Here is a 392,129-nt window from a genome sequence, read left to right as displayed (position 1 = left end):
TCGGTGACCCGCTTCGACGGCGACACCGACAAGGCCGCCAAGGTCTACGACGGCCTCGTCCCGCTCACCGCGGACGACGTGGCCGAGGTGATCGCGTTCGCGGTGACCAGGGCCCCGCACGTGAACCTCGACCAGATCGTCATGAAGCCGCGCGCGCAGGCCTCGGCCACCCGCGCGCACCGCGTCGGCTAGCCCCGGCTGATCAGCTCAGGGAGCAGTTGACCAGCACCGGTTCGAGGTGCAGGTCGACGCCGAAGGCCGCGCGCACGCCGTCGCGGACCTCCAGGGCCAGGGCCAGGAGGTCCGCGGTGGTCGCGTCGCCCCGGTTGGTCAGCGCCAGGGTGTGCTTCGAGGACAGCGCGACCCGCCCGCCCGCGCCCGCGTGCCCCTTGGCGAACCCGGCGCGCTCGATGAGCCAGGCCGCCGACAGCTTCGACGCGCCCAGCCCGGCCGGGTAGCGCGGGATCGTGACGTCCGGCCCGACCGCGGCCACGATCCGGGCGAGCACCGCGTCGAGGCCGTCGTCGGGGACGATGGGGTTGGTGAAGAACGAGCCGGCGCTCCAGGTGTCGTGATCGACGGCGTCGAGCACCATGCCCTTGCCCCGGCGCAGGTCGAGCACCGCCTCCCGGGCCGCGGCGACCGGCACCCGGGCGTCTTGGCGGACGCCCAGGGCGCGGGCGAGTTCGGTGTAGCGGATGGGGGCGGACAGGCCGTCGTCCACGAGTTCGAAGCGGGCGCGCAGGACGACGGCGCGGTCGGTGCCCTTGAGGACGCTGGTCCGGTAGCCCAGGCCGAGTTCGGCGGCGGTGAGCGTGCGGATCTCGCCGGTGGGCCGGTCGTACAGGTCGACCGAGACGAGCACCTGGGCGACCTCGACACCGTAGGCGCCGACGTTCTGCACCGGGGTCGCGCCGACCAGGCCGGGGATGCCGGAGAGGCATTCGAGGCCGCCGAGCCCGGCTTCGACGGTGCCCGCGACCACGGTGTCCCAGTCCTCCCCCGCCTCGACAGTGAGCTGGACCCGGCCGGGGGCCGTGCAGTCGATCTTGCTGCCCCGGTTGGCGACCAGCACGACGGTCCCGTCGAACCCCAGGTCGCCGACGACGAGGTTGGACCCGCCGCCGAGCACCAGCAGCGGGTCACCGTCCTGGTCGGTGGCCCGAACCGCGTCGACCACCTCGGCGGCCGTCCCCGCCGCGACGAATCTGGCGGCTGGTCCACCGAGCCGCAGGGTCGTGTATCCGCTGAGGGGGACTCCGGTGCGGACGTCGGCGCCGAGGGGGAGGCTGGTCACGGGCACAAACGGTAACCTCCAGCCCATGCCCAGCCGCATCGAGCACCGCGCCGAGTTCACCGCACCCGCGTCCAGGGTGCACGCGGCGCTGGTGGACCGGGCCTTTCTCGACGAGCGCCTCAGGGTGCTCGGCGGCAAGGGCGCCGAGCTCACCGCGTACGAAACCACTGGTGACGGCGTCTCCTACAGCCTGCGCCAGGGCCTGGAGGCGTCCCGCCTCCCCTCGGTGGTCCGCACCGTCGCCAAGGGCGACCTGGTAGTCGAGCGGACCGAGACCTGGAGCCCGGACGGCTCCCGCTTCGAGGGCACCACCACAGCCGCGGTCGCGGGTATGCCCGGCGAGATCAAGGGCCGCTTCCGCCTCACCGACACCCCCACCGGCAGCGAGTGGCGCACGGACGCGGAAGTGAAGGTCAAAATCCCCTTGATCGGCGGAAAAATCGAGTCGGTGATCGCGGAACAGGTGCGCAAACTCCTGGCCAGCGAGGCCGAGTTCGCCGCCACCTGGCTGGCCGACCACCCCGAATGACGCCCCCCGCGTGATCACACCCTTCCCGACCGCGGACCGCCGAACCACCCGCCACATGGCCGCCCGCCGCCACACCCACAGCCCCCGCCCCCCGGCTCCCCGCCCTAGGCGCACCGAGTGGTGGGCTACCAGCCCTGCGTGCCCCGGCCCCCGGGAAACCACCCCTGCGTGCGCTGGCCCCTCGGCAACCAGCCCCGCGTGCGCCGGCCCACCAACTACCAGCCCTGCGTGCGCCAGCCCCCGGGCAACTAGCCCGGCATCCGCAGGCCCGCCGGCTACCACCCCCGCGTGCGCCAGCCCACCGACAACCAACCCCCCAATCCCACCTGCCCACACCCCGGCCGTTGCCCGCCCGTCCATCCGCCGCACAGCCGCCCAAGCCCCAGCCACCCACGGGCACCTCGCAGCCCGGCTGGCCACCAGCGGCGCGGCCACCCGACGCGCGAACCTCGCCTGCCGTGCGCTGGTCGCTGCTTGTCCGACCCGCGGTCGCCGGGTTGTCTGGTCGCTGATCGCCCGCCTTCCGGTCGTCTGGCTGGGTGCCCGCTTCCTGGTCGGTGGTGGCTCGGGCACTGGGCGCCGGGTCGGTGGTCGGTCGGTTGCTCTGTGCCGGGTGGGCTGCCGCTGATGGCTCGCGTTCCTCGGTTGGCCGCTGGTCGGGCCAGGGCGCTTGGCGCTCCGACCCGGGGCACGACCAATCCGAACCGGCTGCGTCGGGTGGATCGGTGGATGGTCGGCTCGGCTGTGGTGCGTGAGGTGCTGTCGGGGCCTGAACCGCTGGTGGTCGATCTTGGCTACGGGGCGACGCCGGTCACGACGGTCGAGATGGCCGCGCGGTTGCGCGCGGTGTGCGCGGGCGTGCGGGTCCTGGGGCTGGAGATCGACCCGGAGCGGGTCGAGGCGGCCAAGCCGTCGGCCGATCCGCCGCGGCTGGAGTTCCGCCGGGGCGGTTTCGAGTTGGCGGGCGCCCGGCCGGTGTTGGTGCGCGCGTTCAATGTGCTGCGCCAGTACACCGAGGCCGAGTCGGCGTCGTCGTGGGCGACGATGCTCGACCGGCTGGCTCCGGGCGGTCTGCTGGTCGAGGGCACCTGCGACGAGATCGGCAGGCGCTGCGCCTGGGTGACGCTGGACGCGACCGGCCCCAGAACGTTCACCGTGGCCTGTCTGCCTTCCGGTGTCGAGCGTCCGTCCGATGTGGCCGAACGCCTCCCCAAGGCGCTCATCCACCGCAACGTCCCGGGCGAACGAGTCCACGACTTCCTGTCCGCCCTCGACGCGTGCTGGGCGACCGCGGCGCCGTTCGCGGCCTTCGGCCCCCGCGCCCGGTGGGTGGAGGCGGCGCGACTGCTCGCCGAGGACGGTTGGCCGGTGCTCGACACCCGCAAACGCTGGCGCCTCGGTGAACTCACCCTGGATTGGTCAGCTGTGGCCCCCAGATAACTCGCCTTGACTTTGCCGTTGCGTCAACTTCTACCGTTGTCTTCGGGCCGGAAAGACCGGCCCGGAGGAGACGGAGACCGATGGCCTGGTCGATCGCACAGGTGGCCCGCATGTCGAAGGTGACATCGCGGACACTGCGCCACTACGACGACATAGGCCTGCTGCCACCGGCCAGAGTGGGCGACAACGGCTACCGGTATTACGAGCAGGAGCAACTGCTGCGCCTGCAGCAGATCCTGGTGCTGCGCGAACTGGGTCTGGGTCTGGACGCGATCGCCGAGATCGTCAACCAGGGCCGCGACCGGATCGAGGCCCTGCGGATGCACCACCGCTGGCTGCTGGCCGAACGCGACCGCCTGGACCGCTTGGCGCGCACGGTCTCCCGAACCATCTCCGAAGTGCAAGGGGGAGAGAAAGTGACCAGCAAATCGGCGGCACACTGGTTCGAGGGCTTCGACTCGGCCAAACAGGAGCAACTGCAACAGGAGGCCCGCGACCGCTGGGGCGCGGAACACGTCGACGCAGCGAACAAGAAGTTCGCGGGCACCCCCCAGGACTGGTGGCAGACCGAAGGCCAGACCTGGCTCAAGTCCCTGAACACCCTGATCGCGCACATCGACGCGGGCCGCCTCCCGACGGACCCGGCGGTCCAGGAGACGATCGACGGCCACTACCAGTGGATTCAGGGCACCTGGGTGCCCAATCGCGAGTCCTACACGGGCCTGGCCAATCTCTACGCCGACGACCCGCGCTTCCGCGCGAACTTCGACAAGACCGACCCACGCCTGGCCGAATACCTCCGCGCGGCCATGACCGAATACGCCCGCACCCGCCTGTCCTAGGGCACCCTGCCGGGGGGTCGATGGGCCCGAAGGCCACCTCCGGGCGAGGTCCCGGTGGCCTTCGGGCCCACTGGCGCGAGGTTCCGCAACGCGGTGGGCGCGAAGAGTGGCCTGGCCCCGGGCGAACCGGTCCCGCCCACGCGGGGAAGCAAGCGCCGCCCGCCCGCAACGTCCCAGTGCGTTGGACAGGCACCTGCCCACCAGCGGACACGTGGTGGTTCTCCCAGCGGTGTGACGGTCCCACCCAGGAGGCAAGGCGACGGCGTGACCCAGCCGAGCGCGCCGTCGTGCCCCGGTCCTGGCCTGGCAGTGGTGCGAGTCGGCCCAGGTTCGGAGGGCAAGGCTGACCGCGCGGCCAAGAGACAACGCCCCTGGCAGTCCAGCGGGCGACGCGGCAACGACAGCACGACCCCGACATCTCGCCCGCCCCCGCGGCGAGGCTCGCGGTCTGGCAGTGCGGCCACCCGACCGTGCCAGCGGCCAGACCGCGCGGCGCGGCCGCGCACCTGGTACGGGGCGGCGTGCTGCCACGGCCAGACATGGGTGCCGCGCGCTGGTGCGGCGGCGGATGCGGGAGGTGCGGCGGGCGCGACAGTGCCACAGCGGACGCAGCAGTCCGGTGGGAATGCGGTGGCGCTGAGGTCCGGCGGCGAGCGACGGCGGCCGCGGCAACCCGACCACAGACACAGCAGTGCCGTGAGGATGCGGTGACGCCGGGGTCCGGCGGCGAGCGACGGCGAGCGCGGCAACCCGACCGCGGGCACAGCAGTGCGATGAGGGTGCGGTGGCGTTGGGGTTGCGGCGGCAAGGCGAGGGGTGCGGCGCTGCGGCAGGTGGGGTGTGGCGGGGCGTGCGGTGGGACGACGGTGGGCCGGCACGGCGGCATTCGCGTGTGTCGGGAGTGCGGTCGAGGGCTCGGTGAGATCAGCGGCGGCGTCTGCGATGGAGCGGGGTCTGGAGTGGAGGGTCGGGCGGAGAGGCGGATTGGGAAGGAAGGCAGCGGGGCGGGGCGCTGGCCGGAGTGGAGCGGAGCGGAAAAGTCGAGCGAGCGGCCAGGACATGGCCGCGACCAACACGACAAGGAACCAGACCGGAGTGGAGGGAGCCGGTGCGGCGGAAGAAGCCGGTGCGGCGGAAGGAGTCGGTGCGGCGGAAGGAGTGGCTGGGGTGGAGGTCGGGTGGACAGGGGCTGGGACAATTGGCGGGTGTCGTCGAATGAGCGTCGTTATGTGATCAGGTTGGGGTGTCCGGACCGGGCGGGGGTGGTGGCGAGGATTTCGGGGTTTCTGGCTGAGGCTGGGGGGTGGATTGTCGAGGCCGCGTATCACACCGATCCTGATACGAACTGGTTCTTCACGCGGCAGGAGGTGCGGGCTGAATCGTTGCCGTTTGGGGTTGACGAGTTGCGGAGACGGTTCGGGGAGGTGGCTCGGGAACTCAGTGCCAAGTCGGATTGGACGGTGACCGACACCGGGCGGCGGCGTCGGGTGGCGATCTTGGTTTCCAAGGAGGGGCACTGCCTTTACGACCTGCTCGGGCGGGTGCACAGCGGTGAGTTGGACGTGGACATCACCGCTGTCGTCGGCAACCACGCCGATTTGGCGGGGATCACGCGGGCACATGGCATCCCGTTCCACCATGTGCCGTTTCCCGCGGCCGACCCCGAGGGGAAGGCCGCCTCGTTCGCGCAGTTGCGGCAGCTGGTGGACGCCGGGTCGCCGGACGCGATCGTGTTGGCGCGGTTCATGCAGGTGGTGCCCGCCGAGTTGTGCGCGGAGTGGGCCGGGCGGGCGCTGAACATCCACCACAGCTTCCTGCCCTCCTTCGTGGGCGCGCGGCCCTACCACCAGGCCCACCAGCGCGGGGTGAAGCTGATCGGGGCGACGTGCCACTACGTGACGGCCGAACTCGACCAGGGGCCGATCGTGGAACAGGACGTGATTCGGGTGGACCACGGCGACTCGGTGGCGGACATGGTGCGCAAGGGGCGCGACATCGAGAAGGTCGTTCTCGCGCGGGGACTGCGGGCGCATCTGGAGAGCCGGATCCTGCTGCACGGCAATAAGACTGTGGTGTTCTAGGTTTTTCGGGCGCGGGGCCGACTGCTGTGCGGCGGTTCCCGGGCTGGGGGAGAAAGGGTTGTGGGATGGCGGTTTCATGTCGAGCCTCCGGGGGTGGTTGTGGTTTCACCGTATGCCGGGGCGGGGTGGGTGTCATTGACACGATGGCATGGGGATAGGCGTTTGACGGGATTGGAAGAACGGAGTATGGGGCGGGTTAATCGGTTGCCGTGAAAGGCGCTCTGGGCGACCATTCGCGGTGTGAAGACTGGGGATCCGAACAACCTTCCGACCGTTCCGCCGCGACCGCTGTCCACTGCCGACCTGCCCGCCTGCCTCGCGTTGGCGGGCGACCGGGAGTGGCCCTACGAGGACCACAAGTGGGATTTCCTGCTGCGCCTTGGCCAGGGATTCGGCATTCCCGATCCGTCGGGTGGCCTGGCCGCGTGCGCGGTTCTGACCCGGTCGGGCGACCTGGCGACCATCTCCATGGTGTTGGTGGCGGCCAGGTTCGCCCGCCGCGGGCTGGGCACGCGCGTCATGCGGCACGCGATCGGCGCGGCGGGCGACGCGACGGTCACCCTGTACGCGACGCCGTTCGGAAAACCGCTGTACGAGAAGCTGGGTTTCCACGCGTCTACCGAGGTTCAGGCAAACGTCGGGGTTCTTCGCGCTGAACGGTCGGGTCTTACGCGTGTGGCGAGTGCGGCAGACCTCAGCGCGATCCTCGAATTGGACCGCGCCGTGTTCGGCGTGGACCGGAGCAATGTCCTCTCGGGACTGTTCGACTTCGCCGACCATGTCCGGGTGATCGAGAGGGACAACCGGATCGTCGGTTACGCGAGCGCTTGGCGCCCGGGCACGGGATTGGACAACCGGATCATCGGACCTCTTATCGCCGAAGGCGACCACGACGCGAAGGCTCTTATCGCCGATCTCGCAAGAGACGTCGACGGACCTGTCCGCGTCGATGTGGACGACAGCCGCGGGGAACTGGCCGTCTGGGTGGCCGAGCGCGGCCTGGCGCCGATGTTCCGCGCCGCCGCGATGACCCTCGGCGGTCGCCCGCTGCCGGGCGACCGCCGTCGGCTTGTCCTGCCGTTCATGCAGGCCCTGGGTTAGCCGAGAGTCACGAGCATCTTGCCGGTGTTTCCGCCGTCGAGCATGGTCATGAACGCCTCCGGGGCGTTGCGGAGACCCTTGACCACGGTCTCGGTGTACTGCAGCTTGCCTTCGCGAATCCAGCCGCCGACCTCTCGCACGAAGTCGTCGCGCAGGTTCGCGTGGTCGCGCACGAGCATGCCGCGCAGCGTGATCCGCTTGCCGACGAGCTGCATGAGGTTGCGCGGCGCGGGCACCGGCTCGGTGGCGTTGTACAGGGAGATCATCCCGCAGACGGCGACGCGGCCGTGGGTGTTCATGACCTCGATGGCGGCCTCCAGGTGGTCGCCGCCGACGTTGTCGAAGTACACGTCGATGCCTTCGGGCGCGGCGGCGGCGAGTTGTTCGACCACCGGGGCGTCCTTGTAGTTGAACGCGGCGTCGAAGCCGAGCTGGTCGATGAGGTATCGCACCTTCTCATCGCTACCCGCGCTACCGATGACCCTCTTAGCGCCGCGAAGCCGCGCTATCTGCCCCACGACAGCGCCAACAGCGCCCGCGGCCGCCGAGACGAACACGGTGTCGCCCTCGCGGAACTCGGCGATGTCCAAGAGGCCCGCGTAAGCGGTAAGACCGGTCATGCCCAGCACGCCGAGGTAAGCGCCGAGCGGCGCGAGATCCGGGTCGACCTTGACCGTTTCATCGGCGCTGAGCACCGCGTACTCGCGCCAGCCCAGGTTGTGCAGCACGAAGTCGCCCGGCCTGAGGGTGTCCACAGTGGACTGGACGACCTCGCCGACCGCGCCGCCCTCCAGCGGGGCGCCGAGGGCGAACGGGGCGATGTAGGACTTCGCGTCGCCCATCCGGCCGCGCATGTACGGGTCGACGCTCATCACATGGTTGCGCACCAGGATCTGGCCTGGCTCCGGCACCGGCACCTCGACGAAGGCGAAGTTCTCCGGTTGCGGCCTGCCGATCGGCCGGGCGGCGAGGTGGATCTCCAGGGCGGTCGACGGACTTGTCATGCTGATGGCACTCCCTGATTGGTGGATGCGACGCAGTAGGTGCAACACAGGTAGTGATAACGGTGTTCCCATTCGGGTGTGATCTCACTAGGTCACCCACCTGTCACGGTGAGTTGTGGCATGGTAAGTCTGCTGAACGCCAGGGTGGAACGCCGCCGGAAGGACTCCCGATGACCAGCAGCCCCGGACTCCTCGCGACGCCGGACTCCGACGAACTCGTCCACCGGGCCGCCTCCCTCGTGCCCCTCCTGCGAAGCAACGCCCAGCGCTGCGCCGAGGCGCGGCGCGTGCCCGCGGAGAACCTGGAAGCGCTGCGCGAGGCGGGCCTGTTCCGCCTGATGCTCCCCCGCCACTTCGGCGGCTACGAGTCGACCATGCGCACCAAGATGGCGGTCCTCGCCGAGATCGCCCGCGGCTGCGCCTCCACGGCCTGGGTGGCCACGCTCTACTACGACGCGACGTTCCTGCTCTCCCTGTTCCCGGACAGCGTGCAGGACGAAGTCTTCGCCGACCCGGTCACGCTGCACTCCGCGACGCTCGTGCCCACGGGTCGCGCGGTCCGGGTCAACGGCGGCTACCTCGTCTCGGGACGCTGGCCGTTCAACAGCGGCTGCCTCGACGCCACCTACGCCGTCCAGCCCGGCATGATCGAGAACAGCGACGGGCCCGCGGAGATGGCCCACTTCGTCATCCCGTACACCGAACTCACCGTCGCGGACGACTGGCACGTCAGCGGGATGGCGGGCACCGGCAGCAACACGGTGACCGGCGAGAACATCTTCGTGCCGAACGAGCGCGCCGCGTTGGCGTCGCGGGTGATGTTCGGCGCGCACCTGAGCGAGCGCAACGCCCACTCCGCGCTTTACCGGGTGCCGTTGGTCCCGTACGTCCTGACCAGCTGTCCGCCCGCGTTCCTCGGCATGGCCGCCGCGGCGTACGAGCTGTTCATGGCGCGGCTGCCGGAGCGGGGCCCGATCGCCTACACCGGCTACACGCACTTCCGGGACGCTCCGATCACCCATCACCAGGTGGCCGGGGCGAAGCTCACTATCGAAGCGGCGGATCACTTCGCTTACCAGGCGGCCGATCTGGTCGACCAACGGGCGCGTACCGGCACGCCGTACGGGCCGCAGGACAAGCCCCGGGTGTGGGGCCTGGTGTCTCACGCGACCAAGTTGTACATGGAGGCGATCGAGACCCTGCGGCTGGCGAGCGGGGCGACCGCCATCAACGAGGCGATGCCGATCCAGCTGGTCGCCCGCAACGCGCAGGCGCTGGCCACGCACGCGCTGATGCTGCCGACCACGGGGGTCGAGCACTACGGGCGGGCGCTGTGCGGGCTTGAGCCCAGCACGCCGCTGCTGGCCTGATCAGGCGCCGAGTTCCCTGGCCAGGTTGGCCAGCAGCTCGTCGTGGATGCGGCGGAGGCCCGCGGGGGCGAAGGTGCGCTCGAAGAAGCCGCCGATGCCGTTCGCGCCTTCCCAGGTGGTGGCCATCCGGACCGTCGAGGTGTCGCCCGAGCCGTCGACGGTCCAGGTGGTGACCAGGGTGGAGTTGCGGTCGGCCTCGACCAGGGTGCCGGGCTGCGGCTCGGTGACGTCGACGAGGCAGTCGCGGACCCGCTTGCTGGTGGCCTGGAGCTTCCAGTGCACGACGGTGCCAGCGCCCACGCCGCCCGACTGGACCTCGTACTCGCTGTAGTGCGCGGTGAGGATCTTCGACCGGACGCCCGCGTAGTCGGCGACGGCGGCGCGCACGCGCTCGACCGGGGCGGTGAAGGTGCGCTCGGCGAGGGCCTGTACCTGGTTCATCATTCTCCGTACGTCGGCTGTCGGGCGTCCGTAGGCTACCGGCGTGCGGATCGAGATCACCGACCTGGACACCCTGCGCCTGCACCGGGCGGACGGCCTCGACCTGCGCGGGGTGACGCTGGCCCGGCTCGATCTGACCGATCCGGACGTCGACGCCCTGCTCCGCACGCCGATGGACGGGGCCCTGCTGCTGGGCTGCGCGCTGCGGCCCGAGACGCAGCGACGGGCGCAGGCGGCGGGGGCGCTGCTGTTCCCGATCGTGCCGGGCCTGCCCTACGAGGTCTACCGGTCGCACCTGTACACGTGCGCGGAGTTGTTCGACGGCTTCGACCCGGACCACCCGGAGACTTACGCGGACACGCTGGACGCGCGCGTTTACCGGCACACCCGAGAGCAGGGCTATCCACCGGACCCGCTGCACGCGTTGGCCGAGCGGCTGCACGACCACGGCATCTCTGAGGCGTTGCACGACGTGCTTACCGGCAAGCCGGTAGCCGTGATGGGCGGACATGCTCTTACCCGCGATTCGGCAGGCTACCGAGACGCCGTTGAACTCGGTGTCGCGTTGGGGCGCGGCGGGTTCACCGTCCTCACCGGCGGCGGGCCAGGGGCGATGGAGGCCGTGCCGCTGGGTGTGCGCCTGTCCGATCGCTCCATTGTGGACGAAGCGCTGGCCGCGCTCGCCGTCGCGCCGAGGTTCGCCAGCGGGGCGAAGGTGGACGCGGTGGAGATCGGGCGGTGGCTGGCGGCCGGGCTCACGCTGGACCTGCCGACCGGGGACCGGGCGCGCACGATCGGAATCCCTACCTGGTTCTACGGGCATGAGCCGCCCAACCCGTTCTGCGAGTTGCACGCCAAGTACTTCGCGAACTCGGTACGCGAAGAGGGTCTGCTCACCGTGGCTACCGGCGGCATCATCTACACGCCCGGCAGTGCGGGGACAGTGCAAGAGATCTTTCAGGACTACACCCAGAACCACTACGGCTCGGTCGGGCCTGCGGCGCCCATGGTCTTCCTCGGCAAACGGTTCTGGACCGAGGAGGTGCCCGCTGCGCCGCTCGTGCGCAAGATGGCGCGCGGGCGGGCTGCCGAGCCGTGGATCCTGGTCACCGACGACGCCGACGAGGCGGTGGCGCTGCTGAGCGCCTACGCGACGACTTGAGAATGATCTTCCGGGCCGCATCGGCGCAGGACTCCGGATAGCTTGAACCGGTGGCGAATCACGAGCAGTACGTCCGCTATCGAGAAGACTCGCACGTGCTGGCGGCGATCGGAACGCACATAGACGCCCAACTCGGACGGCTCACCGTGCGGCTGCCCAGAGCGGTGGCCGAGGCCGCCGTGGCCGCATGGGAGCGGGACGAGCCCGCCGGGCACGACACGGAGACCGGCGAGCAGCGTGCCCTGCGGGACCAGGCGGCGGAACTGGCGCTGATCGGCCTCGCGATCGCCCAGCGCGGCCGTTGGGAGGACGCCGAAGTCGTCGTCGACCTCGACGTCGGTTCCGCGGGCGCGGCCTCACGGGCGACGCGGTAGTCAGTCGAGCAGGCCCGCGCGCTGGGCCAGGACGGCGGCGGTGACCCGGTTCGAGCAGCCGGTCGCGGCCAGGATCTCCGAGACGTAGCCGCGCACCGTCGAGTCGGACAGCCGCAGCTCCGCGGCGATCTCGTTGTTGCTGCGGCCCATGCCCACCAGCCGCAGCACGTCGCGCAGCCGCGCGGACAGGCGGGCGACCTCGGCCGCGGCGCCGATCCGGTCGAGGTGGTGGGTGGCGAGGTGGCCCATCAGGTCGCTGGTGAGCGACGGGTCGAGCACGGCGCCGCCGCGGGCGGCGACCCGCACCGCCCGGACCAGCTCGGCGGGCTCGACGTGCTTGAGCAGGAACCCCTTCGCGCCGAGCTGGAGCGCGGTGGCCACGGCCTGGTCGGCGTGGAAGGTCGTCAGCACCACGACAGCGGGCATCGACGGGTGTCGGCGCAGCTCACGCAGGGTGTCGATACCGTCCATGCGCGGCATACGCAGGTCGAGCAGGAGCACGTCGATGTCCAGGGTGCGGACCAGTTCCAGCGCCTCGCCGCCGTGCGCTCCCTCGCCGACGACCAGCACGTCGCCTGCCGAGGCGAGGATCTTCGCGACGAAGGAGCGGGCCATCGGCTCGTCGTCCACGACGCCGACGCGGATCGTGGTCGGTTCCGCGGCCGTTCCCGCGACCTCGAGGTCCGTGTTCACGCCCGTATGCAAGCACAGGGCGACTAACCGGGACAGGGGAAAAGTGCTCAACCCGACGATCGTAGGGTTCGCTTCCCCTCTTTCGGCCTACTCCGAAACCGCGCGGGCCAGGTCGTCGACCACCTCGGCCGAGGGCAGCCCGGCCAGCAGACCTCCGGGGACCAGCAGCTTGCTGCCGCGGATGCCGCTGCCGATCACCAGTTCGGGCGCCCGCGCGACAGCGGCGTCGACGAGCAGCGGCCAGTCCGCGGGGAGGCCGATGGGGGTGATGCCGCCGTACGCCATGCCGGTCTGCTCTACCGCGCGGTCCATCGGCGCGAACGACGCCTTGCGCACGTCGAGCCGCCTGCGGACGACTCCGTTGACGTCGGCCCGGGTAGTGGCCAATACCAGGCAGGCGGCAAACCGTTCGGTGCCGCCGCGCTTGCCCAAGACGACCACGCAGTTGGCGGATGCGGTGAGCGGTGAGCCGTAGTGCGCGCAGAACGCGGCGGTGTCGGCGAGATCCGGATCGATCTCGGCAACCCCGACCCGATCGGAGTCAAGCCCGGCGAGCGCCTTGGCGACCGGGTCGGCGAGCAGCTCGGGATGGTCCAGGGCGGGGAGGACGGTGAGACTTCCGGCAATGGTCCAGGTCACACAACCGAGGGTAGCGAGAAGGTGGGACAGTCCCCGGTCGGGTCTGGATAAGACGAATCACCAACGCTGACCGCGCTGCACCTCGATCAGCTTCGGTCGCACGTCGACTATGTAGACCAGAGCGGCGACAAGGCCCGCCATCCAGAAAATCCAGCCGGTGCCCGCGAAGCTGAACAGCAACAGCACCGCCGCCGCGCCCGCGGTGATACCCAGCCAGGCGGGTTTGGTCAGCCGGTCGGCCGCCGAGTAGGCGTCCGGCCGCTGCAGCAGCGCGTGGATGAACGCGAAGACGCCGACGGGCACGGCCGCCCAGTCAATGGCCTTCAAAATCCAGAACGCGGTCTCCGGCACGCCTCCTAGCCTACGTGCGAACCGGGCGCATTCACCACAAGGCCCCACACGCTCGCGTCGAGTGTGCGGGGTCTTGTGGGTCGGGTTACTTCGTGGTCGGCTTGGTGGCGGGCTTGCGCGCCGCGGGCTTGCGGGCCGGGGCCGTCTTGTTCGCGACCTTGCGCGCGGCACTGCGGGTCTCGTGGGCGATGTCCTCGCCCGCCTCTTCGACGGCCTCGGACACGTCGGCGGCGACGCTCTCCACGGTGTGGGCGGTCTTCTCGCCAACCGAGCGGGTCTGGCGGGTCACACGGGCCAAGAGGTCCTCGGCAAGCAGCCGGGCGTCGCCCGCGACTCCGCCGACGCGCGCCTGGGCGGCCTCGATGGCCTCTTCCAACTGCTCGACGGCCTTCTTGACCTGCGGCTGCGACCGCAGCTTGCCCAGCGTGTCCTCCCCCTGGTCGGCCAGCTTCTGGTACAGCCGCACCGCGGCGGCGGAGTACTCGTTGGCGAGCTTGCGCAACTCGGCCGGGTCGAGCTTCTCGCGCAGGCCGCCGACCTCGTGCGGCAGGTCCGCCACGGCGGTCTTAGTGGTCTCGGCGCCCGACTTGGCCCGGTTTACCGCGTCCAAGAGAGCCTTGGCGGCCAGATCGCCCGCGCCGAGCGCGGCGAGCAGGGGGGTGCGCGCCTGCTCCAGGGCGGTGCTCACCACCTGCGCGGCCTGCTCGCCCGCCTTGCGGACGTCATCGCTCTTGGGCAGTGTCATCGTGCTCACTCCTCGAAGTCTTTATATCCGAAGTCTCTATATCCACAGTGGACTTTCCTACCGTGGACTCTGCTATGGACTCTGCCGCCGCGGACTGCCTGTTCTCGCGCCGGAACGACTCGTAGACGTCCAGCAGCACCTGCTTCTGCCGCTCGGTCAGCCCCTCGTCGGCCCGCACGGCGTCGATCACCGGCCCCCCGACCGGATGGTCGAGAATGCCCGCCTGCACGTAGAGGGCCTCCGCGGAGATCCGCAGCCCCTTGGCGATCTGCTGCAAGATCTCGGCGCTGGGTTTGCGCAGTCCGCGTTCGATCTGGCTCAGGTACGGGTTGGACACGCCCGCGAGCCGGGACAGCTGGCGCAGCGAGATCTTCGCGGTGTTGCGCTGCGCCTTGATGTACTCGCCGATGTCACGGCCGAGGTCGGCGACCTTGTCGATCGCCCGGACATCGCCGCCGTCAGCCTGGTCCATCCCGCAACCGCCTCCTCGTGCCACCAGCGACGGTACGCCGCCGTGCTAGCAGTTGCAAGCGGTGTGTTTGCACAGGTGCGCCGATTCCGTCACAGCCGGGCGAGAATCCAGTCCACAACGGCGGCCGTGGTCTCGTCGACGGTCGCGGAGGTGGTGTCCACCAGGTCCATCGGGGGGTCGGTGAGCGCCGCGTTCGCCTTGACCCAGCCGTTGAACTCGAGCATGTCGGCGATCCGGTCCTCGTCGTCCCACTCGCGCCAGGCGGGGCGGGCGCGGAGACGGGCGGCCAGGACGTCGTCGTCGGCCACGAGAGCGAGGTAGTGGATCTCGGAGAACAGCGCGCGCTCGGGGCGGCGCTCGAACTGCGGGGGCGCGACGGTGCCGCACAGCACCGTGGGGCGGCCGTTCTGGTTCAGCATGGCGGCAAGGCGCAGCCAGGTCTGCCGGAAGGCGCCGAAGTCGTCGTACGGGTCGCGCAGAGCGCCGATCCACAGCACGTCTTGCTCCAAGACGACCGCACGGCCGCCGAGCAGTGGGCTCAACCGGCGGCACACGGTGGACTTGCCGGTGCCGCTGGGGCCGGTCAGCGCGAACATCGGGAGCCGGTGGAACGGCTCCCGATGCCCGCACCGCGCGCAGACCAGGACAGCACCGTCGACCCGAGGCGCGTCGGCCCACTCACCGCAGGCCACGCAGATCATCGGGTTCAACGGTCAGTCGAAGAGGTCTTCGAGGAAGCTCTTACGGCGCTTCTTGTAGTGACCGCCACCGTGCCCGTACCCGTGCGGCGAGTCCCGGTAACCGCCCACGTGGCCGTAGCCGGGGGGCGAGTCGCGGTACCCAGGCGGGGAGTCGCGGTGCGCCCCGTGCCCGTAACCCGCGGGCGGGTAAGGCGCGACGGCGGGCGGGTACGGCGCGGGCGGCGGATAGCCTGCAGCGGGCGGCGGCGCGCCCTGATACGGCGGCGGCGGAGCCGCGGCCGCGTAGTGGCGCTGCTCGGCCGACGCGATCTGCTCGAGCTCACCACGGTCGAGGAAGATTCCCCGACACCCTTCGCACTGGTCGATGTGCACACCGAGCCGGTCGACCGTGCGCATGACGTTTTGACACTTCGGACAAATCACTCCACAAGACTACGCAGAGATCGATGCGCATGTCCGCATAGCCGCGCCGGACGCCTCCATCGACGGGCGCTGGCACACTTCCGCGCGAACCACCCGGACGAGCATGGTCGCAGCCCATACAACCTTCCCGTCGGCTGTAGGGGCTGGACACATGGCTACCGCGTTCCGACATACCTACCGTCGTCACCTATACCGAGTGGCCCGCATCACAATCTGGACCTGGCAGGTCGGACAGCCCTGCGCCGTTTCCGCTGATCCGCCGGGTCCTGCCGCACATGCGCGCGCGGCTGGGGCCGGATCGTCAACGTCTCCAGCGTCCACGGGGTGCGCGAGCGCCCACAAGGCGGCGTACGTCGCGGCCAAGCACGGGCTGGAGGGGCTGTCGAAGGTGACCGCGGTCGAGGGCGCGCCCTAGGACGTGACCAGCAACTGCGTGAGCCCCGGGTACGCGCGGACCCCGCTGGTGGAGAGCCAGATCGACTACCCGGCCCGCGCGCACGGCATTCCCGAGGACGAGGTGGTCGAGCGGGTGCTGCTCGACCGGGCGGTGCTGAGCCCGCTGCTGGTGGGCGGGTCTCTTACTACGTGATTACCGCGTTCATCTTGGTCTATGTGGCCAAGGGGCTCTTAATGGACAGGGGGTCGGGCTCAACGCGGTACTCGTCGGCTCGGTAGTGCACTTCGTGAGCATCCCGCTGTGGAAAGCGCTGTTCGACCGGATCGGCCGCAGGCCGGTGTACCTGTTCGGCGCGGTCGGCATGGCGGTGTGGAGCTTCGCGTTCTTCCTGCTGCTCGACGCGGTCGCCCGGGTGATCATCCTGGCCGCGATGGTCGGCCTGGTCCTGCACGGCGCGATGTACGGGCCGCAGGCGGTGTTCTTCTCCGAGCAGTACGAGACGCGCGTCCGCTACACCGGGTTGTCGGTCGGAAGCCAGCTGTCCTCGATCGCGGCAGGTGCGGTCGCACCTCTTATCGCGGTAGCGCTGTTCCAGGCGACCAAGAGCACGCTGCCGGTGTCGCTGTACGTGGTCGTGATGTGCCAAGCCGGTCCGCTGGGTTGGGCGGTCTGGTCGCGCAGACGGCGCAGCCGTACGCGACCCGTGACTACTTCGCCGACAAGCGCTTCCGGCACACCGACCCGATCGACTCCTCCGTGCACGACGAGGGGCTGGCCGCGATCCTGGGGGTGCCGCTGGCGTTGGGCAGCAAGGTGATCGGGGTGCTGTTCGCCGCCGACCGCGCCCGCCGCGACTTCTCCCCGGACGAGGTGGCGCTGCTGTCGTCACTGGCCGACCACGCCGCGATCGCCATCGACAACGCGCACCTGCTCGACGAGACCCGGCAGACCCGCGCGGAACTCGACCGCGCCAACGCCACCATCAGCGCGCACAACGCGGCCATGCGCCGCGCCGAGGACGCCCACGACAAGCTGATGGACCTGGTGCCGCGCGGCGGGATCGCGGTGCACGACGCGGGCGGGACGGAACTGGCCCGGGTGGGCACGAGCGTGGCCCGCCCGCCGAAGGAAGCCGTTGCGGCGTGCGCTCCTCAGGTAGGGCTGTGTCCACACCGGACACGTGGATGTGCGCGGTACAGGCAGGACAAGAGCTGTTGGGCACTCTTCTGCTGACCGGCCGTGAGTCGCTGGACGACGCGGACCGCGGGCTGTTCGAACGGGCAGCGGTGGTGACGGCGCCGCTGCTCATGCCGCGGCGTTCGGTCGCGCAGGCCGAGGACGAGGTGCGCGGCGAACTCCTGGCCGATCCGCTGACCGCGCCCGACCGCGACCCGGCGGCGCTGATCGCCCGCGGCCACCGGCTCGGCGTCGACCTGACCGAGCCGCACGCGGTGCTGGTGGCGACCGCGGGCCAGGCGCCCCGGCGGCGGCAGGCGATGGCGGCCGGTCGGCACGCGGCGCTGGTGGGGGTGCACGCGGAACAGGTTGTGCTGTTGGCTCGCGCGGACAACCCGAGCGCTTTGACTGCACGGATAGCCGTCGGCCTTTCGTCTACAGTGGATTGTCCGGTGACGGTCGGCGCGGCGGGCCCGGTGTCCGGCGTGGACGCTGTGGTCGCGGCCCACGCGGAAGCGGCGCGCTGCGCCCGGTCACTGGTCGCCCTGGGGCGGTCCGGGCAGGGCGGCGCGCTGGCGGACCTCGGATTCGTGGGGCTGCTGCTGGGCGACCCGACCGACCTCGACGGGTACGTGCGCGCCACCCTCGGCCCGGTCCTGGACTACGACGACCGGCGCGGCACGGAACTGCTGCGCACCGTGGAGGCGTACTTCACCTGCGGGACGAACCTGACCCGGGCCAAGGACATGCTGCATGTTCACGTGAACACGGTCGTGCAGCGGATCGAGCGAATCGGGGCGCTGCTGGGCGCCGACTGGCAGACGCCGGAGCGGCACTGGAGATCCAGCTCGCGCTGCGGCTGCACCGGCTCTCCCGGTAGGGCTTGCGCGGGAAGGATTCCAGCCCACTGTCCGATATGGTCAGTCCCGGCGGACGGCCGGGTGTGCCGGAGGACACCGCGACGCGGGTGGTCGTGGCTGCGCCATTCGGGCGAGCCGCCGCTTACCAGCAGTGCTCCGAGTGGCTCATCGGGCGATTCTGGGGCATCAACAGGTGAATATGGTGGCGTCACGGCCATCGCTGGGTTACACCTGGATAGTGCACGAGGTTCTCGACGAGCTGGGCGTCCGCTCGGATCTGCTCGCCCCCCAACAGCTGAGCGATCTCGACGAACTCGGCTACTGCCGCTTCGACGGCTTCCTGACCGGCGACCAACTCGACGCGGCGCTGGGGGAGATCGAGGCGCTGCTGCGGGTGAGCGGCAGGCAGGGCGGCACGCTGCACCTCAAGGGGCTGCTGGAGGCGGGCAAGATGTTCGACCCGCTGTGGCTGCGCCCGACCCTGCTGGCCGCGGTCCGGCACCTGCTCGGGCCGGAGTTCCGCATCAGCGAGATGCACTACCGCGCGGGCAAACCGGACCACGGCGGCCAGGCCCTGCACATGGACACCCCGGAACGGGCCGAACCGGGGCGCTGGCAGGTGTGCAACGCGATCGTCGCCCTCACAGCCTTCACCCCGGATAACGGCGCCACCCGCGTCGTGCCCGGCTCACACCTGGACTACGGGTTCGTCCCGCCCCGGGGGCACGAGGACCACCCCGACCAGGTGCTGCTGCTCGGCCCCGCGGGCACGGCGTGGCTGTTCAACTCCCACCTGTGGCACTCCGGCACGGTGAACCGCTCCCGCGCCACCCGCCACGCTGTCCTGACCGGCTTCCACCGCCGCGACGGCGGCACAGCCCTGCTCGACCGCCAACCATCGAACGCGACCATCGAACGACTGGGCAGCGCGGCGTACCTGCTGATGTGAACAGCGCCTGTGGATAACTCCGCACGCCATGCCGAGAACCGTGCCATGGTGTGCGTGTCACCGCACGGGCTGCTTACCGCTCATCCGTTAGTTCCGTAATAGCGCAATCGACAGGAGAAGAGTACGGGAAAGAGCGAACCTGAATCGCTGAATCGTTGAATCGCCGTTGAAGCGGTTCAAGGACATTGCCGAAGTGGTCGCACCAGGGGAGACCGTGACCCATTCTTGCCCCAGACAGGCATGGCGGTCGAGACTGGCTCGCCCACGAGAAATGGCGCTGGCCCACGAGATACGACAACCGCAGAGGACGTGCGCGGTCGGTGCCGGGTCGGTGGGTTTGCGAGGCGGTGATGGCAGGAGCCTGGGGCCGACCCCCAGTCGGCCCCAGGCTCCTGGTCGGTTACTCGGTGCGGAGTGCGTCGAGTCGGGTGGCGCTGCGCAGGAATGGGAGGGTCAGCAGGGAAACGAGCAGGCCGAGTGCCGCCGCCGCGGCCGTCATGATCGCCACGCCGGGCCAGTCGACCCGGAGGAGGTCGGCGGACAGGTTGGTGATCAGGGTGGCCAGGCCGATGCCCGCGGGGACAGCCACCGCGACGCCGAGGGCGATCGGGATGGCGATCTGCCAGAGCAGCGACCTCGCCAGCGCGCCGGTGGGCACGCCGCTCGCGGCGAGGATGGCCAGGGGGCGCCTGCGTTCGCGGATGTGCTCCAGGGCCAGGACCAGCAGGCTGATGCCCCCGAGCAGCAGGGTGAACACCGAACCGACCAGCAGGCCGCGACGGATCGTCAGGTACTCCCGCTGGGATTGGCTGAGCACCGGGGCGTTGTCCAGCGATGACCAGGCCCGCCACCGCAGGGACTGGAGGGCGTTGCGCACATGCTCGGCGGCCTGAGGAACGGCCGGGTCGAGTTGGACGCGGATGGTCGGGTAACCGCCGGGCAGGTCGGGGAGGGCGCCAGGGGTGGCGAGCAGGCCGCCGACGTCGAAGCGGTCGATGGTGGCGGGCGGGAGTCGCCGGGTGCTGGCCGGGTATGTCCACTCGGCGAGCACCTTCGGTTCGGAGCCGCCGTCGTAGTCGACCACGCGCACGGTGCGGCCGGGGAGGAAGCCGTCCGCCTCCGGGGTCATGTAGTGCGGGCTGAACACCTGCCCGTCAACGCAATCGTCGACCGCGTAGACGGACCGCACCGTGTCGCAGTCGGCGACGATGAGGGACTGGCTGCTTTCCCCTGCGGAGAACTGGACGCTGAAGCTCTGAACGGAGCTCACCGCCAGTGTGCCCTCGGCGTTCTTGACGATGCGCTCGGCTTCTTCCGCCACTTCCGGCCCGGCGAAGACCGTCATCGTCACATCGGACGGCACCCGGTGGTCGTCCGGCACGGAGAAAGCCCCAGCCTGCGTCAGCAGCACGGCTTGGAGGGCGACCGCGCCCGCGAGAACCGTCGCCACACCGCCGACGACCCGCGCCGAAGTGCCGCTGTCGAGCTGGAGCCTGCGGATCGCGAGCTGCCAGGACGACGGGCCGCCGCGCAGGCGGCTGACCGTGTGCTCCACCAGGTACGGCAGCAGAATGGGCACGCCCAACAGGATCAGCGTCGCGCCGGTGGCGATGCTGTAGGACCACAGCTGGCTGTTGGCGTCCACGCCGCCGTGCCAGACCAGCAGCACGACGCCCAGCGCGACGACCGCGACCCGCCAGACGAGGCGGCGGCGGACCGGTTTGCTGTGCCGGACGACGCCGAGCGGCTCGATGATCGTGCGGCGCAGCGCGAACTGCGCGGTCAACACCGCCAGCACCGGGACAGCCAGCAGCACGAGCACCGCGAGCCACCACGTCGGCACGATGTCGGCGGGGTACACGCTGACGTTCATCAACTCAACGTCGTCGGCCATCTCCCGCCCGAGCAGGAACAAGGCGCCGCCGAGCAGCAGTCCCGCGAGCGCGCCCACCAGGGTCTCCGCCGCGGCGATCCGACGCACTTGGCCGCTGTCCGAGCCCACCAGCCGCAGCGCGGACAGCCGCCGGTCGCGTTCGGCGCCCGCGATCCGGGTGCTGGACGCGAGGAAGATGAAGACCGGCACCAACAACGCGACCGTGCCCAACAACAGGAGCAGCAGCAGCCCCGGGTCCATGGGCTCCGGTTCCAGGTGCGGGATGCCGAAGGCGTACGCCGTCAGTGGCGCTTCCCGGCCCTGGGGCCCGGCTCCGGTGTAGAGCAGCAGGGCGGTCGGCTTCTCGACGACCGTGTCGCTCAGGGTGCCCACGATCCGCTGCGGGAACCGCTCGCGCAGCAGCGTGTTGGCCGGATCGCCGAGCAGCGCGGCCAGGGCGGGCGAGACGTACATCTCGTCCTCGCCGGGCAGAGTCGCGATCCCGGGCGGTTTCGGCGACGTCGGGCCCTCACCGAGGAGGTAGATGACGTTGACGCGCTTCTCGCCGAACTCGGAGGTCTCGCGCGCGTAGTGGGTGGGGGCGACGCCCGCTGCGGGCGTCGCGTCGGGGAGGTTCGCGTAGGTCCGCTGGTCGCGGGCGTCGAGCACCGGGCCGACCGACGAGGCGAGCAGCAGCACGGCCACCGCGATGCCCACGCCGACCGTGCTGAGCACGAACCGCGCCAGCGAGGTCCGACCGCCCCCGACAGCCAGTCGGACCCCGATGGCGAGGTCGTTGAGCCAGGCCCTCACGGAACCAACTCCACCTGGCGGGTCTTCCCGTCCCGCACGACGACCTCGCGGTCGGAGTACGCGGCCACCCGGGGTTCGTGGGTGACCAGGACGATGGACGCGCCGGTCTCCTTCGCGGTGCTTACCAGCAGCCGCATCACCTGCTCGCCGTTGAGCGAATCGAGTGCGCCCGTCGGCTCGTCGGCGAAGATGACCTTAGGGCCGGTGACCAGAGCGCGAGCGACCGCCACCCGCTGCCCTTGACCGCCGGAGACCTCGCCGGGTCGTTTGTCGGCGATGCCGTCGACTTCCAGCCTGCCCATCCATTCGCGGGCCGTGCTTTCCGCCGTCTTGCGCCGGACCCCGCTCAACCGCAACGGCAGCGCCACGTTCTCCACCAGGGACAACTCAGGCACAAGTTGTCCGAACTGAAAGACGAAGCCGAACTCGCCGCGCCGCAGGGCGCTGCGCTCGCGGTCGGACATCGCCGAGAGTTCCCGTCCCTGGAACACCACCGCGCCCGATTCCGGTGCGACGATGCCCGCCAGGCAGTGCAGCAGCGTCGACTTGCCCGAGCCTGACGGCCCCATGACCGCGACGATCTCGCCGCGGCGGACGGTCATACTCGCGCCGTCGAGAGCGGGGGTCGCGCCGAAGCTCTTACGCAAGTCAGTACCGCTCAGCAGGACGTCGGTCATGACGCCACCTGCTTACCGAGATCGGACAGGCGTGCCGTGGTCAGTTCCAGCCAGCGCAGGTCGGCTTCCAGGTGGAACAGCGCGTGGTCGCAGATGAGCTGGTCGGCCAGGTCGCCGTCGCGTTTGCGCGCGGTCAGCTCGCGCATCGCCTTGAGGTGCGCGACGCGCTGGGCGTCGAGCACGTCTTCGGCGCTGCGGCCGGACATGAGCGCGAGCACGACCTTGGTGTAGAGCGCGCTCTGCAGGTAGATCTGCGGGCTCTCGGGCGTCACGAGCCACTCCGTGACGTCGGTGACCCCGGCGTCGGTGATCGCGTAGCGCTTGCGTTCCGGGCCGCCGCCGGGTTCGACACCGCTTTCCTCCACCAGTCCGTTGCGCAAGAGCCGCGAGAGCGTCGAGTAGACCTGCCCGTAGGCAAGCGGCCGGTCGTGCCCGAAGTGCTCGTCGTAGACGCGCTTGAGGTCGTAGCCATGCCTCGGGCCGGTCTCCAGCAGCCCGAGCAGAGCGTGTCCGATTGACATGCGACGAACTCTACAGCATGTGTATACACACTGCGAATAGGATGCTGAGCTGGACGGATATCTCAGCAGGCGCAGAGGCAGAACGGGTGCCCTGCCGGATCGGCGTAGACCCGGAACGTCTCCGGCTTGTCGTCGAGCAGGCGCGCGCCGAGACCGATGGCGCGCTCGTGGGCGGCCTCCAGGTCGGTCACCGCGAGGTCGAGGTGCAGCATCTGCGGCCGGTCGGCGGCGGGCCACGTGGGCGGCAGGTAGCCCTCGGCCCGCTGGAAGTCGATGCGGCCGCTGTCGCCCTTGATCGAGGCCCAGGAGTTGTCCTCGGCGGGTTCTGGGTCCTCCGGCCAGGCCAGCAGGCTCGCGTAGAAGCGGGACAGGGCGAGCGGGTCGGGGCAGTCGAGCACGATCGCGCCCAAGGTCGGCACAGCGGTGGTCATGTCGCTCCTTCGATCGAGTAACCAGTGTCTTGAGTATGCGAGTTACGACCCGCCACGACAACCGGTATTCGACCTACAGTGGTGTCGTGAGCACTGTCGAAGTGAGCACGGCGCACGACGTGGAGCTGGTTCTCGACTTCCTCAACACGATCGACTTCGAGAAGCGCGCCGACGTGCTCGACGACCCCCTGCTGTGGCGCGCCTGGCAAGCGGAACGCCGCCTCGTCCCCGCCGACGACCTCGCCAGGGTCCGCGCCGTCCGCGCGGGACTGCGCGCCGCGGTAGGCGGGCCGCCCGCGCCGCCGCCGCCCCCGGTCCCGGTCACGGTCGAGCTGGCCAATGGCGCGCCGAGACTGGTGTCCGCCGACGTCACCGGGGCCGTCCTGGCCGCCGCGGCCAGGCTCGCCGTGCTGGACGAGTGGGGGCGGATGAAGATCTGCCCGGCCGACGAGTGCCAGTGGGCGTTCTTCGACCGCTCCCGCAACCGGTCGCGCACGTGGTGCTCGATGCGGGTGTGCGGCAACCGGGAGAAGGCGCGGGCCTGGCGGGAGCGCGCGAAGCTCAGCTCATGAGCTGCGCCGCGGTGTAGATCAGCAGCCCGGCGAGCGCGCCGACGACGGTGCCGTTGATCCGGATGAACTGCAGGTCCCGGCCGACCTGCAACTCGATCTTGCGCGCGGTCTCGTCGGCGTCCCAGCGCTGGACGGTGTCGGTGATCAGCGTGGTGATCTCGGCGCGGTAGTTCAGCACGACGTAGGCCGCGGCGCCCTCGACCCAGCCGTCGGCCTTCGCGCGCAGGGACTCGTCCGAGCGCAGCCGCTCGCCGAGGGTCATCAGGCCCGCGCGCACCCGCGTGCGCAGCTCGCTTGACGGGTCTTCCGCGGAGTCGAGCAGCATCTTCTTCGCCGTCGCCCACGCCGAGCCGATCAGGTTCTGCACCTCAGGGTGCTCCAGCACCTGGTGCTTGACCTGCTCGGCGCGCGCCATGACCTTGGGGTCGTCGCGCAGGTCGTCGGCGAACTCGCCGAGGAACTTGTCCAGCGCGAGCCGCATCGGGTGGTTTACGTCGGTCTTGACGTTCCACGCGAACGACAGCACCTCGCCGTAGACCTTGTCGGCGACAAGAGCGTCCAGGAACTTCGGCGACCACGACGGCGACCGGCCGGACACGACCCCCATGACCTGGGTGTAGTTGTCCTTGACCCACTCGTAGGCCCGGTCGCACATGAGGTCGACCAGCTTGTGGTGCGAGCCGTCCTCGAACACCCGCCCGAGCAGCTTGCCCAGCGGCGGGCCCCACGGCACGTCCACGATCCGCGACACCACGGCCTGCTCCATGACGGCCTGCACGTCCTCGTCGCGCAGGACGGTGACCGCGCCGCGCATGACCGTGGCCAGCTCGGAGGTGACCCGCTCGGCGTTCTCCCGCTCGGCCAGCCACCCGCCCAGCCGGGCCGCGACGCCCACCCGGCGAAGACGGTCGCGGATAACGCTCTCGGACAGGAAGTTCGCGCCGACGAAGTCGCCGAGGCTGTTGCCGAGCACGTCCTTCTTGTTCGGGATGATCGCGGTGTGCGGGATGGGCAGGCCCAGCGGGCGGCGGAACAGCGCGGTCACCGCGAACCAGTCGGCCAGCGCGCCGACCATGCCCGCCTCGGCGGCTGCCTTGACGTAGCCGACCCATCCCGGCGCGCCGTACGACTGCCAGACCGTCGTCAGCACGAAGATGGCCGTCGCGCCGCCCAGGAACCCTAGCGCGACCAGCTTCATCTTGCGCAGGGCGCGCCGCTTCGCCGCCTCGCCGGGAACCGGTGTCAGTTGCTCCACGGTGCCATTCTCCGTGAGGATGCTGTCCCGTGCCCCGAACCTCTCTGGTGCCGCGCCTGCGGCCGTTCACCTCGACGATCTTCGCGGAGATGACCGCGCTGGCCGCGCGCACCGGTGCGGTGAATCTTGGTCAGGGCTTCCCGGACACCGACGGTCCGGCCGGAATGCTTGCCGCGGCGCAGGAAGCGATCGCGTCGGGGATCAACCAGTACCCGCCGGGCCCCGGCCGCCCCGAGTTGCGCGCGGCCATCGCGGCGAGCCGCGCCCGGTACGGGACCGCGTTCGATCCGGACACCGAGATCCTGGTCACCGTGGGCGCCACCGAGGCCATCGCGGCGTCGTTGCTGGCGTTGGTGGAGGCCGGTGACGAGGTAATCCTGTTCGAGCCGTACTACGACTCTTACGCCGCGTCGGTAGCCATGGCCGGGGCCACCCGCAAGGTCGTCTCGCTTGCCGAGGAACCGTCAGGCCGATTCGGTCTAGATGTCGACGCGCTGCGCGCCGCGGTCACGCCGCGCACCCGGGTCGTCCTGGTCAACACCCCGCACAACCCCACCGGCACCGTCCTGACCCGCGCCGAGCTGGAGGCCATCGCGGCGGTCTGCGTCGAGCACGACCTGGTCGCCATCACCGACGAGGTCTACGAGGACCTGCTGTTCGACGGCCGCGCCCACGTCCCGCTGGGGTCGCTGCCGGGCATGGCCGAGCGGACGCTGACCATCTCCAGCGCGGGCAAGAGCTTCAACTGCACCGGCTGGAAGATCGGCTGGGTCTGCGGCCCGGCCGACCTGGTCGCTGCGGTGCGCGCGGCCAAGCAGTTCCTGACGTTCGTGGGCGGCGCGCCGTTCCAGCCCGCGGTGGCCCACGCGCTGCGCGCGGAGTCGGCGTGGGTGGCCGGGCTGCGCGACTCGCTGCAGGACAAGCGGACCCGGCTGTCCGCGGGCTTGGCTGAGGCGGGTTTCGGGGTGCGGGCGGCCGAGGGCACCTACTTCGTCTGCGCCGACGTCCGCCCACTCGGCTTCACCGACGGCCTCCAGTTCTGCCGTGACCTCCCGGAGCGGGTCGGGGTGGCCGCCGTGCCGGTCCAGGTCTTCACCGACGACCCCGACCGCTGGCGCCACCTCGTCCGCTTCGCCTTCTGCAAACGCGACGACGTCCTCGACGAGGCCATCGCCCGCCTGCGCCGACTCGCCTGAGGTCACTCCTTCGAGCGGCACGCGGAGCCCGATCCCGAACGTCCCCGTCTGACCGGCCGGAGGGGGACGAGCGAGGGAGGGCACATGTCGATCGAGTCCGCTGCGGAGCTGATCCGCCGGGCGGCCGACGGCGACCAGGACGCCTGGCGAGCGCTGGTCGACCGCTATTCGGTGATGGTGTGGCGGGTCGCGCGAGCGCACCGGCTCGACCACGCTGACGCCGCCGACGTCAGCCAGAGCACGTGGGTGGCGCTGGCCGAGCACATCGGCGAGCTGCGCGCCCCGGAGCGGCTGGCAGCCTGGCTGTCGACCACGGCTCGCCGGGAGAGCCTGCGCGTGCTCGCGCACCGCGGCCGGGAGGTGCGGGCCGCTGCGTGGCCGGACCGCGCGGACGCCGCGCAGGAGGACCGCTGGCCCGAGGCGACGGCGCTGCGCGGGGCGCGCGACGACGCGCTGTGGCGGGCGTTCGCGTCGCTGCCCGGGCGCTGCCGGGAGCTGCTTGGCCTGCTGGCGTTCGCCCCCGAGCTGACCTACGCGCAGCTCGGGCGGGCGCTGGGGCTGGCGACGGGCAGCGTCGGCACCACCCGAGGCCGGTGCCTGGACGTGCTGCGCCGCAAGCTCACCGCCCTGGGCCTGCCGAGGGAGGCGGCGGGATGACCGACGCCGAACTGCTCGCCGAGCTGGCAGGCCTGCTGGACCGCCTCGACCCGCCGCCGCCCCGGGTGCACGCGGCCGCGGTGCTCGCCGGGGCTTTCCTCGGCGTGGACTGGGACCTGCTCGACCTCGTGCCCCAGCCGTGCGCCGCGGTCCGCGGCGACGGCGCGGTGTGGCGGCGCGGCGAGGACGTGCTGATCGAACTCGGCGCCCGGGTCACCGGCCTGGTCGCGCCGCGGCTGGGCGTGGCACACGCCGAGATCCACTCCCGGGAGGGCGCGCGGGTGCTGCCGGTGGACGAGGTGGGCTGCTTCTCCGGCGACCTGCCGTCCGGCCGGGTCCGGGTCGTGCTGCGCCGTCCCGGCTCGGCTCCGCTGGTGTCGCCGTGGCTGCGGTGACCTGGGCGGCGCGGCACGCCGAGGCCGTCGACCTGCAAGACCGCGGTGAGCCGCTGCGGGCCCGGGTGGCGGCTTCGGCGGCGGTGGGCATGGCCGGTTCGGCCACGCAGCGGGCCGAGTCGCGGCTGGTCCTGGCGTGGGTGTCGCACCAACTCGGCGACCGGGACACCAGCGCCGGGCTGATCGCGCTTGCCCGTCCCGCGCTTACCGAAGGGTCGAGAGCCCGCGCCGACTGCCTTACCGGGCTCATCTTGTGCCAAGACGGCGAACACGCGGCGGCTCTACCGATTCTCGATTCGGCTGTCGACGGTCTTGCCGAGGACCCGCACTGGCAGGCGAACGCTCTGGTGGGCTTGGGCGTCGCCGCCGCTTACCTGCGCCGGTTTACCGTCGCCGACGCGGCTCTATCCCGGGCGCACGCCCTCTACACGGGACTCGGAGAGCACGAGCGGGCATCCACCTGCAAGCACAACCAGGGGTTCGTCGCCGCCCAGTCCGGCGACCTGACCGCCGCCCTGGCCCACTACGCCGCCGCAGGCGTCGACGAACGGCGCAGGCCGGAGACGTTGGTGGACCGCGCGAGCGCGCTGCTGCAAGCCGGGCTCGTCCGGGCGGCGGGGGCTGACCTGGCCAGGGCGGGCGCGCTGCTCGGCGCGGCCGGTCGCGGGCCCGCGTTCGCCGAGGCGACGCTCGCCCACGGCCTGCGCGCCCTGCGGATGGGCGATCTCCGGTCGGCGCTCGGCTCGGCGCGCAGGGCGGCGGACCTGTTCGCCGGGCGGCCGTCCTGGCTGGCGGCGGCCCGCGCGCTCGACCTGCGGACCCGGCTGGCCCTGGGCGAGCGCCCGGCGGGCGTGGCCGAGGCCGCCGACGCCTGCGAACGCGCGGGGCGGCAGGTGGAGGCCGCCGAGTTGCGCCTGGCGGCCGGTCTGCCGGAGTTGGTGCAGGACCGGCGGCACGCGGACGTTCCCGCCCTGCGGGCCCTGGGCTGGCTGGCGCGGGCCAGGGTCGCGAAGACCCGCCGTGGTGTCTTGGCGGCGTGCCGGGCGGGTCTGCGGGGGCCGGTTCCCGAGCCGGAACGCACGGACCTGGCCGCGACCGGCCTGGGCGCGGCGGTCGAGAGCGGGCGGGCGCGGACGGTGTTCGGCTGGATCGAGAGACAACGCACCACCTTTTGCCTGCCAGCGGATAGAAGAGAGCGCCTGTCCGCCGCACTCGGCACGACGACGGCGCTCTGCTTCTTCACTCACGGCGGACAGGTAGGGGCGGTGTCGGTGTCGGCTGGGCGATGGCGGCTGCATTACCTAGGCTCGGAAAGCCCGGTCCACGAGGCCGCCGAATCCCTGCGCCGGGCAGCCGCGCTGACCGCGACCGTCGACCGCTGCGGGGACACGGCGGCGCGCGCCGCCCGCCGACTCGACGCGGCGCTGTTCGGCCCGCTCTCGGCGGTGGCGGGCGACCGGTCGCTGGTGATCGTTCCGACGCCCGGTATGGAAAGCGTGCCGTGGGCCGCGCTGCCCACCTGCGCCGGACGGCCGGTGGCGGTGACGCCGTCGATGGCCTGCTGGCTCGACGCCCGAGCCGTCGAGTCGACTGGCACTCCGCCGGTGTGGATTGCCGGGCCGGGATTGGACCACGCCGAAGCGGAAGTGACCGCGCTGCACCGCAAGCACGGCGGCGTCCTGCTTACCGGCTCCTCGGCAACCAAAGAAGCGGTGCTACGCGCGATAGACAACGCGGGCATCGCGCACATCGCCGCGCACGGCAGGCACCACCCGGACGCGCCGCTGTTCTCCACCCTCGACCTGGCCGACGGCTCTCTCCACAGCCACGACCTGGGCCGCCTGGCACGGCCGCCCCGGCTGACGGTCCTGTCGTCCTGCGAATCCGGCCGCGCCCTCGCCCTGCCGGCCGCGCTGCTCCAGCGCGGCGCCCGGGCGGTCGTCGCCAGCACCGTCCCGGTGCCCGACGCGGGCGCGGCGGCCCTGGTCGGCGCCCTGCACGACCACCTCGCGGCCGGGGCGGACACCGCGGCGGCCCTCGCCCGGGCCCAGTCGACCCACGGCCACCTCGGCTTCATCGCGATCGGCGCGTGAGCACACGCCCGCTCATCAGGCCACCTCACAAGATTCGGTGGCCTCGCGCACGCACGCCGTGTTGATCGTTCGGTGTCGATTGTTCGCTCACGCGCCCGCCACCAACTCGGCTTCAGCGCGGGCCATGGCCACCGCGGCGGCCACCCGCGGCGCGGCGAAGGAGGTGCCGCTCCAGCGGGCCCCACCGTACTCGCGGCCGTCCCCGGTCAGCCGGACATGGCTGCTGACGATGTCCACACCGGGAGCCCAGCGGTCCACCCACGGACCGTGGTTGGAGAACGGGGCGCGCGAACCGTCCGGCGACAGCGCGCCTACCGCGGTCACGGTAGGCAGGGCGGCGGGCCAGAACGGGCGCGTCGTTCCGGTGTTGCCCGCCGCGGCGACCACGGTGGGCCAGTGGGCGAGTTCGCGGGCAAGGACCGGCGGACAGCGGTCGTCAGCGGTGTGGCACCCCGCCGTCAGCAGGAGGACGTCGACCGGATCGGGGCGGACCGCCGAGAGGTGGCGCGCGCGGCGCAGGGTCGCGGCGACAGTGCGGTCGTCGGTCAGGCCCTGCGACGACAAGACCGGGAACTGGCGCAAGGTGGCGCCGGGCGCGTGCGACAGGACCACGCCCGCGACGAAGGTGCCGTGGCCCGCCTGCCGGTCGGGCACGCGGTCGTGGTCGGCGTCGAGGACCTCCAGGTCCCACCGGCCGAACCACGGGCGGCCGACGAACCAGGGATGCGGGTCGATGCCGGTGTCGAGCATCAGCACCGTGACCGGCGGGTCCCACCTCACCCGCGGCGGCTCGGGCGGCAGCGGCGCGGGAACCGGCGCCGCGCCGGTCCCGTGCAGGATCGGGGCGCCGACAAGGACGGTGTGGACGTGGTTGGCGGAGACCGGCACCAGGTCCGCCACCTCCGCGGCGATCCGCACGCAGTCGGCCGCCGCCCCGGGACGCAGGCGCAGGGTGGCGTGCTCGGCCGGGTCCACCGCCTCGATCCAGCGGTCGAGCGCGCGGACGGCCCGGTCCAGGCCGGCGCGGGGAACGAGCAGCTGGCCGCGGCGGACCAGGCACTCCGCCGGGCCGCCGGGGTCGTGCAGGACCAGGTCCGGGCTGCGGTCGGCGAGATCTGCCAGAGAATCCTGGCCGCGTTCGGTGTGCACTGGAACACGGTGTCCCCGAAACGGTGTACTCGCCTGCCAAGAACGGGCAATATCACCCGGTCCAGCGGTTTCCACTGTCGGTGATCATCTCGGCGATCGGCCCACTCACGCGGTGCCGTCACCGTCTTTCCGGGTGGAACGCGCGCGGTTAGGGTGCAGAAGCACGACCGGGTACTGGATAGTGGCCTGGTCACACCGGCTGGTGGGAGTTCGACAACGTGACCGGATGGTGGGTGAGGACGTGACTCGGTCTGCGGACGCGTCGCGCGCCCTGCTCCGGCTCGCCGTCGTGGCGGGGACGCTGCTGGCCGCCTGGGTCGTGGGAGTCCTGCTCGCGGGCTCGGCCAGCGCCCAGGCCGCCCAGCCCGCCGCGCCCCAGCCCGACGCCGAGAACGGCGGCCTGCTCAGCCTCTTCGATGACGCGCTGCCCGGGCTCACCAGCCCGGTGATGCCGCTGACCAGCGGAATCATGGACACCGTCACCGACGTGACCGAGGACGTCTTCGACACCGTCGGCCCGGTGCTGCACCTTCCGGCACCCGAGCCGATCCACATCCCGCCGATCTCGCTGCCGAAGCCGCCCGTGCCGACGCTCCCGACGCCGGACTGGTCGTTGCCCGACTGGCCCCGGCCGGACTGGCCCGCCGCGGACTGGCCGCAGCCGGGCTCGTCGGCCCCAGCCGTGCCGCTCCCGCAGGTGGTCGACCTGCCCGAGACCGTCCCCGCGGCGAAGATCGCGCCCGAACCGGTCGCAGAGCAGGCGCCGGTCGCGGCCGCGCCGCCTGCCGTGGTGGAAGCGGCGGTCGAGGAGCCTGCCGTGATCACGCACCGGTCCGCGCCGCGCGTCCAGCCACAGCGGGACGTCGCGCAGGCGGTCGCCGACGGCCCGAAAGCCGAGTCGGGCGACGCGCCCGCCGCCCCGCGCGCACCGTCCGCGCCGGTGGCGCCCGTCGCGCCAGGACCGACCGCGTCGACGGCCAACGACGGCGGCGGGCTCGCCCGCGTCCTGCACGGTGTGCTCACCGCCCGCGCCCACCTCACCCCGCCCGCCCGGTCGGGGGTCGCCGTGGCCGCGGAGTTCGACCCGCCCTGCGATGTCGCAGGCGTCCACGCGTCGACCCCTGACTGACTCCGCGGCCCGCTGAGACGGGATCGGTCTGCCCATCTCCACCCGCGTGTGTTGGCGCGTGAGTCGTTCCTGGGGACCCCCATTGACCATCTCCATACCCGATCTGCCGACCGCGCCCGGTCAGATCGGGACCTGGCCCCGGCGCCGCGATGCCCCCGCGGCGCCGGGGCTCCCCCTTGGCCGTTCATCCGGTCGGCGCAACGAGGGGCTGCGCCGACCGGCCTGAGTGGCCAGGGTTGAGTGCGCTGGATGGCGAAGTCGGTCCGAAAGGTCCAAACAACTACGCCATCCAGCGCACTGTTTTCTACAGGGTTCAGTAGTGGTAAAGCTAGCTACACCACCGGTATGAGACCGTCGGAACCGACCGACCCAGGCGCACCGGTGATGCCCGCGGCGACCCGCGACAGCCGGAGCACCGCGTCTACCAGCACCGGAGCCGGTAAGGCGTACGGCAGCCGCAGCCACCGCTCCAAACCGCCGTGCACACCGAATCGTGACCCGGGCGCGACCCGCACCCCCGCGTTCTGCGCGGCGACCGCGACCCGCGTCCCGATCGGCGCTGGCAGCCGACACCACAGGCTCAGCCCGCCCTCAGGCAGCTCGAAGGCCCAATCCGGGCAGTGCGTCCGGACAGCCGCGACCAGCGCGTCCCTCGCCTGCCTGGTCACCGCCCGCCGCTCCCGCAGCATCGGCTCCGGATCGGCGTACAACTGGGCCACGACCAGCTGCTCCAACACCGGCGACCCCAGGTCGAACGCGTGCCGGGCCGCGGCGAGCCGCCCGATGACCTCCTCGGGCGCGCGCACCCACCCCAACCGCAGCCCACCCCAGTGCGACTTGCTCACCGATCCCACGGTGACCACCAGATTCGGCGCGAAGGCCGCCATCGGCGGCGGCCCGTCCACCGGGTCGCCCACCAGATCAAGCTCGACCAGCGTCTCGTCGACCACCGCGGGCGTCCGCCCCCGCCGCAGCGCCGCCGCCAACCGCTCCCGCCCGGCGGCGTCCAGCCTGCGCCCCGTCGGATTCTGAAAATCGACCACGAAGTACGCCAACCGCGGCGCCGCCTGCCGCAGCGCCGCCTCCACCCCGTCGAGATCCCACCCCGCGCCCAGCCCAGAACCGCCCAGCCCCAAACCGGCCCCCGCGCAGCCCCCACCCGCCCTGGGGGGTCGGCCCTGCTCCAGGCTACCGGCGGGGGCCGACGATTCCGGGGCGAGCGGGGCCGCCTGTGGATAACTCTCCGGCAGGGGAACGGGCACCGGCACGACATGCGCGGCCCGCATCGTCTCGATCGCGTTCGGGTAAGTGGGCTGCTCTACGAGCACGCGATCCCCGGGCCCGGTAAGCGCGCGCAAGACGAGCGCGAGAGCGTGGTGAGCGCCATTGGTGATCAGCACTTCCTCCGGCCCGGTAGGCAACCCCCGCGCGGTGAACCGGTCAGCGATCCGCTCACGCAGGATGTCCAGGCCGAACTCGTGATAACCGTGCCCCGACAACTCGGCCGCGAACGAGCCGCGCACCGCATCGATCGCGGCGCCGAGCCCGGGGAGCGCGGCGGGAGCGGCACGCGCCAAGTCGATCAGGTGCTCACCGGCCGGTTCGGGCTCCCGGTCACGCGCGGCGGGCAAGGCGGTACGCGTGCCAGATCCGCGCCTGCTCACGATCAGACCGTCAGCCCGCAGCAGGTCCCACGCGGTCGCCACCAGCGTCCGGCTGACGCCGAGCGCCGCGGCCAGCTCGCGCTCGGCGGGCAACAGCGTGCCCGGCGGCAACTGCCCGTCGAACACCAGCAACCGGATGCCCGCGGCCAACCCGGCCGAGCCCTGCCTGCCGCCGTGCTCGCGCCACTCGCCGAGCATACGGACCAATCGCTGGGTGGACACTCGACTGGCTGCGAAGTTCGGCGCGGACATAGGGCCAATTGTCTCAGATTGGCCATCACAGAAATAGCCAATGATGACCCACGATGGCCACATGGCCCTCGACCTGACACCCGTCCCCCTCCGCATCAGCCCCACCCGACGCCTGCCGCACCTGTTCGCGGGCTTGGCGCTCTACGGGGCGAGCATGGGCCTGCAGATAGAGGCGGCCCTCGGGCTCTCACCGTGGGACGTGCTGCACGAGGCGCTGCACCTGCGAACCGGCCTGAGCTTCGGCGCGAACACCGCGATCACCGCCGCCGCGGTGCTGCTGAGCTGGCTCCCGCTGCGGCAGCGCCCCGGTGTCGGCACGCTCGCCAACGTCGCGGTCATCGCCGTCACCGTCGACCTCACGCTGGCCGTCCTGCCGACTCCCGGCGCGCTGGTCCCCCGCATCGCCCTGCTCATCGCCGGGATCGTGCTCAACGGCGCGGCCACCGCCGCCTACATCGGCGCCCGCCTCGGCCCCGGCCCGCGCGACGGCCTGATGACCGGCATCGCGGCCCGCACCGGTTTCCCGATCCGGTGGGTGCGGACCGCGATCGAGGTGACCGTCCTGGCCACCGGCTGGCTCCTCGGCGGCACGGCCGGAATCGGCACGGCCCTCTACGCGCTGGCCATCGGCCCGCTCACCCAGGCGTTCCTGCCCTGGCTGTCCTGGCGCCCCCGATCCGTGCCTGCTTGAACAACCGATGTCAAGGCCCCCGCGCGAGCTGTGGACAACTTTCGGGTCTGTGGATAACTTCCGGCCGCACTCCGCCACCCGCACTAATGTCGACGACTGTGAACGCCACAACCACCACCCAGCCCCTGCCCCGCTGGAGCCTCGCCGTCCCGCCCGCCGCGGTGGCGGTGCTGGCCCTGACGTGGGGGCGCGGCCTCGGGCCCGTGCTGCTGACGCTGGTCTGCCTCGGGCTCGGCGGGGCGGTCGTCGCGGCCGTGCACCATGCCGAGGTGGTCGCCCACCGCGTCGGGGAGCCCTTCGGAACATTGATCCTGGCTATCGCGGTCACGGTGATCGAAGTGGCCCTGATCGTGACGTTGATGGCATCCGGCGGGGAGAGATCCTCCTCGCTCGCGCGGGACACGGTGTTCGCCGCGATCATGATCACCTGCAATGGGATCGTCGGCCTGGCGCTGCTGGTCGGGTCGTTACGGCATCGCGTGCAGGAGTTCCGCGCGCACGCGTCGGGCGGGGCGCTGGCGGTGATCACGGCGCTGGTCACGTTGAGTCTCGTGCTGCCCACCTTCACCACAAGCACGCCGGGACCGACGTTCTCCGGCGCGCAACTGGCCTTCGCCGGGGTGGTGTCGTTGGTGCTGTACGGGGTGTTCGTGTTCGTGCAGACCGTGCGGCACCGCGACTACTTCCTGCCCAAGTCCGCGGCCGACGACCTGGACGAGGACGGCCACGCCGACGCCCCGACGACGCGGACAGCGCTGGCGAGCCTCGGGCTGCTGCTGGTCTGCCTGATCGCGGTGGTCGGACTCGCCAAGACGGTGTCGCCGACCATGGAGTCGGCGGTCGCCTCGATCGGCGCGCCGGTGTCGTTCGTGGGCGTGCTGATCGCGCTGCTGGTGCTGATGCCGGAGACCGTCGCCGCCGTGCGGGCCGCGTTGCGCAACCGCTTGCAGGTAAGCCTGAACCTGGCCCTCGGGTCCGCGCTGGCCAGCATCGGCCTGACCATCCCGACAATCGCCGTGGCCTCGGTCTGGCTGTCTGGGCCGCTGTTACTCGGGCTGGGTCCGACCGAACTCGTGCTGCTCGTGCTGACCGTGGTGGTGAGCACGCTGACGCTGGTCTCGGGGCGGGCGACGCTCTTGCAGGGCACCGTGCACCTGACCCTGTTCAGCGCGTTCCTGTTCCTGGCCGTCACACCATGAGACTCGCCAACACACGATCACCGTTTTCCCTTGGATGCCACGGATATCCGGAGAGGAGGCGAGGCACCGCCCCAGGTAGCAGGACTCGCCTCCGATGAGCAGCGGGACGGGAATCCCGGGACGTCCGTCGAGAATCGGCACGGCAGGCGACATCGAGCGCGGACGCGGCAGGCTCCTGGCCGAGATCGGGTACAGCGCCAGGCCGATACAGCGCCAGGCCGAGAACGGGCGCGGCACGCGGCTGGCCGGGACGGGCGCGACAGGGACCGCGATCGTCTCTTTTCTGGAGCCTGCGCGCCGACTCGACGCGTGGCGGCGTCATGTGCCTGCGGCTCGCCGTCCTGATCAGTCGGCCGGTTGGGGTGTCCGGATTCCGCCGCCCACCACGGGTGGTGGTGAGCGGGGTGCCGCGCGGCGACCTGCCGTGGCGGTGGACGGCGGAGAGGTCCAGCGGTGCTGATTCACGTGTGGCAGGTCCATGCGGGGGATTCCTCGGCCATGCTGTCTGGACGGCCGTGCCTGCTTGAACGTCCAGGTGGACCGCAATCGGAGTGAGGAGCAACGCATGTTGGATCACACCAAGGCATTCAGCGGGTTCTCGGTGAATGACATCGGCAAGGCCAAGGAGTTCTACGGCGAGACGCTCGGCATCCCCCTGACCGAGGAGTTCGGGATGCTGCGCCTGCGCTTGGGGGCGGAGACGCTCGTCTATCCCAAGCCGGACCACGTGCCCGCGACGTTCACGATCCTCAACTTCCCGGTTGCCGATATCGAGGCGGCGGTGGACTGGCTCGGTGAGCGCGGTGTCGTCTTCGAGCGCTACGACGGGGTTGACGAGAAGGGGATCATGCGCGGACGCGGGCCGCTGATCGCGTGGTTCAAGGACCCGGCGGGCAATGTGCTGTCGGTGCTCCAAGCCGACTGAAGGTCAGCTCGCGCGGGCCAGGTGAGCGCGCACGCCCTGGTAGGTGACGCCGAGAGAAGCGAGGGCGTCGGCGGCCGGGCCGCCGACGCGGAGGACGGCGAGCAGGACGTGCTCGTCTCCGATGCTCTTGTCGCCCAGGTCCAGTGCCTCGCGCAGGCTGTGTTCCAGGACCCGTTTGGCCTCGGCGCTGAACCGGACCCGCCACCGCGGGCCGAAGGTGCGCGGGCGCTTTCCGCCGCCTGCCAACGCGCCTTCGCCGTGGGTTTGCTCGACGGCCGCGACGACGGCGTCGACGTCGATGCCGAACTCGCCGAGAGCGGCGGCTTCCGCCTCGGTCAGGCCGCCGCGCCTGCGGGTCGCGGCGAGGGCCGCGCGGGTCGCCTCGGTGGTGACGGCGTGCTGGGCGAGGGCCGCGGCGCCCGGGGTGCCGTCCTGCCTGAGCAGGCCGAGCAGCAGGTGCTCGGGGCCGATCGCCGCCGTTCCCTCCGTCTCGGCGATGTGCACGCCGTCGCGGACGACGACGCGGGCCGCTTTGGTGAACCGCTCGAACATCTACTGCCTCCCGTGTTTCTTGTGCACGGCCTGCTTGCTCACCCCGAGTTCGGCCGCGATCTCCTGCCAGGACCATCCGTCGGCTCGCGCGCTGCGCACCTGCACCGCCTCCAACTGCTCCAGCAGCTTGCGGAGAGCGGCCACCGCGCGCAGGCCGACGCGGGGGTCGCGATCACCCGCCGCGCTCGCCAACTGGGTTGCTTCAGCCATGATGTCAACATAGGTTGACGACACCGGGGTTGTCAACTCAAGTTGACGAGGGCAGGATCGGGGCCATGCCGCAGATCACGATGGCCGAACAGCCCGGGGTCGGACTCGACGGCCTGCCGCGACCGAGCGAGGACGTGGTGGTCGTGCTGCCGGACGCGGTGATCCTGCTCGACGGCGCCACGTCCCTGCGCCCGGAGTTACCCAGCGGCGGCGCCTACGCGACCGACCTGGCCACCCAGTTCGCCGGGCGCCTGGCCACCGCGCCCGAGCTGGACCTGGCCGATCTGCTGGCGGGCGCGATCCGCGCGGTGGCGCGGGGCAACGGGTTCACCCCGGGCGCGAGCCCGGCGAGCACCGTCGCGGTGGTGCGCTGGGACGACGCGACCGTCGAGGCGCTGGTGCTGGCCGACAGCCCGGTGGTGGCGTTCCTGACGACCGGCATGGCGGTCGTTGAGGACACCCGGCTCCGCGAGGGCCCGGCAGGCTCTTACCGCGACCGCCTACGCGGCGGCGCCGGATACACCGACGAGCACGTGGCCGCCCTGCGCGAGTCGGCGCGGCAGACCTCGGCCCGGCGCAACCAGGAGGGCGGGTACTGGGTCGCCGAGGCCGTGCCCGCCGCCGCCCACCACGCGATCCGGGCGTCCTGGCCGCGCGCGGAGGTCACCTCGATCCTCATCGCCAGCGACGGCGTGTCCTGCGGAGTGGACGACTACGGCCTGTTCGACTGGCCCGCCGTCCGCGCCCTGGCCGCGGACCGCGGCCCGCACGCCGTCCTGGACGCCGTCCGCGCCGCCGAGACCTCCGACCCGGCGGGCATCCGCTGGCCCCGTGCCAAACCACACGACGACCAAGCCCTCGTGCACATCGACTTCACCGCATAGGCACCGGTCAGACTGTTCGACCGCGCCGAACCGCACGGCGACCAGGCCGTGGTGCTCATCGGCTGCGCCGCATGAGCGGCCGTCAGGGTTTGCCGATGCCGATCCACTCGAAGCCGACGCGGCGGGCCACCGCGGGGTCGAGCAGGTTTCGGGTGTCGACCACGATGGGCTTGCGGACCGACTCGGCGAGGCGGGCCCAGTCGAGGCCGCGGAACTCGGGCCACTCGGTGAGGACGATCAGGGCCTCGGCGTCCTTGGCCGCCAGGTAGGGGTCGTCCACGATGGTGATGCCCGCGAGGTCGGGGTGGCGGGCGTCGGGGCGCAGCGCGGGGTCGTAGCCGACCAGGTCGGCGCCCGCTTGGCGGAGCAGGGCCGCGACGGCCAGGGCCGGGGAGTCGCGCAGGTCGTCGGTGCCCGCCTTGAAGGTGAGGCCGAACAGGGCGAGGCGCGTGTGCGACAGCGACCCGCCCCGGCGCCCGGTCACCGCGAGGCGGACCTTCTCGACCATGCGCTGGCGCTGGCGGGTGTTGGTGTCGATGGTGGCGCGGATGAGGCGGAACTCGAAGTCCGCGGCGTCGGCGAGTTGCAGCATCGCCGAGGTATCCTTGGGCAGGCAGGAGCCGCCCCAGCCGGGGCCGGGCTGCAGGAACGCCTGGCCGATGCGCTTGTCGTAGCCCATGCCCTCGGTGACGTCGGTGATGTTCGCGCCGAGGCGGTCGCACAGTTCGGCGACAGCGTTGACATAGGACAGTTTCATCGCCAGGAAGCAGTTCGCCGCGTACTTGACCAGTTCGGCGCTCGGCGCGTCGGTAAGCACTGTCGGGGCGCCGAGTCGGGAGTAGAGGGCGGCGACGCGTTCCGCGGCGTCTTGCTTGCTGCCGCCGACGACTATCCGGTCCGGGTTGAGGAAGTCGTAGACAGCGCTGCCTTCGCGCAGGAATTCCGGGTTGGAGACCACGGCGACGTCGTCGCGGACCAGCAGTTCCTCGGTGCGCGCGGCGGTGCCCACCGGCACGGTGGATTTGTTGACCACGACACAGCCCGTGGGCAGCAGGTCGCGGACCTCTTCGACCACCGACTCCACGATGCTCAGGTCGGCGACGCCGCCGACGCCCATCGGGGTCGGGACGCACAGGAACATGACCTCGGGGCCGTTCTCGGCGTGCCGGACCGCGGCGGCCGCGCCCAGGACGAAGGTGAGCCGTCCCGCCGCGATGCCCTCGGCGACCAGTTCGGCCAGGCCCGGTTCGAGGATGTCGACCTCGCCGCGGGTGAGCCGCGCGACCTTGTCGGCGTCCACGTCCGCGCACACGACGTCGTGGCCCAGCGAGGCCAGGCACGCCCCCGTGGTCAACCCGACGTACCCGGTGCCGATCACGGCGATCCGTCGTACGAACATCGGTTTTCTCCCCTTGCGTCCGGAAGTCAGCTTGCCTGCGGGGCCGGGCCGTCGCGCGACTCGGACTGCGTCTCGGGCGCCATGATGCGAGTCGCGGCGAAGGCGCGCAACGCCGTGTCGTCGCGAAGATCGACAAGTTGGTTGCCCCAGCGGTCGGTCCCTGGCGCGAATCTGGCCTCTGCCTCGGGGTCGTCGTTCGGGAACGGGCCCGAGGAGGCGAAATCGAGGAGTTCGTCATAGACGCCCACGTACGCCTCGGCCTGCGGGCGCCAGTCGAGGACCTGCTCGGCGCGGCGCCTGCCCGCTGCGCCCAGTTCAGCGCGGCGGTCCGGGTCGTCGGCGAGGGCTACCACCGCGTCGGCAAGTCCGTCGCTGTCACCGGGTTCGACGTAGACGGCGCAGTCACCGCCGGAAACCACTGTTTCCGTGAGCCGGTAAGCGACAACAGGTAGCGCGTACGCCATGTACTCCATCGTCTTGTTCATTGTGGACACATCGTTGAGCGGGCTGCGCGGGTCGGGCGAGAGACCGATCGACGCGGCCGAGAGGTAGGTCGCGATCTGCTCGGGGCCGACGCGGCCGGTGAACTCCACGTACTCATCCAGCCCCAGGTCCGTGGACTGCCGCTTAAGGTCTTCCAAACAGTCGCCGAACCCGAGCAGGACGAACCGGAAATCTTTGCGGCCGTGGAAGTGCACGATCCGGCCGGCGGCCTCCAGCACACCGTCCACACCGTCCTGTGGGCCCATGATTCCCAGATAGGCCACCAGGTGTTCACCGCCGCGCAGTGGCGCGTCGCCCGCGTAGACCGGGCGCATGACCGAGGTGTCCGGGCCGGAGCGCACGACGGTCGTGTGCTCACGCTTGACGCCGCCTCGGTTGACGGCGATGTCTTGATAAGAGGTGTTGGTAGAGATCACTCTGTCCGCGGTGCGGAAAGTGCGGTGCTCCAGCCACTTCAGGATGGCCAACTGGATCTTGCCGGGCAGCTTCGTCGGCTCCCCGAAGCGCGACCGGAACACCTCGGGGTTGAGGTCGTGGTGGTCGAAGACGAACTTGACCCCGGTGAGCTTCCACGGCAGCGCGAGCGCCCAGTAGGTGTCCGGCGGGTTGCACGCCTGCATGACGTCGAACCGGGCGCGGCGGCGCACCTTGAGGGTGAGCCGGGCGGTGCGCAGCCAGCAGTAGACGAACTCCCGGGCATAGCCGAGCAGCCCGTCCGCCTGCTTGGGCGGGGCGTACTTGTGCAGGTGCACGCCGTCGAGCACCGCGTACGCGGGGTCGCCGGGCCCCTTGGGGCAGATCACCGACACCTCGTAGCCCGCGGCGGTGAGCGCCTGGCACTCCAGCCAGACCCGACGGTCGAGCGGGACCGGGAGGTTCTGCACGATGATCAGCACGTGCGGCCGCTGACGGCTCACAGGGACCTCTTCCTGGCGGGGGACCGACGGGTCTGTATTCGCTCGATTGGGCAGTTCGGTTACGGGCGGTATGAGTCGGCCCGAAAAACCGGCCGAGTTGCCCATCACAGATTCGGCCGACCGCCGGTTCTTGTTACACACCGTGGTCGTTCGCCGATACGGAGGTCGAAGCACCGCGGTCCGCGGGCTCGCTGCGGAGGTGTTCGGGTGTACGTCGCATCCACCAGGAGGACCAGCGCCCCACCCGGGGACGCGCGGCCCAGCCGGGTGCCGACCACGGTGCTGCTGCTGGGCACAGTGAGCCTGCTCACAGACATCTCCGCCGAGATGGTGACCGCGTACCTGCCGTTCTACGTCGTGTTCAGCCTGCAGATGAGCTACCTGCAACTCGGTCTGCTCGACGGGATCTACATCGGCGCGACCGCCGTCCTGCGCCTTGTCGGCGGGCACGTGGCCGACCGGGTGGGCAGGCACAAGGCGGTCGCGGTCGTCGGGTACGGGCTGTCCGCGGCCACCAAGCTCGCCTTCACCCCGATCGGCGCGTCGGCCGCCGGTCTCGGCGGGCTGATCGCGGTCGACCGCGCGGGCAAAGGCTTGCGGACCGCGCCGCGCGACGCGCTGATCTCCCTGGTCACCCCGGCCGACCGGCTCGGCGCGGCGTTCGGCGCGCACCGGGCGATGGACACCGTGGGCGCGATGATCGGGCCGCTGTCCACGTTCGCGGTCCTGACCTGGCTGACCACCCGGCCCGGCCCGATCTTCGTGATCAGCTTCTGCTTCGGCCTGCTCGGGCTCATCGTCCTGGTGTTCTTCGTGCGCCAGCCGCGACGGGAGCGGGTGCCGGGGCGCACGGTCACGCCGCGCGACACTCTGCGCCTGCTGCGGAATCGGCGGATGCGGCGCACGACCGTGGCGGCGGGCCTGCTCGGGCTCGCGACGATCTCCGACGCGTTCGTCTTCGTGATCCTGCAGAAGGTGTCCGGGGTGTCGACGGAGTGGCTGGTGCTGATGCCCGTCGGCACCGCAGTGACGTTCCTGCTCGCCGCCGCTCCGCTCGGGCGGCTGGCTGACCGAGTCGGGCGGTGGGCGATGTTCTTCGCCGGGCACGTGGTGCTGTTTGTCGTCTACCTGTTGCTTCTTGGGCCGTTTACCGGTGTGCCGTTAGCGCTGATTACCGTGGCTCTGCACGGGCTTTACTACGCTGCGACAGACGGCGTGCTGATGGCCCACGGTTCGACGTTGGTCCCGGAACACCTCCGGGCGGGCGGGCTGTCGATCGTGCAGACCGGTCAGGCGCTGGCGCGGTTCGGCTCATCTGTCTGCTTTGGACTGCTCTTGCAGCAGTTGGCGTTTACCGCGTCCGTGCTCATCGCCATCGGCGCACTCGGCGCCGCGCTCGTGGGCGTGTTCCTGCTTATCCGCCCGGAGGTCTCACGGTGAACTGGTTCGCGCGACACCGGATCGCGGCGGGCGTCGCCGCCATCGTGCTGGTCGTCGCGGCGGCGGTCTGGTACGTCGTGGCCACCGTGCGCGACCAGCGGGCGGTCGCGCACCAGCCGGGGGCGGCGGTGGCGGGCGGGCTGACGTTCGTGGACAACGCGGGCGGGCAGAACCTGGTCTCCGAACTCGCGCCCGACGGCACACGGACAACCGGGACGCTCAAGTGCCTGCGGGTCTACACGGCGGGCGGCACCACGGTTTGCCTGCGCATGGCCCTGCCCGGCGGCTACGAGGCCGCGGTTTTCGACGCGGCGGGCAAGGAACTGCGGACCGTGGCGCTGCCCGGCACGCCGAGCCGGGCGAGAGTGTCGGCGTCGGGGAAGATCGTGTCGTGGACGGTGTTCGTGACCGGCGACTCTTACCTAGCGCCGGGCGGATTCTCCACCCGGACCGGTGTGCTGGACCTGCGCTCGGGTGAGCTGGTCGAGTCGCTGGAAACCTTCGCGACGACCATCGACGGCGTGCCGGACGAGCGGGCCGACGAGAACTACTGGGGCGTCACCGTCGCCGCCGACGACCGCACGTTTTACGCCACCCTCGGCTCCGGCTCCACCACGTGGCTGGTCAAGGGCGACTTGGCGGCCAAGACCATGGCGACGGTCCGACAGTCGGCCGAGTGCCCCTCCCTGTCGCCAGACGAAACCCGGGTCGCCTACAAGAAACGCGGCGGGCGGCTCGGCGGCTGGCAGCTGTTCGTCCTCGACCTCGCTACCGGCCGCGAGACAGTGCTACCCGGCTCCGACGGGGTGGACGACCAGGCCGCCTGGCTGACTCCGGCCACCCTCGCCTATGCCAAAACTCCCCGAGACGGGGCACCCGCCATCTACGAGTCCCCCGCCGACGGCGCAGCCGAGCCGCGTGTCCTGGTCACCGGCGCCTCATCACCTTCCCCCTGACAATCCCCGCCTAGCCGGGTGGGGATAACTGGTTGCCGGTGGCGCTGAGGTTGTCGACCCAGCGGGCTATGCCGCCCGCGTCCAAGAGGACTTCGCCCCAGCCGCCGGTGGTGAGGCCGAAGCGGTTGTCGGTGATGACGGCGCCGGACATCGGGGCGCCCAGGCGGAGGATGTATCCGCCGCCCGACAGGTAGTTGCCGACTATCTGGAGGTTGGTGGAGGCGTAGCCGTCGCTGGGCATGATGAAGACGGCGGCGTTCTGGTGGGTGCCGTCGTAGGCCTTGCCGTCGGCGCTGATGTCGATGCGGTTGTGCTTGATCGACAGGTTCGGACCGCCGTAGTTCTGGATGCCGTCGTTGTGGGTGTTGTTGGGGTAGTCGCCCGCGCGGAGCATGTCGTGGATGTGGTTCTGCTCGATGGTGCTGTTTCCCGGGCCGTTCTGGATGCCGTCGGGGGTGCCGGAGATGTCGCAGCGGATGACCGTGACGGTGGCGTCGCCGTGGATGGCTCCGTTGCCCCATTGCGGGCCGGGCCACTGGGGGTCGGTGTAGGTGATGGTGGTGTCGCGGACGTCGATGTGGCCGCTGTTGCCGAGCAGGGGCGACCAGCTGAGGTGGTTGCCCTCGATGACCGAGTTCCGGATGGTCAGGGTGCCGGTGCCGCTGTACTCGATGCCGCCCTTGACGTGGACGTTCTCCAGGGTGACGTCGCCGCCGCCGAAGCGGAGGGCGCCGGAGTTCCACTGGGTGCCCGGTGGCGCGGTGGCTGGGCCGTCGACGACCTTGAGTTTCGCCCGGTCGCCGCGGTAGCCGACCTGGCCGGGTTGGGGGACGACGCCGGGGGCGAGGGCGTCGGAGACCAGCCGCGGAGTGGCGACGGCGGGGGGTTTGACGCTGGACGACGCGGCCGGTTCGGCGCTCGACACCGTGGTCGACGGCGGTGCGCTCGTGGTGGCCGTGGTCATGGTCGTCGTCGGCGCGGATGTGGGCGCCGGGGCGATGGTGGTGGTCATCGTGGGGAGGGTGGGCAGCGGGGGGATCGGCTTGCCCGCCAGGGGTTTGCAGCCCGCCACGAGGACCGCGATCGCGCCTGCCGCGAGGGCGACGCGAGCGGCCGCGCGGCGTCTGGGTAAGTGGTCGGACATAGGTTCCTTCCGGTCGCACTGTGCCGCCCCCTGCGGGACAGGAGTTCCCGCTGACACACCGGGCAAGCGCCCAACGGCACTCTATGCACATCGTTCGTTAGATCACAGCATGGTCACGGCACTACGTCGTAGCGGTCACGGTGCGTGTGACCCTCCCCTCTCGTCCCAGGGGTAGACGCTGAGTAACGATTCCTCCGGCGGCGCGATCCCAAGCCAGAGCACTTCCTTACCAAGCCGGGAGCCTGGGATGCGCACAAGCACCCGACCGACGCCAGCCAGCGGACGGCGCCAAGCCGTGCCGAGTCCGTGGCCGCGACCACCGGTCTGGCTCTCGGCGACCCTGCTGGCCTGCGCAATCGCCGCCATCCGGCTCGCTATGGTCGTCTTCGCGCCGTACGAGCGCGCGGTCGGCCTGTTCGACGACGACGCGTTCTACTACTTCGGCGTCGCCCGGCACATCGCGGGCGGCGACGGGTCGACGTTCAACGGCCTGGACCCCACGAACGGTTATCACCCGCTGTGGTTACTGGTCCTGGTTCCGGTGTTCTCGGTGGCGCAGGGTCACGCCGCCCTGGTGGTGGTGACCCTGGTCTCAGCCGGGTTGGCGGTCGCGTCCGCGCGGCAACTGGACCGGATCGGGAAGCTGACCGGGCGGCCGGTGCTGACGCTGGTCTTCGCCGCGCCGCTGCTGGTGGTCGGGGCCGCGGGGCCGTCGTTCTGGTACTCCGGGATGGAGACCGGCCTGCTGCTGTTCGCGCTGCTCTGGCTCGCGGCGACGTACCTGCGCACCGACGGCTTCACCGCGGAGCGGTTCGGGCCGGGGCACGCGCGGATGGCGGGGGCGCTCATGGCGCTGGCCGTGCTCGCGCGGTTGGACACGGTGTTCCCCATGGCCGTGCTCGGCGTGCTGTCGGCGGGCATGTGGGCGCGGGCGGGCCGACCGTGGCTGCGGCTGTCGTTGTGGCTGGCCGCGTATCCGGCGATCGCGCTTGCCGTCTACATGTCAGTCAACGTGGCGCTGTTCGACACCGCACTACCGGTCTCCGGACAGGCGAAAGCGCTGGGCGGTACGGCGTTCAACGTCGATGTCATACGGCAGTTCTTGTCGTCGCCGGTGCTCTTCGGCCAGTCCACCTGGCTCGGCGCGATCGGCTTGGTGGTGGTCGGCGCCGCGTTGGCCAGTCGGGTGAGCGGTCGGCTGGGTCACTCGGCCCGGTACGGCGCGGTCATATTGGCGGGCGGAATGCTCACTGTCGGTTACTACGCGGTGACCTCGTCCTGGCAGCTGTGGCCCTGGTACTTCTCGGCGGCGCCACTGGCCATCGCGCTCGCCGGTCCGGCCATGGCCGCCCGGTGGAAGACGCCCGCGCGGCGGCTTCTCGCCGCGGCGCTGGTCCTGCTGGTGGTCGCGACGGTCGGCGCCAACGCGGTGCGCGCGACCGGTGGCGGCGTCGCCCGCTCGGCGTTCATCGAGGCGGGGCCACGGGTGGCGGCGCAGATCGACGCGCTGCTGCCGCTGGGCGAGCCGATCGCCATCGGCGACCGGGCGGGCAGCCTCGGCTACCACCTCAACCGGCCGGTGGTGCACCTGGAAGGCCTGGTCAACTCGGCCGCGCACCTCGACGCGATGCGCACCGGACGGGTGGCGGAGTTCCTGGCCATGCGCGGTGTCGTGCTCTACGCGCGCGGCGACGCCGAGCCGGGCGACCCCGATCCGACGCACCCCGGTTGCGTTCGGTTCACCGAGCCGCAGCAGGGCGGCGGCACCAAGGCGCGGATAGTGGTCTGTGAGCGGGACCTCCTGCTCACAACCCCGCTGGGCGACGGCACGTCCTACCGCGTGTGGCGTTACCGTGCGAACCTTGCCGGATAGAGCTGGACCTTCGTCCGGTTGGTCGAACGGGCCAGCACAGGGGATCACATGGAGTAACGACTTTTCTTGTGATCACGATTGACCAAGAAGTAGGCAGCCGGACCTGTTGCTCGGCGATACGTCGTGTGTTGGGGCGCAGATGGACTTCTGGAAGACACTGCTTGTACTGCTCAAGCGGTGGTATGTGGCGCTCCCCGTGTTCGTGGTGACCGTCGGCGCGGCAGGCGCGGTCTACGCTGCCGCGCCGCTGCACTACGAGTCGACTGGCGTGATTGTGCTGACCTCGCCGTCCAGCGGGCCCACCAGCAGCGCGGACAAGGTCAGCGGCCAGACCAACCCGCTGCTGGCGTTCGAGAGCAGCCTGGCCATCTCGGCCTCGATCATGGTCCAGAGCATCAACACCCCCGAGGTCGTCAAGCAGCTTGGGGCGGACAAACCGGACCACACGTTCGTGCTCATCGGCGGGTTCGAGGGCAGCCCGTTCATCAGCGTGAAGACCGAGAGCGTGTCCGAGCAGGGCGCGCGCGACCTGGTGGTCCAGGTCCTCGACCGGGCCAAGAAGGAACTGACGAAACGGCAGGAGGCGCTCAACGCGCCGCCGAGCACGTTCATCGGCGTCGACGACGTGGTGCCGCCGACCGAGCCGGAGCCGCTGCGCGGGAGCAAGCTGCGCGCGGCGGCCGTCGCGCTGGCGCTGGCCCTGGTGGCCAGCCTCAGCACGGTTTTCGCCGTGGAGAGCTACCAGAACCGGCGCCGCAAGCGCAGCGGCGGCGAGGGCGGCGACCAGCCCGGCGATCACCTCGGCGACCTGCCAGGAGACGAGCCGACGCCCGCCGGGGACCGCCGGGCAGCCCGGACGCCCGCGCACGCGCGGGACGAGCGGCTGCCCGCTTCGGTGGCCGAGCGCACTCAGCGGGTGCGGCCCGCCGAGGTCGGCGGCCGGTCCACGCCCGCGATTCCCGGAGCCCCGGCAACGGCCGCGAACCGTGGCCCGGTTAACGGCAAGCCGGTAAGCGGCGGTGCGGCGACCGGTAGCGCTACCGGTGGCAGGAGGCCGGGCCCGTGGCCGACGGAGGAGTACCGCGAGCCGCCCACGGTGCGCGTGCAGCCGCCCGATCCACGAAGCTGACCATGGTCCCCGATCATCTCGGCGGCAAGCAGCAGGCCGACGGCGCGACGCTGGCCTGTGTGTACGCGTTGGCCATGACGATGATCCCGGCCGCGCTGGTGCTCAAGGGAATGCCGATGGCGATCACCCCGGGCATGGCCATCGGCCTGGTGATGGGCGTGCTGTGGTTCTGCGCCCAGCTGGTCACCACTCTCGGCGTCGCCAAGGGCCGCAACGCGGCGCGGACCGCCTTGTTCCTCTTCGCCTGTTCGCAGCTGGCGACCTACGGTTACGCCACTTACGGCTACCTGCCGCCGGATGAGCTGGCCGCCGCCGACCGCACGCTGATCACCTTGCTGGCGGTCATCTCGGTCGGCATCGCGGCCTGCGACGGGGTGCGCGGCCTGGCCAGGATCGACCGGCTGCTCAAGACCATGGTCGCCGGCGCGACGTTCATGGCCGTCGTCGGCATCCTGCAGTTCATGGCGGGCCTGGACCTGACCCAGTACCTGATGCCGCCGGGCCTGCGGCCCAACGGCGAGATGTCCTACGTGCTGGAGCGGTCGAACTTCCGCAGGCCCGCGGGCACGGCGGGGCATCCGATCGAGTTCGGCGTGGTGTGCGCGATGGCCGTGCCGCTGGCGCTGCACTACGCGCTGCGCGGGATGGACCACGGCGGGCCACACCGGCGGTGGTGGCTGTGCCTGGCGATTCTCGCGGTGGCTTCGATGCAGTCGCTGTCGCGCTCCGCGGTGCTGGCGCTGGCGATCGCGGCGATCTTCATCATTCCGGCGATGACCCCCAAACGCCGGGTGCGGGCACTGCTCGGCATCCTGCTGTTCGTCGGCGCCATGCGGGTCGTGGTGCCCGGCCTGGTGGGCACGCTCTACAGCCTGTTCACCAGCATCAGCGTCGACCCGAGCGCGGAAAGCCGCAGACGGGCCGTCGAGCGGGCGGGCTCGGAGATCGCCGAGCACCTGGTGCTCGGCCGGGGCATGGGCACCTACCTGCCGGAGAAGTACGGCTGGCTGGACAACCAGTACCTGGGCACGCTGGTGCAGAACGGCGTCGTCGGCCTGGTGCTGCTGATCTTCCTCTACCTCGCGGGCATGTACTGCGCGTTCCGCGCGCGGCTGGCGAGCAAGGACCCGAGGGTGCGTGACCTGGGCGTGACCATCGCCGCGTGCATCGCGGTTCCGGGCATCTCATCGGCGACCTTCGACCTGATCGGGTTCGCCGTCGCCACCGGTTACACGTTCCTGCTCGTGGGTGTCGCCGGGGCGTTGTGGCGGACAGTGCAAGAGCAACCGGGTGGTGTGCCGCCGTTGCTTGGCGAGCCACTGCAACGGGGAAGGCGTCCGCAGCGACACCCCCACCGACGATCCGCGCCGCACAGAACCGAGGTATCCGCGTGACCACAGACGCCCCCGAGGCGCCGCAGGGTGTCGCGGTCGGCGGGAAGGTGGGCCGGGGCGCGCTCTGGAGCCTGCTGAACACCGTCGTGCTGCGGCTGGGCACGCTGGTCGCGGGCATCGCGCTCGCCCGCATCCTTAGCCCGGCCGACTACGGCGTGTTCGCCGTGGCGCTGGTCGCGGTGACGCTGCTGCAGGCGTTCAACGAGCTCGGCGTCAGCCTGGCGCTGGTCCGCTGGGAGCGCGACGTGCGCGAGTTCGCGCCGACGGCGATGTCGATCGCGGTCGGCGCCTCCAGCGCGCTGTACGCGCTGGTGTGGTTCGGCGCGCCCGCGTTCTGCGAGCTGATGGGCAGCCCGGACGCGGTGACCGTGGTGCGGGTGCTGTGCCTGGCCGTGGTGTTCGACGGGATCGCGGTCGTCCCCGCGGCGATCCTGAACCGGGAGTTCTTGCAGCGCACCAGGTTCCTGTGCGACGCCGCGGCGTTCGTCGTGGTGACCAGCGTGACGATCTCGCTGGCGCTGGCGGGCGCCGGGCCGCTGAGCTTCGCGGTCGGGCAGATCGCGGGCAACGTGGTGTCGGTCGGCTGCTATCTGGCGCTGTGCCCGGTGCGGGTGCGGCCGGGCTGGGACCCGGTGGTGGCGCGCGAGCTGGTCCGGTTCGGGCTGCCGCTGGCCGCGGCGAGCCTGTTGGTGCTCTCGGTGACCAATGTGGACAAGATCGTCGTGGGGTCGCTCGCCGACGAGGTCGCGCTCGGGCTCTATGTCATGGCGTTCAACCAGTCGAGTCTGCCGCTCCAGGTGTTCTCCGAGGCCGCGCGGCGGGTGTCGCTGGCCGGGTTCTCCCGGTTGGCGCACGACAAGAGGCAGCTGGAACAGGCTCTTGCGCGCGGGGTGGGGCTGCTGATGGCCGCATCGATCCCGGTGTGCGTGCTGCTCGCCTGCTACGCCGCGCCGATGCTGCACGTGGTCTACGGCGCGAAGTGGACGCCTGCCGCGGTGGCGTTGCAGGTGCTGGCGGTGCTGGGCCTGCTGCGGATTCTGCTGTTCATCGGCTACGACCTGCTGGTCGCGCTGGACGGCAACCGGGTGCTGATCGGGTTGCAGGCGCTGTGGCTGGGCACGATGCTGCCCGCGCTGGTCGTCGGCACGCGCATGGACGGCATCCGGGGCGCGTCGATCGCGCAGGCGGCGGTGGCGGCGCTGGTCGTGCTGCCCTCGTTCGCGTGGGTGGTGCGCAGGCGCGGGCTGCGGCTGCTGCCGTCGGTGCTCGCCTGCCGCAGGCCGGTGGTGGGCGGGCTGCTGGTGGCCGCCTCCGCTGTCTTGGTGCACTACCTGTTCGACGACATGTTCGCGAAACTCCTGATCGGCGGCCTGGTGGCCGTCGCCGTCTACCTTCCGGTGGTGTACCCGATGCGTGCCCTGCTGCCTGGCCGTTCCGGTGCGGAGGCGGCCGCGTGACCGCGCCGACGAAAGACCGCAACGGCGTGTCCGCGACCGTCCGCCGCGCCCTGCGCGACGCGTTCGGGCTCTGGCCGATGCACGAGGCGAAGACCCGGCTGGCCCTCGGTCGGCGGGTGCCCGCGCTGCGGGCGTTCGAGGACGCCGAGGTGGCCCGGCTGCGCGCGGTGGTCGGCGCGCGGCCCGCGTCTCTCGTGACGACGGTAATGCCGACTTACCGGCGCCCGGAACTGCTACCGGCGGCGGTCGAGTCGGCGTTGGCGCAGACGGTGACAGACCAGACCGTGATCGTGGTAGACGACGGCGGCGGGCTGCCCGCGCTGCCCCAAGACCCGCGCTTGGTCGCGGTGAGCCTGTCGCGCAACTCCGGCGTGCTGGGTTTGGTGCGCAACGTGGGAATCCGGCTAACGGATTCGCGGTACCTGGCTTTCCTGGACGACGACAACACCTGGCGCGAAGACCACCTAGAGCACACTCTGCGCGCTCTTAGCCGTGGCGCGGACCTGGTGTACTCGGCCGTCGAACGCCGCCGCGGGGACGGCACGGTCCTCGACGTGCTGTCCGAGCCGTTCGATCGCAAGACCCTGGTGGACGACTCACCGTACGTGGACTCCAACTCGATCGTGCTGCGCCGCTCGCCCGATGTGCTGTTCAGCCGCATTCCCCGGGTGAAGGCGACGCTGCCGAAGGAAGACTGGGAGTTCGTCCACCGCATGTCGAAGCGGCGCGTGGTCGAGCACGTGCCCGAGCCGACCGTGCGCTACCTGGTGAACGAGGCCAGCTACTACACCCAGTGGCGGGCCTGCTGAATCTCGTGCAACCCCCGGGGCGGCGGCGCGCGTGACTATCCCGTAGCTACGCACCCAGGGGGTTTGATGGACGACCGGGACCAACGCTTCGCCGAGTACTTCGCGGCGCGGTCGGAAGCCATGCGCGGCACGGCGTACCTGCTGTGCGGCGACTGGCACCGCGCGGAGGACTTGGTGCAGACCGCGTTCATCAAGCTCTACCGCGTGTGGAACCGGATCTCCGGGCACGACCGGCTCGACGCCTACACCCGGCAGATCCTCGTCCGCGCCTTCATCGACGAGACCCGCACGGGGTTCTTCCGCCGAGAAGAGGTGACCGACGAGCCCACCGACCTGGCTGCCGGGCAACCGGGCAGCCCGGAAGACCGGCTGGTTCTCCTGCGGGCACTGGCCAGAGTGCCCGCACGGCAGCGCGCCGCACTGGTCCTGCGGTACTGGGAAGACCTCTCGCTCGAACAGACCGCGCAGGCGCTCGGCTGCTCCACGGGCACGGTGAAGAGCCAGACGTCCCGTGGCCTGGCCCACCTGCGTGAACTGCTTCCCGTTCCCACTGTCTGAGAGGACCCATGGACGAGCAGAACTTCCGCCACGCCTTGCGCGGGGCGATGAACGACACCCCGACCCCACCTCCGATGCACGCCGACGACGTGCTCGACGCCGCGAAGCGCGCCGAGCGCAAGCGCAAGGCGCTGTGGGCGGGCGGAGGCAGCGCCGCCGCCGTCACGCTGATCGCGGCCGCCGCCGTGGTGCTGACCGCCAACGGCGTGGGCAGCGACACCGTGAACCCGGCGGCAGGCCCGTCGATCCAGCCGACCTCGACCGCCCAGGTGACCTCGTCGGCCCCGGCTCCCACGTCGGTCCAGGTCACCCAGGAACCGCCCAAGGACACCGAGCCGGTCTTCCCTGACGGCCAAACCGACCGCACGGCGACCTCCGGCCCGCAGGCCGACAAGAGCGCCGCGCTGCTGGACGTGCTGGCCGCGGCCATCCCGGCGGGCATGACCGCGCCGGTGGACCTCAAGCCGGTCACCGACGAACTGCACGGCCCGCTGCGCAACCACCAGTCGCAGGTCTCCGACAACGAGGGCAAGGTCTGGGAGTACCAGGCGATGCTCCCGGTGGGCGTCAACGGGAAGTGGGGGAAGCTGCTGATCGAGGTGCACCCCGGCGGAAGTCCCCTGGAAGACTGCGAACTGACCAAGAGCTTTTGGGGCATGGGCGGCAAATGCGGCCCGGTCGTGGTCAACGGCACCACGGTAGGCGTCGTCACCCAACCCGCCCGCGAGAGCGGATTGGACCAGTGGACGGCCTACAAGCACCCGGACGGCACCGTGGTGTTCCTCGCCCAGGCGGCCTCGTACGCCTACACCGGCCTGCCCGGCCTGGACGCCTTACCGCTCACCGTCGACCAGCTCGCGGCCTTGGCCACCGACCCGAAGTTCCTGGTCAAGTGACCCATGCCGAGCGGCGGTCCCCCAACCGCCGCTCGGCTCCCCCCTCCAGGGCTCCCGTCGTCTCCTGTGGACACTCCGGGCGACTCACAGGGACAAGGTTATGCGTGCCACGCGGGAAAAGCGTCGGTCCTGGGTTGCGACATCGGCTACCCCGGGTGGGATACGTCCGCCGTGGGGATAAACCTGCGCGGTATACGAGGTCCACTGCCAGTACGACGCGGTGCTGTGGCGGGCGACTTACCATGCGGGGGGTGTTCAGCGAAAGCGCCGTTCTGCGCGGCTTGGGGCGGCGTGGGCCGTGGCTGTTCGACGCGGTGATCGCGGTGGCGACGACGGGGCTGGCCTGGGTGGTGGGCAGCCAGTACTTTCCCGACCCGTGGGGGCCCGACCTGCTGGCGTACGCGTTGACGGCCGCGGTGTTCCTGCCGCTGGCCGCGCGGCGGGCGGCTCCGGTGGCGGTGATGGCGGCTTCCACGGGGGCGCTCGCGGCCTACCTCGCCGCCGGTTACGACCAGCTGGCGCTCAACTTCTGGGGGCCGCTTCTCGCGCTGTACACCGTCGCCTCGATGCGGCCGCCGCGGGTGACGGGGGCGTGCCTGGTCGCGGTGGCGCCGGTCTTGTTCTGGAGCGGGACGGTTTCCGGGCTGTCCCTGCCCATCGCCCTCGCCGAGACCCTGCTGCTGCCCGCGACGGCCTGGGCGTTCGGCGAGACCGGCCGCAAACTGGCCGACCGCAACGAGCGGCTGGCCGCGGTCACCGAGCAGCTGCGCGCCGAGCAACGCAAGCGCACCGAACAGGCGATCGTCACCGAGCGCCTGCGCATCGCCCGGGAACTGCACGACGTGGTGGCGCATCACATGTCGGTGATCGCCATGCAGACCGGCCTGGCCAGCTACGTCCTCGACGCCGACCCGGACACCGCCCGCACCGCCTTGAACGTCGTCAGCGGCACGAGCCGCGAGGCGCTGGACGAGATGCGGCACATGCTGGACCTGCTGCGCGCCTCCGACGACCCCGGAGCCGACGTTGACGGCGACTCCCAGCAGCCCGCACCCGGGCTCGACGGTCTCGACGACCTGATCAGCCGGGTGCGCGCCGCGGGCGTCGAGGTCGAGTCGACCGTCGTCGGGACACCGCGACCGCTGCCGTCCGGCCTGCAGCTGACGGTGTACCGGGTGATCCAGGAGGCGCTGACGAACGTGCTCAAGCACGGCGGCCAGTGCCGGGCCTGGGTTTCGGTAACGTGGCATCCTCGGCAGGTGGTGGTGCGGATCGACGACGACGGCACGCAGGCGGGCGACCCGGCCCCCGGCGGGCACGGCGTGATCGGTATGCGCGAGCGCGCCCGGCTCTACGGCGGCACGCTCACCGCGGGCTCCGCGCCCGAGGGCGGCTTCGCCGTGCGGCTCACCCTGCCCACGCCGGAGCCGCTGAGCACCTAGGCGCCCGGCCGGGACAGCAGGGGGAAGGGGACAACCGTGCCGATCACGGTGCTCGTCGTCGACGACCAGGCACTCATCCGGGCAGGCCTGACCGCGCTGCTCCGCGCCGCCCCCGACATCGAGGTGGTCGGCGAGGCCAAAGACGGCGAAGAGGCCATGGCCCAGGCCGCGGCACTGCGCCCAGACGTCATCCTCATGGACATCCGTATGCCCGGCGTCGGCGGCATCACCGCCACCAAGCGAATCCTCGCCACCGGCTCCCCCGCCCGAATCCTGGTCCTCACCACCTTCGACCTGGACGACTACGTCTACGAAGCCCTCAGCGCGGGCGCGGCGGGCTTCGTCCTCAAGGAAATCGAGCCCGCCCGCCTGCTCGCGGCGATCCACACCGTCGCCACCGGCGACACCCTGTTCGCCCCCACCGTCACCCGCCGCCTCATCGAGGCCTACCTCCACCAGCAAAGCCCGCCCGGCCCCACTCCCGCCCACGACCTCGGCTGCCTCACCGCCCGAGAACGAGAAGTCCTCCAACTGGTGGGAACCGGCATCGGCAACGCCGAGATCGCCCAACGCCTGGTCGTCAGCGAGGGCACCGTGAAGACGCACCTGAACCGGGTGATGACGAAACTGGACCTGTCCAGCCGAGCCCAAGCCGTGGTCACCGCCTACGAAACCGGCCTGGTCGTGGCCCGGTCGACCGGCAACGGCATCCCCCGAAGACCCCCACCGCAACACTGAGGGGCGCCAGGCGCGAGCCCCGGCACGCCAAGCGCGACCGAATCAGATCCCGCTGCGCTGCCAGCGGAGTTCGCGGACATGCTGCCGGACCCGACGGGCCGGAGCGGTCAGGACCAGCGGCGACAGAACCCGGGCGCGCCGAGCCCCCAAGCGCTTGCGGAGGCGCAAGGTGTGCCATTCGGGCAGAGAATCGATTTCGCCGTAGGACTCGCGGGCGAAGTCCACCAACTCCTCCACCGGGTCGATCTCCACCCGGCCCTTGTCGAACGCGCGGCCTGCCCGACGGAGAGCATCCCTGGCGAGGACTCGGCGCACCTGCCGGTCCAGTTCGGACTTGTCCGCGAGCGGATTGTCGGGCCGATCGGTGATCGCCGTGTAGGCGGCAAGGCGCTGGCGCAGGTCGGCGACCACAGAAGCGTAGTAGGCAGCGGACATATTCTGCCCGTGAACGCGGTAATAAGCCTGATCCACCCCGCGCAGATAACCGACGTCGGCGTGCAAAGCGAACCGCATCCACATCTCGATATCGCCGGTGTGCCGCAACTCCGGGTCGTAACCGCCGAGCTTCCGCTGTAGAGAAGTCCGGACGACCACCTCCGGAGAGGTGATACACCCATCGCCGAGAGCGAACCTGCGACGCAGCCACGAATGTCCCTTGTAGACAGTCCAGCCCCGGTCTTCCGTCCGGGCCAGGGGCAGCGGTTCCGAGCCGTCCCAGTGCAGCGGGCGCCCGTACACGAAGCCGACGTCCGGGTGGGCGTCCATCAGCCGAGCGGCCCGGCCGAGGGCGCCGGGAGTGAGGGCGTCGTCCGCGGACAGCAGCGCGCAGTAGTCCGCCGACGCCCACTCCAGCAGGCCCTCGTTGTAGGTGGCGATGTGTCCCTTGTTCTGGACGTGCTCGACCACCCGCACCCGACTGTCCACATCAGACAACGCGCGGGCGATGTCGGCGCTGCCGTCGCCGGACGCGTCGTCGATCACGAGCACCCGGACGTCGACGTCCGGCTGGTCGAGCACGCTGCGCACGGCGGTCGGCAGCACCGACCCGTACTTGTAGCACGGGATGACCACATCGACGCTGGCCACTGTCTAGCCCCCTCGGATCAGCTACGGAAGAGTCGTTGCGAACACAGCGTCGACCCAGTAGTTGGATCCGTTACCGTTTCCGACCGGGAAGGCTCCGCCGCCACCGTATTGGTACACGCCGTTGAACCCGTTGTCCGCCGTGGCGGGCGCGGTCAGGGGGCCGTTGGTCCGATCGGTGGCGAAGTACTGCGACGTGTAGCCGTATCGCCCGGCGGAGCCCCAGTAGGACACCACGTAGGTCGTGCCCGCGGTGACCGGCACCGGGGTGGCGAACGTGAGGGTCTGCCATCCGCTGCTGGTCTCACCGGTGAACGTGCCGGTGGCCAACTGCTGCCCGGTGTTGCTCCACAGGGTTCCGGTGTGCGAGCCGGGGTCGCCTGCGGCCTTGTAGAAGCGCACGCCGGTGATCCAGCCGTCCGCCGACGGGATCATCCGCATACCCAGTTCCACTGTGGAGTCTGCCGCGAAGGTCTCGGGCTCGTCCGTGGGGCGGAACAGGGTGCACGGGCACGCGCCGGGCGGGCCGGTGGTGAACGACCAGGTGTGCGCCGCGGGCATGAAGTTGCCCATCGGGTCGCTTGCCCGCACGCTCACCGTGAACTGCGCGTTCCCGGCGAGGACCGCGGTCGAGGCGAAGGTGACGCTGCGGCCGTCCGGCGCGATCTTGGTGGCGCCGACCTCGCCGACACCGTTCTGGGTCACGGTGAATCGCAGTGACGCCGGGTTGATCGGCTCGGAGAAGTGCGCGGTGACACCGGTTCCGGTGGACACGTTGGTCGCGTTCGCGGACGGATTGGTGGAGGTCACCGTGGGCGCGGTTGTGTCGGCGCCGTCGGTGTCGACCACGACGTCGACCCAGTAGTTGTTGGCGTTGAACGTGCTTGTCGGGAAACCGCCGCCGTAGACGAACACGCCTTGGCCGCCCGAGGCGGGGGAGCTGGGCGCGGTGAGCACGCCCCGCCCGGCGCCCTGGTTGGCGAAGTAGCCGGTGTCGACCGAGTAGTGGCCGGTCGGCGTCCGGTACGAGGCGATGTAGGTCTGGCCTGCCTGAATCTGCACCGGGGCCGGGAAAGTCAGGGTCTGCCACCCGGTTTCGGTCTCGTTGGTGAAGGTGCCGTGCGCGATGCGCTGGCCGTTCGCGGTCCAGACCGAGCCGGTGTGCGTTCCGGTGTTGGCGAAGGACTTGTAGAACCGCACGCCGGTCACCGTCGCGTTGGCGGCCACGGTGAACTTCACGCCCAGTTCGACGTCGCTGGCGTCACCGGCGTCCACTGTGGCCGGTGTGCGGGTCTTGAACAGGTTGCACGGGCACGGTGAGAGGTTGGTGCCGGTGGTGAAACTCCACGTCTTCTGCGCGGCGAGCGGGTTGCCGAAGCCGTCGGTGGCGTTGAGCGACACCGTGTGCTGGGTGTTCATCGGCAGCAGGTCGGTGGGGCTGAACGTGACCACCTTGTCGTCCACGCTGACCGTCCCCGGGATCGGGTTTCCTCCGGCCTGGACGGTGAACTGCACGCTGGCCGGGTCGACGCCCTCGTCGAACGCGGCCGTGATGCTGCTGTCCACGTACACATTGGTCCCGTTCGCGGCGGGCGAGGTGGACTGCACGACCGGCGCGGTGTTGTCCGCGGTGTCGGTCGTGACGATCACGTCGACCCAGTAGTTGCCGCCGTTGAACGAGCTGTCCGGGAAGCCGGAGCCGTAGCGGAACACGCCGTTGCCGCCGGGCACGGACCCGGTCGCGGGCGCGGTGAGCGGGACGATGCCCGCGCCCTTGCCGTTGAAGTACCCGGGATCGACCGAGTACCGGCCGACCGGCGCGGTGTAGGAGACGACATAGGGCTGCCCGGCGCGGATCTGCACGGGCTGGGCGAAGGACAGGGTCTGCCACCCGGTCGCGGATTCACTGGTGAACGTTCCGGTGGCCAGGCGCTGGCCCGCCGAGGACCACAGCGAGCCGGTGTGCGTGCCGGTGTTGCCCGCGGACTTGTAGAAGCGCACGCCGGTCACGGTGGAGTTCACCGAGGTGGTGAACTTGGTGCCGACCTCGATCGGCGCGGTGTCCCCACCATCCACTATGGAGGGTGTCTGGTTGCCGAAGATGGTGCACGGGCACTGCTGCGAGCCCACGGTGAGGTTGATCGTCACCGTGTTGCCGAGGGTGGCGCCGTCGTCGGAGGCGCGGACCTTGATGGTCACCGGGCCGAGCACGGACGGCGTCCAGTTGTAGGTCCAGTTGTCCAGTCCGGTGGCGCGGTGGTAGGTGGCGCCGCCGTCTACGGACACCTCGACCGAGCCGACCTTGCCGCCGCCGACATCGGCGGCGGTGCCGCTGATGACGCGCGGGGTGCCCGCGGGCACGGTGGAACCGTTGGCGGGCGCGGACACCGTGACGGTCGGGCCGGTGGTGTCGGTGCTCTTGGTCGCGGCGACCAGCCCGGCCATCAGCGTGCGCGGCTGGACGCTCATGTCGGCCAGCATGTTGACCGTCGCCTGCTGCATCGCCGGGCTCGTCGGCGCGGTCGGCGGGGCGCCCGCGGGGAAGGTGTGGTCGGAGTCCAGCCCCCAGGACCACTGCACGGTGGCGGAGTTGAACACCAGCGCCTTGCTGACCTGGTCGCGGTAGAGGATGAGCTTGTGGTTGGCCGGGCCGCCGCCGTAGATGTGGCCGTGGTCAAGCAGAAGCTGGCCGTCGTCCACGGTGACCGTGGTGTCCGACAACGGAACCGAGCCTGCGGGCCGGTAGCCGTTGTCCGGGTCGCTGTCCCACTCGTAGCCGAGCGTGCCCACGGGCAGCGTCGTCGTGGTGGTGGCGGTCGCGATGGAGGTGTTGCGCCACAGGCGGTTGCGGCCGAACGACGCGGGGACCTGGATGGCGTCGGCGCGGTAGCCGTTGACGAAGAACAGCGCGCCGGTCAGCGCGTTCTCCGGGCGGCCGCCGTCCGAGGGCGGGGACTGCCTCGGGTCGCGCCAGGTGCCGGTCCAGGCCGGGTTCGGGTCGATCTTCGCGCCGCCGGGGGCCTTGGTCTCCTTGTAGCAGACCATGGTGCGCAGGGCGGTGTTCGTGCCGTCGATCGAGTTCTCGAACCGGGTCTTCCAGAACATGGAGTTGCCGGTGAGGAACATCAGGTTGACGCCAGCGGCCTTCGCCGCCTCGATGCCCGTGCGCTGGGTGGCGTTGACGTACTCGTCGTGACCGGACGAGACATAGACCTTGTGGTTCTTCAACAGGTTCGGGTTGCGGGTGACGTCCACACCGGACAGGTAGCTGACGTCGTAGCCGTTGCGTTCGAGGAAGCGGATCAGCGGGTACTCGGCGTTGAGGAAGTTCGACGTTCCCGCGTTGCGGTACGGCCGGTTGTAGCTGACCTTGAACGCGCGACCGTCGGGCGAGCCGCTGAAGCCGCCCTCGTAGAGGTTGAACTCGTTGATGCCCGGGCGGTCGCCGTACTTGTTGTACGCCTGCCAGGTCTGGTCCGAGGTCTGCACCACGATGTCGGAGGTCGATGAGTCGTTGCGCACGACGAACGGGTACTGGCTCGCGCCCGCGCCGTCGTTGCGGATGAAGTTGGCGACGTAGAAGCCGGGGACCGCGGTGCTGGGGACGAACCAGCTCGCCGAGACCGACCAGTTGCCGCAGTCGACCAGGCCGGTGTTCGTGTCGTACTTGCACACCGGCTGGTTCTGCGGCAGCGGCACCGAAGGGGTCAGCGTCTGCTGGAGCCTGCCGCCGTTGCCCTGGTAGTAGCCCAGCCGCACGATGTCGATCTGGTAGCTGTTGCTCGGTGTCTTGACCTTGAAGTCGAGCCGCTCGCCGGGCTGCACGCTGGTGGCGGTGGCGAAGCCCTCGATATCGCCGTAGTGGCTCTCGACAAACCAGTCGTCACGCGGCGTGCCGGGCTTGGAGTTCTCGCACACCACCGGATTCGTCGGCGCGTCACAGGGACCCGCCGACGCGGGTGATGCGACCAGGACCGGAAGCCCGACCGCGACGAGAAGTGCCGCGAGGCCCGCGCGGAGACCGCGGGCCCTCCGACCGCGTGCGGTGTGCGTCGCCGGGTCCATCCGAGCCTCCACGGTGTGTGACCGCAGGTGATGACGATCTGCGGAAAGGGTGTCGCGAATGGGGACGCGTGACACTGTCAGCGGTTCCCATCACCCAGTCATCGTCAAACCGCCCAACCCTGTTACCCCACTTGGCGGCTGGAAAAGTGGGCTCGGACTCAGAGCGTCATGGTCTGTCCCTTGCGGACTCCGCACCGCCAGAACAAGAGTGACGGATTGTAGTTGCCCTGATACCAGAGCTTGATCATCTGTTGTGTGGGATCATGCGTCGAGTCGATCTCGGGGGGCGGATTGTGCGTGAGCGCGCGCTGATTCTGGTTGCGTCGTTGCTGATGGCGGGGTGCGCCGCACCGGTTCATGGCCTGGCGGTGACCAATGACGGGCAGGTCGCGAGCCCGTGGGCGGAAGCCGAGATCACAGAGTCCTCCGACAAGAATCTCCGGAAGGTGCCGCGCACTTCCGGTGAGTATTTCACCTATTCGTCCGCGGAAACCGCGGCGCAGACGATCTGCCACACGATGACCCCGCAACGGTGGTCTGAGCTGCTGCACGGCCCGGTGCGCCGCGAGATCTACGGCAGCTCCACGAACCTGGCCTGCCTGGTGACGTCGAACCGGATGCGGATCGAGCTGGCGACCCAGGATCTTGATCCCAGCGGGTGGCGGTCATACATCGGCACTCCGTCAAGGGACATTCAGCACGCGGGCAGGCCGGGTCGCGTCAGCACCTCGATGGAGGCGCCGTTCCGGGCCGATGGTTACGTGACACTGGTCGATGACAGCAGCGCGGCCAACCGCAACGCCCTGACCTTCCGGGTCACCGCCGGGTCATTGGCGACCATGGACCGGCCCTCGGCCTTCACCGACCTGGTGGACGACGTCCTGACGGGCGTGATCGAGCCGCTGGCGAAGCCGAGTTCTCCCATGCCCGCGGTCACGGGAGAACTCGGCTTGATGGGCTATGTCCCGACTCCGCCCGCGCCCCGTGGCGGGGTGGTCGACGTGCCGTATCCGCTGTCCGCACAGCAGCTGTGCACTGCGGCAGTTGCCGCGCTGGGTGTCGATCCCGCAACCCTGACCATCGCGCCCCACCACGACGGCCAGTGCCGCATCACCAACGGCGCCGACGTGGCCGTCTCACTCTGGTTGCGGCCCAACGTCAACCGCGCCGAGTTCACCGAGACGATCGCCGGACGCCCAGTCAAGCCCGCACGGGACAAACTGCGGGAAGTGTGGCTGCGCGACGATGTTCCGGCCTCGCTGTGGGTGAACTGGTTCAGCGGTGGTGACAGCACCCCGTTCATCGAGAAGCTTGTGCCGCTGCTACTGGCGGGCTAAGCCGGGGTGAGGCCGTTGCCGTCGTCGGCCAGGATGTGGTCGCGGCGGCATTCCGGGCAGTGCAGGACCTCGTCCAGGCGTTCGCCGCATTCGCAGACCCAGCCCTTCTGGCGGGCGGGGTTGCCCGCCACGAAGGCGTGTGGGGGCACGCTCTTGGTGACCACCGAGCCCGCCGCGGCGAACGCGTACCGTCCTATCTCGACTCCGCAGACGACGACCGTGCCCGCGCCGAGGGTGGCGCCGTGCCGAACACGGGTTTCCACCAACTGGTCGGGGCCTTTGCGAATTGCCGCCCGGGGCCGGAAGTCGTTGGTGAACAACACGTTGGGGCCGAGGAAGACCTCGTCCTCGCAGGTGACCCCGGCGAAGACGAGGGTCCCGTTCTTGACCGTCACCCGGTCGCCGAGGGTGGCGCCGGTTTCCACGAACGCGCCGTCGCAGATGTTGCAGTCGCGGCCGACGCGGGCGCCGGGCAGGACGTGCGCGAAGGCCCACACCCGGGTGCCGTCGCCGACCTCGTCGCTTTCGCAGATGCCCTGGTCGTGGACGAACACGCCGCTCATGGGGCCACCTCACTTGTTCGGTGGCCCCGCGCGCCTACGCACTGTGTCAATGATTCGCTCGCAAGCTCGCTCATGCGAACACCGCGTCCGCCAGCGCGGAGACCACGCGTTCCTGTTGCGCCTCGGTGATTTCCGGGAACAGCGGCAGCGACAGGATCTCGCCCGCGACGCGCTCGCTGACCGGGAACGCGCCCTCGCCGTGTCCGAGGCCTGCGAACGCGCCGGTGCGGTGGACCGGGGTCGGGTAGTGGATGCCCGCGCCGATTCCGGCCGCGTGCAAGGCCTTGAGCACGGTGTCGCGCTCGGCGACCCGGATCACGTACAGGTGCCACACCGGCACGTTGCCCTCGGCGACGACCGGGGTGCGCACCCCGGCGACGTCGGCGAGCAGCGCGTCGTAGCGGGCGGCGGCGGCGCGGCGGGCGGCGTTCCAGCCGTCGAGCCTGCGCAGCTTCGCCGACAGGACAACGGCTTGCAGTGTGTCGAGCCTGCTGTTGAACCCGAGCACCGGGTGCTCGTACTTGCGCGGCGAGCCGTGCGCGCCGAGCAGCCGGACCCGCTCGGCGAGGTCGGCGCGGGCGGTGGTGACCGCGCCGCCGTCGCCGTACGCGCCGAGGTTCTTGCCGGGGTAGAAGCTGGTGGCGGCGATGTCGCCAAACGAACCGGCGGTCTGGCCGTGGCGGGTCGCGCCCTGGGACTGCGCGCCGTCCTCGACGATGGCGACCTCGGCGGGCAGCGCGGCGCGCAGCTTCTCGATCGGCGCGACCTGGCCGTAGAGGTCCACCGGCAGCACCGCCCGGGTGCGCGCGGTGACGGCGTCGGCGGCCGCGGCGACGTCGATCAGCGCGGTGTCCTCGTCGCAGTCCACCAGGACCGGGGTGGCTCCGGCGCGGGCGACGGCCTCGGCGGTGGCGATGAAGGTGTTGGCGGGCACGACGCACTCGTCGCCGGGGCCGACGCCCAGCGCGCGCAGGGCGAACTCCAGGGCGTCGGTGCCGTTGCCGACGCCGACGCAGTGCTCCACTCCGGCGTAGCGGGCGTATTCGGCCTCGAACGCGGCGACCTGCGGGCCGCCGACGAACGCGGTCGTGGCCAGCACCTGCGCCCAGCCCGCGGCGACCTCATCGGCCACGGCCGCGTGTTGGGCGGCCAGGTCGACCAGGGGGATGCTCATGTCTTCTCCTCGCGGGACTCGCAGAGTTCTCGGGCGGGCACGCCTGCCCAGGTTTCGCCGTCCGGCACGTCGCGCAGCACCACCGCGCCCATGCCGACGACCGCTTTCGCTCCAATGTGGACACCCTGGCGGATGACGCACCCCGCGCCGAGATACGCCGACTGGGCGACGGTCACATCGCCGGAGAGCGTGGCGCGACCGGCGCAGGTGACGAAGTCGCCGATGACGTCGCCGTGGGTGAACAGCGCGTGCGGCATGACGACCACGTGCGCGCCGACGCGCTGCGGCGCGGTGACGACGACCCCGGCGAGCAGCACGGCGCCCTCGCCGAAGGTGACGCCGGGCGCGACCGAGGCCATCGGGTGGACCAGGGTGGCGTAGCGCTCGGGCGGCAGGCCCAGCCTGCGCACCAGGTTCGCCCGGCCGTCGGGGCGGGCAGGTGACGCCACGCACACCAGCACGGCGGCGTCAGTGTGCTCGTGCACCAGGTCCGTCGGACCGAGCACCGGCACACCGTCCACTTCGGACCCGTGGCGGGCCTGGTCGTCGTCGAGCAGCCCGACGGGCTCGAAGGACTCCGGGAGCGCGCGGGCGGCGGCGAGGACTTCCCTGGCCAGCCCGCCCGCGCCCACCAGGAGCAGGGGGCGGCTCATGCGCGGGCCACTTCGCGGTGCCAGACCTCCAGCGACAGCAGCGTCCACAGCCGGGGCTGCTCGTCGCGGGTGCCCGCGGCGTGCTCGGCGAGCAGGGTGCGGACCGCGCCGGGGTCGAGAACGTCGGCGACGAACGACGACGGCCCGGTGAGCAGGTCGTTGGCCATGTCGCGCAGGCCGTCGCGGAACCAGGCGTCGAGCGGGACCTTGAAGCCGGACTTGGCGCGGTCGACGACGTCGTTCGGCAGGTGCTTGCGGGCGACCTCCTTGACGACCCACTTGGTCGTCCCGCCGCGCACCTTCACCGAGCTGGGCAGGGAAAACGCCAACTCCACGACCCGGTGGTCGAGAAACGGCGGCCGCAGTTCCAGGGACGCGGCCATGGACATCCGGTCGCCGCGCTCCAGCAGGTTGTCGGCGAGCCAGGCGTGCGAGTCGGCGTAGAGCATCCGGCGCAGCGCGTCGCCGCGCCCGTCCCGGTAGGGCTCGATCGCGCTGCGCGCAGCGGGTCCGCCCAGCAGCCCGGCGCGTTCCCGTTCGGTGAACGGCGCGAACCAGCCGCGCATCCGTTCCGCCGCACTGGCTTCCGCCATCGCCCGGACCGCGACGCCCAGGCGGGCGCGGGACGCGGGCAGCGCGCGTTCCAGCCGGGGCAGCAGGGCGCCGCGCACGGGCGCGGGCACCAGTCCGGCCCAGCGGGTCGCGTTCGCGAAGCGGTATTTGGGGTAGCCGCCGAACAGCTCGTCGCTGCCCTCGCCGGACAGCACGACCTTGACCTGCTTGCGGGCCAGTTCGGCGAGCCGGAACACGGCCACGTCGGCCGGCTCGGACAGCGGCGCGTCCCGGTGCCAGCTCAGTTTCGCCCACGAGTCCTTGAAGTCGTCGGCGGTGACGATGACCTCGTGGTGCTCGCTGCCGACGATGCCCGCGACCTTGCGCGCCCAGTCCAGCTCGTCCACCCGGGGGTCGCCGAAGCCCGCCGAGAACGTGTGCAGCCCTTCGCCATGGCGGGCCTTGGCGGTCAGCGCGCAGATCAGGCTCGAATCGATGCCGCCGGACAGGTACGCGCCCACCGGCACGTCCGCGACCAGAGCGTCCTCAATGGACGCTTCGAGCGCGTCGGAGACCAGCCGCACCGCGTCGCCCGGGGTGACGTCGCGGCGGCCGCCGCGCGTCGGGATGCGCCAGTACTCGCGCAGCCGCACCTGGCCGTCGCGGCCCAGGGTCAGCCGGTGCCCCCGCGGAACCTTGCGCACGCCCTGGATCAGGGTGTTCGGCGCGGGGACCGAGCGGTGCGCGAGGTAGTCGTGCAGGCTGGCGCGATCCACCTGGCGGTTGCCGATGACCGGGAACAGCGCCTTGATCTCCGAGGCGAAAGCGAACACCTCGTCATCGACGTAGTAGTACAGCGGCAGGATGCCGAGCCGGTCGCGCACCAGGTGCAGCTCGCCGGTGTCGGCGTCGGCCACCGCGTAGGCGAACTGGCCGCGCAACCGGTCCACGCCGTCGACGCCGTGCTTCTCGTACAGCGCGACCAGGGTCTCGGTGTCGCCGTCGGTGCGGAACGGGTAGTCCAGTCTGGACCGGAGCTGCCGGTAGTTCAGGATCTCGCCGTTGAACACCACGTGCCTGCGGCGGTTGTGGCTGGCCATCGGCTGGGCGGACCCGCCGAGGTCGATGATCGACAGCCGGGTGTGGGCGAACCCGGTCGGGCCGTCGATCCAGGTGCCCGCGGCGTCGGGGCCGCGGTGGTGCAGCAGCTTGGTCATCTCGGCGAGGACACCGAGGTCGACCGGGGCGCCGTCCAGGCGCCGCAAGCCCGCGATTCCGCACATGGCTACCGCTGCCCCTCAGCCAGGTCCATGAGCTGCCGCGCCCGGGAGTCCCAGGACGCGGGCAGCACCGACGCGCGCCGATCGTCCATAGTGGACGCACCGCCGTCGTCGATGGTCTGGCGGACCGCGTCGACGAACGCGTCGTGCCCCTGGGCGACCCGGACCCGGTCGGCGTAGTGGCGGATCTCCGGGAAGTCCGAGCTCACCACGGCCAGCCCGAGCGCAAGGTACTCCTTGAGCTTGATCGGGTTGGCGTGCTTGATCCAGTCGTTGTCCAGCCACGGCATGATCGCCACGTCGAACCCGCTGCCGTACGCGGGGATCTCCGCGTAGGGCCGGAAGCCCAGCCAGTGCACGTTCGGGTGCTTGTCGAACCGCTCCATGCTCAGCGTCGCGTCGCCGATGAGCACCAGGGACGCCTCGGGGAACTCGACGGCGAGCCGTTCCAGCAGGTCGAAGTCGACCAGGTAGTCGTCCAGGCTGCCGAAGAAACCGATGCGCGGCCCGGGGATCGCCGCGAGGTCGGCGGGCAGCGTGTCGCGGCGGCGGAAGTGCCGCAGATCCACGCCGTGGTCCAGGAAGTACGCCCGGTCGCCGGTCGAGGCGGCCTCTTCCGCTTGCAGCTCACGGCTCACGTAGAGCACGTGGTCCGACCCGGTGAGCAGCTTGTCCTCCAGCGCCGCGATCGTGCCCTGGTCGGCCTCGGGGAACGCGGAGTGCCGGTCGGAGCGGTTGAACAGCAGGCCCCGGCGCGGCATCGGCTCGACCACGTCCCACGCGGTGGGGATGGTCGCGACGATGACCGGGGCGCGCATCCGCAGCACCGCGCACACCGCGCGGACCTGCGCGCGGACCAGGGTGGCGTTGAGCCTGCGCGCCCAGGCGCTGCCGTAGAACGGGATCGGCAGCGGAGTCATCACGTGGTAGCCGGGCACGTCCGGCAGCGGGCGGCGCACCAGCTTGGCGACGCTGCCCGCCTTGCGGGCGATGCGGCGCAGGAACTGGGTGCTCTTGCCCGGGGTGGGCATCCGCAGGCCGATGCTGTTGACCAGCAGGACCTTGCGGTGCTCGGCGACCCGGCGCATGAGCTGGAAGTCGGAGTGCGCCTGGTTGTGGTACCACCAGTCCTGCGCGGAGAAGCACACGTACGGCGGCGCGTCTCGATCCACTGTGGACAGTGGGGCAGGCCAGCGGCGCTGTCGCAGCAGGCCCCGCAGGGCGGCCCGGTGCCGGGCGGTCGCCGACCCGCGCAGGGCGCGCGGGAGGTTGTTGAGCACCGCGGCCAGCCACATCAGCGCGGCGGCGCCCCGGCCGTGCCGCTCGCGGTGCAGGCGGACCTTGTTGGTCACCAGCAGCGACCACAGCCGCGGCGAGGTCAGCACCTCGCCGCCGAGGTGCACCGCGTGCGCGGCGGGCTCGTAGCGGGTGCGGAAGCCCGCGGCCCCGGCGCGCAGCATGAAGTCGGTTTCCTCGGAATAGAGCAGGTAGCGCTCCTCCAGCGGGCCCACGGCTTCGAGGCATTCGCGGGTGACCAGCCACGCGGCGCCGGTCGCCCAGTCGACGGTGCGGGCGCGCTCGTAGGCGGCCGGGTTCGTCACGGTCTCGCCGAGGGCGGCGATCCGGCCCGCGCGGGCGCCGCCGAGCACGGCCTCGCCCAGGGAGCGGGCCACGGTCGGCGCGCGGCGCAGCGAGTGCTGCACGCGGCCGTCCACATCGGTCAGTCGCGGCGCCACGACGCCCACGCCGGGGCCGACGGCCGCGCGCAGAGTGGCGACCGAGCCCGGCGACAACCGGATGTCGGCGTTGAGCACCAGCACATCGCAGCCCAGCGCGTGCGCGACACCGGTGTTGACCCCGGCGGCGAACCCGTCGTTGCCCGCCCGGACCACGATCTTGGCATCGGGATCGGCCGCGGCCACCACCTCGGCGGTGCCGTCGGTGGAGGCGTTGTCGACCACGACGACCCGCGCGTCGGCCACGCCGTCGAGTGCGGCGGGCAGCGCGCGCAGGCAGTCGCCGACGACCTCGGCGCTGTTGTAGGTCACGATGACGACCGCGACCGGGCGGGCGATCACGATGCCACCAGCTCGATCGCCTGCGCCAGCGCGCCGACGACGCGCCGCTGGTCGGCTGAGGTCAACTCGTGGTGCAGCGGCAGGATCAGCGACCGGCGGGCCAGGTCCTCCGTCGCGGGCAGCGGCCCGTGCGGGTGCCCGGCGTAGGCGGGTTCCAGGTGCGCGGCCATGATCCCGCGCCGCGCGGACACCCCGGACCCGGCGAGCCGCGACAGCACGTCGGCCAGCGGCGGCGCGCCCTCGGGCAGCGCCACCCAGAACGACTGGTAGTTCGTAGTCCCGTGCGCCGGGTCGGTCACCGCGCGCAGGCCCATCGGGGCCAGCATCTCGTGGTAGCGCGCGGCCAGCTCGCGGCGCTGTTCCACGATGCCGTCGAGCTTGCGCAGCTGCACCAGTCCCATGGCCGCTTGGATGTCAGTCATGCGGTAGTTGAACGCGATCTCCACATAGGACTCGACCACCGCGCCGCCAGCCGCGTGCCGGTCGGCGGCCGACATGCTCATGCCGTGCTCGCGCAGCCTGCGCAGCCGCGCGGCCCAGTCGGCGTCGTCGGTGGTGACCATGCCGCCCTCACCGGTGGTGAGCAGCTTGCGCGGGTGGAACGACCAGGCCGCCAGCAGCGCGCCTGCGCCGACCGGCCGGCCGTACACAGTGGACCCGGCAGCGCACGCCGCGTCCTCGACCACCGGAACGCCGCCCGCCGCGATGCGGATCGCGTGCACGTCCGCGGGCACCCCGCCCTGGTGCACGACCAGCACCGCCTTGGTGCGCGGCGTGACCACCTCGGCCACGGTGCTGCCGGTCAGGTTGCCGGTGACCGGGTCGACGTCGGCGAACACCGGTGTGGCCCCGCAGTAGCGGATCGCGTTGGCGGTCGCGATGAACGACAGCGACGGCGCCACCACCTCGTCGCCGGGACCCACGCCGAGCAGGTGCAGGCACAGGTGCAGCGCGGTCGTGCAGCTGGACACCGCGACCCCGTGCTCCGCGCCGACCCGCGCGGCGAACGCCTCCTCGAACGCCGCCACCCGGGGACCCTGCGCGACCCAGCCGGAGCGCACGGCCTCGGCCACGGCGAGGGCTTCTTCCTCGCCGAGGAACGGCTTCATGACCGGGATGCTCACGCCTGCTTCTCCCCGCGCCACCACTGGACGAGCCCGCGCAGGCCGTCATCGAGCTTGATTTCCGGCCGCCAGCCCAGTTCCCGCTCGGCCGCGCCGATGTCGGCCAGCCGCCGGGTGACGCCGTTGACCTTGCGCTCGGGGCCGTGCTCGACGCCGAGGTCGGAGTCCATCGCGCCGAGCAGCGCCTGCGCCAGTTCCAGCAGGCTGGTTTCCTGCGCGCTGGCGATGTTGTAGACGGTGTCGGTGACGTCCGCGCGGGCGGCGAGGATGTTGGCGCGGGCGATGTCGTGCACGTGCACGAAGTCCATCGTCTGCGCGCCGTCGCCGAAGATCAGCGGGGCCTTGCCGTCGACGACGCGCTCCATCCAGCGGATCAGGACCTCTGTGTACAGGCCGTGCACGTCCATGCGCGGCCCGTAGACGTTGAAGTACCGCAGCGCCACGTAGTCCAGGTCGCGCATCGCCTTGAAGCTGCGCAACATGCCCTCGTTGAACGCTTTCGCCGCGCCGTAGAAGGTGTCGTTGTTGTACGGGTGGTGCCGCTCGTCGGTCGGGAAGGTCTCCGCGAGCCCGTAGACCGACGCCGACGACGAGGCGATGACCTTCTTCACCCCGGCGTCCGCCGCCGCCTCGATGACCGTGAACGTGCCGTCCACCAGGCATTCCAGCGCCAGCCGGGGCTCTTCCGCGCACTGGGTGATGCGGATCGCGGCGAGATGGAACACCAGGTCGGTGCCCTTGCTCAGCTCGACGACCAGCGCCCGGTCGTTGATGTCGCCCTCGACCACCCGCAGTCTGCCGCTGGCGTCGGCATCGGCCAGGTTCTGGCGACGGCCGCGCACGAAGTTGTCGAGCACGACCACCTCGGCGGCGCCCGCCGCGACAAGCTGGTCCACCACCGACGAGCCGATGGTGCCCGCCCCACCGGTCACCAGGGCCCGCTGGCCCTCAATCGGCTGGCTGCTCATGCGGCCACCTCACAAGTTCGGTGGCTCCACTCGCCGCACTGTGTCGATGATTCGCTCGCAAGCTCGCTCATGCCTTGACCCCTTCACGGAAATCGGCGCCGAGAACAGGCAGGAACGCCCCGCCCTGGGCGAGGCTCGCCGACGCGGCCTCCAGAATGGACAGAACCTGCAAGCCGGAGCGACCGTCGGTGAGCGGCGCGCGCCCCTCGGTGATCGAGGCGTGGAACTCGGCCATGACCGCGCGCAGCGCCTCCTTCTCCGGCAGCGCCGGGGCGACCATGTCCCCGGTGCGGTACGACACGATGGTCTGCGCGCGCTTCTCCGCGCCGAGGTCCCCGGGCACGGAGCGGTCGACGCCGCGGTCGTAGACCGACAGCCGCTGCGTCGGGTTGAGGTCGTCCCAGACGACCGTGCGCGCCGAGCCGCCGATGACCATGGTGCGGATCTTGGTGGGGGACAGCCAGTTCACGTGCACGTGCGCCATCGCGCCGCCGGTGAGCTGGATCGTCAGGTGCGCCACGCAGGCGTGGCCCGCGCCGATCGGGTCCGACCCGTGCGCGGCGACCGCGAGCGGCGCCACGTCGTCGGGCAGGATCGACAGGAAGATCGACAGGTCGTGCGGCGCGAGGTCCCACAGCACGTCCACGTCCGGCTGGACCAGGCCCAGGTTGATCCGCACCGAGTCCAGGTACTGCACCGCGCCGATTCCCCCGCCGCGCACCAGGTCGCGCAGGTGCGCCACGGCCGGGGTGTAGCAGTAGGTGTGGTCGAGCATCAGCGTCAGGCCGCGCGCGTCGGCGGCGTCCACCAGCTGCCTGCCCTCGGCATAGGTTGCCGCCAACGGCTTTTCCACCAGGACGTGCTTGCCCGCTGCCAGCGCGGCCATGGCCACCGACAGGTGGGTCTTGGCCGGGGTGGCGATCGCGACGGCCTGCACCGCCGGGTCGGCGAGCACCTCGTCCAGCGAGTCCGACACGCGCACCGTCGAGTAGTCGCCCAGGACGCGGCGGGCGCGGTCGGCGTCGAGGTCGCACAGGTACTCCAAACGCAGGCCCGGGGTCGCCTGCGCGTTGCGCACGAGATTAGGCCCCCAGTATCCCGCGCCGATGACGGCAAGCCCGATGGTTCCCACGCTGCTATCCCTCTCGTGAAGCATTTGAAAAGATAAAAAGACTCAGTACGCGCCCTGGCCGCTGAACACGGCCCGGAATGTCTTCCAGAGGATCACCGCGTCCAGCGCGAGCGACCAGTCCTCGACGTAGCGCAGGTCGAGCCGCACCGCTTCCTCCCACGGCAGGTCGCTGCGCCCGCTGACCTGCCACAGCCCGGTCAGCCCCGGCTTGACCAGCAGCCGCCGCCGCACGTCCGGGGCGTAGCGGGCGCTCTCCTCCGGCAGCGGCGGCCGGGGCCCGACCAGCGACATGGGCCCGGTGAGCACGTTGAACAGCTGCGGAAGCTCGTCGATGGAGTAGCGGCGCAGGATCGCGCCGACCCGGGTCACCCTCGGGTCCTTGCGCATCTTGAACAGCACGCCCGCGCCCTCGTTCCGCTCGGCGAGGTCGGCGACCATCTTGTGCGCGCCGGTGACCATGGTGCGGAACTTGATGATGGTGAACTCGCGGCCGTCCTTGCCGACCCTGCGCTGCCTGTAGAACACCGGGCCGCGGCTGTCGACCGCGATGGCCAGCGCCACCACCAGCATCAGCGGCGCCAGCAGCGTGATCAGCAGGCCGGAGCCCACCTTGTCCACGACGTCCTTGACCACGCGCCGCACCCCGGTGAACGAGGGGGCCGAGACCCGCAGCAGCGGCATCCCGAGCACGCCGTCGACGTGCAGCCGGGGACCGGCGACCTCCATCAGCACCGGCGCGACGACCATCTCCGCGCCGCTGCCTTCCAGCCGCCAGGCCAGTTGCTGCAGCCGCTTGGGCGTCCAGTACTGGTCGGGGGTGACCGCGACGATGCGGTAGCCGCCGCGGCGGGCGTGCGTGGCGAGGTCGGACAGGGTGCCGACGACCGACACGCCCTCCAGCTCGGTGACGCCCTCGCCGAGCCCGTCGGCGGTGCAGACCGCGTCGACGCGCCAGCCGAGGTGCGACGCGCCGCGGGTCCGGGTGATCAGGTCGCGCACGGTGTCGACGCTGCCCGCGGCCAGCACCGGCAGCAGGCAGCGGCCGTCGCGGCGGGCCCGGTGCAGGCCCTGCCGCAGCGCGTAGCGCAGCGGGAACGCGACCAGGGCCGTCGCGGGGACCACGACGAACACCCATGGCCGCATACTCGCGATGTCGAAGAGCAGCCCGCCGAGCGCGAGCACGACGCCCGCGGCGACGAACCCGCGCCCGAGCCTGCGGAACTCCTCCGCGCCCTGGCCGAGGACCGCGACGTTCCACGCCCGGTTGACCATCAGCGCGCCGACCAGCACCAGGAAGGCCACCACGGTCACGCCGCGGACCAGCGGCCCGCCGGGATCGACCCGGCCGCCGACGAACCCGCCGACGGCCAGCACTCCGAACAGGATGGCGAACAGGTCGGCGAAGATGACGCTCAGGCGGTACTGCGGCTCCCAGTCCGCCACCGGCGGGCAAGACGGCTCCCCGACGGGCAGCGCCCGTCGTGGCGCCCGACCGCGGCGGGCGCTCGTCGGCGCGGGCCACATGGTCGTTCTTCGGCGCGGTAACCCAATTTGGTCACGCATCGTGTATCCCCTGGTTCAGGCCGGATCGGGCATGCACGTCGCGGGGCATCCCCGAGAGCCCTCGCCTTGGTCATTTGTCTTGGTGAGCCAGCCCGTCCGGACTGCCTGTCCGGGGCATGGCTGCGATAGCTGATTCGTTCACCTCCCCGGGCTTGTTACACGGAGGGTTAGTTTTCGTGTCACCCGACCGGGTAGATAGCCGGCCAGCGGGTAACCTGTTACACGTTCAGTAGCCATCCCGGCACCGCAGGCGTGTCCGACCGGACCCAAGACCGCAGGTGAACGGCACCTCACCGATCACATGCGACAGTCCGAACACGACAGTCAAAACTGTCACCCCGTGTACAAACACAGGGCTGAACGGCCGAACACGTTTAACGCTTCCGGATAATTCGCGGCCGTCAAGCTTCGCAACTCCGGGCATGGGCCGCCGCGGCCATCCAGCGGTACCGGCATTGGTCCATTCGCAGTCGGAGTTTCCCTCTGCCGCGCTTTCCAGCCCGTCTACCTGCGCCTGGCCCGATTCGGAACATCGAAGTGGCCCCGGACAGCTTCCTGTCACGCGGTCGCCGCCACCCCGGCAGGCGAATGTGCCCTTGATCACAAAACAGGCCGGGCCGGGCCACCAGCGGTGGCCCGGCCCGGCCAGGTCGGGCGAGGTCGATCGGCGGGTCAGAACCGCCCGCAGTTGCCCGTCGCGGGCGCGGACCCGGTGAGCCTGCCCGCGATCCAGTTGGCGGCGCTGCCGGACGCGCCGAACGCGGCCGTGGCGTGGGCGAAGATCGGGAGCGCGGTCAGCTCGGTGAACTGGACGGTCGCGCCCTTGGCGCACCAGTCCTTGGCCATCTGCTTGCCCTGGCCGAACGGCACGATGTCGTCGCTGCCCGCGTGCTCGACCAGCACTGGCGCTGCGGGCTTGCGGTTGCCGATCCGCAGGTCCTCCACCACCGACTTGAACGGCTCCTGCTGCATGTACGCCGAGACGGGCTTGCCGTCCTTGGTCAGCGTGCTCGTCTGCTTGAACGCGAGCTGGAAGATCGCGTCCGTCGTGCACATCTTGCTGGCCTGGACGAACAGCTGGGCTCCGGTCGGGTTGGCCAGGTCCATCATCTTCGCCTCGGGGTACGCGGTGTTGATCCCGATCAGCGCGAAGCCGAGGAATCCCGCCGCGTAGGCCCCGTCCAGGCTCTTGCCCAGCACCGCCTTGTCCGCGGGCGGCGCACCGGCGTAGGCGCCCTTGATGTTCAGCTCCGGCGCGTACTCCGGCGCCAGTTCGACCGCGGCCGCGGCCGCCCCGCCGCCTTGGGAGTAGCCCACGATGCCCACCGGCGCGTCCGTGGACAACCCAAGCTCCGGCAGCCGCTGCGCCGCCCGCACCACGTCGAGGGTCGTGTGCGCCTCGGACCGCCGCATCACGTAGGTGTGCTCCATCCCCGGCACCCCCAGGCCCTCATAGTCGGTCTGCGCGACCGCGAACCCCTTCTGCAGCAGGGGGTTGATGAACTGGGTCTGCACGCTGCCCACCACGTCGGAAGACGTGTCCCCGGCCAGCACCTTGGAGACCGCGCACTGGTCCCCCATCCCCGCCGTGAACGGCGCGTACGCCACGATCGGCCGCGGCCCCGGCCCGGCCCACGGCGTGTTGGGCACGATCACCGTGCCGGTCACCGGAATGGCCTTGTCCTTGGTGTCGCGCGACAAATACATCACGCGCGTCGCCTTGCCCCCACTGAACCCGGACGGCCCAGTCTTGATCACATCCCCATTCCGCCCACCAGGCAGCGAAACCGGCGGAGTATAGAAATCCTCCGCCGCCACCGCGGGCGCGTCCACCCCCACCGTCACCCCGACAAAGACCCCAGCCCCAACCAATCCGGCCAAAGCCAAAGCCCCGACCCGCCGCCGCGCAAGCCCTTTATTCACTTAACCACTCCCCATTGAGCCGACAATAAGGCCCAATGTGATCCCCCGAAGAACACCTGTCAACACCCAATAATCCCCACCCGCAAAACCTGTCACCATCCCAACACCACCCCCACCCCCATTAGCACCTCCAGCGCACGACAAACATTTCTTAGCACTCCCCCCAGAAAAACCACCCCAGACAAAACAAAAACGGCCCTCCACCAGGAGGACCGTCTCGTCTGGAACATGCTGTTGTGGCCAGGGGCGGGGTCGAACCGCCGACCTACCGCTTTTCAGGCGGTCGCTCGTACCAACTGAGCTACCTGGCCTTACCCCACCAACAGGTGAACCACCAGCTGGTGTCACTCACACCGAACCACGCTGGGTCCGGTGGAGCTCGCACCGTGGGGGGTTCGGGGGGGTCGCCCCCCCGGTACTATCAGCGAGCGCCCTGTCCACGCTTTCCGTGGACAGGGGGAGCCAAAAGCTCGCTCGCGACCCTGACGGGACTCGAACCCGCGACCTTCGCCGTGACAGGGCGACGCGCTAACCAACTGCGCCACAGGGCCTTGCTACTGCTGTCTTCCGTGCTCCCAACGGGATTCGAACCCGCGCTGCCGCCTTGAAAGGGCGGAGTCCTAGGCCGCTAGACGATGGGAGCCCGACCAATTCCGGGCGAACCGATCGACCGCGCTTCCAGGTCCACCGCTGACCGCCCGGTTTCGCTGGGAGCATGTGTAGCTTAGGGCACGGCCCGTGATCCGCCAAAACGGGGGCCCCATAACCGCTGTGAGCTGGGCAAACGCTCGTGGTTCGAGCAGCGGGAGGGACGGTTGCGTGATGCGACCCCCGCTCGGGGCACCGAGCGGGGGTCGCGGTCTGGGTGGTGGGCGGGTGGAGGCAGGCGGCATCGGCCCCGCGCGGTCGCTCAGCCGACGAAGATGGACCCGTCGGCGACGACCGATGGGGACGACGGTGTCCCCCGCGGCGGCGGTGTGCTCGCGGTCAGCGGCAGACGGCGGGGATGCCGTCCTCGCCGTCGACCAGGCCGAGCATGTCGAGCAGCTCGCGGCAGTCCTCCGCGCTGCGCGCGCCGCGGGCCACCGCGAGGCGGGCGCGGCGCACCTGCTCCTCGGAGACGCGGCTGGTGTCGCCCGAGCGTGGAGTGGGGACGCCCGAGGAGAACTGCCCCGCCGTTCCGAGGCTGTCTTGCTGCAGAAGAAAACTCCGCACTTCGAGTGACCCGCTCATTGTGCCTCCCCGGCTTTGTTTGGCGTGAGGCTATGAGAGATCTCGCCGCGGTCACAGCCCCCCGCAGGGTGAACCGCATTCCACTGTAGGTAGCGGTACGTGATCGGTTTTCCCGATGCGATCCAGGAGTCGCCAGGAGTTCACCGGCTGTCCGCTCACCCGAACGGCCGTATGGAGTAAGGCTCGCCACACTCCGTTTGCACAACCCCTACCCCCTAAGGGTATGGTCGACGGCATGGAGCACGAGCACCCGGGTACCCCCAGCGCCAAGAAGGAGTCCCACCAGCGGCGGTTACGCCGGGTCGAGGGACAGGTGCGGGGCTTGCAGCGGATGGTCGACGAGGACGCCTACTGCATCGACGTGCTCACCCAGGTCTCGGCCGCGACCAAGGCCCTCCAGGCGTTCGCGCTGGAACTGCTCGAGGAGCACATGGCCGGCTGCGTGGTGGACGCCGCCCGACAGAGCGACGAGGCGGCCGCGGCGAAGGTCCGCGAAGCCGCGGACGCGATCGCCCGGCTCGTGAAGTCCTGACGCCGCGCCCGGTCCCACCGCCCCCGAAAACCGACAAGCACCACCGAAGGGAACACCTGTGTCTCTGCAGACCGTCTACACCGTCAGCGGCATGACCTGCGGCCACTGCGTCAACTCGGTCACCGAGGAACTGTCCGGCATCGCGGGCGTCTCCGGGATCGACGTCGACCTCAAGACCGGCGCGGTCACCGTGACCAGCACAACCGAGCTGAACCGGGACGAGGTCGCCGCAGCGGTGACCGAGGCCGGATACCAGCTCGCCAACTAGAGGACCGCGATGACGACCATCGAACGCGCCCAGGAGACGGTGGAGCTCGCCATCGGCGGGATGACCTGCGCCGCCTGCGCGGGCCGGGTGGAGCGCAAGCTCAACAAGCTCGACGGGGTGCGCGCGACGGTCAACTACGCGACCGAGCGCGCCACCGTCGAGGTGCCGCCAGGGTTCCCGACCGACACGCTGGTCACCGCCGTCGTGGGCGCCGGGTACGCGGCCAGCCCGGTCCGCGCCGAGCCGGAGCCCGCCGAGGACGACGACCGCAGAGCCGACGCGCACGCCGACGAGCTGCGGCTGCGGTTCCTGATCTCCGCCGTGCTCAGCGCCCCGGTGATCGCGGTCTCGATGGTCCCCGCCTGGCAGTTCCCCACCTGGCAGTGGACGGCGCTCGCGCTGTCCTACGTCGTGGTCGGAGTGTGCGCGTGGCCGTTCCACCGGGCCGCCGTGGTCAACCTGCGGCACGGCTCGGCCAGCATGGACACCCTGGTGTCGATGGGCGTCACCGTGGCGTTCCTGTGGTCGGTCTACGCGCTGCTGTTCGGCGGCGCGGGGGCGGTCGGGCTGCGCCACGAGTTCAGCCTGCTGCCCGCAGAGGGGCACGCGACCGCCGACATCTACTTCGAGGTCGCCGTCGGCGTGACCACCTTCCTGCTGCTCGGCCGCTGGCTGGAGGCCAGGTCCAAGCGGCGGGCGGGCGACGCGCTGCGGGCGCTGCTCGCGCTGGGCGCCAAGGATGTCGCCGTTCTGCGCGACGGTGTGGAGCGCCGGGTCCCGGTCGCCGAGCTGCGGGTCGGCGACCTGTTCCTCGCCCGGCCGGGCGAGAAGATCGCCACCGACGGGGTGGTCGAAGAAGGCGCGTCGGCGGTCGACCGGTCGCTGGTCACCGGCGAGTCGGCGCCCGTCGAGGTGGCCCCAGGGGACTCGGTTGTCGGCGGCACGGTCAACGCGAGCGGTCGGCTGGTGATCCGGGCAACCCGGGTCGGCGCGGACACCCAGCTCGCGCAGATGGCCCGGCTGGTCGAGCAGGCGCAGACCGGCAAGGCCGAGGTCCAGCGGCTCGCCGACCGGATCTCGGCGGTGTTCGTGCCGGTCGTCCTGGTACTGGCCGCGCTGACCCTGGCGGGCTGGCTGGTCACCGGCGCGGGCGCGGACGCCGCCGTCACGGCCGCGGTCGCGGTGCTGGTGATCGCCTGCCCGTGCGCGCTCGGGCTGGCCACGCCGACGGCGCTGCTGGTCGGCACCGGCCGGGGCGCGCAGCTGGGCATCCTGGTCAAGGGCCCCGAGGTGCTGGAGTCGACCCGGCGGGTCACCACGGTCGTGCTGGACAAGACCGGCACGGTCACCACCGGCCGGATGGCGGTCGTGGACGTGATCCCCGCCGACGGCGTCACCCCGGAGCGGCTGCTGCGGCTGGTCGGGGCCGTCGAGTCGGCTTCCGAGCACCCGATCGCGGTGGCCATCGCGGCGCACGCGGCCCAAGAGGCACCCGACCTGCCCGCGGTCGAGGGCTTCCGCAACGCCGAGGGCCTGGGCGTCACCGGCACCGTGGACGGCGAGGCGGTGGTGGTCGGCAGGCCGCGGCTGCTCGCCGAGCACCGCGTCGAACTGCCCGACGCGCTGGTCGAGGCGCAGGCCGCGGCCGAGGCGGGGGGCCGCACCGTGATCGCCGCCGCGGCTGGCGGGAAGGCCCTGGGGCTGGTCGCCGTCGCCGACGCGGTGAAGCCGACCAGCGCCGAAGCGGTCATCAGGCTGCGCGCGCTCGGCCTGCGGCCGGTGCTGCTGACCGGCGACAACGAGGCGGTGGCGCGGGCGGTGGCTGCCGAGGTCGGCATCACCGACGTGATCGCCGAGGTGCTGCCTGCGGAGAAGGTCGCCGCGGTGCGGCGGCTCCAGGCCTGCGGCGAGGTCGTGGCGATGGTCGGCGACGGCGTCAACGACGCCCCGGCGCTGGCCGCGGCCGACCTCGGCCTGTCGATGGGCACCGGCTCGGACGCCGCGATCGAGGCGGGCGACCTGACCCTGGTGCGCGGCGACCTGCGGCTGGCCGCGGACGCGATCCGGCTGTCGCGGCGCACGCTGGCCACGATCAAGAGCAATTTGTTCTGGGCGTTCGCCTACAACGTGGTCGGCATTCCGCTGGCGGCGTTCGGACTGCTCAACCCGATGATCGCCGGGGCGGCGATGGCGCTGTCCAGCGTGTTCGTGGTGTCGAACAGCCTTCGGCTCCGCGGTTTTCGCGCCACGGCGGCGGGGTAGCCATATAGCGGTGAGAAGGTCACGGCGCAAGAAGAACATCAGGTGAACATTTCCGACGATTTTTCCGCCGCAGCCCCTCCCGCGAGCCCCGTGCACGTGCAACAATCAAGTTGCTGACACACCCCCGGTCAGCGCCTGTGGAGATCCCCTCCGGCCCCCGCGTTCCTCCCCCTGGCGCGGGGGCCTCTCCATGCCCGTCGCTGCCCGCCGCTGCCCGCCGCTGCCCGCCGGAAGGTCTCCGCGGGTCATCCGGACGTAACGAGACCGTGCGCCGTGTCCCGAGTCACACGCGCTGCCGGATCGCGACCTGTTCGTTATCGTGTCCAGGTGCCTTTTCCCTCTTTCGGACGCAGCCGCACCGACCTCAAGGCGGTCGGCGCCAACCCGGGACGCCACCGCAACCCGCAGCGAGAGCAGGCCGAGGACGCCCTGCCCGACGACGAACTCGAGTCGTACCTGGCCGCGCTCGCCCCCGAGGGCGACGCCGAGACCACCGGTTCCGGCCGCCGCTTCGGCGGCGCCGAGGTCTACCAGCTTCGGCTCTCCCTGGTGGCCAACGAGCAACTCCGCGAACTGGCCGCCTACCGGCAGACCTCGCCCATGGCGCTGGCCCAGGAATGGGTCATGCAGCGCCTGGAGTGGGAAGCCCAGCAGCTTCAGCGTTCCTGACCACAGCGGCCCGCCCACCACAACCGAACACGAGAGCCCCGGCCGAGCGCGGCCGGGGCTCTCGTGTGTTCCGGCTTACAGCGGAATGACGTTCGTGGCCTGCGGGCCCTTGGTGCCCTGACCGACCTCGAACTCAACCCGCTGGTTTTCCTCAAGGGTGCGGAAACCCTTGGCCTGAATCTCCGAGTAGTGCACGAAGACATCGGCGCCGCCGTTGTCCTGCGCGATGAAGCCGAAGCCCTTCTCGGAGTTGAACCACTTGACAGTGCCCTGTGCCATAAACCTGCCTCCATCGCAGGAGCTTGGGGTTACACCGTGCAACCCCGGGCCGCCTTCGGGCGATGCCTCCGCCCACTGCAGCGGAAAAGCAGCGCGCCCGCGTTGTCGTTCCGCGAGCGTGAATAGCACGAACACAGAAACTACGGCCTGCGAGGGAAAGACTATCGGCTCTCTCGGACGCGCACTACTGCCTGATGGGCGCTCGGCTAGCCCAAGCGGGTGATGTCATTCGGCACGCTCCGAAGCCACTGGATCGCTCTCCGAACTCGCCGCCGCTTTCCACTAATTGTGATGCGCCTCACCGGCCTTCCCGGCCAACGTCACAGGCCGCCGCGGCGTCGATAGGGGGGTCACTCGGTTGTGGGGGAAAGGAAGCAGGATGGACAAGCGCAGACACACGGGACGTCGCCAACTCCTGGTCGCGTTCCTCGGAGCGGGCCTCGTCGCCACGCTCGCGCTCACCGGCTGCACCACCGGCGGAGCCGCCGCCGCGAGCGCTCCCGTGGCACAGGTCGCCGCACCCGCCACGGTCACCGCGACCCCGGCGGCCGACGCCAAGGACGTCAGCCCCGGCGCCCCGGCCTCAGTCACCGTGACCGACGGCGCCCTGCGATCGGTCACCCTCACCAACCCCGACGGCAAGGAGGTCAAGGGCGCCTTCACCGAGGACAAGAAGACGTGGGCCGTCGCGGAAGACCTCGGCTACGGCAAGACCTACACCTGGTCGGGCGCCGCCATCGGCGCCGACGGCAGCACCACGCCCATCAGCGGCTCCTTCACCACGGTCAAGCCCAGGAGCCAGATCAAAGCCAGGCTCAACACCGGCGACGACCGGACCTATGGCATCGCGATGCCCATCGCGGTCACCTTCGACGCCCCCGTCAAGGACCGGCTGTCCGCCCAGAAGGCCCTCAAGGTCGAGACGGCTCCGGCGACCGAGGGCGCGTGGGCGTGGCTGGACGACCGCAGAGCCCACTGGCGGCCCAAGGAGTACTGGAAGCCCGGCACCACGGTGAAGGTGACCGCCGACATCTACGGCATCCCCCTGGGCGGCGGCGCCTACGGCCGCGACGACGTCACCTCGGCCTTCACCATCGGCCGCCACCAGATCGTCAAGGCGGACACCCAGACCCACCGCATGGTCGTCATCACCGACGGCGTCCAGACCCACGACTTCCCCGCCAGCTTCGGCCTGGAAACCGACCCGGGGCGGGTCACCAAGAGCGGCACCCACGTGGTCATGAGCAAACACGCGAGCTACGGCATGACCAACCCGAAGTACAACTACGAGAATGTCGTCGTCCCGTGGGCGGTGCGGATCTCGAACAACGGTGAGTTCGTGCACGGTTACGCGCCGTCGATCCCGCACCAGGGCAAGCGCAACGTTTCCCACGGCTGCGTCAACCTGTCGCCCGCGAACGCGAAGATCTACTACGACACGGTGCTGCCGGGCGACCCGGTGGAGATCACCGGAAGCACCCAGCGACTCGGCGCGGCCGACGGCGACTACTACGACTGGGCCGTGCCGTGGGACCAGTGGCAGGCGATGTCGGCCGAGGCGAACTAGGGATGGTGGTTGGCGGTCCCCGGCGGCCAACACTCGGTTCGCCAACCAGCGACAGGACTATCCACTTGTAGGATTGTTGAACAGTTGAACTGCTGAATCCTCCCCATGTCGCGATGTCGACGTGGGGAGCACAGTGGACGGGAATGCGCGCGGGGAATCGGCTGTAGCGGTAGTGCCCGGGGCGGCACTACCCTCGCCTGAATGGATGAGTCGGGGACCCAGCCAGACCAGAAAGCTGTCCGCAAGGCCGTCGCGGCTTCTGCGATGGGCAATTGCATCGAGTGGTACGACTTCGGGGTGTTCGGCTTTATGCCCGCCGTCCTCGGGGCCGTGTTCTTCAGCGCCGCCACACCGACCGAGAACGTGCTCGGCACCTTCGCGGTGCTGGCGGTGGCGTTCGTCGCGCGGCCGTTCGGCGGCTTCGTGTTCGGGCCGCTCGGGGATCGGGTCGGCAGGCAAAAAGTGTTGGCCACCACCATTATTCTGATGTCCGGGTCGACATTCGCGATCGGACTGTTTCCCTCCTATCAGACCGCGGGAGTCCTGGCTCCCATCCTGGTCATCGCGGCACGGCTCGTGCAGGGCTTTTCCGCTGGCGGCGAGTATGGCGGCGCTGCGACGTTCATCGCGGAGTACGCCCCGGACAAAAGGCGTGGCTTCCTGGGCAGCTGGCTGGAGTTCGGCACCCTGGGCGGCTTCTTCCTCGGCGCGGGCATGGTGACGGCCAGCACGGTCGTCCTCGGCGACGATGTGATGCACTCGTGGGGCTGGCGAATCCCGTTCCTGCTGGCCGGGCCGCTGGGGCTGGTCGGGCTGTACCTGCGGCTCAAACTGGAGGACACGCCGCTGTTCCGGGAGGTCGCGGCGCGGCACGAGGTGAAGAAGTCGCCGCTGCGGGCGGTGCTGCGCACCCAGTGGCGGGCGATCCTGCACCTGATCGGCTACATCGTGCTGCTCAACATCGCCGACTACGTGATGTTGACCTACATGGAGTCCTACCTGACCAACGCGCTCGGGCTGACCGGCCACGGGCCGCTGCTGGTCATCATGGGCGTCATCCTCGCCATGATGCTCATCATCACCCCGGTCGGCGCGCTGTCGGACCGGATCGGCCGCAAGCCGCTGCTCTACGCGTCGTGCGCGGGTTTCATCGTGCTGCCGATCCCGGCGTTCAGCCTGATGTCCGACGGCAACCCGGTCCTGCTCACCCTGGGGCTGGCCGTGATCGGGGTGCTGCTGACGTTCCTCCTCGCCACCATCCCGTCGGTGCTGCCCGCGATGTTCCCCACCGAGGTCCGCTACGGCGCTTTCGCCATCGGCTACAACCTCTCGACCGCCCTGTTCGCCGGGACGGCGCCGTTCATCGTGACCAAGCTGGTCGACGCGACCGGCGACCACCTCGTCCCGGCGTACTACCTGATGGGCGCGGCCCTGATCGCCGTCGTGCCGATCATCCTCCTGCCCGAGACCGCGGGCCGGTCGCTGCGAGACATCACCGGGAGCACTCGCGGCAGGCTGGTGACCGTGCCATAAGGGCGGTGTTCGCGAACACAGAGGACCGCCTGCATAGGCTCAGGTAATGAGCCGAACTCAGCAGCCATGGCCGCCCGTGGACACCGAGCCGCCGAAGGCGCACCCGGACGCGCCCGCGCCCGGCACCGACCTGCCGCAGCACTACGCGCGCTGCTTCGGCTGCGGCGACCAGCAAGAAGACGGCCTGCACCTGCGCGCCCAGGTCGGCGACGGCCACACCATCCGGTCCCGGTTCACCGTCACCGAGGCCCACCAGGGCGCCCCCGGCCTCGCCCACGGCGGCCTGCTCGCCTGCGCGTTCGACGAGGCGCTGGGCACCACGGTCGGCAACCTGCTGCGCAAGCCCGCCGTGACCGGGAAACTGGAAACCGACTTCCTGCGCCCGGTCCCGGTCGGCACCACCCTCGTCATCGACGCCCACCTCGACGGAATCGCGGGCCGCAAGGTCTACGTCAGCGCGGAAGGCAGAATGGACACCGACGACGGCCCGGTCGCGGTCCGCGCGCGGGCCCTGTTCGTCCTGGTCGACCTGAGCCACTTCGTCAACCACGGCAGGCCGGAAGACCTCCAGGCCGTCGCCCAGGACCCGAAACTGCTGGGACGGCTGCCGGTCGAGGTGAATCCGTAGTCTGGTGGCATGTTCTTGGCGGTCGTCGGCGTTGTCGTGGCGCTCCTGCACGTGTACCTGTGGAAGCGCCTGGTGAAGGACACCACCCGCACACCGACGGGCCGCCGGATCGGCGGTGTCGCACTGGTCGTGCTCGCGGTGCTGGTCGCCGCGACCCTGGTGCTGCCCCGCTTCGTCGGGGTCGAGGTGGCGGCGTGGTTCGCCTGGCCCGGCTACATCTGGCTGGCGCTGTTCTTCTACCTGCTGGTCATCCTGGCCGTCCTGGAACTGCCCCGCCTGGCGCTGCGCCGCTGGTCCCGCCCCCTGGGAGCGACCGCGACGACCACTGTGGAATCCGAACCGGCGGTGGACGAGAGCAGACGCCTGTTCCTCGCCCGCGGCGCCGCCGTCGTCGCCGGGGTGGCGTCGACGAGCATCGTCGGCGCGGGCATGGTCTCGGCGCTGAGTCCGCCACTGGTCAAACGGGTCCCGGTGCCGATCGGGGGCCTGAACCCGGTGTTCGGCGGCTTCCGGATCGCGGTGGTCAGCGACATCCACCTGGGACCACTCCTGGGGCGCGCGCACACCGAACGCCTCGTCCGCATGATCAACGAAACCCAGCCCGACCTGGTCGCGATGGTCGGCGACCTGGCCGACGGAACGGTCGCCGAACTAGGCCGGGCAGCGGAACCGCTACAGGACCTGGTTTCCTCGTTCGGCACCTTCTTCGTGACCGGAAACCACGAGTACTACTCGGGCTACGCACAGTGGGTCCGCGAACTGGAACGCCTCGGCCTGAACTACCTCCACAACGAACACACCCAGATCAACCGCGCGGGCGAGAAAATCACCCTCGCGGGCGTCACCGACCTGACCGGCAAGAGCCTCGGCGACGCCCCCGACATGAGCCGCGCCCTTTCCGGCCGCGACACCACCATCCCCACCGTGATGCTGGCCCACCAACCGGTGCAGGTCTCGGACTCCGCCCGGCTCGGCGTCGACCTCCAACTTTCCGGCCACACCCACGGCGGCCAGATGTACCCCTTCCACCACATGGTGTCCCTGGCCCAGCCCGCCGTGTCCGGCCTGTCCAAAGTGGATGACACCTGGCTGTACGTCACCAACGGCGCGGGCGTCTGGGGCCCACCCGTCCGCGTCGGCGCACCCCCGGACATCACAGTCATCGAACTCACCCCACCCGGCCCCCGCTGACGACCGCTGACGACCGAGTTATCCACAGGCAAGATCGTTCCTGCCTCGATTGTCGGCCTAGCCCGATAGACTGGAGCGGGGTCAGCCCCCAGGGTGGGTGGGGCTTTGTTGTGGGGGCTGCGGGGGCGCGAAAAGCCGGAACAGGCCGTTGTGGACACGGTCGGGGGCGGTCGGTCAAGTGCCCTTGTGCACCCTCCTGCCCGAGCCCACGAGCCAAGCAGACAGAACCGAGCAACCGATCAAGTCAGCGTACGAGGACGAATAGCGTTGGCCTTGTCGACCAGCTCATGGCGCTGTTCAGGCGTGCCCGCGAGCCGAGCCAAGGCGCGGTAGCAGCGCTCCAGCCCAAAGCGCAGTTCGCGTTCGGACAACGCGCAGCCGAGGACCGCCCGGTTGGCGTTGGCGGGGTTGGCGCCCGGCTTGCCCGCCTTCACCCAGCCATAAGCGGATTCCAGCACCTCCACCGAGAGCTGCGTGCGGCGCTCAGCGTCCAAAGCCAAGCGCTCCAAGCGTTTCGCGGCGTCGTGCAGCTCGTGCTCGACCAGTTTCTCGGCTTCGTGCGCCCGGGTTTTGATCTTGATGGCGGCGACTTGGGCGGCCACGTGGTGGCTGGAGGTGTCCGGCACGGACTCCAGCACCTCGATCGCACCGGAACGGGCGCCCTGGGCGAGGTAGACCCTGGCCAGTCCGAACGCCGCGCTCACGAACGAATGGTCCGTGCGCCACACCAGTTCGTAGTAGCGGGCGGCGGCGAAGTGGTCGCCAGCCTGCTCGGCGCTGACCGCGAGGGCCAGCTTCGGGGCGATCTCGCCGGGAACCGCGTCGTAGACCCGGTCGAAGGAGTCGCGGGCGATCTGCGGGGCTCGGTTGGCCAGGGCCAGCAAGCCGTGGAGCCAGTCCGGGCGCCAGTCCGCCGGGTCGGTGACGAGCCTGCGGGCCGCCTCCAGTTCGGACCCGGCCGCACGCAGGTCGCCCTGCTCCATGCGGGCCTTCACCAGCCGCAGGCGGACCTCGATGGAATCCTGTGGCGCGTTCATCAGCGCGGCGACCAGTTCGGCTGGCTCGGTGGCGGTGATGCTCGCCAGGATCGCGGCCGCGTGGTCGTCAGTGTCCACAAGGGGCAGTGGCAGCACGGTCGCCACCTCGACCGGATCGGGCGCGGGCAGGATTTCCCCGCGCTCGGCCACGACCAGGCCCGCGCCGAACGTCCTGGTCTCCACACTGAACACAGTGGACAGTCCGGGGCGCGGGCGGCCGGTGCCCAGCGCCATGACCTCGCGCAGCACGCCGGTGAGCTGGTCGGCCATCTCCTCAGCCGAGGCGAACCGCTGCGCCGGGTCGGCGTGCGTCGCGCGCTTGAGGACGCGGTAGTAGCTGCCGAAAAGCGCGAACAGCGGCTCGGAGTCCGGGCCGGGCAGGGTGTGCTTGTAGCGGGTGGTGTAGCCGGCGAACTCGATGGACAGCACAGCCAGAGTGCGGCCGACGGTGTAGATGTCGGACGCGACCGTTGCGCCCTCGGTGGCCAGCTCCGGGGCGGCGTACCCGGCGGTGAAGAACAGCGGGCTCTCGTAGTCGTCGGTCTTGCGGACCGCGCCGAGGTCGATGAGCTTGAGCTGCTCGCCGGTCTGGATCACATTGTCCGGCTTGAGGTCGCAGTAGAGCATGTCGATGCTGTGCAGGTACCCGATCGCGGGCAGGATCTCCAGCCCGTACGCGATCACCTGCCCGATCGGCAGCGGCTCCGCGCGGCCCGCCTCGCGGTGGTGCTCGAGCGCGAGTTCACGCAGCGACTGGCCGCCGACGTACTCCATGACGATGTACCCGACCAGCGTGCCGGTGCCCGGGTCCGGGTGCTCGACGAAGTTGTAGATCTTGACGACGTTCGGGTGCTCGACCTCGGCCAGGAACCGGCGCTCGGCCAGCACCGAGGCCATCGACGTCTCGTCGCCGGTGTCGATCATGCCCTTGAGCACGACCCACCGGTCGCTGACGTTGTGGTCCTTGGCCAGGTAAATCCAGCCGAGACCGCCGTAGGCCATGCTGCCGAGCACTTCGTACTGCCCGCCGACCAGATCCCCGCGGAACAGCCGGGGCCGGAAGTTGAACGCCTGCCCACACGTCGGGCAGTTGCCCTCCGGGTCGCCCGGCTTCCCGTCCTTGCCGCGGCCGACCTCGGCGCCGCAGTTGTTGCAGAACCGCTTGTTCTCCGACACGACCGGGTCTTCCAGGACCGCGCTCGCCGGGTCCTTCACCGGGACGATCGGCACCTCGACCAGGCCCGCGCCCAACCGCCCCCGCCCGGACGCCCGCGACCCCGTGCGGCGACTGGTGCCGGGGAACGAACTGGACCCGGTGACCGGCGCGCTGTCGGACCGGGTCTTGGCCTGCTGCGGCTCGGGCCGCGGGTCCGGCTTCCGCTCGGGCTGCTCAGCGGACTCTTCCGGCTTGGGCGGGACGATGCTCTGGGTGAGCGTGGTCATGCCCAGCACGCTGGTGGGCTGCGGCTCGTCGGCGCCAAGCGCGGTCTCGGGCAGGACCCCGGGCTGCCGCGGGGCCACGTTGGGCACGGGCACGTCCGCTGGCCACTCCGGCGGCACCGGCGGCTGACTCGGGCCCTGCCCAGGCGGCGGCTGCGGCGGCCGGGGTTGGTTCTGCTGCTGGGGATACGGCTGGCCGACGGACTGGCCCGGGGCGCGGTGCTGGCCCGCCGGTTGCCCGGACTGCCGCTGACCGGGCGGGTACTGCCCCGGGAACTGCCTGCCCTGGGTCTGCGGGTGGCCGGGCGAGGGCTGGCGGCCCTGCGGGGGCTGCTGCCCTGGCCTGCCCTGCCCCGGGGGTTGCCCCTGCGGATACGGCTGCCCCTGCGTGAACGAACGCCCACGCGACTCAGCCTGCCCCTGCGGATACGGCTGCCCCGGAGACTGTGCCTGTCCCGGAGACTGTGCCTGTCCCTGAGACTGTGCCTGCCCCTGAGACTGCGGCTGCCCCTGGGCGGAGGCATGGCCCTGCGGGTATGGCTGCCCCTGGGTGCCCGAACGCCCACGGGACTCGGACTGGCCCGGGGACTGCGCCTGCCCCTGCGGATGCGACTGACCGTGCGTGGACGAATGCCCACGCGACTCGGGCTGCCCTTGCGGAAGTGAGTGGCCTGGCGCGGGCGGCTGCCCGTGGGACTGCGATTGTCCCTGGGACTGTGGCTGTCCCTGGGACTGCGGCTGTCCCTGGGACTGCTGTCCCTGAGGCTGGGATTGCCCCTGGGCAGGGGCTTGGCTCGGTGGGTGCGGCTGGCCGGGCTGCCCCTGCGGGTACGGCCTGCCTGACGAAGGCGGGCCGCCGTGGACGGCCGACTGGCTCCGGGGCTCGGGCTGTCCCGGGGAAGCGGCCTGGCCCTGCGGGTGCGCCTGGCCCTGGGCGGGTTGGCCCTGCGGACCGTGCGTGGGCGACTGGCCGCGAGAGCCGGGCTGTCCCTGAACCTGCGGGAAGTGCTGGCCCTGCGGCGGCTGAGCGTGCCCGTGGGGCTGGCCGGGTGACTGCGGTGAGCCCTGCTGGCTTTGCGGGTGCTGGCCGTGGCCCTGCGCGCCTGGGGCGGGTGGCTGGCCCTGGAAAGCGGGCTGGCCCGCGAAGGGGCCGCCGGTCTGGGCGGGTGGGCCCGCCTGGGTGCCGCCCGCGCGCGGGTCCTGCTGTCCCTGTTGGCTGCCATGGCCCCGCTGGGGAGCGGGTTGCCGCGGGTGCGGCTGGCCGCCGGTCTGCCCCGGCGCGCGCTGCTGCGGGTTCTGCTGCGGGTTCTGCTGCTGGGGCTGCGGGGGCTGCTGGGGCCAGGGCCTGCCCTGGGTGCCGGGGCGGTTGGGGTCCTGCGGTTGGCGGTCCGCGGCCGGGGTTTCCGCGGGCCCGGTGGGGCGGTTTTCGCCTGCCGGGTCGGGGCGGGGGGTGTCGTCGGCTGGTGGGGTCCAGTTGGTCATGGGTGCGCCTCAGTCCCGGTAACGAAGGGTGGGCGGGGCGGCCTGTTCGCCGGAGCGGGCGAGCCAGTGGTTGTAGCTGCCTGCCCAGGAGCCGTCCGCGACGGACTTTTCCAGCACGCCGTTGACGAAGCGCACCATGTCCTCGTTCTGTTTGGGGATGCCGATGCCGTACGGCTCCTCGGTGAACTTCGGGCCGACCATCTTCACGTTGGGGTCCTGGGCGACCATCCCGGCGAGGATCGTGTCGTCTGTGGACACCGCGACCACCTGGCCCTGTTGCAGCATCAGCAAGCAGTCCGACCAGTTGTCGACCGCGACGACCTCCGGCGGCGCCGGGGACTCGCGCAGGCGGTTCAGCGAGGTGGAGCCCTTCGCGGCGCAGACCTGTTTGCCGCCCAACTGGTCTATGCCGGTGATCGGGGAGGAGCGGTCGACCAGGAGGCGTTGGCCCGCGGTGTAGTAGATGGCCGAGAAGTTGATGTCGACCCAGCGGGCGCAGGTGGCGGTCATGGTGCGCACGACGATGTCGACCTCGCCGTTCTTCAACGCGTCGATGCGCTCGGCGGAGGTGATCACCTTGTACTGGACCTTGTTGGGGTCGCCGAAGATGGCCGCGGCGACTTCCCGGACGCGGTCGATGTCGAAGCCTTCGAGGGCGTTGCTGGTGGGGTTGCGGAAGCCGAACAGGAACGTGTTCTGGTCGACGCCCGCGATGAGCCTGCCGCGCTCCTGGATGGCCCGCATCGTCGAGCCGACCGGCATGGCGCCGGGGGCGGGCAGCGGGCCGGGGCGCAGGCTGGCCCCCGGGTCGCACGGCGGGACCTGGGCAGCCGCGCCGGTGGTCGTGGGCGGGTTCGTCTCGACGCCGACCGGTTTGGGGCGCTCGACGGACTCGACGGTGGCCAGGTCGACCGGCGCGCCGGTCGCCGAGCAGGCGGTGGCCAGGCAGGCCATGGCGACGGCCAGCGCCGCGGTCAGACGCCTCATCGGTACTCCCGCAGTCGGTCCCGGATGCCCATGGTGATGCCGATGGCCGCCACGAGCGCGAGCACGACCACGCCCGGCACCAGGCCGGTGAGCGCCTGGCCCGCGCGCGTGGTCTGGGTGAAGAACTCCTGGCGGCCCGCGTTGAGGGCGGTGATCAGGTTCTTGTCGAGCTTGCCGAAGGCGGCCGCCGCGCTGTCGGGGGCGTCGCCGATGGCGAAGCGCACGGCTTCCTCGTACTGGCCGCTGTCGTCGAGTTCGCGGACCTTGCGGTGCGCGGCGAGCCAGGCGTCGGCGTTGTCCACCGCCTGCTGGACCTCGCCCGCGATGGCGTCGTCCGAGGCGAGGGCCTTGGCCTGGCGGAGCAGGTTGGCGTCGCCTTCGCCGGTGATGGTGGCCGAAAGCTGCTGCCACTCCCGCTCGTAGCCGGGGCCGTCGCCGCGGGCGACCAGGGTCAGGGTCTCGTCGGCGCGGCACTTGAGGGAGTTGATCCTGGCCTGGACCAGCACGTCGACCTGCTGGGAGCCGTTGCGCTCGGCGTCGGCCACGTGCGCCGCCTCGACCAGCAGCGCCACCGTGGCCCAGAGCAGCCCGACGACCACGGCCACGGTCGCGGTGACCAGGCCGACGTTGAGGAGCCGGTTGGTCTTACGGGTCAGGTAGCGCTGTGTGGCGACAAGAGCGCCGAGCAGCCCCAGCACGAGCACCGCCGCGGCCCACGGGAACGACCGCGCGTCTTTCTGCTCGGCGGTAAGCCGCTCGTAGTCGATGTCGTAGAGCCGCTCGGCCGCGGGCAGGATCTTCGAGCGCATCAGCCCGGACGCCTCGCGCAGGTACGCCGCGCCAGCGGGGAAGCCCTGCCGGTTGTTGGAGCGCGCGGTCTCGATCAGGCCCGTGTAGACGGGAAGCTGCTGGGACAGGATCGCGACCTGGTCGCTGGCGTTCGAGTCGCCGCCGACGTCCGAGGACGCCTTGCCCAGCGCCATGCCCGCCTGGGCGATGTCGCGCTCGTAGCGGGCGCGCAGGTCGGCGGGCTCGACGCCGCCGGAGAGAAACGCGCTGGCCGCGGTCGCGTCGGCGTCCGACAGCGACCGGAAGATCTGCTGCGCGGCGGCGGCCAGCGGCTCGCGGCGGTCGACCAGGTCGTCGAGGGTGGCCTGTTTGCCCTGCAGGGTGAGCGCGCCGATGAGGCCGGTCACGACGGTGAGCAGCAGCAACCCGACCGCGATCACCGACAGCCGCCCGGGCGTGGTCGTGGCCGACCGGGTCGCTTTCCGCAGCACAGAAGGCCGCTCGGCCTCGGGCGGAGCCGCGGTCACCATGGATGCGTCCACAGGGACACACTCAACAACACCTGCACGCCCACCATGCCCGCTTTCCCCCGGGGGTTACCTGGCTGTGACGCCAGCTTGGCCCAGTCCCGGGTCGAACCCCAGTCCCGGGTTGAACTTAGTGCAGCGATTTCGGCCGAGCCACCATCGGGACCGCCACGGGCGGTCACCGGCACCGGCCATTCGCGCCCGCGGTAATCGCCTGGTTGCACTCTGGTTACGCAAAGGTTTGTCTGCGATTGTTGACCCATGCCAAAGATCGTCCGTGCCGACTTCGGCCAGCATGTCCCGACGAGCCCCGGCCTGCTCGGCGAGCAGGCTCCGGCCCGGTAGCCGGGACAGCCGTGTGGCCGCCCCGGAGTGGTTAGGGTGGGTGCTCACCTTGGCGTTCCTCGGGATCGCCGGGTACAGCGTCGCCCGGCTCGTCGCCGCCGGGCGGTTCCCGTCCGGCTACCACGGCTGCCACCGAGCGGTGGACGTCGCGCACACGGCGATGGCCGCGGGCATGGCGGTGATGTGCTCCCCGGTCGGCGGGCCGCTGCCGATGGCAGGCTGGCAGACGGTGTTCGTCCTGGTCACTGGCTGGTTCCTGGCGTCATGGCTGCTGGCCGGTGACCGACCGCCCCCGGTCGGCTGGCACGGCTCCGACCTGCACCACGCGGTCGCCGGCCTGGCGATGCTCTACATGCTGACGGCGGTGCCGCACAGCGCGCACGCGATGTCGTCGGCGTGGACTCCCGGACCGCACACAGGGCAGGCGGCATTGCCGCTGCTCGGCTGGGCGTTCGTGGCCTTCTTCGCGGTCCAGGCGGTGCGGTTAGGCCAGGTCGCGCTGCGGCGGTCCGGTTCCGGACTCCTGGCCGACGCGCGGGTGGCCGCCGGGTGCCAGCTGGTCATGGCCGTCGGCTCCGGCTACCTCATAGCCGCCATGCTCTAGCCACCGGGCGAGCGCCGCCATGCCCAGGGCGAGCGCGGCGAACAGGACGAACACGACCGAGGGCACGTCGAGCAGCTGCCCGACGCAGAAGGACACCGCGATCCCGCCCGCGTTGCCGCTCAGCCAGAGGATCGACGTGATCGCCCCGGCCGACGGCGAGCCCGCGCCCTCGACCAGCGACAGTGCCACCGGCAGCACGGCAAGGAGCAGGAATCCGACCGGCAGCGCCGCGGCGATCCCGACGGCCGGGGTGGGCGAGACGGCGAGCAGGACACACGACGTGGCCGTCACGATCCCGGTCAGCCCCAGCGTGCGCGCCCGCGTGCCCGCGCGGGCGGACGGCGGAACGACGACGCAGCCCACGACCCCGGTGACCAGGATCGCCAGCAGGAGCGCGCCGCTGGTCTCCGCTGGGACGCCCGCGGGGACGAGCAGCGGTTCCAGCCAGGTGGCGAGCGAGATGAAGATGCCCACCCCAGAAACACCACCCCGGCCGGCACCAGCACCCCCGGCGAGCGCCACGCCCCGACCAGCGCGCCCGCCCCAACGCCAGACAGCCCCGGCGACGACCCACCCGACCCGCCCGCAGGCAACTCAGGCGACGACGCACCGGGCCCGCCCGCGGACAGCCCCGGCAACAGCCCACCCGCCCCTGCGGCGGGCAACCCGGCCGGCGGCCTGCCAGGCCCAGCGGCAGGCAACACGGGCAACGACGTGCCAGGTCCGGCCGGTTCGCGGGACGACGCGGCCGGACGCGCGCCGAGGTACGGCGGCGGCACCCACAGCGCCACCCCCGCGGCGACGGCGGCGGACACCGAGATCACCGCGCCCACGCCCACGGCGGTCGAGGGCAGCCCCCGCCGGGATGGCGAGAACGATGAACAGCAGCGGGAAGATGTTCGCCAGCCATCCCACGGCCTGCTCCGACACCCCGAAGTGCGCCGCGGCCTCGGTCGTCATGGGCGCGTAGGCGAGCCAGCAGACCTGCGTCGCGACGCCGAGAGCGGCGAAGGCGACCACGACCGGCCAACGACTCTCGGGGAGGGACATGGCTCATGTATCGAAGCGCTTCTCTTCCCCCGTCAATGGCGTCCCAGGCCGTCACCGTGACGGCTCTTCGCCGGAGCCCACGCGAGTCCACTGTGGACGGCTTCGGGTCGGCGCCGACCCGAAGCCGCCAAGGACTCCCCGCCCGCTGATCACGTCCGTGACGGTTCCGCGATGCCAGGCTTGACAAGCGTTGCCCACGCTCAGGTCTCACCACGCCAATCGGATACTCCCTTCAGTCAGTCAGTCAGTCAGTCAGTCTCACGACGAGCACTCGGTGTGCGGGCAGGCGGTCGGCCGAGCCCTGCTCCAGGTTATCGACGCAGGTCACGGTCCGGGAGGGAGAACGCCGCGCCTGTGGATAACTCGCGATCATGAACACGGTCGGCGCGGGCACTACACCGTCGCGGGGCCGAGGACCTGGTGCAGTGCGTCGATCAGAGCGGGGTCGCCGTCGAGGGTGAGCGCGGTGGCGTCGGAGCGGCGCCAGAGCCAGCGGAAGACGGCGTCGGGTTCGCCGCGGACAGTCGCGTCAGGCTCACCCGCGAAGGAGACGGCGATAGGGGCGGCGAGGGTCACGAACCAGGACGATGCGCCCGCCTCGACGCGGACGGTGCGGCCGTCGAGGAGGTGTTCGACGGTGGCGAAGCGGGGCGGGGAGGCGGCCGAGGCGAAGGCGAGGAACCGGGTCACGACCTCGTCGACGCCGTCGGTGGCCAGGTCCGCGGGGACGGGGGCGGACGGCACGCCCGCGGCGAGTTCGGCGTCGATGCGGTGCACCACGGTTTCCTGAGTCAGCCGCCGAATCCAGAACCCGACCGTCTGGTCCGGCGGATACCAGGTGAAGGTCTCCGCTGTCGGCGGCCGGGACGTCAACTGGTCCATCAGTTCCGTGTGGCCCGCGTCGAGCACCCGCAGCGGGTCGGTGTCCGACAGGTCCGGGGGCCACGGCTCCGGCCAGGCGTTCAACCGCATCGTCGCGGCCTTGTGCAGGTAGACGACGGCGACATGCCGGACCAGGTCCGCGACTGTCCACTCAGGACACGTGGGGACCGGCGCCGACAACGCGGGCGCGGCTACCGCGCGCAGCCGGGCGTAGTCCCTGGCGAGGTGGGCGAAGTAGTCCATACCCCGAGCCAATCACGGAATCGGCCCGCACGCTCAGGGGTTCAGCATCGTCCGCAGCCACTCGTGGGTCCAGCCCAGCTCCCCCGAGCGCAGGTCGGCGACGACCCCGCGCAGCCACTCGACCTCGGCGCGGCCGATCACGAACCGGTATTCGTCCTCCAGCAGGAACACCCGCGGCACCGACGCCAAGTCCGCCTCGATGTCGGCCAGTTCGCGCTCGAGCGCGTCCGCCCTGGCCGCGAGGCAGGCGGCCACGTCCTCGGGCGTCAGGATGACCATCGAGGCGAGGGCGGCGGGGAACTCGGGGAACTCGTTGACCGGGGCGGAAAGCATGGCGGTCAGCCACTCGACCATCGTGCGGGAGCCCTCGGGCGTCAGCTCGTAGACCGTGCGGTCGGGGCGGCCTTCGCCGCGTTTGACGCCCTGCACGCGGATCAGTCCGACCCGCTCAAGGCGCTCGACCGTCTGGTAGACGCTGTTGCGCTGGGCGACGTTGGCGACCTTGTCCTTGCCGCGCTCCCGAATCAGGTCGCGCATCCGATACGGGTGCATCGGTTCCTCCGCCAGCAGCACAAGCAGCACGAGCGCGAGCGGAGAGCGGCGGTGGGACCTGCTCGTCATGGCGGCAACCCTAGCCGCTTGCCGGTCGTGGTCATATTATGTATAGTCATACTATGACTTTGCGAAGAGTTCTCATCATCGGCGGCGGCATCGCGGGACCGGCGACCGCCATGGCACTGCGCCAGGCGGGGATCGACGCCACCGTGTTCGAGGCGTACGAGCGCACCGCGGACGGCGTGGGCGCCTTCCTCACCCTCGCCCCCAACGGCATGGACGCGCTGCGCGCCCTGGACCTGCACGAGGTCGTGCGCGCCGCGGGCATCGAGACCACCCGCATCCGGCTGACCATCGGACCGGACCGACCGCTGGGCGAGGCGTCCCTGGTCGGCGAGCGCGCCGACGGCATGACCTCGCTGACGCTGAGCCGCGCCGACCTCTACATGGCCCTGCGCGACGAGGCCGTCCGCCGCGGCATCCCCGTCGAGTACGGCAAACGGCTGGTCGACTTCGCCGACGGCGTCGCCCGCTTCGCCGACGGCGCCACCGCCGAGGGCGACCTGCTGGTCGGCGCCGACGGACTCCAGTCGGTCGTGCGCACGATCATCGACCCGGACGCGCCCGCCGCGCGCTACGTGCCGCTGCTCAACACCGGCGGCTTCGCGGTCGGCGTCGACGCGGGCCTCGAACCCGGCGTGAGCAAGATGATGTTCGGCAAACGCGCCTTCTTCGGCGTCCTGCCCAGCCCGGACGGCGAAGCGTGGTGGTTCGCCAATGTCGCCCAGCGCACGGAATCGCCCCCCGCCGCCCTCGCCGAGATCACCTCGGACGCCTGGCGCGCCCGCCTGATCGACCTGTTCGCCGACGACGGCGACCTGCCCCGCAGGCTCATCGAGGCCACCCCGGTGATCATGCCGCCGTGGAACACCTACGACTTCCCCCGCGTCCCCACCTGGCACCGCGACCGCATGGTCATCATCGGCGACGCGGCGCACGCCACCTCCCCCGCCGCAGGGCAGGGCGCGTCGATGGCACTGGAGGACGCCGTGGTCTTGGCCCGCTGCCTGCGCGACCTCCCGACAGACCGGGCACTGCGGGCGTACGAGTCCCTGCGCCGCGAGCGCGTCGAACGGGTCGTGCGGCACGGCAAGCGCAGCGGCAGCGCCAAGGCCCTCGGCCCGATCGGCCGGGTCGTCCTGCCCGCGCTGTTCAAGCTGATGCCCACCAGCGACCTGCGGTGGATGTACGACCACCACACCGACTGGAACGCCCGTGTGCTGGAACCCGTCTAGCTGCGCCGGTGGTCAAGTGGGAGCACCCGCCCCCCTCCGACTCGAACACGCGAAAGGCCGCGCGCACCGGACACGTGAATCTCAGCGCGGACACGGCCCCGCTCGTGGCGGACACATCAGCGACGGCCCCACCCTGACCGCTCTGATTTCCTACCTGGCGATCCACTGGTCCAGCAAGCCCGCATGACCACCGCGGCCGCGCGATCACCCAGCCGGGTGACGTCAGGGGCGGCCCCGTCCGCGCGTGCCCTGGCCTCGGGCCGTTGGCCGGGGTGTCCTCGGGCCGCTTAAGGTCTCAATCGGAGTCTTGCGCAGCGCTCACCCAAGCCCGTTCTGATTCCCCACGGCGCGCGGCGCGGACCGAAAGGTGTGAGATCGATGAGCGAGTCGCTGGCCGACTACCAGCCCGCCGAGGTCCTGCGCAGGGTCGACGGGCCCGGCGCGCTCACCGGTGTGCAGGCGCTCGGCAGACTCCTCGTCGACCAGCACCGGGCGGACCAGGCTCGGGGGTGGCGCACGGCGGGGCTCGTGTCGGGGTACCGGGGGTCGCCGCTGGCGGGGTTGGACCAGGTGCTGGACCGGCACGCCGGGTTGCTCGCCGAGCATGGCATCGAGTTCATTCCCGGGGTCAACGAGGAACTGGCCGCGACGGTCGTCTACGGCTCCCAGCTCGCGCCGCAGCTTCCCCGGGCGCGGTTCGAGGGCGTGTTCGGGCTTTGGTACGGCAAGGCGCCCGGGGTGGACCGGTCGGCGGACGCCATCAAGCACGGCACCTGGATGGGGACGACACCGCGGGGCGGGGTGCTGGTGGTCGCCGGGGACGACCCGGCCAGCAAGTCGTCGTCGCTGCCGTCGAACTCGACCATGGCGCTGGCCGAGTGCCACCTGCCGGTGTTGGCGCCCGTGGACGTGGCCGACGTGCTGCGGCTGGGGCGGTTCGGGTTCGAGATGTCGCGGTTCAGCGGGGCGTGGGCCGGGTTCACCATCGTGACGAACATCGGGGACGCCTACGAGGCCGTCGACCTCGGCGCGGTCCCGGAGATCGTGACCCCGCGGTTCGAGTGGGACGGTCGCCCGTGGACGCCGACGCACCGGCCCGGGGTGGGCATCCCCGAGGGGCTGGCGCTGGAACGCGAGGTGCTGGAAGGCAGGCTCGCGGCGGCGGTCGCGTTCGGCGCGGCCAACGGGCTCAACCGGATCGAGGGCGCGGTGTCCGACGCGCGCCTGGGGATCGTGGCGTCCGGGCACACCTACGCCTGCCTGCGGGACGCGCTCGACCGGCTCGGGCTGACCGAGGACGCGCTGGTCCGCCGCGGTGTGCGGGTGCTGCGGCTGGGCATGGTCCACCCGCTCGACCGCGACCTGCTGGCCCGGTTCGCCGACGGCCTGGACGACCTGGTTGTCGTCGAGGACAAGCGGCCGTTCATCGAGGCGCAGGTGAAGGAAGCGCTGTTCGACCAGGCCGTGCGGCCGCGGGTCCACGGCAAACGCGGGCCAGACGGCAAGACGCTCGTCCCGGTCGACGGCGCGCTGGACGCCGACCGGCTCGTCGTCGCGCTCGGCCGGTTCCTCGCCGACCGGATCGGCCGCGAGCACGTCGACCTGCGCCATCCCGCGCTGCGGCCGCGGCTGCCCGCGTTGACGCTGACACCGGTCAACCGCACCCCGTTCTTCTGCTCCGGCTGCCCGCACAACCGGTCCACCGAGGTCCCCGACGGCTCCATCGCGGGCGCGGGCATCGGCTGCCACACCATGACCACGTTCATGGACCGCAGCGCGGGCTTCTCGCAGATGGGCGGGGAGGGCATGAGCTGGGTCGGCGCGGAGCGGTTCAGCGACACCGAGCACCTGTTCCAGAACCTCGGCGACGGCACGTTCTTCCACTCCGGCAGCCTCGCGATCCGCCAGGCGGTCGCGGCGGGCACCACGATCACGTTCAAGCTGCTCTACAACGCGGCGGTCGCGATGACCGGCGGGCAGCACGCGGACGGCTCGATCGACCCGGCCGCGGTCACCGACCTGCTGCGCGCCGAGGGCGTCGCGAAAACCGTCGTGGTCACCGACGATCCGCGAAAGTACCGGCGCGGCACGAAATGGGCGCGGGGAACGCGGGTGCGCCACCGCGACGACCTCGACGCCGTGCAGCGGGAACTGCGCGCGACGCCCGGGGTCACGGTGATCCTCTACGACCAGGAGTGCGCGGCCGAGAAACGCCGCAAGCGCAAACGCGGACTCGCCCCGGAACCGGCGAAACTGGTGCATATCAACGAATCCGTGTGCGAGGGCTGCGGGGACTGCGGCCGCAAGTCGAACTGCCTGAGCGTCGAGCCGGTCGACACCGAGTTCGGCCGCAAGACCCGCATCGACCAGACCTCTTGCAACAAGGACTACTCCTGCCTGCTCGGCGACTGCCCGTCGTTCCTGACGGTGATCCCTGGCAAGGGAGGCAAGAGGAAACTCGCCAGCGACCCGCTTCCCGCCGACCTGCCCGAGCCCGATTCCCTGCCCGCGTCGGCGAATCTGGTGATGGTCGGCATCGGCGGCACCGGGGTGGTCACCACGAACCAGGTGCTCGCCACGGCCGCGCTGCTCAGCGGCCTCGACGCGCGGGCGCTCGACCAGACCGGGCTGAGCCAGAAGGCGGGGGCGGTGGTGTCGCATCTGCGCGTCACACCTTCGCCCAGGGCGGTTCCCGGGCTGGTGCCCGCCGGGATGGCCGACGGGTACCTCGCGTTCGACGCGCTGGCCGCGGCGAACGAGACCACTCTGTCCCGGTGCGACAGCGCGCGGACAGTGGCGGTCGTGTCGACGTCCGAGGTGCCGACCGGGCAGATGGTTGTCGACCCTGGCGTGTCCTACCCGGACGGCTTGGTCAGCCGGATCTCCGCGCGGACGGCCCGGGTGCGGGCGTTCGACGCGCTCGATCTGGCGGAACGGCTGCTCGGTGGCACTGCTGCGGCGAACTTCCTGGTCGTCGGGGCGGCTTACCAGCTGGGCGTGCTGCCGATGCCCGCGGCGGCCATCGAGCGTGCGATCGAACTCAACGGCGTTGGTGTGAGCGCGACGATCCAGGCGTTCCGGGCCGGGCGGAAGGCTGTTCTTGAGCCGGGGTGGTTGGCTGACGCGCCCTCACCCGCCCCTGCGCCGTCGCCGATGGTGACCGGGTTCAGCGGGGAACTGCGGCGGCTGCTGGATATTCGGGTGCCGCAGCTGGTGGCCTATCAGAACGCGGCTTACGCGCAGCGGTATGTGGATGTCGTGTCCACTGTGGCCGAAGCCGAGCGGGCCGCCGGGCTGCCGGGGCGGGTCGCGGAGGCTGTGGCGCGGAATCTGTTCAAGCTGATGGCCTACAAGGACGAGTACGAGGTCGCCCGGTTGCACCTGGACCCCGCGCTGCGGGCTGAGATCGAGTCGCGGCATGGGGTTGGCGCTGTTCTGGGGTATCAGCTGCATCCGCCGGTGCTGCGGGCGCTGGGGTGGCGTCGGAAAATCACTCTGAAGCGGTCCGCTCGGGTGGTTTTCGGGGTGCTGCGGGGGTTGCGCCTGCTGCGGGGGACGCCGTTCGATCCGTTCGGGCGGGCTCGGGTGCGCAAGGTTGAGCGTGCCCTGGTGGCGGAGTATGTGGAACTGGTGGCGCGGCTGGTGCGGTCGTTGGATCGGTATGAGCTGGCGGTGGAGATCGCTGAGTTGCCGGATCTTGTGCGGGGGTATGAAGAGGTGAAGTTGGCTTCGGTTGAGGTTTATCGGGGGCGGCTTGCCGAGGCTTTGGCCCGGTTGGAGCATCGGGAGTCTGCTGCTGCTTGATCGCTTGGCTCTGTGGGGGTTCTGGTGGGTTGCTCGATAGGGTGCAACCAGCGAGCACTGGGCGGCGCTGGTTCTGCCTGGCAGATGCTCGGGTTGGCCGCACCGCTCCCGTCGAGCATCGGGCGGGCGCTGGGTTGGTGAGGGGCGGGTGCCCTCCTGCGCCCATCGGGCGCTGGGCGGGCGTTGGTGCTGACTGGCAGTGCTCGGGTATGTCCTGGCGGGGGCTCTCAGGGGCCTGAGGGTGACCAAGGGGACGTTTCGGAGCGGGGCGCGGGGTTACCCGGGGCAGTGTGACCACTCCTCCAGAGCCCGCCGGGGCGCGGGTCGATGTCGGGCGTGTGCTGCGGAGCCTTGCCGCGTGGTCGTTGCGGCTGTTGCTCATCGCCGGGGCGGTGTGGTTGGTGGTGACCGTCGTGGGGCGGTTGTCGGTGGTCACGGTTCCGTTCGGGGTTGCGGTGCTGCTGGCCGCCCTGTTCGGGCCGCCCGCGCGGTGGCTGGTCGGGCGTGGGGTGCCGAGGGGGTTGGCCACGGCGGGGGTGGTGGTCGGCGGGCTGGCCGTGGTGGGTGGGCTGCTGTGGTTCGTGGTGCGGTCGGTCGTGGCGGGGATGCCCGCGCTGGGGAACAGCCTGGGAGAGAGCTACGGGCGGTTGCGGGACTGGGCCGCGGGGACGCTGGGGCTGGACGCCGACGAGTTGAACCGGCTCGCAGGCCAGGCCAAGGGGTGGGTGACGGGGCAGAAGGACTCGCTGGTCAGCGGGGTGTGGGGGGCGTTCTCCACGGTCGGGTCCGTGTTGACCGGGGTGGTTCTGACGCTGTTCATCCTGGTGATGCTCGTGCATGACGGGCCCCGGTTGTGGGCCGGTCTGATCCGGCCGTTCGCCCCTCAGCGGCATCGGCTGGCTGAGGCGGGGCGGCGGGTGTTCGGCGAGCTCAGCGCCTACGCCCGGGCGACGGTGGCGATCGCGGTGATCGACGCGGTTGGCATCGGGGTGGGGCTGTGGGCCACGGGGGTGCCGCTGGTCGTGCCGCTGGCGGCGGTGGTGTTCCTCGGCGCGTTCGTCCCGCTGGTGGGGGCGTTCGTGTCCGGACTGCTGGCGGTGGCGGTGGCCCTGGTCAGCCAGGGTCCGGTGGTCGCGGTGATCGTGGCGCTGATCGTGATCGGGGTGCAGCAACTGGAGGGCAACGTCCTGGAACCGCTGCTGATGGGCAACGCGGTGCGCCTGCACGCGCTGGTCGTCGTGCTGGCCGTCGCGATCGGCGTGCACCTGGCCGGGGTGGCGGGGGCGCTGCTGGCCGTGCCCCTGGTCGCGGCGGTTCGGACGGCCACGGTGACGCTGCTCGAAGCCCCGGCGTCTAGCGAGGACAGCGAGGACAGCGAGGATGAGGTGGCCACTTAGGACGACATGGCCAGGTCGAGGCGGGCCAGGTTGGTGCGCAGCACCTGCGGCGTCAGCTCCGGCCTGCCACCCGGCCGCCCGACGGTGGCGCCGGACGCGGCCACCGCGAGCCGCGCCGCCGCGCGGGGGTCGGCGCCGCGCAGCAGCGCCCAGGTCATCGCGGCGACGAACGAGTCGCCGCCACCGGTGGTGTCCACGGCGTCGCCGACCAGGGGCAGCGCCAAGTGCCCGCCCGACCAGACGAACACGTTGCCCACCCCGTCCACGGCCAGCGCGACCAGGGACGGCCCCTCGGCCAACAGCGCCCGGCCCGCGCGCCGGGCCGCGTCGACGCTGTCGAGGCGCACGCCGGTCAGCGCCTCGCCTTCGCGGTGGTCGGCCCGCAGGACGTCGGCCGCGGCCAGCAGACCCTTCCGGCACGCGTCCTCCGGCGGCGCCCCGTCGAGCACGACCCGGCGGCCCGCCGCCTTGGCCAGCCGCACCGCGGCGTGCACCGCGGCGGCAGGCTGCTGCAACTGCACCACCACGGTGGACGCGGCCGTCAGCATCGGCTCGGCGTCGACCACGTCCGCCTCGGTCAGCAGCACGTGCTCGGGCAGGTCCTCCAGGTAGCGCCAACCGCCGTCCTCGGTGAGCACCTCGGTGATCAGCCCGGTCTCGACGCCGGGCCGCCGCGCCACCGCCGCCGTGTCCACCCCGTCGGCTGCCGCCTTCGCGATCAGCTGCCCACCCACCTCGTCGTCACCGACGACCCCGACCAGCCCGACGGACGCGCCAAGCTGCGCGAGCGCCACGGCGATGTTGGCGCCCTTGCCGCCCAGCATCTCCCGCCGCCGCCGAACCGGCGTCGTGCCGCCTACCGAGGGGACCTCGGGCACGACGAGCACGAGGTCCCGCGCGATCTGCCCCAGCACAACGACGTCCACCACCATGGCCTACCCCGCTCCTACCGGCCGAAACGACCGCGGGCGGGGGAGCACTCCAGTGGATGAGGTGGTTAGCCCGGCCGAATGGGCCACCCCGACACGGCCAGTAGCGGCAACCCGAATTCGTCCGCGATACCACTCTTGCGTTTCGTGAAGATGTGCTCCGACGCACTGCCCGTCACTTATTGGAGTGCGCTAACCGAGAGTCTCCCGATGGTACGGAATACAGGTGAACAAATTCCCATTCAACACTGGGATCAGCCGACTTGCCGTACGCTCAGCTGCGAGAACACCGTCGAGGGGGCTCGGTGGAACCACCAGACAGGGACAACCACCACACGGACAATGCGATCTCGGGCACCTCAACCGGTTCAGTGGTGCAGGCTGCCAACATCCACGGCGACGTATACTTCGCCAACGCGACGCCACCCGGTGGGCGTATCGTCCCCCGGCAGTTGCACTCACCACCAGAACATTTCACTAATCGCAACCGCGAACTGGGTGAATTGTCCCTCGCGGTCCGAAATTCGTCGCGATCCGGACCCTGTGTGGTGGTGCTGCGCGGAGCGGGCGGGGTCGGCAAGACCGCGTTGGCGCTGCGGTGGCTCGCGCAAATCGGCGACCGGTTTCCGGCCGGGCAGCTGTACGCCGAACTGACGCAGGCAGGCGGGCAGCCGGTGCCCGTGGAGGACGTGCTGGGCGGCTTCCTGCGGGCGCTGGGCGTGCAGCCCGAGCACGTCCCGGTGACGCTGGCCGAGCGGGCCACGCTGTTCCGGTCCCTGACCGCGACCAAGCCGCTCGCGGTGCTGCTGGACGACGTGTGCTCGTCCGCGCAGGTGCGCGCGCTGCTTCCCGGGTCGCCGGAGAGCGTCGTGGTCGCCACGAGCAGGCGGCCGCTGGTCGCGTTGATGGCGAGCGGGGCGGTCGCGGTGCCGGTGAACCCGCTGGAGGTGGCGAGCTCGGTGGACCTGCTCGCGAGCTACCTGGGCGCCGAGCGGGTGCGCGACGAGCAGGAGCACGCGGAGGCCCTGGCGGACCTGTGCGGCGGCCTGCCGATCGCGCTGTGCGTGTCGGCGGCGCTGATCCTGTCGAGGCCGCGCCGGTCCCTGGGGTGGATGGTGGAGCGCCTGCGCGACGAACACCGCAGATTGGACGTGCTGTCAGTGGAAGACGACTACTCCGTGCGGGCCGCGTTCGACCTGGCGTACCGGGACCTGCCCGAGCCCGCGGCCGCCGCCTACCGCGCGCTGGGGCTGCACCCGGGCGCGCTGGTCAGCCCGGAACTCGTCGCCGCGGCGACCGGCCTCGACCTCGACCGGGCGGCGGAGGCCATCGACGACCTGCTCGACGCCAGCCTGCTGGACGAGCCGGACGACGGCTGGCACCGCCTGCACAACCTGGTCCGGGTGCACGCCAGGGTGCTGGGCGCCGCGCGGGACGACGCCACCGACGTCCTGCGCCGCATCGTGGACTGGCACGTCGCCGCGACCCGCGCGGCGAGCCGCACGGTCATGCCCGCCCGCCCCCGGCTGCCGTGGGACCGCGACACCGAGGCCCTGCACCCGCCGCAGGTGCGCGAGCACCGGTCGGCGCTGGACTGGCTGGAGCAGGTGCGCGGCGACCTCGTGCTGGTCATGCGGGCGGCGTTCGAGCGGCGCTGGTTCGACACCGTCACCGGTCTCGGTTACGCGATGCTGCCGCTGTTCATCCTGCACAAACACCACGTCGAGGCCGTCGAGGTGCTTGAACTCGCCCTCGACGCGGCCATCGAGTCCGGTGACGCGGCCGTGGAGAACAAGATGCGCAAGCGGCTGGCGCGCACGCTCACCGAACTCGGCGAGTACGACCAGGCCGAGCACCACATCGGGGAGACGCTGCGGGCCGCCCGTGATCGCGGCGACCGGGCGGCGGAGTCCAGCGCGCGCAAGAGCCTGGCGATGCTGCACCGGGCGCGCGGCAGGCATGTGGACGTGATCGCCGAGTTCGAGGCGGCCCTGGCGACCATGCGCCAAGGGACCGCGCCGCGCGCGGTCGGGCTGCTGTTGACCGAGTTGGGCAAGGCCTGCGTCGCCGCAGGCCAAGTGGAGCGGGCGGTCGAGCACCTCGCGGAGGCGCGGGCGGTCCTGTCCGGGCTGCCCGACGCCGACCCGTACAACCACGCGCGCGTCACGCTCGAACTCGGGCGGGCCCGGCTCCGGCTCGGCGAGCACACGGCCGCGGGCGACCTGCTGCGGTCCGCGTTGGTCACGTTGGCCGCGCAGGATGCCGAATACGAGACCGCGCAAGCCCACCGGGCCTTGGCCCAATGGTCCCGAGTGGTGGCGGACCCCGACGGAGAGCGGCGGCACATCGAGGAAGCCGAGGCCATTCTGGACCGGTTGGGCCTGGGTCCGGCCGCCCCGTCCTGACAACGGGGCGGCCGGACCTGGTCACCGCACGCGCCGGACCAGCGGCAGCCCGTGCGCGGCGCGCACCTCGGCCAGTCCCGCGGCGCTCGGCTGCCGCGGCTGGTCCGGCCCGCCGCCGATGGCCCACCCCGCGGTCAGCACCGCGTGCCGCAGCGCCGACACCGGGTCGCCGCTCTCGGCGTAGTGGTGCGCCAGCGACCCGACGAGCGTGTCGCCCGCGCCGCTGACGTACCGGACGCCGCGCGGTGTGCCGGCGGCGACGTGCCACACCTGGCTGCCGGTCCGCACGCCCAGCAGCGCGCCGTCCGCGCCGCGGCCGACGACCACGAGGTCTGCGCCGTAGCGGGACCACATGGCCTCGATCCAGGCCACCGGGCCGTGCGGCAGCGCCTCGTGCGAGCAGACCAGCACGTGCGCCGCGGCCATCCACTCCCGGTTGTGCGCGCTGTCCTCGGCGTCGACCACATGCAGGTCCGTCACGAACGGGATGCCGCGCTCGGCGGCGACCCGGATCAGCGGCCTGGTGAATCCGATGTTGGTCAGCACGGCCAAATCGCACCCGTCCCCGACCAGCGCCGCGAACACCTCGGCCGGGTAGCGCAGCGCGGGGGTGTCCCGCAGGTCGCTGGTGCCGGACCGGGTGCCCGCCTTGTCGTAGAGCACCATCGCCCGGGGCTGGGTGGCGCACACCTGGACCCCTGGGCCGTAGAAACCCTCCTCTCGCAGGCATTGCGCGGCCGCCAGGCCCAGCGGGTCCGCGCCGACGTAGGTCGCCAGGGCGACCTGGGAGCCGAGCGCCGCCGCGGTCCTCGCGACGATCATGCCGGTGCCGGACAGTCGCATGTCGAGTCCGTTGGGGAGCCGCCTGCTGGAGATCAGCGGCACCGGGAACTCCTCGACGGCACAGGACATCCGGATGTTGACCACACCCGCCACCGCGATCACGGGCATGTGGACACCTCCGTCAGGACCGTCTGGCAGAAGAACCGCACAGCGTTCTCCGTGGCGTCCTCGCTCAGCCCACCGCTCAGGATCATCCACTCTGGACGTCCTTTGTGGATCATTACGGCGACGAGACACCAGTGTCCGCCGACATGCCGGGCGGCCGCGGCGAAGCAGCCCGGGTACTCCGCGAAGACCCGGAGAATCCAGGCCAGCGCGGCGACCGGATCGGTGTGCTCGCCCAGCAGCACATCCGCGCTCTGCCGGGCCGCGCGGTCGGCGCCGCGCCAGCGCACCAGGACCGGGTCGGCGGCCTCACGCATGACGTCGCCCCCCGATTCCCAAGTCCGGCGCCGGAATCGGGTCCGGACGCCGGTGCTTGCCCGGAATGGGCAGCCGCAGGAGCTGGTACAGCTTCTCCCGCAGCACCCGGTGCGACTGGCCCGGCCGCGAGGTGAGCCGGGCGGCGACCGCGGCGCGCAGCGAGCCGTCGAGCCGCTTGGCCGCCCGGCGCAGCTGCGGCTCCGCGCGCTGGCCTGGTTTCCACCTCGGCGCCTTGTCCGCCAGCAACGCTTGCGGCGAACCGGGATCGAGGTCGCGCTCGGGGCTGTCGGCCGCCAGCACCGAGCGCCCGATCGCCGCGGCGTAGACGCTGGTCGACCCGTGGTCGCCGATGACGTGGTCGGCAGCGATCACCGCGGGCCGCCAGTCGACCTCGGGCTCGACCAGGATCAGCCCCCGCGCCATCGGCCGCTCCAGCCAGGCGCGCAGCTGCCGCTTGCCGTGGCCGCCCCAGACCGCGGGGTGGATCGTCGCGGCCACCTGGAACCGCTTGGGGTCCAGCTCCCGCTGCAACCTGGCGAACAGCGGCAGATCCCGGCCCACCAGCGAAGTCCGCCCCCACGTCGAGGCGACCAGCACCAACTCGCGGCCACGCCGCACGCCCAGCGCGCGCCGGTAGCGCTCGCGCGACTTCGCGCTGAGCACCATGCGGTCGTAGCAGGGGTCGCCCGCCACGAGCGCCGCGTCGATGGCGGGCGGGCACTGCTCGGCGAGCACGTCGCGCTGCTCGTCGTGGGACAGCACCAGCACCGACGGCAGCACCCGCCCGTCGCGGAGCAGCCGCTGCGCGTCAAGCCCGTACACCGGGCCGTTCTCCCCGCCGATTCCGTTGGCCCGCTTGCCATATCCCGCCCCGTGCGGCAGCAGCACCAGCGGCCCGTGCAGCTGGTCGACACCGCCGTAGGCCGCCGCGATGGCGAGGTCGAACCGCTCCCGAACCGCCTGCGCCCAAGGGATCTCCAACGCCCCGATCGACCGCAGGAACCCACTCACCCCCGCCCCGAACACATCCGGCGCCCGGGTGTAGACCACCTGCACGCGCGGGTCCGACTCCACCAAATCCACCACGTCGAGCAACCGCTGGCCCGCGACCAGGGTGTGCACCGCGACAACCACCTTGCGGCACTCGGCCCTGGTCACCCACCGGTCCGCGTCCATGCCGATCGGCACGGCCGCCCACTCAGGTTCATACATCTTCCGCCCCTCCCCGACGTAACCCTCCGGCGAAGACGCTGGCCCATCGACCGGACAGTCGGCTTGCAGTCCGGTTGCAGTCGACAGAACACCAGGAGTAACGATTCAGTAACGGGCGCGGAAGGTCTTGTTCGGCTGATCACAGGCGGGTCACACTCGATATCCCGAGTGATTCCTGCCAAGGGGGGAAGTATCGGTGGAATTTCGCATCCTTGGGCCGATCAGGCTATTCGTGGACGGTCAGTCGCGGAATTTAGGGCACCGCAAGCCCCGGGCACTGCTGGCCCTGTTGTTGTTGAACCCCAACAAAAGAGTCAGCACCGACCTGCTGATCGAGAACCTCTGGGATGACGACCGGCCACCCGACGCCCGCAAGACCCTGCGGACATATGCCGCCCGCGCGCGGAACGCGCTCATCCGTTCACGTTCACCCGCCGACCTGAAGACCGTCGACGGCGGGTATCTAATCGAGGTGTACGCGCAGCTTATCGACTACCACCGGTTCACTTCGCTGGTGAACCGGGGCCACACCGCCGTCCGCAAGGGCGACCACATCGCGGCCGCTACGCACTTCGACCAGGCTGTCTCCCTGTGGCGCGGCAAACCCTTGGCGGACCTGGACACCGCCCGCGGCCGCGAAACGGCCGACTCGCTGATCGACAACGACTTGCTCCCGGCCCACCACGGGTTGTTCGACGCGAAGCTGCACTTGGGCGAGCACGAGTTCGTCCTGCACCGCCTGCGGTCCCTGCGCACCGAGCACCGCCACGACGAGACCTTCGCCATCCAGTGGATGCGCGCGCTGCACGGGTCAGGCCGCGCGGGCCAGGTCACCACCTTCTACCGGGGCTTCGTGAAACGGATCGAGCAGGAGCTTGGCGTGCCGCCGAGCGCGACTCTGGAAGGCTGGTACCGCAAGCTTTCCAGCCCAGAACCCGCGGCCAGGGCGCGAGCGCTCACCGTGGCCCCGCCGCGGCAGCCACCGCACTTCACCGGCCGCGAAGAGCTGTTGCGCCTGCTGGACAAGGCGATCGCGGGCGGCGAGGAAGTCGTCATCGTCGACGGACCGGCCGGGGTCGGCAAGACCGCGCTGCTGCAGCACTGGGCGCGCGCCCGCCAAGGCCGGTTCCCCGACGGCGTGCTGTACGCGGACCTGCAAGGCTATTCGCGGTCGACGCCGGTCGAACCGGACATCGTGCTGGCCACCTTCCTGCGCGAACTCGGTGTCCCGCAAGACCGACTGCCGCACGGCGTCGCCGACCGCGGCGCGCTGCTGCGCCACGTCATCGGGAGGAAACGGCTGATCTTCCTCCTGGACAACGTCCGCGACAGCGACCACGCGGCTCCCCTGCTCGGCGCGATTAGCGGGGTCCCGGTGGTGATCTCCAGCAGGCAAGTCCTGACCAAGCTGCTCCAGGACGGCGCGCACCGAATCATCCTGCCGCCGCTGACCGCCGTCGAGGCGCGCCTGCTGTTGCGCAAGCTGCTCGGCTCCCGGGTCGACGCCGAACCCGCCGCAGCGGCGGAATTCGCCGATCTCACCGGCGGTCTCCCGCTCGCGCTGTGCATCGTCGGCCTGCACGCCGGAACCCGGCCGTCGGTGTCGCTGCGCGACCTCGCCGAGGAACTGCGCCACGAGCACCGCATCCTGGACGCGGGCGGCTACGGCGATGACGCCACCACGACGCTGCGGGCGGCGTTCACCTGGTCGTTCGACGCCCTCAGCGAGGACGCGCGGCGGCTGTTCAGCCTGTTGGGCCTGCACCCGCGTCCCCAGTTCAGCGAGTTCATCGCCCGGGTGATCGGCGGCCTCGACCAGGCCGCCACCGCGGGCGCGCTGGACCGGCTCATCGGTGCCCACCTCGTCCAGCAGGAGCAGGCGGGCCGGTACTCGATCCACGACCTGCTGCACGTCTTCGCGGGCCAACGCGCCCCGGATTGGGGCGCGGAGACCCAAAAAGCGCGACGCCGAATGCTCGACGGGTACCTGCGGAACGCGCGGGTCGCCCGCAGCACGGCCACCCCGGACAACCACGACGTCTCACCGCTGCCCACCGCCGAACCGATCGACCCGATGACGTTCGCGACCGACACCGACGCGCTGCGCTGGTTCATCGAGGAACGCGCCAACCTCATCGCGATGACCAGGCTGGCGTCGGTCACCGGCCATCCCGAGCACGCGTGGCGCCTGGCGGCCTGCGTCCACGACATCCTCATCCGGCTGATGGATCTCACGGATGCCGTGCAGGTCAACGGGATCGGTCTGACCACGGCCATCGCGGTCGGCGACCGCACCGGTCAGGCGGGGCTGCTGAACAACCTCGCGCACATCTACCTCAAGCTGCGTTTCCCCGAGCAGGCGGCCGACTGCGCCACCCGGGCCCATCGGCTGTTCGAAGCCAGCGGGGACACCTACGGCGAAGGGGTGGCGCTGCACAACCTCGCCACCTCCCATTTAGACCGCCTGGATGCGATGACCGCCATCGACTACTACCGGCGCAGCCTGGACCTGTTCACCAATTTGGACAAAGAGTGGGCCGAGGCCAATGTGCACAACAAACTGGGGAACGCGCACCGGCTCATAAACGAGTACGGAGAGGCCATGTCTCAGTACCATTTGGCCCTGGCTATCCGACAAAAAATCGGTGACCATCGCGGCATCGGTGAGGTGATCACCTCGCTCGCGCGGTTGCACCTGGAAAACCACGAGCCCGCCACCGCGGTGGCCTACGCCACGAAGGCGCTGGACCTGCACCGGCGCACCATGAACAGGTCCGGGACCGCGGAGACGCTGTGCGTGCTGGCCGAAGCGTATTTGCGCGACCGGGACAGCAGGGCGGCGAACGCCGCGAGCGCGGCTGTCGAGGCGTACTCCGAGCTGGGCGAACGCCGTGGCCGGGCCTGGGCGCTGGAACTGCTCGGCCGGGCGCACGACGAGGCGGGCGAATGGGACCTCGCCGCGTCCGCGTGGCAGCTAGCCGCCGAACTGTTGGCGGCACTGGGGAACGCGAAGTCCACAATGGTCGCCCGCTGGGCCAGGGACGCGGCGAACCGCGCCGGGAAACCGATTCCCGGGCCGCGTTCAGGACGCGAGCACCTGCCCGAGAGTCACTTCGACGAGTCCGCGGACCGGACGGCGCCGCTGCGCCTGCGGCCGAGGGACCAGGGGTGACTCAGCCCATGCCGTACCAGGCGATGACGCCCATGCCGTACCAGTCGGACACGTACCAGGCCGCCACCAACGCGACACCGTAGATCGCTGCCCCGCCCTTGAAGGACGAGACAGTCTGTGACAGGGCGCGGATCACGCGCCGGGTGTTGATCATGGATGGGAATCCTAGGCGTGGCTCCTACCAAGGAGTCACGGGGGGTGCCGGATTCCGGAAGATCGGCATCTCGGGAACAATCAGGGAGACTTGGGATCCAGCAGAACAGTCTATTTCAAACACTTGTGTCCGGCTCAGCGGGACTGCGGCAGCTTGGCCGTGCCGCGCTTGGGTGAGCGGGCTGATGGCGGGGGCACGACCGGGCCGATGTCGCCGTCCGGGGCCTCGTCCAGGTCGACTATCACCGGGGCGTGGTCGCTGGGGCCGGTGCCCTTGCGGGCGTGGCGGTCGACCCACGCGGCGCGTACCCGGGCCGCGACCGGGGTGGCGGCCAGCACCAGGTCGATGCGCATCCCCAGGTCCTTGTGGAACATTCCGGCCCGATAGTCCCAGTAGGTGAAGACCCGCTCGTCCGGCCAGCGGTCGCGCACGATGTCGCGCAGGCCTAGGGCCTGGAGGGCGGCGAGGGCGGCGCGCTCGGGTGGGGTGACGTGCGTGTGGCCCACGTAGGCGGCCGGGTCGAAGACGTCGGCGTCGGCGGGGGCGATGTTGACGTCGCCGCACACCAGCGCCTCGGTGGGTCCGTCGCGCACCTGGTCGCGGAGGGCGGCCAGCCAGGCGAGTTTGTACTGGTAGTGCTCGGAATCCGGGGTGCGGCCGTTGGGCACGTACACCGAGTGCACCCGGACCCCGCCGCACGTCGCCGACACCGCCCGCGCCTCCGGCCGAGGGAAACCCGGCGCGCCGGGGACGCCCCGGACGACGTCGTCCAGCCCCGCCCGGGACAGGATCGCCACGCCGTTCCACTGCACCTCGCCGTGGCTGGCGAACCGGTAGCCGCGGGCGTCGAGTTCCGCGCCGAGCAGGTCGGCGAACGCGTCGTCGGCGAGTTTGGTCTCCTGTAGGCAGACGACGTCCGGCTGCCGCTGGTCCAGCCACGGCAGCAGCCGCGGCACCCGCTGCTTGACCGAGTTCACGTTCCACGTCGCCACCCGCACCCGACCCACGGTAGCCGCGCGGCGGCAAGACCGCCGGGCGCCTCAGCGCAGCGGGATGTCGGGCTCGTCGCCGGTGCGGGGGCCGAAGATGCGGCGGTCGGCCTCGGTGATGCGGACGTCGTTGATGCTGGCCTCGCGGCGGCTCATGTAGCCCTCCGGGGTGAACTCCCAGTTCTCGTTGCCGTGGCTGCGCCACCACTGGCCAGCCTCGTCGTGCCATTCGTACTGGAAGCGGACGGCGATGCGGTTGCCGGTGAACGCCCACAGGGACTTGCGCAGGGCGTAGTCCAGTTCGCGCTCCCACTTGCGGGTGAGGAAGGCGACGATCTCGTCGTGGCCGGTGATGAACTCCGACCGGTTGCGCCACACCGAATCCGCGGTGTAGGCGGCGGCGACGCGCTGGGGGTCGCGGGTGTTCCAGGCGTCTTCCGCGGCCTGCACCTTCGTGCGGGCACTGGCCTCGTCGAACGGGGGGACGGGTGGGCGGGTCATGGCGCTCCTGGCGGTCGCGGTGCGGACGCGCCCATTCAACGCCTTCGCTGGGCGCGCTTGACTGTCGGCATGATCACGGATGACTTTCGGCAGACGCCATACGGGGTGCGGTTCGACTGGGGGCTGACGGGGGCGGCGGCGCTCGCGGAGACGAGCGCGTGCCTGGTGATCGTGGACGTGCTGTCGTTCACCACGGCTGTGTCCGTCGCCGTCCATCGGGGGACGCGGGTCTTCCCCTACCGGTGGCGGGACGAGACGGCGGCGGGGTTCGCCGAGGACAAGGACGCGGCGCTGGCGGTGGGCCGGCGGGCCGCGACAGCGGCGGCGCCGTGGTCGCTGTCGCCCGCGGCGCTGCGGGCCGCGCCGCGGGTCGGGCGGCTGGTTCTGCCCTCGCCCAACGGGTCGGCGATCGCGGCGGCCGCGCGGGGCGTGCCGGTCGTGGCCGCGTGCCTGCGCAACGCGGGGGCCGTGGCGGGCTGGTTGGCCGGGCGGGGGTGGGGGACAGCGGCGGCGCCGGTGGCGGTGATCGCGGCAGGGGAACGCTGGCCGGACGGCACGCCGCGGCCCGCGGTGGAGGACCTGCTCGGCGCGGGCGCGGTCATCGCGGCGCTGGGGGACGGCGGGCCGCTGTCACCGGAAGCGGCGGCGGCGCGGGCGGCGGCGGCGGTGGTGGTGGATGTGGCGGCGGCGGTTCGCGACTGCGCGTCCGGGCGCGAGTTGCGCGCCGCGGGCTTCGCCGACGACGTCGTGATCGCCACCGAGGTCGACGCCTGCGCCCACGTGCCCGTCCTGGTGGACGGGGCGTTCACCGCCGCCCCTGGCGCGGGCGGCGGTTGCGCGGACGCCCGGTGACGCCGGAAGACCGGTGGTCAGGCGGGCTGGGGAAGGTCGTCCTCGTCGGTCCAGTCGAAGGAGCGTTCCACGGCTTTGCGCCACTTGCGGTGGCCGCGGGCGCGGGTGGCCGGGTCGATGGCGGGGGCCCATTCGGCCGCTTTGTGCCAGTTGGCGCGCAGGGCGTCGAGGTCGGGCCAGTAGCCGACGGCCAGGCCCGCGGCGTAGGCGGCGCCCAGGCAGGTGGTCTCGGCGACGGTGGGGCGGGTGACCGGGACGTCGAGGGTGTCGGCGAGGAGTTGCATCAGCAGGTTGTTGGCGGTCATGCCGCCGTCGACGCGGAGGGCGCCGACGTCGAGGGCGGTGTCGGCGCGCATGGCGTCCATGACCTCGCGGGTCTGCCACGCGGTCGCCTCAAGGGCTGCGCGGGCGAGGTGGCCCTTGTCGACATAGCCGGTGAGGCCGGTGATGACGCCGCGGGCCTCGCTGCGCCAGTACGGGGCGAACAGGCCGGAGAAGGCGGGGACGATGTAGCAGCCGCCGTTGTCGGCGACGGTGCGCGCCAGGGTCTCGATCTCGGCGGCGCTGTTGATCAGGCCCAGTTTGTCGCGGAACCACTGCACGAGGGAGCCGGTGACCGCGATCGAGCCCTCCAGCGCGTAGACGGCCCGCTGGCCCGCGATCTGGTAGCCGACCGTGGTGAGCAGCCCGTGCCCTGATTGGACGATGCTCTCCCCGGTGTTGAGGAGCAGGAAGCTGCCGGTGCCGTAGGTGCTCTTGATGTCGCCCGGCGAGAACGCGGTCTGGCCGAACAGGGCCGCGTGCTGGTCGCCGAGCGCGGCGGCGACCGGGACGCCGTCGAGGACGCCGGTCGCCGTGCCGTAGACCGCCGAGGACGGGCGGATCTCCGGCAGGGCGGCACGGGGCACGCCGAACTCGGCGAGGATCGCGTCGTCCCAGTCGAGGGTGGCCAGGTTCATCAGCATGGTGCGGCTGGCGTTGGTGACGTCGGTGATGTGCAGGCCGCCGGTGAGCTTCCAGATCAGCCAGCTGTCCATGGTGCCGAACAGGACCTCGCCGCGGTCGGCGCGCTCGGCGAGGCCGGGGACGGTCCGCAGCAGCCAGCGCAGCTTGGGGCCGGAGAAGTACGTTGCCAGCGGCAGCCCGCACCGCTCGCGGAACCGGTCCTGGCCGACGGCGCCGCCGAGTTCGCGGACCAGCTCGTCGGTGCGGGTGTCCTGCCAGGTGATGGCGTTGTGCACCGGCCGACCGGTGGCCCGGTCCCACACCAGGGTGGTCTCGCGCTGGTTGGTGATGCCGACCGCGGCCAGTCGCGTGCGCGGCAGGTCGGCCAGGTCCAGGGCTTCCTCGACGACCTGGACGACGTTCGCCCAGATCTCTTCCGCGTCGTGCTCCACCCAGCCGGGCCGGGGGAAGATCTGCCGGTGCTCCCGCTGCGCGACGGAGACGATGCCGCCTCGGCGGTCGAAGACGATGCAGCGGCTGGATGTGGTGCCCTGGTCGATGGCGGCGACGAAGGCTGGCTCAGTGGTCACGGGTCCTCACAGGGGTCGGCGGTGAGCGCCTGCGGCCCGACTCGGCGTTCGACATGTTCAACTGTGTTCAATCGACAGTGTTCGACTGTGTTGTTCGCAGTGTTCGACTGTGTTGTTCGACAATGCCGAATCGGGTACGGCGATACTTCCGACCCGGACCCGCGAAGTCAAGCGGCTACCACTTGCGGGCGCCCAGGTTCCGGGAGATCGACCGGGCGGCGTCGCGGACCGTGGAGACCAGGTCGAGGCGCGGCTTGCCGTTCTCGTCGCAGACCCGCTCGATCGCGCCGGACACGCCGATCGCGCCGACGGCGATGCCGCGGTCGTCGTGGATGGGCGCGGCGACGGCCGCCTCGCCGTCGATCATCTCCTCGACCTCGGCGCCCCAGCCCAGCTTGCGCACCCGCTCCAGGTCGTCGGTCAGCGCGCGCCGGGTGGTGAGCGTGCGGGCGGTGAACCGCTTGAGGGCCAACTCGTCCAGCAGGGACTCGCCTTGCAGGTCGAACGCGAGCAGCACCTTGCCCAGGGCGCTGGCGTGCGCGGGCAGCAGGGCGCCGACCTCCAGGACCTGGAGGCTGTCGTCGGGCCGGAAGACGTGGTGGACGACCAGCACCTGCCCCTCGTGCAGGGAGCCGATGCGCACGCTTTCGCGGGAGCGGGAGGCCAGGGAGTCGGCCCAGTTGAGCGCGCGGGTGCGCAGTTCGTTGACGTCGAGGTAGCTGTTGCCCAGGTGCAGCAGCGCCGCGCCGAGCCGGTACTTGCCGCCGGAGCGGCTCTGTTCGACGAAACCGACGTGCTGCAGCGTCTGCAGGATGCCGTGCACGGTGCCCTTGGGCAGTTGCAGCGCGTTCGCCAGCTCGACCACGCCGAGCTGGCGGGCGCCCGAGGCCAGCAGGCGCAAGATGGCCGCCGCTCGTTCGACCGACTGGATTCTCCCTGGCACGGCGCTCACTCTAGCGTGTACGTTGTTCGACATTGTCGTACTTGATTCAGTCATATTCCGATCCTCTGAGGAGTCGACATGCGACCGGCCGCTCTCTCATCGGAAGACCGCGCGCGGGCCCTGCGCCTGCTCGGTTCCGGCGATGAACTCGACGTCCTGGTCATCGGCGGCGGCGTGGTCGGCGCGGGCGCCGCGCTCGACGCGGCCACCCGGGGGCTGCGCGTGGGCCTGGTCGAGGCACGGGACTGGGCGTCTGGCACGTCGAGCCGGGCCAGCAAGCTCATCCACGGCGGCCTGCGCTACCTGGAGATGCTGGACTTCGGCCTGGTCCGTGAAGCGCTGCGGGAACGCGGCCTGCTGATGCGGCGGCTCGCCCCGCACCTCGTGCGGCCCGTCCCGTTCCTCTACCCGCTGACCCACCGGGTGTGGGAACGCCCGTACGTCGGCGCCGGAATCCTGCTCTACGACACCATGGGCGCGTCCCGGGAGACGCCGCGGCACCGGCACCTGACCAAGCGGCACGCGCTGCGGGTGGCCCCCGGGCTGTCCCCGGACGTGCTCGTCGGCGCGGTGCAGTACTGGGACGCGCAAGTGGACGACGCGCGGCACACCATGTCTCTTGTCCGTACGGCGGCCTCTTATGGCGCGCTGGTCGCCAACCAGGCCAAAGTCGTGGACTACCTGCGCGACGGTAAGCGGGTCGTGGGCGCGGTTGTCGCGGACCAGGAAACCGGCGAGCGGATCAGCGTGCGGGCCAAGCGCGTCATCAGCGCCACCGGCGTGTGGACAGACGAGACCCAGGCTCTCGCCGACGCGGCGAGCGTGCGGGTGCGCGCGTCCAAGGGCGTCCACCTGCTCGTGCCGCGCGACCGCATCGACGCGCAGACCGGCCTGATCCTGCGCACGGAGAAGAGCGTCCTGTTCGTCATCCCCTGGGAGCGGCACTGGATCGTCGGCACCACCGACACCGACTGGGACCTGGACAAGGAGCACCCCGCCGCGAGCGCGGCCGACGTCGATTACCTGCTCACCCACGTCAACCGCGTCCTGGTCACCCCGCTGACCAAGGACGACATCGACGGCGTCTACGCCGGGCTGCGACCGCTGCTGTCCGGAAAGGACGAGGACACCACCAAGCTCTCCCGTGAGCACATCGTCGGCTCCCCCGTGCCCGGGCTCGTGGTGGTCGCGGGCGGCAAGTACACGACATACCGGGTGATGGCCAAGGACGCGGTGGACGAGGCCGTGCGCGGTCTCGGCTCCGACGAGTGGGACGTCCCGGCGTCGGTGACCGAGGACATCCCACTCGTCGGCGCGGAGGGCTACCACGCGCTGTGGAACGGCCGGGCCGCGCTCGCCCGCGACCACGGCCTGCCCGTCGAGCGGGTCGAGCGGCTGCTGCGCCGCTACGGCTCGCTCGTCGGCGAAGTCCTCGACCTGATCGCCGCCGATCCCGCGCTCGCCCGGCCGCTGCCCAGCGGCGACGCCTACCTGCGCGCCGAGGTCCGCTACGCCGCGACCCACGAGGGCGCCCGCACCGTCACCGACGTGCTGGCCCGCCGGGTCCGGCTGGCCATCGAGTCCGCCGACCGCGGCGCGGAGTCCGCCGAGGCGACCGCCGAGATCCTGGGGGTCGCGCTGGGCTGGGACGACCAGCGCGTCGGCCGGGAGGCGGCCGCGTACCTGCGGCACGTCCAGGCCGAGCGCGACGGCGAGGGCCAGCCGGACGACCTGGGCGCGGTGGCGGCGCTGCGCGCCCAGGGGGCCGGCTGACCGGTTACCGGCCCGTCACCCGGGTGAGCCAGGCGGTGAGGTCGGCGGTCACCTCGTCCCGGTTGGTCTCGTTCAGCAGCTCGTGGCGCGCGCCCGGGTAAGTGCGGTAGGTGACGTCGGTCAGGCCCGCGGCCTGGTAGCGGCGCACCAGCAGGTCGGACAGGGCCAAGCCCCCGTTGAGCGGGTCGCGGTCGCCGACCATGACGTAGACGGGCAGGGTCGGCGCGGCGGCGGGCGGCTCGGCCATCCGGGGCGCGGCCGCGTTGAGTTCGGCCATGCCCGCCTCGTCGAGGGCGAAGCCGCACAGCGGGTCGGCGATGTAGGCGTCCACTTCGGACTCGTCGCGGCTGAGCCAGTCGAAGTCGGTGCGGTTCGGGGCGAAGGCGGCGTTGAAGGCGGCGAAGAGCCCGCCGGAGTCCGGGTCGACGGGGGCGCTCACCAACTGGTCAAGCGCGGTGGCGCCGGACAGGACGACGGCGTCGGCCAGGCCGGGGTACTCGACCAGGCCGTGTTGCAGGGCGAACGAGCCCATGCTGTGCCCGAAGAGGACCAGCGGCAGGCCGGGATGCCGGTCGCGCAGCCGCCGGGCCAGCGCGGCCAGGTCGGCCACGAGCCGGGTCCAGCCGTGCGCGCCGAGGTGGCCGGGGGCGCCCGCCATGCTGCGGCCGTGGCCGCGGTGGTCGTTGGCGTAAACGGCGTAGCCCAGGCCCGCGAGGTGCTCGGCGACGCGGCCGTAGCGGGCGGAGTGCTCGCCCATGCCGTGGGCGATCTGCACGACGCCGCGCGGCTCGCCGCGGCTGGGCCACTCGGCGAGGTGGAGCGGCAGGCCGTCTGCGCTGGTGAACGGGGACATGGGGCGGCTCCCGGGAGACGTGGGGGACGGGAGCCAGTCACCGTAGCGGATTCGGCATAGCCGAACAAGGTTCGACCAGACGGGGCAAGGGCCATCAAAGAATCGCCGGTAACAGCGACTCCGGGTACGCCAAATGGCGGTATCTCACCCTCGTGATTCGACAATCTCGAACGACGTTCTTGTGAACACGGGATTTCGTACTTACAGTGCCCTCCATCACTCCCCTCCCCCGAAGGACTCCCCATGCGATCCAGATCAGCAGCGGCGCTGACCGCGGCGGCGGTGTTCGCGGCGTCGGCCGCCTGCGGCGCCCAGAGCGGCGCGAACGACGGCGACACCGTCAAGGTCGGGGCGATCCTGTCCCTGTCGGGCATCTACTCCACGCTCGGCCCGGCGCAGAAGAACGCCCTGACCATGGGCGTGGAGGCGCTGAACAAGACCGGGTTCACCGTCGGCGGCCGCAAGCGCACCCTGGAGATCAGCTACGCCGACGACCGCTCGGACGCGGCGACCACCGGCGTGACCGCCCTGCGCGAGATGGTCCAGGCCCAGAAGATCCCGGTCATCGCCTACGGGCTCGGCTCGGACACCTACGTCCCCCAGCTCAAGCGCCAGCCGATCCCGATGGTCAACATCCTCGACTCCAGCTACCCCGGCATCCTCGACCTGAGCCAGAACCTGTTCCTCACCCGCGGCGCGTCGCCCACCTACGTGCCCGGCTGCCTGCACTACGCCAAGCGCAACCTGGGCACCAAGAGCATCTCGGTGATCACCGCCAAGGGCGAGCCGTACGCCGAGGGCCTGACGCAGCTGGTGGCGAAGTCGGCGCAGACCGAGGGCGTGGCCATCGCCGCGACCGCCGAGTTCCCGCTCAGCTCCACCGACTACAGCAACGCGATCGGCGCCGCGCTGGCCGCGAAGCCCGACGCGGTCTACCTGTCCAGCGTGACCGCGGTGATCCTGCCGGTGCTCAAGCAGCTTCGGCAGTCCGGCTACACCGGCCCGGTCATCCACAGCAGCGGCGTCAACCCCGACCAGGCCGAGGCGATCCTGGGCGCCCAGTTCGACTCGATCATGAAGGACAACTACGACTGCGCCGGGACGCTGCCGACCACGTCGGCCAACCCCGCGGCCAAGTCCTTCGCCGAGGCGTACCAGGCCCGGTTCAACGAGTACCCGCAGGACCTGACGATGTGGGCGCACGACTTCCCGTTCATCGTGGCTGCGGCCATGACCAAGGCCGACAGCGTCACCGACCCGGAGAAGATCCAGAAGGCGCTGAGCGAGATCACGGTTCCCGAGGGCACGGTCAGCGGCTGGCTGCCCGGCGACGGCGGGCTGCTGTTCACCGGCCGCAACGCGCGCACCGCCTCCGAGGTCACCGCGTGGTGCGCGGGCAAGCGGACGCTGCGCAGCGCGATGGTGTTCGACACCCGTGACGGGGCGGTCGTCGACCCCGTCTTCCCCGAGGACACCTGCGCGTGATCCAGGTACTGGTCAACGGAGTCTTCCTCGGCTGCCTGTTCGCCGTGGTCGCGGTGGGGCTCACCCTGGTGTACGGGGTGATGGAGGTCCCCAACTTCGCGCACGCGGGCGTGATCGTCCTGGCGGCCTACGCGACCTGGTCGGCGAGCGCGGCGGGTCTGCCGTTCGCGCTCGCCGCGCTGGTCGGGATCGCCTGCGGGGCCGCGGTGTCGGTGCTGACCGAGGTCGTCGCCTACCGGTGGATCATCGACAACCCCGCCGCGGCGCCCGCTGTCGCGCTGGGACTGATGCTGATCCTGCAGAACACGGCGCTGCGGCTGTTCGGCGGCGAGGGCCGCTCGATGGACACCCCCTACGACCAGGTGCTGGTGGAGTTCGGCGGGGTCTCGCTGTCCGGGGTGAAGGTGGCCCTGGTCGTGCTGGCGGTGCTGGCGCTGACCGCGCTGCACCTGATCCTGTCCCGGACCTCGCTCGGCCGCGCGATGCGGGCGGTGGCCCAGGACCGCGGCGCGGCGGCGATGCTCGGCATCCCCATGCGCAGGCAGTACACGCTGGCGTTCCTCATCGCCGGGCTGCTCGCCGGGATCGCCGCGGTCGCCTACGCGCCCACGTTCCAGGTCTCGCCGTACATGGCCGACGAGGTGCTGCTCAGCGCGTTCGTGGTGGTCGTGGTCGGCGGGCTGGGCAGCGTGTGGGGCGCGGTGGCGGGCGGGCTCGTGCTCGGCGTCGTGGAGGGGCTGGGCTCGGCGTACCTGAGTTCGGCCTACCAGAGCGCGTTCGGGTTCCTGCTGCTCGTGCTCATCCTGGTGCTCAAGCCCGGCGGGCTGCGCGGCGCCACTGGTCGAAGGGTGGCCTGACATGCGTAAGCACGCCTCCGCGCTGGGCAGTTCGGCACTGTTGAGCGTCCTCGCGTACCTGGCGCTGACCGGACTCCAGGGCGACCAGGGGCAGGTCGCGCTGCTGGTCGTCGTGTGGACGATCGCCCTGACCGGCCTCAACGTCATCCTCGGCCTGGGCGGCTACCCGAGCATGGCGCACGCCGCGTTCTTCGGCGGCGGCGCCTACCTCTCGGCGATCCTGCTGGAGAAGGGGCTGTCGATGACGGTCGCCGCGGTCGTCTCGGTGGCCGCGATCATGCTCGTCGGGTTCCTGGTCGCGCTGGTGTTCAGCCGGACCCGGGGGCAGTACTTCGCGATCGGCACGATGTTCTTCACCGCCGTGGCGTTCCTGGTGTTCACCAACGCCGCGGAGTTCACCGGCGGGCCGACCGGGCGGCCGGTCGACCTGGGCTACTCGCTGGACGCGACGGTCGTGCTGCTGGCCGTGTCCGTCGGCGCCGGGCTGGCCGTGTTCCACCTGATCTCGGTTAGCCGCTTCGGGGACCGGCTGCGCGCCATCCGCGAGGACGAGGACCTGGCGCAGCATCTGGGCGTGCCGACCGCGCGGGTGAAGCTGCTCGCGGTGGTCGTCTCGGCCGGGTTCGCCGCCTGGGCGGGAGTCCTTTTCGGACAGTACAACGGGGTGATCGCGCCGTCGCAGTTCACCTTCGTGCAGAGCTTCCTGATGTTCGTGGCGCTCGGGCTCGGCGGGGCGGGACGGCTGCTGGCCCCGGTGGTCGGCGCGCTCGTCGTCATCGGGCTCACCCAGCTGCTGAACCTCGGCCCCGGAGTCAGCCAGATCGTGCTGGGCGTGCTGTTCATCGCGGTCACCCTGCTGGCGCCCAACGGAATCCTGGGCGGAATCACCGCGCTGACGCGGAAAGTCCGCCGGAAGGAGGCGGTCGCGTGAGCGCGCTGCTGACAGTCGACCGGGTCGTGAAGCGGTTCGGCGGAGTCGCCGCCGTGGACGGCGTGTCGTTCACCCTCGACGCGGGCAGCGTCCTCGGGCTGATCGGCCCCAACGGCTCGGGAAAGACGACCCTGCTCGGCGTCCTCGCCGGAACCCACGAGCCCACCTCGGGCACGGTCACCCTGGACGGGAAAGTCGCCTCCGGCAAGGGCGCGCACCGCGCCGTCCACGCCGGGATCGCCCGCACGTTCCAGACGACCCGCCTGTTCGGCTCGTGGACGCTGCGCGAGGGCCTGCGCCTCGCGCACGGCGAGCGGCGGGGGCGGCAGGCGTGGTCCGACGACCGGCTCGCCGACCTGCTCGGCCTCGACGGGCTGCTCGACCAGCCGTGCGCGTCGCTCACCAGCGCCGCCCAGCGGCTGGCCATGATCGCCCTCGCGCTGGCCACCGGGCCCAGGGTGCTGCTGCTCGACGAGCCCGCCGTCGGCATGGACACCGCGGAGGCCGCCGCTCTCGCCGACGCGGTGCGCCGGGCGGCCGACGAGCTGGACGTCGCGGTGGTCGTGGTCGACCACAACATGCAGTTCCTGATGCCGCTGGCCGACACCGTGCTGGTCATGGCGGCGGGCGCGGTGCTGGCCGAGGGCACACCGGAGCAGATCCGCGCCGACGAGGCGGTCATCGCCTCCTACCTGGGAGAGGCCTGACGATGCTCACTGTCGACAACCTCACCGTCGCGTTCGGCCCCACTGTGGCCGTCCGCGGCGTGAGCCTGCACGCCGAGGCGGGCGCCGTCACCGGCGTCCTCGGCGCGAACGGCGCAGGCAAGACCAGCACGCTGCTGGGCATCCACAACCAGGCCCCGCGCCGCGGCGGGCGGATCACCCTCGCCGGGGTGGACGTCACCGGGCACGACACCGGGGCGCTGGTGGCAGCGGGCATCGCCCTGTGCCCGCAGAACCGCAGGCTGTTCCCGAACATGTCGATCGAGGACAACCTGCTGCTCGGCGCCTACGGCCACCCGCGCAAGGTGCGGCGGGCCCGGCTCGCGCGGGCCTACGACCGGTTCGGCTGGCTGCGGGACCGGGGCGCGGAGGCGGCGGGCAGGCTCAGCGGCGGGCAGCAGCAGGCCGTCGCGATCGCCCGGGCGCTGATGTCGGAGCCCAAGCTGGTCCTGCTCGACGAGCCGTCCAGCGGCCTGTCCCCGGTGGCCGTGGACGAGGTGGCCGCAATCCTCGCCGACATCGCCCACGACGGCACGGCCGTGGTGCTGGTCGAGCAGAACGTGCGGCTCGTGCGCCACCTCTGCGACACCGCCTACGTCCTCGCGCACGGCAAGGTCGCGGCCTCCGGCCCGGTCACCGCGCTCCTGCGCGACAGCGCGGTCTCGGACGCTTATCTCGGAACCGTCCACTAAGGAATTGCCCCCTACAAAGGAGCAGCTGTGCGAAAATCCCGAATCAAGGCGTCGCTGGCCGTCATCCCCGCCGCGCTCGCGCTCACCGCGGCCGCGGTCATCCCCACCACCACCGCCGCGAACGCCGCGCCGCTCGCGCCGACCTACCAGCGCGGGCCGGAGCCCACGTGGGACAGCGTGCGCGCCGCGCGCGGCCCGTTCGCCTACGCGACCCACACCGTCTCCGACTTCGCCGCCTGGGGGTTCGGCGGCGGCACGGTCTACTACCCCACCGACACCAGCCAGGGCACCTTCGGCGCGGTCGCCATCTCCCCCGGATACGTCTCCACCCAGCAGCACGTCGCCTGGCTGGGGCCACGCCTGGCCTCGCAGGGCTTCGTCGTCATCACCATCACCACGAACTCCAGGTACGACCAGCCCGCCGCCCGCGGCAGGCAGATCCTCGCCGCGCTCGATTACCTCACCACCCGCTCACCGCGGTCGGTGCGCGGCAAGATCGACCCGAAGCGGCTCGCGGTCATGGGCCACTCCATGGGCGGCGGCGGCGCGCTGGCCGCGGCGGCGACGCGGACCAGCGTCAAGGCCGCGGTCCCGCTCGCCCCGTACCACACGGACAAGACCTGGCCGGAGATCACCGCGCCCACGATGATCATCGGCGGGTCCCGGGACACCGTCACCCAGGTCGGACAGCACGCCGAGCGGTTCTACACCAGCATGACCAACGCCAGGGAACGCGCCTACGCCGAGGTCAGCGCGGCCACCCACGGCACGTTCACCGTCGAGAACCCCATGATCGGCGGGCTCAGCGTCGCCTGGCTGAAGCGGTTCGTCGACGACGACACCCGCTACGACAGGCTGCTCTGCCCGGCCCCGGTGAACACCGAACTGGCCGAGTACCGCGACACCTGCGCGCACTCCTGACCGCCCCGGCACGGTGGGACCGCCGCCCGCGGCGGTCCCACCGTGCCAGCGTCCCACCTGGGCATCGGCTACATTGGCGGCACGTTGTCCGCGCGCTGGCAAAGGTGGTGGCGGCAAGTTGGCCGGTGGGCCGCCAGTCGAGCTGACCAGCTACCTCGGTCGTGACCGGGAGGACGCCCGGGTCCGCGACCTGCTCACCACGGCCCGGCTGGTCACGCTGACCGGGCCGGGCGGCGTCGGCAAGACCCGGCTGGCCACCACGGTCGCCCGCGAGGTCGCCGCCACCTATCCCGACGGCGTGGTGTTCGTCGGCCTCGCCGAACTGCGCAACCCCGCCCTGCTGGGCACGCTGGTCGCCGACCGCCTCGGCCTGCGGGACCAGTCCGGGGCACCCGCCGAGCAAGCCGTGCTCGACCACCTGCGCGACCGCCGGGCCCTGCTGGTGCTGGACAACTGCGAGCACCTGGTGGACAGCTGCGTCCACTTCGTCCAGGCCGTGCTCACCGGCTGCCCCGGTGTGACGGTGCTGGCCACCAGCAGGCAGTCGCTCACCATCAACGGCGAGCAGATAGTGCGCGTGCCGCCACTGCCGGTGCCCCGCGACGGCGAGATCCCCGCCGACCTGATGTCGTTCGACGGCGTGCGGCTGTTCGTGGACCGGGCGTCGATGGTCGACCCGGCTTTCCAGGTGACCGACGACAACCGCGCCGACATCGCCCGCCTGTGCGAACGGCTCGACGGGCTGCCGCTGGCGATCGAACTCGCCGCGGCCCGCGTCCAGTCGCTGTCCCCCCGCCAGATCCTCGACCGGCTCACCGCGCACCTGTCGCTGCTGACCTCCCGCGACCGCACCGCGCCAGCGCGGCAGCGGGCCCTGCTGGCCACGATCGAGTGGAGCCACGACCTGTGCACCGCCGACGAGCGGACCCTGTGGGCGCGGGCGTCGGTGTTCGCCGGGTCGTTCGACCTCGACGCGGCCGAACGCGTGTGCGGCGACTTCGGCCTCGACCGCGACGGCGTGCTCGACCTCCTCGACGGCCTGCTCGACAAATCGGTGCTGCTGCGCGAAGCCCACAACAGCGTCACCCGGTACCGGATGCTGGAGACGCTGCGCGAGTACGGCCAGGAGCGCCTTGAGGAAGCGGGCGACCTCGCCAGAGTCCGCCGCCTGCACCGCGACTGGTTCGACCGCCTCACCGAACAGGCCGACGCCGACTGGACCAGCCCCCGCCAACTCACCTGGCTGGACCGGCTCCGCCACGACCACGGGAACCTGCGCGCCGCCCTGGGCTGGTCGGTGTCCGTGCCCGGCGAGGAAACCGTCGCCCTGCGCATGATGACCAGAATCGACGAGTACTGGACGCTGCGCGGCTTCAACAGCGAGGCCCGCCTCTGGCTCGACCGCGCCCTGTCCACCACCGCCGACGACGACCCCAACCGCCCCCTCGCCCTGAGCGTCAGCGCCCTCTTCGCGTTGTGGCAGTACGACTTCGACGCGGCCAACGCCAGACTCGCCCAAGCGGCCAGACTCCCCCGCGACCAGCCCACCAAGAACCACATCGCCTACGTCCGCTGCTTCCGGGACCTGCTGCGCGGCCGATTCGCCCAGGCGGCCCCCCTCGCCGCGGCCACCGCCGCCGCCTTCCGCGCGGAAGGCGACCTCCGCCGCGAACTGCACCCCCTGTTCATCCACGCCATGGCCGCCCCAGCCACCGGCGACCTCCCCGCGGCCCAAGCCTCGATCACCCGGATGCTCACCCTGGCCACCACCAGCGGCGACACCTACTACCAAGCCATGGCCCACTACGGCCAAGCCTGCCTGGAAGCCATCTACGGCGACCCCGCCAAAGCCGTCACCGCCGCCAGGGAAGGCATCCGCGGCGAACTCACCCTGAACAGCCCCTTCAGCCGCGCCCACCACCTGGAAACCCTCGCCTGGGCCACCGCCCGCCAGGGCCGCCACACCCGAGCCGCCACCCTCTTCGGCGCGGCCGCCGCCATGTGGTCCGCCGTCGGCAGCTCCCCGGAAGCGGCGAAATCCCTTGCCGGACCGCACTTCCAGTACCTGGAACTGGCCAAAACCGCCCTGGGCGAAGAAGCATTCGACGCGGCCTACGAAACAGGCCGAACCCTCCCAGAAGACGACGTGACCCACTACGCCCTCACCGACGACACCGCAGGCGAATAGCCCCGGACCGTTTCCGACGCCTGCCACAGCGGCCTAGGGGGCCAGTCGCGCCGCCCGCTACACTGATCCCCGAGGGGGCCGTTAGCTCAATCGGTAGAGCTGCTGACTTTTAATCAGTAGGTTCCGGGTTCGAGCCCCGGGCGGCCCACGGCCTCGGGCGGCATGTGCTCGCGGAGAGCGCGAGCCATGTCGGCCGTCATTGCTTCTGGGGGACGACCCCCAGACCCCCGAGGTTCGGGCGCTGGCGCGCCCGAACGGTCCCCGGCTTGGCACCACCGTGGTCGCCATTCCCCGGATCTCCTGGTGGCACCGTCGTGGTCACCACGCCCTCAAACCCCAGACCCCAGACCCCCGAGGTTCAGGCGCTGGCGCGCCCGAACGGGTTCGCGGTCTGGTGCCACTGTGGTGACCTTGCGAGGGCACGTGCAGGCGTGCCGCGGGTCACATTCAGGTCTGTCACATCTTGGCGGGCTGGTCAGTCAGACAGGTGTACCCAGCAGTTACGGCAAGGAGTGCACCAATGGATGCTCGTCTGAACCTCTTCGGCAACCCGGTCGTGGCCAAGTTCCTCAAGCACATCGTCTCGGCGGGCAAGGTGGTCTCGGGATCGGGGCTGCCCGCGGCGACGCAGGAACTGGTGAAGATCCGGGCCAGTCAGATCAACGGGTGCGGGTTCTGCACCGACATGCACACCAAGGAGGCCGCGCACGCGGGGGAGACCGCGGTGCGGCTCAACCTGGTCGCGGCGTGGCGGGAGGCGACGGTGTTCACCGAGGCCGAGCGCGCCGCCCTGGAGTTGACCGAGCAGGGCACGCGCATCGCGGACGCGGCCGGTGGTGTCACCGATGCGGCGTGGGCGAACGCGGCCAAGCACTACGACGAGGAGCAGCTGGGCGCCCTGGTGTCGCTCATCGCCCTCATCAACGCGTTCAACCGGGCGAACGTCATCGTGGGGCAGCCCGCGGGCGACTACCGGGTCGGCCAGTTCGCCTGACCGGCAGCCGCTGACACGGCCCCTGGGCGGGCCCACCCGGGCTCGCCCAGGGGTGTCATGGCCAGCCGTGCAGGCCGAATCGCTCGCCGCGCCGGAACTGCTCGACGCCCGCCCGGGTATAGGGCACCGTGTCGGCGGGGAGTCGGTCGACGGGGAACCACTCGATGCGCGAGCACTTGTGCGGCTCGGCGTTGCCGGGCTCGCCGCGCCACTGGCGGGCGTGGAAGAAGAAGCCGACCCTGGCTTCGCCTTCGGGGTTGCGGCAGTGGACCGACGTGGCCATGTCGAGGTCGCCGCGGTCGAGGTCGATGGCGACTTCCTCGCGGGCCTCGCGGATGACCGCGGCCACCACGTCTTCGCCTTCTTCCAGCTTGCCGGACGGCAGGTTCCACTGGCCGTCGGCGTAGCCGGTGTTGTGGCGCCGGGCGAGCAGGACATGCCCGTCGCGGACCAACAGCAGCAGGACGTCGACAAAGCTGGTGTAGGGCACGCGCGCGGCTTGCTGTGGCTGTTGGCGCTCGGTCACAGCAGGAAGCGGTGCAGTGCGGTGTCCGGTTCCACGGCCTGGCAGCGCATGGGGCTGGCCTCCATGCGCTTCAGCAGGGCGTCGAGGGCTTCCGGCTCGCCCAGTTCGATGCCGCAGAGGGCGGGGCCGGTTTCACGGTTGTTGCGTTTGACGTACTCGAACAGGACGATGTCGTCGTCCGGGCCGAGGACTTCGTCCAGGAAACGGCGCAGCGCTCCGGGTTCCTGCGGGAAGTCCACCAGGAAGTAGTGGCGCAGTCCTCTGTGGACCATCGAGCGCTCGATGACCTCGGAGTAGCGGCTGACGTCGTTGTTCCCGCCGGACAGCAGGCAGACGACGGTGGCGCCCTGGTCGAGTGCCAGGTGGTCCAGCGCCGCCGTGGCGAGCGCGCCCGCGGGCTCGGCGATGATCCCGTCGATTTGGTACAGGTCGAGCATTTCGGTGCAGACCCGGCCCTCTGCGACAGTCGTGAGGGTGGCGTTGCTGTCCCGGACCAGTGGGAAAGTCTTGTCGCCGACCCTGCGGACGGCGGCGCCTTCGACAAAGGTGTCGACCCGGCTCAGGGACACCGGCTCGTTGGCCGCCAGCGCCGCGGCCATGCTCGCGGCCCCGGCGGGTTCGACGCCGATCACGCGCACCGCGGGGTGCTTGGCCGCGAACCAGCTCGCCACCCCCGCGAGCAGGCCGCCGCCGCCCACCGGGACCACGACCACATCGGGGGCGCGGCGCAGCTGCTCCACGATCTCCACCGCGATGGTGCCCTGCCCGGCGATGGTGCGCGGGTCGTCGAAGGCCGACACCAGGGTCGCGCCGGTCCGCCCGGAGTCCTCGATCGCCGCCGCGGCGGCGTCGTCGTAGGTGTCGCCGGTCACGACGAGGTCGATCGCGGCGCCGCCGAGGGCGGTGATGCGGTCGCGTTTCTGCCGGGGGGTGGTGCCGGGCACGTAGACCCGGCCGCGGATGCCCAGCCGCGCGCAGGCGTAGGCGAAGCCCTGGCCGTGGTTTCCCGCGCTGGCGCACACCGCGCCCGCCGCGCGGGCGTCGGCGTCGAGCTGCGCGAGCACGTTGTAGGCGCCGCGGATCTTGTACGACCGGCCCACCTGCAGGTCTTCCCGCTTGAGCCAGATCTCCGCGCCGGTCCGTTCCGACAGCCGGAGATTGTGGTCGAGCGGGGTGGTGCGCGCGACGTCGAAGATCCGAAACGACGCCGCGGCCACGTCAGCCAGGAGCGACATAAGCGAAGACAATCCATTCTCTCGTCAGAAGTCTATACCGGACACTAACGGCACCGCGGTTTCGGCGAAGCCGAAGGACGGCAACGGATCTTCCGAAAGCGCGGCGGCTCACCCGATAGTGGGCGCGCCGGGATCTTCACTGGGGTGTGCGGCGGGGTTGGGCCGGTGTTCATCCGGCCGGGTGAGGTTCGGGCATGGTCGACCTCTCGCGCCGCCGAATCCTCGGGATTTCCGGGGCCGCCGCCGCTTCCCTGTTGCCGCCGTCGGTGCACGCGGCGATGGCCGAGCCGATGCGCCGGGGTGGGCTCGACGCGGTCGAGCACGTGGTCGTGCTGACGCAGGAGAACCGGTCGTTCGACCACTACTTCGGGGCGCTGCGCGGGGTCCGCGGGTTCGGGGACCGGCATCCGCTGCGGCTGCCATCGGGTGGTTCGGTGTTCGAGCAGCCGAACCCGGCGGGCGGGGTCGTGCTGCCGTTCTCGGTGTCCGGGTCGACCAACCCGAACCGGAACTACCTGTGGACGGGCACCACGGCTTCGAGGCGGACGGCGCGCGGGCGGTGACCAACGCCGCGTACTCCTACAGCCACCCGGGTTACTCGTGGACGACGTACCCGGAGCGGGTTGAGGCGGCGGGGGTGTCGTGGCAGATCTACCAGGAGTGGGACAGCTTTACCGACAACGCGGTGGAGTACTTCGCGCCGTTCAAGGCGATCGGGCGCAAGATCCTGACCGCGGTCGAGGGCGGATTCCGCACCACGGAAGAGTTCTACGACTCGCTGCACGCCCGGTCCGCCGACGAGCGCGCGCGGGCGCTGCGGCGGTTCGACGCCGGGGTCGCCGCGCTGACGCCAGCCGAGCGGCGCCTGTTCCAGCGGGGCGCGTACCGCAGCGAGCCGGGCACGCTGGTGCGCAGGCTGCGGGCGGACATCGCGGCGCGGCGGCTGCCGAGGGTGAGCTGGCTGGTGCCGACGGCAGCGGACTCCGAACACCCGGGCGCGTCGACCCCGGTGGGCAGCGCCAACCTGGTCTACGACGTGCTCGACGCCATCGCCGCCGATCCGCTGACCTGGTCGAAGACGGTGCTGCTGATCACCTTCGACGAGAACGACGGCTTCTTCGACCACGTGCCGCCGCCGGTCCCGCCGCGGGACGACGCCGAAGAGCACTTCGACGGGCAGCCGCTCGGCCTGGGGCCGCGGGTGCCGATGACGATCGTGTCGCCGTGGACGGTCGGCGGGCACGTCGACCCGACGGTGTACGACCACACGTCCGTGCTGCGGCTGCTGGAGCGCTGGACCGGGGTCCGGGAGACCAACATCAGCGCGTGGCGGCGCACGGTCGCCGGGGATCTCACCGGCGCGTTCGACCTCACCCGGCCGGGCAGACCGCCGCGGCTGACGCGGCCGGGACCCGTGCCCGCGCCGATCGCCCGGTGGCACCCGACGCCGCCGGACGAGCAGCGAGCGCCGACCGTGGAGCCGGGGACCCGGCCCGCGCGGCCGGTGCCGTACCGGACGACCGTGTCCGGCGTGCTCCGGCCGCACGGCACGCTCGACCTGACGCTGACCAACACCGGCCGCGCGTCGGCGCACTTCGCGATCTACCCGTACGCGGGCGAACGCCCCGAACCGGCCCACCGGGACGTCTCCGGCAGCCACACCGAGCCGCTGACGCTCGCGGGCGCCGCCTACCGGGTGGCCGTCCAGGGCCCCAACGGGTCTTGGTGGGAGTTCGGCGGCGCCCGCGACGGCGGGCGTCGAGGTCGCCGCCCGGCTGCTGCCCCTGCGCGGCGCGGTGGAGCTGGTGATCGCCAACTCGGGGCAGGCGGTCACCCTGCGGCTCGCCGACGAGCGGTCGACCCGGATGGTGCGGGTCGGGGCGGGGCGCACCGTCCGCGTCGACTGGCCGGTGCGCCACGGCCGCTACGACGTGCGGGTCACCGCCGCCGCCGATCCCGCGTTCCTCCGCACGCTCACCAGCCACCTCTGACCGGGCCTACCGGCGGTCCAGCCTGCCGGGGAGCGAGGTGAGCTTGAACGTCTTCCAGAAGTAGGCGTCCGCGGCGTGCTGGTCGCCGGGGAAGTTGATGGCCTCAACGATCCGCCGGTTGCGGATGCGGAACGCCAGCGCCCAGGTGATGTCCAGGCCCTCGGGCTTGGTGCTCCAGCCGCGGTGCATGTCGACCACCCAGTCGCCCTGCGCGGCCAGGAAGATGCCCTCGGCGCGGAACCCGGCCTGGCCGAGCGCGCGGAAGAACGCGAGCACTTCCTCGACGCCGACCTTGGTGCCCGCGAGCGGGTGGTGGCCGGGGATGGTCCAGCGGATGTCCTGGGCGAAGAACCGGCGCAGCTTGTTGAGGTTGCCCTCGGCGTAGACCGCGTAGTACTCGTTGATCAGGCGGATGTTCGGGTGCTCCGTGCTCGTCTCTGCGGCCTGTGCCGTGCTGCCGCCGAGCAGCGTCGCCGCCGCCACCCCCGCCGCGGTCACGCCCAGGCCCCGCAGCACGTCGGCGCGGGAAACGCCTGCCTGGTCTTCTGAGGTCATGCTCACTCCTGAAGGGTCACGATCGAGAGGCGGATTTCGCCGCGACACCGAACGTAGGGTCGCCGAACGTGACAGGTCCAATACCTGGCGGGATTACCGATGCGAATAGCTGTCCGACAGCAGCCACAGCACGCAGGCAGGTGGCAGTCGCAGCGCGGCCGAGGCGGGGCGGCCGTGGTGGCCGACTTCCTCCGCTGTCACCGCGCCGAGGTTGCCCACGCCTGAGCCACCGTACGCCGCGGCGTCGGTGTTGAGGACCTCGCGCCAGACACCAGCGGCGGGCAATCCGACCCGGTAGTCGTCGCGGGGGGTGGCGGTGAGGTTCGCGACGCAGGCGAGGACCGAGCCGTCGTCGCCGTGCCGCAGGAACACCAGGACGCCACCGCGGTCGTCACTGTGGGCGTCGACCCAGGAGAAGCCGTCCGGGGTGGTGTCCAGGGTGTGCAGGGCCGGGATCGACCGGTATCGGGCGTTCAGGTCGGCGACGAGGCGGTGGACGCCCGCGTGCAGCGGCTCGTCGAGCAGGCCCCAGTCGAGGCCGAGCTCCGACCACTCGGCGCGCTGCCCGAACTCCGACCCCATGAACAGCAACTGCTTCCCGGGGTGCGCCCACATGAAAGCCAGCAGCGAGCGCAGGTTCGCGGCCTTGTTCCAGTCGTCGCCGGGCATCCGCCGCCACAGCGAGCCCTTGCCGTGCACCACTTCGTCGTGGGACAGCGGCAGCAGGTAGTTCTCGCTCCAGGCGTAGCTGAACGAGAACGTGAGGTCCGGCAGGCTCCGCTGCTCGGGGGCGCGGCCGAAGTAGCCGAGCGTGTCGTGCATCCAGCCCATGTTCCACTTGAGACCGAAGCCAAGCCCGCCGGTGTCGGTGCGGGCGGTGACGCCGGGCCAGGTGGTGGATTCCTCGGCGATCAGCATGATCCCCGGGTGGTGCTTGTAGACGGTCGCGTTCAGCTCTTGTAGGAACCGGACGGCTTCCAGGTTCTCGCGTCCACCGTGGACGTTCGGCGTCCAGTGCTCGCGCGAGTAGTCCAGGTACAGCATCGAGGCCACCGCGTCGACCCGCAGCCCGTCGACGTGGAACTCCTCGATCCAGAACAACGCGTTGGCCACCAGGAAGTTGCGCACCTCCGGCCTGCCGTAGTCGAAGATCAGCGTGCCCCAGTCCGGGTGCTCGCCGCGGCGGGGGTCCGGGTGCTCGTAGAGCGCGGCGCCGTCGAAGCGGGCCAGCGCCCACGCGTCCCGGGGGAAGTGCGCGGGCACCCAGTCGACCAGCACGCCGATGCCGTGCTGGTGCAGCACGTCCACGAGGTGCCGGAAGTCGTCCGGGGAGCCGAAGCGGGCCGTGGGCGCGTAGTACGACGACACCTGGTAGCCCCAGGAGCCGCCGTACGGGTGCTCGGCCACCGGCAGCAGCTCCACGTGCGTGAAGCCCTGCGCCGTGACGTACTCGGCCAGTTCCCCCGCCAGTTCGCGGTATCCCAGGCCGGGCCGCCACGATCCCAAGTGGACCTCGTAGACGCTCACCGGCGCGCGGGACCAGTCGGTGGCTTCCCTGGCCGCCAGCCACTCCGCGTCCTGCCACCGGTGTTCGGTGGCGTGCACGACCGAGCGCGGCACCTCGGCGGCGAACGCCAGCGGATCGGCCTTCTCCCGCCACACCCCGTCTTCGCCGAGCACCCGGAACCGGTACCGCACGCCTGCGCCGATGCCGGGCGCGAACAGCTCCCAGACGCCCGCGTCGAGCCGCCGCATGGGCAGGCCCAGCACCTCGACGGCCAGCGCGTTCGGCGCCCACACGGCGAACGCGGTGCCGGACACGCCGCCGACCTGGCGCGGGTGCGCGCCCAGCACGTCCCACAGCCGCTCGTGCCTGCCCTCGCTGATCAGGTGCAGGTCCAGTTCGCCGATCGTGGGCAGCCAGCGGTACGGGTCGTCCATCACGTCGACCCGGCCGGGATAGGCGACCTCGAACCGGTAATCGGTCAGCGGCATGGGGATCACGCCGGAGAACAGGCCGTCCGGGTGCAGCACGCCGAGGGCGAACCGCTCGCCGGAGTCGGCGAGGACGGTCACCGACTCCGCGCCGCGCCACAGCGCGCGGACCACCGCGCCGCTGGGGCGCGGGTGGCTGCCCAGCACCCGGTGCGGATTGGTGTGCGTGCCCGCGACCAGCGCCTCGACCTGCTCGCGGTCCGGCGCTCCACTATCCACAAGGGACAGTTCGGCGGTCATCGGACGACCTCCTGGCCCACCAGCCGCCGCACCGCGCGCAGCGGGATGTCCACCCAGTCGGGCCGGTTCCTGGTCTCGTACACCGCCTCGTAGACGGCCTTGTCCAGCTCGAACGCGGTCAGCAAAGCCTGGCGCGCCGCCGGGTCGGCCCCGGCGGCCTCGGCGTACCCGGCCAGGAACGCGTCGCGGTTGTGCCGGGTCCACTCGTCGGCGAGGCGCCGCAGCTGCGCCGCCGAGCCGGTGAACAGCCGGAGTTGGTGCTGCGCGGCGTAATCGAACGAGCGCAGCATCCCCGCGACGTCGCGCAGCGGCGACTGCGGCGCGATCCGCTCGGCGATCGGCGCGGCAGGCTCGCCCTCGAAGTCGATGACCAGCCAGGTCGCCGGGGTGCGCAGCACCTGCCCCAGGTGCAGGTCGCCGTGCACCCGCTGCACCGGCACGCCCGCGGGCAGGTCGGCGACGGCGAGGAACGCCGCGCGCAGCGGATCGGCGTAGGGCGCCAGGTCCGGCACCACGGACAGCGCGAAGTCCAGCCGCCGCAGCAGGTCCTGGCTCAGTCGGGCCAGTTCGCCGACGCCCAGCGTCGACGAGCCCAGCTCCCGCGCCAGGTCCGCGTGCACGGCGGCCACCGCGCTGCCCAGCCGCCGTGCCTCGGCGGCGAAGTCGGCGCCCGCCGCGGCGGGCGCGTCCGGCGCGGCGAACAGGTCGCGCAGGCTGGCCAGGGCCATGGCCCAGCCCTCGGTCGCGTTCGCGGCGAAGGACTGGAGCATCCCGAACGTCGCCGGTTCGCCCGCGAGTTCGCCCTCGATCGCGCCCAGCAGGGTCGCGATGTGCCGGGACCGGGCCCGGCGCAGCGCGCGGTGCGCGGCCAGGTCCGGGTTCACCCCCTCGGTCGCGCGCCGGAACAGCTTGAGCAGGTACCGGTCGCCGAACCGGACCGAGGTGTTGGACTGCTCCGCGCCCAGCGGCCTGCCCACCAGCCCGCGGCGGCTCGCGCCGGCGAACCCGGTGCTCAGCTCGGGTACGAAGTGGACATTCCCGCGCTGCGCGCTCTTGCCGATCAGGAGCAGCAGCAGGGCGTTCAGCTCGGGGTCGCCGGTGGCGTCGTAGAGCACGCAGCCGTCGAAGCCTGCGATCACCGCGCCCGCCAAGCTGTCCGGCAGGGTGGCGCGGAGACCGAGCGGCACCAGGTACCGCTCGGTCTCCGCGCCGTCGGCGAAGTGGACCGTGACCACGGCGAGCAGGCCGAGCGGGCCGCCGGAGGCCCGCTCGTCGGCCAGCTCGGTCGCCTGGATGAGCTCCACGGCGCTGACCGGACGCCCCTTGGCGCCGAACCAGCGCTGCCAGGGCAACCACACCGCCAGCGCGCGCTCCAGTCGGGGCCGCAGGTCCTCGGGCAGGGTGATCACATCGGGCTGGTCGATCGCGCTCATCAGGCGCCTCCCATCCGGTAGATGGCGAACCAGTAGAAACCGTGTCCCGGCAGGGTGAGCGGGTACGGGGTGGCCTCGACGGGCGCGAACACCACGCCCCCGGTCAGCTCGACCGGCAGGCTGCCCGCGTAGTCGGCCAGGTCGAGCGACACCTGTTGCGGGAAGCGGGAGAGGTTGTTGACACACAGCACAATATCTTCACTGCCGTCGCTACGATCAACATTGCGGTGTGTGCGCAGGTAAGCGAGCACACTGGGGTTGGCGCACGGCAGTTCGGTGAAGGCGCCCAAGCCGAACGCCGGGTGCTCGCGCCGCACGGACAGCATGTGCCGGGTCCAGTGCAGCAGCGACGACGTGGCGCTGCGCTGCGCCTCCACGTTGATGCCCTGGTGGCCGAACACCGGGTCGGCGATCACCGGCAGGTACAGCCGACCCGGGTCGGACGTGGAGAATCCGGCGTTGCGGTCAGGAGACCACTGCATGGGGGTGCGCACGCCGTCGCGGTCGCCGAGCCAGATGTTGTCGCCCATGCCGATCTCGTCGCCGTAGTACAGCACCGGCGAGCCGGGCAGCGACAGCAGCAGGGCGGTGAACAGCTCCTGTTGGTTGCGGTCGTTCTCCAGCAGCGGAGCCAACCGGCGGCGGATGCCGATGTTCGCCTTCATCCGCGCGTCTTTGGCGTATTCGGCGTACATGTAGTCGCGTTCTTCGTCGGTGACCATTTCCAGCGTCAGCTCGTCGTGGTTGCGCAGGAAGATCCCCCACTGCGCACCGGAGGGGATTTCCGGGGTCTGCGCGAGGATTTCGGAGATCGGCAGGCGGCTTTCCCTGCGCACGGCCATGAAGATCCTGGGCATCAGCGGGAAGTGGAACGCCATGTGGCACTCGTCGCCGCCGACGGACGGGTCGCCGAAGTACGCGACCACGTCCGCGGGCCACTGGTTGGCCTCGGCCAGCAGCACCCGGCCCGGGTACTCGTCGTCCACGACCTTGCGGCACAGCTTGAGGAAGTCGTGCGTCCTGGGCAGGTTCTCGCCGTTGGTGCCGTCCTCCTCGAACAGGTACGGCACCGCGTCCAGCCGGAACCCGTCCACCCCGAGGTCGAGCCAGAACCGCAGCACGTCGAGCATCGCCTCCTGCACCGCCGGGTTCTCGTAGTTGAGGTCCGGCTGGTGGGAGAAGAAGCGGTGCCAGTAGAACTGCTGCCGCACCGGGTCGTAGGTCCAGTTCGACGTCTCGGTGTCGATGAAGATGATCCGCGCGTCCGGGTAGCGCTGGTCGTCGTCGTTCCACACGTAGAAATCGCCGTACGGGCCGTCGGGATCGGTCCGCGACGCCTGGAACCACGGGTGGGCGTCGGAGGTGTGGTTCATGACCAGGTCGGTGATGACCCGGATGCCGCGGCTGTGCGCCTCGTCCAGGAAGTGCACGAAGTCCTCGACGGTGCCGAACTCCGGGAGCACCGCGCGGAAGTCGGCGATGTCGTACCCGCCGTCGCGCAGCGGCGAGGCGTAGAACGGCGGCAGCCACAGGCAGTCCACGCCGAGCCACTGCAAGTAGTCCAGCTTGTCGGCCAGGCCGCGCAGATCCCCCGTGCCGTCGCCGTTTCCGTCGTTGAACGCGCGGACCAGCACCTCGTAGAACACCGCGCGCTTGTACCACTCGCCGTCCACTGGAAGCGGTCGCGCAGACCTGCTGCTCATTGTTCCCCCACTGATTGTTCCCCCACTGACTGTTCTCCCACCGCGACGATGTGCGCGACAGCGCGGCGCGGATCGAGCTTGACGTAGTTGGCCGCGCCCCAGTCGAAGATGTCGCCGGAAACCGCGTCCAGCGCGGTGAACCGGGCGTCCTCGGGCAGGCCGAGCGCGGCGAGGTCCAAGGTGACCGTGCCGTCCTGCGGCTGGTCGGGGTCGAGGGTGACGACGCAGACGACCGAGTGGCCGGTGGCCGGGTCGGTCTTCGAGTAGGCGATCAGGGCGTCGTTGTCGACCTCGTGGAAGCGCAGGGTGCGCAACTGCCGCAGGGCCGGGTGTTCCCGCCGGATCTCGTTGAGCCGGGTCAGCCACGGCTGCAGCGACCGGCCCTCGGCCAGCGCGCGCCGGTAGTCCCTCGGCCGCAGTTCGTACTTCTCCGAGTCCAGGTACTCCTCGCTGCCCGGCCGCACGGCCTCGTGCTCGAACAGCTCGTAGCCGGAGTACACGCCCCAGGACGGTGACAGGGTCGCGGCCAGCGCGGCGCGCAGCGCGAACATCGCCGGTCCGCCGTGCTGCAGCGACTCGTGCAGGATGTCGGGGGTGTTGACGAACAGGTTCGGGGTGCCCTCGTCGGCGTGCTCGACCAGGCTCTCGCCGAACTCCGTCAGCTCTTGTTTGCCGGTGCGCCAGGTGAAGTAGGTGTAGTGCTGGGTGAATCCGAGCTTGGACAGGCCGTGCATCCGGGCGGGGCGGGTGAACGCCTCGGCGAGGAACAGCACGTCCGGGTGCTCGGCCTTGACCTGCCAGATCAGCCAGTGCCAGAAGTCCGGCGGCTTGGTGTGCGGGTTGTCGACGCGGAAAATCCGCACCCCGCGGTCGATCCAGCGCAGCACCACCCGCAGGATCTCGGCGCGCAGCCCTTCCGGGTCGTTGTCGAAGTTGAGCGGGTAGATGTCCTGGTACTTCTTCGGCGGGTTCTCCGCGTACGCGATGGTGCCGTCGGCCAGGGTGGTGAACCACTCCGGGTGCTCGGCGACCCACGGGTGGTCCGGCGCGCACTGCAACGCCAGGTCAAGCGCGACCTCCAGGCCACGGGCTGCGGCCTGGTCCACGAAGCGCCGGAAGTCGGCCACGGTCCCCAGGTCCGGGTGCACGGCGTCGTGCCCGCCCGCCCGGGAGCCGATCGCCCACGGCGAGCCGACGTCGCCGGGCTCGGCGGTGACGCTGTTGTTGCGCCCCTTGCGGTTCACCTCGCCGATCGGGTGGATCGGCGGCAGGTACAGCACGTCGAAGCCCATGTCGGCGATCCGGTCCAGCTCGCCCGCCGCGGTGGCGAAGGTGCCGTGCACCGGCTCGCCGCGCGAGTCCACGCCGCCGGTCGAGCGCGGGAACAGCTCGTACCACGCCGACATCCGCGCCGGTTCCCGGTCGACCCAGATCCGGTGCGTCGTGCCGCGGGTGACCAGCTCACGCACCGGGCAGTCGTGCATGATCTTGCCGACCGCCGCCGACAGTGCGGGCTCGACCCGTTGCGCCAGCGGGTAATCCTCTCGCCGCAGGGCCACGGCAGCCGCCCGCAGCAGGGGGCGGTCGGCGCGGCGCGCGTGGCGCCGGGCCGCGCGGTCGAGCAGCGCCGCGCCCGCCACCAGGTCGTTGGCCAGCTCCGCGGCGCCCTGGCCCGCGGCGAGCTTGGCCGCCACCGCGTGCCGCCAGGTGGTCCACGGGTCGCTCCAGGCGTCCACCCGGAATGTCCACTCGCCCTCCCGGTCCGCCACCGCGGTCGCGTGCCAGCGGTCCGACCCCTCGGCGCCGGGCGCCATCCGGATCTCGGCCGCGGCCTGCTCCGGGCCGCGCCAGACCAGGGTCGCCGCGACCGCGTCGTGGCCTTCCCGCCACACCGTCGCCGCCACGGGAATGTGTTCTCCGACAACCGCTTTCGCCGGGTGGCGGCCTGAGCTGATCTCCGGTGAGACGTCGTCGACCACCAGTCGCCCGCTCACGTCTTCGCTCCCCTCATGGTTTTCCGCGAATCATGTTCTCGCGCGGCGATTTCCGACTCAGCCGAACAGTCCACTCACGACCTCCGGGGCGAGCAGGTCGCGGGCCAGCGCCGCCGGGGTGCGGCCGAGGTGGTCGGCCAGGTCGGCGCGGGCGCCGGACTCCAGCAGGATGCGGGCGGCCTCGGTGTTGCCGTGCCGCACGGCGATGTGCAGCGGCGTCTGCCCGGTGGTGGCGACCGGGGCGTCCACCAGCGCGCCCGCGCGGACCAGGGCGCGCAGCACCTCGGCGCTGCCCTGCTCCGCGGCCTTGTGCAGCGCGGTCTGCCCGGAGCGCTCGGTGGCCAGGACGTCAGCTCCGCCCGCGACCAGGGTGCGGACCAGGGTGTCGTCGCCGCGGGAAGCGGCGGCGATCAGCGGGGTCAGGCCGGTGTCGGCGTCGCGCCGGTTGGGGTCGCCGCCGAAGCCGAGCAGCTCGGCCACCTCGGCCTCGCCGCCGCGGGCCGCCGCGTCGAACAGCCGCTGCTCGCGGTCGGCGTTGAAGGCGTTGACCTCGGTGTTCGGGTCGAAGTACACCTTCCAGTGGATGATCTTGCCCTGCTCGTTGAGGACCAGCTTGTGGATGTCCTCGATCTCGAAGAGCACCTTGGTCCTGGTGTGCCTGCCCTTGGTGTAGACCACGGCGCAGGCGGTGTTGCCGTCGACGAACAGGTCGCGCAGGCCGTAGTCGAGGACCTCGGTCGTCTCGGCGCGAATCCGGAACGCCTCGGCGACCTCGTTGAGGCCGACGTGCGTGCCCAGGTACGGGATCACCGCGTTCCACTGGTCCTGCGGCAGTTCGAGCACGATCGAGGGCGAGAGCCCGGCGGTGATCGCGGCCATGTCGCCGCGGCCGATGGCGCCGAACCAGTTGTCGACGATTTCGCGGACCTGACGGGTTTCCATCGTGTTTTCCTTTCCACAAAGGGAATTTCCCCTTGCTTCCAGGCTGACAGCGACGCCCGTCCCCGGCCAGGAACACCGGGCTACTACGGCAACTGGCGACAAACGCGGCAAATACCGTCAAACCGCCGATGGTCGGGCGCGTTTGCGAGTAACACTCGCCGGACGACTGGGCTACGGCAGGCGCAGCAGCAGATGGCCCCTGCGGAATCGCTCGTCCGCACCGGGCGCGCGCAGCATCCGGCCGAACTCGGTGAACCCGGCGTCGCGCGCCACCTCGGCCAGGTCGTCAATCGGCCACCGGTAGGCGGGCGCGACCTTGTGGTCGAACACCGCCAGCGGGCCGCCATCGGCCTCGAAGAAGGCGAGCAGGAGGTGGCCGCCCGGAGTCAGCGCCCGGCGGAACTCGCGGAAATACGCGGGCAGCTCCCGAGGTGGCGTGTGGATGACCGAGTACCAGGACACGATGCCGCCCAGCTCGCCGTCGGCCAGGTCGAGTGCCGCCATCGAACCGATCTCGAAGCGCAGGTCGGGGTAGGCGTCGCGGGCGATGCCGATCATCACCGGCGACAGGTCGACCCCGAACGCGGCGAGTCCCAGGTCCCGCAGGTGGGCCGTCACATGGCCGGGGCCGCAGCCCACCTCGGCGACCGGCCCCGCGCCCGCCGCCCGCACCACCTCGGCGAACGCGGAGAGCACCGCGCGGTCCAGCGGCACGCCGTCGAGCCAGCCGCGCACCATCTCCGCGTAGCGGAAGGCTATGGCGTCATAGGCTTTCACGGTCGCGTCAGGGTAGGAGGCTGTCTCGCTCACAGCCGACCACTCTAGCCGTCGGCGCCGCATCGGTCGGCCATATCGGGAAGACGGCGAAACGCGGGAAACCCCGCCACGCGGCGCGTTGGCGGGGTTTCCCGGTTCCAGCGGTGGATCAGTGGTAGCGGCCGATCACGTCCCGGATCAGGCCGTCGCGGATCAGGAACTCGTAGTAGAAGCTTTCCTGGCCGCCGCCGCCCGTGGTGAACCGGTAGTCCACGACGTACCGGTCGCCGTTCCAGCGGGTGCCGGTGACCTCGTACTTCCCGCCCGCCCGGATCACCTCCGGGTCGAGGAAGCGGCTCATGATGGCCTCGCGCGAGGGGTAGATCCGCCCCACGCTGTCGAAGCGCGCGTCCTCGGCGAAGGTGGCCGCGACCCCGGCCGAGTCGCCCGCGTTCGCCAGGTCGGCGAACCGCTGGGCGACCGCAGGCGCGGCCTCTTTGTCCACATCGGACAGTGGGGCGGCCGGGGCGGACGTGCCCGTGGCAGCGGCGGAGGTGTTCGCGGCCGGGGGTGGCGTGGCCGCTGGCTCCGTCCCGGCGCACGCCGCGGTTAATAACAGCAGGGCGGCGACACCGAGTCGACCGGACTTGACCATCACTTGCTCCTCACTTGGGACCGGACAGGGCTTTGCCCCTCGGCCCGGAGGCTGGGGGAGCCTCCGGGCCGAAGTCGGGGAACGGCGCACGAACTTCAGTGGGGGACCGTGCGCCTCGTCCCGGCGCCTTTCCCGGGGGTCGGAAGATGGGCGCGGAACCTCCCGAGTCAGGTGGTCTCAGGACCGCCGCGCGCCACGCAGGAGCACGGCGATGGCCACCACGCCGACCAGCAGCAGGGCGACGGCGGCCAGGTAGGCGGTGTGGTACCCGGCGAGCACGGCCTCCGGGGTGCCCGCGACGCTGACCGACGCGGACAGGGTGACCAGCGCCGCGACGCCGACGCTGCCGCCAAGCTGCTGCGCGGTGACGTTGAGCCCGCCCGCGACGCCGTGCTCGTCCTGCGGGACGCCGGTCAGCGACGCGGCGGTGAGCCCGGCGAACGCGACGCCCTGGCCGACGCTCATCACGACGACGGCGGGGAAGACGTGCGCCCAGTACTGGCCCGCCAGCGGGGTGAGCGCCCACAGGCCGACACCGGCGCCGATCAGCAGCAGGCCGGTGATCATCAGCGGGCGCTGGCCGACCCTGGCCATCACCCGGCCCGCGATGTTCGAGCTCACGACGACGATCACGCCCATCGGCAGGATCGCCAGGCCGGACTGCAACGGCGTGTACCCGAGCAGTCCTTGCAGGTAGAGGGGCGCGAAGAACAGCACGGCGAGCACGGCGGTGAAGAACACCACCGCGGCGACGGTCGCCGCGGACACCGTGGGCTTGCGGAAGATCGACAGCGACAGCAGCGGGTTGGGGGCGCGCAGCTCCCAGAAGACGAACCCGGCGAGCAGCGCCACCGACACCGCCAGCGAGCCCAGCGTCAGCGGGTCGGCCCAGCCCTCGTGGCCCGCGCGGCTCAACCCGAACACCGCCAAGAGCAGGCCGCCGGTGACCGCGGTCGCGCCGACGGCGTCCAGCGGCTGCCTGCTGCCCCGGCCGCCGGGCAGCACCGAGCGGATCGCGGCGAGCACGACCAGGCCGATGAGCACGTTGAACACGAACACCGCGCGCCAGCTGAAGAGGTCGGTGAGCACGCCGCCGATCACCACGCCCGCGCTGAAGCTGGACGCGCCGACGGCGGTGTAGACGGCCAGCGCCCGGTTGCGCCGGTGGCCCTCGGGGAACAGCTCGGTGAGCAGCGCCAGCGACGCCGGGCCGGACAGCGCCGCTCCGACGCCCTGCAGCGCCCTGGCGACCATCAGCACCCACACGACCGGGGCGAGCGCGGCCATGACGGTGGCCAGGGTGAACAGGCCGACGCCGATGGCGAACACGGTGCGCCTGCCGAGCACGTCGGCGGCCCGGCCGCCGAAGAGCAGGAAGCCCGCGAAGGTGACCGCGTACGAGGTCATCGTCCACTGCAGATCGGCGCTGGCGATGCCGAGGTCCGCGCCGATGACCGGCAGGGCGGCGTTGACGACGGCGACACCGCCCGCGTCCAGTGCCAGCGCGGCGGCGAGCACGATGACCGCGAGCCAGCGCGGTTTGTCCTCCCGGTCGGTCGGCGGGACCGTCCCGGCCGGTGCGATATCTGTTGACATGGGATTCGACTCCAGTTCATGTCCCGCCCGGGGGCGGGAAAGTCAGGTGGCGAGCTCAGCTCGCGGCGATGTCGGTCGCGCGACCGGTCTCGCGCCACAGCTCAAGCTCGGCGCGGACACTGTCGAGGCGCTCGGCGATGGCGTCCACCGCGTCGGGGCCCAGCGGCAGCCGCAGCGGGGTGTTCTCGGCGTCCAGCGCGGTCCGGATCGCGGCGGCGGCCTTGGCCGGGTCGCCCGGCTGGGCGCCGTGGTTGTCGCGCAGGAACGCGCGCACCGGGTCGATCTGGTCGCGGTAGTCGGGAATGGCCGCGCCCATGCGCAGCTGGGCGCCGGAGAACGCGGTCCGGAAGGACCCGGGCTCGACGATGAGCACCTTGATGCCGAAGGCGGCGACCTCACCTGCGACGCCTTCCGAGTAGCCCTCCAGGGCGAACTTCGCCGCGCAGTAGCCGGAGAAGCCCGGCCAGCAGACCTGACCGGCCATACTCGACATCTGCACGATCGCCCCGGACCGGCGGGCGCGCATGTGCGGCAGCACCGCCCGGGTCAGCGCGACCGGCCCGTGCAGGTGGACCTCCATCATGTCGCGCAGCTCCGCGTCGGGCATCTCCTCGGCGGCGCCGATGAAGCCGTGCCCGGCGTTGTTCACCAGCACGTCGATCCGGCCGTGCCAGGTGATCGCGTCCTGCACGGCGGTGGCGATGTTCACGCTGTCGGTGACGTCCAACTGAAGGGGTGTCACCCGATCCGGTGCGATCGCGGCCAGGTCCGCCAGCGACTCCACCTTGCGCGCGGTGGCCACGACAGTGTCACCCGCCGCCAGCGCTTCCTCGGCGATCGCCCGGCCGAAACCTGAGGAAGTGCCGGTGATGAACCACACCCTCGGCTGCGCGGAGCCGGAGTGGACAGGTAGTGGAGCGTCGTTCATGAGTACTCCTGGTCGCGGACCGATTGTCCTTCCTGATCAAGAAAACACCCGGTTCGCGCCCGAGTCCAAGACTTCTGCCCATACGCTGGTCGCATAGATCGAGCACCAGGGAGCCGCAGCATGGACGTCGACACCCGCGTCCTTCGCTATTTCGTCGCCGTCGCGGAAGAACTCAGCTTCACCCGCGCCGCGGAAAGACTGTTCGTGTCGCAGCCCGCGCTGAGCAGGCAGATTCGCCAACTCGAAACCGACATGCGCCTCACCCTGTTCGTCCGGACCAGCCGCGAGGTGCGGCTCACCGCGGCGGGCGAGGCGCTGCTGCCGGTGGCCAAGGGGCTGATCGCGGACTGGCAGGCCGCGCAGCGCGCCGCCCGCGGCGTCGCCGCCGTCGAGGCGCGCGTGCTGCGCATCGGTTTCGAGGCGACCGGGGCAGGCCCGTTCACCGTGCGGGCGCGCACCCGGTTCGCCGAGCGGCACCCGGACGTCACCGTCGAGCCCAAGCGCTTCGACTGGGGCGGCGAGGTCGCCGCCCTGCGCGACGGCCTGGTCGACGTCGCGTTCCTGTGGCTGCCCGCGGACACCACCGGCCTGCACACCGAGATCGTCGCGGTGGAGCCGAGGATGGTCGGGTTCGCCGCGGGCCACAAACTGGCGGACCGGGACAGCGTCGGCATCCTGGACCTGCGCGACGAACCGGTCATGTGGACCCGCAAGGCCCCGAGGTACTGGGTGGACTGGTGGGCGGTCAATCCGCGCCCGGACGGCTCGGAACCCTTGTGGGGACCGGAAAACGACAATGTGGAGGAGATGCTGGAGCATGTCGCGGCAGGCGCGGCGATCTGCATCGGGCCGGAGTCGATGGCGGCCTACTACGCCCGCCCCGACCTGGCGTGGCGGCCGATCACCGACGTCCCGCCGCTGCGCATCGCCTTCGCCCGGCCCGCGGCGAGCACCAATCCGCTGGTCGCGGGCTTCGCCGACGTGGTCAGGGAGTTATGCGGCACCGATAGGTCTACTGTGGACTGACCGGCAGCCCGATGACCGTCCGGTCGCCGGACTCCCACACCGGGGTCATGGTGACCGCGCTGATCCGCCAGCCCCGGCCCACCAGGGCCAACCGGTAGTCGTAGCGGCCGCCCAGGGTGTAGAGGACGCCGCCTGCCAGCGGGCCGACCCGGTGGGTCGCCTGGAACTCGGCGGTGACAAGAGCCTCGGCGCCGCGGATTCGCACCCGCTGATTTCCCAGCAGGTGCTGCGTCGCCGACAGGTGCCCGAGGCCGCGGCGCCACCCGTCGACCAAGTCGGCGGCGAGCACGGCGCCGGGCTCACCGCCGACCAGGCCGGTGTAGTCGACCCACACCGTCTCGGTGAAGACCGCGCGCAGCTCGTCCCACTGCCTGCGGTCGAAAAGCACGGCCATATCGATGGTGACGGCGACCGGGTCGGCGCGCGGGCCGGACTCGGTGTCCGCCGCCGCGATCCCGGTGGCGGCAGCGGACGCGGCCGTCACCGCCCCGGTGACCAGCGCCGTGCGCCGGGTGAGCCGGGACGCCATGTCAGGAACTCCACCGGGTGCTGGCGCCCGCGGTGACGTCCAGGACCGTGCCGGAGATGTAGCGCGCCCTCGGGGAAGCGAGGAACGTGATCGCGTCGGCGACATCCGATGGCTCGATCAGCCCGACCGGCTGGGTGTTGTAGGACCGCAGCGCCCGGTCGAGGTCCTCCGGGCCGGTGCCGCCCGCCCACTCGTAGGTGGCCTCGTTGAGCACGAACGGGGTGCGCACCCCGGTCGGCGCGACCCCGCTGACCCGCACCCCGGACGGGCCGACCTCGGTGGCGACCGCCTTGACCAGGCCGATCGCCCCCCACTTCGCCGCCTGGTAGTGCGCGAGCTGCGGCGCGCCGTGCCTGCCCTCGCTTGAGGACACCACGATGATCGCGCCGCTCTTGCGCGCGACCAGGTGCGGGATGACCGCGCGCATGGTGTTCGCCACGCCCACCAGGTTCACGTCGATGACGTCGGCGAACTGCCGCGGCGACATGTCCGCCAGCGGGCTGTAGGTGTTGACGCCCGCGTTGGCGACCGCGATGTCGAGCCTGCCGTACTCGCGGACGGCCTGCGCCGCGACCTCCTGCAACCGGGCGGCGTCGCGCACGTCGGCCTTCACCGTCGTGCAGCGGCGGCCCAGCGCGCGCACCGCGCGCGCGGTCTCGGCGAGCTCGGCCTCGCTGCCCAGCGGGTAGTCCACCTTGATCGCGGTCGGCGCGGCGATGTCCAGGGCGACGATGTGCGCGCCCGCGCGGGCCAGCGCCACCGCGGTCGCCCGCCCGATGCCCCGCGCCGCGCCGGTGATCAGCGCCACCTGGCCGCGCAGTTCGCCGCCCCGGCCCTCGGCCGCCTCGGGCGCGGCGGCGGCCGCCCCCGCTGTCGCGACCACACCAGCGGCCGCCCCCGCGCCCGCCAGCAACGTCCGCCTGCCCAGCTTGCCCTGCTCAGTCATGCCCCGATCGTGTGCGGTGGGCGGGCGCGTGTCCAAGACCGGCGACGATGCGTTTTGGTAATGGAACGCGCGCACCGCGTCAAGTTCGGCTAATCGTCCGCGCTGCCTTGTCGTTATCCCAGGCCGCGGGTTGACTGGTAATCGTACCGGGGCACCGCGTTTTCCTGCTTCGATTTCCCTTGCCGGGCAAGCGAAAACAATTGTGCGCCAAACACCCACGAAGAACCGGAGAAATCATATGAGTGACGCTATGCGCACTCTGCTGCTGAACGCGGTCCGGCGCGGCGACCAGTTCGAGGTCCGCGGCCTGCTGCGCAACGGCGTCGACCTCAACACCCGCCGGTCGGACGGCCTGACGCCGCTGATGGTCGCCGCGGGCCGGGGCGACGCGGACATGGTCCGGCTGCTGATCGAGTCGGGCGCGGACATCTACACCACCGACCCGACCGCGGGCGGCACCGCGCTGCACAAGGCGGTGCAGGGCGGCGACCTGGAGACCGTGCGGGTGCTGGTCGATGCGGGCGCGTTCATCGACGCGGTGGCCACCACCACCGGGCACACGCCGCTGCTGGACGCGTTCTGGTACAAGCACCCCGAGATCGTCGGCTACCTGCTCGACCGCAACGCGGGCCTGAACCTCGCCACGCACTACGGGTTCTCGATGCGCGAGCACTTCGAGTACGCGATCAACGTCAACACTTTGGGCCGGGAGAAGCTGCTGGCTGGGGAAGCGTTGCTGCGCAGGCGGATCGAGGCCGACGAGCACGAGGTCAAGCGGCAGAAGCTGATGGCGGCGGTCACCGACGGCGACCTGATCGCCGTGCAGGTGCTGCTGGCCAACGGGGCCGATGTGGACGCCCGCTTCCCGGTCCTCAACGGCTTCAACGACCTGCACACCCCGCTGCTGGTCGCCAGCCGCGACGGGCACACCGAGATCGTGCGGGCGCTGATCGCCGCGGGCGCGGACATCAACGCCACCGAGCCGACCTTCGGCGCGTGCCCGCTGCACAAGGCCGTCTACAACGGACACGCCGACATCACCCGCATCCTGGTCGACACGCCCGGGATCGACATCGACTTCCAGGGCGCCACCAACGGCTACACGCCGCTGCACGACGCCCTGTGGCACGGATTCGAGGAGTGCTCCCGAATCCTCATCGAGGCGGGCGCCCGCCTCGACCTCGTCGGCCACGACGACAAGACGCCGCTGGACATGGCCGTCGACGTCTTCGGCGCCGACCACCCGCTCACCAAGACGCTGCGCCAAGCCGGTTAGAACCGGCGGAAACCGAAGGAAGGAAAGGCAACCATGCTTTTCTACTGCCAGATGCGGTGGAACCACGAGGGCCGCATCAGCCTCGACGAGCTGTGGGAGATCGAGGAAGAAGAGACCCGGCACGCGGAAGAGACGCTGAACTCGGGCTACTGCATCGGCCTGTGGAAGGTCGCCGGGCAGAAGCGGGTCATCGCCGTGGTGGACGCCGAGTCCGCCGAGGAACTCGACCGCTCGGTGTTCCGCCTCCCGATGCGCGAGTACCTGGAGTTCGAGGTGATCTGGCCGCTGCGCGACTACCTCGGCTTCGCCGACGACGTGGCCAACCGCTACCGCCCGGTCGAGGACGGGGCGGGCGCGTGATCCACCAACTGATCTTCGCCTACCCCCGGCCGGGGATGAGCGAGCAGGAGTTCCACCGCTACTGGGTGCAGGAGCACGCGGTCCGGTACGCGGCCAAGATCCCGCAGATTCGGCAGTACGCCGTGGACACCCGGGTCGAGCTGTCCTACGACGAGGAACCGCTGTGGAGCGGCGTCGCGGAGATCTGGCTCGCCAACGAGGAAGAGCAGCTCGCCTCGCTGCAGACCCCGGAGTTCCTTGAGGGCGCCCGGATCGACGAGCCCCGCTGGGCCGCGTTCTGGCGCACCCTGGTGCTCGACACCGACGCGCACGTCGTGCTGCCCGGACCGGAGCAGCGCGCGGACAAGCCGGGCACCAAGCTCTTCGTCCTGGTCAAGCGCCGGGAAGGGATGCCGCTCAACGAGTTCCGGCAGTACAGCCGGGACGCGCACGCGCCGCTGATGAGCAAGGTCCCCGGCCTGCGCCGCTACTACCAGAACTTCACCCGCGACGGCGCCTACGGCATCGGCGAGGCCGTGCTGGACTGCGCCTACCAGCTCTGGTTCGACGACGAGCACGCGCTGCGGACCGCCATCCGCGGCCCGGAGTTCGCCCGCGCCATGGCCGACCTCACGACCTTCACCGAGCCCCGCTATGTCCACAAACTCGCCGTGCGCGAGAACTGGGTAATCGGGCCCAACTGAAAAGCTATTTCGCCAAGTGCGCCCTATCGCACCGGTTTCCTTGTCCGCCAAGCGGAACAAGGGTTGTATTGAAAGAGAAATCCCCAACTAATTCTCCTGAAGGGAGAACCATGACCAAGCGTGTGCTGGTCGTCCTTTCCGAGTTCGGTTATTGGGGTGAGGAACTGGTCGGCCCGATCGAGGCGTTCGACGCCGCGGGCTACCGCGTCACCTTCCTCACCCCCACCGGCAAGCGGCCCGTGGCCCTGCCGCCGAGCATGGACCCCGACTACATCGACCCGCCCCTGGGCCGTTCGGTCACCACCGCGGACATGGCCCGCCGGGTCCGCGAGCTGGACGCATCGCCCCGGCTGGACAACCCGCTCAGCCTCGCCGACCTGGTTCCCGAGCGCCCGTACTACAGCGCGGTGAACCACCTGCGCGACGTCGAGGACTACAACCGCAGGCTCGACGCGGCCATCTCCGACCTGGTGTCCAGCTTCGACGCGCTGGTGATCGTCGGCGGCAGCGGCCCCATCGTGGACCTGGCCAACAACGAGCGGCTGCACGAGCTGGTGCTCGGCTTCGTCGCCGTGGACAAGCCGATCCTGGCCGAGTGCTACGGCGTCGCGGTCCTCGCGTTCGCCCGCGACCTGGAGAGCCGGGAGAGCATCCTGCAGAACAAGCACGTCACCGGCCACCCCAAGGAGTACGACTACAAGGACGGCACCGGCTTCGTCGGCGTCGAGTTCAACATGGGCCCGCCGCCGTACCCGCTGGAGTACATCCTGCGCGACGCGACCCGCCCCATCGGCCGCTTCCACGGCAACGTGGGCAAGGAGACCTCGGTCATCGTCGACTACCCGTTCATCACCGCGCGGTCCACTCCGGACTCGGCGCGCAGCGGCGAACTGCTGGTGCAGACCCTGGAAAACGGTCTTCGCCGGTACGGCTGGTAGGAGCGCGCCATGCACGGCAGGCCAGGCAAGACAGCCATCTTCGAGCAGTTCGCCGCCGATGGCATCGACTACATGTTCGGCAACCCGGGCACCGTTGAGCAGGGCCTGCTGGACGCGGGCGCCGAGTTCGACCTCGACTACCTGCTGGCGCTGCACGAGGGCGTCGCGGTGGGCATGGCCGACGGGTACGCCCGGGCCACCCAGCGCCCGGGCCTGGTCCAGCTCCACAGCGGAGTGGGGCTGGGCAACGGGATCGGGATGCTGTACCAGGCCAAGCGCGGCGGCTCGCCGCTGGTGGTCGTGGTCGGCGAGGCCGGGGTGTCCTACGACGCGATGGACGGGCAGATGGCCGCCGACTTGGTCGCGATGGCCAAGCCGGTGACCAAGTACGCCACCCGGGTCCTGGACCCGTCGTCAACGCTGCGGGTGCTGCGGCGGGCCATCAAGATCGCCATGACCCCGCCGCGCGGCCCGGTCGTGGTGGTGCTGCCCGCCGACGTCATGGACCAGCTCACCACCGAGCAGGTCGTGCCCACCTCGATCCCGAACACCCGGGTCGTGCCGGAACCCTCGCTGGTGGCCGCCGCGGCCACGACGCTGCTGGCCGGTGACCGCCGGTTGGTGCTGATGGGCGACGGCGTCGCCACCAGCGGGGCCCAGCGCGAGCTCACCGAGGTCGCCGAGGCGCTGGACGCGCCGGTGTGGGGGGTGAACTCATCGGAGTTCAACTTCGACGCCACGCACCGGCTCTACGGCGGCGCGCTCGGGCACATGTTCGGCGCGGACAGCGCCCGCGTGGTCGCCGATGCGGACTCGGTGCTGATCGTCGGCACCTACGTCTTCCCGGAAGTCTTTCCCACGCTGGAAAACCCGTTCAAGCCCGACGCGAAGATCGTCCACATTGATCTGGACAGCTACGAGATCGCCAAGAACCACCCGGTGGACATCGGGATCGTGGCGGACCCGAAGCTGACGCTGTCGGCGCTGGGCCGGGAACTTCTCCGGCAGCGGCCGGGGACGCTGCCCGCGCGCACCGAGGTGCGCACGCGGCTGACGCACCCGGAACCGCCGCTGGAGCAGGACACCGTCCTCGACCGGTTCGTGCGCAGGCTCGCCGGACGGGCTCCGGAGGACCTGGTGGTGTTCGACGAGGCGCTGACCGCGTCGGCGCCGCTGGCGAAGTACCTGCCGCCGCGCGAGGCTGGCCGGTTCTTCCAGACCCGCGGCGGGTCCCTGGGCGTCGGCATCCCCGGCGCGCTCGGGATCAAGCTCGCCCGGCCGGACCTTCCGGTCGTCGCCTTCACCGGCGACGGGGGCAGCATGTACACCTTCCAGGCGCTGTGGACCGCGGCCCGGTACGGCATCGGGGCGAAGTTCGTCATCTGCAACAACCGCCGCTACCACCTGCTCGACCTCAACATCGAGCAGTACTGGCGGGAGCTGGGGATGGAGCCGCACTCCTTCCCCGCCGCGTTCGACCTGTCCAATCCGGACATTCAGTTCACCGAGCTGGCCGGGGCGCTGGGGGTTCCCGCGCGCCGCGTCGAGCGACTGTACGAAGTGGACTCTACGGTCGAGACGATGCTGTCGCACGACGGGCCGTTCCTCATCGACCTGGTCATCGACTGAGCTTTCAGTCACGACAGAGAGGAGCGGAAATGACTGCGGGAGACGGTGACTGCCCCATCGGGCCCACCGGCGAAGACCTGCCCGGCGACCAGCCGATCAGCGAGGTGGCCGTCCGCGGGCTCGTGCGCGACTGGTTCGCCGCGCTCGACCGGCACGACGACGTCGCGGTGCTGCTGGAGCTGTTGACCACGGCCGGGTTGGCCATGCACCTGCCCCGGCGCACGGTGCGCAGCCACGAGGACTTCGCGGCCTGGTACGACGAGACGATCGCCTCGTTCTTCGACGAGGACCACGATGTGGTCGAGGTCAAGGTGACGCCGACTTCGCCGTGGCACGCCGAAGTGGAGCTTCGGGTCGACTGGCAGTGCCGGATGTGGCGCCCGCCGTCGGCGAACAGCGTCTGGGTCGGCGTCACCGTCACCGAGCACTGGTCGGTCGTGATGCAGGGCGGCCGCCCCAAGATCCGAACCTGCACCGTCGGGGGCTCCGCCCCCATGCCGGGATCCGCCGTTCCGCCCGCGACGGGGCCCCGTCCTGAGAGCGCGGCCGCGTAACGAGCGTCGATCCCCGCCGTCGAGAGCGCACGGGGGCGCCTCGACGGCCACCCCGCCCACCTGGCAGGCGTGCTGCCCGCGCGCCTGCCGGGTGGGCGATCCCCATCGGACCTCAAGCAAGAAGGCAAAGGACATGACCCAGAACGTCCAGGACCCGATCACCGCTGGCAGGCTCACCGGCAAGCGCATCGGCATCCTGATGGAAAGCGACTACGTCGAGGCGGAAATCGCCTACTACCTGATGCGCTTCGCCGAGGAAGGGGCCGAGGTCGAGCTGCTGACCCGGCTGTGGGGCAGCGAATCGCAGACCTTCACCGGCCACGAGCACCGCGCGCCGATCACCGTCACCGGCGACCTGGAGAAGCTGGACTACGACGAGCTGTCCCGGTTCTCCGCGCTGATCGTGCCGTCGGGCATGGTCTCCGACCGGCTGCGCTACGCCGAGGACGTGGCCCGCCCCGCGCCAGCGGTCGAGGTGATGCGGCGCGCGTTCCGGCTGCCGAACCTGATCAAGGCGTTCTCCTGCCACGGTTTGCTGCTGCTGTCCGCGGTGCCCGAGCTGGTCAGGGGCCGGGCTGTCACCTGCCACAACAACCTGGTCGGCGACGTGCGCAACATGGGCGCGTTCTACACCGACCAGGACGTCGTGGTCGACGGCCCCGACCTGGTCACCTCGCGCACCGTCGAGCAGTGCAACCTGCTGGCCCGCACCGTGATCGAGCGGCTCGCCGCGCGGACGCGCTGATCCCGGTGGCTGCCAAGGAGGCTTCCCGTGGGCGCTGAGATCGACCACACCTTCTCCGACACCACCGCCGGATACCTGGAGGACCACGACAACCGCACGATCCGACTGCGCACAATGGACGGCCGGCGGGTCGTCCTGCACCTGACCGACACGACTTCGGCGCAGCTGCTGCGCAACCTCGGCGAGCCGTACCGGGACGTGACCGGGCGGCTGGCCGAGCACCTGCGGCCGGGGCGGCTGCTGTTCGCCTACGGCCCGGTCTACCCCGAGCAGAACGGCCTGCGCTACCAGGCCACGAGCCTGATCTTCGTCGGCGACGACGCGGACGCGCACGCGTTCGAGCGGCCCGGCTGGTGGACGGCGCAGCTCACCGAGCTGGCCCGCTTCTACCGGCGCGCGCAGTTCGGCACCGGCGAGATCGACTACGCCGACTACCGGACCGAGATCCGGCTGGGCGGCGACAAGAACGGCAGGCACGTCCAGGAGACCGACACGATTTCCCGTCTGGTGTACGGGATGTCGGCGGCGTTCATGCTGACCGGCGACGAGGACTTCCTCACCGTCGCCGACCGAGGGTCCCGGTACCTGCGCGACCACATGCGGTTCGTCGACACCGACGAGAACGTCACGTACTGGTACCACGGAATCGACGTCGATGGCGGCCGTGAGCGCAAGCTGTTCACCTCCGAGTTCGACGACGACTACCGCGCGATTCCCGCCTACGAGCAGATCTACGCGCTCGCCGGGCTGGTCCAGAACTACCGAATCACCGGCGATCCCGCGATCAAGCAGGACATCGACGGCACCATGCGGCTGTTCGAGCGGTTCTTCGCCGACCCGGCGCGCGGCGGCTACTACTCGCACATCGACCCGGTGGAGCTGAGCCCGCACCACCCGTCGCTGGGGGCGAACCGGTCGCGGAAGAACTGGAACTCGGTGGGCGACCACGCCCCCGCGTACCTGTTCAACCTCTACCTGGCCACCGGCGACGAGCAGCACCTGCGCATGTTGGAGCACACCTTCGACATGATCGTCTCCCACTTCCCCGACCGCGAGACCCCGTTCGTGCAGGAGCGCTTCCACGCGGACTGGTCGCCGGACCGGAGTTGGGGCTGGCAGCAGGACCGCGCCGTCGTCGGGCACAACCTCAAGATCGCCTGGAACCTGACCAGGATGGGCGCGGCCAAGCCGAAGTACGACTACCAGCGGCTGGCCGACACGCTGGCGCGGACGATGCCCGAGGTGGGCCGCGACGCGCACCGCGGCGGCTGGTACGACCTGGTGCGGCGGCAGGCGCCGCACGACTTCGTCTGGCACGACCGGAAAGCGTGGTGGCAGCAGGAGCAGGCGATCCTGGCGTACCTGGTGCTCGCCGGGCACCGCCGCGATCGTGAGTTCCTGACGCACGGCCGGGAGGCGGCCGCGTTCTACAACGCGTTCTTCCTCGACCACGACGAGGGCGGCGTCTACTTCAACGTCCTGGCCACCGGCATTCCGTACCTGATGGGCACCGAACGGCTCAAGGGCAGCCATTCGATGAGCATGTACCACTCCGCGGAGCTGGCCTACCTCGCCACTGTCTACACAGGACTCCTGGTGCGCGGTGAGCCGCTGGACCTGTGGTTCCGGCCGCGGGCCGACGCCGACTTCCCGGACGGGCTGCTGCGGGTCGCCCCCGACGTGCTGCCCGCGGGCCGGGTCCGACTGGACCAGGTTCTCATCGACGGCGAGCCCTACCGCGACTTCGACGCCGAGCGGATGGCCGTCCGGCTGCCGGACAGCGAGTCCGACCTGACCGTCCAGGTGCGGCTGACCCCCACGGGAGACCCGTCATGACGGGAATCCGTTGGATGGACGGGTTTCGCGTCCAGCCCGGCAAGCCGCTGCCGCTCGGCGCGACCGTGACCGCCGACGGCGTCAACTTCGCCGTCGCCTCCACCACCGCCGACAAGCTGTGGCTGGTGCTGCTCGACCCCGAGCGCGGCGAAGTGCTCACCGAACTGCCGTTCCCGGACGAGTACCGGATCGGCGACGTGTTCGCCATGACCGTCCTCGGGCTCGACCCGGACCTGGCGCACTACGCGCTGCGGGCCGACGGCCCGGCGCACGCGCCCGGCGCCCGGTTCGACCCGAACGCGCTGCTGCTCGACCCGAGGGCGAAACTCGTGGTCGGCGGCGAGGAATGGGGGCAGCGCCCCCGGTACCGCGGAAAGGCGGTGCGCGGGGACGACTTCGACTGGGGTGCCGACCGGCCGCCGCGGGTCCCGACCGAGGACCTGGTGGTCTACGAGCTCAACGTCCGCGGCTTCACCCGGCACGACTCGTCCCAAGTGGACAATCCGGGCACGTTCGCCGGGCTGCGGGAGAAAATCCCGTACCTGCGCGAGCTGGGCGTGAACTGCGTCGAGCTGATGCCGGTCTTCGAGTTCGACGAGACCGACGTCGCGGGCGGCCCGCCCCGGCTCAACACCTGGGGCTACCACCCGGTGGGCTTCTTCGCACCCAAGCTCGCCTACGCCGCCGACCCCGGCGACGCGGCCCGGGAGTTCAAGGAGCTGGTCCGGGACCTGCACGCGGCGGGCATCGAGGTCGTGCTGGACGTGGTGTTCAACCACACCGGCGAAGGCGACCACCGCGGCCCCACGCAGTCGTTCCGCGGCCTGGACAACGCCACGTACTACCTGCTCACCCCGGACGGCGGCTACTACAACTTCAGCGGCACCGGCAACACGATGAACTGCAACCACCCGGTGGTGCGGGAGTTCATCCTCGACTGCCTGCGGCACTGGGTGGTCGAGTTCCATGTCGACGGCTTCCGGTTCGACCTGGCCTCGATCATGTCGCGGGGCACCGACGGCGGCCCGCTGGCCAACCCGCCGCTGCTGGAGGCTGTCGCGCACGACCCGATTCTGGCCGACCGCAAGCTGATCGCCGAGGCTTGGGACGCGGGCGGGCTCTACCAGGTGGGCTCGTTCCCCGACTACGGCCGGTGGATGGAGTGGAACGGCCGCTACCGCGACGCGCTGCGCCGGTTCCTCATCGCCGGTCCGGGCAGCGCGGGGGAGCTGGCCGCCCGCCTGGTCGGCTCGCCCGACCTCTACGGCAGCCGGGGAACCGGCGCCTCGGTCAACTTCGTGACCTGCCACGACGGCTTCACCCTGGCCGACCTGACCGCCTACGACCGCAAGCACAACGAGGACAACGGCGAGGACAACCGCGACGGCCACGACGCCAACGACAGCTGGAACTGCGGCTGGGAAGGGCCGACCGACGACGCCGGTGTGCTCGCGCTGCGCGGCAGGCAGGCGCGCAACGCGCTGGCGCTGCTGCTGGTCAGCCACGGCGTGCCGATGCTGCTCGCTGGCGACGAGTTCGGCCGCACCCAGCGCGGCAACAACAACGCGTACTGCCAGGACAACGACATCACCTGGGTGGACTGGACGCTGGCGGCGGCCAACGCCGACCTGGTGGCGTTCACCCGGCGGCTGATCGCGTTCCGCGCGCGCCACCCGGTGCTGCGGCGCGGACGGCACCCCGACGGCGAGGCAGCCGATGGCGCGCAGTACCCGCCGGTGAGCTGGCACGGCGTCCGGCCGGGGGAGCCCGACTGGTCGCCGGACGCGCGGCTGCTGGCGATGCTGCTGCACGAGCCCGGCGGCGCCGACCGGGCCGACGGCGCTGACCGGGCCGACAGCGCCGACACCGTGTTCGTGGCGGCCAACACCGACCTCGCCGAGGTCAGGGTCCAGCCGCCCGCCCCGCCCGCTGGCCACCGCTGGCACGTCTTCGCCGACACCGCCCGCGACGGCGAGGACTCCCCGGCGCTGGGCGGGGACCTGGTGCTGGCGGGCAAATCCGTGGTCGTGCTGGAGGCACGGCGGGCAACCGAAGGAGACGAGCGGTGAACTTCGAGGCATACCTTGGCTTCAACGGCCGCACCGGCACGGTGTACCTGACCGGTGAGCTGGACGCGACGACCGCGCCGGTGTTCCGGTCACTGGTCGAGCAGGCCGCAGAGCGGCCGCTGGACCGCCTGGTGCTGGACATGACCGGCCTGCGCGCGCTGTCCTCCGCGGGCGTGCGGTGGCTGGCGTTCGCCCAGCAGAAGCTGCCGCCGACGGCGTCGATCATTGTGGTCGGCGCGAGCGCGGAGGTGGTGGCCACGATCCGGCTGGCCGGGTTCGACCAGGCGATCACCATCGCCGACCGGGGTGGAGCGCAATCTTGATCAATTCGGGTGGGGGCCGTAGCGGGAAATCGATCACGAACCACCAGAAAAACCCGGACGGCCCCCACCATCCGCTATAGCGGACACGGTGACAGTCATCCGGACAGGCATCCGGACAGGCATCCTGGACAATGTCCAGACATCGAATCGACAAAGGTCGAGCCCGCGCGCCGGCGAATTCCCGCAGCGGTCGCGACCCCCAAACGCTCCTTGCGATGTCAACCAGATGGCCGCATCCGGCCTGCCCGTGACAGTGTTCCCGGTCACGTTCGAGGCCTACCCGGCCCCTGCGCTAAACGCGCGTCTTAATGACTACGGACCGTGAACAGCGTCAGCGGCCGCGACTTAAGCTGATCAACTCTGCGCAGTTCGCGCACATGCCCAATGGGGAGTTCCAAGATAACCGCAATGCCGCCCTCTACGGAGAGTGATCACCGGGCCGCGTTCGAATATGCATTCCACTATAGTGCGTACGGTCAACCTCACGAGATCGTCGCAACTTACCGCAGTCACGCTTGCCGAGTACGTCGCCTATATGGAGTATCGGTTGTGCGAGTGGTGTAACAGCAATGGGGGTCACACAGTGGTCGAGGAAAGTCTGCATACCGGCCTTTCGCTGGCCAAGAATGATGAGGTGGCATATTTCGCGCAAGATAACTTCCGTTCGCTTCCTCGGTCTGACCAGCGGCGATGGGCCGAGGTCTACCTACGGGGACTATTACTTGGGCGCGGCCGGAAGTCCGTTAGGAGAATAGCGGAAGAAGTTCTCGAACTGCCCGTTTCGCAGTCATTGCAGCAATTTATCAACCAAAGTCCGTGGGATTGGCGGGGTGTTCGATCTCGCATCGCCGAGAAGGTTGACGAGTTCCTCAGTCCGCGCGCCTGGGTCATCGCCAACACCACTATTCCAAAACGTGGCGACCATTCTGTCGGCGTGGAGCGCAGGTTTGTGCCCGAGGAGGGCCGCTCGCTCAACTGCCAGGTCGGCACCGGCCTTTATCTCGCCTCGGACGTGGCGAGCATCCCGGTCAACTGGCGGATCCAGTTGACCGAGCGATGGACCAACGACCGCCGCCGCAGGGACCGGGCCTACATCCCGCCCTCGGTGCGCGCGCAAGCCGAGTGGCAGTACGCCGCCGACCTCGTCGACGAGGTCGGCGCGGATTGGGGCACCACCCGCGCCCCGGTCGTCGGCGACCTGCGGCACATGCCGGGCGCCGACCGCCTGATGGCGAGACTGACCGAACTGGGGACCGATTTCGTCTTCGAGGTCCCCCCGACCCTCCCGGTGGTCCCCGGCCCGCATCTGGCCGCGGTCGGCACGGGCCTCGGCCCGACCCGGGGGCCGAACCTGGTGCAGGCCAAGGACTGTCTGCGCGGCGCCGACCTCACCCACCGCCAGGTGGTCACCTGGTCCCCGGGGGTCAACGGCAGGCCCCGCGCCACCCAGGCCCTGTCGGTGCCGGTGCGGCTGCCCGCGGGCTCGGCGTCCCGCGGCGGCGGCCTGGCGCTGCAGTTGGTCGGCACACTGCCCTCGGCCCGGCACGACCGGCCGAAGCTGTGGCTGACCAACCGCACCGACCTCCGCGCCGCGGAGGTCATCGCCCTGGGCTCCATGGTCGAACGCACCCAGGTAGACCACGAAGACCTGCGGGCCCACTACGGCCTGCTCGACTTCGAGGGCCGCTCCTACCGCGGCTGGCACCACCACATGACCCTGGTGTCCGCCGCGTTCACCTTCGCCAAACTCACCGCGACATCAAGCGAACGAGTACGGCAACCGTCCTGACCCAAGGGCGCACATGCCCCGACGCCGCGGCATGTGCGCCCGGTCAGCGGCGGGATCAGACGAGGCGAGGACAGGTAAGGGGGAGCAGGTAAGGGGGAGTTGGTAAGGGGGAGTTGGTAAGGGGGAGTTGGTAAGGGGGAGTTGGTAAGGGGGAGTTGGTAAGGGGAGCAGGTGAGGTGGAGTGAAGCAAGGAACAACCCGCCCTCCTGCCAGGCAGCTCCACCCCATCGAGCAGCCCCAGCGAACGCGACCACCCAAGCAAGCCACCCCAGACTGATCTAGCTTGAGGAGCAGACGGAGACCCAGCAGAGAGGACGCCAATGCGGGCAACCGACCAGCGGCAACGGGCCGAGACCTTCGCCGCCCTGCACCAAGGACCAGGCGCGTTCGTCGTGGCCAACGCGTGGGACGCGGGCACAGCCAGGGTGCTGACCGGTCTCGGATTCCCCGCCCTGGCCACGACCAGCGGCGGCCTCGCGTTCAGCCTGGGCAGGCAGGACGGCGCGAACCTCGTCACCCGGGACGAGACCCTGGCCAACGCCCGCGACATCATCGCCGCGACCCACCTGCCGGTCACCGCCGACCTGGAGAACGGCTTCGGCGACAAGCCAGACGATGTGGCCGAAACGATCCGCCTGGCCGCCGCGGCAGGCCTGGTCGGCGGGTCGATCGAGGACGCCACCGGCCGCCCCGACGAGCCCATCTACGACTTCGACCTTGCCGTCGAGCGAGTCGCGGCCGCGGCGGAGGCAGCCAAGGCGCTGCCGTTCACCTTCACCGCCCGCGCGGAGAACTTCCTGCACGGCAGGCCCGATCTGGACGACACGATCCGCAGGCTGCGCGCCTACGCCGACGCGGGCGCGGACGTGCTGTACGCCCCCGGCCTGCCCACCATCGACGCGATCCGCGCGGTCTGCGAGTCGGTCGACCGCCCGGTGAACGTGCTGGCCGCGGGTGTCGCCGCGAAGTACCCGATCAGCAAGCTCGCCGCGCTGGGCGCGCGCCGGATCAGCCTGGGCTCCGCCCTGCCGCGCGCCGCGATCACCGCCGCTTTGCTCGCCGCGCAGGAGATCGCCGAGTCCGGCACCTTCACCCTCGCCGCGGGCGCCATGAGCTACGCCAAGGTCAACGAGCTGATGGCCGGACCCGACGACCGTTAGACCACTGTGGACAGTCGCGTTTATTGGCGAGCGCCCTGGGCCCGGGATGCGGCACAGTGTCCGCGTGGAGTTCGGGACCAGGGTGTGGTCGTCGCCTGCTTGGCGCGGGAAAGCCGTGTCCTGGCTGGACAGGCGGCTGGCCGAGGCGGGCATCGCGCGCACTGGGCCGGTCGCCCAGCCCAGGACACGGCCGTGGTCGACGGTGCTGACCGCGCCGACGAGCGCGGGACCGGTGTGGTTCAAGGCGACCCGGCCGGAAACCGGCTTCGAGGTCGCCCTCTACGCCGTCCTGCGCGACCTCGCGCCCGACCGGGTGCTGCCGCCGATCGCCGCCGACGCCGACCGCGGCTGGCTGCTGCTGCCCGACGGCGGCCCCGCTCTCGCCGACAACGCCGCCCTGATCGAGTTTCTTCCGCTCTACGGCCGACTACAGCGTGACCTGGCCCCGCACGTCGGCCGACTGCTCGCCGCTGGCGTCGCGGACATGCGGCCCGCGGTTCTGCCGACCCGCTTCGCCGAGGCCGTCGCCCTGGTGGGCGACGTGCCCGACCGGGTCGCGGCGATGGCCGACACCGTCGCCAAGTGGTGCGCCCGCCTGGCCGCGTCACCGGTCCCGGCGAGCATCGATCACCAGGATCCGCACCGCGGCAACGTGTTCCGCGACGGCCGCTTCCTCGACTGGGGCGACAGCGTGGTGGCGCACCCGTTCACCACCATGCTGGCCGTGCTCGGCCGGATGAGCCGCGTCGACCAGGCGACCGTGCTGCGGGCCCGCGACGCCTACCTCGAACCGTTCACCGACCTGGCCGCCCACCGCGACCTGGTGGCCGACCTGGAACTGGCCTGCCGCCTGGGAAAGATCGTCCGCGTGTTCACCTGGCAGCGCGCCATCGCCGGTGAGCCGACCGAGTTCGCCGACCAGCCCCGCGTGAACCTCGTCGCCGTCGCCAACCCGTCCTACCTGCTCGCGGCGATGGCCGCGAGCAGCGGCGCGGCCAACTCCGGCAGGCAGATCAGCAGGTCCGGCAGGTAGGGGTGCGGCTGGTTGTAGCGCAGCGCCGAACCGTCCACACGGGACGCGTGCAGCCCAGCCGCCCGCACGACCGCGACCGGGGCCGCCGAGTCCCACTCCCACTGCCCGCCCGCGTGCAGGTACCCGTCGGCATCGCCACGCAGCACCGCCATCGCCTTGGCCCCGGCCGACCCCATCGGCGCCAGGTCGCCGCCCACCCGCTCGGCGACCTCGGCGGCGAACGCGGGCGGCCTGCTGTCGCTGACCAGCAACCGGGGCCGCGCCGACACACTGGCCGGGGTGGGCGGAAAATCGCTGGCATACACCGCGTTCAGCGAAGGCTGGGCGACGGCGGCCGCCGTCAGGCCCAGGCCCCGCTGCCACAGCGCCACGTGCACCGCCCAGTCCGGGCGGGTCCGCAGCGCGTACTCGCGGGTGCCGTCGAGCGGGTCGACGATCCACACCCGGTCCACGGCCTGCCGGGCCGGGTCGTCCGCGGCTTCCTCGGACAGCACCGCGTCCCCGGGCCGCTCCTCGGCCAGCCGGGCCAACAGGTACGCGTTGGCGTCCGCGTCGCCGCGGCGGCCCAGATCGGGCCCGCCCTCGGCGCGCAGTGCCAGCAGCAACTCGCCCGCGCCGCGCGCGAGATCGGCGGCCAACCGCGTGTCCGTCACCGGATTCCCTCCCGCACAGTCGAATTCCGAACTTATCAACCTCGACCGCGGTCCGGTGTGGAACCAGGCTGGGGCCACACACGTCTACCCGTCGACTTCGACCCAGTGAGGGGCTTTACACCATGGCGGACATCGAGTACCGGTTCGGCACCGGCGAGGGCGACCCGAACGTGCACCACGGCCAGGCCAACGTGGACGTCGACGGCGACGGGAACGCCGACGCCATCGCCGTGGACTTCGACGGCGACGGCCGCTACGACGACCGCATGTGGGACTCCGACGGCGACGGCGTCGCCGACACCGCGCTGCTGGACCACAACGACGACGGCATCGCCGAGTCCGCGTACAGCGACCCCACCGGCGAGGGCACCTGGAACGCCAAGGGCCGGGGCGGCACTCCCGACCAGCCCGCCGAGACCCCGCCCACCGAGACACCGGTCACCGAGACCCCCGCCGACCAGACCCAGGACGTCCCGTCCGACGTGCCGGACGACAAGCCGCAGGACACCGACCAGACCCAGGACGTCCCCTCCGACGTCCCCGACGACGGCGGCTTCGAGAACCCCACCGACGGCGACGGCGACGCCGCCGACTTCGAGCCGGACGCCGACCCGGCCGACAAGCAGGACCAGCCCGACGAGGGCTCCGCCGAGGTCACCCCCGTGGACGACGTCCCCCTGGAGATCCCCACCGAGGAAGACCCCTTCGACAGCGCGGACAGCGCGGAAGCCGACCAGGCCGACGACACCGACGCGGGCGACCTCTTCGACAACCTCACCCCCGACGACGCGGGCGACCCCTCCCTCTCGGACTGGTACGCCGACCTCGACCACTGACCCGGCGACCACCGACCCACCCACCGGGCCAACGACCTCAGGGGTGTGGACCGATCGTGACGATGGTCAACTGTGCGTCACCCGGACCGTAGATCCACCAGATACGCCACGCGGAGGGAGTCCTGTTCTCGACATAGGACTCCCACAGCGTGACTCCACCCGGCCCGGGAACCGACTGGTAGTCATGCGAATGGAGACCCGGATGCCGGGGGCCTGCCTGCTCCAACAGTCGCAGCGCCTTGGGCACCTTCTTCAGCTTCGGCAGATACTGCTGCTTGGCTTTCAGGTCATCGATGACCTTCTCAGCCTCACGGGTGTAGAGCAGTTCAAAGGGAGGTGCGCTCACTCGTCTTCGGCGTCCTCGTCGTCGTCAGCGGTCACCCACGACAGGGCGCGCGCGTTGCCTTCGGCCGCGTCCGCGAGACCGCGGAACAGGGAGGCGCGCAGCTCGTCGTTCTCCCAGACGAGCAGCTCACGTTTGGGAATGCTCACCAAGGGAGTCAGCAGGATGGCGCCGTCGGCGTTGGTGGACACCGCGTAGCGGTCATCCTTGGTGGCTCCCGCTTTCCCGATGGCGACACGGCCGCGCTCGTCGGCCGTCACCTCGGCCACCGGCCTGAAGTCATCGAGCATGGCCATGACACACCTCCTTGATGCTCCAAGTTACTCCGGTTCACCAAAGTGGGCGATACCCACTTGCCCCTCGCGTGGCGCGAACGGCGTACGGGCGACGCGGTTAGCCTGGTGCGGTGGTGTTCCCTACCAAGGCCCTGCGCATCGGCCCCTACCCCGTCGAGCCGCCGGTGGTGCTCGCCCCCATGGCGGGCATCACCAACGTCGCGTTCCGCACGCTCTGCCGTGAGTTCGGAAGCCCCACCTCGCTCTACGTGTGCGAGATGATCACCGCCCGCGCCATCGTCGAGCGCGACGCCAAGACCATGGAGATGATCACGTTCGGCCCCGCCGAGCACCCCCGCTCCATGCAGCTGTACGGCGTCGACCCGGCCACCGTCGGCGAGGCGGTGCGCGTGATCGCCGCCGAGGGGCGCGCCGACCACGTCGACATGAACTTCGGCTGCCCCGTCCCGAAGGTGACCCGCAAGGGCGGCGGGGCGGCGCTGCCGTTCAAGCGGCGGCTGTTCGGCCAGATCGTGGCCGCCGCCGTGCGGGCAGCGGCGCCAGCGGGGATTCCGGTCACGGTGAAGTTCCGGGTCGGGATCGACGACGAGCACCTGACCTACCTCGACGCCGGGCGGATCGCGGAGGCCGAGGGGGCGGTGGCGGTCGCGCTGCACGCGCGCACGGCGGCGCAGCGCTACTCCGGGCAGGCCGACTGGTCGCGGATCGCCCGGCTCAAGGAGGCCGTGACGACCATCCCGGTCCTGGGCAACGGCGACATCTTCAGCGCCACCGACGCGGTGAAGATGGTCGAGCAGACCGGCTGCGACGGTGCCGTGGTCGGCCGCGGCTGCCTGGGCCGCCCGTGGCTGTTCCGGGAGTTGCACGCGGTGTTCTCCGGGCAGGAGATCCCGGACGGGCCCAGCCTCGGCGAGGTCGGCGCGATCCTGCACCGGCACGCGACCCTGCTCACCGCGCACCTCGGCGAGGACAAGGGCATCCGCGACCTGCGCAAGCACATGGCCTGGTACCTGCGCGGCTTCCCGATCGGCTCGGAGCCGCGCAAGCGGTTCGCGCTGGTCAGCTCCCTCGCTGAGCTGGAAGACCTGATCGCCGACCTGGACCACGACGCCCCCTACCCGCCCGACGCGGAGGGCCCGCGCGGCAGGCAGGGCTCGCCGGGGCGGGTCGTGCTGCCGGAGGGCTGGTTGGACGATCCGGAGGACGCCGCCGTCCCGGTTGGCGCCGAACTCATGCACTCGGGGGGCTGATGCGCAGCGCACTGGGCGGCCTGCTGCTGACCGTGCTCGCGGTGGCGGGCTGCGCCACCACCGTCACCGGCGCCGCGGTGCCGCAGGGCGGCGGGGCCGGTCCCGAGGCGGAGCGGACCCTGGTGAGCCGGTACTTCACCGACCTCAACGAGGCGGGCGCGGAGGGGGCGAGCGCGCAGCGGGAGTTCCTGCGCCGCACCCAGCACCCCGACTTCGACAACCGCTTCTGCGACCTCGGCGACCTCACCCTGCGGATCGAGCCCGCGCTGTCCACGCTGCGCCCGGACACCCAGTGGAAGCCGGAGCAGTCGGCGGACCCGCCGCGCGGTGCGGTGTACGTCATCGGCGTCTCGGTGAGAATCCGCCGCGACAGCGCGACGCTGGCCGAGCAGATCGGCTCCCAGCGGGTCGTCGTCCTTGACGGTAGGGCGTACGGCTTCACTCCCTGCCCCACTGACTGAGCCCATCCGGGTGACTCCAAACGAGTGCACACGGCTACCTACTACTCGGTTCGTCACCGGTTTGGCCCAGCGCGGGGTCCACCAGTAGGGGGAATTCCGACGCCCATGCGTCCCGCCCGCTTAAGCGGACCGTCTTTCCGGACGACACACACGTACGTAGGGAGGTGACCGCGGTGGCCGTTCTGGGACGAGGTGTCGCCAAGCCCGAGCCCGACCAGCGGGAGACCCCGTGGCGGGACCACCGGGTCAGCGAACCCACCATTCCGCTGCGTCACCCCGCGATCACCGACCGTGCCGAGAATCCCGACGCGGGCCCGCCAGCGGACGCCGCGAACCTGGTCAGCCTGCACGAGTCGATCGCCGCCCTGCTTGCCTCCCGCGGGCAGTACCGGCAGGCCTACCAGCACCTGCGCTCCGCGCTCGACCTGATGTCGGAGCTGAGCGAGCCGCCGCAGATCCCCGAGCAGTTCCGCCGCGAGGTCGACCGGCTGCGCCGCGAGCACGCCGAGGCGCACGAGCAGAGCATCCGCGACAGCCTCACCGCCAGCTACAACCGCCGCTACCTCGACCAGCGCCTCGTCGACCTGGTCGCAGAACAGGGCCGCGCGGACGGCCTCGCCGTCGCCCTGGTCGACCTCGACTGGTTCAAGCAGGTCAACGACACCTTCGGCCACCTGGTCGGCGACCGGGTGCTGCAGCGGGTCGTGGAGCTGCTGCAGCAGGGCCTGCCCGAGGGCGGCTTCTGCGCCCGCTACGGCGGCGAGGAGTTCGTGCTCGTGCTCCCCGGCGTCGACCGCCTGACCGCCGTCGACCTCGCCGAGGCCGCCCGCGCGCGTGTGGAGAGCTACGCCTGGTCGAGCCTGGTCCTCGGCCTGCGGGTGACGGTCAGCGTCGGCCTGGCGCACGAACCGGCCGTCCGAGTGGCAGATGACACACCGAGGGCCCCGGAGCGCCAGCTCCGCGAGGCCGACGCGCTGCTTTACACCGCCAAGCAGTCCGGCCGCAACGCTGTCGCATACCTGCTCGACGGCAAGGCTCACCTGGCCGGAGCCGCCGCGGGCAGACGAGCGGTCACCGAGCCGAGGACCACGGCGCGCTAACAGGGGCCCTCGGGAGCGCGATACCCCGATCGGGCTAGCAATATCCACAAAAACGGGCACCGACGGTGAACAAAGTTGCCTAGAAGGTCGTCACGGGCGACCACCATCCGTACTATCGCATCCGCAGAGTGACACGATCGGGTAAGCAACTGAGCGCGGCACCGCAACGTGTTGATAACCAACCGACAACGGTTAGCGCAGCACTGCTGCATCTTGGAAAGGAGCACGGGTGCCCGACGACTACGACCGCGACGGCACACCGGGCTCCCACGCAGGCGGCAAGCGCCGCGCCCCGGAACCGACCGAGCAGCCCCGACGCAGGCGCCGGTCGATGGAGAACGCCGGTGGGGTCAGCGTTTCCGACCTGGTAGAGCGCCACAGCGGCTCCCGGTCCAACCTCATGCCGGTCCCCCAGCCGGAGACCGCCCCCGACGAGGCGGACGAGGTCCCCAGACACCAGGCTCCGACCCGCAAATCCCCGGAGGCCCCGCCTGCCCCGGAAGCCGCCTTCCGCTCCGCCCCGGACACCGACTCCGGCGCGCAGGCCACTCCCACCGGCCGCCGCGCCCGCCCCGAGCCGACTCCCCACCCCGGCCGCAGGTCTCCCGACACCCCCGCGGGCCCGGCTCCCCGGACGAGCCGCAGGGCACCCGACCCCACCCTGGGCGGCGACGCTCCCCCGGCTTTCGACCCCGCCGCCGTCGCGGAACCCCGCACCCGTGGAACCGCGGAGCCGGATCTAGGCCCCGCCGATCCCACCGGTTCCGGACAAGCCGTCACCGGAACACCGGGGCGCCGAACCCGCCGGGCGCCGGAACCCGGTCTCGGCAGCGACACGCCCGCAACCGACGCGCGGTCCTACCCGGACCCCACTCGCCCCCGGGCCCGCCGGGCCGCGGAACCGGATCTCGGCTCCGTGGGCCCCGACTCCGGTCCCCGGCAACACCAGTTCCCGTTCGACTCCGCCGCACCACAGGCGGGACCCCGCGCCCGCCGGGCAGCAGAGCCCAACCTCGGCGCCCCGGACCCCGGCCTCCACCACGACCGCCCCTTCGACCCCGGCGCACCACAAACAGGCCCCCGCGCCCGCAGGGCAACAGAACCCGGCCCGGGCAACCCCGATCCCCACCACGACCGGCCTTTCGACCCCGGCGCACCACAAACAGGGTCCCGCGCCCGCAGGGCAGCGGAGCCGGGTCTGGGCAACTCCGACTCCGGTCCCCGCGAAGGCCGACCGGCGTTCGACTCCGGCGCGGCGCACGGCGGGTCCCGGCCGGGCCAGCCGCCCTCAGGCCAGGAACCGACACCGCCGCAGGTCGGGTCCCGCACCGGCCGCCGGGTGCTCGGCTCGGCTCCGGACGCGGGCGCGCGGCCGCCCCGCAGGACGCTCGATTCCGGGCAGGAGACGGGTTCCGCCGCTTTCGGCCCTGGCTCCCGGGCGGGTGAGCCCGGGGGCGCGGACCCGACCGCCGCCCAGCCCCGCCCGGGTTCCGACGCGGCGCAGGAGCCGCCGCGGGGCGCCCAGTCCCGGCGCAAGCCGCGCACGGCAACGCATTCCGTCCCCGCCGACGTCATCGCGCAGTCCACCGGCCAGCGCCCCCTGGAACGGCCTGCGCGTCCACAGCCCGACGACGGCATCCCGAAGACCGTCGCGGACCTGCTCGGCCCCATCGCCCCCGCGGGCAAGCGCGGGCAGCAGGAGAACTTCGCCCAGTCCGCCCGCCGCGGCCGGGCCGACGCCCAACGCGCCCTCCCCGACCGCGGCGACGCCCCCCGCGCGGACGAAACCGAAGTCGAGGGCCTGCCCCCGGTCCCCGCGGCCGACCCGGACAGCCGACGCCCCACCGGTCAGCGCTCCCTGCCCGCGGGCCGTCGAGCCCCGGGCCAGTCCACCGGCCGCCGCCCAATCCCGATCGAGCAGACCGAACCGGACTTCAGCACCGGCCTGCCCGCCCTACCCGCCGACGATCGCCGCCCCACCCGCGGCCCCCGCCCCACGGCGGGCCCGGGCGGCGAACCACAGTCGGACGCCCGACAACTCCCCGGCGCCCGCCAACGCCCGACCGCGGGCCCCCAAGGCGAGTTCCCGGCGGACGCGCAGGAACCGCTGCCCAACACCGGACACGCCCCGCACCCGACCGGCCGCAGGCGCCCGCCCACCGGCACGTTCCCGGCAGGCGCCCAGGAACCGTTCCCCGGCAACGGAAACGCCCCCCGCCCCACCGGCGAGTTCCCCACCAGCGCACCGGAACCGTTGCCCGACAACGGCCCCCGCCCCACCGGCGGCAGGCGCGCTCCCCGCCCCACCGGCGGATTCCCGGCAGACACACCGGAACCGCTGCCCGGCAGCGGGCCCACCCCGCCCCCCACCGGCGGATTCCCCACCAACACCAGGCGCGGCGGCTCAGCCCCTCGCCCCACCGGCGAACACCCAGCCAACCCCCAAGAACCGTTCCCCGGCACCGGGAACACCCCCCACCCCACGGGCACCGGACGCGGCGGCTCCGCCCCGCGCCCCTTCCCCGCCAACGCACAGGACCCGTTGCCCGACAACGGAAACGGCCCAACCGGCGGCAGGCGCGGCGGCTCAGCACCCCGCCCCACCGGCGAACACCCAGCACCCACACAAGAGCCGTTCCCCGGCAACGGGCACGAGCCCAACCAGCGCCCCCGCCCCATCGGCGAACACCCAGCACACACGCAAGAGCCGTTGCCGGACAACGGACACAGCCCAACCGGCGGCAGGCGCGGCGGCTCAGCACCCCGCCCCACCGGCCAACACCCGGCGGTGCCACTGCCCGCCCCCGGTTCCCCGGCGCCCCACCCCGGCGAATCGCGGCCCCCCATTCCCGGCGCCGCCCCCACTGGCGAGTTCCCCGCCGGGCCGCACCGCCCGACCGGCGGCCCCGGTGGGCCGCGGCCCACCGGGACGTTCCCCGTGAACCCCCGGCAAGCGCCTCCCAGCGGCACCGGGAAGTTCCCGGTGGACCCGCGGTTCCCGGCCGCGGGCGAACCACCGGTCCCGGCCGACGCTTCCCGCCCCGGCGACCACCCCCAGCCCGGCGCCGATTCCCGGGCACTGCCGGTGCGGCGGGGCAGGCGTCCCGAGGACGCGGGCGTCGAGCCCCCCGGTGACATCGACCAGCGGCTCAGCGGACACGACCCCGATGACGCCGGGCCGATCAGCAGGCGGCTCATGGCGCAGGGGGACGCGCCGACCGAGGTCGGGGGGCCGGTGGTGCCCGACGACGGCCAGCAGCCCCGGCCGCGCATTCCCCGGCAGCAGCCGCCCGGGAACTCCTCGATGCCGCCGCTGCCGCCGGACGGTCCGCAGAATCCCGAGGCCCCGACCCGGGTCGCGCTCACTCCGCCGCCGAACGCGTCCGCCGCGGAGATCATGGGGCTCACCACGGAGATGGAGCCGATCGGCGAGGCCGTGCAGAAGCGGCGGCGGGTCGACCAGACGCTGGCGCGGTTCTCCGCGGTGCACGACGAGCTCAAGGCCGAGGAGAAGGCCCGCAAGTCCAAGCGGATCAAGCTCAACCCGTGGGCAGCCGACGGCGACGCCCTCGACGAGCACCTTGACGAGTTGGAGCAGCTGCCCGCCGATCCGACCGTGCTGGTGCGGCCCGCGGCGCAGGAGGACGCCGAAGAAGAGCAGCCCGCGACGCGCCTGCAAGAGAAGAAGGCGCGCAACCAGGCCCGCTCGACCACCATCGCGAAGATCGTCGCGGCCGTGGTGGCCGGGCTGGTGTTCCTGGCGACCGGGATCGGGTGGGCGTTCACCCAGTGGGCGGAAGGCGGCATCGAGAAGGTGCGCGCGCTCGACCCGGACTCCGACTCGATCCAGAACGCCGAGGGGCAGCGCGGCGACGAGAACTTCCTGCTGGTCGGCTCCGACACCCGCGAAGGCGCGGAAGCCGAAGAGGGCCTCGGCGACGCGGGGCAGGTGCCGGGCGCGCGGTCGGACACGGTGATGATCGCGCACGTCCCTGCCGACCGTAAGCGGGTCGTGGTGGTGTCGTTCCCGCGTGACCTGGAGATCAGCAGGCCGGGCTGCGAGCGGTTCGACTCCAAGTCGAACACCTACACCGGCGAGCAGGTGACCGCGCAGAAGGTCGCGAAGATGAACACCGCCTACCAGGTGGGCGGCCCGCTGTGCGTGACCAAGGTGGTGCAGCAGATCTCCGGCCTGCACATCACCCGGTTCATCGGCATCGACTTCGACGGCTTCCGCGGCATGGTCGACGCGGTCGACGGGGTCAGCGTGTGCGTCGAGAAGCCGATGTTCGACACGAAGCTGAACAAGTGGATCGTGCGGGAGCCGGGCAAGGACGTCCAGCTCCGGGGCGACCAGGCGCTGGACTTCGTCCGGGCGCGCTACGTGCGGGGCGACCCGACCTCCGACTACGGCCGGATCAAGCGCCAGCAGCGGTTCCTGTCGTCGCTGCTGCGCAAGGCGATGTCGAGCCAGGTGCTGCTCGACCCGGCCAAGCTGACCCAGTTCACCGGCGAGTTCGCCAAGTCGACCTTCGGCGACAACGTCGGCTTGCAGTCGCTTTTCCAGCTCGGCCAGTCGCTGCAGGGCCTGGAGACGGGCCGGGTCACCTTCATCACCGTCCCCACGGTCGGCGAGTCCAACAGCCGCGGCAACGAGGTGCTCCGCAAGGAGGACACCCAGGCGCTGTTCCAGGCCATCATCAACGACCAGCCGCTGCCCGGCGAGCAGCCCGGGCCCAGCGCGGGCGCCAGCCAGGCGCGGCCGCAGCCCGCGCCGCTGCGCGCCCAGCAGCAGCCGGTGGACCCGAGGACGCTCAAGATCCAGGTCCTCAACGGCGGCAACCAGACCGGGGGCATCGCCCGCCGCACCGCGGAGAAGCTGACCGCGCTCGGCTACACGGTCGTCCAGGTCAACGCGGGCCCGTCGGTGCCGAAGACGGTGGTGCGCTACGGCCGCGGCCACGAGGCGCAGGCGCAGACCCTGGCCTCGTCGGTGCCGGGGGCGCAGTTGCAGGAGGACCCGGCGATGGCCGCGGCGCTGATGCTGGTCATCGGACCGGAGTTCACCGGCCAGGTGGTCGCCCCCGGCTCCGACGGCGGGGGCGCGGCCCCACCATCGGCGAAGCTCCCGCAAGACCTGTCCACGGTCAACGCCAACGACGTGACCTGCGCGTAATTCCGACTCGTTCATCACGGGTTCACCAGGAGATGGCGAACTTCCGACGCGCGGCATCTAGGCTGTGGGCCATGCGTGAGGCCTACCATCTCGAACTTGGACAGCTCGCCGACCACCTGGGTGGCATGTGCTCTATGGTCGCCGAGGCGATGGAGCTCGCCACGCGCGCTCTGCTGGAGACGAACCTGAGCATCGCCGAACAGGTCATCAGCGGCGACGAGAAAATCGACGACGCCCGCTCCGCCTGCGAGGAGCACGCCTACGCGCTGCTCGCTCTGCAGGCCCCGGTGGCGACCGACCTGCGCACGGTGCTCGCGGCCATCCACGCCGCGGAAAGCCTGGAGCGCATGGGCGACCTGGCCCTGCACGTGGCCAAGGCGGCCCGCCGCAGGCACCCGTCCCCGGTGCTGCCGGAGCCGGTGCACGGCTACTTCGCCGAGATGGGCCGGGTCGCGGTCCAACTGGCCCGCAAGGCCGAGGCCGTCATCCGCAGCCAGGACGTCGCCGCCGCGCGCGCTTTGGAAGACGCCGACGACGAGATGGACGACCTGCACCGCCACCTGTTCACCGTGATCATGAACAAGGACTGGCCGCATGGGGTGGCGTCGGCGGTCGACGTGACCCTGCTGGGGCGCTTCTACGAGCGCTACGCGGACCATGCTGTTTCGGTCGCCAAGCGGGTCGTGTTCGTTGTTACCGGCCGTATGCCTGGCTCGTTCGGGGATGAAGACGTCTGAGCCTGGCTCTGGGTTCGGGGTTGGCTCGATGGGGTGGAGCACCCGGCGAGCGGACGTTTCCGTTTGAGTGGGGGGCGGGTGTGCTGCCTCGCTCGCATCGGGCACGTGGCAGGGGCAGGCTTGGTTTTGGCAGGAGGGCGGGTGTGCTCCTGGTCAGGGCCTGGTGGTGGGGGCTGCCGACAGGATGAGGTCGCCTAGTTGTTGGGCCAGGCGGGCGTTGTCCGCGGGGGAGTAGGTGGCGCGGATGGCGCCGTTGGGTTCTGGGCGGCTTAGGGAGAGGTAGCGGCCCGCGTCGGTGTCGATCCAGCTGACGGTGCCCGCGTCTACCTCGCGGCCGTGTCTGCCTCGGCCGCTGACGGTGAAGAAGCCGTAGCCGGTGCGGGGGCGTTCGAGCATGGCGGCGGCCATGCGCAGTTGGGCGTCGGTGTTGGTGCGGGGGGCGCGGACCGGTTGGACGAAGCCGCCGCCGGAGTCGTCGCGGGGTTGGGGGGCGGCTTCGATGACCTGCACTGACTGGCCCGGTCCGGCTTGGGCGGGGGGCAGCAGCGCGACCAGGCTGCGGGCGAGGGCCGCGGGGCTGATCAGGTCGAACTGGATGCTTTGGCCCTCTTGGATGGCCAAGACCGCGGTGGAACCCGCAGCGGCGGCGCGGGCGCGGATGCGGCGGTCGTGGTTGACGGTGCCCATCATGCCGATGCCGATGTCGTGGTCGCTGGTGACCGTCAGCGCGGCCGCGACGTCCGGGTCGACCTCCGAGTGGTGGATCAGGCCGCGGTTGGACAGGTCGGTGAACACGACCTTCGCGATGCGGTTCCGGTCCTCTTCGAGTTGACCGAAGCTGGGGATCTCGAATGGGAACAGCCTGCAGTTGACCCGCAGCGCCTGCGACAGCATGTCCACCGCGGCGAGGGACAGCGAGAACGAGCGTGGCATCTGGCGTTAGCCGCCGATCACTGGGGGAGCGGTCATCTCGTCGGTGCCGAACACCTCGTCCGGGTCGGCCTCGACCAGGTACGACGGCCGCGAGTGCTCTTCGTCCTCGCCGCCCTGGCCGCGGGCGCCACCGGCGCCCATGCCCGCGCCCATCCCGGCCCCGCCGCGGCCGCCTGCCGCGCCCATCGGGCCACCGCCGCGGCCACCGGTGGCCGCGTGCTCCGCTGCGAGCGCGCCCGCGCCCGCCCCGACGCCTGGGCCCATCGGTCCGGCCTTGCCGCCGAAACCGCCACTACCGCCCGCCCCTGCGCCCGCGCCGAAACCGCCGCCGGGCCCGAAGCCGCCACGGCCACCGCCGCCGCCGAAGCCGCCGCGACCACCGCGGGCGGTGTCACCGCCGCCGGGTCCCATCCCGCCCGCCATCGGCGGGATGCCGCCAGGGAAGCCCGCGTGGCCGCCCTGCTGGTTGCCGCCACCGGGAAGCTGGCCGCCACCGCCGGGCTGGTTGGGGATGGAGCCGTCGAAGCCGCCGGGGCCGGTGCCGTTGTTGCCGCCGGGGTTCGGGTGCGGCAGCGGGGTCACCGGGGGCCGCCTGCCCTGGTCGCCGGAGTCGCCATTGGGGTCGGTGTGGGTGTCGATGCCGCCGGGCGGCGGCGCGACGGGCGGACGGTCGGGCGGAAGCCGCGGGTGCTGGTCGATCGAGCCGTCGCGGCCGGTGCCGCCGTCGCGGTTGACGTCGACGGTGCTGTCACCGGGCCGCTGGACGCGGTCGTCGCCGCCGGGGCGGTCGCCCTCGTCGGAGCCGCCGCCGCCCATCTGCGGCGGCGCGTCGAAGGCGGGCATGGCCGACGAGCTGCTCAGCGTGCTGTCGTAGGAGCCGACGACCCGGGCGGCTTCCTCGTGCGCGGCCTGGCTTTCCCGGTACTGCGCCTGGTACTGGTCGTTCTTGCGCATCAACTCGATCGGGTCGGTCGTGTTCATCAGGTCGCGGTTGGCCGCGTCCGCGTCGAACGGGACCTCTTCTGGCATCGAGTTCTTCGCCTCGGCCAGCGCTTCGGCCTGGATGCCGGTCTGCGTTCCGGCGAGCTGCGCGCTCTGCCCAGCCTTGCCGACCCAGTTGCCGATGTCGGCCATGAACCTGCGGGCGGAGTCACCCGCGGAGCCCTGCCAGTCGGCCTGGCTGTCGTTGATCGCGGCGGCGACGGTGTCCTGGAACTGGGCCATCGCGTTGCCCGCGTTGAGGTACAGGTCGCCGATCTCGCCGATCTGGTCGGGATCGACCGACTCGGTCACCATGGGCTTGAGCGAGCCGTGCTCGATGCTGAGGTAGTTGGAGCACTGCATCGCGGCCGTCGGCCGCATCGCCAGGCCTTGTGCGAGCTGGTTGGCCTGGGAGTTCATCCCCTGGTTGTACTGCTCGCTGATCTCGCTGTTGCGGGTGAACTGCTTCCAGACCTCGTACCAGGGGGCGTTCTCGATTTCCTGGTCGACGCGCTGCTCAGCCTGCTCGCGGACGTCGCCGCGGGTGTCGGAGGTGCCCGTCCGGTCGATGTAGACCGGGCTCCCCGAGTCGTACGTCGGGTCGTACGACGGGTGGCTCGGGTCGTAGTTCCGACTCGACGGGTTCGACACGTCGGTGGTCGCGCGGTCCCCTTGGTGCGGGGTGTACGCGGTTCTGACCGGTCCGGGCATGTGGCTCAACCTCCCCCTTGGTTCAGGGCAATCGGGGCTCGACTAGCTGCGCGGCCGTCAGCGCGGGCGCGCACAGCTTCGCGCCGTCGCCGCCGGTCGCCATGACATCCACCCGCGACTTCGCTGTCACGGCCAGGGTGATCGCGCACCCGCCACCCACGCCGCGCAGGCTCTGTTCGGAGTCGCGCGAATTGACCTTCAACGGCTTCTTCTCGCCATAGGCCACGACGTCGGCGAGCCCCAGCTTGTCGAAGAGCGCGACGCTGAGGTTGTAGCTGTCGGCGATGCTGGCCTTCTCGACGCGATAAGAGCATGTCCGGGCCGGGCCGATTTTCTCTTCGCCCATGCTCTTGGTGATGCCCAGCGACCCGAACGCGGACTCCGGCAGCAGATCGCAGGGCTTGACCTCGGTCAAGGGCGAGTCGGCTCCGTTCGCCGACGTCTTGGTCGAGGACGGTGGCGTCGACGTGGTCGATGACCCGGGGCTGGCTGTGCTCGGCTGGACCGGGCCCGGCTCCGCGGTCGGGTTGCCCGGGGTCTCGGTGGAGCACGCGGCTCCCCCCGCCATCACGACGGCGAGTGCCGGAGCCAACCAGAGCGAATGCCTCACTGTTCCCCTTTTAGCGTGTTCGAGCGGATCGGTCAGCCGGTGAACGTGCCCGCGTTGGACTCGTCGGTGCGCACGTAGTTGGCCATGGCCTGCTGGATGCCCTCTTCCGCCTTGATCAGCGACTCGCGGAACTGCCTGAGCTGCGTCAGGAAGCCCCGGTCGTCGGTCGCGACCTGCACCAACAGCGGCTTCATGACCTCGGCGTTGTTGCTGCTGCCGAGCATCGGCTCCTGTTCGAGCACATGCAGCCTTTCCTGCTCGGAGTCGACCCAGGCGGCCATCTCGCGGATGGCCCGCAGCAGGGCCTCGCCGCCCTTCTCGTTCACCGCGAACTTGCCCGCGGCCGCGTTCCCCGCGAAGTCGCTCATGGCCTTGCCGATCGGGCTCAATGGCGCGTTGCCGCCCTCATCGATGTACATGCCACCCCCTGGTCTGTCCGCCCACCCGAAGCCACATCCGCACACAACATCAATCACACAAGCCAAGGGCACCGTACCAATCCGGTCCGGCGCTCGCCTTGACTGTGACGAGATGGGAAAGACGAAAGTTCCCCGGAAACGCGCAGGTCCCCCGTACGGGCGAACCGCACGGGGGACCTGAACTGACAGTGACGATCGGCGACGAACCGAGCCGAATGGCTCAGCCGAAACGGCCCGAGATGTAGTCCTCGGTCGCCTTCTGGCCGGGGTTGGAAAAGATCCGCTCGGTGTCGTCCACCTCGACCAGGCGGCCGGGCTGCCCGACGCCCGCGAGGTTGAAGAACGCCGTCTGGTCGCTCACCCGGGCGGCCTGCTGCATGTTGTGGGTGACGATGACGATCGTGTAGTCCTTCTTGAGCTCGCCGATCAGGTCCTCGATCGCCAGGGTGGAGATCGGGTCCAGCGCCGAGCACGGCTCGTCCATCAGCAGCACGTCCGGCCGCACGGCGATGGCCCGGGCGATGCACAGCCGCTGCTGCTGGCCGCCGGAGAGGCCGCCGCCGGGGCGGTTGAGGCGGTCCTTGACCTCGGCCCAGAGGTTGGCGCCGCGCAGGGCCTCCTCGGCGACCCGGTCGAGCTTGCGCTTGTCGCGCTCGCCCGCGAGCTTGAGCCCGGCCACGACGTTGTCGCGGATGGACATGGTCGGGAACGGGTTGGGCCGCTGGAACACCATGCCGATGGTGCGGCGCACCGACACCGGGTCGACCGACGAGGCGTAGACGTCCTCGCCGTCGAGGAGCACCTTGCCTTCCGCGCGGGCGCCCGGGATCACCTCGTGCATACGGTTGAGCGACCGCAGGACGGTCGACTTGCCGCAGCCCGACGGGCCGATGAACGCGGTGACGCTGTGCGGCGGCACTGCCAGCGAGACGCTGTCCACGGCGTGGAACTTGCCGTAGTACAGGTTCAGGTCCTTCACATCTATGCGCTTGGCCATGATCGCTGCCTTACTTGGTCTTCAGGGACGTCAGCCGTGAGATCAGCGATCCCAGCAGGTTGAACACGGTGATGATGAGGATCAGCGTGACCGCGGCTCCCCAGACCCGGGCCTCGCCCACCTCGTTCGTGGTGAGCCGCTCGGAGGTCATGAGCAGCGGCAGGGAGGACATGTTGCCGCCGAACGGGTCGTAGTTGATGAACACGGTGTAGCCGACCAGGACGAGCACCGGCGCGGTCTCGCCCATGACGCGGGCGATGGCCAGGGTGATGCCGGTGATGATGCCGGACATCGCGGTCGGGATGACGATCTTGACGATGGTCTTCCACTTGGGGATGCCCAGCGCGTACGCGGCCTCGCGCAACTCGTCGGGGACGATCTTGAGCAGTTCCTCGGTCGTCCGCACGACGACCGGGATCATCAGCAGCACCAGCGCCAGCGACACCGCGAACGCGCTGCGCGGCATTCCGAGCGTGGTGACCCACAGCGCGTAGATGAACAGCGCCGCGACGATCGATGGCACGCCGGAGAGGATGTCGACGGTGAAGGTCACCGCCTTCGCCAGCCGGGAGCGCTTGCCGTACTCGACGAGGTAGATCGCCACCAGGATGGCGATCGGCACGGCGATGACGGCGCAGATCAGGCCCTGGAACAGGGTGCCGATGATCGCGTGGTAGACGCCGCCGCCGAACTGTCGGGAGGTCAGGCCCGCCAGCGACTTCTGCCACCAGTCGACGTTGAGGACGTGCTCGAAGCCCTTGGCGAGCACGGTGATCAGCAGCCACACCAGCGGCGCCAGGGCGATCAGGAAGGCGAAGCCGACCAGGATCGTGGCCAGCCGGTTCTTGAGCCTGCGGGCCGAGTTGACTTCCTGGAACGCGGGCGGGGCCGCGGGCCGGTCGAGGTCAGTCGCTGTGGTCATTCGTACTCCTTGTGACCGGCGATGATGGACCGGGCGAACGCGTTGACCACGAAGGTCAGGATGAACAGCACGAGGCCAGCGGCGATGTAGGCGCCCGCGCCGCGCGGGTCGTTGAACTCCTGGGCCGCACGGGCGATCTTCGACGCGATCGTGTCGCCGCCGTCGAACAGGCTGAACCCGAAGTTCTGGTTGGTGGAGCTCAGGATGATCAGCACGGCGATGGTCTCGCCCAGCGCGCGGCCGAGCCCCAGCATCGACGCGCTGATGTAGCCCGCCTTGCCGAAGGGCAGCACGGTCGTGCGCACGACCTCCCACTTGGTGGCGCCGAGCGCGAGCGCGCCCTCGATCTGCATCGACGGCGTGCGGTCGAACACCTCGCGGCTGATCGCGGTGATGATCGGCAGCAGCATCACGGCGAGCACGATTCCCGCGGTGAAGATCGTCTGGCCGATGGCCAGGTTGGAGCTGCCGGTGGCGAACAGCGGAATCCAGCCGAGGTTCTCGTTGAGCCACGTGCTGATCGGGGCCAGCGCGGGCGCGAGCACGTAGGCGCCCCAGAGGCCGTAGATGATCGACGGGACCGCGGCGAGCAGGTCGACCAGGTAGGCGAACGGCCGGGCGAGCCTGCGCGGGGCGTACTGGGTCAGGAACAGCGCGATTCCCAGCGACACCGGCATCGCGATGAGCAGCGCGAACACCGAGCTGAACACGGTGACCAGCAGCAGGTCGAGCACACCGAAGGCCAGGTCCGGCGGCTCGGCGTCCCACACTCTGCTGAACAGGAAGTTCGCGTCGTTGTCGACCAGCGACGGGATCGCCTGGATCAGCAGGAAGACGCCGATCAGCACGATCATGGCAACGACGAAGACGCCGGACCCGACAGTCAACGTCTTGAAGATCTTGTCACCGGGTCGGGTGACAACCTTGGCGGCCGGAGTGGGCTCGGCGGGCGGAGTCTTCTTGGTGGAAGGGCCACCCTTGCCCGGCGCGGTGGATGAAATCGGTGCCTCCGGTGCGGTCTTGGACGCAACGCCGCCCCGCGCCCCGCCGGTGCTCGCACCGGGGGCCGCGGGGCGTCCGACCATGTCGGAATCGCTCATATCGTCATCTCTGCTAGCAGTGTGCCAGTGCCGCTTACGCGATCGCCGCGATCGCGGTCAGCAGCTTCGCCTGGAACTCGTTCGGCAGCGGGACGTAGCCCGCGTCGGCGAGCGCGGCCTGGCCGTCGGTGGCCGCGACGGTGAGGAACGCCTTCACGGCCTTGGCGGTGTCGGGGTCGTAGCCCTTGGAGCAGACGATCTCGTAGGTCGCGAGCACCAGCGGGTAGGCGCCCGCGGTGTTGCTGGCGTAGAGCGCGTCGAGGTCGATGACCAGGTCGTTGCCCTCGCCCTTGAGCGTGGCGGACTTGATCGCGTTCGCGGCGCCCTCGGCGCCGAGCGCGACCGCGCCGGAACCGCTGTCGATCTTGGCGGCGGACAGCTTCTTGTCCTGGACGTAGGACCACTCGATGTAGCCGATGGTGCCGTCACCGGCGCCGATGGCGTCCGCGACACCCGCGGAGCCCTGCGCGCCCTGGCCGACGCCGCCGTTGAACTTCTTGCCTGCGTCCTTGGTCCACGCGCCCTTGCCCGCGGCCTTGAGGTACTTCTGGAAGTTGTCGGTGGTGCCCGACTCGTCGCCGCGGTAGATGACCGTGATCGCCTTGTCCGGCAGGCTCACGCCGCTGTTGATCGCGGTGATGGCCGGGTCGTTCCACTTGGCGACCGCGCCGCTGAAGATCTTGGCGGTGACCTCGGGGGTCAGGGTCAGGTCGGTGACGCCGTCGAGCTTGTAGGCGATGCCGACCGGGCCGAAGACCAGCGGCAGGTTCCACGCCGGGTTGCTCTGGCAGCGCTGCGCGGCCGCGTCGACCTCGCCCTTGTCCTTGCTCAGCGCCGAGTCGCTGCCGCCGATGTCGACGATGCCCGCGGTGAACTGCTTCACGCCCGCGCCGGAGCCGGACGGGGTGTAGGAGAGCTGGTAGTCCGGGCACTTGACGCCGTAGGCGGCGGTGAACGCCTCGATGGCGCCCTTCTGCGCGCTGGAACCCTCCGCGACCAGGGCCTTCTTGCCACCGCACTCGACCGGGGCGCTGTTGGTGGGCGCGGCTGCCCCGGAGGAGCTGCCACCCGCCGGGGTGTTGGCGTCGCTGCCGCACGCCGAGAGCGCGAGGGCGCCTGCCGCGATGATGCCCAGCACGGACGCGGGCCGCTTGATGATCACAGTGATTCCTCCAGCAGGAGTCTTCTCAGGTCGCGGCGTGACACCAGGCCAGCCGCCTCGCCGGCGACGCTAGGCAGCGGTGGTGGACGCACCCCCTTCTAGAGGTGAACGGCAAGTGAACAAGGCCGTCTATATGGACGCCGCGACATTGCCGAAGCTCGCCTGTGGCCTGCCCGTGACCTGGGATTTTTCTCCGTGATCACCCGGATGCGCGCTGTGTTCGTACGGCGTACTGAACGTCGGCGGCCGAACGGACGAACCCCAATCGACTGTATACCGCAATGGCGGGTTTGTTGTCGGCCTCGACATAGAGGATCACCGCGGGGACGCCTGCCGCCCGCAGGTGGGCCAGCCCGACGAGGGTGAGCGCCTTGCCCAGGCCGCCGCCCTGCGCCGCGGGATCGACGCCGACGACATACACCTCACCGACGCCGTCCGAGTGGACCTTGGTCCAGTGGAAACCGAGGATCCGACCGTCAGAGCCGACAGCGAGGAAGAGGCCTGCCGGGTCGAACCAGGGCTCGGCCTCGGTGGCGAGCACGTCCGCGACGGTCAGCGCCCCCTGCTCGGGATGCCAGTCGAAGGCCCGCCGGTTGACCTCGACCAGGGCTTCCTCGTCGCGCCCCGGCTCGAACGCGCGGACCCGCACGCCCTCGGGCCAGACCGGACGCGGGACCTCGCCTGCGAACTCAAGCCGCATCGTCAGCAGTTCGCGGACCGGTTCGAGGCCGAGCCTGGCGGCGACGCGGGCGGCGGCGGGGTGCTCGCCGTGCGCCCAGATCCGCACGCCTTCGGCCGCCCGCGCGAGCACGGCGGCGACCAGGGCGGAGCCGATGCCGCGGCGGCGGGCGTCGGGGTGGACCACGACCTCGGCGACCTGGCGGCCGAACGCGTCGCCGCCGGTGTCCAGGTGGGCATAGCCTGCGAGCACGTCGCCGTCCACAGCCAGCAGGTGCTCGCCGCCGCGGAACTCGCGGGGCAGCGGCCCCTCGGGCAGAGCCTCGGGTCGGCCGTCCGCGGTCCGGGCGGCGAGCAGCAGCGGGCGGATCTTCTCGACGGCGGCCGGGGAGTCGGCCACCCAGGTCAGTTCGGTCACTTGGCCGACGTTACTTACCGCCATGCTCTTGCGACCGTCCTGACTGTCTGTCCCATCTAGCTGTCTGTCCTATCTAGCTGTCTGTCCTATCTGGCTGTCTGTCCTATCTGGCTGTCTTAGCCGGACTTACCGAATGTCGACCGGGTAGACGGCCAAGTCGGGCTCCGGCATCGACTCGGCCTCGCGGCGGGCGCCACCGGCCTTGGGCGGCTGCACGAACTTGTAGCCGACGTTGCGCACGGTGCCGATCATCTGCTCGTGCTCCGGGCCGAGCTTGGCGCGCAGCCGCCGGACGTGCACGTCGACCGTGCGGGTGCCGCCGAAGAAGTCGTAACCCCACACCTCCTGCAGCAGCTGCGCCCGGGTGAACACCCGGCCTGCGTGCTGCGCGAGGTACTTGAGCAGCTCGAACTCCTTGTAGGTGAGGTCGAGCGGGCGCCCGCGCAGGCGGGCCATGTAGGTGGCCTCATCGATGACGAGCTCGCCGAGGCGCAGCGCGCCGTCCGCGGCGACGCCAGCGGGGCCGCGCGAGGTCAGCAGCCGCAGGCGGGCGTCGACCTCGGCCGGGCCCGCGGTGGGCAGCAGGATCTCGTCGATGCGCCAGTCGCTGTTGATGGCCACCAGGCCACCCTCGTTGACCACGGCGAGGACAGGGCAGCTGTCGCCGCCACTGGTGAGCAGGCGGCACAGGCTCTTGGCGGCGGCCAGGTCGGTGCGGGCGTCCACGACGACCGCGTCGCGGGAACCCGCCTCAAGCAGGGCGGTGACCTCCGGCGCCTGGGTGCGCACCGTGTGCGGGAGAAGCATCAGCGACGGGAGCACGGATCCGGGCTCCGGGTCGGCGGTCAGCAGCAGCAGGTCGAGGCTCATCCGAGTCCGCCTCTCTCTTGCGTGAATCCGCTCCGCGTCGTTGGGGTGCGGTCCCCGATCGGGGGGTTTCGATTTCGGCTGGCAGGAGAATAACCCTCGTACTCGGCAAATGTCGTGGTCGTGACGTCCGCATCACACGCATGCACGCAGGGGACCTGGGCATCCCGCGACCCCCGGGCGGCGTGTTACGGCTGCGTTAATCCAGTGTCCACCTGCCGATTGGCGCACCTGGCCGCGTTTTCAAACCCTGTCACGGAATGGTTTGTGAAACACCTGTTACACGGGAGTCAAGCCGCGAAAGATGGCCACAGGGGGCAACGTGAGCGGGTTTCGCGACCTCGACTTTCGTGAAGATCGGCGGCCCCGGCCGGGCGCACTGCGTACGCTGAGTGTGCTTGCCAGCCGCGGTGGCCTACCCCACCGATGGCGCGGGGCGGGGACCAGGATCATTGACGGTGGGACCCCGCGCGAAGCGGGTAACTGGGCAGTAACCGGCAGTGCGGGCGGACCGCCCATGCCTGCCGAACACGGACTGTGAACACGGACGGGTGGCGTATGACGACCATGACGAACTCCGGAAGGCCGCAGGCGGCCCCGAGGCGGGGCCGCTCCAAGGCCGTGCGGCGCCTCGTCATCACGCTGGTGGTGCTGCTCGCCCTGCTGGTGGCCGCCGACTTCGGCGCCGCTGCGGTGTTCGAGCACGAGGTGTCCAAGCGGGCGCAGCAGCAGTTCGGGCTGCGCGACCACCCCTCGGTGAAGGTCGGCGGGTTCTCCTTCCTCGTCCAGGCCGTCTCCGGCGAGTACGACCTGGTCACCGTCGACGCCAAGGGGGTGCCGGTCAAGGACGCCCTGCGCGACGTCGAGGTGCACGCCGACCTGCGCGGCGTGCAGGCGCCGCTGTCGGAGCTGGTGAGCGGGTCGCTCACCGGGGTGCCGGTCCGCGAGGTCGAGGGCCAGGTCAAGGTCAAGGCCGCCGACGTCAACCGCGCCATCCAGCAGAACAGCAACGAGGTCGTCAGGGTGATCAACAACCTCACCGTCGACCCGGTCAGCGTGCAGACGGTCAACACCGTGCCCGCCGAGGGCGGCGAAACCGAGGAGGACACCAGCGAGGTCGCCGACCAGGAGGGCACCACCGCGGGCGTGAAGCTGTGCGGGACGGCCGACATCGCGGGCCAGTCGACCGAGCTGTGCGTGTTCTCGATCATCTCCCTGGTCGAGGGCAGCATCGAGGTCTCGCCCAAGCGCCTCGAACTGCGCAACTCGGCCTCCTCGGCGCAGCTGCCCGCCGCCCTGCAGGCGAAGGTGCTGCCGCTGTTCGCGATCACCCTCGACCCGGGCGGCCTGCCGTTCAAGGTCACCCCGACCGCGGTGACCGTCGAGCCGGGCCTGCTCTCGGTCAAGGGCAAGGCCACCGACGTGGTCCTGGGCCGATGACCGGCGCGCTCGTGGCGCTGGGCACGCTGCTGCTGGCCGCGGCGGCGGGCCTGGCGCTGCGCGCGCGAGACGGCAGGATCCGCGTGACCGCGGCCGCCCCGTCCGCCGACACCGGGTCTGGGAACAGCGGGTCTGGGAACAGCGGGTCGGTGAGCAGTGAGCCGGTGAGCGGTCAGCCGGTGGACAAGGTGCCCGAGGACGTGCGGGCGGTGCTGGACCCGGCCGCCGCGGTCACCCTCGTCCAGCTCTCCACCACCTTCTGCACGCCGTGCAGGCACGCCCGGGTGGTCCTGTCCGACCTCGCGGACCGCACCGACGGCCTCGCGCACACCGACATCGACCTCACCGACCGGCCCGCGCTGGCCGCCGCGCTCGCGGTCCTGCGCACGCCCACGACGCTGGCCGTCGATGCCCACGGAGTGGAACTCCTGCGGGTCGGAGGGGTGCCGAAACGGAACGATCTGCTCGCCGCGCTGCGCCCGCACCTGCCTGCCTGACCCTCGTCACCTGCGCTTACGGGTTTCGCAAGGGCCGTCCGGCCTGTCTCACCAAGTGGGCAGCCCCTCCCACCTCCAGGAACTGGCGGTAAGCTCCCGGCCGTGACCAGCTACCTGACCAGGCGTCGCACGGTGGACTTCTGCCGTGTCGACAGCAGCCTGTGTCGGGCATCGATCTGACCGGGCGGCAGTCCGCGGCCCCGCCGCGCCCGCCCCATCGGACCCCGATCCCGCGTCCAGGTCAGGAGGCCACAGTGTCTGGACCGACAGAGCCCAGTCCGCACCAATCCGCACAACTAGCCGCCCAGCCGTCCGGCCGGACTGTCGACCCGCGCGGGCCGCGGTTCGCCGCCTGGGTGACCACCGCCGTGCTGGTCGCGGTGCTGGTCACCGGCTGGTGGCCGCTGCTCGCCGCGCAGGCCGTGGTGTTCGCGCTCGGCGCGTTCGCCGGGCCGCGCCATTCCCCGTACTCGGTGCTCTACCGCGTCCTCGTCGCGCCCCGGCTCGCGCCGACCGACGAGCGTGAGGATGTCGCGCCGCTGCGCTTCGCCCAGGGCGTCGGCTTCGGGTTCGCCGTCGTCGGCGTGCTCGGCTACGCCAGTGGGCTCGTCGCCCTCGGGGTCGTGGCGACCGCGTTCGCGCTCGCCGCGGCCTTCCTGAACGCCGCGTTCGGGTTCTGCCTCGGCTGCGAGGCGTATCTGCTGCTCAACCGTCTGTCCATCATCAACAAGAAAGTGGGAACCGCCCGATGAGCCGCGAAGACGTGCTGGTTACGGCACAGTGGGCCGAGGAGAACCTTGAGACGCCCGGAGTGGTGTTTGTCGAGGTAGACGAGGACGCGAGCGCCTACGACACCGGCCACATCCCGGGTGCGGTGAAGGTCGACTGGCGCCAGGACCTGCAGGACCCGGTTCGCCGCGACTTCGTCGACCGCGCGGGCTTCGAGAAGCTGCTCTCCGCGCGCGGCATCGGCAACGACGACACCGTGGTCCTCTACGGCGGCAACAACAACTGGTTCGCCGCCTACGCGTACTGGTACTTCAAGCTCTACGGCCACGAGTCGGTCAAGCTGCTCGACGGCGGCCGCAAGAAGTGGGAGCTCGACGGCCGCCCGCTCAGCGCCGACCCGGTGAGCCGCCCGGAGACGACCTACAGCGCCAAGGAGCAGGACCTGTCGCTGCGCGCGTTCCGCGACGAGGCCGTGGCCGCGATCAACACCAAGAACCTCGTCGACGTCCGCTCGCCCGACGAGTTCTCCGGCAAGCTGTCCGCCCCCGCGCACCTGCCGCAGGAGCAGGCGCAGGTCAAGGGCCACATCCCCAGCGCGATCAACGTGCCGTGGAGCAAAGCGGCCAACGAGGACGGCACCTTCAAGTCCAACGACGAACTCCGCGAGCTCTACCAGGAAGCCGGACTGGACGAGGGCAAGGCCACCGTGGCGTACTGCCGCATCGGCGAGCGCTCCTCACACACCTGGTTCGCCCTGCACGAGCTGCTGGGCTACGAGGACGTGAAGAACTACGACGGCTCGTGGACCGAGTACGGCTCCCTGGTCGGCGTCCCGGTCGAAATCGGCGCGTAAGCGACAACCCCCGAAAGGTGAACTCAGATGGCTGACTCCTGTGGCGCCCCCGAGCAGGGTGCTGCCCTGCCCGCGAACGTGGACGCGGGCAAGGAAATCGTCCTGAACGGCAAGGTCACCAGTGGTGGCGAGCCCGTCGGCGGCGCGTTCGTGCGGCTGCTGGACTCGACCGGCGAGTTCACCGCCGAGGTCGTGTCCTCGGCCGCGGGCGACTTCCGCTTCTTCGCCGCCCCCGGCGAGTGGACCGTGCGCGCCCTGCACCGCAACGGCAACGGCGAAGCCAAGGTCAACGCCGACGGCCCCGGCCTACACGAGGTCGCCGTCGCCGTCGGCTGAGTGCCGCGCAAGACCGTTAAGAGGTCCGGGAGTTCACCGAACTCCCGGACCTCTTGCCGTCTCGCGGGTAAAGATGGCCGTCATGAGCACGTGCGGAGAGTGCGGCGACCCGGTCGAGGCCGTCGTCATGATCGACAAACGGGGAGTGCCACACGGCGACGACGGGCACAACGTGGTCTACGACCACACCACGGCCTTCGCGTGCCCCAAGGCGCACGGCTCGGTGGCGCACTTCTCCCACGACTGCTTCGCCCCGCCGTGGGAGGAGGAGTGGGACATGTGGTGGTCCTGGGAGCTGACCGAGGCGGCCGTCGACGCGCTGCGCACCGGCCTGGTGCACTGCCCGGCCCCGCTGGACCCCGACTGCGAGTGCGCGGCCCACATCAGCCTCCGCAAGACCCGCCCGCTCATCCGCAAAGCGCGGGTTTCGGTCACGCTCTCCAAGGCGGGCGTCCCCGCCTTCGCGTCTCTCTGACAACTCCCACCACCCCACCCGGTGAGATTCCCGCCACCCCGCCCGCGCACAGTCATCGGGGACCGGACGGGCTATCCTGCCAGGCGTGGAAATCTTCTTCACCTCGCTGCTGGTGATCATGGGCCTGCTCACCACCTGGTTCGCGGTCTACGTGGTCTACCGGCTCTACGCCGACCAGCGCTGAGCATGGCGCAATCCGATCCGGTCCCCGGCAGCGGCGACGCGGCCCTGCAGGCCGCCGCCGAGCGCGCCGAGGCGACCCGGCACCGGAACCTGCCGCAGTTCGACGACCTGCCGATCCCGGCGGACACCGCGAACCTGCGCGAGGGCCCGAACCTCAACGACGCCTGCCTCGCCCTGCTGCCCCTGGTCGGCGTGTGGCGCGGCGAGGGCGAGGTGGTCTACCCGACCATCGACGGGCCCATCAAGTTCGGACAGCAGATCACCTTCGCGCACGACGGCAGGCCGTTCCTGTCCTACGAGGCGCGCGCCTGGCTCCTCGACGCCGACGGCAAGGTCATCCGCCCCGCCGCCCGCGAGGTCGGCTGGTGGCGCCCGCAGGCCGACGACACCATCGAGGTGCTGCTCGCGCACGCCACCGGCGTCTCGGAGATCTACTACGGCGCCCCGCGCGGCCAGACCTCCTGGGAACTGGCCACCGACCTGGTCACCCGCACCTCGACGGCCAAGGAGGTCAACGCCGCCAAGCGCCTCTACGGCCTGGTGAACAACGGCGACCTCGCCTACGTCGAGGAACGCGCCATGATGGGCCAGGAGCTACAGCCGCACACCTCGGCATACCTGCGCCGCGTAGTTGGCTGACCCTCCCGACTCCGTGCGCCTGCGGCGGTGCGGCCCGGACGCGGTCCTGGTCGAACTCGCCTCGCTGACCGAGGTCGCCGCCGCCCGCGCCGCCCTCGCCACCGCGGACCTGCCGGGCTTGGTCGACCTCGTGCCCGCCGCCCGTACGGTCATGGTGTCTTTCAGCGCTGGTTCTTCGGGTATCCGTCGGGTGCGAGACGTCTTGGAGCAGGTAGACCTGTCCAAGGCTCCGGACGTCACCTCGCATGAGGTTGTCCTACCGGTGGTCTACGACGGGCCGGATTTGGAGCTGGTGGCCGAGACAGCGGGTCTTACCGTGCGCGAGACAGTCGCCCTGCACTCCGGCACGGAGTACACGGTCGCGTTCTGCGGCTTCGCACCCGGTTTCGCGTACCTGACCGGCCTGCCGGAGCCCCTGCGGCAACCGCGCCTGGACACTCCCCGCTCCCGCGTCCCCGCAGGCGCGGTGGGCGTGGCAGGCGAGTTCACCGGCGTCTACCCGCGCCCGTCCCCCGGCGGCTGGCGCCTGCTGGCCCGCCTGGCCGACCACGCCGACCCGTTGTTCGTCCCAACCCGCGACCCCGCCGCCCTGCTGTCCCCCGGCGACCGCGTCCGCTTCTCGGCGGTGTCCTGATGCGAGCCGTCACCGTGCTCGCCACGGGGCCGCAGGCTCTCATCCAGGACCTCGGCCGCCCGGGACACGCGCACCTGGGGGTGCCGCCGTCTGGGGCGCTCGACGTGCCGTCGCTTCGGCTGGCCAACCGGCTCGCGGGCAACGCTGAGGGGGCGGCGGGGATCGAGGCGGTTCTCGGCGGGCTGCGGCTGCTGGCCTCGACTTCGTGCACGGTGGCGGTGACCGGCCCCAGCGTTCCCGTTTTCGTGGGCGACCGGGATGTGGGGTCGCACGCGCCGGTGCACCTGCGAGCCGGGGAGACGGTGGAGTTGGGGTCGCCGGTCGCGGGGCTGCGGTGCTACCTGGCGGTTTCCGGCGGGTTGGACGTGCCCGCGCAACTGGGGTCGCGGTCCACCGACCTGCTGTCCGGGATCGGGCCAGCGCCGCTGCGCGTGGGGGACGTCCTGCCGCTGGGGGTTCCGGTGCGGCCGCCGGTCGGGGAGGACGCGGTGCCGCCGCCCAGCCCGGCCGATCATCTGACCGTGCCGGTGGTCCTCGGGCCCCGGGAGGACTGGTTCGCGGACCCGGCGGCGCAGTTGGCGGCGGCGGTGTGGGCGGTGTCGCCGGAGAGCAATCGCGTCGGACTGCGGTTGCTGGGGCCTCCGCTGCGGCGGGCGGCCGGATTCGCGGGGCGTGAGCTGGTCAGCGAAGGGGTGGTGACGGGGGCGGTGCAGGTGCCCGCGAGTGGGCGGCCGTTGATCTTCCTGGCTGATCATCCGACCACTGGGGGGTATCCGGTGATCGGGGTTGTGCCTGCTCGTTATCTGGCGGAGTTGGGCCAGGCTCGGCCGGGAACGAGAGTGCGGCTGCGTGCTCGGGTGGACTTGTGACGCTGGGTTGCTTGGTGCGCTGGGTTGCTTGGGTGGGGTTGCTCGCAGGGTCGGGTTCGGCCTGGCAGAAGTGCGGGTTCGCTGTCCCGCTCCGGTCGGGCACCTGGCATGGGCGGGCTAGGTGGCAGGAGGGCGGGGTTCGCGCGCTCCGTGTCCGTCTCTCCGTCGAAGGTCAGGAGTATTCGGACTCGTAGAGGGCGTTCAGTTCGGCTTGGCGGGTGGTGGCGTCGGGGAGGGGGACGCCGTCCAACTCGCGGACGCGGGTGATCTTGCGGACGCTGGAGGCCAGGAAGAGGGCGTCGGCATTGGCCAGGTCGGCTCGGGTGATGGGTTCGACCTTGGTGGACCAGCCCGCGCGTTCGGCTGCGCGGAACAGGGCGGCCTGGGTGGTGCCGGGGAGGATGCCGCTCGACGGTGGGGGTGTGCGCAGGGTTGCGCCGTTGACGGCAACCACGGTGGAGGTGGGGCCTTCGAGCACCGTCTCGTCGGCGGCCACGAAGATGACCTCGTCGGCGCCTCGGGTGGCGGCGTGGCGCAGGGCCGCCATGTTGACCGCGTACGACAGGGTCTTCGCGCCCAGGAGCAGCCAGGGGGCGCGGGGGACCACCTCGGGGTCGAAGCCGCGTTCCAGGGTGACCGCCGCCACACCGGCCACGCGTTCCTGGAGGGCCTTCGCCGCCAAGGGGAGGCCGAGGGCGTAGCCGGTGGGTGTGCCGTCGCCGTATTCGGGGCCTCGGGTGTAGACCAGTTTCAGTGCCATCTCGCCGGGCTGGTTCCAGGCGTCGATGACGACCTGGGTCACCCGCTCCCAGGCCGCGCGGTCGGGGGCCGGGAGGTCGAGCATCGCGGCTGACCTGGCCAGACGATCAAGGTGGGGGCCCAGTTCGCGGGGCTTGCCGTCCACCACAAGGACCGTCTCGAACACGCCGTCGCCGCGCAGCGCGCCGAGGTCGTCCACACGCAGGTGTGGTCGGTCGGGGTCGGCCAGGGTTCCGTCCAGCATCGCCAGCACGCGCATGGAACCGACCTTACGCGCGGTGAAGGCCTACCATCGGCGATGTGGAGACCGCCCACCCGATGTCCCGGCGCCGCGCCGAGTTGCGGGAGACGCTGCACCAACGCGGGATGCGGATGACGCCGCAGCGCCAACTCGTCCTCGACGCGCTGCTCGACCTGGAGCACGCGACCCCCGAACAGGTGTGCCAGCACGTGCAGCGGACCACGCCGACGGTCAACATCACCACGATCTACCGGACATTGGAGCTGCTGGAAGGCCTCGGCCTGGTCCACCACACGCACCTCGGCCACGGCGCGCCCACCTACTCCGTCCACGAGCACCAGCACGTCCACCTGGTGTGCCACCGCTGCGGGCATATCGATGAATCGCCCCGGGCGGTGATGGACGAGCTGTGCGGGACGCTGCGGGTGGCGCACGGGTTCGTCTTGGACGCAGGCCATCTCGCGTTGTCCGGCACGTGCCGAAGCTGCTCCCAGGAGACCCAGTGACCAGTCGCTCCCCGATCCTCGACCTCCCCGGCGCCGTCCCGCCGCCCGACGAGTCGATCGACGCGGGGGTGCCCTGGCACTTCGGCGACCCGTTCGCGGAGCAGCGGGCCGCGGCGCGGAAGGTCGCCGTTGTCGACCGGTCGCACCGCGAGGTGATCGCGGTCCCCGGCGACGAGCGGCTGTCCTGGCTGCACCTGGTGATCTCCCAGCACGTCACCGCCCTGGCCGATGGCGCGGGCACCGAGGCGCTGGTGCTCGACAGCCAGGGCCGCGTCGACGCGCACATGCTCCTCGCGCACACCGACGGCGTGGTGTGGCTCGACACCGAGCGCGGCGCGGCGGCGACCGGGGCGCGCGGCGGGCGGGTCGCCCTGCTGGCGTACCTGGAGCAGATGGTGTTCTGGTCCAAGGTGGAGCCGCGCGACGCGACCGCCGAGCGCGCCGTGCTGTCCCTGGTGGGCCCTGAGACGCCGGACCTGCTGGCCGCGGCGGGCCTGCCGGTGCCGGTGGGCGACTACGCGGTGGCCACTGGATCAGTCGACACAGCCTCGGATGGCTCGAATGTCATCGTGCGGCGGATGCCGTGGCCCGGCCACGACGCAGCCGACCTGCTGGTTCCCCGCGCGGAGCTGGCCGCGTGGTGGACGCGGCTGACCGACGCGGGCGCCCGGCCGATGGGCTCATGGGGGTTCGACGCGCTGCGCGTGGAGTCCGTGCGGCCCCGGCTCGGCGTCGACACCGACGAGAAGACGATCCCGCACGAGGTCAACTGGGTGCACGTCGCCGCGCACGTCGCCAAGGGCTGCTACCGGGGCCAGGAGACGGTCTCGAAGGTCCACAACGTCGGCAGGCCGCCCCGGCGGATGCTGCTGCTGCACCTGGACGGCTCCGCGGACGGCCTGCCCGACACCGGGGCCCCGGTGTTCGCCGGCGAGCGGGTGGTCGGCCGGGTCGGCTCGGTCGAGCAGCACCACGAGCTGGGGCCGATCGCGTTGGCGCTGGTCAAGCGGTCGGTGGAGCCGGGAGTCGAGCTGGTCGCGGGCGAGGGCGAGCAGGCGGCGCAGGCATCGATCGACCCGGACTCGGTGCCCGAGGACACCCCGGCGCTGGGCCGGGTCGCCGCGCAGGGCCTGCGCGGCTGAGGCGCGGCATGGCACCGACTTCCCACGGCACGGTGATCACGGTCGCGCCGACCGGGGCCGAGCACAGCAAGACCGACGTGCCCAACCTCCCGGTCACCCTCGACGAGCTGGTGAAGACCGCGCGGGACTGCGAGCGGGTCGGCGCCGCCATGATCCACATCCACATCCGCGACGACGCGGCCCAGCCGACCCTGGACCTCAAGCGGCTCACCGACACAGTGGCGGCGGTGCGGGAGCAGACGCGGCTGGTCGTGCAGCTGTCCACTGGGGGCGCGGTGACCGATTCGGAGAAAGACCGGCTCGCCGTGCTCGACGCGCTGCCCGACTCGGCGTCCTGCACGATGGGCACGGTCAACTTCGGCGACGACGTGTTCGTCAACCGCTGGCCGTTCATCGTGGAACTGCACAAGCGGATGCGGGACCGGGGCATCGTCCCCGAGTACGAGATCTTCGACATCGGCCACCTCACCGCCCTGCGCAGGCTGCTGGACGAGCACGGCCTGCCCGCTGGCGGCCACGTGCACCTCGACCTGGTGATGGGCGTCCCCGGCGGCATGGCGGGCGACACCGAGACGCTGGCCGCCGCGCTGCGCCTGATCCCGGAAGGCGCCACGTTCTCCGCGACGGGCGTCGGCCGCACATCCCTGCCGGTGCTGCTCGCCGCGCTGTCCGCGGGCGGTCACGTCCGGGTGGGAATGGAGGACACACTGTCCTACGCGCGGGGCGAACGGGTGAAAGACAACGCCCAACTGGTCGCAAGAGCGTCCGGACTGGCAAGAATCGCGCAACGGCCGCCGATGAGTCCAGACGAGGCGAAGGTGCTTCTAGGGGTGGCGAGTTGAGCACCATTGTCGTCAAGATATGGCCATCGAGCACTATATGTCGGAGGATGTGCCCGTGATCGAAGTCCGCCCGGGTGGGCGTAGGCGCATCGACAGGGTGCTGTCGCCGGAGTACGTCGAGGGCTTGGACCGGCTGGACCTCGTTGAGGTCCGGGCCCGGCGCGACGACGCGGCGCAGGAGGAGACCGACCTGTCCTACCTGCGCAGGCTCCTGCACGGGCGGATCGACATCGTCCGCGCCGAGCAGCGCCGCCGCGCCACCGGCGGGTCCACCGCCGTCGTCGACCAGCTCGCGGCGATCCTCTCGGACAACGCCGTCGGCCCCGCCATGGGCTCCGGGCGGTACCAGACCATGGAGCCCTCCCGCGCCGAAGCGCACCGCAGGCACGTCGAGGCCCTGGTCTCCGACGCCGACCTGTCCGACGTGGTGTCCCTGCCCGACGACCGGCTCGCGCTGGCGCTGCGCACCTACGAGGAAGAAGAGGCCTCGGTGTCCCAGCGCAGACGGGAAGTGCAGCGGGTGATGGACCTGCTCAACGACCAGATCGGCAGCCGCTACCGGGCGGGCAGCGCCTCGGTGGACGACCTGCTGGCCGCCGAACGGGGAAAGAAACCCGGCGGAGCCCCGCGCTGAACCCCATCCTGGTCGAAGTCCGGCGCGGCGGAGTCGTGGAATCGGTCCACCGCGGCTCGGTCGTCGTCCTCGCCCCGGACGGCCGCGTCCGGCTGGCCGTCGGCGAGGTCGACAAGCCGGTCTTCACCAGGTCGTGCAACAAACCCCTCCAGGCAGTGGGCCTGCTCCGCGCGGGGCTCGACCTCCCGGACGACGCCGATCTGGCGATGGCCTGCGCTTCACACAGCGGGGAACCCGATCATGTGGATCGGGTGATCAGGATTCTCGCCAAGCACGGTTTGGCCGAGTCCGACCTCGGCTGCCCGCCCGACTGGCCGATGCACGAGGACAGCCGCCACCGCGTCATCGCGGCGGGCGGCGGGCCCCGGGCCGCTGCGATGAACTGCTCGGGCAAGCACGCGGCGATGCTCGCCACCTGCGTCCAACGTGGCTGGGACACCGGCGGGTATCTGGCTCCGGGACATCCGGTTCAGGCGGCGGTCGCTGACGCGATCGCCTCGCTGACGGGGGAGGCTCTCGGCGCGCCCGCTGTGGACGGGTGCGGGGCGCCGCTGTTCGCGGTCTCCCTTACGGCGCTCGCCGCAGCGTATGCCCGGCTGGTGACGGCTTCGCTTGGCGAGCGGCGGGTCGCGGACGCCATGCGGGCGTATCCGTATCTCGTGGGTGGGACTGACCGGGACGACACGGACTTGATGCGTGCTGTGCCTGGGCTGCTGGTCAAAGGCGGGGCGGAGGGGGTGCACGCCTTGGCTCTGCCGGACGGGACCGCTCTGGCCATGAAGATCGACGATGGGGCTGCCCGGCCACGGACTCCGGTGCTGGTCGGGGTTCTGCGGGCGCTGGGGTGGGCTGTTCCTGGGTTCGCTGAGCCGGTGGTGTTGGGGGGCGGGGCTCCGGTGGGGGCGGTCCGCTTGGTGGATGGGATCTTGGCAGGCTTGATCTGAGCTGTGGGCCGGGTGCGTGGGCTCGGGGTTGCTTGGGTGGCTCGGTGCGTGGGTGGCTCGGTGCGTGGGTGGCTCGGTGCGTGGGTGGCTCGGTGGGGGGTCGTTGGCCGGGGGTGGTTCGTTGGCCGGGTGATTTGTCGGCCGGGGTTCGCTGGCTTCGGCAGGCGCCAGGTCACCGCTGAGTCAGGCTGGCTGGTTAGTTGGCCTGTTCGCGGTTGGCCAGGTCGCCCCAGAAGGAGCGGAGGCGTTCGAAGCGGGTGCCTACCTGGGTGGGGTCGGAAGCTTCTATGGCGTCGAGGATGGCGTGGACGTCTTCTGCTGAGGTGTCCTCGACCAGTTCTTTGTCGTCCAGGAGTTGGACCAGGCCGCCGTAGTCGAGTTCCACCGCGGAGCGGTCGTCGAAGTTGGCCAGCCAGCGGGCGGTGTCCGCCAGGACCTTGGTGGGACCTACTTCGCCGAAGGTTTGCATGGCCAGGGTGCGGGCGCGTTCCACCCGGCGGCGGGCGTCGCCCATCGCGACTCGCCAGTAGACCTGGCGGTGGGGGTCGTCGCGGGTGGCTGTGACGACGTGGCGGTGGGCCGGGTCGACCAGGGAGAACCAGGGGAGGGGGACGGTCCAGGTGGTGGAGACCACGTGGACGGCGCCACTGGGGAGGTCCGCCAGGACGCTGGTCGCCTTCTGACGCACGTTCTCCGGGGTCTGGGACAGCAGCACCTCGGCGCGCAGCGTGGGCGACGACGCGGCCAGGAAGCCGACCATGGCCGCCGCCGAGCGGGCGCGCAGGTCCAGCGGGCACACCAGCGGCCCCGGACCCACCTCCGCCTGGTCGGTGGGGACCTCGGCGGCGTCGATCACCAGGATGTCGCGCAGTGAGCTGGGCGCGGGGCGGCCGTCGGGAAGCTCACCGGGGAGGGTCGAGGGCGGCGCGTACAACTGTGACTTGAGCCACACTTCGCGTTCCCGGGCCGTGACGTCGGCGCGGTCGAGGCCACCCGCCTCGACGGCGCCGCGCAGGAGGCCTGCCAGGGGCTCCTCGAAGGACGACAACGGTTCGTACACCCGCAGGTAGGCGACGAACGGACGAGGCACGCGCACATGCTTTCACGGACGACGGCAGCACGGTCGCTCGGGCGAGGTGTTCTTGCCGATGTCAGGTTCTGCACACCGTGCCGCGTCGCATCGAACCCCTTCGGCACGGTACGGTAGTTAGCAGGAATCAACTGTCGACATCTACGGGGCCGCCGTTCCCCCGGCCGCCCCGTCACTGTGCGAGGGGGTCGAGCCATGGGGCGCGGCCGAGCTAAGGCCAAGCAGACGAAGGTGGCCCGGGAGCTCAAGTACAGCTCACACCACACGGACTTCGACGCACTGCAGCGCGAGCTGTCGGGCGGGAAGTCCGACGAAGGTCACGACAGCGGTGACCGCTTCGACGACTCGTCCGAGGACGAGTACGACGACTACCGGCGATGAACCCGGGCCCAGTGCCGCACCTGGCGCTGGGCCCACAACGCCGCACACCCCCTCCGTACGCCGTGAAGGCCACCCCGCGGACACTCGCGGGGTGGCCTTCACGGCCCGGCTCAGAACGCTCGCGCGTACTGGACCGGCGGGGCGGCTTCCGCACCGAGTGTGGCTGCCGCGCGCAACGGCCAGTACGGGTCGCGCAGCAGTTCACGCCCCACCAGCACCAGGTCCGCTGATCCTTCGCTGAGGATTCGCTCGGCCTGGTGCGCGTCGGCGATCTCGCCGACGGCTCCGGTGGCGACCTCGGCCTTGCGGCGGATCGCGTCGGCGAAGGGCACCTGGTAACCGGGTCCGGTGACGATTGTGGCGTGCGCCACGTTCCCGCCGCTGGACACGTCGACCAGGTCCGCGCCCGCCTCGGCGAACGCGCGGGCGATCTCCACCGAGTCGTCCACGGTCAGGCCGCCTTCGGTCCAGTCGGTCGCCGAGATCCGCACCAGCACCGGCACGTCCTCGCCTACCGCCGCCCGGACAGCGCGGACAACGGCGACCGGAAAGCGCGTCCTACCCGCGAAGTCACCGCCGTAAGAGTCCGTGCGGGTGTTGGTCAGCGGCGACAGGAACTCGTGCAGCAGGTAGCCGTGCGCCGCGTGCACCTCCACGACCTCGAAGCCCGCCTCGACCGCGTGCCGCGCGGCCTGGGCCCAGGTCTCCACCAGCGCCTCGATCTCCGTGGGCGCAAGCGCTTTCGGGGTGCGGTACTCGGGGATGAACGGCTCGCTGGTCGGGCCAACCGGGGTCCAGCCGCCGTCCTCGTCGGGCACACCGTGCTTACCGGCGGCGAACGGGCTGTAGGTCGACGCCTTGCGGCCCGCGTGCGCGAGCTGGACGCCCGGCACCGCGCCCTGGGCCTTGATGAACGCGGTGACCGGGCGCCACGCGTCGACGTGCGCGGGCGACCAGATGCCCGTGTCGTCCGGCGAGATCCGCCCGATCGGCTCGACGGCGCTGGCCTCGGCGATCACCAGGCCCGCGCCGCCCGCGGCGCGGGAGCCGAGGTGCACCAGGTGCCAGTGGTCGGGCAGCCCGTCGGTGGCCGAGTACTGGCACATCGGGCTCACCGCCACCCGGTTGGGCAGGGTGACCGACCGCAGAGTCAGCGGACTGAACAGCAGGCTCATAGGGTTCCTCCGATGACATGGTTCGTGACTCAACGAACCACCTCAGCGCCCGCCCGCTCCCCGTTGTTCCGCTATGCCGCGACCTTCTCAGACCTTCTCGCGTTCCGGGACGCGCTTGACCCGCCGCACCAGCGGCCAGAGCAGGATCGCGGCGACAACCACGTAGACGACCACCGAGAACGTGGTGTTGACCAGCCCGGACAGCGCGCCGTCTGACAGTTGCAGCGCCCGCCGCATCTGCTGCTCGGCGGCCGGGCCGAGGATCACGCCCAGCACCGCGGGCAGCACCGGCAGGCCGAAGCGGACCAGCCGGTCCCGGTCGCCGTCGCCGATCCCGGGCGGGGCGACGACGCCGCGCCAGTTGGTGAACTCGACGTCCACCCCGGCCTCCCGCAGCGTCGGCGCGTCCACCCCTGGGATGCGGGCACGGCCGGTCACCGCCAGCACGCGCAGCTCACCGGCCTGGATCTGGTCCCGGTACTCGCCGATGCCCGACACCCCGAAGGCCAAGGCGTAACCTGACAGACGCCGACGTCTCCCGAACCATCAAGGCCCTGCCAACCCTGCTGGCCGACAACGGCATCGTCATCTGGACCCGCGCCCGAGAAACCAAGATCGACCGCAGCACAACGATCCGACAGTGGTTCTCCGAACAAGGCTTCACCGAACTGGCGTTCACCGCCCCCGAGAAAAACCTGTTCCGAGTGGGCACGCACCGAATCGGGCAAGGGCAGGCCTACGAACCGGACCTGCCACTATTCAGCTTCACCAGGTAAAGCCACTTCCAGTCGCACTGCGGAGGAGCGAGCCCAAGCACCTGCCAACCAAACCTGCCCCTACCAGGTGCTCGACCGGAGCGGGACAACGAACCCACCCACCTGCCAACCGCACCCGAAGCTGCCAGTTGTTCGTCGGGAGCAGGACAACACCCGCCCACCTGCCAACCGCGCCCGAAGCCGCCAGGTGCTCGATGGGGTGGAGTGGTTTCTTCGGGGGAGAAGGAAGATCGCCAAGCTGGCTTCGGCTCGCTGGCACGCCAACTGCCCAGCTTTCCCGGGTCAGCGCCCGCCGCTACCTGGAGCACTTCGTGCGGACCGGCCAAGCCGAGGTCCGCCTCCGCTACGGCGGGGGCAGGCCCGAGCGCCGCTACCGGCGCACAGCGGACCAGCGGTAGTCAACGACAGGTTGCTGTCAGTGACCAGGCCGGCCACCGCCGATATGCTCGTTTGCCCAAGTGATCGTAGGGGTGAGGTGCGGCGATGGCGGGCGACCGGCACCCCGCCGACCCGGTGGCCGCCGCGGTCGAGGCGCTGGTGGCCGAGCCGGTCGCCGCGATCGAGGCCGGTTTCGCCGCCCTGGACGCCGCGGACCCGGCCGACGACCTCCTGCCGGTCCTGCGCCACCGGCTCGGCGCCGCGCTGCTGCTGCGCGTCGAGGGAAACGGCCTGGCCGACCTCGAAGCCGCCGTCGCCCTGCTGCGCGCCGCCCGGGACACCTGGTTCGCGGGCGACGAAGGCCGCTGGGCGGTCGGCCACGACCTCGGCGTCGCCCTCACCCGGTGGACCATCGCGCGGCCGAGCGACACCGACCAGACAGCCGACTTCACCGAAGCGCTCGCCGAGCTGGCCATCGGCCGCGCGGGAATCGACCCCGACGACCCGGACTTCGCGGAACTGGCTCTGGCCAACCAACTCTGGTCGACCATGGCGAAGGCGACGCGCTTCTTCCTCGACGGCGGCAACGAGACCATCGACCGCGACGAAGGCGCCGCCGTCGTCGCGGAACTGGACGCCTTGCTCGCCGTGGACGATCACGCGCTGAACGAGCGGCTGCGGCCTATCCGGGCGCTGGTGGGCTTCGAGCTGGCCTCGCGCGGCCAGGACGTCGACAAGGTGCGGGAGCACGCCGGCGCGCTTGACGACTGGCTCGGCGACCTGGCGGCCCAGGGGCACGCCGTGCCCGTGGCGTCCCGCGCGTTGCTCAGCGCCATCCGGCAGGGCGACAGCCCGCTGGAGCGGGCCTCACCCGAGCTGGTCCGGGCAGGAATCGCCGAGGTCGAGACCGACGAGGACCTGTCTGACGCCGAACGCGCCGCCGTGCGATCCGTGCTGTCCCTGCTGCTGACCGTTCAGGAGTCCGGGGGCGAGTTGCCCGCGAACGCGTTCGCCGAGGTGCTGCGCGCCACGACCGAGGTCGCCGACCGGCTCCCCCGTGGCACGGAGTTGCTGCGCGCGGTGACCAAGATGGTGGCGAGCGCGGGTTCGGCGGAAGGCAACGACGAGACAGAGGCCGAGATCTCGGCGCTGGACGCGCTGCTGGCCAGACTGCCCGCCGACGACGAGACCCGGGCCGAGTTGGCGCTGCGGCGGGCGCTGTCCGCGTTGCTCACCGCGAGTTTCAACGGCGCCCCCGATGAGGTGGCCGCCGCGCGGGACGCCCTGCTCGCCGCGGCGGCCGACGAGCGGGCGGGCGCGGACGCGGACGTGAAAGCGCGGATCATCGCGACGATGGCCGACGGCTTGGTCGCCCTCGGGGCGGGAGACACCACCCGGGTGAGCGAACTGGCCACGCTGCTGAGCGAGGCCGCCGCCCAGTTGCCCGCCGAGCACGGCCTGCGTGGGCTCATCGACCCGGCGATCGGGTCGCTGCTGCTGCTCAAGAACATGCACGGCCAGAATCTGGAACAGCGGGACCGGGCCGTCGAACTCGCCACGCCGCCGGAAAGGCCGGTGGACACCGCCGATCTCGGTCCACGCGGGCGGGCCGCGGCGGACCTGGTCAACGGCACCCTGCCCATGCTGTCCCTGGCGGCGCGCTGGACCCAGGAACCGGTGATGACGGACCCGGCCGCGATCACCGCCGTGCTCGGCGACCTGGTGGCCCTGCGCGACCAGGCCGGGGCGGACACCCCGGCGGGGAAGACGATCGATGAGGCCCTGGAGACCGTCGGCATGATGGCCGCGCTGGGCGGCGGATTCGACCCGCGCAAGGCCGACCTGAGCGCCTTCCTCGCGGGCGCGGACGCGGTGCTGGCGCGTCCCCCGGACCCGGGTATGCCCCCGGCGATGCGGCACTACACGCACACCGTGCGGCAGGCGCTGGCGTTGTCGGGCAAGGGGATGATGACCCGCGACCGGCGGTTGATCGACCAGGCGGTGGCGTTGCTGGGGCCGCTCGCCGAGAACGTGGATCTCCGGCCGCAGCAGCGCATCGAGGTCCTGGAGATGAGCGGGAACACGCTGGGGATGCGGTACACGCTGAGCGGGCGGCGGAACGACCTGTCGTTGGCGATTCACCGGTATGAGCAGGCCCGGCGGCTGATCCGCGCGGAGCCGGGCGTCTGGCACGGCGGCGATGTGCTCAAAGCCCTGGGCGACAGCTACTTCCAGCGCGCGGACGCCGCGCTCGGCGACCGGGACCGGGCCGTCGCGGTGGGGTTGGAGGCATTGGCCGAGCGGTCGGCGGATGTGCTGTTGCAGAGCGACACCCGGTACGCGTGGGACAAGGCGGTCCGGGCCACCGGGGATGCGGTCGAGGTGGCCAGGTGGGGTCTGGTGGCCGAGCGGCTGCCGGAAACGGTGCTGGCGCTGGAGATCGGGCGGGCGATGGCCCTGCACGCGGCGAACTCGGAGCGGGACGTGCCCGATCTGCTCCGCGCTCGCGGTGAGCACGACTTGGCAGAACGCTGGGCTCAGTCCTTTTCGGACAGTGCGGACGCGATCGCGCCCGCCCGGGTGCCGAACGACCTCCGCCGGGAAGTGCTGGTGGCGCTGGACGGGACGCCGGAGCGGGAGAAGCTGTTCTCCGCGCCCACAATCGCCGAGATCGCCGCCGCGGTGGACCGGTCGGAGTGCGACGCGCTGGTTTACCTGCTGCCCGCGGGCGAGCGGGTCGACGCGACCGCCGTGCTGGTGCACCGGGACGGAACCGTCACCGCTAGCCCGATTTCCGCGCGCGGGCACGAGCCGCTGGTGGCCGCGTTCGAGGCGGCCCTGGCGCCGCTGTACGCCGACCCGGCCGCGGACGCCGGGCCGCTGCGGGCGGCGGTGGCCGCGCTCGCCGACTGGGCGTGGCCGGCGGCGATAGCAGGCCTGGTCGGCTTCGGGCCGCGGCCGAAGCGGCTGGTGCTGGTTCCGGTGGGGGCGCTGGCGTCGGTGCCGTGGCACGCGGCGCGGCGGCGGGTGACCGGCGGGCACCGCTACGCCTGCGAGGACGCGGTGATCTCCTACGCGGCCTCGGCGCGGCAGTTCGTCGCGGCGGCCGCGCGGGGCGCGCGGGACTGGACCGAGGCGCCCGCTGTGGTGCGGGTGGCGTCGTCGCGGCTGTTCTGGTCGTCGCAGGAAACCGAGACGCTGCACGCGAACTTCTACCCGCACGGGGTCTACCTGGGCGCCCGGGACCGGCGGCGGCATCCGCGCAAGGCCGTGGCGAAGGTGGTGCGGGAGGTGCTGCGCCCGCCGGGGCCGTCGCTGGTGCACTTCGGCTGCCACGCGCACCAGGCCGTGCCGCCGGTCGAGTCGTATCTGGAACTGGGCGGGCAGAGCGCGCTGCGGGTGCGCGACCTGATCGCCGACGCGCGGGACCGGCCTGCGAACGCGCCGGGGGCGCTGGTGGTGCTGGCGGCGTGCGCGAGCGACGTGACCGGGCACGTGGGCCGCTCTGGACATGACGAGCCGCTGAGCCTGGCGAGCACGTTCCTGGCCGCGGGGGCGGCTGGGGTGGTCGGCTCCCGGTGGCCGGTGCCGGACGTGCCGACCGCGCTGCTGATGACGATGTTCCACCACTACCTCAACCGCGGCTACGACGATCCGGCGACCGCGCTGCGGGCCGCGCAGCTGTGGCTGCTCGACGCCGCGCGCCGGGTGCCGCCGACGATGAACCCCAAGCTCGCCGAGGAACTGCCGCACTGCGACCCGACCGACGTCGCCGCGTGGGCCGCGTTCACCTACCAGGGCCGCTGAGGGAGAAAGGCATTACGTGGAAAAGACGTTCGGCATCGATCTGGGCACCACCCACTCCTGTCTGTCCTATGTGGACGTCTCGGGCAAGCCGGTCATGGTGGCCACAGCGGCGGGCCAGGACACCATGCCGTCGGTGATCTACTTCGAGCGGCCGGAGCAGGCCACGGTCGGCGTCACGGCGAAGAACGCCGCGGTGCTCGCGCCGCACCTGGTCGCCAAGCTGTTCAAACGCGACATGGGCGAGCCGGACCACAAGCCGCGCGTCTACCACGACCGCGAATACCAGCCGGAGGAGCTTTCCGCGCTGGTGCTGCGCGAACTCGTCCGCGCGGCCAGGGAAGGCGCCGGGCTCGACGTGCGCGAGGCCGTGATCACCGTGCCAGCGGACTTCGGCGTCGCCGCGCGGGCGGCGACGCTGCGGGCGGGCGAGATCGCGGGCCTGACCGTGCTCGACGTGCTGGCCGAGCCGGTGGCCGCCGCCCTGTACTACCAGGAACTCGAAGCGCTCGCCGGGGCGCGCACCCTGCTGGTGTGCGACCTCGGCGGCGGCACCTTCGACACCAGCGTGCTCACGGTCTCCGGCGACGAGGTGACCACCGTGTGCACCGAGGGCGACACCGCGCTCGGCGGGGCCGACTGGGACACCGCGATCGCCGACCACCTCGTCGCCGAGTTCACCGCGCGCCACCCGCGCCTGGACCCGACCGCCGACGCGCTCTTCCAGGACGAACTCATCGGACTCGCGGAGGAAACCAAGATCGCGTTGAGCGGGCGCGACTCCCGCTCGGTCACGCTGCGGTTCCGCGGCGCGTCGGCCACCGTCGAGCTGACTCGGGCAGGGTTGGCGAAACTGACCGAACCGTTGCTGGAGCGGATGATGGCCGTGGTCGAGCGGGCCGTCACCGAGGCCGCGGCCAAGGGCGTGACCAGTTTCGACGAGGTGCTGCTGGTCGGCGGGATGAGCCGGACGCCCGCGGTGCGCGAGCGGCTGGCGAAGCGGTTCGACACCGCCCCCCGGATGATCGAACCGGACCTCGCCGTGGCCAAGGGCGCGGCGCTGTACGCGGTGACCAAGCGGTTCGACAGCGCCACCGCGGGCGAACGGCTCGGGATCAGCGCCGAGCGGGCAGCCGGGCTGGCGGCGAAGAAGGTGCGCACGGTGGTGCCGCGCTCGTTCGGCGTCAAGGCCATCGACGCGCGCGACCCGCTGGCGCTGACCGACCCGCTGCGCGCCCGGCAGATGATCGTGCACCTGCTGCACGCCAACACGGCGCTGCCCGCCGACAGCGGCCCGTTCCCGTTCTCCACCTCAATCCGCAACCAGCGGATGGTCGAGGTCGAGGTGTGGGAGCAGGTCGGGCCGGAGCTGTCCGAAGCGGTGGAGGACAACGCGAGAGTGGGCAGCGGCCTGCTCACCCGGCTGCCCGCGCGACCGGCGGGGGCGACCTTCGACGTCACCTTCGCCATGTCCGAGACCGGCACGCTCACCGTGACCGCCGTCGAGCCCGATTCCGGCGCGCGGGTCCAGTTCGAACTGCGGCTCGGCGGCTGGGACCAGTCCGCGGTCGACAAGGCGCGGGCGGGCATCGCGCGGCACGAGGTGAGCGGCTGACATGGGACTGCACCGGGCGCTGCGGACACTGGTCGACACCTGGGACGACCTGCGGACCCGGCTCGACGAGCAGCGGTTCGCCGAGCTGACCGAGCACGTCGAGGCTTACACCCGCGCCGCGCTGCCCGACGACCAGGCCGCGGCGGGCGAGGAGATCGCGCTGCTGCTCAGCGACGCCCTCGACCGCGACCACCCGTTCCGCATGGCGCTCGGGGAGACCGAGCACCGGCTCGCCGGGAACCTGTTCGGCGACCCGGCCCGGCTGCGCGAATCCCTTGAGCTTGGCGCTGCTCTGCGGGCGCTGCTGCCAGATCCGCCGCCGACCATGGCCGAGGTGGCGGCGGGCGCGACGGCGTGGCTGCTCGCCGCAGACGCCGTCGAGGACACGGCACTCGATCCCGCCCTCGACCCGGCCGACCTGATCCGGCTGGAGCGGGCCGACGGCGCCGGGCAGTGGCCCGCGTTCCAGTTCGACGCCGATGGGGCGCCGCTGGACACCGTGCGGGCGGTCAACCGCGTCCTCGGCTCGGCCGACGACCCCTGGGGCGCGGCGGACTGGTGGCTCGGCGCGCACGCCTGGCTGCCCGCGCCCCCGGCGGACCTGCTGGGCGAGGTCGACGCCCAACTGCTGATCGACGTCGCCAACGGCGAACGAGCGGAGGCCTGACGGTGCCCGACCACGACCCGCCCGCCGCGTACACCGGCGCCCCCCGGCGGCGCCCGCTGCCCGAGGACACCGTCCTGTGGCGCATCCACGGGAAGAAGCAGCGGCCCACGGACTTCAGCCCGCCCGCCAAGCGGTTCACGGGCGCCCGCTTCGAGGGCGCGCCGCACGACCCGTATCCCACTCACCGCGGCGGAACCGACGCGGCGGCGATCATCGCGGAAACCCTGCTGCACGGCGTTCCCCTTGACGACAAGGCTTTCCGGACGGTCCGGCGGGTCGCGGTGGCGGGCAGGCGGATCAGCGCCCTGTCCACCGTCCGCGAACTGGATCTGGTCAGCCTCTGCGACGGCCCCGACCTCGCCGCCGTCGGCCAGAACGCGTGGCTCGTCGTCAGCGCGGAAAGCGACTCGCCCCGGCTGCGCCGCTGGGCGACCTGGCTGCGCGAGCAGGCCCCGACCGCGCACGGCCTGCTGTGGCCGCCGCGCCGGGCCCCGGGGCACCGCCTGGTCGTCTTGTTCGGCGACCGGGTGGACGGCGCGGTGTTCGACCCGGACCCGCTGTTCAGCCTCGACCTTGACGACGAGTGCGGCGCGCTGTGGCTGAACGCGCTGCTCGTCAGCCAGGGCGCGCGGGTGATGCCACCACGCGCTAGGACCGGGGGCGGGTGACGGAAAGACCGGACGCCATACCCGCGATCCCCGCGGCGGAGAACGTGGTGCCGAGGTCGGCCACGACGTACCCGGTCACGAGCACGAACAGGACGGCGAGCACCACGACCACCCCGAACAGCACCCACCGGTACGCGGTGGTGCCCGGCGGCGGCGGAATCTCGGAAGGACTCACACGCTCTCCTCAACCTGATCGTCGACCGGCAGCAGTGCGAAGCCGGAGCGGGCCATCAGCCAGGCGAACGGGTGCGCTGGCGAGCGGGGCGTGCCGCGGTCGGCCAGGGACGCGACGACGAAGAAGCGGACCTCGGCGAAGTCGCGTTCTGCGGCGAGGACCAGGTTGTCCAGGCCTGCGTCCTCCAGCCAGCGCTTCACCCGGCCGGGCCGCAGCCCCTCGCCCGCGGGCAGGTCGTCGAGCAGGTCAGCCTTGACCACGACGACGGCGAGCCGCCGCTTGCCGGTGTCGACGCGGAAGTCCCGCAGCCGCCGCACGGTCAGGTGGTAGGTCTGCTCCGGGTCGTCGCGGGCCGGGTTGGCGCGCACAAGGTGCTTGTCGTCGGGCCCGGTGAGCTGGTCGCGCACCCAGCGCACGGAGAACGGGTCGACCACGAACACCAGGCCCTGCGCGTGGTCGAGGAACTCCAGTTCGGTGTTCTCGTCGCGGTCGCTGAACGACTCGCCGGGGGCGTCGAACAGGTGCAGCAGCACGCGGCGCCTGGCGCGGGTGAACCGCAGTGTGATCGCGGCGGATGGCGCGCCCGCGGGCGTTTTCACCGTGTCGCCGCCGCTGCTGATCAGCGCCGCGCCCCGGTCGAACACCTCGCGGCTGTGGTCGTCCACGAAGTCGAGGGCGGCGCCGCGCGCGGAAGCCTGGTCGCGCAACGCGAGCATGGCCGCGTAGACCAGCCGCGTCTTGCCCGCCGACACCGGCCCGAACACCGGGAGCCGCAGGTCGGTGAGCACCCCCGCGCCCGGTCGCAGCGGCCCGCCGCAGGACGGGCAGGTCGCGGTCAGCCGAGCCGCCGCGCGCAGCACCGTCGTCGGCAGGCGGGCGCCGCAGGCGCACCGCCGCCACAGCGCGCCGAGCTTGCCCGGCCGCAGGTCGTAGTGGGTCTCACCGCAGTTCCCGCAGGGGAACGCGGGGATCTTGGCGACGTGGAAGCACGTCGGGCAGCTGCTTTCCGCCTTGCGCAGCGCGCGCACTCCCCGGTCGACGCTCCCGGCGACGAGAACGACCAACAGCCAGCCCAGCCAGGCCAGGGCCAGCAGCGTCCCGCACAGGACCAGCACCAGGACGAGCCCCAGCAGCGCGCCGCCGCTGGCGATCGTGAGCAGCGGGTACGCCACGATGCCGATCACGGCGGCCGGGCCGCCGCGGTAGCGCAGCTTGTCCCGCAGCCACCGCCAGGCCCAGCCCAGGTCCCGCCAGGTCTGTTGGGCGACGGTGACCAGGTCGATCCGCCACTGCCCGACGAAGTACACCGGCCACGCCGGGTCGGGGCGGTCCGCCTGCGGCGCGACGCGCGCTTTCCCCAGCCCCGCCCGCACATCGTCCGGCCCGACGGTGAGCGGCCGCCGCCCGCGCGCGCCCGCGAGGGCCAGCAGCGCGACCCCGAACGCGGCCAGCATCCCCACCAGGAACATGACCGGCGCGATGGTCACCACGACGCTCATCGCGAGTCCGAAAAGCATCGCGGCGAGCCAGAGCACGAAGAGCAGGCCGAGCAAGGCCCCGATGATCTGCACGGTCAGCTCCTGTCGCCGCGTCTGCCGAAGAACCGGCCGGGCTTCTTCGGCTCCGCGGCCGGTTTCGGGGCGGGTTTGGCGTGCTTGCGGCGGATCGCCCGCGCGGCCGCCACGTAGGCGCGCCACTGCGCGACCCAGTCGCCGCCGCAGGCGGTCAGGTCAACCTCTACGACCGCGAGCGAATCCGACCCGGCGGCGCGAATCCACGGCCCCGCTTTAACCTCGAACCGCTCGGCGGCGCGGTCGGTCGCCACCATCGCGCACACGTAGCTCAGCGCCACCGCGTGCGGACCGGAGCGCGGCTGCCCCCACGCGGCCATCAGCGCGTCGAGCAGCGCCTCCTGCGGCCCGGACTTCGCGCTCTTGAGCACGGCCGCCGCCGTGGCGGGCGGCAGCCGGTCGAGGAGAGCGGCGGCCAGGGTCCGGGCCCGGATTTCCAGCACCTTCGGGTCGAGTTCGCCCAGGACCGCGCCCGGGGTCTTGGGCAGGTTCGGCAGGGCGGCCAGCCAGGACCGCAGCACGCTGTCGTCGTGCTGGAGGCAGCGCAGGGCAGGCTGCCGGGGTTCCCAGCCCTGGCCGGCGAGGACCGCGAGCAGGTCCAGTTCAGCGGCCGTGATCACCGTGTCGGCCAGGGCTTGGTGCACGCCGGTGGCCGCGGTCTCCCCGATCCGGCCGAGCGGGAGCCCGGCGAAGAACTTGGCCAGGTCGGCCGCGGTGGGCCGCGCGTGCCGGAACAGCGCTTTCCACGCCACGTCCGAGGCTTCCGGCTGCGGCAGCCCGCGCGCCCGGCCGACGACGTCCGCCACCACCCCGCGCTCTCCGGCGGCGAAGGCGGCCGCGGTGACCACCGCGTCGAGCGGCATCCTCGGGTCGGTCGCGGTGGGCAGCAGCAGCCGCCACCACGTGCGGCGCACCGCCGACTCGACGCCGGCGGCGCGGGCGTCGGTGAGCCGCAGCGCCAGTTCGTCGCGCAACTGGTCGACCAGCGCGTCCCGCAGCGGCCAGCGGTCCGGCTCGACGGCCGCGTCCGGATGGTCGGCCCACCACTGGGCGAACCGGTGCACCCCGTCGCGCACCCGGTCCAGGCGCGGTACGAGACCGAAGCGCGCGGCCAGCCGCAGCACGGCGCCCACGCGCGCGCCGGGGACCACCGCGAACTCGCTTTCGATCAACTCGACCGCGCCCGCGGCCCGCCGGGTGGTGAGCGCGGGCGACCCGGCCACCGGGTCCCGGCCCGCGCGCACCTCGGCCAACTCCGCCCGCAGCAGCCCCAGCCGCACCGGCTCGGCCAGCGCGCCGTCGGCGTGCGCGGCCATCGCCGCGTCGAGCACCCGCCACCCGGCCAGGTCCGGCCCGGCGTCGACCACCATCCGCGCCACCGGGTCCGCGACGTCCTCTGTGGACACCCACGGCCGGGCGGCGAGCCAGTCGGCCAGCGCGGCGGTCTCGGCCGGGGCGACCGGATCGCCGAGCACGACGACCCCGGCGACCACCCGGTCCGCCGCGGTCGGCTGGTGCTCGCCCGCGAACTGGTGCGCCAACTCCACGGCGTCGAGCAGGTCGTAGGGGTCCGCGCGCAGGAACCGCGGCGCCCAGTGCCGCGCGGCCGGGGTCGGCTCGACGTCCGAGCGCACGCCGGTGTCGAGGTTGAACACCACGTGCTCGCGGTTGCGGGCCGGATCGCCCAGCGCGCCCGCCCAGTCCGGGTGCACGGCGAGCACGTCCTGCCTGCTGAAGTTCGGATTCGTCGCGTACACGCGGAAACCGACCCGCAGCGCGCGTTCCTGCGGCAGCAGCAGCGTGCCCGCCGCGATCCAGCCCAGCACGGCGGCCGGGTCCGCGCCGACGAACAGCACCCGCTTGCGGTCCGCGCCGTCGAGCCGGTCGAACGCCGAGGCCACGGCTGTCAGCCAGGCTTCTGCGTCGGGTCGGCCCAGCACCCATTCCCGGATCGCGTCGACCCCCCACGGCCCCGGCTCGGGCTCGGCGTCGACCGGGTCGCACACCGTGCCCGGCGCGGGCCGCTCGACCCACCACGGCGCGTCCCAGAGCTGGGCGGGCCGGGTCTGGCCGTAGGCGCGGGCGTCGCCGGTGGCCAAGGCGTGGGTGAACTGGTTTCCTTCGCGCACACCGTTTGCCTCAGCGCCGAGGTAGACGCCGCGGGCGGTCACATAGCCCGCCGCGGCGTCGTGGACGTGGGTGAGCGACGGCGGGTAGTCGGCGACGGGCCGCTGCGCGCGCATCCACTCGACCGGCGCCTCGTACAGCGAGGACCGCTGGACGAACGTCATCGTCTCGTGCCCCACGCCCGGCGACACGGCCTGGAACTGGAAGCCCGCGCCGCCGCGCAACCCTTGCCCGGGAAGGCAATCGGTGTAGTAGAGCGACCGAAACCGTGGCTCGGTCATGTCGCCGCCTTGCTCACGACCTTGTCGATGATCTTGAACAGGCTGAGCAGCCACAGCAGCGGCTCGTCCACCCGGAACGGCCGGACCCCGCCCGCGCCGATCAGCTTCCGGTCGTAGTCGGGCTCCGCGCCCAGCGAGGACACGGCGAAATAGCGGAACCGCTTGTAGTGCGCGCGTAAATGCGCGTCGATGTCGTCCGCGCCGAGGTCATCGAGCAGCGCGCGCAGGTGGTCGTCGGTGTCGCGGCCGATGGCCTCGTCGTAGTGCGGGCCCTGCGGCGACTGCCGCAGCAGCGGGTGGTCGTCGCCGAGCATCGGGTAGAACGCGTCGATCTTGGAGAACACCACCGCCAGCGGCACGTCGATCTTGGCCCGCCCGCGCACGCCGTGCGTGGTCCGCAGCAGGTCCGTGACCCGGTGCAGCACGTTGACCGGCTGCTCCGCGTCGCGCCTGCCCGCGTCCGGCACGGCGATCCGGTCCCGCGCGCCCGCGAGCTGGAACGGGTCGAGCAGCACGATCAGCCCGTCGGCGGCGGCGAGGTACGCCTGCGCGTTGACGAACTCCTGGCTCGTCATGTCCTCGCCCGCCGCGTCGTAGAACGACAGGGTGGTGGTGTTGAGGACTTTCCGCCCGAGGCTGCGGCGCTCCTGCCGCCACTGGAGCACCAGCGGCACCTTGATCCCGTCGGCGGCGCTCATCGTGGACTCGAACAGCTTGCTGTCCTCGAACAGGGCCGCCTCGTACTTGGCCAGCCAGTCGCTGACCGAGCCGTCGCCGCCCTGCTGGTCGCCTGCGAACCAGATGTCGGCGCTGAACCGGCGGCGGATCTTGTGCCGCAACTCGTGGGCCAGCACGGTCGTGTAGACCGTCTTCCCGGCGTTCTTGCCGCCGACGATGCCGATCAGCGGGGACCGGCTGTCGGCGAAGTTCGCGGGCAGCGGCGTGTGGCACACCGGGCACGCCCGCACCCCGGAATCCACCTGGCACTTCGGGCACGGCGCGACGGCCAGGCCCGGGTTCTCCGCGGCGAACGTCGGCCAGGAGTCGGCGCTGTAGCCGGTGAGCCTGCGCCGGTCCTCGTCAAGCCGCTTCACGCAGCGGTCGCGCGTGCCCGCCGCGCGGCGGCCGGTGCACTGGAACAGCAGTCGCTTCGAGTCGATGCGGTGGTAGCAGTAGGGACAGGCGACTATCGGCATCAGGACACCTTCATCTGCCGAGTGGGCGGGTCGACCAGGCGCGCGGCGGCGCCCTCATCGAGGAAACAGCGGACCCAGAACGGCTTGCGCAGCTTGGGCAAGTCGGCGACCAGGTCGACCGGGTCGCCAGCGGGCAGGTCTTGGGTTTGCCGCAGCAGCACTTGGCCTTGGTCGGCGCGCAGCGGCATCACCAGGCCGGGGGCGGCGACGACGAGGACCGTGCAGTCGGGGATTTCCTGGTCCGCGGTAAGCCGGACGCGGACCGTGCCGCCGCCGACCAGCGGCCTGCGGGCAAGCGAGACGGTGTAGGCGACCGCGGGCGGGCGCGCGCCGAGCGTGAGTTCGACCGGCGCGGACACCGAATCACCGCCGGGGGTCGGGACGACACCGGAGACGGCGATCGTGACCGCGCCGGTTCCACAGTGGACGCGGCAGCCGCCCTCGCTCTGGTACTCGTGCCGGGTGATCCGCCGGAAGCCGCCGGTCCACCGCACGTCCGCGGTGCCGGTGTTCGCGGGCCACGTCCAGGACACGACGACATCGGGCCCGAGCCGTTCGCAGCGCAGGTCGGCGACGGGCGGCGCGACGCCCAGCACGTCCTCGTGCCCGCGGATCATGCCCGCCGGGCCGTGGGTGAACGGGACGTAGAAGAACCGCCCGACCGGCACGTCCGCGGTGAGGGTGCGCCACTCGCCGCGGTCGGCGACCGCGCCGCGCACCGGCTCACCGTGCCCGTCCACCGCCGCCGCGGTCACGACCGCGCCGAACGCCCACGGCGCGGGCCGGTCCGCCCGCCGCACGGTGACTTCGACGCCTTCCGTGTGCCGCCAGGTGATCGCCACCCGGGCGCCCGCGTCGCTGGGCACGGCGGTGATCCTCAGCGCGGACACCGCCCGCGCACGGCCTCGGTTTCCCGCGCGGGCCGACGTTTTCGCCGACCACAGCAGCGCCCCGTCCGCGCCGCGGTAGGCCACGGCGAAGGTGTAGACGTGATCCCCGCTGCCCGGCCGGTCGACAAACGACGTCTTGCCGCCCAGGCGCACGGGGTTATCGGCCCCGTCGCGGCGCACCTCCACCGCGACCGCGTCCGGGTGGACCTGCCACTGGGCGTCCACCTTTCCATCCACAGAGGACAGTTGTATGTCGTGTGCGGCAGGCAAAAGGTCCACGGTCGTCGTCGCCGCTTTCGACCACGCGCCGCCCTCGACCCGCGCGAACACCGCGTACCCGACCGCGCCCGCGGGGGCTTTGGCGTCGACGCACACCGAACCGCCAGCGGCCTCCCGCACCACAGAGCCGTCGTCGGGGTCGCCGGGCGCGCGGCCTGCCTGGCGGACCACCCGGTAGACCGTGTCGTCCGGGTGCGTCGCGGGCGCCCGCCAGGACACCCGCGCGCCGAGCCCGTCGACCCGCGCGGACACCTCGGCCACCGGCGGCAGCGGAACGCGCAGGACCTGCGCGGCCAGCTCGTCGTCGTCACCGGCGAGTGCGACGGCCTGCCGCAGGTGGTGCGCCGCCGCGCCCTCGTCCCCGGCGGCCAGCGCGTCCTGGGCCAGCGCGCGCAACTGGCGCACCTGCTCGGCCTGCTGGTCGACGGCGGCCCGCGCGGCGGCGGCGTCGGTGGCGTCCGACACCGTCACCAGCGCCTGCCGCGCCGCGATGAGCTTGCCCGAGGCGAGCAGTTCGGTGACCCCGGCCAGCCCGCCGACCGGCGCGCGCACAGTCTCGTTCAGCACGCTGAACACGGCCAGCCGCGCCTCGTCGTCGGCCAGCCCGGACGCGCGCAGCCGCTGCACCAGCACCCCGTCCGGCACGCCGTCCGCCCTGGCCTGCCGGACGTCTTCGAGCAGGTGGAACAGCGCCAGGGCACGCAGGTCGACCCCGGCGCGGGCGGCGGTGTTGAGGATGCCCAGCGCCTCCCGCGCGGCCTGCTCGCCGGAGCGCCGGTTCGCCCGTTCGACGGCATCGGCCACCGCGGCCGGGGTCAGGCCGTGCACGGGCACGACCCGGTCCGGCCGCAGCAGCCGCATACCGGTGGGCGGCCCGTGCAGCAGCTCGACAACGCTGCCGACCCGGGCGTCCCCGAGCCGGGCCCGCAGCGTCCTGTACACCGTGTCCTGCAAGCCACTGGCCTTCGGCAGCTCCACCGGGACTTCCCGCCGGACGTTCGCCGCGGCCAGCGCCTGGTCGACCTCGTCCGGAGCCAGCGACGACGAGGTGGCCCGCATGGTCGCGGCCAGCTGCCCGGCTGCGACCAGGCCGAGCACGCCGAAGTGCGCGCGCAGCGTCGCCGCGAGCGCGTCGACCTCGCCTTGGCGCGCCCCGGCCCGCTCGGCGGCACGCGCCCGCCACCAGGCGACCGTGTGCATCCGGTCGCCGTGCTCGCCGCGCAGGGCCAGGTCCTCGGCCAGGAACGCCTTGTAGATCGCCTTGACCGAGGCCGCTTTCCCGGTCGACGCGGCGCTCTTGTTCCAGTGCGACCGGACTTCGGCCAGCCGGGCGACGATCTCCGCGTCCGACATGCCCAGGTCGACGGCGTACCGGGACACCAGCTCGTCGGGCAGGTCGCGCACCGAGCGCCTGCGCAGCGGCTTGACCACCGCGTCCTCGTAGGCCCTCGGGTCGAACGGCGGCATCAGCCGGTGACCGTCAACCCGGACACCGTGCGCGTGGCTTCCTCGACCTGTTCGGCGCTGAGCACGCTCACCCTGACCTGGATTCGCAGCGTCTTGCCGGTGCCGCGCTCGGTGGCGGACAGGTCGAGCAGGCCCTCGTCGTCCACCCGCATCACGATGTCGATCGGCGCGCCCTCCGGCAGCGGCGGCAGGCCGTCGATCGCGCCCCGGCCCTCGGTGAGCGGCTTGTTCTCGCTCAGCTCGCGCCCGGCGACCACCCCGGACTGCTCGTACAGCTCGATCTCCACCGCGGTCTGGTCCGGCTCGACGGTGTACGCGGTCAGCGTGCGGTCGTCGGTGGGCAGCGTGTCGTTGGCGTGCACCAGGTGCTCGACGTACTCGCGGGTCGGCTCGCTGCGCCACCCCGGCGAGGTGGTGTCGATCAGCTTCACGCCGAACGCCTTCGGCAGCACGTTGTGCGTTTCCTTCACCAGGCCCTGCAACCGGGCCGAGGTGATGCCGGTGCGGGCGGCGACCGTGTCGACCGCCTCGGCCACCAGGGTTTCCGCGTCGGCGGGGCTGCCCGCCTGCGCGCGCGCCTCGTCCACCTCGCGGTGCACGACCCGGCCGAGCGCGAACAGGGCGGCCCCCTTGGTCACGGCCAGGTGCGGGTCGTGCAGCTTCGGCGTCCAGCCGAACTCCGCGCTCAGCCGCCGCGCCACCGCGGGCATACTCGACGAGCCGCCGACCAGCAGCACGTCGTCGATCGTCGTGCCGGGGCTCTTCTCGGCCAGCGTCGCCAGGGTGCGCCGCACGATGTCGATGGTCTTGTCCAGCAGGTCCTTGGTCAGGTCCTCGAACTGCGCGCGGGTGACATCGACGCGCGCCGACGCGCCCGCGCCGCGCAGCGCCACCGGCCGCGACTCCAGCCGGGAAAGCTGCTTCTTGGTCTCCTCGGAGATCGTCGCCAGCGCCTGCAGGAACTCCTCGTCGTCCTCGACGTCGACCTCCGGCGGCACCTGCTGCGCGAACTGGGTGAGCAGGTGCTCGCGCAGCCGCGCGTCCCAGTCCGCGCCGCCGAGGTGGTCGTCGCCGTCGGTGCACAGCACGGTGATCTCGTTCGCCGTGACCCGGATGACCGTGGTGTCGAACGTGCCGCCCCCGAGGTCGTAGACCAGGATCGTGCGCTCGCCGCCCTCGGTGGTCGCGTCATAGTGCAAGGCGGCGGCGACCGGCTCGGGCACGATGCCGATCACGTCCAGCCCGGCGATCTTCCCGGCGTTCTTCGTCGCGTCCCGCTCCAGCATCCCGAAGTACGCGGGCACGGTGATCACGACCTGCTTGACCTCGGAACCGGTGTGCTCGGCCGCGTCCTGCGCCAACTGCTTGAGGATCAGCGCGGAGATCGACTCCGGGGTGTGCGTCTTGCCGTCGAAGATGCGCGGCGCGTCGGCGCCCATCTCCCGCTTGATCAGCGACACCACCCGGTCCGGGTTCGTCACCGCCGAGTTCTTCGCCACCGAGCCGACGACCACGTTGGACTCGTTCTCGAAGAACACCACCGACGGGGTGGTCTCCAGGCTCTCGGTGTTGCGGCACACGCTGGGCCTGCCGGTCTCGTCCACATAGGAGATGGCCGAGTAGGTGGTGCCCAGGTCGATGCCGAACACCCGCAGATTCGTCTCAGACATCGGTGCTCTCCGGTTCGGCTGGCGGCGTCCAGCGCCGCACATGGACCCGCGCCGGGGTGGTGACGCGATCGGTTCGGGTGTCGAGGTAGCCGTCGGCGACGACCGCGGCGACCGTGCCGTCCTCTTCGGCCGACGCGGCGGCGACGACCTTGACCGCGCGGTGCGCGCGGGCGGAGAACGAGTCGCCCACCTCTGGCCGCACCGGCACGGTCCCGCAGCGTTCGAGGGCCTGCTCGACGCTCAGCGCGAACGAGTCGAGCAGGTCGGCCATCTGCGCGCGGGTCACCTGCTCCGGCAGCCCGGCGGCCTGGCGGGCCAGGTCGTCGCGCAGCTTCTGCAGGTCCACGATCACCGGCCGCAGCAGCAGGTTCCGCTCGCCGACGCGCAGCCGCTCGACCTCGGCGTGCAGGTTGTCGATCACGCGCTCCCTGGCCTCGGCGCGCAGGTGGTAGGCGCGGGCCGCCTCGGCGAGCGCGGCGGCCAGGTCGTCGGCTTTGTCGTCAGCTTTGTCGGCGGCCTGCTCGCTGGCACTGTTGTCCGGCTTGTCTTCGGCCTGGCTATTGGCGCTGTCGCCGGTTGTGGAATCGGGCGCGCTCACCTTCTCGGCAGCCGCGTCGGGCGGCGCGACATCGATTGATCCGTCCACATCAGACACTTCTCGGACACCGGCCTCTCGATTTCCGCCGTCGGAGGGGAACTCGCCACCACGGGCGTGGCAGAGCTTTCCCAGTTGTAGCTGACAGTCAAGGCCACCCCCGGGTCGATGACGGCAACCTGCCGGCCGGAGCCGAATTCCTTCCACCCGGGCGCGTCTTGTGGTATCCCCCGGCCAGGCGGAAAAGTATCGCGGCGCGGAAATCGTCCGGCCACTGTCACGTTGGTCCGCCCCACCCCCGAATACCAGGATGAACGCGGATTCTCACCGCGTCGCGTCGAAAGGAGCAGCGCCGTGGACGACACCCACGCCGCTCTGGTCAGCCCTGGCTCAGGTCAGCGGGCTGGGCAGCAGAAGGTGTGCGCGACCTGGGACCGGGTGCGGGCCATGCTGCCCGGCTCGGCGGGCGGGCCGACCATGGTCGAGGGCGTGCTGGCCCTGGACGACCCGGCCGAGGTCGCCACCCGGGCCGCGGAACTGCGTTCGGCCGCGCGGCGGCGCTTCCGCGGCACCGAGACGGGCCGCTCGCCGCTGCGCCCCAAGTCCCGCCGCGGCGCGGCGCCCACCGGCGGCGCGCGCTACCAGACGATCTACCAGATCGGCCAGCGCGACCCTGGACCCGTTGGCGCTGGCGAGGTCCGGCTGCGCCAGACCCTGCCGGTGCGGATGCTGCACGTGGACGACGCGATCGCCCTGGTCAGCACCGACCGGTCCGGCGACACCGCGCTGCTGGTGCGGTCCGAGCCGCTGCTGTCGATGCTCGCCGACTGGTTCGACCTGCTCTGGTCCGACTCGGCCACCCTCACGGTCCCCCTCGCCGACCGCGGCGCGGAAGTCCTCACCCCCGTGCGGCGGCAGGTCCTCGAACTGATGGTGGTCGGCAGTGACGACACGATCGCGCGGAAGCTGAACATGAGCACGACGACCGTCCGCAGGCACGTGAAGGCGATCTACGGGGCGCTGGGCGTGGACAGCCGGTTCGCCGCCGGGGTGGCCGCGGCGAAGCGCGGCTGGATCTGATCCGGTCATCCGGCGGATTTCCGCGTCCAGGCGCGCGCAGCGGCGGCGAGTGCCGGTGTGGTGCGCAGAATGTGGTCGACCACGGTCGTCACCGAGCTTTCGGCGTATTCGGCGAACCCGTGCTGCAACTGCGCGAATTGCCGATCCGCCAGCGCGGCGAGACTCGGCGGCAGCGCGTCGACGGCCAACGTCCCCCGCGCCCCCACCAACACCGGAATGATTTTCGCCCGGCCCGCCAGCGCGGCCTCGATCTCGACCCGCACCCAGTCGTGCGGGTCGTCCAGATGCGGTTTCCCGGTTCTCGCGTCGACCGCCGTCTCCCACCGCGGCCCGACGACGACGAGCAGCACCTCCGCTGCCCGCACTTTCGCCATCAGGTGCGGCGGATAAACCGTGCCCGGCGTCATCGAGCGGGTGTCCCGGAACACCGCGTCCGGCCCCAGCCGCGCGGCCAACGTTTTGTCGAGCAACACGGCGGCGGTGTGCGCGTCAGAGCTGCGATAGTTGACGAACACCAGCGGCCCCTCACCTTTCGGCGCGGCAACCCTGGCCCGCAGCGGCGCCAAAGTCTCAGTGAGCCACGCGGCCCCCGCCGGGTCGTCAAGGTCGCGGCCCAATTCCGGCACCGGCCGCAGCACGCCCGCCGGAACCCGGTCGCCGAACAGCAGGAACGTCCGCCGCGGAAGATTCTCGGTTGACGCCCAGACGATGCCCGCGGCCTCCGGCAGCTCCCGATGCAGGGTGGCGGCGTGCTTCCGGCTGCCCACAAACCCTTCCGGCCCATCGGTGACCGCCACCGGGTCCACCCCCGCCGCGGCGAGGTCGCGGTCGGACAGCAACGAGACCACCGCGATATCCCGGCTCACCCGCAGCGCCGAAACTTGCATCCCCGCCACCTCCCGGCGGCGCACCGTCAACACCCCACCTCCATTGCGGGAGGTGTGCGGAAAGAACCACTCAGCGAGCGCCGTGACCTCGGATTCCGAGGCGTAGAGCCAGCTGTAGCCTCCATCAAGACTGTCGAACCGCATCGCCCGCGGCCCGACGACATCGAACTCGTCAACACCTCGGTCGCGCGGGTGCACCCGCCAAAGCAGGCTTCCCGCGGGAACCAAGAACCGCGCGGGTCGCCGCCGCTGACCGGACACACTGCCTCCTCACCCGCCCTGCCTCCAGTCTGGCGTGCGGTCAGGGGTGCGCGCTGGCGATCGAGAGGAACCTGCCAGGGCTGGATCTCGGTGGGTGAGTGTTGCTCGATGGTTTCCCGGGGGCTCTGCTCGGGTCTTGTCTGCTCGCTGGGGTGGAGTGGTTTCTTCGGGGCCCCTACGAAGGAAGATCCCGTCGTGGAAAAGACGGGTGGGGAGCCTTCGGCCCCACGACCACGGCAAGTTCAGGGATCTTCCTTCACCCCCAAAGAAACCACTCCACCCCATCGAGCACCGGGCGAGCCTCGATTCGGCCTGGCAGGAAGGCGGGTTTGCTCCCTGCTCCACCATCTGGCACCTGGAAGGACCGGGCCTGGCTGGCAGAGAGCGGTCATCCTCCTTGCTCCGCCCTCCGAGCACCTGGCAGCTTTGGGTCCGGTTGACAGAAGGAGCCGGTGCGCTGGTCCACCCCGTCGAACTCCAGGCAGGGTTGGCTCCGTTGGCGGATGACTGTCAGGTGCGGCAGGCCGCACCATGCCCGCGAAAAGCCTTCAATTGCCTGCCCACAGCCCCCACAACAAACCCCGCCCACCCTGGGGCCGGGCCCTGCTCCAGTCTATCGGCGCAGGTCAGCGGGGGGAAGAGGGGGCGCTCGGGCTGTGGATAACTCGCGATCATCAGCTCGGACGATCAGCGGGAAGTTGGCCGGGTTGGGTGCGGCTCTGTGCTGCTCCACCGGGCCATCCCCTGAATGGAAGTCAGTCGTCGTGGCGGACGCGGCGAGATTGTTTGGTTTGGGCTCGGCGTTTCTTGTCCGTCAGTCTGCGTTCGCGGGAGCCGCGGGATGGTTTGGTGTCTCGGCGGGTGGGTGGGGGTGGTTCGGCGGCTTGGCGCAGGAGCGCGGTCATGCGTTCGCGGGCGGCGGCGCGGTTGGCGAGTTGGGCGCGGTATTCGCTAGCCGCGATGGTGATCACGCCGTCTACTAGGCGGTTCGCCAGGCGGTTGAGTATTCGGGTGCGCAGGTGCGCTGGGATCGAGGGGGAGTTCTCGACGTCGAAGGAGAGTTCTACGCGGCTGTCGGCGGTGTTCACGCCCTGGCCGCCGGGGCCGGACGACCGGGAGAACCGCTCGCGCAGTTCGGTCGCCGGGATCACCAGCGTTCTGGACACCACCAACTCGTCGGGCACCGGTCCAGGATGCCGCACTTGGCCACCGAAAAGCGATGCGGTTTACCCGGTGGCCAAGCCCTTGAGCATCGCCACGGCGAACAGGAAGTCGATGGACAGGGCCTGCGGCGAGCGCCATTCGGGGCCGACGCCCGCGGTGTCCAGGACCTCGACCGTGGTGCCGTCGACCCGCTCCACGGTCACCATGACGACCACGGGAGACAGCGGCTGGGTCGGGTACGCGATGCTGACCCGCCGCCCCGAGCCGTCCGGGCCCCGCGTCTCCGCGCAGTTGGGCAGCGGCTTGCCGTCCTGCGCGCTCAGGCACCGGATTGTCGACTGGCGGGACCCGGTCTTGTAGGCGTCGATGGTGAACCACCGGTCGCCCGTGTCCGTCCGCAGTCTGGCCGCCAGCACGCCGCTCGTGGTGGACGTGTACCCGCCGCCGTCGCGTTTGCCGCTGACTCCGGTGGGCCAGGCGAGGTTTCCCGCGCGCATCAGGTCCTCAATGCGGGCGAGGTCGTCCAAGTGCTTCGTGGTGGTGGTCTGCGGGGGCAGCGGATTCGAGGACAGTGGATTCGAGGACAACGGATTCGAGGACAGCGGGGCCCGAGTGGTGGTCGTCAGCGGCGCGTCGGTCGGCGGGGCGGGGGCCCGGGGCCGGTCGGTCGTGGACACCGGCGCGGCTGGCTGGATCGTGTCGGAGCGGTTGTACGCGCCGCCGGTGAGCGCGGTCGTGCCGATCACGGCTACGGCCACCACCGCGGCCACCCCGCCGACCGCGACCGTGCGGCGGCGGCGCAGCGCGCGTCGCCCGTCGGCGATGACCACGTCCCGGTCCAGGGCCAGCGGCGGCTCGTCCCGGACGGCCAGCGCGAGCAGGTCGCGCACGTCATCGGTCATCGTTGGCCCTCGAACAGGACGCGCCCGTTGGCCAGCAACTCGCGCAGGGCGGCGAGACCCTTGGACGCCTGGCTTTTGATCGTGCCTTCGCTCTTGCCGAGCATCTGCGCCGTCTCGGCGACCGAGAGGTCTTCCCAGTAGCGCAGCACCACGACCGCGCGTTGTCCGGCGGGCAGCCGCGCGAGCGCGCGCCGGACATCGACCGCGTCGTCCACTCCGGACGGGGCGACACCGATTTCCGGCAGGCTCTCGACCACGCTTTCCCGTCTTCGGAAAGCGCGCCGGGAGTCGTCGATGGCCGCCCGCACCATCACCTTGCGGGCGTAAGCGTCCACACTGCCGTCGCGGTTCAGTCGCGGCCAGGCCACGTAGATCTTCGCGAGCGTCGTCTGCACCAGGTCCTCCGCGCGATGCCAGTCACCACCACTGAGCAGGAAGGCGGTTCTGCGCATGACGACGGCCCGGCTGTCGAGGTATTCCCCGAACTCCGCGTCCCGATCCGGCACTGGTCCCCCTCACCTCAACCGTTAACACGGTTCAGCCCGGGGAAAGGTTGCCGCTAGAACCGGGGGTGGTCTCCGTGCAGTTCGGCGCGCGGCGCGTCGGCATCGGCGCTGGGCCGGACCTCGCCGAGAATCCAGGACGGCACGTGCCGGGCGGTGAGGACCGCCAGCGCCCGGTCGACGTCCTCGGGGGCGACGACCGCGACCATGCCGACGCCCATGTTGAACGTGCGCTCCATCTCCAGCCGGTCGACCCGGCCGCGCTGGGCGATCAGCGAGAACACCGGCTGCGGCGTCCAGGTGCCCCGGTCGATGGTGGCGCGCAGGCCGTCGGGGATGACCCGGGCCAGGTTCGCGGCCAGGCCGCCGCCGGTGATGTGCGCGAACGTGCGCACCTCGGTCTCGGCGATCAGGGCGAGGCAGTCCTTGGCGTAGATGCGGGTCGGCTCCAGCATCTCCTCGCCCAGGGTGCGGCCGAACTCCTCGACGTGCCCGGACAGCGGGATGCGGCCGATCTGCAGCAGCACGTGCCGGGCCAGCGAGTACCCGTTGGAGTGCAGACCGGAGGACGCCATGGCGATGAGCACGTCGCCGGGGCGCACCCGGTCCGGGCCGAGCACCGCGTCGGCCTCGACCACGCCGACACCGGTCGCGGACAGGTCGTAGGCGCCGTCGGACATCAGGCCGGGGTGCTCGGCGGTCTCGCCGCCAAGCAGGGCGCAGCCCGCCTGCACGCAGCCCTCGGAGATGCCCTTGACCAGCGCGGCCACCCGGTCCGGCAGGACCTTGCCGACGGCGATGTAGTCCTGCAGGAACAGCGGCTCCGCCCCGCAGACCACCAGGTCGTCCACGACCATGGCGACCAGGTCGATGCCCACGGTGTCGTGCACGTCAAGCGCTTGCGCCACCGCGATCTTGGTGCCGACGCCGTCGGTGGACGAGGCGAGCACCGGCTCCTTCCACCGGTCGAGCCGCAGCTTGAACAGCCCGGCGAACCCGCCGATGCCGCCCAGCACCTCGGGCCGGTTCGCCTTCGCGGCCCAGGGCTTGAGCTTCTCGACGGCCTCGTCGCCCGCCTCGATGCTCACCCCAGCCGCGGCGTAGGTGGCGTTGACGGTGGTCCCGGGGGAGCTGGTCACGGAGGAGCTGATCTCAGTCATGGCTCTTATCAGGTCGAAGGAATCGCGGTCAGGGGCGCTGCAGGGCGTCTTCGGCACCGTACCCGGCTGAGGGCACTGGCGCGGCGGACCCCGTCACACCCTTCTCGATGCCTTCGAGCAGGTGCTTGCCGATGAGCGCGTCATCCGGCAGCGGGATCGGGTACTCGCCGTCGAAGCAGGCCGAGCACAGCCGGGTGCGCGGCTGCTCGGTCGCGGCGACCAGGCTTTCCAGCGACACGTAGCCGAGGGTGTCCGCGCCGATGGAGCGGCGGATGCCGTCGAGGTCGAGCCCGTTGGCGATCAGCTCGGCGCGGGAGGCGAAGTCGATGCCGTAGAAGCAGGGCCACCGCACCGGCGGCGACGCGATGCGCACGTGCACCTCCAGGGCGCCCGCCTCGCGCAGCATCCGGACCAGGGCGCGCTGGGTGTTGCCGCGCACGACGGAGTCGTCGACGACCACGAGCCGCTTGCCGCGGATGACGTCGCGCAGCGGGTTGAGCTTGAGCCGGATGCCGAGCTGGCGGATGGTCTGCGACGGCTGGATGAAGGTGCGCCCCACGTAGGCGTTCTTCACCAGCGCCGTGCCGTAGGGGATGCCGCTGGCCTGCGCGTATCCGATGGCGGCCGGGGTGCCGGACTCGGGCACCGGGATCACCAGGTCGGCCTCGGCGGGGAACTCGGCGGCGAGCTTGCGGCCGATCTCGACCCGGGCGGCGTGCACCGACCGGCCCGCGATCGCGGTGTCGGGGCGGGCCAGGTAGACGTACTCGAACACGCAGCCCTTGGGCTCGGGCGTGGCGAACCGCGACGAGCGCAGCCCCTCGGCGTCGATGGCGATCAGCTCGCCCGGCTCGACCTCGCGCACGAACGACGCGCCCACGATGTCCAGGGCCGCGGTCTCGCTGGCCACGACCCAGCCGCGCTCCAGCCGCCCGAGCACCAGCGGCCGCACCCCGTGCGGGTCGCGGGCGGCGTAGAGGGTGGACTCGTCGGAGAAGGTCAGGCAGTACGCGCCGCGCACTGTCGGCAGCAGTTCGAGGGCGGCCTGCTCGATGCCCTTGTCCGCGGCGCCCGCGGCGAGCAGCCCGGTGAGCAGGTCGGAGTCGGTGGTGGCGCCGTTGCGGGTGTTGATCCCCAGCTCGGCGGCCCGGTCGCGCAACTCGGCGGTGTTGACCAGGTTGCCGTTGTGCCCGAGGGACAGGCCGCTGCCGGTGGCCGTGGTCCGGAACGTGGGCTGGGCGTTCTCCCAGGTGGTGGACCCGGTGGTGGAGTACCGGCAGTGCCCGACGGCGACGTGCCCGCGCAGCGAGGACAGCACCTGCTCGTCGAACACCTGGCTCACCAGGCCGAGGTCCTTGAACACGACAATTTGGTGACCGTCCGCGACGGAGATGCCCGCGGCTTCCTGCCCACGGTGCTGAAGCGCGTACAGCCCGTAATAGGTGAGCTTGGCCACTTCTTCGCCGGGGGCCCAGACGCCGAAGACGCCGCATTCTTCGCGCGGCTCGGCTTCCGGCTGCTCGGAGGGGAGATCGGGCTGGGAAGGGCCAGTGACGAACTGGTCGGTGACCACCGAAGCGCTCCCTGTGGACGGAAGTGAGGCTCTGTCCAGTGTAGGTGCTCCGCCGGGTGACCACGCCAAACCCCAGGTGGCCCCCGTCACGTGTGCGAAAGGCCTTACCGTGTGCGGCGTGTCCGCCCGCGCCACCCTGATCACCGTGACGGTGCTGCTCGCCGCCCTCGTGGTGGCGGGCGCCCTCGTGCCGATCCCCACCCCAGCCGAGATCCGCGGCTGGGCCGACGGCGCGGGCTGGGCAACCCCGGTGCTGTTCCTGCTCGCCTACTCGGTGCTGACGGTGGCCCCGATCCCGCGCACGGTCTTCAACCTGTCCGCGGGCCTGCTGCTCGGCGAGTTCGCGGGCGTCCTGATCGCCATGATCGCCACCGCCCTGGCGGCGACCCTGACCTTCGCCCTGGTCAGGGGCCTAGGCAGGCGGTGGGTGCAACCGCACCTGGAACGCGCGGCGCTCCGCGCGGTCAACCGCAGGCTCAGCGGCGGCGGCCTGGTCGGCATGATCTCGCTGCGGCTGATCCCGGTGGTGCCCTTCGCCCCGGTCAACTACTGCTGCGGCTTGTCGACCGTCGCGTTTCGGCCCTTTCTGCTGGGCACGGTCATCGGCAGCCTTCCCGGCACCGCCGCGGCCGTGATTCTCGGCGACGCGCTGACAGGCACCACGCCGCCGTCATTGATCGCGATCTACGCGGCGTTGGCGTTGCTGGGCGGCGCGGGGATGGTTTTCGTCCTCCGCCGCACCCAGCCTGATTTGGTCGAGGTGTGACGGGTCAGTCGCCGGAGCACCTGCCCTGGTGCAGCACGGCGTATGCGGTGTGGTTCTGGCAGTTGTAGCGGTGGAGTTCGCATTCGTTGGTGAAGGTTTGCCGGTGGCCGGTGAGCGGGTCCATGCCGCAGACGGGGATGTAGACGGCTTGACAGAATCCTGGGCATTGCTGAGGCGCCTCTGCTGAGGCGGTTGCCTGCGCGGCCATCAGTGCGGCGACCGCGGCCAGTGGCAGGGCCAGGTTTCGGAGCATGGGAATGGTCGCTTCCCCAGGTGATCGGCGGATTTCTCCTTTCTCCAGGACAGCACTGCCTTTGGCCTGCTTAAACGGGCGTAATCCCATTGAGGGACTTGAAGTAACCCGTGTGGGTAGGGCTCGCTTTGTGGGGTTTGCTCGATGGAGTGGAGTGGCTTCTTCGGGGCCCCTACGAAAGAAGATCCGTCGCGGGGAAAGACGGGTGGGGAGCCTTCGGCCCCACGACCACGGCAAGTTCAGGGATCTTCCTTCACCCCCAAAGAAACCACTCCACCCCATCGAGCACCTGGCAGGGCAGGGCACCGCTTTGTGGGGGGCGGCTGGCGAACCCACCGCATCCCAGACCATGACTTTCACCGGCTTGTCGCGCCCGCAGCCCCCACACAACAAGCCCCACCCACCCTGGGGGCTGACCCCGCTCCAGTCTATCGGGCCAGGCCGACAATCGAGGTGGGACGATCTTGCCTGTGGATAACTTGGCCACGGCCGGGGTGCCTGCTACCGGCACGAGGGGTGAGATCGGCGATCGAAAGCGGATTTCGCGGAGGTGGCTGGTCAGGGAAGCCGCAGCAGTGGCAGCAGTTCAGACAGGTCTGCCCTTGCTCCTGAGGCGTTGACCTGGCCGTTTTCCACGGCGTTGGGCCAGGTCAGCCTGCCCGTTGCCAGTTCCAGCCAGGTTCGGGGGTCGGTTTCCACGACGTTGGGTGGGGTGCCTCGGGTGTGGCGGGGGCCTGCCACGCACTGCACCGCCGCGAAGGGGGGCACCCGCACCTCCACCGTGTGGCCGGGGGCGTCCTGTTCCAGGGTGCGCAGGGTGAGGCGGACCGCTGCCGCCAGTTCGGTGCGGGGTGGTTGGTCGCCGCCGTCGAGCCAGGGGAGGATCGCGGTCACCGCGGCGCGTAGGTCGGTTGGGTCTATGTGTTTGCGGCTCACGGGGTGATGTCGGTCAGGACCTCGTCCACGTGGTGGGTGAGGCGGCGGTGGTCGGCGGGGGAGATGGTGGTCCAGAGGGCGCCGTCGGGGGCTGCTCTGCGGATTTGCAGGTAGCGGCCCTGGTCGGTGTCGAAGTAGGAGACCACCCGGTCGGCGCGTTGTCTGCGGCCTAGGCGGTCGCGGGCGGCGGCGCCGAAGTTGCCGGTGCCGCGGACGTCGGTGATCATTTCGGTGAGGGCGAGGGCGTCGTCTGGGCGGACGCCGCGGGCCAGCAGGGCGGCCTCGAAGGCCTTCTGGGTGCCCTGTGCCGCGTTGGCCGCGGCCTCGAAGTCCTCGGTGCGCAGGGTCACCGACTGCCCGGGTCCGGCTGGCAGCGCGGGCAGTTCGCCGACCGCCGCCGAGGCCAGGCCGGACGGGGACGTGCGCCGCAGGGTGATCGTCTCGCCGGTGAGGACGGCTAGCGCGCCGTCGTTGTCGCCGAGGGAGCAGGCGAGCAGCCGCACCGGGTGCCCGGTCCACAGCCTGCCGTCGACCTCGCGGTCGGGGCGGGCGAGCAGGGTGAACAGGTGCTCGATCTCGGGGTGGATGTCGACCTTGCGGCCGAGGCCGCGCGCGTCGAGTCCGGCCCAGACGCGTTCTTCGAGCTGGGCGCGTTCCTCGTAGGTCTTGCCGGGTGAGGGCACCTTGACCACCAGCGGCATCGTCCCTGGCCCCAGGTGCTCCCACAGCACGTCGAACTCGAGGGTGGAGAGCGAGATCGGCTCGCTCTCCACCTCGACCGCCCCGAACGGCATCACGTGTCGCTACCGCCGAGGACGGCCTGCGAGACGGTGCGGTCGTCGCCGTAGAGGTCCTCGGTTTCGACCAGGTAGGTGGCGGACTCGTAGTTGTCGTCGTCCTCGTCGGCCGCGCCGCGCCCGCCCGCGCCCAGCGGGCCGCCGATCCCGCCGCGCCCCGGTTGCGCGCCTGCCGCGGTCCGGCCGCCGAGGGCGGTTTCGCCGCCAGCGCCGCCGAACGCGCCCGCCATGCCGCCGCGGCCGATCTGCGCGCCCTGCCGGGTGCTGTCCGCGCCGATGCCGCCTGGGGCGCCCGCGCCGGACCCGATACCGCCCTTGGCGCCGCTGCTGTTGCCGCCGCCGAGACCTTGCGCGCTGTTGACGCCGCCGACCGGGACGCCGCCCGGGGTGAACTGGCCACCGCCGGTCACCGGGGAGCCGGTCGACAGCGCGGAGTTGAACGTCGTGACCGTCGGCCGCGGCGGCTGCGCTCCGCCGCTCGGCTGCGTGAACCCGGCGGGCGCGGTCGACGACGACGGCGGCACGAACCCGGACGGCGTCGTGACCGCACCCGAGACCGATGGCGGCGTGAACGAGCCGTGCTGCCCGCCCGCCACCAGCGGGGTGAACTGCGCGCCACCCGAGGGCGGCGCGGCCTGCGCGGGCGCGAACGCCGCAGCGGACGTGCCGGACCCGGTGCTCGGATTCGTGAAGGCCGCGCCGAACGTGCCGACCGCGTAGCCGGTGCCGCCCGCGGGGGCCGGGGTGGCGATCACGACGTCCGGCGGCGGCACGAAGGTGCCGAGCGTGTTGGTGTTGAACTGGCTGCTCGACTGGTAGGACTCCATGGTGTCCACGGCCTTCTGGGAGGCCGCGTCCTGCTGGGCCTCCTGCGCCTCGTGGTCCTGGGCCTGCCCGGCGACCGCGGCGGCCGGTCCGGCGTCGCCGGTGAGCAGCGCGGCGCCCGCGGTGACCATCTGCCAGCCGGACGGCTTGGGCGTGGTCACCTCGACCGGCTCGGGCATCTCGGCGCGCGCCCTGGCGATCATGTCGGCCTGGTATTCGGTGGAGGCGCGCATCCCGGTCGCGCCGGACTGCGCGTCGCCTGCCCACGCCTGCAACGGGGTGAGGCCTGCGTGGGCCTGATCGGCCGCGCCGCCTTCCCAGGTGGCCTGCATGGTGCTGAGCTTGGTGTTGAGGTCGGCGTCGATCTCGGCCAGTTCGGCGGCGAGCGCCTCCCAGTACGCCGTCTGCGGGGTCGACGCGGCCGGGCCGGGACCACCGTTGATCATCGCGTGCAGTGTCGGGTGGTCATACCCGCGCCACCGGTGCATTGCCATTCGGATCACCCTCGGTTGTCGCTGGTCGGCCTAGGCCGGGTGGATCTTGCCCCACATGAGGTGGTTGGTGCCCTCGGTGCGCAGGTAGCCCTCCTGGGCGGTCTCCAGCGCTTCGATCGCCTTGCCCAACTGCTCCTGGTAGCCGCGCAGGCAGGCGATGGCCGAGTCGGCGGCGCCGCTGTTGGTCCGCTGCAGGAATTCGGTCGCGGTCTCGCCGCTCACCGGGTCGTCGGCCCAGCGGGGCACTTCCAGCCCGTCGAGCGCCCGCACCTTCTCCGACACCCGGTCATACGCCTCACGGAAAGCGGCAAGCGCCCCCGGAATCGCGGAGGGCTCGATCCGCAGCGTCTGCGTCCCGGCGAAGGCGGGTTCCACAGGTGGGACCGAACCCCCGCCGCCATCGGCTAGAAACACCGTAGCTTCTCCCCTGGTCCTGTGCGTTTGCGACGACTGTAGCTCTGATGCCCGGCGCGGCGGAATGGTTCCCACCACGCCATGACGATCAGCCCACCTGATTCCCGAACATGATCACAACGCGCACGCGCGGGAACCGTGTGGTGACCTACCGTAGCGGGAACCTACGATAACGGGAACCCAACCTCGGTCAGGGAGCCGTATTCATGGAGCAGCCGGAGATCACTCTCGACATGCGGGCGAGCGCACTGTCGAACCCCAACAGCTGGCTTTATGTCATCGACCCCGCCTTCGCCCCGGACGAAGACGTGCCCCCGTGGGGCCTGGTAGGCGCCTACCCGGTCGACGCCCGAGGACAGATCGGCGACCGCTTCCGCCCCAACCTCGACTACCGCCCATCGCCGACAGCCCTGCGAATGCCGCCCCCCGCGAACCGCTTGGAAAAGATCATCCAACTCATCCACACCCGACACCGCCCCCAAGCGGCCCTACTGCCGGTTTTGTTGGACTCCACCCTGCTCGTCTACGCCACAACCCCCACCGACCGAACCATCGTCGGATTCCCGAACAGCGCAGGCAAGATCATGATTCCGGCCTGCACCTCCACCACCCACATCCCCCAATCCTGGCCGGCCTGGCGCGAGATTCAAGGACACGACCTGGCCCCACTGCTCAACGGCCACCCCCTGGCCCTCAACCCGGATGGTCCGATCACCGCCCTGATCCCAGCGGAACGCCTCGGATCGAGATCCTTCGCAAGGTAACCCGGCAGGGGGATATACCCACAGCACTGTCCACAAAGCCCCACCTGCCTTGCCCTTCGACCGAACCCAAACACCAGGGTGCCACTGATCTTCCACCCCATGATCGCGAGTTATCCACAGGCGCGACGCCGCATCTTCCCCGCGCTGACCTGCGGCGATAGACTGGAGCGGGGTCAGCCCCCAGGGTGGGTGGGGCTTTGTGGTGGGGCTGCGGGTTTGCGAAAGAAGGTCTTTTGCAGGCATAGGGCGGCCTGCCACACGCGCCGGTGCCAGGCCGAGCCCGTCCCTGCCAAGTACTCGATGGAGTGAAGCAGCGAACTGCCTACCAGCCGTGCCGCGCGAAGGTCCCCAGTGCCTGGTGCAGAAGTGGCAAACCCTCCAACCGGCACCAATGCCCGCCAGCCCCCGAGAAGCCCCAGAGCCCTCACCGCTCCAGCCAGCGCTCGATCTCCTCCGGCGGCCCAGGCTTGGCGAACAGCCACCCCTGCGCACTGTCACACCCGAACTCCCGCAACCGCTCCGCCTGCTCCGGGTCCTCCACCCCTTCAGCGATGACCTCATGCCCCAACGCATGTGAGAGCGCGATCAACGTGGTCACGATCTGAGCATCAGCCGGGTCGGCGGCGGGCGAGTTCCGCAATCCCTCCATGAACGATCCGGCGAGCTTGATCGCATGAACGGGCAAATGCCGTAGGTAAGCCAGGTTCGAGTATCCGGTCCCGAAGTCGTCGATGGCGATCCGCACTCCCAGATCCGACAACTCCCGCAAAGTGCGCAGCGGTCCCCCCGTGGTCCCCATGATCGCGCTCTCGGTCAGTTCCAACTGGATGGCCGACGATGGCAAGTTGGCCGCCCGCAGGATAGTCGTCACGTCCGCGACCAGCGTCGGTTCCTCGGTCTGCCGAGCGGCAAGGTTCACGCTCACCATCGGCGCGTGGGCGCCATAGATGTCATGCCATCGGCGAGCCTGCCGGGAAGCCTCCCGCAGCACCCACAACCCCAGTGGGACAATCAGCCCGGTTTCCTCGGCCAATCCGATGAACTGGTCCGGTCCGAGCCTGCCGAACTCCGGGTGCGCCCACCGCACCAGAGCCTCGACGCCGACCAGTTTCCCGTCGCCGAGGCGAACGATCGGCTGATAGTCCACATAGAACTCTTCACTTTCCACCGCGGCGGGCATCCGCGCGGACAGAGTGAACCGGGCGACTTCACGTGCGTTGCGCTCGGGGTCGTAGCCCGCCCACCGGTTCTTGCCATCGGCCTTGGCCCAGTAAAGGGTGACGTCGGCATCGCGCATGGTCTCGGCCGGGGTCGCCGTCACGACCGCGCGCTCGACCAGGCCGATACTCGCCGACACCGCGAGCCGGTGCCCGCCAATGGGAACGGGCTCGGCCAGCGCCGCCAGAATCCGCTCAGCCAGCGCCACCAGGTCGGCCCGCCCGGTGCTGTGTTCGACCAAGACCACGAACTCGTCACCGCCGAGCCGCGCCACCATCCGGTTGGGCGCGGTGACCAGCTCGTCGAGCCGGGCGGCGACAGCCACCAAGAGATCGTCGCCGATGTCGTGTCCCAGGCTGTCGTTGATGACCTTGAAGCCGTCGAGGTCGAGGTAGCAGACACCGACGCGGTTGTCGCCACCCTCAGCGAAAGCGGCGTTCAGCCGCTCGGTGAACAGCGCCCGGTTGCCGAGCCCGGTGAGCGGATCATGGTTGGCCTGGTGCCGCAGCCGCTCTTCCAGCAGGTGCCGTTCGGTGATGTCCTCCAGCATCCCCACCAGGAACTGCGGCGCGCCGGTCTCATCGCGGACCAGGGACACCGACAGGTTCGTCCACAGCGGCGACCCGTCGGCGCGGCGCAGCATCCGCTCCATCCGGTAGTGATCGCGTTCGCCCGCGCTGATCTCGGTGAGCGGCCGCTGCATCGCCGGGGGCTCGTTCGGAAAACGCAGTTCGGACACGTGCATACCGCGCATCCGCTCGACCGAGTAGCCGAGCATGGCCGCCATGGCTGCGTTGACTTCCAGCAGCTTGCCCTGCGCGTCGGAGATGCCGATGCCGACCGCGGCCTGGCTGAACATGGCGCGGAAGCGGGCCTCGCTGGCCATCAGCGCGGCCTCGGCGCCGCGGCGGGCCTCCAGTGCGGCGCGGCGGATGGACTCCTGGTCGCGGAAGATCGTGTCGCGCATGGCGGAGGCGAAGCCGCAGGCGAACGCGGCCTGGATCGCGGGCAGCCTGCGGCGGGCGATCTCGGCGTCCTCGGGGCCGTCGGCGCCGACTTCGCGGAGCAGGTCTTCGCCGATCACGCGCAGGGAGACGGCGAGGGTGCGGGCTCCGGTCAGGCGCAGCCCGACGATGCCCGAGCCGACGCTCTCGACCGGCTCCGGGTCGAAGCGCTCGGCGCGGAGCGCGGCCAGCAGGACACCGGTGTAGCCGCGCACTCGCTCGACCAGGCCGCGGTGGTCCATCGCCACGTAGCCGGTCTCGGCGAGCACGGCCGCCCACATCCGCGCGAACGCGTCGGGTCCGCCCACCAGTCTCCTTCCCGAGGGGGTTCAAGCAAAGTTTCGCCTGTTCACGGCCAGGTAGCCACCCCGGAGCCGAGTTTGCGACCTCTTCCGGCCTCTGTTGACATAGGGGAACAGGCCAGCTACCCCAGGTGCGCGAGGTAAATGATCTTTCGGGGGAAATTTTCGAGCGCGGCGAAGCTCATCGCCCCTGCTCACCCGGGTTATAGTGATAAATTCACGCAAAGACGTGACAAATGGATAGTTATCCCATCACACTTGATGGGCGACCTGCTACCCCTGTTCGGCGGGTCGACGTGAGGGCACTCGGGAAAGGGCGACCAATGAAGTCCTCTATCCACGGCGTGAGACGGCTTCTGACCACGACGCTGACCGCCTGCGCCTTGCTCATCGGCCTCACCGCCCCGGCTACCGCCGCGGGCCGTGGCGCCGAGCGCGCGACCCAGGAGACAGACCACGCGATGGGGTCGCAGATCCGCAAGCACGAAGGCGGCGACCCGTCCGCGGGCAACCAGACCACGGGCAACGGGTCCGACGTCGGCGTGCTGGCCACCGTGTCGGGCATCGATGTGTCCGGCCACCAGGGCAACGTCAACTGGGCCTACCACTGGGGCCAGGGCAAGCGGTTCGCGTACGTCAAGGCCACCGAAGGCACCGGCTTCAAGAACCCGTATTTCACGCAGCAGTACAACGGCTCTTACAACGTGGGCATGATCCGCGGCGCCTACCACTTCGCGTTGCCCGATCGCTCCAGTGGCGCCGCGCAGGCGAACTTCTTCGTCGACAACGGCGGCGGCTGGTCGCGCGACGGCAAGACGCTGCCCGGCGTGGCGGACTTAGAGTACAACCCGTACGGCGCGACCTGTTACGGGAAATCGCAGGCGGGGATGGCGGCGTGGATCCGGGACTTCGCCAACACCTACAAGGCGCGCACGAGCCGCGACGCGGTCTTCTACACCAGTGCCAACTGGTGGTCGCAGTGCGTGGGCACCGCGCAGGCGTTCGCGAGCACCAATCCGCTGTGGATCGCCCGCTACAGCTCCAGTGTGGGCGCGCTGCCCTACAACTGGTCATATTGGACGTTCTGGCAGTACACCTCGTCCCCACTCGACCAGAACTACTTCAACGGCGCCTACGACCGGCTGCGGGTGCTGGCCAACGGGTGACTCCTACCGCACCGGGGATGTGGGGGTTCCCGGTGCAGTAGCTTCCGCCCGTGAGCACCGCTTTCCTGATCGTGGGTATGGTCGCCCTGACCGCGGGCACGGCCGTGTTCGGCGTCTCGGCCAAGCGCGCGAGACGCGGCGTGGACGGGCGGTGGCTGCTCGGCACGGTGCTGGTCGCGGCCGGGCTGCTGGCGCTGGTCAGCGGCTGGTTGCTCACCGAGCCGAACCCGAACCGCGGCGAGGCGCTCAAGACCGGCGGACTCGCCGCGGGCTCGGTTGTCGCGCTCTACGCGCTGTGGCTCAACGACCGCAGGCGGCGGGTGGACGAGGAGCGCCAAGACGTCGAGCGGCGTCGGCAGGACCTGGAGTCGGCCCGCGCCGAGCACGATCGCGAACGCGTCGCCGACGAGCGGTTCGCGCGTGCCGTCGAACTGCTGGGCAGCGACGCCGACCAGGTTCGGGTAGGCGCGTTGCACGCGCTTGCCGGTCTCGCACGGAACCGCCCTTACTACACACAGACAGTCCTGGACGTGTTCTGCTCTTACCTGCGTAGGCCGTTCAACCGGTCCGCGTTGGACGAGCACGAACTCCAGGTGCGCAGGACCGCGCAGCGACTCATCGCCGACCTGCTGCCGCCGCCCGACTCCGACCTGCGCTACGACCTCGACCTGACCGGCGCCGACCTGGAGTACTTCGACCTCGGCCGACGCGCCGTCGGCACACTGGTCATGCGGCACACCGTCTTGCACAGCTCGAACGCGCTGTCGCGAATGCAGGTGTGGGGGGACGCCTGGTTCACCGGGGCGGTCAACCACGGCAACCTCTACATCCACGACTCGACATTCCACCGCAAAGCGTGGTTCAGCGGCTTCATATCCCGCGGCCCCGCGCTGTTCTCCCGAACCCGATTCCACGGCCCGACCAAGTTCGCCGGTTCCCGATTCCTGGACCGGCTCGACCTGTCCGGGGAACCGAACGCCACGCGCGTCCGTCCATAGCTGCCGTAAGGTTCCGTGACGGCCTCCGGGGGTGGACATGGCGTTCTACGGCGATCCAGACGAGCTGGACCGACTCGCCGGTCAGATCGAGCAGCGCGCCGACGACGTGCGCAAGCACGGCGCGGACATGGACACCCAAGCTGGCGCGATGCGCTGGAAGTCCATCGCGGCCGACCGCTGCCGCGAGTCCGTGGCCGGTGACCGCAAGTCCCTCGACGGCACGGCCGACAAGCTCGACGATGCCGCCGCGATCCTGCGTCAGCACGCCCAGCAGGTGCGGGAGCTGATCGCGGCGATCAAACGCATCGCCGAGTCGGTCGTGAACTGGTTCAACGGCGCGATCGACCGGTTCAACAAGGCGGTGGAGAGCTTCAAGAACGCCGTTGCCGACATGGCAGACGCGGTGGGCGATGCCCTCGGGTTCGGCGGCGACGAGCCCAAGCCGCCCAAGCCGCCGTGGGAGGGCTGGAAGTACCAGCCGGACAACCTGCCCCCGCCCGGCGACAAGCAGTGGCTGGAAGTCGGCGAGTTCATGCGGGCGCAGGGGGTCGCGTGATGGCGCCGCCGACCCCGGTGCCCGCCGCGCACCGGCTGACCCTGACCGCCCCGGAGTACGCGTACCTCCTGGACAAGACCGGCGTAACCATGCCGCCGGACTGGCAGCCCGCGCCGGATATCGCCGATGAGAGCGGCCTGTTCGACAAGGGAGTCCTGCGCGGCTCCGCTGACCTACTTACCGTGCACCCGTCGATCGAGGCGAACCTGCGTGTCCTCGCCGGGCCGCAGATCATGATCGACACCACCGCGACCATCGGCGCGCGCGGCTCCCGCTGCGTGCACGCCGTCGCGGGCCGGGTCGGCGCGTCCCTGTTCGCGCTGCCGGACGCGGCCGTCGAGCTGTCCATGTTCGCCGCGGTCGACCTCGGCCGCGAACTGGTGCGCGCGGTCCCCGCCGAGGAGACCGGCATCGGCTCCGCGCTGGACGACACCGACGACGCCGAGCCGCTGCGTGGCCGCATCCCGCTGGCCGCCCTGCACGAACTGGGCGTGGCCGACCTGCTGCGCCCCGCCGACCCGCAGGCCCCCGCGCACGTGCTGGCCGAGCTGAAGCTGCCCCCGGCTGAGGCCGAGTTCGCCGTCGCGGTCGTGCGCCGCACCGACGGCGTGCTGCGCGCCCTGGTCACCGCGCTGGTCGGCGGCGGTGTCCGCACCGCCCAGCTGACCTGGCTGCACAGCGACACCGGCTGGGTCGGCATCCGACCCGCCCCGACCGGGGCCGATCGCAAGCTGGTCGACCTCGAACCCGTCGACCGAACCGATCTCGGGGTCTGGCTGGCCCCCTTCGTGGCGGAGGCGCTGACGTGACCGGCCCAGGAGTGTCCAACATCAGCGTGACCGGCGGCGCGGGCGGCAGCGACGCCCACTACGAGGACCTCGCCGCCCTCGGCGACCTCACCGACGACGTCGCGGGCTCCACCCTCACCATCGCGATGACCAGCCACAAGTACCTGGCCGACGCGGACGTGCTGGCGTCCGCGCTGCTCAACCCCGGCGGCGTCGCCAAGTTCGAGGGCGCGATGCTCAACGCCCTCGACGGCCCCAGCGGCCTCACCGCGACCTCGGCCACCATCGGCGTGCGCGGCCTGACCCTGCAAGCCACCAACCAGGCGTACCAACTGGTCGACGACCTCAACGCCAAGGCCCTGGAAGCGTCCCGCTGGCTCGCGGGCGCCGCCGTGGTCGCCATGCCCGGCCTCGCCGTGGCGGGCGTGGGCGCCATCGCCACCGACGTCTACCTGAACTACGACGGCGACTGGCAGAAGTGGCTGGTCGACCACCCCGGCATGATCGACACGATCCTCGGCATGTCCCCCGGCGCGCTCAGCGCCCTCGGCCTGCCCACCGACCTCGCCACCCTCACCGAACTCATCGCCGCCGCCTACCCCGACGGCGACCCGAAACTCACCGATCTCGGGGAGGACCACAGTGCCATCGCCACTGATCCGCCGGACGGTCTCGGCGAACTGCTGAACGGCCTGGACCACCGCAACGGCACCGACGCCAATCTCGATATCCGCAAGGTCACCCAACCGGACGGCACCGTCGCCTACATCGTCGACATCCCCGGCACGAAGGTGTGGAACCTGCCTGGCGACGACAAGGGCAGCGCCAACGACTTCGGCACCAACATCGACGGCATCGCGGGCAATCCCACCGTTCTGCAGGAAGGCATCCAACAGGCGCTCGCCGACGCGGGCGTGCCGAAAGACGCACCGATCATGCTGGTCGGCCACAGCCAGGGCGGTATCGTCGCCGCGCGCACGGCGGGCCCGCTGGTCGATGACGGCTACAACGTGACCCATGTGGTCACGGCGGGTTCGCCGGTGGGCGGGGTCGACATCCCGGATAGCGTGCAGATGCTGTCGCTGGAGAACAGCGGCGACATCGTGCCGCACCTCGACGCGGAGGACAACCCGGACAGCGACAACCGCACCACGGTCACATTCGACAACCAGACCGGGACAATCGGCGGGAACCACCAGATCAACGGCAACTACACGGACGCGGCGACCGCGCTCGACTCCAGCAACGACCCGTCCGTTCAGCGGTTCAGGGAGAGCGCGGGAGTGTTCTTCGGCGGCAAAGAGGTCGACACACACCAGTACAAAGTGGAGCGGAAGCCGTGAGGACGCTCGTCGCGCTGGCCAGCCTGGGAATGCTCACCGCGGGGATGCTCGCGGGGTGCGCGGAGTCCAAGCAGGCGCCCGTGTCGGCGGAGTTCACCAGCACGGTGACCAGCCTGCTCGGCGCGGTCGACGGGTCGGCGCGGCCCACGTTCGACGCGTTGACGTGCGGAAGCGTGTTCGACGCGTCGGGGAACGATCTGGTGGCGATGTGGGCGGACGCCACCGTGCGTGATGTGTCCGCGGCGGAACTGCGGGCGGCGGGAATCAAGGCGGGGTGGCAGCCCCAGGTCGCGGAGGGGTTCGATCTGGTGCTGATCGGGCCGCACGAGGTGAAGTTCGCGCTCAAGGGCGACAAAGTGCGGGCGGAACTGGCGAAGTGCTCGATCTCCGGGCGGCACCAGGAACTGTCGATCGATCTGCGGCCCGATCTCACCGCGGAACAGCAGCGAGCGATGTCGCCGGGCTTCGCCGCCGCCGCGCGAGCGGCCAAGGGAGTCGCGGAGATCGCCGGGGAACCCGTTGACGTCAAGACGTTTCCCGCGTCCGGCCAGATCACGGACGCGCCTGACGTGTCGTTGACGACCTGCGGCGCGGGCGGGGGCGCCCGGGGCGCCAGGTGGTATGCCTCGACACGGCAAGGCATCACGGCCGCGCCTGATCTCAAGCAGCGCGTCCTGGACTACCTTGGTCCGGAGTGGACAGTCGACCCCCGGGAGGGGCAGCCCGGCTATCTGGCCGCGAGCAGGCCCGCGGACCAGGTCGGGTTCACTGTTTCCCTTCGCACGCCCAAGAACGCGGGCGCGGAAATGGAGTTGGTCGCCAACGGGGAATGCGTGCTGGTCGCGGGGCCGTGACGCACGGCCCCGCGACCGACGCGGGTCAGCCGAACAGGGCGGGCAGGGTGCCTTCCCACGCCTCGCGGAGTTCCGCGAGGGGCAGGTCGCCGATGTCCTGGATCTCCAACGACTTCGACTCCGGGTCGACCACGCCGGTGCGCCGCCAGGGGAGGCCGCGGGCGGTGCACATCTCGGTGAAGCGCAGTTCCTCCGAGCGGGGAACCGCCACCAGGACGCGGCCTGCGGACTCGCTGAACAGCTGCACGAACGGGTCCTGGTCGGGGTCGAGGAAGACGCGGGCGCCGACCTCGCCGATGAGGCAGGTCTCCACCAGGGTCTGCGCGAGGCCGCCGTCGGACAAATCGTGGGCCGCGGACACCATGCCGTCGCGGGAACCGGCGAGCAGGATGTCCGCCAACAGCTTCTCGCGCGCCAGATCCACCTTCGGCGGGACGCCGCCGAGGTGGCCGTGCACGACGTGCGCCCACTCGGAACCGCCGAACTCGTCGCGGGTCTCGCCGAGCAGGAGCAGGGTTTCGCCCGCCTCAGCGCCGATTCCGGTGGGGATGCGGCGGCGGACGTCGTCGATGACGCCGAGGACGCCGACGACCGGGGTGGGCAGGATGGCCGTGCTGCCGGTCTGGTTGTAGAAGCTCACGTTGCCGCCGGTGACCGGGATGCCCAGTTCCTTGCAGCCCTCGGCGAGGCCGCGCACGGCCTGCTCGAACTGCCACATCACCGCCGGGTCCTCTGGCGAGCCGAAGTTGAGGCAGTTGGTGACCGCGAGCGGCGTCGCGCCGGACACGGCCACGTTGCGGTACGCCTCGGCCAGCGCGAGTTGCGTGCCGGTGTACGGGTCGAGCTTGACGAAGCGGCCGTTGCAGTCGGTGGCCAGGGCGACACCGCGGCCGGTGACCTCGTCCACGCGGATCATGCCCGCGTCGGCGGGCTGGGCCAAGACGGTGCCGCCGCGCACGTACCGGTCGTACTGCTCGGTGACCCAGCGGCGGGACGCCAGGTTCGGCGACGCGGCCATGCGCAGGATCTCTGCCCGCAGTTCGTCCGGTGTGGACGGTCGGGGCAGGGTTTCCGGGCCGTTGGCCGCCAACGCGTCCTGATCGGCCGGGCGGGCGATCGGGCGCTCGTACATCGGGCCCTCGTGCGCGACGGTGCGCGGCGGCACGTCGACCACGGTCTCGCCGTGCCAGGTGATCACCAGGCGGTCGCCGTCGGTGACCTCGCCGATCTCGGTGGCGATGACGTCCCACTTGGCGCACACCCGCATGAAAGCGTCCACATCGGACGGTTTCACCACCGCGCACATCCGCTCCTGCGACTCGCTGGAGAGGACTTCGGCTGGCGTCATGCCCGTGGCGCGCAACGGAACCCGGTCGAGTTCGACGCGCATTCCACCATCGCCCGCGCTGGCCAGCTCACTGGTCGCGCACGACAGGCCCGCGCCGCCGAGGTCCTGGATGCCGACCACGATGCCCTCGCGGAACAGCTCAAGGCAGCACTCGATGAGCACCTTCTCGGTGAACGGGTCGCCGACCTGGACCGCGGGAAGCTTCTTGCGCCCGGTGCCGCCCTCGTCGCCGGAGAAGGTCTCGCTGGCCAGCACGGACACGCCGCCGATGCCGTCGAGGCCGGTGCGGGCGCCGAACAGGATGACCTTGTTGCCGGTGCCGGAAGCGTGCGCCAGGTGCAGGTCCTCGACCCGCATCGCGCCCACACACAGCGCGTTGACCAGCGGATTCCCCTGGTACGACGGGTCGAATACGACCTCGCCGCCGATGTTGGGCAGGCCAAGGCAGTTGCCGTACCCGCCGATGCCCGCGACGACCCCGGGCAGCACCCGGCGGGTGTCGGGGTGGTCGGGGGCGCCGAAGCGCAGCGGGTCCATCACGGCCAGCGGGCGCGCGCCCATCGCCATGATGTCGCGCACGATGCCGCCGACGCCGGTCGCCGCGCCCTGGTAAGGCTCCACATAGGACGGGTGGTTGTGCGACTCCAGCTTGAACGTCACCGCCCAGCCGTCGCCGATGTCGACCACGCCTGCGTTCTCGCCGATGCCCGCGAGCATCTTCGCCCGCATTTCCGGCGTGGTGTTCTTCGACCAGTGCTTCCAGTGCACTTTGGACGACTTGTAGGAGCAGTGCTCGCTCCACATCACCGAGTACATCGCCAACTCGGCGTCGGTGGGGCGGCGGCCGAGGATCTCGCGGACACGGGCGTACTCGTCGTCCTTGAGGCCAAGCTCGCGGTAGGGCTGCTCCTGGTCGGGCGTGGCCTTGGCGATGTCGACTGTGTCGGTCACGCGTTCACCACCGAATCGAGAACGGACAGGAAAATGCCCAGACCGTCGTCGGACGGCCCGGTGAGCGCGTCGATCGCGTGCTCCGGGTGCGGCATCAGGCCGACGACGCGCCCGGTCGGGTCGCTGATGCCCGCGATGTGGTTGAGCGAGCCGTTGGGGTTGCCGCCGACGTAGCGGAACACCACCCGGCCCTCACCCTCCAGTTCGTCCACAGTGGACTGGGAGGCGGCGAAGCGGCCGTCCATGTTCTTGATCGGGATGATGATCTCCGCGCCCGCGTCGTAGCGGGTGGTCCACGCGGTCGCGTTGTTCTCCACCTTCAGCCACTGGTCGCGGCACACGAAGTGCAACTCGGCGTTGCGCAGCAGCGCGCCGGGCAGCAGACCGGCCTCGCACAGCACCTGGAACCCGTTGCAGATCCCCAGCACCGGCATCCCCTTGCGCGCGGCGTCGATCACCTCGCCCATCACCGGCGCGAACCGGGCGATCGCCCCGGCGCGCAGATAGTCGCCGTAGGAGAACCCGCCGGGCAGGATCACCGCGTCCACCCCGCGCAGGTCGGCGTCACCGTGCCACAGCGCGACCGCCTCACCCCCCGCCGCGGTGATCGCGCGGGCGGTGTCGCTGTCGTCCAGGGTCCCCGGAAAGGTGACAGCGCCGACCCTCACGAGTCCACCCGCCGAACCACGAAGTCCTCCACCACCGGGTTGGAGAGGAAACCCTCGGCGATCTTCGCCAACGTCTCGTCATCGACCGAGTCGTCGACCTCCAACTCGAAGTGCTTCCCCTGACGCACATCGGACACACCATCGAATCCCAGCCGCGGCAGGGCACGCGCGACAGCTTGACCCTGCGGGTCGAGAATCTCCGGCTTGGGCATGACATCGACGACAACTCGGGCCACGGCTGGCAACTCCTGAGTTCGAGAGGCCGGTACCGCAGAAGCGTACCTGACCTGCGAGTTCACCCCGGAACGCCGGTGACCTGGACCACGCCCCACCGAACTCCGCAGGTCCAGGGGACGCACCTCCACGACCGGGTGAACCCGGTGGACGGGCGAGACAAGGCGGGATAACCTGGTCACAGCTCTGGCCCGTAAGTCAGGGAAGTGAACCCAGCCCACGTCCGGACGGTCGGCGGCTGGGTTTCGCGCTATCCAGGGTCCCTTACCGGCACCGTCCTGGAGACCAGCGCACTCACCCGCCGCGACCAGTCTCCACCCGCTCCAACAGACCAGGCCACCGCGTCCGCGATCCACAGCAACTCCTCTTGGTGGCTCGGCAGGTGCTCGTACACGAGCCCCGACACGCGGGCGACCTTGCCAAGCACCGCGCGGATGCTGATCGCGTCGAAGCGGTCGCGCCGATCCCGGCTGTCCAGCACGAGGCGAAGCGCGCACGCGTCCAGAAGGTCCTCGGTCAGCGCGGCCAGACACGCCTGGCGCGCTTCCTCGTGACCGCCGACGCGGTCCGCGGTGTAGAGCCAGCACCTCACCCCCGCCTCCGCCATCCGCGCGAGCACCAGCCTGCGGCGTTGCGGCGTCTCCTTCTTGAAATGGACTTCACGCTGGCCCGGCGGCAACAGGGAGCGCATCAGCTTGCGCGTGCCTCGCCAACCGGCCGGGGTCTACACGGGCGGCGGCGATCAGATAGGTGTCGCGACGACACGATTCATCGACGAAGACATGCAAGGTCACCGTGGGAGATCGGCGGGTTGCCAGGGTCGCCGTATCGCTCGAACGGGTGTTCGCGTGTTCGCCGGGGGCGAGATGGGTGGCGGTGGGGTGGGGGCGGGGACAGGGTGGGGGACATGCGACTTCTGGTTCTGGGTGGGACGCGGTTCGTGGGGCGGGCGGTGGCGGCGGAGGCCGTGCGGCGGGGGCACGACGTGGTGTGCGCGGCTCGGGGGAAGGCGGGGGCGGTGGCGGCGGGGGCGCGGCTGGTCCGGGTGGACCGCGACGATGAGGATGGGTTGGCTCCGGTGCGGGGGGAGCGGTTCGACGCGGTGGTGGATGTGGCGCCGCTGTCGTATCCGTGGGTGGCGCGGGCGTTGGCCGAGTTCGGGGACCGGGTGGGGCATTGGACTTTCGTGTCCTCGATCAGCGCCTACGCCGAGCCGGGCATCCCGCCGACCGGGGTCGGGGACCCACTGCTGCCGCCGAGGACCGAGCAGGGCGCCCGGGAAGACCTCGCGGCCGATCCCGACCTGTACGGGGCGGTCAAGGTGGCCAGTGAGAACGCGGTGCTCGACGCGGTCGGGGACCGGGCGTTCATCGTGCGGGCGGGGCTGATCGTCGGGCCGGACGATCCGTTCGACCGGTTCGGGTACTGGCCCGCGCGGATGTCGCGGGGCGGGCGGGTGGTCGTGCCGGACACCGACGTGTCCGCGCAGTACATCGACGTGCGCGACCTGGCCGCCTGGATCACCGACGCCGCCGAGAAGGGCGTCACCGGGATCTACGACGGCATCGGGCCAGCGCAGCCGCTGCTCGACCTGCTCGGCGGGATCGCCGAGCAGGTCGGCGAGGACGTGGAACTGGTGCGGGCGCCCGAGGAGAAGCTGACCGAACTCGGCGTCAAGCCGTGGTCCGGGCCGCGGTCGCTGCCGCTGTGGCTGCCCGCGTCGCACAAGTACCTGGCGGCCCGGGACGCCGCGCCCGCGCTGGCGACCGGGTTGACGCCGCGGGCGTTGGTCGACGTCGTGGCCGGGGCGCTGGAGCACGAGCGGACGCTGGGCCTGGACCGGAAACGGGAAGCGGGGTTGACTCCGGTAGAGGAGACCGAAGTGCTCGATGCGCTTTAGCCGCGCGGCGGGCAAGATCAAAGGGTCCGGCACTGCTTCGAGGAGGGCCCATGACCGAGCGGGAGTCGTTCGACTACATCGTGGTCGGGGCGGGCAGCGCGGGCTGCGTGCTCGCGGCCCGGCTCACCGAGGACCGGGACGTCACGGTGCTGCTGCTGGAGGCGGGCGGCGAGGACGACGCCGACGAGATCCGGGTCCCCGCGGCGTTCCCGGCGCTGTTCAAGACGAAGTGGGACTGGAACTACGAGACCGTCGAGCAGAAGCACATGGACGGCCGGAAGTCCTACTGGCCGAGGATGCGCGCCCTCGGCGGCTGCTCATCGATGAACGCCATGATCTACATCCGCGGCAACCGCGCCGACTTCGACACCTGGCGCGACGCGCACGGCGCCACCGGCTGGGGCTACGACGACGTGCTGCCCTACTTCGTCAAAGCCGAGGGCAACACCCGCGCCGACGGCCCGCTGCACGGCGCGGACGGCCCGCTGCGCGTCGAGGACTGCCGCTACACCCACGAGCTGAGCCGGGCGTGGGTCGACGCCGCCGTCGCCGCGGGCTTCAAACCGACCGACGACTTCAACGGCTCCGACCAGGACGGCGTCGGCGTCTACCAGGTGACCTGCCGCAGGGGCCGCCGCTGGTCGACCGCCGACGCCTACCTGCGGCCCGCGCTGACCCGCCCGAACCTGGTGGTGCGCACCGGAGCCCACACCACCCGCGTCCTCCTCGACGGCCCCCGCGCCACCGGCGTCGAATACCTGCGGCACGGCGAAACCCGCACCGTCCGCGCCGAGCGGGAAGTCCTCCTGTCCGGCGGCGCGATCAACTCGCCGCAGCTGCTCATGCTGTCGGGTATCGGCCCCGCAGAGCACCTGCGCGAGGTGGGCGTCGAGGTCGCCGTCGCCCTGCCCGGCGTTGGCGCCAACCTGCACGACCACCCCGCGGCCCCGGTCATCTGGACCACCCGGGGCACCAGCGACCTGGTGGACTTCGCCACCCCCGGCAGGCTGCTCCAGTGGCAGGCGGCCGGCCGCGGCCCCCTGACGTCCAATATCGGCGAGGCGGGCGGCTTCCTGCGCACCGACGCCGTCCTCGACGCCCCCGACATCCAGTTCATCGTGGCCCCGACCATGTTCTACGACAACGGCGTCCACGAGCCCGTCGGCCGCGGCTTCACCTCCGCGGCGATCCACATCGCCCCCCGCAGCCGCGGCGCCCTCCGCCTTGCCTCAGCCGACCCCCGCTGGCGCCCGCTGATCGACCCGGCCTACTACGCCGACCCGTCGGACCTGGACACCATGGTCGCGGGCTGCCGGACGCTCCAGGAAATCGCGGCGAACTCGCCGCTGCGCCGATTCCTCGCCGAGCCGTTCCTCCCCGCCGCGACCGACACCGACCTCGCCGACCACATCCGCCGGTACAGCCAGACCCTCTACCACCCCGTCGGCACCTGCTCGATGGGCACAGACGACAACGCCGTGGTCGATCCCGCCCTGCGCGTCCACGGCGTCGACAACCTCCGCGTGGTCGACGCGTCGGTGATGCCGATGATCCCGCGCGGCAACACCAACGCGCCCACGATCATGGTCGCCGAAAAGGCGGCGGACCTGATCAAACAGGGCTGACCGGCAGGCCGTTGCAGTCAGCACCAGTCACCGGGCACACGAGGGCGTCATACGGCTCGGTCAGAGAGTCGAGCATCGCCCGATGCTCAGGCCATGTGTAGTTGCACCAACGGCCGACGACGAGAGCGGTGACCTGCGCCGCGCCCGCGTCCTTGAGCGCCACAGCGGCCGACTGCACCTTCGCACCCGAAGTCCAGGTGTCGTCGACGACCAGCACATGCCTCTTCCGAACGCGCTCGCGCTGGTGTTCAGGAACAGTGAACCGGTCCGCGCGCACGGTTCGCTCCGGTTCGGCGCTGATGCCAAGTCCGATGCCCAATGTGATCCGACTGTCCGATCTATTACCGTCGCCGCGGACCTGCCGAGCGAGGCCCACCAGGTGCGCGCCCTCTGACGTAGGCGAGCAGCAGAACCTGCGATGCCAGTCGCCCCCCGAACTCGTCTCGCTGACGACGGCATTGGCCACACAGCTCTCCCCCGTTGTCGGGAGGAACGCCGCAAACCTGGCAATGCGCGCCCCTCGGCCCGTAGCGCACATTACGAAAGAACGCACCAACCCGATGACGCAGCTCTCTGCGAAGCTCCCATCGAAGGAAGTCGTCCTCCGTCATTCCCCGACCATGGCAAGCAGCTTCGCCAGGTGGGACCTGTCGGTGACGATTCCCAGAGCGCGCTCCACCGCCTCGTGAGCATTGGCGGCGGGGTACACACCTGGTTCACCGAGGAGGCTCCGTCCCCAGTTCGTCCCGGAGGCGACGGCATCGAGAAGGATCACCGGCCTCCCGTGTGCGACTGCGGACCGCGCCTGGATCCTCGCTCCGCTCTGCTCACCGGCCTCCACCACGATGGTCGCCCGCCCGTACGCGCTCATCGTCGCGTTTCGCATGGGAAAGGTCTGCTTGGTCGGCGGCGCGTCCGGCCAAAATTGAGACACCACCAATCCACTGGTCGCGATCCTGATCTGCAAAGCCCGGTTAGCGGCAGGGAAGTACTTTCGAATGCCGGTTCCGATGATCGCCACCGTTCGGCCGCCCACGTTCAGGGCCGCCGAATGGGCCGCGGTGTCGATCCCTTCCGCGAGACCGGAGAGGACCGTCACTCCCGCATCCGATAGCCCGGTGGCGATGTCCCTCGCGGTTCTCAGCGCCGTGGGCGAGGCCTTTCGCGAGCCCACGACCGAGACCGCTGCCTCACCCGGCTGAAGCGTTCCCTGGGTGAACAGGACCGGTGGCATCTGCTGGACTTCGCGTAACTGAGCAGGGTAATCAGCATCCTGGAAGGTCAGAAAGCGAAACCCGTCGAGCCGCCAGGATTCGATGTCCATGGACGCCACGTCGAGTTCCGACTGCCCACCAGCCGTGTCGATCTCGGTCTCGAAGGGAGCCTGCGGGCGCAGCCGATCCCACACCGCCCGCGCACTCCCACTGTCCGCCACCTCGGCGGCGATCTGGGGCCAGGTCATCCTGTCCGGACGCACCCGCAGGAGAGCGACCAACGCGGCCCGTTCGCGGTCGTCCCATGCATCCACAACGAACAGCGTAGAACTCACTGCCCGGCCCGGACAGCCGGAGTGCGTTCGCACGTCCGGCGCACCGTCCCACATGTCCCACACCTCCGCCGTTCGTCATCGCCTGGCACCGACAACACACTCTATCGAACATGTGTTCGCTCGGGGTGGAGGGATTTCGGAGTTCACCCGATCGGTCAGCGGCGCTTTCCGTGGAGGAGGGTGATCAGTTTCGCGACCTGGGCGTCGACCTTTTTGGTGCGGGTGAAGGTGGTCAGGGTGAGGGGAGCGCGGAAGCGCTGGCGGGTGATGGCCTTGGGGTGGCCGAACTCGCGGAGGCCCTCTGGGCCGTGGATGCGGCCGAAGCCGGAGTCGCCGACGCCGCCGAAGGGGACGCTGGGGACGCCGACGAAGCTGATGACCGAGTTGATCGAGGTCATGCCCGAGCGCAGGCGGCGGGCGAGGGACATGCCGTTGGCGCGGGAGAAGACCGAGCCGCCGAGGCCGTATTTGGAGTCGTTGGCCTTGGCGATGGCCTCGTCCATGTCGTGGACCTTGGCGATGGTGAGGGTGGGGCCGAAGGTTTCCTCGCGCACGGCCTCCGCGTCCTCGGGGACGTCGACCAGCACCGTGGGCTGGACATAGCGGTCGCCGACGGCATCCGCGCCGCCGACCACCGCGCGGGCGCCGCGGGCGAGGGCGTCGGCGATGTGCCTGCGGATGATGTCCAACTGGGCGGGCATGGTGATCGGGCCGATGGACGCGTCGGCGTCGAAGCCGGGGCGGACGGTGGCGGACTTCTCCACGACCTTGGCGACGAAGTCGTCGTAGACGCGCTCGTGGACGTAGGCGCGCTCGATGCCCGCGCAGGTCTGGCCCGCGTTGGACATCGCGCCCCAGACCGCCGCGTCCGCCGCCGCGTCGACGTCGGCGTCCGCGTCGACGATGAGGGCGTCCTTGCCGCCCGCCTCGATGAGCACCGGGGTCAGGGTTTCCGCGCAGGCAGCCATGATCTTCTTGCCGGTCGCGGGGGAGCCGGTGAAGGCGATCTTGTCGACGCCCGCGCGGCACAGCGCGGCCCCGGTCGCGCCGAAGCCGGTGACCTGCTGGAAGACCGGCTGCTCCGGCACCGCTTCGGCGAAGGCGTCCACCAGCCACTGGCCGACCGCGGGGGTGTACTCGCTCGGCTTGTAGACCACCGCGTTGCCCGCCGCGAGCGCGTACGCGATCGAGCCCATCGGGGTGAGCACCGGGTAGTTCCAGGGGCCGATGATCCCGATGACGCCGAGCGGCTGGTACTCCACTGTCACGGCCTGGTTGAACATCAGCAGGCCAGGGGACCGGCGCTGTTCGCCGAGCACCTTGCGCGCGTTCTTCGCCGCCCACGCCGTGTGCGCGATCGCCGGGATGATCTCCAGCATGGCGTCTGCGTGCGGTTTGCCGGTCTCGGCGTGCACGACCTCGGCCAACTGGTTCGCGCGGCGGGTGACCACGCCATTCCAACGCCGCAGGCGCTCGGCGCGGCCCGCGAAGCCGAGGTCGGCCCACCACCCGGCCGCCTCCCGGGCGCGGGCCACGGCGGCGGCGACGTCCTCGGCCGTGTGGATCGGGAAGGTCCCGACGACCTCGTCGGTGGCCGGGTTGAGCGAATCGAACGCCCCGGAGTCCGTCGTCCTCGCCTGCGCGGTGGTCATGTCGCCAAGCTACCCAGCGGTACACCCTCCTGGCGATACCCTGGCCACCGTGAAGGCGACCCACTTCGCGCACTCATGCGTCCTGCTGGAGACCGGCGGCGCCCGCCTGCTGCTCGACCCGGGCATCTGGTCGACCGGGTTCGAGGACCTACGCGACCTCGACGCCGTGCTGATCACCCACCGGCATCCCGACCACTTCGACCTCGACCGGCTCGCCGCGCTGCTGGCCGCGAACCAGCACGCCGAACTCGTGGTCGGGCCGGGGACCGACGCCGAGGTGGCCGAGGCCGGGTTGGCGGCCAGGACGGTCGCGCCGGGCGACGCGCTGGAGGTCGCCGGGGTCGCGGTGACCGTGGTGGGCGGGGAGCACGCGAGCATCCACCCCGAGGTCGAGGTCCCGCCGAACGTCGGCTTCGTCGTCGGCCACGGCGCCTTCTACCACCCGGGCGACTCGCTGGTCGTGCCCGAGCAGGCGATCGACGTGCTGGGCCTGCCGACGGGCGCGCCCTGGCTCAAGCTGTCCGAGGCGGTCGAGTTCTTCCGGGCGGTGGCGCCGCGGGTGGCCGTGCCGATCCACGAGCGCACGCTCAGCGCGGCGGGCATCGGCGTCACGCACCAGCGCTTCCACGACCTCGCGCCTAAGGGAGCGACGGTAAACGTGCTCCCCAAGGGCGAGACAGTGGATCTCGGCTAAGAAGAATCGCGCCCTACGCGTCACGGATAGGCGTGGGAGCCCTCTTGAACCGGTGAAGGGGCGCCTGCCTGGGGGAGCCCCCTGTCGTCCGGAGGGCACCGTTGTTCCTGCGTTCACGCACCCGGCTCCGGCGCGCGGCCACCGCGGCCGCGATCGGCCTCGGGCTGGTCGTCGGCACGGCGGGCGCCGCGACCGCCGCTCCCGCGTCGGTCTCGACGCAGGGCCCGCGCTCCTACCTGGTCATCACCGCGCCCGGCGACACCGCGGGAGCCAAGTCGGCGGTGACGGCTAACGGTGGCGCGGTCTATGCCTCCTACGACGCTATCGGCGTGCTGGTAGCGCACTCTTCCGCCACCGGTTTCGCGGCCAAGATGCGCGCGGTAACAGGGGTGCAGCAGGTCGGCGCGACCCGCACCAGCGACCTGCCCGCCGAGGTGAACGCCCCGCCGATCCCGGCGGCGCCGCGCCAGGTCGCGCCGACCGCGGCCGAGACGAACCGGGCCGACATGACCCAGATCGGCGCCGACCGGGCGTGGCAGGTCACCACGGGCTCGCCCGCGGTGACCGTGGGCATCTTGGACACCGGCGTGGACGACCGGCACTACGACCTCCGGGCCAACTTCGCCGCCGCCAAGTCGGCGTCCTGCGCCTACGGGAAGCTCGACACCCGCCCGGGCTCGTGGCGCGACATCCACCAGCACGGCACGCACGTCGCGGGCACGGTGGCCGCGGCCAAGAACGGCCGGGGCGCGGTCGGGGTCGCGCCAGGGGTGCGGATCGCCTCGGTGCGCGTCGCCGAGCAGCCGAGCGGGCTGTTCTTCCCGGAGAACGCGATCTGCGCGTTCGTCTTCGCGGGCGACCAGGGCTTCGATGTGACGAACAGCAGCTACTACACCGACCCGTGGCTGTTCACCTGCCCGACCGACGCCGACCAGGCCGCCATCGGTGAAGGCGTCCGGCGCGCCGCCGCGTACGCCGAGGGCAAGGGCGTGCTCAACGTCGCCGCGGCGGGCAACGAGAACTACGACCTCGCGGCCAAGACCATCGACACGACCAGCCCCGACGACTCCACCCCTGTCACCCGGACGGTTACTAATGCGTGCCTGAGCCTCCCGGCCGAACTCCCCGGCGTGCTGGCGGTCTCGTCGATCACCTCGTCGAACGTGAAGTCGGGGTTCTCCAACTTCGGCGCCGACAAGATCGCCCTGGCCGCGCCGGGGGACAGGGTGCACTCGACCGTCCCTGGCGGCCGGTACGCGGAGCTTTCCGGCACGTCGATGGCGTCGCCGCACGTCGCGGGCGTGGCGGCGCTGCTGGCCAGCGTCGAGCCCACGCTCACCGTCGCGCAGTTGCGCGCCCGGCTCGGCGCCCAAGCCGACGATCTCGCCTGCTCGGACAGCCGCTGCACCGGCACCGAGGCGAAGAACAGCTTCTACGGCGAAGGCCGCGTCGACGCCCTCGACGCGGTGCGGAAAGGCGGCCGCTAGGGCGTGATCCACAGGACATGCCCTGGTCCCGTGGCGGGGTCCGGGGAACCGCGATATAACTCGACAAATCGCGGCCGGTGCTCAGGGGAGAACGAGCAGGCTGCCCCCTGATCGCCGGAGGACCCGTTGTCCCACCGTCTTCGCGCCATCGCGGTCGCCCTCACTTTCGGGATGTCGGTCGCGATGACCAGCCCCGCCGCCGCGGGCCCTGCCCGGCCCGCGGCGGGCGTGCGGGCGTACCTCGTCATCACCGCGCCCGACGACACCAGCGGCGCGCAGTCGGCGGTGTCGGCCAACGGCGGCTCTGTCTTCGCCTCTTACGACGCGATCGGCGTGGTCGTCGCGCACTCGTCCGCGCCCGATTTCGCGGCGAAGATGCGGCCGACGCCCGGTGTGCAGAAGGTGGGGGCCTCGCGGACCTCGGACGTGCCAGCGGAAGCGGCGAACCCGGCCATCCCGCCCGCCCCGCAGCAGAGCCCGTCGACCGAGGCCGAGGCCCCGGGCCAGGACATGGTCCAGATCGGCGCGGACAAGGCGTGGGCGATCAGCACCGGCTCGGCGGACGTGCTCGTCGGCGTGCTCGACAACGGCGTGGACGACCAGCACCACGAACTCAAGGCGAACTTCGACGCGGCCAAGTCGGTGTCCTGCGCGTACGGCAGGGTGGACGCCCGGCCGGGGGCGTGGCGGCCGATCGGCGACCACGGCACGCACGTGGCGGGCACCATCGCCGCGGCGAAGAACGGCGCTGGCATGATCGGCGTCGCGCCCGGGGTGAAGATCGCCTCGGTGCGGGTCGCCGAGCCGGGCACGCAGCTGCTGTTTCCCGAGAACACGGTTTGCGCGTTTATGCACGCCGCGGAAAACGGCTTCGACATCACGAACAACAGCTACTGGACCGACCCGTGGTGGGCGAACTGCCCGAACGACCCCGACCAGGCGGCCATCCTGGAGGCGGTGACCCGCGCGGCCGACTACGCGACCGGCAAGGGCGTGCTCAACGTCGTCGCGGTAGGCAACGAGAACACCGACCTCGACGCCAAGAGCACCGACACCATGAGCCCGGACGACTCGACGCCGGTGCAGCGGCCGGTCACCCCGGACTGCCGGGTCGTGCCCGGCGAACTCGACTCGTCGGTCGCGGTCGCCTCGATCACCTCGGGGGACACCAAGGCGTCCTACTCGAACATCTCGACGCGGATCGTCGTGGCCGCCCCGGGCAACGCCGTCTACTCCACGGTCGCGGGCGGCGGTTACGCGCAGAACAGCGGCACGTCGATGGCCAGCCCGCACGTGGCGGGCGTCGCGGCTCTGCTCAAGAGCGTCGACCCCGCCGCGACCCCGGCCGACCTGCGCGCCCGGCTCGGCGCGCAAGCCGACGACCTGCCCTGCGGCGGCGACAGCCGCTGCAAGGGCACCGCGGCGAAGAACAACTTCTACGGCGACGGCAGGGTCGACGCCCTGGCCGCCGTCCAGACTCAGACCGGCTGAACCGGAGCGGTAAGAGCCATGCGGTAGGTCAGGGCGGTGGCGTCGTGCTGCTGGGCGGCGTCTACCGCGTCCAGGAAAGCGGCGCGGTGGCCCGCGCGGGTCAGGTCGGCGGCGTCGATGGCGAGCCGCAGGACACCGCCGCGCCGGGCGGTGCGGGCGGCGGCGAGGACCAGGGCGAAACAGCGGACGGTCTCGGCGCGCTCGTGGCTGCTGAGGGTCTGCACGCGCGCGCGTACCTGGTTGCCGGTACGCAGATCGCGGATCGCGAAGAGGTCCGCGCAGAGCCGGAAGCCCTTGCGCTCAAGAGCCGTCACCGTGCCCCGGGAAGCCATCCAGCGCGGCGGGGCGAAACTGTCGGTCGGGAGACCGGCCCGCTCCATCGCTGACATGGCGGCGGTAAGCCGCAGACCCGCCTCGTGCGCGGGCAGGGCCGCGAACTCCGCGCGCCGCACCAGTGCGACGCCGCGGCCCCGGGGGTCGCGGGTGTGGTCGAAGCCGTGCATGAGGACGTCGTCACCGGCGGTCAGCCGGGTCCGCGCCCATTCGGTCGCCGCGCCCGCGAGTCGCGGGGCGACCAGGAGCGACAGCGGCACCGCGCGCCTGTCCAGTTCCTCGGCCAGGTCGGCGCAGTGGCCCAGGGTCCGGGTGTCGATCCCGGACAGCGAGACCAAGAGTCGTGGGGTCACACTCGCCAGCACAACGCAGCCGCGTGACCACCAGGTGTCCCAAGCGGTGCGTCAGCCGATCCAGTCGGCGAACTTCCTGCCCGTGACCTGCTCGTACGCCTGCACGTAGCGGGAGCGGGTGGCCTCGATGATCTCTTCGGGCAGCGGCGGGGGCGGGGTGTCGCTTGCCCGGTCCCAGCCGGAGGCGGGCGAGGTCAGCCAGTCGCGGACGAACTGCTTGTCGAACGAGGGCTGCGCTTTCCCCGGGGAGTAGGTCTCGGCTGGCCAGTACCGCGACGAGTCCGGCGTCAGCACCTCGTCGCCGAGGACGACCGCGCCGTCGATGAGGCCGAACTCGAACTTGGTGTCGGCGAGGATCAGGCCCCGGGACTCGGCGTGCTCGGCGGCGCGCCGGTAGATGTCGAGGGTGAGATCGCGGACGCGGGCGGCCAGGTCCGGGCCGATCTCGGTGACCACCGCGTCGTAGCTGACGTTCTCGTCGTGCTCGCCGATGGCGGCCTTGGTGGCCGGGGTGAAGATCGGCTCCGGGAGGCGCGAGCCCTCGACCAGGCCCTCGGGCAGCGCGATGCCGCAGACCGAGCCGGTGCGGGTGTAGTCGACGGTGCCGGAGCCCGCGAGGTAGCCGCGCGCGACCGCCTCCACCGCCAGCATGGACAGGCGGCGCACGACCAGCGCGCGGCCGCGGACCTCGGCGGGGATGCGCTCGTCGTCCCAGGCGACCAGGTGGTTCGGGACGACGTCGCCCAGCAGGTCGAACCAGAACACGCTCATCGCGGTCAGGACCCGGCCCTTGTCCGGGATCGGCGTGTCCAGCACGAAGTCGTACGCCGAGATCCGGTCCGAGGCGACCAGCAGCAGGTGGTCGTCGTCGATGGCGTGGAGTTCGCGGACCTTGCCTGCGGCGATCTTCGGGTAATCAGCGAGCGTGGGCACGGATAGGCACCTTACGGATGGCGTCGCGGTCCCCGGACAGGCGGTGGGGGCTTCGGTCGGCGACACTGCCGCCATGGGGTACGACTGGATCTCGTTCACCACCGACTACGGCCTGGCCGACGGCTTCCCCGCCGTCTGCGAGGGCGTCATCGCCCGCATCGCGCCGCACGCCCGGGTGCTGCATGTCACGCACGCCGTGCCCGCGCAGGACATCCGGCGCGGCGCGGCCGTCCTCGCGCAGGCCGTGCCGTACCTGCCGACCGCGGTGCACCTTGCCGTGGTCGACCCCGGGGTGGGGACCGCCCGCAGACCGGTCGCGGTGGTCACCGACAACGGTGTCCTGGTCGGCCCGGACAACGGCCTGCTCGTTCCCGCGGCCGACGTCCTCGGCGGCGCCACCGCCGCCTACGAGCTCACCGAGTTCCACCTCGAACCGGTGTCGGCCACCTTCCACGGCCGCGACGTGTTCGCCCCGGCCGCCGCCCACCTCGCCGCGGGCACGCCAGCCGACCGGTTGGGGCCGCCGGTCGACCCCGCCGACCTGGTCCGCCCGCCCCGGCCGGTCACCCGCGCGGAGCCGGGCAGCCTGATCACCGAGGTCCTCGGCGTCGACGGGTTCGGCAACGTGCAACTCGCCGCGACCGGCCTGGACGCCGAGCCCGGCTCCCGGGTGCACGCCCAGGTCGGCAGCCGGTCGCTGGAGGCGGTGGTCGGCCGCACGTTCGCCGACGCGCCGCGCGGGGAGGCCGTGGTGCTGGTGGACTCCGCCGGGCACGTCGCCGTCGCGATCAACGGCGGCTCGGCCGCCCGCGAACTGGACGCCCGCTCCGGCGAACGGGCGGTTCTGCTTGTCGCTAGAGCCAGTCCTCCACCGTGATCTCGTCGCCCACCGACAGCGCGCCGGGGGTCAGGACGGCGAGTTTGGCGCCGAAGCTGACGCCGCCGCCGAAGTCGGGCTCGCGCCGGTAGCCTGCGAGGGTGCGGGTGGGCTCGGGGCCGCGCTTGGCCCCGGTCTCCTGGTCGACGGTGGGGACCGCGCAGCGGATCGCGCGGGCCGAGTGGCCCAGCACGACGGTGCCCGCGGACAGCCGCAGCACCCGGTCCTCGGTGTGCGGCTCCGACCAGCCATCGACCACGATGTTGGGGCGGAAGCGGTTCATCGGCACCGGCTCGGCGCCGCGGGCGCGGATGCGCTCGTTCAGCCCGTCCAGGGACGCCGGCGAGGTCAGCAGGATGGCGTGCGCGTCGCCGAAGCCGACCTTGCCGGGGTGCTCGCCCCAGCCGTCGCGGTCGTGCTCCGGGGTGACCCGGACCAGGCGGACGTCGCGGTCGAGGACCTCGGAGCACCACTTCGCCGCCGCGTCGCCCTGGTCGACGGCCTCCCCGAACCACCGGTCGAACAGGCTCACCGGCCGCCGCGGGCCGTCGCGCGCGATCTCCACCTCGGCGTCCTGCGCGCCCGGCGCGGACAGCCGCAGCCCGCCGTCGGCCAGGGCGGGCCGGACCGCGGCCATGGCGGGCAGGACGCGCTGGCTGAGGAACCGGCCGTCGCCCGCGTCGACGACCATGAGCAGGCGGTCGTCGGCCAGGCCGGTGTCGACCACATCGGCCCGGTCCACGGAGACGCCAGCGAAACCCTTGACCGGGTAGTAGGTGAGCGCGGAGACGGTCAGCACACGGTTCAAGCTACCGGCCGCGCTCCGCGCGAGTCCCCCGACTTAGAGGATCGCGGCAGGCGCGTACCGCGTGGCTTCCGGGAAACGCGACAGCACTGTCTCCACCCTCTTGACCACCTCGGCCACCTGCGCTCCCGCGACACCGGTGAACGGCAGCCGGTCGGCCAGGAGCGCGTCCAGCGCCGCGCGGTCCAGCGGGATGCGCGAATCGGCGGCCAGGCGGTCGAGCAGGTCGTTGTCCGCCGCGCCCTCTTCGCGCATGGCGAGGGCCACCGCGACGGCGTTCTCCTTGATCGCCTCGTGCGCGGTCTCCCGGCCGACGCCCGCCTGCACCGCGGCCATCAGCACCTTGGTGGTGGCCAGGAACGGCAGGTAGCGGTCCAGCTCGCGGGCGATGACCGCCGGGTAGGCGCCGAACTCGTCCAGCACGGTCAGGAAGGTCTCCAGCAAGCCGTCGATGGCGAAGAACGCGTCCGGCAGGGCCACCCGGCGGACCACGGAGCAGGACACGTCGCCCTCGTTCCACTGGTCGCCAGCCAGCTCGCCGACCATGGACGAGTAGCCGCGCAGGATCACCGCGAGACCGTTGACGCGCTCGCAGGAGCGGGTGTTCATCTTGTGCGGCATCGCCGACGAGCCGACCTGGCCCGGTTTGAAGCCCTCGGTGACCAGCTCGTGGCCCGCCATCAGCCGGATCGTCTTCGCCAGGCTCGACGGCGCCGCCGCCACCTGCACCAGCGCCGACACCACGTCGAAGTCCAGCGACCGCGGGTAGACCTGCCCGACGCTGTCGAACCGGTTCGCGAAGCCGAGGTGGTCGGCGACGATCCGCTCCAGCTCGGCCAGTTTTTCCTGGTCGCCGCCGAGCAGGTCGAGCATGTCCTGCGCGGTGCCGACCGGGCCCTTCACGCCGCGCAGCGGGTAGCGGGTGATCAGCTCGTCGAGCCGGGTGAAGGCGACCAGCAGCTCGTCGGCCGCGGTCGCGAAGCGCTTGCCCAGGGTCGTGGCCTGCGCGGCGACGTTGTGCGAGCGGCCGGTCAGCACCAGGTCGGCGTGCTCGGCGGCCAGCCGGGCGAGCCGGGCGAGGACGGCGGCGACCCGCGTGCGGACCAGCTCAAGCGAGCGGCGGATCTGCAGCTGCTCGACGTTCTCGGTGAGGTCGCGCGAGGTCATGCCCTTGTGCACGTGCTCGTGGCCCGCGAGGGCGTTGAACTCCTCGATGCGGGCCTTCACGTCGTGCCGGGTGACCCGCTCCCGCTCCGCGATGCTCGCCAGGTCGACCACCGGCAGCACCCGCCGGTAGTCCTCGACGGCCTGCGCGGGAACGTCGACACCGAGGTCGGCCTGGGCGGTGAGCACGGCCAGCCACAGCTCGCGCTCCAGCCGGACCTTCTCCTCGGGCGACCACAACGCGGCCAGTTCCACCGAGGCGTACCGTCCGGCGAGGACATTGGGAATGGCACCGGGAATGCGGGGCTTTTGCGCTGCGGTCACGTTTGGCCAGCTTACCGGGGCTGTTCCAGCGCCTCGCGCAGCATCCGCCGGGCAGCGGCGCGCGGGTCGGGGTTGACCTCGATGAGCGCGTTGACCACCGCCCCGTCGACCAGCGCGATCACCTGCTCCAGCCGCGCGTCGTCCAGCGGGGCGCCCGCGCGGGCCAGCGTCTCCCGCAGCAGCGTGCGCAGCTCAGCGCCGAGTTCCAGCATCAGCGGCCGCAGGTAGGGCCTGCGGCCGGTGGCGACCAGGCGCTCGTAGCGCAGCAGGACGGCCTCGGCGTCGTGGTCGCTGTTGCCGCGCACCGGGCCGAGCAGCTGGTCCAAGACCAGTTCGACCAGCAGGTCCGCGCCCCGCGGGCACTCGACCATCTCGTCCAGCATCGCGCGGCCCCTGGCCAGCTCGCAGCGGCCGTGCAGGTCGACGGCGGCGGTGATCAGCTCGTCCAGCGACTGGAAGTAGTACGTGGTGGACGCCAGCGGCAGCCCGGCCCGCTCGGCGACCGCGCGGTGCCGGATGGCGTCGAACCCGCCCTCGACCAGCAACTCGGCCGCCGCCTCCAGCAGCGCCTGCCTGCGGCGCTCGCCCTTGGGGGTGCTGGCCGTGGTCATCGGGCCGGATCGGTCGCTGGGGAAAACATGGTGGCGCAATACTGCCAGGCAGGGCTCAGAAGCGCGGCACCAGCTTGTCGGCCACCGCCCGCAGCGCGGTGCCGTCCAGCGGCGGCGCGGCCGAACCCGGCGCCGATTCGATGGACAGGACGATCGTGCGCCCGGAGGCCGACACCGTCACCACGCCCTGCGCGCCCGCCCGGTCGGCCCACGGCGGTTGCAGCATCTGCGGGACGCCACCGGGGGTCAGCATGATCGAGAGCACGCCGTGCCTCGGCCCGTCAGACACGGGCAGAGCGGCCGACACCGAGCCAGTGGGGCAGCTCAGCGGCGAGGACTGGACCTCGCCTTCGGAAGTGGCGGCCGGGAGCTCGCCCGCGAGGGCAGCAGCGAGCTCCCGGTCCGCCGTTCCGCACCCACCTGGGGTGCCGCCGGCGCCTGGGCCGGCGTCTCCGTCCGATGAGCCCCCCTGCTTGGGCGTCACCATGGGAGAGTCTGTGCCCGACCGGTCCGAGAAGACTCCCGGACCGTCAGTCGGTACCTCGTTCGGCGCGGCTTCTTTGTTACGTTCCGGGGCGGATCCGGCAGTGCTGGGAGCCTGGGCCGCCGTGCCGTGCTCCGGGCCGTCCGGGCCGGTCAGTGCCAGGCCAGCGGCGACGCCACCGGCCAACAGCGCGAATCCTAGCGCCGATCCGGCGAGGACACCGTTCCTCTTTCGAGTCAACCTCGCCGACGCCGCGGCCACGTCGCCCGCGTCGAACGAGGCGGGCGGCGCGTCGCGGACCACGTCGTTGAACAGCTCGGCGAGCTTTCGCTCGTCCATCTACCGCCACCTCCCCGTCACGCCCGTCGCGCCCGTCGCGCCCGTCGCGCCCGTCGCGCCCGTCACGATGTCGACCGCAGGTCGTCCAGCGCGTCGCCCAGCACGTCGCGCAAAGCGGCCAGCCCGCGCGCCGTCTGGCTCTTCACGGTCCCCTCCGAGCACTTCATCGCCGCCGCGGTGCCCGCGACGTCGAGCCCTTCGAGGAACCTCAGCACGAGCACCGCCCGCTGCCTCGGCGGCACTCGCGTCAGACCGTCGAGCAGCGCCGACCGCGTCGCCACCGCGTCGCCGACCTCGGCGTCGGACGACGGCACCTCGGGCAGCGCCTCGACGTGCCGCTCCCGCCGCCACGGCCTGCGCGTCTCGTCGATCATCGCGCGCACCACCGACCGGCGGACGTAGGCGTCCAGGGCCCCGCGGTCCCGGATCTTGCGCCACCGCCGGTGCAGCGCGACGAACGCGGTCTGCGCGAGGTCGTCCGCCCGGTGCCAGTCGCCGCAGAGCAGGTACGCGGTTCTGCGCACGGCGTCGCGCCGCGCTGCGAAGTACTCCGCGAACTCTTGCTCCTCGCGTTGGTCCACGCGGACTCTCTCCGCTCGTCTTGTCTACGGATAGGGGACGGACGTGCCCGCCAAACGGTTGCACGTGCCGTCGCGCCTTCCTACGCCGCATCGCCCGGCCGCCCTCGTCCGTAGCGGTATTGCCGACTGTGGTGTGATCGGATCGTGACTTCCCCACGGCTGATCGACCTCCGCTCGGACACCGTCACCCGGCCGGACGAGACCATGCGGGTGGCGATGTCGGCCGCCGAGGTCGGCGACGACGTGCTCGACCACGACCCCACGATGCGCAGGCTGGAAGAGGAGATCGCGGTCAAGCTCGGCATGGCCGCCGCGCTGTGGGTGCCGAGCGGGACCATGGGCAACCTGATCGCGCTGATGATCCACCTGCGCCGCGGCGACCGGTTCCTCGCGCCGCGCGCCGCGCACGTGCTGGAGGCCGAGTTGGGCACGGCGGCGTGGCTCGCGGGCGGGATGCCGCAGCCCCTGGAGTGGGCCCTGGGTCCCGGCCGGGTCTCCGCCGACGACGTGCGCGCGTTCGCCAGCGCGGGCGCCGCGCCCTACTACGCGCTGCGCACCCGGCTGCTGTGCCTGGAGAACACGCACAACTTCGCGGGCGGCACGGTGACCCCGCCCGACGAGCACGCCAAGCTGGTCGCCGCGGCCCGCGACGTGGGGATGCGGGTGCATCTCGACGGGGCGCGGCTGTGGAACGCGGCCGTGGCGCTCGGGGTGCCGCCCGCGGCGCTGACCGTGGGCGTGGACACCGTGCAGACCTGCCTGAGCAAGGGGCTGGGCGCGCCCGTGGGGTCGGTGCTCGCCGGGCCGACGGCGTTCGTGGCCGAGGCGCGGCGGGTGCGCAAGATGCTCGGCGGAGGCGTCCGGCAGGGCGGTGTGCTGGCCGCGGCGGGGCTGCTGGCGCTGGAGCGGGTCGAGGACCTGGCCGTCGACCACGCGAACGCCGCGCTGCTGGCCGACGGGCTCGCCGAGCTGGGCTGGGCGGTGCGGCGGCCGGAGACCAACATCGTCATCGCGACCGTGCCGGACACCGCGGTCACCCTGGCCGCGCTGGACCGGGTGGGGGTGCTCGCGGTCGAGGCGGCTGGCGCGATCCGGTTCGTGACCCACCGGGACGTGCCCGCGCTCGACATCGCCGAGGTGCTGCGCCGGATCAGCGCTGCGGGGAGTCCGGCGCCGGGGAATCCAGCTCAGCCCGCTCGCGGGTGAGCAGCTCGGCGCGCAACTGGGCCAGCTCTTCGCGCAGCAGCCGCACCTCGGCGCGGGTGGTGTCCTCGATGGACTGCTCAGCGCCCGCGATCTTCTCCACGAACCAGGACGCGATGACACCGGTCACCACACCGAGCAGGGCGATCCCGCCGAGCATCAGCGCGCCCGCCACCAGCCTGCCCTCGACAGTGACCGGGTAGTGGTCGCCGTAGCCGACGGTGGAGATCGTGGTGAGCGTCCACCACAGGGCGTCGCCGAACGTGGTGATGCTCGCGTCCGGCGCGTGCCGTTCGGCGTCGAGCACGGCCAATGACGCGCACAGCCCCACCAGCAGCGTCGTGCCGCCGACGTAGACGCCCGTCTTCCCGCGGAAGCTGGTGTCCATCCGCTGGTTGAGCACCCGGAACACCGTGATGAGCCGCAGCGCCCGCAGCTGCCGCACCATCGGCAAGGCCACCACGACCAGGTCGAACAGGTGCCGCCCGACGAACCGCCACTTGTGCCGGGCGAGCGCCAGCCGGGTCACGTAGTCCACGGCGAACACGCCCCAGACCACCCACAGCCAGACCTCCAGCCAGAACCCCAGCCCCGGCGACGCGCCCGCGTCGAGCACCTGCCAGGCGTAGGCCACCAGGAACGCCACCGCGAGCCCGGTCAGCGGCAGGTCGGTGCGGGCTTCCCACGCCGAGAGCCGGGGCTCAAGCGGGTCGGCGCGGCGTTCTCCTGGGGCTGGTATGTCGGACACGCCGCCATCCTCACCCGGCGGCGCCCGGTCTGACCAGCGGGGTCAGCCCCGAATCTGCCGATTGCCCGACTTGCCCTTGATGGCGCCGTAGGCCACCACGCCCAGCGTCGCCACCGCGGCGACGACCAGCAGCGTGCCGACGGCCTTGAAGATGAAGCCGATCAGGCTGAAGGCCAGCCAGATCACGATCACCGCGCCGATGATCTTCAGAACCATGCCTGCCGCCTCCCCGAATGCGTTTCCTGCGACAACGATCGCACCGGCCTGATCGTTCCCACCTCGGGTTTCACCCTGGTTCGTCCCTGAGATCACCCCTGGGGGTCACCTCTGGGGCAGCCAGTCGCCGAGCCGTCGAAGGGCCTCTTGGACGTCCTCAGTGGACCCGGCGAAGGAAAACCGGACGAACCGGCCGCCGTCCTCCGGGTCGAAGTCGATGCCGGGCACTATCGCGAGCCCGGTCTGCGCCAAGAGGCGCTGACAGAAGCTCATCGAGTCGTGCGTCAGGTGGGACACGTCGGCGTACGCGTAGAACGCGCCGTCAGCGGGGGCTATGCGGTCGATGCCCAGCGCGGCGAGGCCGTCGAGCAGCAGCCCGCGGTTCGTGGCGTAGCGGGCCACGTGGTTGTCCTGCTCGGCATAGGTCTCCGCGTCGAACGCGGCCACCGCGGCGTGCTGGGCGATCGCGGAAGCGCAGATGGTGAAGTTGCCGGTAAGGCAGTCCACGGCGCGGAGCAGGCGCTGCGGGACCAGCAGCCACCCCAACCGCCACCCGGTCATGCCGAAGTACTTGGAGAACGAGTTCACCACCACCGCTTCCCGCGAGAACTGCCACGCGGACGCGGTCTCGGCTCCATAAGAGATGCCGTGGTAAATCTCGTCGCTGACCAGCTGCACACCCCGCTCGGCGCACCACCCCGCGATCGCGGCCAACTCCGCGGCCGCCAACACCGTGCCGGTCGGATTGGCCGGGCTCGCCACGATCAGCCCGTCGAGCGGCCCGGCGGCCTCCAACATGGCCACCGTCGGCTGAAACCGCGTGCTCTCGTCACACGGCAACTCGACAACCTCACACCCGAGAGCGCTAAGAATGTTCCGGTAAGCCGGGTATCCCGGGCGCGCAAGAGCCACCCGGTCACCCGCGTCGAACGCGGACAGGAAAGCCAACAAGAACCCACCCGACGACCCGGCGGTGACCACCACGTCCTGCGCCGACACGTCCACCGCGTACCGGCTCGCGTAGTGCCCCGCGATCGCCGCCCGCAGCTCCGGCACCCCCAACTGCTCGGTGTACCCCAACTCCAGCGACCCCAACGCCGCCGCAGCCGCGAACCGCACCGCCTCCGGCGCCCCCGTCGAGGGCTGCCCAGCCGCCAGCGACACCATGTCCCCGTGCGCCCGCTGCCGCGCGTTGGCCGCCGAGAGCACATCCATCACATGAAACGGCGGCACCGCCGCGCGCTTGGCGACTTTGAGCAGGTGAGCGTGCATGGCCTCAGCCTAGTGACGCCCCACGCCGCCCGCCCCGGAACACTCAGTAACCCACGTATCCGCCGCCGCCGTGGGTAGCCTTGATACCGGGGACATTCGACAGCGAGCCGTAGCGGGAAATCGCGTAGTTCACGCCTGCGCAGATATTGTCGACCGGGTTCCAGATATTGTCGTGGCCGGGGAGCTTGTACGACTGGAAGGTCGGATCAATGCACTGCATGAGCCCCTTGGACGGGGTTCCCTTGGCGGCGTTCGAGTCCCAATTGTTGATGGCATTCGGGTTTCCGCCGGACTCGTGCTGGATGATTTCCCAGATCAGCTGCGCGTCGGCCTCAGTCACGTTGATTCCCTGGGCGCGCAATTCCGCGATGGCCTGTTTGATCCATTCCTGGACGTTGCCGGGCGGGGGTCCGGCTGGCGGGCCGCCGCTCGGGCCGAGGCCGCCACCACCGCCAGAGCCGGAGCCGGAGCCGGAGCCGGAGCCGCTGGAGCCTGAACCGTTGCCGGCCGGAGAGCTTTGGGCGGAAGACGACGGATTCGCGTTCGCGGGGGAGGTGGCGGCCGGTGGGGTCGGCGTCCACTCGACCGGCTTGCCGGGGGCCGGGGCGAAGGCCTGGGTGCCCGGGTCGGGGATGGCGGAGAACTTGGGGTTGATCGCGCCCGCCCGGCCGCTCAGCGCCGACACCGCGGCGGACACGGCCTGCTCGGCGCTGTCGACCTGCTCGGCGACGCGGCCCCGGTAGCTCCCGGCGAGGCTGTCGACGTGCTGGCGTTTCTCGTCGTCCGTGGCGTCCGGGTGGGCGTTGAGCCAGCTCGTCGCGCTGTCGTGGAGCTCGCCGAACATGCCCTCCAGGGCGTCGCGGGCGCCTTGGACGCCGGTGGCCGCGGCACTCAGGTCGCCCGCGGCGGCGGTCAGCGCGTCGTTGAGCGAGGCGCCCGCCTTGGCGAAGGAGCCCATGTAGCCGACGAACGCGTCGGCGGAGGAACCCTGCCAGGCGCCGTCGAGCTGCTTGACCGAGCCGTCGACCTTGCCCGTCGATTCCATGGTGGCGGTCGCGGCCGCGGTGAACGTGGCGCCCAAGTCGTTCATCGCGCCCGGCTGCGCCCGGTAGACCTTGTTCGCGGTCTCGGCCAACTCGGCTGCGGCGCCCCCGAGCCCGGCCACCGCGTCCCTCGCGGTCACGCGTTCCCCCTCACACCGACGTCAGCGACGTGGTGGCGGTCTGTTCGGTGTTCGCGACCGACTGCCCGATCGCGTCGAGCGCGCGGTCGACCGAGCCCAGGAGCGTGCCCGCGCGGTCGAGCTCGTCGCTCGCGGACCGCGCCAGGGCCCGGACGGCCTCGGCCAGCGCCGCGGAGCTGGGCAGCTCGCCGAACACGCCCGCGTCGGCGTCGCGCGGGAGGTCGTCGCCCGCGGCGGCCATCGGGCCCGTCTGGCCCGCGACGGCCGCTCTGCACTGCTCGATGGCCTGGAGGTTGTAGTTCGCGCCGGTCACGTCCGCCCCCTATCGGCAGTCAGGTGCACCCGGTTCGACGGCGTGGCGCGCCGCCCGGTTCCTACACCTCGTCCAGAAGTTCCCACACGCACGCGGCGAGGCGGGCGTTGTCGGCCGGGGTGACCGTGCTCCACATGCGGCCGTCGTTGCTCGGCCTGGCCAGGTACAGGTAGCGGCCCGCGTCGGTGTCGTGGAAGGCGACGACCCGGCCCGCCCGCTGCCTGCGCTGGTCGCGGCCCACGCGCTCGACGCCGAACTGGCCGCGCGCGCCCATGCCGGTGAACATCGAGGAGAGGATCTGCGCGTCGTAGAGCGGCACACCGTTCTGGCTGAGCTCGGTAATCATGTTCTGCGGCGTGCCGCCGGACCGCGCGTCCGCCGCCGACAGCACCTCTGTCGGCAGGCTGACGGACCGGCCCGGGCCAGCGGGCGCCTCGCCCGCGACCGACACCGCGGCCTCGGCCAGCGCCGTCGCCCTGGCCGGGATCAGCCAGACCTCCGGCCCGTCGACCACCGCGAGCATCCCCTGCTCGCCGGAGGCCACGGCGAGGGCCTTGATCTCGTGGTCGGTCCACACCCAGCTGTCCACGCAGACCTGCGGGTGGGCCAGCAGACTCAGCCAGTCGGCCAACTCCGGCACGGCCCGGCGGCCCTCGACGAGCCCGCGCCGCGCGAGCGTGCCGAACGCGCCCGCGACCAGCTCGGCGCGCTCGGTGTGCGTCATGCCAGGACTGGGGACGGTGAGGGCGACGTGCTTGGCGGGCAGCCGCTCGGACTCCCAGAGCACGTCGAACTCAAGGGTGGAGAGGACGACGCTGGTGGACAAGGGCACGCTCAGTCGTCTTCCCCGAGCACCGGAGAGACCACGAGCCGGTCGTCGCCGAAGACGTCGTCGGAGTCGATGCCGTACTTGCGCACGTGCTCCTCGTCGTCCTCACCGGGCGCCCCGGCTCCCGCGGCGGCGGGCTGCATCAGCGACGCGGCGGGCCGCCCCGCCTTGCCACCGGCCAGCCGCTCCGCGTTGCGCGCCGCCCGCGCCTGCTCCTCCGGCACGTCCGCGGCCGCGTTCAGCCCGCGCGCCGCGCGCCCCTCCGCTGCCTCGGCGTTCTTGGCGCCCCTGATCAGCCGGTCCTTCTCGGCGGACGCACCGGCGGCCGCGCCCGCGCCACCGGCCCCCGCGATACCGGCGGCAGCGGCGATGTCACCCATGAGCGCGCCGGAGAACCCCGGCCGCAGGCCCGCGAAGTTGTTGCCGCCACCGGGCATACCGGGCAGCCCGGGCGTGATCGGCCCGACCCCCGAGGACCGCCCCGGCAGGTTCGGCGTCGAGTTGCCGCCACCACCGGGACCACCGGAACCGCCGGAACCGCCGGGATTGCCGCCCGGCCCACCCGGGTTGCCGGGGTTGTTCGGGTTGACCCCGGAGAAGTCACCCGACCCGCCGCCACCGGGCGGCGGCGCGTAGCCCCCACCGCCCCCTGGCCCGGGCGCCCCACTGGGCCGGAACGACCCGCCACCGGATGAGAAACCCTGCACCGAGGTCGTCCCGGTCGTCGGCACCGGCGTCGCCACCAGATTCAACCCCGGCGGCACCGGCAGCGACTGGTAGCTCCCCAGCGCGGCCTGGCTGCCCTGGCTGTACCCGTTCATCGCGGCCACCGCCTGCTGGTGCGCCTGCTGCGTCTGCCGCACCTGCTGCGCGTTGTCCGTCGTGTGCCCCAACGCCCCGGCGAACCGGTCGAACCCGTTGAGCTCCGTCGGCCCCCGCAACTGCTTGCCGTCGGGAGCGCCGTTGCGGGTGCTGGAGAACGTGTCCCCCTGCTCATTCACCCCGTCGGCCGACTGCTCCACGGTGGGCACGGCGTCGGCGGCGTAGATGCTGGAGTTCTTGGTGGCCTCTTGCCCACCCTCACCGGCGGTCCCCTCCCAGGAGACCCCGATCGCGGCCAACTGCTCCCGCAGCACCCGGTCAGTCTCAGCCAGTCCGTCGGCGATCTGCGTGAGCGCCTGCACCGCCTGGAACAGGCTCTCCGAACCCGGCCCCTGCCGCAGTTTGTCCAACTGGTCGGCGAGCGCGCCCATGCTGTAGCCCTCGAACCGGAGGTCTGCCAGCCCGCTGTCCCCTGCCATGTCAGCCCCTCACCTCGACGCCCGCAGCTGCTCGACCGCGAACCCGGCGACCTGCTCGCTCATCTGACACATCTGGTCCAACGTGAAAGAGCCTCGAAGGTCGATGCTCATGGTGACCCGCAAGCCTTGGCCTTGTGCGACATCGACAACCGACGTGCAGTCCGGGCTGTTCATCTGCGTGGAGCCGCGGAAGTAGAACCGGGCCGCCGCGTGACCGGCCACGGAGGTCAGGTGCGCCTCCACGTTTCGCTTGCCGGTGAGCCACGGCTCGATTCCCTCGGTCGTCACCGCGGTGACCCGGTAGTCATAGCCCTTACCCGGCGAGGTCACCTCAAGCGCGCACTGCTTGGCGCCCTTGTAGATCTCGCTGGTCCCGATCACAGCCCGCCTCTTCCAGACCTTCAACTCGGCCAACTGGGCTTCGGTGAACAAGGTGCACGGGTCGACACCGTCGACCTTGAGGTCAGCGGGCCGAGGCGGGATCGCCACTGTCGGTGTCGGCTCCGCCGGGGTGGACGAACTCGACGTTGGTGCTTCGGCGGTCGTCGTGCTGGTGGTCTCACCGGCAGGCGCGACAGCCTGACCAGGGTCGGTTGTCGTGCACGCGACACCGCCGATCAGGACGAGCACGACCGAAGCCGATGTCAGGACGCGACTACGCACGCTGGTCGCCTCCAAGGGTGGCCACGATCTCATCCTCGTTGTAGCCGTAGTTCCGCGCGCTCTCGATCAACTGGGAGACCAGGTTCCGCAGACTTGCGACGTACTCCCTCACCCGCACCTGATACGAGTCAGAGTCCGTGACCAGGCGTTCGTTCCACGCTGTCGCGACTTTCTCGCTCACGATGTCGTTTCCGGGAGGTACCACCTGCAAGGTCTCCAACGCGGGAATCACTTCGTCGGCGAGAGTCTCGACCTGGCTTTGGATGATCTTGGCGGCGGTGAGGACGTTGTCGTGGTTGACGACGAACTGGCCGCCGGGGGAGGCGCTGGGGAGGTTCTTGAGGAGTTGGTCCGCGGCGTGCATGGCCGCTCCAGCGACCGCGCCCGCCGCGCCGCCTACTGCGGCGCCGATGTTCATCTAACGCACCCCCGGTACGCGTCGTGATGTTGTCGTCTCGGTTCGCAGGCTACCAACGTGGTCGTGTGGCCTACCTGAACTTTGACGCAGAAACCAGGGGTTCGGTTCCGCTTATCGGGCGACAGGCACGCCGATCTCGCCGTCGAGGGCTCGTTGGGCGATGTCGGTGCGGTGGTGGGAGCCGGGGAGGTGGATGGCGTCGACCTTGCGGTAGGCCTCGGCGCGGGCGGCGGCGAGGTCGTCGCCGGTGCCGACGACGGCGAGGACGCGGCCGCCGGAGGAGACCAGGGCGCCGTCGTCGCGGCGGCGGGTGCCCGCGTGCAGGACGCCCTCGGCTTCGGCTCCGGTGATGACGTCGCCGGTGCGGGGGCGGCCGGGGTAGCCGTCGGCGGCGATGACGACGGTGACCGCGGCGCCTTCTGCCCATTCCAGCGGCGGGTGGTCGGCGAGTGCGCCGGTGGCGGCGGCGTGCAGCAGGCGGGACAGGGGGCTGCGGAGCAGGGCGAGGACGGACTGCGTCTCCGGGTCGCCGAAGCGGCAGTTGAACTCGATGACCTCCGGGCCCTTCTCGGTCAGTGCCAGGCCCGCGTAGAGGAGACCGGAGAACGGGGCGCCGCGGCGGGCCATCTCGTCGACGACCGGCTGGATGACGCGGGCGACGACGTCGTCGACGAGGCCGGGCGGGGTCCACGGGAGGGGGGCGTAGGCGCCCATGCCGCCGGTGTTGGGGCCCGCGTCGTTGTCGCCGACGCGTTTGAAGTCCTGGGCGGGGAGCAGCGGGACGACCGCGCCCTCGGCGTCCACGACGCAGAACAGGGACACCTCGGGGCCGTCGAGGAACGACTCGAGCAGCACGGGGTGGCCGCCGTCGAGCAGGGTCATGGCGTGCGCGCGGGCGGTGATGATGTCGCGGGTGACCACGACGCCCTTGCCCGCGGCGAGGCCGTCGTCCTTGACGACCCAGGTGGGGCCGAAGCGGGCGAGGGCGGCGTCGAGGCGGGCGGGGTTGTCCACGACCTCGCTGTGCGCGGTGGGCACGCCCGCGGTGGTCATGACGTCCTTGGCGAACGCCTTGGAGCCCTCGATGCGGGCGGCGGCGGCGCTGGGGCCGAAGCAGGCGATGCCCGCGTCGCGCACCGCGTCGGCGACGCCGACGACCAGCGGGCCTTCTGGTCCGACGACGACGAGGTCCGCTTTCCAGAGCTTCGCCAGCTCGACCACCGCGGCCGAGTCGGTCGCGTCGACGCCGTAGGTCTCCGACAGGGACGCGGTGCCCGCGTTGCCGGGGGCGCACGCCAGCGCGACCACCTCGGGGTCCTTCGACAGCGCGAGGACCAGGGCATGTTCGCGGGCACCAGACCCGATCACGAGGACACGCACGGTGAGTGAGCCTAGATGCACAGGGGCGCGGCGCGGTAATCAGCCCGCGAGGGCCTGCTGGGAGCCGGGGTGCAGAGGCACCGGTTCGGTCTTTCCGGCGGTCGCTTTGTCGATGCCGTTCGCGGCGGGATGGATCTTCGCGAGGTCGGCTTTCCGGTCCACGATGAGCCTGGTGATGGCACAGGCGTCGCCCGCGGCGAGGTCTTCGCGGACCAGCAGCATGTTGGGCACTTCGATGGTCTTGACGTCGGTGGGGAGGCCGTAGGTGGCGCTGGGGATGACGCCCTCGGTGTAGACCGGGCTGATCTTCTGCACGGCGGCGAGCTGCGGGGTGACGTCGATCAGCTCGACCTGCCCCTTCATGGAGGTGAACAGGTCGGTCAGCTCGGGCGCGGGCAGGCCGCCGGAGAAGAACAGCCCGTCGATCTGGCCGGACTTCATGCCGTCGACGGTGGGGCGCAGCGCGAGCCGCTGGGCGGCGACGTCGGTGGCGGGGTTCAGGCCCGCGGCTTCCAGGAGCCGGTTCGCGATGACCTCGGTGCCCGATTTCGGCGAGCCGGTGGAGATCTTCTTGCCGCGCATGTCGGCGACCGAGGCGATGCCGCTGCCGGTGCGCACGGCCACCTGCGTCGAGTTGGGGTAGATCCGGGCGAGTGCGCGGACGTTCGCCTTCTTGCCCTCGAACGCACCGGTGCCGTTGACCGCGTCGGCTGCGGTGTCGGCGAGGGAGAAAGCCAGGTCGTAGTCGCCCGCGACGAGTTGCTGGATGTTCTGCACGGACGCGCCGGTCTCGGCGGCGGTGGCCTTGAGCCTGGTGTTGTCGCTGATGAGCTGGGCGAGGCCGCCGCCGAGGGTGTAGTAGACGCCGCCGGTGTTGCCGGTGGCGATGGTGATGCGGCCGTCGGAGGTCTCGCAGGCGCCGTTCGCGGCGGCCGCGCCGGTGTCGGTGCGTTTGCCGCCGCAGCCTGCCGCGACCAGGGCTACCGCGACGGCGGTAAGCACGACTCGGTTACGCATGGGCGTTCTCCTCTTGGGCTGTCTTGTCGCGGACTGTCTTTCGGCGGGTAATCAGGTTCACGGCGACCGCCAGCGCGAGCAACCCGATGCCGAGGCCGACCGACAGCGGCTGGAGGTAGAGCAGGAGGAGCGCGGCAGGCACGCACAGGGCGCGCTCTGGCCACCGCGCGGGGCCGAAGAGCCAGCCGCCGGTCACCACGGCCAGCGCGGCCACCCCGGCGGCGGACGCGGCCGTCACCCACAGCACGTCGCCGAACGGGCGCTGGAGCAGCAGGGCCGAGCCGTTGTCGGTGAGCACGAACGCGATCGGCACGAGGAACGCGGGCAGCGTGTACTTCCAGGTCTGCCACATGGTCCGGATTACCGAGCCGCCGGTAATCGCGGCGGCGGCCACGGCGGCGAGCGCTGTCGGCGGCGTGACCTCGGACAGGACCGCGTAGTAGAAGATGAACATCGCCGTCTCGGCAGGCGCGACGCCCAGGTCGACCAGGGCGGGGCCCAGCACGACCCACGCGATGATGAACGACGCGGTCACCGGCACGGCGAGCCCCAGAACGCTTACCGCGATGGCGGAGAACACCACGGTCAGCGCGAGGACGACCAAGGGGTTGGTGGCCAGCGCGTTGGCCGCGTCCACCAGGGCGGCGGCCAGTTCGAGGCCGAGGCCGGTCTTGGTGATCGTGGAGGTGATCACGCCAGCCGCCGCGCAGACCGCGATCACCGGCAGCGCGCCGCGCACGCCCTCGGCCAGGGCGTTCGCCAGGTCGCGAATCCAGTCCCGCACGAGCGGCCAGGAGAAGCCAGCTCGCAGAGACCGGGCCACGATGGCGAACAGGGCCGCGACGCCGGTCGCGTAGACGACGGCGGTGAACGGCGGGATGTCCAGCGCGAGGAAGACGACGATGATCGCCAGCGACGCGAAGTGGTAGCCGCCGCGCTTGAGCAGCGGCCACACGCCGGGGGACTCGACGTGGACCGGTTTCGCGCCGAACCGGCGGGCGTCGGCCTCGACGGCGAACACGATGCCCAGGTAGTAGAGCAGCGTCGGGACGATCGCCCAGACGAGCACGGTCAGGTATGAGGTCTGCAGATACTCGGCGATGATGAACGCCGCCGCGCCCAGGGTGGGCGGCGACAGGATCGCGCCGATGCCGGAAGCGGCGAGCAGTCCGCCTGCGTTCTCACGCGGATAGCCCGCCTTGCGTAAGACGGGCCAGGTGATGGCGCCCAGGCTTACCGTCGTCGCGGTTCCCGAGCCCGAGACAGTGCCCAAGAGGAACCCGGAAAGCGCGGCCGTGCGGCCCGCGGCGGTCCGGGAGCGGCGGAACAGGGCGAAGCTGAAGTCTACGAAGAACGGGCCCGCGCCCGCCGCGGTGAGGACCGCGCCGTAGATGGTGAACAGCACGATGTAGGTCGCGGCGACGTCGAGCGGGACGCCGTAGAAGCCGCTCTGCTCGTTGAACAGCGCGTTGACGATCTGCGGGAAGTCGATGCCCGCGTGCGCGAAGCCCCAGTCCTGCGGCAGGTAGCCGCCGTAGTAGGCGAACGCGAGGAAGACCAGGCAGACGATCGGCAGGACGGGGCCGGTGGTCCGGCGGGTGGCCTCCAGCACGAGGACCAGCAGCAGCGCGCCCGCGACGACGTCGGCCGTGGACAGCACGGGCCGGTCGAGGAAGGCGTCGTAGCCGCCCGCGAACCCGCCGCCGCCGAAGGGCAGGACCGGATAGAGCCCCACGAGCAAGGCGGTTATGGATAAGAGCCAGTCGACAAGACGCGGGTTGTCGTCGTCCGGCCGTTTAGCCGTGGGCCGGTAGCAGAGGAAGACCAGCGGCAGCGTGAGTCCGAGGAAGATCACCAGGTAGTACTGGTTGCCCTTGGCGAAGGGCCAGAAGACCTGCTTGAGCACCAGCAGCGCGATGGCGACGGCGGCGACCCAGACGAGTGTTTCCCAGCGGCCGGTAAGCCGCCGCGACGGGCGTTCTTCGTCGTGCGAGCCCACCACGTCGGTGAGGAGGGCGGCGCGGTCGGCGGGCGGGTCGACGGTGTGGGCCAACCGTCCTCCTCGTCGGTGCGTGGATCTCCGCCGAACGTTACCGGTGTCCGGCGTCACACAGAAGCAACTTCACGCACCCAAGCGATGACATCCGGTGAGCATGAATGATCTCGCTCAGTGAACCCGCTCAGTCGAACCCGCCACCAGCTTCCCGCCGTTCATCCGCCGGTGGGCTGCCTTTCGCCCTGCGGTGGCCTGTCCGTCGCGGCGCGCGGCGACTGTTGCCCCGTACCCCGATGAGGAGGTCAACCATGCCGCGATCGGCTTTCCGGACCCTTGGAGTCGCCGTGTCCGCACTGGCCCTGCTGGGCTCCGCCACGATGAGCGCCGCGACCGCCGCCCCGGACCAGGTCGCCGCGCAGGAGCGCCACGGCCATGCCGCGCCGCTCGTCCTCGGCCACCGCGGCGCGTCGGGCTACCGGCCCGAGCACACGCTGGCCAGCTACGAGCTCGCCGCCCGGATGGGCGCGGACTACATCGAGCCCGACCTGGTCTCGACCAAAGACGGGGTGCTCGTCGCCCGGCACGAGCCGGAGATCGGCGGCACCACCGACGTCGCCAAGCGCCCGGAGTTCGCCGCGCGCAAGGCCACCAAGGCCCTCGACGGCGTGTCGGTCACCGGCTGGTGGACCGAGGACTTCACGCTGGCCGAGCTGCGCACGCTGCGCGCGGTCGAGCGCATCCCGGACGTGCGGCAGGAGAACACGATCCACAACGGCCGCCACCAAGTCCCCACGTTCCAGGAGGTCGTGGACCTGAGCAGGCGCCTCTCGCGCGAGCTGGGCCGCGAGATCGGGGTCTACCCGGAGACCAAGCACCCGACCTACTTCCGCGGGCTCGGCCTGGAGCTGGAGCCCAAGCTGGTCGAGGTCCTGGAGCGCAACGGCATGAACCGGCCGAACGCGAAGGTGTTCGTGCAGTCGTTCGAGGTGTCGAACCTCAAGGCGCTGCGCAAGCGGTTGCGGGTGCCGCTGATCCAGCTCACCTCCGCGTCGGGCGCCCCGTACGACTTCGTCGCCTCCGGCGACCCGCGCAAGTACGCCGACCTGCTCACCCCGGCGGGCCTGCGTGAGATCGCCGAGTACGCCTACGGCATCGGCCCGGCCAAGGACCAGGTCATCCCGCGCGACGCGACCGGCGGCCTGGCCGCGCCGACCGCGCTCGTGGGCGACGCGCACGCCGCAGGTCTGAAGGTGCACCCGTACACGTTCCGGGCGGAGAACTCGTTCCTGCCGCCGCGGCTGCGCACCTCCACGGTGGGCTCGGACTACGGCGACCTCTTCACCGAGCTTTCCGCCTTCTGGGCAGCGGGGGTGGACGGCGTGTTCACCGACAACCCGGACATCGCGGTCGCCTCCCGCGCGGAGACCTTCCCCCGCCGCTGACCGTCCGCCGCCACGAGCGGGTCGTCACCCGATGCGGTGACGACCCGCTGGGCGCATGTCAGACGACACGGCTGTCCACAAAGCACCAGCGCCACGACTCCCCGGGCTCGTAAGACCGAACGATCGGGTGATCCGTGCGCTGGTAGTGGGCCGTGGCGTGTTTGCGCGGGCTGGAGTCGCAGCAGGCGACGTGCCCGCAGGTCAGGCACTCCCGCAGGTGCACCCAGTCCCGCTCGCCCGCGGCGAGGCAGTCCTGGCACCCGTCCACCGCGTCCGGGGTGACCGCCGCGGGCAGTGCGTCGACGTGTTCGCAGGTCATGGCGGTTCCTCTCGTGCCTGTGGTCCCCGCGTAGGCAATCCTTGCGCAAGACGACGAAGGAGGCGCGCGTGGAACTTCTCCTGCTGCTCGCGGGGTCGCTTGCCTGCACCGCCCTGGCCCGCCGGTTCGACGCGCCCGCGCCGCTGGTGCTGGTCGCGGTCGGGCTCGTGGTGTCCTTCGCGCCCGGTGTGCCGGAGTTCCGATTGGACCCGGAACTGGTCCTGCTCCTCGTCTTGGCGCCGCTGCTGTACTCGGCCGCGTTGGACAGCTCCTATCTCGACATCAAGGCGAATATGCGCCCCATCGGGCTGCTCGCGGTCGGGCTGGTCCTGTTCACCACGGCCGTGGTCGGCGTGGTGGCGCACCTGCTGGTCCCGGGGCTGCCGCTGGGCTCGGCGCTGGTGCTCGGCGCGGTGGTCGCGCCGCCGGACGCGGTGGCCGCGGTCGCGATCGGCCGGAAACTGGGGCTGCCGAGGCGGGCGATGACGCTGCTGACCGGTGAGAGCCTGGGCAACGACGCGACCGCGCTTACCGCGTTCAAGGTAGCCGTGGCGGGCGTCGCGGCGTTCAGTTGGACAGATGGTGTCACGACGCTGCTGGTGACCTCGATCGGCGGCGTCCTGGTGGGCCTGGTCCTGGGCGTGGCGGTCCACGCGATCCGCCTCCGGCTCAACGACGGAATCCTGGAGAGCGCACTGGGGCTGCTCGTGCCGTTCGGGGCTTACCTGCTGGCCGAAGAGGCGCACACCTCGGGCGTGCTGGCGGTCGTGGCGGCCGGGCTGTACCTCGGGCACAACGCGACCCAGGCCGGTTTCGCGACCCGGCTGCAGGAGACGGCGGTCTGGCAGTCGCTGGACGTGCTGCTGGAATCGCTGGTGTTCGCGCTGATCGGGTTGCAGCTGCGAACGGTGGTGTCCGACGCGCGACCGGACTGGGACCTGGTCGCCGCGTCGGCGGGCGTGCTGCTGGCGGTCATCGTGAGCCGGTTCGTGTGGATGTTCCCCAGCGCCTACGTCCCGCGCTGGCTCTTCCCGCACATCCGGCGACGGGAGAAGAACCCGCCGGGATGGCGGCAGATCACCGTGATCTCGTGGGCGGGTATGCGCGGCGTCGTGTCCCTGGCCGCGGCGGCGGCGATCCCGCTGGACATGCCGGGGCGCGAGGTGGTGGTGCTGCTCGCGTTCGTGGTCACCGTGGGCACCCTGCTGCTGCAGGGCATGACCCTGCCCGCGCTGATCCGCGGCCTCGGTATACGCGCCGAGGACGGCCAAGACCGCGTCCTCGCCGAAGCCCAGGTGCAGGACGAGGCCGCCCGCGCCGCCCGCGCCCGCCTGGACGAGATCACCGCTGAGGGGAACACTCCCCGGCACCTCACCGACCGCCTGCGGGGCCTCGCCGAACACCGGGGCAACGCCGCCTGGGAACGCCTCGGCCGCCAGGACACCGAAAACCCGGCCGCCGCTTTCCGCCGTGTGCGCCGGGAAATGCTCAACGCCGAACGCGCCGTCTTCGTCGCCGCCCGCGACCGCGGCGACATCGATGACGAGATCCTCCGGCGGGTCCAACGGGAACTGGACCTGGAGGAAGCCGCCCTGGCGCGCAATTGACCACTGTGGACAGTGGGAAACGCCCCGGACCAACGGTGATCCGGGGCGTCGAAGAAGCGGCGGTCAGGCCATCTGGTGCCGGACGATGGTCTGCTCACGGCCGGGGCCGACCCCGACAGCGGAAACCCGCGCGCCCGCCAGTTCCTCGATCCGCTCGACATAAGCGCGCGCGTTGGCGGGCAACTCGTCAAACGAGCGGCACTCGCTGATGTCCTCCCACCAGCCCGGCAGCTCCTCGTACACCGGCACGGCGTGGTGCACATCGGTCTGGGTCATCGGCATGTCGTCGACCCTGCGACCGTCCACTTCGTACGCCACGCACACCGGAACCGTGTCCAGGCCGGAAAGCACGTCGAGCTTGGTCAGGAAGTAGTCGGTGATGCCGTTGACCCGGCTGGCGTAGCGGGCGATCACCGCGTCGAACCAGCCGGTGCGGCGCAGCCGCTTGGTGGTCACGCCGATCTCGCCGCCCACCTTGCGCAGCCGCTCGCCCATTTCGTCGCTCAACTCGGTCGGGAACGGGCCGGAGCCGACGCGGGTCGTGTACGCCTTGAGGATGCCGATCACCGTGGTGATCCGGGTGGGGCCGATGCCCGACCCGGCGCTCGCGCCGCCGGAGGTCGGGTTGGACGAGGTGACGAACGGGTAAGTGCCGTGGTCGACGTCGAGCAGGGTGCCCTGCGAGCCCTCCAGCAGCACCGTCTCACCGCGCTCCAGCGCCTGGTTGAGCAGCAGCCGGGTATCGGCGATGCGGTGGGCGAACTTCTCCCCGGACGCCAGCACCTCGTCCACGACCTGGTCCGGGTCGAGCGCCTTGCGGTTGTAGATCTTCACCAGCATCTGGTTCTTGATGTCGAGGGCAGCCTCGACCTTCTGCCGGAGGATCTTCTCGTCCAGCAGGTCCTGCACGCGGACCCCGACCCGGGCCACCTTGTCCTGGTACGCCGGGCCGATGCCGCGACCGGTGGTGCCGATCTTGGCCTTGCCCAGGTAGCGCTCCGTGACCTTATCGATGGCCACGTGGTACGGCATAATCAGGTGCGCGTCGGCCGAGATGAGCAGACCCGATGTGTCGACGGCGCGGTCTTCCAGCCCAGCCAACTCCTTGAGCAGCACACTCGGGTCGACCACGACGCCATTGCCGATGACGTTGGTCACGCCCGGGGTGAGGATGCCCGAGGGAATCAGGTGCAGCGCGAAGTCCTGCCCGTCGGGCAGCACCACCGTGTGCCCGGCGTTGTTCCCGCCCTGGTACCGCACGACCCACTGGACGCGCTCGCCGAGCAGGTCGGTCGCCTTTCCCTTGCCCTCGTCGCCCCATTGGGCGCCGATCAGCACGATTGCCGGCATGTGAAACTCCAGGTGTTGGCAGTGTGGAGAAACCAGTGGACACCCGTACCCGTGCCTCCTCGGGCGAATGCCGGTGACTGAGACTAGACCAGGAGACAGCAGTGAGCGCACTCGTGCTGGCCTGCGGAAACGCGGCCACCACTGGCCGCCCGCGGACCCTCACCCAGCGTGACGACCTGCGGTGGCGGGAACTGCCCCCCACCCCGGGCCGATCCGAGGTCGACCCGCTGCTCAAGACCACCGACGGAGACCGCCTGATCGTCCTCGGCACCGACGCCGACCTCGCCGCGATCGTGCTCAGGGTCATGCGCACCGACCGCCTCGCCACCACCCCCATCGGCTACCTCCCCACCGCCCCCTCGGCCATCCCCGACCTGTGGGGCCTGCCCCGCGACCCCGAACACCGCGCCCAGGTAGCCCTGACCGGCGACATCGACCCCACCCCCCTGATCCGCGACGACGCGGGCGGCGTCCTCATCGGCCTCGGCACCCTCGACCACCCCCAAGGCGTCGCCTACTGCGACGACGCCACCGCCCTGCGCGGCCGCGCCAAACGCATCGAGGTCACTCCGGACTTGGCGGGGGGCGCGGGCCTGGTGGCACGGGTGGTGCGCGGCGGACTGCTGGGCAAGCGAACGGAGACGTTCACGGGTCGCGCCTTCCAGATCGGCTGCGTGCCCACACGGCTCATCCGCGACGGCGTGCCGAAGGAAGTGGGGAAGTGGACGTGGTACCGACACACCGAGGACCTACGGGTGGCCCGTGGAGTTCTGTGACACCCAACCACCGACACTCGCATCGACCGGATGGGCACAAGCTCCACGCTCGGCCAGAGTGAGTCCACAACACCGTTCCGGTTCGTAAACCCCCTGGTCAACAAGTGTCTTCCCTGCGCACGCGGGGCTGTTCCGCCTGCCGACGCCGCGTCCGCGCTGAAACTGCTGTCTTCTCCGCACGCGGGTTGAGTTCCTCTGCCACTCGGCCCTTGCCTGCTTCCGCATGGCCAGGGCGAAGACCCGCTATTTCCGCCTCCCCGCCACCCCCGCCCACGACAAACCCCACCCTCCCCGGGGGGCCGCCCCGCTCCAGTCTATCGGCTCTGGGGGTGGGCGGTAGGGGGCGGCGAAATCTGTGGACAGCTTCCGGCTATGTGGATAACCAGCGCGGGCTCTCGGCGGTTTTGCCGTATAAGCGAGCGTTGGAGTGCCCCTATTCGGTGAGAGCAACCCCTGTTGGACCACCCCAGGCACACCGAGAGCTTTTACAGTAAGTCGTCGGGGTGTCACCCGAAGGTATAACGATCTCCACTTGGCCTCGACACGGTTGGACGGCACCGCGTGATCCCCTGCCACCGGAGGAACCATGTCGAAAACCAGGGCACTACTGGGCTCCTTACTCTTGTCGCTCGCGCTCGTCGTCGGAGTGGCCGCCGAGGCGGGCGCGACTCCACCGAACATTCCGAGCGCGAGCACCGCGAAGGCGGAGCTGGCCGCGCTCACCGTGCGGGCGGACGGCTCGATGACCGGCTACTCGCGGGACCTGTTCCCGCACTGGATCACCATCTCCGGTTCGTGCAACACGCGGGAGACCGTGCTCAAGCGGGACGGCTCCAACGTGGTCACCGACTCCTCCTGCGCGGCGACCTCGGGCCGCTGGTACAGCCCGTACGACGGCGCCACCTGGTCGCTGGCCTCGGATGTCGACATCGACCACGTGGTGCCGCTGGCGGCGGCGTGGCGGTCGGGCGCGTCGTCGTGGACGACGGCGCGGCGGCAGCAGTTCGCCAACGACCTGAGCCTGCCGCAGCTCATCGCGGTCACCGACAACGTCAACCAGGCCAAGGGCGACCAGACCCCGGCGACCTGGAAGCCGCCGCTGAGCTCGTACTGGTGCACCTACGCGAAGATGTGGACGCACGTGAAGTACAACTACGGCCTCAGCGTGAACTCGGCGGAGAAGTCGGCGCTGTCGAACATGCTCAACACCTGCTGACCCGGCGATGACCGCGACGCCCCCGGCGGACTCGTCCGTCGGGGGCGTCGCCATTGCGGGAGGATCAGCAGCGGGAGGATCAGCGGCGCGGCAGGCACTACGGAGGGAAACGCGATGTCGGAGTTCTCGTCCCCGTTCAGCGCGGGCCCCGGGGTGATGACCGAGGAAGTCGGCGTCATCACCGGTGAGCTGGAGTTGCGGTCGGTCAGCAGCGGCGACGGCGTGGTCACCGTCAAGGTCCGCTACGCGGGCGCCGACGAGTGGTACCGCCTGCGCGGCGGGCAGTGCAAGCTCGCCGACGATGCCGACCACGCCGCCGTGCACTCGCTGCTCGTCGGTGTTCTCAACCGCCCGGGCGGCTGATCAGAGCAGGCCGAGGGCCTTGGGCGCGGCCGGGTCGGAGTCGGCGAGGAACGTCGAGCACCGCTCGTACTCCTCGGTCTCGCCGATCGCCTTGGCCGCGCGGGCGAGCGCGGCCAACGCGCGCAGGAAGCCCTGGTTGGGGCGGTGCGACCACGGCACGGGGCCGAAGCCCTTCCAGCCGGAGCGGCGAAGCTGGTCGAGGCCGCGGTGGTAGCCGGTGCGCGCGTAGGCGTAGGCGGCGATCGGCTCGCCTGCGTCGAGCGCCCGTTCGGCCAGGGCGGCCCAGGCCTCGGAGAAGTCGGGCCAGGAGGTGGCGACCTCGGTCGGGTCGGCGCCGCCCTCCAGCGCGGCCTGCGGTTCGGCGCGGTCGGGAAGCAGTGTGGGGTCAGGTCCGAGCAGATTCCCTTGCATGGTCTCATCCTGCCGCGACCGGCGGTCTCAGGTGAACCGGCCCGGCTCTCGCCCACTGTGACCGGGTAAGCGCGACCCGTAAGGGAATGTCCCTAATTCACCCCAATGATGAGGGTCGCCCTTCCTGCGAGTCGGGGGCCGCAGTCATGATGGCGCGGTGAACCAGGGGACAGCTACCGACGACGACCCGGCCACCAAGGGTCCGGTCGGCCAGTTCAAGGACTTCTTCCGGCTGCACTGGACGCGGGGCGCAGCGGGCCGGGAAACACCCGAATGGGTGTGGCATTTCGCGTACCGGATGTGGCTGCTGGCGCTGCTGTTCAAAATGCTCGGCTCGTCCTGGGACGAGTCATGGCACTTCAAGTTCCAGCGCGACGACCTGGCCCCGCCGCATTTGATCAACAGCGTCGGCACCGGTGTCGCCGTCGTCCTGGTCGCGATCCACAGCTTCACCGGCATGGCCGCGACCAGGCGGTCGCAGCGGCTGCTGCAGAGCGGGCTCGCGGTGTTCCTCATCGCCGCGCCGCTCGATGTGATCAACCACCGGGTCAACGGCCTCGACTTGACCGCGTGGAGCCCGTCGCACGCGCTGCTTTACCTGGGCACCGCGATGATGATCCTGGGCCTGATCGACGGCTGGCTCACCGCGGGGCCGGGTGGCCGGGCGCGGCCGTGGGTGCTGGGCGGGCTGTGGGTGTTCTTCCTGGAGAACACGCTGTTCCCCAACGGCCAGCAGGAGTACGGGGTGCTGGAGTTGGCGTCCTGCCTGCCGGGCGGCGTCCTCGACCCGAGCACCTGTTACGCCGAGCGCAGCCTGCTGGAGTTCGCCGCGGAGCAGATCGGCCGGTCGGTCGACTACGAGGCGATCAAGCACTTCGCCCTGCCGATCCCGGACTGGGTGTACCCGATGTGGGGCATCGGGGTGGCCGCGCTGGTCCTGGCGGTCGCGGGCAAGACGATCGGGCGGACGTGGGCGGCCACGGCGGTCGCGGGCGCGTATGTCGCCTACCGCGCGGTGATCTGGCCGTTGCTGGTCATGGGCGACTTCCCGCCGTCGACGGTGCCGTTCTACCTGGTGTTCGTCGGTGTCGCCGTGGATGTCGTGCGCCGGGCGAACCTGCCGCACGCCGCCGAGGCGCTGGCGGGCGCGGCCGTGGTGACCGTGCTCGGGCACGCCGCGCTGTACGCGCAGGACGTCCTGATCGCCGCCCCGCCGGTCGCCTGGTGGTCGGCGCCGATCACGTTCGCCCTGGTCGCCGCCCTGTGGTGGGCCGGACGTCCACTGGCGAAGCTGGTCAACCGCAGGCCGCCCGCCCTGGCCCGCGCCACAGTCTGACCCAATCGACAGACGGCCCTCCCAGATCCGGGAGGGCCGTCACCGTCACGCCGCCTTCGGGTCGCTCTCACCGACTTCGCGCGCCCCGCACCCCCACCGGACAACCCCCACCCGTCCCTGGGGGGCCGGCCCCGCTCCAGCGTATCGGCGCAGGTCAGCGGGGCCAAGGGGGCGGGGTGGGGCTGTGGATAACTCGGGGGCGGGCGTAAGCGAACGCCGAGGTCAGCCCGCGATCATGCGGCCCGCGCTCTTCAGATGTTCACACGCCTGGGTGATGCGGGCGGCCATGGCCTGCTCGGCTGCCTTGAGGTAGCTGCGCGGGTCGTAGGTCTTCTTGTTGCCGACCTCGCCGTCGATCTTGAGGACACCGTCGTAGTTGGTGAACATGTGCGCGGCGATCGGGCGGGTGAAGGCGTACTGGGTGTCGGTGTCGATGTTCATCTTGATGACGCCGTAGGACACCGCCTCGTGGATCTCCTCCAGCAGCGAGCCGGAGCCGCCGTGGAAGACCAGGTCGAAGGGCTTGGCGTCGGCGCCGAGGCCGAGCTTCTCCGCGACGACTTCCTGGCCCTGCTTGAGGATCTCCGGGCGCAGCTTCACGTTGCCCGGCTTGTAGACGCCGTGCACGTTGCCGAAGGTCGCGGCCAGCAGGTAGCGGCCCTTCTCGCCGACGCCGAGGGCGTCGACGGTCTTGAGGTAGTCCTCGGCGGAGGTGTAGAGCTTGTCGTTGATCTCGTTGGCGACGCCGTCCTCTTCGCCGCCGACGACGCCGACCTCGATCTCCAGCACGATCCGCGCCTTCGCGGCCTTCTCCAGCAGTTCGGCGGCGATCTGCAGGTTCTCGTCCATGGGCACCGCGGAGCCGTCCCACATGTGCGACTGGAACAGCGGGTTCTTGCCCGCGTCGACGCGTTCCTGGCTGAGCGCGATCAGCGGGCGGACGAAGCCGTCGAGCTTGTCCTTGGGGCAGTGGTCGGTGTGCAGGGCGACGTTCACCGGGTACTTCTCGGCGACCACGTGCGCGAACTCCGCCAGCGCGACCGCGCCGGTGACCATGTCCTTGACCTTGGTGCCGGAGGCGAACTCCGAGCCGCCGGTCGACACCTGGATGATGCCGTCGCTCTCGGCTTCGGCGAATCCGCGCAGCGCGGCGTTCAGTGTCTCCGACGAGGTCACGTTGATGGCGGGGTAAGCGAACTCGTTCGCCTTGGCCCGGTCCAGCATCTCCGCGTAGACCTCGGGTGTGGCGATGGGCATCTGTGGTCCTCCTCGGGGTGGGCCTGCGCCGTTCTGGCGCATCCTACGAGCAGCGCCCGCCGCCCGTCTTGGGCAGACTGGCCCTATGGCCACCGCTACCTGGAACGGCGCGATCATCGCTGAGAGCGACGACACAAAGATCGTCGAAGGCAACCACTATTTCCCCATCGATTCAGTGCACCAGCAGTACCTGCGCCCGTCGGAGACCTCGTCGGTGTGCCCGTGGAAGGGCACGGCGAGTTACTACACACTGCATGTCGACGGGCAGGACAACGTCGACGCCGCCTGGTACTACCCGGAACCCAAGGACGCGGCGGCCGAGATCAAGGGTCACGTGGCGTTCTGGAACGGCGTCGAGGTCACCGACTGAATCACCCGATCCGACTCACCCGATCGCGGCGGCGAGCCGCCGGTAAGCCTCTCGGTCGAGCCCGCCGTCGGGGGTGACCACCTGCAGCGCCACGTGGTCGGCCCCGGCGGCGAAGTGCTCGTCGACTCGGGCGAGGACGGCGTCCTCGTCGCCCCAGGCGACCAGGGCGTCGATCAGGTGGTCGCTGCCCTTGACGTCGTCTTCGCTGAACCCGAGCCTGCGCCAGTTGCGCACGTAGTTGGGCAGCTTGAGATACATGTCGAGGGCTTGGCGGGCGGTCTCGCGCGCCCGCCTCGGGTCGGTTTCCAGCAGGACGTGCTGCTCGGGGGCGAGCAGCGGCCCGTCGCCGAGGATTTCGCGGGCCCGCGCGGTGTGCTCGGGGGTCACCAGGTAGGGCAGGGCGCCGCGGCTGCGTTCGCCCGCGAGCCGGATGGCCTTGGGGCCGAGCGCGGCGACGGCGACGTCCCGCGCGGGCACGGCTAGTTGGTCGAGGTAGTCGGCGAGCTTGCTGAGCGGGCGCTCGTAGGTCTCGGCGGTGGCGGTCTCCACGATGGGCTTGTGGCTGCTGCCGACCCCGAGGATGAACCGGTCGGGGTGCCGGGTGCTGATGCGGTCGTACTCGGTGGCGACCGCGGCGGGGGCGGCGGTCCAGACGTTGACGATGCTGGGGCCGATCGCCATGGTCTTGGTCGCGTCCAGCAGGCGTTCCACGAGGCCGAGGTCTGCGTCGGGGAGCGCGCCGAGCCACAGCGCGCCGAAGCCGAGTTCTTCCAGCTCGGCGGCGGCTTCCTTCTGGTCGGGCCAGAGGTAGGCCAGGCTCCAGATCCCGATCCGGCCCAGTTCGACTGCCATCCCGCCTCCAGGTTGTTCGCAGATTTACGAACCATAGCGCCTGCGCGCGGGAGCGCGACCTGAATCACTCTGCCGGGTGGCGAGCCGCTGTCGGAGCCGCCGAAATACCTGTTACTCGCGGTAGCTTACTCGCGGTAAGTTGGGGTACGGTGCCGAGACAATCCGTTTCCTGGAGGCACCGATGGGCGTGACGAACCTGCTGGCACGTGAGCAGAGCGTCAAAGGCAAGGTCATCCTGATCACCGGCGCGGCCCGCGGCCTCGGCGCGGGCCTGGCCAAGCGGCTCGCCGCCCGGGGCGCCAAGGTCGCCCTGGTCGGCCTCGAACCGGCGGAGATGGCCGCGGTCGCCGCCGAATGCGGGCCAGACGCCGCTGTCTTCACCGCCGACGTCACCGACTGGGCCGGGCTCGAAACGGCGGTCAAGGGCGTGGTCGAGCGCTTCGGCGGCATCGACATCGTGGTCGCCAACGCGGGCATCGCCGCGGCGGGCTTCATCCGCTCCATCGACCCGGCCGCCTTCGAGCGCACCATCGAGGTCGACCTGCTCGGCGTCTGGCGCACCGTGCGGACCACGCTGCCGCACGTCATCGACCGCAAGGGCTACGTGCTGGTGGTGTCCTCGCTCGCCGCGATCACCCACGCCCCGGCGATGGCCGCCTACGCCGCGTCGAAGGCAGGTGTCGAGGCGTTCGCCAACAGCCTGCGCGCCGAGGTCCGCCACCTGGGCGTCAAGGTCGGCGTCGCGCACCCGTCGTGGATCGCGACGGACCTGGTCCACGGCGCCGACGAGCACCCGGTCTTCGGCCCGCTGCGCTCGGCGATGCCCGGCCCGATCGGCAAGACCCACCCGGTGCCGCTGGCGCTGGACGCGCTGGAGAAGGGTGTGCTGCGCCGCGACCGGTCGGTCCACGTCCCCGGCTGGGTCGGGCTGCTCAAACTGGTCCGCGCGTTCCTCCCGCCGGTGATCGAGATCGGCGGCAAACTGCGCGGCAACCTCGTCGCCAAGGCCGACAAGGCGGCGCTGGCCGACATCGCCCAACGCGGCGCGGAGGTCTCCTCCCGCCCGGTCGGAGCGGGCGGCGCGGCAGCGGTCCGCAAGCCAGCGGCAGCGATAGACCAGCGGTAGAACCAGGGAGACGCGGTGTCGAAGCGGGACCGGATCAGGATGACTCCCGACGAAGTCCGGGAGTTCCTGGGCGCGGAGCGGGTCGTCGCCGTGGCCACCCTCGGCCCCGGCGGCAGGCCGCACCTCGCCCCGCTCTGGTACGTCCCCGACGGCGACACCCTGTCCACCTGGACCTACGGCTCGTCCCAGAAGACGGCCAACCTGCGGCGCCTGCCGCAGGCCACCCTCCTGGTCGAGGCGGGCGACTCCTACGACCAACTGCGCGGCGTCTCCCTGGAATGCGACGTGGAGATCGTCGAGGACACCGAGCGGATCACCGCCATCGGCGCCGCCATGACCCTGCGCTACACCGGCAGCGAGGAAGCCGCCACGGCGGCGTCCCAGTTCGTCCGGGCGCAGGCGGCCAAGCGGGTCGGCCTGGTGTTCACCCCGACCAAGGTCGTCTCCTGGGACCACCGCAAACTCGGCGGAACCTACTAGCCGACCTCACAGATCGAGGACCGTGCGGTCACCCAGGTCACGAACCAGCTTGGCGGCGAGCGTCCAGGCGATGGCGGGGTCGGTGAACGGCACAGCCCAGTGCTCGACGGGGACCGGGTCGGGACGGCCCGCGCGGTAGCGGATGCCGTCGACGCCGTACAGGGGGAACGATCCGGCGCGCACGAGGACGTGGCCCTTCCGCAGGGCCGGGCAGACGGTCACCGACAGGCGCGCGCAGGACCAGCAGATCGGCGGCTCGGTCACCAGCATGTCCGCCAGGCAGGGGACACCGGTGTCGCGGAGCAGCCACAGGACGCCGTGCTCGGTGGTGTCCGCCGGGGTGCCGCACACCTGGCAGAGCAGCTTGCGCATCGCCCTGCGCTGGCGCAGCGGGTGGACCTTGGCGTACTGCGGTTTGCCGTGCCCCGGCCTGCCGGTGGCCCGGTCCCAGAGGACGCCCATGCGGTCGCGGTCGCCGAGGATCTCGTCGGGGTAGGCGATCCCGGCGCCGCCAGGGCGCTCCACGAGGTGCGGGAGATCGTCCCAGTGCTCCCCGCTCCAGGTGGCGACATAGGGGACGACGAGACCCGGCTGGCTTGTGTTCACGCCGCCTCACCGCCCGTTTCCAGAACGCGGTCGTAAGGCGTGTCCGCCAGCAACGCGCTCACCGGAATGACCACACGCGGCGCCCCCGGTTCACCTGGCGCGGGAATCTCCGCGAGTTCCCGCGCGAGGTCGGCGACCGCGGCGCGGTGGGCTATCCACACCACGCCGTCCACCTCGGGTGCCACACGCAACCCCACCACCGCTGGCCCGAAGACGAAGACCAAGTCGGTATGCCGCGCCCGCTCCCGACTCGCCGCGACCGCGAACGCGCCGCCGTCGTCGGCGAGCAGGTGAAATCTCCACCCGTGGTCCCGTGCGGCGGACAACGCGCGCAACTGCGGCACCCGGGTGACGGCGTCGGCTTCGGTGATCACAGAGTTCGGCATCCGGTCGACTCCACAGCTCGGCGACAAAGGGGACACCCGGCAAGGGGTGTCCGCGACCGACTTTCCCGGCCTAGACATCACGGCCCCAGGGGGCAGGCACCGGTATCTCATCGGCCGCAGGTGGGCGAGATGTTGGGATGCGGGCTATGACCTGCGGTAACGAGTCATATCCGATACGTGACAGGTATGGGAGACTGGATGCCATGGCGGCACGACGAGACAGACTTGCCAGGGCACGCAAAGCAGCGGGCTACACCCAGGAACGCCTCGCCGAGGAACTGCACATCGACCGCACCGCCGTCCACACCTGGGAATCCGGAAAACACGAACCCCTGCCGTACCTGCGGCCAAAGCTGGCCCGCCTACTCGGCCTCACCCTCCGCGAACTCGAAACCCTACTGGCGAACGAGACAAGCAACAGCACCGACGAGCACTGGGCGGCTTTGATCCGCACTTGGGTGGACACCATGAATCGTCGCGAACTCCTGCAACTACTCGGCTGGACAACCGCAACGGCAAGCGCACCATCGCTCACCAACCTGAACACCGACGAACAAGAACGCGTCGCCAAGGCCGTCGCCGCCCCGCAACGCGTCGACGAACAGGTCATCGGACACATTGAGACCATCTACTGGACCTGCCGACGACAAGACGACGCACTCGGCGCACAAGCCGTGCTCGCCACTGTGCTCGCGCAGATCGCTCTCACGGAGACGATGCTTCCGCATTGCCCCGGCCACCTCCGACCGAAGCTATTGGCGACCTATAGCAAACTCTCCGATCTGGCAGGTTGGCTGCATACCGACAGCGGAAACTACTCCGACTCCAACCGACACCGGGAGCAAGCCCGTCTGTCGGCTCACGAAACCCGCGACCCAACATTGGCCAGCTTTATCCTCAGCCGAATGAGCTACACCGCCAGGGCGGAGAAGAAGCTACATCTCGCGATCGACTACGCCGAAGCCGCACAAAAGTTGGCAGGACGCGGGGACGACGCGCTGGTGCAGGGCTACGCCTCCAGTCAAACCGCCCGCTCCTACGCGGAAGACGGTCAACTCGCACCCTGCATGGAAGCACTTGACGAAACCGAACAGGCCCTCGAAATAGCCACCTCCCAATCTTCAGCCCCTGTGTCACTGGCATACTTCTACGATGAGGGGTCAATCGGCAGCGCGAAAAGCTCCTGCTTCCTGGCACTTGATCGCCCCCACGACGCAGTCGCACAAGCGCACAACTCCCTCTCCCGGCACGAAAAGGCGATGGTGCGCGACAACGCGTACACAATGCTCTACCTCGCCAACGCACACATCCAACTCAAAGAACCGGACGCCGCCGCCCTGATCATGGGTGACGTCATCGAAGCCACCACCCAGAACCGCTCCGTGCGACTGCGGGAGCGACTGCATAGCACTCGCGCCACCCTGCGACCGTGGAATGACTCCGACGCTGTGCGCCAACTTGACGAGCGGTTGGCGGGGAGCCGAGGCTGATTCGGTCAGCCCGCCCAGGGGCCCAGCAGGATCTTCCACTCGCGGATGGCGCGGTCGGCGGCGACGCTCTCGGTGGTGTACGGGTCCTCGGCGAGGAGTTTGTCCAGTTCGGCGCGGTCGGTGACCTTGAAGACGACGAAGCCGCCCAGGTCGTCGGCCCAGGGGCCCGCGGCGACCACCTGGCCGGTCTCGACCAGGCCCGTGATGTAGTCGCGGTGTGCGGGACGGGCAGCCGCCAGGAGGTCGCGGTCTTCCACGTAGCGGGTGTCCACGGTGAACCAGGTCATGCGGCCATGATCGCAAGCCGGGTTTCTGACCCGTCGGGCGGTGTGTTCGTTCGTCGCGACCGGTAGGGTTTGTCCGTGGCAGGGGATGGCGTGCAACCAGGTGATTACCCTCCGGCGCGTGGGTTCATCGGCGGGCAGGGGCAGCCCGCGGAGGGCAACGCCGAGCGCAGTGTCGAGCACACGCTGACCCGGCTGCGGGCCATCGACCTCAAGAGCGCGCCCCCGCCGCAGCCCGAGGCGCCGTTGACGCTGGAGGACCTCTACCGCACGCACCGGATGCGGCTGGTCCGGTTGGCGTTGCTGCTGGTAGACGAGCCTGCGACGGCTGAGGACGTGGTGCAGGAGGCGTTCACCGGGTTGCACCGCAACTGGGGTGGCCTGCGGGATTCCGCGGCGGCCGTCGGGTATCTGCGCACGGCTGTGGTCAACGGTTCGCGCAGTGTGCTGCGCAGGCGCAAGACGGCGCGTGAGTACACGCCGCCGCACGCGGTGAACGCGCGGTCGGCGGAGAGCCTGGCGATGCTGACCGCGGAGCACCAGAGCGTGGTGAAGGCGTTGTCGCAGTTGCCGCCGCGGCAGCGGGAGGTGCTGGTGCTGCGGTACTACGGCAACCTCACCGAAGCCGAGATCGCCGAGGCCGCGGGCATCTCCAAGGGCACGGTGAAGTCGACGGCGAGCCGCGCGCTGGAGGCCCTGCAGAAGATCATGAACACGCCCTAGGTCCCCCCATCGGGGCGGTTTGGTTCAGACCACCTGCGGTTTAGACCAATACACTGCACTCCACGCGCGCACGCCTGGAGGACCAGCACATGGCAGGACGGCTCATCGCGGGGGGCAGGCTCGTCACCCCGGACGGCGTGCTGGACGACGGCTGGCTGCTGGTCGACAACGGCCGCATCGCCGCGCTCGGCACCGGTGAGCCGCCGCGCGCGGACGAGCGGGTCGACGCGGGCGGCGGCTGGGTGGTCCCCGGTTTCGTCGACATCCACTGCCACGGCGGCGGCGGTCAGGCGTTCATGGGCACCGACCCGGCCCGCGCCCGCGTGGCCGTCGACACCCACGCCCGGCACGGCACCACGACCCTGCTCGCCAGCCTGGTGTCCCGGCCGGTGCCGGAGCTGGCCTGCCAGATCGCCGCGCTGCGCGAACTGGTCGAGGACGGCCTGCTCGCCGGTGTCCACCTGGAGGGTCCGTTCCTCTCCGCCGCCCGCTGCGGCGCGCACGACCCGGCCGTCCTGCGTCCGCCGGACCCCGATTCGGTCGCCACGCTGCTCGCCGCGGGCCGGGGCGCGGTGCGGATGGTGACCCTGGCCCCGGAACTCCCCGGCTCGGTCGACGCGGTCCGCCGAATCACCGACACAGGCGCGATCGCCGCGATCGGGCACACGGACGCGACCGAGGCACAGGTCCGCCCGGCGGTCGACGCGGGGGCGACGGTGGCGACGCACCTGTTCAACGGGATGCGCCCGCTGCACCACCGCGAGCCCGGCCCGGTGGGCGCGCTGCTGGACGACGAGCGGGTGACCGTCGAGCTGATCTGCGACTTGGCGCACCTGTCCCCGACCGTCGTCCGCCTCGCCGCCCGCCACGCGGGCTTGAACCGCACGGTCCTGGTGACCGACGCGATCGCGGCGGCGGGCGCGGGCGACGGCGCCTACGACATCGGCGGCTTGGCGGTCGTGGTCAGCGACGGCGTCCCCACCCTCGCGGGCGGCACCGCCCTGGCGGGCAGCTCCCTCACAATGGACACCGCTTTCCGGAACCTGGTCACCGCCTGCGGCCTGTCGGTACCGGAAGCCGTCACGGCGACCGCGACCCGCCCCGCGGCCCTGCTGGGCCTGTCCACCACAACCGGCAGCCTCGTCAAAGGCCTGGCCGCCGATGTGGTGCTCTTGAACGCCGCACTGCGCACCACAGCGGTCCTGCGCCGAGGAACCTGGGTTACCGTCGACCCATGACCGAGGCCGACCCGGAACGCCTGCTCACCGAGGCGTTGCGCGCACAGGCGGCCCGCACCCCCCTGCCCGAAGCCACCGTTTCCGGCTACGGCCTGCTCTCGAACAACGACCTCCCCCTCACCCCTCTGCCCGACCCCCCGCCCCACCCGGAGCCCGCGGCCCCACCGCCGCGCATGTGGTGGGTGCTGATGCTGGCCCTGCTGCTCGGCCTGGCTGCAGGCGCGGTGGTCGGTTTCCTGACGCTGCTGTAAGCCCCCGGACAACCCTGTCTCCGGACACGCGACAGATCGCGCAAACGTCCGCCGACCGACCATGATCGCGAGTTATCCACAGGCACGGCTGCCCCTCTTCCCCGCGCTGACCTGCGGCGATAGACTGGAGCGGGGTCAGCCCCCAGGGTGGGTGGGGCTTTGTTGTGGGGCCTGCGGGGCGGCGAAACAAAGCTCTTTCGCGGGCATGACGCACCTGCTCTTCTGCCCTCCTGCCAACCGGACCTCAAGCTGCCAGGTGCTCGATTGGGTGGAGTGGTTTCTTCGGGGGAGAAGGAAGATCGCTAAGCTGGCCGCGCGTGTGATGCCGCAGGCTTCCCACCCTCTTTCACACGGGCGATCTTCCTTCGTAGGGGCCCCGAGGAAACCACTCCACCCCATCGAGCAAGCGCACCCAGCCCCACGGGCACAGAAAGCGCACAGACACCCCCTGTACCTTGTGGGCGTGCGCGCTGCCGACCTCCCCCTGAACCTGGCCCTGCTGCCCTCCTGGCTGGACCCCGAGGTGATCCTCCGCGGCCTGGGCCCCTTCCTGCTGCCCGGTCTCTGCCTCATCATCTTCGCCGAGTGCGGTCTGCTCCTGGGCTTCTTCCTGCCCGGCGACTCGCTGCTGTTCACCGCCGGGTTGTTCGTGGCGCAGCCCGCGACCTCGGATCTGATGCCGCCGCTGTGGCTGGTGTGCACGTTGTTGACCATCTGCGCGTTCGTGGGCAACGTGGTCGGCTACTACATCGGGGCCAAGGCTGGGCCCGCGTTGTTCAACAAGCCGGACTCGAAGCTGTTCAAGCGGGAGCACGTCGACAAGACGCACGCGTTCTTCGAGAAGTACGGGCCGCGGGCGATCGTGTTGGCGCGGTTCGTGCCGATTGTGCGGACGTTCATCACGGCGATCGCGGGGGTCGGGCGGATGGACCCGCGGAAGTTCTTCGTCTACTCCGCTGTCGGGGCGGTGCTGTGGGCGACCGGGGTGACGGTGCTGGGGTACTTCCTCGGGCAGATTCCGTTCGTGCACGAAAACCTTGAGTCGATGATCCTGCTGATCGTGTTCATCTCGGTCGTGCCGATCATCATCGAGTTCGTGAAGGCGCGTCGGGAGCGCAAGCGGGAGGCCGACCCGGTCGGCTAGGCCGCCCAAATCTGCTGGGCGGCGGTGACCGCCGCCGCCTGGTACGGGGGTAGCAGCGTGCCCTCGACCACCACTTCCACCGGCCACTTCTCCTGGTTGCGCACCCACAGGCGGGACGTGATCGCGTTGTGCGCGCGCAGTTCGCTCACGCCCGCGCCGACCTGCACCAGGTAGACCCAGGTGGGTGGGTTGGCGGCTTCCGGGAGGGGTTCGCGCCAGGCCCTGCGGACGCGGCGGGCGCCGAGGAGGGCTGCCTCTGCGGCGACGACCTCGTCCGCGGCGGCCGGGTTGGGGGCGTCGTCCGGGGCGGTGGGGCTGAACCGGTACGCCAGTGGGGGCGGCATGTCGGCCACCGGGATGCCTGAGAGGTCTTCGCCGTCGGGCAACAGCGCCCGGATGAGGGCGGCCTCGTCCCCGGTGACGGCGACGCCCTCGTAGTGCAGGTTCAGCAGCAGCGCCGAGAGGGCGATCTCGGTCTCGCCCGCGAAGAACTGAGATTGGACGACGCTCACGACGTCATCGGAGAGCCTGCCCGAAAGGCGTCGGCAGACCTCGGTGGCCGTGGCGAAATGCTGTTGGTCCATCGTCTCGCCGTTCTGTCAGCCCGCGATCAACTTCTTACCGACGTCGACGTTAGCGCGCTGACAACCCCCTTATGCAAGATCGAACATAGAGCCGGGGTTGAACAGGTTTCCCGGGTCGAGCGCCCGCTTGATCGCGCGGTGCGCGCGCAGGCCGACGGGGCCGATCTCGCGGGCGAGCCAGTCGCGTTTGATCTTGCCGATGCCGTGTTCGCCGGTGACGGTGCCGCCCAGGCTCAGGCCGAGGGCCAGGATCTCGTCGAAGGCGCGGCTGGCGCGGGCGAACTCGTCGGCCGAGGCGGGGTCGTAGACGATGGTGGGGTGCATGTTGCCGTCGCCCGCGTGGCCGACGACGGCAACGCGCAGGCCGACGTCGGCGCTGATTCGGGCGCAGCCCGCGATCAGGTCGGCGATGCGGGTCCGGGGGACGCACACGTCGTCGGTCAGCCACGCGCCGTAGACCTCCAGGGCGGTGAGGACGGCGCGGCGGGCGGTGAGCAGCAGGGCGCCTTCTGCCAGGTCGTAGGTGGTGTGGGCGAGTTCGGCCCCGGCGTCGCGGCAGACCTGCTCGATGGCGGACAACTCGCGGTGGGCGGCCTCGCCGCCGGAGTCGGACTGGCAGATCAGCAGCGCGGCGCAGCCCCGGCCCGCGCCGAGTTCGGTCTTCAGGTGCGTCTCGACGGCCTCGATGGACACCGCGTCCATGATCTCCATCAGGGACGGCACGACGCCCTCCCGCACGACCCGGGTGACCGCGGCGCCCGCGGCCTCGGTGGAGCCGAACGCGGCGACCAGGGTGCCGGGGGCCTGCGGGAGCGGGCGCAGCGCGACGGTGGCCTGGGTGATGACGCCGAGGGTGCCCTCGCTGCCGACGAACAGCCTGGTCAGGTCGTAGCCCGCGACACCCTTGACCGTGCGGCGGCCGGTTGTGAGCAGTTCGCCGTCGGCGAGGACGACGTGCAGGCCGAGCACGGAGTCCGTGGTCACCCCGTACTTCACGCAGCACAGGCCGCCCGCGTTGGTGGCGAGGTTGCCGCCGACGGTGCACCAGTCGTAGCTGGACGGGTCGGGCGGGTAGAACAGGCCGTGTTTCTCGACGGCGCCGCGCAGGTCGAGGTTGACCACGCCGGGTTCGACGACGGCGAGCCGGTTGTCCGGGTCGACCTCCAGGATGCGGTTCATCCGGGTGGTCACCAGCACCACGCAGCCCGCGATGGCGTTGGCCGCGCCGGACAGGCCGCTGCCCGCGCCGCGCGGCACGATCGGCACGCCGTGCTCGGCGCACGCCCGCACGACCTCCCGCACCTGCTCGGTGGTCGCGGGCAGGGCGACGGCCAGCGGCGAGCCGTGCGGCGCGAGGGGCATCATGTCGCGCTCGTAGCCCGCGGTGACGTCGGGATCGGTCAGCACGCCGTCGTCGCCGAGCGTGGTCCGCAGCCGCGCGATCAGGGCATCTGTGTGCACGAGGGTAACGGTAGTCCTTCGCCCGTCACCGAATTGGGACGTTCAAACCGTCGGCGGTCCCACGATCGGTGACTTACAGTTGATGTGTTGGGTGTCACTGGCGACACCTTCGGGGAGGGGACATGGCTGACTCCATGCCGGGGCCGAGCGTGCAGGCGAAGGCGCTCGCCCGGTTCCTGATCAGGAGCATCCGCCCCATCGGCGACCGGATCACGCTCCAGGGCGGGCAGCTGCGGTTCGTGCGGGAGGCGTTCGACGCCACCGGGATCACGCCGCTGCCCAGGGGCACCAAGGTCCGCGCGGTGTCCGAGCCGCACGGCTACGGGGACGTGACCGGGCTGTGGGTCTGCGCCCGGGACGCCGACGAGAGCGCGGGCGCGATCCTCTACCTGCACGGTGGCGGCTTCGTGTTCGGCTCGCTGCGCACGCACCGGCACCTCGCCGCGTGCCTGTCGCAGACCTCCGGCCTGCCGGTGCTGCTGCTCGATTACCGGCGCGCGCCTGAGCACCCGTTCCCGGCCGCAGCCGACGACGCGCTCGCCGCGTACCGCTGGCTGCTCGACCAGGGCTATCCGGCGAACCGCCTGGTCGTCGCGGGCGACTCGGCGGGCGGGCACCTGACAGCGGGCCTGCTGGCCGACCTGACCCGGCAGCGGATGGTCATGCCGGGCGCGGCCGTGCTGTTCTCCCCGTTCCTCGACCTCACCTGCGCGGACCTGGACGAACGGGACGCCGCGTGCCGCGACCCGTACATTCCGCCGGACCGCGCGCGGGAGGCCGCGGCCCACTACGCCGGTGAGTTCGGCGTCGCCCATCCGCGGCTGGCCGTGCTCAAGGGCAGCAAGCGGCGGTGGCCGCCGATGCTCATCCAGGCGGGTGACACCGAGTGCCTGCTGGGTGATTCCGAGCGGATGGCGGCCGCGATGCGCCGGGCCGCAGCGCACTGTGAGTTGCAGGTGTGGCCTGGTCAGGTGCACGCCTTCCCGGCCTTCTCCGCGCTGGTCCCGGAAGGTCGTTTGGCCATCCGGTATGCCGGGGAATTCCTCCGTGGCGCTCTTAAGGAGGTCCTCGCCGCCTGACGGGGTCGAGTGCTCACTAGTGGCTTGCGATCACGCCAAGAAAAGAACATGCTTGGCCAACGCAACCAGTTGTAGTGTGCAACCAAGGACACGGCATGGCGGACACGATCCCCGAGGACCTGGCAACGGCCGATGAACTCGGCCACCAGCTCGTGCGCTTCCTGCGGCTGAGCAACCACGCGAAGCAGCACTTCACCACCGGCTCCCGCGACGCGGTCGAGCGCTCGAACTACGCGCTGCTCGGCACGCTCGTGCAGGTCGGCCCGCTGCGCGCGAACGCGCTCGCCGAGGCCGTGCACTCCGACCCGTCGACAGTGAGCAGGCAGGTGAGCGCGCTGGTCGCGCACGGCCTGGTCGAGCGGCGCGCCGACCCTCAGGACGGCCGGGCCTGCGTGCTCGTGCCGACCGCGGAGGGCAACCGGCTGTTCGCCGAGAACCGGGCGCATCGCACCCGGCAGATCGCCCGGCTGCTCGCGCCGTGGCCGGCCGACGACCGCCGCGCCCTGGTGCGCCTGCTCGGCCGCCTCAACACCGACATCGAGAACTTCAGCACTGAGAACTTCAGCACTGAGAACTCCGGCACTGAGAACTCCGACACTGAGAACTACCAGGGGGAGCCAGCATGACCGCCGCCACCGCCCCGGCGAAGCACGCCGCGCCGGAGGACTCCGGCCTGACCCACCGGCAGATCCTGGTGATCCTGTCCGGCCTGATGCTCGGCATGTTCCTGGCCGCGCTCGACCAGACCATCATCGGCACCTCGATCAGGACCATCGCCGACGACCTCAACGGCCTGAGCCTGCAGGCGTGGGCGACCACCGCCTACCTGATCACCTCCACGATCACGACCCCGCTCTACGGCAAGCTCTCCGACATCTACGGCCGCAAGCCGTTCTTCATCACCGCGATCACGATCTTCATCGTCGGCTCGCTGGCCTGCACGCTGGCCACGTCGATGTACGAGTTGGCGGCTTACCGCGCGCTGCAAGGGCTCGGCGCGGGCGGGCTGATGTCGCTGGCGCTGACGATCATCGCCGATATCGTGCCGCCCCGGCGGCGGGCCAAATACCAGGGCTACTTCCTCGCCGTGTTCGGCACCTCCAGCGTGCTCGGGCCGGTCATCGGCGGGTTCTTCGCCGGGCACGGCGAGATCCTGGGCATCACCGGCTGGCGCTGGGTGTTCCTGGTGAACGTGCCGATCGGCGTGATCGCGCTGTTCGTGGTCACCAAGGTCCTCAACATCCCGCACCAGCGCCACGACCACCGCATCGACTATTTCGGCGCGGTCTTCCTGTCGGTCACCGTCGTGCCGCTGCTGATCGTGGCCGAACAGGGCCACGAGTGGGGCTGGGGCTCGGCTCTGGCGCTGGCCTGCTACGGCACCGGGTTCGTCGGCCTGATCTCGTTCCTGCTGGTGGAGCGCGCGATGAAGGACGAGGCGCTGATCCCGCTGCGGCTGTTCCGCACCTCGACGTTCGCCATGACGATCATCGCCGGGACGATCCTGGGTGTCGGCATGTTCGGCGGGATCTCCATGGTGCCGCAGTACTTGCAGATCGTGCGCGGTATGACACCCACCGACGCCGGGCTGATGATGGTGCCGATGATGCTCGGCATCATGATCGCCTCGGTGACCTCCGGGCAGATCACCTCGCGCACCGGGCACTACAAGGTGTTCCCGGTCATCGGCTCCGCGCTGCTGGTCACCGGCCTGCTGCTGTTCCACACCGTGGGGGTCGGCTCGCCGCTGTGGCAGCCGATCGTCTACATGACCGTGTTCGGCCTCGGTCTGGGCAACTGTATGCAGACGCTGACCGTGGCGGCGCAGAACGCGGTGCCGTTCCGCGACATGGGTGTGGCCACCGCGTCGGCGACGTTCTTCCGGCAGCTCGGCGGAACCCTGGGTGTCGCGGTGTTCCTGTCGCTGCTGTTCAGCACGGTCGCGGATAACATCAGCTCCGCTTTCCGCGCCGCGGCGGCGAACCCGGAGTTCCAAGCCGCGATCGCCGACCCCGCGGTGCGCGCGAACCCGGTCAACCAGCCGGTCTTCGCCGCGCTGGAAGGCGGCGGCGGTGGCGCGGTCTTGCAGGACTCGTCGTTCCTGCTCAAGGTCGACCCGCGGCTGGCGCTGCCGTTCCAACAAGGCTTTGTCGAGTCGATCCAACTGGTGTTCCTGGTCGGCGCGGGCGTGATGAGCCTGGCGTTCGTGGTGTCGCTGTTCATCAAGGAGATCCCGCTGCGGATGACCAGCGGCATCCAGAGCGCCGCGCTGGAGGGCGGCGAGCGGGTCGACCCGCCCAAAGACGACAAGACCCCGGACGAGCACAACAACGGCTTCCTGGCGTTCCAGCCCTCGGCGCTGCGAGCCAGCGCGGCCAAATCACCCCCCGGCCTGCGCGGCCAGGTGCGACGGCCGGACGGCTCGACACTCCCCGGCGCCACCCTGACCCTGATCGACGCCGATGGCAGGCAAGTCGGCCGCGCGGGCGCGGACAACGACGGCGGCTATCTGCTGGACGCCCCGCTCCCCGGGTCGTATGTGCTGATCGCCTCCGCACCGGACCACCAGCCCAGGGCTACCACCGTGAAAGTCCGAACTGGACAGTCCACTGTAGACGTCACACTGGCGGGCGCGACCGTCCTGCACGGCTTCGTGATGGCCGCCGACGGCCACACTCCCGTCACCACGGCCAGAGTGACCCTCACCGACGCCCGCGGCGAGGTCGTCGAAACCCAGCCCAGCGCCTCCGACGGCAGCTACCGCTTCAGCGGCGTCCGCGCGGGCGCCCACACCCTGGTGGTGAGCGCGGAAACGTTCCGCCCCACCGCCCTGCCGCTCACTGTGCCCACCACCGGAGAAATCCGCCACGACATAGAACTCGTCGGCGGCGCGGAGCTATCCGGCACAGCCCGCACCACCACCGGCGACCCGGTGCCCAACGCGAGAATCACCGTCCTGGACTCCACAGGCAACGTCATCACCGTGACCACGACCGACTCTGACGGCCACTACCTGATAGACGACCTGGCCGAAGGCGAGTACACGGTGATCGCCAGCGGCTACTCACCCACCACGAGCCAGATCCGCCTCACCGCGGGCCGACTCGGCGAACACAACGTCACCCTCGGCCACGACGAGTGAAAGCAACCGGGAAATCCGGACAGGAGCACAGTGGACCTCGTCAAGCTGAACAACGATTCCCGCGCCCTCTTGGAGATTCTGGCCGACCGCCTGCCGCCGGAGACCGTGGCCGGTTACCGGCGGCTCAGCGACGCCGGGGAATGGGGCGAGTTGGTCGACAGCCTGTGCGCGCCGCTGGTGCGGCGCAGGACAACCATCACTGTGGCGGAGTACCAGAGAGTCGCTGACCTGCTGGCCCTGTTCGGTGGGCCACGGGAGGGCTACGCGTATCTGAGCGACCCGCAGGACGTCCTGGCGAAACTCACCGTCGGCCCGTCCTAGCGTCCGTACGGTCAGAATCCGGACACCACAAGGAGTCCGAACAGCAGAAGGTCCGGACCGCGCACAAGCTGGTAGACCAGCCCGATGGGCGCGTACATGCCCCCGACGTCAACGGCGCCTTGGACCGTGAAGTCGATGTCGGGCCGGGCCGCTGTGCGGACGGCGGCGAGGGCGGCGATCGGCAGGGCGGCGGGCGCGAACGGGAGTCCGAAGAGGACAGTCAGCCCGGCCCAGGCGAGCCCGACGACGGTCAAAACCACCAAGGTCGTCGCCTTGATCGTCCGATTCGTCGCGGGCAGCCATCGCCTGCGGCCTGCCACCCGCAGGTCGGTCAGCGCGCCGCCGAATGGCAGGGCCACGAAGTAGGCGCCGAGGCCCGTCCACCACAGCGGGTCGACCACCGGGAAGACGCGGTGCAGCACCGGAACAGCCAGCGCCAGAAGCAGAGCCAACGGCAAGGCTTGGCGGCGCGCGAGAACACCCGCGACCACGTAGCGGACAGTGTTGGTGAGCCGCAGTTTCACGGGACGCGCCGTGGGCAGGAGGGCCAGAAAGTCGCCGAACGCCGCCGACACCGACCGCAGCACGCGGGCGTTCCACCCCCGGACCAACTCGTCGCGGCGGGCGCGGCCGGGCGGCCCGGTTGCGCCGAGCGCGGCGACGGCCAGGACAGCGGCGGCAGCCCAGAGCACCGCGCCCCCGGCGAAGAGGGCGGCGAGCACGGCGAGAAGGAACGGCACAGCGAGTTCGACGGCCCACCCCCTGACCGGCCGAGCCGCCCACCGGTAGGCGAAGACCGCCGTGGCAACGAACAACACCGCCGACAACCCCAGCGGCGGCCATCCCAGCACCAGAGCGGCGGCGGCGAACAGATATCCGACCACCCCGAACCGAACCGCCCAGGCGAGCCGCAGACGCAGGCGGATCGGACGGTCACGGTCACCGCTGTCATCCCAGGTGAGGTGCGCCGGATTGATCCACACATGGTCACGGCGCAGCAGGGACAAGGTGGCAACGGCCAGAGCGAGCAGGAGAACCGCGAGGGCAGCGCCGGGCGGAACGACATGCGAACCGACGAACTTCTCCCGCAGGTCGTCCGCCTTGTAGAACGGCAGGGTCAGCAGCCCGACAACGACGAACCCGGCGACATGCTTGTCGGAGTGCTTCACGTCAGATCGATGACCTGATCGGCCACAGCCTCAACCAACGGCGGAAAATGACTGGCGACAACCACCGCCGACCCAGCCGCCTTCGCGTCCTTCACCAGCCCGGCCAACCACATCCGCCCAGCGGCGTCCAACGCCCGCTCCGGCTCATCCAGCAACAACAGCCGATGCGGCCTGGCCAGCGCCCCCAAGAGCAGCAACCGCCGCCGCTGACCAGCGGAAAGCTGAAACGCGGGCACCTCAGGCAACCTGTGCTCCGGCGAAACCCCCAACAGATCAAAATGCTGCCCCGGCGTGAACTCGTCAAACAACGCCGAGTCATCCATCAACACCGAAACACTCTTCCGAAACCCCACCTCCCGCTCATCCGGCACCCGCCCGTCAACCGTGACGTCCCCCTCAGTCAACTCCTGCGTCCCATACAGACACCGCAGCAACGTCGACTTACCCGCCCCGTTGGCACCAGTCAGCGCGACACATTCACCAGCCGAAACCGTTAAATCAAGCCCCCGAAACAACCACCGCTCACCAACCGCGACCCCCACCCCACGCCCCAGAACCAGCACACCCTCCGAACGCCAGAACCCCAAAAGAGGTTCCCCCAGGCCCAAAACCACGACCAGCCCCAAACCACCACCGGACCAAGAACCATCACCACGCCAACCCACACCCAAGAGCCCAAGCCCGTGCCAGCCACCCAATCGAGCCCCACCCACCAAACCCCGAGCCCAAGCCCGCCCCAGCCCCCGCACACAGCCCCAAGCACCAGGTTGCACAGCAGCCAAAGCCCGATGAATAGGGCGTAGTTCACCTGCACAGCCGCCCCCACGGCACGTAACCTACGCCGGTGACCTCCGCTCTCGGCGTGCTGGAATCCGCTGGTCCGCTGCTCGTCTGGGCCATCGTGCTCGGCTTCGTGTTCGCCGAGTGCGCCTTCATCGTGGGCCTGTTCCTGCCCGGCGACTCCCTGCTGTTCGCGGCGGGCCTGGTGCTCGCCCAGAACAACCACGAGCACCAGGCCTGGTGGCTCTCCCTGGCGGCGACCATCACCGCGGTGGTCGGCAACCAGCTTGGCTACTACATCGGCAGCAAGACCGGTCACGCGATCATCACGCGGCGTGGCGGGAAGGTGCTCAACCAGCACAACCTCGAACGCGCCCGGGATTTCCTGGACCGGCGCGGGTTCTTCGCGATCGTCATCGCCCGGTGGATTCCGTGGATTCGGACGCTGGCTCCGCTGATCGCGGGGGCCGCGAAGATGGACCCGCGGCGGTTCATGCTGGCGACCTTCATCGGCGGTGTGGCCTGGGTGCCGACGCTGGTCCTGCTGGGCTACTACGGCGCGGGGCTGCTCCACAAGCTGCCGTGGCTGGAGACGGCGGCCCTGGTCATCAGCATCGCGTTCTTCGTCTTCGGCACGGGGTGGGGCATCTGGCGCTACCGCCAGGAGATGCACAAGCCCGTCGACACCGTGACGGTCACGGAGTAGCGGGCGGGGCCCACAGGACGAGCTGGATGCCGTCGGGGTCGCGCAGGGACACCACGGCGGCCCCCGGGGCGCTGATCTCCTCGGTGATCGGGGAGAACGTGACGCCGTGCTCGGTGAGCCGGTCGGTCCAGACCCGCAGGGTGGCCTCGTCCGGCACGGAGAACGTCAGGTGGTCGAGCCCGGGTCTGCACTCGTCGAACGCGGCGCGGCCGCCGCCGGGGTGCTGCACCAGGGTCAGGGTGATGCCGAACCCGCGCAGGAACACCTTGCGCAGGCCGTGCTCGCCTTCGTCTGTGCGCCCGGCCGTGGTGAAGCCGAGGACGCGCTCGTACCAGGGGACGCTGCGGTCCACGTCCGTGACCGTCAGCGCGACGTGGTGCACACCGGTCAACGCGGGCATCGACTACCGTCCTTCCGTGCCTCGTGCGGGTGGGCCGTTCGCCATAGTGCCCCAGCCCGGGGTCGGCGGCGCGGGCCATTATTCGATCTTTCGCAGGACGAGATCCGCCATTCGCCCGGTCGCAGCGACCAGTGTGGCGTTGCGCTCGTCCGAACCGTAGGTGCGGTCGTACGCCTGTTCGGGTGACTTCCCGTAGGCCAGATGGCGGTCGAGCAGGCGTTTTCGGCGGAGTTCGTCGCCGGGGTCGAGGTACCAGACCTCGTCGAGCAGGGCGCGGACGTCCGGCCACAGCAGCAGGTAGTTGCCTTCGGTGACCACGAGCGCAACGTCACAGCTCACCGGGACCGCGTTGGCGATGGGTTCCTCGATCTCGCGGCGGAACTCCGGGGCGTAGACAGTCCTGTCGCGGGTGGTGCGCAGCTTGCGTAAGAGGTCGGCGTAGCCGTCGGCGTCGAAGGTGTCGGGGGCGCCTTTGCGGTCGGCGCGGCCGAGGCGGTCAAGCTCGCGCTGGGCGAGGTGGAAGCCGTCCATGGCCACCAGGGCGGCGCGGTCTCCCAGATCCGCGACAAGACGGGCCGCCAAAGTCGACTTACCGGAGCCCGGAGAGCCGCAGATGCCGAGCAGGCGGCGCTCGCCCGGGACGGCCAGCGCCGCCGCCCGCTTTACCAGTTCGCCGTAGGTCGCATCCCGCCGCATGGGCTACTCCTCTCGGTCGATAGGGTCACGCAAGCGTTTGCTGAGAGGAGCGTGATCGTCATGGCCACCATGGAAGACGTCGCCAGACTCGCGGGGGTCTCGATCAGCACGGTCTCACATGTGGTGAACGAGACCCGGTCCGTGGCCCCCGGAACCCGCGAGCGGGTCATCGCCGCGATCGAGAAGACCGGATACACCGGCAACGTCATCGCCCGCTCCCTGGTCACCGGGGGCACCAAGTCCATCGGCGTCGCCATGTCGCTGCTGGCCAACCCGCACCTGGCCCAGCTCATCCACGCCATCGAGGCCGAGGCGACCGCGGCGGGCTACACCGTGCTCCTGGGCGACACCCTCGACCACGCCGACGGCGAACGCGCCGCCGTGCGCAAACTCCAGGCCAGGCGGGTCGACGGGATGCTGCTCACGCCCGCCCCCGGCGACACCACGACCCTGGAGCAACTGGCCCGCACCAACGTGCCAGCCGTGCTGGTCGACCGGGTGTCGCACAAGGTCAAACTCGACCAGGTGGGGCCGGAGAACATCCAGTCCACCTCGACGCTGGTGTCGCACCTGGCCGCGGCGGGGCACCGGCGCATCGGGTTCATCAGCGGCGTCGAGTGGATGGGCGCCAGCGAGGAGCGCACCCTCGGCTACCGGCTCGGCCTGGGCCGCGCGGGCCTGCGGTGGGACTCGAACCTCGTCGCTGGCGGCGGCGCGACCCATGAGGACGGCGTGCTGGCCCTGCGGCGGCTGCTCACGGTGCCGGAGCGGCCGACCGCCGTCATCACCGGCAACGGGGCGATGACGGCGGGCGCGTACCGGGAGGCCCGCGCGCACGGCCTGGAGATCGGCAAGGAGTTCGCCATCGTCGGCCACGACGAGGTCGACTGGGCCGATCTGGTCGACCCCGGCATCACCACCATGGCGCACCCGGTGGACGAGATCGGGCGCACCGCCGTGCGGCTCCTGCTCGCCCGGCTGGCCGACCCCGACACCCCGCCGGAGACCGTGCTGCTGGCCCCCGAACTGGTCCACCGCGGCTCCTGCGGCTGCCGCTGAGCCCCGAAACCCCGGCGACGCGCCGTCGCCGGGGTTTCGGGGTGGGGGCATTCAGATGGTCTTTCTGGTACTTCCACTAGAGCTTCGGCCGCTGGACCTTCTGCTCAGTACATCGAGGGCGGCGGCTGCGGCGGGGGCGGCGCCTGCGGCGACGCGTCCACCTCGCCTCGCCAGGCACCAGTCTCTCGACCGCCGCGCTCCTCGATGAACTCCTTGAAGCGCTTCATGTCGCCCTTGACGCGGTGATTCAGAATGCCGACCTTGTCGGCGACATTCTCCGCGAAGCCCTCGGGGTCGATCTCCATCTGCGCGGTGACCCGGGTCGTCTTCTCGTCCAGCCGGTGGAAGGTCACCACACCGCCGTGGTCCGGTTTTCCCTCCGAATGCCACGCGACCCGCTCGTCCGGGATCTGCTCGGTGATCTTCGCGTCGAATTCTCGGGTCACCCCGCCGATTTTGGTGACCCAATGGGTGTGCGTGGCGTCGAGTTGTCGAATCTCCTCCACGCCTTCCATGAACCGAGGAAACGTCTCGAACTGGGTCCACTGGTTGTAAGCGGTGGACACCGGGACGGCCACGTCGACGGACTCGGTGATCGTGCTCAACGCGATCAACTCCTCCTCATTCGATCTTTGTCTGTCATGGAATACCCATGCGGTCCTGGCTTACACCTCAGGCCGCGTGGCGCTCTTCCGCAGCGGCGTCGGTCAGGCCGAGCATCGCCAGCAGTTCCGCGCATTCCCGCGCGTCTACCGAAGCGGCCGCCACGACACGCGCCGCCCGCCTGCGCTGCTCATCGGTCACCGTCGGATTCAGGTCGACGAATTGGTCCGGCATACTGCTCACTCCTTCCTCTGCGTGGCTCATACCCGCGTACTCGCCAGTTCACACGCGTGTCGCTGGCCCCGGGCCCGGGGTGGCCGCGGTGCACGCGACCGTCACCGAGACCGAGGTCGTCGTCAGCGTCACCGACGACGGCCGCACCACGGTCACGGCCCACTTCGACCGGTGATTCGCCGCTTGCGGTTGACGCGCGCGTCAAGTTGTAGCGTCGCCCGGCTGTCCTAGCCGAGGAGCGCCATGACTCACCGCGAGATTCACCTGATCGCACGTCCGGAAGACACCCCGAAGGCGGAGCACTTCGCCGTCGTGGAGGTCCCCGTCCCCGAGCCCGGCCCCGGCCAGGTGCTCGTGCGCAACCGACTCATGAGCGTCACCGCGGTGATGGGCACCCTGGTGCTGGGCGAAGCCGACCTGCCCGTCCCGCCCGCCGCGCTCGGCGCGCCGCTGTGGGCGCCCACCATCGGCGAGGTGGTCGCGGGCGACGGAGGCAACCCCGGCGACCTGGTCGTGCACGACCAGGGCTGGCGGGAGTACGCGCTGGTCGACGCCGCGGCCGCGCGGCACGTCGGCGACGAGCTGCCCGATCCGGCCGCCCACCTGTCGCAGGGGGTGATCGCGTGGCTGGGGGTGCGGGCCGCCGAGGTCCGGGCGGGGGACACCGTGTTCGTGACCGGCGCCGCGGGCGGTGTCGGCTCGATGGTCGCGCAGTTCGCCCGGCTGGCAGGCGCCGCCCGGGTGATCGGCAGCACCGGGTCCCCGGCCAAGGGGCGGCGGCTGGTCGCCGAGCACGGGTACGACGCCGTCGTCCTGCGCGGCGGCGGTCCGATCGAGGACCAGCTCCGGGCCGCCGCGCCCGAGGGCATCGACGCCGTCTTCGACAACGTGGGCGGCGAGCAGCTGACGGCAGCGCTGTCCATCGCCCGGCAAGGTGCGCGGGTCGCGCTGGTCGGCGCGCTGTCCACCCAGCTTTCCGGCGGGTTCAGCGCGCCCGTCGAGATCGACACCGGGCACCTCATCCTGCGCGGCATCACCCTGCGCGGGATGCCGGCGAGCGACCATCTCGACTCGATCCCCACCGCGCTGCGCGCGTTCGGCGACGGCCTGCGCTCCGGGGCGGTCACGTTCCCGCACACGCGGTTCACGGGCATTGAACAGGCGCCGCGCGCGTTGATCGAACTACTCGGCGGGCGCCACTTCGGCAGCGTGCTCGTCGAACTGTGAACCCTGGGGAGCGACCATGCGAATCGGCGACGCGGCAGCGGCGGCGGGCCTCACCCCGCGCGCCCTGCGCTACTACGAGCACCGCGGCCTGGTGGCCCCGCGCCGGGCGGTGTCCGGGCACCGGGAGTACCGGACGGAGGACGTCCGCAGGCTGATCGCCGTGCGGGAACTGCTGGAGGCAGGCCTCACCATCGGCGACGTCGTGGCCTTCGCCCACGTCCTCGACCTGCGCTTCCCGCCGGACGGTGAGGCCGCTAAGAGCCCGCGAGACCATCTGGGCGGCTGCCCGGTCGCCGAGGTGGCCCAGCAGCGGCTCGCGGACCTCGACCGGCGGATCGAGCGGCTGACCGCCCTGCGCGCCCGCCTGGCCGACGCGCTGCGGCACCGCTTCGGCGAACTGCTCAGCGGCGACCAAGTGGCCTAGAAGCCGCCCGAGATGGGCAGGACAGCCCCGGTCACGAAGGACGCCTCCGGGCCGAGCAGCCAGACCACGCCGTTGGCGATTTCCTCCGGCTCACCCGCGCGGCCCAGCGGAATCCGGGAAGCGAGGCGCTGCGGCCGGTCGGGCATTCCGGCCGCGGCGTGCAGGTCGGAGTTGACCAGGCCGGGGGCGACGGTGTTGACGCGGATGCCGTCACCGGCCACCTCTTGGGCCAAGCCGAACGTCATGGTCTCCACCGCGGCTTTGCTGGCGGCGTAGTGCGCCCATTCGCCGGGGGAGCCGCGGTGCGCGGCGGTGCTGGAGATGGTGACAATCGCGCCGCCGGTGGCGGACATGCGGCGGACGGCTTCGCGGAGGCAGAGGAAGACGCCGGTGACGTTGACGTCCAAGACGCGGCGGACGGTGGCGGCGGACTGCTGGTCCAAGCGGCCGGGGGTGTCGCCGGTGATGCCCGCGTTGGCGACGAGAGCGGTAAGAGGGCCTAGAGCGTCGGCGCGGGTGAAGAGTTCCGCTACCTGGGCCTCGTCGGACACGTCTGCCTGGACGGCGATAGCGCGCCTTCCCTCGGCTTCCACGTCGCGGACAACGCTGTCCGCCGCTGAGGAGTCGTGGGCGTAGTTGACCACGACGTCGAAGCCCGCCCGCGCCGCTCGGCGGCACACCGCCGCGCCGATTCCCCTGCCGCCGCCGGTGACCACGAGAACGCTCATCACGCCACCTCACAAGATCGGTGGCCTCGCGCGCCTACGCACTGTGTCGATTGTTCAAGCTCGCTCATTCGGTGATGCTGGCACGCTCCAGCAGCGCCGCCGCCTCCAGGACCATCCACCCGGACAGCTGCACCGACAGGTCCCTTTCCGGCCGCTGGTCACGCATACCGCGCGGGGTCACCGCCTGCCGGGACCACTCGGGGCCGAACACCGGGCCGCTGCGGGCCACGCCCCGGTTGTGCCAGGCGGCGTCGGCCGAGGTGAGGACGAGCCGTCGGGCCAGGTCGCCTTCCGCGTGCGGCAGACGCAGGGCCGACTGCGCCAGGTAGCGCGCCAGGATGCCCGCGAAGAGCCCGCCGTCGCCGCCCTCTTGGCCGGGGAGCACGCCGTCGACCGCCAGGTAGTTGTCCACGGCGCGGATAGTGCGGGCCGCCCGGTGTGCCCAGACGCCGCCCGGGTCGTCTTCGGCGAGTTCGACACACGCGCCGAGGTAGACGCCCTGGCAGTAGGTGTAGACGATCGTCACCACTTCGCGGATAGCGCCGTCGGGGCGCACATAGAGGCCGTCCCAGAGCAGACCGGTCTCGTGGTCTACCAGGTACCTCTCCATCCACTCGGTCATCGACCGGGCGCGCTGCCGGTCGGCGCGGTCCAGGTGGGCGCGGGCCAAGAGGATCGCGGCAGGTCCGTTGGCCGGGACGTTCTTGAACGTGTCGCCGCGCCGCCACCAGATGCCGCCGCCGCCGTGGTCGGTCCACCCCGCGCGCAGTTGGGCGGTGATCTCGGCGAGCGGGCGGGCCACGTCCAGCGGCACCGCGCGGGCGGCGCGCAGCAGAGCCAGGCCCAGCCAGGCGATGTCGTCGTAGTAGTCGTTGGTCCACACCCCGAAGTTGCGCACCCGGATGCCGCGCACCAGCGCCAGAATCTGGCCCATCCGGACCCCGGTCGGCGCCCGGTCCTGCGCGTCGACCAGGCAGTCGAGCAGGTGGGCCTGCCACCAGTAGTTCCAACGCAGGTGCAGGTGGTCGCCCGGGGACGCGGGCCACCGGGCCATCCCGAGCCGGGTCGCGGGCAGCGCCCACACCCGGCGCAGGTGCCGGGCGTGGGTGGCCAACTCCGCGACACCCGCCCGGGCGCCCCACAGTGGCAGAGCCTGCTCCGCGCCCCGGGTCATAAGTCCATCGTGGGCACTGAATCGGTTCCGATGTCGGCGGACCGAGGGTGCAATCACCAGGACGTGCCACGCTGGGCCCCGTACCGGTGAATCTCGGGAGGGCGGGCCGATGCGGACCGAGCAGATCACGTGCCCACTGTGCGAGGCCACCTGCGGGCTTACCGTGACACTGGAAGGCGATCAGGTGCGGTCCGTGCGCGGCGACGACGCGGACGTCTTCTCCCGCGGCTACCTCTGCCCCAAGGGCGCCTCCATCGGGGCGCTGCACCACGACCCGGACCGGCTGCGCGCGCCGATGGTCAAGCGCGACGGCGAGTGGCACGCGGTCGGCTGGGACGAGGCGTTCGCGGTGATCGCGGCGCGGCTGCCGCCGATCATCGCCGAGCACGGCAAGGACGCCGTGGCCGTCTACGCGGGCAACCCGGCCGTGCACAACCTCTCGACCGCGCTCTACGGCCGCGCCCTCTACAAGGCGATCGGCACGAAGAACTTCTACTCGGCGAGCAGCGTCGACCAGATGCCCAAGCAGTTCGCCGCCGGGTACCTGTTCGGCGACCCGATGAGCGTCCCCGTCCCGGACATCGACCGCACCGACCACCTGCTGCTGCTCGGCGCGAACCCGATGGTGTCCAACGGGAGCCTGATGACCGCCCCGGACGCGCGCGGGCGGCTGCGCGCGATCCGCGCGCGCGGCGGCAAGGTCGTCGTGGTCGACCCCAAGCGCTCCCGCACCGCGGAGCAGGCCGACGAGCACCACGCCATCCGGCCGGGAACCGACGCGCTGCTGCTGTTCGCCCTCGTGCGCACCCTGTTCGACGAAGACCTGGTCACGCTGGGCCGCCTGGCCGCGCACGTGTCCGGGGTGGACGAGGTGCGCGCGCTCGCCGAGCCGTTCACCCCCGACGCGGTCGCGCCGATCACCGGCCTCGCCGCCGACGAGATCCGCCGCATGGCCCGCGAACTGGCCGCCGCGCCCGCGGCGGCGGTCTACGGCCGGATGGGCACGACCACCCAGGCGTTCGGCACGCTCGCGTCGTGGCTGGTCGAGGTCCTGAACACGCTTACCGGCAACCTGGACAGCCCCGGCGGCGCGATGTTCCCCCTCGCCGCCGCCGGGCAGGCGAACGTCCAGCCGGGACGGCGGCGCGGCTTCACCCACGGCCGCTGGCGCAGCCGGGTGCGCGGCCTGCCCGAGGTCATGGGCGAACTCCCGGTCGCCACCCTCGCCGACGAGATCGACACCCCCGGCGCGGGCCAGGTGCGGGCGCTGATCACCGTCAGCGGCAACCCCTGTCTGTCCACACCGAACGCGGGCAGGCTTGCCGAAGCCCTGCCGCGCCTGGACTTCATGGTCTCCCTCGACATCTACCTCAACGAGACCAGCAGGCACGCCGACGTCATCCTTCCCGGCCCGAGCCTCCTGCAACGCGCCCACTACGACGTGGCCCTCTACCAGTTCGGCGTCCGCAACGTCGCCAACTGGACCCCACCCGCGCTGACCTCGACCCTTCCGCAGGAATGGGAGACCCTGCTGCGCCTGACCGGGATCATCGCGGGCACGAACGACATCGCCGCGCTGGACGCCTTCGTCGCAGCCGAGTACGCCCGCCGCGTCGGGGTCGAGGTCCCCGACGGCCGCACCGGCCCCGCCCGCCTGATCGACATCCTGCTGCGCGGTGGCCCGTACGACCTCACCCTGGCCGACCTGGAAGCCGCCCCGCACGGCATCGACCTCGGCCCGCTGTGCCCCCGCGTCCCCGACGTGCTGGCCACCCCCAGCGCCCTGGTCGAACTCGCGCCCCCGGCCATCACCGCCGACGTCCCCCGCCTGGCCGCCGAACTGGCGCACCCGCCCAACGACCAGATGGTGCTGATCGGCCGCAGGCAACTCGGGTCGAACAACTCCTGGATGCACAACATCGCGCCCCTGGTCCGCGGGCAGAACCGCTGCACAGCGCAACTGCACCCCACCGACGCCACCCGCCTCGGCCTCACCGACGGCGCGCGGGCCGTGGTCACCTCCCGCGCGGGCAAGGTCGAGGTCCCGGTCGAGATCACCGACACCATCCGCCCCGGCGTCGTCAGCATCCCGCACGGCTGGGGCCACGGCCAGGACGGCACCCGCGCTGCGGTCGCGGCCGCGCACCCGGGCGTCAACTCCAACGTGCTCACCGACGAACTGCTAGTGGACGCCCTGTCCGGCACCGCCGTCCTGAACGGAATCCCCGTGGAGATCACCCCCGCCTGACCGGAACCGTCCTGCCCGGAATCAGGGTCACCAGGCGGTGGTGAGGTCGGCGTGGTCGCGGACCCAGGCGTGCATGACGATGCCCGCGGCGACACCGGCGTTGATGGAGCGGGTGGAGCCGAACTGGGCGATGGAGACCAGCAGGTCGGCGCCCTTGCGGGCCTCCTCGGTGAGGCCGGGGCCTTCCTGGCCGAACAGCAGCAGGCAGCGGCGGGGGAGGCGGGTCGTCTCGACGGGGGTGGCGCCGGGGGTGTTGTCGACGCCGACGACGGTCAGGTTCTCCCTGGTGGCGTAGGCCAGGAGCGAGTCGACGGTCGGGTGATGGTCGACGTGCTGGTAGCGGTCGGTGACCATGGCGCCGCGGCGGTTCCAGCGTTTGCGGCCGACGATGTGGACCGCGCGGGCGGCGAAGGCGTTGGCGGTGCGCACGACCGTGCCGATGTTGTGGTCGTGCTGGAAGTTCTCGATCGCCACGTGGAAGTCGTGGCGGCGGGTGTCCAGGTCCGCGATGACGGCGTCGCGGCGCCAGTAGCGGTAGGCGTCCACCACGTTGCGGCGGTCGCCCTCGGCGAGCAGCTCCGGGTCGTAGCGGGGGTCGGCGGGCCACTCGCCGGGCCACGGTCCGACGCCCACCGGCTCGCCGAAGACCCATTCGGTGGGGCCAGGGTCGTCGTCGGTCACTGCGCGGGAACCATCACATCCATGAGTCTTTTGCGCCACAGCAGGTACGCGCCCACATAGGACACGATCAGCAGCGCCAGCGCGAACAAAGCCACCACGTGAATGTAGCCCTCCGGGAACAGGACCCCGATGATGTAGTGCTCGTTGAACCCGCCGGGCAGGTCGCCGAGGCCTTGCTGGTGGCGGAAGTGGTTCTCCAGCGTCGTCAGCGGGCACGGCACCGACGTCACGTTGACCACCACGCCCCACGCGGCGAAGAACACGTGCACGAACACGGTCTTCGGCCACTTCCACGCCAGGAACCCGCCCAAGCCGATGTATAACAGCGCCACGAAGTGCACGATCGTGGTCGCCGTGGCGAGAACTGCTGCCATGCGGCACCTCCCCCAACCACCGACGAACGGCGAGCAAAACCCACGTTACTCGTCAGTGGGGGGAAGGGAGCGGGATTAACGCAGGTCAGTCCCGGTCGACCAGTCCCAGGTCAGCCAGACCCAGGAGCGACCGGTAGGGCAGACCGCGCGCCTCGATGGCCTCACGGGCCCCGGTGTCGCGGTCGACGACAGTGGCCACGCCGATCACCGTCGCGCCCGCCTCGGTCAGCGCGTCGACGGCGGTGAGCACGCTGCCACCGGTCGTGGAGGTGTCCTCGACGGCCAGCACGCGCTGCCCGGCGACCTCGATCCCCTCGACACGCCGCTGCAGGCCGTGCGCCTTGGCGTCCTTGCGGACGACGAACGCGTCGAGGACCTCGCCAACGGCCGACGCCGCGTGCATCATCGCCAGCGCCACCGGGTCGGCGCCGAGGGTGAGACCACCGGCGGCCACGTAGTCCCAGTCGGCGGTGAGCTGGCGCAGCAGCCGCCCGATGAGCGGCGCGGCCGCGTGGTGCAGGGTGGCGCGGCGGAGGTCGACGTAGTAGTCGGCCTCCTTGCCGGAAGCCAGGGTGACCCGGCCGTGCACCACGGCCAGTTCGGTCACCAGGCGGGCCAGTTCGCCCTTGGCCGAGACGTCGACGATCGGAACTGTTCGCACAGGTGGGAAGCCTCTCATGCGCCGTGGATCAGCCGAAGCCCCGGCTGTCCTGCTTGAGCGCGGTGTCCACGGTAAGGGCGGACGCCACGACCATGCTGAGCAGCGGGTTCTGCAGCGGACGGTGGATCTGCAGCACGTAGTTGTCGGCCGTGGTGAACATCGTCTTCGCGAAGCCCTCCCACGTCTTGGTGATCCGCGCGACCTCGCCGCCGGTGTGGTCGAGCACCGCGAAGTTCCACGCGCGCCAGTTCTCCGCCTGGATGCCGCCGACCTGCTGGCCGTTGACCATGAACGAGAACCGGATCTTGCCGAACACGTTGTCCTGCACGATCTCGCCCGCCTGCTGCCCGTTGGGCCACTCCACGATCATGCGCGACTTCACGAACTTCGCCGGGCGGGTCAGCCGCAGCACCGGCTGGTGGTTCGCGTCCCGCACCTCGAACTTGTGCGTGAAGAACTGGTCGTAGCTGCCGAGGAACCGGACGGCCTTCTTCAGCGCGCTCTGCCCGACCTGCGCCACCGACCCGACCTGGCGGCCGTGCTGGTCGAACACCGAGTACTCGCTGGCCATCTCGATCAGCTTCACTTTTTGGTTCACCACCAGCACCGGCTCGGTGAACAGCGTCCCGCCGCCCTGACCGACCTGGCCGACCCCCGCCTGCCGCTGCTGCTCCCGAATCCGCGCCGGATCGGGAGCGCTGTCCAGCGACACCTCCCACGCGCTCGCGTCACTGCGCGGCTGGGCCTGGGCCTGCTGGGTCTGGCTGGTCCACTGGCGGCCGTCCCACCAGCGCAGAGTGGGGGAGCCGGGGTTCTCTGGGTACCACCCGGGCTGGGGGTTCGTCATGCCCGGGAGCCTATCCCCGGTTGCGACCGCCGGACGCCCGCTTCTCCAGTATCCGCAGGAGACCGCGCGGCAGGATCTTCGTCACGCTCACCAACGCCTTGTACTGCGGCCCGGGTATCGACCGCGACCGCCCGTGCACCAAGTCGTCAAGCGCGTCGCCGACCACCCGGTCAGCGTCCAACCACAGAAAGTCGGGCAGCGCGGACATGTCGTCGCCCGCCCGCTCGTGGAACTCGGTGTGCGTGAAACCAGGGCACAGCGCGACGATCCGCACACCGGTGCCCTTGAGGTTGGCCGCCAGTCCTTCCGAGAGCGCGGTGACATAGGCCTTCGTGGCCGAATAAGACGGGCCGCTGGCGGGGAAGAACCCGGCGACACTGGACACATTGATCACACCGCCGTGCTTGCGTGCCAACATGCCCGGCAGGACCGCCCTGGTCAGCCGCAAGACGGTGGTGACATTGACGTCCAGTTGCGACTGGAGCCAGTCCAGATCGGCCTCGGCGAAAGCGCCCCGGGTGCCGAACCCCGCGTTGTTGACCAGCAGGTCGATGGGCCTGTCCTCGTCGGACAGCCGCGCCTCCACCCGCTTGCGGGCGCGGGTGGTGGACAGGTCGGCGGTCATCGTCTGCACCTGGACGCCATGGGCGGCGGTCAGCTCGCCTGCGACCTCTTTGAGCCGCTCGGTGGTGCGGGCTACCAGGACGAGATCGTAACCGTCCGCGGCGAGCCTGCGGGCGAAAGCGGCGCCGATGCCTGCGGTGGCACCGGTGATGAGGGCAGTGGACATGCGGCCAAACTACTAATTAGTAGCTTTTTCGGGAACTGCCCTGCGGAAGATCACGAGGTCGGGTGGCTCTAGGGTGCCTGCCCTTGCGTGGCCTGCCGGGCCTTCGTGGGGTTGCTCGATGGTGTGGAGTGCCGGTTGCCGGGGTGCTGCTCCGCCCAAACCGCTTCTTTCCGCCGCCCCGCACCCCACACAACAAACCCCACCCACCCTGGGGGCCGTGCCCTGCTCCAGTCTATCGCCGCAGGTCAGGGCGGGGAAGATCAAGCGGCCGGGCTGTGGATAACTCGCGATCTTGAAGGCTCGCGGGTTCGTGATCCTGGGTGGTGGGGATGGTGCGGGGGTCAGGCGTCTTTAGGGCTGGGGCGTAGTTCGTGTTCGCCCGCTGGGTCCAGTTCGGCGTCGAAGGGGTCTACCACGTCGGCTATTTCGCCGATGCCGCGTAGGAGGCGCTCCAGGCGGGAGGGGCTGGAGTTGGGGGCCGCCGCCGCCAGGACCCAGCCGTTCTCGATCCAGGCCACGGCGATGTCTTGGCCGATTTCCTCGGTCGCGTCCACCAGGTCTGGGGTTATCAGGGTGCGGGCCGCGGAGATGTCCGAGACGAAGGCGTAGCGCTGGCCGACTGGGCCGAGGAGTTCGGGCATGTGCTCGCGTTGGAAGGGGGTGCTGGGGACCCAGAGTTCCACCACCACCGGGTGTGACCTGCGGCACTGGACCGCGGCGATGACCGTGTTGACCCTGCCGCCCGCCTCCAGGTCGAACACGTACACCTTGCGCCTGCCGTCCGCGGTGAAGGTGGAGCCGGTGACCACGTCCTTGGCGACGCCGTCGCCGTAGTAGGCGATGGCGCCGCCGGACCACTCGCGGGGCAGGACGTGGTCCACCTCGGCGAACTGCCAGCCGCGCAGCGCCGCCCAGCGGCGGCGCTCGCGGTTGCGCGAGGTGAGCCGCGCGCGATCGCGCAGCAGAAAGGCGCCGCCCGCGACGAACGCGACGACCGCGATGACGAACCAGACCCACGCGGGAATGCCCACGGCGAGAAGCGTAGTCGTCATCGCGTCTTGTTCAAGATCACGGGCTAGCCGGTTGTCGTCTTACCCGCCCTGGGCTGGGCGGAACCGGCGACACGCGGGGAGGTCACACCGCTCGGGTCACCACCAAACCGGAGTTGTCGGCGACGACGTCCACTCCGACCGGGTCGCCGTCGCGGATGTCGCCGGAGAGCAGTGCCTTGGCCAGTTGGTCGCCGATCGCGGAGGACACCAGCCTGCGCAGCGGTCGGGCGCCGTAGACCGGGTCGAAGCCGTTGAGGGCCAGCCAGTCGCGGGCAGCCGGGGTCACCGACAGGGTGAGCCTGCGCTGGGCGAGCCTGCGGCCCAGCCGGGCGACCTGGATGTCCACGATCGCGGTCAGCTCCTCGGTGGCAAGGGCGTGGAACACCACCACGTCGTCGAGCCGGTTGAGGAACTCCGGCTTGAAGTGCCGCTGCACGACCGCCATGACCGCGTCGTGGCGGCCCCGGTCGTCCAGGCTGGGGTCGGTGATGAGCTGGGAGCCCAGGTTCGAGGTGAGCACCAGGATCGTGTTGCGGAAGTCGACCGTGCGGCCCTGGCCGTCGGTCAGCCTGCCGTCGTCGAGGACCTGGAGCAGCACGTCGAACACGTCCGGGTGGGCCTTCTCCACCTCGTCCAGCAGGACCACGCTGTACGGGCGCCTGCGCACCGACTCGGTGAGCTGGCCGCCCTGGTCGTAGCCGACGTAGCCGGGCGGGGCGCCGACCAGGCGGGCCACCGAGTGCTTCTCGGAGTACTCGCTCATGTCGATGCGGATCATGGCGCGCTCGTCGTCGAACAAGAACTCGGCGAGAGCCTTGGCCAGCTCGGTCTTACCGACGCCCGTTGGTCCGAGGAACAGGAACGACCCCGTGGGTCGGTCCGGGTCGGCCACCCCGGCGCGGGCGCGGCGGACCGCGTCCGACACGACCCGCACGGCCTCGCTCTGGCCGACGACGCGGGAAGCCAGCGCCTCCTCCATGCGCAGCAGCTTGTGCGTCTCGCCTTCGAGCATCCGGCCCGCGGGGATGCCGGTCCACGCGGAGACGACCTCGGCGACGTCGTCGGGGCCGACTTCCTCCTTGAGCATCACGGCCTCGCCCGCGGGCACGGTCGTGGCCGCGGTCGCGGCTTCCAGCTCCTTCTCCAGCGCGGGGATGCGGCCGTAGCGCAGCTCGGCGGCGCGGCCGAGGTCGCCGTCGCGCTCGGCGCGCTCGGACTCGCCGCGCAGCGACTCCAGCTGCTCCTTGAGCTCGCGGACCCGGTCGATGGAGCCCTTCTCGTTCTGCCAGCGCGCGGTGAGCCCGGACAGGGTCTCGCGCTTCTCGGCCAGCTCGGCGCGCAGCGCGGCCAGCCGCTCCTTGGACGCGGCGTCGTCCTCCTTGGCCAGCGCCATCTCCTCGATCTCCAGCCGCCGCACCGCGCGCTCGACCTCGTCGATCTCCACCGGCCGCGAGTCGATCTCCATGCGCAGCCGGGACGCGGCCTCGTCCACCAGGTCGATGGCCTTGTCCGGCAGGAACCGGGCGGTGATGTAGCGGTCGGACAGGGTGGCCGCGGCGACCAGGGCGGTGTCGGTGATGCGGACACCGTGGTGCACCTCGTAGCGCTCCTTGAGGCCGCGCAGGATGCCGATGGTGTCCTCGACCGACGGCTCGCCGACGAGGACCTGCTGGAACCTCCGCTCCAGCGCCGGGTCCTTCTCGATGTGCTCGCGGTACTCGTCCAGGGTGGTCGCGCCGACCATCCGCAGCTCGCCGCGGGCGAGCATCGGCTTGATCATGTTGCCCGCGTCCATGGCCCCTTCGCCGGTGGCGCCCGCGCCGACGATGGTGTGCAGCTCGTCGATGAAGGTGATGACCTGGCCCGCGGACTCGGTGATCTCCTTGAGCACGGCCTTGAGCCGTTCCTCGAACTCGCCGCGGAACTTCGCGCCCGCGACCATCGAGCCCAGGTCGAGGCCGACGACGCGCTTGCCGCGCAGCGACTCCGGCACGTCGCCCGCGACGATCCGCTGCGCGAGGCCCTCCACGATCGCGGTCTTGCCGACACCGGGCTCGCCGATCAGGACCGGGTTGTTCTTGGTGCGCCGGGACAGCACCTGCACGACCCGGCGGATCTCGGCGTCACGGCCGATGACCGGGTCCAGCTCGCCCTTGCGGGCGCGCTCGGTCAGGTCTAGGCCGTACTTCTCCAGCGCCTGGTAGGTGCCCTCCGGGTCGGGGGTGGACACCCGGGCGGACCCGCGCACCTTGGTGAACGCCTCGCGCAGCGCGTCCGGCGTCGCGCCGAGCCGCTTGAGCACGTCGACGACGTCGCCGCCCTCGGCAGCCAGGCCGACGAGCAGGTGCTCGGTGGAGACGTACTCGTCGCCCATCTCGGTCGCGAGCTTCTGCGCGTGCGTGATCGACCGCAGCGCGGCCTGCGACAGCTGCGGCGAGGACACCGTGGCCCCGGTCGCCGACGGCAGGGCGCGGGCGAGCGGTTCGAGCTCCTTGCGGGCGAGGGCGGGGTCGGCGCCGACCGCGGTCAGCAGCGGCGCGGTGAGCCCGTCGGTCTGCGCCAGCAGCGCGCCGAGCAGGTGCACCGGCCGGATGTCGGGGTTGCCCGCGGTGGACGCGGCCTGCGCCGCCGCGGAAATCGCCTGCTGGGTCTTGGTCGTGGGGTTGAAGGCGTCCATCTCCACCTCGGTCTCGCGTCGGTCGCTCGGGCATTCACCCACTCAACGTCTGAAAAGTTGAGTCTGTTCCGCTCAACCCCAGTATCCCGCACCCTCCCGACCCGGCAGGTGAACATCAGGAATCCGACCGCGCCCCGTCGGCGAGCCGGTGATTCCTCCCCAGGTCACCCACATGTCGCAACGGGCTTGTCCACAGAGGTTATCTACTTATCCACAATCCCCAGGAATCCATCCACAGGGCAGTGGACAGACCTGTCCACAGGCCCCGCGCGCCCCGCCCGCACGCGGCTGTGTGGGTGGTCGCGGGACCGGCGACGGTCACAGATCGCTGTTGAGCTTGCCGAGCAGCCGGGAGAACTCTTGGATATCCGCGGTTGACCAGTCGGTGACGCGCGCCCGCAACTGCCGCCGCCGGTCGGCGCGCACCTCGGCGAGCCGGGCCGATCCGGTCTCGGTGAGCTGCACCAGCCGCGCCCGCCCGTCGGAGGGGTCGGCGACCCGCTCCACCAGGTCCAGCTCCTCCAGCCGGGCGATCTGCCTGCTGACCGTCGACTTGTCCAGGCCGGTCCGCTCCACGACGTCCGCCGCGCGGACCGGGCCGATGTCGCTGAGGTGCAGCAAGAGCGCGTAAGAGGCGCCGTCCAACCCGGGGTGCACCTTCGCCGCGAGTGAGAGCGAGACGCTGCGCGCCCGGCCGAACAGCTTCGACAGCTCCCGTTCCAGGTTTTGCGCCGCCGTCTCGCGGTCGTCCGCCGGTCCCTCGGCCACGTGCTTCCCTTCGTCAGCCCCCGTTGATCAGCCCCCGTTGGTCGCGGAACGCTAAACCGGACAAGCCCGACACCGGGAGCCGGGGCTCATCCCGCCGGGACCGACTTCGCGCCGAAGTAGTCGCCGCCCTTGCCCCGGGCGTCGTCGGTGCCCCACGGCCGCGATCGGCCGACCGGCTGCATCCGGGGGATGTGCTTGCGGCAGTGGATGTAGGCCTCCCGGACCTCGACCAGCACCCAGCGCTCCGGGGTACGGCCCTTCTCCATCTCGACGGGCAGGCCCGGGTGGTCGGCGCGCAGGTCGGCGTCGGCCATGACGGTGGCACGGCCGTTGACGTGCAGGCCGATCACGTCCCGGGTGAAGTCGACCATGAGGATGCCCACGTTCGGGTTCTCGCTGATGTTGCCGAGGCTGGCCAGCACCCCGTTGCCGCGGTACTCAGGGTAGGCGACGCGGCGCTTGTCGAGGACGTGGATGAACCCGGGCGGGCCGGCGCGCAGCGACGAGTCGCACTCGCCCGCGGCGTCCGCGGTGGCGATGAAGGCCAACTCCATCCGGCCGACGAACTCGACCATCCGCTCGGTCAGGTGGTCGAGCACCTGGTCCTGGTAGAACCGGCGGGCGCGCTCGGCGGTGCCGTAGGCGGCCTGCAGCCGGTGCTCACCGGCCGAGCCGGGAAGAGCGGGCCCGACCGGGTGCGGCGGGGCGGGCGACTCTCTCGGCCCGGCGACCGGCGCGACGGCGGGCGGGGACTCTGCGAACTCCAGCGTCAGCAGGTCGGCCTGGGCGGTTCCGGTCGGGGGAAGCAGGTCGGGGGACACGCCGGACACCGTTGCACGACTGTTGCGTTACCGCGAAGTCACCAGCGGGTTCCGCCCCTCCCGGGGGACCTTGTAACACATGGGGTCACCATCTCCAACACGAAGGTGTGGTTAGGGCGGCCAGCGGATCGGATTCCCTGGGATTCCGTCTACTGTCCACTCCGTCGGGGGATGGATGCACAGGTACCGTGGTGTCAGCCTGGTGCGGCGCCCGGAAGCAGCCCGAACGGCACTGGTAAGGCACTGGAAAGGCGGAGTCAAACCCCGAACCATGACAGCGAACGCAGTTGTGAGCCCGATCCCGACCTCGAAGCCCCGAACCGAGTCGCCCACTGCCGTGAACACGATGGTGCGCCTGGTCCGGGAGAGCTTCGCCGTCGTGGAGCCGCACGCCGAGCAGGTGGCGCAGTTCTTCTACGCCATGCTGTTCAGCATCGCGCCCTCCGCGCGCGACATGTTCCCGGCGAACATGCAGGTCCAGCGGTCGCGGCTGCTGCGGGCCCTGGTGCATGTGGTGCAGATGGTCGACCGCCCGGACGACCTGGTCCCGTTCCTGCGCCAGCTCGGCCGCGACCACCGCAAGTTCGGCGTGGTCAGCGCGCACTACGAGGCGGTCGGCATGGCCCTCATCGCCGCCGTCAAACGCCACGCGGGCGGCATGTGGAACGACGAGACCGAACGAGCCTGGGCCGAGGCGTACACCATCATGGCCCGCGCCATGCTCGACGCAGCGGCGGCCGACGACGGCCCCGCCTGGTGGCCCGCGCAGGTGGTCGACCACGAGCGCATCGGCTGGGACCTGGCCGTGGTCCGCGTCCGCCCGGATTTCCCGGTGCCCTACGTGCCCGGCCAGTACCTCAGCGTCGAAGTCCCCCAGCGCCCCCGCCTGTGGCGCTACCTCACCCCCGCCAACGCCCCCCGCGACGACGGCGTCATCGAGTTCCACATCCGCGGCGTAGACCAGGGCTGGGTAAGCCGCTCCGTGGTCGCCCACACCAAACCAGGCGACGTCTGGCGCCTGGGCCCCCCCATGGGCCGCATCACCGTAGACCGCGAGGCAGACCGCGACATCCTGATGATCGCGGGCGGCACCGGCATCGCCCCCATGCGCGCCATCATCGACCACCTGGCCCAATGGGGCGAAAACCCGCACGTCCACCTCTTCACCGGCGGCCGAGTCCGCGAAGACCTCTACGACCTGACCCACCTCCAAAACGTGGCGGTCACCAACCCCTGGCTCACGGTCGTACCGGTCCTGGAAAACGAGCCGGACGCCCCCGGCTTCGAACACGGCACCCTCGCAGACGTAGTGACCCGCTACGGCGCCTGGGAAGACAGACACGTGCTGGTGTCCGGCTCCCCAGCCATGATCCGGTCGACGGTGTCCAGAATGCTGGTCGCGGGCACCCCCCTGGACCACATCACCTACGACCCCTTCACCCTCGACTGACCTACCGTGCACCTAGCCGACGCGCTGTCACGCAACCCAGTGCTGATGGCAGTCCTGGACCGCGCCCCAGCCCTGGCGGCCCCCAACTGGTACCTCGCGGCCGGTTGCGTAGTGCAGACGGTGTGGAACGTAGTCACCGGCCAGCCGCCAACAGCCGGAATCAAGGACTACGACCTGATGTACTTCGACGGCACAGACCTGTCCTGGGAGGCAGAGGACAAGGTCATCCAACGGGCAACAGCCGTTTTCACCGGCATCCCAGCCAAAGTCGAAGTCCGAACCCGGCCGCGTGCGCCTCACCCTCACCCTGCTCCACGACACCGACACCCTCCGCGTCGACATCCTGAACGACTAGCGCAGAACGGTCAGCGGCGCTTCTGCGGCCGCCAGACGACCAGGGCGGTTTCCTGGCGGACCGGCACCAGTTCGTGCCGGTAGGACTTGTGGATGGCCGCCGCCGCCTGTTCGGCCGCGGCGTAGGCCGATGCCAGTTCCTCGGTCAGCTCCGCGACGCGGGTGCGCAGGGCGTCGACCTCGTTCTCCAGTTCGATGATGCGCTTGATGCCCGCCAGGTTGACCCCGGCCTCCTGGGAGAGCCGTTGCACCTCGCGCAGCAGGGCGATGTCGCGCATCGAGTAGCGGCGGCCGCCGCCGGGGGTGCGGCCGGGGGAGACCAGGCCGAGCCGGTCGTAGCCGCGCAGCGTCTGGGCGTGCAAACCGGAGAGCTGGGCGGCCACGGAGATCACGAAGACCGGGGTGTCCTCGTCGGCTCCCGGCGGAAACGGGTTCATGACGACTGCCTCGCCTTCTGCACCAGAGCGGTCAGTTCCGGCCTCGGGTCGTGCTCGGCGATCTCCGCGTACGACTTGAGGGCCGACTTCGCCTCCTCCGACAGTGTGCCCGGAACCGCCACCTGGAGGGTGACCAGCAGGTGGCCGACCTGCCCGTCGCGTTTGGCCACGCCCTTGCCGCGGACCCGGAAGACCCGGCCGGACGCGGTGCCAGCGGGGACCTGGAGGCTGACGACGCCGTCCAGGGTGGGCACGGTCAGGGTGGTGCCCAGCGCGAGTTCGCTGAAGGTGACCGGCACCTTCAGCGTCAGGTCGTTGCCGCTGCGGCCGAACACCGGGTGCGGGGCGACGTGCACGCGCACGTACAGGTCGCCAGCGCTCGCGCCCTGCCTGCCCGGTTCGCCCTGGCCAGGGATGCGGATGCGCTGGTCGTTCTCGACGCCCGCGGGGATGCGGACGGTGAGGGTGCGGGTCTTGGTGTTGACGCCTTCGCCGCCGCAGTCCTGGCACGGGTCGTCGATGATGCGGCCGGTGCCCCGGCAGTCGCGGCACGGCTCGCTGAAGGCGAACGCGCCCTGGCTGCGGCTGACCAGGCCGACGCCGCCGCAGGTGGCGCAGGTCCTCGGGGTGCTGCCGGGCCGGGCGCCGGAGCCGTGGCAGGTGTCGCAGGTGGCCGGGCTGGACAGCCGCAGGGGCACGGTGGCCCCCTTGACCGCCTCGACGAAGTCGATGCTGACCTCGGTCTCGACGTCCGCGCCGCGCCGCGGGCGGGGGGTTTGGCCCGCCCCGCCGCCGCGGGCGCGGTTGAACAGGTTGCCGAACAGGTCGCCGAGGCCGCCGCCCTGGTTGAAGCCGCCTGCCTGGCCGCCGAACATGTCGCCGAAGTCGAAGCCGCCGTTGCCGCCGCCGCCGAAACCGCCGGGGCGGAAGCCGCCGGAGCCGAACATGCTGCGGGCCTCGTCGTACTGCTTGCGCTTGTCCGGGTCGCCGATCACCCCGTACGCCTCGGACACCGATTTGAACCGGGCCTCGGCGGTGGCGTCACCGGGGTTGGCGTCCGGGTGCAGCTCGCGGGCGAGCTTGCGGTACGCCTTCTTGATCTCCGCGTCCGAGGCGTCGGAGGAGACGCCCAGCTCGCGATAGAAGTCCTTGTCGATCCAGTCCCTGGCACTCACCGGACGTCCCCTCCTCTCGCCTTATTCCTGGTCTTGCGCCGCGGCGGGCGGCGGCCCGGCCTCGGCGTCGGTGACCGCGACGAGCGCGGCCCGCACGACGCGGTCACCGAACCGGTAGCCCCGGCGCAGCACGCCGGTGACCGTCGGCCCGTCCACCTCGGTGGAGGTGTTGTGCTGCACGGCCTCGTGCACCGACGGGTCGAACGGCTCGCCCTCGTGGCCGAACGGTTCGAGGCCCGTCTTCTGCAGTGTCGCGGTCAGCTTCTCGGCGACGGCCTTGAACGCGCCGGTGAGGTCGCCGTGCGCCTCGGCCCGCTCCAGGTCGTCGAGCACCGAGAGCAGGTCCGTCACGATCTGCGCCTTCGCCGTGGTGGCGACGACCTCGCGGTCGCGGTCGACCCGCTTGCGGTAGTTGGCGTACTCGGCCTGCAGGCGCTGCAGGTCGGCGGTGCGCTCGTCAAGCTGGGCCTGGATGGCGGCAGACAGGTCGACCACCGGTTCCCCGGCGGGCTCGTCTGCCGCGTGCCTGCCCGCGGGCTCGGCTTGCCCGGCCGCCCCGGCCGCCCCAGCCGCCCCAGCCGTCCCGTCGCCACCCGGCCGGACTTCCCCGGTCTCCGGGTCGATCCGGCGCCGATCGCGCACCACGACCTGAGGCTCCTCGCCGGAGTTCTCGCCGTTGTGCTGATCAGTCACTGTGCCACCTCGCTGACACTCGTCGGTCGCAAGCCTGAACTCGCCCGGCCGCTCAACGCTTGGCGTCCTTGTCCTCGTCCACGATCTCGGCGTCCACCACGTCCTCGGCGCCGCCTGCCTTGCCATCCGACGACGCGGAACCCGCGCCGTCGCCCGACGCGGCCGCGCCGGTGTCGGCGTAGAGGGCGGCGCCCATGGTCTGCGACTCGGTGGCCAGCTTCTCCATCGCGGCCTTGATGGCCGCGATGTCGGTGCCCTTGAGCGCCTCGTTCGCCTCAGCGATCGCGGAGTTGACCTTCTCCTTGGCCTCGGCCGGGATCTTCTCGTCGTTGTCCTTGACGAACTTCTCCGTCTGGTAGACGAGCGTCTCGGCCTGGTTGCGGACCTCGGCCTCTTCGCGCCGCTTCTTGTCCTCCTCCGCGTGCGCCTCGGCGTCGCGGACCATCCGGTCGATGTCCTCCTTGGGCAGCGCGGAGCCGCCGGTGATGGTCATCGACTGCTCCTTGCCGGTGCCGAGGTCCTTCGCGTTGACGTGCACGATGCCGTTCGCGTCGATGTCGAAGGTGACCTCGATCTGCGGCACGCCCCGGGGGGCGGGCGGCAGGCCGGTGAGGTCGAACGTGCCGAGCTTCTTGTTGTCGGCGGCGAAGTCGCGCTCACCCTGGAACACCTGGATGCCCACGGTGGTCTGGTTGTCGTCGGCGGTGGAGAAGATCTCCGAGCGCTTGGTCGGGATGGTGGTGTTGCGCTCGATGAGCTTGGTGAACACCCCGCCCTTGGTCTCGATGCCCAGCGACAGCGGGGTCACGTCGAGCAGCAGGACGTCCTTGACCTCGCCCTTGAGCACACCGGCCTGCAGGGCAGCGCCGACCGCGACGACCTCGTCGGGGTTGACGCCCTTGTTGGCCTCGCGGCCGCCGGTCAGCTCCTTGACGAGTTCGGCGACGGCGGGCATCCGGGTGGAGCCGCCGACCAGCACCACGTGGTCGATCTCGCCGACGGACACGCCCGCGTCCTTGACCACGTTGTTGAACGGGGCCCGGGTGCGGTCGAGCAGGTCGGCGGTGATCCGCTGGAACTCCGCGCGGGAGAGGTTCTCGTCGAGGAACAGCGGGTTCTTGTCCGCGTCGACGGTGATGTAGGGCAGGTTGATGTTCGCGCTGTTCGAGCTGGACAGCTCGATCTTCGCCTTCTCGGCCGCCTCACGGATGCGCTGCAGCGCCATCTTGTCCTTGGTGAGGTCGATGCCGTTGGACGCCTTGAACTTCTCGACCAGCCAGTCCACGATGCGCTGGTCCCAGTCGTCGCCGCCGAGGTGGTTGTCACCGCTGGTCGCGCGGACCTCCACGACGCCGTCGCCGATCTCCAGCAGCGAGACGTCGAAGGTGCCGCCGCCGAGGTCGAAGACCAGGATGGTCTGCTCCTTGGCGCCCTTGTCCAGGCCGTAGGCCAGCGCCGCCGCGGTCGGCTCGTTCACGATCCGCAGCACGTTGAGGCCCGCGATCTGCCCGGCCTCCTTGGTGGCCTGCCGCTGCGCGTCCTCGAAGTACGCCGGGACGGTGATCACCGCGTCGGTGATCGTCTCGCCCAGGTACGCCTCGGCGTCGCGCTTGAGCTTCATCAGCACCCGGGCGCTGATCTCCTGCGCGGTGTAGGCCTTGCCGTCGATCTCGGTCTTCCAGTCGGTGCCGATGTGCCGCTTGACCGACCGGACCGTGCGATCCACGTTCGTGACAGCCTGGTTCTTCGCGGGCTGCCCGACCAGCACCTCGCCGTTCTTGGCGAACGCCACGATGGACGGGGTCGTCCGCGAGCCCTCCGAGTTGGCGATAACCGTCGGTTCACCGCCTTCGAGGACGGCGACGACGGAGTTGGTCGTCCCCAGGTCGATGCCGACCGCTCGCGCCATTTCTTCCTCCTGCTGTTAGCTGTGCTGTCGTTGATCGTGCGCCTGACTAAGTTGAGCGTACCGGACTCAGTTCCGAGACTTGAGTCGCGCCCGCTCAACCTTCCTGCACCCTCAACGCGCGTCCCCCGGCCGGTGTTCCCGGCCGCCGCCCGCTCAGCCGAACGCGACCGTGACGTCGCCGCTGTCCGCGGTCACGTCGATGCGGTGGGGCGCGGCCGGGTCGTGGCCGACGGTGTTGGCGACCTCGCCGCTGTCCGCGGTCGCGGACACCTGGTAGCCGCCTCGCGGGACGCTGACCTCGACCGAGCCGCTGCCCGCGCGGGCACGGACGTCGCCTGCCTCGGCCAGGCGGACGGCGATGTCGCCGGACGATGTGGCCACGTCGACCTTGCCGCGCGCCCCCTGCGCCTCGACGCGGCCGGAGTCCACGTTCGCGGTGAGGCCGCCGCGAACGTCGCGGGTGAGCACGTCGCCGGAGTCCGCCTCGATCGTGGCGCGCTCGCCGACGTCGGTCAGTTCCACCGTTCCGGAGTTCGCCACGAGGTTGACCGCCCCCGACACCCGGCGCACCCGCACGTCCCCCGACGACGAGCGCAGGTTCACCGAGGACACCCCCTCGATGTCGACCGAGCCGGAGTCGACGTCGCCGGACACCGCCACACCCTCCGGAACAACCACGTCGTAGTCGACCCAGCAGTCGCGGATCGGGCAGCCCTCCAGGACCAGCACGTCCCCCTCGACGCGGTGCGTCGCGCCGGGCTTGGCCTCGGCGTGCGACACCTGCCGGTGCACCGTCGTCGTGGTCCCCGTTCGCAGCCGCACCGCCCCGCTGGCGCTGGCGAGCCGCACGCTGCGCACGGTCTGCCCGACTACCGCGTCGTCGGAGTACCCCCGGACGGCGGTCCCGCAGGCCCCCACCGTCGCGGCGATGGCCACCGCCCCCGCGACGGCCATTCCCAGCACGACTCTCCGCTGCGCCATTCTCCGTTGCGCCATTCCACACCCCTCGTCCGTGAACCGCTTCGCCCAGACGCTAGGGCGGCGGCGCCCGCCGGGGATCAGGGACGCCCCGGACCCGCCCCCTGAGGCCGCCCCTGACGGCCGCGCCACAAGATCGCCATTCACGCGCCAGAAGATCGAAAAGAACTGCCGCCCCCAGCCGGGTTAATAAAGCACCTTGTGAACCCTCAAATCCTTGTTTGATGGCACCTGCCTACTTAAAGTCCGCAGCGGGGTCCGCACCATTGATCAACATTTCGAGACGCGCGAACCAGGAGTTCCACCTGTGAGATTCAGGACGCCTTTCCTTGCCATTCCGGCGCTTCTCGCCATCGCGGCCGGACTGGTCGCACCCACCTCCACCGCGACCGCCGCGACCACCTCCTACCAGCGGGGACCCAACCCGACCGAACAGAGCGTGCGGGCGGCCAACGGGCCGTTCGCCTATTCCCAGTTCGCCATTCCCGACGCGGAGGCGACCGGATTCGGCGAAGGCACGATCTACTACCCCAACAACACCAGCGTGGGCACTTTCGGTGGCGTCGTCATCGCTCCCGGTTTCAACGCCGACCAGAATTCGACCGTCTGGCTCGGCAAGCGGCTCGCCTCGCACGGGTTCGTCGCGGTCACCATCACCACCCACGAACTCAACGACCAGCCCTACGAGCGCGGCAAGCAGATCCTCGCCGCCCTCGACTACCTCACCGGCCAGTCGCCCGCCTTCGTCCGGTCCCGGCTCGACCCGGCGCGGCTCGCGGCGGTCGGCCACTCGATGGGCGGCGGCGGCACGCTCTTCGCCGCAGCGCAGCGGCCCAGCCTGAAGGCGATCGTGCCGCTGGCGCCGTGGGCGCTGGCCAAGAACTGGTCGAACGTCCAGGTGCCCACCATGATCCTCAGCGGCGCCCAGGACGCGTCCGCGCCGCCCGCCGAGCACGCCGAGAAGTTCTACGCCAGCCTCACCAGCGCCCCGGAGAAGGCGTACGCCAAGCTCGACGTCAACCACGTGCGGTTCGCCTGGGAGCACCCGCTGATCGGCAAACTCGTCGTCTCCTGGCTCAAGCGCTTCGTCGACGAGGACACCCGCTACACCCAGTTCCTCTGCCCGACCGCCACCGGCGCCGTGCTGCTGGAATACCGCGCCACCTGCCCGCTGGGCTGACCATCACCGCAACGGCTCCAACAGGCGTTCGACCACCGGCAGCAGCTCAGCGGCTGTCGGTGGTTCGTCATCGATGAGCCCCTGCATGAGCAGCCCGTCGACCCCGGCGAGGAACGCCCGGACCCGCACCTCGTCGGGCTGGCGGGCCAGGCTGGTCAGCACGTCGAGCCACAGCCGCGCGGCGGGCCGCAGCGTGGGGCGGCGGGCGGCGAGCAGGTACAGCTCGTACTCGGCCATGGTCCGGCCGCGGCGGGGGCCCAGCGCCTCGGCGAGCATCTCGGCGACCGCGCCCGCCGGGCCGCTGCCCTTGATCCGGCTCGACTCGATCTGGTCGCGCACCTCGACGGCCATGCTCTCCGCGGAGAGCAGGAGCGTGTCCACCAGCAGGTCGTCCAGCCCGGGGAAGTGGTAGGTGATCGACGCGGGCGGCACGTCGGCCTCCTTGGCGACCGTCCGGTGGGTGACCCCGGCGACCCCCTCGCGTTCGATCACCCGCAGGGTGGCCTCGATGATCGCGGCGCGCCGCCGGTCGCCGCGGGCCTTGCGGCCGTCGACCCTGCGGTAGCCGCGGGTCACCGGGGGACCGGCGCGCCCGTGCGGGCGAACGGGGGCAGGATGGGTGCGCACATACCGGGGAAACTACCTGAACTATCGTCCAGGTATTTTCGGAGACGTGCGCCACACCTGCGACCGCAGACTTCTCAGACTGGTTACTGGTGAGTAAGAAGGCGTAAGGTTCCGTCCCAAACCGAACTGACGGGAAGGTCACCACGACATGGGTGCCGTGCAGCTAACACTGGGCCTGATCGCGGTCGCGGTCAGCCTCGTGGCCTGGAGCATGTGGGTCCGCACAATCATGCGGATGGTCTCGATCGTGCGTCTCGGGCAGCCCGACGCCACCCGCAACGGCCCGTTCATCCCGCGGATGAAGACGCTCGTCACCGAGTTCGCCGCGCACACCAGGATGAACAAGTTTCGCCACGTCGGCTTCTGGCACTGGCTGGTGATGTGGGGCTTCCTCATCGGCTCGGCCGCGCTGTTCGAGGCCTACGGCGAGGTGTTCGTCCCCACCTGGGGCTGGCCGATCCTCGACCACATCAACCTGTGGCACCTGCTGATGGAGCTGCTGGGCCTGGGCACCATCGCGGGCGGCGTGGCCCTGGCGATCATCCGCCAGCGCAACCACCCGCGCCGCGCCGACCGGCAGTCGCGCTTCCAGGGCTCCAACTTCTGGCAGGCGTACTTCGTCGAGGCCGTGGTGATCTTCGAGGGCATCGGCATCCTCGGCGTCCGGGCAAGCAAGGCCGCCCTCGGCGCGCACGAGCTTCCGCTGTGGGCCGCGTTCGTCAGCAACCCGCTCGGCGAGATCCTGCCCGCCAGCGAGAACCTGGTCTCCGTCCTGGCGTTCGTCAAGCTCATGGGCGCGATGCTGTGGGTCTACGTCGTGGCCAAGTACATGACCATGGGCGTCGCCTGGCACCGGTTCAGCGCGTTCTTCAACATCTACTTCAAGCGTGAGGCCGACGGCGGCGTCGCCCTCGGCGCGCTCAAGCCGATGATGTCCGGCGGCAAGGTGCTCGACCTGGAGGAAGCCGACCCGGAGGTCGACGCGTTCGGCGCGGGCAAGGTCGAGGACTTCTCCTGGAAGGGCTGGCTCGACTTCACCACCTGCACCGAGTGCGGCCGCTGCCAGTCGCAGTGCCCGGCGTGGAACACCGGCAAGCCGCTCTCGCCGAAGCTGCTCATCACCCAGCTCCGCGACCACGCGTACGCCAAGGCCCCCTACCTGCTCGCCGGTGGCAAGAAGGACATGGCGGGCGAGGAGATCGGCCTGACCGGCGACAACCCGCACGCGGGCATCGACGTGCTGGCCCTCGCCGAGGCCGAGCGGCCGCTCATCGGCGGCGTGGACGAGCTCGGCGTCATCGACCCCGAGGTCCTGTGGTCCTGCACCACCTGCGGCGCCTGCGTCGAGCAGTGCCCGGTGGACATCGAGCACGTCGACCACATCGTCGACATGCGCCGCTACCAGGTGCTCATCGAGTCGAACTTCCCGTCCGAGCTGGGCGGCATGTTCAAGAACCTGGAGAACAAGGGCAACCCGTGGGGCCAGAACGCCAAGGACCGGCTGGCCTGGACCGAGGACCTGGACTTCGAGGTCCCGGTGTTCGACGGTGAGCTGGCCGCTGACACCGAGTACCTGTTCTGGGTCGGGTGCGCGGGCGCGTTCGAGGACCGCGCGAAGAAGACCACCCGGGCGGTGGCCGAGCTGCTGCACCAGGCCGAGGTCAAGTACGTCGTGCTCGGCTCCGAGGAGACCTGCACCGGCGACCCGGCGCGGCGCGCGGGCAACGAGTTCCTGTTCCAGATGCTGGCGCAGCAGAACGTCGAGGTCATCAACTCGGTGTTCGAGGGCCGCGAGGCAGGCAAGCGCAAGGTCGTCGTGACCTGCGCGCACTGCTTCAACACGCTGGCCAACGAGTACCCGCAGCTCGGCGGCAAGTACGAGGTCGTGCACCACACGCAGCTGCTGAACAAGCTGGTCCGCGAGCGGCGCCTGGTGCCGGTGGCCCCGGTCGCCGAGGACATCACCTACCACGACCCGTGCTACCTGGGCCGCCACAACCAGGTCTACGACGCGCCGCGTGAGCTGGTCGGCGCGTCCGGGGCGACGCTGCGGGAGATGCCGCGGCACGCCGACCGCGCGATGTGCTGCGGCGCGGGCGGCGCCCGGATGTGGATGGAAGAGCGCATCGGCAAGCGGATCAACGTCGAGCGCGTGGACGAGGCGCTGGGCACCGCGCCGTCGAAGATCGCGACCGGCTGCCCGTTCTGCCGTGTCATGCTCACCGACGGCCTCACCGCCCGGCAGTCGGACGGCATCGCGAGCGAGAACGTCGAGGTCGTGGACGTCGCGCAGCTGCTGCTGACGGCGGTGAAGCGGGGCAAGGAGCCGCTGGACACCCCGACCGACGAGGTCGGCACCGGCACGCCGCTGCCCGACGAGGACAAGGCGCCGACCGCGGGCAACTGACGTTCGGCCTGTTCGGAGGGGCTCGACCCACTGGGTCGGGCCCCTTCGGCTTTTCCAGGATGCGGGAAGGTTGTTCCGCTATCCAGGAATCGTTAGCTACGGTAAAGATATGTCGAGACGTCGTTGGGTGATCTTGGCCGTGGCCGTCGCCGCCCAGGCGGCCACCAGCGCCCTGGTCTACGGGCTGCCGTTCGTCATCCCGGCTCTGCGCGCAGAGGAAAACCTGACGCTCGCCGAGGCGGGCACGCTGACCGTCATCCCGATCCTCGGCCTCCTGCTCGCCCTGATCGCGTGGGGCGCGGCGGCCGACCGCTTCGGCGAGCGGATAGTCATGACCATCGGGATGGCAGGCGCCGGGTCAGCGACCCTGGCGGCGGCGATCGTGCCGGGGATCGTGCCGCTGGGAGCGCTACTGGTCGCCGCGGGCGCGTTCTCGGCGGCGATCAGCGCGGCCAGCGGCCGGGCGGTGCTCGGCTGGTTCGACGTGCGGGAACGCGGGCTGGCCATGGGCATCCGGCAGACCTGCCAGCCGATCGGCGTCGGCATCGCCGCGCTCACCCTGCCCCCGGCAGCGCAGGCGTGGGGCTACCGCTCGGCGCTGCTGATCCCGGCGGTCTTCTGCCTGGCCATGGCCGTGCTGGTCGCCGTCGCCCTGCTCGACCCGCCCCGCAAACCGGGCGCCGAACTGCGGGCCACCCGCTCGCCGTACCGGTTCGCGCGGCTGTGGCGGGTGCACCTGGCCAGCGCCCTGCTGGTCGGCCCGCAGTTCGTCGCGGGCACGTTCGCCCTGACCTACCTGGTCACCGAGCAGGGCTGGCACGCGGTGACCGCGGGCGCGGCGCTGGCCGCGGTCCAGGTCGCCGGGGCCGCTGGCCGCATCGGCGCGGGCGTCTGGTCCGACCGGGTGGCCAGCCGGATGCGCCCGATGCGGACCATCGCGGTGGCCGCGGCCCTGGCGATGCTGGTCTGGGCCGTCGGCGACGCGGTGGCGCCGTGGCTGGCGGCGGTGGGCCTGGTCGCCGCGATGATCATCTCGGTCACCGACAACGGCCTCGCTTTCACCGCCACCGCCGAACTCGCGGGCCCGGCGTGGGCGGGCCGCGCCCTGGGAATCCAGAACACCGGCCAGAACGGCATGGCCCTGGCCGTCGCCCCGGTGTTCGCCACCGTCGTCACCGCCATCGGCTGGCCATGGGCGCTGGCAGTGGCCGCCGCCCTGCCTGCGGCGGCCGTCCTGCTCACTCCCGTGCGCGGCGAGACCCTGGAACCCCTTTAGAACACGAAGCCCAGCCGCAGGAACACCGACTCACCGGGGGCGTCGTCCAAGCCGTCGTTGTCGACGACGCCGACGAGGCGGGCGAACAGCCCCTCGCCGACGACCGCGAGGCCCTCGGGCTTGTCGTGCACGGCGCCGCCGCCCGCTTGGAGCGCCGGGATCAGGTCGCGCACCGGCCGCTTGGCCAGCACCGGCTTCGGCTGGCCCTCGGCGGCGGGCGTGACGCGGCTGATGTCGACCCGGTAGACCTTCTTGAGGGTGGCCGCGTCACCGCGCTGGTTGTCGCGTTCCAGGACAAGCAGGGTCCGGTCGTTAAGAGCGGTCAGCTCAGACAGTCCTACCCAGGCGCCGGTAGGAGCGGCGTCGAGGGGATAGGCGACGAACGCCCACTCGCCGGTTGCCGGGGTGAAGCGGGCGAGAGTCGCCTGGCCGGGGATGTCGGTTTTCCACTCGCGCTGCACCGCGACCCACACGTGCCCGCCGACGACGGCCACGCCCTCGAAGCCGTTGCCGGTCGCGGTGGCGGCCACACCGGCGGGCAGCGGGACCTCGCGCACGACCGCGCCCTGGGCGTCGACCTCGACCAGCAGGTTCACGGTCTTCTTCGCGTCGCCCTCGGCGGCCAGCCAGTACCCGCCGCCGGGACGGGCGGCGATGCCCTCGCCGTCGTAGCCCACGGGCTTGCCGCCCTTGGTGACGGTCAACTCGCGCTCCACCCGCGCGGGCAGCGCTGCCGTGTCGATGGTGAGGACGCGGGTCGGGGCGTACGCGGAGTCGGTAACGGCGACTACCCGGCAGGCGTCACCCGGGATCGCGGACAGGCCGGACAGCGCGCCGAAACCGATGCCGTCGGACACGATCGACGGCGCGGCCTGGTTGGCCTGGAGCGCGACCCTGCTGGGCACACCGGTCAGCCGGTAAGAGGTGAGGGACGACCGCACACCGTCCTCGGCGGAGTCCTCTTCGGAAGAGACGACCAGCGTGCCGGTGGCCGGGATCGGCAGCACGCCCTCCGGGGCGACCCCGGTCGGCAGGCCTTGCAGCAGCTTCGGCGCGCGCGGGTCGTCAACCTGGTAGACCGCGACGAGGTTCGCGCGTTCCAGGCTGACGAACGCGTACCGGTGGCCGCCGTAGGTCGCCACGGCCAGCCCTTCCGGCTCGACGCCCTTCTTGCCCGCGCGCTTCTCCGGGTACTGCCCCTGCCGGATCGCCAGGTCCTCCAGTTCAGCGCCGGACGAGAACGCGACCGCGCCGGTCTCGGCGTCGAACACGGTCCAGGTGCGGGTGCCGCCGAGGTAGTCGCCCTCGTCGGCGGTGGCGAGGTGGCCGTTGCCGAGCCAGGCGATCGAGTCGGGCTCGCGGGGCGCGGTGACCGTGCCGGTCGGGGCGATGCGGCCGTCGGTCTTGGTGTCCACCCCGGACACCGTGGCCGTGCCCGCGGAGAAGTGCCGCACGACCGCGCCGGTGGGCAGGTCGACGACGGCGATGTGGTTGTTCTCCTGGAGGGTCACCGCGACCTGGCCGCGGTCGTTGACGCTGACGTACTCCGGCTCCGGGTCCTCGGGGGCGACCTGGGCGAGCCCGGTCAGCTCCGTCCGCCGGACCGTCCACGCGGCAGGCGCGCCCACGAGGTCCACGATCGCCAGGAAACCGGCCGGGGCCTGCGGGATCGCGCCGCCGTCGACGTCCTCGTCGCGCTCGTTCTCGATGGCGATTGCCGCGTGCCGCCCGTCCGGGGACAGGTCGATGGAGTCGGGTTGCCCGCCGAGGTCGTGCCGGGCGACGACGACCCGCGCGGCGATGTCGACCACCACGAGTTCCCCGGCGGGCGCGGTGAACGACGGCGAGGTGTTGACCGCGACCAGGGCGAGGTCGCCGCGGATGTCGACCGAGGTCGGCTCGCCCGGCATGGCCAGCACCCCGGCGGGCGCCAGCTCACCACGCCCGGTGACGTGGGCAAACCCGATGCGCGCGCCGGGGGAGTCGGTGTAGACGACGGTGCGCCCGTCCGGTGTCGCGGCGGCGATCTCGGCGGCGGTGTGCTGGTCGGCGGCGGTGTTGTGGAAGACGGACAGCGTGTCGACCCGCTGGAACCGGTCCCCGCCGCGCGCGTGCGCCGCGGTGGGTAAGGACACCAGGGAAAGCACGAGTCCACCGGCGACCACGCTCACCAGGACTCGACGGGGCAGAACCGGCACAGGGCCTCCAAGCTCGAAGTGGGCCCCGGTTTGTAACCCACCCGGGCGACGCCCACCTGAACTCTCAGCGACGCGTGGTGTCGACCCGGTGGAAGTTCAGGTAGGCGCGGGACGGCGTCGGCCCCCGCTGCCCCTGGTAGCGGGACCCGGCTTCCTGCGAGCCGTAGGGGAACTCGGCGGCGGAGCTGAGCCGGAACAGGCACAGCTGCCCGATCTTCATCCCCGGCCACAGCGTGATCGGCAGGTTCGCCACGTTCGACAGTTCCAGGGTGATGTGCCCGGTGAACCCCGGGTCGATGAACCCGGCGGTCGAGTGCGTCAACAACCCCAACCGCCCCAGCGACGACTTCCCCTCCAGCCGCCCAGCCAGGTCATCCGGCAACGTCACCGACTCGAACGTCGACCCCAACACGAACTCCCCCGGGTGCAGCACGAACGGCTCGTCCCCGTCCGCCTCCACCAGGGAGGTGAGGTCGTCCTGCTGCTGCCGAGGATCAATATGCGTGTACCGAGTGTTGTTGAACACCCGAAAGAACCGGTCCAACCGCACATCCAGGCTCGACGGCTGCACCATCAACGGCTCGAACGGCTCCACCCCCAGCCGCCCCGAGTCCAGTTCTTTCCGCAGGTCACGATCGCTCAGCAGCACAGCCCCACCATAGCCGCGCCCCCTACCGGTGACGCCCTCGGCCGGTCCGTGTAAGCTGTGAGCGTTCTAGCGTGATCATGCGGATGTAGTTCAATGGTAGAACATCAGCTTCCCAAGCTGAATACGCGGGTTCGATTCCCGTCATCCGCTCAGAATGCGAAATGGGTTGTCACCGCCAGCGGTGACAACCCATTTTTTTTCTTTATCCCCGGAATCAGCTCAGCGCGTGGCGCAGCAGGGAGCGAACCGCGTCGGTTTGGCGGGCTGAGGCGGCGCCGGGGAGTTGGCTGAGGGCGTTGAGGCGGGAGAAGACGCGGTGGCGGGCGGCGGCGGCGGCCTTGTGCCAGCTCCGGGCTCGCAGTTCGGATTCGATGTCGATGAAGTAGGCGCGTTCCTGGGCGAAGCGTTCGCCGCTGCGGGCGACGGTGCTGGAGTGGCTTTGCTTGTGCCTGCGGTAGCGGAAGGCGACCTCGGCGCCCAGGACCAGGGTGCCGCCGCGCAGCAGAATATCCACGACCATGGCCAGGTCGTGGACGGCGTCGCTGTCGGGGCGTTCGACCAGGTCCTGGGCGATGTCGCGGCGGTAGGTCAGGGCGGGGGTGTAGAGCCAGTTGCCGCGCAGGAGGCTGGCCACCGCGGTCTCGCCGGAGAGGATGCCGTCTCCGGTGGTGGGCCTGGCCCAGCTCTTCACCCGGTCCGGCAACGGAAAGTGGGGGACGTCGCGTTCGTCGATGACCTCGACGGCGGGTTGGAGCAGGGCGGCGTCGGGGCGGCGGGCGACGAGGGCTGCGATCTGCTTGCCGTAGGTCGGCAGCATCAGGTCGTCCGCGTCCAGGACCGTGAAGTACTCGCGGGTGGCTTCGCGGATGGTGCGGTGCTTGTTGCCCGCGACGCCGAGGTTCTTCTCGTTGCGGAGGTAGCGGATGCGGTCGTCGCCGATGGCCTCGATGCGGCGCTGGACGGCCTCGCCGCCGGGGTAGCAGTCCTCGACGATCGTCATGCGCCAGTCGGTGTCCTCAAGGGCGCGGACGCTGTCGACGGCCCGGTACAGGTATTCGGGGTCGCCGTGGTAGGGCGTGAGGACGTCCAGCGAAATCATCGGCAGCTTGCTCCTTGTGCGCCCGCGGTGAACAGCCGCGATTGTGCCACGCTAATAAACGTCCTTGTCCACCAGGTACAGGTGCTCGGTGACGTGGATATTGCGGGTGCGCAGGTTTCGGCTTCCCCGATAGGCGTTGTACTGGGTGGTGAACTCGGTGACGGCGCCGACCGGGCGGAGGATTTCGTGGATTTCCGCTGGCGCGATGAAGCCTTCGTCGTTGAACGACAGCAGCAGGTGCCGGGCCGGGAGGCGGGTGATCAGGTCGGCCAGCAGGGCGGGGGCGGCGCGGCGGATGTTGTACGGGGAGCGCCGCCAGTCGGCGGGGATGCCGGAGACCGGGCTGATTCGCTCCGGCTCGCGGTAGGTGGTGAGCAGGTTGAGCATGAAGTAGTTGGAGCCGTACGGGTGCTGGTTGTACGGCGGGTCGATATAGGCCAGGTCGATCTCGCCGACGGATTCGGGGAGTGTGTTGGCGTGTTGCTGGCGTACTTGCCGGGCGCAGTCGAAATTGCTGAGCACCGGCGGGCGTAAGCGGATCTCGCCCTTGATTCTGGACAGCGCCTCGTTGGTCCGGCCGCCGAAGTGGCCGACGCCGGTCTCGCGGTTCTTGTAGAAGCCCTTGAACACGCCCGCGGTGTTCGCGTGGATCGAGGCCGCCGACAGCAGCGGGCCGAGCAGCAGCGGGCGGATGGCCGGGTCGACCTGCTGGATCAGGGACGCGTACCCGTCGAGGCGGGCGGCGTTGGCTGCGGTGTAGAAGACGCGCTCGCCGGGCTGGATGTCGTCGTCGTCGCGCGGGGAGTAGAGCCTGCGGATGAACCCCTCGACCGGGGACTGGTCGACTTTGCGGTTCAGGTCGTCCACCAGAGCCGCCAGTTCGACGTGGTTTACCTCGCTCGCGTTAGTCAGGTAGCACTCGCTTACCGCGCGGGCGTAGTCCTCTATGTCGTTGGCGATGACCTCCGACGCGTGCTGTTTGAGGACGCGGGAGACGACGCCGGTGCCGGAGAAGGCGTCGAGGACGCGCAGCCCGCGGCCCATCCGGTCCCGGATGCCGCGCACCACCGCATCGATCGGGCCGAGCAGGTTGCGCTTGTTGCCGAGGTAGGTGACCAGTTGCGACCGCAGGTAGTCGGGGTTTTCCTCGGCCACCTGCATCGCTTCAGTTCACGCGGGCGCGGATCTGGTCGACCAGGGCGGGCAGGCCGAACTCACGGACCGCGGTCAGGACCTCGTTGGCGAGGAGACGGAAGGGCTTCCCGGCTTCGATGTTCCACCAGAGGTCGCCGATCGGGGTTCCGCCGCCGACGCGGATCAGGTTGCCGATGCGCTCCTGCCAGCCGGTGCCCGGGTGGCCCGCCGCGCGCAGGTACGGCCGGATGCGCAACTGGGAGGACCACTCGTCGGTGGCGGTGACGCTCAGCACGAGGGTGAACCGCGTCGACTCCGGCGTGCCCCGGCTGGACTGGAGGATCGACACCTGGCCGACGTGGGCGTCCCGGGTCAGCCGGTAGCGGCGGCCGCTGCCGGAGAACCCCAGGGCCCGCAGGCCGGGGGCGAGGTCGGTGTCGACCATGAGCCGAAACCACTCGTCCGCATTGCGCACCGCGCCCGCTTCCACATCGCCCCCCTGTCCCGGCCCCGGTCACGGCAGGCCGCGCCGTCAGCCCGGCTTCCCCACGCCGACTTTTCCCACGCCGACTTTTCCCACGCTGGGCATCCGACTGGTCACCGCGGAGTCATCTCGACTTTAGCTGCGACGACCGACAGTCCCGAAATATTCCCCCCGCCACCTGCCGGTTCGTCCGGCGCGCTGGACATCGCCGCACTACAGAGGACGATGTATGTAACTCAGATCACAAACACGCCCCCTTGTCACCCACGTGGGGGATTTGGTCCGAAACCCGCAGGAGGACGTCACGAGAGGGGAGCCCGACCGTCGCAGTACGGGAGACTGGAGGAGCACGATGCCACGCACTATCGACCATCGGGCCACGTTCGGCAGACCGTACGGCCCGACTGTCGCGCTCGTCGACGGGGTGCCGCTATTCCGCGAGGGCCTGTCCGCGCTGATCATGCGAACACCCGGTTTGCGCTGGCTCGGCGCGACCGACACCCCGCAGGGCGCCCTGCAGTTCGCCGAGCGGTACCGGCCGAATGTCGTGCTCATCGATTCCGGGCTCGACCCGCGCAACCACCTCAGCGGGATGCTGACCACCGGCAACCCGGGCGGGATCGTGCTGGTCCTGGTCCGGGACGCGCACCGGACGACCCAGTACGTGGCAGGCGCCATCGCCTCGGGGGTGCACGGGGTGATCCCGCGCTCGGTCGAGCCGCCGCAGCTCATCGAGGCGATCCGGGCCGCGCACGACACGCGCCGCTACATCGACCCGTCGCTGGCGCAGATCGTCGCCGCGCCGCGCGGCAAGCTCGTCCGGGTGCCCGACAGCGCTCAGCAGCCGCTCTCGCGGCGGGAGTTCCAGGTCTTGCAGCTCATCGCCGACGGCCTGGAGAACCAGGCCATCGCGAAGATCCTCTACGTCTCGGTGGAGACCGTGCGCACGCACGTCAAGAGCATCTTGCGCAAGCTGGCCGCCCGGGACCGCACGCACGCGGTCGCGGTCGCGTTCCGGTCCGGTGTGCTGGCGCCGACGTCGGAGCCGCTGGCGCCACCCGTTCGGCCGCAGCCGCGCACCGGCACGTGAGGGGAACCACTAAGACAAGTGAGTGATCCGGCGCCGTTTCCTTGCCGAAGTTACTGACGGGTAATAGACTGTTTGTTACCGGTGAGTAGCAGAACTCTGCTCGCGGGCGGCTTACCCGCATCAGCGTCAGGACACGGAGCAACGAGATGGGTCACTACAAGAGCAACGTCCGCGATCTCGAGTTCAACCTCTTCGAGGTGTTCAAGGTCCAGGAGCGTCTGGGCAAGGGCGTCTTGGCGGAGTCGGACGAGGACACCGCGCGCGGGGTGCTCGCCGAGCTGAACAACTTGGCGGTCGGCCCGCTGGCGGAGTCCTTCGCCGACGCGGACCGCAACCCGCCCGTGTACGACCCCAAGACCTTCAGCGCGACCCTGCCCGAGTCGTTCAAGAAGTCCTACAAGGCGCTCTGGGACGGCGAGTGGTGGCGCCTGGGCCTGCCCAACGAGCTGGGCGGCTTCGGCCTCCCGCCGACCGTGCAGTGGGCGGCGTCCGAGCTGATCCTGGGCGCGAACCCGGCGCTGTTCATGTACATGGCTGGCCCCAACTTCGCCATGATCGTGCACAAGAACGGCACGGAAGAGCAGCAGCGCTGGGCGCAGATCATGATCGACCGCGCGTGGGGCGCGACCATGGTGCTGACCGAGCCGGACGCCGGTTCCGACGTCGGCGCCGGGCGCACCAAGGCGGTCAAGCAGGAGGACGGCTCCTGGCACATCGACGGGGTGAAGCGGTTCATCACCTCCGGCGACCAGGACCTGACCGAGAACATCATGCACCTGGTGCTGGCCCGCCCCGAGGGCCACGGCCCGGGCACCAAGGGCCTGAGCCTGTTCCTGGTGCCGAAGTTCCACTTCGACTCGGAGACCGGCGAGCTGGGCGAGCGCAACGGCGCCTTCGTCACCAACGTCGAGCACAAGATGGGCCTGAAGGTCTCCACGACCTGCGAGCTGACCTTCGGCCAGCACGGCACCCCGGCCAAGGGCTGGCTGCTCGGCGAGGTGCACGACGGCATCGCGCAGATGTTCCAGGTCATCGAGTACGCCCGGATGATGGTCGGCACCAAGGCGATCGCCACGCTGTCCACCGGCTACCTCAACGCGCTGGACTACGCCAAGGAGCGCGTCCAGGGCGCCGACCTGCCGAACATGCTCGACAAGGCCGCCCCGCGCGTCACCATCACCCACCACCCGGACGTGCGGCGCAGCCTCATGCTGCAGAAGTGCTACGCCGAGGGCCTGCGCGCGGTCTACCTCTACAACGCCACCTTCCAGGACCAGGTCTGGACCCAGGAGGGCGACGAGGAGTCCATCAAGCTGGCCGAGCGGGTGAACGACCTGCTGCTGCCCATCGTCAAGGGCGTCGGCTCCGAGCGGGCCACCGAGCAGCTGGTGCAGTCCCTGCAGACCTTCGGCGGCTCCGGCTTCCTACAGGACTACCCGATCGAGCAGTACCTCCGCGACGCCAAGATCGACTCGCTGTACGAGGGCACCACCGCGATCCAGTCGCTGGACTTCTTCTTCCGCAAGATCATCCGGGACAAGGGCCAGGGCCTGGCGTTCCTCGCGGGCGAGATCACCAAGTTCATCGAGGCCGAGGGCGGCAACGGGCGGCTCAAGCAGGAGCGCGCGCTGCTCAAGCAGGCGCTGGAGGACGTCCAGGGCATCCTGGGCGCGCTCGTCGGGTACCTGACCTCGTCGCAGGAAGACCCGCGCAACATCTACAAGGTCGGCCAGCACAGCGTCCGGCTGCTGATGGCCGCAGGCGACCTGGTGGTGGGCTGGCTGCTGCAGCGCCAGGCCGAGATCGCCATCGCCAAGCTGGACGATGGCGTCAGCGCCAAGGACAAGGGCTTCTACGAGGGCAAGGTCGTGGCGGCGTCGTTCTTCGCCAAGAACGTCCTCCCGGAGCTTTCTGCGGCCCGCAAGATCGTCGAGTCGGCTGACAACGACCTGATGGACGCCGACGAGTCGGTGTTCTAAGACGGTCCGCGTTCCGCGAAGCGCGATAACGGCGGCGGTCCCCTCGGGGGCCGCCGCCGTTCGCGTCTACCGGCTCTCCGTTACACGGGATCGCGCCCCCTAATCGAGTGATGCTATTGCCGAGGAAGTGTCATTGGCGAGCGCGATGAAACATCCGGTGCGAGGCTGGAGACCCGCGGGGCGAATGATCGAAGATCAAGGAGCTGATATGGGCATCGGAGGCATTTTCAGCGCCATCATCGTCGGGGCGATCCTCGGCGTCGTCGGTCGGGCCATCGCGCCGGGCCAGCAGAAGATCCCGTGGTGGCTGACGATTCTCACCGGCATCATCGCCGCCTTCATCGGCACCCTGCTCGCCAAGCCGTTCGGCTGGGACAAGACGCCGGGAATCGATTTCCTGGAGATAGTGCTCCAAGTGATCGTCGCGGTGATCGCGGTAACCCTAGTCGCGGGCCTCTATGCGAAAACCAAAGGCGGCCAGACAACCCGCCATTGAGCGGCCCCGCGAAGCGATGCGCACACTAACCAGGCCGCGCCGGACCGGCGCGGGAAACACACGGCCGCCCGCATCGGCCGCGCCCCGGCCCGCCGCACGGAAAACGGCAGGCCCGGGAGTCCGTGGCCTGCCGTCTGGTTCCGTGCGCCGTGCTTGCCCGACTCGCCGGTCAGCCGCCCGCGGGCGGCGCCGCGCAGACGATCTTGGGCTGCGGGTTGTACTTGACCGTGCGGGTGTCGCGGCGGATCTCCCTGCCGGTGGCCGCGTCCCGCAGGATCCGGGTGTCGGAGGTGGTGAAGCCAGGCGAGCCGTTGCTCGGCGAGCACTTGCCCGTGGTGGGCCCCGGCTTCTCGTGCGGCGGGGTCTCGGCGCTGCGGCCGCCGGGCACCGACTCGACGGTGTAGCGCTTCGTGCCCCAGATCTTCACCGTGATCGACTGCGGCGTCCAGATCGTCTGGATGGCGACACCGGTCGGCGAGTCGTTGGTGAACCTGAGGTCGATGACGCTGCTGCCGTCGTGGTTCTGGAAGACCGTCGCCTCCCGCGCGGGCGGGTAGCGGCTGATGTAGTAGCTGTGCTCCTTGTGCCCCGCGTCCTTGAGGCCCGCGAAGTACGCCGCGTTGTAGAGCGTCGTGGCGAACTGCGAGATGCCGCCGCCGACCTCCCGGCCCGGCGCGCCATCCTTGATCACGCCCGCCTCGACGTACCCCTGCGCCGCGGTGCGCGGGCCGGTGAACCCGTTCAGGCTGAACGTCTCGTTCGGCTTCACGATGGCGCCGTTGACCTTCTCGGCCACGGTGCGGATGTTGACCCCGGAGTCGGCGGCGAAGCCCTTGGTGCTGAACTCGCCGATGACCTCCTTGATGCCGAGCTGGTTGGCCTGCTCGGTGGTCACCTTCGCGGGCTTCTTGGTGTACTCGACCTTGATCTCGCGGCCCTCGGTCTTCTTCACCACGTCCAGCAGGTTCGCGAACGCGGTGTCGTACTTGATGCCCATGCCGTCCTCGGACGGGCTCACGGTCGGCTGGCCGCCCTCGAACACGACCTGCGCGTCCTTGCCCTCCTTCTCGGTGGAGGCGAGCTGCGGCTGCACCGCGGCGACGATCTTGCCCACGTCGAGCTTGGGGTCGAGGGCGCCGCCGTCCACCGGCTCGAAGGTGAGCGCGCTCGCGATGACCTCGGGCTTGATGGTCGCGTCCTTGCCCTCGCCCTTGACGATCACCGGAGCGGACACGGCGGGCTTGGCGACCTGGTCGAACGCGGCCCGGACCCCCTCGCTGGTGGTCTTCACCGGCGTCGTGGTGACCGGCAGGTCAAGCGGCTCGCCGCGCACCCAGCCGTCCACGATGACCTGCCGCGCCTGCGCCACGTCCAACTCCTGGCCGGGCACCGGCTCGACGGCGACCGGGTTGGCGCCCTCGAAGGTGACGCCGCCCTCGACCGGCGGCCGGGTGGTCGAGGCCCGCAACCGCTCGACGGCGGCGGTGAGCCCGGCGTCGTCGGTGCCGGTGACCACGCCGACCTCGCGGCTGCTGAACAGCGAGCTGATCCGGGTGAACGGGTTCAGCGGCTGGTCGCCCGCCTGGGCGAGGGTGGCCTCCCAGTCGAGCTTGAGCCCGGCCTTGGTCGGGTCGAGCTTCTCCTCGACCGCGCCCGCCCGCAGCGTCACCGGCTGGGTGAGCCGCGGCTCGATCTGCTCCCGCAGCCGCCGCTCGGCCTCGGCGTGGGCGAGCCCGCCGACCTCGACCCCGGCGACCGTCACCCCGCGTGGCACCTCGCCGCCGCTGAGGGTCAGGTCGAGGCCGTAGAGCAGGGCGAGAGCGCCGACCACCGCGCCCGCGATGATCGCGGGCTTGCGCAGGCTCCGGCCCTTCTCCTGCTCATCCTCGTCGACCGGCAACGTCCCAGACGACGGCGCGAACCGCTCGGTCTCGACGTCCCACGAGTTCCCCGAAGGGGGCACCCGAGGCAGCAGATCGGTCTGCTCGGCGTGCGACTCGGGCCATCTGTGCTCACCCGGCCAGTTGGGGTCGTCCGGCACGACTCACCTTTCCCTCACAAGTACAACCCGGTGCCCTGCTCGATGCGCTCACTGGCGATGGCGTGCACGTCCCGCTCGCGCATCACCAGGTAGGTCTGCCCATGGACCTCGACCTCGTACTGGTCCTCGGGATTGAACAGCACCCGGTCGGCGACCTTCACGGTGCGAACGTTCGTGCCCACTCCGTGCACGTCCCCCCACGCCAGCCGCTTGGCCATCTGGGCGGTCGCCGGAATGACGATTCCGCCGGTGCTGCGCCGTTCCCCTTCTTCGGGGGTGAGCCGCACGAGGACCCGGTCGTGCAGCATCTGGATCTCGAGCTTCAGTTCCGGCACTGAGGAATGGTAACCGTCGGCTCGCGCGGCGGATGAGGCCGTGCTAGGTGTCCGATTCCCGAGGAGAACCATCGGCGCCCACCGTCAATTCCGAAACCGCATCGACCGTGGTCGGCGCGGTCGACTCCGTTCCATCATGACACGACCGGGGACCGCGTCAGGCCTGCGGAGCGACCGACTGGTCGTCGAGACCGCCCATCACCAACGGGAGCCGCCGGTCACCCGTCTCGGTGATTCGGACCGGGACACCCCAGTCCTGCCGGGTCAGGTGGCACGCGGCGTGCTCGGTGCCGTCGTCGTCGCAACTGGCCGCCTGGGCCACGATGTGCAGGACGCCCTCGGGCACGTCGGCGGTGAGAACCAGCCTCCTGGCCAGGTCGGTGCCCACACCCGCGCCCTCGGCGAGCAGGTGCGGCGGCGACGAGGTGACCTCAAGGCGGGTCGACGGGCCCCACCGGTCGTCGAGCTTCTGCCCCGGCGGCGGGGCGAACACCACGACGAGGTCGACCGCGCCCGCCGCGACCTCCGCCTGCGGCCTGCGGACCTGGTGCGCGGCCCCCGCGACCAGGTGCGCGGCGGCGACCGGCCGCTCCAGCCGGTGCGCGGCGGACGCGACGACAACGAGTTCGCCGTCGACCAGCGCGGCCCCGGACGGCTCGGCCAACCCGGTCGCCAGGGTCGAGACCTCCCGCGTCGCCGGATCGTAGCGGCGGATGGCGCCGTTGTAGGTGTCGGCGACCGCCACCGCGCCGTCGGCCAGCACCGTCACCCCGAGCGGGTGCTGGAGCAGGGCCTGGTCTGCCGGGCCGTCCCGGTGGCCGAAGTCGAACAGGCCGGTGCCGACCGCGGTGTGGACGGTGAAACCGGTCGGATCGGGCTCGACCCACCGCAACGCGGACGTCTCGGAGTCGACCAGCCAGAGCCGGTCCCCGGCTGCGGCCAGCCCGGAAGTCTGCGCGAAGAACGCTTCTTCGGCGGGCCCGTCGTGCAGCCCCTCGACCGTGGTGCCCGCGAAGCGCCGGACAGTGCCGGTCGACGGGTCGAACAAGCCGAGGGTGTGATTGCCCGCCATCGCGACGACGACACCGCCCGCGGGCTCCCACCAGACGACGTCCCACGGACTGGTGAGGTCGACGGTGAGCGCGGGGCCGTCGGACGGGCCGTCGCGCCACTGCGAGCCGGTGCCCGCGACGGTCGTCACCGCGCCCGTGTCGGTGTTGACACCGCGCAAGAGGTGGTTGACCGTATCGGCGACCACCAGGTGATACCCGACCCGCTCGGCAACAGCCGACGGCAGCACCGCGATCCCCGACGGCTCGGAGAAAGTCGCCTCGACACCGTCCTGCCTGCCACGTTCACCGGTGCCGTAGGACTTGACGACGCTCTCACCGTCGATCTCCACGATCCGGTGATGAGCGGTGTCGGCGACAAGCACGGTGTTCTTGTCCGTCGCCACCGCCTTCGCGGGGAAACGCAACTCGGTCTCCGCGGGAACCGACGGCACATACGGCCCGTCCCCCCGGTGCAACGTCCCCTTCGCGTCGTGCTCGGCCACGACCTCGCGAACAACCCGCCGCAGCGCCTCGGCGTGTCCCTCACCAGCGGCGATATGGACGACGTAGCCCTCGGGATCGATGACCACCAACGTCGGCCACGCCTTGACGGCGTACGCCTGCCAGGTGGTCAGGTCAGGATCGTCCAACACCGGATGGTGCACGGCATACCGCTCGACCGCCGCCCGCAACGCGCCCGCATCAGCCTCATGCGCGAACTTCGGCGAATGCACCCCAACGGTGACCAGGACATCGGCGAACTCGGCTTCGACGGGACGCAGCTCATCGAGAACGTGCAGGCAGTTGACGCAGCAGAATGTCCAGAAGTCGAGCAGCAGGACCTTGCCGCGGAAGTCGCCGAGGTGCAGATCCCTGCCCCCGGTGTTCAACCAGCCACGACCGACCAACTCGGCCGCGCGCACCCGGCCCCGCATCAAAGAAGTCATGTGGACAGTCAACCCGGTTCGGGCGGTCGGTGATTCCAGTTGTCCACATGCTGCGAAGTTGTCCACAGGGCTCAGTAGAGGGTGGCGGCGGCGACCGCCATGGGGTCACCCTGGGGGACACGCGGCTTGCCCAGCAGGTTCCGGAACCGCTGGAACCTGACACGTGTGGAGGTGTTACGCCTCGGCGGCCTGCTTCAGGCGGGCCAGGGTGCGTTCGATGTTGCGCTGGTTCTGGGTGGATCGGTCGCTGACGCCGGTGGCGAGGATGGTGATGGGGCGGTACCAGGCGGGCCTGCGGTCCCAGGTGCTCTCGGTGACCCGGCAGCCGGTGGCGGTGGGCTCGATGTCGTACTGCCAGCGCGACACGGGCAGCCCTAGTGAGCGCACGTCGAAGGCGAACCGGGTCGGTTCCGCGTCGGTCACCGTGGACACCGTGGACCACCAGCGGACGCCGCGTCGGTTGGCGCCGCGGAAGCGGGCGCCCACCTTCGCCTCCGTCACGCCGCCGAGCCAGCTGCCGCGCTGGAACTCCTCCGACAGGGTCGCCAGCCCCGGCAGGTCGCTGACCAGCGCGTACACGCGATCGGCTGGGGCGGCCACGTCGATCTGGGCGTGCGCGTCGGGCTGCATCGGGGCGCTCCTCGGGACTCAGCGTCGAAAACGCTACCGAAAGTAGCCTACTGGCGGTAAGGAAAACAGGGGGTCATTCACGATGTCCGGCGCAGCATCCGGGTGATGCCCGCCGCGACCGTGGTGGCCAGGATCCAGCCCAGGGCGATGAGGGTGGCCGAGATCCACTGGGACGCGCCGGGCACCGTCCACTTGTTCTTGTGGCCGAAGTCCACGATCGGGACCAGCAGGTCCAGCGTGTACAGCACCGGGTTCCACACCAGGTGGTCGTCGGAGTTGGCCTCGTGCGGCCGCGGGATCAGCGCGAACCAGACCGTGCCGAGGACCAGGAACGCGATCAGCCACGCCAGGGCCCGGGTCGGCCGGTAGCCGTACCCGACCATCCACCGCTGCAGCCAGCTCCACACCTGGATGCCCGGCCGCGCGAGCCGGGCGCCCTCGGCCAGGGCCGCGTACCGCCGCCGCTGCTTCTCGACCAGGACCGCCGCCGCGTGCTCCTCGTTGCCGCAGGCGCGCAGCATGGCGGCGAACTGGTCGTACGGGCCGGGGCGGTAGACCTCGCGCATCCCCTGCCGCAGCCAGCGCAGGCGGCGCATCACCTCGGTGTCGTCGTCGAGCTCGATCGGGGTCGCCAGGGCGTCGTAGCGGAAGTCCTCCAGCTCGATGCGGCCGTGGGCGTCCCAGAAGCGCTCGTTGTCCGACAGGGACGCGCAGCGCAGGTGCCGCAGGTCGACGCGGCCCCGCGGTGGGGCGCCGACGTCGAGCCGCAACTCCTGGGTCTGCACGCCGAAGGCGTTGAGGGCCACCGCGTTGCGGCCGTTGCCCAGTTCCGCGCCGTGGAAGTTCAGCTCCCGGCTCACCACGGCGCGGCGGACGCGGACCTCGCCGTGCGCGGAGAACGGCTCGTCGCCGTCGGCGCAGACGAGGTCGCGGCCGATGTGGGCGACACGCAGGTCCAGGGACGGCTTGGGGGATTTGTCGCGGGGGTAGCGGCCCGGGGCGAGCAGGCGGCTGCCGCGCAGGTCGAGGTTGGAGCCGATCTTCGCGCCGGGCAGCAGGACCGAGCCGAACACCAGCAGCGAGCGGCCGTCGAGGTTGCCGCCGACGGTGAACCGGCGGCCCTCCAGGGCGTCGCCGCCGCGGTTGCTCATGACCGCGCGGTCGAGCAGGACGCTGCCCTGCACCTGCACGTCCACCAGCCGCGTCTGGCCGGCCACCCGCATGTCGCGGGCGTCGATGCCGCCGCGGACCTCGGTGCCGTCCAGGTGCAGCGCCCGGTCGGGGTACGGGCCGGGCGGCGCTGCGCCCGCGCCGACCCGCTCGACGAACGGCTCCTGCCCACCGGACAGGTCGATCCGGGCGTGCGCCAGGCGCAGGGAGCCGCCGATGTGCGCGTTGACGATCCGGATGGTTCCCGTGCTGACAAAGCCGCGGTCGAGGTTGACATTTCCGTCCACTTTGGACCGGTCAGCGACCAGGGCGGCGTTGGGGTCGAAGAACGGGTCGTCCGGCGGCACGGGACGGGAATGCTCCCGGCGCGGCGAGAGTTGCGCGCCACGCAGGGAGAAGTCGCTGTCCACGCGGGCGCTGGGCAGGAAAACCTGGCCGACACTGCGAAACGCGACCCCTGTGCGCGGGTCAATCGTGAAGTGCAGGTTGCCGCCGACGTGCAGCCCGTTGGCGTTCATCGCCAGGCCGCTCGGATTGTCCAGCAGCGCGCCCGCGAAGTTGACGTTGCCGCCGCTGCGCAAGCCCGCGATGCGGATCTCGCCGTGGGCCGCCAGACCTGCCGCCAGCAGCGCGCCCACCAGGTGCAGCCGGTCCGCGTGCAGCGCAGGGCCGTCCACGGCGACCAGGGTGCTGTCGCGCAGCACCAGGGACCCGTGGATTTCCCCGTCGGTCAGGTCGACCGTGCCGCGCACGACGGTGCCCGAGACCAGCTGCACGTCGTTGTCGCTGCGCAGGTTGCGCCCTTGCAGGCCGGGCAGCGAGCAGTCGCGGAACTCGACACCAGCGAGCCGGGCCTGGCGCAGGTCCGGGGGCTGCTCGAACCGGCAGCGCTCGAACTCCAGCAGGTACGGGAACTCCACCGCGCGCAGGTCCAGCGGGCCGACGAGGTACCGGTCGGCGACGCGGACGACCGGGGCGATGTTGGGCTTGCGCCTGCGCAGCACGCCGCCGGTGTCCGGTTCGGCGGCGCGGCGCACCACGTCGGCAGCGGGCATCCGCGCCCACGCGGGCGGGTTCGGCGCATGTGGGTCGAGCACGCCGCCCGCCTGCTCGTCCAGAACGTCCTTGCCTGCCATCCGTCCCCCCTCCCCGAAGGATGTGGACGCACGCCGGTGACTCGTGGTTCCACTATGGCCGCCCTGCGTCCCCGGTGACCAGCGGCTATGTGGGGTCCTGGTGGGTCGGGTCGAGGACGCGGCGCAGGAACGTCTTGGTCCGCTCGTGCCGCGGGTCGCTGATGACCTGGGCGGCCGGGCCTTCCTCGACGACGACGCCGCCGTCCATGAACAGGACCTTGTCCGCGACCTCCCTGGCGAACTGCATCTCGTGGGTGACGACCAGCATCGTCATGCCCTCGTCGGCGAGTTTGCGCATCACCCCGAGCACGTCGCCGACGAGTTCCGGGTCGAGCGCGGACGTCGGCTCGTCGAACAGCATGACCTGCGGGTTCATCGACAGCGCGCGGGCGATGGCGACCCGCTGCTGCTGCCCGCCGGACAGTTTGGCCGGGAAGACGCGCGCCTTGTCCGCGACGCCGACCTTCTCCAGGTTCTCGAAGGCGACCGCATCGGCCTCGGCCTTGCCGCGGCGCAGGACCTTGCGCTGCGCGATGGTCAGGTTGTCCAGGACGGTCAGGTGCGGGAACAGGTTGAACTGCTGGAACACCATGCCGACCCGGCGGCGCGCGGCGTCGATGTCGACGTCGGGGTCGGTCAGCTCGACGCCGTTGACGATCACCTTGCCGTCGTCGGGCTGCTCCAGGAGGTTCACGCAGCGCAGCAGCGTGGACTTGCCGGAGCCGGACGGCCCGATGACGCACACGACCTCACCGGGCTCGACGGTCGCGTCGATGCCCTTGAGGACCAGCAGGTCGCCGAACGATTTGCGCAGGCCGACGATCTCGACCGCGGGGGCAGCCGGGCTCACTGTGCTCATCTCGCCTTCCGTTGCTTGGCTTCCAGGCGCCGGACCACGTAGCCGAGCGGCACGGTGATCACCAGGTAGGCGGCGCCCGCGAGCACCAGCGGGGTCGAGTCGGCGTGCTCGGCTGCGAGGTCGCCGCCGAACTTGGACAGCTCGGTCGTCAGCGACGTGACGCCCAGGACGAACACCAGCGATGAGTCCTTGAACAGCAGGATCAGCTCGTTGGTCAGCGGCGGGATCACCACCCGCAGCGCCTGCGGGATGATGATCGACACCATCGCCCTGGTCTGCGGCATCCCCAGCGACCGGGCCGCTTCCAGCTGGCCGTTGGGCACCGCCTGGATGCCCGCGCGGAACGTCTCGGCCATGTACGCCGCGGCGACCAGGCCCAGCGCCACGGCGACCGTGCCGTACTGCTCGAACGGGAACTCCAGGCCGGGGAACGCCACCGGCAAGCCGAACCCGAAGATCAGGAACACCACCAGGGCGGGCAGGCCGCGGAAGACCTCGATGTAGACCAGCGCCACACCGCGGTACACCGCGACCGACGACAGCCGCATGAGCGCGACGACCAGCCCGAGGACGAACCCGACCACGTACGCCGAGAGCGTGTAGATGACGGTGTTCTTCAGCGCCACCGTGATGAGCTCGGGGAACGCTTCCTTCGCGACGTCGAGGTCGGCGAAGTACTCGGCCAGCGACGCCCAGTCGGCGCCGAAGCCGACCGCGGCGACCGCGGCGGCGAAGACCGCGTACTGGATGCCGCGGCTGATGCGCTGCCGTTTGCGCGGGCTGAGGCGGGCCCGGGGGACCGCCTCAGCCCGCGGAGTCGTGTCGGCCATGGACGCTTACTTGCCCGGCGTGGACTTGGGCTTGGAGCCCATCCACTGCTCGTACAGCCGCGCCCAGGTGCCGTCGGCGATGGCCGCGCCCAGCGCGTCGTTGATCGTCTTGAGCAGCTCGCCGTTGCCGCCCTTCTTCACCGCGAAGCCGTACTGGGCGCCGGTCTCGATCTCCGCGCCGATCTCGAACTTGTCGCTGAGGCCCTGCTTCTTGAGCCACTCGTTGACCACCGGCAGGTCCTGCAGGACCACGTCGACCTGGCCGGACTGGAACGCCTGCAGCTGCTTGCCGGAGTCCTCGAACTCGGTCGGCGTGAAGCCCTTCCCGGTGGCGTAGTCGAGGCTGGTGGTGGCCTTCTGCACGCCGAGCTTTTTGTCCCTGACCTGGTCGAGGCTGGTGATGCCGGACCCCTTGGGCACCAGCAGGGCGATGACCTCGTCCATGTAGGGGTTGGAGAAGTCCAGGTTCTGCTTGCGCTCGTCGGTGATCGTCATGCCCGCGGCGGCCACGTCGCACTTGTTGGAGTTGAGGGCCGCGCCGCTTTTGATGACGTTGAACTGGATGTCGACTATTTCCTGTTTGGCGCCGACCTTGCCCGCCACGAGGTCGAGCAGGTCGACGTCGAACCCGACGGTTTTGCCGCCCTGGGTGAACTGGAACGGCGGGTACGGCAGGTTCGTGCAGGTCTTGAGCTTGCCCGCCTCGGCCAGCGTGACCCCGGGAGCGGTGTTTCCGCTGGTGGGTCCGCTGTCGGTGGCGTTTCCGCAGGCTGCGACCGCGAGGGCCAGCGCGGGCAGCAGGGCGAGCACCTTCAGCTTGGATCGTCGCGCCACGGTGTCACTCCTTGAGTCGTCTCGGTTCGAGTGCCCGCATCCTGCCACCGGGAGCGCGGGCCGCGCACTGTTCGCCCGTTCGTCACAGGGATGCGGCGGTTTTGTCGCACAATGGTGACGCGAACGGATTATTTCCCGCACATACCGGGCCAGCCCGCAAGAAGAACGGCGACCAGGGCTGTCCACCCGGTCTGGTGGGAGGCGCCGAGGCCCTCACCCGTGTCCCCATCGAAATACTCGCTGAACGTCACATGCTCGCGCCACAGCGGCGAGTCGGTGCCCTCGATCCGCTTACCGTCGGCAGGCCTGCGGCCATCCGGCCCAGGCAGGAACAACCCCGCGAGCCTGCGCGAGAGGTCGCGGGCCGCCTCGCCCGCGGTCACCCGGTTGCCAGAGCCGGTGGGCAGCTCCACCGTGACCGCGCCATGGTGGAACGTGTCGAGCGCGCACAGCGCCTGCACCAGCAGCGCGTTCGTCGGGAACCACACCGGCCCGCGCCAGTTGGAGTTGCCGCCGAACATCGCGGTGCGCGACTCGCCCGGCTCGTACTCGATGCGGTGCGGCGCGCCCGCGATCTCCACCTCCAGGCCGCCGCGGTGCGCCGCGGACAGCGACCGGATGCCGTGCGGGGACAGGAACTCGGCCTCGTCGAACATGCGGGTCAGGACCCGGCGCAGCTTGCGGTCGTCCAACAGCGACAGCAGCGCGCTGCGCTCGCCGTCCGCGCCGGTGTGCCAGGTGAGGAACTGGCCGAACTCGGGCTGGCGGCGCAGCAGGTAGTTGAGCCTGCCGGAGAAGCCGGGCAGCTCAGCGAACACCCACGGCTCCAGCGGCGCGCAGGCCAGCACCGGGATCAGCCCCACCATCGACCGCACCCGCACCGGCTGCGCCTCAACATGGCCGCCGTCGAGAGTGCGGGAGACCAGGTCGTAGCAGAACCCGTCCTCCTCGTCCCAGATCGGCCGCCGCGCGGAACCGAAGTGCGTCGACGCCTGCGCGATGCTCAGGAAGTGCTCCACGAACTTCGTGGCCACGTCCTCATACGCCTCGTCGTGGCGGGCCAGTTCCAGCGCGATCTGCATGAGGTGCAACGCGTACGTCGCCATCCACGATGTCGCGTCGGACTGCTCGAACCGCCACCCGTGCTCCAGCGGGGCCGACCGGTTGACCGGGCCGATGTTGTCCATGCCGAGGAAGCCGCCCTCGAACAGGTAGTTGCCGCCGGGGTCCTTGCGGTTGACCCACCAGGAGAAGTTCAGCAGCAGCTTGTGGAACACCCGGGCCAGGAAGACCCGGTCACCGCTGCCGGTCGCCTCCTGCTCGGCGCGGTAGACCTGCAGCGTCGCCCACGCGTGCACCGGCGGGTTGACATCGCCGAACTCCCACTCGTACGCGGGCAGCTGCCCGTCCGGGTGCATCAGCCACTCCCGGCATAGCAGCAGCAGCTGGTCCTTGGCGAACGCCGGGTCGACCAGCGCGAACGGCACCATGTGGAACGCCAGGTCCCACGCGGCGAACCACGGGTACTCCCACTCGTCGGGCATGGACAGCACATCGGCGACGTCCATGTGCTTCCAGTGCGCGTTGCGCGCGTGCGGGCCCTGCCGCTCGTGCGGCGACGGCGGGTGCGCCGGGTCGCCCTCCAGCCACTCGCGCACCCGGAAACGGTAGTGCTGCTTCGTCCACAGCAGACCCGCGAACGCCCGCCGCGCCACCTTCTTCTCCGCGGGCGAGGCGTCGGGGGCGATGTCGGCGTAGAACTCGTCCGCGTCGTCTTTCCGTCGCGCCATAGTGGAAGCGAACGTCGACCCGAACGCGCTGCCGTGCCCGTCGCCCGCGATCAGCCGCACCCGGACCGTGACCGACTCACCCGGCGCGACGGAGTCGAAGCGGTACCAGGCCGCCGCCTTCGTCCCCGGCTGCGACGCGCCCCCGGCCGGAACCACCTGGCACACATCGGTTTTGCCCTCGACAACGTGGTCGCCGATCCCCGCCTTGGTGTACCGGCTGGGATTCACCGCCCGCCCGAACAACTGCGCCTCGTCGGTCTCGTTGTCGGTGACCAAAAGCGTTGGCGCGCCGTCGAAATGCGTGGTGTAGCGCCCCAGCAGCGAATGCTCGGCGACCACCCGCGCCCAACCGTCCACAGTGGACCCGATCAGCGCGGGCCTGCGCGCGTCCCGCCCCCACGACCACGTGTTGCGGAACCACAGCTGCGGCAACAGGTGCAGCGGAGCCGCCTCCGGCCCGTGGTTGGTCGCCTCGATCTCCACACAGACGTCGTCCGGCGCGGCCTTCGCGTAGCTGACCCGCACGTCGAAGAACCGGTCGCCGTCCAACACCCCCGTGTCCGACAGCTCCGGCTCCCGGTGGTCCCGCCCGGCGTGCGCCGCCAACTCCCGCAACCGCGCGTACGGGAACGCCCGCTGCGGGTACCGGTAGAGCACCCGCATCCACGAGTGCGTCGGCGTGCCGTCGGTGATCCACCAGTGCTCCTTGACGTCCTCACCGTGGTTGCCCTCGGAGTTCGCCAACCCGAAGTACCGCTCCTTGAGGATCTCGTCCTGCCCGTTCCACAGCGCCAGGCTGAAGTTGAGGAACCCGTGCCGGTCGCAGATCCCGGCGATCCCGTCCTCACCCCACCGGTACACCCGCATCCGCGCCTGGTCGAACGAGAAGTACCCCCAGGCGTCCCCATTCCCCGAGTAGTCCTCGCGAACCGTCCCCCACTGCCGCGCGGCCAGATACGGCCCCCACAGCCGCCACGGCGACTCCGCGGACGGGGACTCGGCCAACCGCTCGTGTTCGCTCACCCGCCCCAGTGTGGTGGAATCCGCTTTTCAGGGAAACCGCACCCTGGATCACGTCGCTGTCGTATCCTGATCACGAAGGGGCAGGTCAGGGCCACAGGGGGTACGATGACGTCCGCATTCCGCAGCAGCATCGACGCATCCGTCGGGCACATCGCAGGCTCCGGTGTCAGCGACATGGTCGGCGGCGCCCCGCCCAGCGGCGACGGCGGCAAGTTCTCCTTCTCGCCGGACGAGATCCGCTCCATCGTCAAAGACTGGCTCGACCTGGCCGACGACTACACACAGTCAATGGTAGGCGCTCGACCCCTTGGTCAGGTTGATCCTCCTGGGAACGACCCGGCCAGCCACTACCACGCCCAGGCAGTGGCAACCTCGTCGCAGGCTTATATGGACTCGCTCAAGGAGAAGGCCGAATACTGCTACAACCAGGCGCAGAAGTTCCAGGACGCGTTGAGCGACTATCTTGGGGTGGAACGTGAGAACGTCCGGGGCCTGGACTCCACTGATGGGTCGGCGTCCGGACCGTCCGCGCCCAGCGCTCCCGGAGGGATCTGACGTGCGTCGCCACACCCTCGTGCCCCTGCTCGCCCTGGTCACGCTCGCGGCGTGCACGACAGGAGAAGCGGGCACGCCGGTCGGTCTCTCCACGACGACCACCCGAACACAGGACCCCGCGCCCGGGTCGAAGACCTCCGAACCCAGCACCCCATCCGCACCCGCGTCTTCGACCGAACTGCCCACCGACGGCGCCCCCAAAGTCAAAAATCCGGTGGACGTGTCCAAGTTCGCCAACGACCCCTGCGCATCGCTGCCCCCGGAACGAGCGCAGGTGCTCGTCGGAACACCCACCGGCAAACGAACCGAGCACCCCACCGGAGCCGGCTGCCGATGGTTCAACAACTCGCCGGACACCTTCAACGGCTCCAGCATCGACGTGCATTTTTTCTCCCAGACTTCCAAGGGTCTCACCGCCGTCTACCGGGCCAACAAGCGCGGCGAGTGGGCATACTTCGAGCCGGTCGCCGACATCAATGGAATGCCAGCCGTCACATACGACAAACGCGACAACCGAGACATAGGCATGTGCGGGGTCGATGTGGGCATGTCCGACACGATGTCCATCGGTGTCATCACTCAGCAGTCCTTGAGCAAGAGGAACAGGGACCAGGCGTGCCAGGTCGCGGTGATGGTGGCCGCCGAGGTGGTCAAGACTCTGAAAGCGGGATGATCATCGTGAGCGCACCCGGCAGCGGGAGCGGGTTGACCGCTAGCCAGATCTACCACGCCCTGACCGGTGGCAGCGGCGCCTCGACCCTCACCATGGCCCAGCACACTGCCGGGCAGGAAGCCAAGACGGAGACGGAGCGGGCGGAGCGGATCAACCAGCTCGCGCAGAAGATCGAGGCGGGTTGGCAGGGCAAGGCGGGGGCTGCCGCGTACGGGGCCGCGAAGCCGCTGGCCGAGGTCACGATCCTGGGCGCGGACAACCTGGACCACACCGACCAACTCCTGCAGGAGCAGGGCGGCGCGTTCGGGTCGGCGTCGAGCAGTGTGGTGCCGGTCGCGGAGAATCCGCCGGACACCGGGTTCTGGGACGAGGCGACCCCCTGGGACACCGATACCGAAGACGAGCTGAGCAAGTACCAGGCGAACTCTGAGCACAACCTCCGCGTCTACCAGATGTACGACGAGAACAGCATGTCCAACGAGCAGGCCCTGCCGATGGACTACTCGTCGCTGCACGACACGGGTGGGGACATTCGGGTTGAGAACCCGAACTTCCCGCCGACGCCGCCGCCGGATGACCCAAGGGACCCGGTGACTCCGCCGGGGCGGAACGGGCGGGACCCGGGGGATGTGTGGACCCCGCCGCCGCCGAGCGATCAGCGGCCGGAGCGGCCCACGGACCCGTTGACGCCGCCGCAGTACGACGACAAGCCGCAGCAGACGCGGCCGCATGACTGGACGCCGCCGCCCACGCCCGTGCAGCCGCCCAACCGGCCGATCGGGCCGCCGCTTCCCATCCAGCCGCCGGTCGCCGACCCGCTGCTGCCCTTCGGCGGCGGACGGTTCGGCAGCGGCGGCGCCGATGGCGCTGGTGGTGGCCGGGCAGGCGGTGGCGGCGGCGGCGCGGGCCGTGGCGGTGCCGGTGGATTCGGCGCGCGCGGTGGCGGCGCGGGCGGTTTCGGCGCGGGCGGCGCGGGCGAGCACGGGGCAGGCGCGCGACCGGGCGGCCCGGCGACCGGGGCTGAGCACGGGCCCGGCGGACGACCGGGCGGCGCGGGCGCGGCGGCGGCCGCGGCGGGCGCAGGCGGCGCTGGCACCGGCGGGCGCGGCGGGCAGCCCGGCATGGGCGCTGGCGGCGGACGCGGCCAGGGCGAAGACGACACCGAGCACACCCGCGCGTCGTTCCTGCTCGAAAACGACCCCGAGGCGATCTTCGGCACCGACCAGATGACCGCGCCCCCGGTCATCGGGGAGTGACCATGCGCACCCAGTCGCGAGTCGAGCTGTCCGTCGACACCCTGTACCGCCTGCTCAAGCAGGAGAACCTGGGCGACCCGCACCCCCTGTTCACCGGCGGTGAGCGCTACTACTCGCCGCGGTTCAAGCAGGAGAGCGACGCCCAGTTCCACCGGGAGTTGGACCGCGCCGGGCTGAGCACCCCGCAGGGGGTGGCCGAGGACTTCCTCGACCTGCTCGCGGTGATCCAGCGCGGCGCCGTCGAGTACTACGGGTGGCTGCAGGACACGGAAGGGCCGTACTCGGTGCTGGTCGCCGCGTCGGGGCGGTCCGCGGCGCTGGCGCAGCGGGTGGACGAGGTGGTCACCTTCGAGTGGATCGACGCGTCGCGGGCGTTGGAGGCGTTCGTGTTCCGGCTGCCGAACGTGGCCGCCGCGCGCGGTGAGGCGATCTCGGTTCGGTCCGCCGACTACGGCAAGCCGGTGCGGCGGGACGTCGGCGGGTTCAGCATGAGCGACCCGCATTACGCGACGCCGCAGGAGGCGCGGCGGCTGGCGGCGCTGATGAAGGCGCCGCGGGTGGGTGGCGGCAAGCTGTACACCGCCAAGCGGGACCACCGCGGCAAGCGGACCCGCGCGAAGGACTGGATCTCGTTCATCGACCTCGCCGACGGCCGGTGGGCCCTGTACACGACCGAGGGCCGCGGCGAGAAGTCGATCAACGCGGTCCCCGGCACGCCGCAGCTGATCGCGCGCCGACTTTCGGAGTTGCACGCCTCTATCGGCTGACCGTTAGCGACTCGACTGGGTGACGCCAGTACCCTTGCCGGACGTGGACGGCGATCTCCCCTATGAGCGCGTGATTCCCGCCGACAAGTGGCTCGGCGTTCTCTTGGCGGGGGCGGTGGGCGACGCTTTGGGAGCGCCGATCGAGTTCCTGTCCATCGAGGACATCCGCGCCCGGTTCGGCCCCTCCGGCGTCACCGGGTATGCGGAGGCGTACGGCGGGCGGGGCCGGATCACCGACGACACGCAGATGACCCTGTTCACCGTCGAGGCGATGATCCGCGGGCACCTGGGCCGCCGCCTGATGTTCTTCGAGCAGCAGCCCGCCTCGGTCGTGCAGCACGCCTACCAGCGGTGGTTCCACACGCAGGGGACGCCGTGGCACCGGGCGGGCGGGTCGTACGCCATGGAGGCGGAGCCGGACGGGTGGCTGATCGGCGAGCGTGGCCTCTTCCACCGCCGCGCCCCCGGCGCCACCGTGCTTACCGCGCTCAAGGGTTACGCGGGCGGCGCGGAGCGGGGGACGCTGTCGCACAAGCTCAACGACTCCAAGGGCTGCGGGGCGGTCATGCGGGCGGCGCCGTGCGCGCTGTGGTCGGAGGACCCGCTGGACTCGTTCGTGGTGGCCGCGCAGTCCGGGGCGCTCACCCACGGTCACCCCAGTGGGTATCTGAGCGCGGGTGCGCTGGCGTTCGTGGTGCACCGGCTGCTCGACGGCGCCGCGCTTCCCGACGCGCTGGTAGAGGTGCGGGCCGAGCTGGTCACCTGGGAGGAGTCCGCCGAGACGGTCCAGGCGCTGGACGCGGCGGTCGCGCTGGCGCGGCGGGGGCGGCCGACCCCGGAGCAGTTGGCGACCGAACTGGGCGGCGGGTGGGTCGGCGAGGAGGCCCTGGCGATCGGCGTGTGCGCCGCGCTGGCCGCGGACAACCTGGCCGACGGGCTGCTGCTCGCGGTCAACCACTCCGGCGACAGCGACTCCACCGGCTCCATCTGCGGGAACCTGCTTGGCGCCGTCCACGGCGTCGACGCGATCCCGCGGCCCTGGTTGGACGAGCTGGAGCTGCGCGAGGTCATCGAGACCCTGGGGCGGGACGCGCTGATCGAGTTCAGCCCCGCCAACTCCCTCAACGACCCGACCTGGAGAGACCGCTATCCGGCCTGGTGAGGGCGCCTGGCCGTCGACCGAGGCCGAGGCGGTCGCGGAACAGGAACGCCTCAGGACCCGCGTGGAGCCCCGGCCGCCCGCGGGTTTCGCGCCGCGCACGGCCGCGGGACTCGACGTCGGCTACGGCGAGCGGCTGACCGCCGCGGTGTGCGTCCTGGATCTGGCAACCCTCGACGTCGTCGACCAGGCGGTGGTCCAAGCGGACGAGTCGTTCCCCTACGTGCCGGGCTTGTTCGCCTTCCGGGAGCTGCCGCCGCAGCTGGCCGCGCTGGGCAGGCTGGACACGCCCCCGGACGTGCTGGTCTGCGACGGGCAGGGACTGGCGCACCCCCGCCGGTTCGGCCTGGCGTGCCACGCGGGTGTGCTTACCGGCATCCCGTCTATCGGAGTGGGCAAGACGGCGTTGGGCGAGTTCGAGCCGCCCGGCCCGCGCCGGGGCGCGTGGACGCCGCTGGTGGACGGCGGGGAGGTCGTCGGCCGGGCGCTGCGGACCCGGGCGGGCGTCAAGCCGGTGTTCGTGTCCACCGGGCACCTGGTCGACCTGGACACCGCGACCGACCTGGTGCTGCGGCTGACCCCGCGCTACCGCCTGCCCGAGACGACCCGGCAGGCGGACCGGCTCTCACGGGGCCGCTAGCCGCGCGTGCGCGTCGAGGATGTGGGCGACGGCCTCGGTGACCCGCTCGGCTTGTTTCACGTGAAGCCACTCGTCGGGCACGTGCGCGTTGCTGTCCGGACCGAGAGCGCCGGTGATGACGAACTGGGCCTCCGGGTAGCGCTCGGCGAGCAGGCCCATGAACGGGATGGAGCCGCCGAGGCCGAGCGTGCGCCACGGGTTGCCGAAGACCTGGTCGGACACGGTGTCCAGGGTCTCGCGCAGCCAGGGGGCGAGCGCGGGCGCGTTCCAGCCGTTGGCGGTCTCCGTCCGGGTCAGCTCGACGGTGGCGTTGTACGGGACGTCGGAGGTAAGAGCGTCGCGGACAGCGGCCAAGGCGGCCTGCCCGTCGGCGGTGGGCGGGAGGCGGAAGCTCAGGGTGAGGGTCGTGAACGGGCGCAGGACGTTGCCCGCGTCGGCGGGCTCGGGGAAGCCGGACGCGCCGATCACCGACAGGGTGGGGCGCCAGGAGCTGTTGAGGACCAGCTCCACCTCGTCCTCGCTGACCGGTTTCGTCTCGTCCGCCAGCGGAAACGCGCCGCGGAACGCCCCCGGGGTCACGGCGACCGACGCCGCGGCCTCGGCGGCGCGGTCGGCCGGGATGTCGACGTGCATCTCCTTGATCAGGATCTCGCCGGTCTCGGTGTCCTCGACCCGGTCGAGCAGCGCCCGGATCACCCGAAACGAACTGGGCACGACCCCGCTCGCCAGCCCCGAGTGCTGCCCCGAGCGCAAGACCCGCACGGTCAGGTCTACCGCCATGAGACCGCGCAGGGAGGTCGTGAGCCAGAGGCGCTCGTAGTCGTTGCCACCGGAGTCCAGGCAAATGACAAGAGAGACGCGGCCGAGCTGGTCGCCAAGATGTTCCAGGTAAGCGGGCAGGTCAGGGCTACCTGACTCCTCACCGGTCTCCAAGAGCACCACGCAACGTCCGTGCGCGCCGCCCGCCGCGCGAACCGCCTCGATGGCGGCCGTGGCGGCATAGCCCGCGTATCCGTCGTCGGCCGCGCCGCGCCCGAACAGCTTGCCGTCGCGCAGCACCGCCTGCCACGGGCCCAGTCCCTCGGACCAGCCGCCGACCGGGGGCTGCTTGTCCAGGTGGCCGTACAGCAGGACGGTCCCGGTGTCGGGCACGCCCTCGGTGGCCGCGACGTCGAGCAGCAGCACGGGCGTCCGGCCGGGTAGCCGGACGACGTCGATGCGGGCGCCGGGGATCGCGCGATCCGCGATCCAGGCCCGCAGGTGCCCGACAGCGGCGTCCAAGGCGCCGGTGGCGGCCCAGTCCGCGTCGAAGTTCGGGGAGAGGGCGGGGATCGCGACGAACTCGCGCAGGCTGGGCAGGATCTCCGCGTCCCACAGCCGCCGGACGGTCCGCTGAACTGCTGTCGTGTCCACACCCATGATCCTGCCACCCACGGGCTGGGACGGCCGGAACCTGAAGGACTCTCAGGGGCGGTCGGGCAAGGTCTGCGGTGGGCCGGTGGCCGGGCCCGTTCCCGCACCCGCGCCACCGGTCCGCCTAGTCTTTGTGATGTAGATCACTATTATCAGCCGGTCGTCCGCCCGCTCCCGAATGGGTGCCGCTGAGCTGCCCCGACCCCGCCCTGCTCTGAACCCCGAACGTCGGTTGTCCAACGTTTTCCCTGCTCAGAAGCCCCCTGTGGATAACTTCCGACGCGCCAACCCTCGTTAGGCCACACTCGGCCGTGTCAGGATGAGAACACCAAGCCGTCAACGTCGACGGTGGCCAACGCCCTACCAACGGCGGCGGCACCGGCGGCGCGGCCGTAGCCGACGCCACGAGCGTCTGCGCGGCCCGGACACGAGGAGAACGCGCATGTCGTCCCCAGAACAGTGGACGCACCCGGAGCCCCGGGAAGGCCCTGCCGCCACCGCTGCCGCACCCACAGCAGAGCAGGTGATCGCGGGTTTGCGTGCGACCAGCGAAGGCGGTCCGGAGCTGGTGCAGCTTCTGACGCCCGAGGGTGAGCGGGTCCAGAACCCGCGGTTCGACCGATACGTCGCCGAGGTGACCGCGGCGGACCTGCGCGCGCTGTACCGCGACATGGTCCTGGTGCGCCGGGCCGACCGCGAGGCCAACGCCCTGCAGCGGCAGGGCCAGCTCGGCATCTGGGTCCCGCTGCTCGGCCAGGAGGCCGCGCAGATCGGCGCGGGCCGGGCGATGCGGCCCGCCGACATGGCGTTCCCCAGCTACCGGGAACACGGCGTCGCGTGGACCAAGGGCATCCACCCCAAGGAATTGCTGGGGATCTTCCGCGGCACCGACCACGGCAGCTGGGACTCCGCCGAAACCCGTTTCCACCCGTACACCATCGTGATCGGCAACCAGGTCCTCAACGCCGCCGGGTACGCGATGGGGCAGCGGTTCGACGGCAAGGTCGGCGACGACGACGGCGAGGCCACCATGGTCTTCTTCGGCGACGGCGCCACCAGCCAGGGCGACGTGCACGAGGGCTTCGTCTGGGCCGCGGTCTACGACGCCCCGCTGGTGTTCTTCTGCCAGAACAACCAGTGGGCCATCTCGGAGCCGACCGAGCGCCAGTCCCGCCTGCCGCTCTACCAGCGGGCGCGCGGCTACGGCTTCCCCGGCATCCGGGTGGACGGCAACGACGTCCTCGCCACCCTCGCGGTCAGCCGCTGGGCGCTCGACGAGTGCCGCCACGGCAACGGCCCGGTCCTGATCGAGGCGTTCACCTACCGGATGGACGCGCACACCACGACCGACGACCCGACCCGGTACCGGCACTCCGACGAACTGGAGGCGTGGAAGCTCAAGGACCCGATCGAGCGGGTGCGGGTCCACCTGGTCCGCTACGGCGGCGCCGACCAGGGCTTCTTCGAGTCGGTGCAGGCCGAGGCGGACGCGCTCGCGGTCGAGTTGCGCGAGTTCTGCTTCGCCATGCCCGATCCGCCACCGAGGCAGATGTTCGACCACGTCTACGCCGAGCCCAGCCCGGTCCTCGACGCGCAGCGCGACGAGTTCCTGGCTTACACGGCCGGTTTCGCCGGAGGTGAGCACTGATGGCCGCGCCGGTGCTCAACAAGGCCGACGGCGCCGCGGCGTCAGCCCGGTCGGTCCAGTCGCTCACCCTGGGCAAGGCGCTCAACCTCGGCCTGCGGGCCGCGATGGAGGCCGACCCCAAGGTCCTCGTCATGGGCGAGGACGTCGGCAAGCTCGGCGGCGTCTTCCGGATCACCGACGGCCTGCAGAAGGACTTCGGCGAGCACCGCGTGCTGGACACGCCGCTGGCCGAGTCCGGGATCATCGGCACCGCGGTCGGCCTGGCCGTGCGCGGGTTCCGGCCGGTGTGCGAGATCCAGTTCGACGGGTTCATCTTCCCCGCGTTCGACCAGATCGTCTCCCAGGTCGCGAAGCTGCACGCGCGCACCCTGGGGCGGGTGAAGGTGCCGATGGTCATCCGGGTGCCCTTCGGCGGCGGGATCGGCGCGGTCGAGCACCACTCGGAGTCGCCGGAGTCGTACTTCGCGCACACCGCCGGGCTCAAGGTCGTCGCCTGCTCCAACGCGGTCGACGCGTACTGGATGATCCAGCAGGCCATCCGGTGCGACGACCCGGTGCTGTTCTTCGAGCCGAAGCGGTTCTACCACTCGGGGTTCCTGAAGGCCGACGTCGACACCGCGGCCACGCCAGCGCCGCTGTTCGCGTCCCGGGTCGTCCGCCGCGGCCACACGGCGACGGTCGTCGCGTACGGCCCGTCGATCAAGGTCGCGCTCGACGCCGCCACGGCCGCGGAAGATGAGGGGCACGCGCTGGAGGTCATCGACCTGCGGACGCTGTCCCCGCTCGACCTCGGCCCGGTCTTCGAGTCGGTGCGGCGCACCGGCAGGCTCATCGTGGTCAGCGAGGCCCCCGCTGAGTCGTCGCTGACCTCGGAGATCGCCGCCCGCGTCCAGCAGGAGTGCTTCTACTCGCTGGAGGCTCCGGTGCTGCGGGTGACCGGGTTCGACACGCCCTACCCGGCGGCGAAGCTGGAGGAGCACTTCCTCCCCGACCTGGATCGGGTGCTCGACGCCGTCGACCGATCGCTGGCGTGGTGAGCGATGCCTGAGTACAAGAGCTTCCCGCTCCCGGACACCGCCGAGGGGCTGACCGAGGCCGAGATCCTGACCTGGCACGTGAAACCGGGTGACACGGTCACGGTCAACCAGATCATCGTCGAGATCGAGACCGCCAAGGCCGCCGTCGAGCTTCCCTGCCCCTGGGCCGGGGTGGTCACCGAGTTGCACGTGCGGCCAGGGCAGACGGTGGACGTGGGCACCCCGATCCTGACCATCGACACCGATCCCGGCGGGGCCGCCGCCCCACCCCCGGCGTCGAGCAACGGCTCCGCGCCCGCCGCGGGGGAGGAGGAGATGAAGCCCCTGGTCGGGTACGGCGCCAAGGCGGTCACCGCCAAACGCCGCCCCCGCAAGGGCCCGGCCGTCCCCACCGAGCCTGCGGCCGCCGCAGCCCAGAGCACGGTCGGCGCGGCCTTCGCCCGCACCCAGGGCCCCGCTCCCGACCACACCGCAGACCAAGCCCCCGAGGCGATCCCCACCGCCCGCCAACCGGAACCGCCTGCTCGAACGACCTCCACCACCAGCGAACCGGCACCCGGCACCGCCGGACCAGCCACCCGCGCCAGCGGACCGGCGGCTGGCGGCGCAACCGGAACAGTCGACGACGGCAACGCGACAGCAACCGGCTTCGACGGCCCAGCCTCCGGCACTGGCGAAACGGCGGCAGGCGGCGCGGCCGGAACGGGCCACGACGGCAACACGACGCCTCCCGGCGGCGCCGGGACAGCACCCGGCTTCGACGGCTCAGCTTCCGACTCAGGCGCAACGGCCACCAGATCCGTAGCCGGGGGCAGCGGGGCGAGGACGTCGGACGCACCGGAGAGTGCGCGCGGGGGGCATGTGCCGTTGGCGAAGCCGCCGGTGCGCAAGCTGGCCAAGGACCTCGGGGTCGACTTGCGCTCGCTCACGGGTTCCGGGGGCAGCGGCGTGATCACCCGCGCCGATGTGGAGCGGGCGGCTGCCGAACCCACCCCCGAGCCCACCCCGGCCGCACCCACAGCCCCCGCCACCGAGACGGCAGCGCAGGCGGGGGAGCGAGCAGCTACCGGCCCCACACCCGAGCCCGTCCCGGCCGCACCCACTGCTCCCGCCACCGAGACGGCAGCGCGGGTGGGAGAGCGGCGGGTGCCGATCAAGGGGGTCCGCAAGGCGACCGCGCAGGCCATGGTGGCCAGCGCGTTCACCGCGCCGCACGTCACCGAGTTCCTGACCGTCGACGTCACACCGATGATGGATCTGCGGGCGCGGTTGGCGGCCCACCCGGACTTCCGCGACGTCAGGCTCACCCCGTTGGCGTTCTGCGCCAAGGCGGTGACGATGGCGGTCGCCCGGACACCGGAGGTCAACAGCGCGTGGGACGAGGCCGCGCAGGAGATCGTCTTCAAGGACTACGTGCACCTGGGCATCGCGGCTGCGACCCCGCGCGGCCTGATCGTGCCGAAGGTCCGAAACGCGGAGACGCTGTCGCTGCGTGACCTCGCCGTGGCCCTGGAGGCATTGACCACGACCGCGCGCGACGGCAAGACCCAGCCCGCCGACCTGGTCAACGGCACCATCACGATCACCAACGTCGGCGTCTTCGGCGTCGACACCGGAACCCCGATCATCAACCCAGGCGAGTCCGCGATCCTGGCGTTCGGCGCCATCCGCGACATGCCATGGGTAGTGGACGGGGACATCGTGGTCCGCAAGGTCTGCCAGCTCGCGCTGAGTTTCGACCACCGCCTGGTCGACGGCCAGCAAGGCTCACGGTTCCTGGCCGACATCGGCGCACTGCTGGCCGACCCGGCAGTCGCGTTCACCTACTGACAGGAGAACGGTGGCTGACCAAAGAACGACGGCTGATCCGAGAACGACGCGCTAGCCCGTGGGTGGCGGGGCGCCGACCAGGCTCCCCGCCACCTCCCCGGACACCTCAGACTCGTCGTCGTCGGCGAAAACGCCGTAGGCGACCGGTCGCCGCGCAGGAACGAGATGTTCGCTCACCTGCCACCCGCACCCGAAGCCGCCAGGTGCTCGATGGGGGCAGAGTGGTTTCTTCGGGGGAGAAGGAAGATCGCCAAGCTGGCTTCGCACGTGTGCGGCCGAAGGCTTCTCACCCGTCTTTCACACGGCGGTCTTCCTTCGTAGGGGCCCGAAGAAACCACTCCACCCCATCGAGCCAACCCCACAAAAGCAAGCACCCCAGCGACCTACGGGCGGGGAAGGTCGAAGTAGTCGATCAGGGTCGCCGCGAAGGCGATGTCGCCTTTGACCTTGACCTTGCTCGACAGGAACAGCATGGGCAGGCTCACCGCGCCGATGACCGCGCGCAGGAAGTCGACCGGGGCGATGGTGATGGTGACCCGGGGGTCGTCGGTGGGTTCGTCGCCGGAGGTGCAGCGGCCGTTGGCGATGACGGTCTCGAAGCGGTCGTAGCCGTCCTCGCCCGCGCCGCCGGTGAAGCGCCAGTGCAGGACGGCGCGCAGGCCTGCGGCGCGGTCGGGGGCGAGGTGGTCGGACATGCGGCGGAAGACCTCGGTGAACACGACGTGCCGCAGGTGGGGGTGGGTGGTCAGCGCGTCGAGTTGGGCGCGGGTGGCGCGGGCGAGGAAGCGCAGGAACGTCTCCGTCCGCATACCCGCCAGGTCTATCCCGGTGCCCGCGTCGCCGAGCATGTCGAGGGTTTCGACCAGTTGGACGAACTGGGCCGGGTCGAGCTTGGCCGGGTCGATGGCCTCGGCGAAGCCGTCGAGGTCGACCACGGCGACCGGGGGGAGGCGGTGCCACTTGCGGCGCCTGCGTGCGATGCGCATGAGGGCAGTGTGCCTGTTCACGGGTGGCCGCACTCGCGGCGCGCGTTGTCCGCCCGGCCGCTCACGGTTTGGGCAGGTCGAACAGTCCGGTCAGGCCTGCGGCGAAGGCGAGGTCGCCGCGCACCTTCAGTTTCCCGGTCATGAACAGCACTGGGGCGGAGACGTTGTTGGTGATGAGCTTGAGGAAGTCGGTGGGCGACAGGGTGACGGTGACCTTGGGCGATGCGGTCATCTCCGTCCCGCCCACGCAGGCGCCGTCGGCGATGACTGTCTCGTAGCGGTCGTAGCCGTCCTCGCCCGCGCCGCCGGTGAGCCGCCAGTGGATGACGGCTTTGAGGTCCTTGATCCGTTCGTCGCGCGGGTGGTCGCTCATGTGGCGGAACATCTCACCCAGGACCCGGGCGCGCAGGCCGGGCTCGGCCATGATCGACTGGATTTGGTCGGTGGAGGCCTGGGTGAGGATGCGGACGAACGTCTTGGGGGACATCGCGGAGAGGTCGACGGGCGCGCCTGCCTCGGCGAGCCGGGTGATGGCGCGCAGGGCGGTGGTGAGGTCGTTTCTGCCGAGCTTCCTCGGGTTCAGGGCGCGCCCGATAGCATCCGCGTCGATGTCCATCGCCTCAGCGGGGTTCATCCGGTCGAGCAGTTCGACCAGTGCCCGTGGCTTGAGCGCGCCGATCGCCGCACCGGTGTGACCAGAGTCGGGCATGAACACCTCCCCGTTTTACCTACTCGCGAGTAGGCTACGGGTGAGTAAGTTGGCTGACAAGGGGATCGATACCAACGATCGGGAGGTTCGGCGTGAGCGTCGACGAACAGCGTCGACCGGCGCGCGTGAAGCGCCTGCCCCGGGAAGTGCGGGAGCGCCAGATCCTCGACGCCGCCGTCCGGGTGTTTTCCCAGCACGGCTACCACAACGCGTCGATGGACGAGATCTCCGATGTGGCGGGCGTCTCCAAACCGATGATCTACGCCTACCTGGGGCACAAGGAAGACCTCTTCGCCGCGTGCATCCGGCGGGAGGCGAGCCTGCTGATGGACGCCATCGCGAGCGGGGTGCGGGCCGAGTCGCCGCCGGACATGCAGCTGTGGCACGGCCTGCGCGCCTTCTTCGAGTTCGTCGCCTCCCAGCGGGAGAGCTGGAAGGTCCTGCACCGCCAGGCGACATCGCAGGGCGGGCCGTTCAGCGAGGAACTGCTCGCGATGCGCAGCCGCGCGATCAACCTGGTCGACGCGCTGCTGGTGCGGTCGGCGACCAGCCGGGGGCTCGGCGAGACCGCGACCAAGGCCACAGAGGCCCTGGCCGCCGCCCTGGTCGGCGCGGGCGAGTCGCTGGCCGACTGGTGGCTCGACCACCCGGACGTGCCGGAGAAGGTCGTCGCGTCCTGGCTGATGAACCTGGTCTGGATGGGCCTGGGTGACCTGGTCGACGGCGCGGTCTGGACGCCGACGCCGGAAGCGGCGCCGGAGTGACACCGGAGTGACGCCGAAGGGCCTCCGGGAAGCCCCGGAGGCCCTTCGAGCACACAGCCAGATCTTTCTACAGCGCGGTGATGACGCCCTCGATGTGCGGCTTGGGCTTGCGCGCGTCGAACAGGTCGAAACGCCACCCGTCCGAGGTCTGCTCGGCGTGGAAGCCGACCTTCGCGGGCAGGAACACCGGCAGCTTGAAGCGCACGTCGACCGTGTACGCCTCGGGCAGCCTGCCCTCGAACGCGGCCAGGCAGCGCGCCTTGGTCCACATGCCGTGGGCGATGGCCTTCGGGAATCCGAACAGCTTCGCGCTGAGCGCGTGCAGGTGGATCGGGTTGCGGTCGCCGGAGACCTCGGCGTAGCGCCTGCCGATGTCCTCCGGAGCCCGCCAGACCGCCGACGCCGAGGGAAGCTCGCGGCGCTCGTCGCCCGCGCCGGACTCGCCGGAACCTCCGGAGCCGCGGCGCAGGTAGGTGCTGACGTCGTGCCAGACCACCTCGCCGTCGACCAGGGCCTCGCTGATCATGTCGAACTGGCGGCCCTTGGGGTGCGGCCGCAGGTTCTCCACGTGCACCCGCAGGTCGAACTTCTCGTCCACCCGCAGCGCCCGGGTCTGGGTGATCCGGTTGGCCACGTGGACCGAGCCGACCAGCGGGAACGGGAAGTCCGCGTCCGTCATCAGCTTCACCTGCATGGGGAAGGTGAGCATGTGCGGGTAGGTCGCGGGGAGCTCGTCGGTCAGCCGGAACTCGCAGACCCGGTTGTAGTCGGCGAGGTGCTTCGCGTCGACGCGCACGTCGGTGCGCCGGTACGTGCGGTCCGGCAGCTCCCCGCCCTTTTTGGAGAACCCGGAGATGACGGCCTTGGGGAACAGGACGCCCAGGTTCGGCGACTCGCGGAGTTCCAGCACGGACATCACGCCCCCAGCAGGCTCTGGCCGCAGACCCGCACGACGTTGCCGTTCACCGCGCCCGAGGCCGGGTTGGCGTACCAGGCGATCGTCTCGGCGACGTCGACCGGCAGGCCGCCCTGGGCCATGCTGTTCATCCGGCGACCGGCTTCCCGGATGAACAGCGGGACCGCCGCGGTCATCTGGGTCTCGATGAAGCCGGGGGCGACCGCGTTGATGGTGATGCCGCGCTCGGCGTAGACCGGGGCGAAGGCGTTGACCATGCCGATGACGCCCGCCTTGCTGGCGCCGTAGTTGGTCTGGCCGAGGTTGCCCGCGATGCCCGCGATCGAGGAGACGCCGATGATGCGGCCGCCGTCGCGGAGGACGCCCTGGGACAGCAGCGCGTCGTTGACCTTGAGCTGGCTGGCGAGGTTCACCGACAGGACGGCGTCCCAGGCGGCTTCCTTCATGTTGGCCAGCTTCTTGTCGCGGGTGATGCCCGCGTTGTGCACGACGATGTCGACGCCGCCGTGCCTGCCGCTCAGGTACTCGACCAGCTTGGCTGGCGCGTCGGCAGCGGTGATGTCGAGCTGGAACGCCGAGCCGCCGACCCGGTTGGCGACCTTGGCCAGGTCGCCGCCCATGGCGGGGATGTCCAGGGCGACCACGTGCGCGCCGTCGCGGGCGAGGACGTCGGCGATGGCCGCGCCGATGCCCCGGGACGCGCCGGTGACCAGGGCGACCTTGCCCGCGAGGGGCGCGCTCCAGTCGTCGGGCTCGGCGGCGTTGCCGCCGTGCGTGCCGACCCGGATGACCTGGGCGTCGACGTACGCGGACTTGCCCGAGAGCAGGAAGCGCAGCGTGGACTCGATCTTGTCCTCGGCGCCCGCCTCGACGTAGACGAGCTGCGCGGTCGCGCCGCGGACAAGCTCCTTGCCGAGCGAGCGGACGAAGCCCTCAAGCGCCCGCTGGGCGATGAGCTCTTCCGCGCCCGCCACCTTCTCCGGCGGGGTGCCGAGCACCACGATCCGACCGCAGGCTCCGACGGATCGGACGACCGGGTGGAAGAAGTCGTAGAGCCCCCGCAGCTGCTCTACGGTGGAGATTCCGGTGGCGTCGAAGACCAGACCGCCATAGCTCGGGCCGCGTTCCCCGCCTGGGGGCACCGGCAGCGCGCTGGTCAGCACCTCGATACCCGAGGCCTTCAACACACTGCTGACCTGGTCGAGCAGGCGCCCGCCGGGGGCGCCGCCGATCAGTGCGGGACCGTCCAGCGCGGGCTCGCCACGCTTGAACCTCCGCAAGGGGGTGGGGTTCGGCAGTCCGAGACGCTTCACGAGAAGTCGTCCGACGCCGGAAGTGCTGAACTGCTGATAGCGGTCAGTCATCTGAGTGCGCCTCCCTACTCGCTAGTAAACTTACTCCAGAGTAGGTTACGATGCTACCTCAGTTGCAAACCTGTGCTCAGGAGGATGGAATGGCCCCGAGTCGCGTGCGCCGAGTGGCGGTCCTTGGTGGGAACCGCATCCCCTTCGCGCGGTCCAATGGTCCGTACGCCAAGGCGTCGAACCAGGACATGTTCACCGCTGCCCTGGACGGACTGGTCGCGCGTTTCGGCCTGCAGGACGTCCGGCTGGGTGAGGTGGCCGCTGGCGCGGTCCTCAAGCACAGCCGGGACTTCAACCTGGCCCGCGAGAGCGTGCTGGGCAGCAAGCTCTCCCCGGAAACCCCCGCTTACGACATCCAGCAGGCCTGCGGCACCGGCCTGCAGGCGATCATGCAGGTCGCCAACAAGATCGCCCTCGGGCAGATCGACTCGGGCGTGGCAGGCGGTGTCGACACCACCAGCGACGCGCCGCTCGCGCTCAACGACGACCTGCGGCGCATCCTGATCGCGGTCAACAACGCCAAGACCGTCGGCCAGCGGCTCGCGCTGCTCGCCAAGATCCGGCCCGCGCACCTGGCGCCGGAGCGCCCGGAGAACGCCGAGCCGCGCACCGGCCTGTCGATGGGCCAGCACGCCGCCTTGACCGCCAAGGAGTGGGGCATCACCCGCGAGGCGCAGGACGAGCTGGCGGCCGCGAGCCACCAGAAGCTCGCCGCCGCGTACCAGCGGGGCTTCTTCGACGACCTGATCACCTCGTTCCAGGGCGTGGCGAAGGACCACAACCTGCGGCCGGAGTCGACCGCGGAGAAGCTCGCCAAGCTCAAGCCGGTCTTCGGCGGCCCCGACGGCACCATGACCGCGGGCAACTCGACCCCGCTCACCGACGGCGCGTCCACGGTGCTGCTGGCCAGCGAGCAGTGGGCCAAGGAGCGCAACCTGCCGGTGCAGGCGTACCTGACCTTCACCGAGACGGCCGCGGTCGACTACATCCACGGCGGCGAGGGCCTGCTGATGGCCCCCGCGTACGCGGTGCCGCGGATGCTGGCCCGCGCGGGGCTGACGCTGCAGGACTTCGACTACTACGAGATCCACGAGGCGTTCGCCTCCCAGGTCCTGGCCACCCTCGCGGCGTGGGAGGACGTGGCCTTCGCCAAGGAGAAGCTGGGCCTGACCGAGCCGCTTGGCTCGATCGACCGCTCGAAGCTCAACGTCAACGGCTCGTCGCTGGCCGCGGGACACCCGTTCGCCGCGACCGGCGGCCGGATCGTGGCCACCCTGGCCAAGCTGCTGCACGAGAAGGGCTCGGGCCGCGGCCTGATCTCCATCTGCGCCGCAGGCGGCCTGGGCGTCACCGCGATCCTGGAGAAGTAACCGCTCCCTGACGAGTGCATCGGCGGTGGCCACCTTCCCCGGAAGGTGGCCACCGCCGTCTTTTTCCCGGTTTCGCCGGGAAAGATCCGTCTCGTGCGCGGTCGCTCTACGATTCGCGTGTCGGCGCACACGAGGAGTAGGCACATGACCGGAGCGGGCAACCCGCAACGCAAGGGCTTCAGTGAACTCGGCCCTGTCTGGATCTCGGCGATCGCCGCCCTGCTCGTCGCGATGACCGGTGCGGGGTTCTTTGTCGGCAAGGCGAGCGAGACGCAGGCGAAGCCCACGACGGTCACCGTCACCGCTTCCGCCGCGCCTGCCCCGCCGTCGGCCTCCGGCGCGGCCGCGGCCACCACACCGCCCACGACCACCACCAGCGCCAAGACCACCGAGCCCGGTGTCCGCTTCTCGGGTGAACTGGTCTGGGGCAAGTTCAGCCTCGATTTCACCGAACCCCGTCCCCTGAACAACGCGCAGATCAGTGGACTGTCCGGCAACAATCTGTACAGCGACGGCGGCGGCTCCGTCGTCGAGTGGAAGACGGACTCGACGCCGACCAAGGACGAGTGCGCGCGGGTGGCCAAGGCCAACGGTTCCAACCAGGCGAACGGCCTGGTCAAGGGGAGCCGCGTGTGCGGTCTGACGCCAGAGGGCCGGGTGTTCCGGATCGACGTCGAAGCGGTCGGCAGCGGTGGGATCGTCAGCCAGGTGACGGTCTGGGAGAACACGCCGTAGGGAAATCTCGGCCAATATTGCTTGGGCGCTAGAAACGCCGATACCGTTCGATGATGGACCCGGTCCGCAACCCGTTCGCCCCCGGCGCAGGGCAGCGCCCGCCGGAGCTGGCAGGCCGTGAGAAGGAGTTGGCCGCCTTCGAGGTCGTCCTGGAGCGGATCGCGCGGGGCAGACCGGAGCGCAGCTTGGTGCTCACCGGGCTAAGAGGTGTCGGCAAGACGGTCTTGCTGGGCGAACTGCGGTCCATGGCCGTCCGCCGCGGCTGGGGCGCGGGCAAGATCGAGGCCCGCCCCGACGCCGATCTGCGCCGTCCCCTGTCCGCCGCCCTGCACCGCGCGGTCCGCGACCTGGCCGTGCGCCACCGCGCCCCCGAACGCGTTGAGTCGGTCCTGGGCACCCTCAAGGCGTTCGCACTGAAGTCGAACCCGGAGAACGCCAAGCTCCGCGACCGCTGGCAGCCCGGCATCGACGTCCCGGCCACCACCGGCCGCGCCGACTCCGGCGACATCGAGATCGACCTGGTCGAACTGTTCACCGACGTCGCCGAACTGGCCCAGGACGTCGGCACCGGGGTCGCGGTGCTGATCGATGAGATGCAGGACATCGGCGCGGACGACATCTCGGCCCTGTGCGCCGCCTGCCACGAGCTGTCCCAGTCCGGCGCGCCGTTGGTGGTCGTCGGCGCGGGCCTGCCCCACCTCCCGGCGCTGCTGTCGGCCAGCAAGTCCTACTCCGAGCGCCTGTTCCGGTATGTCCGCATAGACCGCCTTGACCGTGAAGACGCGGACCAGGCTGTCCTGGTCCCGGTAGACCGCGAACAAGCGGCCATCACCCCGGCGGCCCTGGACGCCCTGTTCGACCGCTCCGGCGGCTACCCGTACTTCATCCAGGCGTTCGCCAAGGCGGCCTGGGACGCCGCCCCCACCGACCCCATCACCGTCGAGGACGTGGCCATGGCCGCCCCCGAGGCCGAGGAAGAGCTGGCGGTCGGCTTCTTCGGCTCCCGCTACGAGCGAGCCACCCCCGCCGAACGCGAGTACCTCCGAGCGATGGCAGAGCTGACCGAGGGCAAGGACGACCCAGCGGGCACCTCCGACGTGGCCGTCTTCCTGGGCCGCAAACCCTCTTCCCTGTCTCCGGCCCGCGACAGCCTCATCAAGAAGGGCTTGGTCTACTCCGCCGAACGCGGCCGCATCGCCTTTACCGTCCCCCACTTCGGCCGCTACCTCAGGGGCATGGAGGAGTAGCGCTCCATACCGTCATCTACCACTCACGCTAGAGCAACAGATATGGCGTGAGACACGCCCAGGACCGATGATTCATCGGCAAGTGCCCCGAATCACCGAACAATCGGGTGAAAGACGAAGGAAAGAGGCGCATACTTGAGACACGCCGCTCAGCCAGGGCGGCAAGAAGACCCGAAGGGGATGCACAACCCATGAACGTCGCCGCGAAGATCCGAGCCCGCCGCGCCGAGGCCCGCACTCGCAAGGCGGTGAACCGCGCCATCGACCAGGCCGCGACCCCCTCGATGCGCCACGAACTCATCACCATGGCCCAGGCCCACAACATCTGGCGCTAACCAGAACAGCTGACGTAACCAGAACAGCCAGGGTTTAAACGTGACTCAGGACACATTCCGTGTCCGTGTAACACCATCGGGACCTATCACGATGTTCCGGTTGACCCCGTAGTGCTGGCGGACCCCCGACCTGGCAGCACTACGGGGTTTCCCATACCCAGGGTTCCCCTGTGGCTAAACCCCGGCGGCGGCTAACTCCCAACACCACCGGCACCCCCGAGCAAGCGCGGGCCCCCACCCAAAGTGCTCGATCGGGTGGACCGGCTTGATACGGGAAAGGGCGACCGTAAACTTGCCGTGGTCGTGGGGGCGAAGCCGCCCCACCCAGCTCTTCCCACGACGGTCGCCCGAGGGGTCCCCGTGTCAAGCCGGTCCACCCGATCGAGCAAACCCGCTCACACCCGGGCACAGCACCCCGAGAAAACCCACCCCGCACCAAACCCGGCAGGCCCACCCCCGGCCAAGCCCACCCAGCCGAAGCACCCCGCCGAGCGCACCCAGCAGCGGGCACGGCAGCAGACCGCCAGCGCACCCGAGTTCATCGGCATGGACATCGGCGGCACCAAGATCGCCGCGGGCGGCGTCACCCCAGAAGGCCACCTCACCTGGCGCCGCCAGACCCCCACTCCCAAGGGCGGCCCGGAAGAAGTCTTCGCCGCCCTCGCCGCCCTCATCCAGGGCACCACCCCCACAGCCGTCGGCATCGGCTGCGCAGGCCCCATAGACCTCATCGCGGGCACCGTGTCCCCCGTCAACATCCCCGGCTGGCGAGACTTCCCCCTCAAAGCCCGCGTGGAAGACCTCATCCGCACCCCGGTCGAACTGGCTGGCGACGGCCTCTGCATGGCCGCGGCCGAGCACTGGGCAGGCGCGGGCCGGGGCACCGACAACATGGTCGGCTTGGTCGTCTCCACCGGCGTCGGCGGCGGCCTGATCGTCAACGGCCAACCCCACCCGGGCAGAACCGGCAACGCGGGCCACATCGGCCATATCGTCGTCGACGACAGCGGCATCCCCTGCCCCTGCGGCGGCCGAGGCTGTGTCGAGACCGTCGCCAGCGGCCCCAACCTGGTCCGCTGGGCCCGCAGGCAGGGCTGGCGCGCGCCCGCGAACGCCGACGCCGCCCACCTGGCCGCGGCGGCCCTGCACGGTGACGGCGTCGCCAAGGCCGCTTTCGACCGCGCGGGCCGCGCCGTCGGCCGCGCCATCCTCGCCACCGCCGTCCTCGCGGACCTGGACCTCGCCGTGGTCGGCGGCGGCGTCGCCCAGGCAGGCGACCTGCTGTTCGCCCCGATCCGGGCCGCGATCGTCGAGCATGTGGGCCTGTCGTACGTGCGGCGCCTCAAGGTCGTCCCCGCCGAGTTGGGCGCGGACGCGGGCATCGTCGGCGCGGCGGCGCTGGTCGCCCGGTAGGGCTCGGCGACCTGTGACGCCGAAGGTTCGGCTGTCGCCGAATCGCCCCCGATGAGCGGGGAGTGGCATGTCCGAATACCGCTGACCGATCGTTTCTGTACCTCTCGCCGGGTGAACCGGACAAAGCGACCACCCGTTCGGCCGCAGCGCGGAACTCGCCACGCCCGAAAACGGGCACCCGATCGCTTACCCGCCAAATGGACTGCTATTACTCCACCCGTTTAGCCCTACGACAGCCGCAGACCCACTCAGGTGGACCATTGATTCACCTAACGGCCAGTAACTTCACCCGATAGGTGAGACGGGTCACACGATGCCGTTTACCGACAGACACGCTCCGCTTATCGTCTACTACGCAGTAGATACGCGAATGTCACGACTTGGGGTGGAAACTAGTTGCACAGCGCAGTAGCACGAAGGAGCCCGACGCTTTGGCCGTGACAGGAACGGAGTCCGTGCGAGCGGATGACCGCCAAACCCTGCACCTGACCTTCCCTGTCGACCTGACCCCGCCGCCGATGCCGCCGACCCCGGTCGTGGTGAGCGACCGGCCGCCGCCGGAGCGCACGTTCGGCGAGCGCTGCCTGCTGACCGCCGAGCGGTTCCTGGGCGGCTGGGCGCCGACGCTGCGCCTGGCCCTGCTGCTCGTGGCCGCCGGGCTCGCCGGGTTGGTCCTCATCGGCGTCTTCGCAGGCGTCGTGCCCGCGCTGATCAGCGCCGCGGTCCTGGTCGTGCTGGCGAGCAGGCGCGGCCACTGACACCTCGAACACGAAGAAGGGCCCGGACCAGCACGCGGTCCGGGCCCTTCTGGCGCGCGGGTCAGTGGGTGGCCACCGGCCGCAGCTTCGGGTCGTCCTCGTCGACGTGGTAGTCGGCGGGGTCGGTCTTGTCCAGGCCGTTGAACACCCGCATCCGCCGCGCGGCCACCGTCACCACCACCGCGACCAGCAGGTTGGCCAGCAGCGCCACGATGCCGACGTAGATCTGCAGGGTGGAGCCAGCGAACGGGTGCCAGCCGAACAGGTTCAGCTCACCCAGCCGCAGCGCGGACGCGCCGAAGTGCGCGCGCTTCCCGTCGGCGCTGGGGATGTTGTAGAGCAGCACCATCCCCCAGCCCATGCCCGCGATCCAGCCGCCGATCAGGCCCCAGACGTGGAACCAGCGGGTGTAGAGCGCGATGGCGACCGCTGGCAGGGTCTGCAGGATCATCACCCCGCCGATGAGCTGCAGGTCGATGGAGAACTGCGGGTCGATGAACAGGATGAACGCGACCGCGCCGAACTTGACCACCAGCGAGGCAAGCTTGGCCTGTTTCGCCTCGTCCTGGGCGGTGGCGTCGCGGCGGATGTACTCCTTGTAGATGTTGCGCGTCCACAGGTTCGCCGCGGCGATGGACATGATCGCGGCGGGCACCAGGGCGCCGATGCCGATCGCGGCGAACGCGATGCCCGCGAACCAGGACGGGAACTGCTGCTCGAACAGGTTCGGGATGATCGTGTTCGTGTCCGGGTCGCCGGTGGCGTTGTTGGTCAGCGGCTTGGTGCCCGCGGCGATCGCGACGTACCCGAGCAGCGCGAGCAGGCCGAGCAGCAGCGAGTACGCGGGCAGCGCCGACATGTTCCGCTTGATCACCGTGCGGCCGCGGGAGGCGAGCACGCCGGTGATCGAGTGCGGGTACAGGAACAGCGCCAGCGCCGACCCGAGCGCCAGCGTCGCGTACTGGAGCTGGTTGTTGCCGTTGAGCAGGATGCCGTCGCCGGGCGCTGGGGTGGCCTTGAACTTCTCGTCGGCCGCGCCGAAGATCTCGCTCCAGCCGCCGAGCTTGATCGGCAGGTAGACCACCGCGACGATGATCACCACGTAGACCAGGATGTCCTTGACGAACGCGATCAGCGCGGGCGCGCGCAGGCCGGACTGGTAGGTGTAGACGGCCAGGATCACGAACGCGATCAGCAGCGGCAGGTGCCCGACGATGCCGGTGCCGTTGAGGCCCAGCGTGCGCAGCACCGCCTCCAGGCCGACGAGCTGCAACGCGATGTAGGGCATGGTCGCGACGATGCCGGTGATCGCGATCAGCAGCGCGAGCGTCGATGAGCCGTAGCGGCCGCGCACGAAGTCGGCCGGGGTGACGTACCCGTGCGCCCGCGACACCGACCACAGGCGCAGCAGCGGCAGGAACACGATCGGGTACAGGATCACGGTGTAGGGCAGCGCGAAGAAGCCAGCCGCGCCCGCGCTGAACATCAGCGCCGGGACCGCGACGAAGGTGTAGGCGGTGTAGACGTCGCCGCCGATGAGGAACCAGGTGATCCACGAGCCGAACTTGCGCCCGCCCAGGCCCCACTCGTCCAGGTGCTCCAGGGTGCTGCCCGCCCGCCAGCGCGCGGCGACGAACCCGAGGACGGTCACCACGCCGAACAGCAGCGTGAACACGACCAGTTCGGTCCACTTCATCGGCCTGCCCCCTCGTCCAGGTCGTCCACGTCGAGATCGGCACTGTCGGCGCGCGGGGGCGGAGTCGTGGGCTGGTCCCGGGTCTTGACGAAGACGATCGTCGTGGCGGCCACGCCGACGGCGACGCCGAAGAACTGGAACCAGTAGAAGAACGGCATACCGAGCAGCGCGGGCCCGGTCCGGTTGAAGATCGGGGTGATCAGCATGAACAGGGGAACCAATAACAGCAGGTTCCAGGGGCTCCAGCGGATGCCGGAGACCGGTTTCCCGGGGGGTGCCATCGGTGCCTCGCTCAGGTAGCGGGAGTGTCGCCGGGAAACACTAAAGCCCCGCGCCCGTCACGTCACTGGTTGGCCGGTTCCGGTCCGGCCCGGCGATTCGGCAACCAGGCGGCCGTCTTCCACAGGCTGTGCACAACCTTGTCCCCAACCTGTGGATAACTTGTGGACGCGCTGACCAGCGGGGAAACAACGAATCGGCGGTCACACCGCCACCTGCCCGCAGGCAGGCGCGGACTAGTCCACAGCACTAGTCCCCAGCGGGCCGCCCGCCCGCTCGGCGAGCCGGTCGCCGACGATCAGCAGGCACGACAGGCACCGCGCGCCCGTGTGCGTCCGGGCGACCCGGCCGAACGGGACGGTGTGCGCGCACACCGCCTCCACGAAGCTGGCGGGCCGCTCACCGGCCGGGAAGGCGTGCACCCGGTCGTCGTATCCCGACAGCCGCCAGTTCCAGCTATGCCCTGCGCGCACCGGACCAAACCTCCCCATGTGAACGTCCACCCCTGCCCGCACCACACGCCGAAACGCCGAAGGCCACCGTGCCGAGCACGGTGGCCTTCGCTGGCGTGTGGTTACTGGCGGGTATGTCCAGCCAAGAGACTAGCCCAGGCTAGCCAAGTCGCTGCTTCAGCGCTTCCAGTTCGTCGCGAAGCGGCGTCGGCAGCTTGTCGCCGATCTTGTCGAACCACTCCTCGATCAGCGGGATCTCCGCGCGCCACTCGTCGACGTCGACCTTGAGCGCCGCCTCGATGTCGGCGCGGTCGCCGTCGATGCCGGACAGGTCAAGCTCGTCGGCGGTGGGGACCCAGCCGATCGGGGTCTCGGTCGCGGCGGCCTTGCCCTCGATCCGCTCGATCGCCCACTTGAGGATGCGGCTGTTCTCGCCGAACCCGGGCCACAGGAAGCGCTTGTCGTCGCCCCGGCGGAACCAGTTGACGTAGAAGATCTTCGGCAGCTTGGCCGAGTCGGCGCGCTTGCCGGTCTCGATCCAGTGGTTGAAGTAGTCACCGGCGTTGTAGCCGATGAACGGCAGCATCGCCATCGGGTCGCGGCGCACGACGCCGACCGCGCCCACCGCGGCGGCGGTGGTCTCGCTGGACAGCGTGGCGCCCATGAAGGTGCCGTGCTGCCAGTCGCGGGACTCGGTCACCAGCGGGATCGTGGTGGCCCGGCGGCCGCCGAAGAAGATCGCCGAGATCGGCACGCCGTTCGGGTCGTCCCACTCGGGCGCCTTGGTGTCGCACTGCTCGATCGGGGTGCAGTAGCGCGAGTTCGGGTGCGCCGCCTTCTCCTCGGACTCCGGCGTCCAATCGGCTTTCTTCCACGAGGTCAGGTGCGCGGGAGGCTCGCCCATGCCCTCCCACCAGATGTCGCCGTCATCGGTCAGCGCGACGTTGGTGAACAGCGAGTTGCCCTTGGCGATGGTGCGCATCGCGTTCGGGTTGGTGTGGAAGTCGGTGCCCGGCGCGACGCCGAAGAAGCCGTTCTCCGGGTTGACCGCGTACAGGCGACCGTCCTCACCGAAGCGCATCCAGGCGATGTCGTCGCCGATGGTCTCGACCTTCCACCCCGGGATGGTCGGGTCCAGCATCGCGAGGTTGGTCTTGCCGCAGGCGCTGGGGAACGCGGCCGCGACGTAGTAGACCTTGTCCTCGGGCGAGGTCAGCTTGAGGATCAGCATGTGCTCGGCGAGCCAGCCCTCGTCCCGGCCGATCACCGAGGCGATGCGCAGCGAGTAGCACTTCTTGCCCAGCAGCGCGTTGCCGCCGTACCCGGAGCCGTAGCTCCAGATGAGACGCTCCTCCGGGAAGTGCACGATGTACTTGGTGTCGCTGCACGGCCACGGCACGTCGGCCTGGCCCGGCTCCAGCGGCGCGCCGATGGAGTGCAGCGCGGGGACGAAGTCGCGCTCGGTCCCGTCCTCGGCGATGAACTTGTCCAGCGCCTTCGTGCCCATCCTGGTCATGATGCGCATGGAGACGACCACGTACTCCGAGTCGGTGATCTCCACACCGAGCATGGGCTTCTCCGCGTCGAGCGGTCCCATGCAGAACGGGATCACGTACATCGTGCGGCCGCGCATCGAGCCCCGGTAGAGCTCGGTCATGATGGCCTTCATCTCGGCCGGGTCCATCCAGTTGTTGGTGGGGCCCGCGTCCGACTCGTCGGCCGAACAGATGAAGGTGCGTTCCTCGACCCGCGCCACGTCGTTGGGGTCCGACGCCGCGTAGAAGGAGTTCGGCTTCTTGGCCAGGCGCGTGAACGTCCCCGCGTCGACCAGCTTGTCGGTCAGCCGGGTCCACTCCTCTTCGGAGCCGTCGACCCAGACCACCTGATCCGGAGCGGTCAGTTCAGCCACCTCGCGCACCCACGCCAGGAGTCGCTTGTGCGTCGTCGGTGCCTGGTCAACGCCAGGGATTGTCACTGCCGTCATCTCGCCTCGTCTCCTGACTGAACGCCGAAATGCCGATCAGGACGCCATGTTCCTGACCGGGACAGCGGCGTCCTAACCGAATGGCTGAGCCCCCGCCCTGAGGATCAAGCGGGTGCGTGCCGTGAAGGAATGGTCTGAGGCTAGCGAAGTGACCGCCAGGTAACCGAGACCTTGCCTGTCGGTTCTCTCACAAGAACGATAAGGGGATCGATTCAGTACCCGGATGCGGGCGGTCGGATTCGGCCAGACGAGTGCTCCCCTCACCGACCCGGCGGGCGGCAAGTGAATCTCCCCACGAGCGGGCTTCTGACAAAAAAGATCCCGGCGCACGCGGGGTGTGCCGGGATCTCTTCCTGATCAGCGGGGGGTCAGCGGTTGACCAACGGAGAGTGATCAGCTCTGCCAGGCGGCGTCGGAGTCGGCGCTCGCGCCGGTGCCCTCGGACTCGTAGGTGCCGTCGGAGTTGATGTGCCCGGTCTCGACGGTGGTCCACTCGTCCTCGCCGGTGTGCTCGGCGACGGTGACGTCACCGTCGGCCTCGATCACGACGGCCTGGTCGGCCTCGCCGTCGCCGTCGACGTCGGTGAAGGCGTAGGTGTTGCCCTCGTCGTCGGTGACGACCGCGGTGTCGTTGGTGCCGTCGCCGTCGGCGTCGTACTCGGCCTCGCCCGCGGTCACGTCGCCGTCCTTGGTGTCGACGGTGATGGTCTCGCCGCCGGTGCCCGACGCGGTGTCGTCGCCCGCCGTGCTGTCGTCGTCGGAGCCGGTGGACGCGGTGCCGGAGTCGGCGCCGTCGCCAGAGGGGTTCTCCACCGAGGAGGGGTCGGCTTCGGTCCACTCGCCGGAGGTCTCGTCGTACTCCGCGGCGGCGGTGACGTTGCCCTCTTCGTCAAGCTCGACCATGGTGTCGGCGGTGCCGTCGCCGTCGGTGTCGGTGAAGGCCATGTAGCCGTCTTCGGTCTGCACGACCGCCGTGTCGTTGTGGCCGTCCTGGTCGTAGTCGTAGTTCTCCTCGACCTCGTACTCCTCGCCGCCGACCTCGACGGTGAGTTCGTCGTGGCCCGCGTCGTCGGCGGTGGTGTCGGTGGTGTCGTCAGCGCCGGTCTCGTCCACGTACACGGGTGCCCCCTTACTGATCCCTCGCGGGATTTCGCACTTGCTTGTTAGCGGTATGACTGACAGATCGCCCTGGTGGTTCCCGCTGCCGTGACGTTAGTTCTTGTCCCGAACAGACCGGATGCTGGCAAGCAGCTTCTCCGCGCGGTCCCGCCCGGCGACGACGTCGGTCAGGCGCTTGTTTACCACGGTGACCCGCTTCTGGCGCTCGCTCACGTCAAGTCGTAATGCCTTGTCGACCTCGCGGAGTTGTTCCTCGATGCCCGCGATCCGCTTGCCCAGCGCCTCGTCCAGCGCCAGCGAGAGCTGGGACTCCGCGTCGATGAGCTGCTCGGAGACCAGCTGATCCAAAGTGGACCGGGAGTCGGCGATCGAGTCGTTGAGCCAGAGCTTCATGTGCTGTTTGTCCGCGGTGTGCTTGCGGGTGCGCGCGATCCACCACCCGGCGCCGAGGCCGATGACGATCGTGGGCACCAGCAGGATCGGCGCGGCGACCGCCCCGGCCAGCGGCAGCACGGCCAGCTTGCCCGCGCCGATGCCGCCGGAGACGCCCATGAACACCAGCAGCTTGTCCTCCGCGGTCGGCATCCGCTTCTCCGCGGCGCGCAGGATGACCTGCGCCTGCCCGGAGCGGGCGAACTGGGACCGGATGACGGCCAGTTCCTCAGCGGTGAACAGTTCGCTGAGCACGGTGTCGGCGACCTGGTTGAGCCGCACGCTGACCGAGTTGCTGACCCGCCCGGTCACCATCTGCAGCGCGGCGTCGACCTGGCCGGGCAGCTCCTTGAGCTTGTCCCGGTCAGCGCTGTCGATGGCCTGCCGGAACCAGGATTGCAGGTCGCGCATCTCGCGGCTGACCTCGTGCGCGTTCTCCAACCGGGCGCGCTGGATCTCGCTGCGCAGCTTCACCTGCCAGCTTCGGGTGGACGAGCGGCGCTCGGCGGTCAGCTCGTCCTTGCGCGCCCGCAGCGCCTCGGCCTCGGCCTCGCCGGTGGTCAGCGCGCGGCGCTCGTTGTCCAGGGTGACCTTGAGTTCACTCAGCGCGGAGGACAGGGCACGCAGCGTGTTGGCCTCGGCGAGCATCGCCGCGCGGCCCACCAGCAGCGACTGCAGCGCCTCGCGCAGCTGCGGGACGCCAGAGCGCTCCTTGAGCATGTCGGCGGCCTCGGGGTTGGGCGCCTTGGCGGCCATCTCGTGCATCCGCGAGGACACCGGGTGGAACGTGGCGCCTGCGAACCGGGGGGCGTGCTCGGCGAGCAGCGCCTGGTTGGCCTCCATGACCTGCCGCCAGCCGCGGAATTGGTCCACTTTGGACAGCGCGAACACCACGGTCTCGACCCGGTCGCCGACGGTGGCGAGAAAGTTCAGCTCACCCAGGGTGAACGGCGCGGACGCGTCGACAACGAACAGCAGCGCGGTCGCCGACGCCGCGGCCTCGATCGCCAGCTCACCGTGCACCGAGTCGAGCCCGCCAACGCCCGGGGTGTCGACGACGGTGAGCTTCTCCAGCATCGGCACCGGCCCGTCGACCTCGACATAGCGCGGCGGCAGCTCCCCATCGGGCAGTTCGTGCGCCGCGGACACCCAGTTCACCAGCTTGCCCAGGTCGACCGGCACCGGCGCGAGCTGCCCCGGGTAGCAGGCCCGCGCCTCCCACTCCTGCGCGTGCCCGAAAATCAGGTAAGTGGCCGTCGCCACCTCAGCGTCCACAGGGGACAGACCAGGCGACTCGATGAGAGCGTTGACCAACGAACTCTTGCCCCGGTTGGTCTCACCGACCACGACCACCGACGGCTTCTTCTTGCGGCGGGCCCGGATCTCCTCCACCCACGCGGCGGACTCCGGCGCGGTCTCGGACAGCAGCGCGAGCAGCTTCTCCCGCGCCAGCGCGACCTGCTTGGGCAGCGACAGCGGCTGCGCCTGGGTCATGCCTGCCCCGCCTTGCCGGTGTACACGGTGACGATCGGCGGCCGCAGCACCTGCCCGCGGTCGCTGAACCCGACCACCTCGGTCTCCGCGACCGTGCCGTCAAGCGACTCGTCGTCGGTCCCCACCGTGCCCCCGGCCTCGTGGAACGCCGGGTCGAACAGGTCGCCGTCCGGCCGCAGCGCGGTGACCCCCACCGCCGCCAGCCCTTCCTCGATCCGCTCCGCGACCCCCGAGCTACGCGCCCGGTCATGGGCGTAGAGGCACAGCGCGACCAGCGCCCGCCGCTCATCGACGGCCTGGTCGTACACCTCCGGCGCGATGCTCACCAGCGCGGGCTCCACCCGGAAGTCGTCCACCAGCTCCACTTCGCCCGCAGGCTCACCGGCCTGCTCGCCCGCCCGCACCGCGTCCGCGATCACCTGCGCCCGCACCTCGATGGTGGACTCCTCCACGTCCCCGTCCTTGCGCTTGCCCTTGAACCAGGAAGCCACGCGCCTCACCCGGCCTTAAGTACGCCAACCACGATTGGCCTGTTGTCGCCCGCTCCACTCCGGACCGCGTCAGCCCCGGAGAGTACAGGCAGCCCCACCACCAGATCCCCCATTCCAGCGATCCCAACGGCCCGCCCTCCAGGCAGGTCAGCCCGCCTTCAGGGTCTTGACCACGTCGGTCGCCACCATCACCGCCACCGAGCACGCCTGGTCCCTGTTCGTCTTGCTCAGAGACTGCTTGGTATGAACATCGATGGCCATGGTGTCGGACACACCCACGGCGACCGCACACCGGCCGCTGCTTCGGCTGTCGAGTTTGCCGTACGTAACGGCGGGCATTCCCTCGATCGGGGACAGCGGCTCGAAGAACTCCCACTCGCCGCGCTTGTTGGCCCTATAAAGGCCGCTGAGACCGGTGGGAACCTTCGAGAAAAAGTGCACGTTGATGCTAGATCCGTTGAAGGTATCCGGTGAATGGTTGACCCACTGGCAGCTGACACCGGTGACGTCGTCGCTTGGGGTGCCGGTGGGTGCTCCGACGAGTTCTTGTGTTCGCCGCGGAGGCAACGACGCGCACGGGTCATTGACGAACTTCGACACATCCATCGGGTTCTCGACCTTGGGGGCTCCGTCGCTCGGCAGGTCGGCCGCGGACGTGGACGTGATGCTCGGTTCGGAGGATTCCGACCCGGGAGTCGAGTCCTGCGTCCGCGTCGCCGTCGTGGAGATGGCGGTAGGCGTGCCCGATTGACCGGTCGTGCACCCACTGAGCACGGCGAGAGCAAGCAGGGGCACGATCGCGTGACGACGCACGTCAGATCCCTCCGGGAGCACTGGGCGCGGACGGTCCGGACACCGACTGTCGGTCGAGTTCAGCCCCAGAACGCCAGCCTGTCTTTCCAAGATCGGAACACGACAGTCGCGCGATCCGGAACCCCAGCGGACCCTCGCCCGCCAGCCAGGTCAGCCCGCCTTCAGGGTCTTGACCACATCGGTGGCGACCATCACCGTGACCTGGCACGCCTGGTCTCGGTGCCGCTTGCTCAGCGACTGCTGCGTGGTGACACCGATGGCCATCGTGTCGGACATGCCCACAGCGGCCGTGCACATGCCGTCAGCTCGGCCATCGCGTTTGCCGTAAGTGACGGCAGGCATTCCCTCGATCGCGGAAACTGGTTCGAAGAAGGCCCACTCGCCACGCTTGTTGGCCCGGTAAGCGGCACTGATGCCGTCAGGAACCTTGGAGTAGAAGTACACCCAGATGCCGGAACCGTTGAAGGTTTCCGGTGAGTTGTTGACCCACTCGCAGCCGACATTAGTGGCGTCATCGGTTCGTATACCCGTGGGGGTTCCGACGAGTTCCTGCGTCCGTTGCGGAGACAACGACGCACAGGGGTCATTGACAAACCTCGACACGTCCACCGGATTCTCCACCCTGGGAGCACCATCGCTCGGCAGACCAGTTGAAGACGCTGATGGGGCACTCGGTTGCGAAGTCTCCGATCCAGGAGTCGAGTCCTGCGTCCGCGTCGCCGTCGTGGATACGCCAACAGGCGTACCCGGTTGACCGGTCGTGCACCCACTGAGCACGGCAAGAGCGAGCAGGGGCACGATCGCGTGACGACGCACGTCAGATCCCTCCGGGAGCACTGGGCGCGGACGGTCCGGACACCGACTGATCGGTCGAGTTCAGCCCCCGGACATTCTCACGTTCAACACCAAGATAGTCACTCAACGCGTCCTGAAACTTCTGGGCTTGGCTATAGCAGTAGTCGGCCTTCTCCTGGAGCGAATCCAGATATGCCTGAGTCGAGGCGCTCGCCGCCTCGGCGTGGTACTGGCTGGCGTACTCATTTCCGGGAGGGTCAACCGTGCCCATCTGGTCAGCGTCGACCATCGACCGCCTGTAGTCGAGAGCCAGGTCCATCCAGTCCTTGACGATGGCACGCATCTCGTCCGGTTCGAAGGAGAACTTGCCGCCGTCGCCGCTGGGCCGGGCGCCGCCGACCATGTCGCTCACGCCGGAGCCTGCGATGTGACCGACGGACGCGTTGATGCTGTGGAATGCCGACGTCATCCTGCCCCCTGGTGTCCCTGACCTGCCCCTCCATGATCAGGGTACGACAGCCGCGCGATCCGGGACTCGGTTTCCTGGAAAGGGGAATCCCGGAGATCGCGTCCATTCGGGTGATCACTGGGCGCGGAGTTGTTGCCAGATCAGGAAGTACGCCCGGTGCACGACGTGTGCGACGCGGCTCTGGGCGGGGGTGGCGCCGAAGGAGGCGAAGGAGCGCCACCAGCCAGCGCGTTCCAGGGCGTAGGCGGACAATTCCTTGTGCGGGCGGCCCTTCATGCCCAGCTGCTCCCCGATTTCGGCGCTGCTGCCGACGCGGAGGACTTCTTCTGCCAGGTCGTCGGGCATGTCGACGGCGCCGGAGGTGACCAGGGTGAGGGCTTCCAGGAGGCGCAACTGGTGGGCTTCCGGCTTGGCGAGCAGGACTTCGATGGCGTCGTGGACCCGCTGCCGTTCGCCGGGGTCGCCGGAGGCGTGGGCGAGGGCGGTGACGGAGGCGAGGGCGGCGGCGGCTTTGATGCCGTCGGCGCGGGCGCGGAAGACGGCGTCGAGCCTGCCGCGGACTCCGGCGAGGCCGGAGGCGTCGAGGAGTTTGCGGCGCAGCGCGCCCGCGGTGAGGTCGGGGTCGGCTTTGATGGCGTCGACGGCGCAGCGGATGCCGTAGAGGTCCAGTTTCTCCAGCAGGCGGGCGCGGGTGCCGGTGGCGACGTCGCAGTCCCAGGTGGTGAAGATGTCCGCGGAGATCAGCATCGTCTCCCAGGTGCCATCGTCCAACTGGGCCAGGGACCGGAGTGCGTCGGCGTCGGCGCTGGTGAAGCCGCCGGATTCCGCGGATTCGGCCAGCAGGCCGATCACCGGGATCACGTCGGCGACGCGCGGCTTGAGGGTCGCCGCCTGTTTCTCGGCGAGGATCGTGGCGGCTTTCCAGACGTCACCGTCGCTGCCCGTGACCGATTCGGGGGTGATGGTGTCGGCCTTGTTGAGGACGGCGATCGCGTTGACCGGCCCGGCTTCGCGGCTGGCGGTGGCGGCGGTGAAGGCGGCCAGCGCCTGCTGGTCGTCGGCCCGCACGCCCTGGGTCACCACGTACAGGACGGCTTCCGCACCCGCGACGGCGTTGCGGGAGGTGTCGTCGAGGTCGCCGCTTTCCTCGTCCACCTCGGGCTCGTCGTCGCCGTCTTCGCCGGGCTTGCGGTGCTTGGCCGCGCCGAGAAGCTGCTCGGTGCGCTTGACCGAGGCCAGGTCGAGGGAGCCCAGGCCCGGGGTGTCGATCACCGTGAGGTCGCGCAGGACGGCGTTGGTCAGGTACGCCTCAAGGTGCGACACCTTGTCGAAGTCGACTTCCAGGTCGTTGGGGATCATGCCGCCCACGTCGAAGGGCAGCACCTGCTTGCGCCCGTCGAAGAACACAAGCTCGACCCGGTCGACCGTGCCGTACTGGAACCGGGTGACCAGCCGCGTGCACTCGCCGACGTCCGTCGGCGCGACCCGCCTGCCGATGAGCGCGTTGACCAGGGTCGACTTCCCCGACTTGATCCGCCCCGCCACCGCGACCTGCAACGGCGCGGACAGCCTGCGCAGCACCTCCCGGAATCCGGCCGCGGTCCGCGCGGACACCTGCGGCTGCAGGCGCTGGCACAGATTCGCCACCGCCGCGGACAGCGGGCCTGCGAGATGCTGCTGCTCGCTAGCGGATGTCAAGCCGATCCTCCCCTGGGTTACGCCCCCGAATCGTGCCATGACCGGCTTTGGCCCGGGTCCACTTGGTCCCGATCGGGAACAGTTATGCGGTTCTTACCCTCTGTAGCCCGTCAGCGGGATAGTGTCGGCGTCCTCCGAAATCCCGGGGGGTGTCCGCCGTCCCGGACGCCCACCGCACGTCCCGGGAACGAGGACGCCCGCCGCGCCCGGCGCGGGACCGGTCGCGGCGGGTGCGCATTCCCCTCTCACCCTGCGGGTGGATGGGCAATGCGACGGCGGGAGGACGCGCCTGGCGGCCGCCGCTGCCTAGGCTCGTCCGTGTGCGGCGGCTGAGCTTGTGGATGAAGGCGCACCCGATGGCGGGTGACTGCCTCATCGCGGTCGTGCTCGCGGGGTTGGAGTTGCTGGCCTTGCTCGACCCGCCCAAGGGCGTGCACCCGGTCGCGTTCTGGTTGGTCGGGGTCGGGCTGTTGGGCCCGCTGGTGGTTCGCCGCCGTGATCCGCTGCTGTCGGCGTATCTCATCCTCATCGCGGGTTTCGCCCAACTGTTCACCCACGGCCCTTCGCCGACCGGGGGCGCCGACGCGCGGATACGGCTCGCCGACATCGCGTTGGGGGTCGCGCTGTACACGGTGGTGGCCTACGTGGGGCGGCGGCAGGGTGCGCTGTACGTCCTGTGGCTGGCCATCGGCACGGCGGTGTGGGCGTGGTGGCGGCTGGGGCCTGCCGAGGCGATCCTGCCGACGCTGATCATCGTGGTGATCTTCGCGTTGTGCTGGGTGCTGGGGGAGTTCGCGGGGGCCCGGCGGGCGTATCACACCGAGGTGGAGCGGCGGCTGGACCTGTTGGAGACCGAGCGCGACCAGCAGGCCACGATCGCCGTCGGCGCGGAGCGGGCGCGGATCGCGCGCGAGTTGCACGATGTTGTCGCGCACGCGGTAAGCGTGATCGTCGTGCAGGCCGATGGGGCGGCGTACGCCGTGCGGTCGCAGCCGGAGGTCGCGGAGAAGGCCATCAACACGATCTCCACGACCGGCCGGGAGGCGCTGACCGAGCTGCGCAGGCTCCTGGGCGTCCTGCGCAGCGACGACACCGAGCTGGACCGGGCGCCGCAGCCGGGCGCGCAGTCCATTTCCGACCTGGCCGAGCGGGTGCGGGCGATCGGGGTGCCGGTGCGGCTCGACGTGGCGGGCGATCTCGACGACCTACCGGCGGGCGTCGGCCTGGGCATCTACCGGATAGTGCAAGAGGCGCTGACCAACACCATCAAGCACGCGGGTCCCGGCGCGAGCGCGTCGGTCCGGGTGGCGCGCGTGGGCGACCGGGTGGAGCTGGACGTCACCGACAAGGGCCCGGGCCGCCCGCACGGCATCACCGCCGAGGGCGGCGGGAACGGCCTGATCGGGATGCGGGAGCGGGCGAACGTGTTCGGCGGGACGCTGCAGGCGGGCCCGTCCCCGGAAGGCGGGTGGCGCGTCCGGGCAGTGCTGCCCGTGTCCACCGCCTAGGGAGGACTACGTTGGGCCAGGTGATCAGGGTTGTGCTGGTCGACGACCAGGAGCTGATGCGGGTCGGGTTCCGCATGGTGCTCGGCGCGCAGGAGGACATGGAGGTCGTGGGGGAGGCCGGTGACGGCCGGGCCGCCATCGAACTCGCCGAGAGACTGCGCCCGGACGTGGTGCTGATGGACGTCCGGATGCCCATCCTCGACGGGGTCGAGGCGACGAAGGTGATCACCGAGGCAGGCACGTCGAAGGTCTTGGTGATGACGACGTTCGACCTGGACGAGTACGCCCTGTCGGCCCTGCGCTGCGGCGCCAGCGGGTTCCTGCTCAAGGACACCCCGCCGAGCCACCTGGTCTCGGCGCTGCGGTCGGTTGCCAGCGGGGACGCGGTGGTCTCGCCGAGCGTCACCCGCAGGCTCTTGGACCGCTTCCTGGGCCCCGGTGGCGGCGAGCTTCGCGACGCGTCGGTCCTGGAGGTCCTGACCGAACGGGAGCGGGAAGTCTTGGTGCTGATGGCACAGGGACTCTCCAACACGGAGATAGCGCGCAAACTCTTCCTTTCCGAGGCGACGGTAAAGACCCACGTTGGTCGGGTCTTGTCCAAGTTGGAGCTAAGAGACCGCGTACAGGCAGTGGTCTTGGCTTACGAAACCGGTCTAGTCCGCCCCGGCGACGTCTGAACTGTCCACGATGGCGCAGTCGCCGAGTTCCCGGACCAGGTTCGCGGCCAGGGTCCACGGAATGTCCGGATGGTCGAAAGCCAGCACCACGTGCGCCATCGGCTGGGGAAACGGCGTTCCCGGCGCGTAGTGCGCCCCGGCGATCCCGACAATCGGGTATTGCCGCGCCCGGATGACCGCGTGCCCTTTCCGCAGCGCCGGACAGGCGCGCACGGCTATGCGTAGGCAGGTAAGACAGATCGGCGGCTCGGTGACGCCCATGCCGTTCGGCCACCCCGGCCAGTCCCCACGGTGGTCCTTGAGCACCCAGAGCACGCCGTTGTCGTCCTGGTCAGCGGGCCCGCCGCACACCTGGCAGAGGAGTCGGCGCATGGCCCGCCGCTGCCGCAGCGAGTTCACCTTGCCGAACTCGGCCTTACCGTGGCCCGGGTAAGACGGATTCCGCACCCAGAGAATCCCGTCGCGGTCGCGGTCGCCCATGGTTTCATCGGCGTATCCGATCCCCCACCCGTCTTTCCGCGCAACCACCCGATTGGGCGGCCGATTCTCCCCACTCCAAGCGGTGATATAAGGAACAATGAGGTCACCAACCTTGCGGCGTCCGTACTCGTCGGGGTTGACCATCCCGCTCGCTTGTGCAGAGTGCACTCCGATGCCTCCTTGCCAGCCTGATATCGTCCGCGCTTGCTGGATGCAAGTCTTTAGCAAGCAGGGCAAGTCGGGCCATGGACATGCTTAGGCGCATCGGGTGAACCTGCGGCAATCCGGTTAACGCTATGCTGTTACCGGCCGACAAATATGGAGATTCCATGGCTCGAACCCCGAAGGCGCGAGCACTCGGCGCCGCGCTCCGGCAGGCTCGCGAGGGCAAGGGCATGTTCTTGCGCGAGATCGGCGCGGCCATCAACCGCGACATCGGCGTTCTGTCCCGCTGGGAGACCGGCGAGCGGACACCGAAGCCCGAGCAAGTCGCCCAGATCCTCACCACCCTGGGGATCAACGGCGAGGACTACGAGCAGATCATGACCCTCGCCTATGGCACGGACGAGTCGCAGTGGGTCGCGACCACCCTGCCCGAGCAGCGACAGCAGATGGCCGCGTACGTCGACTGGGAGCAAAACGCCACCCGGATCGTCGAGGTGGCTCCGTTGCTGATCCCCGGTTTGCTGCAAACCAATGACTACATCCGGGCGATCATGACAGCGGGTGGCGTGCCCCAGGGCGAGATCGCGTCGAGAGTCACCACTCGGATAGGCCGCCGGGAGGCGATCACCAAGCACCGGCCCGCCAACCTGCTGGTGCTGCTCGGCCAAGGCGCCCTCAACCAAGAGATCGGCGGCCAAGAGGCGATGGTCGAACAACTCCAGCACCTGCTGGAGATGGCGGCCCGCCCCAACATCGAACTACGCATCGTCCCCGACCGCTGCGGCTGGCACCCCGGCCTCGAAGGCGCGTTCGCCCTCATCGAGTCCAAGCACGCCACGAAGAACAAGGCCACGGCCACTTCCATCGTGTTCATGGAAACTCGCCGCTCGGTCCTCATGTTGCACGAGGACTACGACGTGGATGCCTACCGGCAAGCCATCGACAAGATCATGAAAGTGTCTTTGACGCCGGTCGCGTCCACCAAGTTCATCAAGGGTTTCCTCAACAGAATGGAGAAAAGCAGTGTCAACTGAGCACACCTGGCGCAAGTCCCGCCGCAGCCAGAACGGCCCAAACTGCGTCGAGCTACGCAACACCCTCGACCAGCTACGCGACTCCAAGAACACCACCGGCCCCACCCTGGCCGGAAACGTCCCGGCTCTCCTACGGGCCATCAAGGCAAACCGCTTCACCCACTGAACACCGGCGGTGCCCCCCTGCGCCCAGCGCAGGGGGGCACCCCACCTCACTCCGGCTGCACAGCGGCGTAAATCTTCCTCGCGATCTCCCGCGCACTTTCCCGACACCGCTCACTCTGCGGGTCCTCGTCACGGAAGCCCGTGACCATAAAGGCGTTTTCATCGAGAACTTCCAGCGTGCACATGGAGTCCGTTCCCGCAGGCCTCCAGCGAGCATCCGATCCGATGTTCACTGTGGTGTCTTTTTCCGAACCCGAGAAAAGACCAGGATTATGGGTGAATCCACGCACTTCACCGTGAAAGGTGATAAAGCGCTCATCGAGACCTCCCTCGCCGACAAAGGTGCAAGTCAGAGAAATCCCCACTCCATGCTTGTTATTCTCCTTTTGCAACGGTGACGGCAGGTCGGGCACCTTCTGTTGAAGGTCTGGACAACCCGTGAACGTGTCCGTTGAGTATTTGAACGCATCCCGAAATGTGGGCGTAGGATAGTACTCCGGCAGCGGATACCGTTTGTCACCTGCGGCGCCACCGCAACCACTGGCGAGCACCATCATCCCAGCCGCCATACCGACGACCGACCGATTCCAGGTGCGGGGATTTATGCTCATGACCACCCTCGATGGTTAGGCGATACCTCAGCCCGCAATTGCCTGCGGCCATTTCCCGTCGGGAAACTCGGGGCCAGTCATGATGCTCTTAAGATCCCGCACCCTGCTGAGCGCGTCCGCGTACCTTTTCGCAATGCCCACCAGGTTGTCCAGCGACTGGGTAACAAAGTTCCCAATAGCGCCCGCGAGATCACTGACCGCGAACGGAATGCCGATTACCGTCGCCGCTTCGACCGCAGCCGTGGCAAGTGCCCCCAGGAAGCTGGTCGCCATCTTGGCCAACTCGGTCATGTACTCGATGTTGTACTTGGCGATATCCATGAGCCACTTGCTGACTCCTTCCGCCCTGACCGCGTAAGCGTTGATCGCGTTGTTCTGCTCCGTAACCCTCGTCTGGTACGCGGCGCTGGCTTCGCCTTCCCATTGTTGGGCTATGTTTTTCTCCTTATGGGAAAGCCCGTTCACCGGATCCTTGACGCTTTCGAGCCAGTTGAAAGACTGAACAATCAGGGACACAACAGGCATGTGGTGTTCCACCGCCGTCCTGACCAGTTTCACCAACTTGTCGAGCCCGTCACGGATGGTGTCGAACCCCTCGCAAATGGCGAACATCACGGGCGCGAGCGCATACTTCCAGGCGCGGACGTTGTGAACTCCGGCGTCGTACCTGTTGATAGCCTCCCGGACTTTATCATCCAAGCCGTTAAAACTTTGCTCCAGCCGCTCTATCACGCCGTCAGAACCAGCCATACGATCACCAACTCCTATTCAGGGAAAACCTTGTCGAGATCGAGTTCGACAACGGCCTCAGCCTTCTCATACTCGTCCGCGATCGTCCGCAAAGTCATATCGATCTGGTCGAACTCGACAATCGCGCCCAGAAGCAGGGTCGCCATGAAAATGCGAAACTCCTCGTACTGACCGGCCTCCAGTTCGGCGTTCGCGATCCCCGCACCGAGCGTCGTGAGGTCACCGACGAAAAACGCGGAAGGCGAGAGATATGCGCCCGCCACCGCTTGCACGATCGGTCGCGCGTCGTCCGCGTGCTGCTGCCAGACCTTCGCTTCCTCTCGCAGTTTCTGGGTGACTACCTGGTACTGGTCGGTCACTATTCTTCCCCCCTGTCGCGCAGCACGGTGAATTCCGAGAAGTAATCGCTGTCCGCGTCGTTGTCGCTCGCCCGCGCCGGACGAGGGCGTTCCTCTTGGTCGACGCCGAGGCCCGCCCGGACGAACAGTTGCAGGATTTCCTCGGACAGAACGGTGTCCGACGGGTTGTCCAGGGCCATGGGATCACCGTTGATCGCGATCGGCTCCCCGCCGCGCAGGCGCATGGTGAGGTAGCCGAGCGGACTGCGGATTTCAGCGAAGTCCATCCGCGGCGCTTGCTGCTGCCGCTGGATCGCGTCGTATTCGGCGTCGATGGCGTCAAGCCGCGTCTTGGTCCGAGCCATCCACTCGTCAAACGACAGGTCCGTTGGGTCCACAAAGGTCTCACCAGACACGGGCGTGCTCGGGGCGTCCGTGGGGCGGTGGGCGTATTCCACGGCAAAGGCACGCTGAACCGCGGTCACATACGTGGTGAGGAGCGCGGCCGGAAAGTCCTCCGGCCGGATGTTGTCGTCCCACCCCGGCCGAATCCGCGCATTCCTCATCATCCGATATTTGTCAACCGTGACAATGATGAACCCGCTCGGATCGCGGGCCTCATACGTGTCGGCCGGTTGCAGTTCCACCCCTCCTGGCCGGGTGAGCTCAGCGTACTGGGCTCGGGTTTCCGGGTCGTCGGGAACAGTCAGAACAGCCAATTCAACGTGGTCAAGCGCCACAATTCCCCCAATTCTCTCGGCCGTAGTCCGCGCGATGAGATTAACAGCCGCGTCGACAGTCGTTCCGACCGCTCAACGATACCGGGAAGCGTCCACAGTGGACTAAACAAGCCCGGCTTGCCGGACCTCCGCCACCCAACGTCCTCAATGCGGCGCTGGACTGCCAAACCAGACCATCAATGCAGTGGCGAGCACGACTTTGGACATTGCGGCGAAGGTCGCGCCGTGACCCGCTGGATTGTGTTCGCAACGGTTGACCATCGCCATCTGCACCCCTGCCCGACGCCCCGGTCGCTGACGACACTACAGTAGCGAGTGCGGTCACATCACTCTGCAAACCCTCGTCACGGACGCGTGCGATTATAAGCGCGTCGTCATCCCTTGGCGTCCGATATCCCCCTCGACGTCGCACTCGAAGCGAATGCGGGGTCGAGTGCTCCTCGGCACGTTATGTGTCGCTCGCCCGGATGCGGCGGGACCATGGAGTCGCGCCGTGAGTGATCGCGTGGATGGTCACAACCACACTGACCATCACCACGACGACGGCCCAATGTGTTTCATCGCTGGGGTTCGCGGCGACCGGCAAGAGTGATCCGATTTCTGGTTCCAGATTGTTCAGGATGGCAACAGCGAAGTAGACCAGCAGAGTCATTCCCCCTGCAGCTCCAGGCCCTAGAAACGGCGCCAATCCAAAGGCCGCGGAAGAATACACCATGGCGTTGGAAACCACCCATGCCCAAGGCGTTTCATGCGGAAGCTGTAGTGAACCAACAACGACGAGCAGAGCAGGAAAAGTGACTCCCACTACCGCGCAGATGCCTGCCACGAGCCGGGAACGCACCGTGCCGACACGGTCCCACTCCCAGAAGCGAGGGCGCAGAACCGCAGCGCCGATCGCTGCGGAGACTACAGCGCACAACTCCGGGTACGGCAGGCGGTTGCGCGGGTGATTGGTTGTCAGATCGATGATAATCGCACGATTACCAAGCAGATAGCACACCACACCGAGCAAGAGCATCGCCGCCAGGAAGGACCATGCCGACCTCGACGACCACACGACGCGGGTCACGGCAACTGAGAAGCGGTGAGGGAGCAGGTCTCGATGGCCTGCTTGTGCTGCGCTATCCACGTTTTCACAACCTCAACCGTACGTCCCTGGAAGACGTTTTCCCCGTACGTTGAGCCCGATGTCCTCAACCATTGTTCCAGATCCGAGGCGAGATCCGCGCTGACATCGTATTTTCGCTCTTGCCGACAACGAGCAAGTCCGGACAAATGACTGGACACCAATCTGATCGAACTTTCCGCGCTATTGAACGGATCGACCGGATACCAGATGAAATTACTCATCGCGTACACGCTCATCCGGTCATCGAAATTCACGTAAGCGCCCCGCAATGCTTCGTCGACGATGCGAACGTCGGACACGGATCCGTGGATCTTGATCAGCGGGTCTACCGCGCTGACGATATTCGACAGTTGAGAACGGTGACCTTCATGGACACAGTACTCGACACCCTGCTCATTCAGGCACACCCGAGGCGGGTCGACCTCGAATGCAAACAACGCGGGAGGATGCACGAGCGGAGGGATCACCAGAAGTACCACGAGTGGCAGTGCGACCAAAGTACGCAATGGCGGAAACCTCGTTCCAGAGCGCTGCCGCTTCACAATGCCGACACATGTGAGCACAAAGCTCACGATGACCAAGACCAGGAAGGCCAAGCGGTAGGATACGAAAGGAACGGTTTCCACAGAACCCAGAGAGGGGGTGATATGCAAAACCGGGACCAAGGCGGAGAAGGTGTCGCCACCGGTTCCAAGGACGGCGACGCCGAACATCAGAACAAACGACACCGGCGCGAGAAGCGCGGTTCGCCCGATTACGCCAATGAAGTATCCAAACGCTGTCGCCGCCATTACCCCCAGGTAACCGCTAGCGATAACCAATGGTGCTGGTCCCCCATATTCCGCGAGGCGCACCGTCGCGGCCACGATCGGGATAAAACCGACCGAATAAGAGATGAGGAAAGCTGTCATGAGCGTGCCAAGATGCAGGATCACCACCTTGTGCCCATTTCGAGCGGCGAACGGCTGCGCGAAGACGCGTTGGGGCGGAGTCAACCTGCCCGCCCAGTAAGTTGCGGCAGCCGCGGCAATCGGTCCTACGAAAGCATTTTGCTGATGGAACTCAGCCGACGTGCGAACCCATTCCTGGAATTCCCAGCCCCGCATGGTGATCGTCGACATCAGAACGGTCACGGTGATCAGGAAGCTGGGCACCAGGATCGGCAACGGGCCTAGCGGCCACAGTGTACGCGGAGAACGATCACTCACTGACGCCACCGAGCCGGTTGATGAGTTCGAGATAGCCACGCTCAAACGACGAGCCAAGCGTTCCATCCAATTGAACGTCACCGATCATTGTCGTCAATTCGGCCTCCGTGCCGTCAAACACGAGCTTGCCTTTGGCCAGTACGCCGACCCGCTTGCACAAGTGCGATACATCTTCGATCAGATGAGTTGACAATAGAACCGTTCGAGACGACCCAAGATCGGCTATCACCTCGCGCAACCGCAGCCGCTGCCCAGGATCAAGCCCTACCGTCGGCTCGTCCAACACCAGAATGTCCGGCTCATGCGCGAGCGCGGCAGCGACCCCCAATCGTTGCCGCTGCCCCCCGGACAGCGAGCGAACGCGTGAGGTAGCGAACTCGTCCAGTTGCACCGCCGCCAACGCTTTCGCCGAAGCATCCGGACACTCCTTGCGCGGAACACCGTTTACCCACGCGGCATACGCGACGGTGTCACGGACTTTCATCTCCCCAGCGAGCGAAAATCGCTGCGGCACGAACCCGACTCTGGGACTGGATGACCGACCCGTGTCATCGACCACGATTCGCCCTGTTGTCGGTTTAGCAAGCCCAGCCAGCAGATTCAACAACGTCGTCTTGCCCGCGCCATTTGGCCCCAGGAGCCCCGTGATGCCGGTGTCGACAGCCCAGTTCACGTCCGAGAGAGCCTGCTTCCGCCCGTAGGTGAAACCCACATTCTCCACCATGACACGCACTTCTCATCCCCCCATATCGGCACGCGCCAGCGGCGTGACATCGGGACCCGCCTGATGTCACGCCGCCTTGATTCCAGGGCGTTACTCAGCAGGTCCTGACGCGACCAGATTCAAGTTCATTTCCCGTGTCGCTGAGTGTCCAAGTGTAGTACAGGCCGTTTCCGTCGCACCGCCCCTCGGTGCCGAGATCACCGTTGGTGAAGTCAGCCCTCTCTACCCTGCCGACCGCGGGGTCCGGGCGTAGCGCCAGGTCCTTGTGCACACGAACCGTGAGTGTCACTTTCGACGTCCCGCAATTATAACGCCCACCGTTACCGTAAATAACACCATCTCGAATCCACTCCGGATTGTCCGCTCCAAGTGCGCACGCCCTCAGGTCAGGCGCGCTCCACGCGGGCGAAGCCAGCGCCACCCCCGCGACCGCCAACGTGCCGACAGCCAGCAGTCCCACGACAACGCGTTTCATTTTTCCTCCCCAGTTCTCACGATCCCCACGTGACAGTGGGTCGAGTCGCCTGCACGGCGACTCGACCAAGTGAACTGGTTTTCTGAGGTTTCCACAACCGATTTATATGTGACAAAAAGTGTGGAGATCTTTATCTTCAAAACCCCCACAGGGATCTTGAGGACGTTACATCCGTCTCAATACCAAATGTCTGACGGCCTCTTTGAGCTAATCGGGTGATGATCGGCCATATCGAATCGAGCGATCTCAATCTACTGTATGCGCGCAGCCATGCGGCAGTCCTCCGGCCGCGTCTGGGGAGTCGTCATGTTCAGCGGTACTTGGCGGCGTCCGCTGTGGCGGGATCCAGACCTGCCTGGTGGACCTCGACGTACCAGCGGCCCCAGTCGGGCTGGGTGCCGTCGATGTCGGTGAAGCCGTACTCGTGCATGAGGGTCCAGCTTGCCAGGGTGCGGCCCGCGAAGCGGGAGACGTTCGGGTCGGCCGCCAGGGCCGCCACGGCTCGGCCCAGATAACGGGGGGTTTCCGAGAGCGCGTAGTCGGGGTCCTCGGCTTCGCGCCAGTTTTCCTCGGTGACGCCGAAGTGCTCCAGCATCATTTCCGAGCGGAGGAAGCCCGGTGTCACCGCCATGCCGGTCACGCCGTGGTCGGCCAGGTCCTTGCCCAAGACTCGGCCGATGGCTCGGATGCCGGACTTCACCAAGTAGTACGGGATTCCGGTGCTGTGGTGGTACTCGTCATCGTCGCCGTCGGTGACCTCGATGACCAGGCCGCCCCGGCCCTTCACGACCAAGGGCAGTAGGCGGTGCAACGCGATCAGGTGAGTGTCGATGCCGTTGTGGACCACACCGAGCGCCTTGTCTATATCGGACTCCCAGAACGGCGTCCCGAACTCCACGAACGGATCGCCACCCCAAACGTCATCCACGAGAACGTCAATCCGCCCATGTTCCCCGGCGACCCGATCCCGCAACGAGTCGACATCAGCGAGGCTCGTGAAGTCGCACCGAACCGGAATACCCTTACCACCCGCCGCGTCGACCAACTCAGCGGTTTCCTCAATGGTCTCCGTGCGATTCATCGGAGACTTCCCCGCCCGCGTCGTGCGCCCGGTGACGTACACCGTCGCCCCCGCCGCCCCCAACTCGATCGAGATCCCCCGACCACAGCCCCGAGTCGCCCCCGTGACCACCGCCACCTTGCCCGCCAACGCCCCTGACATGTCACTCCCTACGGTTCAAGAACTCACACCACCGCGTGCTCGTTGCAGTGTGGCGGGTCCCACCGACGGTGGTGACACTCCAACCGGAAGCCACGGCGACGGAGGATCACCCCGCCGCTAGACGCGCCCTCCACAGGCTTGGATCAGGGAAGCTGGGCGGCCACGACCTCGGCAACCTGGGTGCTGATCGGGCATCCCTGTTCATGACCGCTGTTGGCGACCGTGATCACATCGACGCGGGCAGTGTCGGTGACCGAGACAGCGATGACACAGGCGTCACCGCGTGCGCGCTGAAGCTTCGCAGGTCGGCCGCCGATGGTGATATCGGTGGCGGCACCGAGTGAGGTGTCGAACTCACTGACGCCCTGGGTGTTCCGGATGGTGATGCCCACGGTGTAGTCGGATTCGGCATGGCTCCATAGACAACCCCGCGCGCTGCTGGTGTCATCGTTTCGTTCTTTGACGAGTTTGAGTTGTGTCTTGAGAGTGTCTGGGATCAAGGTGCAGGGGTCGGCGTGGGCCAGGGGACTGTCGGGTTTCGCTGGCTTGCTGGTGGTCCGGGGGCTGGTCCGGGCTGTGCTGCTGGTGGCCTGGGTGGTGGTGTCCTCGGGCAGGGGTGTGCCGGGGGTGTCGCTGGAGCACGCGGCCAGGGTGACAGCGAGGGCGATCGTCGCCGGTAGGGCGAGCAGGAGGCGGGGGGCCGGGGTCGGCAACGGTGTCCCTTTC

General features: G+C 70.7%; 366 protein-coding genes, 5 tRNA genes and 7 pseudogenes. 171 read left to right on the top strand and 207 right to left on the bottom strand.

All coding sequences use genetic code 11. The features are described from left to right. Nucleotides 1–192, top strand: a pseudogene (locus BLS56_RS13710) (SDR family oxidoreductase); the annotation flags it as partial. A gap of 10 nt (nucleotides 193–202) precedes the next feature. Here the strand turns inward: BLS56_RS13710 and BLS56_RS13705 are convergent. After that, the gene (locus BLS56_RS13705; RefSeq protein ID WP_228771615.1) at nucleotides 203–1,297 is read right to left on the bottom strand and encodes a UDP-N-acetylmuramate dehydrogenase; all 1,095 of its coding nucleotides are present in this window, start codon (nucleotides 1,295–1,297) and stop codon (nucleotides 203–205) included. Nucleotides 1,298–1,322: 25 nt separating this feature from the next. Between BLS56_RS13705 and BLS56_RS13700 the strand changes: the two genes are divergently transcribed. The 5 genes from BLS56_RS13700 (at nucleotide 1,323) to BLS56_RS13680 (ending at nucleotide 7,290) form a co-directional block, all read left to right on the top strand. Beyond that, nucleotides 1,323–1,826, top strand: a complete 504-nt coding sequence (locus BLS56_RS13700) for a DUF2505 domain-containing protein (RefSeq protein WP_091450383.1) — start codon at nucleotides 1,323–1,325, stop codon at nucleotides 1,824–1,826. Between the two features lie 627 nt (nucleotides 1,827–2,453). Continuing rightward, on the top strand, nucleotides 2,454–3,266 hold the full coding sequence (locus BLS56_RS13695) for a class I SAM-dependent methyltransferase (protein ID WP_091450432.1): 813 nt from the start codon (nucleotides 2,454–2,456) through the stop codon (nucleotides 3,264–3,266). An 80-nt stretch (nucleotides 3,267–3,346) separates the two neighbouring features. After that, nucleotides 3,347–4,108, top strand: a complete 762-nt coding sequence (locus tag BLS56_RS13690; RefSeq protein WP_091450382.1) for a MerR family transcriptional regulator — start codon at nucleotides 3,347–3,349, stop codon at nucleotides 4,106–4,108. A 1,205-nt stretch (nucleotides 4,109–5,313) separates the two neighbouring features. Next, nucleotides 5,314–6,189: a formyltetrahydrofolate deformylase gene (gene purU / locus BLS56_RS13685; RefSeq protein WP_091450431.1), complete on the top strand. Its 876-nt coding sequence runs from the start codon at nucleotides 5,314–5,316 to the stop codon at nucleotides 6,187–6,189. A gap of 240 nt (nucleotides 6,190–6,429) precedes the next feature. Further along, nucleotides 6,430–7,290, top strand: a complete 861-nt coding sequence (locus tag BLS56_RS13680; protein WP_091450381.1) for a GNAT family N-acetyltransferase — start codon at nucleotides 6,430–6,432, stop codon at nucleotides 7,288–7,290. On the opposite strand, the gene BLS56_RS13675 is transcribed toward BLS56_RS13680, so the two are convergent. Beyond that, nucleotides 7,287–8,294: an NADP-dependent oxidoreductase gene (locus BLS56_RS13675; RefSeq protein WP_091450380.1), complete on the bottom strand. Its 1,008-nt coding sequence runs from the start codon at nucleotides 8,292–8,294 to the stop codon at nucleotides 7,287–7,289. The genes BLS56_RS13680 and BLS56_RS13675 overlap by 4 nt on opposite strands. A gap of 170 nt (nucleotides 8,295–8,464) precedes the next feature. Here BLS56_RS13675 and BLS56_RS13670 point away from each other — a divergent pair, with 170 nt between their 5' ends. Next, the gene (locus BLS56_RS13670) at nucleotides 8,465–9,664 is read left to right on the top strand and encodes an acyl-CoA dehydrogenase family protein (protein ID WP_091450379.1); all 1,200 of its coding nucleotides are present in this window, start codon (nucleotides 8,465–8,467) and stop codon (nucleotides 9,662–9,664) included. On the opposite strand, the gene BLS56_RS13665 is transcribed toward BLS56_RS13670, so the two are convergent. Continuing rightward, nucleotides 9,665–10,105 carry an SRPBCC family protein gene (locus BLS56_RS13665; protein WP_091450378.1) on the bottom strand — a complete coding sequence of 147 codons (441 nt, stop codon included), beginning with the start codon at nucleotides 10,103–10,105 and terminating at the stop codon, nucleotides 9,665–9,667. It abuts the gene before it with no gap. Nucleotides 10,106–10,148: 43 nt separating this feature from the next. Here BLS56_RS13665 and BLS56_RS13660 point away from each other — a divergent pair, with 43 nt between their 5' ends. Together BLS56_RS13660 and BLS56_RS13655 are read left to right on the top strand one after the other, a co-directional pair. After that, on the top strand, nucleotides 10,149–11,267 hold the full coding sequence (locus BLS56_RS13660) for an LOG family protein (protein ID WP_091450377.1): 1,119 nt from the start codon (nucleotides 10,149–10,151) through the stop codon (nucleotides 11,265–11,267). A gap of 50 nt (nucleotides 11,268–11,317) precedes the next feature. Next, nucleotides 11,318–11,641, top strand: a complete 324-nt coding sequence (locus BLS56_RS13655) for a hypothetical protein (protein ID WP_091450376.1) — start codon at nucleotides 11,318–11,320, stop codon at nucleotides 11,639–11,641. Here the strand turns inward: BLS56_RS13655 and BLS56_RS13650 are convergent, their stop codons facing one another. From BLS56_RS13650 to BLS56_RS13620, 7 genes are all read right to left on the bottom strand, one after another. After that, complete coding sequence (locus BLS56_RS13650) at nucleotides 11,642–12,334, bottom strand: response regulator (RefSeq protein WP_228771613.1); 693 nt, start codon at nucleotides 12,332–12,334, stop codon at nucleotides 11,642–11,644. Between the two features lie 87 nt (nucleotides 12,335–12,421). After that, nucleotides 12,422–12,973, bottom strand: coding sequence for a YbaK/EbsC family protein (locus tag BLS56_RS13645; protein WP_091450375.1), 552 nt, complete (start codon nucleotides 12,971–12,973; stop codon nucleotides 12,422–12,424). A gap of 57 nt (nucleotides 12,974–13,030) precedes the next feature. Beyond that, a complete protein-coding gene (locus tag BLS56_RS13640) occupies nucleotides 13,031–13,324 on the bottom strand; it encodes a DUF2516 family protein (RefSeq protein ID WP_091450374.1) in 294 nt (97 codons plus the stop codon). Between the two features lie 85 nt (nucleotides 13,325–13,409). Next, nucleotides 13,410–14,069 carry a hypothetical protein gene (locus tag BLS56_RS13635; protein WP_228771612.1) on the bottom strand — a complete coding sequence of 220 codons (660 nt, stop codon included), beginning with the start codon at nucleotides 14,067–14,069 and terminating at the stop codon, nucleotides 13,410–13,412. Then, complete coding sequence (locus tag BLS56_RS13630) at nucleotides 14,047–14,541, bottom strand: helix-turn-helix domain-containing protein (RefSeq protein ID WP_091450373.1); 495 nt, start codon at nucleotides 14,539–14,541, stop codon at nucleotides 14,047–14,049. Before BLS56_RS13630 ends, BLS56_RS13635 begins: the two co-directional genes overlap by 23 nt. Before the next feature lie 89 nt (nucleotides 14,542–14,630). Then, on the bottom strand, nucleotides 14,631–15,242 hold the full coding sequence (locus BLS56_RS13625) for an AAA family ATPase (RefSeq protein ID WP_091450372.1): 612 nt from the start codon (nucleotides 15,240–15,242) through the stop codon (nucleotides 14,631–14,633). A gap of 12 nt (nucleotides 15,243–15,254) precedes the next feature. Then, a complete protein-coding gene (locus tag BLS56_RS13620) occupies nucleotides 15,255–15,665 on the bottom strand; it encodes a TFIIB-type zinc ribbon-containing protein (RefSeq protein ID WP_091450371.1) in 411 nt (136 codons plus the stop codon). 239 nt (nucleotides 15,666–15,904) lie between these two features. On the opposite strand from BLS56_RS13620, the pseudogene BLS56_RS13615 reads away from it, so the two are divergent. The 4 genes and pseudogenes from BLS56_RS13615 to BLS56_RS13605 form a co-directional block, all read left to right on the top strand. Beyond that, a pseudogene (locus tag BLS56_RS13615) lies at nucleotides 15,905–16,230 on the top strand (SDR family NAD(P)-dependent oxidoreductase); the annotation flags it as partial. 8 nt (nucleotides 16,231–16,238) lie between these two features. Then, nucleotides 16,239–16,705, top strand: a pseudogene (locus tag BLS56_RS32250) (MFS transporter); the annotation flags it as partial. Nucleotides 16,706–16,719: 14 nt separating this feature from the next. After that, nucleotides 16,720–18,118 (top strand): annotated as a pseudogene (locus BLS56_RS13610) (helix-turn-helix domain-containing protein); the annotation flags it as partial. Between the two features lie 218 nt (nucleotides 18,119–18,336). Further along, entirely contained in the window at nucleotides 18,337–19,047 is a 711-nt protein-coding gene (locus tag BLS56_RS13605; protein ID WP_175482810.1) for a phytanoyl-CoA dioxygenase family protein, read from the top strand. Between the two features lie 400 nt (nucleotides 19,048–19,447). On the opposite strand, the gene BLS56_RS13600 is transcribed toward BLS56_RS13605, so the two are convergent. The 4 genes from BLS56_RS13600 to BLS56_RS13585 form a co-directional block, all read right to left on the bottom strand. Continuing rightward, nucleotides 19,448–21,733 (bottom strand): FtsX-like permease family protein, encoded by a 2,286-nt coding sequence (locus tag BLS56_RS13600; RefSeq protein ID WP_091450369.1) that lies wholly within the window; start codon nucleotides 21,731–21,733, stop codon nucleotides 19,448–19,450. Beyond that, entirely contained in the window at nucleotides 21,730–22,410 is a 681-nt protein-coding gene (locus BLS56_RS13595; RefSeq protein ID WP_091450368.1) for an ABC transporter ATP-binding protein, read from the bottom strand. The genes BLS56_RS13600 and BLS56_RS13595 overlap by 4 nt, the downstream gene beginning before the upstream one ends. Next, nucleotides 22,407–22,931: a PadR family transcriptional regulator gene (locus BLS56_RS13590; RefSeq protein ID WP_091450367.1), complete on the bottom strand. Its 525-nt coding sequence runs from the start codon at nucleotides 22,929–22,931 to the stop codon at nucleotides 22,407–22,409. The genes BLS56_RS13595 and BLS56_RS13590 overlap by 4 nt, the downstream gene beginning before the upstream one ends. A gap of 62 nt (nucleotides 22,932–22,993) precedes the next feature. Then, nucleotides 22,994–23,362 (bottom strand): VOC family protein, encoded by a 369-nt coding sequence (locus BLS56_RS13585; protein WP_091450366.1) that lies wholly within the window; start codon nucleotides 23,360–23,362, stop codon nucleotides 22,994–22,996. Nucleotides 23,363–23,448: 86 nt separating this feature from the next. Here BLS56_RS13585 and BLS56_RS13580 point away from each other — a divergent pair, with 86 nt between their 5' ends. Then, nucleotides 23,449–23,934 (top strand): CGNR zinc finger domain-containing protein, encoded by a 486-nt coding sequence (locus tag BLS56_RS13580; RefSeq protein ID WP_228771610.1) that lies wholly within the window; start codon nucleotides 23,449–23,451, stop codon nucleotides 23,932–23,934. Here the strand turns inward: BLS56_RS13580 and BLS56_RS13575 are convergent. After that, nucleotides 23,924–25,132: a DUF445 domain-containing protein gene (locus BLS56_RS13575; protein WP_091450428.1), complete on the bottom strand. Its 1,209-nt coding sequence runs from the start codon at nucleotides 25,130–25,132 to the stop codon at nucleotides 23,924–23,926. The genes BLS56_RS13580 and BLS56_RS13575 overlap by 11 nt on opposite strands. A 146-nt stretch (nucleotides 25,133–25,278) precedes the next feature. On the opposite strand from BLS56_RS13575, the gene BLS56_RS13570 reads away from it, so the two are divergent. The 4 genes from BLS56_RS13570 to BLS56_RS13555 all read left to right on the top strand — a co-directional run bounded on the left by BLS56_RS13570 (nucleotide 25,279) and on the right by BLS56_RS13555 (nucleotide 29,530). Continuing rightward, nucleotides 25,279–26,385, top strand: a complete 1,107-nt coding sequence (locus BLS56_RS13570) for a pyridoxal phosphate-dependent aminotransferase (RefSeq protein WP_407640513.1) — start codon at nucleotides 25,279–25,281, stop codon at nucleotides 26,383–26,385. 84 nt (nucleotides 26,386–26,469) lie between these two features. After that, nucleotides 26,470–27,042: an RNA polymerase sigma factor gene (locus BLS56_RS13565; protein WP_091450363.1), complete on the top strand. Its 573-nt coding sequence runs from the start codon at nucleotides 26,470–26,472 to the stop codon at nucleotides 27,040–27,042. Further along, the gene (locus BLS56_RS13560) at nucleotides 27,039–27,437 is read left to right on the top strand and encodes a hypothetical protein (RefSeq protein ID WP_091450362.1); all 399 of its coding nucleotides are present in this window, start codon (nucleotides 27,039–27,041) and stop codon (nucleotides 27,435–27,437) included. Before BLS56_RS13565 ends, BLS56_RS13560 begins: the two co-directional genes overlap by 4 nt. Beyond that, on the top strand, nucleotides 27,425–29,530 hold the full coding sequence (locus BLS56_RS13555) for a CHAT domain-containing protein (RefSeq protein WP_091450361.1): 2,106 nt from the start codon (nucleotides 27,425–27,427) through the stop codon (nucleotides 29,528–29,530). Before BLS56_RS13560 ends, BLS56_RS13555 begins: the two co-directional genes overlap by 13 nt. Before the next feature lie 87 nt (nucleotides 29,531–29,617). On the opposite strand, the gene BLS56_RS13550 is transcribed toward BLS56_RS13555, so the two are convergent. After that, on the bottom strand, nucleotides 29,618–30,679 hold the full coding sequence (locus BLS56_RS13550) for a S8 family peptidase (protein ID WP_091450360.1): 1,062 nt from the start codon (nucleotides 30,677–30,679) through the stop codon (nucleotides 29,618–29,620). Nucleotides 30,680–30,920: 241 nt separating this feature from the next. On the opposite strand from BLS56_RS13550, the gene BLS56_RS13545 reads away from it, so the two are divergent. Then, entirely contained in the window at nucleotides 30,921–31,808 is an 888-nt protein-coding gene (locus tag BLS56_RS13545) for a hypothetical protein (RefSeq protein WP_139190667.1), read from the top strand. 332 nt (nucleotides 31,809–32,140) lie between these two features. Here the strand turns inward: BLS56_RS13545 and BLS56_RS13540 are convergent, their stop codons facing one another. Beyond that, nucleotides 32,141–33,724, bottom strand: coding sequence for an aminotransferase-like domain-containing protein (locus tag BLS56_RS13540; RefSeq protein ID WP_228771609.1), 1,584 nt, complete (start codon nucleotides 33,722–33,724; stop codon nucleotides 32,141–32,143). Between the two features lie 61 nt (nucleotides 33,725–33,785). On the opposite strand from BLS56_RS13540, the gene yczE reads away from it, so the two are divergent. The 3 genes from yczE to BLS56_RS13525 all read left to right on the top strand — a co-directional run bounded on the left by yczE (nucleotide 33,786) and on the right by BLS56_RS13525 (nucleotide 36,539). Then, nucleotides 33,786–34,415 (top strand): membrane protein YczE, encoded by a 630-nt coding sequence (gene yczE, locus BLS56_RS31395; RefSeq protein ID WP_175482809.1) that lies wholly within the window; start codon nucleotides 33,786–33,788, stop codon nucleotides 34,413–34,415. Nucleotides 34,416–34,501: 86 nt separating this feature from the next. Next, nucleotides 34,502–35,614: a calcium:proton antiporter gene (locus BLS56_RS13530; RefSeq protein ID WP_091450357.1), complete on the top strand. Its 1,113-nt coding sequence runs from the start codon at nucleotides 34,502–34,504 to the stop codon at nucleotides 35,612–35,614. A 565-nt stretch (nucleotides 35,615–36,179) separates the two neighbouring features. After that, entirely contained in the window at nucleotides 36,180–36,539 is a 360-nt protein-coding gene (locus BLS56_RS13525; RefSeq protein ID WP_091450356.1) for a VOC family protein, read from the top strand. A gap of 3 nt (nucleotides 36,540–36,542) precedes the next feature. On the opposite strand, the gene BLS56_RS13520 is transcribed toward BLS56_RS13525, so the two are convergent. Together BLS56_RS13520 and BLS56_RS13515 are read right to left on the bottom strand one after the other, a co-directional pair. Beyond that, the gene (locus BLS56_RS13520) at nucleotides 36,543–37,091 is read right to left on the bottom strand and encodes a Clp protease N-terminal domain-containing protein (RefSeq protein WP_091450355.1); all 549 of its coding nucleotides are present in this window, start codon (nucleotides 37,089–37,091) and stop codon (nucleotides 36,543–36,545) included. Beyond that, on the bottom strand, nucleotides 37,092–37,301 hold the full coding sequence (locus tag BLS56_RS13515) for a helix-turn-helix domain-containing protein (protein ID WP_091450427.1): 210 nt from the start codon (nucleotides 37,299–37,301) through the stop codon (nucleotides 37,092–37,094). 65 nt (nucleotides 37,302–37,366) lie between these two features. On the opposite strand from BLS56_RS13515, the gene BLS56_RS13510 reads away from it, so the two are divergent. Further along, nucleotides 37,367–38,185, top strand: a complete 819-nt coding sequence (locus BLS56_RS13510; protein WP_091450354.1) for a hypothetical protein — start codon at nucleotides 37,367–37,369, stop codon at nucleotides 38,183–38,185. 82 nt (nucleotides 38,186–38,267) lie between these two features. Here the strand turns inward: BLS56_RS13510 and BLS56_RS13505 are convergent, their stop codons facing one another. Beyond that, the gene (locus tag BLS56_RS13505) at nucleotides 38,268–39,584 is read right to left on the bottom strand and encodes a UDP-glucose dehydrogenase family protein (RefSeq protein ID WP_091450353.1); all 1,317 of its coding nucleotides are present in this window, start codon (nucleotides 39,582–39,584) and stop codon (nucleotides 38,268–38,270) included. Nucleotides 39,585–39,610: 26 nt separating this feature from the next. After that, the gene (locus BLS56_RS13500) at nucleotides 39,611–41,005 is read right to left on the bottom strand and encodes a glycosyltransferase family 4 protein (protein ID WP_228771608.1); all 1,395 of its coding nucleotides are present in this window, start codon (nucleotides 41,003–41,005) and stop codon (nucleotides 39,611–39,613) included. 207 nt (nucleotides 41,006–41,212) lie between these two features. On the opposite strand from BLS56_RS13500, the gene BLS56_RS13495 reads away from it, so the two are divergent. Continuing rightward, a complete protein-coding gene (locus BLS56_RS13495) occupies nucleotides 41,213–42,445 on the top strand; it encodes an MFS transporter (protein WP_091450351.1) in 1,233 nt (410 codons plus the stop codon). Beyond that, nucleotides 42,442–43,401, top strand: a complete 960-nt coding sequence (locus BLS56_RS13490; RefSeq protein WP_091450350.1) for a TolB-like translocation protein — start codon at nucleotides 42,442–42,444, stop codon at nucleotides 43,399–43,401. The genes BLS56_RS13495 and BLS56_RS13490 overlap by 4 nt, the downstream gene beginning before the upstream one ends. 10 nt (nucleotides 43,402–43,411) lie before the next feature. On the opposite strand, the gene BLS56_RS13485 is transcribed toward BLS56_RS13490, so the two are convergent. Then, nucleotides 43,412–44,545 (bottom strand): right-handed parallel beta-helix repeat-containing protein, encoded by a 1,134-nt coding sequence (locus BLS56_RS13485; protein WP_091450349.1) that lies wholly within the window; start codon nucleotides 44,543–44,545, stop codon nucleotides 43,412–43,414. A 247-nt stretch (nucleotides 44,546–44,792) separates the two neighbouring features. Between BLS56_RS13485 and BLS56_RS13480 the strand changes: the two genes are divergently transcribed. The 9 genes from BLS56_RS13480 to BLS56_RS13440 all read left to right on the top strand — a co-directional run bounded on the left by BLS56_RS13480 (nucleotide 44,793) and on the right by BLS56_RS13440 (nucleotide 54,841). Further along, a complete protein-coding gene (locus tag BLS56_RS13480) occupies nucleotides 44,793–46,418 on the top strand; it encodes a hypothetical protein (protein ID WP_139190663.1) in 1,626 nt (541 codons plus the stop codon). 139 nt (nucleotides 46,419–46,557) lie between these two features. After that, nucleotides 46,558–47,547, top strand: coding sequence for a hypothetical protein (locus BLS56_RS13475; RefSeq protein ID WP_091450347.1), 990 nt, complete (start codon nucleotides 46,558–46,560; stop codon nucleotides 47,545–47,547). A 2-nt stretch (nucleotides 47,548–47,549) separates the two neighbouring features. Continuing rightward, nucleotides 47,550–48,941: an O-antigen ligase family protein gene (locus BLS56_RS13470; RefSeq protein ID WP_091450346.1), complete on the top strand. Its 1,392-nt coding sequence runs from the start codon at nucleotides 47,550–47,552 to the stop codon at nucleotides 48,939–48,941. Beyond that, on the top strand, nucleotides 48,938–50,398 hold the full coding sequence (locus BLS56_RS13465; protein WP_175482808.1) for a lipopolysaccharide biosynthesis protein: 1,461 nt from the start codon (nucleotides 48,938–48,940) through the stop codon (nucleotides 50,396–50,398). The genes BLS56_RS13470 and BLS56_RS13465 overlap by 4 nt, the downstream gene beginning before the upstream one ends. After that, on the top strand, nucleotides 50,395–51,207 hold the full coding sequence (locus BLS56_RS13460; protein ID WP_091450344.1) for a glycosyltransferase family 2 protein: 813 nt from the start codon (nucleotides 50,395–50,397) through the stop codon (nucleotides 51,205–51,207). The genes BLS56_RS13465 and BLS56_RS13460 overlap by 4 nt, the downstream gene beginning before the upstream one ends. A gap of 66 nt (nucleotides 51,208–51,273) precedes the next feature. Next, nucleotides 51,274–51,765, top strand: a complete 492-nt coding sequence (locus BLS56_RS13455; RefSeq protein WP_091450343.1) for a SigE family RNA polymerase sigma factor — start codon at nucleotides 51,274–51,276, stop codon at nucleotides 51,763–51,765. A gap of 8 nt (nucleotides 51,766–51,773) precedes the next feature. Next, a complete protein-coding gene (locus tag BLS56_RS13450) occupies nucleotides 51,774–52,661 on the top strand; it encodes a hypothetical protein (RefSeq protein WP_091450342.1) in 888 nt (295 codons plus the stop codon). Between the two features lie 251 nt (nucleotides 52,662–52,912). Then, nucleotides 52,913–54,103 carry a sensor histidine kinase gene (locus BLS56_RS13445; RefSeq protein ID WP_228771607.1) on the top strand — a complete coding sequence of 397 codons (1,191 nt, stop codon included), beginning with the start codon at nucleotides 52,913–52,915 and terminating at the stop codon, nucleotides 54,101–54,103. Between the two features lie 36 nt (nucleotides 54,104–54,139). Beyond that, entirely contained in the window at nucleotides 54,140–54,841 is a 702-nt protein-coding gene (locus BLS56_RS13440) for a response regulator (protein WP_228771606.1), read from the top strand. 42 nt (nucleotides 54,842–54,883) lie between these two features. Here BLS56_RS13440 and BLS56_RS13435 read toward each other — a convergent pair whose 3' ends face one another. Both BLS56_RS13435 and BLS56_RS13430 read right to left on the bottom strand, forming a co-directional pair. Then, on the bottom strand, nucleotides 54,884–55,927 hold the full coding sequence (locus BLS56_RS13435) for a glycosyltransferase (protein ID WP_091450340.1): 1,044 nt from the start codon (nucleotides 55,925–55,927) through the stop codon (nucleotides 54,884–54,886). A 21-nt stretch (nucleotides 55,928–55,948) separates the two neighbouring features. After that, complete coding sequence (locus BLS56_RS13430; RefSeq protein WP_139190661.1) at nucleotides 55,949–59,842, bottom strand: DUF4082 domain-containing protein; 3,894 nt, start codon at nucleotides 59,840–59,842, stop codon at nucleotides 55,949–55,951. 515 nt (nucleotides 59,843–60,357) lie between these two features. On the opposite strand from BLS56_RS13430, the gene BLS56_RS13425 reads away from it, so the two are divergent. Further along, complete coding sequence (locus tag BLS56_RS13425) at nucleotides 60,358–61,326, top strand: hypothetical protein (RefSeq protein ID WP_139190659.1); 969 nt, start codon at nucleotides 60,358–60,360, stop codon at nucleotides 61,324–61,326. Here BLS56_RS13425 and BLS56_RS13420 read toward each other — a convergent pair. The 14 genes from BLS56_RS13420 to BLS56_RS13355 form a co-directional block, all read right to left on the bottom strand. Next, nucleotides 61,323–61,889 carry an acyltransferase gene (locus tag BLS56_RS13420; protein ID WP_091450337.1) on the bottom strand — a complete coding sequence of 189 codons (567 nt, stop codon included), beginning with the start codon at nucleotides 61,887–61,889 and terminating at the stop codon, nucleotides 61,323–61,325. The two genes, BLS56_RS13425 and BLS56_RS13420, sit on opposite strands and share 4 nt — an antisense overlap. 70 nt (nucleotides 61,890–61,959) lie before the next feature. Continuing rightward, nucleotides 61,960–63,063, bottom strand: a complete 1,104-nt coding sequence (locus tag BLS56_RS13415; protein WP_091450336.1) for a DegT/DnrJ/EryC1/StrS family aminotransferase — start codon at nucleotides 63,061–63,063, stop codon at nucleotides 61,960–61,962. Continuing rightward, nucleotides 63,060–63,716, bottom strand: a complete 657-nt coding sequence (locus tag BLS56_RS13410) for an acetyltransferase (RefSeq protein ID WP_091450335.1) — start codon at nucleotides 63,714–63,716, stop codon at nucleotides 63,060–63,062. Before BLS56_RS13410 ends, BLS56_RS13415 begins: the two co-directional genes overlap by 4 nt. Beyond that, a complete protein-coding gene (asnB, locus tag BLS56_RS13405) occupies nucleotides 63,713–65,551 on the bottom strand; it encodes an asparagine synthase (glutamine-hydrolyzing) (RefSeq protein ID WP_175482807.1) in 1,839 nt (612 codons plus the stop codon). The genes BLS56_RS13410 and asnB overlap by 4 nt, the downstream gene beginning before the upstream one ends. Nucleotides 65,552–65,553: 2 nt before the next feature. Continuing rightward, a complete protein-coding gene (locus BLS56_RS13400) occupies nucleotides 65,554–67,626 on the bottom strand; it encodes a glycosyltransferase (RefSeq protein ID WP_091450334.1) in 2,073 nt (690 codons plus the stop codon). After that, nucleotides 67,623–68,750, bottom strand: a complete 1,128-nt coding sequence (locus BLS56_RS13395; protein ID WP_228771605.1) for a DegT/DnrJ/EryC1/StrS family aminotransferase — start codon at nucleotides 68,748–68,750, stop codon at nucleotides 67,623–67,625. The genes BLS56_RS13400 and BLS56_RS13395 overlap by 4 nt, the downstream gene beginning before the upstream one ends. Beyond that, entirely contained in the window at nucleotides 68,747–69,718 is a 972-nt protein-coding gene (locus BLS56_RS13390; RefSeq protein WP_091450333.1) for an NAD-dependent epimerase/dehydratase family protein, read from the bottom strand. The genes BLS56_RS13395 and BLS56_RS13390 overlap by 4 nt, the downstream gene beginning before the upstream one ends. 67 nt (nucleotides 69,719–69,785) lie before the next feature. Then, nucleotides 69,786–70,850 (bottom strand): Gfo/Idh/MocA family protein, encoded by a 1,065-nt coding sequence (locus tag BLS56_RS13385; protein ID WP_228771604.1) that lies wholly within the window; start codon nucleotides 70,848–70,850, stop codon nucleotides 69,786–69,788. 42 nt (nucleotides 70,851–70,892) lie between these two features. Further along, on the bottom strand, nucleotides 70,893–72,374 hold the full coding sequence (locus BLS56_RS13380) for a sugar transferase (RefSeq protein ID WP_091450331.1): 1,482 nt from the start codon (nucleotides 72,372–72,374) through the stop codon (nucleotides 70,893–70,895). A gap of 711 nt (nucleotides 72,375–73,085) precedes the next feature. Next, nucleotides 73,086–74,123, bottom strand: coding sequence for a lipase family protein (locus tag BLS56_RS13375; protein ID WP_407640511.1), 1,038 nt, complete (start codon nucleotides 74,121–74,123; stop codon nucleotides 73,086–73,088). A 450-nt stretch (nucleotides 74,124–74,573) separates the two neighbouring features. Further along, a tRNA-Phe gene (locus BLS56_RS13370) sits at nucleotides 74,574–74,647 on the bottom strand. Nucleotides 74,648–74,813: 166 nt separating this feature from the next. Then, nucleotides 74,814–74,887: transfer RNA gene (locus tag BLS56_RS13365), tRNA-Asp, on the bottom strand. Nucleotides 74,888–74,906: 19 nt separating this feature from the next. After that, nucleotides 74,907–74,979 (bottom strand) — tRNA-Glu (locus BLS56_RS13360). A gap of 344 nt (nucleotides 74,980–75,323) precedes the next feature. Next, nucleotides 75,324–75,569: a hypothetical protein gene (locus BLS56_RS13355; RefSeq protein ID WP_091450329.1), complete on the bottom strand. Its 246-nt coding sequence runs from the start codon at nucleotides 75,567–75,569 to the stop codon at nucleotides 75,324–75,326. A 235-nt stretch (nucleotides 75,570–75,804) separates the two neighbouring features. Between BLS56_RS13355 and BLS56_RS13350 the strand changes: the two genes are divergently transcribed. From BLS56_RS13350 to BLS56_RS13335, 4 genes are all read left to right on the top strand, one after another. Then, nucleotides 75,805–76,101 carry a metal-sensitive transcriptional regulator gene (locus BLS56_RS13350; RefSeq protein WP_091450328.1) on the top strand — a complete coding sequence of 99 codons (297 nt, stop codon included), beginning with the start codon at nucleotides 75,805–75,807 and terminating at the stop codon, nucleotides 76,099–76,101. 58 nt (nucleotides 76,102–76,159) lie between these two features. Further along, on the top strand, nucleotides 76,160–76,369 hold the full coding sequence (locus tag BLS56_RS13345; protein WP_091450327.1) for a heavy-metal-associated domain-containing protein: 210 nt from the start codon (nucleotides 76,160–76,162) through the stop codon (nucleotides 76,367–76,369). 9 nt (nucleotides 76,370–76,378) lie between these two features. After that, complete coding sequence (locus tag BLS56_RS13340) at nucleotides 76,379–78,631, top strand: heavy metal translocating P-type ATPase (protein ID WP_091450326.1); 2,253 nt, start codon at nucleotides 76,379–76,381, stop codon at nucleotides 78,629–78,631. 327 nt (nucleotides 78,632–78,958) lie between these two features. Beyond that, on the top strand, nucleotides 78,959–79,300 hold the full coding sequence (locus BLS56_RS13335) for a hypothetical protein (RefSeq protein ID WP_091450325.1): 342 nt from the start codon (nucleotides 78,959–78,961) through the stop codon (nucleotides 79,298–79,300). 75 nt (nucleotides 79,301–79,375) lie between these two features. On the opposite strand, the gene BLS56_RS13330 is transcribed toward BLS56_RS13335, so the two are convergent. Further along, entirely contained in the window at nucleotides 79,376–79,579 is a 204-nt protein-coding gene (locus BLS56_RS13330; RefSeq protein WP_091450324.1) for a cold-shock protein, read from the bottom strand. A 379-nt stretch (nucleotides 79,580–79,958) separates the two neighbouring features. Between BLS56_RS13330 and BLS56_RS13325 the strand changes: the two genes are divergently transcribed. The 4 genes from BLS56_RS13325 (at nucleotide 79,959) to BLS56_RS13310 (ending at nucleotide 84,498) form a co-directional block, all read left to right on the top strand. After that, nucleotides 79,959–81,146: a L,D-transpeptidase gene (locus tag BLS56_RS13325; protein WP_091450323.1), complete on the top strand. Its 1,188-nt coding sequence runs from the start codon at nucleotides 79,959–79,961 to the stop codon at nucleotides 81,144–81,146. 201 nt (nucleotides 81,147–81,347) lie between these two features. Beyond that, nucleotides 81,348–82,679 (top strand): MFS transporter, encoded by a 1,332-nt coding sequence (locus tag BLS56_RS13320; protein ID WP_091450322.1) that lies wholly within the window; start codon nucleotides 81,348–81,350, stop codon nucleotides 82,677–82,679. A 46-nt stretch (nucleotides 82,680–82,725) separates the two neighbouring features. Further along, nucleotides 82,726–83,307, top strand: a complete 582-nt coding sequence (locus BLS56_RS13315) for a PaaI family thioesterase (protein ID WP_091450321.1) — start codon at nucleotides 82,726–82,728, stop codon at nucleotides 83,305–83,307. A 9-nt stretch (nucleotides 83,308–83,316) separates the two neighbouring features. Further along, nucleotides 83,317–84,498, top strand: a complete 1,182-nt coding sequence (locus BLS56_RS13310; RefSeq protein WP_091450320.1) for a metallophosphoesterase — start codon at nucleotides 83,317–83,319, stop codon at nucleotides 84,496–84,498. Nucleotides 84,499–84,737: 239 nt separating this feature from the next. Here BLS56_RS13310 and BLS56_RS13305 read toward each other — a convergent pair whose 3' ends face one another. After that, entirely contained in the window at nucleotides 84,738–87,065 is a 2,328-nt protein-coding gene (locus tag BLS56_RS13305) for a serine/threonine-protein kinase (RefSeq protein ID WP_407640510.1), read from the bottom strand. A gap of 768 nt (nucleotides 87,066–87,833) precedes the next feature. On the opposite strand from BLS56_RS13305, the gene BLS56_RS13300 reads away from it, so the two are divergent. Beyond that, a complete protein-coding gene (locus BLS56_RS13300) occupies nucleotides 87,834–88,028 on the top strand; it encodes a hypothetical protein (protein ID WP_091450319.1) in 195 nt (64 codons plus the stop codon). A 438-nt stretch (nucleotides 88,029–88,466) separates the two neighbouring features. Here BLS56_RS13300 and BLS56_RS13295 read toward each other — a convergent pair whose 3' ends face one another. Both BLS56_RS13295 and BLS56_RS13290 read right to left on the bottom strand, forming a co-directional pair. After that, nucleotides 88,467–89,444 (bottom strand): glutamate ABC transporter substrate-binding protein, encoded by a 978-nt coding sequence (locus tag BLS56_RS13295; RefSeq protein WP_228771603.1) that lies wholly within the window; start codon nucleotides 89,442–89,444, stop codon nucleotides 88,467–88,469. Continuing rightward, the gene (locus tag BLS56_RS13290; protein WP_091450318.1) at nucleotides 89,441–90,763 is read right to left on the bottom strand and encodes a hypothetical protein; all 1,323 of its coding nucleotides are present in this window, start codon (nucleotides 90,761–90,763) and stop codon (nucleotides 89,441–89,443) included. Before BLS56_RS13290 ends, BLS56_RS13295 begins: the two co-directional genes overlap by 4 nt. Nucleotides 90,764–91,055: 292 nt before the next feature. On the opposite strand from BLS56_RS13290, the gene BLS56_RS13285 reads away from it, so the two are divergent. Beyond that, complete coding sequence (locus BLS56_RS13285) at nucleotides 91,056–91,709, top strand: DUF5134 domain-containing protein (RefSeq protein WP_175482806.1); 654 nt, start codon at nucleotides 91,056–91,058, stop codon at nucleotides 91,707–91,709. Here BLS56_RS13285 and BLS56_RS30610 read toward each other — a convergent pair. The 4 genes from BLS56_RS30610 to BLS56_RS13270 all read right to left on the bottom strand — a co-directional run bounded on the left by BLS56_RS30610 (nucleotide 91,590) and on the right by BLS56_RS13270 (nucleotide 94,505). Further along, a complete protein-coding gene (locus tag BLS56_RS30610) occupies nucleotides 91,590–92,183 on the bottom strand; it encodes a hypothetical protein (protein WP_139190657.1) in 594 nt (197 codons plus the stop codon). The genes BLS56_RS13285 and BLS56_RS30610 overlap by 120 nt on opposite strands. A 120-nt stretch (nucleotides 92,184–92,303) precedes the next feature. Beyond that, the gene (locus BLS56_RS31390) at nucleotides 92,304–92,759 is read right to left on the bottom strand and encodes a hypothetical protein (protein ID WP_175482805.1); all 456 of its coding nucleotides are present in this window, start codon (nucleotides 92,757–92,759) and stop codon (nucleotides 92,304–92,306) included. Between the two features lie 393 nt (nucleotides 92,760–93,152). Continuing rightward, nucleotides 93,153–93,884, bottom strand: coding sequence for a maleylpyruvate isomerase family mycothiol-dependent enzyme (locus BLS56_RS13275; protein ID WP_091450316.1), 732 nt, complete (start codon nucleotides 93,882–93,884; stop codon nucleotides 93,153–93,155). Nucleotides 93,885–93,917: 33 nt separating this feature from the next. After that, the gene (locus BLS56_RS13270) at nucleotides 93,918–94,505 is read right to left on the bottom strand and encodes a PadR family transcriptional regulator (RefSeq protein WP_091450315.1); all 588 of its coding nucleotides are present in this window, start codon (nucleotides 94,503–94,505) and stop codon (nucleotides 93,918–93,920) included. A 53-nt stretch (nucleotides 94,506–94,558) separates the two neighbouring features. Between BLS56_RS13270 and BLS56_RS13265 the strand changes: the two genes are divergently transcribed. The 3 genes from BLS56_RS13265 (at nucleotide 94,559) to BLS56_RS13255 (ending at nucleotide 100,935) form a co-directional block, all read left to right on the top strand. After that, a complete protein-coding gene (locus BLS56_RS13265; RefSeq protein WP_324187520.1) occupies nucleotides 94,559–95,734 on the top strand; it encodes an FAD-dependent oxidoreductase in 1,176 nt (391 codons plus the stop codon). 378 nt (nucleotides 95,735–96,112) lie between these two features. Then, a complete protein-coding gene (locus BLS56_RS13260; RefSeq protein WP_091450314.1) occupies nucleotides 96,113–99,538 on the top strand; it encodes an indolepyruvate ferredoxin oxidoreductase family protein in 3,426 nt (1,141 codons plus the stop codon). 290 nt (nucleotides 99,539–99,828) lie between these two features. Then, nucleotides 99,829–100,935 carry an AI-2E family transporter gene (locus BLS56_RS13255; protein ID WP_228771601.1) on the top strand — a complete coding sequence of 369 codons (1,107 nt, stop codon included), beginning with the start codon at nucleotides 99,829–99,831 and terminating at the stop codon, nucleotides 100,933–100,935. Here BLS56_RS13255 and BLS56_RS13250 read toward each other — a convergent pair. Continuing rightward, nucleotides 100,932–101,867 carry a PfkB family carbohydrate kinase gene (locus BLS56_RS13250; protein ID WP_091450312.1) on the bottom strand — a complete coding sequence of 312 codons (936 nt, stop codon included), beginning with the start codon at nucleotides 101,865–101,867 and terminating at the stop codon, nucleotides 100,932–100,934. The genes BLS56_RS13255 and BLS56_RS13250 overlap by 4 nt on opposite strands. Before the next feature lie 302 nt (nucleotides 101,868–102,169). Here BLS56_RS13250 and BLS56_RS13245 point away from each other — a divergent pair, with 302 nt between their 5' ends. Continuing rightward, entirely contained in the window at nucleotides 102,170–104,269 is a 2,100-nt protein-coding gene (locus BLS56_RS13245) for an NB-ARC domain-containing protein (RefSeq protein WP_324187519.1), read from the top strand. Nucleotides 104,270–104,290: 21 nt separating this feature from the next. Here BLS56_RS13245 and BLS56_RS13240 read toward each other — a convergent pair whose 3' ends face one another. From BLS56_RS13240 to BLS56_RS13230, 3 genes are read right to left on the bottom strand one after another with little or no spacing between them, the layout of a single operon-like run. After that, nucleotides 104,291–105,220 (bottom strand): carbohydrate kinase family protein, encoded by a 930-nt coding sequence (locus BLS56_RS13240; protein WP_091450310.1) that lies wholly within the window; start codon nucleotides 105,218–105,220, stop codon nucleotides 104,291–104,293. Beyond that, on the bottom strand, nucleotides 105,211–105,534 hold the full coding sequence (locus tag BLS56_RS13235) for a hypothetical protein (protein ID WP_091450309.1): 324 nt from the start codon (nucleotides 105,532–105,534) through the stop codon (nucleotides 105,211–105,213). The genes BLS56_RS13240 and BLS56_RS13235 overlap by 10 nt, the downstream gene beginning before the upstream one ends. Beyond that, the gene (locus tag BLS56_RS13230) at nucleotides 105,527–106,747 is read right to left on the bottom strand and encodes a hypothetical protein (protein ID WP_091450308.1); all 1,221 of its coding nucleotides are present in this window, start codon (nucleotides 106,745–106,747) and stop codon (nucleotides 105,527–105,529) included. Before BLS56_RS13230 ends, BLS56_RS13235 begins: the two co-directional genes overlap by 8 nt. Nucleotides 106,748–106,943: 196 nt before the next feature. Between BLS56_RS13230 and BLS56_RS13225 the strand changes: the two genes are divergently transcribed. Then, the gene (locus tag BLS56_RS13225; RefSeq protein WP_091450307.1) at nucleotides 106,944–109,919 is read left to right on the top strand and encodes an AfsR/SARP family transcriptional regulator; all 2,976 of its coding nucleotides are present in this window, start codon (nucleotides 106,944–106,946) and stop codon (nucleotides 109,917–109,919) included. Between the two features lies 1 nt (nucleotide 109,920). Here BLS56_RS13225 and BLS56_RS31385 read toward each other — a convergent pair whose 3' ends face one another. From BLS56_RS31385 to BLS56_RS13215, 3 genes are all read right to left on the bottom strand, one after another. Continuing rightward, nucleotides 109,921–110,073 (bottom strand): hypothetical protein, encoded by a 153-nt coding sequence (locus tag BLS56_RS31385; RefSeq protein ID WP_175482803.1) that lies wholly within the window; start codon nucleotides 110,071–110,073, stop codon nucleotides 109,921–109,923. 134 nt (nucleotides 110,074–110,207) lie between these two features. Then, on the bottom strand, nucleotides 110,208–111,080 hold the full coding sequence (locus BLS56_RS13220) for an exodeoxyribonuclease III (RefSeq protein WP_091450306.1): 873 nt from the start codon (nucleotides 111,078–111,080) through the stop codon (nucleotides 110,208–110,210). A 33-nt stretch (nucleotides 111,081–111,113) separates the two neighbouring features. Further along, nucleotides 111,114–111,563 (bottom strand): nuclear transport factor 2 family protein, encoded by a 450-nt coding sequence (locus BLS56_RS13215; protein WP_091450305.1) that lies wholly within the window; start codon nucleotides 111,561–111,563, stop codon nucleotides 111,114–111,116. Between the two features lie 69 nt (nucleotides 111,564–111,632). On the opposite strand from BLS56_RS13215, the gene BLS56_RS13210 reads away from it, so the two are divergent. Continuing rightward, nucleotides 111,633–112,415 carry a 2-phosphosulfolactate phosphatase gene (locus tag BLS56_RS13210; RefSeq protein WP_091450304.1) on the top strand — a complete coding sequence of 261 codons (783 nt, stop codon included), beginning with the start codon at nucleotides 111,633–111,635 and terminating at the stop codon, nucleotides 112,413–112,415. A 17-nt stretch (nucleotides 112,416–112,432) separates the two neighbouring features. On the opposite strand, the gene glpK is transcribed toward BLS56_RS13210, so the two are convergent. Together glpK and BLS56_RS13200 are read right to left on the bottom strand one after the other, a co-directional pair. Further along, nucleotides 112,433–113,950, bottom strand: coding sequence for a glycerol kinase GlpK (gene glpK, locus BLS56_RS13205; protein WP_091450303.1), 1,518 nt, complete (start codon nucleotides 113,948–113,950; stop codon nucleotides 112,433–112,435). 175 nt (nucleotides 113,951–114,125) lie between these two features. Next, nucleotides 114,126–114,893: an IclR family transcriptional regulator gene (locus tag BLS56_RS13200; RefSeq protein ID WP_091450302.1), complete on the bottom strand. Its 768-nt coding sequence runs from the start codon at nucleotides 114,891–114,893 to the stop codon at nucleotides 114,126–114,128. Between the two features lie 78 nt (nucleotides 114,894–114,971). Between BLS56_RS13200 and BLS56_RS13195 the strand changes: the two genes are divergently transcribed. Further along, the gene (locus tag BLS56_RS13195; protein WP_091450301.1) at nucleotides 114,972–116,666 is read left to right on the top strand and encodes a glycerol-3-phosphate dehydrogenase/oxidase; all 1,695 of its coding nucleotides are present in this window, start codon (nucleotides 114,972–114,974) and stop codon (nucleotides 116,664–116,666) included. A 4-nt stretch (nucleotides 116,667–116,670) separates the two neighbouring features. On the opposite strand, the gene BLS56_RS13190 is transcribed toward BLS56_RS13195, so the two are convergent. Next, nucleotides 116,671–117,519 (bottom strand): alpha/beta hydrolase, encoded by an 849-nt coding sequence (locus tag BLS56_RS13190; protein ID WP_091450300.1) that lies wholly within the window; start codon nucleotides 117,517–117,519, stop codon nucleotides 116,671–116,673. 243 nt (nucleotides 117,520–117,762) lie between these two features. Here BLS56_RS13190 and BLS56_RS13185 point away from each other — a divergent pair, with 243 nt between their 5' ends. The 9 genes from BLS56_RS13185 to BLS56_RS13145 all read left to right on the top strand — a co-directional run bounded on the left by BLS56_RS13185 (nucleotide 117,763) and on the right by BLS56_RS13145 (nucleotide 126,312). Next, nucleotides 117,763–119,004, top strand: a complete 1,242-nt coding sequence (locus BLS56_RS13185; protein WP_091450299.1) for an ABC transporter substrate-binding protein — start codon at nucleotides 117,763–117,765, stop codon at nucleotides 119,002–119,004. Beyond that, nucleotides 119,001–119,861: a branched-chain amino acid ABC transporter permease gene (locus BLS56_RS13180; protein WP_091450298.1), complete on the top strand. Its 861-nt coding sequence runs from the start codon at nucleotides 119,001–119,003 to the stop codon at nucleotides 119,859–119,861. Before BLS56_RS13185 ends, BLS56_RS13180 begins: the two co-directional genes overlap by 4 nt. A gap of 1 nt (nucleotide 119,862) precedes the next feature. Beyond that, nucleotides 119,863–120,792: a branched-chain amino acid ABC transporter permease gene (locus BLS56_RS13175; protein ID WP_091450297.1), complete on the top strand. Its 930-nt coding sequence runs from the start codon at nucleotides 119,863–119,865 to the stop codon at nucleotides 120,790–120,792. Next, entirely contained in the window at nucleotides 120,789–121,499 is a 711-nt protein-coding gene (locus BLS56_RS13170) for an ABC transporter ATP-binding protein (RefSeq protein WP_091450296.1), read from the top strand. The genes BLS56_RS13175 and BLS56_RS13170 overlap by 4 nt, the downstream gene beginning before the upstream one ends. Nucleotides 121,500–121,501: 2 nt before the next feature. Further along, on the top strand, nucleotides 121,502–122,209 hold the full coding sequence (locus tag BLS56_RS13165; protein WP_091450295.1) for an ABC transporter ATP-binding protein: 708 nt from the start codon (nucleotides 121,502–121,504) through the stop codon (nucleotides 122,207–122,209). A 27-nt stretch (nucleotides 122,210–122,236) separates the two neighbouring features. Beyond that, nucleotides 122,237–123,130, top strand: a complete 894-nt coding sequence (locus BLS56_RS13160) for an alpha/beta hydrolase family protein (protein WP_228771600.1) — start codon at nucleotides 122,237–122,239, stop codon at nucleotides 123,128–123,130. Nucleotides 123,131–123,248: 118 nt separating this feature from the next. Continuing rightward, the gene (locus BLS56_RS13155) at nucleotides 123,249–125,318 is read left to right on the top strand and encodes an ATP-binding protein (protein ID WP_175482802.1); all 2,070 of its coding nucleotides are present in this window, start codon (nucleotides 123,249–123,251) and stop codon (nucleotides 125,316–125,318) included. 75 nt (nucleotides 125,319–125,393) lie between these two features. Continuing rightward, a tRNA-Lys gene (locus BLS56_RS13150) sits at nucleotides 125,394–125,466 on the top strand. A gap of 372 nt (nucleotides 125,467–125,838) precedes the next feature. Further along, nucleotides 125,839–126,312: a carboxymuconolactone decarboxylase family protein gene (locus BLS56_RS13145; RefSeq protein WP_091450292.1), complete on the top strand. Its 474-nt coding sequence runs from the start codon at nucleotides 125,839–125,841 to the stop codon at nucleotides 126,310–126,312. A 55-nt stretch (nucleotides 126,313–126,367) separates the two neighbouring features. Here BLS56_RS13145 and BLS56_RS13140 read toward each other — a convergent pair whose 3' ends face one another. Both BLS56_RS13140 and ilvA read right to left on the bottom strand, forming a co-directional pair. Next, a complete protein-coding gene (locus BLS56_RS13140) occupies nucleotides 126,368–126,802 on the bottom strand; it encodes an NUDIX hydrolase (RefSeq protein ID WP_091450420.1) in 435 nt (144 codons plus the stop codon). A gap of 32 nt (nucleotides 126,803–126,834) precedes the next feature. Continuing rightward, the gene (gene ilvA / locus BLS56_RS13135) at nucleotides 126,835–128,073 is read right to left on the bottom strand and encodes a threonine ammonia-lyase IlvA (protein ID WP_091450291.1); all 1,239 of its coding nucleotides are present in this window, start codon (nucleotides 128,071–128,073) and stop codon (nucleotides 126,835–126,837) included. A gap of 194 nt (nucleotides 128,074–128,267) precedes the next feature. Between ilvA and BLS56_RS32245 the strand changes: the two genes are divergently transcribed. Both BLS56_RS32245 and BLS56_RS32240 read left to right on the top strand, forming a co-directional pair. Beyond that, nucleotides 128,268–128,636: an alkaline phosphatase family protein gene (locus BLS56_RS32245; RefSeq protein ID WP_228771599.1), complete on the top strand. Its 369-nt coding sequence runs from the start codon at nucleotides 128,268–128,270 to the stop codon at nucleotides 128,634–128,636. Beyond that, complete coding sequence (locus BLS56_RS32240) at nucleotides 128,591–130,105, top strand: alkaline phosphatase family protein (RefSeq protein ID WP_456049124.1); 1,515 nt, start codon at nucleotides 128,591–128,593, stop codon at nucleotides 130,103–130,105. The genes BLS56_RS32245 and BLS56_RS32240 overlap by 46 nt, the downstream gene beginning before the upstream one ends. Here BLS56_RS32240 and BLS56_RS13125 read toward each other — a convergent pair. The 10 genes from BLS56_RS13125 to BLS56_RS13080 form a co-directional block, all read right to left on the bottom strand. Next, entirely contained in the window at nucleotides 130,071–130,619 is a 549-nt protein-coding gene (locus tag BLS56_RS13125; RefSeq protein WP_091450290.1) for a nuclear transport factor 2 family protein, read from the bottom strand. The genes BLS56_RS32240 and BLS56_RS13125 overlap by 35 nt on opposite strands. Before the next feature lie 93 nt (nucleotides 130,620–130,712). Continuing rightward, nucleotides 130,713–132,854: a 1,4-alpha-glucan branching protein GlgB gene (gene glgB, locus BLS56_RS13120; RefSeq protein WP_091450289.1), complete on the bottom strand. Its 2,142-nt coding sequence runs from the start codon at nucleotides 132,852–132,854 to the stop codon at nucleotides 130,713–130,715. Further along, a complete protein-coding gene (locus BLS56_RS13115) occupies nucleotides 132,851–134,287 on the bottom strand; it encodes a maltokinase N-terminal cap-like domain-containing protein (protein WP_091450288.1) in 1,437 nt (478 codons plus the stop codon). The genes glgB and BLS56_RS13115 overlap by 4 nt, the downstream gene beginning before the upstream one ends. After that, nucleotides 134,287–135,990, bottom strand: a complete 1,704-nt coding sequence (gene treS / locus BLS56_RS13110) for a maltose alpha-D-glucosyltransferase (protein WP_091450287.1) — start codon at nucleotides 135,988–135,990, stop codon at nucleotides 134,287–134,289. Before treS ends, BLS56_RS13115 begins: the two co-directional genes overlap by 1 nt. After that, a complete protein-coding gene (locus BLS56_RS13105; RefSeq protein ID WP_091450286.1) occupies nucleotides 135,987–137,984 on the bottom strand; it encodes a maltotransferase domain-containing protein in 1,998 nt (665 codons plus the stop codon). Before BLS56_RS13105 ends, treS begins: the two co-directional genes overlap by 4 nt. A gap of 57 nt (nucleotides 137,985–138,041) precedes the next feature. Then, nucleotides 138,042–138,926 (bottom strand): ankyrin repeat domain-containing protein, encoded by an 885-nt coding sequence (locus BLS56_RS13100; protein WP_091450285.1) that lies wholly within the window; start codon nucleotides 138,924–138,926, stop codon nucleotides 138,042–138,044. A gap of 171 nt (nucleotides 138,927–139,097) precedes the next feature. Next, nucleotides 139,098–139,766: a class I SAM-dependent methyltransferase gene (locus BLS56_RS13095; protein ID WP_175482801.1), complete on the bottom strand. Its 669-nt coding sequence runs from the start codon at nucleotides 139,764–139,766 to the stop codon at nucleotides 139,098–139,100. A gap of 85 nt (nucleotides 139,767–139,851) precedes the next feature. After that, the gene (locus tag BLS56_RS13090; RefSeq protein ID WP_091450283.1) at nucleotides 139,852–140,337 is read right to left on the bottom strand and encodes a nuclear transport factor 2 family protein; all 486 of its coding nucleotides are present in this window, start codon (nucleotides 140,335–140,337) and stop codon (nucleotides 139,852–139,854) included. A gap of 177 nt (nucleotides 140,338–140,514) precedes the next feature. Then, nucleotides 140,515–141,933: an MFS transporter gene (locus BLS56_RS13085; RefSeq protein WP_091450282.1), complete on the bottom strand. Its 1,419-nt coding sequence runs from the start codon at nucleotides 141,931–141,933 to the stop codon at nucleotides 140,515–140,517. A 55-nt stretch (nucleotides 141,934–141,988) separates the two neighbouring features. Then, complete coding sequence (locus BLS56_RS13080; RefSeq protein ID WP_091450281.1) at nucleotides 141,989–142,861, bottom strand: oxidoreductase; 873 nt, start codon at nucleotides 142,859–142,861, stop codon at nucleotides 141,989–141,991. Nucleotides 142,862–142,981: 120 nt separating this feature from the next. Between BLS56_RS13080 and BLS56_RS13075 the strand changes: the two genes are divergently transcribed. Beyond that, the gene (locus BLS56_RS13075; RefSeq protein ID WP_091450280.1) at nucleotides 142,982–143,887 is read left to right on the top strand and encodes a LysR family transcriptional regulator; all 906 of its coding nucleotides are present in this window, start codon (nucleotides 142,982–142,984) and stop codon (nucleotides 143,885–143,887) included. On the opposite strand, the gene BLS56_RS13070 is transcribed toward BLS56_RS13075, so the two are convergent. Further along, the gene (locus tag BLS56_RS13070) at nucleotides 143,874–144,416 is read right to left on the bottom strand and encodes a nuclear transport factor 2 family protein (RefSeq protein ID WP_175482800.1); all 543 of its coding nucleotides are present in this window, start codon (nucleotides 144,414–144,416) and stop codon (nucleotides 143,874–143,876) included. The genes BLS56_RS13075 and BLS56_RS13070 overlap by 14 nt on opposite strands. 1 nt (nucleotide 144,417) lies before the next feature. Beyond that, nucleotides 144,418–145,362 (bottom strand): mycofactocin-coupled SDR family oxidoreductase, encoded by a 945-nt coding sequence (locus BLS56_RS13065; RefSeq protein ID WP_091450278.1) that lies wholly within the window; start codon nucleotides 145,360–145,362, stop codon nucleotides 144,418–144,420. A gap of 238 nt (nucleotides 145,363–145,600) precedes the next feature. Here BLS56_RS13065 and BLS56_RS13060 point away from each other — a divergent pair, with 238 nt between their 5' ends. From BLS56_RS13060 to BLS56_RS13000, 13 genes are all read left to right on the top strand, one after another. Further along, nucleotides 145,601–146,638: an ankyrin repeat domain-containing protein gene (locus BLS56_RS13060; RefSeq protein ID WP_091450277.1), complete on the top strand. Its 1,038-nt coding sequence runs from the start codon at nucleotides 145,601–145,603 to the stop codon at nucleotides 146,636–146,638. Between the two features lie 33 nt (nucleotides 146,639–146,671). Next, nucleotides 146,672–146,998, top strand: a complete 327-nt coding sequence (locus tag BLS56_RS13055; protein ID WP_091450276.1) for a muconolactone Delta-isomerase family protein — start codon at nucleotides 146,672–146,674, stop codon at nucleotides 146,996–146,998. Next, nucleotides 146,995–147,681 carry an EthD domain-containing protein gene (locus tag BLS56_RS13050; RefSeq protein ID WP_091450275.1) on the top strand — a complete coding sequence of 229 codons (687 nt, stop codon included), beginning with the start codon at nucleotides 146,995–146,997 and terminating at the stop codon, nucleotides 147,679–147,681. Before BLS56_RS13055 ends, BLS56_RS13050 begins: the two co-directional genes overlap by 4 nt. A 110-nt stretch (nucleotides 147,682–147,791) precedes the next feature. Continuing rightward, nucleotides 147,792–148,619 carry a type 1 glutamine amidotransferase domain-containing protein gene (locus BLS56_RS13045; RefSeq protein ID WP_091450274.1) on the top strand — a complete coding sequence of 276 codons (828 nt, stop codon included), beginning with the start codon at nucleotides 147,792–147,794 and terminating at the stop codon, nucleotides 148,617–148,619. A 9-nt stretch (nucleotides 148,620–148,628) separates the two neighbouring features. Next, nucleotides 148,629–150,248 carry a thiamine pyrophosphate-binding protein gene (locus BLS56_RS13040; protein WP_091450273.1) on the top strand — a complete coding sequence of 540 codons (1,620 nt, stop codon included), beginning with the start codon at nucleotides 148,629–148,631 and terminating at the stop codon, nucleotides 150,246–150,248. 29 nt (nucleotides 150,249–150,277) lie between these two features. Continuing rightward, nucleotides 150,278–150,802 carry a Cif family virulence factor gene (locus BLS56_RS13035; RefSeq protein ID WP_091450272.1) on the top strand — a complete coding sequence of 175 codons (525 nt, stop codon included), beginning with the start codon at nucleotides 150,278–150,280 and terminating at the stop codon, nucleotides 150,800–150,802. Nucleotides 150,803–150,935: 133 nt separating this feature from the next. Further along, nucleotides 150,936–151,547: a DJ-1/PfpI family protein gene (locus tag BLS56_RS13030; RefSeq protein WP_091450271.1), complete on the top strand. Its 612-nt coding sequence runs from the start codon at nucleotides 150,936–150,938 to the stop codon at nucleotides 151,545–151,547. 27 nt (nucleotides 151,548–151,574) lie between these two features. Beyond that, nucleotides 151,575–153,383 (top strand): AGE family epimerase/isomerase, encoded by a 1,809-nt coding sequence (locus BLS56_RS13025; protein WP_228771597.1) that lies wholly within the window; start codon nucleotides 151,575–151,577, stop codon nucleotides 153,381–153,383. Then, on the top strand, nucleotides 153,380–155,452 hold the full coding sequence (glgX, locus tag BLS56_RS13020; RefSeq protein WP_091450270.1) for a glycogen debranching protein GlgX: 2,073 nt from the start codon (nucleotides 153,380–153,382) through the stop codon (nucleotides 155,450–155,452). The genes BLS56_RS13025 and glgX overlap by 4 nt, the downstream gene beginning before the upstream one ends. Then, nucleotides 155,449–155,775 carry an STAS domain-containing protein gene (locus BLS56_RS13015; RefSeq protein WP_091450269.1) on the top strand — a complete coding sequence of 109 codons (327 nt, stop codon included), beginning with the start codon at nucleotides 155,449–155,451 and terminating at the stop codon, nucleotides 155,773–155,775. Before glgX ends, BLS56_RS13015 begins: the two co-directional genes overlap by 4 nt. A gap of 451 nt (nucleotides 155,776–156,226) precedes the next feature. Then, nucleotides 156,227–157,564: an IS701 family transposase gene (locus BLS56_RS13010; RefSeq protein WP_091450268.1), complete on the top strand. Its 1,338-nt coding sequence runs from the start codon at nucleotides 156,227–156,229 to the stop codon at nucleotides 157,562–157,564. A gap of 320 nt (nucleotides 157,565–157,884) precedes the next feature. Further along, nucleotides 157,885–158,724 carry an isocitrate lyase/PEP mutase family protein gene (locus BLS56_RS13005; RefSeq protein ID WP_091450267.1) on the top strand — a complete coding sequence of 280 codons (840 nt, stop codon included), beginning with the start codon at nucleotides 157,885–157,887 and terminating at the stop codon, nucleotides 158,722–158,724. A gap of 64 nt (nucleotides 158,725–158,788) precedes the next feature. Then, nucleotides 158,789–159,757, top strand: a complete 969-nt coding sequence (locus tag BLS56_RS13000) for an aminoglycoside phosphotransferase family protein (RefSeq protein ID WP_228771596.1) — start codon at nucleotides 158,789–158,791, stop codon at nucleotides 159,755–159,757. Here the strand turns inward: BLS56_RS13000 and BLS56_RS12995 are convergent. Continuing rightward, on the bottom strand, nucleotides 159,682–160,410 hold the full coding sequence (locus tag BLS56_RS12995; RefSeq protein ID WP_324187518.1) for a 3'(2'),5'-bisphosphate nucleotidase CysQ: 729 nt from the start codon (nucleotides 160,408–160,410) through the stop codon (nucleotides 159,682–159,684). The two genes, BLS56_RS13000 and BLS56_RS12995, sit on opposite strands and share 76 nt — an antisense overlap. Nucleotides 160,411–160,532: 122 nt before the next feature. Here BLS56_RS12995 and BLS56_RS12990 point away from each other — a divergent pair, with 122 nt between their 5' ends. Next, nucleotides 160,533–161,246, top strand: a complete 714-nt coding sequence (locus tag BLS56_RS12990; RefSeq protein WP_091450265.1) for a hypothetical protein — start codon at nucleotides 160,533–160,535, stop codon at nucleotides 161,244–161,246. Between the two features lie 37 nt (nucleotides 161,247–161,283). Here the strand turns inward: BLS56_RS12990 and BLS56_RS12985 are convergent, their stop codons facing one another. Together BLS56_RS12985 and BLS56_RS12980 are read right to left on the bottom strand one after the other, a co-directional pair. Beyond that, a complete protein-coding gene (locus tag BLS56_RS12985) occupies nucleotides 161,284–161,592 on the bottom strand; it encodes a hypothetical protein (RefSeq protein ID WP_091450264.1) in 309 nt (102 codons plus the stop codon). After that, the gene (locus tag BLS56_RS12980) at nucleotides 161,589–161,885 is read right to left on the bottom strand and encodes a hypothetical protein (protein ID WP_091450263.1); all 297 of its coding nucleotides are present in this window, start codon (nucleotides 161,883–161,885) and stop codon (nucleotides 161,589–161,591) included. Before BLS56_RS12980 ends, BLS56_RS12985 begins: the two co-directional genes overlap by 4 nt. A gap of 110 nt (nucleotides 161,886–161,995) precedes the next feature. Here BLS56_RS12980 and dusB point away from each other — a divergent pair, with 110 nt between their 5' ends. The 5 genes from dusB (at nucleotide 161,996) to phoU (ending at nucleotide 170,609) form a co-directional block, all read left to right on the top strand. Further along, nucleotides 161,996–163,135 (top strand): tRNA dihydrouridine synthase DusB, encoded by a 1,140-nt coding sequence (gene dusB, locus BLS56_RS12975; protein ID WP_091450262.1) that lies wholly within the window; start codon nucleotides 161,996–161,998, stop codon nucleotides 163,133–163,135. Further along, entirely contained in the window at nucleotides 163,135–163,596 is a 462-nt protein-coding gene (locus tag BLS56_RS12970; RefSeq protein WP_091450261.1) for a hypothetical protein, read from the top strand. Before dusB ends, BLS56_RS12970 begins: the two co-directional genes overlap by 1 nt. Before the next feature lie 164 nt (nucleotides 163,597–163,760). Continuing rightward, nucleotides 163,761–164,696 (top strand): GGDEF domain-containing protein, encoded by a 936-nt coding sequence (locus BLS56_RS12965; RefSeq protein WP_091450260.1) that lies wholly within the window; start codon nucleotides 163,761–163,763, stop codon nucleotides 164,694–164,696. A 229-nt stretch (nucleotides 164,697–164,925) separates the two neighbouring features. Next, nucleotides 164,926–169,872 (top strand): LCP family glycopolymer transferase, encoded by a 4,947-nt coding sequence (locus BLS56_RS12960; RefSeq protein WP_091450259.1) that lies wholly within the window; start codon nucleotides 164,926–164,928, stop codon nucleotides 169,870–169,872. A gap of 71 nt (nucleotides 169,873–169,943) precedes the next feature. Beyond that, nucleotides 169,944–170,609 carry a phosphate signaling complex protein PhoU gene (gene phoU, locus BLS56_RS12955; protein ID WP_091450258.1) on the top strand — a complete coding sequence of 222 codons (666 nt, stop codon included), beginning with the start codon at nucleotides 169,944–169,946 and terminating at the stop codon, nucleotides 170,607–170,609. 153 nt (nucleotides 170,610–170,762) lie between these two features. Here the strand turns inward: phoU and BLS56_RS12950 are convergent, their stop codons facing one another. The 10 genes from BLS56_RS12950 to BLS56_RS12905 all read right to left on the bottom strand — a co-directional run bounded on the left by BLS56_RS12950 (nucleotide 170,763) and on the right by BLS56_RS12905 (nucleotide 180,410). Beyond that, nucleotides 170,763–171,542 carry an ESX secretion-associated protein EspG gene (locus tag BLS56_RS12950; RefSeq protein WP_091450257.1) on the bottom strand — a complete coding sequence of 260 codons (780 nt, stop codon included), beginning with the start codon at nucleotides 171,540–171,542 and terminating at the stop codon, nucleotides 170,763–170,765. Nucleotides 171,543–171,548: 6 nt separating this feature from the next. Further along, the gene (locus BLS56_RS12945; RefSeq protein WP_091450256.1) at nucleotides 171,549–173,234 is read right to left on the bottom strand and encodes a hypothetical protein; all 1,686 of its coding nucleotides are present in this window, start codon (nucleotides 173,232–173,234) and stop codon (nucleotides 171,549–171,551) included. A gap of 22 nt (nucleotides 173,235–173,256) precedes the next feature. Then, the gene (locus BLS56_RS12940) at nucleotides 173,257–173,802 is read right to left on the bottom strand and encodes a DUF3558 family protein (RefSeq protein ID WP_228771621.1); all 546 of its coding nucleotides are present in this window, start codon (nucleotides 173,800–173,802) and stop codon (nucleotides 173,257–173,259) included. A gap of 74 nt (nucleotides 173,803–173,876) precedes the next feature. After that, nucleotides 173,877–174,263, bottom strand: a complete 387-nt coding sequence (locus BLS56_RS12935; RefSeq protein WP_228771595.1) for a hypothetical protein — start codon at nucleotides 174,261–174,263, stop codon at nucleotides 173,877–173,879. A 220-nt stretch (nucleotides 174,264–174,483) separates the two neighbouring features. Further along, on the bottom strand, nucleotides 174,484–175,260 hold the full coding sequence (gene pstB / locus BLS56_RS12930) for a phosphate ABC transporter ATP-binding protein PstB (RefSeq protein ID WP_091450254.1): 777 nt from the start codon (nucleotides 175,258–175,260) through the stop codon (nucleotides 174,484–174,486). A gap of 10 nt (nucleotides 175,261–175,270) precedes the next feature. Then, complete coding sequence (gene pstA, locus BLS56_RS12925) at nucleotides 175,271–176,182, bottom strand: phosphate ABC transporter permease PstA (RefSeq protein WP_091450253.1); 912 nt, start codon at nucleotides 176,180–176,182, stop codon at nucleotides 175,271–175,273. After that, nucleotides 176,179–177,282: a phosphate ABC transporter permease subunit PstC gene (pstC, locus tag BLS56_RS12920; RefSeq protein ID WP_175482799.1), complete on the bottom strand. Its 1,104-nt coding sequence runs from the start codon at nucleotides 177,280–177,282 to the stop codon at nucleotides 176,179–176,181. Before pstC ends, pstA begins: the two co-directional genes overlap by 4 nt. A gap of 34 nt (nucleotides 177,283–177,316) precedes the next feature. Next, complete coding sequence (pstS, locus tag BLS56_RS12915; RefSeq protein ID WP_091450252.1) at nucleotides 177,317–178,444, bottom strand: phosphate ABC transporter substrate-binding protein PstS; 1,128 nt, start codon at nucleotides 178,442–178,444, stop codon at nucleotides 177,317–177,319. 199 nt (nucleotides 178,445–178,643) lie between these two features. Continuing rightward, entirely contained in the window at nucleotides 178,644–179,540 is an 897-nt protein-coding gene (gene mshD / locus BLS56_RS12910) for a mycothiol synthase (RefSeq protein ID WP_228771594.1), read from the bottom strand. A 126-nt stretch (nucleotides 179,541–179,666) separates the two neighbouring features. Continuing rightward, nucleotides 179,667–180,410 carry a winged helix-turn-helix transcriptional regulator gene (locus tag BLS56_RS12905; RefSeq protein WP_091450250.1) on the bottom strand — a complete coding sequence of 248 codons (744 nt, stop codon included), beginning with the start codon at nucleotides 180,408–180,410 and terminating at the stop codon, nucleotides 179,667–179,669. A 555-nt stretch (nucleotides 180,411–180,965) separates the two neighbouring features. On the opposite strand from BLS56_RS12905, the gene BLS56_RS12900 reads away from it, so the two are divergent. From BLS56_RS12900 to BLS56_RS12860, 9 genes are all read left to right on the top strand, one after another. Then, the gene (locus BLS56_RS12900; RefSeq protein WP_091450249.1) at nucleotides 180,966–181,847 is read left to right on the top strand and encodes an LmeA family phospholipid-binding protein; all 882 of its coding nucleotides are present in this window, start codon (nucleotides 180,966–180,968) and stop codon (nucleotides 181,845–181,847) included. Then, a complete protein-coding gene (locus tag BLS56_RS12895) occupies nucleotides 181,844–182,344 on the top strand; it encodes a TlpA family protein disulfide reductase (RefSeq protein WP_091450248.1) in 501 nt (166 codons plus the stop codon). Before BLS56_RS12900 ends, BLS56_RS12895 begins: the two co-directional genes overlap by 4 nt. 254 nt (nucleotides 182,345–182,598) lie before the next feature. Further along, nucleotides 182,599–183,096 (top strand): DUF4395 domain-containing protein, encoded by a 498-nt coding sequence (locus tag BLS56_RS12890; protein WP_091450247.1) that lies wholly within the window; start codon nucleotides 182,599–182,601, stop codon nucleotides 183,094–183,096. Next, nucleotides 183,093–183,926 carry a sulfurtransferase gene (locus BLS56_RS12885; protein ID WP_091450246.1) on the top strand — a complete coding sequence of 278 codons (834 nt, stop codon included), beginning with the start codon at nucleotides 183,093–183,095 and terminating at the stop codon, nucleotides 183,924–183,926. Before BLS56_RS12890 ends, BLS56_RS12885 begins: the two co-directional genes overlap by 4 nt. A gap of 27 nt (nucleotides 183,927–183,953) precedes the next feature. After that, complete coding sequence (locus BLS56_RS12880; RefSeq protein WP_091450245.1) at nucleotides 183,954–184,262, top strand: DUF1416 domain-containing protein; 309 nt, start codon at nucleotides 183,954–183,956, stop codon at nucleotides 184,260–184,262. Between the two features lie 82 nt (nucleotides 184,263–184,344). Continuing rightward, a complete protein-coding gene (locus BLS56_RS12875; protein WP_139190647.1) occupies nucleotides 184,345–184,737 on the top strand; it encodes a hypothetical protein in 393 nt (130 codons plus the stop codon). 186 nt (nucleotides 184,738–184,923) lie between these two features. Next, nucleotides 184,924–185,559, top strand: a complete 636-nt coding sequence (locus BLS56_RS12870; RefSeq protein ID WP_091450243.1) for an FABP family protein — start codon at nucleotides 184,924–184,926, stop codon at nucleotides 185,557–185,559. A 13-nt stretch (nucleotides 185,560–185,572) separates the two neighbouring features. Beyond that, nucleotides 185,573–186,193 carry a 5-oxoprolinase subunit B family protein gene (locus BLS56_RS12865; protein ID WP_091450242.1) on the top strand — a complete coding sequence of 207 codons (621 nt, stop codon included), beginning with the start codon at nucleotides 185,573–185,575 and terminating at the stop codon, nucleotides 186,191–186,193. Beyond that, nucleotides 186,193–187,062, top strand: coding sequence for a 5-oxoprolinase subunit C family protein (locus BLS56_RS12860; protein WP_091450241.1), 870 nt, complete (start codon nucleotides 186,193–186,195; stop codon nucleotides 187,060–187,062). Before BLS56_RS12865 ends, BLS56_RS12860 begins: the two co-directional genes overlap by 1 nt. A gap of 172 nt (nucleotides 187,063–187,234) precedes the next feature. Here the strand turns inward: BLS56_RS12860 and BLS56_RS12855 are convergent, their stop codons facing one another. Next, the gene (locus tag BLS56_RS12855) at nucleotides 187,235–188,080 is read right to left on the bottom strand and encodes an aminodeoxychorismate lyase (RefSeq protein ID WP_091450240.1); all 846 of its coding nucleotides are present in this window, start codon (nucleotides 188,078–188,080) and stop codon (nucleotides 187,235–187,237) included. Between the two features lie 59 nt (nucleotides 188,081–188,139). Between BLS56_RS12855 and BLS56_RS12850 the strand changes: the two genes are divergently transcribed. The 5 genes from BLS56_RS12850 to BLS56_RS12830 are packed head-to-tail and all read left to right on the top strand — an operon-like array spanning nucleotide 188,140 to nucleotide 192,130. Continuing rightward, the gene (locus BLS56_RS12850; protein ID WP_091450415.1) at nucleotides 188,140–188,568 is read left to right on the top strand and encodes a Fur family transcriptional regulator; all 429 of its coding nucleotides are present in this window, start codon (nucleotides 188,140–188,142) and stop codon (nucleotides 188,566–188,568) included. After that, entirely contained in the window at nucleotides 188,565–189,710 is a 1,146-nt protein-coding gene (ygfZ, locus tag BLS56_RS12845; protein WP_091450239.1) for a CAF17-like 4Fe-4S cluster assembly/insertion protein YgfZ, read from the top strand. The genes BLS56_RS12850 and ygfZ overlap by 4 nt, the downstream gene beginning before the upstream one ends. Before the next feature lie 8 nt (nucleotides 189,711–189,718). Further along, nucleotides 189,719–190,552 carry a BKACE family enzyme gene (locus tag BLS56_RS12840; RefSeq protein WP_091450238.1) on the top strand — a complete coding sequence of 278 codons (834 nt, stop codon included), beginning with the start codon at nucleotides 189,719–189,721 and terminating at the stop codon, nucleotides 190,550–190,552. 55 nt (nucleotides 190,553–190,607) lie between these two features. Beyond that, the gene (locus BLS56_RS12835; RefSeq protein WP_091450414.1) at nucleotides 190,608–191,186 is read left to right on the top strand and encodes an RsiG family protein; all 579 of its coding nucleotides are present in this window, start codon (nucleotides 190,608–190,610) and stop codon (nucleotides 191,184–191,186) included. Next, a complete protein-coding gene (locus BLS56_RS12830) occupies nucleotides 191,183–192,130 on the top strand; it encodes an asparaginase (protein ID WP_091450237.1) in 948 nt (315 codons plus the stop codon). The genes BLS56_RS12835 and BLS56_RS12830 overlap by 4 nt, the downstream gene beginning before the upstream one ends. Nucleotides 192,131–192,326: 196 nt before the next feature. Here the strand turns inward: BLS56_RS12830 and BLS56_RS12825 are convergent, their stop codons facing one another. Further along, entirely contained in the window at nucleotides 192,327–193,220 is an 894-nt protein-coding gene (locus tag BLS56_RS12825; protein WP_091450413.1) for a hypothetical protein, read from the bottom strand. 195 nt (nucleotides 193,221–193,415) lie between these two features. Here BLS56_RS12825 and BLS56_RS12820 point away from each other — a divergent pair, with 195 nt between their 5' ends. Continuing rightward, nucleotides 193,416–193,601, top strand: a complete 186-nt coding sequence (locus tag BLS56_RS12820) for a DUF3073 domain-containing protein (RefSeq protein WP_091450236.1) — start codon at nucleotides 193,416–193,418, stop codon at nucleotides 193,599–193,601. Nucleotides 193,602–193,711: 110 nt separating this feature from the next. Here BLS56_RS12820 and BLS56_RS12815 read toward each other — a convergent pair whose 3' ends face one another. From BLS56_RS12815 to BLS56_RS12805, 3 genes and pseudogenes are all read right to left on the bottom strand, one after another. Beyond that, nucleotides 193,712–194,776 carry an NADH:flavin oxidoreductase/NADH oxidase gene (locus BLS56_RS12815; RefSeq protein ID WP_091450235.1) on the bottom strand — a complete coding sequence of 355 codons (1,065 nt, stop codon included), beginning with the start codon at nucleotides 194,774–194,776 and terminating at the stop codon, nucleotides 193,712–193,714. A gap of 87 nt (nucleotides 194,777–194,863) precedes the next feature. Continuing rightward, nucleotides 194,864–195,079: pseudogene (locus BLS56_RS12810) on the bottom strand (tripartite tricarboxylate transporter permease); the annotation flags it as partial. Continuing rightward, nucleotides 195,080–195,295: pseudogene (locus tag BLS56_RS12805) on the bottom strand (tripartite tricarboxylate transporter substrate binding protein); the annotation flags it as partial. 529 nt (nucleotides 195,296–195,824) lie between these two features. On the opposite strand from BLS56_RS12805, the pseudogene BLS56_RS30600 reads away from it, so the two are divergent. The 5 genes and pseudogenes from BLS56_RS30600 to BLS56_RS12780 form a co-directional block, all read left to right on the top strand. After that, a pseudogene (locus tag BLS56_RS30600) lies at nucleotides 195,825–195,950 on the top strand (two-component system response regulator); the annotation flags it as partial. An 85-nt stretch (nucleotides 195,951–196,035) separates the two neighbouring features. Beyond that, nucleotides 196,036–199,737 carry a CHAT domain-containing protein gene (locus BLS56_RS12795; RefSeq protein WP_091450233.1) on the top strand — a complete coding sequence of 1,234 codons (3,702 nt, stop codon included), beginning with the start codon at nucleotides 196,036–196,038 and terminating at the stop codon, nucleotides 199,735–199,737. Nucleotides 199,738–199,753: 16 nt separating this feature from the next. Then, entirely contained in the window at nucleotides 199,754–201,349 is a 1,596-nt protein-coding gene (locus BLS56_RS12790; RefSeq protein WP_091450232.1) for an Hsp70 family protein, read from the top strand. Nucleotide 201,350: 1 nt separating this feature from the next. Continuing rightward, nucleotides 201,351–202,016: a hypothetical protein gene (locus tag BLS56_RS12785; RefSeq protein WP_091450231.1), complete on the top strand. Its 666-nt coding sequence runs from the start codon at nucleotides 201,351–201,353 to the stop codon at nucleotides 202,014–202,016. A 2-nt stretch (nucleotides 202,017–202,018) separates the two neighbouring features. Further along, nucleotides 202,019–202,684 (top strand): RES family NAD+ phosphorylase, encoded by a 666-nt coding sequence (locus BLS56_RS12780; RefSeq protein WP_091450230.1) that lies wholly within the window; start codon nucleotides 202,019–202,021, stop codon nucleotides 202,682–202,684. Here BLS56_RS12780 and BLS56_RS12775 read toward each other — a convergent pair. From BLS56_RS12775 to grpE (BLS56_RS12745), 7 genes are read right to left on the bottom strand one after another with little or no spacing between them, the layout of a single operon-like run. After that, the gene (locus BLS56_RS12775; protein WP_091450229.1) at nucleotides 202,665–202,859 is read right to left on the bottom strand and encodes a hypothetical protein; all 195 of its coding nucleotides are present in this window, start codon (nucleotides 202,857–202,859) and stop codon (nucleotides 202,665–202,667) included. The two genes, BLS56_RS12780 and BLS56_RS12775, sit on opposite strands and share 20 nt — an antisense overlap. Continuing rightward, nucleotides 202,856–204,430 (bottom strand): TRAFAC clade GTPase domain-containing protein, encoded by a 1,575-nt coding sequence (locus BLS56_RS12770; protein WP_228771592.1) that lies wholly within the window; start codon nucleotides 204,428–204,430, stop codon nucleotides 202,856–202,858. The genes BLS56_RS12775 and BLS56_RS12770 overlap by 4 nt, the downstream gene beginning before the upstream one ends. A 2-nt stretch (nucleotides 204,431–204,432) precedes the next feature. Next, nucleotides 204,433–206,838, bottom strand: coding sequence for a GTPase-associated protein 1-related protein (locus tag BLS56_RS12765; RefSeq protein ID WP_091450228.1), 2,406 nt, complete (start codon nucleotides 206,836–206,838; stop codon nucleotides 204,433–204,435). Beyond that, nucleotides 206,835–208,034, bottom strand: coding sequence for a TRAFAC clade GTPase domain-containing protein (locus BLS56_RS12760; protein ID WP_091450227.1), 1,200 nt, complete (start codon nucleotides 208,032–208,034; stop codon nucleotides 206,835–206,837). Before BLS56_RS12760 ends, BLS56_RS12765 begins: the two co-directional genes overlap by 4 nt. Next, complete coding sequence (locus BLS56_RS12755; protein WP_091450226.1) at nucleotides 208,034–210,670, bottom strand: fibronectin type III domain-containing protein; 2,637 nt, start codon at nucleotides 210,668–210,670, stop codon at nucleotides 208,034–208,036. The genes BLS56_RS12760 and BLS56_RS12755 overlap by 1 nt, the downstream gene beginning before the upstream one ends. Beyond that, nucleotides 210,670–212,340: an Hsp70 family protein gene (locus tag BLS56_RS12750; protein ID WP_091450225.1), complete on the bottom strand. Its 1,671-nt coding sequence runs from the start codon at nucleotides 212,338–212,340 to the stop codon at nucleotides 210,670–210,672. Before BLS56_RS12750 ends, BLS56_RS12755 begins: the two co-directional genes overlap by 1 nt. Further along, the gene (grpE, locus tag BLS56_RS12745) at nucleotides 212,333–212,986 is read right to left on the bottom strand and encodes a nucleotide exchange factor GrpE (protein ID WP_228771591.1); all 654 of its coding nucleotides are present in this window, start codon (nucleotides 212,984–212,986) and stop codon (nucleotides 212,333–212,335) included. The genes BLS56_RS12750 and grpE (BLS56_RS12745) overlap by 8 nt, the downstream gene beginning before the upstream one ends. Before the next feature lie 303 nt (nucleotides 212,987–213,289). Here grpE (BLS56_RS12745) and BLS56_RS12740 point away from each other — a divergent pair, with 303 nt between their 5' ends. Next, nucleotides 213,290–214,015 carry a helix-turn-helix transcriptional regulator gene (locus BLS56_RS12740; RefSeq protein ID WP_175482798.1) on the top strand — a complete coding sequence of 242 codons (726 nt, stop codon included), beginning with the start codon at nucleotides 213,290–213,292 and terminating at the stop codon, nucleotides 214,013–214,015. 5 nt (nucleotides 214,016–214,020) lie between these two features. Here BLS56_RS12740 and BLS56_RS12735 read toward each other — a convergent pair whose 3' ends face one another. The 6 genes from BLS56_RS12735 to purF form a co-directional block, all read right to left on the bottom strand. Continuing rightward, the gene (locus BLS56_RS12735; protein ID WP_091450222.1) at nucleotides 214,021–215,163 is read right to left on the bottom strand and encodes an RES domain-containing protein; all 1,143 of its coding nucleotides are present in this window, start codon (nucleotides 215,161–215,163) and stop codon (nucleotides 214,021–214,023) included. Nucleotides 215,164–215,918: 755 nt separating this feature from the next. Then, entirely contained in the window at nucleotides 215,919–216,347 is a 429-nt protein-coding gene (arfB, locus tag BLS56_RS12730; protein WP_091450221.1) for an alternative ribosome rescue aminoacyl-tRNA hydrolase ArfB, read from the bottom strand. Nucleotides 216,348–216,389: 42 nt separating this feature from the next. Further along, nucleotides 216,390–217,229: a hypothetical protein gene (locus tag BLS56_RS12725; RefSeq protein ID WP_139190645.1), complete on the bottom strand. Its 840-nt coding sequence runs from the start codon at nucleotides 217,227–217,229 to the stop codon at nucleotides 216,390–216,392. After that, on the bottom strand, nucleotides 217,226–217,735 hold the full coding sequence (locus BLS56_RS12720; protein ID WP_091450219.1) for a SigE family RNA polymerase sigma factor: 510 nt from the start codon (nucleotides 217,733–217,735) through the stop codon (nucleotides 217,226–217,228). Before BLS56_RS12720 ends, BLS56_RS12725 begins: the two co-directional genes overlap by 4 nt. A 53-nt stretch (nucleotides 217,736–217,788) precedes the next feature. Then, nucleotides 217,789–218,892, bottom strand: a complete 1,104-nt coding sequence (gene purM / locus BLS56_RS12715) for a phosphoribosylformylglycinamidine cyclo-ligase (RefSeq protein ID WP_091450218.1) — start codon at nucleotides 218,890–218,892, stop codon at nucleotides 217,789–217,791. A 28-nt stretch (nucleotides 218,893–218,920) separates the two neighbouring features. Next, a complete protein-coding gene (gene purF / locus BLS56_RS12710; protein ID WP_091450217.1) occupies nucleotides 218,921–220,465 on the bottom strand; it encodes an amidophosphoribosyltransferase in 1,545 nt (514 codons plus the stop codon). 118 nt (nucleotides 220,466–220,583) lie between these two features. On the opposite strand from purF, the gene BLS56_RS12705 reads away from it, so the two are divergent. Beyond that, nucleotides 220,584–221,231 (top strand): TVP38/TMEM64 family protein, encoded by a 648-nt coding sequence (locus tag BLS56_RS12705; protein WP_228771590.1) that lies wholly within the window; start codon nucleotides 220,584–220,586, stop codon nucleotides 221,229–221,231. A 4-nt stretch (nucleotides 221,232–221,235) separates the two neighbouring features. Here BLS56_RS12705 and BLS56_RS31380 read toward each other — a convergent pair whose 3' ends face one another. From BLS56_RS31380 to BLS56_RS12685, 5 genes are all read right to left on the bottom strand, one after another. After that, nucleotides 221,236–221,484, bottom strand: a complete 249-nt coding sequence (locus BLS56_RS31380; protein WP_175482797.1) for a Kazal-type serine protease inhibitor family protein — start codon at nucleotides 221,482–221,484, stop codon at nucleotides 221,236–221,238. A gap of 558 nt (nucleotides 221,485–222,042) precedes the next feature. Beyond that, nucleotides 222,043–222,420 carry a sterol carrier family protein gene (locus BLS56_RS12700; protein ID WP_091450216.1) on the bottom strand — a complete coding sequence of 126 codons (378 nt, stop codon included), beginning with the start codon at nucleotides 222,418–222,420 and terminating at the stop codon, nucleotides 222,043–222,045. After that, the gene (locus tag BLS56_RS12695; protein ID WP_091450410.1) at nucleotides 222,417–223,214 is read right to left on the bottom strand and encodes an ESX secretion-associated protein EspG; all 798 of its coding nucleotides are present in this window, start codon (nucleotides 223,212–223,214) and stop codon (nucleotides 222,417–222,419) included. Before BLS56_RS12695 ends, BLS56_RS12700 begins: the two co-directional genes overlap by 4 nt. Then, nucleotides 223,214–224,536 (bottom strand): PPE domain-containing protein, encoded by a 1,323-nt coding sequence (locus BLS56_RS12690; protein WP_091450215.1) that lies wholly within the window; start codon nucleotides 224,534–224,536, stop codon nucleotides 223,214–223,216. The genes BLS56_RS12695 and BLS56_RS12690 overlap by 1 nt, the downstream gene beginning before the upstream one ends. Before the next feature lie 30 nt (nucleotides 224,537–224,566). Then, a complete protein-coding gene (locus tag BLS56_RS12685) occupies nucleotides 224,567–224,911 on the bottom strand; it encodes a hypothetical protein (protein WP_091450214.1) in 345 nt (114 codons plus the stop codon). A 245-nt stretch (nucleotides 224,912–225,156) separates the two neighbouring features. Between BLS56_RS12685 and BLS56_RS12680 the strand changes: the two genes are divergently transcribed. Further along, nucleotides 225,157–225,714, top strand: coding sequence for a type VII secretion system-associated protein (locus BLS56_RS12680; RefSeq protein WP_091450213.1), 558 nt, complete (start codon nucleotides 225,157–225,159; stop codon nucleotides 225,712–225,714). Between the two features lie 424 nt (nucleotides 225,715–226,138). On the opposite strand, the gene BLS56_RS12675 is transcribed toward BLS56_RS12680, so the two are convergent. Next, a complete protein-coding gene (locus BLS56_RS12675; RefSeq protein ID WP_228771589.1) occupies nucleotides 226,139–228,244 on the bottom strand; it encodes a putative bifunctional diguanylate cyclase/phosphodiesterase in 2,106 nt (701 codons plus the stop codon). Nucleotides 228,245–228,561: 317 nt separating this feature from the next. On the opposite strand from BLS56_RS12675, the gene BLS56_RS12670 reads away from it, so the two are divergent. From BLS56_RS12670 to BLS56_RS12645, 6 genes are read left to right on the top strand one after another with little or no spacing between them, the layout of a single operon-like run. Beyond that, a complete protein-coding gene (locus tag BLS56_RS12670) occupies nucleotides 228,562–229,404 on the top strand; it encodes a lysozyme (protein WP_091450212.1) in 843 nt (280 codons plus the stop codon). Between the two features lie 50 nt (nucleotides 229,405–229,454). Further along, entirely contained in the window at nucleotides 229,455–230,402 is a 948-nt protein-coding gene (locus BLS56_RS30590) for a hypothetical protein (protein ID WP_139190641.1), read from the top strand. A gap of 37 nt (nucleotides 230,403–230,439) precedes the next feature. After that, on the top strand, nucleotides 230,440–230,958 hold the full coding sequence (locus BLS56_RS12660; protein ID WP_139190639.1) for a WXG100 family type VII secretion target: 519 nt from the start codon (nucleotides 230,440–230,442) through the stop codon (nucleotides 230,956–230,958). Further along, entirely contained in the window at nucleotides 230,958–231,767 is an 810-nt protein-coding gene (locus BLS56_RS12655; RefSeq protein ID WP_091450210.1) for an ESX secretion-associated protein EspG, read from the top strand. The genes BLS56_RS12660 and BLS56_RS12655 overlap by 1 nt, the downstream gene beginning before the upstream one ends. Beyond that, nucleotides 231,764–233,089, top strand: a complete 1,326-nt coding sequence (locus tag BLS56_RS12650) for a lipase family protein (RefSeq protein ID WP_139190637.1) — start codon at nucleotides 231,764–231,766, stop codon at nucleotides 233,087–233,089. Before BLS56_RS12655 ends, BLS56_RS12650 begins: the two co-directional genes overlap by 4 nt. Beyond that, nucleotides 233,086–233,943 carry a hypothetical protein gene (locus BLS56_RS12645; RefSeq protein ID WP_091450208.1) on the top strand — a complete coding sequence of 286 codons (858 nt, stop codon included), beginning with the start codon at nucleotides 233,086–233,088 and terminating at the stop codon, nucleotides 233,941–233,943. The genes BLS56_RS12650 and BLS56_RS12645 overlap by 4 nt, the downstream gene beginning before the upstream one ends. A 25-nt stretch (nucleotides 233,944–233,968) precedes the next feature. Here the strand turns inward: BLS56_RS12645 and purL are convergent, their stop codons facing one another. The 4 genes from purL to BLS56_RS12625 all read right to left on the bottom strand — a co-directional run bounded on the left by purL (nucleotide 233,969) and on the right by BLS56_RS12625 (nucleotide 237,835). Then, nucleotides 233,969–236,242: a phosphoribosylformylglycinamidine synthase subunit PurL gene (purL, locus tag BLS56_RS12640; protein WP_091450207.1), complete on the bottom strand. Its 2,274-nt coding sequence runs from the start codon at nucleotides 236,240–236,242 to the stop codon at nucleotides 233,969–233,971. Beyond that, nucleotides 236,239–236,910, bottom strand: coding sequence for a phosphoribosylformylglycinamidine synthase subunit PurQ (gene purQ / locus BLS56_RS12635; protein ID WP_091450206.1), 672 nt, complete (start codon nucleotides 236,908–236,910; stop codon nucleotides 236,239–236,241). The genes purL and purQ overlap by 4 nt, the downstream gene beginning before the upstream one ends. Beyond that, a complete protein-coding gene (purS, locus tag BLS56_RS12630; RefSeq protein WP_054052885.1) occupies nucleotides 236,907–237,146 on the bottom strand; it encodes a phosphoribosylformylglycinamidine synthase subunit PurS in 240 nt (79 codons plus the stop codon). The genes purQ and purS overlap by 4 nt, the downstream gene beginning before the upstream one ends. Before the next feature lie 248 nt (nucleotides 237,147–237,394). Then, nucleotides 237,395–237,835, bottom strand: coding sequence for a hypothetical protein (locus tag BLS56_RS12625; protein ID WP_228771588.1), 441 nt, complete (start codon nucleotides 237,833–237,835; stop codon nucleotides 237,395–237,397). A 216-nt stretch (nucleotides 237,836–238,051) separates the two neighbouring features. Between BLS56_RS12625 and BLS56_RS12620 the strand changes: the two genes are divergently transcribed. Next, nucleotides 238,052–239,044, top strand: coding sequence for an NAD-dependent epimerase/dehydratase family protein (locus BLS56_RS12620; protein ID WP_091450205.1), 993 nt, complete (start codon nucleotides 238,052–238,054; stop codon nucleotides 239,042–239,044). Nucleotides 239,045–239,094: 50 nt separating this feature from the next. Continuing rightward, nucleotides 239,095–240,669: a GMC family oxidoreductase gene (locus tag BLS56_RS12615; RefSeq protein WP_091450204.1), complete on the top strand. Its 1,575-nt coding sequence runs from the start codon at nucleotides 239,095–239,097 to the stop codon at nucleotides 240,667–240,669. Here the strand turns inward: BLS56_RS12615 and BLS56_RS12610 are convergent. From BLS56_RS12610 to BLS56_RS12600, 3 genes are all read right to left on the bottom strand, one after another. Continuing rightward, entirely contained in the window at nucleotides 240,656–241,135 is a 480-nt protein-coding gene (locus BLS56_RS12610; protein WP_139190635.1) for a hypothetical protein, read from the bottom strand. The two genes, BLS56_RS12615 and BLS56_RS12610, sit on opposite strands and share 14 nt — an antisense overlap. A 141-nt stretch (nucleotides 241,136–241,276) precedes the next feature. Further along, nucleotides 241,277–242,197 carry a DNA-processing protein DprA gene (locus BLS56_RS12605; RefSeq protein WP_228771587.1) on the bottom strand — a complete coding sequence of 307 codons (921 nt, stop codon included), beginning with the start codon at nucleotides 242,195–242,197 and terminating at the stop codon, nucleotides 241,277–241,279. A gap of 176 nt (nucleotides 242,198–242,373) precedes the next feature. Continuing rightward, nucleotides 242,374–243,870, bottom strand: a complete 1,497-nt coding sequence (locus BLS56_RS12600) for an aldehyde dehydrogenase family protein (protein WP_091450202.1) — start codon at nucleotides 243,868–243,870, stop codon at nucleotides 242,374–242,376. A gap of 49 nt (nucleotides 243,871–243,919) precedes the next feature. Between BLS56_RS12600 and BLS56_RS12595 the strand changes: the two genes are divergently transcribed. The 3 genes from BLS56_RS12595 to BLS56_RS12585 all read left to right on the top strand — a co-directional run bounded on the left by BLS56_RS12595 (nucleotide 243,920) and on the right by BLS56_RS12585 (nucleotide 247,542). Further along, nucleotides 243,920–244,564: an MBL fold metallo-hydrolase gene (locus BLS56_RS12595; protein ID WP_091450201.1), complete on the top strand. Its 645-nt coding sequence runs from the start codon at nucleotides 243,920–243,922 to the stop codon at nucleotides 244,562–244,564. Nucleotides 244,565–244,665: 101 nt separating this feature from the next. After that, a complete protein-coding gene (locus BLS56_RS12590) occupies nucleotides 244,666–246,051 on the top strand; it encodes a S8 family peptidase (protein WP_091450200.1) in 1,386 nt (461 codons plus the stop codon). 126 nt (nucleotides 246,052–246,177) lie between these two features. Beyond that, the gene (locus BLS56_RS12585) at nucleotides 246,178–247,542 is read left to right on the top strand and encodes a S8 family peptidase (protein ID WP_228771586.1); all 1,365 of its coding nucleotides are present in this window, start codon (nucleotides 246,178–246,180) and stop codon (nucleotides 247,540–247,542) included. Here BLS56_RS12585 and BLS56_RS12580 read toward each other — a convergent pair. Together BLS56_RS12580 and BLS56_RS12575 are read right to left on the bottom strand one after the other, a co-directional pair. Continuing rightward, nucleotides 247,530–248,228 carry a DUF2334 domain-containing protein gene (locus BLS56_RS12580; RefSeq protein WP_091450406.1) on the bottom strand — a complete coding sequence of 233 codons (699 nt, stop codon included), beginning with the start codon at nucleotides 248,226–248,228 and terminating at the stop codon, nucleotides 247,530–247,532. The genes BLS56_RS12585 and BLS56_RS12580 overlap by 13 nt on opposite strands. A 51-nt stretch (nucleotides 248,229–248,279) precedes the next feature. Continuing rightward, on the bottom strand, nucleotides 248,280–249,161 hold the full coding sequence (locus BLS56_RS12575; RefSeq protein WP_091450199.1) for a phosphoribosylaminoimidazolesuccinocarboxamide synthase: 882 nt from the start codon (nucleotides 249,159–249,161) through the stop codon (nucleotides 248,280–248,282). Between the two features lie 73 nt (nucleotides 249,162–249,234). On the opposite strand from BLS56_RS12575, the gene BLS56_RS12570 reads away from it, so the two are divergent. Further along, nucleotides 249,235–250,038, top strand: a complete 804-nt coding sequence (locus BLS56_RS12570; RefSeq protein ID WP_091450405.1) for an SAM hydrolase/SAM-dependent halogenase family protein — start codon at nucleotides 249,235–249,237, stop codon at nucleotides 250,036–250,038. Here BLS56_RS12570 and BLS56_RS12565 read toward each other — a convergent pair. From BLS56_RS12565 to BLS56_RS12545, 5 genes are all read right to left on the bottom strand, one after another. After that, nucleotides 250,016–250,837: an MOSC domain-containing protein gene (locus BLS56_RS12565; protein ID WP_228771585.1), complete on the bottom strand. Its 822-nt coding sequence runs from the start codon at nucleotides 250,835–250,837 to the stop codon at nucleotides 250,016–250,018. The two genes, BLS56_RS12570 and BLS56_RS12565, sit on opposite strands and share 23 nt — an antisense overlap. A gap of 42 nt (nucleotides 250,838–250,879) precedes the next feature. Further along, a complete protein-coding gene (purB, locus tag BLS56_RS12560) occupies nucleotides 250,880–252,331 on the bottom strand; it encodes an adenylosuccinate lyase (protein WP_175482796.1) in 1,452 nt (483 codons plus the stop codon). 11 nt (nucleotides 252,332–252,342) lie between these two features. Beyond that, complete coding sequence (locus BLS56_RS12555; RefSeq protein ID WP_091450197.1) at nucleotides 252,343–252,942, bottom strand: TetR/AcrR family transcriptional regulator; 600 nt, start codon at nucleotides 252,940–252,942, stop codon at nucleotides 252,343–252,345. A gap of 55 nt (nucleotides 252,943–252,997) precedes the next feature. Continuing rightward, the gene (locus BLS56_RS12550) at nucleotides 252,998–253,765 is read right to left on the bottom strand and encodes a hypothetical protein (protein WP_091450196.1); all 768 of its coding nucleotides are present in this window, start codon (nucleotides 253,763–253,765) and stop codon (nucleotides 252,998–253,000) included. A 62-nt stretch (nucleotides 253,766–253,827) separates the two neighbouring features. Then, on the bottom strand, nucleotides 253,828–254,346 hold the full coding sequence (locus tag BLS56_RS12545) for a SigE family RNA polymerase sigma factor (protein ID WP_091450195.1): 519 nt from the start codon (nucleotides 254,344–254,346) through the stop codon (nucleotides 253,828–253,830). A gap of 144 nt (nucleotides 254,347–254,490) precedes the next feature. Between BLS56_RS12545 and BLS56_RS12540 the strand changes: the two genes are divergently transcribed. Further along, nucleotides 254,491–255,552 carry a threonine aldolase family protein gene (locus BLS56_RS12540; protein ID WP_091450194.1) on the top strand — a complete coding sequence of 354 codons (1,062 nt, stop codon included), beginning with the start codon at nucleotides 254,491–254,493 and terminating at the stop codon, nucleotides 255,550–255,552. On the opposite strand, the gene BLS56_RS12535 is transcribed toward BLS56_RS12540, so the two are convergent. The 12 genes from BLS56_RS12535 to BLS56_RS12485 all read right to left on the bottom strand — a co-directional run bounded on the left by BLS56_RS12535 (nucleotide 255,497) and on the right by BLS56_RS12485 (nucleotide 266,942). Beyond that, nucleotides 255,497–256,297 (bottom strand): potassium channel family protein, encoded by an 801-nt coding sequence (locus BLS56_RS12535; RefSeq protein WP_228771584.1) that lies wholly within the window; start codon nucleotides 256,295–256,297, stop codon nucleotides 255,497–255,499. The two genes, BLS56_RS12540 and BLS56_RS12535, sit on opposite strands and share 56 nt — an antisense overlap. Before the next feature lie 42 nt (nucleotides 256,298–256,339). Next, entirely contained in the window at nucleotides 256,340–256,609 is a 270-nt protein-coding gene (locus BLS56_RS30585; RefSeq protein WP_139190633.1) for a hypothetical protein, read from the bottom strand. A 9-nt stretch (nucleotides 256,610–256,618) separates the two neighbouring features. Further along, nucleotides 256,619–257,785 carry an aminotransferase class I/II-fold pyridoxal phosphate-dependent enzyme gene (locus tag BLS56_RS12530; protein WP_091450193.1) on the bottom strand — a complete coding sequence of 389 codons (1,167 nt, stop codon included), beginning with the start codon at nucleotides 257,783–257,785 and terminating at the stop codon, nucleotides 256,619–256,621. 43 nt (nucleotides 257,786–257,828) lie between these two features. Next, entirely contained in the window at nucleotides 257,829–258,968 is a 1,140-nt protein-coding gene (locus tag BLS56_RS12525; RefSeq protein ID WP_091450192.1) for a transglycosylase SLT domain-containing protein, read from the bottom strand. A 10-nt stretch (nucleotides 258,969–258,978) separates the two neighbouring features. Further along, a complete protein-coding gene (locus BLS56_RS12520; RefSeq protein WP_091450191.1) occupies nucleotides 258,979–259,281 on the bottom strand; it encodes a hypothetical protein in 303 nt (100 codons plus the stop codon). A gap of 61 nt (nucleotides 259,282–259,342) precedes the next feature. Then, the gene (locus tag BLS56_RS12515; protein ID WP_407640512.1) at nucleotides 259,343–260,119 is read right to left on the bottom strand and encodes an ESX secretion-associated protein EspG; all 777 of its coding nucleotides are present in this window, start codon (nucleotides 260,117–260,119) and stop codon (nucleotides 259,343–259,345) included. After that, nucleotides 260,116–261,411, bottom strand: coding sequence for a PPE domain-containing protein (locus BLS56_RS12510; RefSeq protein WP_091450190.1), 1,296 nt, complete (start codon nucleotides 261,409–261,411; stop codon nucleotides 260,116–260,118). The genes BLS56_RS12515 and BLS56_RS12510 overlap by 4 nt, the downstream gene beginning before the upstream one ends. A 9-nt stretch (nucleotides 261,412–261,420) precedes the next feature. Next, the gene (locus tag BLS56_RS12505) at nucleotides 261,421–262,074 is read right to left on the bottom strand and encodes a DUF3558 domain-containing protein (protein ID WP_175482795.1); all 654 of its coding nucleotides are present in this window, start codon (nucleotides 262,072–262,074) and stop codon (nucleotides 261,421–261,423) included. Further along, the gene (locus tag BLS56_RS12500; protein ID WP_091450188.1) at nucleotides 262,067–262,492 is read right to left on the bottom strand and encodes a PE domain-containing protein; all 426 of its coding nucleotides are present in this window, start codon (nucleotides 262,490–262,492) and stop codon (nucleotides 262,067–262,069) included. The genes BLS56_RS12505 and BLS56_RS12500 overlap by 8 nt, the downstream gene beginning before the upstream one ends. Before the next feature lie 111 nt (nucleotides 262,493–262,603). After that, nucleotides 262,604–263,872 carry a phosphoribosylamine--glycine ligase gene (gene purD, locus BLS56_RS12495; RefSeq protein WP_091450401.1) on the bottom strand — a complete coding sequence of 423 codons (1,269 nt, stop codon included), beginning with the start codon at nucleotides 263,870–263,872 and terminating at the stop codon, nucleotides 262,604–262,606. A gap of 39 nt (nucleotides 263,873–263,911) precedes the next feature. Further along, nucleotides 263,912–264,889, bottom strand: a complete 978-nt coding sequence (locus tag BLS56_RS12490; protein WP_091450187.1) for a TAXI family TRAP transporter solute-binding subunit — start codon at nucleotides 264,887–264,889, stop codon at nucleotides 263,912–263,914. Next, on the bottom strand, nucleotides 264,882–266,942 hold the full coding sequence (locus tag BLS56_RS12485; protein ID WP_091450186.1) for a TRAP transporter permease: 2,061 nt from the start codon (nucleotides 266,940–266,942) through the stop codon (nucleotides 264,882–264,884). The genes BLS56_RS12490 and BLS56_RS12485 overlap by 8 nt, the downstream gene beginning before the upstream one ends. A gap of 251 nt (nucleotides 266,943–267,193) precedes the next feature. Here BLS56_RS12485 and BLS56_RS12480 point away from each other — a divergent pair, with 251 nt between their 5' ends. Next, complete coding sequence (locus tag BLS56_RS12480; RefSeq protein WP_175482794.1) at nucleotides 267,194–268,327, top strand: glycerophosphodiester phosphodiesterase; 1,134 nt, start codon at nucleotides 267,194–267,196, stop codon at nucleotides 268,325–268,327. Nucleotides 268,328–268,385: 58 nt separating this feature from the next. Here BLS56_RS12480 and BLS56_RS12475 read toward each other — a convergent pair whose 3' ends face one another. Further along, entirely contained in the window at nucleotides 268,386–268,646 is a 261-nt protein-coding gene (locus tag BLS56_RS12475; RefSeq protein WP_091450185.1) for a UBP-type zinc finger domain-containing protein, read from the bottom strand. A 68-nt stretch (nucleotides 268,647–268,714) separates the two neighbouring features. Between BLS56_RS12475 and BLS56_RS12470 the strand changes: the two genes are divergently transcribed. Next, the gene (locus BLS56_RS12470; protein WP_091450184.1) at nucleotides 268,715–270,253 is read left to right on the top strand and encodes a Na+/H+ antiporter; all 1,539 of its coding nucleotides are present in this window, start codon (nucleotides 268,715–268,717) and stop codon (nucleotides 270,251–270,253) included. Nucleotides 270,254–270,316: 63 nt separating this feature from the next. Here BLS56_RS12470 and BLS56_RS12465 read toward each other — a convergent pair whose 3' ends face one another. Then, nucleotides 270,317–271,603 carry an adenylosuccinate synthase gene (locus BLS56_RS12465; RefSeq protein WP_091450183.1) on the bottom strand — a complete coding sequence of 429 codons (1,287 nt, stop codon included), beginning with the start codon at nucleotides 271,601–271,603 and terminating at the stop codon, nucleotides 270,317–270,319. Between the two features lie 101 nt (nucleotides 271,604–271,704). Here BLS56_RS12465 and BLS56_RS12460 point away from each other — a divergent pair, with 101 nt between their 5' ends. From BLS56_RS12460 to BLS56_RS12450, 3 genes are all read left to right on the top strand, one after another. Further along, nucleotides 271,705–272,379, top strand: coding sequence for a hypothetical protein (locus BLS56_RS12460; protein ID WP_091450182.1), 675 nt, complete (start codon nucleotides 271,705–271,707; stop codon nucleotides 272,377–272,379). Between the two features lie 586 nt (nucleotides 272,380–272,965). After that, on the top strand, nucleotides 272,966–273,595 hold the full coding sequence (locus BLS56_RS12455; protein WP_091450181.1) for an HNH endonuclease family protein: 630 nt from the start codon (nucleotides 272,966–272,968) through the stop codon (nucleotides 273,593–273,595). 114 nt (nucleotides 273,596–273,709) lie between these two features. Further along, a complete protein-coding gene (locus BLS56_RS12450; protein WP_091450180.1) occupies nucleotides 273,710–273,958 on the top strand; it encodes a hypothetical protein in 249 nt (82 codons plus the stop codon). On the opposite strand, the gene BLS56_RS12445 is transcribed toward BLS56_RS12450, so the two are convergent. After that, the gene (locus BLS56_RS12445) at nucleotides 273,959–274,369 is read right to left on the bottom strand and encodes a DUF3151 domain-containing protein (RefSeq protein ID WP_091450179.1); all 411 of its coding nucleotides are present in this window, start codon (nucleotides 274,367–274,369) and stop codon (nucleotides 273,959–273,961) included. Nucleotides 274,370–274,526: 157 nt separating this feature from the next. Here BLS56_RS12445 and BLS56_RS12440 point away from each other — a divergent pair, with 157 nt between their 5' ends. Next, nucleotides 274,527–275,705, top strand: a complete 1,179-nt coding sequence (locus BLS56_RS12440; RefSeq protein ID WP_091450178.1) for a hypothetical protein — start codon at nucleotides 274,527–274,529, stop codon at nucleotides 275,703–275,705. 222 nt (nucleotides 275,706–275,927) lie between these two features. Here the strand turns inward: BLS56_RS12440 and fbaA are convergent, their stop codons facing one another. After that, entirely contained in the window at nucleotides 275,928–276,962 is a 1,035-nt protein-coding gene (gene fbaA / locus BLS56_RS12435) for a class II fructose-bisphosphate aldolase (RefSeq protein WP_091450177.1), read from the bottom strand. A gap of 85 nt (nucleotides 276,963–277,047) precedes the next feature. Here fbaA and BLS56_RS12430 point away from each other — a divergent pair, with 85 nt between their 5' ends. Next, the gene (locus tag BLS56_RS12430; RefSeq protein WP_091450176.1) at nucleotides 277,048–277,332 is read left to right on the top strand and encodes a DUF427 domain-containing protein; all 285 of its coding nucleotides are present in this window, start codon (nucleotides 277,048–277,050) and stop codon (nucleotides 277,330–277,332) included. Nucleotides 277,333–277,347: 15 nt separating this feature from the next. Here BLS56_RS12430 and BLS56_RS12425 read toward each other — a convergent pair whose 3' ends face one another. Beyond that, nucleotides 277,348–278,184 (bottom strand): LLM class F420-dependent oxidoreductase, encoded by an 837-nt coding sequence (locus BLS56_RS12425; protein ID WP_091450175.1) that lies wholly within the window; start codon nucleotides 278,182–278,184, stop codon nucleotides 277,348–277,350. A 181-nt stretch (nucleotides 278,185–278,365) separates the two neighbouring features. On the opposite strand from BLS56_RS12425, the gene BLS56_RS12420 reads away from it, so the two are divergent. Both BLS56_RS12420 and BLS56_RS12415 read left to right on the top strand, forming a co-directional pair. After that, complete coding sequence (locus BLS56_RS12420) at nucleotides 278,366–279,310, top strand: SDR family oxidoreductase (RefSeq protein WP_091450174.1); 945 nt, start codon at nucleotides 278,366–278,368, stop codon at nucleotides 279,308–279,310. 15 nt (nucleotides 279,311–279,325) lie between these two features. Then, entirely contained in the window at nucleotides 279,326–279,790 is a 465-nt protein-coding gene (locus tag BLS56_RS12415; protein ID WP_091450173.1) for a pyridoxamine 5'-phosphate oxidase family protein, read from the top strand. A gap of 6 nt (nucleotides 279,791–279,796) precedes the next feature. Here BLS56_RS12415 and BLS56_RS12410 read toward each other — a convergent pair whose 3' ends face one another. Then, nucleotides 279,797–280,396, bottom strand: coding sequence for a hypothetical protein (locus tag BLS56_RS12410; protein ID WP_091450172.1), 600 nt, complete (start codon nucleotides 280,394–280,396; stop codon nucleotides 279,797–279,799). Continuing rightward, a complete protein-coding gene (locus BLS56_RS12405) occupies nucleotides 280,393–280,782 on the bottom strand; it encodes a hypothetical protein (protein ID WP_091450171.1) in 390 nt (129 codons plus the stop codon). Before BLS56_RS12405 ends, BLS56_RS12410 begins: the two co-directional genes overlap by 4 nt. 203 nt (nucleotides 280,783–280,985) lie before the next feature. Between BLS56_RS12405 and BLS56_RS12400 the strand changes: the two genes are divergently transcribed. Then, entirely contained in the window at nucleotides 280,986–282,272 is a 1,287-nt protein-coding gene (locus tag BLS56_RS12400) for a helix-turn-helix transcriptional regulator (RefSeq protein WP_175482793.1), read from the top strand. A 5-nt stretch (nucleotides 282,273–282,277) separates the two neighbouring features. Here the strand turns inward: BLS56_RS12400 and BLS56_RS12395 are convergent, their stop codons facing one another. Continuing rightward, the gene (locus tag BLS56_RS12395; RefSeq protein ID WP_091450169.1) at nucleotides 282,278–282,559 is read right to left on the bottom strand and encodes a YciI family protein; all 282 of its coding nucleotides are present in this window, start codon (nucleotides 282,557–282,559) and stop codon (nucleotides 282,278–282,280) included. A 126-nt stretch (nucleotides 282,560–282,685) separates the two neighbouring features. On the opposite strand from BLS56_RS12395, the gene BLS56_RS12390 reads away from it, so the two are divergent. The 4 genes from BLS56_RS12390 (at nucleotide 282,686) to BLS56_RS12375 (ending at nucleotide 285,912) form a co-directional block, all read left to right on the top strand. Continuing rightward, on the top strand, nucleotides 282,686–283,279 hold the full coding sequence (locus tag BLS56_RS12390; protein WP_091450399.1) for a SigE family RNA polymerase sigma factor: 594 nt from the start codon (nucleotides 282,686–282,688) through the stop codon (nucleotides 283,277–283,279). Nucleotides 283,280–283,368: 89 nt separating this feature from the next. Further along, nucleotides 283,369–284,517 carry an N-acetylglucosamine-6-phosphate deacetylase gene (gene nagA, locus BLS56_RS12385; RefSeq protein WP_091450168.1) on the top strand — a complete coding sequence of 383 codons (1,149 nt, stop codon included), beginning with the start codon at nucleotides 283,369–283,371 and terminating at the stop codon, nucleotides 284,515–284,517. Beyond that, nucleotides 284,514–284,768: a hypothetical protein gene (locus BLS56_RS12380; protein ID WP_091450167.1), complete on the top strand. Its 255-nt coding sequence runs from the start codon at nucleotides 284,514–284,516 to the stop codon at nucleotides 284,766–284,768. The genes nagA and BLS56_RS12380 overlap by 4 nt, the downstream gene beginning before the upstream one ends. A gap of 463 nt (nucleotides 284,769–285,231) precedes the next feature. After that, nucleotides 285,232–285,912, top strand: a complete 681-nt coding sequence (locus BLS56_RS12375) for a DedA family protein (RefSeq protein WP_228771583.1) — start codon at nucleotides 285,232–285,234, stop codon at nucleotides 285,910–285,912. Here BLS56_RS12375 and BLS56_RS12370 read toward each other — a convergent pair. After that, on the bottom strand, nucleotides 285,909–286,496 hold the full coding sequence (locus BLS56_RS12370; RefSeq protein WP_091450165.1) for a hypothetical protein: 588 nt from the start codon (nucleotides 286,494–286,496) through the stop codon (nucleotides 285,909–285,911). The genes BLS56_RS12375 and BLS56_RS12370 overlap by 4 nt on opposite strands. A 69-nt stretch (nucleotides 286,497–286,565) precedes the next feature. Continuing rightward, nucleotides 286,566–287,957 (bottom strand): FAD-binding oxidoreductase, encoded by a 1,392-nt coding sequence (locus tag BLS56_RS12365; RefSeq protein ID WP_091450164.1) that lies wholly within the window; start codon nucleotides 287,955–287,957, stop codon nucleotides 286,566–286,568. Between the two features lie 122 nt (nucleotides 287,958–288,079). Between BLS56_RS12365 and BLS56_RS12360 the strand changes: the two genes are divergently transcribed. The 4 genes from BLS56_RS12360 to BLS56_RS12345 all read left to right on the top strand — a co-directional run bounded on the left by BLS56_RS12360 (nucleotide 288,080) and on the right by BLS56_RS12345 (nucleotide 292,499). Next, nucleotides 288,080–289,036 (top strand): alpha/beta hydrolase, encoded by a 957-nt coding sequence (locus tag BLS56_RS12360; RefSeq protein ID WP_091450163.1) that lies wholly within the window; start codon nucleotides 288,080–288,082, stop codon nucleotides 289,034–289,036. A 95-nt stretch (nucleotides 289,037–289,131) separates the two neighbouring features. Beyond that, nucleotides 289,132–289,662, top strand: coding sequence for a MarR family winged helix-turn-helix transcriptional regulator (locus BLS56_RS12355; protein WP_091450162.1), 531 nt, complete (start codon nucleotides 289,132–289,134; stop codon nucleotides 289,660–289,662). Beyond that, on the top strand, nucleotides 289,659–292,178 hold the full coding sequence (locus BLS56_RS12350) for an MFS transporter (RefSeq protein WP_091450161.1): 2,520 nt from the start codon (nucleotides 289,659–289,661) through the stop codon (nucleotides 292,176–292,178). The genes BLS56_RS12355 and BLS56_RS12350 overlap by 4 nt, the downstream gene beginning before the upstream one ends. Before the next feature lie 30 nt (nucleotides 292,179–292,208). Then, the gene (locus BLS56_RS12345; RefSeq protein WP_091450160.1) at nucleotides 292,209–292,499 is read left to right on the top strand and encodes a hypothetical protein; all 291 of its coding nucleotides are present in this window, start codon (nucleotides 292,209–292,211) and stop codon (nucleotides 292,497–292,499) included. A gap of 11 nt (nucleotides 292,500–292,510) precedes the next feature. Here BLS56_RS12345 and BLS56_RS12340 read toward each other — a convergent pair whose 3' ends face one another. Beyond that, nucleotides 292,511–293,668 carry a hypothetical protein gene (locus tag BLS56_RS12340; protein WP_091450159.1) on the bottom strand — a complete coding sequence of 386 codons (1,158 nt, stop codon included), beginning with the start codon at nucleotides 293,666–293,668 and terminating at the stop codon, nucleotides 292,511–292,513. Continuing rightward, nucleotides 293,665–294,210, bottom strand: a complete 546-nt coding sequence (locus tag BLS56_RS12335; protein ID WP_228771617.1) for an ABC transporter ATP-binding protein — start codon at nucleotides 294,208–294,210, stop codon at nucleotides 293,665–293,667. The genes BLS56_RS12340 and BLS56_RS12335 overlap by 4 nt, the downstream gene beginning before the upstream one ends. A gap of 302 nt (nucleotides 294,211–294,512) precedes the next feature. Here BLS56_RS12335 and BLS56_RS12330 point away from each other — a divergent pair, with 302 nt between their 5' ends. Then, the gene (locus tag BLS56_RS12330; RefSeq protein WP_091450158.1) at nucleotides 294,513–295,154 is read left to right on the top strand and encodes a DedA family protein; all 642 of its coding nucleotides are present in this window, start codon (nucleotides 294,513–294,515) and stop codon (nucleotides 295,152–295,154) included. Here BLS56_RS12330 and BLS56_RS12325 read toward each other — a convergent pair. Continuing rightward, nucleotides 295,144–295,554, bottom strand: coding sequence for a VOC family protein (locus tag BLS56_RS12325; RefSeq protein ID WP_091450157.1), 411 nt, complete (start codon nucleotides 295,552–295,554; stop codon nucleotides 295,144–295,146). The two genes, BLS56_RS12330 and BLS56_RS12325, sit on opposite strands and share 11 nt — an antisense overlap. A 78-nt stretch (nucleotides 295,555–295,632) precedes the next feature. Further along, a complete protein-coding gene (locus tag BLS56_RS12320) occupies nucleotides 295,633–296,250 on the bottom strand; it encodes a nucleoside/nucleotide kinase family protein (RefSeq protein WP_091450156.1) in 618 nt (205 codons plus the stop codon). Nucleotides 296,251–296,319: 69 nt separating this feature from the next. Here BLS56_RS12320 and BLS56_RS12315 point away from each other — a divergent pair, with 69 nt between their 5' ends. After that, nucleotides 296,320–297,309 (top strand): LacI family DNA-binding transcriptional regulator, encoded by a 990-nt coding sequence (locus BLS56_RS12315; RefSeq protein WP_091450397.1) that lies wholly within the window; start codon nucleotides 296,320–296,322, stop codon nucleotides 297,307–297,309. 104 nt (nucleotides 297,310–297,413) lie between these two features. On the opposite strand, the gene BLS56_RS12310 is transcribed toward BLS56_RS12315, so the two are convergent. After that, entirely contained in the window at nucleotides 297,414–297,914 is a 501-nt protein-coding gene (locus BLS56_RS12310; RefSeq protein ID WP_091450396.1) for an SRPBCC family protein, read from the bottom strand. Nucleotides 297,915–297,981: 67 nt separating this feature from the next. Next, complete coding sequence (locus BLS56_RS31375; protein WP_175482792.1) at nucleotides 297,982–298,146, bottom strand: hypothetical protein; 165 nt, start codon at nucleotides 298,144–298,146, stop codon at nucleotides 297,982–297,984. A 243-nt stretch (nucleotides 298,147–298,389) separates the two neighbouring features. Between BLS56_RS31375 and BLS56_RS12305 the strand changes: the two genes are divergently transcribed. Both BLS56_RS12305 and BLS56_RS12300 read left to right on the top strand, forming a co-directional pair. Then, nucleotides 298,390–299,373, top strand: coding sequence for an MDR family NADP-dependent oxidoreductase (locus tag BLS56_RS12305; protein WP_091450155.1), 984 nt, complete (start codon nucleotides 298,390–298,392; stop codon nucleotides 299,371–299,373). Between the two features lie 16 nt (nucleotides 299,374–299,389). Next, nucleotides 299,390–299,797 (top strand): MerR family transcriptional regulator, encoded by a 408-nt coding sequence (locus BLS56_RS12300; protein WP_091450154.1) that lies wholly within the window; start codon nucleotides 299,390–299,392, stop codon nucleotides 299,795–299,797. On the opposite strand, the gene BLS56_RS12295 is transcribed toward BLS56_RS12300, so the two are convergent. Both BLS56_RS12295 and BLS56_RS12290 read right to left on the bottom strand, forming a co-directional pair. Next, nucleotides 299,794–300,525 carry an SDR family oxidoreductase gene (locus BLS56_RS12295; RefSeq protein ID WP_091450153.1) on the bottom strand — a complete coding sequence of 244 codons (732 nt, stop codon included), beginning with the start codon at nucleotides 300,523–300,525 and terminating at the stop codon, nucleotides 299,794–299,796. The two genes, BLS56_RS12300 and BLS56_RS12295, sit on opposite strands and share 4 nt — an antisense overlap. Nucleotides 300,526–300,589: 64 nt before the next feature. Beyond that, entirely contained in the window at nucleotides 300,590–301,699 is a 1,110-nt protein-coding gene (locus BLS56_RS12290) for a glycoside hydrolase family 76 protein (protein ID WP_091450152.1), read from the bottom strand. Between the two features lie 109 nt (nucleotides 301,700–301,808). On the opposite strand from BLS56_RS12290, the gene BLS56_RS12285 reads away from it, so the two are divergent. Beyond that, complete coding sequence (locus BLS56_RS12285; RefSeq protein ID WP_091450151.1) at nucleotides 301,809–303,947, top strand: molybdopterin-dependent oxidoreductase; 2,139 nt, start codon at nucleotides 301,809–301,811, stop codon at nucleotides 303,945–303,947. A 27-nt stretch (nucleotides 303,948–303,974) separates the two neighbouring features. On the opposite strand, the gene BLS56_RS12280 is transcribed toward BLS56_RS12285, so the two are convergent. The 9 genes from BLS56_RS12280 to BLS56_RS12240 form a co-directional block, all read right to left on the bottom strand. Next, on the bottom strand, nucleotides 303,975–304,628 hold the full coding sequence (locus tag BLS56_RS12280) for a TrmH family RNA methyltransferase (RefSeq protein WP_091450150.1): 654 nt from the start codon (nucleotides 304,626–304,628) through the stop codon (nucleotides 303,975–303,977). Beyond that, nucleotides 304,625–305,002 (bottom strand): DUF2784 domain-containing protein, encoded by a 378-nt coding sequence (locus BLS56_RS12275; protein WP_091450149.1) that lies wholly within the window; start codon nucleotides 305,000–305,002, stop codon nucleotides 304,625–304,627. The genes BLS56_RS12280 and BLS56_RS12275 overlap by 4 nt, the downstream gene beginning before the upstream one ends. Before the next feature lie 85 nt (nucleotides 305,003–305,087). Next, entirely contained in the window at nucleotides 305,088–305,663 is a 576-nt protein-coding gene (pyrE, locus tag BLS56_RS12270) for an orotate phosphoribosyltransferase (protein ID WP_407640509.1), read from the bottom strand. Between the two features lie 28 nt (nucleotides 305,664–305,691). Continuing rightward, nucleotides 305,692–306,510, bottom strand: coding sequence for a phospholipid scramblase-related protein (locus BLS56_RS12265; protein WP_091450147.1), 819 nt, complete (start codon nucleotides 306,508–306,510; stop codon nucleotides 305,692–305,694). A 10-nt stretch (nucleotides 306,511–306,520) separates the two neighbouring features. After that, nucleotides 306,521–307,300, bottom strand: a complete 780-nt coding sequence (locus tag BLS56_RS12260; RefSeq protein ID WP_091450146.1) for an SDR family NAD(P)-dependent oxidoreductase — start codon at nucleotides 307,298–307,300, stop codon at nucleotides 306,521–306,523. 341 nt (nucleotides 307,301–307,641) lie between these two features. After that, on the bottom strand, nucleotides 307,642–308,331 hold the full coding sequence (locus BLS56_RS12255) for a type III secretion system chaperone family protein (protein ID WP_091450145.1): 690 nt from the start codon (nucleotides 308,329–308,331) through the stop codon (nucleotides 307,642–307,644). 103 nt (nucleotides 308,332–308,434) lie between these two features. Beyond that, on the bottom strand, nucleotides 308,435–311,029 hold the full coding sequence (clpB, locus tag BLS56_RS12250) for an ATP-dependent chaperone ClpB (RefSeq protein WP_091450395.1): 2,595 nt from the start codon (nucleotides 311,027–311,029) through the stop codon (nucleotides 308,435–308,437). A 318-nt stretch (nucleotides 311,030–311,347) separates the two neighbouring features. Then, the gene (locus BLS56_RS12245) at nucleotides 311,348–311,797 is read right to left on the bottom strand and encodes a MarR family winged helix-turn-helix transcriptional regulator (protein WP_091450144.1); all 450 of its coding nucleotides are present in this window, start codon (nucleotides 311,795–311,797) and stop codon (nucleotides 311,348–311,350) included. Between the two features lie 86 nt (nucleotides 311,798–311,883). Continuing rightward, nucleotides 311,884–312,618 (bottom strand): pyridoxamine 5'-phosphate oxidase family protein, encoded by a 735-nt coding sequence (locus BLS56_RS12240; RefSeq protein ID WP_228771582.1) that lies wholly within the window; start codon nucleotides 312,616–312,618, stop codon nucleotides 311,884–311,886. A gap of 346 nt (nucleotides 312,619–312,964) precedes the next feature. Between BLS56_RS12240 and BLS56_RS12235 the strand changes: the two genes are divergently transcribed. Both BLS56_RS12235 and BLS56_RS12230 read left to right on the top strand, forming a co-directional pair. Next, nucleotides 312,965–314,068 (top strand): globin domain-containing protein, encoded by a 1,104-nt coding sequence (locus tag BLS56_RS12235; protein WP_091450393.1) that lies wholly within the window; start codon nucleotides 312,965–312,967, stop codon nucleotides 314,066–314,068. Between the two features lie 45 nt (nucleotides 314,069–314,113). Next, nucleotides 314,114–314,506: a nucleotidyltransferase family protein gene (locus BLS56_RS12230; protein WP_091450392.1), complete on the top strand. Its 393-nt coding sequence runs from the start codon at nucleotides 314,114–314,116 to the stop codon at nucleotides 314,504–314,506. Here BLS56_RS12230 and BLS56_RS12225 read toward each other — a convergent pair. From BLS56_RS12225 to BLS56_RS12205, 5 genes are all read right to left on the bottom strand, one after another. Beyond that, nucleotides 314,434–314,859 carry a heat shock protein transcriptional repressor HspR gene (locus BLS56_RS12225; protein WP_091450143.1) on the bottom strand — a complete coding sequence of 142 codons (426 nt, stop codon included), beginning with the start codon at nucleotides 314,857–314,859 and terminating at the stop codon, nucleotides 314,434–314,436. The two genes, BLS56_RS12230 and BLS56_RS12225, sit on opposite strands and share 73 nt — an antisense overlap. Beyond that, nucleotides 314,856–316,034, bottom strand: a complete 1,179-nt coding sequence (gene dnaJ / locus BLS56_RS12220; protein WP_091450142.1) for a molecular chaperone DnaJ — start codon at nucleotides 316,032–316,034, stop codon at nucleotides 314,856–314,858. The genes BLS56_RS12225 and dnaJ overlap by 4 nt, the downstream gene beginning before the upstream one ends. A gap of 21 nt (nucleotides 316,035–316,055) precedes the next feature. Further along, nucleotides 316,056–316,727, bottom strand: coding sequence for a nucleotide exchange factor GrpE (gene grpE, locus BLS56_RS12215; RefSeq protein ID WP_175482790.1), 672 nt, complete (start codon nucleotides 316,725–316,727; stop codon nucleotides 316,056–316,058). Between the two features lie 52 nt (nucleotides 316,728–316,779). After that, nucleotides 316,780–318,636 (bottom strand): molecular chaperone DnaK, encoded by a 1,857-nt coding sequence (gene dnaK / locus BLS56_RS12210; protein WP_091450140.1) that lies wholly within the window; start codon nucleotides 318,634–318,636, stop codon nucleotides 316,780–316,782. 153 nt (nucleotides 318,637–318,789) lie between these two features. Next, a complete protein-coding gene (locus BLS56_RS12205; RefSeq protein WP_091450139.1) occupies nucleotides 318,790–319,632 on the bottom strand; it encodes a DUF4097 family beta strand repeat-containing protein in 843 nt (280 codons plus the stop codon). Between the two features lie 289 nt (nucleotides 319,633–319,921). Between BLS56_RS12205 and BLS56_RS12200 the strand changes: the two genes are divergently transcribed. After that, on the top strand, nucleotides 319,922–320,794 hold the full coding sequence (locus tag BLS56_RS12200; protein WP_228771581.1) for an alpha/beta hydrolase family protein: 873 nt from the start codon (nucleotides 319,922–319,924) through the stop codon (nucleotides 320,792–320,794). Nucleotides 320,795–320,797: 3 nt separating this feature from the next. On the opposite strand, the gene BLS56_RS12195 is transcribed toward BLS56_RS12200, so the two are convergent. Further along, complete coding sequence (locus tag BLS56_RS12195) at nucleotides 320,798–321,370, bottom strand: TetR/AcrR family transcriptional regulator (RefSeq protein ID WP_091450138.1); 573 nt, start codon at nucleotides 321,368–321,370, stop codon at nucleotides 320,798–320,800. A gap of 199 nt (nucleotides 321,371–321,569) precedes the next feature. Between BLS56_RS12195 and BLS56_RS12190 the strand changes: the two genes are divergently transcribed. Beyond that, complete coding sequence (locus BLS56_RS12190) at nucleotides 321,570–323,828, top strand: (Fe-S)-binding protein (RefSeq protein ID WP_091450137.1); 2,259 nt, start codon at nucleotides 321,570–321,572, stop codon at nucleotides 323,826–323,828. Between the two features lie 109 nt (nucleotides 323,829–323,937). Further along, nucleotides 323,938–325,104, top strand: coding sequence for an MFS transporter (locus BLS56_RS12185; RefSeq protein WP_091450136.1), 1,167 nt, complete (start codon nucleotides 323,938–323,940; stop codon nucleotides 325,102–325,104). Here BLS56_RS12185 and BLS56_RS12180 read toward each other — a convergent pair. Together BLS56_RS12180 and dcd are read right to left on the bottom strand one after the other, a co-directional pair. Next, the gene (locus tag BLS56_RS12180; protein ID WP_175482789.1) at nucleotides 325,101–327,302 is read right to left on the bottom strand and encodes an esterase-like activity of phytase family protein; all 2,202 of its coding nucleotides are present in this window, start codon (nucleotides 327,300–327,302) and stop codon (nucleotides 325,101–325,103) included. The genes BLS56_RS12185 and BLS56_RS12180 overlap by 4 nt on opposite strands. Before the next feature lie 64 nt (nucleotides 327,303–327,366). Continuing rightward, on the bottom strand, nucleotides 327,367–327,951 hold the full coding sequence (dcd, locus tag BLS56_RS12175; protein ID WP_091450135.1) for a dCTP deaminase: 585 nt from the start codon (nucleotides 327,949–327,951) through the stop codon (nucleotides 327,367–327,369). A gap of 79 nt (nucleotides 327,952–328,030) precedes the next feature. Here dcd and BLS56_RS12170 point away from each other — a divergent pair. Next, nucleotides 328,031–328,101, top strand: a tRNA-Gly gene (locus BLS56_RS12170). A 64-nt stretch (nucleotides 328,102–328,165) separates the two neighbouring features. Here BLS56_RS12170 and BLS56_RS12165 read toward each other — a convergent pair. The 3 genes from BLS56_RS12165 to BLS56_RS12155 are packed head-to-tail and all read right to left on the bottom strand — an operon-like array spanning nucleotide 328,166 to nucleotide 330,659. Next, nucleotides 328,166–329,050: a glycosyltransferase family 2 protein gene (locus BLS56_RS12165; RefSeq protein WP_091450134.1), complete on the bottom strand. Its 885-nt coding sequence runs from the start codon at nucleotides 329,048–329,050 to the stop codon at nucleotides 328,166–328,168. A gap of 51 nt (nucleotides 329,051–329,101) precedes the next feature. Next, complete coding sequence (locus BLS56_RS12160; protein WP_091450133.1) at nucleotides 329,102–330,211, bottom strand: DNA adenine methylase; 1,110 nt, start codon at nucleotides 330,209–330,211, stop codon at nucleotides 329,102–329,104. 4 nt (nucleotides 330,212–330,215) lie between these two features. Further along, complete coding sequence (locus tag BLS56_RS12155) at nucleotides 330,216–330,659, bottom strand: DUF4304 domain-containing protein (protein WP_139190631.1); 444 nt, start codon at nucleotides 330,657–330,659, stop codon at nucleotides 330,216–330,218. Between the two features lie 361 nt (nucleotides 330,660–331,020). Here BLS56_RS12155 and BLS56_RS12150 point away from each other — a divergent pair, with 361 nt between their 5' ends. The 3 genes from BLS56_RS12150 (at nucleotide 331,021) to BLS56_RS12140 (ending at nucleotide 334,233) form a co-directional block, all read left to right on the top strand. Beyond that, nucleotides 331,021–331,758, top strand: coding sequence for a LuxR C-terminal-related transcriptional regulator (locus tag BLS56_RS12150; protein ID WP_091450131.1), 738 nt, complete (start codon nucleotides 331,021–331,023; stop codon nucleotides 331,756–331,758). A 146-nt stretch (nucleotides 331,759–331,904) separates the two neighbouring features. Continuing rightward, the gene (locus BLS56_RS12145) at nucleotides 331,905–333,737 is read left to right on the top strand and encodes an acyl-CoA dehydrogenase (protein ID WP_091450130.1); all 1,833 of its coding nucleotides are present in this window, start codon (nucleotides 331,905–331,907) and stop codon (nucleotides 333,735–333,737) included. Between the two features lie 208 nt (nucleotides 333,738–333,945). Further along, nucleotides 333,946–334,233, top strand: a complete 288-nt coding sequence (locus BLS56_RS12140; RefSeq protein ID WP_091450129.1) for a GlsB/YeaQ/YmgE family stress response membrane protein — start codon at nucleotides 333,946–333,948, stop codon at nucleotides 334,231–334,233. 169 nt (nucleotides 334,234–334,402) lie between these two features. Here the strand turns inward: BLS56_RS12140 and BLS56_RS12135 are convergent, their stop codons facing one another. From BLS56_RS12135 to BLS56_RS12095, 9 genes are all read right to left on the bottom strand, one after another. Beyond that, nucleotides 334,403–336,274, bottom strand: coding sequence for a VanW family protein (locus BLS56_RS12135; RefSeq protein WP_091450128.1), 1,872 nt, complete (start codon nucleotides 336,272–336,274; stop codon nucleotides 334,403–334,405). A gap of 14 nt (nucleotides 336,275–336,288) precedes the next feature. Beyond that, a complete protein-coding gene (locus tag BLS56_RS12130) occupies nucleotides 336,289–336,609 on the bottom strand; it encodes a GroES family chaperonin (protein ID WP_175482788.1) in 321 nt (106 codons plus the stop codon). Nucleotides 336,610–336,766: 157 nt separating this feature from the next. Next, entirely contained in the window at nucleotides 336,767–338,608 is a 1,842-nt protein-coding gene (locus BLS56_RS12125) for an NHL domain-containing thioredoxin family protein (RefSeq protein ID WP_091450127.1), read from the bottom strand. A gap of 174 nt (nucleotides 338,609–338,782) precedes the next feature. After that, on the bottom strand, nucleotides 338,783–339,238 hold the full coding sequence (locus tag BLS56_RS12120; protein ID WP_091450126.1) for an SRPBCC family protein: 456 nt from the start codon (nucleotides 339,236–339,238) through the stop codon (nucleotides 338,783–338,785). Nucleotides 339,239–339,315: 77 nt separating this feature from the next. Continuing rightward, nucleotides 339,316–341,544 carry a hypothetical protein gene (locus tag BLS56_RS12115; RefSeq protein ID WP_091450125.1) on the bottom strand — a complete coding sequence of 743 codons (2,229 nt, stop codon included), beginning with the start codon at nucleotides 341,542–341,544 and terminating at the stop codon, nucleotides 339,316–339,318. Between the two features lie 85 nt (nucleotides 341,545–341,629). Then, nucleotides 341,630–342,403 carry an amino acid ABC transporter ATP-binding protein gene (locus BLS56_RS12110; RefSeq protein ID WP_091450124.1) on the bottom strand — a complete coding sequence of 258 codons (774 nt, stop codon included), beginning with the start codon at nucleotides 342,401–342,403 and terminating at the stop codon, nucleotides 341,630–341,632. After that, on the bottom strand, nucleotides 342,400–343,233 hold the full coding sequence (locus tag BLS56_RS12105) for an amino acid ABC transporter permease (protein ID WP_091450123.1): 834 nt from the start codon (nucleotides 343,231–343,233) through the stop codon (nucleotides 342,400–342,402). The genes BLS56_RS12110 and BLS56_RS12105 overlap by 4 nt, the downstream gene beginning before the upstream one ends. 6 nt (nucleotides 343,234–343,239) lie before the next feature. After that, a complete protein-coding gene (locus tag BLS56_RS12100) occupies nucleotides 343,240–344,067 on the bottom strand; it encodes an ABC transporter substrate-binding protein (RefSeq protein WP_228771580.1) in 828 nt (275 codons plus the stop codon). A gap of 128 nt (nucleotides 344,068–344,195) precedes the next feature. Further along, complete coding sequence (locus BLS56_RS12095; protein WP_228771579.1) at nucleotides 344,196–346,880, bottom strand: MGH1-like glycoside hydrolase domain-containing protein; 2,685 nt, start codon at nucleotides 346,878–346,880, stop codon at nucleotides 344,196–344,198. Nucleotides 346,881–346,985: 105 nt separating this feature from the next. On the opposite strand from BLS56_RS12095, the gene BLS56_RS12090 reads away from it, so the two are divergent. The 6 genes from BLS56_RS12090 (at nucleotide 346,986) to BLS56_RS12065 (ending at nucleotide 351,930) form a co-directional block, all read left to right on the top strand. Beyond that, on the top strand, nucleotides 346,986–347,435 hold the full coding sequence (locus tag BLS56_RS12090) for a hypothetical protein (RefSeq protein WP_091450120.1): 450 nt from the start codon (nucleotides 346,986–346,988) through the stop codon (nucleotides 347,433–347,435). Beyond that, complete coding sequence (locus BLS56_RS12085) at nucleotides 347,386–348,108, top strand: DUF3558 domain-containing protein (RefSeq protein ID WP_091450119.1); 723 nt, start codon at nucleotides 347,386–347,388, stop codon at nucleotides 348,106–348,108. Before BLS56_RS12090 ends, BLS56_RS12085 begins: the two co-directional genes overlap by 50 nt. A 32-nt stretch (nucleotides 348,109–348,140) precedes the next feature. Next, nucleotides 348,141–349,364, top strand: coding sequence for a hypothetical protein (locus BLS56_RS30580; RefSeq protein WP_139190629.1), 1,224 nt, complete (start codon nucleotides 348,141–348,143; stop codon nucleotides 349,362–349,364). Nucleotides 349,365–349,366: 2 nt separating this feature from the next. Continuing rightward, nucleotides 349,367–350,131: an ESX secretion-associated protein EspG gene (locus tag BLS56_RS12075; RefSeq protein ID WP_091450118.1), complete on the top strand. Its 765-nt coding sequence runs from the start codon at nucleotides 349,367–349,369 to the stop codon at nucleotides 350,129–350,131. Nucleotides 350,132–350,174: 43 nt separating this feature from the next. After that, nucleotides 350,175–351,293 carry an ADP-ribosylglycohydrolase family protein gene (locus BLS56_RS12070; RefSeq protein WP_228771578.1) on the top strand — a complete coding sequence of 373 codons (1,119 nt, stop codon included), beginning with the start codon at nucleotides 350,175–350,177 and terminating at the stop codon, nucleotides 351,291–351,293. A gap of 61 nt (nucleotides 351,294–351,354) precedes the next feature. Continuing rightward, on the top strand, nucleotides 351,355–351,930 hold the full coding sequence (locus BLS56_RS12065) for an endonuclease V (RefSeq protein WP_324187517.1): 576 nt from the start codon (nucleotides 351,355–351,357) through the stop codon (nucleotides 351,928–351,930). Here BLS56_RS12065 and BLS56_RS12060 read toward each other — a convergent pair. Next, entirely contained in the window at nucleotides 351,916–353,349 is a 1,434-nt protein-coding gene (locus BLS56_RS12060; RefSeq protein ID WP_091450115.1) for a M20/M25/M40 family metallo-hydrolase, read from the bottom strand. The two genes, BLS56_RS12065 and BLS56_RS12060, sit on opposite strands and share 15 nt — an antisense overlap. Nucleotides 353,350–353,785: 436 nt before the next feature. On the opposite strand from BLS56_RS12060, the gene pdhA reads away from it, so the two are divergent. Genes pdhA through BLS56_RS12045 form a run of 3 tightly spaced genes read left to right on the top strand, consistent with a single transcriptional unit; the run spans nucleotide 353,786 to nucleotide 357,858 of the window. Beyond that, entirely contained in the window at nucleotides 353,786–354,991 is a 1,206-nt protein-coding gene (gene pdhA, locus BLS56_RS12055; protein ID WP_091450114.1) for a pyruvate dehydrogenase (acetyl-transferring) E1 component subunit alpha, read from the top strand. Next, nucleotides 354,991–356,028, top strand: coding sequence for an alpha-ketoacid dehydrogenase subunit beta (locus tag BLS56_RS12050; RefSeq protein ID WP_091450113.1), 1,038 nt, complete (start codon nucleotides 354,991–354,993; stop codon nucleotides 356,026–356,028). Before pdhA ends, BLS56_RS12050 begins: the two co-directional genes overlap by 1 nt. A 3-nt stretch (nucleotides 356,029–356,031) precedes the next feature. Continuing rightward, the gene (locus BLS56_RS12045) at nucleotides 356,032–357,858 is read left to right on the top strand and encodes a 2-oxo acid dehydrogenase subunit E2 (protein WP_091450112.1); all 1,827 of its coding nucleotides are present in this window, start codon (nucleotides 356,032–356,034) and stop codon (nucleotides 357,856–357,858) included. A gap of 51 nt (nucleotides 357,859–357,909) precedes the next feature. Here the strand turns inward: BLS56_RS12045 and BLS56_RS32745 are convergent, their stop codons facing one another. The 3 genes from BLS56_RS32745 to BLS56_RS12035 all read right to left on the bottom strand — a co-directional run bounded on the left by BLS56_RS32745 (nucleotide 357,910) and on the right by BLS56_RS12035 (nucleotide 359,553). After that, nucleotides 357,910–358,035 carry a hypothetical protein gene (locus BLS56_RS32745; RefSeq protein ID WP_267463907.1) on the bottom strand — a complete coding sequence of 42 codons (126 nt, stop codon included), beginning with the start codon at nucleotides 358,033–358,035 and terminating at the stop codon, nucleotides 357,910–357,912. 206 nt (nucleotides 358,036–358,241) lie between these two features. Next, a complete protein-coding gene (locus BLS56_RS12040; RefSeq protein WP_091450111.1) occupies nucleotides 358,242–358,844 on the bottom strand; it encodes an SCP2 sterol-binding domain-containing protein in 603 nt (200 codons plus the stop codon). A 61-nt stretch (nucleotides 358,845–358,905) separates the two neighbouring features. Then, entirely contained in the window at nucleotides 358,906–359,553 is a 648-nt protein-coding gene (locus BLS56_RS12035; RefSeq protein ID WP_091450388.1) for an SCP2 sterol-binding domain-containing protein, read from the bottom strand. 92 nt (nucleotides 359,554–359,645) lie between these two features. Here BLS56_RS12035 and BLS56_RS12030 point away from each other — a divergent pair, with 92 nt between their 5' ends. Beyond that, nucleotides 359,646–360,317, top strand: coding sequence for a TetR/AcrR family transcriptional regulator (locus BLS56_RS12030; protein ID WP_091450110.1), 672 nt, complete (start codon nucleotides 359,646–359,648; stop codon nucleotides 360,315–360,317). Between the two features lie 67 nt (nucleotides 360,318–360,384). On the opposite strand, the gene BLS56_RS12025 is transcribed toward BLS56_RS12030, so the two are convergent. Together BLS56_RS12025 and BLS56_RS12020 are read right to left on the bottom strand one after the other, a co-directional pair. Then, on the bottom strand, nucleotides 360,385–361,233 hold the full coding sequence (locus BLS56_RS12025; RefSeq protein ID WP_091450387.1) for a MaoC family dehydratase: 849 nt from the start codon (nucleotides 361,231–361,233) through the stop codon (nucleotides 360,385–360,387). Continuing rightward, entirely contained in the window at nucleotides 361,233–362,597 is a 1,365-nt protein-coding gene (locus tag BLS56_RS12020) for a 3-oxoacyl-ACP reductase (protein ID WP_091450109.1), read from the bottom strand. The genes BLS56_RS12025 and BLS56_RS12020 overlap by 1 nt, the downstream gene beginning before the upstream one ends. Before the next feature lie 89 nt (nucleotides 362,598–362,686). On the opposite strand from BLS56_RS12020, the gene BLS56_RS12015 reads away from it, so the two are divergent. From BLS56_RS12015 to BLS56_RS11995, 6 genes are all read left to right on the top strand, one after another. Further along, the gene (locus tag BLS56_RS12015; RefSeq protein ID WP_091450108.1) at nucleotides 362,687–363,967 is read left to right on the top strand and encodes an acetyl-CoA C-acetyltransferase; all 1,281 of its coding nucleotides are present in this window, start codon (nucleotides 362,687–362,689) and stop codon (nucleotides 363,965–363,967) included. Between the two features lie 144 nt (nucleotides 363,968–364,111). Beyond that, nucleotides 364,112–364,702, top strand: a complete 591-nt coding sequence (locus BLS56_RS12010; protein ID WP_091450107.1) for a hypothetical protein — start codon at nucleotides 364,112–364,114, stop codon at nucleotides 364,700–364,702. 53 nt (nucleotides 364,703–364,755) lie between these two features. Further along, nucleotides 364,756–365,949: an AAA family ATPase gene (locus BLS56_RS12005; protein ID WP_091450386.1), complete on the top strand. Its 1,194-nt coding sequence runs from the start codon at nucleotides 364,756–364,758 to the stop codon at nucleotides 365,947–365,949. Between the two features lie 191 nt (nucleotides 365,950–366,140). Then, complete coding sequence (locus BLS56_RS31370; protein ID WP_175482786.1) at nucleotides 366,141–366,284, top strand: hypothetical protein; 144 nt, start codon at nucleotides 366,141–366,143, stop codon at nucleotides 366,282–366,284. Nucleotides 366,285–366,644: 360 nt separating this feature from the next. Then, a complete protein-coding gene (locus BLS56_RS12000; RefSeq protein WP_228771577.1) occupies nucleotides 366,645–367,697 on the top strand; it encodes an ROK family protein in 1,053 nt (350 codons plus the stop codon). A gap of 437 nt (nucleotides 367,698–368,134) precedes the next feature. Further along, on the top strand, nucleotides 368,135–368,455 hold the full coding sequence (locus BLS56_RS11995; RefSeq protein WP_139190627.1) for a hypothetical protein: 321 nt from the start codon (nucleotides 368,135–368,137) through the stop codon (nucleotides 368,453–368,455). 61 nt (nucleotides 368,456–368,516) lie between these two features. Here BLS56_RS11995 and mctP read toward each other — a convergent pair whose 3' ends face one another. The 11 genes from mctP to BLS56_RS11940 form a co-directional block, all read right to left on the bottom strand. Then, nucleotides 368,517–370,151 carry a monocarboxylate uptake permease MctP gene (gene mctP / locus BLS56_RS11990; protein ID WP_091450104.1) on the bottom strand — a complete coding sequence of 545 codons (1,635 nt, stop codon included), beginning with the start codon at nucleotides 370,149–370,151 and terminating at the stop codon, nucleotides 368,517–368,519. Next, complete coding sequence (locus BLS56_RS11985; protein ID WP_091450103.1) at nucleotides 370,148–370,432, bottom strand: DUF3311 domain-containing protein; 285 nt, start codon at nucleotides 370,430–370,432, stop codon at nucleotides 370,148–370,150. Before BLS56_RS11985 ends, mctP begins: the two co-directional genes overlap by 4 nt. Nucleotides 370,433–370,666: 234 nt before the next feature. Then, the gene (locus BLS56_RS11980; RefSeq protein ID WP_091450102.1) at nucleotides 370,667–370,903 is read right to left on the bottom strand and encodes a hypothetical protein; all 237 of its coding nucleotides are present in this window, start codon (nucleotides 370,901–370,903) and stop codon (nucleotides 370,667–370,669) included. A 139-nt stretch (nucleotides 370,904–371,042) separates the two neighbouring features. Beyond that, nucleotides 371,043–372,866 carry a phosphoenolpyruvate carboxykinase (GTP) gene (locus BLS56_RS11975; protein WP_091450101.1) on the bottom strand — a complete coding sequence of 608 codons (1,824 nt, stop codon included), beginning with the start codon at nucleotides 372,864–372,866 and terminating at the stop codon, nucleotides 371,043–371,045. A 393-nt stretch (nucleotides 372,867–373,259) separates the two neighbouring features. Beyond that, entirely contained in the window at nucleotides 373,260–373,985 is a 726-nt protein-coding gene (locus BLS56_RS11970) for a hypothetical protein (protein ID WP_091450100.1), read from the bottom strand. Between the two features lie 93 nt (nucleotides 373,986–374,078). Further along, nucleotides 374,079–375,911 (bottom strand): dynamin family protein, encoded by a 1,833-nt coding sequence (locus tag BLS56_RS11965; protein ID WP_091450099.1) that lies wholly within the window; start codon nucleotides 375,909–375,911, stop codon nucleotides 374,079–374,081. After that, nucleotides 375,908–376,402 (bottom strand): nucleotide exchange factor GrpE, encoded by a 495-nt coding sequence (gene grpE, locus BLS56_RS11960; RefSeq protein WP_228771576.1) that lies wholly within the window; start codon nucleotides 376,400–376,402, stop codon nucleotides 375,908–375,910. The genes BLS56_RS11965 and grpE (BLS56_RS11960) overlap by 4 nt, the downstream gene beginning before the upstream one ends. 147 nt (nucleotides 376,403–376,549) lie before the next feature. After that, nucleotides 376,550–377,215, bottom strand: a complete 666-nt coding sequence (locus BLS56_RS11955; protein ID WP_175482785.1) for a DUF3558 domain-containing protein — start codon at nucleotides 377,213–377,215, stop codon at nucleotides 376,550–376,552. Nucleotides 377,216–377,365: 150 nt separating this feature from the next. Continuing rightward, nucleotides 377,366–377,992, bottom strand: coding sequence for a DUF3558 domain-containing protein (locus BLS56_RS11950; protein ID WP_228771616.1), 627 nt, complete (start codon nucleotides 377,990–377,992; stop codon nucleotides 377,366–377,368). Nucleotides 377,993–378,032: 40 nt separating this feature from the next. Further along, entirely contained in the window at nucleotides 378,033–378,479 is a 447-nt protein-coding gene (locus BLS56_RS11945; protein WP_091450096.1) for a hypothetical protein, read from the bottom strand. A 114-nt stretch (nucleotides 378,480–378,593) separates the two neighbouring features. After that, the gene (locus BLS56_RS11940; protein ID WP_091450095.1) at nucleotides 378,594–380,216 is read right to left on the bottom strand and encodes a dynamin family protein; all 1,623 of its coding nucleotides are present in this window, start codon (nucleotides 380,214–380,216) and stop codon (nucleotides 378,594–378,596) included. A 302-nt stretch (nucleotides 380,217–380,518) separates the two neighbouring features. On the opposite strand from BLS56_RS11940, the gene BLS56_RS11935 reads away from it, so the two are divergent. Further along, a complete protein-coding gene (locus BLS56_RS11935; RefSeq protein ID WP_091450094.1) occupies nucleotides 380,519–381,685 on the top strand; it encodes a sensor histidine kinase in 1,167 nt (388 codons plus the stop codon). A gap of 20 nt (nucleotides 381,686–381,705) precedes the next feature. Then, nucleotides 381,706–382,362: a response regulator gene (locus BLS56_RS11930; protein ID WP_091450384.1), complete on the top strand. Its 657-nt coding sequence runs from the start codon at nucleotides 381,706–381,708 to the stop codon at nucleotides 382,360–382,362. Here the strand turns inward: BLS56_RS11930 and BLS56_RS11925 are convergent. Beyond that, nucleotides 382,339–382,842 carry a hypothetical protein gene (locus tag BLS56_RS11925; RefSeq protein ID WP_091450093.1) on the bottom strand — a complete coding sequence of 168 codons (504 nt, stop codon included), beginning with the start codon at nucleotides 382,840–382,842 and terminating at the stop codon, nucleotides 382,339–382,341. The two genes, BLS56_RS11930 and BLS56_RS11925, sit on opposite strands and share 24 nt — an antisense overlap. Before the next feature lie 329 nt (nucleotides 382,843–383,171). Between BLS56_RS11925 and BLS56_RS11920 the strand changes: the two genes are divergently transcribed. After that, nucleotides 383,172–384,041, top strand: coding sequence for a helix-turn-helix domain-containing protein (locus BLS56_RS11920; RefSeq protein WP_091450092.1), 870 nt, complete (start codon nucleotides 383,172–383,174; stop codon nucleotides 384,039–384,041). Continuing rightward, nucleotides 384,031–384,207 (top strand): DUF397 domain-containing protein, encoded by a 177-nt coding sequence (locus BLS56_RS11915; RefSeq protein ID WP_091450091.1) that lies wholly within the window; start codon nucleotides 384,031–384,033, stop codon nucleotides 384,205–384,207. The genes BLS56_RS11920 and BLS56_RS11915 overlap by 11 nt, the downstream gene beginning before the upstream one ends. A 46-nt stretch (nucleotides 384,208–384,253) precedes the next feature. Here the strand turns inward: BLS56_RS11915 and BLS56_RS30575 are convergent, their stop codons facing one another. The 9 genes from BLS56_RS30575 to BLS56_RS11875 form a co-directional block, all read right to left on the bottom strand. Continuing rightward, nucleotides 384,254–384,763 carry a hypothetical protein gene (locus BLS56_RS30575; RefSeq protein WP_139190625.1) on the bottom strand — a complete coding sequence of 170 codons (510 nt, stop codon included), beginning with the start codon at nucleotides 384,761–384,763 and terminating at the stop codon, nucleotides 384,254–384,256. 81 nt (nucleotides 384,764–384,844) lie between these two features. Further along, nucleotides 384,845–385,567, bottom strand: a complete 723-nt coding sequence (locus tag BLS56_RS11910; RefSeq protein ID WP_091450090.1) for a hypothetical protein — start codon at nucleotides 385,565–385,567, stop codon at nucleotides 384,845–384,847. Nucleotides 385,568–385,581: 14 nt separating this feature from the next. Continuing rightward, the gene (locus BLS56_RS11905; protein ID WP_091450089.1) at nucleotides 385,582–385,926 is read right to left on the bottom strand and encodes a hypothetical protein; all 345 of its coding nucleotides are present in this window, start codon (nucleotides 385,924–385,926) and stop codon (nucleotides 385,582–385,584) included. Further along, nucleotides 385,926–386,552: a hypothetical protein gene (locus BLS56_RS11900; protein ID WP_091450088.1), complete on the bottom strand. Its 627-nt coding sequence runs from the start codon at nucleotides 386,550–386,552 to the stop codon at nucleotides 385,926–385,928. Before BLS56_RS11900 ends, BLS56_RS11905 begins: the two co-directional genes overlap by 1 nt. A 541-nt stretch (nucleotides 386,553–387,093) precedes the next feature. Further along, nucleotides 387,094–387,714, bottom strand: coding sequence for a hypothetical protein (locus BLS56_RS30570; RefSeq protein WP_139190623.1), 621 nt, complete (start codon nucleotides 387,712–387,714; stop codon nucleotides 387,094–387,096). Then, on the bottom strand, nucleotides 387,711–388,940 hold the full coding sequence (locus BLS56_RS11890) for a hypothetical protein (protein WP_091450086.1): 1,230 nt from the start codon (nucleotides 388,938–388,940) through the stop codon (nucleotides 387,711–387,713). Before BLS56_RS11890 ends, BLS56_RS30570 begins: the two co-directional genes overlap by 4 nt. A gap of 34 nt (nucleotides 388,941–388,974) precedes the next feature. Next, on the bottom strand, nucleotides 388,975–389,706 hold the full coding sequence (locus BLS56_RS11885; RefSeq protein WP_324187521.1) for an ATP-binding cassette domain-containing protein: 732 nt from the start codon (nucleotides 389,704–389,706) through the stop codon (nucleotides 388,975–388,977). 785 nt (nucleotides 389,707–390,491) lie between these two features. Beyond that, a complete protein-coding gene (locus BLS56_RS11880) occupies nucleotides 390,492–391,403 on the bottom strand; it encodes an SDR family oxidoreductase (protein ID WP_091450084.1) in 912 nt (303 codons plus the stop codon). A gap of 143 nt (nucleotides 391,404–391,546) precedes the next feature. Next, nucleotides 391,547–392,116: a DUF3558 domain-containing protein gene (locus tag BLS56_RS11875; RefSeq protein ID WP_139190619.1), complete on the bottom strand. Its 570-nt coding sequence runs from the start codon at nucleotides 392,114–392,116 to the stop codon at nucleotides 391,547–391,549. Nucleotides 392,117–392,129: the final 13 nt, after the last annotated feature.

It is taken from the genome of Actinokineospora iranica, assembly GCF_900101685.1.
Taxonomy (GTDB): domain Bacteria; phylum Actinomycetota; class Actinomycetes; order Mycobacteriales; family Pseudonocardiaceae; genus Actinokineospora; species Actinokineospora iranica.
This window is presented reverse-complemented; position numbering and strand designations above follow the sequence as displayed.

Excerpts from the sequence above, each read along its gene's own strand:
- BLS56_RS13700 (WP_091450383.1), top strand. The coding sequence starts at position 1,323 with ATGCCCAGCCGCATCGAGCACCGCGCCGAGTTCACCGCACCCGCGTCC.
- BLS56_RS13695 (WP_091450432.1), top strand. The coding sequence starts at position 2,454 with ATGGCTCGCGTTCCTCGGTTGGCCGCTGGTCGGGCCAGGGCGCTTGGC.
- BLS56_RS13690 (WP_091450382.1), top strand. The coding sequence starts at position 3,347 with ATGGCCTGGTCGATCGCACAGGTGGCCCGCATGTCGAAGGTGACATCG.
- BLS56_RS13675 (WP_091450380.1), bottom strand. The coding sequence starts at position 8,294 with ATGACAAGTCCGTCGACCGCCCTGGAGATCCACCTCGCCGCCCGGCCG.
- BLS56_RS13670 (WP_091450379.1), top strand. The coding sequence starts at position 8,465 with ATGACCAGCAGCCCCGGACTCCTCGCGACGCCGGACTCCGACGAACTC.
- BLS56_RS13665 (WP_091450378.1), bottom strand. The coding sequence starts at position 10,105 with ATGAACCAGGTACAGGCCCTCGCCGAGCGCACCTTCACCGCCCCGGTC.
- BLS56_RS13635 (WP_228771612.1), bottom strand. The coding sequence starts at position 14,069 with ATGACACTGCCCAAGAGCGATGACGTCCGCAAGGCGGGCGAGCAGGCC.
- BLS56_RS13630 (WP_091450373.1), bottom strand. The coding sequence starts at position 14,541 with ATGGACCAGGCTGACGGCGGCGATGTCCGGGCGATCGACAAGGTCGCC.
- BLS56_RS13625 (WP_091450372.1), bottom strand. The coding sequence starts at position 15,242 with ATGATCTGCGTGGCCTGCGGTGAGTGGGCCGACGCGCCTCGGGTCGAC.
- BLS56_RS13595 (WP_091450368.1), bottom strand. The coding sequence starts at position 22,410 with ATGACCGACGTCCTGCTGAGCGGTACTGACTTGCGTAAGAGCTTCGGC.
- BLS56_RS13590 (WP_091450367.1), bottom strand. The coding sequence starts at position 22,931 with ATGTCAATCGGACACGCTCTGCTCGGGCTGCTGGAGACCGGCCCGAGG.
- BLS56_RS13585 (WP_091450366.1), bottom strand. The coding sequence starts at position 23,362 with ATGACCACCGCTGTGCCGACCTTGGGCGCGATCGTGCTCGACTGCCCC.
- BLS56_RS13575 (WP_091450428.1), bottom strand. The coding sequence starts at position 25,132 with ATGAAGCTGGTCGCGCTAGGGTTCCTGGGCGGCGCGACGGCCATCTTC.
- BLS56_RS13570 (WP_407640513.1), top strand. The coding sequence starts at position 25,279 with ATGACCGCGCTGGCCGCGCGCACCGGTGCGGTGAATCTTGGTCAGGGC.
- BLS56_RS13565 (WP_091450363.1), top strand. The coding sequence starts at position 26,470 with ATGTCGATCGAGTCCGCTGCGGAGCTGATCCGCCGGGCGGCCGACGGC.
- BLS56_RS13560 (WP_091450362.1), top strand. The coding sequence starts at position 27,039 with ATGACCGACGCCGAACTGCTCGCCGAGCTGGCAGGCCTGCTGGACCGC.
- BLS56_RS13540 (WP_228771609.1), bottom strand. The coding sequence starts at position 33,724 with ATGTCCGCGCCGAACTTCGCAGCCAGTCGAGTGTCCACCCAGCGATTG.
- yczE (WP_175482809.1), top strand. The coding sequence starts at position 33,786 with ATGGCCCTCGACCTGACACCCGTCCCCCTCCGCATCAGCCCCACCCGA.
- BLS56_RS13530 (WP_091450357.1), top strand. The coding sequence starts at position 34,502 with ATGTCGACGACTGTGAACGCCACAACCACCACCCAGCCCCTGCCCCGC.
- BLS56_RS13525 (WP_091450356.1), top strand. The coding sequence starts at position 36,180 with ATGTTGGATCACACCAAGGCATTCAGCGGGTTCTCGGTGAATGACATC.
- BLS56_RS13520 (WP_091450355.1), bottom strand. The coding sequence starts at position 37,091 with ATGTTCGAGCGGTTCACCAAAGCGGCCCGCGTCGTCGTCCGCGACGGC.
- BLS56_RS13515 (WP_091450427.1), bottom strand. The coding sequence starts at position 37,301 with ATGGCTGAAGCAACCCAGTTGGCGAGCGCGGCGGGTGATCGCGACCCC.
- BLS56_RS13510 (WP_091450354.1), top strand. The coding sequence starts at position 37,367 with ATGCCGCAGATCACGATGGCCGAACAGCCCGGGGTCGGACTCGACGGC.
- BLS56_RS13505 (WP_091450353.1), bottom strand. The coding sequence starts at position 39,584 with ATGTTCGTACGACGGATCGCCGTGATCGGCACCGGGTACGTCGGGTTG.
- BLS56_RS13485 (WP_091450349.1), bottom strand. The coding sequence starts at position 44,545 with ATGTCCGACCACTTACCCAGACGCCGCGCGGCCGCTCGCGTCGCCCTC.
- BLS56_RS13480 (WP_139190663.1), top strand. The coding sequence starts at position 44,793 with ATGCGCACAAGCACCCGACCGACGCCAGCCAGCGGACGGCGCCAAGCC.
- BLS56_RS13475 (WP_091450347.1), top strand. The coding sequence starts at position 46,558 with ATGGACTTCTGGAAGACACTGCTTGTACTGCTCAAGCGGTGGTATGTG.
- BLS56_RS13470 (WP_091450346.1), top strand. The coding sequence starts at position 47,550 with ATGGTCCCCGATCATCTCGGCGGCAAGCAGCAGGCCGACGGCGCGACG.
- BLS56_RS13455 (WP_091450343.1), top strand. The coding sequence starts at position 51,274 with ATGGACGACCGGGACCAACGCTTCGCCGAGTACTTCGCGGCGCGGTCG.
- BLS56_RS13450 (WP_091450342.1), top strand. The coding sequence starts at position 51,774 with ATGGACGAGCAGAACTTCCGCCACGCCTTGCGCGGGGCGATGAACGAC.
- BLS56_RS13420 (WP_091450337.1), bottom strand. The coding sequence starts at position 61,889 with ATGAGCGGCGTGTTCGTCCACGACCAGGGCATCTGCGAAAGCGACGAG.
- BLS56_RS13415 (WP_091450336.1), bottom strand. The coding sequence starts at position 63,063 with ATGAGCATCCCCCTGGTCGACCTGGCCGCCCAACACGCGGCCGTGGCC.
- BLS56_RS13410 (WP_091450335.1), bottom strand. The coding sequence starts at position 63,716 with ATGAGCCGCCCCCTGCTCCTGGTGGGCGCGGGCGGGCTGGCCAGGGAA.
- asnB (WP_175482807.1), bottom strand. The coding sequence starts at position 65,551 with ATGTGCGGAATCGCGGGCTTGCGGCGCCTGGACGGCGCCCCGGTCGAC.
- BLS56_RS13390 (WP_091450333.1), bottom strand. The coding sequence starts at position 69,718 with ATGAGCAGCCAGCCGATTGAGGGCCAGCGGGCCCTGGTGACCGGTGGG.
- BLS56_RS13380 (WP_091450331.1), bottom strand. The coding sequence starts at position 72,374 with ATGTGGCCCGCGCCGACGAGCGCCCGCCGCGGTCGGGCGCCACGACGG.
- BLS56_RS13355 (WP_091450329.1), bottom strand. The coding sequence starts at position 75,569 with ATGAGCGGGTCACTCGAAGTGCGGAGTTTTCTTCTGCAGCAAGACAGC.
- BLS56_RS13350 (WP_091450328.1), top strand. The coding sequence starts at position 75,805 with ATGGAGCACGAGCACCCGGGTACCCCCAGCGCCAAGAAGGAGTCCCAC.
- BLS56_RS13340 (WP_091450326.1), top strand. The coding sequence starts at position 76,379 with ATGACGACCATCGAACGCGCCCAGGAGACGGTGGAGCTCGCCATCGGC.
- BLS56_RS13330 (WP_091450324.1), bottom strand. The coding sequence starts at position 79,579 with ATGGCACAGGGCACTGTCAAGTGGTTCAACTCCGAGAAGGGCTTCGGC.
- BLS56_RS13325 (WP_091450323.1), top strand. The coding sequence starts at position 79,959 with ATGGACAAGCGCAGACACACGGGACGTCGCCAACTCCTGGTCGCGTTC.
- BLS56_RS13320 (WP_091450322.1), top strand. The coding sequence starts at position 81,348 with ATGGATGAGTCGGGGACCCAGCCAGACCAGAAAGCTGTCCGCAAGGCC.
- BLS56_RS13315 (WP_091450321.1), top strand. The coding sequence starts at position 82,726 with ATGAGCCGAACTCAGCAGCCATGGCCGCCCGTGGACACCGAGCCGCCG.
- BLS56_RS13310 (WP_091450320.1), top strand. The coding sequence starts at position 83,317 with ATGTTCTTGGCGGTCGTCGGCGTTGTCGTGGCGCTCCTGCACGTGTAC.
- BLS56_RS13295 (WP_228771603.1), bottom strand. The coding sequence starts at position 89,444 with ATGAGGCGTCTGACCGCGGCGCTGGCCGTCGCCATGGCCTGCCTGGCC.
- BLS56_RS13290 (WP_091450318.1), bottom strand. The coding sequence starts at position 90,763 with ATGGTGACCGCGGCTCCGCCCGAGGCCGAGCGGCCTTCTGTGCTGCGG.
- BLS56_RS13285 (WP_175482806.1), top strand. The coding sequence starts at position 91,056 with ATGTCCCGACGAGCCCCGGCCTGCTCGGCGAGCAGGCTCCGGCCCGGT.
- BLS56_RS31390 (WP_175482805.1), bottom strand. The coding sequence starts at position 92,759 with ATGTCCCTCCCCGAGAGTCGTTGGCCGGTCGTGGTCGCCTTCGCCGCT.
- BLS56_RS13275 (WP_091450316.1), bottom strand. The coding sequence starts at position 93,884 with ATGGACTACTTCGCCCACCTCGCCAGGGACTACGCCCGGCTGCGCGCG.
- BLS56_RS13270 (WP_091450315.1), bottom strand. The coding sequence starts at position 94,505 with ATGACGAGCAGGTCCCACCGCCGCTCTCCGCTCGCGCTCGTGCTGCTT.
- BLS56_RS13265 (WP_324187520.1), top strand. The coding sequence starts at position 94,559 with ATGACTTTGCGAAGAGTTCTCATCATCGGCGGCGGCATCGCGGGACCG.
- BLS56_RS13260 (WP_091450314.1), top strand. The coding sequence starts at position 96,113 with ATGAGCGAGTCGCTGGCCGACTACCAGCCCGCCGAGGTCCTGCGCAGG.
- BLS56_RS13250 (WP_091450312.1), bottom strand. The coding sequence starts at position 101,867 with ATGGTGGTGGACGTCGTTGTGCTGGGGCAGATCGCGCGGGACCTCGTG.
- BLS56_RS13240 (WP_091450310.1), bottom strand. The coding sequence starts at position 105,220 with ATGCCCGTGATCGCGGTGGCGGGTGTGGTCAACATCCGGATGTCCTGT.
- BLS56_RS13235 (WP_091450309.1), bottom strand. The coding sequence starts at position 105,534 with ATGCGTGAGGCCGCCGACCCGGTCCTGGTGCGCTGGCGCGGCGCCGAC.
- BLS56_RS13230 (WP_091450308.1), bottom strand. The coding sequence starts at position 106,747 with ATGTATGAACCTGAGTGGGCGGCCGTGCCGATCGGCATGGACGCGGAC.
- BLS56_RS31385 (WP_175482803.1), bottom strand. The coding sequence starts at position 110,073 with ATGATCAACACCCGGCGCGTGATCCGCGCCCTGTCACAGACTGTCTCG.
- BLS56_RS13215 (WP_091450305.1), bottom strand. The coding sequence starts at position 111,563 with ATGACCCGCCCACCCGTCCCCCCGTTCGACGAGGCCAGTGCCCGCACG.
- BLS56_RS13210 (WP_091450304.1), top strand. The coding sequence starts at position 111,633 with ATGATCACGGATGACTTTCGGCAGACGCCATACGGGGTGCGGTTCGAC.
- BLS56_RS13195 (WP_091450301.1), top strand. The coding sequence starts at position 114,972 with ATGCGACCGGCCGCTCTCTCATCGGAAGACCGCGCGCGGGCCCTGCGC.
- BLS56_RS13190 (WP_091450300.1), bottom strand. The coding sequence starts at position 117,519 with ATGTCCCCGTTCACCAGCGCAGACGGCCTGCCGCTCCACCTCGCCGAG.
- BLS56_RS13185 (WP_091450299.1), top strand. The coding sequence starts at position 117,763 with ATGCGATCCAGATCAGCAGCGGCGCTGACCGCGGCGGCGGTGTTCGCG.
- BLS56_RS13175 (WP_091450297.1), top strand. The coding sequence starts at position 119,863 with ATGCGTAAGCACGCCTCCGCGCTGGGCAGTTCGGCACTGTTGAGCGTC.
- BLS56_RS13165 (WP_091450295.1), top strand. The coding sequence starts at position 121,502 with ATGCTCACTGTCGACAACCTCACCGTCGCGTTCGGCCCCACTGTGGCC.
- BLS56_RS13145 (WP_091450292.1), top strand. The coding sequence starts at position 125,839 with ATGGATGCTCGTCTGAACCTCTTCGGCAACCCGGTCGTGGCCAAGTTC.
- ilvA (WP_091450291.1), bottom strand. The coding sequence starts at position 128,073 with ATGTCGCTCCTGGCTGACGTGGCCGCGGCGTCGTTTCGGATCTTCGAC.
- BLS56_RS32245 (WP_228771599.1), top strand. The coding sequence starts at position 128,268 with ATGGTCGACCTCTCGCGCCGCCGAATCCTCGGGATTTCCGGGGCCGCC.
- BLS56_RS13125 (WP_091450290.1), bottom strand. The coding sequence starts at position 130,619 with ATGACCTCAGAAGACCAGGCAGGCGTTTCCCGCGCCGACGTGCTGCGG.
- glgB (WP_091450289.1), bottom strand. The coding sequence starts at position 132,854 with ATGACCGCCGAACTGTCCCTTGTGGATAGTGGAGCGCCGGACCGCGAG.
- BLS56_RS13115 (WP_091450288.1), bottom strand. The coding sequence starts at position 134,287 with ATGAGCGCGATCGACCAGCCCGATGTGATCACCCTGCCCGAGGACCTG.
- treS (WP_091450287.1), bottom strand. The coding sequence starts at position 135,990 with ATGAGCAGCAGGTCTGCGCGACCGCTTCCAGTGGACGGCGAGTGGTAC.
- BLS56_RS13100 (WP_091450285.1), bottom strand. The coding sequence starts at position 138,926 with ATGGAAACCCGTCAGGTCCGCGAAATCGTCGACAACTGGTTCGGCGCC.
- BLS56_RS13095 (WP_175482801.1), bottom strand. The coding sequence starts at position 139,766 with ATGCGGCGCCGACGGCTAGAGTGGTCGGCTGTGAGCGAGACAGCCTCC.
- BLS56_RS13090 (WP_091450283.1), bottom strand. The coding sequence starts at position 140,337 with ATGGTCAAGTCCGGTCGACTCGGTGTCGCCGCCCTGCTGTTATTAACC.
- BLS56_RS13085 (WP_091450282.1), bottom strand. The coding sequence starts at position 141,933 with ATGTCAACAGATATCGCACCGGCCGGGACGGTCCCGCCGACCGACCGG.
- BLS56_RS13080 (WP_091450281.1), bottom strand. The coding sequence starts at position 142,861 with ATGAACGACGCTCCACTACCTGTCCACTCCGGCTCCGCGCAGCCGAGG.
- BLS56_RS13075 (WP_091450280.1), top strand. The coding sequence starts at position 142,982 with ATGGACGTCGACACCCGCGTCCTTCGCTATTTCGTCGCCGTCGCGGAA.
- BLS56_RS13070 (WP_175482800.1), bottom strand. The coding sequence starts at position 144,416 with ATGGCGTCCCGGCTCACCCGGCGCACGGCGCTGGTCACCGGGGCGGTG.
- BLS56_RS13065 (WP_091450278.1), bottom strand. The coding sequence starts at position 145,362 with ATGACTGAGCAGGGCAAGCTGGGCAGGCGGACGTTGCTGGCGGGCGCG.
- BLS56_RS13060 (WP_091450277.1), top strand. The coding sequence starts at position 145,601 with ATGAGTGACGCTATGCGCACTCTGCTGCTGAACGCGGTCCGGCGCGGC.
- BLS56_RS13055 (WP_091450276.1), top strand. The coding sequence starts at position 146,672 with ATGCTTTTCTACTGCCAGATGCGGTGGAACCACGAGGGCCGCATCAGC.
- BLS56_RS13045 (WP_091450274.1), top strand. The coding sequence starts at position 147,792 with ATGACCAAGCGTGTGCTGGTCGTCCTTTCCGAGTTCGGTTATTGGGGT.
- BLS56_RS13040 (WP_091450273.1), top strand. The coding sequence starts at position 148,629 with ATGCACGGCAGGCCAGGCAAGACAGCCATCTTCGAGCAGTTCGCCGCC.
- BLS56_RS13035 (WP_091450272.1), top strand. The coding sequence starts at position 150,278 with ATGACTGCGGGAGACGGTGACTGCCCCATCGGGCCCACCGGCGAAGAC.
- BLS56_RS13030 (WP_091450271.1), top strand. The coding sequence starts at position 150,936 with ATGACCCAGAACGTCCAGGACCCGATCACCGCTGGCAGGCTCACCGGC.
- glgX (WP_091450270.1), top strand. The coding sequence starts at position 153,380 with ATGACGGGAATCCGTTGGATGGACGGGTTTCGCGTCCAGCCCGGCAAG.
- BLS56_RS13010 (WP_091450268.1), top strand. The coding sequence starts at position 156,227 with ATGCATTCCACTATAGTGCGTACGGTCAACCTCACGAGATCGTCGCAA.
- BLS56_RS13005 (WP_091450267.1), top strand. The coding sequence starts at position 157,885 with ATGCGGGCAACCGACCAGCGGCAACGGGCCGAGACCTTCGCCGCCCTG.
- BLS56_RS12990 (WP_091450265.1), top strand. The coding sequence starts at position 160,533 with ATGGCGGACATCGAGTACCGGTTCGGCACCGGCGAGGGCGACCCGAAC.
- BLS56_RS12980 (WP_091450263.1), bottom strand. The coding sequence starts at position 161,885 with ATGGCCATGCTCGATGACTTCAGGCCGGTGGCCGAGGTGACGGCCGAC.
- BLS56_RS12970 (WP_091450261.1), top strand. The coding sequence starts at position 163,135 with ATGCGCAGCGCACTGGGCGGCCTGCTGCTGACCGTGCTCGCGGTGGCG.
- phoU (WP_091450258.1), top strand. The coding sequence starts at position 169,944 with ATGCGTGAGGCCTACCATCTCGAACTTGGACAGCTCGCCGACCACCTG.
- BLS56_RS12950 (WP_091450257.1), bottom strand. The coding sequence starts at position 171,542 with ATGCCACGCTCGTTCTCGCTGTCCCTCGCCGCGGTGGACATGCTGTCG.
- BLS56_RS12945 (WP_091450256.1), bottom strand. The coding sequence starts at position 173,234 with ATGCCCGGACCGGTCAGAACCGCGTACACCCCGCACCAAGGGGACCGC.
- BLS56_RS12940 (WP_228771621.1), bottom strand. The coding sequence starts at position 173,802 with ATGGCGGGGGGAGCCGCGTGCTCCACCGAGACCCCGGGCAACCCGACC.
- BLS56_RS12935 (WP_228771595.1), bottom strand. The coding sequence starts at position 174,263 with ATGTACATCGATGAGGGCGGCAACGCGCCATTGAGCCCGATCGGCAAG.
- pstB (WP_091450254.1), bottom strand. The coding sequence starts at position 175,260 with ATGGCCAAGCGCATAGATGTGAAGGACCTGAACCTGTACTACGGCAAG.
- pstA (WP_091450253.1), bottom strand. The coding sequence starts at position 176,182 with ATGACCACAGCGACTGACCTCGACCGGCCCGCGGCCCCGCCCGCGTTC.
- pstC (WP_175482799.1), bottom strand. The coding sequence starts at position 177,282 with ATGAGCGATTCCGACATGGTCGGACGCCCCGCGGCCCCCGGTGCGAGC.
- BLS56_RS12905 (WP_091450250.1), bottom strand. The coding sequence starts at position 180,410 with ATGAGCCTCGACCTGCTGCTGCTGACCGCCGACCCGGAGCCCGGATCC.
- BLS56_RS12900 (WP_091450249.1), top strand. The coding sequence starts at position 180,966 with ATGACGACCATGACGAACTCCGGAAGGCCGCAGGCGGCCCCGAGGCGG.
- BLS56_RS12895 (WP_091450248.1), top strand. The coding sequence starts at position 181,844 with ATGACCGGCGCGCTCGTGGCGCTGGGCACGCTGCTGCTGGCCGCGGCG.
- BLS56_RS12885 (WP_091450246.1), top strand. The coding sequence starts at position 183,093 with ATGAGCCGCGAAGACGTGCTGGTTACGGCACAGTGGGCCGAGGAGAAC.
- BLS56_RS12880 (WP_091450245.1), top strand. The coding sequence starts at position 183,954 with ATGGCTGACTCCTGTGGCGCCCCCGAGCAGGGTGCTGCCCTGCCCGCG.
- BLS56_RS12875 (WP_139190647.1), top strand. The coding sequence starts at position 184,345 with ATGAGCACGTGCGGAGAGTGCGGCGACCCGGTCGAGGCCGTCGTCATG.
- BLS56_RS12870 (WP_091450243.1), top strand. The coding sequence starts at position 184,924 with ATGGCGCAATCCGATCCGGTCCCCGGCAGCGGCGACGCGGCCCTGCAG.
- BLS56_RS12860 (WP_091450241.1), top strand. The coding sequence starts at position 186,193 with ATGCGAGCCGTCACCGTGCTCGCCACGGGGCCGCAGGCTCTCATCCAG.
- BLS56_RS12855 (WP_091450240.1), bottom strand. The coding sequence starts at position 188,080 with ATGCGCGTGCTGGCGATGCTGGACGGAACCCTGGCCGACCCCGACCGA.
- BLS56_RS12850 (WP_091450415.1), top strand. The coding sequence starts at position 188,140 with ATGTCCCGGCGCCGCGCCGAGTTGCGGGAGACGCTGCACCAACGCGGG.
- BLS56_RS12840 (WP_091450238.1), top strand. The coding sequence starts at position 189,719 with ATGGCACCGACTTCCCACGGCACGGTGATCACGGTCGCGCCGACCGGG.
- BLS56_RS12820 (WP_091450236.1), top strand. The coding sequence starts at position 193,416 with ATGGGGCGCGGCCGAGCTAAGGCCAAGCAGACGAAGGTGGCCCGGGAG.
- BLS56_RS12815 (WP_091450235.1), bottom strand. The coding sequence starts at position 194,776 with ATGAGCCTGCTGTTCAGTCCGCTGACTCTGCGGTCGGTCACCCTGCCC.
- BLS56_RS12795 (WP_091450233.1), top strand. The coding sequence starts at position 196,036 with ATGGCGGGCGACCGGCACCCCGCCGACCCGGTGGCCGCCGCGGTCGAG.
- BLS56_RS12785 (WP_091450231.1), top strand. The coding sequence starts at position 201,351 with ATGGGACTGCACCGGGCGCTGCGGACACTGGTCGACACCTGGGACGAC.
- BLS56_RS12765 (WP_091450228.1), bottom strand. The coding sequence starts at position 206,838 with ATGACCGAGCCACGGTTTCGGTCGCTCTACTACACCGATTGCCTTCCC.
- BLS56_RS12760 (WP_091450227.1), bottom strand. The coding sequence starts at position 208,034 with ATGCCGATAGTCGCCTGTCCCTACTGCTACCACCGCATCGACTCGAAG.
- BLS56_RS12755 (WP_091450226.1), bottom strand. The coding sequence starts at position 210,670 with ATGCCGCCGTTCGACCCGAGGGCCTACGAGGACGCGGTGGTCAAGCCG.
- BLS56_RS12750 (WP_091450225.1), bottom strand. The coding sequence starts at position 212,340 with ATGTCTGAGACGAATCTGCGGGTGTTCGGCATCGACCTGGGCACCACC.
- BLS56_RS12725 (WP_139190645.1), bottom strand. The coding sequence starts at position 217,229 with ATGACCGATGACGTGCGCGACCTGCTCGCGCTGGCCGTCCGGGACGAG.
- purM (WP_091450218.1), bottom strand. The coding sequence starts at position 218,892 with ATGACTGAGATCAGCTCCTCCGTGACCAGCTCCCCCGGGACCACCGTC.
- BLS56_RS31380 (WP_175482797.1), bottom strand. The coding sequence starts at position 221,484 with ATGCTCCGAAACCTGGCCCTGCCACTGGCCGCGGTCGCCGCACTGATG.
- BLS56_RS12695 (WP_091450410.1), bottom strand. The coding sequence starts at position 223,214 with ATGCCGTTCGGGGCGGTCGAGGTGGAGAGCGAGCCGATCTCGCTCTCC.
- BLS56_RS12690 (WP_091450215.1), bottom strand. The coding sequence starts at position 224,536 with ATGGCAATGCACCGGTGGCGCGGGTATGACCACCCGACACTGCACGCG.
- BLS56_RS12680 (WP_091450213.1), top strand. The coding sequence starts at position 225,157 with ATGGAGCAGCCGGAGATCACTCTCGACATGCGGGCGAGCGCACTGTCG.
- BLS56_RS12670 (WP_091450212.1), top strand. The coding sequence starts at position 228,562 with ATGAAGTCCTCTATCCACGGCGTGAGACGGCTTCTGACCACGACGCTG.
- BLS56_RS12660 (WP_139190639.1), top strand. The coding sequence starts at position 230,440 with ATGGCGTTCTACGGCGATCCAGACGAGCTGGACCGACTCGCCGGTCAG.
- BLS56_RS12655 (WP_091450210.1), top strand. The coding sequence starts at position 230,958 with ATGGCGCCGCCGACCCCGGTGCCCGCCGCGCACCGGCTGACCCTGACC.
- BLS56_RS12625 (WP_228771588.1), bottom strand. The coding sequence starts at position 237,835 with ATGCGCTCCCTGTTGCCGCCGGGCCAGCGTGAAGTCCATTTCAAGAAG.
- BLS56_RS12620 (WP_091450205.1), top strand. The coding sequence starts at position 238,052 with ATGCGACTTCTGGTTCTGGGTGGGACGCGGTTCGTGGGGCGGGCGGTG.
- BLS56_RS12615 (WP_091450204.1), top strand. The coding sequence starts at position 239,095 with ATGACCGAGCGGGAGTCGTTCGACTACATCGTGGTCGGGGCGGGCAGC.
- BLS56_RS12600 (WP_091450202.1), bottom strand. The coding sequence starts at position 243,870 with ATGACCACCGCGCAGGCGAGGACGACGGACTCCGGGGCGTTCGATTCG.
- BLS56_RS12570 (WP_091450405.1), top strand. The coding sequence starts at position 249,235 with ATGGGGTACGACTGGATCTCGTTCACCACCGACTACGGCCTGGCCGAC.
- BLS56_RS12555 (WP_091450197.1), bottom strand. The coding sequence starts at position 252,942 with ATGACCACGGCCAGCACCCCCAAGGGCGAGCGCCGCAGGCAGGCGCTG.
- BLS56_RS12550 (WP_091450196.1), bottom strand. The coding sequence starts at position 253,765 with ATGGACGAGCGAAAGCTCGCCGAGCTGTTCAACGACGTGGTCCGCGAC.
- BLS56_RS12530 (WP_091450193.1), bottom strand. The coding sequence starts at position 257,785 with ATGCACGCTCACCTGCTCAAAGTCGCCAAGCGCGCGGCGGTGCCGCCG.
- BLS56_RS12510 (WP_091450190.1), bottom strand. The coding sequence starts at position 261,411 with ATGGCAGGGGACAGCGGGCTGGCAGACCTCCGGTTCGAGGGCTACAGC.
- BLS56_RS12500 (WP_091450188.1), bottom strand. The coding sequence starts at position 262,492 with ATGAACATCGGCGCCGCAGTAGGCGGCGCGGCGGGCGCGGTCGCTGGA.
- BLS56_RS12490 (WP_091450187.1), bottom strand. The coding sequence starts at position 264,889 with ATGCGTAACCGAGTCGTGCTTACCGCCGTCGCGGTAGCCCTGGTCGCG.
- BLS56_RS12480 (WP_175482794.1), top strand. The coding sequence starts at position 267,194 with ATGCCGCGATCGGCTTTCCGGACCCTTGGAGTCGCCGTGTCCGCACTG.
- BLS56_RS12475 (WP_091450185.1), bottom strand. The coding sequence starts at position 268,646 with ATGACCTGCGAACACGTCGACGCACTGCCCGCGGCGGTCACCCCGGAC.
- BLS56_RS12465 (WP_091450183.1), bottom strand. The coding sequence starts at position 271,603 with ATGCCGGCAATCGTGCTGATCGGCGCCCAATGGGGCGACGAGGGCAAG.
- BLS56_RS12455 (WP_091450181.1), top strand. The coding sequence starts at position 272,966 with ATGTCGAAAACCAGGGCACTACTGGGCTCCTTACTCTTGTCGCTCGCG.
- BLS56_RS12450 (WP_091450180.1), top strand. The coding sequence starts at position 273,710 with ATGTCGGAGTTCTCGTCCCCGTTCAGCGCGGGCCCCGGGGTGATGACC.
- BLS56_RS12445 (WP_091450179.1), bottom strand. The coding sequence starts at position 274,369 with ATGCAAGGGAATCTGCTCGGACCTGACCCCACACTGCTTCCCGACCGC.
- fbaA (WP_091450177.1), bottom strand. The coding sequence starts at position 276,962 with ATGCCCATCGCCACACCCGAGGTCTACGCGGAGATGCTGGACCGGGCC.
- BLS56_RS12430 (WP_091450176.1), top strand. The coding sequence starts at position 277,048 with ATGGCCACCGCTACCTGGAACGGCGCGATCATCGCTGAGAGCGACGAC.
- BLS56_RS12425 (WP_091450175.1), bottom strand. The coding sequence starts at position 278,184 with ATGGCAGTCGAACTGGGCCGGATCGGGATCTGGAGCCTGGCCTACCTC.
- BLS56_RS12420 (WP_091450174.1), top strand. The coding sequence starts at position 278,366 with ATGGGCGTGACGAACCTGCTGGCACGTGAGCAGAGCGTCAAAGGCAAG.
- BLS56_RS12405 (WP_091450171.1), bottom strand. The coding sequence starts at position 280,782 with ATGCCGAACTCTGTGATCACCGAAGCCGACGCCGTCACCCGGGTGCCG.
- BLS56_RS12400 (WP_175482793.1), top strand. The coding sequence starts at position 280,986 with ATGGCGGCACGACGAGACAGACTTGCCAGGGCACGCAAAGCAGCGGGC.
- BLS56_RS12395 (WP_091450169.1), bottom strand. The coding sequence starts at position 282,559 with ATGACCTGGTTCACCGTGGACACCCGCTACGTGGAAGACCGCGACCTC.
- nagA (WP_091450168.1), top strand. The coding sequence starts at position 283,369 with ATGGCAGGACGGCTCATCGCGGGGGGCAGGCTCGTCACCCCGGACGGC.
- BLS56_RS12380 (WP_091450167.1), top strand. The coding sequence starts at position 284,514 with ATGACCGAGGCCGACCCGGAACGCCTGCTCACCGAGGCGTTGCGCGCA.
- BLS56_RS12370 (WP_091450165.1), bottom strand. The coding sequence starts at position 286,496 with ATGGACCAACAGCATTTCGCCACGGCCACCGAGGTCTGCCGACGCCTT.
- BLS56_RS12360 (WP_091450163.1), top strand. The coding sequence starts at position 288,080 with ATGGCTGACTCCATGCCGGGGCCGAGCGTGCAGGCGAAGGCGCTCGCC.
- BLS56_RS12355 (WP_091450162.1), top strand. The coding sequence starts at position 289,132 with ATGGCGGACACGATCCCCGAGGACCTGGCAACGGCCGATGAACTCGGC.
- BLS56_RS12350 (WP_091450161.1), top strand. The coding sequence starts at position 289,659 with ATGACCGCCGCCACCGCCCCGGCGAAGCACGCCGCGCCGGAGGACTCC.
- BLS56_RS12325 (WP_091450157.1), bottom strand. The coding sequence starts at position 295,554 with ATGCCCGCGTTGACCGGTGTGCACCACGTCGCGCTGACGGTCACGGAC.
- BLS56_RS12320 (WP_091450156.1), bottom strand. The coding sequence starts at position 296,250 with ATGCGGCGGGATGCGACCTACGGCGAACTGGTAAAGCGGGCGGCGGCG.
- BLS56_RS12315 (WP_091450397.1), top strand. The coding sequence starts at position 296,320 with ATGGAAGACGTCGCCAGACTCGCGGGGGTCTCGATCAGCACGGTCTCA.
- BLS56_RS31375 (WP_175482792.1), bottom strand. The coding sequence starts at position 298,146 with ATGCCGGACCAATTCGTCGACCTGAATCCGACGGTGACCGATGAGCAG.
- BLS56_RS12305 (WP_091450155.1), top strand. The coding sequence starts at position 298,390 with ATGACTCACCGCGAGATTCACCTGATCGCACGTCCGGAAGACACCCCG.
- BLS56_RS12300 (WP_091450154.1), top strand. The coding sequence starts at position 299,390 with ATGCGAATCGGCGACGCGGCAGCGGCGGCGGGCCTCACCCCGCGCGCC.
- BLS56_RS12295 (WP_091450153.1), bottom strand. The coding sequence starts at position 300,525 with ATGAGCGTTCTCGTGGTCACCGGCGGCGGCAGGGGAATCGGCGCGGCG.
- BLS56_RS12290 (WP_091450152.1), bottom strand. The coding sequence starts at position 301,699 with ATGACCCGGGGCGCGGAGCAGGCTCTGCCACTGTGGGGCGCCCGGGCG.
- BLS56_RS12285 (WP_091450151.1), top strand. The coding sequence starts at position 301,809 with ATGCGGACCGAGCAGATCACGTGCCCACTGTGCGAGGCCACCTGCGGG.
- BLS56_RS12275 (WP_091450149.1), bottom strand. The coding sequence starts at position 305,002 with ATGGCAGCAGTTCTCGCCACGGCGACCACGATCGTGCACTTCGTGGCG.
- BLS56_RS12265 (WP_091450147.1), bottom strand. The coding sequence starts at position 306,510 with ATGACGAACCCCCAGCCCGGGTGGTACCCAGAGAACCCCGGCTCCCCC.
- BLS56_RS12260 (WP_091450146.1), bottom strand. The coding sequence starts at position 307,300 with ATGTCCACTGCCCTCATCACCGGTGCCACCGCAGGCATCGGCGCCGCT.
- clpB (WP_091450395.1), bottom strand. The coding sequence starts at position 311,029 with ATGGACGCCTTCAACCCCACGACCAAGACCCAGCAGGCGATTTCCGCG.
- BLS56_RS12235 (WP_091450393.1), top strand. The coding sequence starts at position 312,965 with ATGGTGCGCCTGGTCCGGGAGAGCTTCGCCGTCGTGGAGCCGCACGCC.
- BLS56_RS12230 (WP_091450392.1), top strand. The coding sequence starts at position 314,114 with ATGGCAGTCCTGGACCGCGCCCCAGCCCTGGCGGCCCCCAACTGGTAC.
- BLS56_RS12225 (WP_091450143.1), bottom strand. The coding sequence starts at position 314,859 with ATGAACCCGTTTCCGCCGGGAGCCGACGAGGACACCCCGGTCTTCGTG.
- dnaK (WP_091450140.1), bottom strand. The coding sequence starts at position 318,636 with ATGGCGCGAGCGGTCGGCATCGACCTGGGGACGACCAACTCCGTCGTC.
- BLS56_RS12205 (WP_091450139.1), bottom strand. The coding sequence starts at position 319,632 with ATGGCGCAACGGAGAATGGCGCAGCGGAGAGTCGTGCTGGGAATGGCC.
- BLS56_RS12190 (WP_091450137.1), top strand. The coding sequence starts at position 321,570 with ATGGGTGCCGTGCAGCTAACACTGGGCCTGATCGCGGTCGCGGTCAGC.
- BLS56_RS12185 (WP_091450136.1), top strand. The coding sequence starts at position 323,938 with ATGTCGAGACGTCGTTGGGTGATCTTGGCCGTGGCCGTCGCCGCCCAG.
- BLS56_RS12165 (WP_091450134.1), bottom strand. The coding sequence starts at position 329,050 with ATGATTTCGCTGGACGTCCTCACGCCCTACCACGGCGACCCCGAATAC.
- BLS56_RS12160 (WP_091450133.1), bottom strand. The coding sequence starts at position 330,211 with ATGCAGGTGGCCGAGGAAAACCCCGACTACCTGCGGTCGCAACTGGTC.
- BLS56_RS12150 (WP_091450131.1), top strand. The coding sequence starts at position 331,021 with ATGCCACGCACTATCGACCATCGGGCCACGTTCGGCAGACCGTACGGC.
- BLS56_RS12145 (WP_091450130.1), top strand. The coding sequence starts at position 331,905 with ATGGGTCACTACAAGAGCAACGTCCGCGATCTCGAGTTCAACCTCTTC.
- BLS56_RS12140 (WP_091450129.1), top strand. The coding sequence starts at position 333,946 with ATGGGCATCGGAGGCATTTTCAGCGCCATCATCGTCGGGGCGATCCTC.
- BLS56_RS12125 (WP_091450127.1), bottom strand. The coding sequence starts at position 338,608 with ATGACTTCTTTGATGCGGGGCCGGGTGCGCGCGGCCGAGTTGGTCGGT.
- BLS56_RS12120 (WP_091450126.1), bottom strand. The coding sequence starts at position 339,238 with ATGCAGCCCGACGCGCACGCCCAGATCGACGTGGCCGCCCCAGCCGAT.
- BLS56_RS12115 (WP_091450125.1), bottom strand. The coding sequence starts at position 341,544 with ATGGCAGGCAAGGACGTTCTGGACGAGCAGGCGGGCGGCGTGCTCGAC.
- BLS56_RS12110 (WP_091450124.1), bottom strand. The coding sequence starts at position 342,403 with ATGAGCACAGTGAGCCCGGCTGCCCCCGCGGTCGAGATCGTCGGCCTG.
- BLS56_RS12105 (WP_091450123.1), bottom strand. The coding sequence starts at position 343,233 with ATGGCCGACACGACTCCGCGGGCTGAGGCGGTCCCCCGGGCCCGCCTC.
- BLS56_RS12090 (WP_091450120.1), top strand. The coding sequence starts at position 346,986 with ATGACGTCCGCATTCCGCAGCAGCATCGACGCATCCGTCGGGCACATC.
- BLS56_RS12085 (WP_091450119.1), top strand. The coding sequence starts at position 347,386 with ATGGGTCGGCGTCCGGACCGTCCGCGCCCAGCGCTCCCGGAGGGATCT.
- BLS56_RS12075 (WP_091450118.1), top strand. The coding sequence starts at position 349,367 with ATGCGCACCCAGTCGCGAGTCGAGCTGTCCGTCGACACCCTGTACCGC.
- BLS56_RS12060 (WP_091450115.1), bottom strand. The coding sequence starts at position 353,349 with ATGGGTGTGGACACGACAGCAGTTCAGCGGACCGTCCGGCGGCTGTGG.
- pdhA (WP_091450114.1), top strand. The coding sequence starts at position 353,786 with ATGTCGTCCCCAGAACAGTGGACGCACCCGGAGCCCCGGGAAGGCCCT.
- BLS56_RS12050 (WP_091450113.1), top strand. The coding sequence starts at position 354,991 with ATGGCCGCGCCGGTGCTCAACAAGGCCGACGGCGCCGCGGCGTCAGCC.
- BLS56_RS12045 (WP_091450112.1), top strand. The coding sequence starts at position 356,032 with ATGCCTGAGTACAAGAGCTTCCCGCTCCCGGACACCGCCGAGGGGCTG.
- BLS56_RS12040 (WP_091450111.1), bottom strand. The coding sequence starts at position 358,844 with ATGCGCATCGCACGCAGGCGCCGCAAGTGGCACCGCCTCCCCCCGGTC.
- BLS56_RS12035 (WP_091450388.1), bottom strand. The coding sequence starts at position 359,553 with ATGCCCGACTCTGGTCACACCGGTGCGGCGATCGGCGCGCTCAAGCCA.
- BLS56_RS12025 (WP_091450387.1), bottom strand. The coding sequence starts at position 361,233 with ATGTCCGTGCTGGAACTCCGCGAGTCGCCGAACCTGGGCGTCCTGTTC.
- BLS56_RS12020 (WP_091450109.1), bottom strand. The coding sequence starts at position 362,597 with ATGACTGACCGCTATCAGCAGTTCAGCACTTCCGGCGTCGGACGACTT.
- BLS56_RS12015 (WP_091450108.1), top strand. The coding sequence starts at position 362,687 with ATGGCCCCGAGTCGCGTGCGCCGAGTGGCGGTCCTTGGTGGGAACCGC.
- BLS56_RS12010 (WP_091450107.1), top strand. The coding sequence starts at position 364,112 with ATGACCGGAGCGGGCAACCCGCAACGCAAGGGCTTCAGTGAACTCGGC.
- BLS56_RS12005 (WP_091450386.1), top strand. The coding sequence starts at position 364,756 with ATGGACCCGGTCCGCAACCCGTTCGCCCCCGGCGCAGGGCAGCGCCCG.
- BLS56_RS31370 (WP_175482786.1), top strand. The coding sequence starts at position 366,141 with ATGAACGTCGCCGCGAAGATCCGAGCCCGCCGCGCCGAGGCCCGCACT.
- mctP (WP_091450104.1), bottom strand. The coding sequence starts at position 370,151 with ATGAAGTGGACCGAACTGGTCGTGTTCACGCTGCTGTTCGGCGTGGTG.
- BLS56_RS11985 (WP_091450103.1), bottom strand. The coding sequence starts at position 370,432 with ATGGCACCCCCCGGGAAACCGGTCTCCGGCATCCGCTGGAGCCCCTGG.
- BLS56_RS11975 (WP_091450101.1), bottom strand. The coding sequence starts at position 372,866 with ATGACGGCAGTGACAATCCCTGGCGTTGACCAGGCACCGACGACGCAC.
- BLS56_RS11965 (WP_091450099.1), bottom strand. The coding sequence starts at position 375,911 with ATGACCCAGGCGCAGCCGCTGTCGCTGCCCAAGCAGGTCGCGCTGGCG.
- BLS56_RS11945 (WP_091450096.1), bottom strand. The coding sequence starts at position 378,479 with ATGACGTCGGCATTCCACAGCATCAACGCGTCCGTCGGTCACATCGCA.
- BLS56_RS11940 (WP_091450095.1), bottom strand. The coding sequence starts at position 380,216 with ATGGCACGATTCGGGGGCGTAACCCAGGGGAGGATCGGCTTGACATCC.
- BLS56_RS11935 (WP_091450094.1), top strand. The coding sequence starts at position 380,519 with ATGAAGGCGCACCCGATGGCGGGTGACTGCCTCATCGCGGTCGTGCTC.
- BLS56_RS11925 (WP_091450093.1), bottom strand. The coding sequence starts at position 382,842 with ATGGGCGACCGCGACCGCGACGGGATTCTCTGGGTGCGGAATCCGTCT.
- BLS56_RS11920 (WP_091450092.1), top strand. The coding sequence starts at position 383,172 with ATGGCTCGAACCCCGAAGGCGCGAGCACTCGGCGCCGCGCTCCGGCAG.
- BLS56_RS30575 (WP_139190625.1), bottom strand. The coding sequence starts at position 384,763 with ATGATGGTGCTCGCCAGTGGTTGCGGTGGCGCCGCAGGTGACAAACGG.
- BLS56_RS11910 (WP_091450090.1), bottom strand. The coding sequence starts at position 385,567 with ATGGCTGGTTCTGACGGCGTGATAGAGCGGCTGGAGCAAAGTTTTAAC.
- BLS56_RS11885 (WP_324187521.1), bottom strand. The coding sequence starts at position 389,706 with ATGGTGGAGAATGTGGGTTTCACCTACGGGCGGAAGCAGGCTCTCTCG.
- BLS56_RS11880 (WP_091450084.1), bottom strand. The coding sequence starts at position 391,403 with ATGTCAGGGGCGTTGGCGGGCAAGGTGGCGGTGGTCACGGGGGCGACT.